Origin of the sequence: Hydrogenophaga taeniospiralis, from assembly GCF_020510445.1 — a bacterium.
GTDB lineage: Bacteria > Pseudomonadota > Gammaproteobacteria > Burkholderiales > Burkholderiaceae_C > Hydrogenophaga.
In genome coordinates, this window is the sequence record NZ_JAHBAG010000001.1 from 3,800,063 (window position 1) to 4,251,359 (window position 451,297).

Genomic DNA, 451,297 nt, shown 5'->3' on the forward strand with positions numbered 1-451,297 from the left:
CATAGGCAAAGCTGGCGGCCTGTGCAAACCCGCTGCCGGCGCTGCGCAGCTGGCGATCGATCTGCGCCATGGCCAGTGCCCCTGCCTTGTCGAGTTCCGAGCCCGCGGTGTTGGTGCGTCGCCTCGACTCGAAGTTGCTCATCACCATGTAGACCGCCAGCGTCAGGAACAGGCCCACCAACAAGGCAACCATCAACTCGATCAGCGTGACGCCCCGCTGGCGATGACGCAAGGAATGGGCAAAGTTCATGGGATCGCCACCTGTGTCAGGTATGTTTGATCGGGTTCGGTCGCCGCGCGCCATGGGGGGTGCCAGGTGATCGTGACCGTCGCCACCCCCTCCTTCGCACTCACCACGCCCTTGCCGCTGGGCAATCCCCCGTGCGCGGTGTCTGCCACGCGAGCGTTCCATGCCTTCAGCGCATCCTTTGAAAGATCGCTGGTCTGGTTGGTCCACATCAGCGTCACGACCTCGTTGGCCAGATCCGCCGCGCGGTTTCTGTCGCCGGCTTGTGTATCCACTTGGATCGCGTGCGCCTGAAGCCTGACCAGCCCGAGCACACCGACCGAAAAGATCACGAGCGACACCATGACCTCGATCAGGCTCATGCCAAGTGCTGCGCTTCGCCGGGCAGTGCGGCCGCCCCTTGGCAGATTTCGTTGTGTTGTCATCGTCAGCATCCGTCCGGATCTTTGTCGGACAGTTCCTTGGCCGGGTCGCACATGCGTACCCGACCGCCCAAATAGACACGCAGCCGCAAGGCCCTGCCCGCACCCCGTGTCACGTCAAACTCGGCGGGGTTCGCCACGTCACAGGCCGCATCAACACCGGTTTCATCTTTTGTGCGGCTGACCAGATGACCTTGCGCACCAAAGCAGAGCACCGAAGGGCCCGCGATGCTCACGCCGTTTTGGGTACCGAGACTGGTGGCTTGAACAAGATCACCTGCGCTGGCCTTCTCGTCCGAGTCGGCCAGCGGGAGCGCACGCACGTACCAGTTGCTTCCCGCGGAACTGGCGGGGGCATTCCAGGCGGGTGCAGCAGCCGTGCGCACCAGCATGGTGGTCTTGCCCCGGGTAACGGCGGTGGACTGCGCCACCCGCAACGCCCCCATCAGTGATTCCGAGGTGTTGCGAATGCTGGCATCCGCCACCCAGGTCCCCAACGAAGGCACGGAAAGCAGCACCAACACGGCGACGATCACGATCACGACCATCAGCTCGATGAGCGTAAACCCCCACTGGGAGGAACGCCGGGCGCGGAGCATCAGCACGTTCCACCCTTCTTGGCGATCCAGCAGGCGTAGCCGGCCTTGGGAACTTCACCCCAGGCCTTGGGCAAACCGGTCGTGGCCTGGGTTCCGTTGTTGTCCATCGTGAAGACAAAGCCAACGGTCGACCCCGCTCCCTTGGCCTCCAGCAGGTAGCTGGTGTCCTCCAGCGTGGGGCAGCTCACGGTGAATGTGCCCGCTATGCTGCTGTTGGCACATGGACTGACAATGGTTTTGCTCACGCTTTTGTAGGTGCGGTTGTCCTGGTAGTACTGCTCCATGCGTGCTCGCAGCGACGACAACGCCGTCGTGGCATCGACCAGACGGCCCCGCAAGACATAGTCCTGGTAGGAAGGCAAGGCCAGCGCGGTCAGGATGGCGACCACGGCCACCGTGATCATCAATTCGATCAAGGTGAAGCCCTGGTGCCTTCCCTGACCATGGGGAAGGCACCGGCCAGTCCGGGACATCAACGCGGTTTCATGCGTCCATCCTGAGGACCCAGCCCCGATTGACGCGGGCGGGCCGACCCACGATGGGCCATCGGAAAAACACTTCAACGGTGATCGGTTCATGAGCAAACCATGCGAGCTGCAGCCTCTCAGGGTTTGCGTTGGTGAACGCATCTGGTGGACCGCGTATCGGTCACCAAGCTGAGGGCGGTGAATGAGGAGCGCGATTCTGGGAGAACGCACTTCGTGCGAGTGTCAAACTTTTTACAGTGTGTTGACATGTAACAACTATGCTTACATCGACTACTGCAATCGTTTGTTTTTTTATGAAAAACGTCACACTTCGTCGCGCCCTCAGTTCGGACCGTTGGTACCGCTCCTGCCACAGCGAGCTGCAAATGGCCCTGGTGTCCATGGCCCGACCCGTGCGGCTGGCCCATGGGGAGGATCTGTTCCTTCAAGGGGAACCCAGTCAGGGACTGTTCTGCGTCCTGGACGGTGCGCTGCTGGTCAGCAATGTGGACAGGGATGGCAAGGTGGCCGTGTTGTCGCAGGTGGAACCCGTTCAGTGGTTTGGAGAGATCTCCACCCTGGATCGCGGGCCGCGGCACTTCTCTGCCCATGCCAATGGCGACACCAAGGTTCTGTGTGTCGATGGGGCGGTGTTGGAACCCTGGCTCAATGCGCACCCGCTGTGTTGGCGGGACCTTGGCGTGCTGGCCAGCGGCAAGCTCCGTGTGGCCCTGGACGTCATCCAGGAACAGGCCTTTCTCCCACTGGAGCAACGCGTCTTCAGGCGTCTCGAACGCATCGCTTCCGGTTACGGCAGTCGGGTCACGCCCAAGAAGCGGGTCCGAATCCCGCAAGAGGTGATCGCCCAGATGTTGGGCGTGAGCCGTCAGAGCGCCAACCGCGCACTGAAGTACCTGGAAGAGGTGGGCTTGATATTCCGAAGCTACGGCATCGTCGAACTGCGCACCCGCGCAGCCAGCGATGAAAAATCGTGTGGCGGCCCAACCACGTCGAGCCCCCCATGGGCCATGGAGCCAGGCCCTTGAAAGGGCCCCTCAGAGCAGCTCGGGCGTCTGCACGGTGAGCAGCAGGGTCTGCAGGGTTCCGTTGCGTTCGCGCTGGCGCAACCACCAGAGCGCGCCCTTTTTCATCGGGCAGTCCTCCTCGGCCAGACCAAGCAGGCGCGCGATCACGCGGCCGAGCGTGGGTTGGTGGCCGATCACCACCACGGTGGATTTGCCGTGGGGCCACTGCACCAGCTCCAGCAGGGCCAGCGGGTCGCCCTCGGGCGCGAGTTCGTCGCGCAGCTTGAACTTGCGCCCCAGTGCCAGCGCCGTCTGCTCGCAGCGGTGCGCCGGGCTGGCGTAGATGCGCGCGCCGTTGGGCAGTTGCCGGTCGAGCCAGGCGGCCATGCGGGCGGCCTGCTTTTCACCGCGCGGCGTGAGCCGGCGGGCCATGTCCTGCGCATCGCCCTGCTGCCCCCCGAGCGGATCGGAGTGCTCCTGGGCTTCGGCGTGGCGCCACAGAATCAGGTCCATACCGTGGCTCCTAGCCTTTGCTGCCGTAGCGCGCCATCAGGCTCGCCTGGGCCGAATGCAGCACGGCGCGCGTCTTGCCCGTGCCGGTGATGGCCGCGGGCACGTACCGGCCGTCGGGCTGGAGCAGCCAGGCGTCCTTGGTATCGTGCAGGTAGGCCGAGAGGCATTCGTCCATGATGCGGCTGCGCAGGGCCGCGTCGGTCACGGGCCAGGCCAGCTCCACGCGGCGCAGCATGTTGCGGTTCATCCAGTCGGCGCTGGCAAGCCAGAGTTCGTCCGTGCCATCGACCCGGAAATAGAACACCCGGGAGTGCTCCAGCAGGCGCCCGATCACCGAGCGGATGTTCACGTTGTCCGTCACCCCGGGCACCTGGGCCGGCAGGATGCAGGCGCCGCGCACGATGAGGTCGATCTTCACGCCCTGCTGCGACGCCAGCGCCAGCGCGCGCGCCAGCGGCTCGTCGGTCAGCGCGTTCATCTTGAGGATGATGCGAGCCTCTTTGCCGGCCTTGGCGGCCGCGCCCGCGGCCTCGACCTTCTCCAGCATCGCCTTGTGCAGATGAAACGGCGCGATCAGCGCCTTGTTCAGCCGCGGCAGGCGGTTCTGGCTCGCCAAGTGCAGAAAGATCTGTTCCAGATCGGCGGTGAGCGCGTCGTCGGCCGTGAGGTAGCTCAGGTCGGTGTAGAGGCGCGCGGTGCCGGGGTTGTAGTTACCGGTGGACAGGTGGCCATAACGGCGCAGCCGGCCGTCTTCGCGGCGGGTGATCAGCAGCATCTTGGCGTGGGTCTTGAGACCCACCACGCCGTAGACCACCTGGGCGCCCACCGACTCCAGCCGCTCGGCGTAGTTGATGTTGGCCTCTTCGTCGAAGCGCGCCTTGAGCTCCACCACGGCGGTGACTTCCTTGCCCCGGCGCACGGCCTCGCGCAGCAGGTCCATCAGCTCGGATTTGGCGCCGGTGCGGTAGATCGTCTGCTTGATGGCGAGCACGTTCGGGTCTTCCACCGCCTCGCGCAAGAAGGCCAGCACGGCGTCAAAACTCTCGTAGGGCTGGTGGATCAGCACGTCGCCCTGCTGCAGCCGCTCGAAATACGACTGCCCCGGGTTGAGCTGCATCGGCCAGCCGGCGTTGTAGCGCTCGAAGCGCAGCGCGGGCGCGTCCACCTGGTCGATCAGTTGGTTCAGCCGCACCAGGTTGACCGGACCGGGCACGCGGTAGAGCGACTGCACGGGCAGCGCGAACTGCGCCAGCAGGAACGCAGACAGGTATTCCGAGCAGCCGGCCGACACCTCCAGCCGCAGTGCCTCGCCATAGTTGCGCTGCTGCAGCCCCTTGCGCAGCGCGGTGCGCAGGTTCTTCACCTCTTCCTCGTCCACCGCCAGATCGGAGTGGCGGGTGACGCGGAACTGGGAAAACTCGGTCACCTGGCGGCCCGGAAACAGGTCGGTCAGGTGCGAGCGGATCAGGCTGGAGATGGAGACGAAGTGGGTCTGCTTGGAGCCCTTGACCGGGGGCATGCGGAAAAAGCGCGGCAGGATGCGCGGCACCTTGACGATGGCGATCTCGTTTTCGCGGCCAAAGGCGTCCTTGCCGGTGAGCCGCACGATGAAGTTGAGCGACTTGTTGGCCACCTGGGGGAACGGGTGCGCCGGGTCCAGCCCCACGGGCAGCAACAGCGGCTGCACCTCGCGCGCGAAGAAGTCCTTCACCCAGCGGCGCTGGCGCGGGTTGCGCTCGCCATGGGCCACCAGCTTGATGCCCTTTTTCTCCAGCAGGGGCAACAGCTCGTCGTTGTAGATCGCGTACTGCTGGGACACCAGCTCGTGCACCTTGGCAGACACCTGATCGTGCGTGGCGGCGGTGTACAGACCGCGCTGCTCGTTGGCCTTGTACGCGCTCAGGTGCGGCGCCATGCGCACTTCGAAGAACTCGTCGAGGTTGCTCGACACGATGCTCAGGTAACGCAGCCGCTCCAGCAGCGGCACGTCGGGGCGGCGGGCCCAGTCCATGACCCGCTCATTGAAAGCCAGGATGCTGTGGTCCCGGTCCAGGAATTGCAGGCGGTTGTTGTTGATGTTGGCGCTCATGGGTTCCGTCAAGGTGTGCGGCCATGCCCGCCTCGCCTCCCCCGACGAACGGCAAGGGCACGCCTGTTTGACGATTATTCAACGGCGGGATGACGTTTGTGTGACAGTTTGACACGCTTGAGCACCGGCCCCTGCGACGCTGGCGCACCCGGGCGGGTACTGCGCGGCGTCGTGGTCCTGGCGGGCGCCACCGCCAGAAACGATACGAACAGCTCGGCCGCCCGGCCCCAGCCAAACAGCAGCGCGCGGTCGCGGGCCTCGTGGCGCTTGACCTTGAGGGCGTCCACCCAGGCCTCGTGCAGGTCGTCGCGCAGCGCGCCAGCGCCGCTGTCGGCCACCACCTGCAACGGCCCATCCACCGGGTAGGCCGCCACCGGTACCCCGCAGGCCATGGCTTCGAGCATCACCAGGCCAAAGGTCTCGCTGCGGCTGGGAAACACGAACACGTCGGCGGCCGCGTACACCTGCGCCAACTCGTGGCGCGGCAGCACGCCGAGCCAGTGCACGTTGGGGTAGCGCTCGCGCAGGGCCGTCTCCAGCGGGCCGACGCCACACACCACCTTGCTGCCCGGCACGTCCAGGTCGAGGAAGTCCCCGATGTTTTTTTCATAGGACAGGCGCCCCACGAACAGGCTCACCGGCCGGGCCAGTTGGCCCAGCGGTGGATACACCTGCGCTTCGTCGGCCAGGGCAAAGAGGCGGGTGTCCACCCCGTGCGTCCACTCGCGCAGCTGGCCGAACCCGCGCTGGCGCAGCATCTGCAGCACCCCCACGGTGGGCACCATCACACCGCTGCTGGGGCGGTGAAAGTGGCGAAACAGCGCGTAGCCCCAGGACAGCGGCACCCCCAGGGCGGCGTGCAGGATCTCCGGGAACTTGGTGTGAAACGCGGAGGTGAACGCGAGGCGGCGACGCAGGCAATGGCGCCGGGCCGCCCAGCCCAGCGGGCCTTCGGTGGCGATGTGGATGGCGTCGGCCTGGGCCGCGTCAATCAGCCGCGACAGCTGGCGCCCGGGAAACAGGGCCAGGTCGATGCCCGCGTACCCCGGGCAGGGCCGGGTGCGGAACTGGCCGGGCTGGATCACCACCACCTCGTGGCCGCGGGCCTGCAACTCGCGCACCAGCTCCACCAGCGTGGTCACCACGCCATTGACCTGGGGTTGCCAGGCATCCGTCACCAGCACGATCTTCATATCTGTGTCTCCCCTGTTCTCCAAATTCGGTGGCGCGCGGCCGCTCAGGCGCTGCTGCGTTCGCGCCATGCCTCGTCCATGGCCCGGGCCGCGGCCGGCGCCGGCTGCTCCGCGGATGCGGCCACCGCCGGGCTGGCGCTCGGGCGCCAGTGCACCAGCTCCAGCCGGCCATTCATGTGTTCCACCAAGGCCGACAGGCTCTCGACCCAATCGCCATCGTTGCAGTAGAGCGTGCCGTCGATGGTGCGCATTTCGGGCCGGTGGATGTGGCCGCAGACCACGCCCTGGTAGCCCCGCTGCCGCGCCTCGGCCGCCACGGCGCGCTCGAAATCGGTCACGTAGTTCAGCGCGCTCTTGACCTTGTGTTTCAGATACTGCGAGAGCGACCAGTACGGCAGGCCCAGGCGAGCGCGCAGCGAGTTCAGGTGGCGGTTCAGGCGCAGCGTGAACTCGTAGAGGTTGTCGCCCACGTAGGCCAGCCACTTGGCGCACTGGATCACGCCGTCGAAATGGTCGCCGTGCACCACCCACAGGCGCTGCCCGTCGGCCGTGGTGTGAACAGCCTCGTTGCTGACCTCGATGCCGCCGAAGTTGTGGCCGTGGAACTGGCGCGCGAACTCGTCGTGGTTGCCCGGCACGAACACCACGCGGCAGCCCTTGCGGGCACGGCGCAGCAGTTTCTGCACCACGTCGTTGTGCGCCTGCGGCCAGAACCATTTGCGGCGCAACTGCCAGCCGTCGATGATGTCGCCCACCAGGTACAGCGTCTGGCTCGGGTGGTGTTTCAGGAACGCCAACAAGGCCCCCGCCTGGCAGCCCGCCGTGCCCAGGTGCAGATCGGAAATGAAAACGGCCCGGTAGCGGGGCGCTTCACTGCCACCCGGGTGGTCATCGCCAACGTCCTGGGTCGGCGGCAAACCCGCCACCAAACCCCAACCGCCCAATGCTTCAAAGGTCGTTCTCATCTTTGTTCCTTTGGATCACAGCAAACCCAGCAGAGCAGAAGTGACTCCCCCCAAGGGCACCGCCGGGCCGGCTTTGCCGGACGGCCAGTGCCGCCCCCTGGGGGGTCGCGCGTAGCGCGGCGGGGGGTCAATCCTTCAAGAAGTGCTTGCGATAACGCGCCGGCAGGTCGGCGATGCGCATCAGCATGGGCAGGTCGGCGGCGTTGAAGTCCGGGTCCCAGGCCGGTGGGCCCAGCACCTTGGCGCCCAGGCGCAGGTAGCCCTTGATCAGCGCGGGCGGCTCCACGTCCAGCGTGTCGTCGAGCTGCTCGATGGGCAGCGGCAGGCGCGGGCGCACATGGCAGTCGATCGGGGCCAGGTGTTTCTCTTTCACCTGGCGCCAGATGCTGGCCGCGGCGTGGCCGCCGCCCACCACACCGTGCGGGCCCTCGTATTGCATGGGGATGCTGGCGCAACCGATCATGGTGTCGAGCTGGTTGCGCACCATGAACTCGGCCAGCGCGCCCCACAGGGCCATGATCACGCCGCCGTGGCGGTGGTCCTTGTGCACGCAGCTGCGGCCCAGCTCCACCATGCGCTCGCGCACACCGCGCAGGCGGGTCAGGTCGAACTCGGTGTCGCTGTAGGTGCTGCCCACGCGGCGGGCCTGGGCCGGCGTGAGCACGCGGTAGGTGCCGATCACCCGACCACTGGCGGCGTCGCGCACCAGCAGGTGTTCACAGAAGTCGTCGAACAGGTCCACATCGTGGCCGGGCACGGCGTTGGACAGGATGGCCCCCATCTCGCCGGCGAACACGGCGTGCCTCAGCCGTTGGGCTTCACGAACCTCGTCCAGATGCCGGGCCCACGAGACATCGATGCCGCTCCCTGCGGCAGGCGTCCCCAGCGCAGGCGCCACCAGGGCTTGTGGCTGGAAATCGGTGCGGGGATGAAGTGACCTCCGTGGCCGGGTGACCGGCGAGAAGTCCAGCGTCGGGGTGGGCAGTTCTTTCATGTTCGGCTCCAGGTTCGTTGCGCCTGCCAGAGGCGCGGTGTTGATTGGGCTGTTGTTCATGAACCTGCATTCTGGGAACCGGGCGTGACCCGTCTGTGGCACTTGCGTGAAGCTTTCGTGACAGGGCCGGCACACCACAAAAACCCAGCGCCGACAGGCCTGGCCATTGCACGATTCCATATTTCAAGTATTATTGAAACATGGAAATCACCACCCCCCAGGAATCCCAGGCCTTGAGCGCGCTGGCCGCGCTCGCCCAGGTGCAGCGCCTGCGCGCCTTCCGTGCGCTGGTCGTGGCCGGCCCCGATGGCCTCACGCCCGGCGTGTTGGCCGAACAGCTGGGGGTGTCGCCCAGCGCGCTCTCGTTCCACCTCAAGGAACTGGCCCACGCCGACCTGGTGAGCGCCGAGCCGCAGGGCCGCCACCTGATCTACCGCGCCAGCTTCGACCGCATGAACGCCCTGCTCGGCTACCTCACCGAACACTGCTGCGCCGGTCAGACCTGCGAAGTGCCGGCGGACGCCGGCTGCACCGACTGCGGGACCGCACCATGAACCTGGCCGACGCCATCAACCTGGGCTGCGCCTGCCAGACCCTGCGGCCCTCACGCCTGCGCGAGCAGCTGGAAACCAGCCCGGCGCTCGGCGGCCTGACCGCGCGGCTGGCTGAGAGCCACCCGCACCTGTTTTCGGCCAGCGCCGTGTTCCTCGACCCCGGGGTGCGGCAGCAGATCGTGCAAGCCGTGGAGGCGATGGAACGCGTCATCGCCCTGCCCGCCTGGCGCGAGCAGGCCCTGGCGCGCGCGAACCCGATCGCGGCTTTGGACTGGGGCCCGGCCGGTGTTTTCATGGGCTACGACTTCCACCTCAGCGCCGATGGCCCCAAGCTGATCGAGATCAACAGCAACGCCGGCGGCGCCCTGCTCAACGCCGCGCTGGCCAGGGCCCACCGCGCCTGCTGCGCCGGCTTCGAACCGCTGTTCGACCCGGCCGACACGCTGCTGCGGCTCGACGAGGTGTTCGTCGCCATGTTCCGCGCGGAATGGCAATCGCAGCGCGGCGACGCACCGCTGCGCAACGTGCTGATCGTGGACGATGCACCCGGCCAGCAGTACCTGGCCCCCGAGTTTCAGATGGCGCGCGCGCTATTCGCCGCCCAGGGCCTGATCGCCGTGGTGGCCGATGCGCACGAGCTGCAGTGGCGCGACGGCGCGCTCTGGCACCCGGCCCTGCCGGATGGCATGCCGGTGGACCTGGTCTACAACCGCCTGACGGATTTCTACCTGCAGGACAACGGCCACGAAGCGCTGCAACAGGCCTACCGCGCGGGCGCGGCCGTGGTCACGCCGCACCCGCGCACGCATGCGCTGTACGCCGACAAACGCAACCTGATCGCCTTGTCCGACCCCGCGCTGCTCGAAACCTGGGGCGTGAGCGAAGCCGACCGCGCCGTGCTGCGCCAGGTGGTACCCGCCACGCAGCGCGTCACCGCTGCCAACGCCGACGCGCTCTGGGCCCAGCGGCGCACACTGTTCTTCAAACCCGCCGCCGGCTTCGGCGCGCGCGCCGCCTACCGCGGCGACAAGCTCACCCGGCGCGTGTGGGGCGAGATCCTCGCGGGCGACTACGTGGCCCAGACCACCGTGCCGCCCAGCGAGCGGCTGGTGTCCGTCGATGGCCAGACCACGCTGCTCAAGCTGGATCTGCGCGCCTACACCTACCGCGGCCAGGTGCAGCTTCTGGCCGCGCGCACCTGGTCGGGCCAGACCACCAATTTCCGCACCGAAGGCGGCGGCTTTTCGCCAGTGGTGGTGCTGCCGCCCGCCGCCTCGCTCCCCAACCCCTTTCCTTTCCAAGCCTGACTGGAGCTACCGATGAAACGCTTTCACGTCTGGGAACAGTTCCACACGCTGGACAAAATTCCCGTGTTCAGCGAGACCCGTGCGCCCGAGCCGGCGACCTCGGCCTGCTGTGCCCCCCAGACCCCGGCGGCCCGGCCCGTGTCCATCCCGCTGGCGGCCGCGCCGTGCTGCGGCCCTGCGTCGTCCGCCCACCCCTCCGGCTGCTGCTGAGCGCCTACCTCAACGAATCCACTTTCGCCATGACCACCCCGAACCAGACCCTGAACGTCCTCTTTCTCTGCACCCACAACTCGGCCCGCAGCATCTTGGCCGAGGCCGCCCTGAACCACCTGGGAAAGGTCAAAGGCGTGCAGCGATTCCGCGGCTTCTCCGCCGGCAGCAGCCCACGCGACAACCAGCAACCCAACCCGCTCGCCCTTCGCGCCCTGCAGGACGCCGGCATCGCCACCGAGGGCCTGAGCAGCAAGAGCTGGGACGTGTTCGCCCTGGCCGATGCGCCCCGCATGGACCTGGTGATCACGGTCTGCGACAACGCCGCTGGCGAGGTCTGCCCGTACTGGCCCGGCCAGCCGGCCACCGCGCACTGGGGCTATGCCGACCCGTCGAACGCGCCGGGCAGTGAAGCGGACAAACTCGCGGCCTTCAAGCAGACGCTGCTCGCCATCCACCGCCGGCTGGAGCTGCTGATCAACCTGCCCCTGGCGAGCGTGGACCGCCTGCTGCTGCAACAACAGGCCCGCGATCTGGCGCAGAAAGACTGAGCACCATGGGACTCTTTGAACGCTACCTCACCGTCTGGGTCGGCCTGGGCATCCTCGCGGGTGTCGGCCTGGGCCTGCTCACCCCCGCCAGCTTCGCCACCATCGCGGCGATCGAAGTGGCGCACGTCAACCTGATCGTGGCCGTGCTGATCTGGATCATGATCTACCCGATGATGATCCAGATCGACTTCGCGGCGGTGCGCGACGTCGGCAAGAAACCGCAGGGCCTGATGCTCACGGTGGTGATCAACTGGCTCATCAAGCCCTTCACCATGGCCGCGCTGGGCGTGCTGTTCTTCAAGTATTTGTTTGCGCCTTTCGTGGACCCGCAGTCGGCCAACGAATACATCGCCGGCATGATCCTGCTGGGCGTGGCGCCCTGCACCGCCATGGTCTTCGTCTGGAGCCAGCTCACCAAGGGCGACCCGAACTACACGCTGGTGCAGGTGTCGGTGAACGACCTCATCATGGTCTTCGCCTTCGCGCCCATCGCGGCCTTCCTGCTCGGCGTGACCGATCTGGCGGTGCCCTGGCAGACGCTGTTGCTCTCCACCGCGCTCTACGTGGTGCTGCCCCTGGTGGCGGGCGTGCTCACGCGCCAAGCGCTGCGCGCGCGCGGCGGCGAGGCGGCGGTGGGCGCGTTCGTGAAGGTGCTCAAGCCCTGGTCGGTGGTGGGCTTGATCGCCACCGTGGTGCTGCTGTTCGGCTTCCAGGCCGAGACCATCGTGGCCCAGCCGCTGGTGATCGTGCTGATCGCTATCCCGCTGCTGATCCAGACCTACGGCATCTTCGCCATCGGCTATGTGGGCGCGCGCTGGCTCAAGCTGCCACACGACATCGCGGCACCGGCCTGCCTGATCGGCACCTCGAACTTCTTCGAGCTGGCCGTGGCGGTGGCGATTTCGTTGTTCGGCCTGCACTCGGGCGCTGCGCTGGCCACCGTGGTGGGCGTGCTGGTCGAAGTGCCGGTCATGCTGTCACTGGTGGCACTGATCAACCGCACGCGGCACTGGTTCGTGGCCCAGCCGGCTTGAGCCCACGCCCCTGCCAGAATACGGGGCTGTGACGCCCGACGCCCCCACGCCAACCCCTTCCCGCCTGCAACGGCCTGCCGCGGCGCAGCCCCTGCTGTGCCATCCGGCCACCCCTTGCGCGCTGGATCTGCGGGTGAGCGTGTCGCTGGCGGTGGCCGGCTCCGAACAGGGCCCCGGCTGGCTGCTGAGCTACCAGCTGCGCGGCGAGGTGGGCCGCTTGCGCCTCCCGGAGCCGGCGTTGCCGGGTCCGGCCGACGGCCTGTGGCAACACACCTGCTTCGAGGCCTTCGTGGCCCGCGCCGATGAGGTGGCCTACCGCGAATTCAACTTCTCCCCCTCGGGCCAGTGGGCGGCCTACCGCTTCAGCGCCGAGCGTGTGCGCGACCTGCCGGCCGAAGCCGCGGAGGCGCCCGTCGTGCCCGATCTGCAACGGGAAACCACCGAGCACATCCTGACCCTGCTGGCCTGGCTGCCCCGCCACGCCCTGCCCGCGCCAGCGGCGGGGCAGCCTCTTCACCTCGGCCTGTCCGCAGTGATCGAGGACGCCGAGGGCCGGCTCAGCTACTGGGCCCTGCGGCACCCGGGCGCGCGCCCCGACTTCCACCACCGCGACGGCTTCGCGCTGACGCTGACGCAGCCCCTCTTCGACCCACCCACCGCCTCCCGAGACACCGCATGAAATTCGGCATCGAACGCTTCATCGAAAACCCCGCGCTGCGCACACCGCTGGCCGGCCGGCGCGTGGCCCTGCTCGCCCACCCGGCCTCGGTCACGCGCGATCTCACGCATTCGCTCGACGCCCTGGCAGCCCTGCCCGATGTGAACCTCACCGCCGCCTTCGGCCCGCAGCACGGCCTGCGCGGCGACAAGCAGGACAACATGGTCGAGTCGCCCGACTACCTCGACCCTCGTCTGGGCATCCCCGTGTTCAGCCTCTACGGCGAGGTGCGCCGCCCCACCGACGCGATGGTGGACAGCTTTGATGTGTTGCTGGTCGACCTGCAGGACCTGGGCTGCCGCATCTACACCTTCATCACCACGCTGCGCTACGTGCTCGAAGCCGCGGCACAGCACGGCAAGGCGGTCTGGGTGCTGGACCGCCCCAACCCGGCCGGCCGCCCGGTGGAGGGCCTCACATTGCGCCCCGGCTGGGAGAGCTTCGTCGGCGCCGGCGCCATGCCCATGCGCCACGGCATGACCATGGGCGAACTCGGCCACTGGTTCATCGCCACGCTGGGGCTGGCGGTCGACTACCGCGTGATCACCATGGACGGCTGGGCGCCCGACGCGGCGCCCGGTTTTGGCTGGCCCACCGAGCGCACCTGGGTCAACCCCAGCCCCAACGCGGCCAATCTCTGGATGGCGCGCGCCTATGCGGGCACCGTGATGCTCGAAGGCACCACGCTCAGCGAAGGCCGCGGCACCACGCGTCCGCTGGAGCTGTTCGGTGCGCCCGGCATCGACGCGCGGCGCCTGATCGCCGACATGCGCCGCATCGCGCCGCAATGGCAACGCGGCTGCGTGCTGCGCGAATGCTTCTTCGAACCCACCTTCCACAAACACGCGGGCCAGCTCTGCGCCGGTGTGCAGATCCACGTGGAAGACCCGACGCACTACGACCCCACCGCGTTCCAACCCTGGCGCCTCCAGGCACTGGCGTTCAAAGCGCTGCGTGTGCAGGCGCCCGGCTACCCGCTGTGGCGCGACTTCGCCTACGAATACGAACACGACCGCCTGGCGATCGATCTGATCAACGGTGGGCCGGCGCTGCGCGAGTGGGTGGACGATCCGAAATCAACGCCCGAAGACCTCGACGCGATCACCCGGCCGGACGAAGCCGCCTGGATGGAGACGCGGAAACCCCACTTGCTCTACTGAGCAACGAGGAACTGCCTACCAGGATGCGGCGGAACCGGCGTCGCCGGGCCGCTCACATCGCTCCCGTGAGGAGGTCGCGCGCAGCGCGGCGAGGGTGGGTCTGTTCACAGCCACTTCTGCATGAACTGCGCCGTGCCCATGGCCGGATCGAGCTGGTAACCGGCGTAGCCGATGCGCTGGTAGAGCTTGACCGCGGGCGCATTGCCCGAGAGCACCTCCAGCGTCATCTTCACCGCGCCGCGCTCGCGCGCGATCGTTTCGGCCAGTGCCAGCATCAGCTCGGCGATGCCACGCCCGCGGTGGCTGGCCAGCACCGCCACATCGTGCACGTTCACCAATGGCCGGCAAGCGAAGGTGGAAAAACCCTCGATGCAGTTGACCAGCCCCACCGGTGCATCGCCTTCAAACGCCAGCACGCTGTAGGCCTGCGGGCGGGCGGCGAGCTCGGACACCAGATGCGCCTTGGCAAAGTCGGACAGCGGCTCGCCACCGCCGGCCGGGTCGCTGGCATAGGCGTCGAGCAGCATCACCAGCGCGGCCCGGTGCTGCTGGTCGGCGTAGTCGGCGCGCTGCACCGTGATGGCCGATACCGGTTGCGGGGTCATTGGCGTGTTTTCGCCCCGCGGGCTGCGGTGCGGGATTTCTGGGGGACGGCCCGGCGCGGCGGTCACTGAATTGCCCTCCGCGCCACGCGCTGCGGGGCTGAGCGCCTTCGGAGCGGCCGGGCGGCGCTCATACCGGCACCTGCGACTTCACGGCCTCGACCAGCCGCTCGGCGCACGACCGAGCCTGCTGCGCATCGCGCGCTTCGACCATGACGCGCAGCAGCGGCTCGGTGCCGCTGGGCCGGATCAGCACCCGGCCGGTCTCGCCCAGCTCCGCCTCGACGGCGCGAATCTCCTCGTCCAGGCGGGTGTTGGTCTTCCAGTCCTGGCCAGGTTGCAAGCGCACGTTGATGAGCGTCTGCGGAAACAGCGTCACCTCGGACAACAACTGTGCCATGGTCTGGCCGCTGTCCATGCAGGCGGCCAGCACCTGCAGGGCCGACACCAGGCCGTCGCCGGTGGTGTGGCGGTCGAGCACCAGCAGGTGGCCCGAGCCTTCGCCGCCCAGGCTCCAGCCGTGCCGCTCCAGTTCTTCGAGCACATAGCGGTCGCCCACGCGGGCGCGCACGAATTTCACACCCTTGCGCTTGAAGGCCACCTCCACCGCCATGTTGGTCATGAGCGTGCCCACCACGCCGGGCACGTCGATGTCGCGAGCGATGCGGTCGGCCGCGATCAGGTACAGCAGCTCGTCGCCATTGAAGAGGCGCCCGGTGGTGTCCACCATCTGCAGCCGATCAGCGTCGCCATCGAGCGCTATGCCGTAGTCGGCACCGTGCGCCTTCACCGCCTCCACCAGCGCCTGTGGGTGGGTGGCACCCACGTCCTGGTTGATGTTCAGCCCGTTGGGCGCGCATCCGATCCGGACCACTTCGGCGCCGAGTTCGTGGAACACATCGGGCGCGATGTGGTACGCCGCACCGTTCGCGCCGTCCACCACGATCTTGAGGCCCTTGAGCGTGAACAGGTGGGAACAGGTGCTCTTGCAGAACTCGATGTAGCGCCCCGCCGCGTCATCGAGCCGGCGCGATTTTCCCAGGCTGGCCGAATCGGCCCAGGCCGGCGGCTGCGCCAGCACGGCCTCGACCGCGAGCTCCCATTCGTCGGGCAGCTTGGTGCCCTGGGCGCTGAAGAACTTGATGCCGTTGTCGTCGAACGGATTGTGGCTGGCGGAGATCACCACGCCCAGGCTGGCACGCTGGGCACGCGTGAGGTAGGCCACGGCCGGCGTGGGTACCGGGCCAAGCAGCACCACGTCGACGCCCGCCGAGTTGAAGCCCGATTCCAGCGCGCTTTCCAGCATGTAGCCGGAAATGCGCGTGTCCTTGCCGATCAGCACCGTGGGCCGGCTTTCGTGCTGCTTGAGCACCCGCCCCACGGCGTGGGCCAGGCGCAGCACGAAGTCGGGCGTGATGGGGGGCTGGCCAACCGTGCCACGTATGCCGTCGGTGCCAAAGTATTGTCGTGTCATAGGGGAAAGAAAGATGGGCGGACTCGACCGCAAGGGGCAGGGGCCGCTCCGGGCGGCCTGGTCGGCATTTTAGGACTTGCCTGTATCGCCCTCAAAGGCCCCGGGAGCGACTCGGTGGCGCGAAGGTGGTTGCGGGGTTCGTTGGGTTGACCGACGGCAACGGCGCCCGTTGGCACCCCGGCCCGTCGCCACGGTGTGCCTACCGTTCCAGTTGGTGCAGCAACCCGTCCACCTCGTGTTGAATCCCCGCCAGCCCGGTGTATTCGCTGGGGGTCGCGGGCATGCGCTGGCGATGCGCCTCGTACTGCTGCGCCAACGAGGACTCAACGCTCTCCTGTACCACCGGCGGTGGGGTCTGCGGCATCGGATCGCGGGCCAGCGCGGGGTCGGCCCGGGTGCCTGGAACCAGGGGCTCGCTGCCCGGCAGGGTCAGCAACGGCACCGGCACCTTGGGCAACAGCCGCTCCTTGAAGGCCGGGTCCTGGTAGTAGCGGATCTTGTCCGCCATCACCGGGTGGGCCATGCCCTCGACGAGGAGAATTTCCTTGTCGTCGCCCATGGCCTTGAGCTCCTGCGGCAGCATCAGCGCGCGACGCTCGTCGCTCTCGCTGCGCGTGTAGCTGCTGTCGCGCGACCTGCTGCGGCTCACGCTGTCCTTGCGCATGCTGGTGTAGCCCAGCATGTCGCTGTACTCGTTGGCGTCGTGCTGTTCGCGCGGTGCAAAGATGATCTGCAGCGCGTGGTTGGTCATGATGGTGCGCGCCTGTTCCTTGCCGTAGGTCGATTCCAGTTGGGACAGGCTCTGGACGATGGGCATCAGGCGCAGGTTGTAGCCGGCCATGAAACTGACCGCGCTGGCGATGATGTCCACCCGACCGATGCTGGTGAACTCGTCCATCAGCAGCAGGCACTGGTGCCTCAGCGCCGGGTTGGCCTGGGGCAGTTCCCGGGTGTTCTGGTTGATCAGCTGGCTGAAGAACAGGTTGAGCATCAAGCGGCTTTCGGCCAGCTTGTTGGGCTGGATCGCCACGTAGATGCTCATCTTCTTCTTGCGCACGTCGCGGATGTCGAAGTCGTTGGCGCTGGTGGCGGCGTCCACCACGGGGTTGAGCCAGGGGTTCAGCGGCTCCTTGAAGGTGCCCATGATGCTGGCAAAGGTTTCGTTCGCCTGCCCCAGCAAGGTGGCGAACGCCGCTTTCGCGCTCGGGCTCAGGTGGGGCCAACTGGCCAGGTCGGCCAGATAGGTCTTGATGTCCTGGCCCGCGCGGCCGGACGCCAGGCGGTAGAGCCCCCCCATGGTGGGCGCTTGGGGACGGTCCTCGCCCGAGCCGAAGAAGCGGGCCAGGTAGGCGGCCTGCTCGAACGCGTAGAGCGCGAACGCGACAAAAGCGTTCTGGGCCTGGTTGGCCCAGAACGGGTCCTTGTGCAGATCCGTGGCCGGGTACAGCATGGCCGCGATGCTCTGCACATCGCTGACCCGGAAGTTCGGGTCATCGGACACATAGCCCAGCGGGTTCCAGCGGTGGGTCCGCAGGTCTTCCGCGAAGGGGTTGAACAGGTAGACCTCCTGTCCGTAGCGGGCGCGAAAACCACTGGTCAGATCGAAGTTTTCCTGCTTGATGTCCAGCACCACCACCGAGCCCTGGTAGCTCAGCAGGTTCGGAATCACGAGGCCCACGCCCTTGCCCGAGCGGGTCGGCGCGGCCAGTATGGCGAACTGCTGCCCGTTGAAGTACAGGTACTTGCCGTCTTTCTTGCCCACCACCAGCGCGGTGTCCGAGGGTGCAAGCATCTTGCGCTGGCGAAGATCGGCCATCTGGGCAAAACGGGCCTCACCGTACAGGTTCGGGCGCTGTTTCTTCAGCACCAGCACCAGCGCGCCCAGGAGCACCAACAACGGCAGGGCAAAGCCCATCAAGCCGCTGGTCTGCACGGTTTTCCCGAACTGGGGGTGTGCCGAATGGGCCCACCAGTACGCCGGGTAGCTGGTCAGGCCAAGCTCCTCCAACGGCAAACCCAGGCGCCAGAACAGGATCAGGCCACTGAGGTAAGCACCACCAAGACAGGCCACCAGCAGCACGGCCACCAGGAACATCAACCGGGTCTGGCGCATGGCCCGCTCACTCCTTCTGACTCGACAGCCGCGCCAACCGCACCTTGTACTGCTGGATCTGCGAGCGCGACAGGTCGTAACGACAGGCCTCGATGGCCGAGTTGAACAAGGCCGCGGGCAGGGCCTGCTCGCGCACGAACAAGGCGCAGCGCGCGTTGCGGTAGCGCAGCCAGGTGGCGTGCGAGATGGCCAGGTTGCGCGAGAAGGCCTGCACGTAGTCGCGACTCTGGTTCTGCTGCAACAGCTGGCGCTGGGCGCTGCGGTATTCGCGCACCACGTCCTGCATTTCCTTGTCCGCTTCCAGCCTCGACTTGCGGCAACCCAGCAACTCGGGGGTGGGCCCCTGGCAGGCCTGATCGGCCGGTGCCTGCGCCCACCCCGTGCCCTGCCCCAGCTGGCGGACCCATCGGGCCGCCTGGGTGGAATAACAATGGGTCTCCTGGGCGGTGTGTCCGGCCTCGATGGCGAAGCGCAACTGCAGGCAACCCCGGCCGGCCGGCATCAGTTCACCCAGATGCGACAGCGGCTCGACCGCCACGAAGGTGCGGGTCTGCGGCTCGTACTGGTACAGCACCGACACGGGCAGCCGGCTCTCGGGGGCCAGCAAGCGCACCACCGCAAAATCCTGCCAGCCATCGCCGTTGGCGTCCCAGAACTTCAACCACTGCCGGCCATCGATGTTGTCGCGTGGCAGCTCGAACGCATGCGGTATGGCCTGCAGCTCCTTGTCGCCCTGGCTCACCACCACAAAGCCCGCGCCATAGACCTGATCGTCATCGTCGGCGCTGTCGTCAAACACGAAGTCGAACCGGTAGGCCTCGCCGTCTGGCGCCAGTTGAACCAGCATGGGCTCCAGACCCCGATCAACCATGTTCTCCAGCCCGGCGCACGCGGTCAGCAAACCGCCCACCAGACCCGCGCCGACCCAGCGGCATACCGTCCACCAGCCCTTCTTTTTCATCATCACTCCTACTCCCTCATTTCACGCTCACGCGACATCGATCCATTGCCCGGCAGACGCCATCCCTAGACGCAACGGACATACACCGAGGTTTCAACCCGCTCCGTCACCAAGTCAACGACTCTTCTGGACCAGCGCAGCTCGTCCTTTCGGACCTCGAAAACATAGGTCTCCAGCACCTTGGGCGCCTCGTACGGATACGTGTCCAGGAGTCCCTGGAGACGCCAGGTCGAACGCCGCTTCGCCCGGACATCAACCACAAAAACCACCTTGTGTTGACCCACAGGGCCCCACTCCATGATGTTCTGGTCGCCGATCTGCAATGCGCCGGGGTCCAGCTCCACCGGGCGCCGCCGGACATACCGTGCGCACTGCTGTGCGCCGGCTTCGGTCTTCGGGTACCAGATGCCGCGCATTCCGATCGGTGTCAGATCGGAGCGCGCACGGGGCGACGCGGCCTGGGCACCACCTGCCAGCACCATGGCCATGCCCAGCGCCAACACACACGAAGCAAAAAACTTGTTCAACATGGGTCAGTCCATGGCCAATCGGCGTTGTGGGTCGAAGTCAATGCCCGTGATGTAGCGCCGCCCCGCGTGGGCCTTGATGTGCACCACCACATCGATGGTCAACATCAGGAGCCGCTTGATCTCGGCGAACGCCAGGCCCGAACCTTCGGGCGAGGCCTTGATCATCAAGGCCATCTGGTCCCAGGTCTGGCTGGTGCTGCCAGCGTGGCAACTGGTGATGGAGCCCGGATGGCCCGAGGCACAGTTGCGGATGTAGTAGAACGACTCGTCCCCCCGGATTTCCGCCAGGATGATGCGGTCGGGCTTCATGCGCAGGCAGGCCTCCATGCAGCCCTTGGCCGACACGTTGGCCGTGCCCTGCCCGCCCCGCGAATAGATCAGGTGCACCGCGTTGGGCTGCTCGATGAACAGCTCGCGGGCGTCTTCGATCGTGATCAGGCGTTCGTCGTCGGGAATGTGCGTCACCAGCGATTTCATAAACGTGGTCTTGCCACTGCCGGTGGCCCCCGACACCACGATGTTCTTCTTGTAGTGCACGGCCTGGCTGAAAAATCCGTGGTAATCGCGGGCTCTCTTGAGCTCCAGGAGCTCCTGATCCATCGCGCTGATGCTTCCGTCTTCTTCGAGGATCCGGTCGAAGAAGCCGTCGCTCTGGTACTGGCTCAGCGTCTTGGTGTAGCGCGAAGGCAGGCGGATGGTGATGGAAACGTGATCAGCCGGTACTGCGGGCGGCAGCACGAACTGGGCGCGCTGCCCGGTCGGAAACGTCAGCGATACCACCGGGTCCACGTTGGTGATGCGCTGCCCCGTCTTGCTCTCGTTGACCACCGTGGTGCAGAACTGGCGCGCCCGGTCGAACGTGAGACCGGGCACGTCCATCCGTTGCCAGCCCGCCGCCGTTTCCAGGAACACCTCGCCTGGGCGGTTGATGCAGATTTCGGTGACGTTGGGGTCGCTCAGGTAGCCGGAAATCCCCAGCACGTGGTACTGGTACTCCAGAAACTCCGTTGAAATGTTCGCAATCGGTTCGTCGTTCGGCTGTTCCGTCATGTTGTGCAAACGCCCGCGATCACCGCATCACGCTGGAGAAGTCGACGTCGCGGGCCGCAAAGATGTTGATCACCGTGCCGTTTAGCACGGTCACCGTGGCCTTGCGGTTGGCCGATCGGGCCAGCATGTCCGAAGCCGCCTTCTTCACCGTGGTGGCGGTCTGGGACTCCCAGGGGTCGACCCGCGTACTGGCCAGACGACCATCGCTGTCGTATTGAGACGTCTCACGCCCGCGAATGTCGTTGCGGTCCGCGAACTTCTGCGCGCCAGCATCAATGCCGTCCGCGAGCAGACTGACCAGCAGAGCCGAGCCAATGCGCTCCCCCCAGTGACCGTCGTAGTGGCCAGGAACCCCGGTACCGCCCAGCGCGTCCGTGCCGGCGCTGTCGATCCGCACGTCCAGACCGGTCGTGGTCAGCACACGGGTCCAGACGATACCGACACGGTCGTAGTGCTCATCGGCGTATTTGTATTCACCCGTGACCTTGGAGCCCTTGTCGATCAACAGGCGTCGACCGTTCACCGAATAGATCGGCTCGGTGACGATGCACGAGGTCATGCCGGGCAGGGTGGACACCACCTTCGTTTCCAGCGAGCAACGGATGAAGGTGCCACGCGTCAGGGTGAAGTCGGCGTTGGCCAGAACCTCCACGGCGCCCCGCTTCACGGCGGAGAACTCGTCTTCGAAGAACGGGTTCTTTTTGCCCTTGTCGGTCGCCGCGGTCAGGTTGTCCCGACTGGCCATGCGCCGCTCCAGCAGATCGTCCCGGGTTGCGGGCGCGTCGGCCATGGCCGCCGATTCTGGCAATGGGGGCGCCACGGTCGGCGCAGCCTGCGCCACCGGAGGGGGCGGCAGCTTCAACACCGGTTTCTCTGGCACCGTCACCTCTTCAAAGGTGACCCGCTTCTTGTCGTCGCCATCGGCGGAGAACGCATTGCTGGCCACCCACAGCGTCATGCCGATGGTGGCCAGCGACACCAGGACGATGTAGGCCACCGCCGTCTTGTTCACGCCGCGCGTAAGGCCCGCCGACAGCTTGGGCATGTTGTCCGACAGCGCCGGGCCCGGGGCACTCCCATTGGGAAATTGCATGCTCATTTGTTCCTCCTCAATCCAACCACATCGTTGCCCAGGCGCATCACCAGGTACGGGTAGACGCCCAGGACCACCATCACGTTCTTTTCGCTTTTGGTGTTCACCAGAAACTCCTCACCGGCACGCTCGTGGCGGCCAAAAACCGCTGGGAAGTTCGCCATGGGTGGCAGATGGATGTAGGTGAACTGCTGGTTGTCATAGACCCGCGTCGGCACGATGGTGGAGTCCTCGCGAACCGCCGAATAGTCGTAATTCAGGTGGTAGTTGTTCTGCGAGTTCAGCGCACCCGGCGACGGCGACAGCACCGCATTCACCGCCGCCATGCTGCTCGCCTTGTCGGGCTCATCGCTGCCATAGACAAAACGCACCTTGTAGAAGACCCCCGCGCTCTTCGCTTCCTCCAGCGTGCGCCACTTGGTGGCCGACACCCGCAGATCCAGCAGGTACGAACGCATGTTCGTGCGGATGTACATGTTGGTGTCGACGTCCACATTCTTCGGCCGGATGTAGAAGATGTTGTCGCGCCGCACCAGCTCCCAGCCGTCGCTGAAACCCGTGCCGAAGTCCTTGATCTGTTCCTGGGCGCTGATTTCGATCTGAGTGGCAATGCCCAGACCGGTGTTGACGCGGACCACCTGGTCGGGTCGATAGACCACATCGCGCACTTCTTGCGCCAGGGCCACGCCCGGCCCCGTTGCGCTGAAAGCGGCCATTGCGGCCCAAAGCCATCGAAAGCGAGTGTTTTTGATCATCTTTTGGCGGTCCCTGTCTGTTCGAAAGTATTTGCCTGGTTGTGTCGACATCATTGCCCCTGGGTTGGCGTGGCAGGTGCACCTGGCAGGCTGGTCCTAGCGTCTACCGCGGGGGTCGGTTGCGAGGTCTGTGTGGCCTCAGCCCCCCGATGCAACACGCCTTCTTCTTCCGTGAGCAAGGGCATGCCCACATCCTGTTCTGCGGCCTTGAAAACCGGCGCATTGAACTCGTCGTCCACCTTGAAGGCCGTGACCTGAAAGCCCAATGGGTTGCGCAAGCGCAGGTTGTCCTCCATGCGCAGATTGGCCTTGTACTCATAGCGCAACGTGCCAACATGGCTGCTCAGGTATTCGCTCTTGCCCGTGCTCTTGTCGAATTTCCACTTCTCGAACCGCACCGTCGCAGCCGTCGGACGCGCACCGCGCTCCTCGTCCAGGCCATTGAACACAATGCTGTTGACCTTGATACGGATCGCAAAATTGCGGCCCCATTTCTTCTCCGGGCTGTTGTCGGTGCCGTCAAACTGCTTCACGAACAAACCCTTGACCTGATCGTTCGACATCGCTGCCACGTACTCCCAGTCGTGTTCGTTGATCGTGTCGTAGTCGTAGCCCTCGCGCGCCTGCACAAAGCGCGCCACATGGCTTCGGTTCAGCGCTTCGCTGGCATAAATGCCGGTCGCAGCCACGTTGTCACGCAGGTGCGACACCGTGCTCGTGCTGCGTTTCAAATCCACCGTCACCAGATAGGGCACCTTCTCCTTGAGGGGCAGCATGTACGCGATGCTGACCACCAGACACACCGTGACGGCCATCGAGCAAAACGCCACGATCCAGGCCCGACGCTCACTGCGCTTGACCATGGTGATCACGTTCGATTCGAAATCCATCGACTTCTTGAGAATCTCCTGCGAAGCCGGCGACAACTCGCGCTTGAAAAATGCCATATCAGCCCTGAAAACCTAGTTGATCCGTAACCGTCATGTCTGGCTCGATGCCGCGCTCAGGGCATCTTGGTCACCAGCATCGACTTGTTGGCTGTCACCTGAACCCGCAGCTTCTGCGCTGCGTAAATGCGGCGAACCGTGTTGAGCGCCCGCTGCAAGTTGTTGTCCTTGACGGACTCCAGACCGCTCACCAGCGTCAGGTCGCTGGGGTACTGCCAATCCAGCGAACCGCCGTACTCCTTCGCCCAGCGCTCCAGCATGTGACGCAGGGTCGGGTCGGTCGGCAGCATCTGAAACTTGGGCAACTCGGCTTCCTCCTTGAGCGGAATCTCCTGAGGAACGCCGCTGAGCGTGTTCACCGGTTTCCAGTTGTCCGCCATGTCCACCGCCTGAGGCGTGGTACACGCCTGGAGAACGACCAAAAGGGCGAGTAAAGACAAACGGGGTGTGACAGACGGTGTTTCTTTTGAAATCATTCTTTGTATGGCTCGTTTAAAAATGGATTTCCTATCCACGTAGCAGCGTGCTCAGAAGTCATCTCCATGCTCACAAGTGGACATGCCATCCTGGCTTTTTGGGTCGCCTTTTGTGCTCAATGGTTGATGACTGCTGGTCGCTTTCCAGGCCCCCATCGTCTTTCCATGAACACATACCTCTTCGAATTTTGGAATCCATTTGGTATTGAGGTAATAACAGGTCTGGGTCCAGGTTCCCGGTCCAGTAGGTGCCCAGCAATGCGCCGGAATGCCGATGGTGCAAAACGAAAAAACGTCTTCCTCATATGGGACACCTTGGCTGAAATAAGCCCCTCCAGTGCTTCCCCCTTGCGCCACTCCCCCGCATTTGGATGCCCAAGCGACATGATTCCAGAATGCAGAACCCATCATCAGGAGCGCAACAAACGATTTCCGATAGGTGATGTTCACTTCATGTTCTCCCTGTGCAATATGTTCATATCAATCAAGCTCGTTGGCCGCCGTCGGCGCATGACGCAAAAACTCATTGCTGTTGGCCATCACAGCCTTGCGATGGGTGCGCAGCCCTTTGCGTCGCACGTGAAATTCCGGCAACCATGTATCCGGTTGCTCAGGTGTCGGATGCTCCCTGAGCAATTCACCGAGAATTTCGACGTTGTCGCTGGAACCTGATAGCACCGCCAGTTCGTCGTCCATGCCGTTGAGATTGAGTTGGCACAACACGGCGTTGTGCCCTTGCTTGACCAAAAAACAGCGGCTGCGCTCGTCCAGTCCAACCACCAGTTCGAACTCGGCCTGGGTGAGTTTGAGTCCGTCGAGATAGTCCTTGGCATCTGCGTTCGGATTGGGCAACAGGATCAGCGTCGCGGTCTGCTCAACGAGCGCGGCCGAAATATCGCTATTAAGCGCATCCTGCGGGCTCTGGGTAGCAAAGATTCCCAGACCATTTTGCTTCCGGATGGTCTTCTGTTTATTTTTAGCGAAGTCCTTGAGGCCACCCTTGCCCTCAAGAACTTTCCAGAATTCGTCCATGACGTAGATGAATGGCCTGCCGTCGATCAGGCTCTCCATCCGGTGCAGAAGGTATTGGATGATGGGTTCGCGGGTCCTGCTGTCCTCGATGATTTCCGTGTAATCGAAACCAATGATATTGGAACCGGAGAAATCGATCCTGTCCTTGGCATTGTCGAACACCCAGGCAGCTGGCCCGCCCTTGCACCAGACCGAAATGCATTCAAAGAGACTGCCTTCACCCATGTTGGGCAGGCTCTTTTGAAGGTTGGTCATGGTCCTCAGGTGCAGCGGAGTGTCGAGAATGGCGCGCACGGCACGAATCAAATCCTCCTGCTCTGACGCGCTGTATTTTTCTTTTCCACAAAGCGTCTGCATCAATTCCACCAGAAACTGCTCATTCTCTGGCGTGTTATCGCATTGCAGCGGGTTGAACCCTGTGGGGCGCCCTTTCTCCAGCGTAAAGTACCTCCCGCCACAAGCTCGGATAAAGATCTCGGCACCGCGGTCCTTGTCAAAAAAGAAGATTGTGGGTTCGGGTTGAATTTTTTGCACTTGAGCCAGCAAAAAATTGATCAATGCCGTTTTACCAGTACCCGATTTTCCAATCACCATGGTATTGGCAATGGCTTTTTCACCCAGCGAATACTCGTGCGACTTGGTTGCATGAAAATTAAAATGGTACGCTTGATTGTTCAGGGTCTGCAAGATGCTGACCGATGGGCCCCATGGATTGAAGTTAGGCTTTCCGGTAGCAAAATTGTGCAGAGGGCTCAAACCAAGAAAATTGAGCGAACTCAGATTGGCGATGCGGGGACGGAAACGCCAATTACAGGGCAGTTGCGCATAAAAAGCTGCAGGGATGGCAACGTCTTCTTTGACCGTAACAAAACTGGCACCCGACAACTGCGCCCGAGCTTGCGACACATTGTTGTACAGCTCCTCCTGATTGGAGGCAAAGACAGCCATATTGAAATGGTATTGGCCCAAAACAAAATTACCCGATGCCAGTTGATCCATCGCAAAATCAAGCTCCACGATTTGACTGACAGCCTTATCCTCCGAAGAAAGCATCGCCCCCTTGGTTCGTTCCAGGGCCTTCATGGAGTCGTAGCGACTCATGGGCGTGAACGAATGCGTGACAATATACTCAAATTCCAAATATTTCAGACCGTTCAGAATGCCAGGCCAAGAGCTGTCCGAGTATTCCTTGATATTCAGGATCGCGCCATAAAAGTTATCGCCATTGGCGGTTCGAATCGCAAAGTCACCGCTCCCAGTTGAAAACATGTGTTTACTGGTGGGAAGATAGTTGTAAATGGGTGCTGACAACACCGGCACGGGTTCATCCACATGATTGACCACGTAGCCAAAGAACTCGAGGTTCTCGGAAAAGACTTGCTTGTGAATGCTTTCGTAGAGGCCGAGACGATACGGAGCATAGTCTTGCAGCAAGGCCTCGACGTTTCCAACCAGTTCGTAGATCTTTTCGAGATAGGCTTTTTCCTCACGACGCAGGACCTCAGTATCCCTGGAGAGTGCAGCGAACTTCTTTCCGCTGACCATGGGCCGATAAATCATCGTCAGGTACAGCTCGTTCTGCATCAGTCGTTTGCTGGAAAGACGTTCAATGTATGTGTCGTGCAATGCTTGGCAGAAGCGGTGTTGAAATCTGGCTTCGGCCCGAACCGGACGGCGCCGGCGCACGTCGTGCGCCCAAAAAGCAACATTTTCAAAGTCCGGCGCACGAAGACTTTGGAGCAGGCTGTTGAATGTCTTGTGGCGATGTTCCAGCTCCCAATCTTCGCGCCCCACAAACGGGAATCCACTGAGCAACCATGTAATGGTGTAATCGCCCTCCCTCGACTTCACCACATGTGTGTCAACGTGGGTACTGAAAGGAATGAAATTGCTGTAATCAGCATCTGGCGAAAACATAAGAAAACATCCAAGTCATCAAAAAGAATCAGGCAAAGGCAAATACAAATCAGATCTCATAACCAGTCTTTTTTATCGAATTTTTCTTGTACCTGGACGATCCAAACACCCAGGCACCGCCATATTGCTGGCGATTCCTGGGCAAAAATCGAAAGACAAGATTCAAACCGATCAAACGAAATATCATTTCATCCTTCTTGGCCATGACTCTCATCACAAAGACAGATACCGGAATCAAAAGCAAAAAATACAACGAAAAATACATGGCCATCATGAGTGGAACACCGGTGCCGACCACAAAAGGCAGGTAAGGCACACCCACAATCATTGGTGGACGGGTACAGCCACGAAAAAGAACATCCTTCTTCACAAACACCCCCCGAGATAGCGACTACACACCGAAGCCATTGAACGCACCAAATGCCATCTCAACGACTTCAGAATCAGGCCACCCAATTCAACAACCAGCCGCCGCAGTGTTTCCCACAAACCATTTTGCAATTTCCGCAGCGCCACCAATCAAAAGACCGCCAATCAACACCGGAGCAATGTCCGTAAATCTCTTATGAGCAAATGCAATCTGGTATCCAGCAAAAATAATGGCTATCGTCACCACACCGACCGAAATAACGCGCAACAAAGTCAGCAGCGTGGTGACGAATGTATTCACATTCTCACAGGCTTCAGCAAACGCCTCTGCAGCGAACAAGTCAGGTGAAGTTGCACAAAGGGAAAATGCACAAAATCCAATTGCCAGTATTTTCAGATCAACCATTGAAAAACAAAAAATCGATTTACGCACGATGAAGTCCCTTTTCTACACAAGTGGTTAAAACACAAATGATTTGTCCGATATTTCGGATTTACCCTGTTCAGGTGTTGAGTCATTGCTGTTCGGCCCAGCCGCAGCAGCGCTTTCGGATTTCCCAGACGACTCACGGACCTGCAACAAGCTCCCACCCTTGCGGACGGGGATGGCCTGCGGCTTGCGCGGATTGGTTTCCGCTGCGGAGCTGGGTGAAAACGGATCGGGCAAAGGCAACCGATCGGCCGGCAGACCAGCTGTCGCGGGTGGCAAGACGCGCGTTTGATAGGGATCGCCATTGATGCCAATGACTTGGGTCGGAATGTGGCTCAAACCGCCCGAAGAAGGCTTGCTTGACACAGGCATCACAGCACCGGGCCCCGGAACAGGAATCGCCGGTCGGCGCTCAGCCGTTTCGACTGCGGCATCCACGGAATGGCCTGTTGGTACCTGAGCATTGGCCATCGCCGCAGCCGTCACGGACAAGGGTGTTGATGGCTGGTACTTGCGAATGGCGTAGGGCTCAGGATAGGCAGATGAAGTAGCCTGCTCGGCCAGTCCAGTCACGGCCGCGTGTGCCTGCCGCAAAGGCAGGCCGTCTTCACGCGCGAGCTTCCGAGGTGTGTTGTTGTAAGGAATGACCTTGACCGGCTCTGGCTCACCGGTCAGACCGAATTGAGCCTTGCGCATGGAAGCAAATATCTTCTGCACATAGCCGTGATTGAATCCGGTGACGAAATTGCCGGAGTAGTAACAGCTGAAGGCTTTGCCCCAGTCCTGGGCGCGGTCGTAGCACTCACGGAGAATGCGGGAACCGGCCTTCAGGTTGGCGCAGACATCGAACGCCTCGGCATAGGTGGCCAAGCCGTATTTGGCGAGGTTGTAACGGTTGACCTGTGCAATGCCAACGGAGAAGTTGTAGCCCTCCCGTTTGAGCTGCCGCACTGCGGTGAGCGCTTCTTCCAGACTGCGTGGCTGCCGGGCCAGATAGCCACCGACCACACCGATGGCAAAGGGATTGCGCGAGGATTCCACGTGCACGACGTGCTGAATCACCACTTTGGGAACGGCGAGATCCTGGCAGTCCTGCATATCCATGAAAGTCAGCAAATCGTGCCGAAGCGATACGGGCGCGACGAGCGCGCGCGCCGAACGTCCTGATCAGGCACTGACATGCTGGCTACCCCTCCTTGAATGTTTTTTTGATAGCGCAGGTTATTGTAACTTAGGCACTACAAGCATTGCAACATCATTCAAGAGTGAAGCATTTTGATACACATTTCGCCCGCTCGTCTTATGCCTTCCGGATGGGAAAGAGCGGGATGACAGGCCTTTGCATCCCAGCGGACCGATGATCGCCGGGCACCCCAGAGGGCACCTATCCCAGAGCAGCGAGAACAGTCAGCGCATCCACCGTTTCGCGCACGTCATGCACCCGTACCACGCGTGCACCACGCTCAACCACCAGCAACGCCGCAGCCACGCTGGCCGAGACACGTTCTGCGGGCACCTCGCGACCGGTCACGCTACCGAGCGAGGACTTGCGGGACCAGCCAGCCAGCAGCGGGAATCCCAGGGCGAGCAATTCAGCTTGGCGCGCGAGCAAGCTGAAGTTCTGCGCCACCGTCTTGCCAAACCCGATACCAGGATCCAGCACGATCCGTGCGCGGGCCACGCCCACTGCATGCATTGCATCGATCCGTTGCTCAAGGAAATGGATCACCTGTGGCAACACGTCGCCGTCCATGGGTGCAGTCTGCATGGTCTGAGGGTCACGGTGCATGTGCATCAGGCACACACCGCAGCAAGGGTGTGAAGCCACCGCCTGCAGCGCCCCACGCTGGCGCAGGGCCCAGATGTCGTTCACGATATCGGCGCCTTCGTCGAGCACCGCCCGCATGACGTCGGGCTTGTAGGTGTCGACCGACACCGGCACCCCCAGCTTGACCGCCTCGCGCACCACTGGCAACACGCGCGCCAGTTCCTCGTCCAGCGGAACAGCCGGGCTGCCCGGTCGGGTGGACTCACCACCTATGTCCAGGATGTGGGCGCCATCCTTGATCAGTTGCTCGCAGTGCGCGAGAGCTGCCGAGGTGGCGGCAAAGTGCCCACCGTCCGAAAACGAGTCGGGCGTCACGTTGACAATGCCCATCACCTTGGGTTGGGTCAGATCGATATCAAAACGGGAGGTTTGCCAATGCATAAGGAAGACCCGAAAAAAACAACGGGGCCCAAAGGCCCCGTGTGGTCAAAGCAGGCACCCACCTGCAGAAGATTCAAGCTGCGGTTGGCGCAGGATCGGTGCTGACAGCGGGCGTCCCCCCACTGCCGCCGCCCCCCACCGAGGGATTGCGCGGCGTCCAGTCCTTGGGCGGACGGGGTGGCTTGCCGGCCATGATGTCATCGATCTGGTCGGCATCGATCGTTTCCCATTCCAGCAATGCGTTGGCCATGGCATGCATCTTGTCGCTGTGCTCTTCGATCAGCTCGCGCGCCAGCTTGTACTGCTGGTCAATGATGCGACGCACCTCAGAGTCGACCTTTTGCATGGTGGACTCGCTCATGTTGGTGGTCTTGGTGACCGAACGACCGAGGAAAACCTCACCTTCGTTTTCGGCATACACCATGGGACCCAGGGCATCCGTCATGCCATAACGCATCACCATGTCGCGGGCAATGGTTGTCGCACGTTCGAAGTCGTTGGATGCCCCGGTGGTCATCTGGTGCATGAAGACTTCTTCAGCGATGCGACCACCGAACAGCATGCTGATCTGGTTCAGCATGTAGTCCTTGTCGTAGCTGTAACGGTCCTGCGCCGGCAGGCTCATGGTCACGCCCAACGCACGACCACGGGGAATGATGGTGACCTTGTGCACCGGATCGCACTTGGGCAGCAATTTGCCGATCAGCGCGTGGCCCGACTCGTGATAGGCGGTGTTGCGACGCTCTTCTTCGGGCATCACCATGCTCTTGCGCTCTGGGCCCATGAAGATCTTGTCCTTGGCCTTCTCGAAGTCCTGCATTTCGACCACGCGCGCATTGCGACGCGCGGCCATCAGGGCGGCCTCATTGCACAGGTTGGCCAGATCGGCACCACTCATGCCTGGCGTGCCACGGGCGATCACGCTCGGATTCACGTCCGTGCCCAAAGGCACTTTTCGCATGTGCACATTCAGGATCTGCTCGCGGCCACGGATGTCGGGCAGCGTCACATAGACCTGACGGTCGAAACGGCCTGGACGCAGCAGCGCGGCGTCCAGAATATCAGGTCGGTTCGTGGCCGCGACCACGATCACCCCCAGATTGGTCTCAAAGCCGTCCATCTCCACCAGCATCTGGTTCAAGGTCTGTTCGCGCTCGTCGTTGCCACCACCCAGACCCGCGCCGCGCTGACGACCCACTGCGTCGATTTCATCGATGAAGATGATGCAAGGGGCATTTTTCTTGGCGTTTTCGAACATGTCGCGCACGCGGGCCGCGCCCACGCCGACAAACATCTCCACGAAGTCGGAGCCCGAAATGCTGAAAAACGGCACCTTGGCTTCACCAGCAATGCCCTTGGCCAGCAACGTTTTGCCAGTTCCCGGAGGGCCGACCAGCAACAAGCCACGCGGAATGCGACCGCCCAGCTTCTGGAATTTGGCCGGATCCTTCAGGAAGTCCACAACTTCCTTGACCTCTTCCTTGGCCTCGTCACAGCCGGCAACATCGGCAAAAGTCACGGTGTTGTTGTTCTCGTCCAGCATGCGCGCCTTACTCTTGCCAAAACTGAACGCACCACCCTTGCCACCGCCTTGCATCTGTCGCATGAAATATATCCATACACCAATGAGCAGCAGCATCGGGCCCCAGCTGACCAGCAGCGTCATGAGCAAGGAGCTTTCCTCGCGCGGACGCACATCGAACTTGACGTTGTTGTTGATCAGGTCGCCCACCAGGCCACGGTCGAGGTAGGTGGCCGTGGTGCGAATGCGACGGTCGTCCTGGGTCACGGCCACGATCTCCGTGCCACCCTGGCCCTCCTGAATGGTGGCGCTCTTGATGCGTTGCGCCTTGACCTCGTCGAGGAATTCAGAGTACCCCATGTAGCCTGCGCCAGCAGAGGCACGGCCGTCGAACTGCTTGAAGACGGTGAAAAGCACCATGGCGATGACCATCCACACGGCGATTTTCGAGAACCACTGGTTGTTCAAATGCAGCTCCTGGCTAGAACAATGACTGAATTGGACATGTTGAGCCCATTTTAGGACTTTCAAGCACCCCCGCCTTGATTAATGACTTGGCAATGTCAATCAAGGGGGTAGGCAAAATTTTGTAACCCGACGTGTGACTCACGCGCGGGATCTGTCTTTCAGACCCATGCCCACCAGAAAGGTTTCAGAAGACTTGTCCCGTGAGGCTTTGGGCTTGAACGGCTTGACCACCCGGAACGTCTGGCGAAACAGCGCCACCATCGGGTCGTACGCCCCGCCATGAAAGAGCTTGACCACCAGCGCACCATCGGGTTTGAGGTGGTTGACCGCAAATTCCACCGCCAGCTCCACCAGGTCGATGATGCGGGCTGCGTCGGCGGAGCCAATGCCTGAGAGATTGGGCGCCATATCGGACACCACCACATCCACGGTCTGGATGCCGCGGTCGACCAGCGCCTGCTCCAGCTCGGCCAGCACCGCCGGTTCGCGAAAATCGCCCTGGATGAAGTGGACACCCTCGACCGGCTCCATGGGCAACAGGTCCAGCGCGATGATGGTGCCCTGCAACGCCCCGACGGCCGCGCCCTGAGGACTCAGGCGGCGGCGCGTGTACTGGCTCCAGGCACCCGGCGACGAGCCCAGGTCCACCACGCAGTCGCCCGGGCGGATCAGCCCCAGCGTTTCGTCGATTTCCTTGAGTTTGTAGGCGGCGCGCGCGCGATACCCCTCGCGGGTCGCGAGCTTCACATAAGGGTCGTTGACGTGGTCGTTCAACCACGCCTTGTTGACCTTCTTGCTCTTGGTTTTGACTTTCATGCCCATGAGGGACGCCCGCCGTCTGTGTAAACGATAATTGTCCCATGCCCCAGATCACACTCACACCCGCCCAGCGCAAAGTCCACCGCGCTGACGCCCACCACCTTGATCCCGTCGTCCTCGTCGGCGGCGATGGCCTGAGCGCCTCGGTTAAAAAAGAGATTGACGCCGCGCTCAAGGCCCATGGCCTGATCAAGGTCCGCGTCTTCAGCGATGACCGCGCCGCACGCGAGGCCATGCTGCAGACCCTGGCCGACGAACTGGATGCCGCACCGATTCAACACATTGGCAAGCTGCTGGTGCTTTGGCGCCCGGTACCAGAGAAGGTCAAGGCCGCCGATGAAGACCGCCTGCCCGGACCACGCGACGTGAAAGTGCTCAAATTCAGCAAACGGGGCGGTCAGCGCCCCGAGGTCAAGGTCGTGCGCGTGCTGGGCAACCAGCGGCTGACCACCGGTGGTCAGGTCAAGCGCGCCAAGGTCATGAAGAAGAGCATCAAGAAAAGCGCCCGTTGACCCCCCCCCCGAGGCACGGGCACCCGGTGTGCCCGCTGGATCTTCCCAGCTTGAACTTGGCGAACCGCGCCGCATCTGAGAACGCATGAACGACCGCACCGACACCATCGCACACAACCCGTTGCTGGACTTCACCGATCTGCCAGTCTTTGACGCGATCCAGCCTGCGCTGGTGTCGCCCGCCATTGACAGCCTGCTGCAGGACGCCAGTGCCGCACTGGAGCGGGTTACCGCGAGCGACTTCCCCGCCCACTGGACACAGATTTCATTGGCTCTGGATGTGCCCACCGAGCGGTTGTCGCGGGCCTGGGGGGCGGTGAGTCACCTCAACAGCGTGGCCGACACCCCCGAGCTGCGCGCTGCCTACAACGAGGCCCTGCCCAAGGTCACCGAGTTCTGGACCCGCCTGGGGGCCGACGAGCGGCTGTACGCGAAATACAAGGCGATGGACCCGGCCAGCCTGACGCCCGAGCAGACCCAGGCCCACAAAAATGCCATGCGGAGTTTTGTGCTGGGTGGCGCGGAGCTGCAAGGCGAAGCCAAAACCCGGTTTGCCTGGCTGCAGGAACGCCAGGCCGAACTGGGCCAGAAATTCAGCGAAAACGCACTCGATGCCACGGACGCGTTTGCCCTTTTTGTACCCACCGAAGAACTGACCGGGGTCCCCGAAGACGTGCAGCAAGCCACGGCCGCGGCCGCCCAGGCCGACAACAAGCCTGGCCACAAGCTCACGCTGAAGATGCCCTGCTACCTGCCTGTGATGCAGTTCGCCCACAGCAGTGCCTTGCGCGAAAAGCTCTACCGGGCGTATGTCACCCGCGCCAGCGACCAGGCCGACAGCGACGCCGCGAAGTTCGACAACGCCGCCATCATGGGCGAGCTGCTGGCGTTGCGCCACGAGGAAGCGCGGTTGCTGGGCCACCGCCACTACGCCGACGTTTCGCTGGTGCCCAAGATGGCCGAATCCCCCGAACAGGTGATCTCCTTCCTGCACGACCTCGCCAGCAAGGCGCGGCCCTATGCGGAAAAGGATCTGGCCGACATGCGCGCCTTTGCCGCGACCGAGCTGGGTCTGAGCGAGCCACAGGCCTGGGACTGGCCCTACATCGGCGAGAAGCTCAAAGAGGCGCGCTATGCGTTCAGCGAGCAGGAGGTCAAGCCCTACTTCACCGCGCCCAAGGTGCTCGCCGGCCTGTTCCAGATTGTCGAGACCTTGTTTGAGGTGGCGATTCGCCGCGACACCGCGCCGGTGTGGCACCCGAACGTTGAGTTCTACCGCATCGAACGCCGCACGCCCGAGGGTACGCAACTGGTGGGCCAGTTCTACCTCGACCCTGCGGCGCGCACCGGCAAACGGGGTGGCGCCTGGATGGACGATGTGCGCGCCCGCTGGCTGCGCCCGGACAGCGGCAGCCTGCAGACACCGGTGGCGCACCTCGTGTGCAACTTCGCCGAGGGGGTGGAAGTGGACGGCGTGAAAAAGCCCCCACTGCTCACACACGACGATGTGATCACCCTGTTCCACGAGTTTGGTCACGGCCTGCACCATATGCTCACCCAGGTGAACGAGCGCGATGTCTCGGGCATCAGCGGTGTGGAGTGGGACGCGGTGGAACTGCCCAGCCAGTTCATGGAGAACTTCTGCTGGGAATGGGAGGTGCTCAAGCACATGACGGCCCACGTGGACACCGGCGAGCCGCTGCCGCGCGCGCTGTTCGACAAAATGCTGGCGGCGAAGAACTACCAGAGTGGCCTGCAGACGCTGCGCCAGGTGGAGTTCTCGCTGTTTGACATGTTGCTGCACAGCCAATCCGAACCCGTCACCAGCGGCGAGTCCATCCTGGCCCTGCAGCAACGGGTGCGCGACGAAGTGGCCGTGCTTCAGCCACCGGCCTACAGCCGCACGCCACACACCTTCAGCCACATCTTCGCTGGCGGTTATTCGGCCGGCTACTACAGCTACAAATGGGCCGAAGTGCTCTCGGCCGACGCGTATGCCGCCTTCGAAGAAGCCGCGCAGCGCACTGGCCACAGCACGCTGGATGTGGACACCGGGCGGCGCTACCGTCAGGCCATCCTCGAAGCCGGCGGCAGCCGCCCGGCCATGGAGTCGTTCAAGGCCTTCCGGGGCCGGGAACCCAGCATCGACGCCCTGCTGCGCCACCAGGGCATGGCCTGAGTTTTGTTCCTGTATTTGTCGATAGGAGTTGTCATGACCGCCACCTTCCCCCGCGCCGCCAGTCGGTCCCCCATCCCCCTCTTGCTTGGCCTGCTGTGCGCACTGGCAGCCTCCTCCGCGCTGGCCCAGGGTGTCTACCGCATCGTGGGGCCGGACGGTCGTGTGAGCTATTCGGACCAGCCGCCACCCGCGAACGCCGAGGTCAAACCGGTGAGCAGCGGCGGTTCTGCCGCCAGCGCGAACGCCCCGTTGCCGTTTGAGCTGCGCCAGGTGGCAAGCCGCTACCCGGTCACGGTCTACACCGGCAAAGACTGCGCGCCCTGCAACAGCGGGCGCAATCTGCTCAATGCCCGCGGCATTCCGTACAGCGAAAAAACCGTGGACAGCAAGGAGGACGTGGAAGCGCTCAAACGCCTGAGCGGAGACACCTCGCTGCCCTTCATCACCATCGGAGGCCAGCAGATCAAGGGCTATTCCGATGCGGAATGGACCCAATACCTGGACGCGGCCGGTTACCCCAAACAATCGGCCTTGCCGACGACCTACCGCCGCCCGGCCGCCAGCCCGCTGGTTGCGGTGAAGCCCGCTCCAGCCCCGCGACCGGCCTCACCCGAGAATGCCAGCCGCGAGCCAGCGGCCCCGGCGGAACCCTCCGTCACGCCGCCAGCGGGCATCCGGTTCTGATGCCCGGGCCCAGAGTACCCAGCTCCGGGCTTCCACCGCGCCCGACGATTAGAACGTCAGGGTTTTGACGCCATCCGATGTGCCCAACAAGCACACGCTGGCTTTCTGGTGGGCGAATACCCCCACCGTCACCACTCCCGGCCACTGACTGACCACGCTTTCAAAAGCCAGCGGATCGGCGATCCGCAGACCGGTCACGTCCAGGATGTGTTGCCCGTTGTCCGTCACCAGCGGTGCGCCATCCTTCTGCCGGACCCGGGCCTGGCCACCCAGTGCCGCAAACTGCCTCACCAGTCGGGCCGTGGCCATGGGGATGATCTCGACCGGCAACGGGAAGGCGCCCAGCGTCGTGACCAGCTTGGATTCGTCGGCGATGCAGACGAAGCGGCGCGATTGGGCCGCCACGATCTTTTCACGCGTGAGCGCCGCGCCCCCGCCCTTGACCATGTGCCCCTGCGCGTCGATTTCGTCGGCGCCGTCGATGTAGACCGACAGCTCAGCCACGTCGTTGGCCTCAAACACGGGAATGCCCAGCGCCTTCAGACGCGCGGTGGAGGCTTCCGAGCTCGACACGGCACCCGGAATCTGGCCTTTCATCGAGGCCAGCGCATCGATGAACTTGTTGACGGTCGATCCTGTGCCCACGCCCACGATTTCGCCGGGGGTCACATACTGCAGGGCGGCCTGCCCCACCAGGGCTTTGAGTTCGTCTTGGGTCATTTGCGACAATCACTGGTTACAAAGAATCCGCAGATTATCCAATGTCCCTCTTGCCCTACGCGCTCGCCCGCCCCTTCCTGTTTGGCCTCGACCCCGAAGCCGCGCACGAACTGACCCTACACAGCATCGCAAAACTGCAGCGCTCACCACTGACCTGTCTCTACAGCGAACCCCGGGTGAACGACTCCGTCACGCTCGCCGGCCTACAGTTTCCGAACCGGGTTGGCCTGGCCGCCGGACTGGACAAGAACGCCAGTTGCATTGATGGTCTGGCCGCCATGGGATTCGGTTTCGTGGAAGTGGGCACCGTGACGCCCAGGGCACAGCCCGGCAACCCCAAGCCGCGCATGTTCCGCCTGCCCCAGGCCAACGCCCTGATCAACCGGTTGGGCTTCAACAACGAGGGGCTGGATGCGTTCATTGCCAACGTGCAACGTGCCCAGTTCCGTCGCAAGGCCGGCGCCAGCCCCATGTTGCTGGGCCTGAACATCGGCAAGAACGCCAGCACGCCGATCGAGCGCGCCACCGACGACTACCTGACCTGCCTGGAAGGCGTGTACCCGCACGCCGACTACGTCACCGTCAACATTTCCAGCCCCAACACGCAGAACCTGCGCAGCCTGCAAAGCGACACCGCGCTGGACGCCCTGTTGGGGGCGGTGGCCGAGCGGCGTGAACAACTCGCGCAACAGACGGGCCGGCGCATCCCCATCTTCGTGAAGATCGCACCCGATCTGGACGACACCCAGATCGAGGTCATCGCGACCACGCTCATGCGCTACGGCACCGACAGCCAGGGACGGGCCAACAACGCTTTTGGCGTGATCGCCACCAACACCACCCTGAGCCGCGAAGCCGTGGCCGGCATGGAACACGCCAGCGAGGCCGGTGGCCTGTCGGGAGCGCCGGTGCTTGCCGCCAGCAACCGGGTCATCCGACGTCTGCGGGCCTGCCTGGGCAAGGACTTTCCCATCATCGGCGTGGGCGGCATCCTCAGCGGTAAAGACGCGGTGAGCAAGATCCAGTCGGGCGCCAACGTGGTCCAGATCTACACCGGGTTGATCTACAAGGGCCCGGCACTCGTCCGGGAAGCGGCCGAGGCGATCAAGGCCGCTGCTGCACAAGCGGCCAGCTGAGCAACCGTTGCGCTCACAGCAGCGCCGCGACGTGCTCGCCGATGGCCAGGCAACTGGTCAGGCCCGGGGATTCGATGCCCAGCAGATTGACCAGCCCCGGTACGCCGTGCACGGCCGGGCCATCGATGCGGAAGTCGGCCGCCGCCTCATGAGGCCCGCTGATCTTGGGGCGCATGCCCGCATAACCGGGAACCAAGGCCGCATCGGGCAGGCCCGGCCAGTACTGGCGCACGGCGGCGTAGAAGCCATCGGCGCTGGCCGGGTTCACGTTCAGGTCATCGGGATCGTCGGTCCATTGCACATCCGGCCCGAACTTGGCTTGTCCGCCAAGATCGATGGTCAGGTGCACGCCCAGCCCGGCCAGATGTGCCGCAGGATCGGGCGCGGGGTAGATGAGTTGCCCGAACGGTGAACGCCCGCTCAGGGTGAAATAGCTGCCCTTGGCGTACCACGCCCGGGGCGCGTGGGCGGGGTCCAGGCCTTGGGTGTTCCGTGCGAGCTCGCAGGCCTGCAAACCGGCGGCATTGACCACAGCGCGCGCCAGCAGGGTGGTGCCATCCTGCATCAGGACCTCGACCCCGGCCCCCGTCGCTCGCAGGCGCTCCACCCCGCTGTGGCAAGCCACCAGACCCGCCGCATGTTCCAGATCGCCCTGCAGACTCAACATCAGGCCATGGCTGTCCACGATGCCGGTCGACGGCGAATGCAGCGCGGCCAGACACTCCAGTTGAGGTTCGAGTGCCCGGGCTTCGGTCCGCGTGAGTGGCTTCAGATCGGTCACGCCATTGGCCACGGCCCGGGCCAGAATGCCGGGCAGCCCTTGCACCTGCGAGGCGGTGTTGGCCACGATCAGTTTGCCGCAACGCCGGTGTGCGATCCCGCGTTCGGCGCAGTAGGTATACAGCAGTGCCCGGCCCCGCACACACAAACGGGCCTTGAGGGAGCCCTGCGGGTAGTAGATGCCGGCGTGGATGACTTCGCTGTTGCGCGAGCTGGTGCCCGTGCCGATGGCCGCCTCGCGTTCCAGCACCATCACCTCGCGCCCCGCCAGCGCCAGCGAACGGGCCACGGCCAGTCCGACCACGCCCGCACCGATCACCACCACATCCACGGATTCCATGCAGTCATCTCCTGCCAAAGACGCGGCCCGAGAGCGCTGGGCCAATGAAAAAGCCCCAAGCGAAACGCTTGGGGCCTTGTCTGGTGGGCGGTGCAGGGTTCGAACCTGCGACCCCTGCCGTGTGAAGGCAGTGCTCTACCACTGAGCTAACCGCCCGATTGATCTGACCGATCACTCGGAAGCCTCAAATTATAGCCTGCTTTTTCTCACTCTTTTCGCAAGCGATCGGAATTTTGTGTACTCAGGCCAACTGCAGCTGACGCCACACCGCCTGGCCTTTGCAAGCCTTGTCGATCTCGGCAAGCACGGTCTCGTGGGCCAGCGCTTCCTGGTCGTTGGCGCGCAGCACCGGCAGCTCGATACCGCTCAGATCCACCAGCACCACCTCGCCACCCTCTCCGCTGGGGGTTTCCAGGTCCATGATCAACGCGTCCTGGCCGCGCGTCATGTTGATGTACACATCGGCCAGCAGCTCGGCGTCGAGCAAGGCGCCGTGCAGCGTGCGCCCCGAGTTGTCCACGCCCAGCCGATCGCACAACGCGTCCAGGCCATTGCGCTTGCCCGGGAACATTTCCTTGGCCATCACCAGGCTGTCGATGACCGAACCGATCACCGTCTTGAGCGGCGGCCGCCCCAGGCGGTCCAGCTCCTTGTTGAGGAAGCTGATGTCGAAGGGCGCGTTGTGGATGATCAGCTCGGCGTCGCGCAGGTAGTCCAGCAACTCGTCGGCGATCTGCCCGAACTTGGGTTTGTCGCGCAGAAACTCGTTGCTGATGCCGTGCACCTTGAGCGCGTCTTCGTGGCTGTCGCGCTCGGGATTGACGTAGAAGTGCAGGTTGTTGCCGGTGAGCTTGCGGTTGAGCAGCTCCACGCAGCCGATTTCAATGATCCGGTCGCCACTGTCGGCGGACAGGCCGGTGGTTTCGGTGTCGAGGACGATCTGGCGCATGTTCTTCCCTCAAATCTGTGCTGTGACATCAGCGGCGGTGCGGTGCCGGGTCGCGGCACCCAGGCCGGATCGGCCCCTTGACCCACGCAGCGGGTCAATGATTCTCTTTGGCGTGGTTGATCGAGTACTTGGGAATTTCCACCGTCACATCCTGCTGCGCCAGGATGGCCTGGCACGACAGGCGTGAGTTGGGTTCCAGACCCCAGGCGCGATCCAGCAGGTCTTCCTCGTTTTCGTCGAGTTCGTTGAGGCTGTTGAAGCCCTCGCGCACGATCACATGGCAGGTGGTGCAGGCGCAACTCATGTCGCAGGCATGCTCGATGGGGATGTGGTTGTCCAGCAGCGCCTCACAGATCGAGGTGCCGGCAGGCGCCGTGATGGAGGCCCCTTGCGGACAGTATTCGGGATGGGGCAGGATTTTGATCGTGGGCATGGCGTGTGATGCATCGGGGTTGGATGGACGGGCCCCGAAAGGTGTGGGCGGTTTCAGACTTCTTCGAGTTTTTTGCCAGCCAGGGCTTGCTGGATGCCCCGGTTCATGCGCAGTGCGGCGAAGGCTTCGGTCCCCTTGGCCAGCGCCTGGGTGGCGGCCTCCACCGTGGCGGCGTCGGTGCTCGCCAGGGTCTGGGCCAGATCGGTGATCAGGGCCTCGATGGCCGCGAGTTCGGCGGGTTCCAGCAGGTAGGCGTCGGCGCTGAGTGCACTGCGGGTGGCGGCGATCATGCGCTCGGCGTCCACACGGGCTTCGACCAGCGCGCGCGCTTGCATGTCCTGCTGGGCGGTGGCAAAACTGTCTTTCAGCATGGCGGCGATCTGCTCGTCCGACAGGCCGTAGGCGGGCTTGACGTCGATGCTGGCTTGCACACCGCTGCCCTGCTCCTTGGCGCTGACCGACAGCAGGCCGTCGGCGTCGACCGTGAAGCTCACGCGGATGCGCGCGGCACCCGCGGCCATGGGCGGAATGCCACGCAGCGTGAACCGGGCCAGGCTGCGGCAGTCGGCCACCAGATCGCGCTCGCCCTGCACCACGTGCAACGCCAGCGCGGTCTGGCCGTCCTGGTAGGTGGTGAAGTCCTGCGCCAGCGCGGTCGGAATGGGGCTGTTGCGCGGCACGATGCGCTCGACCAGTCCCCCCATGGTTTCGATGCCGAGCGAAAGCGGGATCACGTCGAGCAGCAGCAGATCGCCATCGCGGCTGTTGCCGGCCAGAGCATTGGCCTGGATGGCAGCGCCCAGCGCCACCACCTCGTCCGGATTCAGGTTGGTCAGCGGCGCCTGGCCGAAGAACTCCCCCACCGTGCGGCGGATCACCGGCATGCGGGTGGAGCCACCCACCATCACCACGCCCTTGACGTCTTCCTTGGTGATGCGGGCGTCGCGCAACACTTTGCGCACCGCCGTCATGGTGCGCACGGTGAGCACGGTGGTACAGGCTTCAAACTGGGCCGGGGTGATGAACTGCGTCAGCGTGCGCCCACCGATCTGCGCGTCGAACCGCACCACATCCTGGCTGGAGAGCGATTCTTTGCAGCGACGCGCTTGCGCGTGCAGCGCGGCACGTTCGGAAGGGGTCAGGTCCTCTGCGGTCACACCCTGCTGGGAGAGCACCCAGGCGGCCAGTGCCTGGTCGTAGTCGTCGCCGCCCAGCGCAGAGTCACCGCCGGTGGCCATGACCTCGAACACGCCGCGCGTCAGGCGCAGGATGGAGATGTCGAAGGTGCCACCGCCCAGATCGTAGATGGCATAGATGCCTTCGGAGCCGTTGTCCAGGCCGTAGGCGATCGCCGCCGCGGTGGGCTCGTTGATCAGGCGCAGCACGTTGATGCCCGCGAGCTGGGCCGCGTCCTTGGTGGCCTGGCGCTGTGCGTCATCGAAATAGGCCGGCACAGTGATGACCGCGCCGAAAAGCTCGTCGTCAAAACTGTCTTCGGCCCGGAAACGCAGGGTGGCCAGGATCTCGGCGCTCACTTCCATCGGCGTCTTGCGACCCGCCACGGTCTCGATCACCGCCATGCCGTTGTCTTCGACCACAGAATAGGACAGCTTGTCCACATCGGCCACCTGGGCACGGGTGCGGCCCATCAGGCGCTTGACCGAACTGATGGTGTTGGCCGGGTCCTGCACCTGGGCTGCGAGGGCCTCGAAGCCGATCTGACGACCCGCCCCGCCCTGCTGCGGATCCAGGTAACGCACCACACTGGGCAGGATCACGCGGCCATCCACCGCAGGCAGGCATTCGGAGACGCCATGGCGCACCGCGGCCACCAGCGAGTGCGTGGTGCCCAGGTCAATGCCGACCGCCACCCGGCGTTGATGCGGGTCGAGGGACTGGCCGGGTTCGGATATCTGCAGGAGCGCCATGGAAACGAGTGATGGGGAAGAAGGATCAGCGCCCGACATCGGTCGGGCCTGGAGCAGGGTCTATTGTCCCAGCTGATCGAGCCGGTTCTCGACGTCGCGTGCAAAGCGCTCAACAAACATAAGGGCTCTGACCTGCTGGGCCAGCGCGGCGTAGTCACGCAATTCGTCGGCCGTGTGCTGCAAGGCCTGCAGTTTCTCCCGGTGCGCGGCGGCCACCTCGTCGGCCATGCGCTCGAGCGCTTCGCTGCCGTGGGCATCTTCAAGCTCTTCGCGCCATTGCATCTGCTGCATCAGGAACGCCGTGGGCATGGCGGTGTTGTTCTCGGCTTCGACTGGCACGCCGTTGAGTTCACACAGATAGGCCGCGCGCCGCAGCGGATTTTTGAGGCGTTGATACGCCTCGTTGATGCGCACCGACCATTGCATGGCCAAGCGCTGAGCCTGCGCGTCCGATGCGGCAAAGCGGTCTGGGTGGGCCTCGCGCTGCAGGTCTTTCCAGCGCGCATCGAGCGCGTCGCGGTCCAGGGCGAAAGCCGGCGTGATGCCGAAGATTTCAAAGTCGGTGGATTGCAGGTTCATCACCGGATCATAGGAACAACGGGGCCGGGAGGGAAAAGTCCGGTCAAGCTCAGCGCGGAACCGGCTTCGCCGGGCCGCCGCCGACGCCCCTTGAGGGCGTTGCGCCGAAGGTGGCGCAGGGGGGGGGGAGAACCTATATCCTGAAACTCTCGCCGCAACCACAACGGTCGCGTTCGTTGGGGTTGTTGAAGCGGAAGCCTTCGTTCAAGCCTTCGCGCACGAAATCGAGCTGCGTGCCATCGATGTAGGCCAGGCTTTTCGGGTCCACCAGCACTTTCACACCGTTGTCCTCGAACACCACGTCTTCGGGGGCGATTTCATCGGCGTATTCCAGCTTGTAGGCCAGACCGGAGCAACCTGTGGTTTTGACCCCCAGGCGCACGCCCACGCCCTTGCCGCGCTTGGCGATGTAGCGGGTGACGTGCCGTGCGGCGGCTTCGGAAATCGAGATGGCCATGGTGCTGGAACGGTTGCTGGAAATCAGTTCAGGTGCTTCTTGCGGTAGTCGTCCACCGCGGCCTTGATGGCGTCTTCGGCCAGGATGGAGCAGTGGATCTTCACGGGCGGCAAGGCCAGTTCTTCGGCGATCTCGCTGTTTTTCAGCGCGGCGGCCTGATCCAGCGTCTTGCCCTTGACCCATTCGGTCACCAACGACGACGAGGCAATCGCAGAGCCACAGCCATAGGTCTTGAAGCGTGCGTCTTCGATCACGCCCGTGGTCGGGTTCACCTTGATCTGCAGCTTCATCACGTCGCCACAGGCGGGCGCGCCCACCATGCCGGTGCCAACCGATTCGTCGCCTTTGTCAAAAGAGCCGACGTTGCGGGGGTTTTCGTAGTGGTCAACCACTTTTTCAGAATAAGCCATGGTCTTTCTCCTTCAGTGTGCGGCCCATTGAATCGTGGAGATATCAATGCCGTCTTTGAACATTTCCCACAAGGGGGACAACTCGCGCAGCTTCGCCACGTTTTCCTTGATGGTGCCGATCGCGTAATCGATCTCCTCTTCGGTGGTCCAGCGGCCGATGGTCATGCGCAGGCTGCTGTGGGCCAGCTCATCGCTGCGGCCCAGGGCGCGCAGCACATAACTGGGCTCCAGACTGGCCGAAGTACAGGCCGAGCCCGACGACACCGCCAGGCCCTTGATGCCCATGATCAGCGACTCGCCCTCGACGTAGTTGAAGCTCATGTTCAGGTTGTGCGGCACGCGCTGCGTCTCGTGGCCGTTGATGAACACCTCTTCGATGTCCTTCAGGCCGGCGACCATGCGGTCGTGCAACGCGCGGATGCGCACGTTCTCGGCGTGCATCTCTTCCTTGGCGATGCGGTAGGCCTCGCCCATGCCCACGCACTGGTGCGTGGGCAGCGTGCCCGAGCGCATGCCGCGCTCGTGGCCGCCACCGTGCATTTGCGCCTCGATGCGGATGCGGGGCTTGCGGCGCACATACAGAGCACCAATGCCCTTGGGGCCGTAGGTCTTGTGGCTGGTCAGACTCATCAGATCGACCGGCAGGGTCTGCAGGTCGATGTCGACCCGGCCCGTGGCCTGGGCGGCGTCCACGTGAAAGATCACGCCCTTTTCGCGGCAGATTGCGCCGATGGACGCAATGTCCTGAATGACGCCGATTTCGTTGTTCACGAACATGACCGAGGCCAGGATGGTGTCCGGGCGGATCGCAGCCTTGAAGGCCTCCAGATCAAGCAGGCCGTCTGCCTGCACGTCGAAGTAGGTCACCTCGAAGCCCTGGCGCTCCAGTTCGCGCATGGTGTCGAGCACGGCCTTGTGCTCGGTCTTCACCGTGATCAGGTGTTTGCCCTTGGTCTTGTAGAAGTGGGCGGCTCCCTTGAGAGCCAGGTTGTTGGACTCGGTGGCGCCGCTGGTCCAGACGATTTCGCGTGGGTCGGCGTTGATCAGCGCGGCCACCTGCTCACGGGCGGTTTCCACCGCTTTTTCGGCTTCCCAACCCCAGGCATGGCTGCGCGACGCCGGGTTGCCGAAATGCTCGCGCAACCAGGGAATCATGGCGTCCACCACCCGCGGGTCGCAGGGATTGGTGGCGCTGTAGTCCATGTAGATGGGAAAGTGTGGTGTGCTCATGGCTGGCGATGCGTGGGCTGGCTGAATGGATGGGAGATGGAATGCTGTGGGCAACGGCTGACAGACGCCTGAAAGCGGCACCGTGGGCCGGCACGACCGGCCTCTGAGCCGAGCTCCAGGCGGGTCACCCGCATCATTTCGAGTATGCGGTCGCTCCCAGAGCAAACACCGAGTTGGGCGCATTCACCCGGATCGGCTTGACCACCGGTGCGCTGGAAATGGCCCGCTTGATCATGGGGGCGTTCTCCACCACCACGCCTTTGGCGAGCTGATCGTCCACCAGCGACTGCAGGGACACCGAGTCGAGAAAATCGACCATCTTGGCGTTCAGGGCTGCCCACAGTTCGTGCGTCATGCAGCGGTGGCCTTCGCCAAGGCAGTTTTCCTTGCCGCCGCACTGGGTGGCATCGATGGGTTCGTCGACCGAGACAATGATGTCGGCCACGGTGATTTCCGCAGCCTTGCGGCCCAGGGTGTAACCACCGCCGGGCCCACGGGTGGACTCGACCAGTTCGTGACGGCGCAGCTTGCCAAAGAGCTGCTCCAGGTAAGACAGCGAAATCTGCTGGCGTTGGCTGATGGCCGCGAGCGTGACGGGGCCATTGTTCTGGCGCAGGGCCAGATCGATCATGGCAGTGACCGCGAAGCGGCCTTTGGTCGTGAGGCGCATTTTCAAGCTCCTTGAAGTGTTGGCTTGACCGTCGTTGGACGATTCGCAGGCCCAAAAGCCCACAAATCCCAGCTCCGCCCACCCCGCCCGACTTCCGGGTCGATGCGTTGAAGGCTTTCCCGACTATTTTTGTCGAGTATACCGCAAAGCCGAGCGATTTGATCGACATTGTACGGCGCTCACGACTCGTGGCCCGGGAAAGAACGGCCCTTCCGGACGCCCACCGATCCCATGCGCCGGACGCCGTCCGTGCACGGCGATCAGGCCTAGGCCGCTCCGACCATGGGACCTTCATGGGCAAAGCTGAAGGTCACCCGGGTGCCGGGGAGCGCGCCGGAAAACCACACCTCGGCACCGATTTCAGCCGCGCGCAAACGGATGTTGCTGATACCGCGACCCCCTTCGCGGTATCCCGAATCCGGTGCATCACCCAGCCCGACGCCGTTGTCGGTCACGCTCAGGCAGATGCGTTCCCCGTGTTGCCAGGTGCGCACCGCAACCCGGCTGGCATGCGCATGCTTGACCACATTGGCAAACACCTCCTGCAGACAGCGAAACAGGTGCATCACGCCCCGCGCTTCCAAGCCCGGAACCGCCGGCACCTCCTGCACCTGCCAGTCGAGCTCGATGCTGGCGGCTTTCAGTGCGGGCGCGATGCGTTGGCGCAAGGTGCCCAGGATGGTGGGCAGGTCGCCCCCCATGGGTTCGAGCGAATCCAGCGTCATGCGCAGTTCTTCGAGCGCATGGTTGAGCATGAAAGCGATGGCCGCGCTCTCGACACGCTCACCGCTGCTGTGCACCAGATTGAGCGTCTGGACCAACTGGCTGCCCAGGCCATCGTGCATGTCCCGTGTGAGCCGCCGACGCTCGGTCTCCAGCACACGCTGGCTTTCCACCGCACGCAGCCGGCTGAACATGGCGTGCAGTTCTTCCTCGCGCTCGCTCACCTTGTGGGCCAGTTCGGCATTGAGCCGCTCCACCTGCTCCATCGACTGCGAGGTGCGCTGCACCAGCACCCACCCCATGGCGAACATCAGCACCAGGCTGCCCGCGGTCATCCAGCGGATGTCCACGTCACCGGGCAAGCCCACCTGGACGACCAGGAAGTCGCGCAGCCCCGTGACCATGGTGGCCAGCCCGACCACGACCATCAGCCGCTGGTTCACGTCCATGCCCCATCGCGCGCGGTGGATCACCTTGAGCAGGGCCAGCACGCACACCAGCACGATCACCCCGGTCCACAGGCGGTAGAGGTTGTAGTTCTGCGTCCAGACCAGCACGCCCAGCCAGACCGGGCCGATCACCATCATGACCTTGACCAGCTTGCGGACCACGCTCTGGCGAAAGTCGAACAGCTCGGAGATGAACAGGTACAGGAAGCCGCAGTAGAGGGTGAACGTCAGCTTGTGCAGGTAGTCCCAGGCCAGGAACGGCCCCGGCAGGAACAGCGGCGTCGACAGGTACAGGCGCAGGGTCAGCACCAGCAGGCCCGCGGCAAGCAGGCCCAGCAGCCGCTCCTCCGACATCATCCAGATCAGCAGCGAGAGCAGCCCCATCATCAGCGCCGAGGCCGCCACCATCCAGGTCAGGTGAACCTGCCACCAGATGAGCCGCTGGTGCCGCTCCTGCAAGGCGTCCCTGGCGCCGATCCACACCGGCGCGAGCCCGCTGATGCGCAGGGCCTGGGGTTGCAGCTGGATCTCGACGCGGTTGTCTTCCCACAGCGGCTTGCGCAGGCTTTGCGGCAGCGGCACCAGGTGCGCGTGGGTGCCCGTATCGAAATAGCCAGGGCCGCGTCGCCAGGCCTGGGACTCGACCTCCTGCCCATTGAAGAGCACACGAAACCGCACACCGACCCGGGGCAGCAGCAGTGCCAGTTGCGGATCGCCGGGGGTGGCTTCAGGCGGCGTCGGGGGCAGACGAAGACGGTACTGGACCTCATTCCCCCAGGTTTGCGTTCCGTCGTCCCAGAGGTGCGGCAGGGCCACGGCCTGAACCGTCTCGACCCCGTTCCTGACCGTGACCCGATCGGCCCGGGTCACCTGTGCTGCGCCCTTCGGAGCGCTGCCCTGGGTGACCATGGCGAGCAACACGAGCAGGATCACCAACAGGACCCCAGCCCAAAGGTAGGCCGGAACGCGGCTGAGGGTCTGGCGCACTCGGGCCCTGGGACTCACAGCAGACCACGCTCCTGCGCCGCCCTCACCACCTGCACCCGGCTGTGCACCGCGAGCTTGCGGTAGAGGTTCTTGATGTGGGTGCCGACGGTGGTCGGGGAGATCGCCAGCTTGCTGGCGATCTCCTTGTTCACATACCCCTGGGCGACCAGCTTGAGCACATCGGTTTCCCGCTCGGACAGCAGCACCTCTTCGCGCAGCGCGACCACCGGGATCACCGGCAGCGCCTCCTGCACCAGGCGAAACTGCTTGAGCAACATGCGGGCGAGCAGGGGCGAGATGGGCGCCCCGCCCTCGCGGATCTGCTCAATCGCGGCCGTCAGGTCCTCGCCCGTGCAGCCCTTGAGCACATAACCTGTGGCGCCGGCCTCCAGCGCGCCCACCAGCCGGGACTCCTCACCAAACACGGTGAAGACCAGCAGTTCGGCGCCAGGCTTCTCCCGTGCCAGCAGGTGCAGAAGGTCTTCCCCCCGGCCATCGGGCAGGCCCAGATCCACCAGAAAGACGTTGGCGTCGGCGCGCAAGGCGTGCACGCGGGCGTGGGCCATGCTGTCCGAATGACCGAGCAGGCGCCAGTGCGGCCGGGACAGCAGCGCCTGCCGCACGAACTGCAGAACCGTGGGATCGTCCTCGATCAGGTAGATGCGTGTGTTGTCCGCCGGTCCGTCGCCGCTGCGCGGTTCATCCTGAGCTTGCATGTGCGAATCTGGTGCTGGTGTGCCCCGCGTCCCGGCCGTTCTGGCCGGCCCCTGCGCGGTTGCTTGTGCACCGATTGTGCGTCAGGCCAGGTTGTCCACCCCGGGGGCGCCAAACACCTGGGCCTTCAAGTGGTGCAACTGGTCCCGCACCCCGGCCGCCTTCTCGAATTCGAGGTTGCGCGCGTGCTCCAGCATGAGTTTTTCCAGCCGCTTGATTTCACGCGCCACGTCCTTCTCGCTCATGTCTTCCACGCTGGCGCGCTGCGCGCTCTCGGCGGCCAGGCGGTCGGCTTCCTTACCGGCCTTTTCGCTGTAGACGCCGTCGATCAGGTCCTTGATGCGCTTGTTGATGCTGCGCGGCTCGATGCCCTGCGCCAGGTTGTGCGCCACCTGTTTGGTGCGGCGGCGCTCGGTTTCGCCCATGGCCCGGGCCATTGAGTCGGTCACGCGGTCGGCGTACAGGATGGCACGGCCCTGCAGGTTGCGCGCCGCGCGGCCAATGGTCTGGATCAGGCTGCGCTCGGAGCGCAGGAAGCCTTCCTTGTCGGCGTCCAGGATTGCCACCAGCGAGACCTCGGGAATGTCCAGCCCCTCGCGCAGCAGGTTGATGCCCACCAGCACGTCGAAAGCACCCAGCCGCAGGTCGCGGATGATCTCCACCCGCTCCACGGTGTCCACGTCGCTGTGCAGGTAGCGCACCTTGACGCCGTTTTCCGTCAGGTAGTCGGTCAGTTGCTCGGCCATGCGCTTGGTCAGCGTGGTGATGAGCACGCGCTCGTTCTTCTCCACCCGGATGCGGATTTCCTGCAGCACGTCGTCCACCTGGTGCGTGGCCGGGCGCACCTCCACCTCCGGGTCCACCAGGCCGGTGGGACGCACCACCTGTTCCACCACCTGGCCCGAATGCGTCTTTTCGTAGTCGGCCGGCGTGGCCGAGACAAACACCACCTGGCGCATGCGCTGCTCGAACTCTTCGAGCTTGAGCGGCCGGTTGTCCAGCGCGCTGGGCAGACGGAAACCGTACTCCACCAGCGTGGTCTTGCGCGCCCGGTCGCCGTTGTACATGCCACCGAACTGCCCCATGAGCACGTGGCTCTCGTCCAGAAACATCACCGCGTCTTTGGGCAGGTAGTCGGTCAAAGTGGACGGGGGCTCGCCCTCGGCCGTTCCGGCCAGGTGGCGCGAGTAGTTCTCGATGCCCTTGCAGTGGCCCACCTCGCTGAGCATTTCCAGGTCAAACCGGGTGCGCTGTTCCAGCCGCTGGGCCTCCACCAGCTTGCCCATGCCAACCAGTTGCGCCAGGCGCACGCGCAGTTCCTCCTTGATCAGTTCCACCGCATTGAGGACCTGCTCGCGCGGCGTCACGTAGTGGCTGCTGGGGTAGACGGTGAAGCGCGGGATCTTCTGCCGCACCTTGCCGGTGAGCGGGTCGAAGAGTTGCAGGGTCTCGACCTCGTCGTCGAACAGCTCGATGCGGATCGCCATCTCGCTGTGTTCGGCCGGGAACACGTCGATGGTGTCACCACGCACGCGGAACTTGCCACGCGAGAAGTCGGCCTCGTTGCGCGCGTACTGCATGCGCACGAGCTGGGCGATCAGGTCGCGCTGGCCGATCTTGTCGCCGGTGCGCAGCGTCATCACCATCTGGTGGTAGCTCTCGGGCTTGCCGATGCCGTAGATGGCGGAGACGGTGGCCACGATCACCACGTCGCGCCGCTCCAGGATGCTCTTGGTGCAGCTCAGGCGCATCTGTTCGATGTGCTCGTTGATCGCGCTGTCCTTTTCGATGAACAGGTCGCGCTGCGGCACATAGGCCTCGGGCTGGTAATAGTCGTAGTAGCTGACAAAGTACTCGACCGCGTTTTTCGGAAAGAACTCGCGGAACTCGCTGTAGAGCTGCGCGGCCAGGGTCTTGTTGGGCGCGAACACGATGGCCGGACGCCCCAGACGGGCGATCACGTTGGCCATGGTGAAGGTCTTGCCCGAGCCGGTCACGCCCAGCAGGGTCTGAAACACCTCACCGTCGTTGATGCCCTCCACCAGTTGCTCGATGGCGGTGGGCTGGTCGCCCGCTGGCGGGTACGGCATGAAGAGTTCGAACGGCGAACCGGGAAAACGGATGAATTCACCCTGCTGTGTTTCCGGTATGACTTCTGCAATTTTTGGCATGGCGCGCTCGGCAGGCCCGGGTAGGGGCCGGGTAAAATCATGGATAACCCGCAAGGCTAACCGAGCCCCGAAAATCCCGCTACTGACAACTTCCAAAGGATATTCATGTCTTTGTTCACCGCCGTCGAAATGGCCCCGCGCGACCCGATCCTGGGTCTGAACGAACAGTTCGCCGCCGACACCAACCCCAACAAGGTCAACCTGGGCGTTGGCGTGTATTTCGACGACAACGGCAAACTGCCGCTGCTGCAGTGCGTGCAAGCTGCTGAAAAGACCATGATGGAAAAGCCCACCGCACGCGGCTACCTGCCCATCGACGGCATCGCGGCCTACGACGCCGCCGTCAAGGGCCTGGTGTTTGGTGCCGACTCCGACGTCGTGAAAAGCGGCCGCGTGGCCACGGTGCAGGCCATCGGCGGCACCGGTGGCCTGAAGATCGGCGCCGACTTCCTGAAAAAGATCAGCCCCAGCGCCAAGGTGCTGATTTCCGACCCGAGCTGGGAAAACCACCGCGCGCTGTTCACCAACGCCGGCTTCACGGTGGAAAGCTACCCCTACTTCGACCAGAGCGCCAACGGCGGCCTGGGCGGCATCAACTTCGACGGCATGCTGGCCGCGCTGAACGCCGCCGCCCCCGGTACCATCGTGCTGCTGCACGCCTGCTGCCACAACCCCACCGGCTACGACATCACCCCCGCCCAGTGGGACCAGGTAATCGCCGTGGTGCAGGCCCGCAACCTCACCGCCTTCCTCGACATGGCCTACCAGGGCTTTGGCTACGGCATCGCCGAAGACGGCGCCGTGATCGGCAAGTTCGTGGCCGCCGGCCTGAACATCTTCGTCTCCACCAGCTTCTCCAAGAGCTTCAGCCTGTACGGCGAGCGCGTGGGCGCCCTGAGCGTGGTGGGCAGCAGCAAGGAAGAGACCGACCGTGTGCTGAGCCAGCTCAAGATCGCGATCCGCACCAACTACTCCAACCCGCCCACCCACGGTGGCGCCATCGTGGCCGCGGTGCTGAACAACCCCGAGCTGCGCGCCCAGTGGGAAGGCGAACTGGGCGAAATGCGTGTTCGCATCAAGGCCATGCGCCAGAAGCTGGTGGATGGCCTCAAGGCCGCCGGCGTGCAAAAGGACATGAGCTTCATCACCACCCAGATCGGCATGTTCAGCTACTCGGGCCTGTCCAAGGACCAGATGGTGCGCCTGCGCAGCGAGTTCGGCGTCTACGGCACCGACACCGGCCGCATGTGCGTGGCCGCGCTCAACAGCAAGAACATCGACTACGTCTGCCAGGCGATCGCCAAGGTCATCTGATCGGGCCGCCCCTCGCAGAAAAGCCGCTCGTTGAGCGGCTTTTTTGTTTCCGGGAGCGCTCGGAACCGGTCACCCCCAGATCACGGAGCGCATGGAGATCGAGGCCGCCTGGAAGCTGTCGTTGAAGAAGCGCGGTGCTTCGCCCTCGTGCACGGCACCGGCCGCGTACAGAAGCGGCAGGTAGTGGTCCCAGGTGGGGTGCGCGAGCTGGGCCAGGGCGCCCAGCGCACGGAATTCGCTCAGCGCGTCCAGGCGGCCCTGCGCGATGTGCTCCCCTGTGATGCGGTCGAATTCGATCGCCCAGTCGTAGGCCTGGTTGTCCGCCACCTCCCGGCGAATGGCGCGCAGGTTGTGCACGATGTTGCCGCTGCCCACGATCAACACCCCGCGGTCCCGCAAGGCCTTGAGTTGCTGCCCCAGGGCGTGGTGCTCGGCGGGCGGGCGGCCGTAGTCCATGCTGAGCTGGATCACGGGAATGCTGGCGTCCGGGAACATGGGCTTGAGCACCGACCAGGCGCCATGGTCCAGCCCCCACGCCTGGGCGTCCAGCCCCAACGGGACGTCCGAGCCCGGCTGCCGCACCGCCTGGCTGATGGCGCTGGCCATGGCCGGCGAACCGGGGGCTGGGTACCGCTGGTCGAACAGTGCCTGGGGAAAGCCCCCGAAATCGTGAATGGTGCGCGGATCGTCCATGGCGGTGAGCTGCCAGCCCTGGGTGAGCCAGTGCGCCGACACGCACAGGATCAGCCTTGGCCGGATGCCCCGCGCGAGCAATTCGCGGCCCAGGGCCTGCCAGCTGCGCCGGTATGCGTTGTCCTCGATGGCGTTCATGGGGCTGCCATGGCCCACGAACAGCACCGGCAAACGCTCACTGGCCGGGAGGCTCTGCAAGGCGTCCAGACGGGAAACGCTCGCCACGGAAGCAGCGGGAGCTTGGGCGGAAGAAAGGCTCATGTGGGTTCCCAGGGCGGCGGCGAGCACGGCACCGGCGCCCAGGTAGAAGTTGCGACGTTGCATGTGCGATGGGTAAAGGGAGGTTTCCGCTGAGCCCGGCGGCGTGCGAAAAGTTCCAGGCTGCATTCTTTCACGAAGGTGACAAAACGCTTGGGGTTTTAAGTGTTTCCACTCTCACACCTGCCCCGTCATGCTGCTATATTGCACTGCAACATAACCATTCAGGTCCCACCCACCATGCTCTACCAGATTTACGAAACGCAGCGCTCAGTGATGGAGCCTTTCGCTGACCTGGCCGAAGTCGCCTCCAGGCTCTACCTGAACCCCATGCTGCCGCTGGCGCAGTTTCCACTGGCGCAGCGCATCTCCGCCGGCTACGACCTGATGCACCGGCTCGGCAAGGACTACGAAAAACCGGTGTTCGGCATCCACAAGGTGGACGTGGACGGGGTGGACATCGCGATCCACGAGCGGGTCGAGATCGACAAACCCTTCTGCGAGCTGCGGCGCTTCAAGCGCTTCTCGGACAACACCGACACGCTGGCCACGCTCAAGGGCCAGCCGGTGGTGCTGATCGTGGCGCCGCTGTCGGGCCACTACGCCACGCTGCTGCGCGACACCGTGCGCGCCATGCTCAAGGACCACAAGGTCTACATCACTGACTGGAAAAACGCCCGTCTGGTGCCGCTGTCCGAGGGCGACTTCCACCTCGACGACTATGTGCTCTACATCCAGGAGTTCATCCGCTACCTGCAAAAGGGCTATGGCAACTGCCACGTCATGAGCGTGTGCCAGCCCACAGTGCCGGTGCTGGCGGCGGTGTCGCTGATGGCCAGCCGTGGGGAGACCACGCCCTTGTCCATGACCATGATGGGTGGCCCGATCGACGCGAGCAAGTCGCCGACCTCGGTGAACAACCTCGCCACCGAGCGCAGCCACAGCTGGTTCGAGAACAACGTCATCTACCGCGTGCCCGACAACTTCCCCGGCGCCGGCCGCCGGGTCTACCCCGGTTTCCTGCAGCACTCCGGTTTCGTGGCCATGAACCCCGGCCATCACGCCACCAGCCACTACGACTACTTCCAGGACCTGATCAAGGGCGACAACTCCAGCGCCGAAATCCACCGCCAGTTCTACGACGAGTACAACGCGGTGCTGGACATGGACGCCCACTACTACCTGGAAACCATCGACACGGTGTTTCAGGACTTCAAGCTGGTCAACGGCACCTGGGACGTGAAGAACGAAAAGGGTCAGCTTGAGCGCGTGCGCCCGCAGGACATTGCCCACACCGCTCTGCTGACGGTGGAAGGCGAGCTCGACGACATCTCCGGCTCGGGCCAGACCGCCGCGGCGCACGATCTGTGCACGGGCATCCCCAAGACACACCAGATGCACTACGAAGCCAAGGGCGCGGGCCACTACGGCATCTTCAGTGGCCGGCGCTGGCGCGAAATGGTGTACCCGGTGGTGAAGTCCTTTATCCGGGCGCACCAGCCAACCCCGGAGGCCCTGGCCGTGGCATCCACCGCGCCGGCGCCGCAAGGTGTGAAAGCGGCGGCGACCTCAACCGCCGTCACGAAACCGGTCGCGAAACGGGCCACCAAGACAACGGTCAAAGCAACGGTCAAGGCCGCGGCGAAACCGGTCCCCGCCTCCAGCGCGGCAAAGGCCCCATCCACGACAGCGCCCCGCAAGGCCCGCCAGCCGGTCTGACCGGGCCGCGCCCCGGCGGCGGTGCCCCGGGGGTATATTTCCCGGCATGAACGAACTCGCCCGGCGCATCGACGCCGCCCTGCCGCAAACGCAGTGCACGCGCTGCGGCTACCCGGACTGCGCGCGCTACGCGCAAGCCATCGCCAGCGGCGAGGCGGGCATCAACCAGTGCCCGCCCGGGGGCAGCGAAGGTGTGGCGCGTCTGGCGGCCATCACCGGCCAGCCGGCCCAGCCACTGAACCCCGCCAACGGCGTGGAAGGGCCGCTGACCGTGGCGGTGATCGACGAAGACTGGTGCATCGGCTGCACGCTGTGCATCAAGGCCTGCCCCACCGACGCCATCGTCGGCAGCAACAAGCTCATGCACACTGTGATCGAACCCTATTGCACGGGTTGTGAGCTGTGCATTCCGGTCTGCCCGGTCGACTGCATCTCGCTGGAGATCGTCAGCGGCGAGCGCACCGGCTGGCAGGCCTGGAGCGACGCGCAGGCCACGCTCGCCCGCACGCGCTACGAGGCGCGCACCGTGCGGCTCGCGCGTGAGCAGGTGGAGCACGACCGTGTGCTGGAAGCCAAGGCACGCATGAAATACGCCGATCTCGAAGCCCACTCGCAGCACACCGACCCGGCCGTGCTGGACAAGAAACGCGCTGTCATCGCCGCCGCGCTCGAACGGGCGCGGGCCAAACGCCTGGCCGCGTCCGACTGAGGCCCAGCCTACGGGGCACCGTTCAGGCGGCCACGATCGCGGTCTTGTACACCCCGCAACCCACGTAGAGCTCGTCCACCTTGGTCACGTACGACATCTTGGTCTGAATGACGCCGCTCTGCGGGTTGACGATGTCGTATTCGACCCAGCCCGGCTCCTGCTCCGCCTGGGCCACGATGGACTCCAGCAGCGCCTGACCGTCCACCCCGGCGATGTCCTGCACCCGGCTGCCCACCTTCTCGGGCTTGCCGCCGAACGCGCGGTAGCCCCCCTGCCGGTCCAGCGCGAACACATACATGTCGCGGTCATGGAATCCTTTGGCCGGGTCGCTCAGATCGCGCACGAAACGCTGTGGATCGGCCGTGGCGCGGAGCTCCAAGGCTTGCTGCACCAGCAGCACCGCCTCTTCGGCCGTGCCCTGCTGCAGCATGAAGGACGACACCGCCCTGGACAGATGGGCCGCACGCTCCTCCAGCTTGTTCGCCTGGATCACCGCCAGCTCCACCATCTGCGCGTTGCGCTGGGTGATCTGGTCGAGCTGGTTCACGGCCGATGAGATCTCGACCAGACCGGTGCTCTGTTCGGCGCTGGCGGCCGAAATCAGTGACATGTTGGACGCCACGCCACGCACCCCATTGACGATCTGCGTCATGTTGCTGCCGGCGGCACGGATCTGCGTCACGCTGCTGGAGACCTGGGTGGCCGATGTCTGGATGAGCTGGCGGATCTCCTTGGCCGATGCGGCCGAGCGCTGTGCCAGCGTGCGCACTTCGTTGGCCACCACGGCGAAACCGCGCCCCTGTTCACCGGCCCGCGCTGCCTCCACCGCCGCGTTCAGGGCCAGGATGTTGGTCTGGAAGGCCAGGCTGTCGATCACGCCGATGATCTCGTTCATCTGCTGGGCGCTCTTCTGGATGAGCTCGACCGAGTCCACCGCCTTGACCATGGATTGCGCGCCCGACTCGGCCACGTCCCGGACCTGCGCGGCCTGGGTGTCCGAGTCGCCCGCGGTTTCGGCGTTCTGGTGCACGGTGCTCGAGAGCTGTTGCACGCTGGCCGCCGTCTGCTCCAGGTTCGCGGCCTGCTGTTCGGTGCGGTCGGCCAGGTGGCGGTTGCCCATCGCCAGGCTCTTGCCCGCGTGCGCCACCAGCGCCGAGTTGCTGCGCACCTCGGCCACCATGGCCGAGAGGTTGCCATTCATGCGCTCCACCAGCCGGGCCAGCTGGGCCAGTTCGTCGTTGCCCCGAATGCTCACGTGCGCACGCAGATTGCCGTCGGCGGTCTGCTTCATGACGTCGAAAACGTGGCGGAAATCGGTGACAAAGCTCAGATAGAACGCCTGCATCAGGTACACCAGCAGCGCCACGCCCATCAAGGAGGCCCCCAACACGGCCCACCGCGTCCACGCCAGCCGGTCGACGCGCAGGGCCAGCAGTGCATCCAGACGGGTCAACACGGCGCTTTCATAGGCCCGCAGTGCCGAAAGGGCCTGATCGCCGGCCGTGAAGTAGGCAGTGCCCTGCACGCTGCCGGGTGCACCCAAGGCCTGGCGCGCGAACTGGGCAAAGGCATCGCTGGCCGCGATCACCGACTCACCCGGCAGGCCGCTCTGGCCGTGGCGGGTGGCGAAATCCATGGCCAGGCGCATGTCCAGCACCTGGGCTTTCAGCGCTTCGGTCCGCAGACGCAGGCCACTCAAACCATCGGGCTCGGGTTGCGCCAGGCTGAGCTGCCCGGCGCCCAGTCCCTGGATCTGGCTCAAGGCGTCGCCCCAGGCCAGGGTGCGGGAAACCGCCATGTCCATCAGGAAATAGCTGGTGGGTTCGGGGTCGAACAGAAGGCCCGAGCGCTCCCCCACCGTGTAGGTGAAGCGGTGAAGCGCGTCGAGCGCGGCCGTGTGCCGCGAAAAGGCATCCCCCGGGGTGGATGCGCCCGAGGTGGCCAACCCCTCCAGACCCGACTTCACCTCGCTCCAGTCCCGCGACAACTCGAAATCGGGTCGGCGAGCCAGCGCTTCGCCCGCCGCCGTCACGGTCTGGGCCAACTGCGCTTGCGCAGCCTGCAGCGGGCCGCGGGCCGCGTCCCCGCCGGACAGCAGCACCTGGCTGTGCCCACGGCGCGCCTGCACCGCGGCGGCCACATCGGCCAGACGGGCGACGATCCGGACACCCTCGGCTTCGTTCCTGGCGGCCTGCAACTCGGCCCCCAGGCGTTGCACCAGCAAGACGCAGATCACCAGCAGCGGCACCAACAACACCGACCCCAGCAGCGCCAGTTTGGCGGGCAGCCGCATGCGCCGCATCAGCCAGATGCCGGGCAGAAAAGGTTTGGTCATCATCATGCGCGTAGGCCTCGGTGAGTTATGTCTCTGTTAGCGTTATCGGTGCATTTCCAACCAGCTTGAGACGCCGCGGCAGCCGGCCAGACAGAAGGAGAAGGCGGCACGTCAATGCACGGAAGCAACCCCCGACTGCCGGCTTTCGAAATGCCGGAACAGCTGGGTCGCCATCCACCGCAAGGTGTCGTCGGCCGTGTTGTGGGCCAGCCGCAACTGCTGCAGGGCATACCGCCGGTCGCACAGCATCTGGGCCTGGTGGATCGCCATGCCATGGCTCTCCATGCGCCGGCTGAACACATCGAGCAGGTCCTGCGGCCAGGCCAGCGCCAGTTCACGTTCGCGCCACACCGGGCGGCGTTGCGCCCATCGTTCGTCCCCCTGCGCCAGCAGCGCACTGGCCTGGGCGGACACGGGGTGGGTGGTTGGCGGGTTGGAAGCCGGGCTCATGGCGCACTCCTGCGGTGGTGATACCGGCCCCCGGTCACGGAAAGCGCGCGGATGGCCGATCAATGCACCGAGGGTACCGACGGCGGCCGTCGCCGTTGCCGCGAAAAAACGGGGGAAACGGGGCCAAATCCGTTCATTGCGCTGGCTGGCCGCGCCAGGGCAGGCGCAAAAAAGCCCTGCCGGGGTGAGCACGGCAGGGCCTGGCGCCAGGACGGCGCACTTCAGGCCGGGTTGCCCGCCAGCCTGGCGAAGGCCGCGACCACCTCGGGCGGCGCCTGCACCAGCTCGATCAGCACGCCCTCGCCCGCGATCGGGAACTCGTCGTTCGCCTTGGGGTGCAGGAAGGTGATGTCGAAACCGGCCGCGCCTTTGCGAATGCCGCCCGGGGCAAAACGCACGCCATTGGCGCTGAGCCATTGCACCGCCACCGGCAGGTCGTCGATCCACAGGCCGACGTGGTTGAGCGGCGTGGTGTGCACCGCCGGCTTTTTGTCCGGGTCCATCGGCTGCATCAGATCGACCTCGACCTTGAACGGGCCGCTGCCGATGGCGCAGATGTCTTCATCCACGTTTTCGCGCTCGCTCTGGAAGCTGCCGGTTTTCTCCAGCCCGAGCATGTCCACCCAGAGCGTCTGCAAGCGGTGTTTGTCGGGGCCTCCGATGGCAATCTGCTGGATGCCCAGCACCTTGAAGGGACGTTGCGTTGCGTTCATGAATCAGTGAATTCCGTTGTGTGAAGCGGGCACCTGCTCCAGCGCCCAGACCGTGGCGGGCGGCAGGTTGGCCCAGACCGAGGCCGAACGCCGCCAGTGCCAGCCCGCGGGGATGCCGTTGAACGGGCGCAGATGGCGCGCCGCGTAGGTGTATTGAATGAGGCGGGAACGGGGCTGGCGCGCAATCAGCGCCAGCATGGCCTCGATGCACTGTCGCGCTTCGTCGCCCGGCATGGACAGCAGGGGCAGCGACGACACCAGCGTGACCGGGGTGTCCGCCGCCAACGTGAGCAGGTCGACGCGGGACGCGCAGTGGTTGAGCACCTCCAGCTGCGGGAACGAGGCGCGCAGCAGGTCGGCGAATTCGGGGTCGCGCTCAAAGACCACAAAACGGTCCTGCGCCACCAGGGCCGGCGCAAGCGCCCGGGTGATGGCGCCGGTGCCGGCCCCGACCTCGATCAGCACGCCCGGCTCGCTGCGCAGCACCTCGTCGCGGATGGCCCGAGCCAGGGCCCGGGACGCGGGCGCGATGGCGCCCATGCGCCGCGGATGGCGCAGACAACCCAGTGCGAATGCCAAACCGTGCTCCATGCGGGACCCCTGGAAGTTGCAGCGTTTGGGAGCGTATCCCATTTCCCTGCGCACGTGGCGTGTCAAGCTGCAACCGGCCCGGCTCACTCGAACTCGACGATGGCCTGGTCCACCACCAGCGACTCGCCCTTGCCCGCCAGCACCTTGGCCACCACGCCGTCGGCCGCGGCGAACAGCACGTTCTCCATCTTCATGGCCTCGATCACGGCCACGCGTTCACCCGCCTGCACTTTCTGGCCCACCTGCACCGCCACCTCGACCAGCAGGCCGGGCATGGGTGAGAGCACGTACCGGCTCATGTCGGGTGGCGCCTTGAACGGCATGAGCCGGTGCAGCTCGGCCATGCGGCGCGACACCACCACGGTCTCGATGCGCGTGCCGTTGTGCTGCACCACCAGGGCCAGCGGGTTGCGCAGCGTGCCACGCTCCACCTGGGCGGTGAAGGCCTGGCCATTGCACTCGCCGGTGATGCAGACGTCGTTCAGGCGCGAAGGGCTGCTGATGGCAAAGCGCTTGCCCTCCACCGTGACCACCGCCGAGCCGACCTGCCCCACCACCTCGTCCACGTGCACCGGGGTGTAGCGGTTCTGGCCGCCCGCGCCCAGGGTGATCACGCTGAAATCGTGGCCGACCTTGACGCCGTAACCCGGCAACTGGCCGGTCAGGCCGGCTGCGCGCTCGCGCGACTTGCGGCGCACGAACGCCGCCAGCGCGACCAGGAAGTCGGCGTCGTCGTGCGGCACGTCTTCCGCCCGGAAACCGTGGGCGTAGTGCTCGGCGATGAAGCCGGTGTTGAACTCACCGCTCACGAACTTCGGGTGCGCCAGCAGCGCCGCCTGGAACGGGATGTTGCTGCTGATGCCACGGATCACGAAGCCGTTGAGCGCCTCGCGCATCTTGGCAATCGCATCAAAGCGGTCCTTGCCGTGCACGATGAGCTTGGCGATCATCGAGTCGTAGTACATCGGAATCTCGCCGCCATCGACCACACCCGTGTCCACGCGCACACCGTACAAAGCGTCGGTGTTGGCCTGGTGCATGCTCTGCGCGGGCGGCTGAAAGCGCACCAGGCGGCCGGTGCTGGGCAGGAAGTTGCGGAACGGGTCCTCGGCGTTGATGCGGCACTCGATGGCCCAGCCCTCGCGTTTCACGTCGGCCTGGGTGATCGGCAGCTTTTCGCCCGCCGCCACACGGATCATCAGCTCCACCAGATCGAGCCCGGTGATGCACTCCGTCACCGGGTGTTCCACCTGCAGGCGGGTGTTCATCTCCAGGAAGTAGAAGTCCTGGTCCTTGCCGACCACGAACTCCACCGTGCCCGCGCTCTGGTACTTCACGGCCTTGGCCAGCGCCACCGCCTGCTCGCCCATGGCCTTGCGCGTGGCGTCGGAGATGAAGGGCGACGGCGCCTCCTCGATCACCTTCTGGTGTCGGCGCTGAATGGAACACTCGCGCTCGTTCAAATAGACCACGTTGCCGTGCGCATCGCCCAGCACCTGGATCTCGATGTGGCGCGGCTCCAGCACGTATTTTTCGATGAACACCCGGTCGTCGCCGAAACTGTTGCGCGCCTCGTTGCGGCAGCTGGTGAAACCTTCGAAGGCTTCCTTGTCGTTGAAGGCCACGCGCAGGCCCTTGCCGCCGCCACCGGCCGAGGCCTTGATCATCACGGGGTAGCCGATGTCCTTGGCGATTTCCACGGCGCGCTCGGCCGTTTCGATGGCGTCGTTCCAGCCCGGAATGGTGTTGACCTTGGCCTCGTTGGCCAGCTTCTTGGACGCGATCTTGTCGCCCATGGCGGCGATGGAGAAATGGCGCGGGCCGATGAAGGCGATGCCCTCGTCTTCGCAGCGCTTGGCGAAGGCCTCGTTTTCCGACAGGAAGCCGTAACCGGGGTGGATGGCCTGGGCGCCGGTCTTCTTGGCGGCCTCGATGATCTTGTCCGCGACCAGGTAGGACTCGCGCGAGGGCGCCGGGCCCAGCAACACGGCCTCGTCGGCCAACTGCACGTGGCGCGCTTCCTTGTCGGCTTCGGAATACACCGCCACGGTGGCGATGCCCATCTTCTTGGCGGTGGCGATCACGCGGCAGGCAATTTCGCCACGGTTCGCAATGAGAATTTTGGTGAACATGTCAGTCTCCTAGACGAGAGCAAGTGTGTTGTTTGTTCGGTGGGTTGGTGCTGAGCCCGCCATGGGCACGGTGTGCCTGCCTCCGCTCATGTCCCCCGCCGACCTGCGGTCGGCTCCTCCTTTACTTCGCTGCGGCAGGCACACCGTGCCCATGGCTGCGAAGGAGGTGAAGACGAAACCTGCCGAACACGCGTCACTCTGAATCGGGTGGTGGGGGCGTTTTGCGCAGGTAAAGGAGGAGCGCGCAGCGCGGGGGACACGGAGCAAAACGTCCGCGCCTCCCGATTCAGCGCCAGAGAAAACCATGGCACGCACAATGGAAATCACAACGGAATGTTCCCGTGCTTGCGCCACGGGTTTTCCAGCTTCTTGTCCTTGAGCATCACCAGCGAACGGCAGATGCGCTTGCGCGTCTCGTGCGGCAGGATCACGTCATCGATGAAGCCCCGCGCGCCGGCCACGAAAGGGTTGGCGAAGCGGGCCTTGTATTCGGCCTCGCGCCCCGCCAGCTTGGCCGGGTCCTTCTTCTCCTCGCGGAAGATGATCTCCACCGCGCCCTTGGCCCCCATCACCGCGATCTCGGCGTTGGGCCAGGCGAAGTTCACGTCGCCGCGCAGGTGCTTGGACGCCATCACGTCGTAGGCGCCGCCATAGGCCTTGCGCGTGATCACGGTGATCTTCGGCACCGTGCATTCGGCATACGCGTAGAGCAGCTTGGCGCCGTGTTTGATGATCCCGCCGAACTCCTGGCTGGTGCCGGGCATGAAACCGGGCACGTCCACAAACGTCACCACCGGGATGTTGAACGCGTCGCAGAAACGCACGAAACGCGCGGCCTTGATGCTCGATTTGATGTCCAGGCAACCGGCCAGCACCAGCGGCTGGTTGGCCACGATGCCGACCGTCTGGCCGTCCATGCGCGCAAAGCCGATCAGGATGTTCTTCGCGTACTCGGGCTGCAGCTCGAAGAAGTCGCCGTCGTCCACCGTCTTGACGATCAGCTCCTTCATGTCGTAGGGCTTGTTCGGGTTGTCGGGCACCAGCGTGTCCAGGCTCAGCTCCATGCGGTCGATCGGATCGCCGCTGGGGCGCACCGGCGCTTTTTCGCGGTTGTTGAGCGGCAGGTAGTTGTAGAGCCGGCGCAGCATCAGCAGCGCTTCCACGTCGTTCTCGAACGCCAGGTCGGCCACGCCGCTCTTGGTGGTGTGCGTCACGGCGCCGCCGAGTTCTTCGGCGGTCACTTCCTCGTGCGTCACGGTCTTCACCACCTCGGGGCCGGTGACGAACATGTAGCTCGAATCCTTCACCATGAAGATGAAGTCGGTCATGGCCGGCGAATACACCGCGCCGCCGGCCGAGGGGCCCATGATCATGCTGATCTGCGGCACCACGCCGCTGGCCATCACGTTGCGCTGGAACACGTCGGCATAACCACCGAGGGAGGCCACGCCCTCCTGGATGCGGGCGCCGCCCGAATCGTTCAGGCCGATCACCGGCGCGCCGACCTTCATGGCCTGGTCCATCACTTTGCAGATCTTCTCGGCGTGCGCTTCGGAGAGCGCGCCGCCAAAGACGGTGAAGTCCTGGCTGAACACGAACACCAGGCGGCCGTTGATCATGCCGTAGCCGGTGACCACGCCGTCGCCGGGGATCTTCTGGTCCTGCATGCCGAAGTCGGTGCAGCGGTGCTCGACGAACATGTCCCACTCTTCAAACGTGCCCTCGTCGAGCAGCACTTCCAGCCGCTCACGCGCGGTCAGCTTGCCCTTGGCGTGCTGCGCATCGATGCGCTTCTGCCCGCCGCCCAGCCGCGCCGCGGCGCGCTTTTCTTCGAGTTGTTCCAGGATGTCTTGCATGGTCGTGTTCTCAGTTCTCCGAGGGGCCCGCGCCTGTCGAAGGGCGGGGGTGATGGTTCGCAGGGGCTTGGACAGGTTCGGCCCGAGCGGGTTGGGGTTCGTACAAGGAAAGCAGTTGGCGCGCGGCGCTGCTGGCGGGCAGCGTGCCGTCCAGCACGCGGCGGGTGGTTTCGTCCAGGGCGGCGCGCACCGCCGGGTGCTCGCGGAAGTGCTGTTTCAAGCCGGCCTCGATGCGTTCCCACATCCAGGCCCGGGCCTGCTGCTGGCGGCGCGCGACGAGTCGGCCCTGAGCGGCCTGCAGCTCGCGGAAATGCGTCACCGCCTCCCAGAATCCGTCCACGCCCTGGCCATGCAGCGCGCTGATCTGGATCACCTGGGGGTGCCAGATGCGGCTGTCGTGGTGGGCATGAGAGCTGGAGCCCCCACGCTCGCTTTGCTCGCTGCCCCCCGAGGGGGCGCTCGCGTCCTTGGGGCGGCCCGGCGAACGCTCAGGATGCCCATGCAAGCCGAGCAGGCGCAGCGAAGACGTGATCTGCGCGCGCGCGCGGGTGGCGGCGTCGGGGTCGATGTCGGCCTTGTTGATGACCACGAGGTCGGCCAGCTCCATCACGCCCTTCTTGATCGCCTGCAGGTCGTCGCCCGCGTTGGGCAGCTGCAGCAGGCAGAACATGTCGGTCATGTTGGCCACCGCCGTCTCGCTCTGGCCCACGCCCACGGTTTCGACGATCACCACGTCATATCCCGCGGCCTCGCAGACCAGCATGGCCTCGCGCGTCTTCTCGGCCACGCCGCCCAGCGTGCCACTGCTCGGGCTGGGGCGGATGTAGGCCTTCTCGTGGACGGAGAGCTTCTCCATGCGCGTCTTGTCGCCCAGGATGGAGCCGCCGGACACGGTGGATGACGGATCGATGGTGAGCACCGCCACGCGGTGGCCCAGGCCGATCAGGTAAAGACCCAGGGCTTCGATGAAGGTGCTCTTGCCCACGCCGGGCACGCCACTGATGCCGAGCCGGAAGGACTTTCCAGTGTGCGGCAGCAGCGCGGTCAGCAGCTCATCGCCCTGCGCGCGGTGGTCGGCGCGGGTCGATTCGAGCAAGGTGATGGCCTTGGCCATGGCGCGGCGCTGGGCAGCACCAACGCCGGTCAGCACGCCGGCCTGCAATTCGGCAGGGGTCATCCCACCGCCTTCTTGATCTGCTCCAGCACATCCTTGGCGCTGGCCGGGATCGGGGTGCCCGGGCCGTAGATGCCCTTCACACCGGCCTCGTACAGCATCTCGTAGTCCTGGCGCGGAATCACGCCGCCCACGAACACGATGATGTCGTCGGCGCCCTGCTTCTTCAGCTCGGCGATGATGGCCGGCACCAGCGTCTTGTGCCCGGCGGCCAGGGTGCTGACGCCGACGGCGTGCACGTCGTTCTCGATCGCCTGGCGGGCGCATTCTTCGGGCGTCTGGAACAGCGGGCCCATGTCCACGTCGAAGCCCAGGTCGGCGAAGGCCGTGGCCACCACCTTGGCGCCGCGGTCGTGGCCGTCCTGGCCGAGCTTGCTGATCATCACGCGCGGGCGGCGCCCCTGCGCGACGGCGAAGTCGTTGATCTCGCCCTTCAGGGCGTCCCAGCCTTCGGCGGAATCGTAGGCAGCAGCGTACACACCGGTCACCTTTTGTGTATCGGCGCGGTGGCGCCCAAAAACTTTCTCCAGCGCGTCGCTCACTTCGCCCACGGTGGCGCGCAGGCGCATGGCCTGGATGCACAGTTCCAGCAGGTTGCCCTGGCCGGACTCGGCAGCGGCGGTCAGCGCATTCAGCGCAGCCTCCACCTTACCCGCATCGCGGCTGGTGCGGATGGCCTTCAGGCGGGCAATCTGCCCGTCGCGCACGGCCACGTTGTCGATGTCCCGCGCCTCGATGGCGTCTTCGGTCTTGAGCTTGTATTTGTTGACGCCGACGATCACGTCCTTGCCGCTGTCGATGCGCGCCTGCTTCTCGGCGGCAGCCGCCTCGATCTTCAGCTTGGCCCAGCCGCTGTCCACGGCCTTGGTCATGCCGCCCATGGCCTCGACTTCTTCGATGATGGCCCAGGCCTTGTCGGCCATTTCCTGGGTCAGACTTTCCATCATGTAGCTGCCGGCCCAGGGGTCCACCACGCTGGTGATGTGGGTCTCTTCCTGGATGATGAGCTGCGTGTTGCGCGCGATGCGGGCGCTGAACTCGGTCGGCAGGGCGATGGCTTCGTCAAAACTGTTGGTGTGCAGCGACTGCGTACCGCCGAACACCGCCGCCATGGCTTCGATGGCGGTGCGCACCACGTTGTTGTACGGGTCCTGCTCGGTCAGGCTCCAGCCTGAGGTCTGGCAGTGGGTGCGCAGCATCAGACTCTTGGGTTTCTTCGCGTTGAAGCCCTTCATGATGCGCGTCCACAGCAGGCGCGCGGCGCGCATCTTGGCGATCTCCAGGTAGAAGTTCATGCCGATCGCCCAAAAGAAGGAGAGGCGCCCCGCGAAGTCGTCCACGTCCATGCCCTTGGCGATGGCGGTCTTCACATACTCCTTGCCGTCGGCCAGGGTGAAGGCCATCTCCAGCGCCTGGTTGGCGCCCGCCTCCTGCATGTGGTAGCCCGAGATCGAGATCGAGTTGAACTTCGGCATGTGCTTCGCCGTGTACTCGATGATGTCGCCGATGATCTTCATCGACGGCTCGGGCGGGTAGATGTAGGTGTTGCGGACCATGAACTCCTTGAGGATGTCGTTCTGGATGGTGCCGCTCAGTTGGTCTTGCGAGACGCCCTGCTCCTCCGCCGCCACCACGTAGCCGGCCAGCACCGGCAGCACGGCGCCGTTCATGGTCATCGAAACCGACACCTTGTCCAGCGGGATCTGGTCGAACAGGACCTTCATGTCCTCCACCGAGTCGATCGCCACGCCGGCCTTGCCCACGTCGCCGGTCACGCGCGGGTGGTCGGAGTCGTAGCCGCGGTGGGTGGCCAGGTCAAACGCGACCGACACGCCCTGCCCGCCGGCGGCCAGGGCCTTGCGGTAGAAGGCGTTGGATTCTTCGGCGGTGGAAAAGCCGGCGTACTGGCGGATCGTCCATGGCCGCACCGCGTACATCGTGGCCTGCGGGCCGCGGATGAAGGGCTCGAAACCGGGCAGCGTGTTGGTGTACGGCAGGTTCGCCGTGTCGGCCGCCGTGTACAGCGGCTTGACGCTGATGCCGTCGGGCGTGAGCCAGTTCAGCGCGTTCACGTCGCCACCGGGCGCGGATTTCTGGGCCGCCTTGGCCCAGGCTTCGAGGGTGGCGGGGTTGAATTCGGGCGGGTTTTGGCTCTGGCTCATGGCGGGGCGGTAGGGGTAAGCAACAGGAACGGCGGCAAACCGGGCGTCGGGGGATTGGGGAAAAGCAGTGCTGATTTTATATCATTCATAATTATTGATGCAAAATATTCCAGCTGCCTTACAATCAGCGCCTGTCACACAGCCTCCCGTCACTCGCCTGCCCATGTCCGCCTTGTCGCTTGCCCCCCGCGCCCTGTACGAAGAAGTCGCCGAACTGCTGCGCCAGCGCATCTTCAGCCGTGAGCTGGAGCCCGGCAGCTGGATCGACGAGCTCAAACTCGCCGAGGAATACGGCATCAGCCGCACGCCACTGCGCGAAGCGCTCAAGGTGCTGGCCGCCGAGGGCTTGGTGACCATGAAGGTGCGGCGTGGCGCCTATGTGACCGAAGTGTCCGAGAAAGACCTGGCCGATGTCTATCACCTGCTGGCCCTGCTCGAATCGGACGCCGCCGGCGTGGTGGCGGAACGCGCCACCGACAGCGATCTGGCCGAACTGAAGGCCCTGCACGCCGAACTGGAAGCTGCGCTGGGCCAGCGCGACCGCTTCTTCGCGATCAACGAGCGGTTTCACATGCGCCTGCTCGAACTCGCCGACAACCGCTGGCGCGAACAGATGGTGGCCGACCTGCGCAAGGTCATGAAGCTCAACCGCCACAACTCGCTGCTCAAGAGCGGGCGCATCGACGAATCGCTGGCCGAACACCGCGCCGTCATGGCCGCCCTGCTCGCGCGCGACGCCGCGCTCACCCGCCAGCGCATGCAAGCACACTTCCAGAACGGGCTGGAAGCGGCCATCTGAGAAGCCCAGCCGGCGGCACCCGGCCCGGCGGCTGGGCGCTGGTAAATTCCGGGCTTGTGCCGTTCGCCGCTGCGCCGTGGCCACGAACGGCATACCGATCAGGAGCCCCACCCATGTCTCTCGCCCGTCTGGCTCAGCCCGGCATTCTCGAACCCATTCCGGCCCAGGGCCGCTACCTCACCTGCCAGCTGAGAATGGGCGCCCAGCCACGGGCCGTGCTGCGCGCGCTGGCGCAAGAGGTCGACGGCCGCGCCACCGTGGTCGGTCTGGGCCAATCGCTGGTGCGCGAACTGGGGGTTGAACTGCCCGGCCTGCGCACGTTCCGCGGCATCGAGGGCGCGCGCACCAAGCTCCCCGCCACCCCGACCGATCTGCTGGTCTGGCTGCGCGGCACCGACCGGGGCGATCTGCTGATCCGCAGCCGCCATCTTGAAGCCCTGCTCGCGCCCGCCTTCGACGTGACCGACATCACCGACGCCTTCAGCCACGACAACGGCCGCGACCTGACCGGCTACGAAGACGGCACCGAAAACCCCAAGGGCGACGCGGCGCTGGCGGCGGCCCTGTTGCCCGAGAGCGCCGGCGCGCTGGCCGGCAGCAGCTTCGCGGCGGTGCAGCGCTGGCGCCACCACATGAGCCGCTTCGAGGCCATGCCGCGCCAGCAGCAGGACCACACCATCGGCCGCGAGCGCGACAGCAACGAAGAGATCGACGACGCGCCCGATTCGGCCCATGTGAAACGCACGGCCCAGGAAAGCTTCGAGCCCGAGGCTTTCGTGCTGCGCCGCTCCATGCCCTGGGCCGAGGGCAACGAAGGCGGGCTCGTGTTCACGGCCTTCGGGCATTCGTTTGACGCCTTCGAGGCCCAGCTGCGGCGCATGTCGGGCGCCGAGGATGGCATCACCGACGCCCTGTACACCTTCACCGAACCCGAGACCGGCGCCTATTTCTGGTGCCCGCCGGTGCGCGACGGACAGCTCGATTTACGCGCGTTGGGCGTATAACCACTAGACCGGGGACAGGAGAAGTGAGGCCCTCTGCACCCCGACTGCATACACCATAGGGTATATACCAAGACACCTGCGCCTCATGGGCGCGCAATATAAGAACTTGCGAATTTAGTAATTCTTATCCCACCCATCCCTTTCGACGGAGATACTTCCATGGCTCGAATCGTCATTCTCGGCGCCGGTCTCGGTGGCATGCCCATGGCCTACGAAATGAAGGCACTGGCCCGCCCCGGCGACACGGTCACGGTGATCAGCGAAGCACCCAAGTTCCACTTCGTACCCTCGAACCCCTGGGTCGCGGTGAACTGGCGCACCCGCAAAGACATCGAGGTCGACATCGCCCCGGCGCTGGCGAGAAAAGGCATTGAATCCATCATCCAGCGCGCCAAACGGGTCCACCCTGAAGCCAACCAGATCGAGCTGGAAGACGGCAGCCGGGTGGACTACGACTACCTGGTCATCGCCACCGGCCCCAAACTGGCGTTTGACGAAGTCGAAGGCCTGGGCCCCTACGGCGGCCACACGCAGTCGATCTGCCACGTGAGCCACGCCGAGGCGACCCAGACGGCCTGGGACGAATTCGTGAAAGCACCCGGCCCGATCGTGGTCGGGGCCGTGCAAGGCGCCTCGTGCTTCGGCCCGGCCTACGAGTTCGCGATGATCATGGACACCGACCTGCGCAAGCGCAAGATCCGCGACAAGGTGCCCATGACCTTCGTGACCTCCGAGCCCTACATCGGCCACCTGGGCCTGGGCGGTGTGGGCGACTCCAAGGGCATGCTCGAATCGGCGTTCAGGCAGCGCCACATCAAGTGGATCTGCAACGCCAAGACCACCAAGGTGGAAGCGGGCCAGATGCACGTCACCGAGCACGACGACCAAGGCCGGCCCATCAAGGACCACGTGCTGCCCTTCAAGCACAGCATGATGCTGCCCGCCTTCAAGGGCGTGGACGCGGTGTTCGGCATCGAAGGCCTGACCAACCCGCGCGGCTTCATCACCATCGACGAGCACCAGCGCAACGCCAAGTTCAAGAACATCTTCAGTGTGGGCGTGTGCGTGGCGATCCCGCCGGTGGAAGTGACGCCCATTCCCTGCGGCACGCCCAAAACCGGCTACATGATCGAGTCCATGGTCACGGCCACGGCGCACAACATCCGCGAGCTGCTCGACGGCCAGGAGCCCACGCACCACGCCACCTGGAACACGGTCTGCCTGGCCGACTTCGGCGACACCGGCGCGGCCTTCGTGGCCCTGCCGCAGATCCCGCCGCGCAACGTGAGCTGGTTCAGCGAAGGCAAGTGGGTGCACCTGGCCAAGGTGGCGTTCGAGAAGTATTTCATGCGCAAGATGCAGAAGGGCACGTCCGAGCCCATCTACGAAAAGCTCATCATGGACTTCATCGGCATCACCAAGCTCAAGGGCAAATAGGGCCAGTGATCCGCCCGCCTCATCCGCCCGCCTCGCTGGCCCGCGGCGGGCCGGCGGCCGCGTCACTGGCGAGCGGGCTCCACCTCCCAGTGCTGCACCACCTTGCCATGGCGGTCCACGCTTTCGAGGCGCACCGTGAAGCCCCACAGGCGCCCCACGTGCTTGAGCACTTCCAGTGCATCGTCGCTGAGCGGTCGGTCGTGCTGGCGCGTGTGCCGCAGGGTCAGGGAGCGGTCTCCGCGGATATTGACGTTCCAGACCTGGATGTTGGGCTCGCGTTCGTTCAGATCGTGCTGGCGCGCCAGGGCCTCGCGCACGCGCCGGTAGCCCGCCTCGTCGTGGATCGCGGCCACCTCCAGCTCGGGCTGCAGGGCATCGTCAACGATGGAGAACAAGCGCATCTCGCGCATCAGCCGGGGTGAAAGGAACTGCCCGATGAAACTCTCGTCGCGGTAGTGCCGCATGGCATGGTCCAGCGTGACCTTCCAGTCCGAACCCGCGATGTCGGGAAACCACTGCCGGTCCTCATCGGTCGGGTTCTCGCAGATGCGCCGCAGATCGCTGAACATGGCAAAGCCCAGCGCATACGGATTGATGCCGCTGTAGGCCGGGTGCCCCACCGGCCACTGGTGAATCACATTGGTGTGCGAGCGCAAAAATTCGATCATGAAACCGTCGCACAGCAAGCCCTCGTCGTACAAGGTGTTGAGCAAGGTGTAGTGCCAGAACGTGGCCCAGCCCTCGTTCATGACCTGGGTCTGGCGCTGCGGATAGAAATACTGCGCCACCTTGCGCACGATGCGCACGACCTCGCGCTGCCAGGGCTCCAGCAGCGGCGCGTGTTTCTCGATGAAGTACAGCAGGTTCTCTTCGGGCTCGACGGGGAAGCGCCGGCTGGACTTTTCCTCCCGCTTGTCGGCGGCCCGGGGCAAGGTGCGCCAGAGGTCGTTCACCTGCTGCTGCAGATAGGCTTCGCGGTCCTTGCGGCGCGCTTCCTCCTCGGCCAGCGAAGGTTTTTGCGAACGCCGGTAGCGGTCCACCCCCTGGCTCATCAGCGCGTGGCAGGCGTCGAGCAGTTGCTCCACCGCATCCACGCCGTGCAGTTCCTCGCATTCGTTGATGTAGTTGCGCGCGTAGACCAGGTAGTCGACGATGGACGAGGCATCGGTCCACATGCGGAACAGGTAGTTGCCCTTGAAGAACGAGTTGTGCCCATAACAGGCGTGCGCCATCACCAGCGCCTGCATGGTCAGGGTGTTCTCTTCCATGAGGTAGGCGATGCAAGGATCGGAGTTGATCACGATCTCGTAGGCCAGCCCCATCTGGCCGCGCCGGTAGTTTTTCTCGGTCGCGATGAACTGCTTGCCAAACGACCAGTGCCGGTAGTTCACCGGCATGCCGATCGAGGCGTAGGCGTCGATCATCTGCTCGGCGGTGATCACCTCCAGTTGCACCGGGTAGGTGTCCAGGCCATATTCACCCGCCACGCGGGCGATCTGCGTGTGGTAGAGCTCGATCAGCTCGAAGGTCCAGTCCGACGGGCAAGGCAGCGGCTCGCGCTTGCGCGGCGGGCCCACCAACGCGGGGGGCGCGTCCTCCCGAGGCGGCTCAACATCGGTGTCGTGTGTCATGAAGTACCTGCCTTCCTGAACAGCTCCCGGAACACCGGGTAGATGTCGGCCGCATCGGTGATCTTGCGCATCGCGAAGTTCGGCTCGGTCTCGCGCACCCGCGCGTATTCCTCCCAGAGGTTCTGCTCGTCACCGGCCACCTGCACATAGGCGAAGTAGCGCGACAGCGGGAGCAGCTTCTGCTGCAGCAGTTCGCTGCAGCGGGCCGAATCCTTGTACCAGTTCTCGCCGTCGGAGGCCTGGGCGCCGTAGATGTTCCAGTCGCCCGGCGGGTAGCGCGCCAGGATGATCTCGTGCATCAGCGTGAGGGCGCTGGACACCACCGTGCCGCCGCTCTCCGTGGCCTGGAAAAACTCGGGCTCGCTCACCTCGGCCGCCTGCGTGTGGTGGCGAATGAAGACCACGTCGGTCCGCTCGTAGTGCCGCATGAGAAACAGGTAGAGCAGGATGAAGAAACGCTTGGCGATGTCCTTGCGCTCTTCGTCCATCGAACCGGACACGTCCATCAGACAGAACATCACGGCCTTGGCCGTGGGCTGTGGGATGCGCACCCGGTTGCGAAAGCGCAGGTCCAGCGGATCGAGGAACGGGATCTGGCGCACCCGGCGCCGCAGCACCTCGACCCGTTCCTTGAGCACGCGCAGGCTGCCCGCCGGCGTGTTCGCCTCGCTGCGTTCGGCCAGCGCCAGCTCGGCCTCGAGCTCGTGCAGCAGGCGCCGCAGCTCGGCCCCCATGGCGATGCGCCGGCCCAGCGCGGTGCGCATCGAACGCACCACATGCAAGCTGGCGGGGTTGCCCGCCGAGACGAAACCCGCGCGCTGCGACTTCCATTCGGGCGCGTCGGGCAGGAGCTGTGTGCGCACCAGGCGCGGCAAGGCCAGGTCGTCAAAAAACACCTGCATGAACTCTTCGCGCGTGAGGCGGAACACGAAATCGTCTTCACCCACCCCGTCTTCGCTGCCCTGGTTGCCCCGGCCGCCGCCGCCCCCACTGGGCGGGCGGCCGATGTGGTCGCCGCGCACATAGTCGCGGTTGCCCGGGTGAACCGACTCGCGCATACCCCCTTGCCCATGGCCAAACACCGGCTCGGAGACATCGCGGCGCGGCAGTGTGACGTCTTCGCCCTGCTCGATGTCGCGGATGCTGCGGCCCGAGACGGCCTTGCGCACCGCATCGCGAATCTGCTCGCGGTAGCGACGCAGGAAGCGCTCGCGGTTGCCGATGGACTTGTTCTTGCCCGCGAGCCGGCGGTCTACGATTTGCTGCAGCATGGTGGCCTGCTTTCAGCGGTTCATGGGCCAGACGCCTGCCGTGCTCAAGAGCTCTTGCGCACGCGCAGGTACCAATCGCAAAGCAGGCGCACCTGGCGCGTGGTGTAGCCCTTGTCGACCATGCGGTTGACGAAGTCTTCGTGCTTCTTCTGCTCGTCCACGCTGGCCTTGGCGTTGAAGGAGATCACCGGCAGCAGGTCCTCGGTGTTCGAGAACATCTTCTTCTCGATCACCGCGCGCAGCTTCTCGTAGCTCGTCCACAGCGGGTTCTTGCCCGCGTTGTTGGCGCGCGCGCGCAGCACGAAGTTGACGATTTCGTTGCGGAAGTCCTTGGGATTGCTGATGCCGGCGGGCTTCTCGATCTTTTCCAGCTCGGCGTTGAGCGAAGAGCGGTCGAAGATTTCGCCGGTGTCGGTGTCGCGGTACTCCTGGTCCTGGATCCAGAAGTCGGCGTAGGTCACGTAACGGTCGAAGATGTTCTGGCCGTACTCGGAATACGACTCCAGGTAGGCGGTCTGGATTTCCTTGCCGATGAACTCGGCGTAGCGCACCGCCAGCGTTTCCTTGATGAAGGCCAGGTACTTCTGCTCGGTCTCGGCGGGGAACTGCTCGCGCTCGATCTGCTGCTCCAGCACGTACATCAGGTGCACCGGGTTGGCCGCCACCTCGGTGCTGTCGAAGTTGAACACCCGCGACAGGATCTTGAACGCAAATCGCGTGGAAATGCCGCTCATGCCTTCGTCCACCCCGGCGTAGTCGCGGTACTCCTGGTAGCTCTTGGCCTTGGGATCGGTGTCCTTGAGGTTCTCGCCGTCGTACACCAGGAGCTTGCTGAAGATGCTGGAGTTCTCGGGCTCCTTCAGCCGCGTGTACACGGCGAACTGCGCCAGCATCTTGAGCGTGCCGGGGGCGCACACGGCCGTGGCCAGCGACGAGTTGCGGATCAGCTTTTCGTAAATCTTGATCTCTTCCGAGACGCGCAGGCAATACGGCACCTTCACGATGTAGATGCGGTCCAGGAAGGCTTCGTTGTTCTTGTTGTTGCGAAACGCCTTCCACTCGCTCTCGTTGGAGTGCGCCATCACGATGCCGTCGAACGGTATGGCGCCGAAGCCTTCGGTGCCCTTGAAGTTGCTTTCCTGGGTGGCGGTGAGCAGCGGGTGCAGCACCTTGATCGGCGCCTTGAACATTTCCACGAACTCCAGCAGGCCCTGGTTGGCCAGGCACAGGCCGCCCGAGTAGCTGTAGGCGTCCGGGTCGTCCTGGGCAAAGGTCTCGAGCTTGCGGATGTCGATCTTGCCCACCAGCGAAGAAATGTCCTGGTTGTTTTCGTCGCCGGGTTCGGTCTTGGCGATGGCGCACTGTTTGAGCACCGAAGGAAAACGCCGGACCACGCGGAAGCGCCGGATGTCCCCCCCGTACTCTTCGAGCCGCTTGACGGCCCAGGGTGACATGACGCGCTCCAGGTAGCGCGGCGCGATGCCGTACTGCGATTCGAGCACCTGCCCATCTTCGGTCGCGTTGAACAGCCCCAGCGGAGACTCGTTGACCGGTGAGTCCTTCAACGCATAGAACGGCACCTGCTGCATGAGCTGCTTGAGGCGCTCGGCAATGGAGGACTTGCCCCCGCCCACCGGCCCCAGCAGGTAAAGAATCTGTTTCTTTTCCTCCAGGCCCTGCGCGGCATGGCGGAAGTAGGACACCACCTGTTCGATCGGTTCCTCCAGGCCATAGAAGTCCCGGAAGGCTGGGTAGATCTTGATGACCTTGTTGCCGAAGATGCGCGAGAGGCGCTGGTCGTGCCGGGTGTCCAGCAACTCCGGCTCGCCGATGGCCACGAGCATGCGCTCGGCCGCCGTGGCGTAAACGAGCGGATCTTTCTTGCAGGCATCGAGGTACTCCTCGATCGACAGCTCGTCTTCACGCGTCTGTTCGTAGCGTGACAGGAAATGACGGACAACATCCATACGACCTCCTATTGAAGCGGTCGCTATCGATGCGTCACCAACGTCAAGGCCCGCTCCCCACCGACGTCGGCGCCAGTCGGAATTTTTATCCGCCCGACCCGGGTCTGCTCCGTCCGAAACTGGTGCGCTGGGCAGACCCTGTGCTTGTGACGATAGTAGCGCTCAAAAGTTCAGGCGTCACGCGCGTAATCACGCAACCATGTGCGCGGGTGTGATCTCTTTCACCACATGGGCCTGCGCCATCGCCCAGACATCGCGCGCGGGCAAGGGTTTGAGGCGGTGGTCGCTCCACACCTGGCGCCACTTGCGGGCACCGTGCAGGCCGTGGCGCAGGCCCAACATGTGGCTGGCGATCGAATACCAGGGCGCGCCGTCGTGCGCCGCAGCGCGTTCCATGTAGTCCACCATGGCCAACTCGACCGCTTCACGCGTCAAGGCCGGTCCGCGGGATGCCTGGCCGTAGAACCGGGCATCCCATTCGGTCATCACCCAGGGGTTGTGATAAGCCTCACGGCCGATCATCACGCCGTCGAGCTGTGTCAGGTGGCTGGCGATCTGTTCGTTGGTGGTAATGCCACCGTTGACTGCGATGGTCATGTGCGGAAAGTCACGCTTGAGCTGGTACACCAGCTCGTAGCGCAGCGGAGGGATCTCGCGGTTCTCTTTGGGCGACAGGCCCTGGAGCCAAGCGTTGCGCGCGTGCACGATGAAAACACGGCAACCCGCGTCGGCCACCGTGCCCACAAAATCACGAACGAAGTCGTAGCTTTCGATCCGGTCGATGCCGATGCGGTGTTTCACCGTCACGGGAATATCCACCGCGTCCACCATGGCCTTGACGCCGTCGGCCACCAGCGCCGCGTCGGCCATCAGGCAGGCGCCAAAGGCACCGCGCAACACACGCTCGCTGGGGCATCCGCAGTTGAGGTTGATCTCGTCGTAACCGCGCTCCTCCCCCAGCTTCGCGCACCGCGCCAGGTCGGCCGGCTCGCTGCCGCCCAGCTGCAGCGCCACCGGGTGCTCTTCTTCGTTGAAATCCAGATGCTGCGCCGCGTTGCCATGGATCAGCGCGCCGGTCGTCACCATTTCGGTGTACAGCAAGGTGTTGCGGGTCAGCAGCCGGTGAAAAAAACGGCAATGGCGATCCGTCCAGCCCATCATCGGTGCCACCGATAAAAGCCATGGGCTAAGCTGTTGATTTAATTGAATTTTTTCCACTTGTATTTGCACACGTTTTGCTCATGTGCAGGCAGAAGTGCACACGAGGTGCACAGAAAGTGATTGATCGGTGTAGCATTGGTGCAGGACTGGACACACACAGAGTGCACACGAATGGCGACATTTTCCCATCTACCGAGTGGCAAGTGGAGAGCGCAGGTAAGGCGCGCTGGCCTGTACCGTGCCGCCAGCTTCGCAACCAAGCGCGAGGCGAAGGACTGGGCCATGGCCGTGGAATCCCAGCTTACCCATGTGTCGGCCTCTGGGTTTGCACCTATCCCAAAGTCTGCCACCCTGGCCGACCTGATCGACAAGTACACAGAGAGTCAGCTACGCGAGTGCGGCAAGACCAAGACCGCCACCCTGGCGATGCTGCGCCGCGAGTTGGGCAATGTGAAGCTGGCCAGCCTCAACGCCGTGATACTGCGCGACTTCATTGATCAGCGTCTTAAGGCTGGCGCTGGTGGGGTGACGATCTCGGCAGATATGAGCTATCTGTCTGCGGTGCTCAAGTGGGGCCGGCATGCCCGCAATCTGGACATCCACGACACGCTGGCCATAGAGGCAAGGGCAAGCCTCAAGCATCGCGGTGTGGCGACACGTGCCCGTGAACGCGAGCGCGAGCCTACAGATCAAGAGCTAGAACGCCTGTATGCACACTGGCAAGGCAACGCCCGCCAGCGTATCGACATGCCATTGCTGTGCCGCTTTGCTCTGGCTACCGGCATGCGCCAGGGCGAGATAGCAAGGCTGCAGGTTGAGGATATTGACAGCGACCGGCACACCGTCGTCATCCGCGACCGCAAGGACCCCAAGAAGAAGGCCGGCAACGATCAGACCGTTCCACTCTTGCCCGACGCCTGGGCCATTGTCGAGCCACTGATTCAGGACAGGACCGAGGGCAGTCTGTTCAACGTGCGTGCGGCATCGGTATCAACGGCATTCACACGGGCGTGTCAGGACGTAAAGCCTCCCATCCTGGACCTGACCTTCCACGACCTCAGGCACCGCGCTACGGCGCAGTTCTTCCGCATGGAGCTGGATATCCCCCGTGTAGCGCTGCTCACTGGTCACAAGACCTGGACCATGCTGCGCCGATACACGGATATCAAGCCCGAGGACGTGCACGCGGCGATCAGAAAACCGGCAAGCCCCGCGCCGGACTTTGCGGGGAAAAAAAGTCGGGATGGGTCGGCGCGCTAACGCCTTCCCACCCCTGGCCACTTTGAAAAGAGGACTTTCATCATGGTTACCTTGGACGATAGCAGAACGGCGCTTGACTACGACGACCGTGTTTTACTGAAAGTGGGTCAACTGACAACCTTGTTGACCAGTGTCTCAGGCGATAGGTCGGGGTGCTTCCACGGCTTGCCCCGCGATCTGCAGGACTCGTTTCTCGGCCTGCTGCAGGAGCTTGCCGGCGATGCCATGGCCGCCATGGAAGAGGCCGGCAGGCTGCGGCTTGCCGCGCGGGATCAGACGGCGCACTGAACCACACGCCGCATGAAGAAGATCACCAGCCAGATCGTCAGCGACGGCATCACCGACGTGGCGCGCATAAGCCTAAGTCCTGGCGCGACGGTGAATGATGCGTTCGCGCTTTTGAAGGCCGTTGCGCGACCCACGGAATCACTCGCCCAGGAGGTGGAGCGCAGGGCCGCCGAACTCGATAAGCAGGCGGTCGGCTTGGCGAAATACTTTCAGGTTGCCGTGCGCCAGTGCACAGATGAGGCGCGGCACATGAGCGCATCGGGAGAGTACACGCCAGCACAGGTTCGTGGGCCACTGGAGAAGGCGGAGTGGTTGATCTATCAGGGCAGCGCGGCCCCACTGATGGCCAAGGCAAAGAAGTTCGAGCCCAAAGGGAGAGGGAAAGGACCCATCCGCAAGTTGATTGCGAAGCTGTTGAAGAAGAGCCCTTCCATGAAGAATCCGGCGCTATGGGATGCGGTCCAAGCCCATCCACCGCGTGGGTACTCCGTGAAGGACAACCACCTTGGGAAGTACATCGAGGGCCCAACCCCTAGCGACAAGACCAAGGAGCGCAATGACATGGATTACAGGCGCTTTTCAAACATCTGTTCAGAGGAGCGCAAGAGCCTGAAAGGCCCATGATTTTCACCGGTTAGCGAACCGGTGAAAGCGTTTTGCTTTGATCACGCCGTTGCAACTACCCCGACACATCGGGAGCAAAGGCGGGTCAGATGAAGCGCATACAAAGTACAGAAGACGTCGAGCGGGTCAGGCAACTGGCCGACAGCCTCGACTGCCTGACCGATGAAGACTTACAACTGCTCGCGGACGCCACGCCGTGCACCACTGATGCGTGGAGAAAGCGGGGGCAAGGTCCGGTTTACATCCGCGTAGGAAACCGCGTGCTGTATCGGCGCCAGGACGTTGCCGAGTTCTTGAACGGTCGCGTTAAACAGCGTGCTGCGGCGCCGGCCAAGGAGCTGCTGTGAACGGCGCCCGACTTCTGCAGTTGGAATACCGACCGCACGCTGGCGCCTGGGCCAAGGTGGTGGACTCGCTGGCTTGTGATGGACCTACGCCGCCCAAAGGTATGGACCACCACACGCTGGTGATGCTTGGCGACCGCATGGAGTTGTACGGCTACACGCTGGCCCCGTATGCGGCTGGTGGCTGGATCGCCCGTGTCGGTGGCACTGAGACGGTCTGCCCGACCCTGGAGGCGCTGGAAACGTTCGTTGATGGTCTGGCCGCAGAGAGCGCTCTCGAAGCCCGCCGCAGGTACGCACGGGACCGGTACGCAAAGTCCCGAAAAAAACGGCCAGATGAGCGCACCGCCGAACTCAAGGGCGAGTTCATGGATGCCATGGCCCGGGCGCTGGCCGGGTTCACCGTCCGACAAGCAGGGGGCGCGTCATGACCTCGCCGAACCTCACACCCGAAGAAGCGGCACGTTTCGCGGACCTGCAGCTAGCCCTGCAGCAGCGCGGGTTCCAGTTGCGCACGGTGTCGTGCGGCGGTTTCTTCGCCAGCCGAAAAGATGGGACTGCGTACCTCGCGCAGCTTGACGACGTGGCGGATTTCGCCCGCCGCGTGGGGGCCGTCGAGTGAGCAACGTCGTGACGAATGCAGCCCGGAAATGGCACGGCTCGCCTGCGCAAAAGGCCGTACTCATGGCCCTTGCCGATGGAGCCGCAGACGATGGTGTCGTTCCTGGGTGGCGATCATCAATCACCGCGCTTTGTGAGTGGACGTGCTTGGGGCGCACCGCCGTGATTCAGGCGATGAAGGCACTGGGGTCCAGTGGCCTGGTTGAAATTGATCGCTCATTCGGTCGGGTCAGCAAGATTCGAGTGTCGTTCACCGAACTACCGAACCAGTCCGCCACGCGTACCAGTCCGGGAAACGAACCAGTACGGGAGACGGACCCCCACCAGTCCGGGAAACGGACCGGACCAGTACGGGAGACGGACCGGACCAGTACGGGAAACGGACCCTTAACACCTATACATCAAACACCTGAAACATCAGAGGGAGAGCGCGCACGCGCGCAACCACCCATTGATCAACCTTCGGTCGATGACTCCAAACAGCCCAAAGCCGGACAGCCGGATACCGCCGGCCAAAAGAAGACCAAGCCCAAAGCGGACTCGTTGTACTCGATGGCTTGCCCGGACGACGTTGATGCTCAGACCTGGGGTGACTGGTTGTTGCTTCGCAGGGCGAAGCGTGCGGCGGTCACGTCAACCGTTCTCAAGGGTGCGCGCGTTGAGGCTGAGAAAGCCGGCATGGCGCTGGACGCTTTCCTGCAGTGCTGGTGCCGGCGCGGATCGCAGGGTCTGGAGGCTTCATGGCTCAAGGACACCGAGCGCAACACCGTAAGCCGCGTGAGGACGACGCAGGACTTTTCAAAAACCGACTACACAGCGGGGCACGCCAATGGCCGAATCCTGTAAAGCGGTTGTGTGCCCGACACACGGACCGTTTGAATCGAAGCATCTTCACGCTGACCGATGGAGCGGATGCCCAGCATGTGCGCATGAGGAATTGAAATACTTTGAAGCCCAGGCCCGTGAAGCTGAGAGGCGGGAGTTTTTTGATACCGGCATACGGGAAAGCGGCCTGCTGGGCAGGTTCCGTGATGCGTCGTTTGAGACATTCAACGCTGTCACAACCGAGCAGCGCAACGCGGCGGTGGAGTGCGCCGCATTCGCTGGTGGCGCAACCTTTGGCCGGTGGGAGACGCTGACCATGATCGGCCCGCCTGGCGTTGGCAAGACGCATCTTGGCGCCGCCATGGTGAGGCAGACCATCGTTGGCGGTAGCAGGGCGAAATACACGACGTGCCGCGATCTGATCCGCGCGCTGCGTGCCACGTGGCGCCGCGATTCCCCGCAGTCCGAAGACGACGTGATCAACGGATTCGCGTACACCGGCCTGTTGGTGGTTGATGAGGTCGGAACCGGGATGGGAACCGAGGCCGAGGTTACCCAGTTGCTCGATGTACTCGACCGTCGGTATCAGGTCGGCGGCCCGACTGCGTTTGCCACGAACCTGCAACTCCCTGAGCTGCGCGGCGTGATCGGCGATAGAGCATTCGACCGGCTCAGGGAACGCAGCCGGCTGGTGCCCATGAACTGGCCCAGCCACCGAGGCTCCGCATGACCGGCCTCCCGCTCGCCGAAGCCGCCCAGGCGCTGGACGTGAGCCCGGCCACGCTGCGCCGCTGGATTCGACGTGGCTGCCCGGTTCTATGCCGTGGCTCACGTGGTCGCGGGCACCAGATGCTGATCGACCCGGCCCAGGTGGCTGCGTGGCGCCAGGCTGGCGATGCAGATGCCATGGTCATGGAGTTGTCGGCCCAGGTCCCCGAGACGCTGGCCACCGCCATGCTGCAGGCCCTACAGCAGGCCCGGGACGTAAACAAAATCCGGCTGGCCAGCATCTTGTGTGGGGCTTGGTATTTGGGAGCCAGCGGCGTGCTTGATCTATTACGCGAGCGAAACCCAGACATCGGCGTAGAGCCATTGGAACCCGAATCAATCCGCCGGCTACGGAAAATCGCTGGAATTTGATCGATTTTAATCAATGCGAGTATCTTAAAAATTCCAACCACCCACCCGAAGGAAACATCATGGATGATCTCGAATTTGCATACGCAGCCCGGGCACAGAGCGCATTGGGTCTGTTGACCGGCCAAGACAACCGCGCCGGCCCCACGGCAAAGAAGGCCCAGGCTTTTGTCGAAATCGCGCGGACGATGATCACGCACAGGCAAAAGGAAACCGCGCTCAATGTGATGCGCAACAGTAACAACGAGCTGGTGAAAAAGTCCGTGGCCGAAACCATCGACGCCGATGGCGTGTTTGCTGGCGAACTGGCGCAACTGCTGGCGGCTTCATATATTCAATCCATCGCGCAATACAGCCTGCTGGACATGCTGATGAAATACGGGCGGACCATTCCAGCCGCTTTGCGCCAGGTGCTGATTGCATCCGACTCGACCGGCAATAGCGTCGCCGAGGGCGGCCCGAAACCGATCATCAACCTCGGCCTGAGTCTCGGCGACGTGACGCCGATCAAATCCACGGCAATGGTCGTATTGAGCGATGAATTGGCTCGATTCACGGGACCAGAGGGAGAGGCACTGTTTGAGCGCGAATTGCGCCAGGCTGTTTTGCGCGCGGTAAATCAAGGTGTGTTGGATGCATTCAGCGATTCGGGTTCTTCAACTATCGCAGCCGGTTCTGATGCCCTGGCCAGCTTGCGCGCCGGCCTCGCTGCTGCTGGAGGCAGTGAGGGCTACATCGTCGCCATGGGCCAGGCGGATGCAACTTTCTTGACAACCCATGAAGCTAATCGCGGAATGGGTCCACGCGGTGGCGAATTCGCGCCAGGCGTTCACGTCGTGACCGTTGATGGATTGACCGGCCAACGTGTTTTCCCGGCTTCGCAATTCGCAATCTGGGACAACGGCCTCACCGTCAAATCAAGCAACGAGGCATCGGTCGACCTGCGCGCCAGCCCATCGGCGCCTTACGAGCAGACCAGCCTTTTTCAAACCAATTGCACCGCGATTCTCGCCGAACGCAGTTGGAACATCGTCGCGCCCGCCAATTCCGTGATCTTTGTCGAGGGGGCATAAGCCATGGCGGGCATTGACAAACAAACCCGAGCGGCGCTGCAGGCTGAAATTGACGACCCGGGCACCGACAGGCACCGAGCGATGATGTTGAAAAACATTCTCGCCCGTGAGCCAGAGGCCGACGATGCAGATGACCAATCGCGCGAGAAGGAATTCAATCTAGAGCTTGCTGCACTCCGGCATAAGTTCGAGAAAAGCGGCGTCAAATGGACCGACCGAGCCACCAATGGCTTTGTGCTGGCGATGAAGTTGATGATTGAGATTGAAGCTCAGAAAGCATTAACCAATCACCGCGACGGAATCCGGGCGTTGAAAAAACAGGTTGCGGAATTGAAAGAAGCCACCGGCCACACCGAGAAACATTACGTTAAATTCGGCGGCAATTTCGATTTGGAAAATCACTATTCCGAAAGCACGATTGTTTTATTCAAAGGCTTGGTATTCATCGCCGGACGGGATATCGCCGCCAACAAGGCCGACCCGCCAAGGCAGGGCAGCGGCTGGGTTCGTTTGTTTTAACCACACAGGAGAACGCAATGGGTTTTGAAGTTGACCGCGAGTACATCCGCAGCAACCTGATCGGCCATGTGAGCGATTGGCTCAAAGAGGAAGTTGCAGCCGGCAAGCTCACGCAGCGTGAGGCAGATTCTGGCATGCGGCAATTCATGGCATCTGGAGCGTTGGAGAAGATGACCGATGACGACTGCGCAATGATCAATGCGTTTAAAAATGGTCAGGTGCACTGACATGGCCGGCTACGCAGGGCGCCGCAGTGCGCGCGAGAACGATATTGGCCGCGTCATTGATCTGGCCAGGGTGCAGCGGATTTACGTCCACGAGAAGGCACCGGATTGGGTCGAACTGCAGGATACCCGGACAAAGACAACGCTATTTGAGGGCACGCCAACAGCAGCATGTCGATTCCTCAAGGGGCGTGATGGGGTCCAGCAATGAGCGCGCCTAAAGGAAGATGGAATCCCGAGGTCGCCAAGGTGATCCAACTATGCATTGGTAATTCGTTGTATTGCCACAATGCCGGCCATCCCGAATCCGTGCAGCTGGAAGACACGCGCAGTCACAAAATCGTGTTCGATGGCACTTGCCGGGAGGCACGCGCATTCATCCGGGCACGGATAGCCGAGCAGGCCACCACACCCCCAAGCCCGAGGCAACCAAGCGGGCACCAGACAACCGAGGCCGCATCATGATCGACTTGGACAACCCAGACCCGCCGAGCTTCTATAAGAGCGCCGTTTGTGAGCGCGACCGATGGACTTGCCAGGTGTGCGGAGTGGCTACACCAAAGTCTGCCAACTGGACCAACGAACCGAACGCACCAGAGATCGGGCACAAGGTTCCACTGCACGAGGGTGGGCTGCACGCCTACGAGAACTTCCAGTGTGTCTGCCGTAGCTGCAACGTGTAGATCGACGCAGGAGACGCGCGGGTGCATCGAAGCCACACGACCATCACCCCGCCAGATAAACCCCCGGGGGGCCGATCACGGGCCACGGACACGCACCCAGGACACCGCCGTCCAAGTCTTCCATCGCTAACCCGTAACAAAAGGCCCACCATGCCACGACAATCCGCCGCCAGCCTGAGCGTGGCCACCCCCTCACTCGGGGCGCGCCCACCGCCACCCCGTGAGCTTAGCGACCGACAAAAGGCCCTGTGGTTGCAGTACACCGCATGCAAGCCGGTCGGCTGGTTTACAGATGAAAGCCTGCCCCTGTTGGTCGCCCTGGTTGCACACGTCGAGGGCTTCGAGGTGCTCGAACGGGAGTTTCGCGCCGTCACCGATCTGGCCGACATTGATAAGTTGAAGTGGTACGACCAGTTGGCCAAGCTGCGTCAAAGGGAATCGGCGGCCATCGCCAGCCTGAGCACCAAGCTGCGGCTCACACCCCAAAGCCGGTACACGCCACAGAGCGCAGCCACAGCATCACAAAGGCGGCCGGGCTCAGCACCATGGGAAACCAAGGGCACCACCCGCAGGACCGGCTAAGGCCACATACCCAGGGGCGGGCCCTCTTTCAGGCAGGGACGAAGGTTTCCAAGAAACCGCGCCTTCTCGCACGCGCAGAAAAAATCCCTTTTTGAAAAACATTCAAACCGAAGGAATCAAAATGGCAGGCGTCAAAGGACGAAGCGGTGGGGCCCGACCGGGCAGCGGTGGTGCACGGCCAGGGGCTGGAAGACCAGCGCTTCCCAAGCACAGGGACATGGCGGCTGCGTTCCTGCTCACGGTGATGAACGATCCCGGGCAGCCGATGCAGGACCGGATAGCTGCGGCCGGCCACCTGTTGCAGGCAGGGAAACATGCATCCCGGGCGAATCAACAAATGGTGACCGAACCAGCAAATGCAGATGCTGCTGCAGTCGGCCCGGGTGAGCATCACGGTTCAAAGCTATAACTACTTTTAAAAACCTAGTGTTTATGCGGCTCCCACCACGGTATCAAAACCGTACCAAGCCAGAAACTAGCATCGGCGGGCGTCAAGTCGTATGGGTTTGCTGCATCGCTAGGTTTTATGCGGGTTCCACCACGGTACGGTTTTGATACTAATGGGACCGTGAAAAAGTTCGTGGACACTATCTGTATTGGTCTTCTCGGTTCCCGATAAGCCCTGCTGACGGGGCATAAGGACCCCCAAGCCCCGAACCCCCTTCCCCCAGGATGTTGGTGGGTGAACTACCCCTCCGGAGCTAAGAGAGCGCGCGAGAAAAAAAAGCCGCTCAAAGCGAAAATCACCAGCAGCCGACCGACACGAACCGCACCCACTCTCTCGCTTTATCGCTAACCGCCAGGAAAGCCCGCATGCTCACCGTGTGCGGGCTTTTTCACGTCCGGGCGTGGGTTGATGGCTTGTGAGCTACTACGCCGATTGGATGCTACATAAACGATAGCAGTCGATCAAAAACAGATGCACACCCAAAGCACACGACTATCCCGGAACCCGCATAAACGTTGACTTTTCGCAACGACCCATCATGGGGGCGACGGACAAACGCCAAGGCGAGGGTGCGTGGGAAGAAACAGACATGCGCCAATTATCCCAGCGCCCATAAAAAACCCCGCCGAAGCGAGGTCGATGCGCGAGATGCCTTGAACCCAGAACACCGCGGAACCGGCTTCGCCGGGCCGCAGGTGTTGCCCCCTTGAGGGGGTGACGCGCTCACCAGTGCGAGCGCGTCGCAGGGGTGGACCGGGTCAGCCCATGTGCAAACCACCGTTGACCGAGAAGTCCGCCCCCGTGGCGTAGCCGCCCTCGTCGCTGGCCAGCCAGGCGATGATAGAGGCGATCTCGCTGGGCTTGCCCAGGCGCTTGACCGGCACCGTGGCCACGATCTTTTCCAGCACGTCCGGACGGATGGCGTTGACCATGTCGGTACCGATGTAACCCGGGCTCACGGTATTGACCGTCACGCCCTTGGTGGCCAGTTCCTGCGCAAGCGCCATCGAAAAACCGTGCATGCCGGCCTTGGCGGCCGAGTAGTTGGTCTGGCCGGCCTGGCCTTTTTCACCGTTGACCGACGAGATGTTGATGATGCGGCCCCAGCCCTTTTCCACCATGTCGGGCACGACCTGCTTGGTCACGTTGAACATGGAGTTCAGGTTGGTTTCGATCACAGCCGACCAGTCTTCGCGCGACATCTTCAGGAACATGCGGTCTTTGGTGATGCCGGCGTTGTTGACCAGCACGTCGATGCTGCCGTGCTCGGCCTTGGTCTTGGTGAAGGCCTCCACCGTGGAGTCCCAGTCACCCACGTTGCCCACCGAGGCGTAGAAGGTGTAGCCCAGGGCTTTCTGTTCGTCCAGCCATTTGGTGAAGTCGCGCGTGGGGCCGCAACCAGCGATGACCTTGAAGCCCTCCTTGTGCAAGCGTTGGCAGATGGCGGTACCAATGCCGCCCATGCCGCCGGTGACGTACGCTACTTTTTGACTCATTTTGTCTGCTCCTCTAGGTGTTGCCGAATGGCATTAAAAAACTTGTTGGGGTAAAGCGGTGACTTCATCCAGGGTGCGGTGGAACCGGCTTCGCCGGGCCACTCGCACCGCCCCCTTGAGGGGGTGACGCCGCAGGCGGCGCGGAGGTGAGTCATCTCTCCACCGCCAGGGAGACGCCCATGCCGCCGCCAATGCACAGCGCGGCCAGGCCCTTCTTGGCGCCGCTGCGCTGCATTTCGTGCAGCAGCGTCACCAGGATGCGGCAACCCGACGCACCAATGGGGTGGCCGATGGCGATCGCGCCGCCGTTGACGTTGACCTTGGCCGGATCGATGTCCAGCGCCATGTTGACGGCGCAGGCCTGGGCGGCAAAGGCTTCGTTGAGTTCGAACACATCCACGTCGGACGCTTTCCAGCCCGCGCGGGCCAGGGCCTTCTGCGAGGCTGGCACCGGGCCCATGCCCATGAGGGCCGGGTCCAGACCGCTGGTGCCGAAGGCGGCGATGCGCGCCAGCGGCGTGAGGCCCAAGGCGGCGGCCTTCTTCGCCGTCATCACCATCACGGCGGCGGCACCGTCGTTGATGCCCGAGGCGTTGCCGGCGGTGACGGTGCCGGCCTTGTCAAAGGCGGGGCGCAGACCGGCCAGCACTTCGGCCGTGGTCTTGGCGTTGATGAATTCGTCGCTGTTGAACACGACCGGGTCGCCCTTGCGCTGCGGAATGCTCACGCCGACGATTTCGTCCTTGAACTTGCCGGCGGCCTGTGCGGCGGCGGCTTTCTGCTGGCTGCCGGCGGCCAGGGCGTCCTGCATCTCGCGGGTGATGCCTTGGGCCTTGGCCACGTTCTCGGCGGTGATGCCCATGTGGTACTGGTTGTAGACGTCCCACAGGCCGTCCACGATCATGGTGTCGGTCATTTTCCAGTCGCCCATGCGCTGGCCATCGCGGCTGCCATTGAGCACGTGCGGGCTGGCGCTCATGTTTTCCTGGCCACCGGCGATCACGATCTCGCTGTCGCCCCAGGCCACGGCCTGCGCGGCCAGCATCACGGCCTTGAGGCCCGAGCCGCACACGGCGTTGATGGTCAGTGCCGGCGTTTCCTTGGCCACGCCGGCCTTCATCATGGCCTGGCGGGCCGGGTTCTGGCCACAACCAGCGGCCAGCACCTGCCCCATGATCACTTCACCCACCGCGTCCACCGGCAGGCCGGTGCGTGCGAGCAATTCCTTGATGACGATGCTGCCCAGCTCGGTGGCGGGTGTCTTGGCGAGCGAACCGCCGAACTTGCCCACACCGGTGCGGGCAGCTGAAACGATGACGATGTCTTCCATGTGTGTCTCCTAAGTGAGCTAAAAAAATCAAATCCTGTCTGGCGCGAAGAGTTCCCACCGAGAACCCAGCGGAACCGGCTCTGCCGGGCCGCATCGGGTTGCCCCCTTGAGGGGGGCGCGCGCAGCGCGGCACGGGTGGTTCACGCTCATGCTTTTGCCTTGACGTAACGGCCCGGCGCCGGTTCGATGGCGGCATAGGTCTTGCCCCTGCCATAGGTTTTTGGAGCAGCAATTTGCTTGCCAGCCTGTGGCTTGAGCCAGGCGGCCCAGTCGCCCCACCAGCTGCCGGTGTGCTCGGTGGCGCTGGCGATCCAGTCGTTGACGTCGGCCGGGAACTTGCCCGCCGGGCCGGTCCAGTGGCTGCGCTTGTTCTTGCTCGCCGGGTTGATCACGCCGGCGATGTGGCCCGAGGCCCCCATCACGAAGCGCTTCTTGCCGGGGAACACCTGCGTGCTGGCATAGGCGCCGCCGATGGGCACGATGTGATCTTCGCGCGAGCCATAGATGTAGACCGGCAGCTTGACCTGGCCCAGGTCGATCTTCTCGCCACAGACCGTGGCCTTGCCGGGTTTGACCAGGTTGTTTTCCAGGTACATCTGGCGCAGGTACCAGGCGTAGTACGGGCCGGGCAGGTTCGTGCTGTCGGAGTTCCAGTACAGCAGGTCGAACGGCGGCGGCGTTTCGCCCTTGAGGTAGTTGCCCACCACGTAGTTCCACACCAGATCGTTCGGCCGCAGGAAGCTGAAGGTGGTGGCCAGGTCGCGCCCGGGCATGAGGCCGCCCTGGGCAAACTGCATCTCGCGCATCTTCACGAAGGGCTCGTCGATGAACACGTCGAGGATGCCGGTGTCGGTGAAGTCGATCAGCGTGGTGAGAAAGGTGGCGCAGTTCACCGGCTCTTCACCGCGCGCGGCCAGCACGGCCAGTGCTGTGCCCAGCATGGTGCCGCCGACGCAGAAACCCAGCGCGTTGATGGTCTCGGCACCGGTGATGTCCTGCGTGACGCCGATGGCCTTGATCACCGCGTCCTCGATGTAGTCGTCCCAGGTCTTGTGCGAAAGCGACTCGTCCGGATTGCGCCAGCTCACCACGAAGGTGCGGTGGCCCTGCTCCAGGCAGTAGCGGATCAGCGAGTTCTCGGGCTGCAGGTCGAGGATGTAGAACTTGTTGATGCAGGGCGGCACCAGCAGGAACGGCCGCTCGTACACCTTGGCCGTGAGGGATTTGTATTCGATCAGCTGGAACAGCTCGTTCTCGAACACCACCGCGCCTTCGGTGGTGGCCACGTTCTTGCCCACCTCGAACACGCTTTCGTCCGTCATGGACACATGGCCCTGCTTCATATCGTGCAGCAGGTTGGCCATGCCTTTGGCGATGCTCTCGCCCTGGGTGTCGAGCGCTTTCTTCTGCGCTTCGGCGTTGAAGGCCAGAAAGTTGCTCGGCGCGCTGGCGGCGATCCACTGCTGCACCGCGAAACGCACGCGCGTGCGGGTCTTGGCGTCGCCCTGCACCGCGTCGGCCAGGGCCATCAGGGTGCGGGCGTTGAGCAGATAGGCGGCGGCCGAGAAGGCGGCCACGGGGTTGCTGCTCCAGGCCTCGGAAGCAAAACGGCGGTCGCCCACCGGCTTGGCATCCAGGCCCTGGTTCCACAGACCGGCCACGTCCTTGAGGTAGCTGGCCTGGATCTCCATCAGCTTGGCCGGCTCGAAGCAGACCTTCTGACCGGCGGCCTGGTTGAACAGGTCGCTCACGCCCGGCAGCCCGCCGCCCATACCCGGCATGGCCATGCCGAAGGGGTTGGCCGCGCCGCTTTGCGGCATGAAGGCCTTGAATGCGGCAAACGGGTCGGCGGCGGCCTCAGGTGCCTGCTGTGTGGCCGCGCCAGGAAAAGCCTGAGCCACCTGCGTCCATTGGGAGATGAGGTTTTGCTGAAACTGCTGCGCAGCCTCCAGCCAGGGTGGTTGGGCGTTATTCCCAGATGTCATGCAGGTCTCCAATGGTCCAATGGTTTTTGGCAGCGGTTTATTATCGAATTCTCTGGGGGAGATTTCCGGGTTTTCCCTAGGTTTTGTCGGACTGCTTTGTGCAGCTTGACAAACCCTCCCGGGCTGCAAGGCGTGTTGTGTATCTGGTGGTCATTGGTTGGATTTACGTGGTGCTCATGATGGCGGTGGCCGAAGCATCCAACACGACGGGCACCGTCCTCGGAGCCATTGTGACCTTCTTTCTTTACGGTTTGCTGCCGGTGGCATTGGTGGTTTACCTGATGCGCACCCCGCAACGCCGCAAGGAACTGAAGGCGCGTGAAGCATCCGAAAACGATCCCCGCCAGCAGACCGGCTCTGCCGAGCAAGCGGACCGATTCGCCGCCGGGCCGCCCCAAGGCGAATCAGCCCCCCCGGGGGGCAGCGACCCGCGCAGCGGTGGAGCGTGGGGGCCCTCATCGTCTCCAGATGCAGGCGGCCATGCGCCCGGTGCTGCCCAGACGGGCAGCGTCCCGACGATGCGAAAAGAAACGTAAGGACTGTGTCGCGGTGCACCAGGCCTCGGTGCCGTCGTTGCCGTGGATGCGGGTGATGCCCATGGCCCGCAGCCGCAGCCGGGCCAGTGCCGACAGGTCCGCCAGGAACTTCCCGCCCCCTGCTGGCTGCGCCACGAAAGCGCACTCGGCCGCCGGATCGCTCTGCACGAACGCGGCACGCACCTCCGGCCCCACCTCGAACGCCTGGGGCCCGATGCACGGCCCCAGCCAGACGAGCATGTCGGCAGCGACACGGTCCCAAGCGGCCAACGGATCCATCTGCTGAACCGCTCGCACAAAGGCGGCAACCGTGGTCTCCAGCACGCCCTGCCCCGCGGATTGCGCATCCACACCGGCCAGGCCGCGCCAGCCCGCATGTGCCGCCGCCACCACCGTGCCCGCGCTGTTCGTGAACAGCACCGGCAGACAGTCCGCGACCATGATGGTGCAGGCCACGCCGCTGCGGGTGCTCAGGCTGGCGTCGGCCACCGTGCCGTCGGGCGTCTGCGCGTCGAGCACCACCACGGTGGTCCCGTGCACCTGCTGGAGAAACACGGGCCGTGCCGCGATGCGCCCGCCCAGCCGCGCGCGGTTGGTCGCCACGCATTCGGGCGCGTCGCGCACATGGTCGCCGAGGTTGAAGCTGTCAAACGGTGGTGCGGACACGCCACCCGAGCGGGTGGTGAACAAAGCCCGCACCCCCGGCGGCGCGGGCCAGTCGGGGACGATCCCGTCTTCTGCGCGCAGGGGCATCAAGCTTCGTTGTCCGGGCAGGCCGAGGGCTGCGCCTGCTGGAACGCGGGCAAAGCCATGCAGGCGTCGAACGCCGCCATGGTGCGGGGCAGGCCATCGAGCGGTGTGTCGAAGCGCCGGGCGTTGAATATCTGCGGCACCAGGCAGCAGTCGGCCAGCGTGGGCGTGTCACCGAAACAAAATGGAGACGCAGGACCCTGCGCCAGCTGTCGCTCGAAGACCTCCAGCCCGGTGCGCACCCAGTGCCGGTACCAGGTGTTCTTGGCCTGCTCGTCCACCTTGAGCTCACGGCTGAGGTACTTGAGCACCCGCAGGTTGTTCACGGGATGGATCTCGCAGGCGATCACCTGCGCCAGCGCGCGCACGCGGGCCCGGGCAAGCGGGTCCGCCGGCACCAGCGCGGGCACGGGATGCACCTCGTCGAGGTATTCGATGATCGCCATCGACTGCGACAGGCGCGTGCCGTCGTCCAGCTCCAGCACCGGCACCAGGCCTTCGACGGCGATGTCGCCGAACGCGGGCTGCTTGTGCTCGCCCTTGGCCAGGTGCACCGGCACGTATTCGTAGGCCAGACCCTTGAGCGCGAGCGCGATGCGCACACGGAACGAGGCCGAGGATCGGAAGTAGTTGTAGAGCTTCATGGCCGCCAAGGATAAACCGGTTGGCGTGCCCTGTCCCGACACGCCAACCCACCCGTTTTCAGAGCGGGTTGGTGTTCTTCCCGTGACTCAGCGCGCCGGAACGATGACCAGCGTATCGCCCTGCGTGGTCGCGCCCCGGGCACCGGTGCTGCCTGTGCTGCCGGTGGCGCCCGTTGCACCGGTATAGCCGGTTGCTCCGGTGCTGCCCGTGGCGCCGGTATAACCGGTCGCACCCGTATCGCCTGTGGCACCGGTGGCACCCGCGCCGCCCGTGGCGCCGGTGTAGCCGGTGGTTCCCTTGGCACCGGTGGCGCCCGTGCCCCCCGTGTCGCCTGTGGCACCGGTATAACCCGTTGCACCGGTGGCGCCGGTCGCTCCGGTGGCGCCGGTCGGGCCCGCGGGCAACGAGAAGCAGGCGGTCAACGCCAGCGTGGTCGCGGCAACGGCGATGAGTTTGATGGAGTGCATGGTGGTTCCTTGGTCGCTTACAAGGACCGCCCCCACATGAAGAGAGGCCCTGCAGAGTTGATCAGCTTCTGGCACGGAGGGTTGAGCTTCGGCAGATCAGGCCATCGCACGGTTTGAGCGGAAGCGCGGCGTGTGGGCCCGCGCATCCGTCTCGACCCAGCTTAGGCAGATGACGCGGTGCAGTCGGTACGCTGGCGCGCATAGCCCCTCCGCCCGAGAAGCATCCCCCGGCTTTGCGCGCAGCCAGCCCCACGCACGCAGGGCCTACTTCGCCAGGTAGGCCACCAGCCCCCGCAGGGTGAAGAGCCGGGGGTAGTCGGCCTCGGGTATGGCGACGCCACTGCCCTGGCTCAGGCCGATGATGAAGTTGAGGAAGTCCATCGAATCGAGGTCCAGCGCCTCGCGCAGGTCTTCACCGTCGCCCACGCGGGACAGGTCGGCTTCGGGTGCGATGCCGGCCAGCACGTCGGCGGCAAGTCGTCGAATGTCGGATGCGTTCATCGAGGCTCCCATGCGGTTTCAAAGGTCTTGGGGTGATTGCAGGGCCCGCTCAATGGCCGCGAGCAACCGGCCCCCCAGGTGCCCGTCGCTGGCGCGGTGGTCCGCGGCGAGCGTGACGTTCACCACCGGGCGCACCTGCACCTGGCCATCGACCACCCAGGGGCACGGCACCACGCGGCCGAAACCGACGATGGCGACCTGCGGCGGGTAGATCACGCCCAGCACACTCTGCGCGCCACGCTCGCCCAGGCTGGTGACGGTGATGGTGGGGTCGGTCAGCTCGGAGCTGCGCAGGCGACCGCTGCGGGCGCGCTGCACCAGGTCGCTCAGGGCCGCCATCAGCTCGGTCAGGGAGGCCCGGTCGGCGTCGTGGATGGCGGGGGCCACCAGCCCCCCGCCGCGCAGGGCAATCGCCCAGCCGACGTGAATGCCCGTAGCGGCCCGGAAGGCGCCGTTTTCGTAGAAACCGTTGAGCTGGGGCACCTCGCGCAGCGCCCGCGCCGTGGCCTTGAGCAGCAGCACCGCGCCGAGCAGGCGCTGCTCGGGCGGGCGCTCGCGGTTCCAGGCTTCCAGCCAGTCCGAGGCGGCCATGAAGTCGATGTTGTCGCTGAGGTAGTAGTGCGGAATCTCGCGCTTGGAACGGCTCATGGCGGCCGCGATGGCCTGGCGCATCTGGACGGCGTCGAAACCGCTGGCACGCGTGTGTGGTGCAGCCGCCGCGCCGGGCGCCTGATCGGGCGCAAACGGCGCCTGGGCCGCTGCCCGGGCCACGTCGGCCAGCGTGACCATGCCGCCCACCCCACTGCCTGGCAAGGCATCGGGGTTCAGGCCCAGCGCCCGCGCACGCTGCCGCGCCGCCGGGCTGACCCGCGCGCGCCCCGTGGGCCCGACCGGCGGTGGCGGTGGCGCCGCGAACGCCGGTGGCGCCACAGCGGCATCCCGCCCGCCCGCGTCGGCCCTGGGTGACGTGGGTCCAGGCCGCTGTGTCACAAGCCTGCCGGCCGGCGCGGGAGCCCCTGGCGCACCCTGTGGCCTCACCTGCGCCAGCACCGCGCCCACCGGCATGTCCTGATCCAGCGCCGCCAGTTGATCGATCACGCCGTCGAGAAAGACTTCCACGTCGATCGCGCCCTTGTGGGTTTCCACCACGGCCACCACGTCGCCCGATTTCACGCGGTCGCCCGGCTTCACCAGCCACTGGACCACCTTGCCCGTTTCCATGTCGGCGCCCAGCGAGGGCATGAGGAAATCGGCCACGCTGTGCTACCCCGGGTTCACCAGGCCGCGTGCGGCCGCCACGATGTCGCTCACCTGTGGCAGCGAGGCCTCTTCCATCTGTGCCGCATAGGGCACCGGCACCTCGCGGCTGCAGACGCGGCGCACCGGGGCATCGAGCTCGTGCAGCGCGTCTTCGGCCAGTCGGGCGGAGATCTCCGCCGAGATCGAGCCGCTTTTCCAGCCCTCGTCCACGATCACGCAGCGGTGGGTGCGGGCCACGGATTCGATGACCGCGGCGATGTCCAGCGGACGCAGCACACGCAGGTCGATCACGTCGGCGCTGATGCCCTCGCCCGCCAGCGCGTCGGCCGCAGCCAGGCACTTCGGCAAGCTGTTGCCGTAGGTGATCAGGCTCACGTCCGAACCAGCGCGCCGCCGTCTGGCGTGCGCGATGTCCACCGCCGTGACGGCCGGATCGATCTCGTCTTCGGCGTTGTAGAGCACCACGTGCTCGAACAGCAGCACCGGGTTGGGGTCGGCCAGCGCCGCCGCCAGCATGTGGCGGGCGTCCTCCACCGTGGCGGGCGCCAGCACCTTGAGCCCCGGTATGTGCGCATACCAGCCCTCCAGGCTGTGCGAGTGCTGGGCCGCCAGCTGCCGGCCGCCGCCCGTGGCCATGCGGATGACCACGGGCACGGCAAATTGCCCGCCCGACATGTGCGACAGGGTGGCCGCGTTGTTCATGATCTGGTCCAGCGCGAGCATGCTGAAATTGCAGGTCATGATCTCCACGATGGGCCGCAGACCGGTGAGCGCCGCGCCGATGCCCGCGCCCACAAAGCCGTTCTCCGCCAGTGGCGTGTCGCGAATGCGGTCGGGGCCGAATTCCTCCAGCAGGCCCTTGGTCACCGCATAACACCCGCCGTACTTGCCCACGTCCTCGCCCATCACGAAACAGCGGGGGTCCGACAACAGTGCCTCGCGGATCGCCTGCCGACAGGCTTCGCGGTAGGTCATCTTCATGGGGGTCGTGTTCATCGCACCTCCTGCCGAGTCGCCACCCAAGGGATGCAAGCGCGGTGGGTCATGCCGCCTGCTCCTGCACGACGCTGTCCATCAGGACGAAGCGTTCCAGTTCGGCCACCGGCTCCAGCGTGCCCGCCTCGGCAAAAGCCACGGCGTCGCCGATCTCGGCGGCGATGCCTGCGTCGATCGCGGCCGCCTCGTCGGGGCTCAGCAAGTGGTTGTCCTCCATCCAGCGGCGCAGGCGCTCGATCGGGTCGCGGCGTTTCCAGCTTTCGATCTCCTCGCGCGTGCGGTAGGCCTGGGTATCGAACATCGAGTGCGCGCGAAAACGGTAGGTGCGGCATTCCAGGAAGAAGGGCCCCTGGCCGGCACGGACGTGATCCACCGCCCGGCGGGCTGCCGCGGCCATCTGCACCGGCTCCATGGCGTCGACCTGCGCACTGGCCATGCGGTAGGCCTCGGCCTTGCGGAACACATCGGTCTGCGACTCCGCGTCCTTCAGGGGCACGCCCATGGCGTACAAGTTGTTTTCGCAGACGAACAGCACCGGCAGTTGCCAGAGGGCGGCCAGGTTCATGCTTTCGTGAAACGCTCCCTCGGCCACCGCCCCTTCGCCGAAGAAGCAGGCGGTGAGCGCGCCCGGGCGCAGCTGCTTGTCGGCCATGGCGATGCCCACGGCCAGCGGCAGGCTGCCACCCACGATGGCGTTGCCGCCGAAGAACCGCCGTTCGCGGTCGAAGATGTGCATGGAGCCACCACGCCCGCGGCAACAGCCTTCGAGCTTGCCCAGCATTTCGGCCATCAGCGCCCGCATGGGCACGCCGCGCGCCAGCGCCTGGCCGTGTTCACGGTAGGTGGCCACCACCGCGTCGCGTGCCTCCAGCGCGGCCATCACGCCCACGGCCACCGGCTCCTCGCCGTCGTACAGGTGCAGGAAACCCCGGATCTTCTGCGCCTGGTAGAGCTCGACGCACTTGGCCTCGAAGCGGCGGATGCGCAACATCTCCCGGTACAGGTGGTGCAGGTGCGCGCGGTCCAGATGGAGCTTGTCGGTCATGTCGTGGCCTCAGTCATCAGCGGGCCTGCCGCCGGGCCGCCCCAAGGCAGGACCAGCCCCCCGGGGGGGCAGCGACCCGCGGAGCGGCGGAGCGTGGGGGCTCTCATTTCTTTTCGTCGCTTTCCAGCGTGGACAGATCGCCCTCGGGCAGACCGAGCTCGCGCGCCTTGAGCAGGCGGCGCATGATCTTGCCGCTGCGCGTCTTGGGCAGGTTGTCGCGGAAATCGATCTGCTTGGGCGCCACCGCCGCGCCCAGGCGCTTGCGGGCATGGCCCAGCAGCTCGCGCCGCAGCGCCTCGCTCGCCTCGTGGCCCGGCTTGAGGGCCACGAAGGCCTTCACCACCTCGCCCGCCATCGGGTCGGGAATGCCGATGACGCCAGCCTCGGCCACGGCCGGATGTTCCATCAAGGCGCTCTCCACCTCGAAGGGCCCGATCAGGTGGCCGGACGACTTGATCACGTCGTCGGCACGGCCGACGAACCAGTAGTAGCCATCGGCGTCCCGGCGCACCAGATCGCCCGTGAGGTACCAGCCGTCCACGAAGCACTTGCGGTAGCGCTCGTCCTCGTGCAGGTAGCCGCGCATCATGGACGGCCAGGGCGTTCGCAGTGCCAGTTCGCCATCCACGTCGGGCGTCGCGATCGGTTCGACATGCCCGCCCTCGGTCCGGCGCACGACCGCGGCGACGATGCCCGGCAAGGGCTTGCCCATGGAGCCGGGGCGGATGTCCATCGCCGCGTAGTTCGACACCATGATGCCGCCCGTTTCGGTCTGCCACCAGTTGTCGTGGAACGGCAGGCCAAACGCCTCCAGCCCCCAGACCACGGCCTCCGGATTCAGCGGCTCACCCACACTGGCCATGAATCGCAACGCCGACAGATCGACACCCTTCAAGGCCTCGGCGCCGAGCTTCATCATCATGCGGATGGCGGTGGGCGCGGTGTACCAGACGCTCACGCGCTCGCGCTCGAGCACGCCGTACCAGGTCTGCGCATCGAACTCGGCCTCGACCACCACATTGGTCACGCCGCAGACCAGCGGCGCGATGACGCCATAGCTCGTGCCCGTGACCCAGCCCGGGTCCGCCGTGCACCAGAACACATCGTCGTCGTGCAGATCGAGCGCGTAGCGGCCGGTGACCATGTGCGCCAGCACGGCGGCGTGCACGTGCACCGCCCCCTTGGGCCGGCCGGTGGTGCCGCTGGTGAAATGCAGCAGGGCCATGGACTCCGGATCGGTCGGGGCGATGGTGTAGGCGGTGGGGGCGGGTGACACCAGCGCTCCCCAAGGGTGCACCCCACCCTCGTCCGACGGCACCGCACCCACCACGATCACATGCCGCAGGCCGGGCAGGCGCTCGCGCAGATCCTGCACCTTGCGTTGGTACAGCTCCGGCGTCGTGACCAGCACGCGCGCGTCGCCCAATTCGGCCCGCGTGACGATGGGCTCGGGCCCGAACGCCGAAAACAGCGGCGTCACGACACAGCTCGCCTTGAGCGCGCCCAGCAGCGCCACGTACAACTCGGGCAGGCGCCCCATCAGGATGAACACGCGCTCGCCGGGCTGTACTCCCAGGTGTTCGAGCGCATTGGCGAACTGGTTGGTGGCCCGCGCCAGGTCCGCGTAACTGAACTCGCGCCGCTCGCCGTTCTTGCCCAGCCAGCGGATCGCGGTCTTGTGGCCCCGGCCGTGCAGCACGTGGCGGTCCACCGCCTCGTGGGCGATGTTCAGCCCGCCGCCACCGGGCAGACCATCAAGCTGCCCCAGTGCCTCGGGCCAGCTGAACCGGGCGACCGTGGCGTCGTAGTCGGTCAGGTTGGGCGGTGACGCATGAACCTCGGGCTTGTGAATGGGTGCATGTGCCATGGACGGTCTCCTGGATTCACTCGCGTTGGGCCGGCGGCGACGTCGGCTGGGGTGTCTGCAGCATACGCCCCAGCAGGTCCATCGGGAGCGGGAATACGATGGTCGAGGCGCGGTCGCCGGCCACCTGGGTCATGGTCTGCAGGTAGCGCAGCTGCATGGCCTCGGGCTGTTGCGCGAGCATCCGCGCCGCTTCCAGCAGGGAAACGGCCGCCTGCTTTTCGCCTTCGGCGTGGATCACCTTGGCGCGCCGTTCGCGCTCGGCCTCGGCCTGGCGCGCAATGGCGCGCACCATGGACTCGTTCAGGTCGATGTGCTTGATCTCGACGTTGGTCACCTTGATGCCCCAGGCGCCGGTCTGCGCGTCCAGGATCTGCTGCACGTCGAGGTTCAGCCGCTCGCGCTCGGCCAACATTTCGTCAAGCTCGTGTTTGCCCAGCACCACACGCAAGGTGGTCTGCGCGAGCTGGCTGGTGGCCATGAGGTAGTTTTCCACCTGGATGATGGCCTTGTCGGCCGCCACCACGCGAAAGAACACCACCGCGTTGACCTTGACCGACACGTTGTCGCGCGAGATCACGTCCTGCGGCTCCACGTCCATGGTCACCACGCGCAGATCGACCCGCACCATCTGCTGCAGGCCGGGAATCACGAGCACCAGGCCCGGGCCCTTGACCCTCCAGAACCGGCCCAGCTGGAACACCACGCCGCGCTCGTACTCGCGCAGGATGCGAAACGACGACGCCAGCAGGATCAGCACGACGGGCACGAGAACCGTGCCCAGCCCCAGGTTGAAATCAAACATCGTGGGTGCCTCCTTCCGATGGGTGGGGAGATGGGGGCGGTGTGGCGGCCTCCGGCCGCACCTGCAGCAACAGGTCGTGCAGGGCCTCCACGCGCACGCGCTGCCCGGGTCGCAGCGCAGTGTCAGCGCGCACCTGCCAGCGCTCGCCACGGACCTCGGCCCAGGCCTGACCGTCCTGCACCTGGACCACCTCGCCCAGGGCGCCGATCATGTCTTCGCCTCCGCTGACCACGGGGGCGCGGCGCGCCCGCAGCGCCATGCCACCACCCAGCAGCACCGCGGCCCCGGCGGTGACGGCGATGCCGAAGAGCAGCGGCAGCGGCACGCCCATGCCGGGCACGTCGCGGTCGAACAGCAGCAGGCCGCCGGCGATGAACGCCACGACACCGCCCACGCCCAGCACGCCAAACGACGGCGACAGCAGCTCGGCGGCGAGCAGCGCAAAACCGAGCAGGATCAGGGCCAGGGCCGCGTAGTTCACGGGCAGCAACTGCAGCGCGAACATCGCGAGCAGCAGGCAGACCGCGCCCACCGTGCCGGCCAGGCCGAAGCTGGGCGAGGAAAACTCGAACATCAGGCCGTAGACCCCGATCATCAGCAGGATCAGCGCCAGGCTGGGGTTGGCGATCACGCCCAGCAGGCGGTGGCGCCAGTCGGGGGGCTGGGCGACGGTGCCCAGGCCACGGGTCTGCAGGCGCAGTTCGCCACTGGCCATGCGCACGGTGCGCCCGTCGATCTGGCGCAGCAGGTCCGGGAGGTCGCTGGCCACCACGTCGACCACCTTCTCGCGCAGGGCCTCGGTCGCGCTCAGGCTCACCGCTTCGCGCACCGCGCGCTCGGCCCACGCCACGTTGCGCCCGTGCCGGATGGCCAGGCCGCGGATGAAGGCGGCCGCGTCGTTGACCTGCTTGGCGGTCATGGCGTCCGCCGGCGCCGCGGGGGCGGGGGTGCCGGGTTTTCCGGGCTCCCCTTTGGGAGCCGGATCGGCCTCGGGCCGCTCCCTGGGGGGCTGCGGCGCGCCGGGCATGCCAATGGCCACCGGCGTGGCCGCGCCCAATGTGGTGGCCGGCGCCATGGCGGCGACGTGGCTGGCGTAGAGGATGTAGGTGCCGGCGCTGGCCGCGCGCGAGCCCGGCGGGCTCACATAGGTGACCACGGGCACCGGCGAAGCCAGCACGGCCTGGATGATCTGGCGCATGGAGCTGTCCAGCCCGCCCGGGGTGTCGAGCTCCAGCACCACCAGGGGGGCGCCCTGCCGCTGGGCGCGCTGCAGGCCGCGAACGATGTAGTCGGCGCTGGCCGGCCCGATGGCGTCGTGCACCGTGAGCACGGTGGCCACAGCGGCGGCATGCGCGGCGAACCCCGCCAGGCCCAGCAGCAGCGCCAGCAGTGCACAGCGCCCCGCAGCGCCGAAGGCTCGCCCGCCAGACGCCGCAGCATGCACGACCCGATCGAACCGCATCGCACCTCCTGCAGGAAGGACAACGAGCCCACTGTAAGAGCCTGAGGGGCATCCTGCAAGCCAACCACCCGGGGACGGCGCTGACATGGCTGACATGCTTCATCGCCGCCGGGGTGGCGGCGTCACCGCCCTACCCGGCGTGCCCCACGCCCCGCCGCGAGGCGTTCAAGCCGCGGAGCGGCCGACCGCAACGAGCTCGCGCAGCACCTCGGCCACCACCGGCACGATGCTCACCGTGTTGCTCGGGTGCGGGATGCAGTCGGTGCTCCAGATCTGGCCCGCGCCCGCTTCGCGGATGAGCCGCACCGCGTCGGCGGCGAACAGCGCGTGCGTCACGGCCACGTCCACCGAGGCCGCGCCCGCCGCGCACAGCAGCCGCGTGGCCTGCGCCACCGTGTGGCCCGAGCTGGCCACGTCGTCCATCAGCACCACCTGGCGCCCCGCCACGGGCAAGGCGGGCAGTTCGATCTCCACCTCGTGGTCGCCGTGGCGGGTCTTGCGACACACCGCGTGGTCCCAGCCAAAGCGCTGCGCGGCGCTGGACACCCATTGCAGCGACTCCTCGTCGGGCCCGATCAGCACCGGCCGCACCCGGTTGCGCGCGATGTGGTCGGCCAGCAGCGGCGCGCCGCTGAGCACGATGGCGTCGCGCACCGGCACGGCCTCGCTCAGCATGGACACACGGTGCAGGTGCGGGTCCACGGTGATGACCGCGTCGAACAGGCTGGCGAGAAAACCGCCGATCACGCGCTGGCTGACCACCTCGCCGGGGTTGAAGGCGATGTCCTGGCGCATGTAGGCCAGGTAGGGCGCCACCAGCGTGAGGTGCTGCGCGCCGAGCTGGCGCGCCGTCTGCGCGGCCAGCAACAGCTCGACCAGTTTTTCGTTTGGCTGGTGCAGGCCGCGCCAGAGCACCACGCGGGCCGGCAGGGCTTCGGGCAGGCGCAGGCGCAGCTCGCCGTCGGGAAAGCGGTGGCGCGCAATCACGGCCAGCTTCAGCCCGGCCGCGTGGGCGGCGCTGGCCGCGATGACCCGCTCGTTCTCAAAACACAACAGGCAGCCGGCCAGATCGTTCAGGGGTGTGCTCATCAGAACTCCACAAACACGTGGGGCAGCTGCTCCGCGCTGCCGATGCTGTAGCCGCTGGCGCGCGCGCTGGCCTGGCGCGCGAATTCGAGGTCGGCGGCGTAGCTGGCGTACACGCGGTAGAGCACCTCGCCCGCGACCACCGGCTCGCCCAGCTTGCGCAGCAGGTCCACGCCCGCGCCCTGCACCTTGGGCGCGCCGGCCAGCCGTGCGATGAGCGCGATCTGCAGGTTGTCGATGCCCGCCACCAGGCCCGACTCGGGCGCCACCACGTCCAGCGTGAGCACTCCCAGCGGGGGGTGGTGGTGATCGAACCCGTGCGAGCCCTGGGCCTCGATGATGGCGCGCATCTGCGCCAGCGCGCGGCCCGAGTCGAGGATGTCCCGCGCGATGCGAAAGCCGTCGCCACCGCGCACGTCGGGGCTGCATTCGATGATGCGGCCCGCCAGCCGCAGCGACTTCTGCCGCAGGTCGTTCGGGGCCTGCGGGTCGTTTTCCAGCACCTGCATCACATCGCGCGCCTCCAGCACCGGTCCCACGCCACGGCCCACGGGCTGCCGGCCGTCGGTGATCACCACGTCCAGCGAGAGGTGCAGGCGCTGCGCCACATACTCGAACAGGCGGCGCAGGCGCTGCGCCTCGGGCATGGAGCGCACCTTGGCCGTGGGGCCGATGGGAATGTCGAGCACCAGGTGGGTAGCGCCGGCGGCGATCTTCTTTGACAGGATGGAGGCCACCATCTGCCCCGGCGAGTCGATGGACAGCGGCCGCTCGACCGAGATCAGCACGTCGTCGGCTGGCGAGAGGTGGGCCGTGCCGCCCCAGGCCAGGCAGCCTTTGTGCGCGCGCACGATCTCGGTGAGGCGGTCGAACGGCAACTGCACATTGGCCAGCACTTCCATGGTGTCGGCCGTGCCCGCGGGCGAGGTGATGGCGCGCGACGAGGTCTTGGGGAACACCAGGCCGTAGGCCGCGACGATGGGCACCACCAGCATGGAGGTGCGGTTGCCCGGGATGCCGCCGATGCAGTGCTTGTCCACCACCAGCGGCTCGTGCCAGTCGAGCCGGCGGCCCGCGGCCACCATGGCTTCGGAGAGGAAGTACACCTCCTCGCGGTCGAGCTCGCTGCGGTTGCTGGCGACCACGAAGGCGGTCAGTTCGATCTTGGAGTAGCGCAGCTCGGCGATGTCGCGCACGATGGCGTGAAAGTCGTCTCGGCCCAGGCGCTCGCCGTTGATCTTGCGAAACAGCGCGGGAATGGACTCGGGCGGCTCGGCCTGCGAGACCGAAGCCGGGTGGCCGTCGAGCACTTCGAGCTGCCTGAAGGCGTCTTCCGATACGCCCAGCTGGTGGCGCCCGACGATGCTGGCGTCGTCCACCACGTTGAGCGTGGCCAGGATGCGTTTGCCGTTGGCGCGCACCTCCACCTTGGACAGGGCCTGGAAACCCTCGGCCCGGTAGACCGCGCAATCGCGGTGCAGGTAGGCCACGTTCTCGTGGTAGGTGTCGATGGCCACGCGGCGCAGCACGAGGCTGCCACGGCAGGGGGTGTCTTGTTCCGGTTGGGCGCTCATGTCGGCACGATACACCCCCGAAAGACCCGGGCTTCGGTTTTCACAGCTCCGCAGCACCCCCCCGAGGCATGAAACGTGCCCTGGGACCACCTCCCTCTCCGGCGCGACATGTCTTCCCCCCAGGATGCGGTGGAACCGGCTTCGCCGGGCCACTCGCATCGCCCCCTGGGGGTGACGGCCCGCAGGGCCGGCGCAGGGGGGCCCCGTCCTCAGCCCACGACCAGCCGCATCCCGGGCATGAAGCGCTCGGACTCGGCGCGCCGCTCCAGCGCCAGCCGCATGTTCATCTGCGCCACCTCGGTGTGCTCCACCGCGAGGGCCTGTGCACGCGCGCCCTCGCCGCGCTGCAGCGCATCACACAGCATGTGGTGCTGGCGGTGGGCGTAGAGCATCCAGTCGCGGTCCAGCGCCACCGTGCCCTGCATGGGCAGCATGGCCGAGGCGGGGGCGAACGGCAGCTTGTCGTTGAGCGCCACGGCGCGCTGCAGCGCCCGGTTGCCGCAGGCCTCCAGGATCAGCGCGTGGAAGCGGTCGTTCATGGCCGCGTAGGCGGCGTAGCTCTCCATCGTCAGCGGCTGGGCCTGGAGCAGGCGATCGCCCTCGTCCAGGCAGGCCTGCAAACCGCCCTGCAGCTGGCGCGAGACCCCGTGTTCGGCCACCAGGCGCGCCGCCATGCCTTCCAGATGGCCCCGCACCGCGATCGCGTCGGTCACCTCCTGGGCGGTGAACTGGCGCACCAGGTATTTGCCGGTGTCGTTGGCCTCGACCAGCCCCTCCTGCTCCAGCGTGACCAGCGCGGCGCGCACCGGCGTGCGCGAGGCCCCCAGCCGCTCGGCCAGTTGCTGCTCGGCCAGCCGCTGGCCGGGCGCGAACTCGCCGCTCAGGATCAGGTCGCGCAGTTGCATCAAAACGGTTTCTTGCAGGCTCATGCCGCAAACTGTACACTGAATTAATAAAATGGGATACCGTTTTACCATCACCCACTCGCCCGCCCACAGGAGACCCGCATGAAAGCCGAACTGAACCAGCGCATCACCCAGGTCGGGCCGGGCACACCGGGCGGTGAGCTGCTGCGCCGCTACTGGCAGCCGGTGGCCCTGCTCGACGAGTTCAACCCCGCGCTGGACCCGGCGATGGGCGTGCGCCCGGTGAAGGCGGTGCGGGTGCTGGGGCAGGACTTCGTGCTGTTCAGGAACGCACAAGGCGCCTTCGGTTTGCTCGACCGCGACTGCCCGCACCGCGGTGCCGACCTGGCCTTTGGCCGCAACGAGGGCGACGGCCTGCGCTGCCCCTTCCACGGCTGGAAGTTCGACGTGTCAGGTCAGTGCACCGAGACCCCGGCCGAGCCCGCCGGCAGCACGCTGTGCACCCGCATCCAGCAACGCAGCTACCCGCTGGTGGAAAAAGCGGGCGCGCTGTTCGGCTGGTTCGGCCCCGAGGGCAGCACGCCACCGCCCTTCCCCGCGCTGGACTGCTTCGAGGCGCCCGCCACGCACAGCTTCGTGTTCAAGGGCCTGTGGCACTGCAACTGGCTGCAGGCGTTCGAGGTCGGCATCGACCCGGCGCACGCCTCGTACCTGCACCGCTTCTTCAACGACGCTTCGCTCGAAGACAGCTACGGCAAGCAGTTCCGCGGCGCCAGCGTGGGCGAGGTGGGCGGCGAGCGCTGGCCCATGACCAAGGTGATGCGCGAATTCGGCCAGCCACAGATCAGCTTCACGCAGCAGCCCTACGGCATCCAGCTGACCGCCCTGCGCCCCATGACCGAGGCGCTCACCCACGTGCGCATCACCAACGCGGTGTTCCCGCAGACCTTCGTGATCCCGCTGTCCGAAACCATGACGATCACGCAGATGCACGTGCCGGTGGACGACACGCACAACTACTGGTTCGCCTTCTTCACCAGCTTCGCCGATCCCGTGGACAAGAACACCATGCGCAACCAGCGCCTGGACGCCGTCACCCTGCCCGACTACATCCCGAAGTCCGGCCGCCACAACCACTGGGGGTTCAACGCCGAAGAGCAGCGGAGCCGCACCTACCTCGGCATGGGCGAAGACGACATCAACGTGCACGACCAGTGGGCCTGCGAGAGCATGGGTGCGATCCAGGACCGCACGCGCGAACACCTGGGTACAACAGACAAGGTGATCATGGCGAACCGGCGCATGTTGTTGCAGGCCATGGACACCGTGGCCGCAGGGGGCACACCGCCCGGCATCGCCGACCCGGCACAACACGCCAGCATCCACGGCCCCGACACGGTGGACGGCATCGCCCCCGCCGAGGGCTGGCAGGCCTGGTGGCAAGACGCCGTGCGCGCCAAGCGCGCGGGCGCGCCCTGGCAGAACGCCGCCGCGCAGCCCGCCACCGAAACGGCCGGCGCGAAATGAGCCCTTTCGCCCAACGCTGCGGCATCCACGACGCGGCCCGCGAAGCCGCCTGCCTGCAGACCGCCCAGCTCATCGAAGCCAGCGGCGTCCAGCGCGTGCGCCTGGGCTGGTGCGACGCCCACGGCATGCTGCGCGGCAAGACGCTGATGGCGCACGCCGCGATCAAGGCTTTGCGCGACGGCGTGGGCATGGTCGGTACGCTGATGCTCAAGGACACGGCCGACCGCACCGCGTGGAAGGTGTTCGAGGCCGGTGGCGCGGACGACCTGCCCGGGTTTGCCGGCGCGGCCAACCTGATGCTGCTGCCCGACCCGGCCAGCTTCACCCCCCTGCCCTGGCAGGCCCACACCGGCTGGCTGCGCTGCCAGCCCTGGTTTGCCGACGGCACACCCGTGCCGCTGGACACGCGGCGCGTGCTGCAGCGGGCGCTGGCGCGGCTGGCCCAGGCGGGCTATGGGCTCAAGACCGGGCTCGAAGTGGAATTCCACATCTACCGCATCACCGACACCGCGCCCCAGCTCGACCCCGAGCTCGCCGCCTGGCCCGGCCTGCCGCCGCAGGTGGAGATGATCCACCCCGGCTACAACCTGCAGGCCGAGGCCCTGATCGACCTGGCCGACGAGCCGCTGGCCATCGTCATGCGCACCGCGCAGGCGCTGGGCCTGCCGCTGCAGTCGCTGGAAATCGAGCTCGGCCCGAGCCAGGTCGAAGCCGTGTTCGACGCCACCGACGCCCTCACCGCGGCCGACCAGATGGTGCTGTTTCGCAACGGCGTGCGCCAGGCGCTGCGCCGCGCGGGCTACCACGCCACCTTCATGTGCCGCCCGCCGTTTCCGAACATCATGTCCAGCGGCTGGCACCTGCACCAGTCGCTGGTGGACCTGAAAACCGGGGCCAACGCCTGCGTGCGCGAAGCGCCCGCAGCGGGCAGCAGCCGCGCCGACGCGCGCCACACGCTGTCGGACGCCGGCACCCACTGGCTCGCCGGCCTGCTGGCCCACGCCCCCGGCATGACGGCGCTGTGCACGCCCACCATCAACGGCTTTGCCCGCTTCCGCCCCAACGCGCTGGCACCTCAGAGCGTGATCTGGGGCCAGGACAACCGCGGCGCCATGCTGCGCGTGGTGGGGGCGGCGGGCGACAGCGCCACCCGCATCGAAAACCGCATCGGCGAACCGGCGGCCAACCCCTACCTCTACATCGCCGCGCAGATCCACGCCGGGCTCGACGGCCTGGAGCGCGGCCTCACGCCCCCGCCCGCCTGCGAAACCCCCTACGCCGACGGTTTCGAGAAAATCCCCGGCACACTGGGCGATGCGCTGGACGCCCTGCGCGACGACGCCGCACTCAGCCAGGGCCTGGGCCCCGACGTCGTGCGCTACTTCCGCCGCATCAAGCGCAGCGAAATCGACCGCCACGCCCAGGCCGACGACAAGGCCGATTTCGAACGGCGCGAATACTTCAGCCGCATCTGAACCCTTCCACCACCATGATCCACATCCGATTCATCGCCGCCGACCAGTCGGTACAAGACATCCAGGCCGAACCCGGCCAGAGCCTCATGAAGGCCGCCGTAGACGCCAACGTGCGCGGCATCGAAGCCGACTGCGGCGGCACCCTGACCTGCGCCACCTGCCACGTCATGGTCAACGCGCCCTGGATTCACCAGCTGCCGCCCCCAGTGGCCGACGAGGGCGACATGCTGGACTTCGCCGCCTGCCCGGCCCAGCCCGACAGCCGCCTGAGCTGCCAGATCGTGCTCACGCCCGAGCTCGACGGCCTGGTGGTGCGGTTGCCGGAAAGGCAGCATTAGGCTCCCCCCGCGCCGCCTGCGGCGTCACCCCCCAGGGGGCGATGCCTGCGGCCTGGCGGAGCCAGTTCCGCGGCATCCTGGGCGCGGGCACGTGCGCCGGAGGCACACTGTGCTGCTGCGAGTCTTCCTTAACCACCCTTCCATCCCCCTTATGACCTCCTACACATTCACCCCGCCCCCCGTCGTGTCCGTGCCTGTGGTCGGCCGTGCCGAGCGCTTTCCGGTCCACCGCATCTACTGCGTGGGCCGCAATTACGAAGAACACGCCAAAGAGATGGGCTTCACCGGCCGCGAGCCGCCGTTCTTCTTTCTCAAGCCGGCCGACGCGATCGTGGTCGCCGAGCCGGGCCAGGTGGCCACCATCCCTTATCCCAGCCTCACGGCCAACCTGCACCACGAGATTGAACTGGTCGTGGCGATCGGCCGGGGCGGGCGCGGCATCAAGGCCGAAGACGCCGCCAGCCACATCTACGGCTACGCGGTCGGCCTGGACATGACGCGCCGCGACCTGCAGACCGAGATGAAGAAGCAGGGCCGGCCCTGGTGCATCGGCAAGGGCTACGACCAGTCGGCCCCCATCGGCCCGATCAACCCCGCGGCAGACGCGGGCGACATCCACCACGCGGCCATCTGGCTGCAGGTCAACGGCAGCGACCGCCAGCGCAGCGCGGTCAGCCAACTCATCTGGAACGTGGCCGAAACCATCGAGCACCTCTCCAACGCCTGGGAGCTGCAGGCCGGTGACCTGATCTACACCGGCACCCCCGCGGGCGTGGGCGCGGTGGTGCGCGGCGACACCATGAGCGGCGGCATCGACGGATTGAGCGGCATCACCGTCCAGGTGGCCTGAACCCGGCCCGCCAGCCCCGGGTTTACCCCCGGGGGCTCCTTCCTATAATTCCGCAGGGGTGAATTGGTTTTACAAAAATAAATCACGCAAACCACGCCCGCGATCCCGTTTGCGGGTTTGACCCCTGCCCGACGCGGTGCGAAACCCTTACCGTTGTCGGGTCTTGCCTTCCCTCATTTTTCGACCGACCCCAGGAGACCTCCCCATGATCCAGCGCAGAACCCTGCTTCAATCCGGCGCCGCCGTGGCCTTTGGCGCGCCCGCCCTCGTCGGCTTTGCCCAGCAGACCGTCACCCTCAAGTTCCACACCTTCATGTCGCCGCAGTCCAACGTGTGGCTCAACATGCACAAGGCCTGGATGGACAAGGTCACCAAGGACTCCGACGGCCGCATCAAGTTCGAGGCCTATCCCGCCATGCAGCTGGGTGGCTCGCCGGTGCAGCTCTACGACCAGGCCAAAGACGGCGTGGTCGACATCGTCTGGACCCTGCCGGGCAACACCCCGGGCCGCTTCCCGCGCATCGAGGTGTTCGAGCTGCCGTTCATGATGAACAACGCCGAAGCCACCTCCAAGGCCTACTGGGAATACGTGCAGACCGTCGCCAAGGACGAGTTCAAGGAAGTGCAGCCGATCGCCCTGCAGGTGCATGGCCCGGGCATGTTCCACATGCGCAACAAGCAGGTCAAGACCGCCGAAGACCTCAAGGGCTCCAAGGTGCGCGGCCCGACCCGCCAGATCACCAAGATGCTCGGCTACCTGGGCGCCACGCCCGTGGGCATGCCGCTGCCGCAGATCCCCGACGCGCTCTCCAAGGGCGTGATCGACGGCTGCGTGATCCCCTGGGAAGTGGTGCCTGCGGTGAAGGTCCAGGAACTGGCCAAGTTCCACAGCGAGTTCGACCCCTCGGGCGGCGCGCTCTACACCACCACCTTCATCCTGGCGATGAACAAGGCCAAGTACTTCTCGCTGCCGCCCGACCTCAAGGCCGTCATCGACAAGAACTCGGGCCTGGAAACCTCGGCCTGGCTGGGCAAGGTGCAGCAAAGCGGCGACAAGCCGGGCCGCGAGTCCGCCGTGAAACTCGGCAACACGATCCACACCATCCCCGCGGCCGAGGCGCAGGAATTCAAGCGCAAGGCCCGCCTGGTGGAGGTGGAGTGGGTGCAGGACATGGACAAGCGCGGCTTCAACGGCAAGCAGCTGCTCGACACCGCCAAGGCCCTGATCGAAAAGCACGGCAAGACCACCAAAGGCTGAGCGCCACCCGCGCCGGGGCCCGCGCCCCACGCGTCTTGAAGGGCTCCGCAAGGGGCCCTTTTTCATTTCCCCCTACACTTTGCGGCATGCACCGCAGCCCCATCCAGCACTGCAGACAATGCGGCGCCGCCGTCAGCTACCGCATCCCCGACGACGGCGACACCAAGCCCCGCGCGGTCTGCCCCGCCTGCCACACCATCCACTACGAAAACCCGCTCAACGTGGTCGGCACCGTGCCCGTGTGGGGCGAGACCGGCGAATACGTGCTGCTCTGCCTGCGCAACATCGAACCCCGCCGGGGCAAGTGGACGCTGCCCGCGGGCTTCATGGAACTGGGCGAAACCACCGCGCAGGGCGCGGCCCGCGAGACCGACGAAGAAGCCGGCGCGCAGTTCGAGATGGGCGAGATCTTCACCCTCATGAACGTCGCGCGGGTGGGTCAGGTCCACATGTACTACCGCGCGCGCCTGCTCAGCACGCAGTTCAACCCCGGCACCGAAACCATCGAAGCCCGGCTGTTCACCGAAGACCAGATTCCCTGGGACGAGATCGCCTTTCGCACCGTCAAGGAAACGCTGGAACACTATTTCGCCGACCGGCGCGCGGGCCGTTTCGGTTTTCACGCCTTCGACATCGCCTGAGCGCAGCGGCTGAGCCCATGGCGTTCGCACCGATGGGCTTGACCGGTCGCGCCCCGCAGGCATGACAGCCCTCGAAGCCCAGATTGGCTGGCGCGGCGCCTGCCTGGCCTGGGCCGGGCTGCACCTGCTGGTGGGCCTGCCACTCAACCTGGCGCTGCCCCGCGCCGCGGCCCTGGACTTCAGACCCGTTCGATGACCAACGCGATCCCCTGCCCCACCCCGATGCACATGGTGCACAGCGCGTAGCGCCCGCCCGTGGCGTGCAGGCGGTTCACCGCCGTGGTGGCCAGGCGCGCGCCGCTGGCACCCAGCGGGTGGCCCAGCGCGATGGCGCCGCCCCAGGCGTTCACGCGTTCATCGTCGTCTCTCAGACCCAGGGTGCGCAGCACGGCCAGGCCCTGGGCGGCGAAGGCTTCGTTGAGTTCGATCACGTCGAGCTGCTCCAGCGTGAGGCCGGTGAGGGCCAGCACCTTCTGCGTGGCCGGCGCCGGGCCCATGCCCATGATGCGCGGGGCCACACCGGCCGTGGCCATGCCGACGATGCGGGCCTTGGGGGTCAGACCGTTCTTCGCCGCCGTGGCTTCGTCGGCCAGCAGCAGGGCGCAGGCGCCGTCGTTCACGCCGCTGGCGTTGCCGGCCGTCACGCTGCCGTCCGGTTTGACCACGCCCTTGAGCCTGGCCAGGGCTTCGAGGCTGGTCTCGCGTGGGTGTTCGTCGGTGTCCACGATGAGGGCGTCGCCCTTCTTCTGCGGGAGGCTGACCGGGCAGATCTCGCGCGCCAGGTGGCCGGCTTTGATGGCCACCACGGCTTTCATCTGGCTGGCCAGGGCCATGCGGTCCTGGGCTTCGCGCTCGATCTTGAACTCGGTCGCCACGTTTTCGGCGGTTTCGGGCATGGAATCGACGCCGTACTGGGCTTTCATGAGTTTGTTAACGAAGCGCCAGCCGATGGTGGTGTCGTAGACGGCGTTGTTGCGGCTGAAGGCGCTCTCGGCTTTGGGCATGACGAAGGGGGCGCGGCTCATGCTTTCCACGCCGCCGGCGATCATGAGGCCGGCCTCACCGGCCTTGATGGCGCGGGCGGCCGTGCCCACGGCGTCCAGGCCGGAGCCGCACAGGCGGTTGATGGTGGCGCCGGGCACCTCCAGCGGCAGGCCGGCGAGCAGGCTGCTCATGCGGGCGACGTTGCGGTTGTCCTCACCGGCCTGATTGGCGCAGCCGTAGAGCACGTCGGTGATGGCGGCCCAGTCCACGCTCGGGTTGCGCGCCATCAGGGCGCGCAGCGGGATGGCGCCGAGGTCGTCGGTGCGCACGCTGCTGAGGGCGCCGCCGTAGCGGCCGAAGGGGGTGCGGATCGCGTCGCAGATGTAGGCCTGGGTCATGGGGTGTCCTGTTGGGGAAGGTGGAACAGGCTGGTCGCTTCGAGGTCCAGCACCTCGTGGCCGGCCGCGTTGAAGAGTTGCCAGCGCCAGCGCAGGATGCCGAGCGTGGGCTTGCTGCTGGCCCGGCGTGTGTCGATCACCGTCGCGCGCAGGCTCAGCCGGTCCCCGGCGCGCACCGGGTGTGGCCATTTCACGTAGGCCAGCCCTGGCGAGGCAAACGACTCCGAGCCCTGCAAGGCCGCGTCGGCGACCAGCCGCATGGCGATGCCGCAGGTCTGCCACCCGCTGGCGATCAGCCCGCTGTGGATGCCGGCAACGGCCGCTTGCGGATCGGTGTGAAACCACTGGGGGTCGTACCGTTGCGCAAAGTCGATCAGCTCGGCTTCACCCAGCTCGTAGGGCCCCGCCTCGATGACCTGCCCCGCATGGAATTCGACGAACTTCATGTGTGTTTCCTTCTGAGCCAGGGGCTGACACGGTAGCGCTCACCGCGGTAATGCGCGTCGAGCGCCTCCAGCACCTGCGTGACGCCAGCCACGCTCCAGCGCGCCAGCCACTCGAACGGCCCGGCCGGGTAGTTGACGCCGAGCTTCATCGCGGCGTCGGCGCCTTCGGGGGTGCACACGCCTTGCAGCACGGCGTCTGCGGCTTCGTTGATCAGCATGGCGATCGTGCGCGCCACCACCAGCCCGGGGGCATCGGCCATGGGCACGGGCACAAAGCCGAGTGCGGTAAGCCACGCCGGGGCCTGCTCGCGCCAGTCGGCCCTGGCCTGCGGTGCCACCGCATAGGCGAGCGCGCCGCCGGGAGCCGCTGGCCACAACAGCGGGCGGTCGAACACCGCCACATCGGCAACCCCTTCACGCGCCGCGATCTCACCCGCGGTGCGTCCATCCGTCAGCACGAGCCGGGCGGCGCCGATGGCCAGGCCCACCCAGGCGCTCTGTCGCTGGCGCGAGGGCGCTGCGTCGCCGGACAAGCGGCCCTCGGCGACGAGCTGTTCCAGCCGGTCGGCGATCTCGCCGTCGCCGTGCACGGTGACGGGTCCCATCGCCAGCGGCACCTCGGGCGCGGTTGCGGGCAACGCCGGCACGCCCTCGGGGTAGGTGTAGAAGCCGCGCCCGCTCTTGCGGCCCAGCAGGCCACCGTCCACCAGCTCGCGCTGCACCAGCGAAGGCACGTAGCGCTTGTCGCCAAAGTTGGCCTCGAAGACCGAGTTCGTGACGGCGAAGTTGGTGTCGTGGCCGATCAGGTCCATCAGCTCACAGGGCCCCATGCGAAAGCCCGCCGCCTTCAAGCAGGCGTCCAGGCGCTGCGGCGTGGCCACCTGCTCCTGCAGCAGGGCCAGGGTCTCGGCGTAATACGGTCGCGCGATGCGGTTGACGATGAAGCCCGGCGTGCTCCGCGCGTGCACCGGCACCTTGCCCCAGGCCACGCTCAGGGCTTCGATGGCCTGTGCCACCGCGGCATCGGTCTGCAGGCCGGACACCACCTCCACCAGCTTCATTTGCGGCACGGGGTTGAAGAAATGCATGCCCACGAAACGCTCGGGCCGCTGCAGGCCGTTGGCGATGGCGGTGACGGAAATCGACGAGGTGTTGGACGCCAGGATGGCGGTCTCGCCGACCACCGACTCCAGTTGCCGGAACAGGCTGCGCTTGGCATCGAGGTTTTCGACGATGGCCTCGACCACCAGTGCGGCGCCCGCGGCCGCGTCCAGCGAGCCGATGGGCTCGATGCGCGCCAGTGTGGCCACCGCGGCCTCGGCGGTGATCCTGCTCTTGGCCACCAGGCCGTCGAGCGTCGCCGCGAGCTTCGACTTGGCCTGCGCCGCGGCACCCTCGCGCATGTCGAACAGAAACACCGGGTGGCCCGCCTGGGCCGCTACCTGCGCGATGCCCGCGCCCATAATGCCGGCGCCGACAACCAGCACCGGCGCGTTGTGGAGAGGGGTCATGTGGCGCTCGGAATCCAGGTGGCGGGCCGTTTGGCGAGGAAGGCGGCGAAGCCCTCGCGCGCCTCGTCGGTGCCGCGCACGCGGCCGATGGTCTGTGCGGTCAGCTCGCGCGCTTCGGGCGTGATCGGTCCGACCTGCAGCTGAGCAAACAGCTGCTTGATCTCGCGCTGGGCGTTGGGGCCACCGGCGAGCAGCTCCTGGACGGTCGCATCCACCGCAGCGTCCAGCGCCTCCGGCGGCACCACCTGCTGCACCAGACCGATGGCCAGCGCTTTCGCGGCACCGATGCGTGTGGTGGTGAGGGCCAGCCACTTCGCCTGGCGCTTGCCCACCGCGTTGGTCACATAGGGGCCGATCACGGCCGGCAGGATGCCGAACTTCGCTTCGCTGACGGAGAAACTGGCGTTGTCGGCGGCCACCGCGACATCACAGGCGCAGGTCAGGCCGACGCCCCCGCCGAGCGCCGCGCCCTGCACCCGCGCCACCGTGGGCTTGGCGCAGGCTTCGATGCGCGCCAGCATGCCGGCAAAACGGCGTGCGTCCGCCAGATTCCATTCATGGCTCGCGGCGCTGGCGCGCTGCATCCACTGCAGGTCGGCCCCCGCGCTGAAATGTTTGCCATCGCCCGCCAGCACGATCACGCGCACGGAAGGATCGGCCTCCAGCTCGGTGAACGCAGCGTCGAGTTCGCCGATCATGGTCTCGTCGAAAGCGTTGAACACCGCCGGGCGCGACATGGTGACCTGGGCCACGCCAGGGGCGCGCCGCGAAACGACCAAGGTATCAAAAATGCTCATGTCCGTGGGTCCGTTCATCAATAGGTTTCCAGGTGCAGCCGCCCCTCGCGCCTGAGCGCCGCGCCGATCTGCTCCCAGCTCAACCCGGCCTGGGTCGCCACATCGCGCAGCGCCAGCACCACACCCTCTTCCATGCTCTTCAAGCCACACACGTAGAAATACGTGTTCGGGTCCTGCAGCAGCACGGCCAGGTCGGCCGCGCGCTCGCGCATCGCGTCCTGCACGTAGCGTTTGGGTTTGTTCTTCTCGCGCGAGAAGGCGAAGTGGGTGTCGATGAAGTCCTTGGGCAGGTTCTGCAAGGGGCCGAAGTACGGCAGTTCTTCTTTCGTGCGCGCACCGAAGAACAGCATCAATTTCCCGCCCTCGAACTTGCCGCTTTGCCGCAGGCGCCGGCGCCACTCCGTCATCGCCCGCATGGGCGCGCTGCCCGTGCCGGTGCAGATCATCACGATGTTGGATTTGGGGTGATTGGGCATCAGGAAGCTGGTGCCGAAGGGCCCGATCACCTCGACCGTGTCCCCCACCTGCAGGTCGCACATGAAGTTGCTGGCCACACCGCGCACGGGCTGGCCCTGGTGGTCTTCGAGCACGCGCTTGATGGTGAGCGACAGGTTGTTGTAGCCCGGGCGCTCGCCGTTGCGCGGGCTGGCGATGGAGTATTGGCGCGGGTGGTGCGGCCTGCCCTGGGCGTCGGTGCCGGGCGGCACGATGCCGATGGATTGGCCTTCGAGCACGGGGAAGGGCATGGCGCCGAAGTCGAGCACGATGTGGTGGGTGTCGTAGTCGTGGCCGGCCTGTTTGCCCACTTCGGTCACGCGCACATTGCCGGTGACGGTGGCGGTGACGGTCTTCTGCGCGGCCTTGGGGCCGTAGAGGTTGGTGTAGGCGTGAGCGGCGCTCCAGGGCGGGATGATCGATCCGTAGGCGGCGGACTTGAAGCTTTCCTGGCCGCTGGGGTCGGTGGCGGGTGTTTCGGCGGCGGTTTCGGTCTCGGCTTCGGTCTCGGTGGTTGCGGGTTCGGCCACATCGGCCACTGCATCCCCCACGAGTGCGGCGCGCTCGGCCGCCGTGAGTTCGGCCGGCAGGTTGTCCCAGCTCAGCTGTTCGGCCAGTGAGTAGGCCTTGATGCGCGGCATGGTGCGGTAGTTGTCGATGGAGCCGGTGGGGCACGGCGAGATGCAGTCGTTGCACCAGTTGCATTTGTCGGCATCGACCACGTAGTTGCGCGAGTCGTGCGTGATGGCCTGCACCGGGCAGATGGATTCGCAGGTGTTGCAGCGGATGCAGATCTCGGGGTCGATCAGGTGCTGCTTGATCACAGCCGATGCGGCGGGCGCGTTCATGGGGGGTCTCCGTGGGGGTGTTTTGGGCAGTGTATTTCTGGGTGCTTGGCTTGTTTCGGGGTGCTACTTTTGCCTGGTTGCTGCGCTGGTCTTTTTCGGGCTTCTGGGTTGGCTTTGGGTCTTTCTCTGGCCTCTGCTTTTGCGTTGGCCTGGCGCCGCGCGACGCGGTGCGGCCGACTCCGTTCGTGTCCCCCGCCGGCCTGCGGCCAGCTCCTCCTTGACCTCACTGCGCCAGCCACACCGCGTCGCGCTGGTGGGCGCTCGCGCAGAGAGAAGAGACAGCTCCCCCTTCTGCGCCAAGGCCGCCCCTCCGGAGCGCATGCCCTAACCGGGAATGCCGCAGAACCGGCTTTGCCAAGCTGCGTCTCCGGAGCGCGGGCCTTAACCCAGGATGCCGCGGAACTGGCTTTGCCAGGCCGCAGGCATCGTCCCCCCTTCAAGCGCCGAAGGCGCGCCAGAAAGGGGGGAAGCCGCGAAGCGGCGCAGGGGGGTTATCCGAATCTCACATACTCGAAGTCCACCGGCTGCCGGTTGATGCCCATCACCGGCGGCGCAATCCAGTTGGCGAACTTGCCCGGGTCGACCACGCGGCCCATCAGGCTGGCGACAAAGGCGCGGTCGCCCTCGCTGGGCAGCCAGTGGTCGCGGTTGGCGGCCCATTCCGACTCGGACACCACGCGGCCGTCGGGTGCGACCTTCACGCCCTTCAAGAGGCCGATGTTGCGGTGGAAGGCCTTGTGCGGCACGGTCAGGCGGAACGGGATGCCGGCCTTCTCGATCACCTTGTTCCAGCGCTCCACGCCGCCGATGCTGTCCTTGATGTAGTCGTCGCGCAGCACCTCGTTGAGCGCGTTGAGCATGGGCACTTCTTTTTCGACGAGTTGGCCGTTCTGCACGTTGAGCACTTTGTAGAACTGGCCTTTGAGCACGTGGTCGTCGGTGCGTTTGCCTTCTTCGTAGCGGCCTTTCAAGCCGGTGGAGTAGAAGGTGGCGGCGTTGCTGGATTCGTCGGCGCCGAAGAGGTCGATGGTGACGCTGAAGTGGAAGTTCAGGTAGCGCTGGATGGTGGGCAGGTCGATCACGCCGGCGGCGCGCAGCTTGGCCGGGTCGTCGGTCTTGAGCTCGTTCATCACCTGGCAGGTGCGGTTGATGACGCGGCTCACACCGCTCTCGCCCACGAACATGTGGTGGGCTTCTTCGGTCAGCATGAACTTGGTGGTGCGCGCCAGCGGGTCGAAACTGCTCTCGGCCAGGGCGCAGAGCTGGAACTTGCCGTCGCGGTCGGTGAAGTAGGTGAACATGAAGAAGCTCAGCCAGTCGGGCGTCTCTTCGTTGAAGGCTTCGAGGATGCGTGGGTTGTCGGCGTTGCCGCTGTTGCGCTCCAGCAGGGCCTCGCCTTCTTCGCGGCCGTCCTTGCCAAAGTACTTGTGCAGCAGGTAGACCATGGCCCAGAGGTGGCGGCCTTCTTCGACGTTGACCTGGAACAGGTTGCGCAGGTCGTACTGGCTGGGGCAGGTCAGGCCCAGGTGGCGCTGCTGCTCGACCGAGGCCGGCTCGGTGTCGCCTTGCGTCACGATGATGCGGCGCAGGTTGGCGCGGTATTCGCCGGGGATGTCCTGCCAGGCGGCTTCGCCCTTGTGGTCGCCGAAGTGGATCTTGCGGTCGGCCTCGGCGGGGTTGAGGAAGATGCCCCAGCGGTAGTCGGGCATCTTGACGTGGCCGAACTGGGCCCAGCCCTGCGGGTCCACGCTGATGGCCGTGCGCAGGTAGACGTCGAAGTTCTGCGAGCCGTCCGGGCCCATATCGTCCCACCATTTGAGGTAGTTGGGCTGCCACTGTTCCAGCGCGCGCTGCAGCGTGCGGTCTTCGCTCAGGTTGACGTTGTTGGGGATCTTGTCGCTGTAGTCGATGGTGGACATGGGGGTCTCCTGCGGGTGGGTGAGCTGTAGCGGATGGCGGTCGAGAGAGGTGGCGCAAATGCGGGGATGCGGTGGAACCGGCTTCGCCGGGCCACTCGCATCGCCCCCTGGGGGGTGACGCGCGCAGCGCGGCGCGGGGGGTACTTAAACCCTGTTGAAATCGAAGGCCGCTTTGTCGCCCTTGCCGTAGACCTTCAGGGCGCCTTTTTCTCCCACGGCGTTGGGGCGCTGGAAGATCCAGTTCTGCCAGGCGGTCAGGCGCCCGAAGACGCGGGTGGCCATGTTTTCTTTCTGGGCGAAGCGCAGGTTGGCCTCCAGGCCGGTCAGGGCGTCGGGCGACATGGCGGCGCGCTCTTCCAGCGCCAGGCGCACCTCGTCGGCCCAGTCGATGTCGTCGGGCGCGGCGGTCACCAGCCCCAGGGCGAAGGCGGCGTCGGCGTCCAGGGCCTGGCCGATGGCGCCGCGCGCGGCTTGCATGGGGCCGGCTTCTTCGTAGAAGCGGCGCTGCAGGCGCGACTGGTCGTTCACCATGGGCAACGAACCAAAATTTTCATCGGACAAGGTCAGTCGCGGCGCTTTTTCAGGCTGATCTGGCAATGCCAGCATGTAGGTACGGTCGGCGCAAAAGGCCAGCTCAGCCAGCGTCCCGGCAAAACACGAACCCTCATCGATCAAAGCGAACAGGCTGCGAGAAGACACGTCCAGACGCGCGAAGGTGCGGCGCAGAAGCCCTTGGACCTCGCGAACCAACCAGTGATCGGCAAAGCGCTCGCGAAGCTGGTCGCACGCCAGCACAGCGGCGGCATCGCCCTCGGTTTTCAGGATCCAGGTGCCGATGTCGAGTTCGTTGGTGCGCAGGTTGAGGATGGCGTCGTCCAGTTCGCGGGCCATCTGCAGCGGGTACCAGGCGGCACCGGCGGCTTCGATGCCTGCGATGTCGGTGGGCTGGGCGCCGCTCGGGGCTTTGATGGTGAGGGTGGCGTTGCGTTTGGCGCGGTCGATGGCCACATTCACATAGGTGTAGGCCATGCCATCTTCGCTGTCGCTGCGTTCGATGCGAGGCAGGTTCACGCCTTTGGCGCCGGCCGGGCGGTCGCTCTGGGTGGCCAGTTTGGCGGCGCGTTCGCTCACGGCGGCGGCGAACTGCTGGGGCTTGGCCACGGCGTCGACCAGGCGCCAGTCCACGGCCTTTTGGCCGCGCACGCCTTCGCTGGTGGTACAGAAGATGTCGGCCAGGTCGTGGCGCACGTGGCGTTTGTCGGTCACGCGGGTCAGGCCCCCGGTGCCGGGCAAGACGCCGAGCAACGGCACTTCGGGCAGGCTGACCGCGCTGGAGCGGTCGTCGACCAAGAGGATTTCATCGCAGGCCAGGGCCAGTTCGTAGCCGCCGCCGGCGCAGGCGCCGTTCAAGGCGGCGAGGAATTTGAGGCCGGAGTGTTTGCTGCTGTCTTCGATGCCGTTGCGGGTTTCGTTGGTGAACTTGCAGAAGTTCACTTTCCAGGCGTGGCTGGAGACGCCGAGCATGAAGATGTTGGCGCCGGAGCAGAACACGCGGTCTTTGCCGCTGGTGACGACCACGGTGCGCACTTCGGGGTGTTCGAAGCGGATGCGGTTCAGGGCGTCGTGCAGTTCGATGTCCACGCCCAGGTCGTAGCTGTTGAGCTTGAGTTTGTAGCCCGGGCGGATGCCGCCGTCTTCGTCGATGTCGATCGCCAGGGTGGCAACCGCGCCATCGAAGGCGAGTTTCCAATGGCGGTATTCGCTGGGGGCGGTTCGGTAGTCAACCATCTGAGCCTGGCGCGTGACGAAGGGATCGGGAGCGTTCATGGGGCCATTCCTAGGGTAAATGCAAGATGCTGCGGGCTGGATTTCATGCATCATAGTGCATTATTTTGCGCCAGGTCAAGCATTTTAATGCATCACTTAACCCACCAGCTCGCAGCCTGCGCACCTGCCACACCCTGCGGACGTGCAACATACTGCTTGACAGATCATCACATTCCGCTAGTCTTGCCGAACTGCACAATAGTGCATACCCCATGACCACCAGGAGACTCCCGTGAACCCCGATGCATTCAAGACCCTGCTGCAAGACGTGACGCGACAGATCGGCGACCGTGCGCTCGACGCCCCGCTACAGGCGTGGCTCAACCATGAACTGGGCGCCGCCTCGCCCACCTACCGCGAACTCAAGGCCGCGTGCGAACAAGGGGTGGCCGAGGGCTGGCTCTGCCAGCGCGAAGGGGGCGGCCTCAGGTACGGACGGATCTTCAAACCCGACGACGCCCTGCACCGCTTTTCGGTGGACGTGGTGGACATGAACAGCCTCGCCGGCCCCCACCATGCGCACCCCCTGGGGGAAATCGATCTGATCATGCCGCTGGACGACACGGCCACCTTCGACGGTCGCGGCGCGGGCTGGCTGGTCTATGGCCCGGGCTCGGCGCACTCGCCCACCGTGGCCGGCGGTCGCGCCCTGGTCCTGTACCTGCTGCCCGAAGGCCGCATCGAATTCACCCAGTGAGCCGCCGTCCGCCGCGAAAAAGAACCCCATGAACACCACCACCGTTTGCCGCGTGGACTGGGCCGGCAGCGCCGTCGACATCGAAACCCGGTGGATGCCCGCCAGCACCGCCGACCGGCCCCTGCTGGTGTTCCTGCACGAGGGGCTGGGCTCGGTCAGCATGTGGCGAGACTACCCCGCCCGGCTCTGTCAGGCGCTGGACTGGCATGGCCTGGTCTATTCACGGCCCGGCTATGGCCGCTCGACCCCACGGCCCGCGGACCAGCACTGGCAGCCCGACTTTCTGGAGCGCCAGGCCAGTGAGGTGCTGCCGGCCTTGCTGCGCACACTCGGCGTGCACCAGACGTACCGCGAAGTCTGGTTGCTGGGCCACAGCGACGGCGGGTCGATCGCGCTGATCCACGCCGCGCGCCACCCCGAGTCGGTGCGGGGCCTGATCGTGGTGGCGCCCCACGTGATGGTGGAAGACATCTCCGTGCGCAGCATCCAGCAGGCGCGCGAGGCCTACCTCCAGACCGACCTGAAAGCCCGACTGGCCCGGCACCACCAGGACCCGGACTCGGCCTTCTGGGGCTGGAACGACGTCTGGCTGTCCCCGGCATTCCGCGGCTGGTCGATCGAAGACCTGCTGCCGCTCATCCGCTGCCCGGTGCTGGCGGTCCAGGGCAGCGCCGACGAATACGGCACGCTGGCCCAGATCGAGCGCATCGGCGCCCTGGCACCGCAGGCCACGACGCATGTCATGCCGGGTTGCGGCCATTCACCGCACCGCGACCGCCCCGACGAACTGACCCACGCCATCGAGGCCTTCGTGGCCCGGTGGCCCCGGCACGGGCGGTAAAGCACGGGAACGCCATCGACCTCCCGGTATTGGCCTTGGGCAGCCGGCTGCGGCGCGGCGTGCGCCCACCTATGATCGGCGGCAACAGCCCCGAACCGAGGTCCCATGCAAGCCCCCGAACAACCCATCCTGCGCGACCTGGTCCTCGTTGGCGGGGGCCACAGCCATGTGGTCGCCCTGCGCATGTTCGCCATGCGGCCCGAGCCGGGCCTGCGCATCACGCTGATCTGCACCGACATCGACACGCCCTACTCCGGCATGCTGCCCGGCCACATCTCGGGCCACTACAGCTTTGACGAGGTGCACATCGACCTGGGCCGCCTGGCGGCGTTTGCCGGGGCGCGCTTCATCCACGGTGAGGTGATCGGCCTGGACCGCGCCAACCAGCGCGTGTTGCTGCGCGACCGGCCGTCGATGCCCTACGACCTGCTGTCCATCAACACCGGCTCCACGCCCAAGCTGCGCCAGGTGGATGGCGCGCGGGCGAACACCGTGCCGGTCAAGCCCATCGCCCATTTCAACCAGCGCTGGCTGCAGTTGCTCGACCGCGTGCGCGAGTTGCACAGCCGCTTCACGATCGCCGTGGTGGGCGGTGGCGCGGGCGGCGTGGAGCTGGCGCTGTCCATGCAGTACCGGTTGCGCAACGAGCTGCAGAAGCTGGGCCGCAACCCCGAGCTGCTGCGTTTCGTGCTGCTCACCGCGAGCGACACCCTGCTGCCGACGCACAACCCCTCGGTGCGTGAGCGTTTCGCCCGCATCTTGCGCGAGCGCCATGTGGCGGTGCACACCCGCGCCGAGGTGACGCAGGTCTCGCCCGGCTGCCTGCACACGCAGGACGGCCGCACCTTCGATGCCGACGAAACCATGTGGGTCACCCAGGCCGGCGGGCCGACCTGGCTGCAAAGCACGGGCCTGGCGCTGGACGAGGACGGCTTCATCCAGGTCAATCCGCAACTGCAGGCCCCGGACGACCCGAAGATTTTTGCCGCGGGCGATGTGGCCTCGTTCACGGCCCGACCGCTGGAGAAGGCGGGAGTGTTCGCCGTGCGCATGGGCCCGCCGCTGGCGAAGAACCTGCGTCTCAGCCTGCGCGGCCAGCCCCTGGTGGCCTACCAACCCCAGCAACAATGGCTGGCGCTGATCTCCACCGGCGACCGCTACGCCGTGGCCTCGCGCGGCGCCCTGGGCTTCGCCGGCGCCTGGGTCTGGACCTGGAAGGACTGGATCGACCGCCGCTTCATGCGCAGGTTCACCGAGCTGCCGGCCATGGCGGACGCGGGCCCGGCAGCGGCCGCGCCCGCCAGCGGCCTGACGCTGAGCGCCGAAGAATCGCAGCAGGCCATCTCGGCCATCGCCATGCGCTGCGGCGGCTGCGGCGCCAAGGTGGGCGCCAGCATCCTGAGCCGCGCCCTGGGGCAGCTGCAACCGGTGCAGCGCGACGACGTGCTGATCGGCCTGCACGCGCCCGACGACGCTGCCGTGGTGCGCGTACCGCCCGGCAAGGCCATGGTGCACACCGTGGATTTCTTCCGCAGCTTCATCGACGACCCCTACCTGTTTGGCCAGATCGCGGCCAACCACGCGCTGGGCGACATCTTCGCCATGGGCGCCGAGCCGCAGTCCGCCACGGCCATCGCGACCGTGCCGCCGGGCCTGGAGGCCAAGGTGGAAGACCTGCTGCTGCAGATGATGACCGGCGCGGTCGAGGTGCTGAACGCCGCGGGCTGCAGCCTGGTCGGTGGGCACACCGGCGAAGGCCGAGAGCTGGCGCTGGGCTTCGCCATCAACGGCCTGATCGACGAGCAGATGGACGGCGTCATGCGCAAGGGCGGCATGCGGCCCGGCGACGTGCTGTTGCTCAGCAAACCCATCGGCACCGGCACCCTGTTCGCGGCCCACGCGAGGCACGCGGCCAAAGGCCGCTGGATCGCCGCCGCGCTGCAATCCATGGTGCTGTCCAACCAGGCCGGCGCGCAGATCCTGCGCGCGCACGGCGCCACCGCCTGCACCGACCTGACCGGCTTCGGCCTGCTCGGGCACCTGGTGGAAATGACGCGCCCCTCGGGCGTGGACGCCGAGCTGCAGTTGAGCGCCCTGCCCTTGCTCGACGGCGCGGTGGAATGCGTGGAGGCCGGCATCGTCAGCTCGCTGCAGCCGGCCAATGTGCGGCTGCGCCGCGCCTTGCGCAACGCCGAAGACTTCGTCAAAGACCCGCGTTACCCGCTGCTGTTCGACCCGCAGACGGCGGGCGGCCTGCTGGCCAGCGTGCCGGCCGATCAGGCCAGTGCCTGCATCCGCGCCCTGAAGGCGGCGGGCTATGCGCAGACGGCCGCCATCGGGCGCATCCGCGGCGCTTCCGACGCGCTGGAACCGGTGGTGCTGACCCCGTGATGGCGTGTGTCAGACCGGAGGCCCTTGCCATTGGTGGATGTCCAGCACCCGCCCACCGGGCGGCACGTCGTCCGGGTCGTGCGTGACCAGCAAGGTGGGGATGCGCTGGCGGGCGATCTGCTCGAACACGAAGCCCCGGAACTGCGCGCGCAGCTCGGCATCGAGTCGGGAGAACGGTTCGTCCAGCAGCAGCGCGCAGGGCTCGGCCAGCAAGGCGCGCATGAGGCTCACGCGGGCGCGCTGGCCGCCAGAGAGCGTGGCGGGATCGCGGTCGTGGAAGCCGTCCAGCCCGATCTCGCGCAGCGTCTGTTCCACCCGCGCGCGGCGTGCGGCGGCGCCCTTCCGCGCTGCGGGCAAGGCGAAGGCCAGGTTCTGGCCCACGCTCAGGTGCGGAAACAAGAGGTCGTCCTGGAACAGGATGCCGACACCCCGCGCTTCCACCGGCAGCTGGTCGCGCCGCTGACCGTCCAGCCACAGCTCACCGCTGGCCTGGAAGGCCGGGTCCAGATCGCCCACCAGCCAGTTGAGCAGCGTGGACTTGCCCGAGCCCGAAGCCCCGGTCACGGTCGCGATGGCGCCCCGCTCGACCTGCAGGTTCAGCCCCGCAATCAGCGCATTCGGGCCCTGGGTGATGGTGAGGTTCCGTATATCCAGCATGTCAACGAAGTCCTTTCCGAGCGCGGCCGGTCCAGTGTGACATCAGCGCCGCCAGGCCAAAGCCCAGCAGCGGCAGCGCGATCTGCAGCATCGCCTGCACGGCCAGCACGCGGCGGTTGCCGCCGGCGCTCAGGGCCACGGCCTCGGTGGTCACGGTCACAAAACGCCCGCCACCCGCGAACAGCGTCGGCAGGTACTGCGCCACGCTCACCGCAAAACCCACGGCCAGCGCGGCCAGCATGGGTTTCAACAGCATCGGCCACTTCACGCTCCAACAGGCCCTCAGCGGTGAATGTCCGAGCGCCCGAGCGGTGGTCATGAGGCGGCGGTCAAACGCGCGGTAGGGGCCGATCAGCGTAAGCACCATGTAGGGCAGCACCCACAGCAGGTGGCTCCACACCAGGCCGGCCGCGGTGCCGTCCACCTGCAGCCGCAACAGGGCCGCGTATTGCGCCGCCACCAGCGGCAGGGTGGGAATGATCAGCGGCACGTACAGCACGGCGTTGAACCGCTGCGGCCCCCACTCCAGCCAGAGCAGCGCCGCCGGCAGGCACAGCAGCACGGCAGCAGCACCGAGCCACAGCGTGGTCCAGAAAGGCGCCCAGTCGGCCTGCCGCCAGGTCTGCAGCGACAGCGATTCGGGCCACAGCGCGGGGAAAAACCAGCTCTCGGCCAGCGACCACACCAGCAGCACCGCCACCACCGCATAGCCGATCAGCAGCACGGGCACATGCAGTCCCACACGCGCCGGGCGGGGCGCAGGCCGGCGCTCGCCCGAGGGGTAGGCGGCGCGGCGCACGGTGTGGCGCCACAACCAGCGCGATGCACCAGCCCCGAGCAGGAACAGACCCAGCAACACCAGCGAGGCCGCGCCGCCTTTGGCCTGCATCGCGGCATCGGGGTCGATGAGCCATTGCCAGATCAGCACGGCCAGGGTGGGCGGAGTGCCCGGCCCCAGGATCACCGCCATGTCCACCACCGACAAGCCGTAGGCCCACACGGCGGCCAGCGGCCAGCCCAGGCGCGGCAGCAACTGCGGCCACAGCACCAAGTGCCAGACCTGCACCCGGCTGTAGCCCAGCGAGCGGGCCACGACCATGTGGCGCTGCACCTGCTGCTCACCCAGGACCGCGACCAGCACCCACAAGAGAAACCAGCTCTCCTTGATGCCCAGCGCCAGCGCCAGACTCAGGCCATAGGGGTCCTGCACCGTGATCCAGGCGGGCGGATCGGCCCAGCCCAGCCCCTGGGCCAGCGCGCGCGCCAGCCAGCCCGATGGCGAGAGCAGAAAAAACAGCCCCACCGCAAAGGCCGCGTGCGGCACCGACAGCAACAAGGGCATGCGCCGCTGCAGGTCGGCCCAGCGGCGGCCCGGGTAATACAGGGTGGCGAGCACGGCGGCCATCGCGGCGCCCAGCGCGGTCCCCAGCAAGGCCGAGAGCAAGCTGGCCTGCAAGGCCTGGGGCCATTGGGCGTCGGCCCACAGGGCCTGCCAGACGGCGGCGTCCAGCGCGGGCGCGAGCGCCCAGTACAGCCCGGGCAGCAGGGGCCCGAGGATCAGCGCCACCGGCAGGGCCGCCAGCCACACCGACGACCATCGCCGCCCGTGGCCCGGCGACCCAAGCGGTGCCAAGCGCCGGATCAGCGTGAGCCGTAGCGCTTGAGCCACTCCGCCTCCAGCGCCTCCACCCAGCTGGCGTGTGGCTCGGCGAGCGTGGGCACGGCCTCGGCCAGCGCACCGGGCGCGGTCTTGCGCATCGTGGCCTGCATCGCTGCGGGCAGTTTGGCCAGGTCGAGCACGCTGCGGTCGCCCCAGACCGCCACGTCGGCCTTGCGGGCCTGGGCTTCGGGCGAGAGCAGGAAGTTGGCCACCACCTGGGCGCCTGCGGGGGCCTTGGCGTTGACAGGGATGCCGACAAAATGCACGTTGCCGATGGTGCCGCCCGTGAAGCCGAAGCTGTAGGCCGAGGCCGGCAACTGGCGCGTGGTGATCAGGTTGGCCGCTTCGTTGGGGTTGAAGGTCAGCGAGAGCTTGAGCTCACCATCGGCCAGCATGCGGTGCATTTCAGCGGCGCTGGCCGGGAAGGTCTTGCCGCTGCGCCAGAGCTGCGGGTGCAGCTGGTCCAGATAGGCCCACAGCGGCGCCGTGGCCGAGGCGAAACCGGCGGCCGACACCGGCGCCTGCAGCAGCTGGCGGTCGGGCGCCAGCTCGATCAGCACCTGCTTGACGAAGGTGGTGCCGTGAAAGTCGGGCAGCTTGGGGTAGCTCACGCGGCCCGGGTTGGCTTTGGCAAACGCCAGCAGCTCGGCCGCCGAACGCGGCGGCGTGGGCGTCTTGGCCTTGTCGGCGATGAAGGTCAGCTGCGCCGTGCCCCAGGGCGCTTCAAAGCCATCGGTGGGCACCGAGAAGTCGCTGCGCACGGGCCTGTTCAGGTCCACCGCGCCCCAGTGGGGCAGGCTCTCGGCCCAGGGGCCGAACAGCAGACCGCCCTGCTTCAGGTTGCGGAAGTTTTCACCGTTGATCCACATCAGATCGACCGAGCCGTCCGTGCGGCGCCCGGCGGCCACCTCGGTCTGCACCCGCTTGACCACCTCGGCCGTGTCCGTCACCTTCACATGGCGCAGCTCCACACCGTAGCGGCCCTTGACCTGCTGCGCCACCCAGCCGATGTAGGCATTCGTCGCCTCGCTGCCGCCCCAGGCGTTGAAATACACCGTCTGCCCCTTGGCTTCGGCTTCGACCTTGGCCCAGTCGGCGTTCGCGGCAAAGGGGAGCGACAGGCTCAGCGCCAGGGTGGTGAGGGGCAGGCATTTCATGTGCAAAGACTCCAAAGAAGACAAGGATGTAAGCCCATGGTCGGGCGACGCCGCCAAAGCTTACAGCTTCGCCACGGTCATCCGGCCGTTGTTGCCAACAGGTCTTGCACCTCGTGGAAATCCGCCAGCATGCGTTCGATGCACCGCATGGACAGGCAGTCGTTCACCCGGTTCTGAACATGTTCGATCAGCGCGGTGAGGCCTGCGAGGGGGTCCGGTTCGTTAAGCAGTGGCGCCCGGTCTTGCGATAAAAGCAGCGGCAGCGCATGGATGGCAGCAAGGGCCCGCACGATGGGCTCCAGATGACCTGGCTCACAGGCGGTCGTGCCCAGGATTTCTTCAACCAGCAGGGCGCCCCGGGGCAAAAGGCCCGACGGGTTGACCACCCCCTCCAGCATCGGAACATGACCCGAAGCCGCGGCACGTCGGAAGCAGGCGCTTTGGTACCGGAGGTTGTCCAGAGCGGCCAGCTCCATCTGGCATTGTTTGGGAACGCGTGCCAGCAGACCGGTCCCCCGCAGGCGGACAGGCCAGTGGGCAAGCCCCTTGTCGGGCAAGGTCTCCATTGCGGGACAAGGCATGCCCCAGGGCCTCCACCTAGCAACCCACAAAGAAAAACGGGTTAGCCCATTTCTGAGCTAACCCGTTGATTTTAATGGTCGGCGTGGCGGGATTCGAACTCGCGACCCCTTGCACCCCATGCAAGTGCGCTACCAGGCTGCGCTACACGCCGACAAGCCTCAAATTATAGCCGGCAAAACACCGCTTTCAGCTCGCGTGGCGCAGAAGCTCTCGAATTTCCAGCAATTCGCGGCGCATATCGCGCAACAGCGTGCCCGATCCATTGATCGCTGGCGCCGTGACCGCGATATCGCTCTCCGCATCGGCGCCAAAAGTCGAGTCATCCACAGGGAACTGGGAATCCAGATCAAGTTCGATGACCTCGATGCCTTCGACTTCGTCCTGACGACGCTTGTCCCGCTCGGCCTGCACAAGCTCCTGCAGCTTGTTGCGCGCCCCACTGATGGTGAACCCCTGGTCGTACAAAAGTTCGCGGATCCTGCGAATCATGAGCACTTCATGGTGCTGGTAATAGCGGCGGTTGCCACGCCGTTTCATGGGCCGCAGCTGGGTGAATTCCTGCTCCCAATACCGCAGCACATGCGGCTTGACACCACACAACTCGCCCACTTCACCAATGGTGAAGTAGCGCTTTGCGGGAATGGGCGGGAGCGTTTTTTCCATGAAAATCAAGGCGGTACGGACCGAACCTTGAAATTTACTCTAACACAGTCGGGCCTGTCCTGGCAGATGAAAAATTCCATACAAACTGTTGCAAATGCCACGCTATCCCATAATTTAAAAAGCGACAACCCTTGAACAGATGAAAAAAAGCCCGGTGATCACTGGACCACCGGGCCGGTATGGGAAGCACCGAGATCAGCCGCCGACGATGGCAGTCTGTACCTGCTCCTTGAGCTTGGGGCTGGCGTGGAAGGTGACCACGCGGCGCGCCTCGATGGCCACCGGTTCACCGGTTCGCGGGTTGCGCCCGGGTCGGGGGGCCTTGGTCCTGATCTGAAAATTGCCGAAACCCGAGATCTTCACATCGGTGCCATTGACGAGGCTGTCGGTGACGAGATCAAAAAAAGCATCGATCATGTCTTTGGACTCTCGCTTGTTCAGACCAATTTGGTCAAACAGCAATTCGGCGAGCTGCGCTTTGGTCAATGCCGGCGTTTCCAGGCTTTCAACGGCGAGTTCCATGCGATGAACCTCCATTTTTTTGTGATCAGGCACGCAGCCTGGCTGCGACGCGCTGCCCCAGTGATTCGAGCACCGCTTTGATGGCAGCGTCGATGTCCTCGTCGGTCAGTGTAGCGTCGTCCCGATTGAGCACCAATCGCATGGCGAGGCTTTTTTCGTCGGCTGCCAGCGCACCGGGAGTGCTCGCATCGGCGCCGACCTGCTTCTTGGGCCGGTACACATCGAACAGCATCACATCGCGCAGCCAGGGATTGGCGGGCGCACGAATGGCATCGACCACCGCCGCGTGGGTAACGGACTCCTTGACCACGATGGCAAGGTCGCGCTCCACCGCCTGATGGCGGCTCACCCCCTGGTAAGCCGGCACATCGCGTGCCAGCACGGCGTTGAGGTCGAGCTCAAACATCACCGGCGCCTGAGCCAACTCATAGGCCTGCCGCCATTTGGGGTGCAGCTCGCCCACATGGCCAATACAAGACCCAGCCAGCCAGACACTGGCGCAACGACCGGGGTGCATGGCGGGATGTTCGGCCGCCCTGAATTCGACCGACCTGGGTGCGAGCAGCGCCTGCACGTCCCCTTTGGCGTCAAAGAAGTCCACCGCGCGTGCGGGCGAGCCCCACTGCAGGACGTCCACCGCACCGAAGCACAGTCCGGCCACGCGCATCGGTTGATCGAACCCGGCCACACTCGTGTCGCTGTCGGTCACCGACGCATCCTTGCGGAACACGCGACCCACCTCGAACAGGCGCACGCGGTCGGCACGGCGGTCCAAATTGAACTTGAGCGCGGCCACCAAGCTGCCGAGCAATGAGGAGCGCATCACGCTCATCTGGCTGGCGATGGGGTTGAGCAGACGGATCGGATCGGCGTTACCCGCCAGTTCCGACTCCCAGCGCTCTTCGACAAAGCTGAAATTGATGGTCTCCTGATAGCCCAGCTGCGCCAAGGCGCGGCGGACCGCAAACGGACCACGGCGCGCTTCGGTCCGGACCTTGGCGGTGATGGGTGCCTGTGGCGGTGTGTCGGGCAGTTCGTTGTAGCCCACGACACGCGCCACCTCTTCAATCAGGTCTTCTTCGATCTGCAGATCAAAGCGATAGGCCGGTGGTGTCACGGTGAGGGTGCCATCACCCTCCGCCACAGGCAATCCCAGACGCCGCAAAGCAGCTGCGCATTGCGCCTGCGTCAGTGGCATGCCGATCACCTTGACCGCGCGCGCCACACGCAAGGTCACCGGCGTGGCCTGCGGCAGATGGATCACCTGGTCATCCAGCACCGCCGCCTGCCCGCCACAAATCTCCAGCACGAGCTGCGTGATGCGCTCGACATGCTCCACCGTGGTCGAGGGGTCCACACCGCGCTCGAACCGGTGTCCGGCATCGGTGGAGAAGTTGTACCGCCGCGAACGCCCGGCAATCGCCTTGGGCCACCAGAAAGCGGCTTCGATGAAGATGTTTTGCGTGTCGTCGGACACGGCGGTGGCGTCGCCGCCCATGATGCCGGCCAGCGACTCGACCCGATGGTCGTCCGCGATCACACCCACGTCGGCGTTCACCGTGATGGTGTTGCCGTTGAGCAGCTTGAGCTGCTCGCCCTCGCGACCCCAACGCACCTGCAGGCCGCCGTGAATCTTGTCGAGGTCGAAAATGTGCGAAGGGCGGCCCAGCTCGAACATCACGTAATTGGAAATGTCCACCAGCGGCGAGATGCTGCGCTGACCGCAGCGCGCCAGTCGCTCGACCATCCAGGCCGGGGTCTGCGCTTTCGTGTTCACACCGCGCACAATGCGGCCGCTGAAGCGCCCACACAGGTCGGGCGCCTGCACGCTCACCGGCAGGCGGTCCGGTATCTGTACAGCGGCCTTGGGAAACTCGGACGGCAGCAACGGCGTATCGGTCAGGGCCGACACCTCACGCGCGATGCCGTACACACTCAGGCAGTGGGCCAGATTGGGCGTGAGCTTGAGCGTGAACAGCATGTCATCCAGGCCCAGCTGTTCGCGGATATTGCGACCGACCACAGCGTCGTCGCCCAGTTCCAGCAGACCGTTGCTCTCTTCGGAGATTTGCAACTCTTTGGCCGAGCACAGCATGCCCTGGCTTTCAACGCCGCGCAACTTGCCCAGCTTGATGGCAAAAGGCTTGCCGTCTTCACCGGGCGGCAACAGCGCACCCACGGTGGCACACGGCACCTTGATGCCGGCGCGCGCGTTCGGGGCACCGCAGACGATGTTCAGCGGAGCACCCTGCCCCACATCCACCTGACACACGCGCAGGCGATCGGCGTTGGGGTGTTGTTCGGCGCTCAGGATCTGGCCCACCACCACGCCGGTGAAAGCGGGCGCGAACGGGCGAAGTTCTTCGACCTCCAGACCGGCCATGGTCAGGGTGTCGGCCAGTTGCTGGCTGGTCAGGGGTGGGTTGCAGAAGGCGCGCAGCCAGGATTCGGGAAATTGCATGAAACGACTCAGTACGTGGGCACAGCAAGGGCTTCGACCGGGAACACCGCAGAACCGGCTTTGCCGGGCTGCTGGTGTTGCCCCCTGAAGGGGGTGACGCGAAGCGGCGCGGGGGTGTTCATGGTCTAACGGAATTGCGAGAGGAAGCGGATATCGCCGTCGAAGAACAGGCGCAGGTCGTTCACGCCATAGCGCAGCATGGTCAGGCGGTCCGGCCCCATGCCGAAGGCAAAGCCGATATAGCGTTCAGGGTCCAGTCCCATGTTGCGCACCACGTTCGGGTGCACTTGACCCGATCCGGCCACTTCGAGCCAGCGCCCGGCCAGTGGACCACTCTGGAACTGGATGTCGATTTCAGCGCTGGGTTCGGTAAAGGGGAAGAAGCTGGGACGGAACCGCAGCACCAGATCGTGGCTTTCAAAGAAGGTCCGACAAAAATCGGTGAAGACGTACTTCAGGTCCTTGAAGCTCACGTTTTCGCCAATCCACAGACCTTCACACTGATGGAACATGGGCGAATGCGTGGCGTCGCTGTCCACACGGTAGGTGCGGCCCGGCGCGATCACGCGAATCTCGGGCATGCCCTGACCTGCGTCCAGCGCGGCGCGGTGGCGCTTGACATGTTGCACCGCATGGCGGATCTGCATCGGACTGGTGTGGGTGCGCAGCAGGTTGGGGGCCTTCTCACTGCCGCCTTCAACGTAGAAGGTGTCGTGCATGGAACGCGCCGGGTGGTCCTCGGGCGTGTTCAGTGCAGTGAAATTGAACCAGTCGGACTCGATCTCAGGGCCTTCGGCGACGTCGAACCCCATCGATGAGAAAATCGCCTCGATCCGCTCCAGCGTCAGGCTGACCGGGTGCAGGCCACCCTGTCCACGCTGACGGCCGGGCAACGTCACGTCCAACGCCTCGGCCTTGAGCTGGGCCTGGAGTTCCGCGTCAGCGAGCGCTTGGCGACGCGCGGTGAGCGCGGCTTCGATCGCCTGCTTGGCCTGGTTGATGGCAGCTCCGCGGGTCTTTTTTTCGTCCACCGACAAAGCGGCCATGCCCTTCATCAGCTCGGTGATGCGACCCGACTTGCCCAGGAACTGGGCCTTGGCATTTTCCAGGTCGGCAGGGGTGACGGCCTGCGCAAAGCCAACACGTGCGCTATCGACCAGTGCGTCCAACTCGTTCATGTGTGTTTACAGGTTTGCAAAACAAAAAAGGGGTTGAGCGCTGCGAGGGAAATCCCTCAAGCCTCAACCCCTTTGAGCGACAGGGGAAACCGCCGCCGGAAAGGCGACGGTCATCCCATCGTGAATCAAGCGGCCAGCTTGGCTTTGACTTGCTCCACGATGCTGCCAAAGGCAGCCGGGTCGTTCACGGCCAGATCGGCCAGGACCTTGCGGTCGATTTCGATGGAAGCCTTTTTCAGGCCATTGGCGAACTGGCTGTACGTCAGGCCGCAAGCACGGGCACCGGCGTTGATACGCGCGATCCAGAGCTGACGGAAGACGCGCTTCTTGTTGCGGCGATCACGGTAGGCGTACTGCCCAGCCTTCATCACCGCCTGTTTGGCGATGCGAAAGACGTTACCGCGGCGACCGCGAAAACCCTTGGCAAGGGCGAGAACTTTTTTGTGGCGGGCGCGTGCCGTTACACCACGTTTGACGCGAGGCATGAGTGACTCCTTGTTCGTCGTTGATCAAATACCCATGCCGGGCAGCATCTGTGCCATGTGACCCATATTGGTCTCATGAACAGTCACCGCACCACGCAGATGGCGCTTGTTCTTGGTGGTCTTCTTGGTCAGGATGTGACGTTTGAAGGCTTGACCGCGCTTGACGGTGCCACCGGGACGAACGCGGAATCGCTTCTTCGCGCTGCTCTTGGTCTTCATTTTGGGCATATTCATGCTCCTTTTCATTTGTGCTCGTGAGGCGCCGCGAACCTTCCGCAGACTTGTTGGCCCCGAGCCACTTTTATGAAAAGCCTTGCGGCTTCTCGTTCGGCAACCGGTTTTTCAACCAGTGCCTCGAACCGGCAGGAGACTACCCTGCCCGTCCAATCCTTGTCACAACAGCCGCACTACCTCAGGCTGTCGGCTGCTCAGCGCTTTGCGCCGCCGTCGCCTCAGTCGCCTTGGCAGCACCGCCGGCCTTCTTGCGACCTGGCGCGATCATCATGATCATCTGACGACCTTCGAGCTTGGGAAACTGTTCCACCACGATCGAATCGGCCAACTCATCGCGTATGCGATTGAGCAACGCCAGCCCCAGATCCTGGTGCGTGATTTCACGACCACGGAAGCGCAACGTGATCTTGCACTTGTCACCTTCATCGAGAAAACGCCGGATATTGCGCATCTTGATGTTGTAGTCGCCATCATCGGTCCCAGGACGGAACTTAATCTCCTTGATCTCGATAACCGTCTGCTTGGCCTTCGCCTCAGCCGCCTTCTTCTGCTCCTGGTACTTGAACTTGCCGTAGTCCATCAGGCGACACACCGGAGGATTGGCCGTGGCCGCAATTTCGACCAGATCCACATCCAGCTCACCAGCCATGCGCAGCGCTTCCTGCAGACTGACAATGCCCAGCGGCTCGTTCTCCGGCCCGTTGAGGCGAACCTCGGGGGCCATGATTTCACGATTCAGTCGGTGCGCGCGCTCCTCGCGCTGGCGGCGGTCACGAAAATTGGTAGCTATGGTAGGTTCCTTTGCGTGGGCAGATCAAACAGATGGGCAACCTATTGGCAGCCCCAGTGCGTCCGCATTGTGTGCTGCAGCCGCAGGGGCATCAACCGGGTGTTTGAATTCAAACCTTGGATGAAATGTCTGCCGTGATAAGTCTGGAAAAGTCTTCCAGCGGCATGACCCCGAGGTCTTTGTTACCTCGCGCCCGCACAGCCACGGCACCAGCCGCCTTCTCTTTGTCGCCCACGACAAGGATGTAAGGGAGCTTTTGCAACGCGTGCTCCCGTATTTTATACGTTATTTTCTCGTTGCGGAGGTCGATCGTGACCCTAAGCCCTTGATTCTGCAGTGATTCCGCGATTTCGCGACAGTATTCGGCCTGCGCATCGGTGATATTGAGCACGGCCACCTGCACCGGCGCCAGCCATGTCGGCAGCGCACCCGCGTGCTCCTCGATCAATATCCCGATGAAACGCTCCAGGCTGCCGACGATGGCGCGGTGCAACATCACCGGTCGTTGACGGCTGCCATCCTCCGCCACGTACTCGGCGTCCAGCCGCTCCGGCATGGAGAAATCCACCTGCATCGTGCCACACTGCCATTGACGCCCGATCGCATCCTTGAGCGTGTACTCGATCTTCGGACCATAGAACGCACCTTCGCCCGGGGACAACTCGAACTCACAACCCGAAGCACGCAGACTCTCGACGAGCGCATGTTCGGCCTTGTCCCATATCTCGTCGCTGCCAATGCGCGCATCGGGCCGCGTGGCAACCTTGTAGATGATGTTCTTGAAGCCAAAGTCGGCATACACCTTCTGCAGCAGCGCGGTGTATGCAACGCATTCGCCCAGAATCTGGTCCTCGGTACAGAAGATATGGCCATCGTCCTGCGTAAAGCCACGCACGCGCATGATGCCGTGCAGACCGCCACTGGGCTCATTGCGGTGACACTGACCAAATTCTCCGTACCGCAAAGGCAGATCCCGATAGCTCTTGATGCCCTGCTTGTAGATCAGAATGTGGCCCGGGCAGTTCATGGGCTTGAGGGCATAGTCGCGCTTTTCACTCTCCGTGGTGAACATGTTGTCGCGATACTTGTCCCAATGACCGGTCTTCTCCCAGAGACCTTTGTCCAGAATTTGCGGACCCTTGACCTCCTGGTATCCGTTGTTGCGGTAGACGCGGCGCATGTACTGCTCCACCTCCTGCCACAGCGTCCACCCCTTGGGGTGCCAGAACACCAACCCGGGCGCGTGTTCGTCAATGTGAAACAGATCGAGCTCACGCCCGAGCTTGCGGTGGTCGCGCTTCTCCGCCTCTTCGAGCATGGTCAGGTGCTGCTGCAGTTCATCCTTGGTCGCCCAGGCCGTGCCGTAGATGCGCTGCAGCATTTCGTTGCGGTGATCACCACGCCAGTAGGCGCCCGCCACCTTCATGAGTTTGAAATGTTTGAGCTTGCCGGTACTGGGCACGTGCGGGCCGCGGCACAGGTCTTCGAACGCACCTTCGCGGTAGAGCGACACATCCTCGTTGCTGGGAATGCTGGCAATGATCTCGGCCTTGTAGTGCTCACCCAAGCCTTTGAAGTACGCCACCGCCTCGTCGCGCGGCAGCACTCGACGCACCACCGGTTCGTCCTTGGCGGCCAGCTCGGCCATGCGCTTCTCGATCGCCACCAAGTCGTCGGGCGTGAAAGGCCGCTTATAGGAGAAATCGTAGAAGAACCCGTGTTCGATCACCGGGCCAATGGTGACCTGGGCATCCGGAAACAGCTCCTTGACGGCATAGGCCAGCAAGTGGGCGGTGGAGTGGCGAATCACCTCCAGACCGTCTGCGTCTTTGGCCGTCACGATGGACAGCGAGCTGTCCTGCGTGATCTGAAAACTGGTATCGACCACCTTGCCATCGATCTTTCCCGCCAGAGCGGCCTTGGCCAAACCGGCACCGATCGAGGCGGCAACCTCGGCCACGGTGACCGGGCCAGAAAACTCGCGTTGTGAGCCGTCAGGGAGCGTGATGTGCAACATGGGTGTCCAGAAACAAAAAAGCGCGGCAAGGGCCGCGCTGGAGTGGAGAGAAAGAAAAGAGAATCGGGCAGGCGCGAACTGCTGGCCTTAAAGGGCCTGGAGAAGCTTCTCCTGAGTTCGCGGTGTCATAACCAGATTGCCTTTCTCGCTCTTGCTGATTCGAAGAGCTTGAATTTTCCCACAAAAAAGCCCGGGACAGGCCCGGGCTTCGTCTCCTCACCGCTCGGGGGCGCTTTTAGTGGAACTGCTCTTCTTCGGTCGAGCCGGTCAAGGCTTTCACGGAAGACGAACCGCCTTGGATCACCGTGGTGACGTCGTCAAAGTAGCCCGCGCCGACTTCCTGCTGGTGCGACACGAAGGTGTAGCCCTTCTCGCGCGCGGCGAACTCAGGCTCCTGCACCATCTCCGTGTAGTGCTTCATGCCTTCGCCACGGGCATAGGCATGGGCGAATTGGAAGGTGTTGAACCAGTTGATGTGGATACCGGCCAGCGTGATGAACTGGTACTTGTAGCCCAGCGCAGCCAGATCCTCCTGGAAGGAGGCAATCTGCTTGTCGTCCAGGTTCTTCTTCCAGTTGAAGGACGGCGAGCAGTTGTAGGACAACAGCTTGCCAGGGCAGGCGCCTTGCACGGCCTGGGCGAACTCGCGGGCAAAGCCGATGTCGGGCACGCCGGTTTCGCACCACACCAGATCGGCGTAGGGAGCGTAGGCAATGCCGCGGCTGATGGCCTGCTCCAGGCCGTTCTTGACGCGGTAGAAGCCTTCTTGCGTGCGCTCGCCGGTCAGGAAGGGCTTGTCGTTGGCATCGTGGTCGCTGGTGATCAGGTTGGCGGCTTCGGCATCGGTACGGGCCAGCACAATGGTGGACACCCCCATCACGTCGGCGGCGAAGCGCGCGGCGATCAGCTTTTCGCAGGCTTCCTGCGTGGGCACGAGCACCTTGCCACCCATGTGGCCGCACTTCTTCACAGCGGCCAGCTGGTCCTCAAAGTGCACGCCGGCGGCACCGGCGGCGATCATGTTCTTCATCAGTTCGAAGGCGTTGAGCACACCACCAAAACCAGCCTCGGCATCCGCCACGATGGGCAAGAAGTAGTCGATGAACTCAGGGCTGCCCGGCTCAATGCCACGGCCCCACTGGATCTCGTCGGCGCGCTTGAAGGTGTTGTTGATGCGGCGGACCATGGTGGGCACCGAGTCGTAGGCGTAGAGCGACTGGTCGGGGTACATGGTTTCGCTGGTATTGCCATCGGCGGCGACTTGCCAGCCCGACAGGTACACGGCCTCCAGACCCGCCTTGGCCTGCTGCATGGCCTGACCGGCGGAGATGGCGCCAAAGGCGTTGACGTAGCCCTTCTTGGCGCCGCCGTTGACCTTGTCCCACAGCTTCTCGGCGCCACGCTTGGCCAGCGTGTGCTCTACCTGCATGCTGCCGCGCAGACGCACGACGTCCGCTGCGGAATAGCCACGCTTCACGCCCTTCCAGCGGGGGTTGGTTGCCCAGTCCTTTTCCAGGGCGTCGATCTGCTGCTGACGGCTCAGTTGCTCGTTGAGGGATTGGGGCATGTGTTCACTCCATGAGGTTGATTGAAAGGGGTCGGCGGGTGCGTTCGAGAACGCGATGCCGGTGAAGAGACTTTAAGTCTTATAGAAGACTTTGAAAAGCTCTTATGTCTTATATAAGACAAATATTTTTCTTTTTAAATTCAACAACTTTCTATCATAATTTCTCAATGCGAAAACATTTCTCTCGTATTGAGAAAATTTCTTGCGGCGCACCATTTCATGATTTCATATAGAGAAAATTGATTCTCTCATCCTGAGATGGTCAGAGTCCCTTCTTCTTTCTTTCAGGGTTCTGCTCTTGACAGGACATCGGATCCCTCTGCCCCCTGCGCGACCTCTTCCGCACGCAACAAGCATCGGCGTGTTCCAAGCATGACGTGAGACGCTCGCGCTCGCCGCCGGTCAAGCCATCGCGCAGGCCGGCATCGATCTCTCCGCGCTTGCCCCATTCGAGCAAGTCCGCGACACGCAGCCAATATGGGCGGCCATCGATTCGACGGCCTCGCGGGCGGGTGTATTTACGTCATGCCCCATCAGCAATGATGGCCATTGCCGTGCCGTTCACGGGGGAACCACTGACTACATCACAGAAAATTGCGTTTGCCATCGCGCCCGACTCGGCCCGGTGTTGGCAACGCTTCCAGAACGATGAACTTAAGCGACCTGAAACAAAGTCAAGCGCACCACAGCCCTGTCGGATGCGTGATGCCCATCCACAGCGCCCAGCCAGACGTGGCCGCCAGCGCCAATCCAGCCAAACGGATTCCCCATGCGCCCGAGCGGCCACCACGCAGACGCAGCAGCAACCACGGTGCAGCGGTCAGCGAGACAGAGGTTCCAAGGGAGAACAGCGCCATGATGGCCGCGCCCTCCAGCGCATTGGCCGAGAGCGACGCCACCAACAGCGCCGAATACAACAGGCCACAAGGCATGAGTGCCCAGGCAACGCCCAGCACCACCGGAGCACGCTGCCCCAATGTGGTCAGTACGGGCCTGGCTTTGCGCCAGACGGTTTGCCCCAGATTTTCGATCCATGCCGGCTGGCGCGCCTGCCAGATCAGCACGGCCCCCAGCACCAACGCCCCGACATGAAACATGGTCCAGACCGGACGTATGGCGGTGGTATTCGTGCCCAACCATGCCAGCCCTTGCACCGAGCCGGCGGCAAAGGCACCGAACAAGGCATAGCCGACCATGCGACTGAGCTGGAACGTCCACAAGGCGCGCGTGCTCCGCTCACCAGCGGCACGACCGATGCCTGCGCAGGCCGCGCCACACATGGCGACGCAGTGGGGCCCGCCGGCCAGGCCCATGAAAAGGGCCGTGATCGCCATTGAAGTCTGCATGAGGGCACTGTAGCGCAGTCGGCAGCCCAGGGTGCTTCGGGCTTCGAGTCAAACAAGCGATCAGATGATCTTGGAGAAACGTGCCCGGTCCTGGTCCACCTGCAGGTTCTTGTCGAACACCATGGCAATGGCCCGCACCAAGAACCAGCCCGTGGCCGTCACCTGCACACCACTGTCGTCGATGGTGACCAGCCCATGTTCGGCCAACCCGGCCAGCGCCTCCAGTTCGCGTGCGAAATAGGTCTTGAAATCGATCAGGTGTCCAAGTTCGATCGATTCGTATTGGAGCTGTCCCTGGCACATGATGGACATGATCACCGACCGGCGCAGCAGATCATCGCGGGTCAAGGCCAACCCACGCACGATCGGCAGTCGCCCCTGATCGAGCGCGTCGTAATACTCCTCCAGCGTCTTGGCGTTTTGGCTGTAGGTGGCACCAATGCGACCGATGGCCGAAACACCCAGCGCGATCAGGTCACAGTCTGGCTGGGTGCTGTAACCCTGGAAGTTTCGGTGCAAGCGCCCCTGCCGCTTGGCCACGGCCAGCGCATCGGTCGGCAAGGCAAAGTGATCCATGCCAACATAAACGTATCCAGCGCCCATCAGCGCATCGAGCGAGGCCGACAGCATGGACAGCTTGTCACCGCCGCTGGGAAGCTCCGCAGAGATGATGCGTCGCTGAGGCTTGAAACGCGAGGGCAGATGCGCATAGGCGTAGAGCGCAATGCGATCCGGGCGCAGGGCATTGACTTGCGCCAGCGTGCGGGAGAACGACTCGGGCGTCTGCAGAGGCAGGCCGTAAATCAGATCGACATTGACCGACTCAAACCCGATCTTGCGCGCCGTGTCCACCAGCGCGAACACCTGCTCGGCCGGCTGTACGCGGTGGACCGCCTTTTGCACAGCGGGGTCAAAGTCCTGCACGCCAAAGCTCAGGCGGTTGAAACCCAGTCTGGCCAGGGTCTGCAGGCGCTGGTCGGTGACGGTTCGGGGATCGACCTCGATCGAGTATTCGCCGCCTGGCACCAGTGTGAAGTTTCGCCGGATCATGGCCATGAGGTCTTCGAGTTCGGCGTCCGAGAGGAAAGTGGGTGTGCCGCCCCCCAGGTGCAACTGCGAAACACTGTGCCCCTGACCGAAATGCTGGACCTGAAGATCGACTTCACGCGACAGGTAGCGCAGATACTCGGCGGCGCGCTCATGGTGCTTGGTGATGACCTTGTTGCAGGCGCAGTAATAACAAACCGACTCGCAGAACGGGATGTGCACGTAGAGAGACAGGGGCAACGCCATCGACCCGGCCCGGCGTTGCTCCAGCGCCTGGACATAGTCCTGCTCGGTGAAGGCCTCAACGAAACGATCAGCGGTCGGATAAGAGGTGTAACGCGGTCCGGGGACGTCGAATCGCTTGAGCAATTCGTTGGAAATGGCATGACTCACAAACAATTCTCCAGTTCTTCAGCTTTACTGTGCATCATGCACAGGGCTAGCCCCTTGATCTTGATCAAGCCCACCCGTCATACTCGGGTTGACCCTGAGTTCCCGTCTCTGGAAACCGATGCTCGCTCGACAGGCTGCGGAACCATGGGGTAAGCTCGGGCTGCAATTCCGGGAAAAATATGGACGTTCATAGCATCAAAGTCGCCTGTTCAAGCTGCAACCTGCGCGAGTTGTGCTTACCCATGGGATTGAATTCCGAAGAGATGGACAAGCTCGACAGCGTGATTTCTTCGCGACGCAGGATCAAGCGCGGAGCGGCGCTGTTCAACACCGGTGACAAATTCACCTCGTTGTATGCGGTTCGTTCAGGTTTCTTCAAGACCTGTGTGACCACGGCTGACGGCCGGGACCAGGTCACGGGCTTCCAGATGACAGGCGAAATCATTGGTCTGGACGGCATCGTCAGTGACCACCATTCCTGCGATGCGATTGCGCTGGAGGACGCCGAGGTCTGCGTCATGCCGTTTGACGATGTCGAGCAGCTGTCGAGAGAGTTCACAACCCTGCAGCACCATGTGCACAAGATCATGAGCCGTGAGATCGTGCGCGATCACAGCGTCATGTTGTTGTTGGGCAGCATGAGGGCGGAAGAGCGGCTGGCCGCCTTCCTGCTCAATCTGGTACAGCGCCTGCATGCCCGAGGCTTCTCGCAGTCGGAGCTGATTCTTCGCATGACCCGGGAAGAAATCGGGAGCTACCTCGGCATGAAGCTTGAGACGGTGAGCCGCACGTTCTCGAAGTTCGTCGAGGAAGGCACGATCGAGGTCAAGCAACGCTACGTTCACATCAAGAACACCGACGCGCTCAAACAGATCGTCAACCCACAGTCCTGTCGCTGAACTCAGGCAGCGGCTTCTGGCCCGCATCCGACACACCCCAAAAATCAAGCCCCGCCGAGACTGCTCGGGCGGGGCTTGATTTTTGAGCAACAAACTGCTTCAGGAACACGAACCGTTCTTGGCGCAGTCGCGAGGTCGCTCCTCCAGCGGAACGGGGCAACGGTTGACCTCGAACGGGGACATGGACAAAAGCGCCGTGAGTGAGCTCGACACCATGGTCACCACCCAGAAAACAAAGAAGGCCATTGTGTAGACAGCCTGTCTGGACATCTCGAGTGGTTGCCCGAACCAGTGCAGATCACTGGGATCGACCATGGCAAACACGATCATCTCCAGTACGGCGGCCACCAGAAAAGCCGGCCATGCAATCCACATCCATCGCTGAGCCCACATTGTTTTGTCTCCTTGGGTTCCGTCGCTGACTCGGGAGTTGTCGTGATGCGCCTCACGAAGATCTAATCATCACACACCTATTCGTCGGTTGGAACCACCGGCGAGGCCGCATGATTGCGCGCCTGGTGGGCGGGCTGCAGCTGGATCAGCGCGTCAATGCGGGCCTGCCCTTGCAGCGACCGCGCGGCCTGGAGATTGCGCTCGTAGTCTTCCTTGTCGAGCACAGGATCGGCGCCCTTCACCGCAATGACTGCGGTGATGATGCTCGCGACCACCACCAGCAATGGTCCCCCCACCACCAGCCACATGTGTGGAACGCGCCACCAGGAGACAGAAGGCTTAGGGTCCGGATTTTTGAGGGTTGCGGTATTCATTGAAGACTCCAGAGTGGTCGGTGGATGGGCGACGTCCGCATTTCAGCGCGGGATAAGAAAGGCTGCTTTTTCGGTTACCTGGGATGCCTCATCCCCTGTGGACCGGATCTCGAAGTGGATCGGGTGGGACCCGCTGGGTGCCGTATCGGGTGGCACCTGCACCCGCAGCACCGCAGACCGGACTTCCGTGGGCAACACTTCAATCTCGGCTTCCGACGCGATGGTGATGCCCTGCAACCCCGACACGCTGATCACGTAGCGCTGCGTGCTTTCGGTCGCATTCATGACCTGCAGCCTGAACACGTTTTCGATGCGCCCCTGCTCCACCATGCGAGCCAGCACGCCGCGATCACGAATGACGTCGACCTTGAGGGGGGTGCGCAAGAAGAGGCTGATCATCACGGCGAGGGTGATGGTCAGCAGAATGCCGGAATACACCAAGACCCTTGGGCGCATCGCGCGGCGGATCATCTGCTGGGTGCTCCACCCTTGCGCCATGCCATTTTGCGTGGAGTATTTGATAAGGCCACGTGGATAGCCCACCTTGTCCATCACCTCATCGCAGACATCGATGCAAGCCCCGCAACCGATGCACTCGTATTGCAGACCTTTTCGAATGTCGATCCCGGTGGGACAGACCTGCACACACAAGGTGCAATCCACACACGCACCCAGGCCCAGGGCTTTCGGGTCCGCCTTCTTGGAACGCGGTCCACGCGGCTCACCACGTTTCTCGTCGTAAGTGACGATCATCGTGTCCTTGTCGAACATCGCGCTCTGGAAGCGCGCATAGGGGCACATGTACTTGCAGACCTGTTCGCGCATGAAGCCGGCATTGCCATAGGTGGCAAACCCGTAGAAGAAGATCCAGAAGGTTTGCCAAGGGCCGAGGGACGCCGCCAGGGACAGCGAGGTCAGCTCACGAATCGGCGTGAAGTAGCCCACGAACGTGAAGCCGGTCCAAAGGGCAAACAAGATCCAGAGCGCATGCTTGATCCACTTCTTGCTGAACTTGGCGGCCGACAGGGGCGACTGGTCGAGCCGCATGCGCGCGGACCGGTCACCTTCGACCTTTTTCTCGATCCACAGGAATATCTCTGTGTAGACCGTCTGTGGACAGGCGTAGCCGCACCACAGGCGCCCTGCCACGGCCGTGAACAGGAACAGTGCCAGCGCCGAAATGACCAACAGCCCCGTGAGGTAGATGAAGTCCTGCGGGTAGAGCACCAGGCCGAAAATGTAAAAGCGGCGCGCTTCGAGATCGAAGAGCACCGCTTGACGCGCATTCCACTCCAGCCAGGGCAAGCCGTAAAACACGATCTGCGTGATCCAGACCGCAATCCACCGCCATTTGGAAAACAGACCAGCGACCGAGCGCGGGTAAATTTTCTGGCGAGAAGCGTACAGAGAAACCATCACCTCGTCGCCGGCAGCATCTCCTTGCGATGGTTCCGGGGTGATGGGAATGATCGGTTTGCTGCTGCTGACGTCTGGCGTGGCGGAAGTCACGAGGAACCCGTGGTTGGTGAAAGAAAAAAGGCTGCGCGGTCAAAGCGACCACACAGCCTCCTCGGTTGCCTTAATTGGCGGGCTTGTTCGACATGCCCCAGACGTAGGACGCGAGCACGTTGATCTGCGCTTCGTTCAGCAAGGCCGACTGCCCGGGCATCTGGTTGGTGAATCCATTGTTCACAGCGCGGATGATGGCTTCTTCACCCCAGCCATGCAGCCACGTACCATCGGTCAGGTTGGCAGCACCCACCGCCGCCATCCCTTTGCCATCCATGCCGTGGCAGGCCGCACAGGCAGCGAACTTTTCTTTGCCCTGGGAGGCTCGCACGGAGTCGTGCGGACTGCCAGACAGGCTCAGCACGTAGTTCGCCACGTTGCGCACGTCTTCAGCACTGCCCACGGCAGCAGCCATCGGGGGCATGACACCGATACGGCCCTGAGCAATCGTCTTTTTGATGATCGCATGGTCACCACCGCCCAGCCAGTCACCGTCGGTCAGGTTGGGAAAGCCCTTGGCTCCACGGGCATCAGAACCATGGCACTGGGCACAGTAGTTCATGAACAGACGCTCACCAATGGCCATGGCTTGCGCATCGCCAGCGATCTGCTCCGGGGTCATGCCGTTGAATTTGGCGTATATCGGGGCGATGGCCGCCTCCACCTTTGCAACCTCGGAGGTGTGCTGCCCCTGCGAACTCCAGCCCAGTACACCCTGGAACTTGCCAAACATGGGATACAGCGCGCCGTAGGCCAGCGCGAAGAGCACCGTGATGATGAACAGATAGACCCACCACCTGGGCAGCGGGTTGTTCATTTCCGCCAGATCGCCGTCCCAGACGTGACCGGTGGTGTTGTCGGCATGGGTGTTCGCCTTCGTGGTGCCACTGATCCAAAGCAGGATCAGGCAGGCGATGATGCTGACCAGTGTCAACCCGCCCACGTAGAGGTGCCAGAAATCACTTGTAAAGTCGCTCATGATGTTTCTCTTGTTGGTGCCGCGGTTTAGTCGTCAGTGAAGGGCAGTTGGGCTGCCTCGTCAAAGCTGGCCTGGTTGCGTTTGGACCAGGCCCATACCACGATGCCCACGAAGGTCAGCAAACTGACCACCGTGACGATGCTGCGCAGATCGTTGATGTCCATGGTGGGCCTTCCGCGGTTATTGCTTGGTACCAGTCGCCGCGGCGGGCGCTGGCTCAACAGCCGGAGCGGTAGGCGCTGCAGCCTCGGCCGCCGGAGTCACATCAGCAGCAGCGGGTGCCGGAGCCGCCTCGGCAGCCGGGCGGCTGGCGCTGCGAGCGGTGCCCAGCACCTGCAGATAGGCGATCACGGCTTCCATCTGGGTCTTACCCTTCACAGCTTCGACCGACTGTGCGATCTCTTCGTCGGTGTAAGGCGCGCCGAGCGTACGCAGCACTTCCATGCGCTTGGGCATGACGTCCGCATTCACCGCTTTCTCGCCAAGGAATGCGTACGCGGGCATGTTCGATTCAGGCACCACATCGCGTGGGTTGGTCAGGTGGGTGCGATGCCATTCATCGCTGTAGCGGCCACCCACACGGTGCAGATCAGGACCCGTGCGCTTGGAACCCCACTGGAACGGACGGTCGTAAACAAATTCGCCAGCCACCGAGTAAGGGCCATAACGCAACGTCTCGGCCTGGAACGGACGAATCATCTGCGAGTGGCAGTTGTAGCAACCTTCGCTCACATAGACATCACGACCGGCCAGCTGCAGTGCGCTGTAGGGCTTGAGGCCTTCGATCGGTGTGGTGGTGGACTTCTGGAAGAACAGGGGCACGATTTCAACCAGACCACCCACAGCCACCACGAGCGTGATCAACACGATCATGAGGAAGTTGTTGGTCTCGATCCGTCCGTGGCCTTCGACTTTTTCGTTGTTTGCCATGTTTCTACTCCTCAGGCGTGTGCGGGGTTGACGGCGAGGACGGGCACGTCCACGACACGGCCCTGACGCATCGTCATGATGACGTTCCAGAGCATGACCAGCATGCCGCTGAGGTACAGCACACCACCCAGCAGACGGATCACATAGAACGGGAAGGTGGCCTTCACCGACTCGACGAAGGTGTAGGTCAGGCTGCCGTCGGGGTTGACCGAGCGCCACATCAGACCTTGCATCACACCGGCAATCCACATGGCGGCGATGTACAGCACGATGCCAATGGTGGCCACCCAGAAGTGCAACTCAATGGCAGGCACCGAATACATCTTCTTCTGGCCAAACAGGCGCGGAATCAGGTAGTACAGCGACCCCATGGACACCAGCCCCACCCAACCCAGAGCGCCGGAGTGCACGTGCCCCACGGTCCAGTCGGTGTAGTGCGACAGCGCGTTGACGGTCTTGATCGACATCATCGGGCCTTCGAAGGTGGACATGCCGTAGAACGACAGGGACACGATCAGGAAGCGCAGGATGGGATCGTCACGCAGTTTGTGCCAGGCACCCGACAGCGTCATGATGCCGTTGATCATGCCGCCCCAGCTGGGAGCCAGCAGGATCAGGGAGAACACCATGCCAACGGACTGCGTCCAGTCGGGCAGCGCGGTGTAGTGCAGGTGGTGTGGGCCCGCCCACATGTAGGTGAAGATCAGCGCCCAGAAGTGGACGATGGACAGGCGGTAGGAGTAGACCGGACGCTCGGCCTGCTTGGGGATGAAGTAATACATCATGCCCAGGAAGGCGGCGGTCAGGAAGAAGCCCACCGCGTTGTGGCCGTACCACCATTGCACCATGGCATCCTGCACGCCGGCGTAGGCCGAGTAGGAGTGCGTGGCACCGGTCGGGATGGACAGGTTGTTGAAGATGTGCAACAGGGCGATGGTGATGATGTAGGCACCAAAGAACCAGTTGGCCACGTAGATGTGCTTGACCTTGCGGGTGCCAACCGTGCCGAAGAACACGATCGCATACGACACCCAGACCACAGTGATCAACAGGTCAATCGGCCAGATCAGTTCGGCGTATTCCTTGCCCTGAGTCAGCCCCAGGGGCAGCGACACGACGGCCGCCACGATCACCGCGTTCCAGCCCCAGAACGTCAGCCAGGCCAGCTTGTTCGAGAACAAGGCGGTGTGGCAGGTTCGCTGCACCACGTAGTAGCTGGTCGCAAACAGCACCGACCCACCAAACGCAAAAATCACCGCGTTGGTGTGCAAGGGGCGAAGACGGCCGTAGGTCAGCCATTCAATGCCCATGTTCAGCTCGGGCCAGGTCAACTGGGCCGCGATGATCACACCCACCAGCATGCCCACCACGCCGTAGATCACGGACATGATGGCAAACCCGCGGACCACACTGTCGTTGTAGACCGCCGGTTGGCTGGCCTTTCTTGTTACGGACATACAGAACTCCTCATAAATGTCGCTTGTTGGAGTGTCCTCACGGCACCCTCCATGCACCTTGACTTAAGTCAATCGCCCCGAAGAATGCGCTCGCCCTCACGTTCGATGTTGTCGAATTGCCCAGCCTGAAGTGCCCACCAAAAGACCCCGATGATGGCGAACACGAGCAACACCGAAATGGGGATCAGCAAATACAGAACATCCATGATGAACACCTTTATCAATCGAACGCGGTGAATACCGCGCCTTTATGCGGATGAGCTCGCACCCACAGGGGTCACTGGGACGCCCGCTGTGGCTTTGGACGCCAAGCGCAACGCGTTGACGATCACCAGCAACGAACTACCAGCCATGCCGAGTCCGGCCAGCCAGGGAGGCATCCAGCCCACGAGCGCCAAGGGCACGCTCACCAGGTTGTAGACCGCGGCCCAGACGAGGTTCTGCCGCACGATGCGCAGCGTGGACCGGGCCTGACGCAATGTCAAGACCACGCCCATGACCTCCCCGCCCTGGATCACATAGTCCGACTGGGCTTGAGCCAAAGGCGCAGCGTGACCTAGCGCAAACGAGGTATTGGCTCGCGCCAGCACCGGGCCGTCGTTGAGACCATCGCCCACCATCGCCAGCTTCATGCCTTGCCCCTGCAAGGCCACCACTTCGACCAGCTTCTGCTCGGGCGAGGCGCCAGCGATCACGTGATCCACCCCCACGGCCCGTCCCACCTGCATGGCTGCGCTCTCGCGGTCGCCGGAAAGCAGCCAGGTGCGCACCCCCATGGCACGCAAAGCAGCGACCGCATCCCGGGCATCGGCGCGCAACCCCTCCTGCAACTCGAAAGTCGCCATCCAGCCCTGCTCGTCCGCCAGAAAGGCTCTGGGTGAATCGTCGGTCGAACGCTCGGCATGGCGTGCACCACAAAAAGCCGCCGAACCCAGCCGCACCCAGGGACCACTGGGACGCCTTGCCTGCATGCCCTGCCCAGCAACCTCGGTCAGCTCCGTCAAGGACGGCACGTCTCCCGCTTGCTCCGCCGAAACCGCCTGTGCTATCGCGCGCGATACCGGGTGCAGAGAGCCCGCGGCCAGCGCTCCGGCCAATGCCAGCGCCTGTTCCCGCCCCACGCCCTCACGTGTGCGCACATCCACCAGCACCAGCCGGTCATGCGTCAGCGTGCCCGTCTTGTCGAACACCACGGCGTTGATCTGGGCCAAGGCCTCGAATGCCTGCAGCCGCCGCACGAGAATGCCGCGCCGCGCCAGCGCACCGGCCGAGCTGAGCATGGCGGCGGGCGTGGCCAACGAGAGCGCGCACGGGCAGGTGACGATGAGCACGGCCACAGCCACCCCGAGCGCCTTGGTGTGATCGATCTGCCACCAGTAGAAACCGGCCAATGCGGCAGCGAGCAACACCAAGACCAGAAACGGCGCCGCGATGCGGTCGGCCAGCACGGCCAGACGGGGCTTTTCGGTAGACGCCCGCTCCATCAGCGCCACGATCTGCGCGAACCGGGTGTCGCGCCCCAGCCGGGCAATCCGCACCAACACCGGGCCACCCAGATTGAAGCTGCCTGCCACCACGCCCTGCCCCTGCGCCCGCGTGACCGGGCGCGACTCGCCCGTCAACAAGGCCTCGTCCACCGTGGCCGACTCGCTCAAGATGTCACCGTCGCCGGGGAAAGCCTGCCCTGCCTGCACACGCACCACGTCCCCGACGACCAGACGACGGAGCGACATGGTTTCAAAACCGCCTGCGGGCATCTGCCGCTCGCACACTTCGGGCAGGCGGTTCATCAGGCTGTCGAGCGCGCCAGCCGTGCGGTCGCGCGCCTTGAGTTCCAGGTAACGCCCACCCAGCAGGAAAAACACGAACATGGTCAGCGAGTCGAACCAGACCTCATGACCCCAGACGCCGGAAGGATCGAAGGTGGCCGCGGAACTGGCCAGAAAGGTCACGAGAATGCCGATCGACACCGGTGTGTCCATGCCGACCCTGCCTTGCCGCAGGTCGCGCCAGGCGCTGCTGAAAAAGGGACCACTGGCGAAAAACACCACCGGCAGACTCAGCACCCAACTGGCCCAGCGCAGCAACTGGTCTATGTCGGCAGGGATTTCGCCCGGCTCGGTGATGTACGCCGGCCATGCGTACATCATGACCTGCATGGCACAAAAGCCCGCCACGAACAAACGCCACAAGGCCTGACGCGTTTCACGCAGGCGCTCGCTGATGGACAGTGCCTGCTGCATCGGCAGCAGTCGGTACCCGGTCTGGCCCACCGCTCGGGCCAGGCTCGATACCGTGGTCCGGGAAGGATCCCAGCGCAGCGTGAGCCGCCGCGTGGCTGCATGCACCTGTGCCCACTCCACACCAGGCAGGTCCTGCAGCACGCACTCGACGGTGTCGGCACAGGCCGCGCAATACATGCCCTGCACCATCAACACCGATTCAGCGGTCGTTCGGCCCTCCACCTCGCTGAACTGCGTGAACTCCTGTTGCTCGACCGGATCGTCGAGCACGCCAAAGTCGTCGGTCACGGTGAGTGGCCCGCGATGGTCTCCCAGCCAACCTCGTGAACCAGACGCAAAGGGTTCTTCCTGAACGGCCTGGCCATCAGGATGCGGATCGGCGAGCAAAGACCCCACCGGCGGCGCGGTGGCGGCCTCGTTCATGCCCCGAGGGTAGTTCAAGTGGCATTCCTCACGCTTGATTTAAGTCAACCGAAACCGGTCGCTCTTTGCTAGTCTATGGCTGTTCCAACAATTGCCCGAGGAGATGCAGCATGTACAAACGAATTTTGATCGCGACAGACGGCTCAAAACTCTCCCAACAAGCCGTTGAGCACGGCATCAATCTGGCTGATCTGACGGGCGCAGAAGTGATCGCCCTCAAAGTGGTCCCGCGTTATCCGCAGACCTACTTTGAAGGGGGCGTGGCGCTCGCAGCGGCCGAAGTGGCCCGCATCGAAAAGCAGTGGCTGGACGAGGCCATGGAGGCCGTCAACGCGGTGAAGGCGGCCGGTCAGTTGCGCGAAGTGAAGGTCAAGCCGATCACGGTGAAGTCCGACCTGATTGCCGAGGCCATCATCGCCGCGGCCAAGCGCAACAAGTGCGACCTGATCGTGATGGCCTCACATGGCCGCCGGGGCCTCAAGCGGTTGTTGCTCGGCAGCGAGACCCAGCAGGTACTGACCCACTCGCACATTCCGGTGCTCGTCCTGAGATGACTCCCTTGCCAGGCCCACGGGTGGGCCTGGCACCCAAGAATGCCATCGTTGCGGTGTGGCAAACCGCCTCTGCGCGCCCCTGTGCCTGGGACATGGCCTCCACCACTTGCACCCCCGGACCTCCCCCGTCGGTGGCGTGTGACCCTCAGCCCATGAACAGGGCCTTGTACCGTTCGCGCAGCAGGTTTTTCTGCACTTTGCCCATGGTGTTGCGCGGCAGTTCGTCCACCACAAAGCAGCGCTTGGGTATCTTGAAATTGGCCAGTTGCGCCTTGAGGCTGGCGATGAGCTGCTCGGGATCCACCCGACTGCCGGGCCGAGCAATCACCACCGCCACCCCGACTTCACCGAAGTCCGGGTGTGGAACGCCGACCACCGCGCTCTCGGCCACGCCAGGCAAGCCGTTGATGAAACCCTCGATTTCGGCCGGGTAGACGTTGTAGCCCCCGGAAATGATGAGGTCCTTGCTGCGCCCGACGATGGTCAGGTAACCCTGCGCATCCACGCGCCCCACATCGCCCGTTTTGAAGAAACCATCGGCCGTGAACTCTTCCGCGGTTTTTTCCGGCATGCGCCAATAGCCCTTGAACACATTGGGCCCGCGCACCTGGATCGCACCGGTCTCGCCCGCGGTCAATGCATGCTCTGCGTCGTCCACCACACGCAAGTTCACGCCAGGCAGCGCAAACCCCACCGTGCCGCCACGCCGTTCGGCGAGCCCATCGTGGCGAAGATCGGCTTCGCAGGGGTTGGAAGTCAGCATGATGGTTTCGCTCATGCCATAGCGCTCCAGAATGGTGTGTCCGGTGCGCAGTTTCCAGGTGTCAAAGGTCTCGATCAGCAACGGCGCCGAGCCCGAAATGAACAAACGCATGTGCGCCGCCTGCTGCCGGGTCAGCCCCGGCTCGGCCAGCAGACGCACATACAGCGTGGGGACGCCCATGAACACGGTGGCGCGCGGCAACAACGACACCACGGTGGGGGCGTCAAAACGGTTGAGCCACAACATGGAGCTGCCGTTGATCAAGGCACCGTGCACCGCCACGAACAGGCCGTGCACATGAAAGATCGGCAGGGCGTGGATCAGCACGTCGTCCGCTCGCCAGCACCAATAGTCGCGCAGCACGAGCGCGTTGCTGAGCATGTTGCCGTGCGTGAGCATGGCTCCTTTGCTGCGACCCGTGGTCCCACTGGTGTAGATGATGACCGCCAGATCGTCGGCCGCACAGACGGCGGGCTGGTGCACGGTGCTGTGGTGGGCCGCGCGCTCCAGCAGACTGCCGCCTCGCTCCTCGTCCAGGGTAAACACATGGCGCGTACCCGCCATGAAAGCGATCTTGGAGACCCAACCAAAATGGGCCGGACTGCACACCACCACCGCAGGCTCGGCGTTGCCAATGAAGTACTCGATTTCGGCACTTTGATAGGCGGTATTGAGCGGCAGAAAAACATACCCCGCACGCAGCGTGGCGAGGTACAGGATGAGCGCCTCGACCGATTTCTCGACCTGCCCGGCGATGCGCGCACCGGCCGGCAGCTCCAGCGAGGCCAGCAGGTTGGCCACCATGGCCGTGGCATGGTCCAGGTCGCGCCACGAGTAGCGCAGCGCTGGTCCCGCGCCACCCGCTGTTTCAATGGCACAGGCATCCAGGTCGGTCGGAAACGCCGCGCGCAGCGCGGCAAAAAGACTGTGGTTGCGCATGAGAGTCGGTATCAGAACTGGGGCGGCCGTTTGGCCAGGAAGGCAGATATGCCTTCGATGTGTTCGGCGCTGTCCGCATACCGGTAAGCACCCGCCAGCAGCGCGGCAGAAGAGTCAACGCCCTGCCCTCGCCCACCGAGCGCGCGCAGTGTCTGCTTGTTCAGGCGCGCAGCCAGCGGACTCAGCCGGATCATGCCGTCGATCAAAGTGCGTATTTCCGTGTCCAAGGTGTCCACGGGCAGTACCCGGTTGAGAAAACCACGGGCCTTCATCTCGGTTGCGGGCAACACGGCCGCGGCCAGCAGCATTTCGCGCGCGGTCAGCTCCCCGACCGCATGGGCCACCAACTGGGCTTCACGCGGCGCCATGGGGAAGCCCAGTTTCGCGATCGGCGCACCAAAGCGCGCGGATTCGCTGGCCACGCGCAGGTCGCAACAACTGGCGATCTCCAGGCCCGCCCCCATGCAGTTGCCAGCGATCTGCGCCACGACAGGCAGGTCGCAATCCAGCATGGCGCTCAACCCACCCCAGACGTCGTCCTCGTGAAACGCTCTGAGCGCCGCTTCGTCAAAGCGGAAATCCGGGTACTCCGAAATATCTCCGCCCGCGCAGAAATGCCCCTCGTGGCCTTGCACCAGCACGCAGCGCACGGTTTCACTGAGCGCCAGTTCTTCAAAGACCCGGCGCAGTTCGCGCCACATGGGCCGCGACATGGCGTTGAACTTGCCCGGGTGGCACAGCGTGACACGGGCCAGCCCGCCGTCGATCCGGGAATCGACCCGGCCAGAGGGACTCACAAGGACGCTCCTGCGCCCGCACCCCCACGCCGACCGAACCACCACCACATGAACGCACCTGCCAGAATCATGGGCACGCACAGCCATTGGCCCATGCTCATGCCCAGCGACAGCAAGCCGAGGTGGGCATCGGGCTCGCGGAAAAACTCGGCGATAAAACGGAACACCCCGTAGCCGAGCAAGAACACCGCCGACACCTGCCCGCGCGCGCGCTCCCTGCGCGCATAGAACCAAAGCAACACGAACAGCAGCAAACCTTCCAGCAGGAACTGGTAGACCTGCGAGGGGTGGCGCGGCAGATCGCCCGCGCCGCGGAACACCATGCCCCATGGCAGGGACGGGTCGGCCACACGACCCCAGAGCTCACCGTTGATGAAGTTGCCCAGCCGCCCGGCGGCCAGGCCCGTGGGCACGCAGGGCGCCACGAAGTCCATCACCTGCATGAACGGCCGCTGGCGGCTGTGGGCGTACCAGACCATGGCCGCCATCACGCCCAGCAGACCCCCATGAAAGCTCATGCCGCCCTGCCAGACCGCGAACACCTCCAGCGGATGCGCCAGGTAGTACGCGGGTTTGTAGAACAGGCAATACCCGATGCGCCCCCCGAGCACCACACCCATCACACCCAGGAACAGGATGTCTTCGGTGTCGCGCCGGGTCCAGGGCGAGGGCTGGCGCACGGAGGCAAAGGGCTCGTGGCGCAACCGCGCATTGGCCAAGAGCATGAACAGGCCGAAGGCCGCGAGGTAGGTCAGTCCGTACCAGTGGATGGCCAGCGGCCCCAGCTGCAGAGCGACCGGATCGATTTGAGGATGGATCAACATGGTCAGCGATTGTGCACGCAAGCCCTACCGACCCGACCCCGCGCGTCAGTCGCCGAGCAGCGAGAGGTCGCGCACGGCGCCCTTGTCGGCCGACATGGCGAGCAAGGCATAGGCCTTGAGCGCTGCGGACACCTTGCGCTTGCGGGGCAATGCGGGTTTCCAGCCCCTGGCGTCCTGTTCGCTACGGCGCTGTGCCAGCTCATCGTCGGACACCAGCACGTTGATGCTGCGGTTGGGAATATCGATGCGGATGCGATCGCCGTTGCGCACCAGGCCGATAGCGCCACCCGCCGCGGCTTCCGGAGAGCAGTGGCCGATCGACAGGCCCGAGGTGCCACCAGAGAAGCGGCCATCGGTCAGCAACGCGCAGGCCTTGCCCAGGCCCTTGGACTTGATGTACGAGGTCGGGTAGAGCATTTCCTGCATGCCCGGGCCGCCCTTGGGGCCTTCGTAGCGCACGATCACCACGTCGCCGGCTTTGACCTTGTCGTCCAGGATGTTGGCGACCGCCTCGTCCTGAGACTCGGTCACGTGGGCCGTGCCCTCAAACACCAGCAGCGCGTCGTCCACGCCGGCGGTTTTCACCACGCAGCCATTGAGCGCGATGTTGCCCACCAGAACGGCCAGCCCGCCTTCTTGCGAGAAGGCATGCGCCCCCGAACGGATGCAACCTTCGGCGCGGTCGGTGTCCAGACTGGGCCAGCGCGTGGACTGGCTGAACGCCACCTGGCTGGGCACACCGGCCGGACCGGCCCGGTAAAAGGTCTGCACCTCGGCGCTCGGGTTGCGCGCGATGTCCCACTGGTCCAGCGCGTCCTTCATGGTCCGGGCGTGCACCGTGGGCACATCGGTGTGCAGCTTACCGGCGCGATCCAGTTCACCCAGGATGGCCATGATGCCGCCCGCGCGGTGCACGTCTTCGATGTGGTACTTGTTGGTGTTCGGTGCCACCTTGCACAGCTGCGGCACGACGCGCGAGAGGCGGTCGATGTCCTTCATGGTGAAATCGATTTCGGCTTCCTGGGCGATCGCCAGCAGGTGCAGGATGGTGTTGGTCGAACCACCCATCGCGATGTCCAGCGTGATGGCGTTCTCGAAGGCCTTGAAACCCATGGAACGCGGCAGCACGGATGCATCGTCCTGCTCGTAGTAGCGGCGGCAGAGTTCAACCGCCAGGCGACCGGCACGTTTGAAAAGCTGCTCGCGGTCGGCGTGGGTCGCCACCACCGTGCCGTTGCCCGGCAGCGAGAGTCCCAGCGCCTCGGTCAGGCAGTTCATGGAATTGGCGGTGAACATGCCCGAGCAGGAACCGCAGGTCGGGCAGGCGGAGCGCTCCACCTCGGCCAGGTCGGCATCCGACACCTTGACGTCGGCGGCCATCACCATGGCATCGATCAGATCGAGCTTCTTGATCTCGATGCTGCCCGCCAGGCGGGTCTTGCCCGCTTCCATCGGACCGCCCGAGACGAACACCACGGGAATGTTCAGGCGCATCGCGGCCATCAGCATCCCCGGGGTGATCTTGTCGCAGTTGGAAATGCAGACCAGCGCATCGGCGCAGTGCGCGTTGACCATGTACTCGACCGAGTCGGCAATGATGTCGCGGCTGGGCAGCGAATACAGCATGCCGTCGTGCCCCATGGCGATGCCGTCGTCCACCGCGATGGTGTTGAACTCCTTGGCCACGCCCCCGGCGGCCTCGATCTCACGCGCCACGAGCTGGCCCAGGTCCTTCAGGTGCACGTGGCCGGGCACGAACTGGGTGAAGGAATTGGCGATGGCGATGATGGGCTTGTCGAAGTCGCCGTCCTTCATGCCGGTGGCACGCCACAGCGAGCGGGCGCCCGCCATGTTGCGGCCGGCGGTGGAGGTCTTGGAACGGTATGCGGGCATGGTGGTTTTTCGTCTGGGGGAATTCGGGGACAGGAAAAATCGCGTCTTCGATTATCTCCCACGGGCCAGGGGTGATTGCCCCGTGGGCTATAAGCGAAGCTTGCCCAGCCGACGCCCCGCAACGGCCCGGCGCGGCCGAACCAGCCCACCCACGGAGACACCCCATGGCCGACAACACGCCCATCCCCATCCTTCCGATCAACCGCCGCAGTGCGCACATCACCCAGGGCAAGTCGCGCGCGCCCAACCGGTCCATGTACTACGCCATGGGCTACGAGGAAGGCGACTTCGTCAAACCCATGGTCGGTGTGGCCAACGGCCACAGCACGATCACACCCTGCAACTCGGGCCTGCAGAAGCTGGCCGATGCGGCCATCGCGGGCATCGAAGAGGCCGGCGGCAACGCACAGGTGTTTGGCACTCCCACCATTTCCGATGGCATGGCCATGGGCACAGAAGGCATGAAGTATTCGCTGGTGTCGCGCGAGGTCATCTCCGACTGCGTGGAGACCTGCGTGCAGGGCCAGTGGATGGACGGCGTGGTGGTCATCGGTGGCTGCGACAAGAACATGCCGGGCGGTCTGATGGGCATGCTGCGCGCCAACGTGCCCGCGATCTATGTGTATGGCGGCACCATCCTGCCAGGCCGCTACAAGGACCAGGACCTCAACATCGTGAGCGTGTTCGAAGCCGTGGGCCAGAACGCCGCCGGCAGGCTCAGCGACCACGACCTGCACGAGATCGAGCAGCGCGCCATCCCGGGGACCGGCTCGTGCGGCGGCATGTACACCGCCAACACCATGTCATCGGCCTTCGAGGCGCTGGGCATTTCGCTGCCCTACTCCAGCACCATGGCCAACCCCCACGACGAAAAGACGAACTCGGCCAGGGAATCGGCCAGGGTGCTGATCGAAGCCATCCGACAAGACATCAAGCCCCGCGACATCGTCACGCGCAAGAGCATTGAGAACGCGGTCGCCGTGATCATGGCCACAGGCGGGTCCACCAACGCGGTGCTGCACTTTCTGGCCATTGCGCATGCGGCCGAGGTGGAGTGGACCATCGACGACTTCGAGCGCGTGCGCCAGAAGATTCCCGTGCTGTGCGACCTCAAACCCAGCGGCCAATACCTCGCGGTCGACCTGCACAAGGCCGGCGGCATTCCTCAGGTCATGAAAATGCTGCTCAACGCCGGCCTGCTGCACGGCGACTGCCTCACCATCACGGGCCAGACCATTGCCGAGGCGCTCAAGGACGTGCCCGATACCCCGCGCGCCGACCAGGACGTGATCCGGCCGCTCGATCGGCCGTTGTACGAACACGGCCACCTGGCCATCCTCAAAGGCAATCTGTCACCCGAAGGCTGCGTGGCCAAGATCACCGGCCTGAAGAATCCGGTCATGACCGGCCCTGCCCGCGTGTTCGACGACGAGCAGTCTGCGCTCAAAGCCATCCTGGACGGCCACATCGTGGCCGGTGACGTGATGGTGTTGCGCTACCTCGGCCCCAAGGGAGGGCCCGGCATGCCCGAGATGCTGGCGCCCACGGGCGCCCTGATCGGCGCCGGACTGGGCGAGAGCGTGGGCCTGATCACCGATGGGCGTTTCTCCGGCGGCACCTGGGGCATGGTGGTGGGCCACGTGGCGCCCGAAGCGGCGGTCGGCGGCACGATCGGACTGGTGCAGGAAGGCGATCACATCACGATCGACGCACACCGCTTGCTGCTGGAACTCCATGTGCCCGACGCCGAGATCGCGAAACGACGTGCGGCCTGGACGGCACCCGCGCCGCGCTACACCCGAGGCGTGCAGGCCAAATTTGCCTTCAACGCGTCCAGCGCCAGCCAAGGGGCCGTGCTGGACAACTATTGACCGGAGTGAAGTCAGACCAGACCGGCTGCAGGGCCTGCCCCAGGCACCGACCGCCTACCGCGAGCGCCGCTTGGACTTGAGGCCCAGGGCCTCGCGCTGTTTCTCGATCCGGTCCTGTTTCTTCTTGTCCATCTTCTCCATCTGCTTGCGCTTGGTGTAGCCCGTGGCATCGGCCCAGGCCCACCAGGCCATGGCCATGAGAAAAGGCGACAACACCCACCACCACGACGAATCGGCGACCAGACCGATCCGCATATAGTTCCAAATGGTCAAGGCAACGCCCGCAATCAGGAGAAACATCACACCCTCCGGTAAAGGGCTGATAAAGCCCGGCAAGAAACTGTAAGCCTGCGCTTCACGAAAATCCGAATCGGTAGAATCGGGACCGTGACATTTTCATTTTTCACCCACGAGGATAACTCCATGAAACGCGCTCTTCTGATTATGGCCGCCATGGCCGCCATCTCCGCTCCGGCCATGGCCGACGAAGCCCTCGCCAAAAGCAAGAACTGCATGGCCTGCCATGCGGTGGACAAGAAACTGGTAGGCCCGGCCTACAAGGACGTCGCCAAGAAATACGCTGGCGATGCCAAGGCGGCGGACATGCTCGCCGCCAAGATCGTCAAGGGTGGCTCGGGTGTCTGGGGCGCCATCCCTATGCCCGCCAACACGCAGGTCAACCCGGCCGAGGCCAAGAAGCTGGCCACCTGGGTGCTGAGCCTGAAATAAGCGACGGGCCATTGACCCAATAAAAAACCCGCTGATGTTCAGCGGGTTTTTTATTGGCCGGGCACGGCGACATGCCCTGCACCGGAATCAATTGTTTTCCGACAACTGATCGAGGATGGCCGGATTCTCCAGCGTGGAGGTGTCCTGGGTAATGGCCTCGCCCTTGGCGATGGAACGCAACAGGCGGCGCATGATTTTGCCCGAGCGGGTCTTGGGCAGGTTGTCACCAAACCGGATGTCCTTGGGCTTGGCGATCGGACCGATTTCCTTGCCCACCCAGTCGCGCAGCACCTTGGCAATGGCCTTGGCCTCGTCACCCGTCGGACGCGAACGCTTGAGCACCACGAAAGCCACAATGGCTTCGCCCGTCAGATCATCCGGACGCCCCACCACGGCCGCTTCGGCCACCAGGTCGGTCTTGCCCACCAGCGCCGACTCGATCTCCATCGTGCCCATGCGGTGGCCCGAGACGTTGAGCACGTCGTCGATGCGGCCGGTGATGCGGAAGTAGCCACGGTCGGCACTGCGCACCGCACCGTCGCCGGCCAGGTAGTAGCCCTTGAGTTCCTCGGGGAAATAGCTCTTCTTGAAACGCTCCGGGTCGCCCCAGATGGTGCGGATCATCGAAGGCCAAGGCTTCTTGACCACCAGGATGCCGCCCGACCCGTTGGGCACGTCCATGCCGGCTTCGTCAACGATGGCGGTGGTGATGCCCGGCAGTGGCAATGTGCACGAGCCCGGCACCAGCGGCGTGGCGCCCGGCAGCGGGGAGATCATGTGGCCGCCGGTTTCGGTCTGCCAGAAGGTGTCCACGATGGGGCAGCGCTCGCCGCCCACGTGTTTGTAGTACCACATCCAGGCTTCGGGGTTGATCGGTTCGCCGACCGAGCCCAGGATGCGCAGGCTGCTCAGATCGGAGCGTGCGGGGTGCACCTTTTCATCGCCCTCGGCGGCCTTGATCAGCGAGCGGATGGCGGTGGGAGCGGTGTAGAAGATCGTGCACTTGTGGCGCTCGATCATCTGCCAGAAGCGACCCGCATTCGGGTAGGTCGGCACACCTTCGAACACGATCTGCGTGGCACCCGCAGCCAGCGGGCCGTAGGCCACATAGGTATGACCGGTGATCCAGCCGATGTCGGCGGTGCACCAGAAGATGTCCTTGTCCTGCAGGTCGAAGGTCCACTGCATGGTCAGGCTGGCCCACAGCAGGTAACCGCCCGTGCTGTGTTGAACGCCCTTGGGCTTGCCGGTGGAGCCGGAGGTGTAGAGCACGAACAGCGGGTGCTCGGCACCCACCATTTCGGCCGGGCAGTCGGTGGACTGGCCGGCCATCACGTCGTGCATGAAGCTGTCGCGGCCAGCCACCATGTTCACCGCCGTGGGCGTGCGCTGGAACACGATCACGTCCTTGATGCACTCGCAGCCACCCATGGCGATGCCTTCGTCCACGATCGCCTTGAGCGGCAGTTCCTTGCCGCCACGCAGTTGGTAGTTGGCGGTGATCACAGCCACAGCGCCCGCGTCCTGGATGCGCTCCTGCAGCGCCTTGGCCGAGAAGCCACCGAACACCACGCTGTGGGTTGCACCGATGCGTGCGCAAGCCTGCATGGCGACCACACCCTCGATGGTCATGGGCATGTAGATGACCACACGGTCACCTTTTTTCACGCCACGGGCCTTCAAGGCATTCGCAAATTGCGACACTTTGCCCAGCAGTTCCTTGTAGGTCACCTTGGTCACTTCGCCACCATCGGCTTCGAAGATGATGGCGGTCTTGTTCTCCACCGGAGTGCCCATGTGGCGATCCAGGCAGTTGTAGGAGGCATTGAGTTCACCGTCTTCAAACCACTTGAAGAACGGCGCATTCGATTCGTCCAGCGTCTTGGTGAATGGCTTGTGCCAGGTGAGCGTTTCGCGAGCACGCCGGGCCCAGAAACCTTCGAAGTCGTTTTCCGCCTCGGCGCACAGCGCGTTGTAGGCATCCATACCCGAGATCCGGGCGGCCTTGACAGTCGCCTCCGTGGGCTCAAAAACACGGTTCTCGACCAGGGTGGATTCAATGGACGTCGAAGGTGTGGACATGGGCAGTCTCCTCAGGTGTAGTGGGAACGGTTGACTCTTTGAATGTGCGCAAAGGCTCTTACGAGCCACTTACATAGACACGAGCGGCGGGCCGGCTCCCCCGGGGAAGCCGGCAGCGCCAACGCCCGCAAGCGCCGATGCGTCACAGACCTACAATCTTCCTCGCATACATTGTGCCTGCCCGCATTCCCCCTGCATTTGTACCCTCCATGACCGACCCCGTCAAAACGCCCCGCACGCTCCAGGCCCTGCCCAACCTGATCTTTGCCAGCCGCTGGCTGCAATTGCCGCTCTACCTGGGCCTGATCCTGGCCCAGGGCATCTATGTGTTCCATTTCTGGGTCGAACTGGTCCATTTGATCGAGGCCGCTTTCGGCAACAAGGACGCGCTGGCCGCGCTGGTCAAGAGCATTGGCTACAAGGAGTCGTTCGACATCACCACCCTCAACGAAACCATCATCATGCTGGTGGTGCTCGCCTTGATCGACGTGGTCATGATCTCCAACCTGCTGATCATGGTGATCGTGGGTGGCTACGAGACCTTCGTGAGCCGCATGAACCTGGAGAGCCACCCGGACCAGCCCGAGTGGCTGAGCCACGTGAACGCCTCGGTGCTCAAGGTCAAGCTGGCCACGGCCATCATCGGCATCAGCTCGATCCACCTGCTCAAGACCTTCATCAACGCCGCCAACTACGATCTGAAGGTCTTGATGTGGCAGACCATCATCCACGTGGTGTTCCTGCTCAGTGCCATGGCGATTGCGATGACCGATCGGCTGATGGCCCGTCCGGCGACCGACGACCACTGATCGTTCACAACCGGGACAACGCAACAAGCGGCCGGGTGGCCGCTTGTTGCGTTCTGACACACAGACGGCATCAACGACCGGTCATCTCGCCGGGCACCACCCACTGATCGAACTGCTCAGCGCTCACATGACCGGATGCCAGCGCCGCTTCGCGCAACGTCGTCCCGTCCCGGTGCGCTTTCTTCGCGATCTCGGCGGCCCGGTCGTAGCCGATGTGCGGATTGAGCGCGGTCACCAGCATCAAGGACTGTTCCACCAATTCGCCGATGCGCTCGATGTTCGGCGCGATGCCGAGTGCGCAATGGCCGTTGAAGCTGGCCATGCCATCGGCCAGCAGGCGCACGCTTTGCAGGAAGTTGTGAGCCACCATGGGGCGGAACACATTGAGTTCGAAGTTGCCCGAGGCGCCACCCATGTTGATGGCCACGTCGTTGCCCATCACCTGGCAACACAACATGGTGAGCGCTTCGCACTGCGTGGGGTTGACCTTGCCCGGCATGATGGACGAGCCAGGTTCGTTTTCGGGAATCGACAGCTCTCCCAGCCCGCTGCGAGGGCCGCTGGCGAGCCAGCGCACGTCGTTGGCGATCTTCATCAGACTCGCGGCCAACCCCTTGAGTGCGCCGTGTGCGTGCACCAGCGCATCGCAACTGGCCAGCGCCTCGAACTTGTTGGGTGCCGTGACCAGCGGCAAACCGGTGTCCCGGGCCAGTTCGGCCGCCACCGCCGCGTCGAACCCCACAGGCGCGTTCAAACCGGTCCCCACAGCCGTGCCACCCAGAGCCAGTTCGCACAGGTGCGGCAGCGCGGCCCGGATGTGCCGCTCGGCATGCGCCAGCTGGGCAGCCCAGCCGGACACCTCCTGCCCCAGGGTGAGCGGTGTGGCGTCCTGCAAATGGGTGCGCCCGATCTTCACGATGCCATCGAACAACACGGCTTTCGCGGCCAGGGTGTCGTGCAAGCCACCCAGCGCGGGCAGCAGCGCCCGCACCAGCCCGTCCACCGCCGCCAGATGCATCGCGGTGGGAAACACATCGTTGGACGACTGGCTGCGGTTGACGTCGTCGTTCGGGTGCACCAGCCGCCGCTGGCCACGCTTGCCACCCAACAACTCGCTGGCGCGATTGGCCAGCACCTCGTTGGCGTTCATGTTGGTCTGCGTGCCTGAGCCGGTCTGCCAGATCACCAACGGGAACTCGGCATCCCACCGCCCGTCAATCACCTCGCCGGCCGCGGCCTCGATGGCTTTCGCCTTGTCGGGCGCCAGGCCGGCCAGGCTCTGGTTCACCACGGCACAGGCCCGCTTGACCCGGACCAGCGCACGGATCAATTCAGGCGGCATCCGCTCCCCCGAAATGTCGAAATGCTCCAGAGAACGCTGCGTCTGCGCCCCCCACAGTCGCTCCGCCGGAACGGCAATGGAGCCCATGGTGTCGTGCTCGATGCGGGAGTCCATGCGTGCCTCCTGGTGTCAGCCGGCGACAGGGTTCAACCTGTCAAAATAAGGGGTTGCGCTCACCGTAGCAGACATTGCGCCGCCCAGCCACTGCGGCACCCTTTCTCCACGTCAACCTCAAGCCCACGCCATGACCACGAGCATCCGTCAGAACGACCTGATCGAATCCGTCGCAGCCGCCCTGCAGTACATCAGCTACTACCACCCGGCCGACTACATCGCCCACCTGGCCCGTGCCTACGAACGCGAGCAGAGCGCAGCCGCCAAGGACGCGATCGCGCAGATCCTGACCAACAGCAAGATGAGCGCCACCGGGCACCGCCCGATCTGCCAGGACACCGGCATCGTCAACGTCTTCCTGAAAGTCGGCATGGACGTGCGCTGGGAAGGTTTTTCCGGCAGCCTGGACGACGCCATCAACGAAGGCGTGCGCCGCGGCTACAACCACCCCGACAACACGCTGCGCGCCAGCGTCGTGGCCGACCCGCAATTCGACCGCAAGAACACCAAGGACAACACGCCCGCCGTGATCTTCACCGAGATCGTGCCGGGCAACACGGTGGAAGTCACCGTCGCGGCCAAGGGCGGTGGCTCGGAGAACAAATCCAAGATGGTCATGCTCAACCCGGGCGACAACGTGGTCGACTGGGTGCTCAAGACCGTGCCGACCATGGGCGCCGGCTGGTGCCCGCCGGGCATGCTGGGCATCGGCATCGGCGGCACCGCAGAGAAGGCCGTGCTGATGGCCAAGGAAAGCCTGATGGACGACCTGGACATGTACGAGCTGCAGGCCAAGGCCGCCAAGGGCGAGCAACTCAGCAAGGTCGAAGAGATGCGTCTGGAGTTGTTTGACAAGGTCAATGCGTTGGGCATCGGCGCGCAAGGCCTGGGCGGCCTGACCACCGTGCTCGACGTCAAGATCAAGATGTACCCCACGCACGCGGCCAGCAAGCCGGTGGCCATGATCCCCAACTGCGCGGCCACGCGCCACGCCCACTTCGTGCTCGATGGCAGCGGCCCGGTCTACATCGACCCGCCCAGCCTGGACCTGTGGCCCAACGTGGACTGGACGCCCGATACCCAGAAAAGCCAGCGCGTGGACCTCAACACGCTGACCCCGGCCGAGGTGGCCAGCTGGAAACCCGGCCAGACCCTGCTGCTCAACGGCAAGATGCTCACCGGCCGTGACGCCGCCCACAAACGCATCCAGGACATGCTGGCCAAGGGCGAACCGCTGCCGGTGGACTTCACCAACCGTGTCATCTACTACGTCGGCCCGGTCGATCCTGTCAAGGGCGAAGCGGTCGGCCCGGCCGGCCCCACCACCGCCACCCGCATGGACGGTTTCACCGAGATGATGCTGGCGCAAACCGGCCTGATCGCCATGGTTGGCAAGGCCGAGCGCGGCCCGGTCGCCATCGAGGCCATCAAGAAGCACCAGTCGGCCTACCTCATGGCCGTGGGCGGCGCCGCCTACCTGGTCTCCAAGGCCATCAAGACCGCGAAGGTCGTGGGCTTCGCCGACTTGGGCATGGAAGCCATCTACGAATTCGACGTGGTCGACATGCCGGTCACCGTGGCCGTGGATGCGGGAGGCACCAGCGCCCACATCACCGGCCCGGCCGAGTGGAGCAAGCGCATCGCCTCGGGCGAATTCAAGGGCATCGCGGTGGCCGCCGCTTGAAGACCATCGGTGTCTTTGACAGCGGGGTGGGCGGCCTGAGCGTGCTGCGCGCCCTGCTGGCCGAAATGCCGGACGCGCATTTCGTCTACCTGGCCGACGGGTCACACGCCCCCTACGGCGAACGCAGTGCCCAGCAGGTCGCAGAGCGCGCCCAGCGCATCACCGCCCGACTGCGCAAGGACCATGCAGTCGATGCCCTGGTGGTGGCCTGCAACACGGCCACCGCCCTGGCCATCGAATCCCTGCGTCGGCAACACCCCGACTGGCCCATCGTCGGCGTGGAACCCGCTCTGAAGCCCGCTGCCGCCCTCAGCCGGACCGGGCACATCGGCGTGCTCGCCACGCGCGGCACGGTCGAAAGTGAGCGCTTTGCACGGCTGCGCGCCAGGGTCGAGTCCGAATCCGGCCGCCCGCTGCACTTCAATGGCCAAGCCTGCGATGGCCTCGCCGACGCGATCGAGCGAGGCGACGAACCCGCAACCAGGATCTTGTGTGCGCGCTACCTGGACGCCTTGCGCGCCAACGCCAACACCCCGGAGCCGATGGACACCCTGGTACTGGGCTGCACGCACTACCCGTTCGCAGCCGACATCCTGCAGGCGCTGGCGGGACCCGCCGTGCGCCTGGTTGAAACCGGCGCTCCAGTCGCACGCCGCACGCGCGCTGTGCTGGGATTGCCCGAGGCCACTCGCTCGGAGACCGGTACACCGCAGATCACACTGTTGTCCACCGGCGACCCGGCACCGCTGGCGCAAGCCGCGGCGCGCTGGCTCGGGACATCCGTTCGCGCCGCTCACATGGACGTCTGAACGGGCGCACGACGCGATGGTGATGCAAGGTCAGGCGTTCGCCAGGCCAGGACCCGACAACACTGCACGGCGACCCCGCTCCATGTTCACCGGCAACAGCAAAACCAGCCCCAGCAAAAACAGCAGCGCTGTGAACCCGATGGCCAGCCGCTGATTGCCCCCGGTGGCCCAGGTGATCGCGCCATAGCTCAAGGGCCCGATGATGCTGGCCAGCCGGGTGGCAAAGGTCCACAAACCATAGAACTCGGCCAATTGTCTGGGCGGTGCCAGCATGCCGGCCATCGCCCGGCCCGACGACTGGCTCGAACCCATGCACAGCCCGGCGATGGCGGCGGCGTACCAGAAACCGCCCTTGGTGGTGGTGAGGGCAGCGATGATGCACGTGGCAATCCAACCCACCAGTGTGATCCCCAAGGCCAGCTTGTGGCCCAGCCGGTCCTGCCAGTAGCCGAACGCAAAAGCGCCCAGCGCAGCGGCAATGTTGAGCACGAAGATCAGCACCATGGTTTCTTGCTGCACGAAGCCGATCACCTGCTCCGCGTAGATCGCAGCGAGCGCGATCGTCACCGCCACACCGCCCTGATAGGCCACGGCACAACCCAGCAGCCACATGAAATCGCGGTAGTTGCGGGCACGGCGCAAGGTGTCTCCCAACTGCCGCAGCGAAGCTTTGACGCCCGAAACACCACCCTCCCCACCCGTGGACTGCGCACGCTCGCGCAACAGGCCCAGCGTGAACACCGACGCCACCGCAAAGATGCCAGCCGTGATCAGCATGGTGACCGGGACAAACTGGCTCGCCGGCTGCCCGTGGGCTTGCGCCCAAATCACATAGACCAGACTCAACCCCAATGCCAGCATGCCGCCCAGATAGCCAAAACTCCAGCCCCAGCCGCTAACCCTGCCCATCGCCGCCGGGCGTGCCAACTCGGGCAGAAATGCCGCGATCAGCGACTCTCCCCAGGCAAAGAACACGTTGGAAACCATGACAAGCAGCATGCCCAGCACCACCGCGCCGGGACCGACCAGGGCCAGCGCCGCCGTGGCCAGCACGCAGCCCACCGTCGAGAGCATCAGCAACCGTTTTTTGGCGGCATGCCGGTCGGCCCACGCCCCCAGAGCGGGGATTGTGAACATGACCACCACGTGCGATGCGCTCAAGGCCAGGGTCCAGGCGAACGTGGCCCAATCTGCCCCCCCGGCCACAGAACCCACGAAGTAGGCCGCGAAGACCGCCGTGAGCACCACGGTGGTGTAGCCGGAATTGGCGAAGTCGTACATCGCCCAGCCAAACACCTCGCGCTTGCGCACGCCCGGGTTCAGGGATTCGGAAGAAAACAGGGCCATCGCCGCCGCTCCGGTCAGATGGCGGTCGGCGACCGCCCTATTGCGCAGTCTAGTCGCGGTGCGTGAAGAACCGCACCGGGTTCACCATCAGTGCAAATGGCGGGGCTTGCGCGGGCCGCCATGGCCGGAGGAGCCACCGTGACCCCTCGGTGGTTTGCCCAATTGCATGGAGTTGACCAGGGCATCGAAACGCTCGGTGAACAGCTTGTCGATGGCACCGACCACGTCCGCGAGCTCAGCCGCATCAAAATGACGCTCCATGACATGGATCACGTCCTGCACCAGCAGGTCCCGCTGCACCTGCATGATGGCCGCCGGCGTGGGGCCTACAAAACACATCATGAAATCGTCGCGGGCCTCTTCTTCAGAGGAATCATCTTCCTCGTCGAACTCGGCATCGTAGAACGACACCTCGAGCGGTGCACCCGCCGAGGCAATTTCATTGAGCCCCATGCAGGCCTCTTCGATCACCTGACGAAAGTCCTCGTCACCAGGAACCGTCCAGCACATCTGCAACACATGGGTTGCGGCGTCGAAGCGGATGCCCGGTTCGTCTTCGTAGGTGCTCTCCGCAGCGGCCGCCAGCGAGCGAGCGCCCGCGTATTGCCACAGAGGTTTGAGCGCCTCCTGGATCTGGCCGAACTCGACATCCTCACGCAGGGGCACATCCCCATGCACATGGATTTCGAACGGCGCGTTGTATCGGGTCATGGAAACTCACTGTACCGGCGAAACCGGAAAAATCCTAGGGCCTGGTGCCTCGAACCGGGGTCGAACCGGTACGCCCCCTCACGGGAAAGCGGCGGATTTTAAGTCCGCTGTGTCTACCAATTTCACCATCGAGGCGACCTTTGATTGTCGCAGGTTCGACAGAGGCCCCCTTGGTGCAGCCACTGGTCACGCAACACCCAAAAGAGCACAAAGAAATGAAAAAAGGGAAGCCAGGGCTTCCCTTTTTCGAATCTGGAGCGGGAAACGAGACTCGAACTCGCGACCTCAACCTTGGCAAGGTTGCGCTCTACCAACTGAGCTATTCCCGCACGATCTGTTGCCTGTCAGTGACTGGAGGCGCGACCCGGAGTCGAACCGGGCTAGACGGATTTGCAATCCGTTGCATAACCGATTTGCTATCGCGCCCAATGCGAACGACCGGATAAACCAATCCCTCACAACTGACAAAAAAGGGAAGCCGGGCTTCCCTTTTCAATACTGGAGCGGGAAACGAGACTCGAACTCGCGACCTCAACCTTGGCAAGGTTGCGCTCTACCAACTGAGCTATTCCCGCATGTTTCTGATGTTTGTCAGAAGCTGGAATTCTAGCGCAGAAAAACGCCTCTTTTCAAGCCCCCGAAAATTTTTTGACTCAGTGTTTCACCGCATCGGGCGCGGGTGCCGCCGGGCGCACGGACGCGGCCGCCACCTGCGCTGCCACCTCTTCGTCGGTCAGGGGAACCGGCTGGCGCTCCAGTGCAATGGCCAACACCTTGTCGATCCATTTGACGGGAACGATCTCCAGGCCCTGCTTCACGTTGTCGGGAATCTCGGCCAGATCCTTCACGTTTTCCTCCGGAATGATCACGGTCTTGATGCCACCACGCAAAGCCGCCAAAAGCTTCTCCTTCAAGCCACCGATGGCGGTGACTTCACCACGCAGGGTGATCTCGCCGGTCATGGCCACGTCGGCACGCACAGGGATGCCCGTGAGCGAGGACACCAGCGCCGTCGTCATGGCCGCACCGGCGCTCGGACCGTCCTTGGGCGTGGCGCCATCGGGCACATGGATGTGGATGTCTCGCTTGTCGAACTGTTCGTCCTTGATGCCGAGTGACCGGGCACGGCTGCGCACCACCGTGCGCGCCGCCTCCACCGACTCCTTCATCACATCGCCGAGCGAACCGGTCCGTGTGATCACGCCCTTGCCGGGCATGATGGCCACCTCGATGGTCAGCAGATCGCCACCGACCTCGGTCCAGGCCAGGCCCACGACCTGTCCCACCTGGTTCTGCGCTTCGGCACGCCCGTAGCTGTATTTGCGCACGCCCAGGAATTCACTGAGGTTCTCGGCGTCCACCACCACCGTGGGGGTGTACTTCTTGAGCAGAACGCCCTTGACCACCTTGCGACAGATCTTGGAGAGTTCACGTTCGAGTGAACGCACACCCGCCTCACGGGTGTAGTAACGCACGATGTCGCGCACGGCGTCTTCATGCACCTCCAGCTCACCCTCGCGAATCCCGTTGTTCTTCAGCTGTTTGGGCAGCAGGTAGCGAATGGCGATGTTGGTCTTTTCGTCCTCGGTGTAACCCGACAGGCGAATCACCTCCATGCGATCCAGCAGCGCCGGCGGAATGTTCATCGAATTCGAGGTGGCGACAAACATCACGTCGGACAGATCAAAGTCCACCTCGACGTAGTGATCACCGAAGGTGTGGTTCTGTTCAGGATCCAGCACCTCCAGCAACGCGCTCGAGGGGTCACCCCGGAAGTCGGTCCCGAGTTTATCGATCTCGTCGAGCAGAAACAGCGGATTGCGCGTGCCGATCTTGGACAGGCTCTGCAGGACCTTGCCCGGCATGGCGCCGATGTAGGTGCGGCGATGGCCACGGATCTCTGCCTCGTCACGCATGCCGCCCAGCGCCATGCGCACGTACTTGCGGCCCGTGGCCTTGGCGACCGATTGCCCCAGCGAGGTCTTGCCCACCCCCGGAGGACCGACCAGGCACAGGATGGGTGCCTTGACCTTGTCCACGCGCTGTTGCACCGCGAGGTATTCGAGAATGCGGTCCTTGACCTTGTCCAGACCGTAGTGATCCTCGTTGAGCACAACCTCGGCGTGTGCCAGATCGTGCTTGATCTTGGTCTTCTTGCTCCAGGGCAAAGCGACCAGGGCATCGATGTAGTTGCGCACCACGGTGGCTTCGGCCGACATGGGCGACATCAGCTTGAGCTTCTTGAACTCGGCGTCGGCCTTCTTGCGCGCCTCGGCGGGCATCTTGGCGGCCTTGATCTTCTTTTCGATTTCTTCGATGTCGGCGCCCTCTTCGCCTTCACCGAGCTCCTTCTGGATCGCCTTGACCTGTTCGTTCAAGTAGAAGTCGCGCTGGTTCTTCTCCATCTGGCGCTTGACGCGACCACGGATCTTCTTGTCGACATTGAGAATGTCAACCTCGCGCTCAAGCTGTTCAAACAGGTTTTCCAGCCGCTTGTTGACCAGGTCCAGATCGAGCACGACCTGCTTGGATTCGAGTTTGAGCGGCAGATGGGCCGCGATGGTGTCGGCCAAGCGGCCAGGATCGTCGATGCTGGAGATCGAGGTCAGGATTTCCGATGGGATCTTCTTGTTGAGTTTGACGTATTGGTCGAACTGCTGCATCACCGCACGGCGCAGCGCTTCCAGTTCGGTCGACTGCATGTTGGCGCGCTCCACCGCGGGGTCCACCGGATGGACGCTGGCGACAAAATGGCTCTCGCCATCGCTGATCGACAGCACCTTGGCGCGCTGCACGCCTTCGACCAGCACCTTCACCGTGCCGTCGGGCAGCTTGAGCATCTGCAAAATGGTGGCGACGCAGCCCATCTCGAACATGTCGTCGGTCGACGGCTCGTCCTTGGCGGCGGCTTTCTGCGCCACCAGCATGATGCGGCGCTCAGCCTCCATCGCGGCCTCAAGCGCCTTGATGCTTTTCGGGCGACCCACAAACAAGGGGATCACCATGTGCGGGAACACCACCACGTCGCGCAGGGGCAACAGGGGCAGTTCAACCGGTGTGCTAGGGAGGGGGGTTTGTCCGGACATTTCTCAACCTCAACAAAATGGTCAGATGGGGTTGATGCGGGCGATATCAACCGGACGCATCGTCAACTTCGGCACGCACTCACATCGCGTGCGGGCAACGCCTCAAGCCTGCTTGGCCGCTTCGCGGTACACCAGCAGCGGTGGCTTGTTCTCTTCGATGGTGGACTCGTCCACCACCACCTTCTCCACATTGCTCATGCCTGGCAGCTCGAACATGGTGTCGATCAGCGCGTTTTCCAGTATCGAGCGCAGGCCACGGGCGCCGGTCTTGCGCGCCAGCGCCTTGCGGGCGATCGCCTTGAGCGCCGCCGGACGCACTTCCAGTTCGGCACCTTCCATGGACAACAGCCGCGAGAACTGTTTGACCACGGCGTTCTTGGGCTCGGTCAAGATCTCGACCAGCGCATCCTCGCTGAGCTCGGACAGCGCGGCAATCACCGGCACACGTCCCACGAGCTCGGGGATCAAACCGAATTTGATCAGGTCCTCGGGCTCGATCTCCTTGAACGCATCGGTCAGGCTACGCTGCTTCTTGCTCTTGACCACAGCACCAAAACCAATGCCCGAGGCCTCGGTGCGGTTTTCAATGATCTTCTCCAGCCCGGCGAACGCACCACCGCAGATGAACAGGATGTTGGTGGTGTCGACCTGCAGGAAGTCCTGGTTCGGGTGTTTGCGCCCGCCCTGGGGAGGCACCGAAGCCATGGTGCCTTCGATGAGCTTGAGCAGGGCCTGCTGCACACCTTCGCCCGACACGTCGCGCGTGATGGAGGGGTTGTCGGACTTGCGGGTGATCTTGTCGATCTCGTCGATGTAGACGATGCCCTGCTGCGCGCGCTCCACGTCGTAGTTGCAGCTCTGCAGCAACTTGGCGACGATGTTTTCCACGTCTTCCCCCACATAACCGGCTTCGGTCAGCGTGGTGGCGTCGGCCATGACGAAGGGCACATTGAGCATGCGGGCCATGGTCTGGGCCAGCAGGGTCTTGCCCGAACCGGTGGGGCCGATCAGCAGGATGTTGCTCTTGGCCAGTTCCACATCGTCCTTGCGGGCGTTCTGCTTGTGGCGCAGGCGCTTGTAGTGGTTGTACACCGCCACCGCCAGTGCGCGCTTGGCGGCTTCCTGCCCGATCACGTAGTTGTCGAGGTTGCTCTTCAGTTCGGCGGGCGTGGGCACGTCATCGCCGGAAGCCTTGACCGACTCCAGGCCGGGCAACTCGTCGCGGATGATGTCGTTGCACAGGTCGATGCATTCGTCGCAAATGAACACCGAGGGGCCGGCGATCAGCTTCTTGACCTCGTGCTGGCTCTTACCGCAAAACGAGCAGTAGAGCGCTTTTTCACTGGAGGTGGCTTTTTTGTCGGCCATGGGTCTGGGGTTCCGGAATACGAGGGAAGTTCAGTGTCAACAATGATAGTTCAAGCCCGCCAGGGGCCAAACGCAGGAAAAGAAGGCCGAATCGGTGCCGGTCACCCGTATCGGGAGACCCATATGCGTGCCGGCCCCCGATTCCGCAAGCATCAGGTCGCCGTCCCCGGGCGCCTGTCGATGACCTTGTCGATCAGCCCGTATTCGGCCGACTCGGCCGCCGACAGGTAGTAATCGCGTTCGGTGTCGCGCTCGATCTTGTCCAACGGCTGGCCGGTGCGCTCGGCCAGGATCTTGTTGAGCTGCTCGCGCGTTTTCAGGATTTCGCGGGCATGGATCTCGATCTCGGTGGCCTGCCCCTGCGTACCGCCCAGCGGCTGGTGGATCATGACCTTGGAGTTGGGCAGCGCAAAACGCTTGCCCTTGGCGCCCGCCGCCAGCAGGAAAGCCCCCATGCTCGCGGCCATACCGATGCACAGCGTGGACACATCGGACTTGATGAAGTTCATGGTGTCGAAGATCGCCATGCCGGCGCTCACCGATCCACCGGGCGAGTTGATGTAGAAGGAAATGTCCTTGTCCGGGTTTTCGCTTTCCAGGAACAGCAACTGGGCCACCACCAGGTTGGCCGACTGGTCGTTGACCGGACCCACCAGAAAGATGACGCGCTCCTTGAGCAGGCGCGAATAGATGTCGTAGGCGCGTTCGCCTCGGCCCGACTGCTCGATCACCATGGGCACCATGCCCAAGCCTTGAATATCCATTGCGCTCATGCGTTTCTCCATGTATTGATGTGTCGCGATGCCACTACTGTAACCAACCCGCCAAACCCGCCACACGGTCGCGGGCATGGCCCAGGCATGCATATGGCGTGCCCGAAGAAAAAGGCAAGCGGGCAGACATGAAAAAGGGCGGAATCAACCGCCCTTTTTCATGCCCAGGCGTCCCGAGCGGCGACCGGAATCGCTCGCCCCGGCCCCCGAGGGGAAAACCGCTCAGGCCTGGCCCATCAGTTCGTCGAAGCTGATGGCCTTGTCGGTGACCTTGGCCTTGGACAACACATACTCGGTCACGTTGTTCTCGACCACGATGCCTTCGACTTCGGCCATGCGGCGGTTGTCGCCGGTGTACCAGCGCACCACGTCGGCGGGCTTCTCGTAGGAGGCCGCCAGCTCTTCGATGTGGGCCTTGAGCTGCTCGGGCTTGGCGTGCAGTTCGTTGGCGCGGACCAGTTCGGCCACCACGAGGCCCAGGCGCACGCGGCGCTCGGCCTGCGGACGGAACAACTCTTCGGGGATCGGCGCCTTGTCGGCGTCTTTCACACCACGCTGCTTGAGGTCGGCACGGGCGCCCTCGACCAGGCGGTCGAGCTCGGCCTGCACCACCGACTTGGGCAGGTCCAGTTCGGCCTTGGCCACCAGCGCGTCCATCACGGCCTGCTTGTTGCGGGACTGCAGGCGGAACTTGACTTCGCGCTCCAGGTTTTTCTTGATGTCGGCACGCAGGCCGTCCACCGTGCCGTCGGCGATGCCGAGCGACTTGGCCAGGGCCTCGTCCACCTCGGGCAGATGGGCGGCTTCTATCTTGTTGATCGTGACCAGGAAGTCGGCCGTCTTGCCGGCCACGTCCTTGCCGTGGTAGTCCTCGGGGAAGGCCAGCGGGAAGGTCTTGGACTCGCCGGCTTTCATGCCGCGCACGGCGTCTTCGAACTCCTTGAGCATCTGGCCATCGCCGACGATGAACTGGAAGCCTTCGGCCTTGCCGCCTTCAAAGGCTTCGCCGTCGATCTTGCCGGCGAAATCGATGGTGACGCGGTCGCCGTCCTGGGCGGCCTGGTCCTGGGCGCGTTGCGCGAAGGTGCGGCGCTGCTTGCGCAGGATGTCCAGCGTGCGGTCGATGGCGGCATCGGTCACTTCGGCCGATACTTTTTCGATCTCGGCGGTGGACAGGTCTTCGATCTTGACTTCCGGGTACACCTCGAAGACCGCATCAAAAGCCAGTTGGCCTTCAGGCGCTTCTTCTTTCTCGGTGATCTTGGGCTGGCCGGCCACGCGCAGCTTGGCTTCATTGGCGGCCACGGCAAATGCCTCGCCCACTTTTTCGTTCATGACTTCGTAGTGCACCGAGTAGCCATAGCGTTGGGCCACCACGTTCATCGGCACCTTGCCCGGACGGAAACCGTCCATCTTGACGTCGCGCGCCACGCGCTTGAGGCGGTTGGTCACCTCGGTCTGGATGACATCGGCTGGCAGCGTCAGCGTGATCTTGCGCTCAAGCTTTTCCAGGGTTTCAACGGTCACGGTCATGGTTTTCTCCAAAAGGGAAGTCGGTCAACCAGCCTGTCTGGCTCACCGGTGGAAATGCGTTTGTCTGAGCTGTGGTGCGCGGGGGGGGACTCGAACCCCCACACCATTGCTGGCGTCAGGACCTAAACCTGGTGCGTCTACCAATTTCGCCACCCGCGCGCCTTCATTCCATGCGGCCCGGTCACAGGGCTTTGCTCACCTTGTGCGCCGGGTCGTCTGCTTCACGGCAACCTTAGATTGTAGCTGCTGTGGGTCAGGCCGGCCGGGGTTCGCGCCGCACGCGGAACCAGGCCGCGTACATCGCCGGCAGGGCCAGCAGGGTGAGCACCGTCGCCACGATCAGGCCGCCCATGATGGCCACCGCCATCGGGCCCCAGAACACGCTGCGCGAGAGCGGGATCATGGCCAGCACGGCGGCGGCCGCGGTCAGCACGATGGGACGCGCGCGGCGCACCGCGGCCTCCACGATCGCGTCCCAGGCCGGCACGCCGCGCGCGCGGTCCTGCTCGATCTGGTCGATCAGGATCACCGAGTTGCGCTGGATCATGCCCATGAGAGCGATCACGCCCAGCAGGGCCACAAAGCCGAACGGCCGGTTCAGCAGCAGCAGCGCACCGGCCACGCCGGCCATGCCCAGCGGACCGGTCAGGAACACCAGCAGCGAACGGCTGAAGCTCTGCAGTTGCAGCATCAGCAGCGTGAAGGTGATGAACAGCATGATGGGAATGCCGGCGGCGATCGACGACGAACCCTTGCTGCTCTCCTCCACCGCGCCGGCCACCTCCACACGGTAGCCGTTCAAGCCACGCTGGGTCCAGCCCTCGCCGATCTGCTTGAGCTGCGGCAACAGCTCGGCCGTGACGGTGGCGCCCTGCAGGCCTTCGGCCACGTCGCTCTGCACCGTGATGGCGAAGTCGCGGTTCTCGCGCCAGATCACGCCGGGCTCCCAGCCGAACACCGGGCGCGCGATCTGCAGCAGCGGAATGCTCTTGCCGCTGGCCGTGGGCAGGTAGGCATTGCCCAGGCTGGTGATGGCGTCGCGCTCGTGCAGCGGCTGGCGCAGCACGATGTCGATCAGCTTGTCGCCGTCACGGTACTGCCCCACGGTACTGCCGCTGAGGATGGTGCGCGAGGCCTGCGCGATGGACTCGCTGGACACGCCCAGGGCACGCGCCTTGGCCTGGTCCACGTCCAGGCGCAGCACCTTGACCGATTCGTTCCAGTTGTCGTTCACACCCCGGGTGTGCGGGTTGTCGCGCATGGCCTGCTTGACCTCGTCGGCCAGCCCGCGCAGCACCGTCGGGTCGTCACCGACCACGCGGAACTGCACCGGGTACGGAACCGGGGGCCCGTTGGGCAGCAGCTTGACGCGGCCGCGCACCTCGGGGAACTCGGTCGCCAGCAGGGCCGGCAGCGCCTGGCGCAGGCGCTCGCGCGTTTTCAGATCCTGCGGCAGCACGATGAGCTGGGACACATTGGTCTGAGGAAAGGTCTGGTCCAGCGGCAGGTAGAAGCGCGGCACGCCCGAGCCGACCCAGATGCTCACGCTCTTGACGCCCGGCTCGCTGGCCATGCGCGCCTCGATGCGGCGCGTGACCTCGTCGGTGGTGCCGATGCTGCTGCCCTCGGGCAACCACACGTCCACCAGGATCTCGGGCCGGCTCGAATCCGGGAAGAACTGCTGCTGCACCTGGCCCATGCCCACGATGCCCAGCACGAAAGTGCCGATGGTCAGGCCGATGGTGATCCAGCGGTGCTGCACGCACCAGTTCACCAGCGCGCGAAAACGCACGTAGAACGGCCCGTCGAACACCTCGTGCGCCGGCCCCACATGGGCTTTGACCTTGAGCAGCCGCACGCCCAGGTAGGGCACGAACATCACCGCCACGATCCAGGAGATCACCAACGCGATCACCGTCACCGCGAAGATCGCGAAGGTGTATTCGCCCACGGCCGAGTTCGCCATGCCGATGGGCAGGAAGCCCGTGGCCGTGATCAGCGTGCCGGTGAGCATGGGCATGGCGGTGGCGTCCCAGGTGAAGGTCGCGGCCCGCGCCATGGTGTAGCCCTCTTCGAGCTTGCGCACCATCATCTCCACCGCAATGATGGCGTCGTCCACCAGCAGGCCCAGCGCGATGATGAGCGAGCCCAGCGAGATCTTGTGCAGGCCAATGCCCCAGTAATTCATGGCCAGGAACGTGATCGCCAGCACCAGCGGGATGGTGATGAACACCACCAGGCCGGGCCGCACGTCCAGCACGAAACGGCGCAGGCCCCGGCCACCTTCGCGCCGGTGCAGCCCCAGCGCCAGGAAGCTGACCGCCAGCACGATCGCCACCGCCTCGATCAGCACCTTGACGAATTCGTTGACCGAGGTGGTCACCGCGCTGGGCTGGTCCTGCACCTGCACCAGCGCCATGCCCGCGGGCAGCTCGCGCTCGATGTCGGCCACGACCCGTTTGAGCGCTTCGCCCAGCGCGATGATGTCGCCGCCCTTGGCCATGGAGATGCCCAGGGCGATGCTGTCCTGGCCGTTGTGGCGCACCATCACCTGCGCCGGGTCCGCGTAGCCCAGGCGGATGTCGGCGATGTCGCCGAGCCGGATCTGGGTGCCGTTGGCGGCACGGATGGGCATGGCGCGCAGTTGCTCCACCGACTGGAAGGCCCCGCCCACGCGCACCTGCACCACGTCGTGCGGCGCCTGCACCGTGCCAGCGGACTCGATGGCGTTCTGCTGCCCCAGCGCGGCCAGCACCTGCTGCACGTCCAGCCCCAGGGTGGCCACCCGCTGGTGCGAGATTTCCACGTAGAGCTTTTCGTCCTGCACGCCGAAGAGCTCAACCTTGTTGACGTCCTTCACACGCAACAGCTGCTGGCGCACGCGGTCGGCCACCTGCTTCTTGTCGGCCGGCGAAAACCCGTCGCCCTGCAGCGCGTAGATGACACCGAAGACGTCGCCGAACTCGTCGTTGAAGAACGGCCCGACCACGCCCTGCGGCAGCGAGCCGCGCATGTCGCCCACCTTCTTGCGCGCCGTGTACCAGCTCTGCTGCACCTCGACCGGCGGCGACGAGTCCTTGAGCTGGAACAGGATCAGCGCTTCGCCCGGCTTGGAGTAGCTGCGGATCTTGTCCGCGTAAGGCACTTCCTGCAGCGTCTTCTCGATCCGGTCGGCCACCTGCTCGGCCACTTGTTCGGCGGTCGCGCCCGGCCAGTAGGCCCGCACCACCATGGCGCGGAAGGTGAACGGAGGGTCCTCGTCCTGACCGAGCTGGAAGTAGGCCGCCACGCCCAGCAGCATCAGCACGATCATCAGGTAGCGCGTGAAAGCCTGGTGGTCCAGCGCCCACTGCGAGAGGTTGAAGCGCGACACCCAGGAGGTGGCGCCGTCGGTGGGGTTCGAGAGGTTCGGGGGGATCGTTTGCATGGCGTCGCTCACTGGACCCGGGCGCCGGTGAAACGCGTGACCTTCTGGCCCGGCGACAGCACATGCACACCGGCGGCCACCACCTCGTCGCCCGGCTTCAGGCCAGCGGCGATCACCACGTCGTTGCCATCGGCGCCGGCCACCTCCACCGGGCGCACCTGCACCGTACTGCTGGCGGTGTCAAACAGCCACACCGCGCTGCCCTGCTTGTCGCCCTCGGTCGAGCGCATCAGCGCGCTGGTCGGCAGCTTGATGGCCGCCGGCGCGGCGCTCTGCCCGTTGGGGGCCAGCGTCACATGGGCGGTGGCGCCCAGCGGTGCCTGCGCGTCGGCCGGCAGCGAGAGCTTGACCTGGTAGGTGCGGGTGACCGGGTCGGCACTGGCCGCCACCTCCCGCACCTCGGCGCTGAGCGTGGCGCCGGCCGTGGCCGCAGCACCGGCCGATGCGGAGCTCCACAGGCGCACCTGCGCCGTCTGGCCGCTGCGCACCTGCGCCAGTTGGTCTTCGGGCACGGCGAACACCACGTCGCGGGCACCGTCGCGTGCGATGCGCACCACCGGCGTGCCCGCGGCCACCACCTGGCCCGCCTCGGCCTCCACCGCCACCACCACGCCCGCGCCGTCGGCCAGCAGCCGGGCGTAACCGGCCTGGTTGCCCTGCACAGCGCCCTGGGCCCGGGCCTGGCGCAGGCTGGCCTCGGCCGCCTGCAGCGTGGCCTGGCGGCGCTCGATTTCCGCACCGCTCACGAAACCCTGTGCTTTCAGATCGGTGAACCGCTTCAGGTCGGCCGCCGCCAGATCGCGCTGGGTCTGCGCCGCACTCACCTGCGCCTGCGCGGCCTGGCTGGCCAGCGCCAGGTCGCTCGCATCCAGCTGGGCCAGCAACTGGCCGGCCTGCACCCGTTGCCCGACCTCGGCCGGGCGCTGCACCAGCTTGCCCCCCACCCGAAAGCCCAGCCGCGACTCCACCCGCGCCTTGACCTCGCCCGCGTACTCGCTGCGGGCGTTCACCGTGCCCACGCTCACGGTCATCAACTTGACGGAACGCACGGGCGGCTGCGGCGCCTCGGGCCGCGAACAGGCCGACAGCACCAGGGCTGCGGTCACGATGAGAGCAAAGTGCGGTGTTTTCATGGTCGGACTGGGCGTACGAGGGTGGAATTGGCCGGCGAACTGCGGGGAAAACGAACAGCCGGATAAACGGCCTGGTCCGGATTCTACTAATGACTGACCGGTTAGTAATAAAAATTGTAGTTCAATGCAGGGGCTCTGCCCTCCGCATCGCGCCCGCCACGATGCCCGAAACGGGTCTTTTGTGGAATAAACCGCTGCTCATCTCTGCAACGCCGCTGCCCCCACCCATGTCCACGCCCTCCCCGGTCACCCCCACACCCTCCCCGATGCCACCCGCCAGCGAGGCCACCCCACTCACCGCCGGCGTGGGGCACTACGAGAACTTCCCCGTGGCGTCCTGGCTCTGCCCGCCGCGCCTGCGCCCGGCCGTGATGGCGATCTACCACTTCGCCCGCACGGCCGACGACATCGCCGACGAGGGCGATGCCAGCGCCGAGCAGCGCCTGGCCGAGCTGGCGGCGTTCCGGCAGGCGCTCGATGCCTGCCTGGCCGACCCGCCGGGCGCTCCCACCACCGGGCGCTGGCCCCACATTTTTGGCCCGCTGGGCCAGGCGGCGCGCGAACACGCCCTGCCCGGCGCCCTGCTGCACGACCTGCTCAGCGCGTTCGAACAGGACGTGCGCCACACCGCCAGCGGCCACCGCTACGCCAGCACCGCCGAGCTGCTCGACTACTGCCGCCTCTCCGCCAACCCGGTGGGCCGCCTGCTGCTGCACCTCTACGGCATCACCGACGCGGCCTCGCTGCAACACAGCGACCAGATCTGCAGCGCCCTGCAGCTCATCAACTTTTGGCAGGACCTGAGCGTCGACCTGCCGCGCGCCCGGTATTACCTGCCGGCCGACGCCCTGCAACGCCACGCGCTGGCGATCGAAGACTTCCTGCCCGGCGCACCGGCCCCGGCAGGCAGCCCCTGCGCGCAGCAGGCCCTGGTCAGCGAACTCTGCGCCCAGGCCCGTGGGCTGATGCAGATGGGCGCCCCGCTGGTGCACCGCGTGCCCGGGCGCGCCGGCTGGGAACTGCGCCTGGTGGTACAAGGCGGCCTGCGCACGCTCGACGCGATTGCCGAACGGGAGTACCGCAGCTGGCAGACCCGGCCCAAGCTGGGCAGGTCCGATGTGCCCCGCCTGCTGTGGCGCGCCCTCTGGATGCGGTAAGGCAAGAACGGGTCGGTGATCTCGCTGGGGCCTCAACGCAACCCGGGAGGCGCAAGGCGGGACCGGCGGTGCGCCTGTTTACACTCAGGCAACCTTGCCCCGAGCCCATGACCCCCCAAGACTACGTCCAGCAAAAAGCCGCTGCCTCGGGCAGCAGCTTTTATTACGCCTTCCTCTTCCTGCCACCGGAGCGGCGCGCCGCGATCACGGCCTTCTACGCCTTCTGCCGCGAGGTAGACGACGTGGTCGACGAGGTGAGCGACCCGGGCGTGGCGCAGAACAAGCTGGCCTGGTGGCAGCACGAAGTGAACCAGTCCTTTGCGGGCCATGCGCAGCACCCGGTGATGCGCGCGCTGATGCCGCAGGCCGCGGACTTCGGCATCGAGGCCCGCCACCTGCTCGCCGTCATCGACGGCTGCCAGATGGACCTGGACCAGAACCGCTACCTCGACTTCGCCAACCTGCAGCGCTACTGCCACCTGGTGGCCGGCGTGGTGGGTGAAGTGGCCGCCGGCATCTTCGGCCAGACGCAGGCGCAGACCACCGACTATGCGCACCGGCTCGGCCTGGCGTTCCAGCTCACCAACATCATCCGCGACGTGGGCGAAGACGCGGCGCGCGGGCGCATCTACCTGCCGGTCAACGAACTGCAACGCTTCGACGTGAAGGCGCACGAGCTGCTCAAGCGCGGCGCCGCGCCCGGCACCGACGTGGCCGACTTCCAGCGGCGCTTTCGCGCGCTGATGCAGTTCCAGTGCGAACGCGCCCTGAAGACCTACGACGAGGCCCTGGCCCTGCTGCCCGAAGCCGACCGCCGCGCGCAGAAGCCGGGCCTGATGATGGCCAGCATCTACCGCACCCTGTTGCAAGAGATCGCCGCCGATCCGCTGCTGGTGCTGAGCCAGCGCGTGAGCCTGACGCCCCTGCGCAAGTTCTGGCTGGCGTGGAAGGTGCAGGCGCTGGGGCGCCTTTGAGCGCACGGCTGGCCATCGTCGGTGCGGGCTGGGCCGGCATGGCGGCGGCCGTGGCCGCCGCCGAGGCGGGCGTCGACGTGACCGTGTTCGAGGCGACCCGAGCCCTCGGTGGCCGCGCCCGCGCATTGCATGTGCAACGGCCCGACGGCCTGCCGCTCACGCTGGACAACGGACAACACATCCTGATCGGCGCCTACAGCGAAACCCTGGCGCTGATGCAGCGCGTGGGCACCGATCTGGCGCAGGCGCTGCTGTGCCTGCCGCTGGCCCTGCCCTACCCCGACGGCAGTGGTCTGCGGACCCCCGCCTGGGCCGCGCGCTGGCCCGCGCCCTTCGACGCCTTGGCCGCCATCGCCAGCGCGCGCGGCTGGCGCTGGGGCGAGCGGCTGGCGCTGATCCGCGCCTCGCTGGGCTGGCAGGCCGGGGGGTTCGTCTGCGCGCCCGGGCTGACCGTGGCCGCGCTGTGCGCCCGGCTGCCCGCGCGCGTGATGGACGAACTGATCGAACCGCTGTGCGTCTCGGCCCTGAACCTGCCGGCCCGCGACGCCAGCGCGCAGGTGTTCCTGCGCGTCATGCGCGACGCCCTGTTCGGCCGGGGCTTTGGCGGCTGGGCCGCGTCGAGCCTGCTGCTGCCGCGCACCGATCTCTGCGCCCTGTTTCCGCAGGCCGCCGCGCGCTGGCTGCAGACACGGCATGCGGCCACCGCCAGGATTGTTGAGGGCGCCCGCGTGTCGGGCCTGCAGCACCAGGCCCCCGGCTGGCGCCTGAGCGGCCAGCGCCAGGGCGAGGCTTTCGACGAAACTTTTGACCAGGTGATCTGGGCCACCGCCGCCGGCCCGGCCGCGCAGGCCATGGCGCAGACCGCGTCGCACACGCCCGATGCCGACACCGCCGAGCGGCTACGCGCCTGGGCCGGCGAGGCCGCGGCGCTCGACTTCACCGCCATCACCACCGTCTACGCCTGGGCGCCCGGCGTTCGCCTGGCCGCGCCCATGCTCGCCCTGCGCGCCGAGCCCGACGCCCTGGCGGCTCCGGCGCAATTCGTGTTCGACCGCGGCCAGCTCGCCCCGCAGGACCCGGCCGCGCAGGGCGTGCTGGCGTTCGTGATCAGCGCCAGCGAGGGCGAGCGCGACGCGCTGCAGGCGCGCGTGTTGCAGCAGGCGACGCGCCAGCTCGGCCTGGGCGGGCTGCAGCCGATCCGGACCGTGGTGGAAAAACGCGCCACCTTCGCCTGCACCCCCGGCCTGCGGCGCCCGGCGCAGGCCATCGCACCGGGCCTGTGGGCGGCGGGCGACTATGTGGACGGGCCGTACCCGGCCACGCTGGAAGGCGCGGTGCGCAGCGGTCTGGCGGCGGTGGCGCGGGTCTGCTGATCCCGGTTTGACGTCCGCGCTTGCGCGGCGCCCCAATCCGCGCATCATGGTCACACCGAACCCAAGGGACCCTGTTCATGAGCACCACCCGCCTTGCCCCCGAGCAACTGAGCCTGCGCATCGACCCCGCCTCGCTGGGCTTCGACGACACCTCCGCGCTGCCCACCGGCACCCTGCCCTGGATCGGCCAGGAACGCGCCGAAACCGCCGCGCGCTTCGGCCTGGCGATGGACCAGCCCGACTACAACCTGTTCGTGCTGGGCGAGGTGGGCAGCGGGCGCGCCACGCTGCTGCGGCAGCTGACGAAGGCGGTGGCCGCCGAGCGCCCGGTGCCGCCCGACCTGTGTTACCTGCACAACTTCGACGCCCCCGAGCGCCCGCGCGCCCTGCGCATGCCCGCCGGCCAGGGGCGCGAGCTGCGCCAGCTCATGGGCAAGCTCTCGCGCTTCCTGCAGAGCGAGATTCCGCTGCGCCTGAGCAGCGAGGACTTCAAGGCCGAGAGCGAGCGCATCCAGAACGCCTACCAGGCCGAGGAGGCCAAGGCCTATGCCGAACTCGACGCCTTCGCCGAGGCACGCAGCTTCAACCTGTTTCGCGAGTCGGGCCACCTGGTCTTCACCCTCATCGGTGAAAAAGGCGCCGCGCTGACCGAAGCCGAGGCCCGCGCGCTCTCCAAGGACCGGCGCGCCGAGATCGACAAGGCCGAACAGGAGCTGCGCGACGAGATCGCGCGCTTCCTGGAAAAGACCCGCCCCATGCTGCGGGTGATGAACGAGGGCCTGGCCGCGCTGCGCCGCCAGACCGTCAAGCCCCTGCTCGACCACGAGCTGCAGAACATCCGGGTGAGCCTGAAGAAACAGATCAAGGACTCCGTCAAGCTCGGGAGCTACCTTGACCAGGTGCAGCACGACGTGCTCGAACACATCGAACTCTTCATCGCGCAGGACAGCGACGACGAGGCTCGCCAGGAAGCGCTGGCCCAGCTGCTGCTGGGCTACCGCGTCAACCTGGTGGTGGACAACGCCGACCTGTCGGGCGCGCCGGTGATCGCGGAAGACAACCCGGTGTTCCACATGCTCTTTGGCCGCATCGAGTACCAGGCCGAAGAGGACGTGATGATGACCGACTTCTTCCGCGTGCGCGCGGGCAGCCTGATCCGCGCCCACGGCGGTTTTCTGCTGCTGCACCTGCGCGACCTGCTGGCCGACGAGCTGGTGTGGGAAAAGCTGCGCCGCTTCATGCGCTCGGGCCGGGTGCAGATCGAGGAGCCCGGCAGCTCGCTGATGCCGATGGCGGCCGTCTCGCTGCACCCCGAGGCGGTGGACGTGGAGGCCAAGCTGGTCCTGATCGGATCGGTGGACGAGTACTACGCGTTGCAGGAGGCCGATCCCGAATTCGCGCGCCATTTCCGGGTCAAGGTCGATTTCGCCGAGAGCTTCCCGGCCAGCGACGACACGCGCGCGGCCAGCGCGCTGTTCGTGGCCCACACCTGCCGCAAGCTCGGCCTGCCCCACCTGTCGGCGCCGGCCGTGGCCCGCCTGATCGAGGACGCCCACCGCCAGGTGGACGACCAGACGCGCCAGAGCGCCATCTTCGCGCGCACCGAGGCCCTGGTGGCCGAGAGCGCGGGCATGTGCCGCGCGCGCGGCGCCAGCCGGGTCGAGCTGAAGGACGTGGACGCGGCGCTGGACGCGCGGCGCCAGCGCCACAACTACCCCGAGCAGCGCCTGCGCGAATCCATCGCCGAGGGCGAGCGCCTGATCACGCTGCACGGCGAGCAGGTGGGCCAGATCAACGGCCTGACCCAGATCGACCTGGGCGACTGGCGCTTTGGCCTGCCGGTGCGCGTGAGCGCGCGCACGCACGCGGGCACGCAGGGCCTGCTCAACATCGAACGCGAGGTCGAGATGTCGGGCCCCATCCACGACAAGGGTGTGCTGATCCTGCACAGCTACCTCACGGCCCTGTTCGCGCACCTGGCGCCGCTGGCGCTCAACGCCTCCATCGTGTTCGAGCAGGAGTACCACGGCGTGGAGGGCGACTCGGCCTCGTGCGCCGAGCTGTTCGCCGTGCTCTCGGCGCTCTCGGGTGTGCCGCTCAACCAGGGCATCGCGGTCACGGGCGCGCTCAACCAGCACGGCGAGGTGCTGCCGGTGGGCGGCATCAACGAAAAGATCGAAGGCTGGTTCCGCGTCTGCGAAGCCTCGGGCCTGGACGGCCACCAGGGCGTGCTGATGCCCGCGCGCAATCTGCGCCACCTGATGCTGGAGCGCCCCGTGATCGATGCCGTGGAACAGGGCCGCTTCCACATCCACACCGCCGCCCACCTGAGCGACGGGCTGGAGCTGCTGACCGGCCTGCCCTCGGGCCTGCCGGCGGCGCCCGCGGCAGAGGTGGACTACCCGGCCGAGAGCGTGCTCGGGCGGGCGCAGCAGACCCTGCAGGCCTACCGCCGCGCCTGCCAGCGCGCCGGGACGACGGGGCGGTCACGCCGGTCTCGGCCGTGACCGGGTCGGCAGGAACCGTCAGCCCGCCGCCTTCACCGCCACGTGCGCAGGGCGCTCCACGCAGCGCCGGACCCAGTGGTGCGTGAGCGGGTGCGCGGCCATGAGTTCGCGCGCCGGCCTGGCCCAGTTCAGCACGCTGGCCACACACAGGTCGGCCACCGTGAAGCGGTCCGCCGCCAGATGGCTTTCGCCGCGCTCGTGCTGCTGCCGCAGGTGCTGCTCGATCACGCGCAGCGGCACGGTCAGGCGTTTTTCGGCGGCGGCGGCCAGCTCGGGCTTGCGCCGCTCGGCCGGCATCGCCATGCGGTGCATCAGCACGGTGAGCGCGTCGGCTTCGAGTTCGTTGACGGCCCAGAAGCTCCAGCGCAGCGCCTCGGCGTCTTCGCGCGCGGTGGCGGGCGTGATGCTGTGGCCGTCGGGCTGGCCGTGGTGGCGCGCGATGTAGAGCGCGCAGGCCATGCTTTCCCAGACCACGATCTCACCGCCCTGCTCCGGGGGCTGCTGATCGACCACCACCGGGATGTGGCCGTTGGGGTTGAGGGCCAGGAAACCGGGGCTGCGCGTCGCACCGCCCTGGTAGGGCGTGGGCACGTGGGTGAAGTCCAGGCCGAGTTCGGTCGCGGCCCAGAGCGGGCGCACCGCGCGCGAAGCGGCGATGCCGTGGATGGTGAGGCCCATGGTGAAACGAAGGGGGAGTTCAGCCGAGCGCGCGGCACAGGGCCAGCAGCTCGGTCACGGTGATGTGGGGCGCCAGCGGCGCGTGCGCCCAGGCGTGGCCCTCGCGGTTCACCCAGGCGAGCTGCATGCCGGCCTGGAGCGCACCCACGCCGTCGAGGTGCGCATCGTCCCCGATGTGCAGCACTTGCTCGGCCTCCACGCCGGCGGCCTGCGCGGCGGCGTGGAAGATGCGGGCGTCGGGCTTGGCCGCGCCGAAGCCGTGCGCGTTGAGCGAGGCCCGGAAATGCGCGCCGATGCCCACGCGGTGCACGTCGGCGTTGCCGTTGGACACCGCCACCACCGGGTAGCGGCTGCTCAGCCACTCCAGAGCGGGCAGCGCGTCGTCGAACAGCTCCACGCGGTGCCGCTCGGCAAAGAACACCTCGAACGCCGGCTCGGCCAGCGCCGGGTCGTCGCCCGCGCGCTGCAGCACCAGGCGGATCGACTCGCGGCGCAGCCCGCTCATGTCGTGTACCAGATCGGGCCGGGTGGTGCTCATCTGGTTGCGCAGTTCGCGCAGCGTGCCCGGCGCGGCGCACAGCGCGGCGGTGGCCGGCGCGTGCTCGTTCAGCCAGGCCTGCAGCACGTCTTCGGCGCGGGCGATGGCGGGCCAGATCGGCCAGAGCGTGTCGTCCAGATCGAGCGTGATGGCGCGCACGCGGCTGGTGTCGAGGCCGAGGTCTGGCACGATGGCAGGCGCGTCCGCTGGGGCGCGGCTCTCGGTGGTTTGCGAGGGCGTGGGGGTGGCGGCGTTCATGTGTGCGGGAGAATAGCGCATGCCTTTCCAACAAGAACCCCCGATCCCGCATGGCCAGGCGGCGCGCACGGCCATCGTGCTGTGCAATCTGGGCACCCCCGACGAAGCCACCGCCCCCGCCCTGCGCCGCTACCTCGCGGAGTTCCTGGGCGACCACCGCGTGGTGGAGATCCCCAAGCCGATCTGGTGGCTGATCCTGCACGGCATCATCCTGCGCACCCGGCCGGCCAAATCGGCCGCGAAGTACGCCAGCGTCTGGATGCCCGAGGGCTCACCGCTCAAGGTGTGGACCGAAAGGCAGGCCACGCTGCTGCGCGGCTACCTGGGCGAGCGCGGCCACCAGGTCACGGTGCGCTACGCCATGCGCTACGGCAACCCGTCCATCCCCGCCGTGCTCGACGAACTCAAGGCCCAGGGCACCACCCGCGTGCTGATCGTGCCGGCCTACCCGCAGTACAGCGGCACCACCACCGCCAGCGTGTTCGACGCGGTGGCGCACTGGGGCCTGAAAGTGCGCCACCTGCCCGAGCTGCGTTTCATCAACCGCTACCACGACGACGCCGGCTACATCGAAGCCCTGGCCAAAAAGGTCCGCGCGCACTGGATGCACCACGGCCAAGCCGATCAACTGGTGATGAGCTTTCACGGCGTGCCCGAGCGCACCCTGCAGCTGGGCGACCCCTACCACTGCGAGTGCCAGAAGACGGCGCGCCTGCTGGCCGAGCGCCTGGGGCTGGCGAAAGACCGCTACAAGCTCACGTTCCAGTCGCGCTTTGGCAAGGCCAAATGGCTGGAGCCCTACACCGAACCCACGCTGATCGCACTCGCGCAGCAGGGCGTGAAGAGCGTGGACGTGGTCTGCCCCGGCTTCACCAGCGACTGCCTGGAAACGCTGGAAGAGATCAACATGGAAGCCCGCGAAGCCTTCCTGCGCGCGGGGGGCGAGGCGTTCAACTACATCGATTGCCTCAACGACAGCCCGGACTGGATGCGCGCCCTGACCGCGCTCACCGAGCGCCACCTGCAGGGCTGGCCCACGAAACAGGCCGACGACCCGATGGCACTGGCGGCCAGCCGGGAGCGGGCGCTGGCGCTGGGCGCGAAGAATTGAGGAGTCTGGAATTGCTTTCGCCGGGTTTGTCGAATCTGTTATACCTGCGCCTGCCCATATCGGTCCTGGCCAGTCAATTGATTTCAAACAGGTTTTCTGGATTCCATGAGATTTTGTTTAACGGCAGTGATTGTGGGTATCCGGCGTTTTGCCGTTTAAATCAAAATTAGGCATCTGAAATTTGGTTTGTGTGCCAGCTTGTAGAAAATGCAAGATCAGCCATACAAGCTCTCATCGGCATCAGCCGCATCGGAAGGTCGAAATTCAATGTTCTCCCGCATCGGAACCTTTGACGTAAATCCATTGAAGCTCACTGAACTGGTTGCGCACTTTCACGATCAGGTAGTTCCAGCCTTCTCAGAACACGTAGGTTTTCTTGGCTATCAAGCCTACGTAGATCACGAGCGTGGAAGATTCGTAGGTGTTTCTCTATGGAGTACACGCGCCGAATTGGAAGCAAGCGCAGGCACAGCGAAGCAGGCGCTGGAAGTAGCCTTCAAGATCGGAGCCACGCCAGTGGGTGAACCACAGATTCTTCAAATGGCATTTAATGCAAAGCCGAGAGAACGAGGCACACCAGATGCCTAACCCTTCCATCGAGAGGGACGTCCAAGGGCTATCGCCCTCGGCCGCCCCTCATGTCAAACGTTGGGAGTCATAGAAAGGATTGCGCGATGCGGTTGTCTAAGTCCCTCTGTGCCGTAGTTGGTGAGGTGCTCGCGAGCACTGGGTCGCACGCCACGCTTGACGAACTCTTTATCTCGGCAGGCGCACCGGGGGAGCCGCCAGGACTGTCACACGGGTCGAAATGGAAAACATGGTTATTTAGATGCGGCCAAGACCCCAACGTAGATAGCATTGCTGTGCTTGGGAAGCTGCTGGAAGAATTTATGGATTTGCCGCCCGCAGATCCGGAAAACTTGGCAGAGTGGCGCACAAAGCGTGCAAGAGTTGAGGCAGTCCTTGAAGAAAACGGGCTTCGATACTTTCGCTTTGGAAGAGTCCTCCCACAAGGCGAGCAGCCGGAAGAAGAACCAAGACCCGAGCGAGCAGCGTCTATATCGCAGCCAAGTAAGCCTGCGAATGTAGAGGAGTTGCTTGAGGTTGTCGTCCGCGGCTTGCTTAGGGCAATGCACCCACTAACGCATCGCCGCAAAGGTTCCCAATCCCTGTACTTCGCGAATGAATACGACGTGCAAGACCTCTTGCATGCTCTCCTTCGTCCTTGGATAAACGACATTAGACCAGAAGAATTCACCCCAAGTTATGCCGGGTCGAGCACGCGGATGGACTTTCTCTTGCCAGCGCATAAGTTGGTAATCGAAACCAAGATCGTTCGCGACCGAGCTCACGCAAAACGAATCGGTGATGAGTTGATTATCGACATTGAACACTACCGAAGACACCCAAACTGCAAGACGCTCTGGTGCGTCGTCTACGACCCAGACAATCTAATTACGAATTCACCGGGCCTGAAGAACGATCTGGATGGTCAGCGAAAGTCAAAAGACGGCGAGGTTCTGGTGAAGACTTTCATTCTCTAGCTGTCGCAGCCCGGATGATCGTAGGGGCGTTTGACAAACAAATCAGACCTTTTAGCGTACCAGTCCTTCATGGCCTGCAAAGGCGTTCTGGATTTCAGCTCCAACTACGATTCAGCTGCAGCGACCAAGAATTCGGTACTGTGAACTCTCGCAGTGGCCTCGCCTGGCCATCACTGCCCCGCCAAAAACCGGCTGACCAGATCCAGCTGCTCTGGCACATTGAGCGCCGGCGCGTGGCCGCAGCCCGCGATCGTCACCACCAGCGCACGCGGCCCGCGGTCGCGCATGGCTTCGGCGGTGTCGGCCAGCAGCAGATCGGATTCCGCGCCGCGCAGGCACAGCACCGGTATGTCGATGCGGTCGTAGGCGTCCCACAGCTCGTAGTCGGCGGGGTGGTGGGTGAACTGCATCACCATGGCCGGGTCGTAATGCGGCGTCACGCGGCCGTTGGGCAGGCGGCGGGTGGAGCTTTCGGTGAGCAGCTTCCACTGCGCGTCGCTGAGAAAACCGTAGGGTTTGTAGATGGTGCGGAAGTACTGCTCCAGCTCGCCCACGGTGGCAAACGAGGCCGGGTTGCCCGCGTAGCTGCGGATGCGTTCGACCGCCGCGTCGGCCAGCTTGGGGCCGATGTCGTTGAGCACCAGGCGCTGGACGCGGCCCTGCAGCGGGCCGGCCGCGCAGACCATGCCGATGGCGCCGCCCATGGAGGTGCCGACCCAGTGAAAGGCTTCCAGCCCGAGCTGGTCCACCAGCGCCGTGGCAATGCGGGCGTAGAAGTCCAGGCTGTACTCGGCCTCCGGGTTCGGGCTCCACTCGGACAGGCCGCGGCCGATGGTGTCGGGGCAGATCACGCGATGCCCCAGGCCGCTCAGGTGGGCGGCCAGCGGGTCCATGTCGCGCCCGGTGCGCGCCAGGCCGTGCCAGGCGACCACGGGCGTGCTTTCGGGCACGCCGGGCGCGGGGGCCCAGTCCATGAAATGGATCTCGCGGCCTTCACACGGGAGGTAGCGCGACTGGGGAATCACAGCGGCGGAGTTCATTTCATGCCTTTCAATCGGGCGAGAACGGCGCGCTCCCTGAGCTTGCCCACAATGCCTGTCGGAAAGTAATAGACAGACAGCACGAACAGCACGCCCATCCAGAGCAGCCAGCGGTCGGGCGTGAGCAGGGCCGGCAGCAGTGGAATGCCCGTGGTGGCCTCGCCGGCCAGGCGCAGCAGGTCCTGCAGGTAGCTCTGCGCCAGCACGAAGAGCACGCTGCCGATCAACGCGCCGTAGAGCGTTCCCATGCCGCCGATGACGACGATGAGCAGGATGTCCAACATGATCTCGAACGAGAGCGAGGTGTCGGGCCCGTTGTAGCGCAGCCAGAGCGCGAGCAGGCAACCCGCCAGCGTGGCGAAGGCGGCCGAGAGCACGTTGGACAGCGTGCGGTAGACCACGGTGCGGTAGCCCAGCGCCTCGGCCCGGAAGTCGTTCTCGCGGATCGCCTGCAGCACCCGCCCGAAGGGCGAGTTCACGATGCGCAGGATGGTGAGGAAGATCGCCGTGACGGCCGCGAAGATCAGGTAGTAGGTGATCAGCTTGCCGTTCAGATCGACCTCGCCCAGCGGCGTCACCAGCGGCTCTTCGGTCAGCGTGAAACCGGGCGACAACAGCTCGGGCACACTGAAGCTCAGGCCGTCTTCACCCCCAGTGAAATCCGACAGCTGCGAGGCCAGCGTGAGAAAGGCCGAGGCCACCGCGAGCGTGATCATGGCGAAGAAGATCGCGCGCACCCGCAACGAGAACAGCCCGATCATGAGCGACAGCACCAGCGACACCAGCAGCGCGCAGATCACCCCCAGCGCGATCGCACCCCACGACGGTTCTTCGACCGCGTTGAGCGCGATCGCCACGCCGTAGGCCCCGATGCCGAAGAACATGGTGTGGGCAAAGCTCACGATGCCGGTGTAGCCCAGCAGCAGGTCGAAACTGGCCACCAGGGCCACGAACACCAGCACCTTGGCCGCCACGTTGAGCGCCTTCACGCCCGGGAACAGGAAAGGCGCGAACGCCAGGCCGAGGAACAGGATGACCAGCAGCGCGGCGAGCCAGCGGCTGCGCGGGAGGTCGTTGGAGAGGATTCGGTGAAGCATCAAATCCTCCTGCTCAACGGTTCGTGACCGGGTAAACACCTTGGGGGCGCCACAACAGGATGGCCACCATCAGCGCGATGTTGGAGAACAGCGCCACCTTGGGCACCAGGAAGCCGGTGTAGTTGGCCATCAGGCCCACCAGCAGCGCGCCGATCAGCGCACCCAGCGTGGAGCCCAGGCCACCGATGATGATGACGATGAAGATCAGCACGTTGACCTGCGCACCCATCTGCGGAATCACACTTTGCTGGTACAGGCCCCACATCACGCCGCCCAAGCCGGCCAGCGCCGAGCCCGCCACGAACACGCCGACGAACAGGCGCTTGATGCGATAGCCCAGCGACTCGACCATCTCGCGGTCCTGCACGCCGGCGCGGATCAGCAGGCCAACCTTGGTGCGATTGAGCGTCCAGACCATGGCGGCGAACACGGCGGCCCCCACCAGCACGGCCAGCAAGCGGTATTTCTCCACCGCGGCATCGCCCATGAGCACCGCGCCACGCAGTGCCTCGGGCAGCGGCAGCGGGATCTGCTCGGGCCCCCAGATCACCTTGATCAGCTCTTCGCCGATGATCATGCCGCCCATGGTGATGAGGATCTGCTTCAGGTGCATGCCGTAGACCGGGCGGATGATCAGGCGCTCGAACACCAGGCCCAGCGCACCCGCCACGGCCATCGCCACCAGCATCGCGGGCAACAGCGCGAGCAGGTTCAGCCACAGGCTGTCGGCCGTGGTGTAGCTGCCCATGCTGGCCAGCACCGTGGTGGCCACGAAGGCGCCAAGCGCGATGAACACGCCGTGGCCGAAGTTCAGCACGTCCATCAGGCCGAACACCAGGGTGAGGCCCGAAGCGATGATGAAGACGATCATGCCCATGGCCAGCCCGGCCACCGTGAGCGTGAGCCAGGTGGAGGGGCTGCCGATGGCGGGCAAGGCGGCCAGCGCGAGCACCGGCACCAGGGCCATGGGTTTCCAGTCGAGATCTTTGAAAAGGCTCATTGATGCGCTCCGAGTGAGAGGCCCAGCAGACGCGACTGCATCGATTCATCGGCAGCCAGCTCGGCCATGGAGCCGCTGTGCACCACGCGCCCGTCGTCCATCACGGCCACCGTGTCGCCCAGCTGTCTGGCGAAGTTGAAGTTCTGCTCCACCAGCAGGATCGTGGTCTGCGCCGCCTTGAGCTGGCGGAAGGCTTCGATCATGTTCTGGATGATGGCGGGCGCCAGGCCCTTGCTGGGCTCGTCGATCAACAGCAGCTTGCGCGGCTCGACGATGGCGCGCGAGACCGCCAGCATCTGCTTCTGCCCGCCGGACAGCTTGCCGGCCGGGTGGGTCCAGAACTTTTTCATGGCCGGGAACAGGCCGAAGATCCATTCCAGCCGCGTGGTGTCGATGTCGTCCAGCGTGCGCGCGCCGCGCGCGGCCAGCAGCATGTTTTCGCGCACCGAGAGGTCCGAGAAGATGCCCATGCTCTCGGGCACGTAGGCCACGCCGCTGTGGGCAATGTCGGGCGTGGGCTTCTGCGTGATGTCCTGGCCGTCGAGCACCACGGTGCCCTGGCTCGCATGCCACAGGCCCATGATGGTGCGCAGCGTCGTGGTCTTGCCCGCGCCGTTGCGGCCCAGCAGCATGGTCAGCTGCCCGGTGGGCACGGTGAGGTCCACGCCGTGCAGGATGTGGTACGCGCCGATGTGGGTGTGCACCCCTTGAAGGGCAAGAAGCCCCCCCGCGCCGCCTGCGGCGTCACCCCCCCAGGGGGGCGCCACCTGCGGCCCGGCAAAGCCGGTTCCGCGCTGGCCTTGGTCGTTCATGCCAGCTCCTCTTCGGTTGGGTTGATGCCCAGGTAGGCCTGCTGCACCACCGGAGAGGCGATGACGGTGGCCGGGTCGCCGTCGGCCACCAGCTCGCCGTTGTGCAGCACGATGATGCGGTCGGAGAGTTCCCGCACCACGTCCATCTTGTGTTCGACCAGCAGGATGGTCTTGGTCTTGTCGGCCTTGAGCTGGCGGATCAGGTTCAGGATCACCGGTACCTCGTCCACGCTCATGCCGGCCGTGGGTTCGTCGAACATGAACACCTGCGGCTCCAGCGCCATGAGGATGCCCACCTCCAGCTTGCGCTGGTCGCCGTGCGGCAGGCTGGACGCCAGCGCGTCGCCCTTGTCGGCCAGCGCCACGGCGTGCAGCACCTCGTCGGCCCGCACCATCAGGTCCTTGCGGTCGCTCCAGATGCGCCAGAGGTTCAGGCCCGCGCCCGCCCTCGCCTGCACCGCCAGGCGCACGTTCTCGCGCACCGTGAGGTTGGGAAACAGGTTGGTGAGCTGGAACGCGCGGCCCAGACCCGCCTGCGCGCGCGCCGGCGCACCCAGCGCCGAGATGTCCACCCCGTTGAGGTGAACGCTGCCCGCGGAGGCCCGGATCTGGCCCGAGATGAGGTTGAAGTAGGTCGTCTTGCCCGCGCCGTTGGGGCCGACGATGGCGGTCAGCGTGCCGGGCTGAAAAGCACAGGTCACGCGGTTGACCGCCACGTGGCCGCCGAAGCGGACGGTCAGGTCCTGGGTGGATAGCTGGCTCATGATCTCCTTGGGGTGGTCCGTTGCGTCAGGGGCAGGTGCCGATGACGTAATAGTTGCTGCCGGTCATCTTCAGCGTGGTGGTGATGAAGACGTTCCACAGGCCCATGTTCTGGTTGGACCCGTTCGCGTAGGTGTAGCCGCCCGACTGGTGGGCGCGGCCCGCCGTGGTGTGGGCGTAGTTGCTGGCCGTGGTGCAGGTGGCGGGCGGCGGCGCGCTGCCCGTGGTGGTGCCCAGGGCCGCCGTGGACACCGCGCCTTCCACGCCCTCTTCGTCCGCCGCGCGCACCGTCCAGCTGTACTGCGTGGCAGCGGCAAGGCCCGAGTCGGTGAAGCTGGTGCCCATGATCGGCAGTGCGTTGGTCTTGTTGGCGTTGCGGTACACGTTGTAGCTGTCGGCGCCGCTCACGGCGTTCCAGGTGATGGTCATGGTGGTGTCGGTCGGGTTGGACGCCGCCACGCCGGTGGGTGCCGCCAGCGCCGGGGTGCCACCGCCGCCGCCCGAACCCGAGGACACGCGGTCCACCATGGCCTTGATGGCGGCCATCTGCGTGCCGGCCTTCTGGGCGAAGTTGCCGCCGTACCAGCCGATCCAGTCCCAGCAGGCGTTGGGGTTGGCCAGCGAGCCGCTGGCCGCCGTGCTGCGGCTGGTGTTGTCGATCTTCGTCTGGGGGAACAGCACGATGATGCTGTTGGTGTCGGCCCAGCGGCTGTAGCCGGTGTTCTTCACGAACTTGTCGCCGATCTTGTCGGTGCTCTGCTGGCAGCCGTGCAGCGCCACGTGCAGCTTGCACTGGCTGCCGCTGGCGCAGTTGGCCGGCACATAGGCCCAGCCCGTGGCCGCCATGCCCGGGGTGTTGACGAACTCGCTCTGGTTGAACTCGATGTAATTGCCGGCCGCGGGCGCGTTGTTGCGCGGGTTCAGGGTGCCGTAGAACTTCTGCAGCACGGCCTTGGCGCCGTCGTAGCTGCAGTTGCTGATGTAGGGCGATGCGGCACTGCCGCAGGCGTTGTTGCCCGTGCTGTCGAAGTCGGTGGGAAAGGTGTGGGCCGCGCTGCCGCGCACCACATGTTCCATGTTGGTCGCCACCACGCCGTTGTTGGTGTACTGCGTCTTGAGCGCGGTGACGGGGTTCTGGCCCACCGTGGTGTCGCTGGTGCCGATGAACAGGTACACCTTCTGGCCGGCGATGTTCGACTTGTTGTCGATCGCGCCGCTGGCGCTGTAGCTGTCGATGCGGTTCTGCATGTTGGTCAGCGCCGTGCTCGAAATGCTGGCGTTGTACATGCAGGCCGTGTAATTGCTCAGGCCCGCGCACATGTAGGGGCCGGCCGCGAACACGCCCACCCCCTTGAACAGCGACGAGTAGGCAATGCCCAGCTGGTTGGCCATGAAGCCCCCCGAGGACAGGCCGGAGACCGTGGTCTGGCTGGTGTCCACGTTGTAGGCGGGCAGGTTGATGGCAGCGAATGCGGTGCTGGCAGAAATCGCAGAGAGCGTGGCAAAAACGGCAAGCGAACGAAGCGGCTGGAAGCTCATGGGTTTGTCTCCTGGGGTGTTTTCGGACGAAACATCTCCGGCCCCTGTGTGCCCAGGGGTTCCTTGGCGAGCAGAAACGAACTGGTCGGAGCGCACGGGGCCCCTTCCAGGAACACGGCGGAACCGGCTTTGCCGGGGCCGCTCGTGTTGTCCCCCTCTCAGGGGGAAGCTGCGTCAGCAGCGCAGGGGGTCAAGCGCTTTCAGCGCTTGTTCCGAATGGGCACATCCATGTCCGCCGGCTTGATCTCGCGCACGAGTTCAGGCACGCCCCACGGGAAGGCCGGGTCCACCTTGATCTTGAAGTGGTACATGCTCTGCATCGCCTGGTGGTCTTCCTTGCGGAAGGTCATCGTGCCCTTGGGCGTCTCGAAGCTCATGCCTTCCATGGCCTTGATCAGTGTGTCGGTCTTGGTGTCGCCATTGGTCTTCTTGAGCGCGGTCACCACCGCCATCGCGGCGCTGAAGCCGCCGGCGGTGAAGAAGTCGGGCGGGCTCTTGAACTGGCTGTAGTGCTGGGCCACCATGGCGTCGTTGACCGGGTTCTTCGGGATTCCGAAGTAGTAGTACGTGGCACCCTCCATGCCGGGGAAGTTCTTGTAGTTGGCCATGGCCGGCAGGATGTTGCCGCCGGTGGCGATCTCGATGTTGTAGCGCTTGAGGTCCAGGTCGGCGATCTTGAACGGGTTGCCCGCGCCGGCCCAGATGATGAAGATCACCTTGCGGCCCGGCAGGTCCTTGAGCTTGTCGATCAGGCGCTGCGCACCGGCGGTGAAGTCGGTGGTGGTGGTCGGCAGGTATTCCTCGTGCACGATCTTGGCGGTCTTGACCGCGTCCTTGAAGGCCTTCACGCCGTCACGGCCGAACGCGTAGTCCTGCGCCAGGGTGGCGATGCTCACGCCGGCCTTGTCCAGCGCCACCGCGTTGGAGATCGCGTCCTGGCTGCTGTTGCGCCCGGTGCGGAAGATGTACTTGTTCCACTTGTCGCCGGTGATGGAGTCGGCCACGGCCGGCTCCACCAGCAGGATCTTCTTGTACTCCTCGGCCACCGGCAGCATGGCCAGCGCCACGCCCGAGCCGGTCGGGCCCACGGCGATGTCGGCCTTGTCGTCGGCGAAGGCGGCGGCCAGCTGGGCCTTGCCCACGTCGGGCTTGAACTGGCTGTCTTTTTCGATCACCACCAGCTTCTTGCCGCCCACCATCATCGTGCCGCCGGTGGCGTGGTTCAGGCCCATCATCAGGCCCGTGTGGGTCTGCTTGGCATAGGCTTCGAGCGGGCCGGTCTTGTCGTAGACGTGGGCGATGCGGATCTCGCCTTTGTTCGACTGGGCAAAGCCCAAAGTGGCGGTGCAGGCGAGCGCGATGACCGCCAGGCGGCGGGTGGTGTGGTGCATGTCTTGTCTCCTGGTTGGAAGTGTCACAGCGCGTGGCGCCGTGTTTTCCACATTGCAGGGTCCGTGCCAGGGCGGACCGGCCTTGATTCACAAGGCATTTTTACCAGATCACCGCTTTGTCGTCTGAATTTCAGACGGTTTTCGGAGATCCAATATGTCTGATCATTGGACAGTTGTCCGAAATTCAGACGCCACCTCCATGCCCGCCAGCTTGTCGTAAAAGCTGGCCCGCGAGATGCCCAGCAACCGGGCCGCGGCCGTGCGGTTGCCACCGGTGCGGGCCAGAGCGAGCGTGATCGCCCGTCGCTCCAGCTCAGCGATCTGCTCGGGCAGCGGCCGCAGATCGGCTTCGCCCGCCGGCGCGCCCGCCTCCCCCGGCGGCCAGGCCACGGCGGGTTCGATGCGGTCCAGCCCGGCCTCGCGCAGCACCGGCTCCACCTGCGCGGCGTCGATGTGCGGCGAGTCGCTGCGCAGGGCCAGTTGTTCCAGCACGTTGCGCAGCTCGCGGATGTTGCCGCGCCAGGCCTGGGCCGCCAGCAGGGCCTGGGCCGAGGCGCTGATTTCCAGCTGGGCGCCGCCGCCGCGCGCCGCGATGTCTTCGCACAGTGCCTCGATCAGCAGCGGTATGTCGCCCTGGCGCTCGCGCAGCGGCGGTACCCGGATCGGCAGCACGTTGAGCCGGTAATACAGGTCTTCGCGAAAACTGCCCTCGCGCACCATCTGCTGCAGGTCGCGCGAGGTGGCCGCCACCACGCGCACGTCAAAGCGCACCAGCTTGTTCGAGCCCAGCGGTTCGATCTCGCCTTCCTGCAGCGCGCGCAGCAGCTTGACCTGCACCGACATCGGCATGTCGCCCAGCTCGTCGAGGAACAGCGTGCCGCCATCGGCGAGTTTGAACTTGCCGTCGCGCCCCTTCTTGTCGGCCCCGGTGTAGGCACCGGGCGCCACGCCGAAGAACTCGGCCTCCAGCAGCGTGTCGGGCACGGCCGCCATGTTCACGCTCACGAACGGCCGACCCGCGCGCGGCGACGCCGCGTGGATGGCGTGGGCCAGCAGTTCCTTGCCGGTGCCGGTCTCACCCAGCAGCAGCACCGGGCTGGCCGACGAGGCCGCACGCCGGGCCTGGCGCTTCACCTCCAGCGCGCCCGGACTGGTGCCCACGAAGCTGGCGAAGGTGTATTTGGTGCGGCGCTGGCTGGCGAGCTCGCGCCGGGCGTCGTTCAGGTCCTGCTCCAGCCGCGCGAACTTGGCGATCAGCGGCTGCAACGTGGTTTCCGGGTGGTCGAACAGCACGATGCCCAGCACGCCGATCACCTCGCCGGCGTCGTCGCGCAGCGGGATGCGGCTGACCACGAAGGTGCCGGCCTTGTTGGTCAGCAGGTCGATCAGAATCGGCTTGCCGGTGGCCAGCACCTGGTGCATCTGCGTGTTCTGCACCACGCTGGAGACCGGGTGGCCGACGAAGTCTTCCTCGCGCTCGAAACCCAGCGCCGGCAGGAAACGGCGGTACTGGTCGTTGATCCAGACCACGCGCGCCTTGCGGTCCACCAGCATCATGCCTTCGCTGGCGGTGGCGAACAGGTCGAACATGGACCGCGCAGCCAGCTCCAGGATGCTCTGCGCGTCGCGGGGAAGTCGGTCGTCTCGGGTCATGCGGCCATGTTACGCGCAGCCCCGCGCGCGGCCCAGCCCCCGGTCAGCCCGCGGCCAGCAGCCCGAGCCGTTGCAGCTGCGCGCGCGCCTGCCGCGCCGATTCAAAGCGCACGCCGTGCCAGCCCTGCGCCACCGCCACATCGATGTTGCGCTGCATGTCGTCGAGGAACACCGGCACCTGTCCCTGCAGGCCCAGGCGCTGCACGGCGGTCTGGAAGATCGCCGGATCGGGCTTGACCTGCCGCACGCGCGCGGAGAAAACGCCGTCGTCGAACCAGTCGAAGAAGGCATGGTCGCGCTCGATCCACTCAGCCAGCCCCGTGGGCATGTTGGAGAGATAGACCAGGCGATGCCCCTGCTCCCGCAGCTCGCGCATCAGGTCCACGGTGTCGGTCTTGACCGTCATGTGGGGCGCAATGGCCTCGATCAAGGCGCGCAGGTCCTGCTCGGGCAAGCCGGTGCGCCGCGCGATGCGCTCGGCCAACCCATCGGGCCCGATGTGGCCGAGGTCGAACTGCGTCCAGTCGCCGTCCAGGTCCAGGGTCTGGAAAATGCGCGCGCTCAGGCGCTGCACCGCCGCTTCGTCAGGCGCGTGCTGCGGCAGCACCTGCTGCAGCAACACCTCGGGCTGCCAGTTGAACACCACGCCGCCCAGATCGAACACCACCACCGACTTCGTCATCGAACATCCTCATCGTTAAAAAAAATTGGCCCTCACGAGCCCAGCTTCAGGCGCAGCTCCAGGCGCGATCCGCGCTTGATCACCGCCTCGATCCGGCGGGCCCGCTCCGGCGCGCTCAACGAGCTCTCGTGGTTGATCGCCTGGCGGGCCTTGAACATCTCCAGGTCCGCGATGGGCACCAGTTGCAGATTGCTCGACGCGCGAAACCGGGAAAGACCGTTGACCTTTTCCAGGATCTGTTTCTCCTCGGGCCGGTTCGCACTGAACCCGACCACAAAGCCGCTGATCTTCCGCCGCACCTCCGGCGGCAGCCCCGTCCGCCACAACAAGGGAGATTGTGGAATCAGGGGCGATTCCCACACCACCTTGATCTTCGCGGCCAGATCGGGGAAGTCGCGCGCAAAAAAGGCCACCTCCTCGTTGTTGGCGGTCGCCACGTCCACCGCGCCGGTGGCCACCTTCTTCAGGTTGTCCTGGTGGCTGCCCGATTCACAGTGCCGGAAGGTGGATTTCACCTCGTTGATCCCGTTCTTCTGGAAGGCGAAGTACAGCGGCACCAGGTGCCCCGAGGTGCTCTTGGCCTCGCCATCGCTGAACCGCAGTTGCCTGGCCTGCGCGAGCACGTCGCCCAGATCGTTGATCGAGGTCGCCTGCCGCCCCACGACCATCTGCGACTTGTAGCCCAGGCTCCCATCCCGGCTCACCATCTGGGCAAAAACCGACCCGGCCCCGGCTTCAACCACCTCCAGGGCCGGCACGTTGCCCATCCACCCGACATCGACTTCGTGCGCCTTGAACGCACGGACCATGAGCTCCTGCGACTCGAACACCTGGAGCACGATGGGCTGCCCCACCGCAGCGCCCAGCCGCTCGACGAACGGCCACCAGTTGTCGCGGGTCTGCTCGACCGCCCGGGGAGAGATCACGCCAAACACCAGGGCCGGGCCACGGGCCTGGGCGGCGCACAGACCCGCCATCCACGGGAGGGCGGCCAGCACGGCCGAGCGAAGGCAGAAGCGACGCGTCAAAGATTTCATGGTGTCGGTCCATTCCAAAAGGCGGGGACAGGGCAGCGCCTGATGCGACAGGCGGGGCTCCGGGCTTCGCAGACTTGGTGGCGCCGATCAGGCCGCCACCACGGAGACGCCCCGGGCCGGCGGGCTGAGCGACACCGCGTCGCCGATCTGCCACGACCGCTCCACGTCGGGCGAGACCACGAAGATCGCGCCCAGATCGGTCTGCACGGTCAGCTCGTAGAAGCTGCCCAGGTAGGCCAGCTTGGACACCACCCCACTCACCGCGCCCTCCCGCCCGGCCGGGCTGACGGTCCAGGCCTCGGGCCGGATCGCGGCCTTGATCGCCCCGGGCCGCACGGCGTGCAGAGCCCCGAGTTTCAAAGGCCCCACCTGCACCGTGCCGTCCTCCAGGGCCTGGCCCGGGAACAGCATGGCCTCGCCCATGAAGCCCGCCACGAACTCGCTCACGGGCCGCTCGTACAGGTCGGCCGGGCTGCCGGCCTGCGCGACCACGCCGTGGTCCATCACGATGATCTGATCGCTGACCGCCAGGGCTTCGCTCTGGTCGTGGGTCACGTAGGCCACGGTCAGGCCCAGGCGCTGCTGCAGGCTGCGAATCTCCTCGCGCATGCTGCGGCGCAGGCGCGCGTCCAGGTTGGACAGCGGCTCGTCGAATAGCAGCACGGCCGGCTCGATCACCAGCGCGCGCGCCAGCGCCACGCGCTGTTGCTGGCCGCCCGAGAGCTCGCTGGGCAGGCGCTGGTCCATGCCGACCAGGCCCACGGTGGCCAGCGCGGCGCGTGCGCGCTCGGCCGTTTCGGTGGTGGACACACCGCTCACGCTCAGGCCGTAGCTCACGTTCTGCAGCACGCTCATGTGCGGGAACAGCGCGTAGCTCTGGAACACCATGCTCACGTTGCGCTCGTTCGGCCCGAGCGAGGTCACGTCCTGCCCGTTGATGAGGATCTGCCCGCCGCTGGGCGTTTCCAGCCCGGCGATCATGCGCAGCGTGGTGGTCTTGCCGCAGCCCGAGGGGCCGAGGATGGTGGTCAGGCTGCCCTTGGGCACCACGAAGTCGATGCCTTTGACGATCAGGGGAGACGATGGGCCACCGTAGCGCTTGGTGACCTGGCGGAATTCGATGCCGGCGGTTGGTTTGGTCATGAAGGACTCCTGAAGAAGGGATCAGGCCGCGCGTGCGCGCCGGCCGAGTTTGCGTTCGCCCACCAGGCGCTGCACCAGCGCGGTGATGAGCGACATGAAGATGATCAGCACCGTGCAATACGCCAGCGCCACGCCGTAGTCGCCATTGCCCACGCGGCCGATGATGTAGGTGGTGGACAGCTCGTATTTGGCCGACACCAGGAAGATCACCGCGGAGACGGTGGTCATCGACCGCACGAAGCTGTAGATCAGCGCGGCCGTGAGCGCCGGCTTGAGCAGGGGCAGCACCACCCGGCGCAGCGTGGTGAGCGTGCTGGCCCGCAGCATGAGCGAGGCCTCGTCGAGCGAGCGGTCGAGCTGCTTGAAGGCCGCCGTTCCGGCGCGCACGCCCACCGGCAGGTTGCGAAACACGAAGCACAACACGATGATGAGCCCGGTGCCCGTGAGCTCCACCGGCGGCACGTTGAAGGCCATGATGTAGCTCACGCCCAGCACCGTGCCCGGGATCGCAAAGGTCAGCAGCGCGGCGAACTCGAAGGCCGACTTGCCGCGGAACTCGGTGCGCGCCAGCAGCCAGGCGATCAGCAGGCCGAGGAAGGCACACACGGGCGCGGCCATCGCCGCCAGCGAGGCGGTGGTGAACAGCGAGTTCCAGGCCGTGCCGGCCCAGACCAGCCCGTGTTCGCCCCATTGCAGATCGAAGGCCGCGCGGAAATGGTCCAGCGTGAGGGAATAGTCGCGGCCCCAGGTGCGCACAAAGCCGCCGGCGAACGCGAACAGGTACACGGTGACCGTGAACAGCAGCCACGGGCCGGCCACGCCCAGGCACATCCAGCGCACGCCGCGCGGCAGCGGCATGGCCATGCCCGCATCGCCCTTGCCGGTGACGGTGGTGAAGCTGGTCTTGCCCAGCAAGGCGCGCTGCAGGAAAAACACCGCCAGCGCAAAGACCGTGAGGATGAGCGCCAGCGCGGCGGCCATGCCCGGGTCCAGCGAGGCACCCACGATGGCGAAGAAGATCTCGGTGGAGAGCACCGCGTACTGCCCGCCCAGGATGATGGGGTTGCCGAAGTCGGCCATGCTCTCGATAAACCCGACCAGGAAGGCGTTGGCCAGGCCGGGCTTGAGCAGCGGCAGCGTCACCGTCAGAAAGGTGCGGACCCGGTTGGCGCGCAGCGTCTGCGCGGCCTCTTCCAGCGACGGGCTCACGCCCTGCACCACGCCGCGCATGATCATGAAGGCGATCGGCGTGAAGGCGAACATCTGGGCCAGCCAAACGCCGAAGACGCCGTAGAACCAGCGCGAGGGCGGGATGCCGAAGGCCCATTCCATGAACTGGTTGTAGAGCCCCGCGCGACCGAACAGCAGGATCAGCCCCAGCCCGACCACGAAGGGCGGCGTGATGATGGGCAGCATGGCCAGCGCATTGAGCGGGCGCGCCAGGCGCGTGCCGCCGCGCTCGGCCCACAGCGCCATGAGCGTGCCCATGAAAGTGGTTCCGGCGGCGGTGAGCAGCGCCAGATACAGGGTGTTCCAGGCCACGCCGCAACGGGTGCCGCCGCCCACGCAGCCCAGGCCCCAGATGCGCTCCGTTCCCAGGCGCTGCCACAGCGCGGCCGGGGAAAACTCACCCATGTCGTCGTACAGACCCGTGACCAGCGAGCGCAGCACCGGGTAGACCACGAACAGGGCCAGCAGCGCCACGCAGCCCACCACCGAGGACGCCACGAACACGTCGGAGCGAAAGTAGCCCAGCCGCGCAATGCCCGAGCCCAGCAGCGCCACCAGCGACGCCAGCACGATGAACCCGCCCCAGCCCATGCCGAACTGGCCGCGCTCCAGCGGTCCGAACAGGGCTTCGAGCGACTCGAACGACCAGCCCGGCGCGCCGATGGCAAAACCGCTGGCCAGCAGGCCGATCAGGCCCAGGCTCGCGCCGCCCACCAGCAGCCGCCCCTGCCCCCGCCCGGCCGGCAGCAGCAGGCCGCTGGACGCCAGCAGCAGACCGGCGAGGCCCACCCACAGCCACGGCCGGCCGTGCCGCGCGGCCTGCACCAGGCCACTGGCCGTGGTGTCGTCTCCCCAGACCCCGGCCAGGGCGGCCAGCAGCGAGTGCTGCTGCAGGAAATACCAGGGCAGCACGGCGTAGGCCGCGAACCCCAACAGAGCCCAGGCGGCGATGGCGCGCCCGGACCGCAAAACAGAAACGGTCATGGTGAATTCCGTGATGTATCAGGCTGGGCGATGCACCGTCGCCCGGCGGTCCGCCCGGTGCCCGCAGGTGGCTCCGGGCGAAGGGACGACAGGGCTCAGCGCGGCAGGCTGTTGACGTCTTTTTCCCAGCGCAGGATCAGGCGGCGGCGCTCGGCGGTCTGGCCGTATTTGGCGTAGTCGTAGTCGATCATCTTGATCTTGCGGAAGTCGGGCACGCGCGGATCGACCTTGGTTTCCTTGTTGGACGGCAACTGGAACTGCAGCGTGGCCGCACCCAGCGCCTGGGCCGCCGGCGTGAGCGCCCATTCGTAGAACTTCTTGGCCGCGTCCAGGTTGCGCGCGCCCTTGATGATCGACATGGAGCCGATCTCGGCGCCGGTGCCATCGGCGGGCGTGATGGTCTCCAGCGGGAAACCATTGGCCTTCTCACCCGGGCCGTCGTGCACGAAGCTGATCGACACGGTGGCCTCGCCACGCGCCACGGCCTTGATCGGGCCCGTGCCCGAGCGGGTGTAGGTGCCGATGTTGTCGTGCAGTTTCTTCAGGTATTCAAACGCCTGCTCTTCGCCCATCAGCTGCACCAGGGTCGCGATCATGGTGTAGGCCGTGCCGCTGGAGGCCGGGTTGGCCGACTGGATCTCGCCCTTGTATTCGGGCTTGAGCAGGTCGGCCCAGGTCTTGGGCACGGCCAGCTTCTTCTTGGCCAGCAGTTCGGTGTTGTAGCCAAAGCCGAGCGGGCCGGAGTAGATGCCCACGGTCTTGTAGCCCGACTGCGCGGCCTGCTTCTGCGCCCAGTCGTGCAGCTTGGGCAACGTGGGCGACTTGTAGGCCAGGGTGAGGTTCTGCTCGGCGGCCTGCAGGTGCGGGTCGCCGGTGCCGCCGAACCAGACGTCGGTCTTGGGGTTGGCGCGTTCGGCCAGGATCTGGGCAATCGCCTCGCCCGAGCCCTTGAGCGTCATGTTGACCTTCACGCCCTGGCTCTTCTCGAAAGTCACCGCGAGCATGTTGCACCACGCGGCCTGGGCCGAGCAGATCAGGTTGAATTCGCTGCTCTGGGCCTGCGCGGGCAGCATCTGGGCCAGCAACAGGGGGGCGGCGAGCCAGAGTTTCTTCGTCATCGTTTGTCTCCTGGGAAAGGACCGACAGCGGTCCGGGGGTTCAAGGGTCGGGAAATCAAAAAAGGTCAAAAGGGGCCGCGTGAGGCGCGGCGGGGTGCGCCATCTCAAGGGCCCTGCGGCGCGGCGACCTCGCCGCCCAGCAGCACGCTCACTCCAGGGCCATCGAGGAACAGGCTCACCGGCGCCTGCAGCTGCAGCCCCTGGCGCTCGTGCAGGGTGTTCACCTGAAGCTCGCCCAGTGCGGTGAGCACCCGGTACTGGGTGAGCCGCCCTTCAAACGCGCGGGCCACCACCTTGCCGGCCAGGCCGGCACCGCTGGCGGGCGCGATGCGCCAGGCCTCGGGCCGGACCACCAGGCGCAGAGGCCCCTGGCGCCGCGTCAGGCCCGGCGCCAGACACAAGGGCCCCAGATGCACGCGGCCCTGGGCGTCGGCCTCGGCGTCAAAGACCGCGGCATCGCCCATGAACCCGGCCACGAACTCGGAACCGGGTTGTTCGTACACCTCGCGCGGGCTGCCCACCTGCAGCACCTGGCCCTCGCGCAGCACCACGACCTGGTCGCTCACGGCCATGGCCTCGTCCTGGTCGTGCGTCACATAGATCACGGTCAGGCCCAGGCGCTGCTGCAGACCGCGGATGTCCTCACGGATATGGCGGCGCAGCCCGGCGTCCAGGTTCGACAGGGGTTCGTCCAACAGCAGCACCTCGGGCTGCAACACCAGCGCGCGCGCCAGTGCCACGCGCTGCTGCTGCCCGCCCGAGAGCGAAGCGGTGCTGCGCGAGGCGAGCGACGCCATGCCGACCAGCGCCAGCGCCTCGTGCACGCGCGCATCGTCGTCCTGCTTGCGGTGGGCGCCGGCCTGCATGCGCAGCCCGTAGCCCACGTTCTGCCGCACGTCGAGGTGGGGAAACAGCGCGTAGCTCTGGAACACCATGCTGATCGGGCGCTGGTCGGGGCCGGCCTGCGTGAAGTCGCGCCCGCCGATCAGGATGCGCCCACCGCTCGGTTGCTCCAGCCCGGCCACCAGCCGCAGCAAGGTGGTCTTGCCGCAGCCCGAAGGCCCGAGCAGCGTGGTCAACTGGCGCCGCGCAAAGCGCAGGTGCACGCCTTTGAGGGCGTGCGTGCCGTCGGCGAAGGTCTTGTCCACCGCCACCAGTTGCACCGCGTCGTTCATGGCTGCCGGTCCCATGCCACGGGCAGCGGCACGGTCGGATGCGCCGGCACGGGCCCGGCCACCGCCGCCGGTGCGTGCGGCCAGCGCACCACCGCGTCCACGCCGATCACCTGCCCGTCCTGCACCCGGTTGAACAGCTCCACCTCGGCCTGCATCGATTGCGCGATCTGCCGGCAGATCGACAGCCCCAGGCCGATGCCCGTGCCCCCGGCCGCCGACTGGAACGGCTCGAACAGGCGTGCGCGCAGGGTTTCGTCGATGCCGCCCCCGTGGTCCCACACCAGCAACTCCGTCTGGCCCGGCAACACGCGCAGCACCATGCCCATGGCCGAGCCCTTGACCGAGTGGTGAATGGCGTTGGACATCAGGTTGCGCAGCAACTCGCCGGCCAGCCAGGGATCGGTGCGCAGGTTCACCGGCACCGACTCCAGCGAAAAGTCCAGCCGCTTGCGCGCCAGCAGCGGCGCGAATTCCAGGCAGACCTCGCGCGCCACCGCCTCCAGGTCCACGTCCTGCCAGTGGGCGTTGGCCACCAGCTGATCCACCTTGGCCTGCGACAGCAACTGGTTGACCAGTTGGCTGGAGCGGTCCACCGTGGCCAGCATCTTGGGCAGCGTCTCGCGCGCCTCCAGCTGCCCCGAGAGGGCGCCCTGCAACTGCGTGCGCAGCACGGCGAAGGGGGTGCGCAACTGGTGCGAAGCATCGGCCAGGAAGCGGCGCTGCTGGTCGACCGCGTCGCGCTGCTGCAGCAGCAGCCGGTGCACCACCTCGGTGACCGGCTGCAGTTCCCGCGGCGACGCTTCGTCGTCCACCGAAGTGGTCTGGCCCTGCAGATGGTCGCCGAGCTGGCGTATGGGGGCCATGGCGCGCCCCACCAGCCAGGCGAACACCAGCAGCGTCAGGCCCATGCGGGCCAGCGAGCCGAACAGAGACCCCGCAGCCCCGCCGCCCCACACCAGCCACTGCACGCCTTCGATCAGCACCAGCACCAGCGCCAGACCACCGATCAAAAAGCCCTGGATCGAGCCCGAGGGCACGATGCGCAAACGGCGGCGCCAGCCGCGCCCACCGGTGGGTTTCACGGCGGGTCCGTCGGGTGTGGATGGAGGCACGGGGCTGGGCATCGGTCCGGCCTCAGGCGCTGGCAGCGCCATCGCTGGCGGCTTCGTCGACGAGGAAATAGCCCAGCCCCCGCAGCGTGATGAGTGCCGCGCCGGAGCCCTGTATGCGCTTGCGCAGCCGGTGCACCAGCACCTCCACGGCATCGGGGCTGACCGGGACATCGTGGCCGAACACCGCGCGGTGCAGGTCTTCCTTGGCCACCGCCTGGCCCGGGCGCGACATCAGCGCCTTGAGCAGGGCAAATTCGCGGCCCGAGATGTCCAGCGGCAACGCCCCGCGAAACACCAGGCCGGAACCCGGTTCGATGCGCAACGTGGCGCACCGCAACTCTTCCACGCCGTGGCTGCGCCGCACCAGGGCCTTGAGCCGGGCCGCCAGTTCCTCGACATCAAAGGGTTTGCTGAGGTAGTCGTCCGCGCCGGCCTCCAGCCCCTGCACCCGTTCACCCACGGCCCCGCGGGCGGTCACCACCAGAACCGGGACGGAGCCATTGCCATCGCGCAGCCGCTGCAGCAGTTCGAGCCCGTCGATGCCGGGCAGACCGAGATCGAGGATCACGGCATCAAAGCTGTGGCGCCGCGCGAAGGCCAGCCCCTCCAGCCCGTTGGAGCAGCACACCACCTGAAAACCGCGGGACGACAGCACCCTGCTGAGCGCCACGCACAGCTCCAGATCGTCTTCAACCAAGAGGACATTCATGTCCGGGGAATCTCCAGGTTCATCGTGAAAGAAGGCCAGGCCACCGGGCCGCGCCCTGGGGGAGTCGTGGGGGTTTCGTCCGCCACGCACGCACCTCGTGCCATGGAGAAGATGGTCCCGCAGGCCGGCCTGTGTGTCATCGTGTTATTCCCGCACGGGGATTGAAAGAAACCTGAAATCTAACGCCCGCGCCGCCCGGGACCGGGCCCCGATACCAACCCTGCGTGGCCGACTTTCAAGAAGCTTGCGCCATTGCTCCGTGCTTGTCCGCTGCCGGCGCAAGGCCCGGGTGGGCAGCATGGCGTCGGCGGTGTTCCGGTGCATCCGGCACCCGCTGACCCGACGCGACAACCGTCGTCCGGGTCACCCCCACCCTTCCTATGGAGTCTCCCTTGAAAAGAACCCTGATCGCTCTGGCCGCTGTGGCCGCTTGTGGCGCCGCCATGGCGCAATCTTCCGTCTCGGTGTATGGCCGTGTCGACCTCTCGCTGGGCAACCTCAAAGAGCTGGACAAGGGCAGCCAGAGCCGCATGATCGACGGCAACCTGACCTCCACCCGCCTGGGCTTTCGCGGCACCGAAGATCTTGGTGGCGGCCTCAAGGCCAGCTTCAAGATGGAACACCGCTTCGACGCCGACACGGGCGCGTCGGAAGACCCGTTCTGGAAGGGCGAGTCCACCCTGAGTCTCTCGGGCGGTTTCGGCGAGCTTAAGCTCGGCCGCAGCTCGACGATCTACGACGAAGTGCGCGGCCTGTCGGCCAGCAGCAGCGTGTTCGACTCGGCCTTCACGCCCTCTTCCAACGGCGTGTTCGGCTCGGGTGGCGACTACAGCAGCCGCTTCAACAACAAGATCACCTATGCGCTGCCGGCCATGGGCAACCTCTACGGGGGCGTCGAGTACGCGCTGGACGAAGACCCCGACGCCAAGGCCGACATGATCGGCGCCAAACTGGGCTACAAGAGCGGGCCGCTGAACCTGGCCATGGGCCTGCAGCAGGAAAAAGGCAAGGACAACGACTACATGATGGTCGCCGCCGCCTACGACTTCGGCGTGGCCAGCGTCTCGGGCGGCTACAACGTCCGCAACGGCAACGCCGCCTCGGGCGACGACAACGAGTTCACCGTGGGCGTCACCGTGCCCCTGGGCGCGCTCCAGCTCTCGGCCGGCTTCGCCACCGGCAAGACCGAAAAGGCCGGCGCCACCTCGTCCAAAGCCTCGGGCTTTGGCCTGGGGGCAACCTATGCCCTGTCCAAGCGCACCAAGCTCTATGGCGGCCTGCGTTCACACAACGTGAAGGACGGCAGCGGGACCAAGACCGCCGACACCCGCCTGTTCGCCGTGGGTGTGCGCCACGACTTCTGACGCCGAAACGCCGCGTGCGGCGCACGCGGCATGTGTTTTCTTGACTGTGCTCCGAGGGTCACGCGGGGCGATGCCCATCAGAGGCGCGTGATTTTTTGCGGTTCCAGCGCATGCCGGAACCGCTTTTTTTTTTGCCAACCTCAGGCCCGGCGGTGCCAGGCCAGCACGCGCGGCGTGATCAGCACCAGGGCCACCACGGCCAGCAGCGTGGCCGACATCGGGCGCTGGAAGAACACCGTCCAGCTGCCCTCGCCGATGGACATGGCGTTGCGGAACTGCGCCTCGGCCAGCGGGCCCAGGATCAGGCCCACGATCACCGGCGCGGTCGGGAAGTCAAAGCGCCGCAGGGCCACGCCCAACAGCGCCAGGCCGTACATGACGAACAGGTCGAACGAGCTCTGGCGCATGCCGTACACACCCACGGTCGCGAAGATCAGGATGCCGGCGTACAGCGGCGCCTTCGGGATCTTCAGCAGCTTGACCCACAGGCCCACCATGGGCAGGTTGAGCACCAGCAGCATCACGTTGCCGATGTAGAGCGAGGCGATCAGCGCCCACACCAGGGCCGACGAGGTCTGGAACAGCTGCGGCCCGGCGTTGATGCCGTAGTTCTGCAGTGCGCTCAGCAGGATGGCCGCCGTCACCGAGGTGGGAATGCCCAGCGTGAGCAGCGGCACCAGGGTGGCCGTCACGGCCGCGTTGTTGGCGGCCTCGGGGCCGGCCACGCCTTCGATCGCGCCGGTGGTTCCGAATTCCTTCTTGTATTCAGGGTCGGCCAGCTTGCGCTCGGTGGCGTAGCTCAGGAAGGTCGGGATTTCGGAGCCGCCGGCTGGGATGGTGCCGAAGGGGAAGCCGATGAAGGTGCCGCGCAGCCAGGCGGGCCAGGAACGGCGCCACTCGGTCTTCGTCATGTGCGCCCGGTTCATCTTGTTCATGCTGGCTTCGCTCTTGCCTTCGTAGAGCGCGTTGTAGAGCGCCTCCGTGACCGCGAACAGGCCCACGGCCACCAGCACCACTTCCACGCCGTCGATGAATTCGATGACGCCACCCGTGTAGCGCACCTGGCCGGTGATCTGGTCCATGCCCACCAGGCCCAGCGCCAAGCCCAGGAACAGCGCCGTCATGCCACGCAGCGAGCTTTGCCCCAGCACGGCGCTCACGGTGGTGAAGGCCAGCAGCATCAGGCAGAAATACTCGGGGGGCCCGAGCTTCACGGCGAACTCGGCCAGGAAGGGCGCGAACAGCGTCACCAGCACGGTGGCGATGGAGCCCGCCACGAACGAGCCGATGGCCGAGGTGGCCAGCGCCGCACCGGCACGCCCGCTCTTGGCCATCTTGAAGCCTTCGAGCGCGGTCACCATGGTGCCGGTCTCGCCCGGGGTGTTGAGCAGGATGGAGGTGGTCGAGCCACCGTACATGGCGCCGTAATAGATACCGGCGAAGAAGATCATCGACGCGGTGGGCTCCACCTGGCCGGTGATGGGCAGCAGCATGGCCACCGTGACCGCCGGGCCCAGGCCGGGCAGCACGCCGATGGCGGTGCCCAAGGCGCAGCCGGCCAGCGCCCACAGCAGGTTGATGGGGGTGCCCGCGGTGGCAAAGCCACCCATGAGGTTGTTCCAGAGTTCAAGCATGGTGAATTCCTTTCGGACCCGTCGCGGAGATCACAGCCAGCCGGTGCCCGTGAGGCCCGGCAGGTTGACGGCGAGGAATTTGGTGAACAGCCAGAAGGTGGGCGTGGAGATCAGCATGCCGATCACCACGTCTTTCACCGTCTGCATGGCGTTGCCGCCGGGCTTGCCTTCGCTGATGCGCAGGCCGCGCACGGCCAGCGTGAAACACAGCGCGCAGCTGAGCACGAAGCCGACGGTGGTGATGAGCGCCGCATTGCCCAGAATGCCGGCCGACACCCAGGCCATGGCGTGCCAGTCGCCGCGCGCCGCGCCCGAGGGCTCTTCCATGTTGCGGTAGCCGCCGGCGCGCACCTCCCGGATGAGCAGCACGCCGCACAGCCCCATGGCGGCCGACACCAACCAAGGCAGGAAATCGGGGCCCACACCCGCGTAACCCGCGCCCGACGGAATGTTGGCCGCGCCGTAGGCGAGCGCGACGGCCAGCAACACGGCGGCAATGCCCAGGGCCAACTGGCCGGGGCGGTGATCGGGGCGTTGCGGGTCCTGGGGCACCGGGGCCCCTGGGTTGGTGGTTTGCATGTGCGTCTCCTGTCTGGAAATCAACGCGGCCGCGACGCGAACGCCGCAGCCGCCATGTTCGGTGCGATCGGGACCGGTGCTTACACCATGCCGGCGCGCACCATGGTGGCCCGCAGCGCGGAGAAGTCGCGGTCCACGAACTCGTCGAAGGCCTTGCCCGTGAGCAGCGCGGGCGTCCAGTTGTTCTTCTTCAGCGCTTCGGCCCAGGCCTTGCTCTTGGTGGCCTTGACGATCATCTCGGTGAGCGCGTCGCGCTGCGCCGGCGTGATGTCCGGTGCGCCGTACACGCCGCGCCAGTTGCCGATCTCCACGTCGATGCCCTGCTCCTTGAGCGTGGGCACGTTGATGCCCGCCACGCGCTGGCCCGAGGTGATGCCCACGGCCTTCATCTTGCCGCTGTCGATGTATTGCTGGAATTCGCTGTAGCCGCTGCCGCCCACCGTGACGTTGCCGCCCAGGATGGCCGCCGTGGCCTCGCCACCCCCACGGAAGGGCACGTAGTTGATCTTGGCCGCGGGCACGCCGACCGACTGCGCGATCTGCGCGGCCGCGATGTGTTCGGTGGAGCCGCGCGAGCCGCCGCCCCATTTGACGCTGCCGGGGTCTTTCTTGAGCTGTTCGACCACGTCTTTCATGCTCTTGAAGGGCGAGTTGGCCGGCAGCACGAACACGTTGTATTCGGTGGTCAGGCGTGCGATGGGCGTGAGCTGGGTGATCGACACCGGGGGTTTGCCGGTGATCAGGCCGCCGAGCATGACCGCGCCCATGACCATGAGGGCGTTGGGGTCGCCCTTGCTGGCGTTGTAGAACTGGGCCAGGCCGATGGCGCCGGCCGCGCCACCTTTGTTCTCGAAGGTGACCGAGGAGGCCACGCCGGCGTCGCGCAGGGCTTCGCCCAGGGCGCGGCCGGTGCCGTCCCAGCCACCGCCCGGGTTGGCGGGGATCATCATCTTGATGTTGGCGTTGGCCCAGGCCAGGTTGGGCAGGGCTCCAGCGGCGGCCATGGCGGCCAGGGACTTCAGGAAGGTGTCGCGACGCATGCTTGTCTCCTTGTTGAATGCAGGACCCACGTATGTTCCCTGTTGGCGCTGTCAATCGGCTGTCGATTCCCCTAGGGCAAACCCTAGGCGGCAGAGGAAGGCATGAGCCCCCACGCTCCGCCTTGGGGCGGCCCGGCGGCGGATCGTTTGCGGCCCGCGCTGCGTGGCCCCTCACGGCGGGCGACACGCGCTGATAATCGGCGCAGCATGAAACTGCTCCTGATCGAAGACAACCCCGCGATGCAGACCACGCTGCAGCGCAGTTTTGAACGCCGCGGCATCCAGGTGCTGACCTGTGGTGACGGTGATCGTGCCCTGGCGTTGTGGCAGGCCAGCCTGCCCGACGCCGTGCTGCTGGACCTGAGCCTGCCCGGCCGCGACGGCCTGCAGGTGCTGGGCGATGCACGTGCTGCCGGACTCACCACCCCGGTCATCATCCTCACCGCGCGCGGCACCGTGGGCGACCGCATCATCGGGCTGAACACGGGCGCCGACGACTACCTGCCCAAACCCTTTGACCTCGACGAGCTCGAAGCCCGCGTGCGGGCACTGGTGCGGCGCGCCGTCAGCAACGCGGACGCACCCTCGCCGTCCGGCGCCAAACCGGCCACCTGGTGCGGCATGCACGCCGACAAGGACAGCGGCGCGGTGTATTTCGAGGGCCAGCCGCTGGACCTTGCGCCCCGCGAGTTGGCCCTGCTGCGCGCCGTGCTGGGCCGGCCCGGCCACGCGATTGCCAAGGAACGCCTGTTCGAACTGGTGTTCCCGGGCGAGGGCCATGTGCAGCCCGAGGCCATCGAAGTCGTGGCCTACCGCCTGCGCAAGAAGATTGCCCACACCGGCGCGCAGCTGGTCACACTGCGCGGCCTGGGCTATCTGCTCAAGGCCGCAGTATGAAGCTCACCCCCGCGGCGCTTCGCGCCACCCCCTCAAGGGGGCAACACCTGCGGCCCGGCAAAGCCGGTTCCGCGGTGTTCCCGGGTTGGTGCCGCTTCGTGCGAAGCGCGCCAGGATGAAGCACGCTGCCCCCCCACGTTCGGTGCTGCCCTCGCTGCGGCGCGTGCTGCTGCTGGGCATCCTGCTGCCGGTGTTCGGCTTCGTGCTGGTCAACACCGTGGTGCTCTACCGCCAGGCGCTGGCCGCGGCGGACACCGCCTACGACCGCACCTTGCTGGCCTCGGCCAAGTCGCTGAGCGAACAGCTGCAGGTCGCGGGCGAGGGTGACCGGGTGCACGTGCAGTCCACCCTGCTCTACTCCGCACTGGAGGCCTTCGAGGCCGACAACCGTAGCCGCATCTACTACCGTGTCAGCGGCTTCAACGGCGAGATGGTGTCGGGCTTTGACGACCTGCCCGCGGCACGGCTGCCCCTGCCCGAGCAAAAGATCTACGCCGCGCTGGTGCATTTCTACGACGACGAATACCGCGGAGACCCGGTGCGCATGGCGGTGCTGCTGCAGCCCGTGGCCGGCGTGGCCGGACAGGGCATGGCCACCATCCAGGTGGCCGAGACGCTGGAGCTGCGCCAGACGCTGGCGCGCCAGATCCTGATCGACACCCTGTGGCGGCAGGCCGTGCTGGTGATCGTGATCGTGCTGGTGGTGGTGGTGGTGGTGCAACGCGCCACGCGGCCGGTGCGCGCGCTCAGCCACGCCCTGGAAACCCGCAGCGAAAACGACCTCTCGCCCCTGCCCACCGGCAGCGCGCCGCGCGAACTGCTGCCCCTGATCGAGGCCACCAACCAGCACATGCAACGCCTGGCCCAGTTGCTGGAGCACCAGAAGCGTTTCGTGCGCGACACCTCGCACCAGCTGCGCACGCCGCTGGCCGTTCTCAAGACCCAGGTGCAGTCGGCCCGCCGCGGCGATGTGGCGCCGCAGCAGGCCCTGGAGGAAATCGGCCACACGGTGGAGCGCGCCACCGAACTCGCCAACCAGATGCTGGCACTGGCCAAGGTGGAGCAGTTGCGTCAGGAGAAGGATGCGCCGCTGATCGACTGGGCCACCGTGGTGCGCACGGTGAGCCTGGACCTCTCGCCCCTGATCGCCGAGCGCTCCCTGGACTTCTCGCTCGACGTGCATGCCGCCCCGGTACGCGCGCACGAATGGGCGCTGCGCGAACTCAGCCGCAACCTGCTGCACAACGCCATCAAGAACACCCCGCAAGGCTCCCGGCTCGCCGTCGCGCTCGTGACCGATGCACAGACCGCCGCACTCACCATCAGCGACAGCGGCCCGGGCATTTCCCCTACCCTGCGCGAGCGGCTGTTCCAACCCTTCGCCACCGACCAGCGGCCATCCACCGATGGCCTGGGCTCGGGGTCCGGCCTGGGGCTGGCCATCTGCCATGGCATCGTGCTCTCGCTGGGCGGCAGCATCGACCTGGTCAACCGGGAATCCCACGGCAAGGTTCAGGGGCTGGACGCCACGGTGCGTCTGCCCCTCGCCAGAACCTGAACACACCTCAGAGATCGCATGAAAGAACCCACGGCATCCGGCGACGGCAAGATCCGGCTCGACAAATGGCTCTGGGCTGCGCGCTTCTACAAGACGCGCAGCCTCAGTTGCGAAGAAATCGACAAGGGTCGCGTGCGCCTCAATGGCCAGCCGGTCAAACCTTCGCGCGACGTCAAGCCCGGCGACACCCTGGAAATTCGCACCGGCCCGGTCACACGGACCGTGGTGGTGCGCGCGCTCAGCGGCGTGCGTGGCCCGGCGCCGGTGGCCGCACAGCTGTACGAAGAGACCGCCGAATCGGTGACCCAGCGCCTGGCCGAGGCCGAACAGCGCCGGCTGGCGCCCGAACCGGCGCAGAGCCTGAGCCAGGGCCGACCCACCAAACGCGACCGGCGCCACATCGAAGACCTGCGAAGCCCCGAGCAGGGGGTGCCCTGGAACCAGCGCTGGAGCGCCTCACTGGACGACGAGAGTTGAGCCGCTGTAGAAGCGGTCAGCATCCACGCTGCCGATGTCGCTGCTGCGCCAGAAACCGCTGACGAAAGTATCAGGCTGCGGCGAACAACGTCGCAACACCCCAGATGATCAGCAGCACACCGGCGCCGCGGCCGATCCAATGTCCGGCGGGGCTGAGTTTTTCAACCAGCACGAACATCGCGATGCCGGCAATCCAGGCCAGGTTCATCACACCGCCGACAAACAGCAGCAGCATCAACATCCAGCAGCAGCCGACACAGACGGTGCCATGGCGCAGACCCATCGCGAATGCGCCGCGCGTACCCGGGCGCCAGTGGGTCATGACGAAGTCGAGCGGCGAGCGGCAATGGCGCAGGCAGGCCTGCTTCAGCGGCGCCCACTGGTACAGCCCGGCGGAGATCAGCACCGCACCGGCGAGCACGCGGCTGCTGGTCTGCATCATTGGCGACAGCAGCGCAGTTTGCTCGAGCGCGTATTGCAGCGTCGTCGCCGCCAGGCTGAAGACGGCCCAGGTGGTGAGGTAACCCGCCGCGACGGCGCCCGAGACTGCGGCCGGCGCGCCGCGTTCGCCCTGGCGCCGCGCCAGCGTTGCATGCAGCAGGATCATCGGCGCGGCGCTGGGCAGCATCATCGCGGCCATCATCACGGCCCACATCGCCAGCACGAGCAGTGCATGGCCTGGCGTCCACGGCCCGCTGCTCATGGGCATCAGCATGTCGCCCATTTCCTCCATCATCCCGGCACCCGTGAGCAGGTAGGCCCAGGACAAGGCGATCACGAACAGCAGGCAGCCGACGACGAGGACGCGCTCGCGTCGCAGCGCCCCTTCGAGCAGCGTGCCTGCCGTCACGGCGGTGCCTTGCGTGCGTGAGCCTCAGGCCACCACGCCCTGCGGCGTCTGCACGACATGCGCCAGCGTGCTGTGCCCGCCCTGGGTTTCGAACTTGATGGCGCCGCTGCTGCGGATGTTCGAAGAAGCCACCTCGCCGACGCGGTGCTCGAAGCCCTCGGGCATCACGACCTGGATGCGGTGGTCGGCGCCGGTGACCGGGTTCTTGATCGGTTCGACCTCGCTCTCGAGCACGCCGGGGATCACCAGGCGCGCCTTTCGCGCGACCTCGTCGAACTCGAGCGTGATCGGCGCGAAGATCGGGTCGTGCATCTTGGTCACGATCAGGCTGCAGATGTGAAACAGCGTGCCTTCGGCCGAGTTCTGCCCCGACATGATGCTGAACAGCGCTTCGCGCTGGGCCGGGCTGGCGCGCTCGTCGATGATCGGCTGCAGTTGGCCGTTGCCTTCGTGCAGTGGGCCCGGGAAGGACACGACGGCGAAAAAGGTCACGCCGTCCAGGCTCGTGTTCTCGAAGTGTCCCTTGGTGATGCGCATGCCCAGGAAACCCATGCAATGACCCTGCGTCGGTCGGGCGTTGAAGTCGCATGGGCAGCCATAGGCGCAAGTGCAGTTCTTCAGCCATTCGCCTTCGAGGCGCCAGTTTGCGTATGCCATGTCTTGTCTCCTTGAAGTTGGGTCGTCACGGTGTCCGCAGGCAGCCGGGGCCGACGACATACCCCAGCGATTCATCCCACGCAGCCCTCCTGCGTGAAGCGCACCGTCGCGACGGCGCCGTATTTGTCCGCGTAGCTCGCCAGCAGGTCATCGTCACGCCACCACCAGCGCCGGGCATTGGTCATCAACCCACGCTTGAACTCGATGCCGTGCGGCAGGTCTTCGGTCGGGCGGATCACTGTGCCGTCGGGGTAGCTCAGCAGTTCGCTGTCGGCCGCTCCGTAGCGGTCGATGACCACCCGCCCGCGGCCGTCGTTCAGCTCGAAATCGATGGCCGCCCGCTTGGCCGGCAGCCAGGTGGTCACCAGCTCGGAGCCGAAGAGGGCAAAGATGCCGCCGCCGGCCTTGCCCATGCCAATCTGCTCAAGGGCCTGCTGCTGCGCCGCCGTGGCCCGACTATCGACATACGCGCAGGCTGTGCCCTGGCCTTCCTCGACCCGGCCCGGAAACTTGTAGTAAAGGGCAAACCGCGCGCCATCGAGTGAGACGTTGCCGAAGCGGCCGCTGCGGATGGCCCACGCCCCCCAGCCCATGCACCGACCCTCCGTCGGTCGGGCGTTGAAGTTGCAGGGGCAACCCCAGTCGCAGTTGCAAGCCGTGAAATAGTCAGCCTCAAAGTTCCATGCCTGCATGGTCCTTCCCCGCTGCTCGGTGGCCCGGGGTGATCCCAGGTCGGTCTCGGGCGGCACTCATAATAGTCCTTCGCCAGGCGAACATCAATCCAGTCGCCAACTCCCTGAGATCGGGCGCAGCGGACTCCTTCCATACCCGAGGCCTGCGTAGCTGCCGTGGCTCCGAGGGTGAATGGCTTTGATGTGAACCAACAAGGTGTCATCACCGATGTGGCGCCGCTTGTTGCCTTGGGCGCGCCGGACGAAGTACTGCTGATAGCCGCCAGGGCTAACACCCTGCACATCACACAGCACCGAAACCAGCCATGTCCTGCGGTGTCACTGGAGTGTGCCCCGAACACGCCCCGGAACGGGTTGGCGGCACATGGACGCAGCGGTAAAAAAAAAGACCCCGCACTGCGGGGTCTTTAGGTGGTTCCACGGATCTTTTTGAAGAATCCTGAAACCCATCTGTGGCGGAGCGAGAGGGATTCGAACCCTCGATGAGGCTCTACACCCCATACTCCCTTAGCAGGGGAGCACCTTCGGCCACTCGGTCATCGCTCCGGAGCCTTCTATTATGCCTCAAGTTGCCGGGGCTCCCGTGGGTGAACCATGCAACTTCGGCCCCGATCAGCCAGCGAGGCTGTCGTCGGCGCGGTCCAGATCGAACTCGCGGTGCAAGGCACGCACGGCGAGCTCCATGTACTTCTCGTCGATCACGACCGATGTCTTGATTTCGGAGGTGGAGATCATCTGGATGTTGATGCCTTCGTCGCTCAGGCACCTGAACATGCGGCTGGCCACACCCACGTGGCTGCGCATGCCGATGCCGACGATGCTGACTTTGCAGATACGCGCATCGCCCACCACATCGGCGGCGCCGAGCTCGGGCACGACCTTGCTCTTGAGCAGGTCCATGGCCTTCTGGAATTCGCCGCGGTGCACCGTGAAGCTGAAGTCGGTCTTGCCGTCCTTGCTCAGGTTCTGGATGATCACGTCGACCTCGATGTTGGCGTCGGCCACCGCACCCAGGATCTGGTACGCGATGCCGGGCTTGTCGGGCACGCCGAGCACGGAGATCTTGGCTTCGTCGCGGTTGAAGGCAATGCCGGAAACGACGGCTTGTTCCATTTCTTCGTCTTCCTCAAAAGTGATCAGGGTGCCGGAGGCGGCTTCTTCATTCAGGTCGATGTCCCAGGGCGTGAAACTGGAGAGCACGCGCAGGGGCACCTTGTACTTGCCGGCGAATTCCACCGAGCGGATCTGCAGCACCTTGCTGCCCATGCTGGCCATCTCCAGCATTTCCTCGAAGCTCACACGCAAGAGGCGGCGCGCTTCCGGCACCACGCGCGGGTCGGTCGTGTACACGCCATCCACGTCGGTGTAGATCAGACACTCGGCGGCCTTGAGCGCCGCGGCCACGGCCACGGCCGAGGTGTCGCTGCCACCACGGCCCAGGGTGGTGATGTTGCCATCCGGGTCCACGCCCTGGAAGCCGGTCACGATGACCACCTTGCCCGCACTCAGGTCGGCGCGCACGCGAACGTCGTCGATCGACTCGATGCGTGCCTTGGTGTAGGCGCTGTTGGTCTTGATGGGAACCTGCCAGCCGGCATAGCTCACCGCCTCCAGGCCTTCGGCCTGCAAGGCAATGGCCAGCAGCGCCGAGGACGCCTGCTCGCCGGTGGCGGCCAGCATGTCGAGTTCGCGGCCGTAGGCGCTGTCGGTCTTGGCCGGGGCCAGTTCCTTGGCCAGGCCCAGCAGGCGGTTGGTCTCGCCGCTCATGGCGCTGGGCACCACCACCATCTGGTGGCCGGCCTTGTGCCACTTGGCCACGCGCCGGGCCACGTTACGGATGCGCTCGGTGGACCCCATGGAGGTGCCGCCGTACTTGTGAACAATCAAAGCCATCGGGTTGGATCGGGGTTGGGTGTGTATCTGTTGGAAGTCGGTGTGACCCGCAGCGGCCACGTGTTCTGTCGAGCCGTTGGGCTCCGGGCAAAACCGATCAATTATATCGGCGGGGTGTAACGCAGCCGGTCACCGTCCCGGACCACAAACCCCGTGGCGACTTTGAGGCGGATCTGATGACCACGCGTACTGCAGTGGGCGATCTGCGCCAACAGCTCATCGAGCTGCGCCGCGCTCGCCGCCACGCCCGCGCTGCCGCGCAGCCAGTGGCGCAAGGCGTTGGCCTGGCGTTCGGGCGTCAGGCGCTGCAGCGCCCGGATGGCCGGTGGTGAGCCGGTCTCGGCCAGGTCCAGGCGCGCCAGATCATCGAGCAGCACCTGTGCCTGGGCGGCGTGTCGGGCACTGCGCGCCAACTGCGTCCGAAACCCCGGAAAACACGCCTCCCAAGCGGGCATGAGCACGGCGCGGATGCGGTTGCGCGTGAAGCGCTGGTCGCTGTTGCTCGGGTCGTCCACGAAAGCATGGCCGGTGGCCCCAAGCCAATCGCGCAAGGACTGGCTCGCCAAAGCCAGCAACGGGCGGCCGAAGCGCACACCGTGCCGTTCGAACCGCTCGGGCATGGCCGCCAGCCCCGGCAGACCCGAGCCCCGGCTGAGCGCGAGCAGAAGGGTCTCGGCCTGGTCGTCGGCGTGCTGTCCCAGCAACACGCATGCGGCCCGCGCCTGTTGGGCCATGTCGGCCAGTGTCCGGTAGCGCATCACGCGCGCCGCGTCTTCGGGGCTCTGACCAGGTGCATGCGCCGCGTCGACCCGGGCCACCCGCAATTCGATGCCATGCTGCAGACAGAAACCCCGGGCATGGGACTCGAAGCCATCGGCCGCAGCCTGCAGGCCGTGGTGCACGTGCAGCGCCACCACCCGCCCGGGCCAGCGCTGCCACGCGGCCAGCAGCAAGGCGGTGGAATCGGCGCCGGCGCTATAAGCCACGGCCACCAGCGAGGGCGCCGCCATGGACCGCTCACCAGCGCACCATTGGGCCAACGCCTGCTCGCAGGGGTTGGGCAACGGTGCGGCCATGGTCACCTCAGCGTTTTTCCTGCTTGCTGTCGGCCTTGGTGTCGGTGTAACGGCCGTAGCTGTTCAGGCGCGCGTAGCGGCGGTCCACCAGTTCCTTGACCTTGAGGTCGGCCACCTGGCGCCAGGCATCGGTCAGCGCGCGCTTGAGAAACGCGGCCATCTGCTTGTGGTCGCGGTGCGCGCCACCCACCGGCTCGTTGACGATCTTGTCCACCAGCCCGAGCGCCTTGAGGCGGTGCGCGGTGATGCCCAGCGCATCGGCCGCATCGCTGGCGCGGTCGCTGGTTTTCCAGAGGATCGATGCGCAACCTTCGGGGCTGATCACGGAATACACCGAGTACTGCAGCATCAGCACCTGATCGGCCACCGAGATCGCCAGCGCACCGCCGGAACCGCCTTCACCGATGATGGTGGAGATGATCGGCACTTCGAGTTGCGCCATCTCGAAGATGTTGCGGCCAATGGCTTCGGACTGGCCGCGCTCTTCGGCGTCGATGCCGGGGTAGGCGCCCGGCGTGTCCACGAAGGTGAACACCGGCAGCTTGAACTTCTCGGCCACCTTCATCAGGCGCAGCGCCTTGCGGTAGCCCTCGGGCTTGGTCATGCCGAAGTTGCGCAGGCCACGCTCCTTGGTGTCGCGTCCCTTCTGATGCCCGAGCACCATGCAGGGCTGGCCATTGAACCGGGCCAGACCGCCAACGATGGAGAGGTCGTCCGAAAAATGGCGGTCACCGTGCAGCTCCTGGAAGTGCGTGAAGATCTCGCGCACGTAGTCCAGCGTGTACGGCCGGTCGGCGTGGCGCGCGATCTTGGTGATCTGCCAGGGCGTGAGGCTGCTGTAGATGTCCTTGGTGAGCTGCAGGCTCTTGCCCGACAGCTGTTCGATTTCCGCCGAGATGTCGACCGCGGACTCGGTCTGCACATAACGGAGTTCTTCGATTTTGGATTCGAGTTCGGCAATGGGTTGCTCGAAGTCGAGAAAGTTCTTTTTGGCCAAGAGTCGACTCCTCTGGTCTTTGACGAATTGCCTCAGGGGGACACCGCGAAACCGGCTTTGCCGGGCCGCAGGTGCCACCGCCTGGAGGGGGTATGCGGCTACACGAAGTGAGCGAGCAACGGGGGGATGGGGTTCCTCAATAGGCCACGGGGGCCGGGTCCAGCGAGCGCCAAATATACCAAGTCGCCACGCTGCAGAATGGCGCCCAGGTCGCCGCCACTTCGCGAATCTCGCTTCGGCTCACGGGTTCGCCCGAAAAATAACAGCGGCTGATGCCATTTTGCAGGCCCAGATCGTCCATTGGCAATACGTTGGGACGCATCAGGTGGAAGATCAGGAACATCTCGGCGGTCCAGCGGCCAATGCCACGAATGGCCACCAATTCACCGATGATGGCCTCGTCGTCCATCTCTTCCCAGGCATCCACATGCACCTGGTTGTTGGCGAAGTGCAGCGCCAGATCGACGAGATATTCCACTTTGCGGGCCGACAGGCCGGCCGCGCGCATGTCGTCCACCTTGAGCTTGAGCACCTGCGATGGCAGCATCTTCTTTGGCAGCACGGCAAAGCGGTCCCAGACCGACTGCGCGGCCTTGACCGATATCTGCTGGCCCACGATGCTGCGCGCCAGCGTGACGAAGGCATCCCCGCGCGACTGCAGACTGACGCCGCCATGCAGCGGGATCAATTTCTTCATCACGCGGTCGCGCTTCATCAAATGGCGGCAGGCTTCAACCCAGTAATCAGGCGCCTCGGGACCGACGTCGGGCAGGACGGACGAGGCCATCAGTGACGCTCCCAGATGGTGCCGGTCGGACTGTCCTTGAGCACCACCCCCTGCGCCTGCAAGGCCTCGCGGATGCGGTCGGCTTCAGCGAAATTGCGGGCCTGCTTGGCCGCAGCCCGCTGGGCGATCAGGTCCAGGATGGCGGCCTCATCCAGGCCGCCCGCCGCCGCGCCGCCCCCCTGCAGATACGCCCCGGGATCGGCCTGCAGCAACCCCAGGGTGCCACCCAGCGCCCGCAACAGGCCCGCCAGCGACGCATCCCGGCTGCGGTTGACCTCGCCCGCCAGATCAAACAGCACGGCCACCGCCTCGGGCGTGCCGAAATCCTCGTCCATCGCGGCACGGAAGCGCTGGGCAAACGGTTGGCTCCAGTCGATCGGGGCGTCCACGGCCGGCACCAGGCTGAGTGCGGTGTACAGGCGCTTGAGTGCCGCACGCGCATCGTCCAGATGCACATCGCTGTAGTTCAACGGACTGCGGTAGTGGGCACGCAGAATGAAAAAACGCACCGTCTCCGGGTCGTATTTCTGCAGCACCTCTCGGATGGTGAAAAAATTGCCCAGACTCTTGGACATCTTTTCGTTGTCGACACGAACGAAGCCGTTGTGCACCCAGAAACGCGCCAACGGCTTGCCATTGGCCCCCTCCGACTGGGCGATCTCGTTTTCGTGGTGCGGGAACTGCAGATCGGCGCCCCCACCGTGGATGTCGAAGGTTTCACCCAGCGTGGCGCAACTCATCGCCGAGCACTCAATGTGCCAACCCGGGCGGCCCGGACCGAACGGGCTGTCCCACCGGGCCTCCGCGGGCTCGTCGGGCTTGGCCGATTTCCAGAGCACGAAATCCAGCGGATCATTTTTGTCGGCAGCCACCGCCACCCGTTCGCCAGCCCGCAAGTCGTCCAGCGATTTGCCCGAAAGCTTGCCGTAGCCATCGAACTTGCGCACGGCGAAGTTCACGTCACCGTTGTCGGCCTGGTAGGCCAGCCCCTTGCCCTGCAGCGTGCCAATCAGCGACAGCATCTGGGGCACATACTCGGTGGCGCGCGGCTCCAGGCTGGGTGGCTCGATGCCCAGCGCGCCGATGTCCTCGTGCATGGCGGCGGTCATCTCGTCGGTCAGGGCCCGCAGGGTGATGCCACGCTCCAGCGCACGCTTGATGATCTTGTCGTCGATGTCCGTGATGTTGCGCACGTAGGTCACACGGTAACCACTGACCTTGAGCCAGCGCTGCACCACGTCGAAAGCCATCATCATGCGGGCATGACCGATGTGGCAGAAGTCGTAGATCGTCATGCCGCACACGTACATGCGCACATGGCCTGGCTCCAGAGGCTCAAAGGCCTCCACACGTCGGGACAGGGTATTGAAAATGCTCAAAGTCATGGGAAACGGACCACACGGGTTGGATGCGCTGCGACCGTTGAACCCACTGGCCATCGGCGCATCGGCAATGCATTGGGAAAGCGCCGGTCGCGGCAATGGGTTGGGCCGGCCACCACACGACGGGATGCGGGGCGCACCCCTCGCGTCAGGTAGCCATTGGACTTACCCCCTCAGATACAATCTGTCAGTATAGCCAGCCCCAGGCAGCATGACCGTGTCTCGATGGGCGCTATAGTGATGTTTTGCAGGTCCGCCCACCGTCTTTGGTCCGCCGCTTTCGCCATCTGAGGTCCCATGCCCCACCCCATGAAAACCCCGTCTTTCCTGCAAGCGCAATTTCGCAGCGGCACCCGTGCCACGGTCACCCAGCCTCTGCGTCTGATGGCCATGTCGGTCGCCCTCTCGGCGGCCTTGAGCGCTCCGCTGGTGATGGCCCAGTCCGACGACTACGCCGAGGTCAATCGCCTCATGCGCGCAGGACAATTCAGCGAAGCCCTGACCAAAGCCGATCAGCACCTGGCCAACAAGCCCCGCGACGCCCAGATGCGTTTTCTCAAGGGCGTGATCCAGACCGAAAGCGGCAAGCCCACCGATGCGATCGCAACGTTCAGCAAGCTGACCGAGGACTATCCCGAGCTGCCCGAGCCCTACAACAACCTGGCTGTGCTGTACGCCGGTCAGAGCCAGTTTGACAAGGCACGCGCCGCACTCGAAATGGCGATCCGCACCAACCCGAGCTACGCCACCGCCCACGAAAACCTGGGCGACGTGTATGCCAAGCTGGCCAGCCAGGCCTACAGCAAGGCCCTGCAGCTGGATTCGGGCAACACGGGTGTCGCCCCCAAGCTGAGCCTGATCCGCAACCTCTTTTCGGCTGACACCAAAAGCGCTCGCCCCGCCACCGCGGCGGCGGTCACCTCCCCCGTGACTCCTCCGTCCGCCGCATCCACCAAGCCAGCACCAGCGCCTGCCGCCGCCCCCGTGGCGACCAGCGGCGAGAAAAACGACGTCGAAGCCGCGGTGCAAGCCTGGGCCAAGGCCTGGTCGAGCAAGGACATGCAGAGCTATCTGGGTGCCTACGCGCCCAGCTTCACACCGCCCAAGGGCCAGTCGCGCAGCGACTGGGAAGCCGACCGCAAGGCCCGCATCGTGCCCCGCACCCGCATCGACGTGGGCATCAGCGATCTGTCCGTCTCCGTGCAGGGTGAGCGCGCCACCGCGCGGTTCCAGCAGGCCTACAGTTCAGACAACATCAATGTCAGCGGCCGCAAGTCGCTCGATATGGTCAAGAAAGGCGACCGCTGGCTGATCGTGCGCGAATCCACGGGTTCCTGATGGCCGGTCGGCGGTATTTCCAGAGAGGGCATGCCAGTGTCCCCGCCGCCTACCTGAATTCGGGGTTCGGCGGTGTGCGGCGCCCGGTTGCCGGCTTGGTCACGCTCGCCGTCTCTGCGATCCTGCTTTTTTTCTTCTCTTCCTGCGTGACCCGCGGCCCAACGGATGCGGTCGGTTTGACGCCCGCAGCCGGTACCGCGCAGACACAGCCCGTACTCGCTGCCGTCACACAACGGCCTTCGCTCCTCGACAGCGCGTTGGCCAAGGTGCAGGACGCAGCCCATCAGCTGTCGGCAGGCACCTCGTCGGGACTGCAGGCCAGGCCGTTGTCCGGCGAAGCGCTCCAGGAAGTCCTGCCTCTGCTGGGACAGGCCGAAGCACGGCTGATCGACATCTATCGACTGATCAGCCAGGGACAACACCGTGAGGCGCTGCGCAAGGCGTCCGTGCTGGTGGAAGACCACCCCAATTTCCACCTGGCCCATCTGGTCCATGGCGATTTGCTGAGTTTGCAGGCGCGGCCGGTGCGTCAGTTGGGCGATGTGCCCGACACCAAGGCGCAGGCCGCGGCGGAGCAACTGGCGGCTCTGCGCGACGAGTCGCGCCGCCGTCTGCGCGCGCTCATCGAACGCCCTCCACAGGGCAGCATCCCGGCCCAGTTTCTGGCCCTGTCGTCACAGAGCCGGCACGCCATCGCCGTGGACGCCTCACGCTCGCGCCTGTACCTGTTCGAAAACCTCGCAACGGCCCGGCCTGGGGCCGACGGTTTTGCCGCGCCCCACCTGCGCCTGCTGGGCGACTTCTACATCTCGGTGGGCTTGCAGGGCATCGAAAAGGCTGTCGAAGGCGACAAGCGCACCCCGCTGGGGGTCTACTACATCACCAGCAACCTGAACCCCGACAACCTGCCCGATCTGTACGGCGTTGGCGCGCTGCCCATCAACTACCCGAATCCATTGGATGTTCAACGGGGCAAGACCGGCAGCGGCATCTGGCTGCACGGCACACCCCGTGAGCAGTTCGTGCGCGCGCCGCTGGCCTCGGACGGCTGCGTGGTGCTGTCCAACCCCGATCTGGAGCGCCTGCTGTCCACGGTGCAGATCCGCACCACGCCGGTGGTCATCGCACCGTCGCTCGACTGGGTCACGCCCGAATCGCTGGACGCTGAACGCCAGTCGTTCGAAGCGGCGCTCGAGGCCTGGCGCAGCGCCAAGAGCCAGGGCCAACTGGACGACCTCAAAGGGTTCTATTCCAACCGTTTCCAGAACCAGGGGCGTGATTTTTCCCAGTGGTGGCCGCGGGTGGAAGGTGAACTTCGCAGCGCCGGGGCAGCACGCGACCTGCAGCTCAAAGAAGTGTCGATGCTGCGCTGGCGCGACAGCCAGGACACCATGGTGGTCACCTTTGGCGAAGTGGCGCAAGGCCAGACACGTGGAGTGACCAAGCGCCAGTACTGGGCCCGCGAGCGCGACCAGTGGAAGATTTTTTTTGAAGGAAACACCTGATGGACCGCCTCCCCCCTCTGGCCAGCCCACTGCGCCGCCGACTGGCCACGATGTTGACCGCCAGCGCCCTGTGCGCCTTGGCCTTCCCTGCTGCGGCACAAACGCCCAGTGCGCTCCCCAAAGTGCGGCTGAGCACCTCCATGGGCGACATCGTGCTGGAGCTCTACCCCGACAAAGCGCCGAAGACGGTGGAGAACTTCCTGCAGTACGTGCAGGACAAACACTACGACGGCACGGTCTTCCATCGGGTCATGGACAACTTCATGATCCAGGGTGGGGGCTTCGGTACCGATCTCCAGCAAAAGACAACCCGTTCGCCCATTCCGCTCGAAGCCAGCAATGGTCTGAAAAACGACCGCGGCACCATCGCCATGGCCCGCACCTCCAACCCCAACTCGGCCACCGCACAGTTTTTCATCAATGTGGTGAACAACGCCGGACTGAATGCCCCCAGCCCGGACGGCTATGGTTACGCCGTTTTTGGCAAGGTCACCGCCGGCATGGACGTGGTTGACAAAATCAAGCTCGTTCCGGTCGGCAGTCAGGGCATGCAACAGAACTGGCCCAAGTCCCCCGTCACCATCCTCAAAGCCACTCTGGAGAAATGAACATGGCCAACCCCCAAGTCGAACTGCACATCGCCAACTTTGGCGTCATCACCCTCGAACTCGACGCCGAAAAGGCGCCGCTGTCGACCGCCAACTTCCTGTCCTACGTGAACAAGGGCCACTACAACAACACGGTGTTCCACCGCGTCATTCCCGGTTTCATGGTGCAAGGTGGCGGCTTTGAGCCCGGCATGAACCAGAAACCCACGGACCAGCCGATCAACAACGAAGCCAACAACGGCCTGAAGAACGACAGCTACACCGTGGCCATGGCCCGCACCAGTGACCCGCATTCGGCCACCGCGCAGTTCTTCATCAACGTCGCCAACAACGGCTTCCTCAACCACACCGCGCCCAGTGCGCAGGGCTGGGGCTACGCCGTGTTCGGCAAAGTGGTTTCCGGCACCGACATCGTCAAGAAAATCGAAGCGGTGACCACCGGCCGCAAGGGCTTCCACGATGATGTGCCCAAGGACGATGTGGTGATCGAAAAAGCGGTCGCCCTCTGACGCACCGCGACCCAGGGGGCCGATGGGCTTCTTGCTCCATGGACACCCCGACCTCCGACCGCTTCGCCGAACTCCGCGCCCCTGCGCACTGGCAAGCGGTCGACTTCATTTCCGACCTGCACCTGCAGGCCTCGGAGCCGGCCACCTTCGAATGCTGGCTGCATTACCTGCAGCGCCCCCCGGCCGAACGGGCCGATGCCTTGTTCATCCTGGGCGACCTGTTCGAGGTCTGGGTGGGCGACGACCTGCTTCAGGCCGCCCTCCCCCCCACGGGCACACAGCATTCCGCCGACCACGGTTTCTGGCGCCGCTGCGCCGAAGCGCTGCACGCCCATGGCCAGCACACCCCCGTGTACTTCATACACGGCAACCGCGATTTCCTGCTGGGTCCAGCGGGTCTGAGCGCCTGCGGCATGCATGGGCTGTCCGATCCCACGGTGCTGGCGTTTCTAGGCCAACGCTGGCTGCTCAGCCACGGCGATGCGCTGTGCCTGGACGATACCGACTACATGCGCTTTCGCGCCATGGTGCGCCAGCCGGACTGGCAACAGGCCTTCCTGGCCCAGCCCCTGGCCGAACGCGAGGCCATCGCACGTGGTCTGCGCACCCAGAGCGAACTCCGCAAGCGCGGCCTGGCGAACGACCCCACGCTGTGGGCCGATGTGGATGCCACCGCCGCCAAGGACTGGCTGCGGCGCGGCGCGGCCAGCACCCTGGTCCACGGCCACACCCACCGGCCGGCCCAGCACGAACTGGGCGACGACCTGCGTCGTGTGGTCCTCAGCGACTGGGACGCCCTGGCCCACCCGCCGCGCGCCGAAGTGTTGAGACTCGACGCACGGGGGTTCCACCGCCTGCCACAGCCATTGAGCGGGCATGAGCGACAGACGCTCGGGTGCTGAGGCATGGCACGCCGACAAACAGGGGCTCCCCGCATCCTGCCCACCTTCATCCAGCGCTGGCTGCCGCGGCGTCTGCGCCGCCCTCCAGAGATCCCCTCCGCCCTGTGGAACACCACGCTGGCGCAACACCCCTTCCTGGCGGCGCTCGACCCACACGAGCAACAAAGGTTGCGCCAGCTGTGCCAGCACTTTCTGCTGGAGAAAGAATTCCACGGCGCCAATGGCCTGACCATCACCGATGCCATGGCTCTGACCATCGCCGCCCAGGCCTGCCTGCCCCTGCTGCACATGGGCGGCGTCGCCCAGGCCCCCACCAACGACCCCTTGCCCGCGCTGGACTGGTATGGCGACTTCGTGGGCATCGTGGTGCAGCCCGGCGCAGCGGTGGCCCAGCGCGAGGTCACCGATGGCATGGGCGTGGTGCACCGCTACCGCGAGGTGCTCGCCGGCGAGGCGATGGACCGCGGGCCTTTGATGCTGAGCTGGGAAGACGTTGCCCATGCCGGTTCCGCGGCGGAACATGGCAGCAACGTCGTCATCCACGAGTTCGTGCACAAGATCGACATGCACGGCATGCGCACGGGCGATACACCCGACGGAGCGCCTCCATTGGCGAAGGGTTTTCTGGGCTCGGACAGTGCCGCCCAAGCACGGGAGCACTGGCGGCGGACCATGCAGGCCGCCTACAACCGCTTTCGTGAGAGCCTGACCCTGGCCGAACGCTTCGGTGGTGAACCGCCCTGGCTGGACGACTACGCCGCCAAGGATCCGGCAGAATTTTTCGCCGTGACCTGTGAAGCCTATTTCGTCAACCGCGAGCGCTTCGCGCTGGAGTTCCCCGAGCTGATACCGCTGTACGACGGCTTCTTTCGACCCAGAACCTGAACCCCAGCCGGTCACGGTGGCGGGGCCCCTCCCCGCGCAACCAGAGACCGTACCCGGAGCCCCGCTCTCGCGACGCTCCAGGCAAACCGCGTCAACGCTTGAGCAGGACCTTGAGCACGGCCTGCAAGCGCCGCGCCGCAGCCGCGTCATAACCCGAACCGAGCACCTTCGCCACGTCTTCGCTCCAGGTTTCGGCCGGGCTGGCCGCGTTGCGGCGCGTCAGCAACTGCAGTTGCAGCATGCGGCGGTCGCTCAGGTGTTCGGCGGGCGTGGGTACCTCGGCGGCCATTTCGAGCCTCAGCAGGGTTTCACCCGGCAACCCAGCGGGGGCCTGCGACAGCGCCGCCACCCAGGCGGCCCGGCTGCCCGCATTCACGCGCGCCCCCAAGGCCTGCGCGGTGGGCAATTGCTGCGCGTCGCGCTGCTCCCACGCGGACATCAGCTGGGTCAACACCTCGCCGTGGGCCTGCGCGGCCAGCTTGCGTAGACTGGCCTGTGCCGATTCGATGGCCTGGCGTTGCGCGCGGAAGGCCGCATCGCCGAGTCGAGGACCGCGAGGCTCACGCTCCTCACGCCAGTCGCGCTGATCGCGGTACGGCGCACCGCCATCGCGCCCACCTCGTGCGTCGGGCCGCCCGGGAGCGCCATCACGGCGCCCCTCCGGGCGATCACCCCGCCGGCCGTCCCGCCCCGCAGGCTCGGCCTTCTTCATGCCAGGACGGTCGTCCCCGCGCACCGCCACCACCTTCTTCGGGGGCGCGGCGGGGGCCGCCGCTTTGGCCGGTACCTCAGGCGCACCTTCGACCGCATCGCCCTCGGCCGCTTGCGCTTCGTTGGGAGACACCGCGTCGGTGCCCCCTTCACCCTCGGCCGCCCCGCTCTGGGGTCCGGTGGGCGTAGCAGCGTCTCGCCGACCCGAAGGCACGGCCTCGGGCTGAGCGTTCAGCGCAGCCTCCAGCGCAGCCATCGCCTCGCGGATCCGCTGCGCGTCGCCACTGGCGCTCGCGTCCTCCAGGGCGCGGGACGCATCCAGCACGCGCTGATCGTGCGCATTGAGCGCCGTGGACGCCTTCTCGCGTTCGCTGCTCTTGCGAGAGAAAGCCTCGTCGATCGGCTGACGGAACGCCTCCCACAACTTCTGTTCGTGCTTGCGCTCCAGGGGCACCGCGTGGGCCTCGGCCTGCCAGCGCTGCTGAAGGGCCTTGACCGCGTCGATGCGCAACACCGGTGCGGCCCCCAGCGCGATGGCTTCGTCGATCAGCGCCCGGCGACGCGCCGTGCTCTCGGCCTGCGCGGTCTCCAGACGTGCGTGCGCGGCGTGCATCACGTCTTTCCAGATCGGCTGGATCTCAGCAAACGCCTTTTCGCTCAGGTGCCCGGCTTCGCGCCAGCGCTCGGAGAACGCGTGCAGCTCCCGCACCATGGCTTTCCAGTCGCTGCTCTGCTCGTGCGCCAAGGTCCATGCCTTGAGTTCTTCGATGATCCCCAGGCGCTGGGCCCGGTGGGCATCGGCCTGCTGGCGCACCTGGCTCAACCAGGCTTCCACCCATTTGTGGGCCTCGGTACAAGCTTCGTCAAAACGCTTCCAGAGCGCGTGATTGGGTTGCCCGCCCTGGTCGGTGCTCTTCCACTGGTCGCGCAAACTGCGCAGAGTCTCCTGCATCTTGCGCCCACCCAGGCGCTGGCCTTCAGGGGCCTGCAGCAGGGCCTCGGCCTTGGCGACCAGTTCTTCGCGCAGCTGATCAGCGCGCCAGCGTTGCCAGCCTTCGAGTTCACCCGCCTGGGTCAAGGCGGCATGGGCCCGCGCCTCCAGCTCGGCACCGATATGCCGCGCGTGGCTCTTGAGCACCGCGCGCACATCGGAGGCGGCTTTGGGCGTGGCTTTGCCGTGGCCTTCGGCCAACTCACGTTCGAGCACCCCCAGCACTTTGTCCAGCTCGGCGGCCACACGGGTCCGTTTTTCCTGCGCGGCCTGCGCACTCTGGGCGGACCTCTCAGCCGGCGCCACCACATCCACACCACGAGCGACGCGCAGTTCGTCGGCCCACACGGGCACGGCGGGCAGCGGCGCCTGCGGATCGGCATCGGCGGCAACGGTCTGAGCCAATGCGGCCTCGAAGGCATCCCATACCAATTGCAGCTGGCTGCGCGAGGCCTCCAGCATGGGCGGGAACTTGGCCTCCACACTCGCCCACTGCGCATCGTTCTGCAGCGTGCTGGTCTGCTGCAGCCAGTGCGCCACATCGGCACGCAGGGTGTCGGCGCTGTGTTGGGCATCGCGCCAGGATTTGGTCGACAGCACCTCGATGCGCTGCGCGATCAACACCGCGGCTTCGCGCTCCACCTGCACCCGGTGCTGCAGGTCTTCGATGGCCTTGACCCGCTCGGTCAATGCCTGTTTCAGCGAGGCCAGCGGTTCGCGAGACAGGGGCGCACCGGCCCGGGCCGCGTCGCGCTGCCAGGCCAAGGCATCCGCAAGGTTCAGCCGCGAGTGGTCCAGCAGGGTCTGCGCCTTGTGGGCCCATTCCACGGCGATCTGCTCCTGCGACTTCTGGCGCTTCTGTTCGTCGAGCTTTTCCTTCAGCGGCTTGGCGGCGCCCCGGTCGCGGTGCGACAACTCCTTGAACACCTCGTTCATCAACTCCACCGACGGCCCACTGCCCAGCCACTCCCGGATGCGCGCCGCACGCTCGCCGGAGGTGGGTGCGGAAAACGCGCCTCCGGTGAGCGCATCCAGCGGATGTGGCGCGGAGGAGGTTGAGGGCTTGGTCGGGATGGGGGTATTCACGGCGGCGGCGTTGGATGGGGTCGGCGACTTGCGCAGGGGAAACAGCGACATCAAACAGGAGACTCAGAAAAGGAAGGGTTCGACACCGTGCCGGCATCGAGCAAGCGCGTATTGTCGCCGCTGTTCACGCACGCACAGAAAGGGACACCCCAGAAACGAGAAACCCCGATGGGCTGAACCCACCGGGGCTGACGGCGGGCGTAATGCACTTGCCGTCGGATTTGGCGGAGAGAGTTTGATGTCTCCCCAGCCTGGAAGCAACAGATTGCTCCCTTTGGAGCCGGCAGACGGTCAGACCGTGTTGCCAGCTGATGCCAGTCGCAATGACAGGCAAGCACAGGTTACCCCGGTTCGGCCATTGCTTCAAGGGTTTCGCCCAGGTGCGACCATGTGGATTTTCAATCACGCAACCACGGCCCATTCACCCGCCTCGAACGACCCACCCCGAGAACGAAAGGTATCAATTGCCCGACAAACGGTCAAAAGTGGCACACGGGACTGGAAGCCCGATCCACGCTGGTGGTGTCGCTAGGGATGTCTGTGCATCACAGTCCATCACATCTTCTTAATACACAAAAGTCATAATAAATAACATCTTAAACATTGACTTGACATGTACAACTCCATAACATCCGTCGGCTTTGCCCATCCAGGGTAAACCCGACCCGCTGCCGAACCCGGCTAAGTCGATCGCCAGGCCCATGAGGTCCTGCCGTCGATGGCGACCCAATCCAGTCGACCGGACCCACCCGTCAGGGCGACACAGAAAGGAGCGACAACATGACAGCGCAACAACAACAAACAAGGAGCACCAAAGGTGCCAAGGCGGCCCTCATGGCCGCACTGGGCGATGTGTCCCGCGGCTTTTTCGACATCACCCACAATGGCCTGGCGCTGCTGGGCACCCTGCTGGCCGTCGGACTGATCACGCTGGCCGCGCGCAGCGATCTGCGAACCAGCGCCGAACAACAGCTGCTCGGCTGGTTGCTGGAGCGCCAAGTAGCAACGACCGAAACCGCAGACGCGGCCGTGTTCAACCCCGAGCCCAGCGCCATCGAGCGCGTCACCGCCGTCCAGCCGACCGACCTCCCAAAACAGCAGGCCAATGTGGCCTTCTGGTTGAGCCGCAAATACCGTGTGGCGCCCGAACCCCTGAGCGTGCTGGTGGCGGAGGCCTTTGACGTCGGCCAGAAAGCCCGGGTAGATCCCACGCTGATCCTCGCGGTCATGGCCATCGAGTCGCGTTTCAACCCGTTTGCACAGAGCCCCGTGGGTGCACAAGGCCTGATGCAGGTGCTGACCCGGGTCCACACCGACAAATACGAGGATTTCGGCGGGCGACTGGCGGCCTTCGACCCGGTGTCGAACCTTCGTGTGGGCGCCAAAGTGCTGCAGGACTGCATCAAGCAGGCAGGCTCGATCGAGGGCGGCCTGCGGCTTTACGTGGGCGCAGTCTCATCCGATGGCGGTGACTACATCAACAAGGTCATGGCGGAACACCTGCGCATCCAGAGCGTGGCCCTGGGCAAACCCATGCCACGCTATTTCCCGCAAATCCAACGCACCCAGGTGATCGCACCCGCGACCGTCGAGCCCACACCCGAGCCAGACTCTGCGACCGACTTCGAAGCGGAAGCGCCTGCGGCCCCCGTCGTCCCACCCGAGACGCCTCTGGCGAACTCGTGATCGAGCCGCACACGCAAACCCCACGGGCGTCCGATCTCTCCATTTGACAGCCATGGCCCGCGCAAGCCTCGGCTAAACTAACCGGGTACGCGACTGGCGATAGGCGCACCAACCGAAGGACGAACTCCTTCTGACTGGCTGCGTTGACGTGGCCCCCCGGCGCTGAAAGCGATCAGCGGCCGGGACAACCACTGGGAAGCGTGCCGCCCGGCCCGACCGGGTGTTCAGCCGTTCGCCTGGGCAGCCCCTGCCGATGTGGTCCACATCGCGCCGGGATCCACGTTACCCAAGACTGCCACCATGTACGACCGCAACATCCTCATCGAGCAAACCGATCCCGAACTGTTTGCCGCCATCCAGGCCGAAAACGCGCGCCAGGAACACCACATCGAGCTGATCGCCAGCGAAAACTACGCTTCACCCGCGGTCATGGCCGCCCAGGGCACCCAGCTCACCAACAAATACGCCGAAGGCTATCCGGGCCGCCGCTACTACGGTGGCTGCGAGTACGTGGACGTGGCCGAACAGCTGGCCATTGACCGTGTGAAACAGATCTTCGGCGCCGACGCCGCCAACGTGCAACCGCATTGCGGCGCCTCGGCCAACGAGGCCGTGTTCCTCGCCTTCCTCAAGCCGGGCGACACCATCATGGGCATGAGCCTGGCCGAAGGTGGTCACCTCACCCACGGCATGGCGCTCAACATGAGCGGCAAGTGGTTCAACGTGGTCAGCTACGGCCTGAACGACAAGGAAGAAATCGACTACGACGCCATGGAGCGCAAGGCCCACGAGACCAAGCCCAAGCTCATCATTGCCGGCGCCTCGGCCTACAGCCTGCGCATTGATTTCGAACGCTTCGCCAAAGTGGCGAAAGACGTCGGCGCCATCTTCATGGTGGACATGGCCCACTACGCCGGACTGATTGCGGCTGGCGTGTACCCCAACCCAGTGCCTTTTGCCGACGTGGTGACCTCCACCACCCACAAGAGCCTGCGCGGCCCGCGCGGCGGCATCATCCTGATGAAGGCCGAGCACGAAAAAGCCATCAACAGCGCCATCTTCCCAGGACTGCAGGGTGGCCCGTTGATGCACGTGATCGCGGCCAAGGCCGTGGCTTTCAAGGAAGCACTGGCGCCGGAGTTCAAGGCCTATCAGCAACAGGTGGTGAAGAACGCCCAGATCGTGGCCGAGACCCTGACCCAGCGTGGGCTGCGCATCGTGAGCGGCCGCACCGAGAGCCACGTGATGCTGGTGGACCTGCGCGCCAAGGGCATCACCGGCAAGGAAGCCGAGGCCGTGCTGGGCAGCGCCCACATGACGATCAACAAGAACGCCATCCCCAACGACCCAGAAAAGCCGATGGTCACCAGCGGCGTGCGCATCGGCACCCCGGCCATGACCACCCGAGGCTTCAAGGACGAAGAGGCCCGGCTGACCGCCAACCTGATCGCCGACGTGCTGGACAACCCGCGCGACCCAGCCAACATCGAGGCCGTGCGCGCCAAGGTCAACGCGCTGACGGCCCGGTTCCCGGTCTATAAATAAGCCATGCTCCTGCCTGCGCCGCCGCGCGGGACGCGATCCGTCATCGGTAGCGCATCTCGCCAGTGGGCGGCCAGGCAGCAACCCTCTGTATATTGGTGTACCCATGAAATGCCCCTTCTGCGGTCACCTGGAGACCCAGGTCGTTGAGACCCGGATCTCCGAAGACGCCGACTTCATCCGCCGCCGCCGCCAATGTGGCCACTGCGAAAAGCGCTTCACCACCTATGAGCGCCCGGAAGTCAGCTTTCCAGCCGTGGTGAAAAAAGACGGTCGGCGCGTCGACTACGTGCCCGCCAAGCTCAGGGCGTCCTTCGCGCTGGCGCTGCGCAAACGCCCGGTCAGCACCGAGCAGGTCGACGCCGCCATCGAGCGCATCGAAGAAAAGCTGCTCAACCTGGGCGTCCGCGAAGTTCCCGCCACCCGCCTGGGTGAAATGGTGATGCGCGAACTCAAGAAGCTCGACAAAGTCGCCTACATACGCTTCGCGAGCGTGTACCGCAGCTTCGACGATGTGAACGAGTTCATGGACGCCGTGAGAGAAACCACCTCACGCAGCAGTGGCTGAAGCACCAAGGGCATCAACCCCGTTTCCGTACAGCCGGACAGACGCTCCGTCCATCGTTCTTCGTACATCCGGGCCAAACCCGACTGTTACGCTATGAAAACATAGCAGGCCAGAGGTTACTCTGACCTTGTTACCAGTTGCTGTTTGTTTCGGAGATCGATTGGACAAGTCCACATACCCATTGAGCAAACCGACTCGACACCGTTCGGGCGGCTTTACGCTCATCGAGCTGATGGTGACGCTCGCCGTGGCAGCGATCCTTCTGGGTATCGCCGTACCCAGCTTCCAGGGCATGATGGAAAAAAATCGGGTCGCTGCGCAATCCAACGAGTTGCTGGGTGGGCTGCAAACCGCGCGCAGCGAGGCCATTCGCAAGAACGCAACGCACCGGTTCTGCAGTGCGAGCACTGGCTGGATCGTTCGCACGCCCTCTTCAGCCACGGCCATCCGCGAAGGCACCCTGCAAGGCAGCACCACGGTGGGCACCTTCTGCGCAGACTACCGGGCCGACGGCCTGCCTTACAGCTGCACCTGCGACACGGCCACCGTCGGTACCACCTTGATCACCGGTGGCCAGATCACCATCACGTCAGGCGCACAAACCCGCAACATCCGGATTCGCACGGGATCGATCCATGTCGAATAAACACAGACAACCTGCCCGTCCGGCGCGTGCCGGCCGTTCTTCCCAACGAGGCTTCGGCCTCATCGAAGTGCTCGTGGCCGTGCTCGTGCTGGCCATCGGCCTGCTGGGCATTGCAGGCCTGCAAAGCAGTACGCTGAAGAACAACCAGAGCGCATTCGAGCGCAGCCAGGCCGTGACCTTGAGCTACCTGATGCTGGACGCGATGCGCGCCAACGTGAATGCCGCGCGTACCGGGCAATACAACATCAGCAGAACATGCAGCGTCAGCGCCAGCACCACACTGATTACCAGCGACCAACGTCTCTGGATGCAGGCGCTGAAGCAGACCCTGGGAGATCGTGACACCACCTGCGGACAAATCACCTGCCAGGGTGAGCGATGCACCGTCCGCATCTTCTGGGACGACACGCGGGCTATCAGCGGCGACTCCAATCAGATGGTCGAGACGATCAGTGTGCTGTGAGAACAACCATGACCCAGCGTCCCAGAATTTCCAGACCCCGCCCCTCCCGCAGACAGATTCGCGGCTTCGGTATTGTTGAGCTCATGGTGGCCATTGCGCTGGGGTTGTTCCTGGTGGGTGGCGTCATCGGCGTGTTCGTCACCAATCAGCAGGCTTATCGCACCACCGAGCAGCTCTCCCGCATGCAGGAAAGCGGACGCACCGCCGTGGAACTGATGGCGCGGCAAGTGCGCGAAGCCGGCGGAAGTCCGTGTGGTCGGGGTGTGCCCACCGCGGATGTGATAAACCCTGATTCCGGTGGCAGCGCCTTCTGGTGGGCCAATTGGACCGATGGCATCCGGGGCTATGACAACAGTACGGCAGCCAACGGCATCACCATCGGAACCGGTGCGGGTCAACGGGTCGATGGCACCGATGCGGTCTTCCTGGTGTTTGGCAACCTGAACACCGGCGTGCGGATCAACGGGCACGTTCCCACTTCGGCCCAGTTTGACGTAGGCACCAACAGTCATGGCCTAGTGGATGGCGACATCGTACTGGTGTGCAACTATCGGCAGGCCGCTCTTCTGCAGGTGACCAGTGCGAGTACCTCCAATAGCACTGTGGTTCACAACACAGGTGTTGCTGGGGTGTCGCCCGGAAACTGCAGCAAGGGTTTGGGCTACCCCACCGATTGCTCGAACGTCAACGGCAATCTGTACGACTTCAGTGGCGGCTACATGGTCAAGCTGACCAGCGAGATCTGGTACATCGGATTCAATGGGCGTGGTGGGCGGTCTCTATACAGAGCACGATTGGTGAACAGCGGTGGAACAGTCAGCGCAACGCCGCTGATTGAAGAGATTGCCGAAGGTGTCACCGACATGCAACTGACCTATCTGGAAACAGACGCCACGGGTGCATTGCCGACCGACTACGCGACCGCAGCCTCCGTCACCAGTTGGCCCCGGGTCAATGCCGTTCGCGTCACGCTGACCTTACAAAGCCTGCAGAACGTGGGCACCGACGGCGCCGCCCTGCAGCGCCAGATGACGCACGTGGTCACCCTTCGCAACCGCCTGCCATGAAGCCATTGCACACTTCCCACATACCCGCACCGAGACAGGAGCGCGGCGCCGTGCTCATCATCTCGCTCATCCTGCTGGTCCTCATCACATTGATCGGCGTGGCCAGTCTGCGCAACGTGGTGCTGGAAGCGAAGATGTCCTCCAACTTCTACGACCGCAGCCTAGCCTTCCAGTCGGCTGAAGCTGGGCTGCGTGCAGGCGAAGCCGTGGCCGCGGCTCAGGCCCAGACAACCCCCAAGCACACCAGTGCCCTGGCGCTCGCCGCGCCCACCAACGCCACCGAATGCAGTTCAACCTGTTCCGGCGGCCTGTGCTCCGCGCCGGGTCTCTACTGTGAAGGCCGTTGGGCCATGAACGGTTTCTCAGGTTGGACCAACGCCACCGTCAGCCTGAATACCCAGGCCGGGTCCTCGCCGCAGTATTTCGTGGAATTCCTGGGCAACGCGTTCCCCTGCGACCCCAGCACACCGCTGGTGAATGTCACCTGCGCCCGCTACCGCATCACGGCGCGCAGCCAAGCCGGATCCGATCGGGCGGAAGTGATTCTGCAGTCCGTCTACGCCACGGAATGACACCAAAAAAGTGAAAAGAAGGAAGGTCATCATGAAGCTGTCCACGCTCGCCAACCGTGTCGCAAAGGTGGCACTGACCACCCTGGCGGCCGGCATTTATCTCAGTGCCGGTGCCGTGACATGGCCCAGCACCCCTCTGGGGTCTACCACCAATGCCACCCCCATGACCATGCTGGTCATGAGCAAGGACCACAAGCTGTTCTACGAGGCCTACAACGATGCCAGCGACGTCGATGGTGATGGCACGCTGGACATCCGGTTCAAGCCGTCGATCAACTACTACGGCTTGTTTGACTCCGGTTATTGCTACAACTACAGCAGCGACCGTTTTGAGCCGGCCGGCACCACGGACAATCTGGGCCGTTGTACCGGCTCGGCCCAATGGTCTGGCCGCTGGCTCAACTACATGACCACCAGCCGCATCGACGCCTTGCGCAAAGTGCTCTATGGTGGCCACCGGGAGGTCGACACCACCAGCGACACCGTGCTGCGCCGCGCCTACATTCCGCAAGATTCGCACAGCTGGGGCAAGGAGTACCACAGCGAAACGACCGATGGTTACAAGATCAGCGACTACACCCCGTTCAACGAGCCCAATGGCACCAACCGTCGGCATTTTTTCGGCAGCCTGACCAGTACCGATGGAGTCAACTGCAGCACGTTGAGCGATTGCAGTGATACACGTCAGCCGCTGCTGCGCGTACGGACGAGTGTTAGCGGCGACCACCGGATCTGGGAATGGGCCTCCAAGGAGCGCCCGGTGCTGGGCAGCACGCTGTCCACAGGCAACTTCCCGAACAACACCGATGGCGAAGTCAACTACCGTGTCCGGGTTCAGGTCTGTACCGTCAACTTCCACAATGGCTGCAAGCAGTACACCAACGGTGGCACCCCCGTTTACAAACCGGTGGGGCTGCTGCACGACTACGGCGAAAACGAGAGCATGTACTTCGGCTTGCTGTCGGGCAGCTACGACAAGCCCATGAGTGGCGGACGGCTGCGCAAAGCAGTGTCCTCTTTTGCCGAAGAAGTCAACGGCACCACCGGGCAGTTCAACGCCAGTGCCCCCATCGTCAACACCCTCAACAAGCTGCGCATACGGGACTTCAACAACACACGAAGCGACAACGCCTATCGCGCGGGCTGGGTCACGACACGATCGATGACCGATGGCGAATTTGCCGACTGGGGCAATCCGGTGGGTGAATTGTTGTACGAAGCCACTCGCTACTTTTCCGGTAAAGGTGTCGCCACCACCGCCTACGCGGATGGCACTACGATTGATGGAGAGGCAGGTCTAAGCTCTGCAACTTGGGATGACCCGTATGCGTCCAACAGCGCTGCCAGTGCATCTTCCTGCGCGCGAGCCAATTTCCTGACCATCTCGGACGTCAACCCGTCATTCGACTCGGACCAGATCCCTGGCGTCTACAGCGAGTTTGGTACGTTCACGGGTGACCTGACTGGACTGAACGTCGAAACCATCGGCGACACCATCACCTCGCTGGAGTCCAACATCACCGGCCTGCGGTTCATCGGCCAGTCCGATACCGTTTATGACACGGCACCAACACCCAAGACCGTGACATCGCTGGGGCGGGTCCGCGGCTTGGCACCCGAAGAACCCACCAAGCGAGGCAGCTACTACAGCGCGTCGGTGGCCCGCTACGCCAAGACCACCGATTTGCGCACCACGTTGACGGGCAACCAGACTGTTGACACCTATGTGGTGGCGTTGAGCTCTCCCCTGCCCAAGATCGCGGTCAAGACATCCAGCGGGCGGACCATCACCATCGTTCCGTTCGCCAAGTCGGTGAGTGGTGGCGGCATTTCGAACACCAAGGGGCAGTTCCAGCCCACCAACCAGATTGTCGACTTCTATGTGGAGAAGATCGCCAATTCGGGGACCAGCGATGCCGACAGCAGCGTGAACGATGGCCGCTATTACGCCGAGTTCCAGATCAACTTCGAGGACGTGGAGCAAGGCGCCGACCATGACATGGACGCCATCTCGAAGTATGTCGTCAAGGAAAATGCATCGGGCCAGGTCGAGGTGACGGTCACACCCACCTACCAGGCCGGTGGCATTCAGCAGAACATGGGCTACATCGTGTCGGGCTCCACGCAGGATGGGGTCTACCTGGTGGCCCGGGATGAAACCTCAAGCCCCATGTATTTCCTGAACGTCCCCGCGGGACGGACGCCCGGCTACTGTGATGGGACATTGACGGCGGCCCAGCAGACCGAGTGCCAGAACATCCCATCCATCGGGCAGACCGTATCCACATACACGTTCACGACCAGCACCAGCCCTTCCGCCACCCTGCTCAAGGACCCGTTGTGGTACGCCGCCAAATACGGCGGTTATGTGGACCTCAACAAGAGTGGGGGCCTGGACCAAGATTCGGAATGGGACAAGGACAATGATGGCGTACCGGATACCTACTTCTTCGTGCAGAACCCGTTGAAACTCAAAGACTCCCTCAAGAAGGCGTTCGAGAACATCATCGAGAGAAGTGGCAGTGGTGGCAACGTGGTGGCCAACAGCACGTCCCTGTCGACCGAAACCTTTGTCTACCAAGGCATCTTCAACAGTGAAAAGTGGTCTGGCGATCTGCGGGCCTATCAAGCCACTGCCGACGGCGTCGCTGACACTCCGGCATGGCTTGCATCGGAACATGTCCCTGCACATGGCGCTCGCCGCATCTACTACGGATCCCTGAGCAGCGGCAGTCTGGTGGGCAGAGCGTTCGAGTGGTCTATCTTGTCAACGGGTGAGCAAGCCCTGTTTGACAACTCCTCGAACATCCTGAACTACCTCCGTGGCGACCGCACCCAGGAAGCGAGCAACACCCTGCGCCCCCGCAACCCGGACTCGGTGCTGGGTGACATCGCTCACTCGTCACCCTTCTACGTGAAGGACGTGAACACGGTCTTCATCGGTGCCAACGATGGCATGCTGCATGCCTTCGACGCGCAGGCAGGTGGCGAGCTTTTTGCCTACATCCCTAGCGCCGGTATGGCTCGGTTGAAAAACATTTCTAGCCTCAGCTATAACACCAGCCACGAGTTCTTTGTCGACGGCGACATCACCGTCTCGAACAGGAGCCAGACAGCTGGTGTGAATTACCTGGTCGGGGCCCTGGGCCGTGGCGGCAAGGGTCTGTTCGGCCTGAACGTGACCGACCCGGCCACCTTTGATGGGGACGATGTGCTGTGGGAGTATTTCTCCCCCACAGACCCAGACCTGGGCTATATGCTGGGTCGTCCGATCATTGCCCAGTTGCAGAACGGTACTTGGGCGGTGATCGTCGGCAACGGCTACAACAGCACCGACCAGAAGGCCGTGCTGTATGTGTTCAACTTGGCCACCGGTGCCCTGATCCGCAAGATCGATACCGGCGTGGCGGGAGACAATGGTCTGGCCACTCCGGGCCTGATTCTGGACAATACAGGCAAGGTCACCACCGCTTACGCGGGCGACCTCAAGGGCAATGTGTGGAAGTTCAACCTGAGCAGCAGTACCGCGACGGATTGGTCGGTGGCTTTCAGTGGAGCTCCCCTGTTCACGGCCACAAGCGCCGACGGGGACCCACAACCGATCACGGCGCCCATCACAACGCACCAAAAGTTGGTAGCGGAATACGCCGGTGACCCGCATTTGAACCAGTGGTACATCCATTTCGGTACCGGCAGTGACTTCCGGGTTTCGGACCCCAGCAACATCGACAAGCAGTCCTGGTATGGATTGATTGACGAAGGGGCGCCGATCGCGCGCTCCGATCTGCTGCTGACTCCGGGTTTTCAAATAACCTCGGGCTCGATTGGCGGCAGAGCAGCCCGCTCCTTCAAAGCGATTGACCCGGATGACATGCAACTCAAAAAAGGCTGGGTCATTGACCTGCCCGCCGTAGGTGAACGAATGGTCACGGCCTCTCGGGTTTATCAGCTGGCGGAGCCCACCCTGCTCGCCAGCTCCGTGATCCCGGTGGATGACGTTTGCAAGCCGGGTGGTACCGGTTACCTGAATGCGGTCAATCCTTACACCGGTGGCCGACTGACCCAACCCCTCTTCGACTTTGACGACGATGGGAGTTTCACCGACGACACATTCTCTGACGGCACCTATGGAGGCTCCATCGACCTGGGTATTGGCAAGCCCGGCGAACCCATCTTGATAGGCGACCGCCTGGTGGTGGGTGGCTCCGACGCCAAGTTGGGGGATGTTCGCGTCAACCTCGGTGGTGGTGGGTCATCGTTCCGTGGTCGCATTTCCTGGCGGGAGATTGTTCGATGAGCACTTGGCAAAAGTCGATCAGCCGCATGGCTGGCAAACGCATGAACAACACCTCCAGAATGCAGGGTTTCACCCTGATCGAGGTGATGATCGTGGTGGCGGTGGTTGCCATTCTTGCGGCGGTGGCCTACCCGAGCTACCAGCAATCGGTCGCCAAGACGCGCCGCGCTGCCGCGCAGGGATGCCTGGTGGAAATGGCCCAGTTCATGGAGCGCTTCTACACGACCAACATGCGCTATGACCAGACAGCGGCCGCTACGCCGGTGGCCGTGGCGCTGCCAAACCCGGCCTGCCGAGCGGACATGACCAACTTCTATACGTTCAGTTTCACATCGGGTCAACCGACGCAGTCGACTTACACGGTACAGGCGGCCCCCCAAGGAAGCCAGGCAACGGTCGATGCTGGATGTGGCACATTGACCCTGACACAGGCCGGCACCAAAGGCAGGACCGGCACGGCCGCATTGGGAGATTGCTGGCGGTGAGTTGCCGGACGCAGTCCTGAGAAGATCACGGGCACCACAGGCGTGCCCGTTTTTTTGCCGCATTCATGGGGATCAGGTCATGCAATCCCCATTTCGCCGCTCTTCGCGCACACGCCCTGCGGCGTTCATGATCAGCGCCGTCACGCCCCGTGTGGCAGGGACGCACACCCGCAGAGTACCCGCCAGAAATCCACCACCCGTTTGGATCGGGCGCCCGTCGGGGTCGAAGAGGATGTAGCGATTCATGCTGCCGTTGCCAGCAATGCTGGTCTGTGCGTCACCTTCATGCTCGGCCAGGATGCTTTCACCGGCGTCCCATTGGCCATTTGGCTGGCTGTCGAGATAAACCCGCCACCCACCAGACCATCCCTGCCCCCGAGGCGATAGCGTCACCGATCGCCCTCGTGAAATGGCAGCGCTGCGAGCCAGCGCCAGATGGGCGCTTAGCTGACTGGCCACCGCCCAGCGCCGCTGGGCATTGGACAGTTCCTGCCAGGATGGCAAAGCCAGGGTCGCCAGAATGGCGACCACCGACAGGACGACGAGCAACTCCAGCGCAGTCACCCCACGGGCTGCGTTCAGCTTCATGATTTCCCTCCCTTAACCACCAGGGAGAGCCGGCCCGAGCTGACCTATGATGGCGTGTCTCTGAGGACACCATGACACCATCGACCCCATCCCTGTCCGGAGTCTATTCGAGCACACCCGACCCTGAGAACCCCCATTCGGAGGACTCTTTGCAGGCGAGCCCGGTGCATGCGGCATTGGAAGCCAGCGCCAGGATCCGCACCCTCTGCCCGCCCAATCCGGCCGTGGGATGCACCCTGATTACCAGCAGCGGACACCGGGTGACGGGCAGCACGCAGGCGGTGGGCGGCCCGCACGCCGAGATCATGGCGCTGCGTGCGGCCGCTGAACAAGGCCTCAGTGTTCGCGGCGCCACGGCCTACGTGACGCTGGAACCCTGCTCCCACCACGGCCGCACACCCCCCTGCTGCGATGCGCTGATCGCGGCTGGCGTGGGCAAGGTGGTGGTGGCCACGCTGGACCCCAACCCTCTGGTGGCGGGGCGCGGCGTGCAACGCCTGCAGGCCGCCGGCATCGAGGTGGACGTGCTGCCAACCGATCACGCGGTGGCCCGCGCCGTGCGTGAACTCAACATCGGCTTCTTCAGTCGCATGATCCGCCAGACGCCCTGGGTGCGCATGAAGATGGCCGCTTCGCTCGACGGCACCACCGCTCTGGACAACGGCACGAGCCAGTGGATCACCGGCGAAGCGGCGCGCGCCGACGGTCATGCCTGGCGTGCCCGGGCCTGCGCGGTGCTGACCGGCATTGGCACCGTGCTGGAAGACGACCCGATGCTCGACGCGCGTTTGGTGGACACGCCACGCCAGCCGCACCTGGTGGTGGTCGACAGCCGACTGGAAACGCCCCTGGATGCCCGGTTGTTCCAAGCTCCTGCACATGGGCTGACGCGGCGGATATTCATCTACTGCGCCGTCGCCGACGGCCAGCGACAAGCCGCGCTGGAAGCCCTCGGTGCCACCGTCATCCCTTTGCCGGGCCAGTCGCCGGGCACCGAGGGCAAGGTCGATCTGGCCGCCATGCTGCGCGATCTGGCGCGCCGCGAGGTCAATGAACTGCACGTCGAAGCCGGCCACAAGCTCAACGGGTCGCTGATTCGCGAAGGTCTGGCGGACGAATTTCTGCTCTACCTGGCCCCCAAACTCCTGGGCAGCGGCCGCGGCCTCGCGAGTTTTGGGCCGCTGGAGAAACTGGAAGATGGCGTCGAACTCGGTTTCCAGTCGGTGGATCGGATGGGCGACGACCTGCGCATCCTGGCGCGGGTGGTGGGTCGCGACGATTTCCTGACCGCCTGAGGGCGTCGCCGCCGACCACCTCCAGCGCCGGTTTTCCGGCCTTCGGGCCGGCATTTCTGCCCCCGTCGCGCGCCCTGACCGGAATAGGGCTTCAAACCCTGCGAAAATACGCGCCTATGTTTACCGGCATCATCACCGGCGTGGGGCGTATCGCCGACCTCCACGCTCAGGGCAGCTCTTTGGACCACGGCAAGCGACTCACCATCGAGGCGCCGCCGGGCTACCTCGACGACGTGGCCCTGGGTGACAGCATCGCGCTCAACGGCGCGTGCATGACCGTCACCTCGCTGGACCTTGCGCAGCGGCGGTTCAGCATCGACATTTCTGCCGAATCCCTGGCCCGCACCACCGGCCTGGACCAGGTCGGCCACCGCATCAATCTGGAAAAGGCCCTGCGCGCACACGACCGCCTGGGCGGGCACATCGTGTCCGGCCACGTGGACGGCATCGGTCGGGTGACCCGCTTCGCTCAGGTGGGCGAAAGCTGGGAGCTGCGCGTGATGGCGCCGCCCGAGCTGGGCAAATACCTGGCCTACAAGGGTTCGATCACCGTCAACGGCGTCAGCCTGACCGTCAACCAGGTGCACGACAGCGCCCAGGGCTGCGAGGTCAGCATCAACCTCATTCCCCACACCGTGCACGCCACCGCGCTGGGCCAACTGGCCGTGGGCAGCGGCGTGAATCTTGAGATCGACACCGTCGCGCGCTACGTGGAGCGCATGCTCAGCGCGGGCTTCACCCCATCGAAGGAAACCGCATGAGCACCACCGACACCCTGGCTCCGGTCCCCATTTCTCCCGTTGAAGACATCGTGGCCGACATGCGCGCCGGGCGCATCGTGATCCTGGTGGACGAAGAGGACCGCGAAAACGAAGGCGACCTGGTGCTCGCCGCCGACCACGTCACCCCCGAGGCCATCAACTTCATGGCCCGTTACGGCCGCGGCCTGATCTGCCTCACGCTCACGCGCGAGCGCTGTGAGCGCCTGCGCCTGCCCCCCATGGTGCCGCGCAACGGCACCAAGATGGGCACGGCCTTCACCGTGTCGATCGAGGCGGCGGAAGGCGTGACCACCGGCATCTCGGCCGCCGACCGCGCGCGCACCGTGCAGGCCGCCGTGGCGGCCAACGCGCAAGCCGCCGACCTGGTGCAGCCCGGCCACATCTTCCCCTTGCAGGCGGTCGAGGGCGGCGTGCTCATGCGCGCGGGCCACACCGAAGCCGGCTGCGATCTGGCCGCCATGGCGGGCTGCAGCCCCGCCGCCGTGATCTGCGAGATCATGAAAGACGACGGCACCATGGCGCGCCTGCCCGATCTACAGCTCTTCGCGGCCGAACACGGCCTGAAGATCGGCACCATCGCCGACCTGATCGAACACCGCAGCCGCAACGAGTCGCTGGTGCAGAAACTCGGTACCCGCGCGCTCAACACCGCCTTTGGCGAATTCAGCGCCACCGCCTTCCGCGACCAACCCAGTGGCGCGCTGCACCTGGCCCTGGTCAAGGGCCAGTGGACCCCCGAGCACAGCGTGGCCGTGCGTGTGCACGAGCCGCTGTCGGTTTTCGATGCGCTCGAAGTCGGCCGCTCCATGCACAGCTGGAGCCTGGAGGCGAGCCTGCGCCACATCAGCGAGGCCGGTGCGGGCGTGGCCGTGTTGCTCAACTGCGGCGAAACCGCCGAACAGCTGCTGGCGCAGTTCGAAGGCACGGCCCGTTCGGCCCAGGCCCCCGAACGCGGGCGCATGGACCTGCGCACCTACGGCGTGGGCGCGCAGATCCTGCGCGAATGCGGCGTGCACAAGATGCAGCTCATGGGCAACCCACGGCGCATGCCCAGCATGGCCGGCTACGGCCTGGAAATCACCGGCTACCTCAGCCGCACCGCCTGACCTCTCTTACAACAACACACAGAAACGGAACCCCTCATGTTCGGCGCAGACAAAGGCACAGCCAACCTGCTGGATGGCAAAAAACTCAGCATCGGCATCGTCCAGGCCCGCTTCAACGAAGGCATCACCGACGCGCTCTACCAGGCCTGCCAGGCCGAGCTGCTGGCCCTGGGCGTGCAGGAAAAAAACATCGCCCACGTGAAGGTGCCCGGCGCGCTGGAGATTCCGGTGGCCCTGCAGGCCCTGGCCGAGCGCGACGACTTCGACGCCCTCATCGCGCTGGGCTGCATCATCCGCGGCGAGACCTACCACTTCGAACTGGTGGCCAACGAATCCGGCTCGGCGGTCACCCGCATCGCGCTGGACTACCAATTGCCCATCGCGAACGCCATCCTCACCACCGAGAACGTGGAACAGGCGGTGGCCCGCCAGACCGACAAAGGCCGCGATGCGGCGCGCGTGGCGGTCGAGATGGCTCACCTGCTGGAACACATCGGCTGAACATGAACGACACCACCACCAGCGCCCCCAAGGCCCGCAAGGCCGCCGACAAATCGGCCCGCACCCGCGCACGCGAATTCGCCCTGCAGGCGCTCTACCAGCACCTGGTGGGCCGCAACGAGGCGACCGATATCGACCTCTTCACGCGCGATCTCGCGGGCTTCCACAAAGCCGACAGCGTGCACTACGACGCGCTGCTGCACGGCTGCATCGCCGAGGCCGTAGCGCTGGACGGTCTGATCACCCCCCTGCTCGACCGCCCGCTGGTCGAGCTCTCGCCGATCGAGCGCGGCGTGTTGTGGATCGGCGTCTACGAATTCCAGCATTGCCTGGATGTGCCCTGGCGCGTGGTGCTCAACGAGTGCATCGAGCTGGCCAAATCGTTCGGCGGCACCGACGGCCACAAGTACGTCAACGGTGTGCTGCACCAGCTCGCCGCGCAGTTGCGACCGCTCGAAGTGGCCGCGGCACCAGCCAAGACTGGTCAACGCAAAGCCCCGTCACCCCGCGCCGCCGACGATGCGGTTTGAGTCCGTCCCAAGGCAACCCGTCGGAACTTCCGACCGGGCCGCTTCATGCGCCGCGGCGCTTCGCGTGGTGAAGAACTGAGATGAAGATCGCCCAGCGCGCACAGCGCGTCGAACCCTTTTACGTGATGGAGCTGGCCAAGGCCGCTTCCGCCATGGCCGCGCAGGCCGGTCCGGGCGACCGCCCCATGCTTTACCTCAACATCGGCGAGCCGGACTTCACCGCACCGCCGCTGGTGCAGGCCGCCGCCGAGCGCGCCATCCATGCCGGGCGCAGCCAGTACACCCCGGCCACCGGCCTGCCAGCACTGCGCGAAGCGATCAGCGGCTGGTACGCCTCGCGCTTCGGGCTTGATATCGACCCGGAGCGCATCGTGATCACCGCCGGAGCCTCGGCCGCGTTGCAACTGGCCTGCCTGGCGCTCATCGAAGCGGGTGACGAAGTGCTGATGCCCGACCCGAGCTATCCCTGCAACCGGCAGTTTGTGCAGGCCGCCGAAGGCCGTGCGGTGCTGGTCCCTTGTGGCCCCGAACAACGGTTCCAGCTCAGCGCGGCGCAGGTCGAAGAACACTGGCGACCAGCCACGCGCGGCGTGCTGCTGGCCTCACCGTCCAACCCCACCGGCACCTCGATCGCGCGCGATGAGCTGGAGCGCATCGCCCGCTTCGTGCGCCGCCAGGGCGGCGTGACGATGGTCGACGAAATCTACCTGGGCCTGAGCTTCGATGCCGACTACGGCCACAGTGCGCTCGGTCTGCCCGACGGCCTCGGCGACGAGGTCATCAGCATCAACAGCTTCTCCAAGTACTTCAACATGACCGGTTGGCGCCTGGGCTGGCTGGTGCTGCCGCCCGCGCTGGTGCCGGTGGTGGAGCGGCTGGCGCAGAACCTGTTCATCTGCGCCAGCACCATCGCACAACACGCCGCGCTGGCCTGCTTCGAGCCCGACAGCCTGGCCGAGTACGAGCGCCGCCGGGGCGAGTTCCAGGCCCGGCGCGACGCCTTCATTCCCGAACTCAACCGCCTGGGACTGACGGTGCCCGTGATGCCCGATGGCGCGTTCTACGCCTGGGCCGACGTGGCGCCGCTGTGCGAACGCTGGGGCATTCCCCTGCGCGGCGAACACCCCGGCGAAGGCGGCAGTTGGGCCCTGGCCTTTGAGCTGATGCGCCGCTGCCAGATCGCCACCACACCGGGCCGCGACTTCGGCAACGCCGACCCCTGGCGCTACCTGCGCTTCTCCACCGCCAACTCGATGGCGCAGCTGCGCGAAGCCGTGACCCGGCTGGAGGCGGCGCTGTGAGCGGGGCGCCAGTCGCAACCCCGGCCCAGCCGCCGCGTCGCCCCAAGGCGGATTCAGCCCCCTTGGAGAGCGCGGGGGCCACGTTCCACTGGCCGGTGCGCGTGTACTGGGAAGACACCGACGCGGGCGGCATCGTGTTCTACGCCAACTACCTCAAGTTCTTCGAACGCGCGCGCACCGAATGGCTGCGCGCGCTGGGGCTCGAACAGCAGCGCCTGCGCCAGGAAGTGGGTGGCATGTTCGTCGTCACCAGCGCCCAGATGCGCTACCACCGCCCGGCCCGGCTCGACGATTTGCTTCTCGTTACAGCGCGTGTGCAGGAAGCGGGCCGCGCTTCGCTGACAATGCAACAGACGGCCTGCCTGACACCCGGCCAGCCCGACGCCGCTACCATGCTGCTGTGCGAAGGCACCATCCGCATCGGGTGGGTGGACGCCGCCAGCATGCGACCCCAACGCATCCCAGCCTCCATACTGGAATCCCTGAGCGCCTGCGGTTGATCCGTCCAGGCGAGATTCGATCGAACAACCGTTTCAGACCCATGACCCAAGATCTCTCCATCGTCCAACTGCTGATCAATGCGAGCTGGGTGGTTCAAGCCGTGGTGGTGCTGCTGGTGGTGATGTCCGTCATCAGCTGGGCCGCGATCTTCCGCAAGGTCTTCGCCCTCAAGCGCGTGAACACGCACAACGAAGCCTTCGAGCGCGAGTTCTGGTCGGGCGCCAACCTCAACGACCTGTACGCCGCGGCCGCGCAGAGCGCCCGCCACGGCGGCCCGATGGAACGCATCTTCGCCAGCGGCATGCGCGAATACCAGAAGCTGCGCGAGCGCCGCATCAGCGACAACGGCGCCCTGCTCGACGGCGCGCGCCGTGCCATGCGCGCGAGCTTCCAGCGCGAACTCGACACGCTGGAGGTGAACCTCTCGTTCCTCGGCACCGTGGGCTCCGTGGCGCCTTATGTGGGCCTGTTCGGCACCGTCTGGGGCATCATGCACGCCTTCACCGGCCTGGCCGCGCTGGCCCAGGTGACCCTGGCCACGGTGGCGCCCGGCATCGCCGAGGCCTTGGTGGCCACCGCCATCGGCCTGTTCGCCGCGATTCCCGCCGTGGTGGCCTACAACCGTTTCGCCCACGACATCGATCGCGTGGCCAACCGGCTGGAGACCTTCATGGAAGAGTTCTCCAACATCCTGCACCGCAACCTGGGCAACCAGTCGGCCTCGGGACACTGACATGGCCGCCACATCCTCCCGCCGCGTGCGGCGCACCAAGAACGAGATCAACATGGTGCCCTTCATCGACGTGATGCTGGTGCTGCTGATCATCTTCATGGTGACCGCGCCCCTGATTTCGCCCAGCCAGATCGACCTGCCCAGCGTGGGCCAGGCCAATGCGCCACCCAAGGGTTATGTCCAGGTGCTGATCGACAAGGAAGAGCGCATCCAGGTGCGTGATGGCAGCTCCAGCAAGGGCGCGCAGACCGTCAAGATGGCGCAACTGGCCGATCAGGTGCGCCAGCTGCAGAGCGCCTCCAGCCCCTCCGAGGCGACCAAGGTCCCCGTGGTGATCAGCGCCGACAAGACCATCAAGTACGAAACCGTGGTGAAGGTCATGGACACGCTGCAGCGCGCGGGTGTTGAACGCGTCGGCCTGTCCGTGCAGACTTCCCGCTGAGCCCAGCGCCTCACCGCCCGAGCATGCAAGTCACCGCCGAACCCCTGGACCTCAAGCCGCCGCGTCCCGGCCGCTGGCTCGGCCCCATGGGCCTGGCCCTGATCGCGCACCTGTTGCTGATGGGCGCGCTGACCTGGGGCGTGCGCTGGCAAAGCGACACGCCGCCCGTGACCTTCGAGGCCGAGCTCTGGTCTCGCCTGCCGCAGGAAGCGGCCCCCCGGGCCGTGGAGCCCCCTCCTCCGCCCCCACCGCCCCCCGAGCCCGAGCCGAAACCACAACCCAAACCGCAGCCCGAGCCCAAGCCCGAACCGACACCGCCGGCCGTCAAGCAGGCCGACATCGCGACCGCGCAGGCCAAGAAGAAACAACTCGAGGAAGACCGGCGCGAGGCCGAAGAGCAGAAGGCGAAACAGGTGGCCAAGAAAGAGGCTGAAGAGAAGGCGCGCGAGAAAAAGGAACTCGAGAAGAAAAAGGCCGAGGACGCCAAGAAGAAGGCCGAAGAGAAAAAGCTGGCCGACCAAAAGCGCGAGGCCCAGGAGCGGCGGGACGAAGCGCTGGCGAAAAAGGCGCGGGACGATCAGATGCGACGCATCCTGGGCCAGGCGGGCGCCAGTGGCGGCCCCCAGGCCCAGGGCTCGGCCCAGCAGTCGAGCGGGCCATCGGCCGGCTACGCGGCGCGCGTGATCGCGCGCATCCGGCCCAACATCATCTACGCCCAGGATTTCCCGAACAGCCTGCGGGCCGAAGTCGAGGTGCGCGCGTCACCCGACGGCACCATCACCGGTCGTCGCCTCGTCAAGAGCAGTGGCAACACCGCCTGGGACGACGCAGCCCTGCGGGCGATCGACCGCACCGGCAGCCTGCCGCGCGACACGGACGGAACCGTGCCGTCTCCCATGACCGTGGTGGTGCGCCCGCTGGACTGACCATCAGTGCCCGGCGGCCGCCGGTTCGTCGGGCGCAAGCACCTTCTGCAGCGCCCGCTCGAGCTCGTTGGCATCCACCGGCTTGTGCAGCACGGCGGCAAACAGCGTCTGCAGCAAATCGGACGGCACCTCGTTGGCGTGTCCGCTCATGAGCACGATGGGCGGTGGCGACTGGGTCGCCCGGATGCGCAGGGCCAGCCCCACGCCATCGAGCCGTGGCATGGACTGGTCGGTGAGCACCAGATCCCAGCGCTTGCCGGTCTGCGTGAACTGGGCCCAGGCCTCTTCCCCATCGCGCGAGCGCGTGACCTGCCAGCCCTTGCGCTCCAGCAGCGCGCTCCAGGCGTGGCGCACCGACTGATCGTCGTCCACGAACAGCAGTTGCCGCCCCTGGTCAGACCCGCCGCCGGGCGTGGTGAGAGGCGCTGCGGTCGCGTCGTGCCGGCTCTCCGGCAGATACAGCATGAAACAGGCCCCCTCGCCCACCTCGCTGCGCAGGCCGATGGCCCCCTGGTGGCGCGCCATGATGCCCTGCGCCACCGACAGGCCCAGCCCCGTGCCGCGGCCCTTGGGCTTGGTGGTGAAGAAGGGTTCGAACAGCCTGTCCAGGTGCTCGGGCGGGATGCCGGGACCGCGGTCGCACACCTGCAGCACCAAGTACCTTCCCGGGTTCAGTTCGGCCGCACCGGGTGGCGGCGCCTGCCCGGGTGGCGGTGGCAATTCCAGCTCGTCAAGCAGCAGTTCGATGCGCCCCTTGCCTTTCATGGCATCGGCCGCGTTGATGAGCAGGTTCACCAGCACCTGTTGCAACTGGGTGGGGTCGGCCACGACCTCATCGTCGTCCACCCGGCACTCCACCACCAGCTCGCACTCTCTCGTGAGACCCGAGGCCATCATCTGGCGCGTTTCCTCGATGAGGTGGGAGAGGTGCACCTGCTGGAGTTTGGGTGCCGACTGGCGGCCAAAGGCGAGCAACTGGCGCATCAGCCCGTCGGCATAGCGGGTGGCCTTGAGCGCCTGCTGCAAGGCCTCGTGGCTGGGGTGTTCGGTGTCCAGATCTTCGGAGGCCAAGCGCACCCAGCCGGTGATGGCCGCCAGCGAATTGTTGAAATCGTGCGCGATGCCGCCGGTCAGCCGGCCGAGCGCCTCGGTCTTCTGGCTCTGCATCAGTTGCACCTGCAGCGCCTCATGGCGTTCGTGCGCCTCGCGCTGGGTCTGGGCATCGCGCTGCACCCGCTCCAGCAGGTGGTTGATGCCCTCTCCCAGCGTGCTCAGTTCGTCTTTTCCTGGTATCTGCAGACGGTCCGTCGCCGTGGGACCGCGTTCCGTGATGTCCTGCACCTCCCGGTGCAGCGCTTGCAGGCGACGCAGCAACAGGCGATCCAGCAGCACCACCAGCAGCAGGCTGGCCAGCAAACCCGCCAGGGCGGACAGGGCCATGCCGGTCAGGCTCAAGGACTGCGCGGCCTGGAACAACTGGCGGTCCAGGCTGAGCACCAGTTCGGCCACGGGCTGGCCTTGCTGATCCCGCAGCACGGCGTGCAGATCCTCGTGCTTGTCGTCCACCGGCGCCAGGTGCGTCAGCTCGCCCAAGTGGCCGGGGTGGTCGAACGACAGACGCACCGGCATCATCAGCAGTTCGCTGAAACGCTGCAGCTCGGCCTCGTCAAAATGGCGCAGCATCAGAATGGCGCCGTGGGAGACATCGTCCGGCCGGTCGGGATCGCGGATGGCCGAGGCCGTCACCAGATCGAGGCGGCCGTCCTGCACGCGGTAGGTCTGCAGCAGGGTGCGCCCACTCGGGTCGGCGATCACCGGGGCCAACAGCGCACGCAGCTCCTGCAGACGTTCGGGCGACACCGGCATGAGCTCGGGTGCCGATCCCGCGGCCAGGCTGGTCAGGGGGTTGCCTTTGGCATCGACGATCAGCACCTCGGAAATGCGCAGGTAGCCCATGTTGCTGGTGTCGAAGTTGTCGTCCACGAAGCTGGGCTTGCGCCCCTGGGCAAAGGACACGGCATCGACCCACTGGGCGTAGTCGCGCACGGTGGCGCTCAGCCCCTGGACCTGCTGGCTCAACAGGCGGCTGGCCCGATCGCCTTCACGCGCGGCGCGCTCTCGCTCCAGTCGGGAAAACGAATCGCCCACCAGCCAGCGCATGCCGAACATGGCGGCCAGGGAGCAGAGCCCGACGGTGACGAGAACCAGCGCCCAGGCCTTGTGTTGTAGTTTCATGGTTGCCTTGACTATCGACGCAAGCCGACCCCAGTAAAGGCATAAACCTTGCCAGCGCGTGATGCAGGTCGCGCTGGCGTGGTTTTTGCACGCCTACAAACGCACCCGTGTGGTGCAACCCCATCAGTCGAACACGATTTCGGCGCGCTGTTCGTGCGCCTGTGCCATCCAGCTCGCCAGCGCGGCGTCGGTCGGGAAAAACAGCGCCCGGTCGTCCAGTTGCAGTTCGCACTGGGCACCTTCGCGCAGCAGGGCCAAGCGCACCGGCAGGCCACGTGTGAACTCGCCCTGATCGGTGACTTCCCGCTTCGGAGGAAACTCGCGCACCAGCGCCGCCACCGCCGGCGCCTGGCCGTTCACGGCCACGCGCAGGTATTTGCCGAAACGGCAACGCGCCGCGGCCAGGTCCCAGATCTGCTGGATCTTCAGCCGCAGGCCGCCGGAGAAACGGTCCGGCTGGGCCAGCGCCTGCACGATGATGAGCTCGTCGTCCTTCAGCAGGTTGCGGTGCAGGTTGATCAGGTTTTCGTCGGCGCTCACCTCCAGCACCCCGGTTTTGTCGTCGAGCTTGAAGAGCGCGAGCTTGCCGCGTTGTCCGTTGATGACGCGGAAGTCGGTCACGATGCCGGCCAGGATCACCGGGTCGCGGCTCTCCTTCACGTCGGCCAGCTCGGTGCGCGCGAAACGCCGCACCTCGCGCTGCACCTCGTCAAACAGGTGGCCGGAGAAGTAGAAGCCGATCGCGGTCTTCTCCAGCGTGAGCTGCTCTTTCACGCCCCAGGGCGTGGTGGCCACCAGATCGGGCTCCTGCGTGCTCGACCCGTGGTCGTCGCCGCCCATCATGTCGAACAGCCCGCCCTGGTTGGCGTTGGCCTGCTGGGCCGCGGCGAAGTCGAACGCCCGCTCGACCGAGGCCAGCACCTCGGCACGGTTCCGGTGAAGGGAATCGAACGCGCCGGCCTTGATCAGCGCCTCCACCGTGCGCTTGTTCAGGCGTGTGCGGTCCACCCGGCGGCAAAAGTCGAACAGGCTCTTGAACGGGCCGGACTCGCCGCCGCTGGGGCCCTCGCCCCGGCCTTCACGCGCGGCCACGATGGCGTCGATGGCCTGCTGGCCCGTGCCCTTGATCGCGCCCAGGCCGTAGCGGATGGACTTGTCGGTGATGGGTTCGAAGCGGTGGAAGCCGCGGTTCACGTCGGGCGCCTCGAAGGCGATCCCCATCTTCTGCGCGTCTTCGAACAACACCCTGAGCTTGTCGGTGTCGTCCATTTCCACCGTCATGTTGGCGCAGAAGAACTCGGCCGTGTAGTGCACCTTGAGCCAGCCGGTGTGGTAGGCCAGCAGCGAGTAGGCGGCGGCGTGCGACTTGTTGAAGCCGTAGCCCGCGAACTTCTCCATCAGGTCGAAGACCTCGTCGGCCTTGTCTTCGCTGATGCCCTTTTCCGCCGCGCCCTTGCGGAAGATGGCGCGGTGCTCGGCCATCTCCTCGGCCTTCTTCTTGCCCATGGCGCGGCGCAGCATGTCGGCGCCGCCCAGCGAATAACCGCCCAGCACCTGCGCGGTCTGCATCACCTGCTCCTGGTAGACCATGATGCCGTAGGTCTCGGAGAGCACCGACTCCACCAGCGGATGCGGGTACTCCACCACTTCCTTGCCGTGCTTGCGGTTCACGAAGCTGGGGATCAGGTCCATCGGGCCTGGGCGGTAGAGCGCGTTCAGGGCGATCAGGTCTTCCAGACGGCTCGGTTTGGCGTCTTTCAGCATGCCCTGCATGCCGCGGCTTTCAAACTGGAACACCGCCTCGGTCTGGCCGCGCGAGAACAGCGCGTACACCGCCCGGTCGTCCAGCGGCACGTCCTCGTAGCGGAAGTTCTCCTGCCCGGGATGCCGCTTCATGATGAACTCGCGCGCGATCTCCAGGATGGTCAGCGTGGCCAGTCCCAAGAAGTCGAACTTCACCAGGCCCACGGCCTCCACGTCGTCCTTGTCGTACTGGCTCACCGCCGACTCGCTGCCGGGCTGCTGGTAAAGCGGGCAGAAATCGGTGAGCTTGCCCGGCGCGATCAGCACGCCGCCGGCGTGCATGCCGATGTTGCGCGTCATGCCTTCGAGCTTCTGCGCCAGCTCAATCAGGGTCTTGACGTCGTCTTCCTTCTGGATGCGCTCGGCCAGCACCGGCTCCATCTCGATGGCGTAGTTGTTCTTGTCGCCCTCTTTTTTCGGCACCGGCGGGTACTGCAGCGTGACCGACATGCCGGGCTTGTTCGGGATCAGCTTGGAGATGCCGTCACAGAAGCCGTAGGAGAAGTCGAGCACCCGGCCCACGTCGCGGATGGCCGCGCGCGCGGCCATGGTGCCGAAGGTGGCGATCTGGCTCACGGCGTCCTTGCCGTAGCGCTCCTTCACGTAGTCGATCACGCGGTCGCGGTTGGACTGGCAGAAGTCGATGTCGAAGTCGGGCATGGACACCCGCTCCGGGTTCAGGAAGCGCTCGAACAGCAGGTTGTACTGCAGCGGGTCCAGGTCGGTGATCAGCAGCGCGTAGGCCACCAGCGAGCCGGCACCGGAACCCCGGCCCGGCCCCACCGGGCAGCCGTTTTCCTTGGCCCACTTGATGAAGTCCGACACGATGAGGAAGTAGCCCGGGAACCCCATCTTCAGAATGGTGTTGAGCTCGAACTCCAGCCGCTCCACATACCGCGGGCGCTGCTCTTCGCGCTTGGCCTCGTCGCGGAACAAATGGCGCAGCCGCCCTTCCAGCCCTTCGTACGAGACGTGGCGGAAATAGTCCTCCACCGACATGACCACGCCGTTGACCGGCGGGATCGGGAAATTCGGCAACTGCGGCTTGCCCAGCACCAGGCTCAGGTTGCAGCGCTTGGCGATCTCCAGCGTGTTGGCCACGGCGCTGGGGATGTCGGCGAACAGCGCTTCCATCTGCGCCGCGCTCTTGAAGTACTGCTCGCGCGTGAAGCGGCGCACGCGCCGGTTGTTGCCCAGGATCTCGCCGTCGGAAATGCAGACCCGGGCTTCGTGCGCCTCGTAGTCGTCGGGCTCCAGAAACTGCACCGGGTGCGTGGCCACCACCGGCAGGTGCAGCCGGGCGGCCAGTTGCACGGCCGCGGTCACATGGCGCTCGTCGTCCACGCGGCCGGCGCGCTGCAGCTCGATGTAGAAGCGGTGTGTGAACAGGCTGCCGAGCTGCAGCGCGATGTCGGCCGCGCGGTTTGCATCGCCCTGGATCAGCGCCTGCCCCACCGGCCCGGCCTGCGCGCCCGAGAGCATCAGCAAGCCGCCGTTGAGTTCTTCGAGCCATTCGCGCTGCAGCACCGCCAGGCCACGGCCGTCGTTGCGTGTCCAGGCGCGCGCCAGCAGCTCGCTCAGGTTCAGATAACCCTGCTTGTCCTGCACCAGCAGGATCACGCGCGGCGCGGCCGGCTGGTGGCTGCCGGGCATGGCGCCCGGCGTTTCGTCGGTGAAGCCTTGCAGCATCACCTCGGCGCCCAGCAGCGGCTTGACGCCCGCGCCGCGCGCGGCCTTGTAAAACTTGACCGCCCCAAACAGGTTACTCAGGTCGGTGATGGCCAGGGCGGGCTGGCCGTCGGCGGCCGCCGCGGCCACCACGTCGTCGATGCGGTTGGTGCCGTCAACGACGGAAAATTCGGTGTGCAGGCGCAGATGGATGAACATCTTTCGATCATGCCATCTTCTTTTCGCCTGACCAGCCCGGGAGCGCCGTCCGAAGGGCACCCACCCTCTGGAACCCGTGGGTCGAACGGGTAAGATCGCCCGCTGACGCGCACCCCTCAAACCCCCTTCGACAACGAAGGCTCCGGCGGAGAAAACCGATGAATACACAGGCACAGGGAATGGATGACCGGACATGTGACGTGCTGGTGATCGGGGGCGGCCCGGCCGGGTCCACCGTGTCCAGCATGCTGGCGGAGAAGGGCCACAAGGTGGTGTTGCTGGAAAAGGCCCACCATCCCCGCTTCCACATCGGTGAATCGCTGCTGCCGGCCAACCTGCCCCTGTTTGAAAAAATGGGCATCGCCGACGAGATCAAGGCCATCGGCATGCACAAGCCCGGCGCCGAGTTCGTCTCGCCCCATCACGACTGGAAACAGACGTTTCATTTTGCTGACGCCTGGGACAAGTCCATGCCGCACGCCTACCAGGTCAAGCGCGCGGAGTTCGATGAAATCCTGATCCGCAACGCCACCCGCAAAGGGGTGGACGTGCACGAAGGCTGCAAGGTGACGGCGGTCGATTTCAAGAACGACGAGGCTTCGACCGTGCACGCCCAGTACGAGGACGGCCGCGAGGCCGAATGGCACCCGCGCTTCGTGGTGGACGCCTCGGGGCGCGACACCTTCCTGGCCAACCGCTTCAAGATCAAGCAGCGCAACCCCAAGCACAACAGCTCGGCGGTGTACGGCCACTTCAGCCACGCCAAGCGCAACGAAGGTTCGGCCGAAGGCAACATCACCATCTTCTGGTTCGAGCACGGCTGGTTCTGGTTCATCCCCATGACCAACGACACCACCAGCGTGGGCATGGTGACCTGGCCGTACTACATGAAGACCCGGGGCCAGCGCAGCCTGCAGCAGTTCATGATGGACAACATCGCGCAGACCCCCGAGCTGGCCGCCCGACTGGGCGAGGCCACGCTGATCAACAAGGTGGAAGCGACCGGGAATTTTTCCTATGTGTCGCAGAGCAACCATGGCAAGAACCACCTGCTGCTGGGAGACGCCTACGCCTTCATCGACCCGGTGTTTTCGTCCGGCGTGTGGCTGGCGATGCACAGCGGGGTGATCGGCGCCGAGACCATCGACACCTGCCTCAGGCGCCCGGCCCAGGCGCGCGCCGCCCTGAAGGAGTTCGACCGCGTGATGCGACACGGCCCCAAGGCTTTCTCCTGGTTCATCTACCGCGTGACGAACCCCATCATGCGCGACTTCTTCATGGAACCGAGCAACATCTTCCGCTTCAAGGAAGCGCTGCTGTCGGTGCTGGCGGGCGACGTGTTCGGCAAGACCCCCATCTGGCGCGCGGTTTTTTTCTTCAAGGCGATGTACTACGCCGCCAACGTCCTGCAACCCCGCCGCGCCTTCCAGGCCTGGCAGCGCCGCCGGGCCAACATCCGCGCGGTGGAAGACCCCAGCCTGTACAACGCATGACACGCCCCCAGCACACGCCGGCCTTCGGGCCGCGCACCCGCCCGAAAGCTGCACTGGCCTGCGCGGCCCTGGTTTGCGTGGGCGCTTCGACCGCCCTGGCTGCGGAGGAAAAACCGCTCTGGGAGGCGGGCATGGGCGTGGCGGTCGTGAGCTTCCCCGCCTACCGGGGATCGGATCAGACCAGCCAGTTTGTGCTGCCCTCCCCGTACTTCACCTACCACGGCGAATTCCTCAAGGCCGACCGCCACGGGGTGCGCGGCCAGTTGTTCGATTCGGACCGGGTCGAGCTCACGGTGTCGGCCGCGCTGTCGCCGCCCGCCACCAGCGACAAGATCCGCGCCCGCGCGGGCATGCCCGATCTGGATGCGAATGTGGAGTTCGGCCCGCGCCTCGACCTCGTGCTCTGGCAGACCGAGGGCCGCGCGCGCCTGCTCAAGCTGGAACTGCCGCTGCGCGCCGCCTACACCCTCAACAGCCATTCCCGCAGCATCGGCGCCGTGTTCCACCCCAAGCTGAACCTGGACGTCACCGACGTGCCGGGCATGCCGGGCTGGAACCTGGGGCTGCAGGCCGGGCCGTTGTATGGCGACCGGCGCCAGCACGCCTATTTCTACGGCGTCGATGCGCCCTATGCCACGGCCGATCGCCCCGCTTACCAGGCCCGTGCCGGGTTTGCCGGCATGCAGTACCTGCTGGCGCTGTCCAAGCGCTACCCGCGCCACTGGGTCGGCGCGTTCCTGCGCTACGACAACCTGGGCGGGGCGAGCTTCGAGGACAGCCCGCTGGTGCGCAGCAAGCACTACGTCGCCGGCGGTGTGGCGGTGTCGTGGATCTTCGGCGAGTCGTCCACCCGTGTGCCGGTCGATGACTGAGCGGAGCCTGCGACGCAACCCACTGTGGATCGCCTACGAGCATGTGGCCATGCTCATCGGTCTGGGCACTCTGGCGGCGCTCTGCCTGAGCTGGCTGCCTTTCGCCATGCTGTTGCACCCGGTGCTGCCGCGCGGGCTCGGGCAGACCCTGGGACGGCGCGTCATCACCATCGGCTTTCGCCTCTACCTGCACGTCCTCGGTGGGCTGTGTGCCTGCCGCTTCGACCTCTCCGAGCTCGAACACCTGCACCGGGAAGGCCCGATGATCATCGCGGCCAACCACCCCTCTCTGCTCGACGCGGTACTGATCGTCTCGCGCCTGCCCAACGCCATCTGTGTGATGAAAGCCAGCCTGATGGACAACGTGCTGTTCGGCTCGGCCGCGCGCCTGGCCCGCTACATCCGCAACGACGGCGCGCTGCAGATCATCCGGCAAAGCCGAGCCGGGCTGGACGAAGGCGCCCAGGTGCTGCTGTTCCCGGAAGGCAGTCGCACCCGGAACTTCCCGGTCGACCCCTTCACCCCGACGCTGGGCATGATCGCTCGGCGCTCGGGCGTGCCCGTGCAGACCCTGCTGATCGAATATTCCACCCCCTACCTGGGCAAGGCCTGGCCACTGTTTCGCCGCCCCGAGCTGCCCCTGCACTGCCGCGTGCGCCTGGGCCGGCGCTTCCCGGCGCCCCTCGACTACGCGGCCTTCACCCACGAGCTGGAAGCCTATTTCCGCAACGAGTCCAGCCTGCACGGGTCCGCCCGTTTCACCCACGATGAATGACGCCCCGACACCCCCGTCCAGCAGCACCCACCTGGTGCTGATCCCCAGTTACAACCCCGGCGTCGGGGTGCTGGAAACGGTCCGGCTTGCCCGCGCGCAATGGACCCCGGTCTGGGTGGTCGTGGACGGCAGCACCGACGGCACGGCCCAGCAACTGCAGGACTTGGCCACCGGTGACGAAGGCCTGCGGGTCATCGTGCTGCCGGAAAACCGGGGCAAGGGCGCGGCCGTGCTCGAAGGCATTTCGCAGGCGGCCCGGTCCGGCTTCACCCACGCGCTCACCATGGATTCCGACGGCCAACACCCGGCCGACCTGATTCCGGCCTTCATGCAGGCCTCGCAACACCAACCCGGCGCCATGGTGCTGGGCAAACCGGTGTTCGGCCCCGAGGCGCCGGCGCTGCGCGTCAACGGCCGCAAGGTGTCCAACGGATGGGCCAACCTGGAGACCCTGTGGATGGGCATCGGCGACTCGCTCTACGGTTTTCGCGTCTACCCGATCGCCCCGCTCATGACCATCATGCAGGGCCACCGCTTCATGCGCCGCTTCGACTTCGACCCCGAGGCCGTCGTGCGGTTGTGCTGGGCCGGTGTGCGGCCCATCAACATCGACGCACCGGTGCGCTACCTCTCGGCCGAAGAAGGCGGCGTGTCGCACTTCAAATACCTGCGCGACAACACCCTGCTGACCTGGATGCACACCCGGCTCTTCCTGGGGTTCGTGTTGCGTCTGCCCCTGCTGATCTGGCGCCGCCTGAGCGCCTCTGGACATTGACATGACACCCACCCCACCGCGCACCGCCGCGCTGAAATCCGACCCGCGCCTGAACCCCTATTTCCGCAGCGAGGACGAGCGCCGCAGCGTCACCCGCGCCATGTTCGACCAGGCCGCGCCCGGCTACGACAGCGCCGAGGCGCTCACCGCGCTGGGCAGCGGCGCCTGGTACCGGCGCGAGGTGCTGGTGCGCAACGGCCTGCAGCCCGGCATGACCCTGCTGGACGTGGCCGCCGGCACCGGCCTGGTCACCGTGGCGGGCCACGAACTGGTCGGGCCCGAAGGGCGCGTGCTGGCGCTCGACCCCTCGCCCGGCATGCTGGCCGAGCTGCGCAAGAAGGTGGATGTCGAGACCATCGAGGCCTACGCCGAGTCCATTCCCCTGCCCGACGCGCAGGTGGACTTCGTCTCCATGGGCTACGCCCTGCGCCACGTGGGCGACCTTGACCGGGCCTTCGCCGAATACCTGCGCGTGCTGCGCCCGGGCGGCAAGGTCTGCATCATGGAAATCAGCCGTCCCCGCAGCCGGATCGCGCGCGGCCTGCTGCACTTCCACATCGCGGTGGTGGTGCCGGTGCTGGCCCGCCTGACGCGCCGGCATGCCGACGTGAAACGGCTGTGGGAGTACTACGGCGACACCATCGAGGCGGCGATCGAGCCCGAACGCATCCTGGAGGCCCTGCGCCGCGCCGGGTTCCAGGACGTGGACTGCCGCATCAGTCTGGGCGTGTTCCGCGAATACACAGGAGGCAAGAAATGAGCACCACCGAGGTTTTCCTGATCGCCATGGCGATCATCTTCACCGTACCCTGGCTGATCTGGCGCCTGGGCCGCACCGACCACTACGCGCCGCTGGTGGTGGTGCAGATCATCACCGGCATCCTGCTCGGGCCCGGTGTGCTGGGCAAGTGGTTTCCGGCCTACTACGACTTCGTCTTCACCCCCAGCGTGATCCAGCTGCTCAACGGCCTGGCCTGGTGGTCGGTGATGTTGTTCGTGATGATCGCCGGCGTGGAGCTCGACCTGAAGAAGGCCTGGGAGCACCGGCGCGAGAGCAGCATCACGGCCGGCCTGGCGCTGGGCGCGCCCCTGCTTCTGGGCTGCGCCGCGGCGGCGGCGATGCTGGGTTTTGACGGCTGGATGGGCCAGCAAGCCATGTCCTGGCAGTTCGTGCTGGGCATCGGCATGGCCTGCGCAGTGACGGCGCTGCCGATCCTGATCCTGCTGATGGAGAAGCTCGACATCCTGCGCCAGCCCCTGGGACAGCGCATCCTGCGCTACGCGAGCCTGGACGACATCGCGATCTGGGGCGTGCTGGCCCTGATCCTGATGGACTGGGGCCGGATCGGCAAACAGGTCGCCTTCCTGCTCGCCTTCGTGGTGCTCAGCCTGGCCTATCGCAAACTCATGGCCTGGCTGCCCGAGCGCGACCGCTGGTACATGGCCCTGATCTGGCTGGCCGTGTGCGGGCTGGGCGCCGACTGGGCCGGCCTGCATTACATGGTGGGCGCGTTCCTCGCGGGCGCCGTGATGGACGCGCACTGGTTCGACCAGGACAAGCTCGACCAGCTGCGCCACCACGTGCTGCTGGTGATGATGCCGGTGTTCTTCCTCTCCACCGGCCTGCGCACCAACTGGGCGGTGGGCGGCACAGCGGTGTTCGCGGCCGCCGCGCTGCTGCTGGTGGCCTCGGTGGTGGGCAAGCTGCTCGGGGTGCGGCTGGCGGCCTACGTGCTGCGCTGGTCGCCCGGCGAGGCGTCCATCATCGGCTGGCTGCTGCAGACCAAGGCGCTGATCATGATCATCTTCGCCAACATCCTGCTGGACAAGCAGATCATCACCAACGCGGCGTTCACCGCCCTGCTGCTGATGGCGGTGGCCAGTACCATGCTGACCGTTCCCATGGTCAAACCGCTGATGCACCGCGCCGCGCAGCGCTTCCAGGCCGGCTTGGTGTCCAAGTGACCCCCGGGCGCGGGGTCGGATCGCCTTTCAGGCCCCGCCGCAGCCCACGCGCTCGACCTGGATCGAGCCCATGACCGTAACGCCCTTGGCGTCGTTGTCCGCGCTCATCACGGTCGCGCCACCCGACGAGGAGGCCAGCCGCGCGCGGCAGTGCAGCTTGATGTTCATGCCGCCCATGACGTTGACCGAGGCCCTCAGGCAGTACCAGCCATTGGGGTTCATCAGCTCGATCACCGAGCCGCCCATCACGTTCACACCGGGATTGACCAGAATCAGCGCGGGTTGGCTGGTGACCTCCTTGTCGGCCGTATCGGAGCCGATGCCGAACACCTTCACCGAAGTCGCCAGCGTGCGGTAGGTCGGGCGGGTGCCGAACGGGTGGGCGCCCCAGGCCTTCAGACAGGCCTGCACCGGGGCGTCGTCCTCTGACGGGGTTGGCACGGCGGGCTGCGCCGCAACGGGCGGCTGCGCGGGCTGTGCGGGCGCTTGCGTGGACCCACTCTGTGCGTGCACCGCGGGCGAACCCGCAAGGGCTGCGACACACAGACAGGCCAGGTAACGGTTCAGAGTGGGCAACATGGCGTTCTCCTTCGGCAATGGCCGCTCGTTCACAAGCGGCAGGGGTCGGACAAGCATGCGCGCCCCGGGGCGTTCACACGCCGCCGGCCGGCGCTCAAAACAGCGCTTCAGATCATCGCACCATTGATGGAGATCACCTGTCCCGAAATGTAGGCCGCGCGGTCCGAGGCCAGGAAGGCCACCAAGTCCGCCACCTCTTCCGGGCGGCCCACACGCTGCATGGGCACGAGCTTCTTGACGGTATCGGCGTCGAAACTGCCGTCGATCATGCCGGTGGCGATCAGGCCGGGCGCGACCGCGTTCACCGTGACGCCGCGGCTGGCCAGCTCCAGCGCCAGCGACTTGCTCGCCGCGTGCAGCGCGCCCTTGGCGGCCGAGTAGTTGACCTGGCCTCGGTTGCCCGCGATCGCGGCCACCGACGAGATGCTGACGATGCGGCCCCAGCGCGTGCGCATCATGGGCATGGTCAGCGGTTGCGTGACGTTGAAAAAACCGTTGAGCGACACGTCCAGCACGCGGTCCCATTGCTCACCGCTCATGCCCGGGAACACCGCGTCGTCGTGGATGCCGGCGTTGTTCACCAGGATCTGGACCGCGCCCTCTTCCACCAGGCGCTCCAGGGCCGCCGCCGTGGCCTGGCGGTCGGTGACGTCGAACGCCACCGCCTGCGCGCTGCCACCCGCGGCCTGTATCTGCGCGACCAGCGCCTGCGCTTTTTCCAGGCCGCGGTTGGCGTGCACGATGACGTGATGGCCGTCGGCGGCCAGCCTGCTGCAAATGGCGGCGCCGATGCCACCGCTGCCACCTGTGACCAGGGCTCGCTTCATGGGGGTTGTTTCCTTCAAAGGGCTTGGGCGTCGAGCACCACGGACGCCCGGCCATCGAGCAGACAGCGGCCTTCGTGGAGCACCTGAAAACGGTAGAGGATGAGCGTGGCGTCGCCGCTGACGCGCTCGGCCCGCACCTCCAGCGCGCCGGCCAGATCGTCCAGCCGCGCCACGTGCATCTGCACGCCACGCACGCTGGTGAGGTAACCCAGGCGCGGGGGCTGCGCCGCAGGCGCCAGCAGCACGCCGTGCACGGCCATGGCCTGCGCGGTGTATTCGATGCCCGCCGCGATGCCCAGCCGGCCGTCGGCGCGCAGCGGGTGGTCGGCGGCGGTGTGGCTGTCGGCGCGGCACACGATGGTGGTGTCCGACCAGTCCAGCACCGCGTCGAGCAGGCACATGCGGCCCTGGTGCGGGATGTGGGCGGCGATCCAGTCGTGGTCTAACACGGCCGCAGGTCCACCATCAGTTGCATCGGGGCCAGGTAGTCCAGGCAGACCGGGCCCGCCGCCCCGGTGGCCAGACGCTGCAGCAGCGGCAAGGCCCGCAGCGCAGGGATCTGCAGGCGCAGGGTCTCCAGACCGGCGTCGGCCAGCGTGTCGGCGGCTTCGGTGGTCGGTGTGACGCGTATCGAGGCCAGGGAACGTTCGCTGCGCACGTGGGAGAGCAGCAGGGCCACCCCGCCGCAGTCGGGCGTGTCGCGCTTGCTGTGCAGCGGTTCGGGGTATTCGCTGTCGTAGGCCACCAGCAGCACCGGCTGCTGATCGCAGGCCACCTGGGCCAGCGCGTCGAGCAGGCCCGCGCCCATGCTGGCGTCGTAGGCGCAGATCACCTGGCACGGCGCCATGCTGTGGGTGGCGATGCCCCAATAGCCGGCGGCCGCGTTGTGCACCGAGTTGTGAAAGCGCGTGGGCGAGATCTGCCGGTCTTCGGTGGCCAGTTGCTCACACAGCGCATGGCAGTTGTGGCCGTCGGCCCCGGAGGCGGAGAACACCGTGGTCAGCGAGGCGACGTCGGCGCCGGCCTGCGCGGCGGCCTCCAGGCCCAGGCCCAGGCTCAGTTTGACGACACGGCTGGCGCGCCGGCGTTCGGCCGCGGGCAGCAGCGTGGGCACCGGCAACAGCGAGGCCGCGCGGACAAAGGCCTGTTCGCCGCGCAACACCTCGCGCGCCGTTGGCCAGTCCGGCAGGCCGGGTGTGATCACACCAATGCCATCGATCCAGGCGTGCAACGGGGTGTCTGCGGGCACGTCGGTGCCGGCCGGTTGGGTGGTGTGTGCGTTCATGCGGCCACCCCCAGCACCAGGCTGCAGTTGCTGCCGCCGAAACCGAAGGAATTGGACAGCACGCGCCGCACCGGGGCGGCCACGCTGTGGGTCTGGTAGCGGATCGGCAGGGTCGGGTCCAGCACCTGCGTGCCGGGGCTGCCCGGCAGTTGGCCATCGGTCAGCGCCAGCGCGCAGACCACCGCCCCCACGGCGCCCGCCGCGCCCAGGGTGTGGCCGGTGGCGCCCTTGGTGGAGTTGCAGGGCACCCGGTCGCCAAACAGGGCCTGTATCGCCAGGCCCTCGGCGGCGTCGTTCGCCGGGGTGGCGGTGCCGTGCAGGTTGATGTAGTCCACCGCATCGGCGCCGATCCCCGCCGAACGCAGCGCGGCTTCCATGGCCATGCGGGCGCCCAGCCCTTGCGGGTGTGGCGCGGACATGTGGTACGCATCGCTCGACTCGCCCACGCCCATGAGCAGCACCGCGCCGGGCTCGGGCCGCGGGGCACGCTCCAGCAGACCGAAGGCCGCCCCCTCCCCGATGGAGATGCCGTCGCGCGCCACATCGTAGGGCCGGCAGGGCTGGGACGAGGTCAGTTGCAGCGAGGCAAAACCGTAGAGCGTGGTGAGGCACAGGGTGTCCACGCCGCCCACGATGGCGGCGTCGATGGTGCCGAGCGCGAGCTGCCGGGCGGCGGCGGCGAACACCTTGGCGCTGGACGAACAGGCGGTGGAAATGGCCATGGCCATGCCTTCGAGCCCGAAGTAGTCGCGCGTGAATTCGGCCAGCGAAAAGGCGTTGTGCGTGTGCCGGTAGACGAAGTCGTCGGGCAAGGCGCCACTGACCGGGTCGCGGCGGCGGTAGGCCAGTTCGGTCTGCAGGATGCCGGCGGTGCTGGTGCCCAGAAACACGCCGACGCGGGTGCGGCCGTGGCGGGCCACCGCCTCGCGCACGCGGTCCGCGAAGCCGTCGGTTTCGAGTCCCATCTGCGTCAGGCGGTTGTTGCGGCAGTCGTGGCTCGCCAGCGCGGCGGGCAGGCGCTGCGCGTCCACGTCGGCCACCTCGCCGATCCAGGTGTCGAGTTCAACGGTCTCGAAGCGGCAGGGTTTCAGGCCGGAGCGGTTGCTGCGCAAGGCGTCGCGTGTGGCGTCCAGCCCCCTGCCCAGGCAGGTGGTCGCGGTGAAGGCGGAGAGCAGCAAAGGCGTCACAGAGAGCTTTGAAAAGGGAAACCCCGATTTTATGGGGTCCACCCCACCACTCAGATCGGTGCACGCCACACTCGCATCGGGTTCGCCAAGGGTTTTCCCTGGCATGCGCCGTGCCAACCGGCCCTGAAAACGTGACGGTCTCAGGAAAGCGCGGCCTGCAGGGTGACAGGCCGAAGGTCTTGCTCGTTCAGGGTCTGCAACAGCGCGGGCAGGCTGGCCAGGATCACCGCCTGGCCATCGGGCGTGCGGGCCGAGTGCCCGTCGTGCATCAGCAGAATGTCGCCCGCGGCCAGCCCGCGGGTGAGCCGCGCCAGCACCCGCTGCGCATCGCCGGTGCGGGTGTCATAGGGGCGCCGCGTCCAGGCCGCCAGCCGCAGGTCCAGCGCAGCCAGCACCGGCTCCAGGAACGGGTTGCGCAAACCGGCGGTGGGGCGAAAGAACAACGGGGCCTGCCCGGTGATGTCGGCCAGCGTGGCCTGCGCCGCCGCGATGTCGGCCCGCATGCGCGCCGGCCCGAACACCGAGAACGCGTTGGAATGGCTGTCACCGTGGTTTTCCACGCGGTGGCCGCGCGCCACGATCTCGCGGCACACGCCCGGGTATTGCCGGGCGCGCCGGCCGATGCAGAAGAAACTGGCCTTCGCCTGCGCGGCGTCCAGCAGGTCGAGCACGCGCGGCGTGACCTCGGGATCGGGCCCGTCGTCGATGGTCAGGGCGATTTCGCGCCGCGCCACCGCGCCAGCCGGCAAACGGGTGATGTTGGGCCCGAGCAGCGTGCAGCGCGGCAACAGACCGGCGGTGGACAGGACCGCGTGGTTGGCCAGCAGCGCGCCCAGCGCCCAGGGCCAGGCGGCGGGCACGGCCAGCGTGCCCAGCGCTGCGGCGCCGTGCACCACCAGGCTGGCTTTCAGTGTGGGTGAAGCGGTCCAGGGTCGGGGCATGGGTCAGGCGGGGAAATGGCTGCGGTCGAGGAAGTCTGCCCACAACGCGCGCCAGACCGGCCAGTCGTGGCCGCCGGCCGGGGTGCAGGTGGTGGCGCCGGGCAGGCGCCCGGCCATCTGGTGCATGCCGTCGGCAAACCGGTCTTGCAGGCCATAGCCGAAATACACCGGCACGTCGATCTCGGGCTTCTTGAGCCAGCGCCAGGCGCGGAACTCCGGGTCTTCCAGCTGTTCGTTGCTGGGCTGCCAGGCGTCGAGCCCGCCGGCGCGCGCGATCGTGTTGGTGGTGATGCGGCTGCCTGGGTACGGCGACAACAGGCACAACCCGTCCACCCGGCCCGCGCTTTCGGCCTGGTGGCACAGGGCGAGCAACCCGCCCAGGGAAATGCCGCCCAGCCAGACGCGCTGGTAGCGCTCACGCGCCGGGGCCAGCACGCCGTTTTCCAGCCGGTCCATGGCCGAGTGGCCACACGCGGCTTCGTGCCGCAGGTCCATCACCAGCAGATCCAGCGCCAGACCGCGTTGGCGCACGGCGTCAAAAAGGCCGGCGTCCACGATCTCCTGCGGCCGCATCTGGGCGCCGGGCAGCAGCACCATCAGGGTCGATGCGCCGCGGTGAAGGTGCAGAGCGCCGTCCACCCTTACCTCGCCCGTGCCGGGTACACCAGCACCGCCGACAACAGGATCGCCAGCAGGGCACCCGGCCCCACCGTGACCCCGACGGCATTGAGCACCGGCACGCTGGACAGCGCCAGCGCACCGAAACCGATCACGGTGGTCAGGGCGGCCACGACCATGGACAACAGGATTTCCGCGTCCAGCGGTTCGCCAGCGGCCGCACGGTCGAAGAACAGCGCGTAGTTGGAGCCCACCGCCACGATCAGCAGCATGCCGACCAGGTGCAGCAGGTGCAGGCGCTCGCCGATCAGGTGCAGCCCCGCGATCACGATCGCCACCGTCAGCACCAGCGTGAGCAGCACCCGCGCCAGCCGCCGCGCGGAGCGCAGGCTGAACGCCAGCAGGCCCACGATGGCCACGAAACCGGCCAGCGACAGGCTCACCGCCTCGCTCAGGTAACCCTGGTAGAGCGTGTCGAATTCGGACTTCATGTCCACGAACACGGCCCCGCTGCCCGCCAGCGCGGCACGCACCTGCTCCACCGGCAGCTCGCCGTCCTGCGCCTCGCTCGACGGGCGCAGCGGCAGCATCGCGTTCCAGCCGTCCGGCCCCTGCGAGAGCAGGGAGTCGACCGCCAGCGCGAGGTCCGTGCCGTCCAGGTCCTTGCGCTGCAGAACGCCGCCGCGCCGCGCCGCCTCGACGTCTTCGATGAAGCCCCCGAGCTTGCCCGCGGACAGCGGTGAATCGCTCAACGCCTGCGACACCCGCGTCTGCAGCTCGCTGGCCGAAGGCAGGCTGGCCAGCCGCGCGGTCTGGCGCTGCACGCTGGGCAGAAAACGCGCCGGGCTGTCGTAGCCGCCGATGCGGCCATCGGCCACCAGCCGGTCGAGCTGCTCGCCGGCGCGCTCGGCGGCCTGCAAGGCGCTTTCCTGATCGGGCGCGGTCACGGTGACCATGTAGCGCGCGTCGGGCGCGCCCAGGTCGGAGCGCAAGCGTCCGTCGTTGGCCGCGTCCACTTGGTTGACGGTGGACAGCGCCGACAGGTTGGAATCCCAGAGCCCGTCGCGTTCGACGAACAGAAAAACGCAGGCCGCCAGGGCCAGCAGCGCCACCGGCAGACGCAGCCGGTGCGCCCGGCCCAGCGCCGCGAAAAGCCCATTCACGAAACGCCCCGGCACCGGCACGCGCACATGTTCACCCGCCAGCGTGGGCAGGACAAAGCGGGTGACCAACGCGGCGGTGACCACGCCGGACAGGGCGTACAGCCCCAGCTGCGCCAGGCCCGGGAAGCCCGAGAACAGCAGCGCGCCGAAACCGAGCGCTGAGGTCAACACACCGAGCCGGATCGTGGGCCAGAACACCTCGCGCCAGCTCTTGAGCCCCTGGCGGCCGGACTGCACGAAAAAGTAGATGGCGTAGTCCACCGCTTCGCCGATCAGGGCCGAGCCAAAACCCACGGTGATGCCGAAGACCGTGCCGTGCACCAAACTCACCACCACCACCCCGGCCAGCGCGCCGCTGGCCATCGGCAGCAGGCTCAGCGCGAGCAGGCGCCCCGAGCGGTACACCGCCAGCAGCACAACGATGATGCCCAGGCTGCTCAACAGGAACAGGCGCGACACCTCGGCCTTGATGGTCGCGCGCGACTTCACGGCGAACTGGCCCGGTCCGGACAGGCTCAGCGTCAGCCCGCTCGCGCCGGCCTCCCCGGCGACGCGGGCGAAGGTGTCTTTCACCTGGGCGATGGCCGCTTCCTGGCCATCGGTGTCGGAGCCCAGCGCCCGCGTCTGCAGCAGCAGCATGGCGCGCTCACCGTCGCGCGAAGCCCAGACCCCGGCCCGGGTCTCGGGCTGGTCACCGGGGTTGAGCTGGTCCAGCACGGCCAGCAGCTCGCCCGTGGGGTCGCGCGTCAGATAGGGTTTGAACAGCATGCCCACGGGCGAGGCGAGCGTGTCGATGGCGTTGCCCACGGCGGCCCGCAGACCCTCGACCGTGAAGCGCTCCGGCGTCACCGCCGGGCTCAGCTGGTAGCGGTAGCGCACCAGGAAGTCGCGCTCGGCCCCCAGGCCTTCGATTTCACCGTTCTGGACCGAGACAAACCCGGGCTGGCCCGCAAGCTGGCTGCGCAGTGCGCGCGACACCTTGGCCCGCGCCGCGGCGTCGCCCCCTTCGATGGCCACCATCAACAGGCGGGACACCGTGCCGTCCTTGAGCTGGCCGACCAGCACCTTCTGCTCGGCGCTCGGCTTGGAGGGCAGGAAAAACGACATGTCGGCCGAGAAATGGCTGTTCCAGACCACCGCAGCCCCAGCGGCCATGGCCAGCAGCCACAGACCAAAAACACGCAGCGCAGAACTCATTGCGCTTCGATCGGTTCAATCGTGAGTTCGGAGCGGTCGCCATCGGTCTGCAGGTACTCGATCTTGCGCACCTGGCTCTGGGTCCCGCTGACGGTGATGCGTTGGAGCAAGGCGGCGATGCCCTGTTCGCTGGGCACCAGCACCAGCACCCACTGGCGGCTGTCGCCCGAGAGCTGCAGCGCGTAGTTCTGCTCCAGCGAGCGCCGGTTGCCCGAGAGCGTGCTGCGGATGCTGTCGACAAAAGCCAGCGCTTCGGGCCGGCTGGCCAGGTTGATCGTCATGCGGCGCTTGTCGCGCTCCAGGATGAGCCGGCCCCCGTCGAGCACCATGGTTTCGGGCTTGGGCAACAAGGTGTGCTTTTCCAGCCGGTCGGGCGGGGTGTAGCTCATCTCGCCCGAGGCCAGCAGGGGCTTGTCCAACAGCGCCACGAAACGCTTTTCAACGAAGCGCACCCGCCCGCCCTTGTTCTGGGCCAGCTCGGCCATCAGCTGCTGCACGTCGTAGGCGGCGTGTGCCAGCCCCGTCAGGCCCAGCAGTGCCACACCGAAAAACCACCGTTTGATCATTTTTTCTGCCAGAAATCGAAGAAGTTGAACCAGTTGTAAGGGGCCTGCCGGCAGAACCGCGTGAGCAGATCGGCGTAGCGCCGCACCGCTTGCTCAATGGCTGGATCACGTTCGCCGCGCGAAGTTTCGGAGAAATCGGCCAGAGGTTCCAGATGGATCTGGTAGCGATTGCCCCCCAGGTACAGCCCGGTCATGAAAAACACCGGTCGGCGCAACATCGCCGCCATGCGCCAGGGGCCCAGTGGAAACGCGGCCGGCTCGCCGAGAAAGGGCACCTCCAGCTGGGCATCGCCCCCGAGCGAGCGGTCCGCCAGTATGCCCACCAGATAACCGTCGTCCAGTCTGTCGCGGACTTCCAGCAGGGATTCAGGGCGACCCAGGCGGATGATATCTTGCACCGCCTTGGGGTTGATCGCGGCCAGCGCGGCATTGATCTTGCGCGCGTTTTCCTCGTACATCAGCATGGCCACGTGCAGCCCGGTGTGGCTGCGCCCCACCGAGCGCAACACCTCGAAGCTGCCCAGGTGCGCACCGACCAGCAGGGCGCCTTTCTGCTGGAGCAGGGCCTGGTCCAGGTGGTGAGCGCCAGACACCTCGATGTCGAACGCGTCGAAGCGGTCGTTGAGCAGGTACACCCGGTCGTGGATGGTGCTGGCGAAGCTGAAGACGTGGCGGTAGCCGTCGCGCCAGCGCGCGGGCCGCCCGAGCGCGCGCGCCAGGTAGGCCTGGCTGGCCCGGCGCGCCTGGGGTGAAAAGAGGGAGAAATAGAGCGCGATGCCGTGCAGCACCAGGCGGCCCAGGCCGCGGCCGAAGGTCAGTGAAATCCAGACCATCAGCTTGAGGATGGCGGTGTTGCTGCGCTCCTGCTGACGCATCCACCCGGGTCGGACGCGGGCGGTCATTGGGGGGGCGGCACCAGGCTGCCGGAAGCGACAGAACGGCCCTCGCAGCTCACCCGAAAGGCGATGGAGCCGCGCGCCGACACCTCCAGCGCGAAATGCAGTTCTTCCCCCGGTCCGCAGGGGCTGAGGAACTTGGCCTGGTCCACCCGCCATCCCTCGACAGGCCCGCCCTGCAGGCCCTGGGCCAACAGGATCGCGTGGTCGAGCAACACGACACCCGGGACGATGGGGCGCGCCGGAAAATGCCCGGCAAAGGCGGGGTGGTCCGTCGGGACGCGCCAGACGGACTCAGCGCTGCCCATCGGACACCCGGCTCTGGTAGAGCGCCTGCAGGCCGCTGCGCGGCAGTTTGCCGGTGCTGTTGCGCGGCAGACCGTCCACCAGCACCAGCGGCCGCGGCATGAAGATGGCGTCGATGCGCTGGCGCAGCGCGGCCACCAGATCGGCACGCGCCAGCCCCGGTGCCACCACGAAGGCGGTCAGGCGGGTCACGCCGTCGCGGGCGTCTTCGTCCGGCAGGAAGAAGGCACCGTCCTGCACCCCCTCGATCGCGCACAACTGGTGGTTGAGGTAGGCCAGCGAGGTGCGCTTGCCCGCGATGTTGACCAGGTCCGCATGGCGCCCATGCAGCAGGAAACGGCCATCCGGCAACAGCTCGATGATGTCGGACAAGGGCACGCGCCCTTCCACATGGCCGGCCAGGGCGAAGGTGGTGTCGCCCTCCTGCGCCAGCGCCACGCCGGGCAGCAGCTGCCAGGCCGCGCCGTCGGTGGTGCGCCGGCTCGCGAGCTGGGACGACTCCGTGGAGCCGTAGATTTCGTGCACCGGCGCGCCGCTCTGGCGTTCCGCCTGCGCGGCCAGCTCGGTGCTCAGCGGCGCGGTGGCCGAGAGCCACTTGTCCACCGCCGGCAAGGCCAGGCCCGAGGACAGCAGCGCCGAGAGGTGGTAAGGCGTGGTCACCAGCATGCGGGGGCCGGGCACGGCCTGCAGCGCCCCGACCACGTCCTGCGGGTAAAACGGCTTGCCACTCCAGAAACAGCAGCCCCCGTGCAGCGCCAGCAAAAAGGTGGACTCGAATCCGTAGCTGTGCTGCACCGGCACCGTGCCGATGAGCACATGCGGGGTCCGCTCCAGGCCCAGACCGCGCGCCTCGGCGCGGCCGTTCAACACCAGCTTGCCCCAGGTCTTGGCCTGGGGTTGCGGCAGTCCGGTGGACCCCGAGGTGAACAGGATGGCCACCACCCGGTCGGCGGCGATCATGGGCATGCGGTCCACTGCGGGCCGCTCCAGCGCCGACAGATCGGGGAAGTCCAGCCTCGGCAGATCGAGCCCGGGCGCCTCGAAGGCCCCGTCCGTCACACAGAAAACCCCGGGGTAGTCCCGCATGATCTGGCGCAGCGTCTCAACCGACTGCGACGAGGGCTGCAGGCTGGTTTTGCCGGTCAGCAAGCAGGCCGCGAACACCACGGCGAACCGGTACCGGTCTTCGCACAGGTTGAGCACACCGGTGCCGTCGGGCAGGCCGGCGGCCACGGCGCTGGCGTCCGACAGGAAGTCGCGGACCGTCACCGCGCCTTCGGGCCGCCAGGCCAGGATGTCGTCCAGCGCCCGGCCGCTGACCAGGGGGTATTCGCTCATGAACGGGAAGCCGGTTCGCTGCTGGCGGCCTGGCCGGTGCGCTGGCGGTAGGCGCGCACCACGCTGACGATGCTGGGCCGCTCATGCACGGGCAGCATGCGCTTTCTGACCAGGTGCTCGCCCAGGAACATCAGCGCGATCAGGGGGCCGGTGAGCAGGTTCGCATGGATCGACCAGATCTCCAGCGGCGCCCACAGGAACAGCCCGGTCGAAACCAGCGCGTTGGCGAAGAAATACACCGCCCAGGCCGCGGTCACCTGCCGGGTGTAGCGGACCTTGCGCTCGGAAATCCCGTTGCCGAAAATGTGACGGGCCATGCCCGTGATCAGGGCATCGCCCGGGCCCCACAGCGTCTTGCCGAACAACACCCCCAGCGCCAGATGGCTGCCCAGGTGCTGCAGGTAGTACAGCCCGGGAACGTTGTCCCGCAGCTGGGGCCAGGCCCAGACCACCGCGGCCAGCGCCACCACCAGGCCGCCAACCAGCACGGCCAGGCTGCGCGCCTGCCACAGCAGCGCGCCCAGGGCCACGAACAAGGGCAACACCGCCACCCCCGCGTTGAAGCCGGCACTGCCCACCCCCGCGCTGCCGAGGTGCGCCGCGATCGCCCAGGCGACGAACAGCGCGCCCGTCGCGACGATGCGCCACACCTGGACCGGGGTCTGGTTCATTTGGTGCGCTGGCTGGCGATGTGCGTGCACAGGGCCCGCAAGGACGAAAAGATCTGGTCGTTGTTCTCGTTGTCCGAGCGCAACTGGAAACCAAAGCGCTTGGAGATGACCAAGGCGATCTCCAGCATGTCGATCGAGTCCAGACCCAGGCCGTCGCCGTAGAGCGGGTCGTCGGGCAGGACCTCATCGGGTCGAACGTCCAGGTTCAGGGCCTCGACGATCAGGCCCGCGACCTCGCTCATGAGGTCGTCGAAGGAAGCGGAAACAGGGGTATCAGACATGGCAACTCTTCACAGAACGTGTTCCGGTACGGCACGAAACGCCAGCACGGCGTTGCTGCCCCCGAAGGCAAATGAATTGGAGATGGCGGCCTTGAGCCGCACACCGCGGCGCCCCTCCAGCACATGGTCCACCCCTTCGCAGGCCGTATCAAGCCGGCCTCTCAGGTGGGCGGTGGGAGGAATGGCCTGCTCGCGCAGGGCGAGCACGGTGGTGACGGCCTCGATGGCGCCGGCGGCGCCCAGCAGATGACCGTGCATGGATTTGGTGGCACTCACCGGCAACGCAGCGGCCTGTTCGGCGAACACCGCCTTGAGCGCGCCGATTTCCACAGGATCGCCTTCGAGCGTGGCCGTGCCGTGGGCGTTGATGTAGCCGATGTCGGTCGTCTCCAGCCGGGCGTCGGCCAGCGCCGCGCGCAGCGCGCGCACCTGGCCACGGGCGTCGGGCCGAACCAGGTGGCTGTGGTCACAACTGTTGCCATACCCGACGATCTCGCCCTGGATCTGCGCTCCGCGCGCCACCGCGTGGTCCCAGTCTTCCAGCACCAGGGCCGCGCCACCCTCCCCCAGCACCAGGCCACGCCGGTCCTGCGCGAACGGGCGGCAGGCAAACGCGGCGGTGTCGCCATTCCCTGGGGCCATGACGCGCATGGCCTCCCAGGCGCGCGCCACGCCATAGGCCTGGGACACATCGGAACCACCGGCCAGCATGACCGTGGCTTCCCCCGAGCGCACGCGCCGGAACGCCTCGCCGATCGCGATGGTGGACGACGCGCAGGCCGCGGTGTGGCTGGTGCTGACACCGCCCAGCCCCAGCTGAATGGAAATGTGCGCATTGACCGCGTTGTTCATGCCCAGCACCACGGCCAGCGGCGACAGGCGCTCGCGGCCCTTGATCCACATGTCGCGGTAACCCTTTTCGTAGGCCAGGATGCCGCCCAGTGCCGTGCCCCAGATACAGCCCCAGTTGTCGCGCGCACCCTCTTCCAGGGCCTCGCGCGCGAGCCCCGCGTGGTCCCAGGCGGCAAACGCCGCGGCCACGCCGAGTTGCGAGAACCGCTCCATCATCAGGGCCAGGGGCTTGCCCAGCGCCTTTTCCGCGTCAAAACCCGGACAGCCGACAAACGGAATGGACAGGGGACGCGGAACGTCGTCGGTCACCAGATGGCGGACCGCGGACTCACCGGCCAGCAGCCGCTGGAAAAAATCGTCGAGCCCGCCGCCGTAGGGACTGACAATGCCAAGGCCCGTGATGGCCACGCGCCGGGCACTCATGAGGCCGAGGCTTTGGAGGCGAGCAGCGTGTCGATCAGGGCCGTCATGTCGCCGACCGTGTTGGGCATCTGCAGGTCGGAGGGGATCGAGATCGCGAACCGATCCTCGGCCTCGAACATCAGTTCGGCCAGCATCAGCGAGTCCAGGCCCAGATCGACCAGCCGTGCGCCGGGAACGATGCTTTCAGGCGCGGTGCCCAAGCGGTCCTGGAGGAATTTTTGTATCAGTTCAGTCGAGTCCATTGCATATACGTCATGCGAGGCACTGCCGCCCCTGTCCCTGGCAACGCTGCGGCCCGCTGTCGCTCAGCCCGTCTTGCAGCGGTCTTTCCGGTGTGCAGCACACCAGGAAGCCGAGCGCGTTTATCCTTGAGCGATTGTACATCCCGGAAATATTCCACCGCCCGGGACAGTTATGATGCATTTCCAATGCTCCATGATCAAACAATGGATCGTGAGCACCTTTGTATTCAATGGGCAAAGCCCATTTGACCTGAAATTGAATGAAACCGAACAATGGAATTAAGCTGGCACCGTGAGTTTGCAAAGCGCCTGATCATTCTCTGGCCCCTCAAGTCATTGGGAACCACGGCATTCATGACGCTGTTTTTCTGGGCCTATTTCACGATTCTCAACAACCCCACACAAACACCGGTGGTCGTGCCGGCCATCTGGCTGGACCACTGGATCGGTTTCGTCCCGGCCGCTTTCCCGATCTACGCCTCGCTCTGGGTCTATGTATCGCTGCCGCCCGCCTTGATGAAAGACCTGCGCACCCTGCTGCTTTTTGGCCTGTGGATCAGCTTGCTGTGCCTGTTCTGCCTGGCCATATTCTGGGCTTTCCCGACCCGCACGCCCGATTTCGGCATTGACTGGAACGATTACCCCGGATTGGCCATGATCAAGGGTATTGATGCCTCCGGAAATGCCTGTCCATCATTGCATGTGGCCTCGGCGGTATTTTCGGCATTCTGGCTCGACCGGATATTCCGGGAAATGAATGCACCCCGGCTATTGCGCTGGATCAGCGCCGTGCATTGCATTGCCATCATCTGGTCGACCATTGCAACTTTGCAACACGTCGCCATCGATGCGCTCAGTGGCGCGGTCGTGGGTCTGGTCTTTGCCGCCGCATCGCTGTATCCGGGTCGCAAACGCCAGGGCTTGACCCTGGCGTGATCGCGGATCTTCAGTCCCGCAACAGATGCAGCACCTCGGAGCGGAACTCCCGGCTGTAGAGGATCGCCACCACCGCCAGCGTGCCCAGCACCATGGCCAGCGGTGAAACGAACCAGGCCAGCGCCGCGAACGAGAAGTAATAGGCGCGCAAGCCATCGTTGAAAGTTTCGGCGGCAGCGCCGACCATGGCGGCCGCCCGGTCGGCGTACTGCTGGCGGTCGAACTTGCCCGACTCGAAATCCGCTGGCGGCGGCATGGACCCGATGATCAGCGCCACGAAGGTGTACTGCCGCATGCACCAGGAAAAGCGGAAGAAGGCGTAGACGAAGATCGCCACCAGCACCAGGATCTTGAACTCGAACACCACCAGCGACGTGGTCTGGGCAAACGGGATTTCGCTCATCAGCTCGGTGGCCTTGTCGGTGGTGCCGAGCAGGGCAAACAGGCCCCCGATGACCAGGATGGAGGTGGACGAGAAAAACGAGGGTGTGTGCGAGAGCGTTTGTGTGATGAGGCCGTCGAGCATGCGCGGATCGCGCGCGGTGGCCTGCAGCATCCAGTAGGCACGGTAGCGGTTGGTGGTGACCAGCAGGGACGCGCGGCTGCGGCCCCGGACGCGGGCGAACCACGCATAACCGACCCACAGGGCAAAAAACCCGACCAGCGCCAGCCAGTCGGCCCAGGGAATGATGCTGAGAACCTTCATGCGCCGATGGTACGACGGCTCCGGTTGCCTCAGGCCTTCACGAACCTGGCTGCGGTGGCCGCCACGCGCTGGCCAAACAGGCGCGCGGTCTCCAGGTCACCGGGCAGCATCTCGTTGGCGCTCGCGTCGGAGGGGCTTTGTGCGATCGCGCCGCTGTACGACACCAGGTAATTCACGTCGTTGCGCTGGGCGGCCTTGGTGTTGCTGGGCATGAGGCCCTGGCTCACCCAGATCATGCCGTGCTGCATGGCCAGGGTGAACAGGTAGTGCAGCGTGGACAGCTTGTCGCCGTTCATGCCCGCGCTGTTGGTGAAACCGGCCGCGATCTTGTCTTTCCATTGCTGGGAAAACCAGGGCTTGCTGGAGGCGTCGGCGAATTTCTTGAACTGCCAGCTCACGCTGCCCATGTAGGTGGGCGAACCCATGATGATCGCATCGGCCGCGGCCAGCGTTTCCCAGCCGCCCTCGGGCAGATTGCCGTCGGCGTCGATCGCGATGAGTTCGGCGTTGGCGCCTTCGGCCACCGCTTGCGCCATGCGCTGGGTGTGGCCATAGCCCGAGTGGTAAACCACGACAACTTTGGACATCTGAAGCCTCCTGAAGGAATGCGCGGCATGTTGAGCATGCCGCGCGGGTTGGAGAAAACTGCGAAACGGTGACGGCTCCCGGCCTTTCAGCCCTTGCGGCGGGCGTCCAGGCTGAACGCACCGGCACCGAAGGCCACGAAGGCGAGCAAGCCGCCGGTGATGGCGACGTTCTTGAAGAACATCAGCTGCTGCATCATCTGCTGCTCGGCCGGCAGGGACCAGTAAGCGTGGAAGAAGAAGCTCGCCACCAGCGTGAACACCGCCAGGGCCAGGGCCGCCCATCGGGTGCCCAGTCCGATCAGCAGCGCCAGGCCGCCCAGCAACTCGATCACCAGTGCGGCGGCCACGCCCACCGTCGGCATTGGCATGCCCATGGAGGCGGCGTACCCCACGGTGCCGGTGAAGCCGGCGATCTTGCCGAAGCCGGCCGGCACAAACAACACGGCCAGCAGGATGCGGCCGATCAGGGCCAGGGGGTTTTGCAGGGATGACAGCATGGAAGCACTCCTCAGGTAAAAAGTTGAAAAAGAACGGGACGGGATGTCAGGACGCGAGATCGAACACCAGCACCTCGGCGTCTTCGCCATGGGCCAGCGAGAGAAGGCTGTCGCCAGCCAGCACCGCGGCGTCGCCGCCCTGCAGACGCTGGCCGTTCACCTCCAGTGCGCCGCGCACCAGGTGCACATAGGCTTTGCGCGCGGGATTGAGCGAAAGTTCCGCCGCCTCGTCGCCATCGAACAAGCCGGCGTACATGGCCGCGTCGGCGTGGATGGTGACGGAGCCCTGGGCGCCATCGCCGGAGGCCACCAGGCGCAGTTGGCCACGCTTTTCCTCATCCGCAAAACGCTTCTGCTCGTAGCCGGGCTCGATGCCCGTCACGTTTGGCTCGATCCAGATCTGCAGGAAATGCGTGGTGCGGTTGGGCGCGTGGTTGAACTCGCTGTGCATCACGCCGCGGCCCGCGCTCATGCGCTGCACCTCACCCGGCGGGATGGCCTTGACGTTGCCCTTGCTGTCTTTGTGGGCCAGGCTGCCTTCGAGCACGTAGCTGATGATTTCCATGTCGCGGTGGCCGTGCGTGCCGAAGCCGGTGCCCGGGGCGATGCGGTCTTCGTTGATCACGCGCAGGTTGCCCCAGCCCATCCAGGCCGGGTCGTAGTAGCCCGCGAACGAAAACGAGTGGTGGCTCTTGAGCCAGCCGTGATCGGCCTGACCACGTTCCTGCGAGCGTCGAATCTGCATCATGGTGTCGTCCTTTCATCTGGGTGAACCAGCGGCCACCTCGAGGTGGTGGGCTGGCATGGATGGATTGTGGGCGCTCGACCCCCCGTGCGGTTTGCATGGTTTTGATGGCATCATTCAAACCAATTGAACCATTGACCCCCAAAAAGCCATGGCCAGCCCGACCCCGCGTTCCGCCCTTTCGCCCGAGAACCTGGGCCTGCTCGAAGCCGTGGCGCGGCTGGGCAGCATGGCCGCGGCCGCGCGCGAACTCGGCATGGTGCCCAGCGCCCTCACCTACCGCGTGCGCCAGATCGAGGACGCGCTGGACGTGTTGTTGTTCGACCGCAGCGCGCGGCGTGCCCAGCTCACCCCCGCCGGGGCCGAACTGCTGCGCGCCGGCCAGTACCTGCTCGATGAGCTCGACGCGGTGGCCCAGCGGGTCAAGCGTGTGGCCACCGGCTGGGAACCACAGCTCACCATCGCCGCCGACGCCATCATTTCCCACGCCACGCAGTTCGAACTGTGCGAGGCCTTCTACGCCACCGGCGCGCCCACGCGGCTGAAGCTGCGCGCCGAAACGCTCTCGGGCACCATGGAAGCCCTGCAAAGCGGCCAGGCCGATCTGGCACTGGGGGTGTTTGCCGAAATCTCGCTGCCCGAGATCCAGACCGCGCCACTGGGCCCGTTGCGCTTCGTCTACGCCGTGGCGCCGCACCACCCGCTGGCCGCCGTGGAGCACCCGCTGTGTGACGACGACCTGCGCCACCACCGCGCGGTGGCCGTGGCCGACAGCACCGTGCGCGGCGCGGGCCAGACCTACAACCTGCTGCCCGGCCAGGAGGTGCTCACCGTGCCGACCATGCGGCACAAGCTGGAGGCGCAGCTGCGCGGCATGGGCTGCGGCTTCCTGCCCCAGCCGCTGGCGCAGCCCTACATCACCGCCGGGCTGCTGGTGGTCAAGGCCATGGCGCAACGGCCCCTCCACACGATCCGCCTGGCCTACGCCTGGCGCCGCCCGCGTTCAGCGGCCGATACCGGCCAGGCCCTGCGCTGGTGGCTGGACCAGTTGCAGCACCCGACCACCCGCGCCGCCCTGCTGGAAAACCACCACCTCACTTGATCCAGACGGGGCAGCCGGCAGCGGCAGGACTGATAAAGTCAGGCATCCCATCCAACCACCGCACACGAGCCATGAACAACAACAAGACCAGACGCTCCAAAGCCTCCTCCACCGCTGCGGCCGCACCCGCGCCCAAGGCACCCCGCCACATCGCCGTGGTGGGCGCGGGCATGGCGGGCGTGGCCTGCGCGCGCACCCTGCTGCAAGCCGGGCACCGCGTCACGCTGTTCGAAAAGAGCCGCAACCTGGGCGGGCGCATGGCCACGCGGCGCACCGAGTTCGGTGGTTTTGACCACGGCACCCAATATTTCACGGTGCGCGACAAGCGCTTCGCCACCGCCTTGCTCCCGGCACAGGACGTGGTGCGCCCCTGGAGCGCCAACACCGTGCGCGTGCTCGACGCGTTTGGCCACGTGCTGGCCAGCGCCCCGCCGCCCACCGAGCCCCATTTCGTGGCGGCGCCCGGCATGAGCGCCCTGGTCGAGCACTGGGCGCAACCCCTGGTGCACCCCGAACTGCACGGCAACCTCACCGCCCGCACCTTCACCGGAACCCGCGTCACCCACATTGAACGCGATGTGCTGAACCCCGAGCAGTGGCAACTGCGCGCCGAAGACAGCGACGGCGGTCAGAACGTGCTCGGCGGCTTTGACCAGATCGTGCTGGCCATGCCGCACCCGCAGGCCCACGACCTGCTGCTGGTCTCGGGCCACGCCCCCACCCTGCGCCAGAGCCTGGCCGGTGTGCAGGTGGCGCCCTGCTGGACGCTGATGGTGGCCTACCCCAACGCCATGCAGCCCGGCCTGCCCCACCTCGGCCCCCAGTGGAACGCCGCGCGCAGCACCCACCACCGCATCAGCTGGCTTGCCCGCGAGAGCAGCAAGCCGCGGCGCGAGCCCATCGAACGCTGGACCATCCAGGCCAGCCCCACCTGGTCGTCCAAGCACCTGGAAGACGACGAAGAGCGCGTCAAGGCCAAGCTGCTCAAGGGCTTTGCCGAGATCACCGGCATCCGCGCCACCCCGACCCACGCCGAGGCGCACCGCTGGCGCTTCGCGCAAACCCAGGTGCCGCTGGGCAAGCCCTACGCCTACGACAAGGCGCTGGGCATCGGCCTGTGCGGCGACTGGTGCCTGGGCCACCGGGTGGAAGACGCATTCGTCTCCGGACTGGAACTCGCGCTCGCAATGATTTGACCCCCCTGCGCCGCTGCGCGGCTTCCCCCCGGGGGGACCAAACCAGCGGTCCGGCGAAGCCAGTCCCGCGGTGTGTGCTGGCACAGACACGCGCTCCGAGCACATGGCTTTGTCGGTTGCTTCGTCCTACCGCGGGCGCTTCGCGCCCTCCCCCACCGGCCCGCTGCATGCGGGCTCGCTCGTCGCGGCGCTGGCCAGTTGGCTCGATGCCCGCGCCCATGGCGGCGTGTGGATCGTGCGCATCGAGGACGTGGACACCCCGCGCTGCGTGCCCGGCGCCGACCGGTTCATCCTGCAACAGCTCGCCGCCTGTGGTCTGGTGAGCGACAAACCCGTGGTGTGGCAGTCGCAGCGCGGTGCGCTCTACCATCAGGCGCTGGACGCGCTCATCGCCAGCGGCCGGGCCTACCCCTGCGGCTGTTCGCGCAAAGACATCGAAGCCGCCCTGCGGGCCCGGGGACGGGTCCGCGAGCGCCACCACGCCGCGGTCTACCCCGGCACCTGCCGCCCCGAACACGGCGGCCTGCAGGGCAAGACGGCGCGCGCCTGGCGCTTCTGGCTGGACGCCAGCGCCGGCGACGTGGCCTGGACCGACCGCCGCCTGGGCCCCCAGACGCAGAACGTCGCCGCCGACGTGGGCGACTTCATCCTGAAACGCGCCGACGGCCTCTGGGCCTACCAGCTCGCCGTGGTGGTGGACGACGCCGCGCAGGGCATCACCCAGGTGGTGCGCGGTGAAGACCTCTGCGACAACACCGCGCGCCAGATCCTGCTGCAGCGCGCGCTGGGTCTGCCCACGCCGGGCTACCTGCACACGCCCCTGGTGCTGGGCACCAACGGTGAAAAACTCAGCAAACAGAACGGTGCCCAGGCCCTGGATCTGAACGATCCGGTGGCGGCGCTGAACCGGGCGGCCGCGCACCTGGGCCTGCCCGGTTCGGGCGGCAGCGTGGGCCAGGCGCTGGCGTCCTGGGTCGGGGCATGGACGGTCGGCGCTGGCTCCGCAGGCGCGTGAAGACAAAGGGCTCAGCGGAGCACAACGCCTTGAGCATGGCCATTTTGTGATCCGCAACGCATCTTGGAAAAATAGTGTGAACAGGCCCTAAACTGGCCCGAAGTGCGCGGCCAGCGGGGCCGTCACACCCCGTGTGCGACTGGAGCCCCTGAATGAGCAAGACCCCCACCACAGCCACGGACCCGATCCTGGCCACCAAAGACGTCTCGACCGTCACGGCCTCGGGCGAGCGCAAGCAGCGCCTGATCGCCGACGTGGTGGTGCGCCCCGCCATCACCCACGAGGACGAACGGGGAGAGATCGTGGAGATGATGAGCCGGGCCTGGGGCTTCCACCCGGCCCCCTTGCACCATGTGTACGCGTCCATGATCCGCCCCGGCAAGGTCAAGGGCTGGGTCTATCACAAGATCCAGTCCGACCGCATGTTTTCCCTCTCCGGGTTCGTCAAATACGTGCTGTGGGACACGCGCCCCGACTCGCCCACCCACGGCCTGATCAACGAGATCTACCTGACCGAACGCAACCGCGGCCTGCTGCTGATCCCGCCGTACGTGGTGCACGCCGTGCAGAACATCGGCCTGGTCGATGCGGTTTTCGTCAACATGCCGACCGAACCCTACAACCACGAGAACCCCGACAAATACCGCGTGGCGCCGGAGAGCGTGCCCTACAGCTTCGACAAAGGACACGGCTGGTGAACCTGGCGCCGGCGCCCACCTTCAGCGTCATCGTCGCCACCTACAACTGGAGCGCGGCGCTGCGCCTGGCGCTGGCTTCGGTGCTGGAGCAGACCGAGCGCGACTTCGAGCTGCTGGTGATCGGCGACCACTGCAGCGACGACAGCGAAGCGGTGGTGCGGTCCTTGGGCGACAGCCGTCTGGTCTGGGTCAACCTCGAACACAACTGCGGCAGCCAATGGGGCCCCAACAACACCGGCCTGGCCATGGCCCGGGGCCGCTACATCGCCTACCTCGGCCACGACGACCTCTGGGCGCCGGGCCATCTGCGGGCGGCCCGCGACACCTTCGAGCGCACCGGGGCCGACGTGGTGGCGGCCGCCTGCCTGCTCTACGGCCCCCCAAGCTCGGGTCTGCGCGCCGTGACCGGTTTCTTTCCGAACGATCGCTTCACACCCCGGCATTTTTTCCCGCCCTCGTCCCTGCTGCACACGCGGCAGATCGCGCGGGATGTCGGCGGCTGGGTGGGGCCCGACGAGGCGCGGGTCGCGGTGGACTACGAGTTCATCGTGCGCTGCCACGAAGCCGGCGCCGTCTTCGCCATGACGGGCCAGCTCTCCGTGTTCAAGTTCAACGCGGCCTGGCGCAGGAACGCCTACCGGCGCCGCGACGTCGGTGAACAAAGTGCCTGCCTCGCGGCACTGCGCGAGGACAGCCAGGCCCATCTGCGGCGGGAACTGACCACCGCCCTGCGCGCGGCCAGCGAAGACCGGCTGCTGCGGGTCGAGACCCCCATGAGCACCAGCGACAAGGCCAGCGCGGGCGCGGTCCTGAACCAGACCTTCAAGGGCTCGCACCACTGGGGCGACGCCAGCCACTGCCGGCCGGTCGATCGGCCGGTCCGGTTTCCGTGCGTCAACGAGAACGCCGGCTACGAGTGGCATTCGCTCGAACAGGACGGCAACGGTTCGGCCTTTCGCTGGAGCGGCCCCGCGTGCCACTCGGCACGGGTGCTGCCCGTGCGCGTCGACCGGCCATTGAAGCTCACGCTCCAGGTGATCCACGAGATCCAGGCCGGCCTGCTGGCCGCGTCGCGCCTGAGCGTGAACGGCCGCACGGTGGAGGCCGACCACCGGCCCGCCGAAGCGGGTGGTTTTCTCTGGACCGCGCACATCGCCCCGGACCAACTGCCCGACGGGGAACGGGCTCCCCTGCTGCTCACCCTCTCGGTGCCCGCCACCCACCGCCCGATCGATCTGGACATGAACAACGACCGGCGCTGGCTCGGCCTGGCCATCGGCTGGATCGAGGTCGAACCCGCCTGACGGTGGCGATCCACGCCACCCCGCCACCTACAATCTGGCACCCTGTTTCCGCCGTGCCATGACATCCTCCCCCCCGACCTCTCCCGCCGAACCCGGCAACGACGCGCCCGCCCAGCCCGAGCACCCCAAGCCCGAGGGCATGCCCTACATGCGCGTCATCAAGAGCTATGTGCTGCGCGCCGGACGCACCGGCCCGGGCCAGGCCCGCGCCTACGAGCAGTTCGGCCCACGCTTCCTGCTCCACTACGACGCCAGCCAGACACTGAACGTGAACGCGGCGTTTGGCCGCCAGGCGCCGCTGATCATGGAGATCGGCTTCGGCATGGGCGGCGCCACGGCCCACATCGCCAGCGTGCGCCCGGGCGACAACTTCCTCTGCTGCGAAGTGCACGAACCCGGCGTGGGCGCGCTGCTCAAGCTCGTGGGCGAACAAGGGCTGGAGAACATCCGCATCTTCCGCCACGACGCGGTCGAGGTGCTCGACCACATGCTGCCCGAGGCCAGTCTGGACGGCGTGCACATCTTCTTCCCCGACCCCTGGCACAAGACCCGGCACCACAAGCGCCGCCTGATCCAGACCCCGTTCGTGAACCGGCTGGCGCGGCACCTCAAACCGGGCGGTTACCTGCACCTGGCGACCGACTGGGAACCCTATGCCCAGCAGATGCTGGAGGTGCTGAGCGCCGAGCCGCTGCTGAAGAACACCGCTGCGCCGGGCAGCGACGGCTATGTGCCCAAGCCGGACTACCGGCCCCTCACCAAGTTCGAGAACCGCGGCCTCAAGCTCGGCCACGGCGTGTGGGATCTGGTGTTCCAACGCATGTAGGATGAACCACCCCTGCCGCGCTTCGCGCGACCCCCTCAAGGGGGCTGAGGGCCGCGGCTCCGAGCCTGCCTGCGCAGGCTTGGACGGCCCGAAGAAGCCTCGCCTCTGGCGAGGCTGCGGCCTGCAAGGCGCACTGGCCGTCCGGCAAAGCCGGCCCGGCGGTGCCCTGGGCTGCACCGCTTCATGCGTCGCGAGCCACGCTCCGGCGTGGTGAACTGAGAAGAAACGGCACGCCACCCCGCGCGAGCCGCCAGCGTGCCCGGCCTCACTCGTCTTCGGGTTCGTCCGGGTCCAGCGCCGCATCGGCGCCAGCGCCGATGATCTTGCCGCCGATGCGCGCCGTGCCGACTGCCGCGTCCACCGCCAGGCCGGCCACACCCACCACCGCCGACGCAGCCACGTCAACCACAGCGACCACGGCACAGCCCCCCAGCAGCAGGGTCGACAGGCCCAGCGCGACCGCCAGGCGCAGCAGGCGCGCGCGCGGTGTGCACTCGCGTACGGCGTGATCCGGGCGCGGTGGGGCAGCGTGGTACATGGTCAAAGCGGATTCCTGTGAACGGGGCCCATGCGCCAGAGCGGCGCCGGCAACCCCCGAAGGCGCAGAGAATAACCGCATTTGCTTGTCCCCTTTCAACCCCGTGGCCCGTCCGTCGAAGAACCCCTTGATCCCCATGCGCGATGGCGTCTCGCCCAGTTGCGTGGCGCTGCCGGCGCTCAAGGCCGGTGATGCGCGCTGGCCCGGCGTGATCGACTTTCTGGCCGAGCGCCTGCCCGCGGTGGACCGCGGCGCCTGGGCCGAGCGGCTGGCCAACGGCGAGGTGCTGGACGACAGCGGCCGGCCCCTGGCGCCCGAAGCGCCCTACCGGGGCGGCACCCGCCTGTATTACTACCGCGCCCTGCCCGGCGAGCCGGCTGTGCCGTTCGAAGAAGGCCTGGTGTTCCAGGACGCCCATCTGGTGGTGGCCGACAAACCGCACTTTCTGCCCGTGACGCCGGGTGGGCGCTATGTGCAGCAGAGCCTGCTGGTACGGCTCAAGCGCCGGCTGGGCCTGGAAGACCTGAGCCCGATCCACCGCATCGACCGCGAAACCGCCGGGCTGGTGGCCTTCGCGGTGCGGCCACAGGACCGCGCGGCCTACCAGGCGCTGTTTCGCGAGCGCGCGGTGCACAAGGTCTACGAAGCCATCGCGCCCTGCCGCGACGACCTGGCCTTCCCGCTGGTGCGCCGCAGCCGCATCGTGGAAGAAGACGGCGCGTTTTTCCGGATGTGCGAGGCCGAGGGCGAGGCCAACAGCGAAACGCGCATCACGCTGCGCGAGCGCCGTGGCGACTGGGCGCGCTATGCGCTGGAGCCGGTGACGGGCAAGCGCCACCAGCTGCGGGTGCACATGAACGCGCTGGGTCGGCCCATCGCGGGGGACCAGTTCTACCCGAGCGTGCTGCGCGGGCCGAATGAAGCCGAAGATTTCGCCGAACCGCTGCGCCTGCTGGCGCAGACCCTGGCCTTCAACGATCCGGTGACCGGCGAACACCGCCACTTCCAAAGCCAGCGGGCGCTGGACTGGCCCGAATAGGCCGGTCCAACACCCGCGGGTGGTTGCCGGGAGCGATCAGGCCTGGATTTCGCGCGCCGAGATCTGGTACTTGAAATCGTCGGGCGCGTAGGAGTCGAGCCGCTCGCCACCGGTTTCTGCCGCCGGGTACATGAAGAAGCCCAGCTCCGGCCCCTGGGCACCCGGCAGCGTGAGGTCGTGCGCCATGTTCCAGCCCATCCAGTTGCCTTCCCAGCTACCGAACAGGGCCTTGTTCACCGGCGACACCAGCGGGTGTTGCGCGGTCTTGATCCACTCGGGTGCCTCGTGGCGCATCACCTTGGTCACGTCGGCCGGGTCCATGGCCACCCAGCCCAGACCGGTCAGGAACACCTCGGCGCGGCAGTGCTGCGCACCCTTGAGGCTGGCCGAGCCGGCGCCCAGCTGCTTGTAACCAAAGGCCGACGGGGCCAGACGCACGCCGTAGACGTCGCGCGCCGGCACACCCGCGGCGCGGCACAGCCCCACGAACAAGGCGTTGAGATCGGCGCATTTGCCGCCCAGGTTGCCGGTCTCCAGCAGGGCCTTGATGTCGCCCGGGCCGCAGCCGCGGGTGGTGGGCTCGCGGTAGGTGTTGGTGACCACCCAGTCGTAGATGGCCTGGGCCTTCTGCACGTCGGTGCGGGTGCCGCGGATGGCTTTTTGCGCCGTTTCGCGCACGATGCCATCGGTGGGCAGCAGCTTGGTCGGCTGGGTCCAGAAGCGCAGCGTGGCCGGGTCTTCGGTCACGCCTTTCTGCACCCAGTCGATCCCGCGGTTGCGGGTCTGCACGCGGCTGGTGATCTCGACGAAGGGCGCTTTTTCGCCGGCCGCGAATTCCACGTGCAGCATGCGGGCGCCGTAGCGGCCGTCTTCCACCAGCCGGCCCTGGCCGTTGGTGCTGAAGTCGTGCGTCAGGCCGCGCTGCCAGTCGCTCTCGATGGAGGGCACCGGCAGCCAGGCCTGGGTCTGCCCTTCGGCATCGAGGATGTCCACGCGGGTCGTCACATCGAAGGTGCGCCAGCCGCTCGGCTGGGGGTTGAACGCCGGCTGGGCGGCGGCCTGCGCGAACGCGCCAGCGCTGTGAAACAAGGGCACGCTGGCGGCCACGGACGAAGCGGCGCAGCGCAGGAAATGGCGGCGATCGGGGGTCATGAAAGGAGCTCCGGAATGATCAAAAGGCCGAGTCGCACACACAGGGTGCCACGCAGAGCCAGGAAGGCCGGTCGGTGGCCGACCGGGGGAGGACGGATTATCCCGTACCGATCAGCGTTGTGCGAGCAGGCGCTCCACCCACCCCAGGGCGGTCGGGCTGCTCCAGTCCACCTCGCCCTGCACCACCTGGCGCGCCCGGCCATTGGCGTCGATCAGCACCGTGGTGGGAAAGGCGCGCACGCCCCAGGCCTGGGTGATATCGCCCTGCGGGTCCAGCAGCACGGGCAGCGTCAGGCCGCTGGCCGCGAGGAAGCGGCGTGCGGTGCGGCCGGCCTCCCGGTGGTTGAGCGCCAGCACCACCACCTTGTCTTCCCCCAGCCACTCGGGCACGGCCTGCAAGGTGGGCATTTCCGCGCGGCAGGGCGGGCACCAGGTGGCCCAGAAATTGAGCAGCACCACGCGGCCCTGGAAGTCCGCCAGGCGCACGCGCTCGCCCTGCAGGTTCTGCGCGTCCAGCGCCGGCGTGGGCCGCTGCGCGGGCCAGTCGCTGAGCTGGTAGCCCGGGCGCTGGCCAGTGGCGGTGTCGGCCGCGTGCAGCGCGGTGGCCGGCAGCGCGCCGGCCCACAGGCCCAGCGAAGCGCCGAGCAGGCCGCGCCGTGTCAGGCCGTGTCTCACAGGCGTTCGGCCACCCAGCCCTGCACCGAAGCCAGGGCCTTGGGCAGACCGCTGGCGTCCGTGCCGCCGGCCATGGCCATGTCGGGCTTGCCGCCGCCCTTGCCGCCCACCTGCTGGGCGACGAAGTTCACCAGCTCGCCGGCTTTCACCTTGCCCACGCTGTCGGCCGTGACACCGGCGGCCAGTTGCACCTTGCCGCCGTCCACGGCGGCCAGCACGATGGCGGCGGTCTTGAGCTTGTCTTTCAGCTTGTCCATGGTGTCGCGCAGGGTCTTGGCGTCGGCGCCGTTGAGCACGGCGGCCAGCACCTTGAGGCCCTTCACGTCCACGGCCTGGGCCATGAGTTCGTCGCCCTGGCTGGAGGCCAGCTTGCCTTTGAGGGCGGCGACTTCTTTTTCCAGCGCCTTGACCTGTTCCAGCGTCTGGCCGATGCGGCCGGTCAGCTCGGCGGCGGGCGCCTTCAGCGCGCCGGCCGCCTGGGCCACGGTGTCTTCCAGCGACTGCAGGTAGGCCAGCGCGTTGGCGCCGGTCACCGCCTCGATGCGGCGCACGCCCGCGGCCACGCCGCTCTCGCCCACCACCTTGAACAGGCCGATGTCACCGGTGCGCTGCACATGGGTACCGCCGCACAGCTCCTGCGTCGAGCCGATGCTCAGCACGCGCACAATCTCCCCGTACTTCTCGCCGAACAGCATCATCGCGCCGGTCTTCTGGGCTGCCTCGATGTCCATCAGCTCCGCCTTGGCCGCCGCGTTGGCCAGCACCTCGGCGTTGACGATGGCCTCGATCTGGCGGATCTGCGCGTCCGTCACGGGCGCGTTGTGCGCGAAGTCGAAGCGGGTGCGCTCGGCGTTCACCAGCGAGCCCTTCTGCTGCACGTGGCTGCCCAGCACCTCGCGCAGGGCCTTGTGCATCAGGTGCGTGGCGCTGTGGTTGCACACGGTGGCGGCGCGCAAGGCGGTGTTCACGCAGGCGGTCACGGTGTCGCCCACGGCGAGCGTGCCCTGCTCCATCGCGCCGTGGTGGCCGAACACGTCGGCCTTGATCTTCTGCGTGTCACCCACCGCGAACTTGGCCGAACCGCTGGTGATGAGACCTTCGTCACCCACCTGGCCGCCGCTCTCGGCGTAGAAGGGCGTGGTGTCCAGCACCACGACACCCTGCTGCCCCGCCTTGAGCTCGGCCACGGCCGTGCCTTCCAGGTACAGCGCCACCACCTTGGCGGGTGCTTCGAGCTGTTCGTAACCGACGAAGCTGTTGCCGGCGCCGGTGTACTCCAACGCCTTGTCCATCTTGAACTTGCCGGCCGCGCGGCCCTTGGCTTTCTGCGCTTCCATGGCGGCGTGGAACCCGGCCTCGTCCACCGTCAGACCACGCTCGCGGCAGACGTCGCCCGACAGGTCGAGCGGGAAACCATAGGTGTCGTGCAGCTTGAAGGCCACGTCGCCCGGCAGCACCTTCGCGCCATCGGCCAGCGCGGCGTCGAGGATTTCCATGCCGTTGGCCAGCGTTTCATAGAAGCGCTCTTCCTCGGCCTTGAGCACCTCGGTGATGCGCTGGGCTTGCGAGGCCATGTTGGGGTAGGCCTCGCCCATCATCTTCACCAGATCGGGCACCAGCTTGTGGAAGAACGGGGTCTTCTGGCCCAGCTTGTAGCCGTGGCGGATGGCGCGGCGCACGATGCGGCGCTGCACGTAACCGCGGCCTTCATTGCTGGGGATCACGCCGTCGCTGATCAGGAAGGCCGTGGCGCGGATGTGGTCGGCGATCACCTTGAGCGAAGGGTTCGTGAGGTCGGCCGTGCCGGTCTCGCGGCCGGCGGCCTTGATCAGCGCGTCGAAGATGTCGATCTCGTAGTTGCTGTGCACGTGCTGCAGGATCGCGGCCAGGCGCTCCAGGCCCATGCCGGTGTCCACGCAGGGCGCGGGCAGCGGCGTGACGGCGCCGGTCTCGTCCATGTTGAACTGCATGAACACGTTGTTCCAGATCTCGATGAAGCGGTCGCCGTCTTCATCGGGGCTGCCGGGAGGGCCGCCGGGGATGTGGTCACCGTGGTCGTAGAAGATTTCCGAACAGGGGCCGCAAGGGCCGGTGTCGGCCATCATCCAGAAGTTGTCGCTCTTGTAGCGGCCGCCCTTGTTGTCACCGATGCGGATCACACGCTCGGGCGGCAGGCCGATTTCCTTGGTCCAGATGTCGTAAGCCTCGTCGTCCTCTTCGTACACCGTGGCCAGCAGGCGCTCGGCCGGCAGCTTGTAGACCTCGGTCAGCAGTTCCCAGGCCCACTTCAGGCTCTCGCGCTTGAAGTAGTCGCCAAACGACCAGTTGCCCAGCATCTCGAAGAAGGTGTGGTGGCGCGCGGTGTAGCCCACGTTTTCCAGGTCGTTGTGTTTGCCGCCGGCGCGCAGGCAGGCCTGCACCGAGGCGGCGCGCACGTAGGGGCGCTTGTCGGTGCCCAGGAACACGTCCTTGAACTGGACCATGCCCGAGTTGGTGAACATGAGCGTGGGGTCGTTGCCGGGAACGAGCGGGCTGGACGCCACCACGGTGTGGCCCTTGGAGGCGAAGAAGTCCAGGAAGGTCTTGCGGATGTCGGCGACGGAAGCGGGACGGGTCATGGTGGCCTTGGCGGGTGGTTATCGGTCGGAATCGGGCGGGTGCGCCAGCACATCGGGCGGCACCGAACCGGCTATTTTCGCAAACTGGCGCGCGTTGTCCCGAATCCGGCGGATTCAGGGGGTTTTCAGCCCGCCCGGGCCTGGGCTTTCAGGAAAGCCAACACCTGCGGCTCTTCGGTGAAGGCCACGTTGAAGCGGGACCAGGGGCTGGGCTGCAGATCGGGCGCGAACAGGTGGCCAGGGCCAAGCAGGATGTCCTGTTCGGCCGCCTTGTAGGCCAGCTCGGTGGCGTTCTGAATGTCCGGGTGACGGGCCCAGAGGAACATGCCGGCCTTGGGCTCGCAGAACAGCTCGAAGCCCAGGTTCTCCAGCTGCTGGGCCACGCGCTGGTGCGCCTGCGCCAGGCGCTCGCGCAGGCCGCGCAGGTGCTTGCGCCAGCGCCCGTCCACCAGCGCCCCGTAAGCCAGGCGCTCGCTGAACTCGGACGAGGTCAGGCCCGAGATCATTTTGAGCTGGGCGAAGTCTTCCAGCAGATCGGGCGGCGCGGCCAGGAAGCCGACGCGGATGTTGGGCGAGATGGTCTTGGAAAAACTGCTGATGTAGACGACACGCTGCAACTGGTCCAGGCTGGCCAGCGAGGGGCGCGGCTCGGGGTCGAGGTCGGCGTAGATGTCGTTTTCCACCACGGTGAACTGGTGCTGCTCGGCGAGCTGCACCACGCGATGCAGGTGCGCCAGGTTGGCCACCGAGCCGGTGGGGCTCTGCAGCCGGGGCTGGGTGAAGAACACCTTGGGCTTGTGTTCGATCACCAGCGCTTCGAGCGCGGCCAGGTCGTAGCCGTTGGGCGTGCGCGGCACGCCGATCAGCCGCGCGCCCAGGAAGCGCAGCGAAAACAGCAGATTGGGGTAGCCCGGGTCGTCCACCAGCACCGCGTCGCCCGGGCGCACCAGGCGGCGCGCCACCAGGTCCATGGCCTGGCTGGAGCCCTGGGTGAGCAGCACCTGGTCGGCGCTGACGGCGATCTCCTGCTCGGCCAGCAGGTCGCGCACCAGCTGGCGCAGCGGCGCGAAGCCCTTGGGCTCGCCGTAGCCACCCAGGTCCACGTTTTCGGCCGCCAGCGCGCGCAGGCTGCGCCGCAGGCCCTCTTCAAACAGCCAGTCGCCCGGCAGCCAGCCGCAGCCCGGCTTCATGCGCAGCGCACGGGCTTCGAACACCCGGCGCAGGTACCACATGGAGTCGAAGTTGTAGTTGGCGGCCTCGGTGGTCGCGCCACCCGGCGCCACGCGGGGCACGCCCTCGCGCTTGCGCACGAAGAAGCCCGAATGCGGGCGCGAGACGAAATAGCCCAGCGCCACCAGCCGGTCGTAGGCGTCGACCACGGTGTACACGCTCACGCCGTGGGCGTGGGCGAACTGGCGGATGGAGGGGGCCTTGGAGCCCGGACGCAGGTTGCCGCTCTGGATCAGGTCGCTAAACCCCTCGACGATCTGCACCACCAGGGGCGTGGTGTTTTTGGGGTTCAGGGTGAACATGCGCGGCGCTTTTGGGTTGTTGTGTACCGGTCGATGCGGCTATACAGTGCATCGCCCCGGGGTCGGTGTCTGTATATGTTAGCGCCGGCCAGCGGCCCCTACAGTGTGCGACAGCCTGAATTCTCTTCACCCTCTGGAGCCCTGTATGCAACGCGAACCCCAAGCCACCAACGCCATGCTCATGGCCCGCCGCCAAGCCGCCATCCCGCGCGGCGTGGGCCAAAGCCATGCCATCTTCATCGCCAAGGGCGAGAACGCCGAGATCTGGGACGTGGAAGGTCGCCGCTACATCGACTTCGCCGGCGGCATCGCCGTGCTCAACACCGGCCACCGCAACCCGGCCGTGATCGAGGCCGTGAAGGCCCAGCTCGACCGGTACACCCACACCTGCTTCCAGGTGCTGGCCTACGAGCCCTACGTGGAACTGGCCGAGCGCCTGAACGCCAAGGCCCCCGGTGACTTCGCCAAGAAAACCCTGTTCCTCACCACCGGCGCCGAAGCGGTGGAAAACGCGATCAAGATCGCCCGCGCCCACACCGGCCGCTCGGGCGTGATCGCCTTCACCGGCGGCTACCACGGCCGCACCATGATGACGCTGGGCCTGACCGGCAAGGTCGCGCCGTACAAGACCGGTTTCGGCCCCTTCCCCGGCGAAATCTTCCACGCCCGCTTCCCGAACGCGCTGCACGGTGTGAGCGTTCAGGACGCGATCGACTCGGTCGAACAGATCTTCAAGAACGACATCGAAGCGCGCCGCGTGGCGGCCATCATCATCGAGCCGGTGCAGGGCGAAGGCGGTTTCAACGTGGCACCGCCCGAGCTGATGCAGCGCCTGCGCGCGCTGTGCGACCAGCACGGCATCCTGCTGATCTGCGACGAGATACAGACCGGCGCCGGCCGCACCGGCACCTGGTTCGCCTGCGAGCAGACCGGCGTGGCGCCCGACCTGATCACCCTGGCCAAGTCCATGGCCGGTGGGTTCCCGATCTCGGCCGTGGTCGGCCGCGCCGAGGTGATGGACGCGCCCGCCGCCGGTGGCCTGGGCGGCACCTACGCCGGCAGCCCGCTGGCCTGCGCCGCGGCCCTGGCCGTGCTCGACGAGTTTGAAAAACACGACCTGCTGCAGCGCAGCCGCGACGTGGGCCAACGCATCACCGCCAGCCTGCAGACGCTGGCGAAGAAGCACAAGTGCATCGCCGACGTGCGCGGCCTGGGCGCCATGGTGGCCATGGAGCTGTGCAAGAACGGCGACCCGCACCAGCCCGACGCCGACCTGACCAAGGCGCTCGCCGCCGAAGCCACGAAGCGCGGCCTGATCATCCTCACCTGCGGCACCTACGGCAACGTGGTGCGCATCCTGGTGCCGCTGACCGCGAGCGATGCCGTGCTGGACGAGGGTCTGGCGATCATCGCTGCGTCGCTCGAAGCCGCTTTGGCAGGATGAGCCCCCACGCTCCACCGCTTCGCGGGTCGCTGCCCCAAGACCGGGAAGGGCCCCGGTCCGAGCCGGTGCCGGGGGCTGATCCGGCTTGGGGCGGCCCGGCGTCGGCTCGAATGAGCCCCACCCCTCCCCGCCCACTCGCGGGCGTGCGTGTGCTCGACCTCTCGCGCGTGCTCGCCGGCCCCTGGGCCGGCCAGTTGCTGGCCGACTACGGCGCCGAGGTCCTGAAGGTGGAGCGCCCGGGCGTGGGCGACGACACCCGGACCTGGGGCCCGCCCTGGTGGGGCGAAGGCGCCGACCGCGTGGCCGCCTACTTCATCTGCGCCAACCGCGGCAAGCGCTCGGTCACGATCGACATCGCCAGCGCCGAAGGCATCCAGCAGGTGCGCGAACTCGCGCGCGAAGCGGACGTGCTGATCGAGAACTACAAGGTCGGCCAGTTGGCCAAATACGGGCTCGACGCCACCAGCCTGCAGGCCATCAACCCGCGGCTGATCTATTGCTCGATCACCGGCTACGGGCAGAACGGCCCGCTGGCGCACAAGGCCGGTTACGACTTCGCCATCCAGGCGGAAGCCGGGCTCATGAGCATTACCGGGAATAAAGGGGAAGAGCCACAGAAGGTGGGCGTGGCCGTGACCGACCTGATGACGGGGGTCTACGCCACCACCGCCATCCTGGCCGCGCTGCACGAGCGCGAGCGCACAGGGCGCGGGCGCCACATCGACGCCGCGCTGTTCGACGTGCAGGTCGCCATGCTGGCCAACCAGGGCGCCAACCAGCTGATCGGAAACAAGACGCCGACCCGCATGGGCAACGCGCACCCGAACATCGTGCCCTACCAAGTGTTCCCCACGCGCGACGGCCACATGGTGCTGGCCGTGGGCAACGACGGCCAGTTCGCCCGCCTGTGCGAAGCCGCCGGGCAACCCGCCGTCTCGCGCGACACGCGCTTTTCCACCAACCCAGCGCGGGTGGAGCACCGCGCCACGCTGGTGCCGCTGCTCACCGGCTGGACCCTGCAGCGCGACACCGCCGACTGGGTGCAGCTGCTGGACCGCGCCGGTGTGCCGTGTTCGCCGATCCTGGACATCGCCCAGGTGATGGCCCACCCGCACGTGGCCGCGCGCGGCCTGCGGCTCACGCCCGGCAACGACTCGGCCCCGCCGATGATCGCCAACCCCATGGTGTTCGACGGGCAGCGCCCCACCGCCGATCTGCCGCCGCCCACGCTGGGCGCCGACCCGGCGCGCTGGGAACGATAGGCCCGCCACAGCGCCGCCGTGCGGGCGCCCGGCCGCCGGCAGAAGCCCCCTACCGCGTGCCGCCTTCGCGCCACAGGCGCACGGCGATCCACCAGCCCAGGCCGGCGTTGGACAGCGCCAGCAGACTCAGGCCCAGGCCCAGGCGCAGGCCCTCGGCCGGCTGCGCGAGGTGCACGTACCAGACCAGCGCGGACGACAGCAGGTTGAACGCCAGCATGAGCCAGAACAGGCCACGGTGTGGCTGCCACAGGCGCTTGAGCGAAGACGGTTGAAAAGGCATGCGGTCATTGTGCCGCGCGCCCCGTGGCCGCCGCGGCTTCCTGCTCCTGCAGCAGGCGCCACATCACCTTGCCGGTCCCGCTCTTGGGCAGCGTATCGACCAGCTGCACCGTGCGCGGGCATTTGTAGACCGCCATGTGCTCGCGGCACCAGTCGATGATGTCCTGCTCGCTGGTGCTGCCGCGCGCGCTCTCGCGCAGCACCACCACCGCCTTCACGCTTTCGCCACGGTAGGCGTCGCGGGTAGCGATCACACAGGCCTCGGCGATCGCCGGGTGCTTGTACATCAGCAGCTCCACCTCGGCCGGCCAGACCTTGAAACCGCTGGCGTTGATCATGCGTTTGAGGCGGTCGGTGATGAAGAAATAGCCGTCCTCGTCCACCCGGCCCAGGTCGCCCGAGCGGAAGAAGCGCTTGCCCTCGAAGGTGATGAACGCGGCCTCGGTCGCCTGCGGCCGTTTCCAGTAACCGTCGAACACCTCGGGGCCGTGGATGATGATCTCGCCCGCCTCCCCCGGCGGCATCTCCTGCAGCGTGTCGGGGTCGACCACGCGCGCATCGGTGCTCATGAACGGCACGCCCAGGCACTGCTGCTTCGGGTGGTCGGGCGGGTTGCTGTGCGAGGGGGCGGCGGTTTCGGTCAGGCCATAGCCTTCGGCGTAGCGCAGCCCGAACCGATCGAGCAGCCGCTGCGCCACCGCCTGGGGCATGGCCGCGCCGCCACCGCCGATGTAGACCAGGCTGGAGAGGTCGTAATGCTCGAAGCTGGGGCTCGCCAGCAGGTCGATCACCATGGTGGGAATGTTGGTCCAGTGCGTGACACGCCAGGTCGAGATCAGCCGCCCGGCGAGTTCGCGGTCCCAGCGCGGCATGAGCACGATGGTGGCGCCAACGTACACCCCCGCGTGCATGCCGGAGACCATGCCGGTGATGTGGAACAGCGGCACCACCAGCAACTGGGTGTTCTCAGGCGTGCCATTGCCCCACAGGCAACTGGCCACCGCGTTGTGCATGAGCGAGCGGTGCGGGTGCATGCAGCCCTTGGGCAGGCCGGTGGTGCCACTGGTGTAGGGCAACACAGCCAGGTCCTCCGGGGTGCGGTTGTGCGCGGGCGGAGTGTCCGCACAGGCCAAGGCGCTGGCCCAGTCGCTCACGCTGCCGCCGGGCAACGTGGGCGCCGGGTGGCGGGTGCCGAGCCAGTTGGCCCAGGCCGGCGGCACCTCGGCCTGGGGGCCCATGGCGTCGCTGTAGTGGGACACCACCAGATGGCGCAGGCGCTCGGCCTCGGGCAATTCGGCGCTGGCCTGCAGCAGCCCACCCGCCAGATCGGCCGCCGCGATGGCCACGCGCGCGTCCGGGTCGCTGATGTAGTGCTTGAGCTCTTCGGCGCGGTTCATGGGATTGACCGGCACCACCACCGCGTTGGCCCGCAGGATGGCGAAGTGCGCCACCACCCACTGCGGGCAGTTCTGCATCAGCAGGATCACGCGGTCGCCGTCCTGCACACCCTGCTGCCGCAGATGGGCCGCCAGGCGTTCGGCCTGATCGTGCAGTTGCCGGTAGCTCAGCACCTGGTCGAAGAACACCAGCGCCGGCTTGTCGGGGTAACGCAGGGCACTCACGGCCAGGTTGTGCCACAGCGAGGTGGCGGGCGGGTGCAGCCGGTGCGGCAGGCGCGCGGGCCAGAAGCGGTGGTGTGCCCGCGCGGGCTCAACGGGCGCCAATGCGGACGCCGTGGGTGCGGTGTGACTCATGGGCTTGTCTCCTGGGTCTGTTTTGCCGGCAAGCATACGGGGCTGCCGCACAACATGGCACCCGGGCTTGTCGCGGTTGGGACCGGACCTACTGGCATGGAACCTGCTGACGCTCAAACCCAGGAGCGTGAATGGGGCGCGCGTCGATGGAGTCATGTCTTTTTTGCATGAACCGCCCACGTAAACCCCGATGACTCGCCCGCAGGGGCGGGGCTACAGTCGCCCTGCGGACCGGCAGTGCCCATTTCTGGTGCAAGTCCGGCCTGACAAATCAACATTCAACAGCCAATGGAGTGACCCGAATGAAATTGAATTCCCTGAAACTGACCGCCACCGCCCTGGGCGCTGCCGCTACTCTGATGAGTCTGCCCGCGCACGCTGGCAAGACGCTGGACGCCATCAAGAGCCGGGGCCAGCTGGTCTGCGGCGTGAACACCGGTCTGGCAGGGTTCTCGCAAGCCGACAGCAACGGGGCCTGGACGGGCCTGGACGTGGACTACTGCAAGGCGGTGGCCGCTGCTGTGCTGGGCGACGCCACCAAGGTCAAATGGGTGCCATTGAATGCCCAGCAGCGTTTCACGGCCCTGCAGTCGGGCGAGGTGGACATTCTTGCGCGCAACACCACCAACACCCTGTCCCGCGACGCCTCGCTGGGTCTGCACTTCGTGGGCGTGAACTACTACGACGGCCAGGGCTTCCTGGTCAACAAGGGCAAGATCACCAGCGCCAAGCAGCTCAAGGGTGCCACGGTGTGCGTGCAGTCCGGCACCACCACCGAGAAGAACCTGACCGACTTCTCCCGCGCCAACAAGCTCAACATCAAACCCGTGGTGTTCGAGAAAGTGGAAGCCTCCACCGGCGCCTACTTCGCTGGCCGTTGCCAGGCCTACACCACCGACGCCTCGGGCCTCGCCTCGGTGCGCGCCAAGGAAGCCAAGGTGCCGGCCGACCACGTGATCCTGCCCGACCTGATCTCCAAGGAGCCGCTGGGCCCGATGGTCCGCCGCGGCGACGACGAATTCTTCGCCATCACCAAGTGGGTGCTCAACGGCCTGATCGAAGCCGAGGAATACGGCATCACCCAAGCCAACGTGGAAGAGATGAAGAAGAGCACCGACCCGCAGGTCGGCCGCATGCTGGGCTCCACCGAAGACCTGGGCAAGCACCTGGGCCTGGACAAGGAATGGCTGGCCCGCTCCATCAAGGCCGTGGGCAACTACGGTGAGAGCTTCGAGCGCAACGTCGGCCCCAAGACCCCGATCAACCTGCCGCGCGGCAAGAACAACCTGTGGAGCGCAGGCGGTTTCATGTACGCGGCCCCGCTGCGCTGATCCGTTCCTCTCAGGCACTTGGCCCCCAGCTGGCACAAACGCTCTGCGAACCTGGTTCGTAGGGCGTTTGTGCCGGTTTTTTTACAGCTTTCTCTTCTGGAACATCGTCCATGTCCCATTCCCCCATGATTGAAGCGCGGCCCCTGCCCGCCCGCAAGAAGCGCTCCATGTCCTGGAACAGCCGCGAAGGCCGCAGCGTCATCTACCAGGTGGTCGCCATCGCATCGGTGGTGGCCCTGATCTGGCTGCTGGTGCGCAACACGCTGCGCAACATGCGCGAGCGCGGCATCCAGAGCGGTTACGACTTCATGGGTCAGCCGTTCGGTTTCGACGTCAGCGAAACCATGATCCCGTACGACGTGATGAGCACGTACTGGACCGCGTTCTCCATCGGCATGCTCAACACCCTCAAGGTCGCCATCATCGGCATCGTGCTGGCCACGATCCTGGGCACCCTGCTCGGCGTGGGCCGCTTCTCGCCCAACTTCCTGCTGCGCAAGATCTGCTACGGTTACGTGGAGTTCTTCCGCAACGTTCCCATTTACCTGCAACTGCTGATCTGGTACATCGTCTTCACCGAAGTCCTGCCCAGCTTCGAGGACGCCTGGCAGGTGGGTCACTTCTACCTGAGCAAAAGCGGTTTCTCCTTCCCCTGGCCGATCTGGAAACTGGGGCAGACGTTGGCGCTCATCGGGCTGCTGCTCGGCGTTGCGGGTTCCTACGTCTACGCCCGCAAGGCCAGCAAGCACTTTGACCTGACGGGTCAGCAAAGACCGGTGCTGCTGGTGTCGCTGGCGCTGATCGTCGGCCTGGGCGTGTTGGGCTGGCTGGCCGGTGGCGCGCCCACCGGCTGGAGCCTGCCGGTCAAAGGCGATTTCCAGATCGAAGAAGGTGCCGCCTTCAGCCCCGAGTTCCTCGCGCTGCTGCTCGGCCTGGTGCTCTACACCGCCTCGTTCATCGCCGAGATCGTGCGCTCGGGCATCTCGTCGGTGTCGCTGGGCCAGCACGAAGCGGCCGCCTCGCTCGGCCTGGGCAAGCGCCAGGCGATGCGGCTGGTGGTGTTGCCGCAGGCCCTGCGCGTGATCATTCCGCCGCTGACCAGCCAGTACCTGAACCTGACCAAGAACTCCTCGCTCGCCGTGGCCATTGGCTACCCAGACCTGGTCTCGATCGCCAACACCACGCTCAACCAGACCGGCCGCGCCATCGAAGCGCTCTCGATCGTGATGCTGGTCTACCTCACGCTCTCGCTCGTCACTTCAGCGCTCATGAACTGGTTCAACGCCAGTGCAGCGATCCAGGAACGCTAGGAGACACCCCATGCAACAGATTTACCAACCAATCGACGCACGCCCGATGCCGGGCCTGAGCGTGGGCGCCCTGGCCTGGCTCAAGACCAACCTGTTCTCCTCCGCCGCCAACAGCGTGAAGACGCTGATCGTGGCGGCGCTGGCGCTGTGGGCCCTGTATGGTGCTGCGGGCTGGGTGTTCACGAACGCCGTCTTCGGCGCCAACCTGGAGGCCTGCAACAGCGTGCGCGGCATCGGCGCCTGCTGGGGTGTGGTCGCCGAAAAGGGCCGGCTCATCGTGATGGGCCGCTACCCGGACACCGAACACTGGCGCCCGGTGATCGCCACCGCGCTCATGCTGGGCGTGGTCGGCATCAGCTGCATGCCGCGTTTCTGGAACCGCTTGCTCGGCCCCATCTGGCTGACCATGCTGGTGGTGTATTTCCTGCTCATGAAGGGTGGCGTGCTCGGCCTGACCGCGGTGCCCACCGACCAGTGGGGTGGCCTGCCACTGACCGTGATGCTGACCGTGGTGTCCATGACGATGGCGTTTCCACTTTCGATCTTCGTGGCGCTGGGCCGGCGCTCCAACATGCCGGCCATCAAGACACTGTGCACGCTCTACGTGGAGCTGATCCGCGGTGTGCCGCTGATCACGGTGCTGTTCATGGCCTCGTTCATGCTGCCGCTGTTCATGCCCGAGGGCGTGAGCATCGACGTGTTGATCCGCGTGGTGGTGGGCATCACGCTGTTCTCGGCGGCCTACATGGCCGAAGTGGTGCGCGGTGGCCTGCAGGCCCTGCCCAAGGGCCAGACCGAGGCCGCGGCCACGCTGGGTCTCACCTATTGGCAGACCCAGCGCAAGATCGTGCTGCCGCAGGCACTGTCCATGGTGGTGCCTTCGCTCATGAACACCTTCATCGGCATGTTCAAGGACACCTCGCTGGTCACCATCGTCTCGCTTTACGAGCTCACCGGCGCACTGGCCCTGGCACTCAACGCCGACGCCGACTGGCGCCCGTTCAAGCTCGAAGCCTATTTCTTCATCACGCTGATCTATTTCGTGTTCTGTTTTGCCATGTCGCGCTACAGCCTGTGGGTGGAAAAGCGCACCGCCGTCAGCAAAGTCCGCTGAACGCAGAACATCCCAAAATCAGAAAGCCTCTCATGACCCAACAAGAAGCCCCCATCATTCATTTCGAAGGCGTCAACAAGTGGTATGCCAGCAATGGCTACCACGTGCTGCGCGACGTCAACCTCAGTTTCGCCAAGGGCGAGAAGGTCGTGATCTGCGGCCCCTCGGGCTCGGGCAAGTCCACCCTGATCCGCTGCGTCAACGCGCTGGAGGAATACCAGGAAGGCAAGCTCACGGTGGACGGCACCGTGGTCGGTGACGACGTCAAGGGCATCGACAAGGTGCGCCGCGAAGTGGGCATGGTGTTCCAGCAGTTCAACCTGTTCCCGCACCTGACCGTGCTGGAAAACCTGATCCTCTCGCCCACCTGGGTGGCCAAGCTGCCACGCAACGTGGCGATCGAAAAGGCCATGGTGCAGCTGGAGCGCGTGCGCATCGCCGAACACGCCCACAAGTACCCGCTGCAGCTCTCGGGCGGTCAGCAGCAGCGCGTGGCGATTGCGCGCGCGCTGTGTCTCACGCCCAAGATCATGCTGTTCGACGAGCCCACCTCGGCGCTCGACCCGGAGATGATCAAGGAAGTGCTGGACGTGATGATCGGCCTGGCCGACCAGGGCATGACCATGTTGTGCGTGACGCACGAAATGGGCTTCGCCAAGGCCGTGGCCGACCGCGTGATCTTTATGGACCAGGGCCAGGTGGTGGAGCAGAACACGCCCGAGGAGTTCTTCAACCACCCGCAGACCGACCGGAGCAAGGACTTCCTGTCCAAGATCCTGGGGCATTGAGCCCCGGCGTCGCCCCACCTGCGGGGCCACAAAGAAGAAGGGCGGCCCTTATGCTGGGGCGGCCCTTTTTTTTGCCCGCGGACCGGTTTTTTTCAGACGTGACGCCGGGGAACAGGACCTGGGGATTCGAGCAGCACCGCATCGGCCCGTTGGTGCAGCGCTTCGATGATGTGGCAGTGGTCGTCGGAACCGTCGCAGCGGTTGCGCAAGGCGAGCAGGTCTTTCTCCAGCGCGCGCAGCTCGCGCAGCCGCTGCCGCACATGGCCCAGATGTTCATCGAGCGCGGCGCTGGCGGTGGCGCAGTCGGTCTTGTCGTTCAGGTCCAGTGCCAGCAGGGTGCGCACCTCGTCAAGCGACATGTCCATGGCCCGGCACTGGCGCACAAAGCGCAGGCGGTGGATGTCGGCCTCGCTGTAGAGGCGGTAGTCATTGTCGGCGCGGGTCTGGGCCTGCAGCAGGCCCTCGCGCTCGTAGTAGCGGATGTTGGCCGCGCTCACGCCCGAGCGTTGGGCGGCTTCGCCAATGCGGTGCCGTGGCACCTGCGACACAGGGGGTTGCGTCATGCTTGACCTTCAAGTGGCTTCAAGGTTTCCAATCATGGCAGACCTCCCGCCCACCGGCGCACCACCCTCCACGAAAGCCCCCACCATGGCCTGTTCCTGCTCCACCGGCTGCTCTTCCGAAACGGCCACCAACCCCGCCCTGCTCGATCCGCGCTGGCGCCGCGCGCTGTGGATCGCCCTGGTCCTGAACGCCGCGATGTTCGGTGTCGAACTGGTGGCGGGCCTGCAGGCCGGCTCGGTCTCGCTGCTGGCCGACGCGGTGGACTTCGCCGGCGACGCCGCCAACTACGGGCTCTCGCTCGCGGTGTTCGGCATGGCGATGGTGTGGCGCAGCCGCGCGGCCTGGATCAAAGGCGCCACCATGTTCGCCTACGGGGTGTTCGTGCTGGCGCGCGCCGGCTGGACGCTGCACACCGGCAGCGTGCCCGAGCCCCTGACCATGGGTGTGGTCGGCTTCGTCGCGCTGCTGGTCAACACGGGCGTGGCGGTGTTGCTCTACCGCTTCCGCAGTGGCGACGCCAACATGCGCAGCGTGTGGCTGTGCTCGCGCAACGACGCGCTGTCCAACCTCGCGGTCATGGGCGCGGCGCTGGGGGTGTTCGGTACCGGTTCGGCCTGGCCCGATCTCGGCGTGGCCGCGGTCATGGCGGCACTGGCCATCAGCGCGGGCACCTCGGTGCTGCGCCAGGCCCGGGGCGAACTCGCCGGATTGCCGTCTCGGGTCCAGGGTCAGGGCCATGTGCACTGACCCGCGCCGCCGGCGCAGACGGCAACCGTCCGTCGGGCCAGGCCGGGTCGGCTGAAAGAAGGCCGCCTCCAAGGGCGACCAACGGCCTCCGCGCCCAAGGAGATCGCCATGCCCCGCACCCGCCCCCCTCCGACCCCAGCCACCCCACCGAGCCGCCCCAATGCGTGGCAGCCCGGGCTCTGGCTGGCGCTGCTGGCCGGCGCCGCCATCGCGCACAACGCCCGCGCCCAGACCTGCGAGGCCAGCACCGACGCGCAACCGCCCGCCGTGGTGGAGCTCTACACCTCCGAGGGCTGCAGCTCCTGCCCGCCGGCCGACCGCTGGCTCTCCGGCCTGAAGGCGCAGGATGGTGTGATTGCGTTGGCGTTTCACGTGAGCTACTGGGACCACCTGGGCTGGCTGGACCGTTTCGCCACGCCGCAGACCACGGCCAGGCAGCACCAGATCAAGGCAGCGCTCGGGGGCCGGTACGTGTACACGCCCCAGGTGGTGCTCAACGGCCAGGACCACCGGAACTGGCAGGGGCAGACCGCCCGGCAATTGCCCCGCCTGCCGGCGGCGCAGGCTCCCGGTCTGCGTCTGCGCCGTGTGGGCCACCAGGTCACGGCCCACATCGACGCCAGCGGCGGCCAGCCCTTGTTCGCGGGCTACTGGGCGGTGCTGCGGGACGGGTTGAGCAGCCAGGTCACGCGCGGCGAAAACGCGGGCGAACACCTGAAGCACGACCACGTGGTGGGCCTGTACCGGCCGGTGCCGGCCTGGTCGGCGGCGCAGGCGCACCGCGTGCAGCTCGATCTGCCGGCGGTGGCCACCGGTCTGCGCGTGGCCTTCGTGGTCACCGACAGTGGTGGCACCCGCCCCATGCAGGCGCTGGTGCTGAGCTGCTCCTGAGCGATGGCGCCCACACCCGACCATCCCGGCATTTGATCCCGCGCATGGAACTTCCCCCGGGCCAGCCCTATCATTCCCTGCACATGCGCCACTTCCTCATCGCCTGCCTGATCGCCCTGCTGCCCCTGCGCGGCTGGGTGGGCGATGCCATGGCGGTTTCCATGCTGGTGCCCCCGGCGCAAGGCGCTGCCCACGCCGGCTGCGCCGAGAACCTGGGCCCACCGGCTCTGGCGACCGTGTTGCAGGCGCCCACTGCGCACGGCATGGCGACGCAAGACGCACCGACCGCGCAGGCGCAGGACGGCAGTACCCTGACGCACAGCACCTGCGACGTCTGCAACGGCGTGGCCATGGCCCAGCCGACCCCGCCTGGCGTGCCCGCGCGGCAAGCCCACCCGCTGCTCGCGGCGCCGCAGACCGTGCGGTTCGCCAGCGCCGAGCCGCAGCAGGGCCACAAGCCGCCCATTTCCTGAGTTCACACGCCCTTGGTGCGTCTGCCACCGCCCCGACTGGAGCCATGGCCGACGCCGGTCTGTGTTTTCAAGAGGTTTTCATGAGCCATTCCCGACGGCGCCAGCCGCCGTCTCCCGCGCCGCTTGCGACCTCCCCTGACTCTTCGACGCGGGCGGGCGCGGCACCGTCCACGTTCAGCCCCAGTGTCTGACCCTTCTTTCGTTTCTGTTTCTTTTTCAGGAGCCACCATGCAAAGACGTTCCCTCCTCCTCGCCGCCGGCCCCGCCCTGCTGGCTGCCACCGCCCTGCCCGCCTGGGCCGCCACCCCCGCCGCCCAGGTGCTGCAGGTCTGGAAAGACCCGAGCTGCGGCTGCTGCAAAGACTGGGTTGCCTACCTGCAGCGCGACGGCTTCCAGGTCCAACTCTTCGAAACGGGCAACACCGCGGTGCGCAAGCGCCTGGGCCTTCCCGACAAATACGCCTCGTGCCACACGGCGCTCATCGGCGGCTACGTGGTCGAAGGCCATGTCAACGCGCGCGAAATCCGCCGCCTGCTGGCGGAAAAACCCAAGGCCATCGGGCTGTCGGTGCCGGGCATGCCGGTGGGCAGCCCGGGCATGGACGGCCCCGTGTACGGTGGCCGCAAGGACCCCTACGACGTGGTGCTGGTGCTGCCCGACGGCAGCGGTCAGGTCTACCAGTCCTATTTCCGCGGCTGATGGCCGCATGTCTCCCGGAGCCCCCATGCAGAAGATCCTGGCAATCACCACCCTCGCGCTGCTGGGCAGCTACCAGGTGATGGAACGGCAACGCAGCGAATGAAGGGCACGCCATCCCGGCACGAACCTTAAGGAACATTAACACCAAACACTTATATATAGCCGGTGAAACCAGGGGTATTCGGGGCTTTGCGAAAGTGCCGGAACCCGATACTGGGTTGGGTAGATCGGCATCCGTTCCCCAGTGATGCCGCCCGTTCCACCCAACCTTTCGGGGTGTTCGCATGCGCACCAATTTGCCCGTCACGCACCAGGAGTTCGTCATTCCGGACGGGGTCACGCTCGTCTCCACCACCGACCTGCAGAGCCACATCACCTACTGCAACCCGAATTTCGTGGCGGTCAGCGGCTACAGCCGTGAGGAACTGATCGGCCAGCCGCACAACATCGTGCGCCACCCCGACATGCCCGCCGAGGCCTTCCGCGACATGTGGGCCACGCTGCAAAGCGGCTCGCCCTGGTCGGCCATGGTGAAGAACCGCCGCAAGAGCGGCGACCACTACTGGGTCCTGGCCAACGCCACACCGATCGTCGAGAACGGCCAGCCCGTGGGCTACATGTCGGTGCGCACCAAGCCCACACGCCAGCAAGTGGAAGAGGCCGAAGCGCTGTACCAGCGCATGCGCTCGGAGACCGAGAGCGGCCGACCCCGCATCGCGCTGCACCGCGCCCGGGTGGTGCGCACCGGCTGGCGCGGCGCGCTGCAGCGCTGGACCCGCCCGACCCTGGGCCGCCGGATGGGAGTGATCGCCCTCGCGCTGGCTTTTCTGGTGCAGATGCTCGAAAGCGCCACCGAAGGCATGCCCGACGCCGTGCATTACGCGGCGTTTGGCGCCACCGCCGCGCTTGCGATCATGGCCTCGGCCTTCATGCGCCGTCTGATGGTGCGGCCCGTGGAAGAGGCCGTTCGGTTTGCCAACCAGATGGCCGCGGGCGACCTTTCGGCGCGCTTCCGGGGGCAGCTGACCGGTGAACTGGGCGACCTGGCGCGCGCGCTGAACCAGCTCAACGTCAACCTGCAGGCCGTGGTCACCGACGTGCGCCACGAAGTGGAAGGCGTGCAGGTCGCGTCTGGCGAGATCGCCAGCGGCAACCACGACCTCTCGGCGCGCACCGAATCGCAGGCCAGCAGCCTGGAGGAAACCGCGGCCTCGATGGAGCAGCTCACCAACACGGTGGCGCAGAGTGCCCACTCGGCACGCGAAGCGGGCGTGCTGGCCGGCCAGGCGACGCAGGTCGCACGCGAGGGCAACGAGGCCATGGGCGCGGTGGTCTCGACCATGGACGAGATCAGCCGCTCGTCCAGCCGCATCGGAGAAATCATCCAGGTGATCGACAGCATTTCGTTCCAGACCAACATCCTCGCGCTGAACGCCGCTGTGGAGGCGGCGCGGGCGGGCGAACAGGGCCGCGGCTTCGCGGTCGTGGCCGCCGAGGTGCGCAGCCTGGCGCAGCGCACGCTGGGTGCCGCCAAGGAAATCAAGCTCCTGATCGACACCTCGGCCAGCCAGGTCTCGCAGGGCAGCCAACTGGTGCACAACGCCGGCAAGACCATGGGCAACATCGTCGGCGCGGTGCAGCAGGTCAACAATCTGATCGGCGAGATCACCGGTGCCACGCGCGAACAGTCCCTGGGCCTGTCGCAGATCAACCAGGCGGTGGTGCAGCTCGACACCGTGACGCAGCAGAACTCGGCCATGGTCGAAGAACTGGCCGCGGCGGCCAGTTCGCTGCAGAGCCAGGCCCGGGTGATGCACGACGCGGTGCAGATCTTCCGCTTGAGCAACCTGTCCACGCACGGCCACGCCTGAGCGCCACCGGCACGCAACGGCTGCGTGCTAAGGTAGCGCAATGCCCCACAACATCCGCTACACCCTGCTGTCGCTGCGCGATCTGGCGGTGTCCTTCGGCCCGTTCGCGCTGCTGACCATCGCCCTGCTCGCGCTCACCTACTGGTGGCTCGACCCCAACCCACCCAAGCGCGTGGTGCTGGCCACCGGCCCAGCGCAAAGCGCTTACGACGAGTTCGGCAAACGCTACGCCGACGCGCTGGCGCGCTACGGCATCACCGTGGAACTGCTGCCCTCCGAAGGCTCGTCGGCCAACCTCGAACTGCTGCGCACCGGCCGGGCCGACCTGGGATTCGTGCAGGGCGGCAGCGCCGACATCGGCTATGACGACGAGGAGTCGATTTCTTCGCTGGGCAGCCTGTTCGTCGAACCGCTGTGGCTGTTTTACCGGGAAGACTCGGCGCAACGCCTGAACCAGACAGACACCATCACCACCTTGACCGAGCTGCAGGGCTGGCGCGTCAACGTGGGCACCCCCGGCAGCGGCGTGCCGCGCCTGTTCTCCACCCTGCTCGACGTCAACCGCGTCGAGCGCAACCAGCTCCAGCTCAGCGAACTGGAACAGACCCCGGCCACCGTCGCCTTCCTGGACGGCCAGGTGGACGCCGTGGTGTTCGCCTCGGCCCCCGAATCGCTCATGGTGCAGATGCTGCTGCAGTCGCCGGGCATCAAGCTGCTGGACTTCGCGCAGAGCGAAGCCTATTCGCGCCGTTTTGGGTACCTCACGCCGGTGGTGATGCCGCAAGGGGTGGTCGATCTCTCCAAGAACATCCCCACGCACGACATGCGGCTCGTGGCCTCCACCACCAGCCTGCTGGCCACCAGCAAGACACACCCGGCCATCCTGCAGCTGTTCGCCCAGACCGCCACCGGCCTGCACGGGGGCGCTGGCTGGTTCAGCCGAGCCCGCGAATACCCCAGCCTGGAACACAGCGAAGTGCCGCTGTCGCCCGAGGCGGTGCGCGCCATCCGCAACGGCCCGCCGTTCCTGCAACGCTACCTGCCGTTCTGGCTGGCCAACCTGGTCGAGCGCATGTGGCTGGCCATGGGCCTGATCATCGCGCTGGCGCTGCCGCTCTCGCGCATCGTGCCGCCGCTCTACACCTTCCGCATCCGCTCACGGGTGTTCCGCTGGTACGCCGAGCTGCGCGACATCGAGCAGCGCAGCGAAGGCTCGGCCGAGCCAGGGGGCACCCCGGTGCAGGAGCTGCTCGACCAGCTCGACGCGATGGAACTGAAGGTGGAAAAAATCGTGGTGCCCCTGTCGCACACCGACGAGCTCTACGCCCTGCGCAACAACATCCACCTGGTGCGCAAGAAACTGCTGCGAAAGACCTGAGCAAAAACCGCCTCGCAGGGGGCCTCCAGCGAGACCCACCCCCGACGCCGCACGACGAGGCCTATGGCTGCCGGGCGCTGTTGATCCAGGCCTGGCGCGTCACGTCGTCCAGCGCGTCGTCGACCATGCCATGGTCGGCCACCACGCGCAGCCGGTCTTGGGCCAGCAGGCGCTCCACCCCCCGCTTCGTCATGGACAGGGAACGCCCGTCCGCCCCGGTGAACAGGAACATGGTCCCGTGGGGACTGGCCCAGGTGACCTGGCAGCGCAGTGCACGGCCCTCGTGCCAGACATCGACCCAGGCGCCCACGGGCAGGACCTGCACCTGCTCATCGGCCATCTCCTCCTTGAGATCGGCCCAGTCGCGCGGCAGGATCTCGGTGTCCACGAAAGCCGGCTGCGTGTCAATCAGCGCGTCTTCCATGAAACCGGTGTCGCGCGCTTCGGCCGGTTGCATCCAGAGCTCGTCGCCATCCGGTTCGAACTGAGCACTCGGTGGCGCTTCCTCGACGGGTTCGTTGCGCTGGGTCTTGTACGCCGCCTCGTGCAGGCCCATCAGGGCCGCGAAAAACGCCTCGGTCTGGGCCCGTGGGTAATCGATCGCGTCCAGCCCCTCGCGCAAGGTGCGCAGCAAGCCGGGGATGACCTTGATCAGGCGCGGCCGGTTGCGACTGGCCTGCGCCAGCTGGGAAGACCACAACAGGTCGGGCAGGATCTCGGTGTAACGCACCGCGGGCGTCTGCGCGGGTGCCAGGGATGCGGACGTCGCCGGCTTTTCGGCCGCGTCCATGCGGGCCTGCGCCACCACCTGCGACCAGGGTCCGGTCAGAAAGCGCCGCACCACGCCGGGCGCGCGCTCGAAATCGTTGCGCGCGCGGAACTCGGCCGCCACCCGTTCGGCCAGCAGGTTGCGCTGTTCCACACGCATCAGGGTCTGCACGGCCAGCCCGCGGGCCTGCGCCTGCCTGGGCGCCAGGGCCTCGGCCTGCGAGCGCGTCAGTTGCTCCAGCAAGCCGGGAAAACGGTCCGGCAGATCGGCACCCGGAGCCTGCAACGCGCGCACGACGTCGTGCACCTGGGTGGCGAACGCGGTGTATCCCGAGTCCTGCTCGCTGGTGAATGCCAGGCCGCGCTCGGCGATGGCGTCGAGCAAGCGGCGAGCGGGGTTGTGCCGATCGGCAAAAAAACGTGGGTCGCTGCGCGCGAGCTGCAAGAGCGCCGGCTTCAGGCCCTGCAGCATCTCACGCAGCGGGGCCAGCAGCCGCTCATCGGTCGTCAGGCGCCGCAGCATCAGCGTGACCACCTCGGCCGCCAGGGTGCGCACCATGGCGTTGCCCGAGCCCGAGGCGCCCTGGTCGCTGGGGCCGCTGCCCGCCTGATCGAGGTTGCCCACCAGCAACTGGTGCAGGTGGTCCAGGGTGAGCAGCGCATCGGGGCCGCGCACCGCTTCCGTCGAAACCGATTCGCTGCGCGAGCCGCTCTCCGGCCCTGCCGGGGTCGGTGTCCGGCCCTGGGGCGTCTGGATCACGGTGTAGCCCGCGGGCACGACGCCCCAGCTGTCGAGCAGCGCACTCAGGCGCGCGTACATGCCCTGCAACTCCTCGCCGAGGGCCACGGCACCGGTCTGCAACCAGCGCGAACGCACCGCCGGGTCCACATGCAACCCGCTGAGCGCGCGTATCAAGGCCGTTACCACCACCTCGGAGCGCAACGGGTTGGCCTCGATGCGCACCCGCTGCAGGCCACGGGCGCGGCTCATGCGCGCGTTGAGTCCGACCAGTTCCTCGTCGGCCGACATCTTGATCACCTGCTGCACCCGGGCGAGCTCCACCGTCTCCTGCACCTGCTCGTCGCCCATGAGCTCCAGTTCGTCAAAGCTCAACGATTTCAGGCTGCGAACCTTGCTGCCGGAGGAAGGCAGCGCGCCTTCCACCGATTCGGCAAAGGCTTCCAGAAAACGCGCCGCGATCACCTCGCGGTGGCTCTCCAGTGTGGTCCGGGCCTGACCGAGTGCCTGCTTTTCATGCAGGTGGCTTGCAACGCTTTCGCGCTGTTGCAGCGTCTCGTGCAGTTTGGCAAGCCAGCGCGGAATCCACTCGCGCGTTTGCACAAGGGCTTCTTTCAGGCACGCATCAAAGGACTCGTTGGGGCTGGCGTCCATGGGGCCGGGTACCTTTCATCTCCGCGAGGAGTGAGGGTTGGTATGCCTTGCATTATCACCACCCAGCCTGGTACGCGAAACCCGGATGTGCGCGCCCAAACCCGCCAGTTCAAGGCTTTGCCAACAGCGCCTGCCACCCCGAGACGCCCAGGGCCCGCAGGGTCTGGATGTTGCGCTCGACGATCGCGTCCGCGTCCCCGCCATCGGAAGCCACCGCACGCGCCACGCTTTCTTCGCGCAACAGGTGCAGCGTGGGGAAAGGCGCGCGGTTGGTGGCGTTGCTGATGTCGTCGGGTTCAACGCCCTCAAACTGGAACTGAGGGTGGAAGCTCGCGACCTGGATCACGCCGTCGAGCCCGTGCTCTTCCACCACATCGTCCACCACGCCCATGAAGTCGTTGAAGACGAAAAAATCCGGAAACAGCGTGGGGTGCACCAGCAACGTGGTGTCGATCTCGTCGGCCGGCGTGTTCACCAGCAGGTCCAGCTCTCGGTCCAAGTCGTCCAGGAATGCATCCAGATGCCGCGCCCGGCTCACCACGATGCGCACCTGGTTCTTCACATAGACCGACCGCGCGAACGGACACAGGTTCAGCCCGATCACCGCCTTCTCGATCCAGTGGCGGGTGTCGGCAAGAACTTGTTCGTCGGTCATAAGAGAAAGTGCAAATCGAGAAAAGGGTAGCTATCGCAGAATGCCGCGGGTCCGGGTTTCCCGGCCCGCAGGCATTGCCCCCTTGAGGGGGTGACGCGCCGCAAGGCGCGGCGCGGGGGTGGGCCTCACTTCAAGGCTTTGTAGCGGAACCGGTGCGGCCGCGCACCCTCTTCGCCCAGGCGCTTCTTCTTGTCGGCCTCGTATTCCTGGTAGTTGCCGTTGAAGAACACCCACTGGCTATCGCCTTCGGCGGCCAGGATGTGGGTGGCGATGCGGTCCAGGAACCAGCGATCGTGGCTGATCACCAGCGCGCAGCCGGCGAACTCCAGCAACGCGTCTTCCAGCGCGCGCAGGGTTTCGACATCCAGGTCGTTCGAGGGTTCGTCCAGCAGCAGCACGTTGCCGCCTTCGGCCAGGGTCTTGGCCAGGTGCAGGCGACCGCGTTCACCGCCCGAAAGCGTGCCCACGCGTTTCTGCTGGTCACCGCCGGAGAAGTTGAAACGGCCGCAGTAGGCCCGGCTGGGCATCTGGAACTTGCCGACCGTGATCATGTCCAGGCCGCCCGAGATGTCTTCCCAGACGGTCTTTTCGTTCGACAGGTCGTCGCGGCTCTGGTCCACCACCGCCATCTTCACGGTCTGGCCGATCTTGACTTCACCGCTGTCGGGCTGCTCCTTGCCCGAGATCAGCTTGAACAGCGTGGACTTGCCCGCGCCGTTGGGGCCGATGATGCCGACGATGGCGCCGGCCGGGATCTGGAAGCTCAGGTTGTCGATCAGCAGGCGGTCGCCATAGCTCTTGCTCACGTTCTTGAACTCGAACACCTCGTTGCCCAGGCGCTCGGCCACGGGAATGAAGATCTCGTTGGTTTCGTTGCGCTTCTGGTAGTCGACGTCGCTCAGCTCTTCAAAGCGCGCCAGGCGGGCCTTGCTCTTGGCTTGCCGACCCTTGGGGTTCTGGCGCACCCACTCCAGTTCCTTCTTCATGGCCTTGGTGCGGGCGTCTTCGGTGCGCTGCTCCTGCTCCAGACGGGCTTCCTTCTGCTCCAGCCAGGTGGAGTAATTGCCCTTGTAGGGGATGCCTTGGCCGCGGTCGAGTTCAAGAATCCACTCGGCCGCGTTGTCCAGGAAGTAGCGGTCGTGGGTGATGGCCACCACGGTGCCCGAGAAGCGCTTGAGGAACTGCTCCAGCCATTCCACCGACTCGGCGTCCAGGTGGTTGGTGGGTTCGTCCAGCAGCAGCATGTCGGGCTTGGACAACAGCATGCAGCACAGCGCCACACGGCGTTTTTCACCGCCGGAGAGCTGGCCGATCTTGGCCTCCCAGGGCGGCAGGCGCAGCGCGTCGGCGGCGATCTCGAGCTGGTGTTCGCTGTCGGTGCCTGCGGTGGAAATGATGGCTTCGAGCTGGGCCTGCTCGGCGGCCAGGGCGTCGAAGTCGGCGTCTTCTTCGGCGTAGGCCGCGTACACCTCTTCGAGCCGCTTCTGGGCGGCGCGCACGCCGCTCATGCTGGCCTCGACCGCTTCGCGCACGTTCTGTTCGGGATCAAGCTGAGGTTCCTGCGGCAGGTAGCCGATGCGGATGCCCGGCATCGGGATGGCTTCGCCCTCGATCTCCTTGTCCAAGCCGGCCATGATCTTGAGCAGCGTGGACTTGCCCGAACCGTTGGTGCCGAGCACGCCGATCTTGGCGCCGGGGAAGAAAGAGAGGGAGATGTCCTTGAGAATCTGGCGCTTGGGCGGCACGATTTTGCCGACCCGGTTCATGGAGAAAACGTATTGAGCCATGGTGTCTGTCTGTCCGAGTGATCTGCAGCCGAAAGGCCGCGCAACCCATGATTATCCCAGCATGCGACAATACCGGCTGTTGGGCACTTCAGTAGGCCCGGCACCAGCACAATGCTGGGGGTGTGCACCAGCCACTGGCCGCCACCCACCTTGTGAATCCATCAGCCCCAGACTGACCGGCCGCCGCCCTCCTACACAGAGGACAGCAGCCGGAGTGGCCGATGCCCCCAGCGCCCTGGACGGGCGCCTCATCAAGCAATGAACTTCGAAGAACTGAATCTGGCCCCGGCCATCGTGCAAGCTGTGCGCGAGCACGGTTACGAAACCCCCACCCCCATCCAGGCCGAGGCGATCCCCGCCGTGCTGGCCGGACGCGATCTGCTCGGTGGTGCCCAGACCGGCACCGGCAAGACCGCCGCCTTCACCCTGCCCCTGCTGCACCTGCTGAGCCAGGGCGAACGCGCCAAGAGCAAATTCGGCGGCGTGGCCATCCGCGCCCTCGTGCTCACCCCCACCCGCGAGCTGGCCGCCCAGGTCGAAGAATCGGTGCGCACTTACGGCAAGCACCTCTCGCTGACCTCCACCGTCGTCTTCGGCGGCGTGGGCATGAACCCGCAGATCAACGCCATGAAGCGCGGCGTGGACATCCTGGTGGCCACGCCCGGACGCCTGCTCGATCTGCAGCAACAGGGTTTCCTCGACCTCTCCGGCGTGCAGATGCTGGTGCTGGACGAAGCCGACCGCATGCTGGACATGGGCTTCATCCACGACGTGAAGAAGATCCTGGCCCTGGTGCCCAAGGAAAAGCAGAGCCTGCTGTTCTCCGCCACCTTCAGCGACGAAATCCGCGACCTCGCCAGCGCCCTGCTGAAAGATCCGCTGCACATCCAGGTGACCCCGCGCAACACCACGGTGCAGCGCATCAGCCAGGTGATCCACCCCGTGGGCCGTGGCAAGAAGAAGGCGCTGCTGGTGCACATCATCAATGAGCACAACTGGAGCCAGGTGCTGGTGTTCACCCGCACCAAGTTCGGCGCCAACAACGTCGCCGAGTACCTCACGAAAAACGGCATCCAGGCGATGGCGCTGCACGGCAACAAGAGTCAGGGTGCCCGCACCCAGGCACTGGCAGGCTTCAAGAGCGGTGACATCAGGGCCCTGGTGGCCACCGACATCGCGGCGCGCGGCATCGACATCGACGAGCTGCCGCACGTGGTGAATTACGAGATCCCCAACGTCTGCGAAGACTACGTGCACCGCATCGGCCGCACCGGCCGCGCCGGCAACAGCGGTGAAGCCATCAACCTCGTGAGCCTGGACGAAGAAGGCTTCATGATGGACATCGAGCGCTTCACCAAGCAGCAGATCCCGGTGCAGATCTTCCAGGAGTTCATGCCCGAGCCGGGTGAAAAGGCCGAGCCCATCGCCATGGGCCGCCAGACCATCTGGGGCGGCGCCGGCAAGCCGCCGAGCCGCGAGGTGATGGCCGCCGCCGCCAAGGCCGCGCGCACCGAGATGCTGCAGCGCGTGCGCGAGAAGAAGGCCGACGCGCCACAAGGTGGCCGCGGCAACGGCGGTGGCCAGCGCCAGCGCCCGGCCGGTGACGGCAGCCCGGCCGCCGACGGCCCGCGTGGCGAAGGCCGCCGCGCCCAGGCGGGTCAGCGCCCCAACGGTAACGGCAATGGCCAGCCGCGCAACGGCGGCAACCGCAATGGCGCGCAGGGCCAACGCCCGCCGCGCCAGGCCCAGGGTGACCGCATGGATCGGGGCGATCGCCCCGAGCGCGGCGACCGTGGCCCGGCGCGTGGCGAGGGCGGCGCAGAGCGCCAGCCTGGACCCAACGCCCACCTGGGCAGCCTGCGCATCCGCGAACCGCGTCCACGCACCGCCGCCCCGGGTGGTCAGCCCGACCCGCTGCGCACCAGCATCGACTCGATGCGCACCGGCAACCGCGGCAACCGCTCCGGCCAGGGCCGTGGTGGCCAGGGCCGCAACGGCGACGCGCCGCGCGGAGGCCCCGCCGATCCGCTGCGCACCAGCTTCGGCCGGATCCGGTAACTTCCCCTCCACCGTCGGTTCCCGGGCGGTTCCAGCGCCCCGGACCTCGACGGCGCGGGCACCCCGTGGCCCGCCGGGTTTGGCACTACAGTGCGGTCATGGAAACTGACCGCACGTATCCCGTCCCGCAAGTCCCTGTCGCCCCGTCTGCCCTCACCGGCAACGGGGCGCAGTCGCGTTTCGCCACCCTCATGGTGGCAACTTGCAATCTGCTCAACCTGGCGCAGCCCGGGCGGCACTTCTACGACGGTCAGGACCCCTACAGCCAGAACGAGTTCGAGCGCAAGGTCGAATGGCTCGGCGCACGCTTCAAGGTGCTCAACGCCGATGTGATCGCGGTGCAGGAGGTGTGGGACGAGGTCGCATTGCGCGCGGCGGTGGCGCGCAGCGGCCTGCAGTACGGCTTCGTGAGCGTGCCGGGCGCGGAGAACGGCCCCGGCCAGCACGGCGCGCAGGGCACGCCGCGCGTGGGCATCGTCAGCCGCCTCAAGGTCGAGTCGGTCCTGTCGCTGGTCGATTTTCCGGCCGCTGCGGTGGTGGATGTGCCGGGCCTCGGGCCGCATACCCGCTTCGAGCGCCCGCCACTGTTCGCCACCCTGCGCATGAAGCACGGCCAGGCCGTGGGCGTGATCACCGCGCACCTGAAATCCAAACGCCCCAAGTACCTGCAAGACGCCGAGGGCCGGCCACTGGAAGACCCGGACGACCCCACCGTGCAGGCCATTGGCTCGCTGCGCTCGCTCATCATGCGCGCTGGCGAAGCGCTGGCGCTGCGCCTGAAGGTGGTGGAGCTGCTGCACCGCACACGACTGCCACTGATCGTGATGGGCGATCTGAACGACGGCCCGCACAGCGTCACCACACAACTCATCGCCGCCACCTCGCAAGTGGCTTACGACAAGGGCGCGCGCGACAACGCGCTCTTCAGCGCCTGGGACGTGATGGGCGAGGCCGCGCTGCGCCGGGACGTGGCCTTCTCCCACATCCACCAGGGCTACCCCGAGGTGCTTGACCAGGTGCTGGTGAGCGAAGAGTTCGTGGCCACCAGCCGCGCCTCCATCGGCGATGTGAAGCGCGTCGACGTCTTCAACGACCACCTGTTCGAAGGCCGCGACCGCAGCCGCAGCGACCATGGGTTCGTGCGCGCGCTGTTGCGCCTGCGGCTGCCGGACCCGGTGCAACGGCAGGGCCAAGAACAGGTTCCGTTCTGTTCCAATACCGGTGCGGAACACGAACCCTCCTGATCCCATGAAATTGCTGCTTGCCGAAGACGACGCCATGCTGGGCGCCAGCATGGAAAAAGGCCTGACCCTGGCCGGGTTCACCCTGGACCGGGTGCGAGACGGCCAGCATGTGCTGAACGCACTCGAAAGCCACACCTACGACGTGATCCTGCTCGACATCGGGCTGCCCAAGATCGATGGCCTGCAGATACTGCGTCGGATGCGTCAGCAGGGGCTGCAGACCCCGGTGATGCTGGTGACGGCACGGGATGCTGTTCAGGATCGCGTGGCCGGATTGAACCTGGGGGCCGACGACTACCTGAGCAAACCCTTTGATCTGGATGAACTGATCGCCCGCATCCACGCGCTCGCGCGCCGCCGAAGCGGTCAAAGCCAGCCGCAGCTTCAGCTGGGTCGGCTGCAACTGAATCCGATCGAGCGACAGGCACGGCTCGGAGACACGCCGCTGGCGCTGTCGCCGCGCGAGTTCGATCTGCTGGAAATACTGATGCGCCAGCCCGGGGCCGTGCTGTCGGTGAATGTGCTGGAAAAGCAGCTCTACAACTGGGGCAACGAGGTCACCAGCAACGCCGTCGAGGTGCATCTGCACCACCTGCGCAAGAAGCTGGGCGAGCCCTGGATCGTCAACGTGCGGGGTGTGGGCTACAAACTGGTGCCGCTCGCTTGAACTCCATCCGATCGCGCCTTCTGCTCTGGCAGATCTCGGCCCTGGTTCTGACCTCGGTGGTGGTCGGTGTTCTGACGTTTCGGCTCGCCTGGGGTGGATTCAACGACGTGCGGGACCAGGGCCTGGAGCAGATTGCCCAGGCGGTGTTGCGGCATGACAAGACCTTGAATGCCGGCAGCGCCAACGCGGCACCCAAGGCACCGCAAGACCTGTCCATCCTGGAAAAGAAGTGGTTCGCCGAAGACAGGTATCTGGACCAGTTCGTCAGCCAGATCTGGAGCAACCAGGGTGTGCTGCAGTACTCGTCGCTGCCCGAGGTCGGTCCACCGATGCAGCCCTCGGGGCACCACATCGTGACCTGGCGTGGCCAGAGTTGGCGCCTCTACACCCTGCCCCAGGGGGACCGCCTGGTCCAGGTGGCCGTCACCACCCATATCCGGCGGCAGCACTTCTACGAGCTGACCACCTGGCTGTTGATCCCGCTGGGCGTTCTGGTGGTGGTGCTGGGCATGCTGATCCACCAAGCGGTCCTGCGCTCGTTGCGTCCGCTGGAAAACATGCGCCGCGAACTGGGCCAGCGCGATGTCGCGGACCTGCAAGCGGTGTCCACCACCGGGTTGCCTGCGGAGATCGTGCCACTGGCCGAAACCCTGAATCAGCTGCTCACGCGCATGGACGTCCTGCTGGCCCACCAGCGGCAGTTCCTCGCCGACGCCGCGCACGAACTCAACACGCCACTGGCCGCCATCCGGCTGCAGGCCCAGCTGGTGCGACGCACGCCGGAGGCCGAACGCGTCGCCGCGCTGGACGAACTGGACCGGGGCATCCTGCGCACCAGCCACCTGGTGTCCCAGCTCTTGCAGCTGGCGCGGCTGGAACCCGATGCCCGCCGTTCCGAACACGCCATGGTGCAACTGGACGCGCTGGTACGCGAGGTGGTGGTGTCCTTCGCGGCGCGTGCCGCCGAACACCGCATCGATCTGGGTCTGACCTCGGCCGACCCAGCCTGTGTGCGGGGCGATGCGCAGGCGCTGCGGGCCATGCTGGACAACCTGGTGGACAACGCCCTGCGCTACGCCGGCGAAGGGGCCCGCGTGGACCTCGCCTTGCGCGTGGAAGGCCACCACGCGGTGGTGGAAGTCATGGACAACGGACCGGGCATCGCGGCCGCGGACCGCGAGCGGGTGCAGGAGCGCTTCGTCCGGCTCGATCAGGGGCAATCCACCGGCAGCGGGTTGGGCCTGGCGATCGTGAGAAGCATCGCCGATCTGCACGCGGCCCATTTCGAGATCACCGATGCGCCGTCCGGTGGGCTGCTGGCGCGCATCCGCTTTCCCATGGCCGCCGACACCCCAACCCCAACCTGAACACCCGACCGGTCAGGCCGGAGCGCTCAGCGCTCAGCCCCGCTTCTGGATCGTTCCGCTGAAATAGCGCTCACGCATGCGCCGGGCCGCGCGCCACAGGATGGGCGGGGCAAAGTCCTGGCCCATGCGCCAGAGAACACCTTTGAACTCTTCGGTGGGACGCTCTTTGAAGATGGTGGTGTGGATGCCGTCGGCCTCGCCCTTGGGCCGACCGTTGGAGTAGTAATACAGCGCCAGCGACTTGCGGGTCACGTCTTCCGGGCAATTGAGCGGGTCGGGGTGCCCGTGGAACGATTCGCTGGTGGTCGAAAAGATGGCCAGCCGGTTGAAGACCGGCAGGATCTTGTCGCCACAGAACGACGTGTCCTTGTTCCACAACTCCAGGTGGCCGCCGTACTCCTCTTTCCAATCCTTGTTCAGGTACAGCAGGATGTTCACCCGGCGGTCCAGAAAAGTGGCGTCGTGGTGGTTGAAATCGGCGTGCAGCTTGAGCAGGCCACCCTTGCGGATCTGGTGCAACCCACCACCCCGCAAAGCCGGGTCGGGAATCAGGTTTGGAATGCCGGTGACTTTTTCGAGAAAGCGCAGAAACGGCAGGGAATGCAACTGGTAGAACAGGTTGCGGGTCACCGGGCCGAACTTGGTTTCATCGGCGCACACCAGCTTGATTTCGGTCTGGCGGTTGTAGTTGTGCCAGTCGATGTCGCCGGGCTTGGGGAATTCGCTCAACACCGCCTGCGCCACGTCCTCGGGCAGAAAGTTGTCAAACGCGATATGGGGAAATGGAGACCCTTGCGCGTATTTGTCCACGCTCTCGGCCGCCAGGGCCGCGTATTTCGGGTCATCAAAAACAAAGCGGCTGCTCAATCCGTGCGCATCCATTGTGTGCTCCTCGACACTGTTCGTTCACATCCATGCCGCGAGCCATCAAACGATCCGTATCAATAGCACCTCCAAGTGAATTGAACGTCTGCCCAAGTCGCAGCCAACCGGAAAATGTAAAGAGCGGAAACTTAAAAATCACTTAAGGCACAGCCGATCTGGGCGCGCGCCAGGGGTTTGTTCGCACGGAATCGGGCAGCACTTCGGCGCTCACCACGCCGATGCCCATGCCTTTCGTGCAGGCGCAGACGCTGCCGCGACGGCGCGAACCGCGCGATCGGAAACGCAGGAAGGGGGAGGAAGGAAACGCTTCAGGCGAAGCGCAGCATCGCCACCGGTGGCAGGTCGTTGGACACGCCTCGCCAGTGCTCGCCTGCGTCGGCGCTCAGCCACAGGCCACCGGTGGTCGAGGCCATGGCCAGGGTCTGACCGTTGTCGGCCACGGCCAGACCGTGTCGATAGACCAAGTGGTAGGCGTGGGTCTGCGGCAGACCGCTGGAAAAGACCCGGAAGCTGGCACCACCGTCGTCGGTGCGCGTCACCACCATGCGGCCGTCCACCGGGATGCGGCAGGCATCGGCCTGTGCCGGCACGAACCAGGCGCTCTTGGGGTTCTGCGGATCACAGGCCACCGCAAAGCCAAAGCCGGACGGCACAGGAGCGTCGATGCCCGTCCACCGCTGGCCACCGTTGTCCGAGCGGTAGATGCCGCAGTGGTGCTGCACCCACAGCACGTCGGGATGGGCGGCGCATTGCACCAGGCAATGGGGGTCCTGCGTATTGCCGTCCTCGGCGTTTTCGACCGGCAGGTAGTCGGCCTTCATGCCCGCTGCGGTGAGCGCCCAATGCTCGCCGCCATCGTGCGTCTGCCAGACACCACCGCAGGACACGGCCACCGTCACGTGGCGCGCATCGCGCGGGTCCACCACGATGGAGTGGATGCCGGCGTGGTCGTAACCACCACCGAACCAGTCGCGGCGCCCCGGCTGTTCCCACAGCGCGGTGTTGAGCGTCCAGCTGGCGCCAGCGTCGTTGGAGCGGAACAGCCCGGCCGGGATGCAGCCCGCCCACAGGGTGCCGGGCTGGTCCGGGCCACCCGACGCGAGCGACCAGATGAGGTCCACGCTCCACGGGGTGGGATCGTCGGCCCAGGGGCCTTCGGTGGGTTTGAGGGGAAAGGCCGGTGCGGCGATCTCCTGCCAGGTCTGGCCCTGGTCGGCGCTGCGGCGCAGCTTGACGCCGAAATGGCCCATGCGCAGCGCGGCGTACCAGGCCCCATCGCGGGCGTCGGCCAGCACGCTGGTGACGGGCTCACCCGGGAAGTGGTGGGCGGCGATGGTCCAGTCCGTGCCAGCACCACGCAACACGAACAGGCCTTTTCGGGTGGCGACCAACAGTGGCTGCATGTCCGGCTCCTTGGTTCGATGTGGGGTTCAGCCGCCGCTCAGCGCCTGGACGACCAGCACCTTGTCGCCGGCCACCAAACCCTGATTCAACGTCACACGGTCCTGCACCATCTGCCGGTTCACGAAAACCGCCACGTGTTTGCGCACCGCACGCTGGTCGTCAAACACGTAGTGCGCGAGTTCGGGGGCGGCCCTCAACGCGGTCTCCAGCACCTCGCGCAGCGTGCCGGGCACGACCTGCTGCGGCGCGCAGTCCACATGGCGGCGCAGGCTGGGGGCGAATTCGACGTGGACCATGGCGGCTGACGGGCGGGTCCACCAGTTTCAGCCATTGCCCGGGCGTGTGCAAGCGGCGCCAGCGGGGCGTGTAAGCCGCTGTAAACCAGGGCCTGGTTTTCCTCTCAACGGGTCGGGCCGTGCACCCGAATCACCCTCGCACGAACAAGGTCACCAGCGGCTCGTCCCCCACCTGCCGGCTCCAGTGGCCGTGCAGCTTCGGGTCGAACGTGGCGCCCTCGGGCAAGGTGTCGGCGGAATAGAAGTGATCACCCGGGCCAAAGACGCGCGAGCTGCCATCCTGCAGACCGATCTCCATCCGCCCCTGCAGCACGAACAGCCACTGCGGCGCACCGGTGCAATGGAACTGGCTGCGAAAGCCCACCGGACTCTGGCGCAACTGGTAGCCGCCGCTGGCCATGAGCGGCGACAGCCGGGCCGCGGGCGTGCCCTCGGTCAGAGGCACGGCCTCCTCGCGAAATTTCGCACGGCCATCGCTGTCGGTGTACAGCACCACCTTGTTGAACTGACTCATCACGCGCTCCTCGGTTGGAGCCCGGTTGTACCAGATGGCCTTTCACGGACCGCCCGCCGCATCGGCGCCAGATGCGACAACAGCCTGGTGGCTGGTGGCCACCAGGCTGTCGAACCGGCATCCGGTGATCAGTTCACCGACTTCGCGGAGTAGCGGTTCGGGTACAGCTCGTTGAGCTTCTGGCCGGTTTCGCCGTTGGCCACGATGTCGCCCGTGCGCTGGGCTTCGATCAGCTCGGCGCGGACTTCGGCGCGGGTCTTGCCCTGGGCCACCGCCTCGGAAGCGTAGCGGCCGGGGTACACCTGGTTCAGCTTTTCACCGGTTTCGGCGTTGGCCACGAGGTCGCCCGTGCGGACCGCTTCGCGCAGTTCGGCCTGAACTTCCACACGCGTCCTGGGCTGGGCCACGACCTGGGCGGGGTAGTTCTGCGGATGGAGCTGGCTCAACGTTTCACCGGTTTCGCTGTTGGCCACGACGTCGCCCGTGCGGACCGCGTCGCGCAGCTCGGCCTGGACTTCGGCGCGGGTCTTGCCCTGGGCAACCACCTCGGCGGCATAGCGGCCCGGGTAGACCTGGTTCTGCAACTCGCCGGTTTCGGCGTTGGCCACGATGTTGCCGGTGCGCTGGGCTTCCAGCAGCTCGGCGCGGACCTGCTCGCGGGTCTTGGCCGTTGCGGGGTCGGCCGCCAGGGCGTGACCGGCGGACAGGGTGGCAATGGCGAGGGTGATGGCGGTGAAGTAAGAGCGTTTCATGACAAGTTTCCTTTCAGGGTTGGTGAGGCTGGAAAGGCCGCAAAACACATCAGGGTCTGCCCAGCATCGAAGCGTTGATTGAGGTTTTGCGCTGCGATGGGGTGAACTTTAAAGTTTCCGTTTCCATAGAAAAACAGGCAAATCCTCTCTGCTATATTGCTGAAACAGAAACAATGTCCCCTTGAAACCCTGGAGACTGCCCTATGGACCGACTGACCTCCATGCGTGTTTTTCAGCGCGTGATCGACGAAGGCGGCTTTGCCGCCGCCGGTCGTGCCCTGGACATCTCCCCGGCGGTGGTGACCCGTCTGGTGGCCGATCTGGAAGAGCACCTGGGCACCCGGCTGCTGCACCGGACCACCCGACGTCTGTCGCTCACCGAGGCGGGCGAAACCTACCTGGAACGGGTGCGCCAGATCCTGCAGGACCTGGACGAGGCCCACGCGCTGGTGAGCTCGCACACGAACGAGCTCGCCGGGGTGCTGCGCATCCTGGCCCCGCCGGTGCTGGCCACGCACGTCCTCGCGCCACTGGTCGCGGGTTTCCGCCAGGCCTATCCCAAGATCCAGCTCGACATCGAGGTGAACAACCACCGCGAGCCACCGATCGAAGACTACGACGTCACCCTGCTTGGCGCCCCCACGTCCTTCGATGCCGACGTGATCGCGCGCAAGATCATCTCTGGCGAAGCCATCCTGGTGGCCTCGCCGGCCTACCTCGCGCGCCGGCCCGCGCCGCAGACGCCCGCCGAGCTCGTCCAGCACGAGTGCCTGCGCATCAAACCCGACAACCACCGCAAACTCGGCTGGCAGCTGTTCCGGTCGGACAAGGCCGATGAGAGCGTCGAAATCGACGTGCCTGCCGTGCTCTGGACCAACCACACCGACACGCAGCTGCGCGCCGCGCTCGACGGCGCCGGCATCGCGGCGACCACGGTGGAACTGGCGGCGCCCCACCTGGCCAGAGGCGCCCTGGTGCGCGTGCTCGCGCCCTGGATCACCGGCCGCTACACGCTCTACGCCGCGCTGCCGAGCCGCAAGTTCATGCCGCGGCGCACCCGCGTGTTTCTGGACTTCCTGACCGTGCAGACCCAGCTGGCTGTGGTCAACGCCCTGGCCGCCTGCGAGGCCTGCTGAAGCGCCGTTACAACCGGTTTCACAAGAACCTGCGGCGGCTCAACCCCATTTGGCGACCCCGTTCGTTTCAGTGAGCTCCATCCACTTTCTGGAGCTTTCATGAAACCCCGTCGTTCCCCTCTTCAGCGCCTGGCTCTGCCCGCGCTCGCCGCCCTGGCCCTGTTCAGCGCCCTGCCCGCCCAGGCCGTCGGACGGATCGCCGACGTCCACGTGATCGACCGCGACAGCGGCGAGGTGCTGCCGGTGATCCGGCACCGGGGTGAACATTGGGTGGTCGGCCGCCCGGGCGCGCGTTACGCCGTGTCGGTGCGCAACACCTTGGACGCCCGCATCATGAGCGTGGTGTCGGTTGATGGGGTGAACGTCGTTTCGGGCGAAACCGCCTCGTGGGAGCAGACCGGCTACGTGCTCAGTCCCTGGCAGCGCTACGACATCACCGGCTGGCGCAAGAGCGACGCCGAGGTGGCCGCATTCCACTTCACCGCAGCGCCCGCGTCCTACGCCGCGCGCACCGGGCGGGCCGCCCAGGTGGGCGTGATCGGAGTCGCCGTGTTCCGCGAAAAGACACCGATGCCCGCGGTGATCGCGCCCGAGCCCTACAGCCAGGCCCCCCTGCGCGAACGCCTGGGCGCGGGGGAATCGGCCCAGGCCATGAGCCAGGACAGCAGCGCCGCGCCGAGCAGCGTGCCACCACCCCCACCGGCGCCCGCTGCCGAGGCCAAGGCACAGCACGACGGCTCCCTGGCGCGCGAAGAGGCCGTGGCATCGCGCCGCATGGCGCCCGCCAGCCCGGCGCCGCGCCTGGGCACCGGCCACGGCGAGCGCGAGGGCTCCTGGGTGGGCCACACCACGTTCGAGCGCCGCAGCCAGCGGCCCGATGAGCTGATCCGCATCCGCTACGACAGCCGTGAGAACCTGATCGCCATGGGCGTCATCCCCCCCGATGCGATGCCCCACCGCCCCAACCCCTTCCCCGGCGCCCCCTACCCGCGCTACGCGCCCGATCCGAACTGAGCGGCTGAGGGGCCGGACACGCGGATGCGTCGCGGGGGCGCAGCACCATAATCGGTCGCATGGACGCGGCCGGTTCCCCCAGCGACGAGCAACTCATGCACGCTTTTGTGGCCGGTGACGCACGCGCTTTCGAAACCCTGTACGACCGCCACGCCCTGCCCGTGTGGCGCTTCGTTCAGCGCAGCGTGAACAACAGCGCCCTGGCCGACGACCTGGTGCAGGACGTGTGGTTCAGCCTCGCGCGGCAGGCCCCGGCATACGAAGCCCGCGCGCGCTTTCGGACCTGGCTCTTCACCCTGGCCCACCACCGCCTGGTGGACCACTGGCGCACCCACAAGCACCACACCAGCCTGGACGCACAGACCGAAGAAGGCGCGACGCTGGCCGACACGCTGGCGGCCGCATCCGGCTTCGGCCCCGAGCGCCAGCTGACCTCGCGCGAACAGGCGCAGGCCCTGCTGGACGCGCTCGCGGCCTTGCCCGCTGCGCAGCGCGAAGCGTTCCTGCTGCAGGCCGAAGGCGGCCTGAGCCTGGCCGAAATCGCACAGACCACCGGCGTCAGCCCGGAGACGGCCAAGAGCCGGCTGCGCTACGCCCGCGCCCGCCTGCGCGAAACCCTGGAGGCGCACGCATGAACCGCGACCAGCCACACCCGCCAGCGCACGGCCCGGGCCCCGAGGACCTGCTGCTGCGCCGTTACCACGAGGCCAACGCGCTCGACAGCGCGCGCCCCGACCCGGCGCTGCGTGACGCCGTGCTGACCCACGCACGCAGTGTGGCCGCCGCGCAGTCCGCCAGCCGTGCCGGCACGCCCGGCGTGAAACCGCAGCCCGCCGCCAACGACCACCGCTGGGCCTGGCGGGCCCTGGGCAGCGTGGCCGTGCTTGGCCTGGTCGGCCTGCTGGTCCTGCAGTTCGACCGCGGCACACCCGAGGAGCGTGAGGCCGCGTTCGGACTGCCAGCCCCGCCATCGGCCGCACCCGCACCCGAAGCCACACCACCGGCCGCAGACACCTCCCGAAAGGCGGTGGAACCCGCTCCGGTCCAAGAGGCGGCCCCGGCTCCCAAGGCCAAAGCGCAACGCCAACGCAACGAAGCGACGTCAGAACCCCTGCCGGCGACCGCTGCCCCTCCAGCGCCGCCGCCTGCTCCTGCTCCGTTGTCATCACCGCGCGCCGCACCCGGGGCCCCCGGGTCCATGCGCCCGGCACCGGCCAGCCCACTGGCCCGCGAGGAAGCCAGCGCGAACCGCGATGCGGCCGATGCGGTTGGCGCTGCGGCGCCAGCACCAGCTCCAGTGCAGGCCGCGCCCATGGACTCGTCCCGCCAACAGATGGGGGCGGGGGTGGCCCGCCGCGGCGTTTCCCCAGCGGGTTCCGAGCTGCTGGACGCCGCCGCACGGGGCAATGCTGCGGCGGTGCGCAGCCTGCTGGCGCAAGGGGTTGACGTGAACAGCGTCGACGCCGACGGCCGCACCGCGCTCATGTGGGCCGCGCGGCGCGGTGACGCCGCGCTGATCCGTCTGCTGCTGGGCGCGGGCGCCGACCTTCGGCGCGCCGACCACGATGGGCGCAACGCCAGCGAACACGCCCGCCAGGCCGGCGAAGAAGCGGTGTTGCCGCTGCTGCGGGTGGACCCGGACCGCTGACACCCATGGACTGGCCCAGCGGCCAGACAGTGATCAGACGGCGGTCAGCGCCCGCTGCCCGCCTGAACCGAAGGATTCAGGGGGGTCAGTGCCTGCCCGGTGCCCAGATAGGCGATCAGGTTGTCGGCCGCCAGATTCGCCATCGCCAGACGGGTGGGCAAGGTGGCGCTGGCGATGTGCGGCGTGAGCACCACGTTGGGCACGGTCAACAGGTCCGGGTGCACCCGGGGTTCCCCCTCGAACACGTCCAGCCCCGCAGCGGCGATGCGCTTCTCGCGCAGCGCCACGGCCAGCGCCGCGTCGTCCACGATGCCGCCGCGCGCGATGTTGATCAGTGTGGCCGTGGGCTTCATCTGCGCGAGCTCGGCCGCACCGATGGTGTGGTGCGATTCGGCGCTGTAGGGCACGACGAGCACCAGGTGGTCGGCCTGTTGCAGCAGCTCGGCCTTGCTGACGTAGCGCGCCCGGCAGGCGGCTTCGCTCTCGGCGTCGAGCCGCGAGCGGTTGTGGTAGATCACGTTCATGCCAAAGCCGTGCGCGCCGCGCCGGGCGATGCCTTGGCCAATGCGCCCCATGCCCAGGATGCCCAGCGTGCTGCCGTGCACCTCGGCACCGGCAAACATGTCCAGCGCCCAGCGGTTCCACTGACCGGCGCGCAGGAAATGCTCGCTCTCGCTGATGCGCCGCGCCGTGGCCATGAGCAATGCAAAACCGAAGTCGGCGGTGGTCTCGGTCAACACGTCGGGTGTGTTGGTCGCGAGCACGCCGGCGGCCGTCATGGCCGGCACGTCAAAATTGTTGTAGCCCACCGCGATGTTGGCCACGACACGCAGTTGCGGGCAGGCCGCCAGCAGCGCCGCGTCGATCCGCTCGCTGCCCGTGGTCATCACCCCCACCTTGCCCTGCAGCCGCTCGATCAGCTGCGCGGGCGTGAAGGGCGCGTCCAGCTCGTTGGTCTCGACCTCGAAATGCTCACGCAGGCGCGCCACCACCTCGGGAAACACGGCACGTGCGATCAGGATGGCGGGGCGTTGGGTCAAGGCATGACTCCGGTTTAAACGATTGACCCGCGCTCATCCGGAGCGCGAGGACCCACCCAGCACACGCCGAAGATCCGGCTCCGCCGGTCCAAGGGCGTGGTCCCCCTGGGGGGAAGCCGCGAAGCGGCGCAGGGGGGAGCCTTATACCGCCAGGAGATCCACCTCGAACAGCAGCGTGGCGTTGGGCGGAATCACCCCGCCCGCGCCGCGCGCGCCGTAGCCGAGCGCGGCCGGGATGACCAGGCGGCGCGTGCCGCCCACGGCCATGCCCTGCACGCCTTCGTCCCAACCCTTGATGACGTGGCCAGCGCCGAGCGGGAATTCGAAAGGCTGGCCGCGGTCCTTGCTGGAGTCGAACTTGGCGCCTTGCACGCCGTCGTTGAACAGCCAGCCGGTGTAGTGCACCTGCACCGGGCGACCGGCCTGGGCGACTTCGCCGCCGCCGACCACGGTGTCTTCGTATTGCAGGCCGCTGGGAGTGGTGATCATGAAATGTCCTTGGATGGTATTAAATGGGAAGGGGCGATTATTCCAGCCCCGGCGCAAAGCCCGCACGTCGCACCATTGGCAACACGGATTTACACAAGCTTTTCATCGACCATGGCAAGCGTTAACGCGCGCCGTGTGTACTGCAGACTCCCAACCAACACAGGTGTCAGGAGACCCGACATGAACCCCAAGACCTCCCCACTCACCCGCCGCATGGCGCTGGGCGCCATCGCCGGCACGGCCTTGCTGACGGCACTGCCCGCCATGGCCCAGGGCCAACTGGCCGATGTGCGCATCATCAACCGCGACAGCGGTGAAATCCTGCCGCTCTACCGCCACCGGGGCGAGTTCTGGGTGGCGGGTGAGCCGGGCGCACGCTACGCGGTGGAGCTGTACAACCCCACCCGCGGACGGCTGCTCAACGTGGTGTCGGTCGATGGGGTGAACGTCATCACCGGCGAGACCGCGGACTTCGAGCAGCCCGGCTACGTGCTCGCGCCGGGGCAGCGCTACGACGTGAGCGGCTGGCGCAAGAGCCGCCGCGAGATCGCGGCCTTCGAATTCACCCGCTTGTCGCGCTCCTACGCCGCGCGCACCGGCCGCCCGGACGATGTCGGCGTGATCGGCGTGGCGGTGTTCCGCGAACGCAGGTTCTACCGCGCGCCCGAGCCGGAGATCCGTCCCTACGAGCGCAGCGCACCGGTGCCGGGGACGGATTCCGGCCCCGCGTTCCAGGAGAAGTCGCAACGCTGGAGCGAGCCGTCGGCCGCCGGTCCCCAATTGGGCACCGGCCACGGCGATCGGGAACGCGACCCGGTGGGCCGCACCGACTTCGAACGACGCAGTTCACGGCCCGATGAGATCGTGCGCATCCGCTACGACAGCCGCGCCAACCTCATGGCCATGGGCATCATTCCGACCTACCATCGCCCGCCGCGTGAATACCATCCCCGCGCCTTCCCCGGCGAACACCCGGGCTACGTGCCGGACCCGGAGTGACCCCTCCCCTGCGCTTGAAGCAACACCAACCGGGGCCACCGCCGGGCTGGCTTTGCCAGACGGCTGGTGGCGCCCCCCTGGGGGGGGTGACGCGAAGCGACGCAGGGGGGTGCTTTACGCCAGCCAGTGCGTGAAGCTCTCGACCGGTTCGCGCGGCGTGACGAAAGTGTTGACCTTGTCGGCCGGGTCGGCGTAGCCGAGCGACATGCCGCAGACCAGCATCTCGTTCTCGCCCGCGCCGATGTGGGGCAGGATGATCTTCGCGAAACCGTTCCAGGCCGCCTGGGGGCAGGTGTGCAGGCCGTGGCCGCGCGCGGCGACCATGAGGTTCTGCATGAACATGCCGTAGTCCACCAGCGAGCCACGGCCCATCACGCGGTCGAGCGTGAACATGAGCCCCACGGGCGCGTCGAAGAAACGGAAGTTGCGCTGGTGCTGCGCGTGCATCTTGTCCTTGTCGCCCTTGGTGATGCCGAGCAGGCCGTAGAGCCCCCAGCCGTTTTCACGTCGGCGGTCGATATAGGGGCTGACCCACTTCTCCGGGTAGTAGTCGTATTCCTCCCGGTACTCGGACGCCAGCGACGGATCGGCACGCAGGGCGTCGTGCGCGGCACAACATTTCTCCACCAGCGTGTCGCGGCTCGCACCCTGGAGCACGTAGACCCTCCAGGGCTGGGTGTTGGTGCCCGACGGTGCACGGCTGGCCACGCGCAACAGGTGCTCGATGGTCTCGCGCAGCACCGGTTGGGGCAGGAAGGCGCGGACCGACATGCGGCTGGTGATGGCGGTGTCCACGCTGGCGGCGTCGATGGGCGCCGCGGGGGCCGAAGACGGGGGATTGAGGGTCATGCGTGATCTCCGTTTTATTGACGTTTACGTAAACGTCAATTATGTCAAGAACCCCGGCAAGGCGCTGCCGCTGTCACAGGATCGACTCCAGCGCCGACTTGAGCGCGGCCGGCAAGGGCACGGGGCGGCGTGTTTCGCGGTCCACGTACACGTGGACGAAGTGACCGCAGGCGGCGGCGGAGTCGCTGTCCTGCGCAAAAAGACCCACCTCGTAGCGCACGCTGGAGCTGCCCAGGTGGGCCACGCGCAGGCCGGCCTCCACGGCTTGCGGGAACGCCAGCGGCGCGAAGTAATTGCACTGGGTCTCCACCACGAGACCAATGACCCCGCCACCGTGAATGTCCAGCGCACCCCGCTCGATCAGCCAGGCGTTCACGGCGGTGTCGAACCAGCTGTAGTAGACGACGTTGTTGACGTGGCCGTAGATGTCGTTGTCGCTCCAGCGCGTACCGATGGCGCGGAAGACGCGGTAGTGGTCCCGGGCCTTGGCCTGGGGGCGCGCGGCGAGGGTTGCTGGGGCGCTCGTGTTCATGGCGCGGCATTCTGCCAGCGGGGCTCGGCGCCGGGTGTCGCCCACGTCGCCGTGGGCACAGGGGCATCGGGTGCCGCGCGCCGGGCCAACGCGGCCCAGCGCGCGTGGTAGTCCAGGGCCACGCGGTAGGTGTTCACCTGCGCCTGCACCGTGGCCTCCATGTCGGTGCCGTAGCCACCGGCCATGGCAAAGGCCAGCGGCAGGCGGCGCTGCCAGGCCCAGTCCATCACGCGGCGATCGCGCGCTTCCAGCCCGTCGAAGCTGAGCTTCAGACGCCCAAGGCGGTCGCCCTCGTGCGGGTCGGCGCCGGCCAGGTAGATCACCAGACCGGGATCGAAGCGGCGCGCCAACTCGTCGAGCGCACGCTCCAGCGCCTCCATGTACTCGGCATCGCCGCAGCCGTCGGGCAGTTCCACGTCGAGGTCGCTCGGCTCCTTGCGAAAGGGGAAGTTCTTCGCACCGTGCAGCGAGAGCGTGAACACCGAGTCGTCGGTGGCGAAGACGCTGGCCGTGCCGTTGCCCTGGTGCACGTCCAGATCGATGATGGCTACGCGCAACGGCCCGCGGGCGCGGTGATGGCGCGCGTGTTCGGCCTGCATCAGCCGGGTCGCCACGGCGGCGTCGTTGAAGACGCAGAAGCCGCTGCCTTTGTGGGCGTAGGCGTGGTGCGTGCCCCCGGCCAGGTTGGCCGCCAGCCCATCGCCCGCCATCGCATCGCGACAGGCCTGGATGGTTGCACCCACCGAGCGCCGGGCCCGTTCGCACATGGCCGGGCTCCAGGGGAAACCGATTTCGCGCTGCGCACTGGCTTCCAGCGTGCCCTGACGGATGGCGCCGATATAGCCCGGCGTGTGCACCAGCGCCAGCTCGCCGTCGCTGGCGGGCAGCGCCTGCCCCAGACGCACCTGCGGCCATTCGGCGGCGAGGCGCTCGCGCAAGCGCCCGTATTTGGCCATCGGAAAGCGGTGGCCACTGGGTAGGGGCAGGATGAAGTGGTCGGCGTAGTAAGCGTGCACGGCGGGCGGGACCTCGACAGATGGGCGAACCCATTGTGTCCGCAGCGGGAAACCGGGGTGGATCGCCCGTGTTTTAGAAAACCGCCCCTAGATTGCTGCAGTGCAACAAAAACCACTTGCGCTCGATCGGGTTATCCCTATAATTCGAGTCATGTTGCAGCGCAGCAAAGCGAACGAAAACAACAGCGTACAGACAGCGCGGTGTTCTCGAGCAGCTCTCAACTAAACCTGTAAACCAAACTCAAGGAGTATTCACTATGTTGACCGCTGAACAAATCGTTGCCGCCCAGAAAGCCAACATCGAAACCATTTTCGGCCTGACCCAGAAAGCCTTCGAAGGCGTTGAAAAACTGGTCGAGCTCAATGTGCAGGCCACCAAGGCCGCCCTTTCCGAATCCGCCAACAGCGCCCAAGCCATCCTGAGCGTGAAAGACGCACAGGAACTGCTGACGCTGCAAGCCAGCCTGATGCAGCCCCTGGCCGAAAAGACCGTGGCCTACAGCCGCCACCTGTACGACATCGCTTCGGGCACCGGCGCCGAATTCGGCAAGGCCGCTGAAGCCCAGGCCGCCGACGCACAGAAGAAATTCATGTCCGTCGTGGACAACGCTTCCAAGAACGCTCCCGCCGGTTCCGAAACCGCCGTGGCCGTGATGAAGAGCGCCGTCTCTGCCGCCAACAACGCCATGGAATCGGTGCAGAAGGCTGTCAAGCAAGCCACCGAAATGGCCGAAGCCAACTTCAACACCGTGACTTCGCAAGCCGTCAGCGCCACCAAGGCCGCTGCCAAGAAACGTTGAACTGACCCGCAATCGTGCCGTTGATCGGGGTCTTGACTTCGGTCAAATCGACCACCATATGGTCACGGCATGATGGCGCCAGACCTCGGAAGGCGGCGCCATTCATCTGGTCCGTTTTTTCTGGTTGTCTCCTCGGGTCCTTTTCGAAATTCGGTTTCATCGGACCCCTTAAGCCCTCGCTGCAAAGTGAGGGCTTTTTTTATGGCCGCCGCAAACACAGCTACTTCAGTTGCGCCAGCTGTGCCTTCAGCCGTGGCATGGCTGCACGCATGGCCACCCGCCCCGCCTCGATGGAGCGCTGGCGGGCCGCGAAGTCCGCACTGCCCACGCCGGTCAGTGCCGGCCGAAGCAATACGTCGGCCCCCGCGAGCTCGTACTTGTTGATGGTCTGCCCCATGATGGCAAAGGTCTGCAACAGCACCTGCAGGCTGCCGTTGGGTTGGTTCCCCTCGGGCACATTGGAAATGTCCACCGCCAACACCACCTCGGCCCCCATGGCGCGCGCCTGACTCACCGGCACGGGCGCCACCAGCCCACCGTCCACATAGTCGCGGCCCGTGATGCTCACGGGGTTGAAGACACCCGGCACCGCGCTCGACGCCCGCACCGCCTGGGCAGCATCGCCACGCCGGAACAGCACGCCCTGCCCGGTTCCCAGATCGGTGGCCAGAATGCCCAGGGGCAGTGCCATGTCTTCGATCCGGCGCCCATCGACGGCCTGGCGCACATAGCGCGCCAGCGCCTCGCCGCGCAGCATGCCGCGGCTGAACAAGGGCATGGTCCAGTCGGTCAGCGCGGCCTCCTCCATGGTAAGCGCGGCGCGTTCGAGCTCGGCGGCGCTCTTGCCGCTGGCGTAGAGCGCCGCGACCAGGCTGCCCGCGGAGGTGCCGACCACCAGATCCGGCCGGATGCCGTTTTGCTCCAGCACCTGGATCACCCCGACATGGGCGAAACCCCGCGCTGCGCCGCCACCCAGCGCCAGACCCAGGCGGGGCGGCCGGCGCGCGGGCGCTACGTCCGGGGGCACCGTGACCTCGGGCCCGGGAGACGGCTTGGGCGTGCCCATGGGCAGGATGGAGCAGCCAGCGAGCACCGCCAGTGCCAGGACATTGACCCAGGTCAACAGGAACTTATTAAGAAGCATTCGTGTTTGTGTTAGCATCTTTTACAGTTTAAACCTGCCTGCGTTACTGGATGTTTCCAGCCATGCGCGGGATTCCTTGCCATCCTGAAAGCCCCACCCATGCGAAACACCGTCAAGCTTCCCGTCGTTCTGGCCACCGCCGCCTGCGCCCTGGCCATCCAGAGCCAGGCACTGGCCCAGGACAAGGTGCTCAATCTGTACTCCGCCCGTCACTACCAGACCGACGAGGTGATGTACGACACGTTCACCAGGACCACGGGCATCAAGATCAACCGGGTGGACGCGGACGACGCGGGCATTGTGGCGCGCCTGCGCGCCGAGGGCGCCGCCTCGCCCGCCGATGTGATCATGCTGGTGGACGCGGCCCGCATGGCCAGCGCCGACAGCCAAGGCCTGTTCCAGCCGATCAAGTCGGCCAAACTGGACGCTGCCATTCCCGCCAACCTGCGTGCGGACGCAACGAAGGATGGCGTGACCTGGACCGGCTTCTCCACCCGCGCCCGCGTGATCGTGTACGACCCGCTGCGTGTCAAGGCCGACGACGTGGCCACCTACGAACAACTGGCGGACCCCAAGCTCAAGGGCCTGGTCTGCACCCGCTCGGGCTCGCACCCCTACAACATGTCGCTGTTCTCCACCGTGGTCGAGCGCCTGGGCGATGCCAAGGGTGAAGCCTGGCTCAAGGGCGTGGTGGACAACATGGCACGCGCTCCCAAGGGCGGTGACACCGATCAGGTCAAGGCCGTGGCCTCCGGCGAATGCGGTGTGGCACTGACCAACACCTACTACGTGGCCCGCCTGATCAAGTCCAGCAAACCCGAGGACCGCGCGGTGATGGAAAAAGTGCGCGTGGTGTTCCCCAACCAGGGCACCAGCGGCACCCACGTGAACATCGCCGGCGCGGCCGTGGCCAAACACGCCAAGAACAAGGACAACGCCATCGCCTTCATGGAGTTCCTGTCCAGCCCCTTCGCACAGGACTACTTCGCCAACGGCAACAACGAGTTCCCGGCCGCCAAGGGTCTGAAGGTGGACAACCCGGCCATCAAGGCCATGGGCGGCGACAACTTCAAGGCCGAGCAGATTCCGCTGGGCGTTGTGGCGAAGAACATGACCAAGGTGCAGCAGATGCTGGACCGCGTGGGCTATAAGTAAGTACCCCCCTGCGCCGCCTTCGCGGCTTCCCCCCGAAGGGGGACAACGCGAGTGGCCCGGCGAAGCCGGTTCCACCGCGTTCCCGGTTCAAAGCCAAAGGCCCGCTGTTGCGGGCCTTTGGCTTTTTAGAACACTTGCGGTACGTAGATCTCGCCCGGCACTTGGTGGCGGCGGTAGTCTTCGTGGCGCATGCGTTCGGGCAGTTCGATGCCCGGGCGTTCGATCTCGTGGTACGGCATCTGTGACAGCAGGTGGTGGATGCAGTTGAGGCGGGCCTTTTTCTTGTCGTCGGCCGGCACCACCCACCAGGGCGACTCGGGGATATGGGTGCGCTCCAGCATCACTTCCTTGGCCTTGGTGTAGAGCTCCCAGCGGCGGCGGCTCTCCAGGTCCATGGGGCTGAGCTTCCATTGCTTGAGCGGGTCGTGGATGCGGCCGAGAAAGCGCAGTTCCTGTTCGGCGTCGGACACCGAGAACCAGTACTTGATGAGCTGGATGCCCGAGCGCGCGATCATCTTCTCGAACTCGGGCACGTCGCGGAAGAAGGCTTCGTACTGCTCCTCGGTGCAGAAGCCCATCACCTTTTCCACGCCGGCGCGGTTGTACCAGCTGCGGTCGAACAGCACGATCTCGCCGCCCGCCGGCAGGTGCGGCACGTAGCGCTGGAAGTACCATTGCGTGCGCTCGCGGTCGTTGGGCGCTGGCAGCGCGACCACGCGGCACACACGCGGGTTCAGGCGCTGGGTGATGCGTTTGATCACCCCGCCCTTGCCGGCCGCGTCGCGCCCCTCGAACACGATCACCACCTTGTGCCCGGTGGCCTGCACCCAGTCCTGCAGCTTCACCAGCTCGGCCTGCAGGCGGAACAGTTCGCGGAAATACGTGCGCCGACTCTCTTTCTGCTGCCGCAGCGCTTCGGGGTCCAGCGCACCGCCGAGCGCGTCCACGTGGCGGTCTTCGATCTCCATCTCCAGCTCTTCGTCGTAGCCGTCCATGAGGTCGTTGTGGATGCGGGCGAGCAACTCGTCGTGGCTGTCAAACATGGGCGGCTCCGTGCGCGGGTCAATGGTGACCGCAGGCTACCGCCCCTGTGTGACAGGTTGGTGAAAACCGGGTGCCAAACCGGTGACAGTTCCAGCAACGCCACCTGGGCTGCGGTCGAGGTCCACGGCACAACGACCCTGCGGGCTTTCAGCACAGCAGTTGTTTGCGCGCCCGGTGCAGGCGCACGAACAGGCTGTCCTGGCTGATCGCCAGACGCTCGCACACCACCTCGGTGTCGTCGTCGTGCAGCACGCGCCAGCGCATCACATCGCGCAAACCCTGGGGCAGGTCTTCGATGCGCGCCAGGGTCTGCGCCAGGCGCTCGCGGTGCTCGGCCAGTTCGTCCGGGCGGGCGGCGTCGCATTCGAATGACACGGCATCGTCGTCTTCGGCGTCCATCTCCTGGTAGCGGGCGCGGTCCCGGATCAGATCGACCAGCTTGTTCTTCAGGATGCCGGTGAGCCAGCTGCGCAGCGCGCTGCGGCCGGAAAACGCGGCGCATCCGGACATCACCGCCTCGAACACGTCGTGGACCAAGTCCTCAGCCAGCATCGGGTCGTGGAGCTTGCGCTGGGCAAAGCGGATCAGATAGCTCCGGTGGCTCACCATCTCCGTCCAGCAGACGGTGCCCAGGTTGGGCGTTGGCAAGGCAGACAAGTGGGAGGTGTTCATGGCGGGCTCCAGGTCGGGTTCGGTGCCTCCAATGTGGTCAGCCCAGATCACAGCCCGCTATCGAAAGATCACATTTCGATAACAATCGCGTAAGAAATCGCTCACGCAGCGGACCCACTCCCATGAACGCCATGAAGCAGATCCTGATCGCCGAGGACCAGACCGACATCCGGGACCTGCTGGCCCTGAACCTGCGCGGTGCCGGCTATGGCGTGAGCGAAACCCGCGACGGACCGTCGGCGCTGGCGCTGCAGACCACGGCGGGACACGACCTGCTGGTGCTCGATCTGATGATGCCGGGCCTGGACGGGCTGGAGGTGTGCAAGACCTTGCGCGCCCGTGGCGACCACACCCCCATCCTGATGCTCACCGCAAAATCCACCGAGCTCGACCGGGTGCTGGGCCTGGAGCTCGGGGCCGACGACTACCTCACCAAGCCCTTCTCCATCGCCGAATTGCTGGCGCGCGTGAAGGCGCTGTTGCGCCGCTCGGAGTTGCTGCGCGCGGCGCAGGCGGCCCAGAGCCAGGCCGCGGACACCAGCGTCTGGTTGGTCAACGGCGAGCTGGAGATCCAACAGGTCAAGCGCGTGGCCCGAGTGCGCGGCATGGCGCTCGATTTCACGGCGCTCGAATTCGACCTCCTGCTGCATTTCGCCCAGCACCCCGGCCACGTGTTTTCACGCGGGCAGCTGCTCAACGCCGTCTGGGGCTACACGCACGACGGCTACGAACACACGGTGACCACCCACATCAACCGCTTGCGTGCGAAGCTGGAGGCCGACCCGCTGCGCCCGGAGTTCATCCTCACCGTGCGGGGTGCCGGCTACAAGATGCGCGAGCGCCCTGGCACTGAACCATGAAGGTTCGCCTCAAGATCGCCCTCACGATCTTCCTCACCGGTCTGTTCACCGCGCTGGGCGTGGTGGTCGCCATCGTGCTGGCCTATGAGCGTTTTGAACACGAGTCGGCCTACTACCGGGCCGACGCTTTCCTGAAACGCGTGGTCCTGCAGCACAACGACCTGCTGGGGATGCGGTCGCGTTTTGGCGAAGACTTCGACGACTTCCTGTCCAACCTGGTGCTCTACGAGCCCGACACCCAGCTCTACCTGCTGGACACGCAGGGCACCGTGCTCAGCTCCACCGGAAAGGCCCAACTCGCGCCGGGTTTCAAGGTGCGCATCGGGCCGGTCCTGGAGGCCGCTGGCGACACGCCCATGCCCTATGTGCTGGGCGACGACCCCGAGCACATGGACAAGCGCGTGGTCATCGCGGCGCGCCCTTTGCGGTTCGCCGCCATACAGCCCAACCGGCCCGTCGACGGCTACCTGTATCTGGTCTCGCGCCCCCGCGCTTTCGGCGAGGGGCGCATGGCGGCCCTGCGCAGCACGCTGTCCCAGCCCGCCTTGCTGATGGTGCTCGCGGTGGTGGCCTTCGCCACCCTGCTTGCCACCTGGGCCACCGCCACCATCACGCGCCCGCTGTCGCGACTCACCCAATCGGTCGGCCGGGTCACGCAGGAAGGCCTCGAAGGTATGGCCTCGAGCGACCCGGACGGGCCGGGTCCATCGCTCGACCTGCCCGATGCCCATGGCAACGATGAATTCGGCCAGCTCGCGGGCGGCATCGACGCCATGCTCCAGACCCTGCGGCGGCAGTGGAGCACGCTGCGGCGCCTGGACCACTTCCGCCGCGAGGGCGTGAGCAACCTCTCGCACGATCTGCGCTCGCCGCTGACCGCCACCACCGCCTGCCTCGAAACCCTCGACGCCCGCTGGACCGGCGACGCCACCCGCGACGAAGACCGCCGGCTGGTCGCGGTGGCCTTGCGCAACACGCACAACGCGACCCGCCTCGTCCAAAGCCTGGGGGATCTGGCGCGCTTGGACGAACCGGCTTTCAAGCTCAACGCCGAGGTGCTGGACCTGGGCGAGCTGCTGGACGACGTGGTCATGCGTTTTGCCGAGCGGGCGCGCCTTCAGGGCATTCGCCTGCAGATGGCCGAGCGCCCCGGCGCCCCACAACGCCCCGCGCTGGCCGCGGTGGACATCGAATTGTTCGAACGCGCGGTGGCCAACCTGGTGGACAACGCGCTCAAGTTCTCGGGCAGCGGCAGCGTGATCCAGCTGAGCGCCGACCACCGCACCAGCACACACGGCGAGGTGGTCACGGTGCGGGTGAACGACAACGGGTCGGGCATTCCGGCCCAGGAGATCCCCCGCCTGTTCGACCGCTTCTACCAGAGCCGATCCAGCGTGGCGCCCGCCACCGGCGAAGGCGGCAAAGGTCTGGGCCTGGCGATCGTGAAACGCATCGTCGATCTGCACGGCGGCTGGCTGCACGTGTCCAGTGAACCGGGCCACGGCACCGACGTCACCCTGGAACTCCCGGCCGCCTGAAGCCGGCCGGGCACGTAAGCGATAATTGACGTTTACGTCAACGTCAACTCACCACCCGAGGAGCACACCCATGGACATTCAAGGCAAGGTATTCATCGTCACCGGCGGCGCGTCCGGTCTGGGCGAAGGCACGGCGCGCATGCTGGCGGCCAACGGCGGCACCGTCGTGATCGCCGACATGCAGGCCGAAAAAGGCGAAGCGGTCGCCAAGGAGATCGGTGGCGCCTTCGTCAAATGCGATGTGAGCAACGAAGCCGACGGACAGGCCGTTGTCGCCAAGGCGGTCTCGATGGGCAAGCTGATGGGGCTGGTCAACTGCGCCGGCATCGCGCCCGCCGAAAAGACCGTGGGCAAGAACGGCGCGCACTCGCTGGCCGTCTACACCAAGACCATCATGGTCAACCTGGTCGGCAGTTTCAACATGATCCGCCTGGCCTCGGAAGCCATGTGCAAGAACGAACCCGAGGCCACCGGCGAGCGCGGCGTGATGATCAGCACCGCCAGCGTCGCGGCCTACGACGGCCAGATCGGCCAGGCGGCCTACGCGGCCTCCAAGGGCGGCGTGGTCGGCATGACACTGCCGATCGCGCGCGACCTGGCGCGCAACGGCATCCGCAACATGACCATCGCCCCTGGCATCTTCGGCACGCCCATGCTGTTCGGCATGCCGCAGGAGGTGCAGGACGCGCTGGCCGCCAGCGTGCCCTTCCCCAGCCGCCTGGGCACGCCGCAGGATTACGCCAAGCTGGCCAAACACATCATCGAAAACGACATGCTCAACGGCGAGGTGATCCGCCTGGACGGCGCGATCCGCCTGGCGCCGCGCTAAGACGGAACACCCCCGCCGCGCTTCGCGCGCCCCCCTCAAGGGGGCGATGCGTGTGGCCCGGCAGAGCCGGTTCCACCGCATCCTGGGTGCGGCATCTCGCGCCGGAGGATCCATCCCTGAACGTGTCAGTATCTAAGGGGCTTACCGGTAAGCCGTGCGAGCCTGTTTGAGGTCGATCTGGCCCTGCACCACCTTTTCCAGCGCGTCGTGGCGCAGGCTGCGCATGCCTTCGTTCACCGCCGTCTCGAAGATCTCCGACGGCCGGGCCCGGTTCTGGATCAGCTCTTTGATGGCGTGGCTGTTCTGCAGGATTTCATAGATGCCCACCCGCCCCTTGTAGCCTTTGCCACCGCAGTGTTCGCAGCCCACCGCATGGCGGATCTGGAGCTGCCCCTGCGATTCGGCGCCCGTGGCGGCCAGCAGACGCTCCACGGCCTGCGGACGGCTCAGTTCGCTGCCTTCCATGTACTCCTGCAGCAAGGCCTCCCAGGCTTCTTCGTCCAGCGGGGCGGACTGCGCACAGTGGGTGCACAAGGCACGCACCAGGCGCTGCGCCACGATGCCCAGCAGCGAGTCGGCGAAGTTCATCGGGTCCATGCCCAGATCGAGCAGCCGCACCACGCTCTCGCACGCGTTGTTGGTGTGCAGCGTCGAGAGCACGAGGTGGCCGGTGAGCGAGGCTTCGATCGCGATCTTGGCGGTTTCGCTGTCGCGGATTTCACCGATCATGATGATGTCCGGATCGGCCCGCAGGAAGCCGCGCATAGCGCTGGCAAAAGTCAGGCCGATCTTGGTGTTCATCTGCACCTGGCGCAGCCCCGGCTGGGTGATCTCGATCGGGTCCTCGGCGGTCCAGATCTTGCGCTCGCTGGTGTTCACCTCCGACAGCATGGAGTGCAGCGTGGTGGTCTTGCCCGAACCGGTGGGGCCCGCGGCGAGCACCATGCCATAGGTGCGTTGTGAAAACCCGGCGATCAGGTCCAGGTCGCGTGGCTGCAGGCCCAGCCGGGACAGCGGCAGCGGCTTGGCCGATTCGAGCAGGCGCAGCACCACGTCCTCCAGCCCGTCGTGCGTGGGCATCACGGCCACGCGCAGCTCCAGGGCATTGCCGCCGAACTCCGAGAAATCGATCTTGCCGTCCTGCGGGCGCCGCCGCTCGGCAATGTCCAGCCGGGCCATGATCTTGATGCGTGAGACCAATGGTGCCCGCAGTTTGGCGGGCAGCCACACATAGGGTTCCAGATCGCCGTCGCGGCGGAACCGGATCGCCGTGAGCGCGTCGCCCGGGTTGGTCTCGATGTGGATGTCGGACGCATGCGTGCGTTGCGCCTCGGCGATCATCTGGTTGATCAGCCGCACCAGGCCGGCCGACTCGCTGGCCGAAGCGAGCTGCTCGGCCTCGGCCCCGCTGCCCGCCTCCAACATGGCCTGCATGACCAGATCCTCGATCATCGACTGATCGCCGGATGTGGCCGCGGGCGGCGTCGACACCAGCTTGTGGACCACGTCACCCACGACCGCGCCATCGATCTGGCCGTGGCTTGCGTGTTCGATGCGGGACTGCAGCTCCAGCCGCCGCGCGATCGCCTCCCGGCTGGCCCAGACCAGGCTGACCGAGTGCCCCGTCAGCGAGCACAGCTCGCGGTGCAGCTCCGGGCTGGTGGGCATGCAGGAGGCGATAAAAAACTGCTCGTCGGCCATGCCCAGCGGGACCACGTGGTGGGCAAAGGCCTGGCGCAGCGGCAGCAGCTCGAAAGCCTTGCGCGGCACGTCGAACCCCAGCACTTCCACCTCCACCACACCCGCGACCCGCGCCAGTGCCCGGTGCAGCTCATCGTCCGTCAACAGCACGCGCTGCACCAGTTCCCCCGCGCGCGAGCGCAGCAAGTTGGGGTCTTCCTCGACGAGGGCCCTGATCGTGGCGGCATCCAGGATGTGCAGTTGCAGCAAGGCCTCGCGCAGGCTCACGATGGGCTGGCTGTGCTGGGCCTGAATCGCCACCATGAGCAAGGGCAGGCTGTGCACATCGGAACGGAACGCCGCACTGGGGGCACCGGGAACCACGAGCGGCGGCGGGGAAAACGACATCCGGACGTCCTTCTTGCTTGGTGTGTGGGGACAAAGGCTCGACTTTAAGCTTCAGAACTTCAGAATAGCGCGAGGCCAATCGTCACCGCTTGACCAGCGGCAATCCATCACGCATCCCTGTGACCGCCCATCCGCCAACTGGACTTGTCATGACCAAACACACACTTTCGCCGCATCGCACGCCCGTCAATGGTTACGGTTTGTTTGCATGGCTGTCCGTCTTGCTCACGGCGCTGCTGCTGACCGCCTGCGGCGCACCACCGGCCGGACGCGGCTGGACCTACCAGGCGCCGGACCTGCCGGTACAGCCCGAAAGCGCTTCCGGCCTCACCGAGAAACCGGGCTGGACCACACGCCACTTCGCCGTGGCGGCCGCCAACCCGCTGGCCACCGACGCGGGCGCCCAGGTGCTGCGCGCCGGCGGCAGTGCGGTGGACGCCGCGATCGCGGTGCAGATGGTGCTCACGCTGGTGGAGCCGCAGTCCAGCGGCATCGGGGGTGGCGCCTTTCTGCTGCACCACGACGGCCGGCGGGTCCAGGCGTTCGACGGACGCGAAACCGCGCCCGCGGCGGCCCACGAGAAGCTGTTCCTGGACACCGACGGTCGGCCCCTGCCCTTCGCGCAAGCGGTGGTGGGCGGCCGCTCGGTCGGGGTGCCCGGGGCTGTGGCGATGCTGGCCCAGGCGCACCGCCAGCACGGTCGCCTGCCCTGGGCGCGATTGTTCGAGCCCGCCATTGCGCTGGCCGAACAGGGCTTTGCCGTCAGCCCCCGCCTGCACACCCTGCTGCAGGGCGAGACCGCACTGCGGCAGGACCCGGTGGCCGCCGCCTACTTCTACCGCGCGGACGGCCAGCCCCACCCGGTGGGCCATGTGCTGCGCAACCCCGAGCTCGCCGCGGTGCTGCGGGCCATCGCGGCGCAGGGGCCGCAGGCTTTGTACAGCGGCCCGGTGGCACAGGCCATCGTGCACAAGGTCCAGTCGCATCCGACCAACCCCGGCCGGCTGGGCCTGGACGACCTGGCTGGCTACCGGCCGAAAGAACGCGAGGCGCTGTGCCACGAGCACGCGGCGCCGCAGCGCGCGCTGCGCCTGTGCGGCTTTCCGCCGCCCAGCTCGGGCGCGATCGCCATCGGCCAGGTCCTGGGCCTGCTGGCGCGCACGCCGCAAGCCACCACCCCGCTGGCTGACGGCCGGCCCGGCCCCGACTGGCTGCACGCCTACGCCGAGGCGTCCCGCCTGGCCTTCGCCGACCGCGCCCAGTACCTGGCCGACCCGGACTTCGTCGCCCCGCCGGCCGGCCGCTGGGGTAGCCTGCTCGACGCCCGCTACCTCGACGAGCGCGCCCGGCTGCTGGGCCCCACGCGTTCGCCACAGGCCCCGGCCGGCCAGCCCGGCGGCGTGCCCAGTGCCTGGGCCGCGATGCCCGAGCAACCCGAGTACGGCACCAGCCACATCAGCATCGTCGATGGCCTGGGCAACGCCCTGGCCATGACCACCACCATCGAAGCGGGCTTTGGCGCGCGGCTGATGGTGAGCACCGACCCCACGCGCCCCGGCGGCTTCCTGCTCAACAACCAGCTCACCGATTTCAGCTTCACACCCACCGACGCGCAGGGCCGGCCGGTGGCCAACCGCGTCGAGCCCGGCAAACGACCGCGTTCGTCCATGTCGCCCACCCTGGTGTTCGATCGAGACAGTGGCCAGTTGCTCATGAGCGCGGGCAGCCCCGGCGGCGCGTTGATCATCCACTTCACCGCCAAGACGCTGCTGGGCGTGCTCCACTGGGGCCTGCTGCCCCAGGCTGCCATCGACCTGCCCAATTTCGGCACGCTGGGCGGCCCGCTGATGCTGGAAGCCGGGCGCTTCCCCGCCACCACGGTGCAGGCGCTGCAGCAGCGCGGTCACACGGTCAGCGAAACGCCCATGCCCAGCGGCCTGCAGGCCATCGTGCGTGGCCAGGCACACGGCGAGCCGGTGTGGTTCGGCGGCGCCGACCCGCGGCGCGAGGGGATCGTGGCGGGGGATTGATGCCACTTGTTCGTAACGGCTAAGCGCACGAACGGCCGACGGCGAGCGTGGGCCGGAGAACGGGGGTGACGCCATCGACCTGCGCGAGGTGCAGGCTCGAGGTATCGGCGCGAGGTGCAGGTTCGAAAAAAGTCAGACGTCAATCGCCGCCGCCGACCCAGCCCGCTTGCGCAACTCGAACTTCTGGATCTTCCCGGTGCTCGTCTTGGGCAGTTCACCGAACACCACAAAACGCGGCACCTTGAAACCCGCGAGGTGCTTCCTGCAGTGCGCCACGATCTCTTCGGGTGTGGTGTGCACGCCGAACTTCAGTTCCACGAAGGCACACGGCGTCTCGCCCCACTTCGGGTCCGGCCGCGCCACCACAGCGGCGGCCAACACGTCGGGGTGGCGGTACAGCACATCTTCCACCTCGATGGACGAGATGTTCTCGCCGCCCGAGATGATGATGTCCTTGCTGCGGTCCTTGATCTTGAAATAGCCGTCGGGGTACTGCACCGCCAGATCACCGCTGTGGAACCAGCCGCCGACAAACGCCTCCGCCGTCGCCTTGGGGTTCTTCAGGTAGCCCTTCATCACGATGTTGCCCTTGAACATGATCTCGCCCATGGTTTCGCCGTCCTGCGGCACGGGCTTCATGGTCTCGGGGTCGAGCACGCGCACGTCGCGCTGCAGGTGGTAGCGCACGCCCTGGCGCGCGTTGAGCCGGGCGCGTTCGCCAATGTCCAGCGCATCCCAGGCTTCGTGTTTGGCGCAGACCGTGGCCGGTCCGTAGACCTCGGTCAGACCGTACACATGGGTGAGGTCAAAACCCATCTGCTCCATGCCTTCGATCATCGAGGCCGGCGGTGCGGCGCCCGCCACCATGGCCCTGATGCCCGCGGGCACCCCCACCTTCATGGCGGCCGGGGCGTTGACCAACAGACCGTGCACGATGGGCGCGCCGCAATAGTGGGTGACCCCGTGCTCGCGCATGGCGTCAAAAATGGCCGGTGCCTCGACGCGGCGCAGGCAAACGTTGACACCCGCGCGCGCCGCCACCGTCCAGGGGAAACACCAGCCGTTGCAGTGGAACATGGGCAGCGTCCAGAGGTAGACCGCGTGTTTGGGCATGTCCCATTCGAGGATGTTGCTGATCGCGTTCGTGGCCGCGCCCCGGTGGTGGTAGACCACGCCCTTGGGGTTGCCGGTGGTGCCGCTGGTGTAGTTGAGCGCAATCGCGTCCCACTCGTCGGCTGGCAGGCTCCAGGCGAAGGCCGGGTCGCCGCCATCCAGAAAGGTTTCATAGGTGGTGCTGCCCACCGTCTGCGTCTCCCCGGTGAAGAGGGCGTCTTCCACATCGATCACCAGCAAGGGCGATTTGTGTTGCCGCAGATCCAGCGCCTTGCGCAGGGTGCCGGCGAATTCCGGGTCCACGATCACCGCCTTGGCCTCGCCATGGTCCAGCATGAAGGCGATCGCCTCGGGGTCCAGCCGGGTGTTGAGCGCGTTGAGCACGGCGCCGGCCATGGGCACGCCGAAGTGCGCCTCCACCATCGGTGGCGTGTTGGGCAGCATCACGGCCACCGTGTCGTTCCTGGCGATGCCGGCGCGCAGCAGGGCGCTGGCCAGTTGGCGCGCCCGCGCATAGGTCTGGGCCCAGGTCTGGCGCAGCGCGCCGTGCACGATGGCCAGCCGGCCCGGGTAGACCTCGGCGGTGCGCTCAATGAACGACAACGGCGAGATCGGGGCGAAATTGGCCTCGTTGCGGGGCAGATCCCGGTCGTAGATGCTGGTCATGTGATGTCTCCTGTTGGTCTTGACGCGTGGGGGAGAATAGCCAGGTGGCCATACCGCAAACCTTCATCCAGGAACTGCTCAACCGCGTCGACGTGGTCGACGTGGTGGGCCGCTACGTCCAGTTGAAGAAGGGCGGAGCCAACCTGATGGGACTGTGCCCGTTCCACGGCGAAAAATCGCCGTCGTTCAGCGTCAGCCCGACCAAACAGTTCTACCACTGCTTCGGCTGCGGCGCCAATGGCAACGCGATCGGCTTCCTGATGGAACACGCCGGCATGAGCTTCATCGAAGCCGTGAAGGACCTGGCCCAGCAGACCGGCCTGCAGGTGCCCGAAGACGATGCATCGCCGCAAGACCGCGAGCGCGCCGCGTTGCAGCGCCAGAAGCAGGTGACGCTGAACGACGTGCTGGAGAAGGCGGCACACGCCTACATGAAGCACCTGAAGGCCTCGCCGCGTGCCGTGAGCTACCTCAAAGGGCGCGGCCTCTCGGGCGAGATCGCCAAGACCTTCGGCCTGGGCTACGCGCCTGAAGGCTGGCGCAGCCTGGCCAGCGTGTTCCCGGACTACGCCGATGCGCTGCTGGTCGAGTCCGGCATGGTGATCGTGCACGAAGATGAAAAAGGCCAGGACGGTGAGGCCAAGCGCTACGACCGCTTTCGCGACCGCATCATGTTCCCGATCCGCAACGTCAAGGGCGAATACATCGGCTTTGGCGGACGCGTGCTCGACAAGGGTGAGCCCAAGTACCTGAATTCCCCCGAGACGCCGGTGTTCAGCAAGGGCCGTGAACTCTACGGCCTGTTCGAAGGCCGCACCGCCATCCGCGTGGCGGGCTACGCCCTGGTCACCGAGGGCTACATGGACGTGGTCGCCCTGGCCCAGCTCGGCTTTGCCAACGCCGTGGCCACGCTGGGCACGGCCTGCACCGCCGACCATGTGCAAAAGCTGTTCCGCTTCACCGACAGCGTGGTCTTCAGCTTCGACGGCGACGGCGCAGGCCGGCGCGCCGCGCGCAAGGCGCTCGACGCCGCCCTGCCCCTGGCCACCGACACGCGCAGCGTGAAGTTCCTGTTCCTGCCCGCCGAGCACGACCCCGACAGTTTCATCCGCGCCAACGGCGAAGAAGCCTTTGCCCAATGCGTGAAAGAGGCGGTGCCGCTCTCGCGCTTTCTGGTCGATGCCGCCAGTGCCGACTGCGACCTCACCACCGCCGAAGGCCGCGCGCGCATGGCCAGCCAGGCCCGCCCGCTGTGGAGCGCCCTGCCCGACGGAGCCCTGAAACGCCAGCTGATCACCGAACTGGCCAACGGCATCGGCATCGGCAGTTCCGACCTGCTGCAGCTCTGGCAACAAACCGGTGGAGGCGCGCGCGCCCAGCGCCCGGCGAACCATGAGCCATCGGCGTCCCCGGCGCACGGCTATGACGGCGGCAGCCACCCCCAGGACCACGGGGATCCCATGGGTGGCGGCTACGCCCAGTCCTACAGCCCATCGGGCGGCGGGGGCTATGGCGGCGGTGGCGGAAACAGCGGCTACGGCAAAGGCTCCTACGGCAACAAGGGTTATGGCAAATGGCGCAAAGGCCCTCCGCCGCCGCCGCGCATGCTCGGCCAGCGCCGCGCGGGCGGCAGCCGGGCCGACAGGGCCGTGGGCCTGTTGCTGGCCAATGCCCAGGCCTGGGACAGCCTCTCGGCCGACGACCACGCCCTGCTGGCCCACCTGCCGGCGCCGCACGGCCCTGTGTTCGCCTGGCTCGAAGCCCAGTTGCACGAGCACGGCCCCCAGCCCTGGGCGGCCCTGCGCGAGGCCCTGCGCGGCAGCGAACACGAGGCTTTCGCCTGCACCGAGGTGGAACAGGCGACCATCGGCAACGACCCGGCCTCGGAAACGGCCGAACTCGCCGACGTGATGGCCCGCCTGCGGCGCGACCGGCTGGAAGAACTCGCCCGCCAGATCGCCGAGCGCGTGGCCCGGGGAGACCCTGGCGCCATGGAGGATTACAAGCGCATCAGCGCCGAGCTGCAGGCCCTGAAAACCGGTTCAGCGGTATAATCCAAGGTTTTGCACCGCAAGCGCGACAGCAGCACCTCCGGCACCGGCCCGGCCCCCAAGCATCGGGGCTTGATGGATACCTCTCCTGGCCACCTCAGCGACCCACCCAGGTCCTGACGGAACCCCGCAAGGACTGCACACCAAATGTTCGCCCCAACAGCTTGCAGGCCCACCCTTTCCGGCGAAAGGTGGGTGTAGTGCCCAACAAAATCACCGGGGTTGTCCGCAGGCTGCGGCTGTCTGGCGTTTTTTGTGAGTCCTGCCGGTTCTTTTCCTGACATTTTTTTTGAGGTCCTCATGCCTGCGAAGAAGTCCAGTACGTCCGCCGTGTCCAGCAAGAAGCCCGTCCAGAAAGCCAGCGCCGCTGCGGTGACCCCCAAAGCGCCCCCGAAGAAAGCCCCTGTGACGACATCCAAGACCCCCACCCCGGCCGCGGCCAAAACCCCGGCCGCCAAGACGACCGCCCGCAAGGCCGCCCCCGAAGCGCTCGACGACGAACTCGAAGGCAGCGTCAAGAAAAAAGCCGGTCGCCCCGCCAAGGCCGCGTCCGACAAACCCGCCGCCAAGCGCGGCCGCAAGCCCAAGGCCTCGTCGGTCAGCACTGGTGCCGATCTCGACGACGCCGACCTGAGCGACATTGAAGACGACCTGACCGGTGAAGTCGAAGCCGAGGTGGTGGACGCCTCCGCGCAGCCGACCGAAAAGGTCAAGCCGCTGCGCATGAAGATCAGTAAGGCCAAGGAGCGCGCGCTGATGAAGGAATTCGGCCTGGACGAAACCGTCCTGTCCGAAGAGGAAGCCAAGAACCGCCGTGAGCGCCTGAAGACCCTGATCAAGCTGGGCAAGACACGCGGCTACCTCACGCACGGCGAAATCAACGACCACCTGCCCGACAAGCTGGTCGAGGCCGAGACGCTGGAGGTGGTGGTCTCGTTGCTCAACGACATGGGCGTGGCCGTCTACGAACAGACGCCCGACGCCGAAACCCTGCTGCTGAACAACACCGGCCCCACCGCCGCGACCGAAGAAGAAGCCGAAGAAGAAGCCGAAGCCGCGCTCTCCACGGTGGACTCGGAATTCGGCCGCACCACCGACCCGGTGCGCATGTACATGCGCGAAATGGGCACGGTCGAGCTGCTGACGCGCGAAGGTGAAATCGAGATCGCCAAGCGCATCGAGGGTGGTCTGAACGACATGATGGCCGCGATCTCCGAATCGCCCGCCACCATCGCCGACATCCTGGCCATGGCCGAGGAAATCCGCAACGGCAAGGTCGTGATCTCCACCGTGGTGGACGGTTTTGCCGACGCCAACGCAGCCGACGACTACGTGGCCGAAGAAGACTTCGACGACTACGACGAAGCCGATGACGACGACGGCAAGGGCGGCTCCAAGGCGCTCACCCGCAAGCTCGAAGAACTCAAGCGCGAAGCTCTCACCCGCTTCGACGCCATGCGCACGCTGTTCGAGAAGCTGCACAAGACCTACGACAAGGAAGGCTACGGCGGCCCGACCTACCTCAAGACGCAGGCGGCCATCACCGAGACGCTGATGTCGATCCGCTTCACCGCCAAGGCGATCGAAAAGCTGTGCAGCACCATGCGCAGCCAGGTCGACGACGTGCGCAAGAAGGAACGCGAACTGCGCCGCATCATCGTGGACAAGTGCGGCATGCCGCAGGAGAAGTTCATCGCCGACTTCCCGGCCAACCTGCTGAACCTGAAGTGGGTGGAGAAGCAGGCCGCCGCCGGCAAGCCCTGGAGCGTGGTGATGGCGCGCAACATCCCGCCCATCCAGGAACTGCAACAGGGCCTGATGACGATCCAGAGCAGCGTGGTCGTGCCGCTGGCGCACCTGAAGGACATCCACAAGCGGATGAACCAGGGCGAGTCCACCTCGCGCGACGCCAAGAAGGAAATGATCGAGGCCAACCTGCGCCTCGTGATCTCGATCGCGAAGAAGTACACCAACCGCGGCCTGCAATTCCTGGACCTGATCCAGGAAGGCAACATCGGTCTGATGAAGGCGGTGGACAAGTTCGAATACCGCCGTGGCTACAAGTTCTCGACCTATGCCACGTGGTGGATCCGCCAGGCCATCACGCGTTCGATCGCCGACCAGGCGCGCACGATCCGCATCCCGGTCCACATGATCGAGACGATCAACAAGATGAACCGCATCAGCCGCCAGCATCTGCAGGAGTTCGGTTTCGAACCCGATGCGTCGATCCTGGCCGAGAAGATGGAGATGCCGGAAGAGAAGATCCGCAAGATCATGAAGATCGCGAAGGAGCCGATCTCGATGGAAACCCCGATCGGTGACGACGACGATTCGCACCTGGGCGATTTCATCGAAGACCAGGCGAACACTGCGCCGATCGAGGCGGCGATGCAGGCCGGTCTGCGCGAGGTGGTGAAAGAGATTCTGGACAGCCTCACCCCGCGCGAAGCCAAGGTGCTGCGGATGCGTTTCGGTATCGAGATGTCCACCGACCACACGCTGGAAGAAGTGGGCAAGCAGTTTGACGTGACGCGCGAGCGCATCCGTCAGATCGAGTCGAAGGCGGTGCGCAAGCTCAAGCACCCGAGCCGTTCGGACAAGCTGCGCAGCTTCATCGACACGCTGTAATCGGCAGTCTTTCTGACGTGCCTGGAAAGGGAGCCTTTGGCTCCCTTTTTTTTCGTGCCAGCTGGGTTGGTGGGTTCGATGCAGTCGGGCGCTCTGCGCCGCTCATGTCCCCCGGCGGCCTGCGGCCGCCTCCTCCTTTACTTCGCTATGCAGAACACCCGACTGCATCGAACCGGACACGTTGCTGGCTCCCCCCCGCGGGCGCGCCCACCAACTGGCAGGCCGGGAGCGCCGGGTGCTTGGCGCAGCGAAGTAAAGGAGGAGGAACGGGCAAAGCCCGTTCCGGGGGACATGAGCGGAGTCAAGCGCCCGGTGCTCTCGGCCTCACCACAAAAGCAGGCAAGAACAAAAAAGGGAGCCAACGGCTCCCCCTTTCGCACAAAAACAGAAGACAAAGAATCAAACCGTCTCCAACGCCAACACCCCCGTGGCGGTGTTCGAAATCGGGATGTGGTAATTGCTGTGCACCTTGCGCACCCCCGCCCCGCCCACCGTCAGCGCCGCGCGCATCGCCACCCACATCAGCAGTTCCACGCCCTGGGTTCCCGCCTTCTCCACGATCTCCAGATCGCTGAACTGCGTCACCCACTCCGGGTTGGTCTCCATGCTGTCGAGGAACTGCAGGTCGAATTTCTTGTTGATGAAGCCCGCGCGCGCCCCTTCGAGCTGGTGCGACAGACCGCCCGTGGCCATCACCGCCACGCGCTGGTTGCTGTCCCAGCTCTGGATCGCCTCACCCACCGCCTTGCCCAGCTTGTAGACCCGCTTCGCCGTCGGCAGCGGGAACTGCACCGTGTTGATGTTGATCGGCACGATCTGCACCGGCGCCACCGCATCGTTCGGCCAGAACAGCTTCATCGGCAGACTGCAGGCGTGGTCCACCAGCATTTCCTGGCAGGTCACGATGTCGAACTCTTTCGCGATCAGCTGGTTGATGATGTGCCACGACAGCTCCGGGCAACCGGCCATCGGCGGCAAGGTCGGGATGCCCCAGCCCTCGTCGGCGTTGCTGTAGCTGGCCGCCGCGCCCACCGCGAAGGTCGGCATCTTGTCCAGGAAGAAGTTCAGGCCGTGGTCGTTGTAGAACACCACGACCACGTCGGGTTTGACCTTGCCCAGCCAGTCGTGAATCGGCGGGAAGCCGTCGAAGAAGGGTTTCCAGTAGGGCTCGTTCTGCAGGCCCTTGTGGATGGCGCCGCCGATGGCGGGGATGTGCGATGTGGCCAGGCCACCGATGAGTTGTGCCATGTCTATATCCTTATAAATCCGTTAATCAGCACGCGCCGTGGAACCGGCTTTGCCGGGCCACTGGTGCAGTCCCTTGGGGGAAGACGCGAAGCGGCACAGGGGGTCAACATTGATGGTTCGCCGCCACCAATTTGGCTTTGAACTGTTCTTTGGTCATGCCCGTCTGCTGCGCGCCGATGTCCTGCATGTCCAGGCCGAAGATGCCGGCGAACTTGGCCAGGTAGTAGGCGTTGCCGCCCGCGTCCAGCAAGGCCAGCACCTGCTTGGAGCGGATCGCGTCCGCTTGCTGCGGGCTCAGCCCGTACTTCGCCATGTAGGCCTCAGGGTCGGCCACAAAGGCTTCGCGGTTGGCTTTCTCGTTGAACGAGAAACACATCTTGTTCAGGGCGTAGCCCTTCTGGGCCATGCCGCCGTCAAAGGGCGTGGTGCCGGGGATTGTTTGGCTCACATTCGTCTCCTGCGTGGGTGGATTGACTTGTGTCAAGCCGCGAGTATTTCCAACCCATTGCCAAAGATAAACCGATGAATGATCATCAAACACATGAATGATTTCGATTGGTCAGACCTGGATGCCCGCCTGCTGCAACTGCTGGTGGCGGTGGTGGAGGCGGGCAGCATCACCGGCGCGGCGCAGTCGCTGGGCGTCACGCAGTCGGCCGTGAGCCACCAGCTCGACAAGCTGCGCGCCATCACCGGCGACGCGCTGTTCGTGAAAAGCGGGCGCGGCATCGTGGCCACGGCGCGGGCGGGCGAGCTGGCCATGCAAGCGCGCGAACTGCTGCGCCAATTGCAGGGCTTTGCGCACACCGGGGCTTTCGACCCCGCGCGCTGGCAGACCACGATCACCATCGCCGCCAACGACTTCCAGCGCGACGTGCTGCTGCCCGCGCTGGCGCAGGTGCTGCGGGAGCAGGCGCCCGGCGTGGCGCTGCGCGTGATCCCCTCGGACATCCCGAGCCTGGAGATGCTGCGCGACGGCGTCTGCGACATCGCCATCAGCCCGCGCCCGCCCGAAGGCAGCGACATCGTGCAGAAGCGCATCTTCGAAGACCGGTACTGCGTCTATTACGACGCGGCGGTGCGCGAGGCCCCGGCCACGCTGGCCGACTACCTGGCCGCCGACCACATCACCGTGGTCTACGAACCCCGGCGCACGCTCTACCTGGACCGCACGCTCGCTGCCCAAGGCATCCACCGGCGCTTTGCCGTCATGGTGCCGGGCTTCGGCGGCCTGCCCACCTTCTTGCGAGGCAGCCCGCTACTGGCCACGGCGCCGGCCCTGCTGCACGACAGCTTCATGCGCGAATTCGCCCGCGCCGAGGTGCCCACGCCCTGCCCCACGCTGCCGATGTACATGATCTGGCACCGGCGCCACCAGGACGACGCGGCCCACCGCTGGCTGCGCGAACGGCTCGACGCGCTGGCGCCGGGCGCGACGGCCGGGGTGCCAAGCGTTGATCAGTTTTCCATGGCACCGGAGCGCCACCCCGACGCATGACGCAGGGGGGAGCACTTCACGCCGTCGGCGGGCGCTGCGCCTCGCGCCAGCGCTGCGGGCTCAGGCCCGTGCGGCGTTTGAAAAAGCGGGAGAAGTAGGCCGGGTCTTCAAAACCCAGCTCCAGCGCCAGGCTGGCCGCCGGCGCGGCGATGTAGACCAGCCGCCGGCAGGCCTCGCGCGTGAGGCGCTCGTGCACCAGCTCCAGCGCGCTGCGCCCGCTGCCCGCGCGCGCCAGGCGGTTGAGCCGCTGCGTGGACAACCCCAGGCGCGAGGCGTAGCGCTCCAGCGGCCAGTGCTCCAGAAAATGCTGTTCCACCAGCAGCAGGAAGCGCGTGAACAGCGCCTGGTGCTGGTGGGCGCGCTCGCCGCCCTCGCGGTGGCCCTGCTCGCTCGCGCGGGCCAGGCGCCAGACCACGGCCCGCGCCAGCCACTGCACCACCGGCGCGTCGGCCGAACCGGGCAAGGCGAACTCGGCGGCCAGCTCGCCGAGCTGCACGCTCAGGCGCTGGGCCTCGCCATCGTCGGGCGAAAAATGCAAGACCCCCGGCGCCGAGAAAAGTGCCTGGAACGCCTCGCCCACGGCCTGGAATTCGCCCTCCACCAGAAACCGGGCGCTGAGCGTGAGCACGCGGCCATCGGTTTCGGGCGCAAAAACAAAGCCGTGCACCACGCCCGGCGGCACCACGATGGCGGCCGGCCCGGCCACCGAGGCACGCCATTCGTCCAGCACCACCTCGGCCGAACCCCTCTGCAGCCAGAGGATCTGGTACAGCCCCTGGTGCACGTGGGGCTCGATCTCCCAGTGGTAGAGCCGGCTGCGCGATTCCACCGATTCGATGTGCAGCATGTCCTGGCCGGGTGCCGCGGCCTCGCCGTACAGCGCAAAACGCGGGATGGCCGCTGGCTGGCCGCGCGAGGGCCTGGTGCGTGGCGGGGGTTGGCTGGTTTTCGGCATGGCGGAGCACCTTGATCCAAAAGTACAAGAATTATCCCTGCTTAGTGCAGTGTCAATCGGAGCCGGGAGGCCTACAGTCCACCCCGGTTCCACCCACAGGAGACAAAAGCCATGAGCTTCCATTTCGATCCGTACTCGCCGGCCGTTGACGCCGACCCCTTCCCCTATTACAAGCATCTGCGCGACGAGGCACCCTGCTTCTGGAGCGAAGAAGCCCAGATGTGGGTCCTCTCGCGCTACGCCGACATCGTCTCCGCCGGCCAGGACTGGCAGACCTACTCCAGCGCCAGCGGCAACCTCATGACCGAGCTGCCCGGCCGCGCCGGCGCCACGCTCGGCAGCTCCGACCCACCGAAACACGACCGCCTGCGTGGCCTGATCCAGCACGCGTTCATGAAGCGCAACCTGCTCGCGCTGGAGGAACCGATGCGCGACATCGCACGGCAGGTCTTTGGCCAGCTGAAAGAGGTGAAGCAGTTCGACTTCAAGGACGTCTCGTCGCAGTTCACCGTCAAGGTGCTGATGGCCGCGCTCGGCCTGCCCATGGGCGAAGAGGCCATCGTGGACGAGCAGATCGTGCGCGACAACGCCGTGCTGATGGTGCAGAGCGACGCCCGCACCCGCGCCAAGGGCCCGGAACACATTGCCGCCTACAACTGGATGCAGGACTACGCGAGCCAGGTGATCGCGATGCGCCGCGCCGAGCCGCGCAACGACCTGATCAGCAACTTCGCGCTGGCCGAGATCGACGGCGACCGGCTGGACGACCGCGAGGTGCTGCTGACCACCACCACGCTGATCATGGCCGGCGTCGAATCGCTCGGCGGCTTCATGATGATGTTCGCCTACAACCTCGCCACGTTTGACGAAGCCCGCAAGGCCGTGGTGGCCAACCCCGAGCTGCTGCCCGACGCGATCGAAGAAAGCCTGCGCTTCAACACCTCGGCCCAGCGTTTCCGCCGCCGCCTGATGAAAGACGTGACGATGCACGGCCAGACCATGAGGGAAGGCGATTTCGTCTGCCTGGCCTACGGCAGCGGCAACCGCGACGAGCGCCAGTACCCCAACCCCGACGTGTACGACATCGGCCGCAAGCCGCGCGGCCACCTCGGTTTTGGCGGCGGTGTGCACGCCTGCCTGGGCACGGCCATCGCGCGCCTGGCGGTGAAGATCGCCTTCGACGAGTTCCACCAGGTGGTGCCCGACTACCGACGCGTGGCCGACCAGTTGCCGTGGATGCCCTCCAGCACCTTCCGCAGCCCGCTGGTGCTCGAACTCAGCGTCGCTTAAGCCGGCGGCCCCACCATCGCGCTGCCTTCAACCGGGCAGCGCCTTTCTGTTTTCTGGAGACACCATGGCAAACATCACCTTCGTCGAGGCCAACGGCCAGTCCACCACCCTCAACCTCGCCGACGGCTGGAGCCTGATGCAGGGCGCCACCGCCAACGGCGTGGACGGCATCGTGGGCGAATGCGGCGGTTCCTGCGCCTGCGCCACCTGCCACTGCTACGTGGACGAGCTGCTGGCCGGCGTGCTGCCCGCGCCCTCGCAGGGCGAGCTCGACATGCTGGAAAACGTGGTCGCCGAGCGCCGGCCGAACAGCCGTCTGGCCTGCCAGATCAAGGCCGGCCCCGCGCTGGAAGGCGGCGTGGTGCACCTGCCGGAATGCCAGGAATGAGCGCCGAAACCAGCGCGGCCGGCATCGTCATCGTCGGCGCGGGCCAGGCCGGCGTGATGACGGCCGAGGCCCTGCGCAGCGGCGGCTTTGAGGGCAGCATCACCCTGCTGGGCGACGAACCCCACGGCCCCTACCACCGCCCGCCGCTCTCCAAAGCCTGGATGGCCGGTGAGATGGACGCGGCCCAGCTGGTGATGCGCGCGCCCGAGATGCTGGCACGCAAGAACATCGGGCTGCGCACCGGCGTCAGCGTCAGAGCCATCGACCGCAGCGCCCAGACCGTGATCCTCGGCGACGGCAGCGCCCTGCCCTACACCGGCCTGGTGCTCGCCACCGGCAGCACGCCGCGCGCCCTGCCCCTGCCCGGCGGCGACGCGCCCGGTGTGCTGGCGCTGCGCACGCGCGACGACGCCAGCGCCATCGCCGACCGCCTGGCCGCCTGCATCGAACAGCAGCGCCCGGTGGTCGTCATCGGTGGCGGCTTCATCGGCCTCGAAGTGGCGGCCACCGCGCGCAAGAAAGGCCTGGCCGTCACCGTGCTCGAAGCCGCGCCGCGCCTGCTCGGCCGCGTGCTCGCGCCGGCGCTGTCCGACTGGTACGCCGAGCTGCACCGCAGCCACGGCGTGCAGCTGATGCTGGGTGCGCAGGTCGCCGCCCTCGAAACCGGCCCCGACGGCGCGGTCAGTGGCGTGAGACTGGCCGACGGCAGCGTCGTGCCCGCGGGCCTGGTGGTGGTGGGCATCGGCGTCAGCGCCAACGACCAGCTCGCCCAGGCCGCCGGGCTCGTTTGCGACCGTGGCATCGTGGTCGACGCCTGCGGCCGCACCAGCGACCCGTTCATCGTGGCCGCGGGCGACTGCACCGCGCGCCGCCTGGCGGACGGCAACCTGCTGCGGCTCGAATCGGTGCAAAACGCCACCGAGCAGGGCAAAAGCGCCGCCGCCGCGCTGCTCGGACAAGAGCGCCCCTTCACCGCCACGCCCTGGTTCTGGAGCGACCAGTACGACAAGAAGCTGCAGATGGCCGGCCTCTCCATGGGCGCGGACGCCTGGGCCGTGCGCGGCGACATGGCCGCCGGCACGTTCACCGTCTACCACTTCAAGGGCGAGCAACTCATTGCCGCCGACAGCGTCAACGCCAGCAAAGACCACCTGCTGGTGCGCAAGCTGCTGGATGCCGGCGTTTCGCCCACGCGCGAGCAGGCGGGCGATGTGGCGTTTGATCTGGCGAGCTTGCTGGTGAAGTGAGCGGGGGCGCGGGGCTCAGGCGGCACACACCATAAGGAGCCTTCACGCGACTTCACCGCCAGCTCGGCAAAGCCGGTGGTAGGCGGATGGGGAGGGATGGCATTGGGGTCCTCCTGCGCAACCCATTCAGACCTCCTCGATCACATCAGCACCCAGGTCGCCCGCGATCAGCTTGAACTGCTCCAGCGCCGCCTGCAGGTCTTCCACGATCTCCTGCGCGATCACGCCCGGTGCCGGCAGGTTGTCGCTGTCGGCCAGGCTGTCGTCCTTGAGCCAGAAGATGTCGAGGCTTGCCTTGTCGCGCGCCACGATGTCATCAAAGCTGTAGGCGCGCCAACGGCCTTCCGGACCCGTTGAGCCTGTCGAAGGCTCCGCGCTCCAGGTGGCTTCCCGCTGATTGCGGTTGGCGGTGTTGTAGAGCTTGACGAACTCTTCAAGGTCTGCGCGCCTGAGCGGGTTGGTCTTGAGCGTGAAGTGCTTGTTGGTGCGCAGGTCGTAGATCCAGAGCTTCTTCGTCCACGCCGTTTCGCTCGCCGGCTTCTTGTCGAAGAACAGCACGTTGGCCTTCACGCCCTGCGCGTAAAACAGGCCGGTGGGCAGGCGCAGCAGTGTGTGCAGGTCGCACTCCTGCAGCAGCCGGCGGCGAATGGTCTCGCCCGCACCGCCTTCAAACAGCACGTTGTCGGGCAGCACCACCGCCGCGCGGCCGTTGGTGGCGAGCAGCGTCTTGATGTGCTGCACAAAGTTGAGCTGCTTGTTGCTGGTGGTGGCCCAGAAATCGTCGCGCTCGATGATGTCTTTTTCGGTGCTCGTGCGGCCGTCTTCGCCCACGATCACCGTGCTGCTCTTCTTGCCAAACGGCGGGTTGGCCAGCACCACATCAAAGCGCGCGCCAGGGTCTGCACCCAGCGCATCGCCCACCACCACCGGCACCGACTTTTCGGAGCCGATGCCGTGCAGCATCAGGTTCATGGCGCACACCCGTGCCGTGGCCTGCACCAACTCGTAGCCGGTGAACGCCTTTTCCTTCAGGTGCTTGAGCTGGTCGCGCGTCAGGTTCTTGTGGTGCGCGGTGATGTGGTTGTGAGCGGTGAACAGAAAACCGCCCGTGCCGCAGGCCGGGTCGCAAATCGTTTCGCCCGGCTGCGGCGCGATGCAGTCCACCATGGCCTGGATGAGTGCGCGCGGCGTGAAGTACTGGCCAGCGCCGCTCTTGGTGTCTTGCGCGTTGCGCTCCAGCAGGCCTTCATACGCATCGCCCTTCACGTCCGCACCCAGGATGGTCCAGGTCTCGGCGTCGATCAGGTCCGCCACCACGCGGCGCAGCTTGGCTGGGTCCTGGAACTTGTTTTGCGCCTTGGCAAAGATCAGCCCCAACGTGCCGCGCTCCATGCCCAGCCGATCCAGCGTGTGGCGGTAGTGGTCAAACAGCGAATCGCCATCGCGCGCCAGCAGCGTGGGCCAGCCGTAGCCCTCCGGCACGATGCTCGGCTGGTTGTGCGGCGGCTGGCTGCGCTCGTGGGCCATCTTCAGGAACAGCAGGTAGGTGAGCTGCTCCACGTAGTCGCCATAACTCATGCCGTCGTCGCGCAGCACGTTGCAGTAGTTCCAGAGTTTCTGGACGAGGGAATGGGTGTTGGTGTTCATGTCGGTTTCAACCCTTGGGGGCGGGCTTGGGTGGTCTTGGCGTATTGGGGTCGAGGATGGCGGCCAGCCTGTCCATGGCCATGCCCCGTTCTCGGGCGCGCCCCACGCGCAATGCGTCAAAGAGGGCCAGCATCTCATAGAGCTTGGCATCTTGAGTGGCCGCAAACGGTACGTTGGGATGCAGGGGCTCAATGCCCAGCCCTCGAACCTGGCCGTTCGGGTGAGGCCATACGTAGTCGTTTGAGCCGGGAGCAAACACGCCGGCAAAAGCGGGGGCGCTGTGGCTGGTTGGAACGCCAACAGCCATTGGAGTCCGGTCGGGCACAAAGACGAAGCGCGCGCCGTGAATGACGAACTCCGCAAGAAAGCGGTCGTGCGGGCGAACCGGATTGCCAGAGGCATTTGCCTGTGGCCCCCGGCGTCGACGGGGCTTCACCGGGTAGATGTCCTGGCTCAGTAGCGCTGCACGAGCCCCCTCATCCGACAGGTCCGCAGTGGCGTTCTCCAGCAACAAACCGGATCGCAGACATCGTTGCACACCCGCGTGTGCCTCGGACGCGCTCAGCCCCAGTTCTTTGGCCAGCCGTGCATAAGTCCACCGCTCGCTGCCGAGGGCAACCAGCTTGAGCGCAACCAGCAAGTCTTGGGGTTTCAGCAACATTGATCTTTATTCGCGAATTGCGAATAAATTCTAACGCAACCGAGACAGATTTGATCCAACTGCCACGATCACGTGATCTCTCGGCTTCTCAATCGCCAGAGGACTGAGGCACCTTCTTGGTCCGTTTGGCGGAGGGCTTGCGAGCACCCACCTTGGCAACTGGCTCTCCTTTTGGCAAGGCCAAGTCCGAAAACGACACCGATGGCAACAGAAATGGCCCGTGCACCGAGCGGCTGGTGATGGTCACAACCAGCTCCCGAACCGCTCCAAAAAGCAGGGACACGCCATTCACCATTGCACGCACCCGTCTTTCTTCTGCCTGCCCTTCCGCCTGAACCAGATGCATGCGAACCAACCCACGCGCATTGACCTGAACCAAGTAAGGCGCCTGTTCGTCGGCCTTGGGGCCAACCTTCAGCAATAAGCGGACACCGTAGTCAGAATACTTTTCTTCCTCAGCAAACAGCTCGATACCGACCTCGGCCGAAATGTTCAGCTTTCCGGGGAAAAACACCAAGGTCGGGGAGACATCCGGGTCGGCCTTGTAGCCCTGAACAGGCTGCACCGATACACCGTCAAAAACGTACTCCAGCAGTTGCAAAGGACTAAGCTGCACAGGCTTCCTCCAACACCACGAATTCGTGGTTCGAAGCGTCGAACGTCAGACCCATGTGCTGAACCTCATACGCGCCGTGAAAGCGCTCTTGAACCGGCTTCATGGTCTTGCGGCTCATCCAGGACTGAACGTCGGGCTCGTCCTTCATCTCCAAGGTCAGCGCCGTGCGCTGACTCCAGGGTTGCGATGCAGCCGATACATCGGCTTTGCGAAACACCGTGTCGAACGTGTACCCGAGTGCTCCAGCCACTGCCGCGATGGTTTGCACCGTGATGTTTTCTTGCCCGGAAAGCACCTGCGATACGCGCGCCCGGCTCCACCCCAGCTTGCGCGCCAGATCGGCACGCGAAACGCCAGCGTGATTCAGCAGCAGTGTCAGGTCGGCTGCCACGTCCACGGCCTTCAGCTCTTCGGCCAGGCCTTCGTGCGCGGCAATCAGTTCGCCAAACAAGGGTTTGTGTGCCATATCTTGTACTCGCTCATTTCAAATCCACTGGATACCGTCCCCAGATTGGGACGCCTTCAAAAAATCCACCACGGCCTGTTTGGCCCGGTTCTTCTCTTTGTCCGACAACGCATCTTTGCGCTTGGCCAACGCATCAGCCAGCAAAACCACTTTGCCGCTGGCGTAATAAAACAGGATGCGGATGTCGCCATGCCTGTACCGCCAAACCGTCTCTTCCTTCTGCGTCACATCACAAAAGAATGGCGCGAAGGCCTCATGTACCGTCTTCTTGTCGACCAGCTGATCAAACGGCTTGCCAAGCTGCGCCAGCTTCACAAAGTGCCTCAAGCCCTTGAACGCCGCCTTCTGATCGTTTGCCTTCAGCGCCTGCAAGGCCTCGAAGATCACCGCGCTCTCACGGCGTTCTCCGTCTGAACAAAAAGAAACCGGACGGAACCGCCCTTCTGCCAAGGGAGCCCCCTTGGTATCTGGAAAATCATCCAGCCTGATTTCGGTCAGAAAGTAAGATTGTTTAGGCAAAGCTTAACACCTCGAAATCCTCGGAGAACACAGAGATACCCCGAAGACCCTCCGCTTTTGTGGAATTTGTTGGCGCACCACACTGGATTTTCATACAGAAATCAGCTTTGACAGGGAGGTGTCGGCTCACGCCCCAGCCTCCGCCTCCTGCAGTGACTTCAGTGTCCGCCCCTGCGCGTCTTTCCATTCGATGCGTCCGTTGGCAGGGCGGCCCAGCACCACAGCCGCTGCCGTGCTGGGCGAGGTGAAGCTGTAGTCCTGCGTGAAGCGGTACAGCCCGTCAGCCAGCGCCAGCACGCCGTTGGAGATCAGATCCTGCCGCACGTCGAACATGCCGCGCACATGCTGCTGCATGGAAGGCACCGACTCGGGCACCGCCTGCGAACCTGCCTTCACCACAAAGCCCTGGCTCGCCTCGTAGCCGCTGGCCAACACGCCCTTGCCCTTGCAGCTGAGCAGCGGACTCGCCTTGGCGGCAACAGCCGGCGCCGACTCAAACGCATGCACCCCCAGCACCGGCAGCATCCCCAGCATGTGGCTGAGAAACACCTCCATGTCCGCCCGGTCGGCCTCGCTCAGGGTGGGTTCGCCAGGAAAGTTGCCGTTGTCCAGCGGCACGCGCTTGGCCGCGCGGGCCAGCGCGACCAGCCGCGCCTCCAGAAACTGCACATGCGCCTTGTTCAGCAGCCCGCCCACCGCCACAAAGCCGATGGCGCGGGTCCAGAAGTCTTTCTTCGACTGGTGGTCTTGCAGGCGCGGGAGGATCGGGTCGCCCTCGCCCACGTAGAGCAACTCCCCCTCGCCGTCTGGTCGCGGGCCAAGCAATAGGTACACCCCGGTCTGTTGCAACTCGGGCCGGGTCTTCACTTGCGGTAGTAAGGCGCGCGGGAACACGACGGCGCGGGCACTGGCGTTGAAGCGATCGACGATGCGCAGTCCGTCGGGGTCGCCGTCGGCGACGAAGATGCGGAGGGAGAATGGGATCATCTGAGATGGGACCTTTAACGTTCATCGCAAACAAAGGAGTGCCCACGAGACTCCAGCTCCTTCGCAAGGCGGTAGACACCACATTTCGCAAAGAACGGGAGCTCTTGAAGTGTCTTTCCAAGAGGGACGAGACACAAATTCCAGTCACCATGCCTCGGCCTGCTGCTTACCCAAGCGGTATTCATAGTCGGATTGTGCTTTTTCACGACCTCCGCAAGAGCTGCTCGGAATTTTGGATCAGCAGCAAAAAACAACTCCGAAGTCCGTCGAATCTGCTCTGCAAGATGACTCATGTGACTCGAGTTCACAGCAATCTTTACAAAATATAGAGTTCTAGTAGTCGGATCCATCAAGTCACAAAACTCAAACTTCGACTGACCTCCACCAAAGTGAACAAGTTTTGCGTCAAAGTGCACCATGTTTCCAGTAACGTTTCGCGAGTTATAGACCCCTTCGTGTTCTGGCGCAGCCCAAGGAAGCAAGCGCTGCGGAGGCAGATTATTTGCCAAGACCTTCAACTTCGAAATTACGTCATTTGCGAAATTTGAATTCGTTTGATACCAAGTGCCCTGCGACAAGACGTAGGGGCGAATCACTCCGGCCGCGTCGGTCAAGGAGGCCTCGAAAGCCAAGCAGCTGTAGATGTCAGTGCTGTAAAGCTCTTCGCCATTGGCATCCAAAGCGTGCACAGCGGTTGACCTTGCAGACACTAGGCCTGCCCCTATGCCTTGCGACTTGAGCAAACTATCCCAAACACCGCGCATGAGATACGGGGCACCACTGCGCGAACCTCCCTTAGGCTTTCGCGGTAAATTTCCGATGGCAAATAGCGATGCCAATTGCTCATCGTCGCGACGCGGTCCGCTATTCACCAGCAATGGCGAAGCAGGGCTTGTTGGGCCAGAAAGGGCCGCATCCAACAAATCGTCCAATGTTGCTATGAGGGCACCATCCCTCACCCTTACCAAATTGTCAACTTCAGGCCAGTTTTTTTGATAATCCTTGCTGCCGTAAAGAGTCAGAGCCTCCTCCAGTGCATCAAAGAGATTCCGAATATCGATTTTCAGACGAAGACTCGTTCCACCGCATACCGATGAACCGAGGTGTTTGGCATTCTCGGGAACCCCTTCAACTACACCGAGCAAGTCCCGATCGAAATCCAATCCAAACGCAGTCCGACTAGAGGACACTGGGGCACGCTCACTGGAAACGTGTCGGCGAGCGAATACTTGTTCAGCCTTGAGCTCAATTAACTTGTCATGAGGAATCGCGTTCAGTGCGACTTGGCGCCCGAAATCAGGCTCCAGCCATTCGTCATTCAATCGAAGCCAACCTGTGCCGAACGAAACCGCAAACATTCTGCTGCTCAAATTGAGCAACATTAATCCCCCAGCGACTTGAGAGGTAATTTCTTCGACGTCAGATCCAGGTGCTAAAAGAGCTTTAACTTCCGACCACCATTTCGGCTCGGAGGGATCCGACGGCAAAGCATAAAAGCTACCCTCCACCCCTTCGGGACCCGATATAGCTACGCCTGAACGTCCCGTGAATGTCTTCTTCAATTCATCGACCTGTGTCGTGCGGACCAGATAGATACTCACTGGTGTTTTGACACTGTCTGTATTCGATGCTTTTGCATTCTTCATACGTCTCCCTTTTTAAGTACCTAATGGCGAAAGGCGGCCCCCAACGTCGCCTGTCTCAGCGCCTCCGCGCGCTGGAGATTGGTGTCGACTTCGGCTTCGACTTCTCGGAGGATGGACAGGCGCCGATCAACCTCGGCGACGATGCGACCCTGCTCAGCCAATGGCGGCAGCGGCACACAAAGTGGTTCGATGTCCTTGTTGTTGATCTGGGGAATATTTGACCCGTCTGACAGCTTGCCCAAATCAACTCCATCGAACCAAACAAAAAAGTAGGCGGCAACAGAATCAATCGGTGTCAGCCCCATGACATTCAGATCCGCACAACCCGCGCCATCCAAGCGACGCTTCTTGTTCGTAGCAATTGCACCACCGCGCTTTGGAAACAGAACCGTCTGTTCTGGAAAAAGACGAAGGCCAAGCCTTGCGACGTCCGATCTAGACAGCCAAGCATCGGCATGCCGAAGGAAATACTGGTTATCTGGATGATTCATATCACCCACTTTGAACCATGGAACATCCCCGTCTGCCCTTGCCGCATCCAGTACACCTGCTGGAGTATTCCCACTTGCGATGTCCGCGACCAGCGGGACCATGGCAACAGCCCATCCATCAGGTGCTGCCACATCGGAGCAAGGAGCACCCTTGTGCTCGATAAGACGTCCGCGCCTATCTCGTCTTGTTTCAGTCAAACGCCGCAATAGCTGTTCTCCGGTCTCGTAGCTGCGGCCTTCGCGGTGGGCGAGGCTGGCTTCGGTTTCTACGAGGCGGCCTTCGACGGCGGCTTTGAGGACGGCGGCTTTGTAGCGTTTGAGGTTGGCCTTGACGCGCTGGAGGCTGGCGACGGCTTCGTCGAGGCGGGAGAACTGCTTTTCGATCTCGGCGACGATGCGGCGCTGTTCGTCCAGCTCGGGCAGTGGAATCAACTTGTCTTGCAAAAAGGCGGAGGGCACACGACGCAGCCCGACCGCGCCGGTCATGTGCCGCGCTGCCTCTTTGCGAAAGCTGGAACTGGAAACGAAGTGATAGAGGTAACTTGAGTCCACTCCCTCACGCGGGCGCAAAACGTGAAACTCTGTGGAACCAAAGCCCTGGCCATTGCTCAGGTTGCGCGCCACGGCCATCTTGCCGTTCTCCATGCAAGGCGTGACTTTGGCGAACAGCACATCTCCACTGCGAAACGCCGTATAACCCTTCTTGACCTCGGCATAGGGGCGAGTCGTGCTCACGTCAATTCTCCCGTTGGCCGCGCCCACTGAGGCCATGGGCACAAACGAAACCAGCGTGTCGTCTGACAGCAGGAAGCGGTCTACTTTGGGGTTGATCTCAGCCGCTTCGCTCAACGGAACGCGCTTCACAGCAACGGCTTCTGCCACTTCACTCACGCCGCCAACTCCCGATTCAACGTCTCAATCACCACCGGCAGCTCCGCCCCAAACAGCTGGTGCACCTTGCCCAGACCGCCTTCCTGTTCAAAGGGGGCGTAGCTGAAGTCTTCAATGTCGATGCCGAGGTTGGCGGCGATGTGGTCGCGGATCATTTCTAGCCAATGGAGTTGTTCGGGGGTGAAGGGGGAATGCGGGGAGCCCTCACCCCTGCCCTCTCCCGCAAGCGGGAGAGGGAGTGAATTCGGGGAGTCCTCTCCCGCTTGCGGGAGAGGACGTTGAGATTGCTGGGCCAGCCATGCTTTGAAGTTGGCTTGCACGCGTTCAGGGTAGGGCACGAGTTCGTTGTCTTGCTGCATGGCGAAGCGCACCAGGCTCACCAGGTCGGTGAGCAGGCGGCGCTGGCTGGTGCCTTTGACGCGGGTCTTGTTCAGCGCGGCGTAGGCCTGCCAGAGGGCGGACTCGTCAATGAGATGCGGCGGGCTGTGCAGGGCGTCGGCCAGGGCCTTGATGTCTTCGAACTTCAGCGGTGCGCGGGTGGGCCGGTTGTAGAGAATTTGCAGGGCGGTGATTTCGTCTTTGTGCTGTGCGATGAAGGCTTCGAAGCTTTGCACCAGTTCTTTGGCGCGGTCGCTGCCTTCGGCAAAACCGGCGTGCAGCAGGCTGTCTTGTGTGACGGTGTCGATGACCAGATCGGCTTTCTGCCTGAGCTTGAGGATGAGTTCGCGCAGGGTGGGGTTGGTGAAGGGTTGGGCGGCTTGTTGCAGGCGCGATGCTTGTGCGAAGGCGCTGCCCTCACCCGCAGCGGGAGAGGGAGTGGAGTCATCGTCTTCAGCATTGAGGGCCTGCACGATGCCTCGGGCCAGGTCGCGCAGGCTGTGGCCGCCACTGGCTTCGATGATGCGGGCCTGATCGGCTTTGTCCAGGTCTTTGTCGAGCCGGCTCAGGCGGGCGGCCACGCTGGAGAGCACTTCGTCTTCCACATTGCCCAGGGCCACGGCTTGCAGCAGTTTGTCGAGCGGCACACTCTTTTTCTGGTCCATGGGGCGGCTGTCTGTCTTGTCGCGTTCGCACACGCCCACGCAGTCGACGATGACGAAGTGGTCTTTGCGCAGGTGCTCGCCGGGGTTGACCTGCATGAGGTCGGTGGGGTTGCAGATGCGCACGCCCCGCCCTTTCATCTGTTCGAAGAAGCTGCGGCTTTTCACGGAGCGCATGAACATGACGATTTCGACCGGCTTGATGTCGGTGCCGGTGGCGATCATGTCCACGGTCACGGCCACGCGCGGGTAGTAGGCGGTGCGGAAGTCTTTGATGAGCTGTTCGGGGCTGGTTCCCGTGGTGCGGTAGGTGATTTTCTGGGCGAATTCGTTGCCGCGGCCAAACTCTTCGCGCAGGATTTCGACGATCTTTTCGGCGTGGTTATCGTCTTTGGCAAAGATGAGGGTCTTGGGCAGTTCCTGGCGGTTGGGGAACAGGTCCACGTTCCATTTGTCGCGCAGGGTGCGCACCACGGTGCGGATCTGGTCGGGCGTTTGCACGGCGCGGTCGAGCTCTTCGGGGCGGTATTCAAAGTCGTCGTCGAGCTGCCAGGCGGTTTTGCGGCGGGTGGCTTTGTCTTGGGTTTCCAGCCAGTAGCCTTTGTCCACCTTGGCGCCTGCTTCGGTGACTTCGGTCTTGATGCGGTAGACGTCGTAGTTGACGTTCACACCGTCCGCCACGGCCTGGGCGTGGCCGTATTCCATGACGAGGTTCTGGTTGAAGAAGCCGAAAGTCTGTTTGTTGGGTGTGGCGGTGAGGCCGATGAGGTACGCGTCGAAGTACTCCAGCACCTGGCGCCACAGGTTGTAGATGCTGCGGTGGGCTTCGTCGGTGACGACGATGTCGAAGCTCTCGATGGGGATGGCCGGGTTGTAACCGATGGGCTCGGGGTCTTTGAACAAATCACCCTCACCCCTGCCCTCTCCCGCAGGCGGGAGAGGGAGAAAAGAGACCTCGTCGTCTTCTTCAGCCAGCTCGCGGCCCTTGAGCATGCTGAACATGCGCTGGATCGTGCAGATGACCACGCGGGCGCTGCCGTCGAGTTGGCTGCTTTGCAGGTGCTGGACGATGAACTCTTCGCCGAACTTGTAGGCGTTGTGCGGGGAGGCGTAGGCGTCGAACTCTTTCTTGGTCTGGCGCGCGAGGTTGCCACGGTCCACCAGAAACAGCACGCGCCGCGCGCCGCCAAACTTGATGAGCCGGTAGATGAAGCTGATGGCGGTGAAGGTCTTGCCGCTGCCGGTGGCCATCTGGATAAGCGCCTTGGGCTTGTTGGCGGCGAGACTGATTTCCAGGTTCTGAATGGCCTTGATCTGCGCGGGCCAGAGCTGGTAGCTGGCGCCGCCCTGGCCCCATTCGGTGACCAGCGGGGGCATGTGTTGCAAGCGGGCGAGGAAGGTGCCCGACGGGGCCAGCAGTGCCGATGCAGGTTCACCAGTGGGCACGGTGCCTGCCGCCAGCACATGGGCAGATGGCGGCACCGCAGCTTGCAGCCATGCGAAAAGCAGTTCGGGCCGGAAGAAGGCAAACAGCGCTCTGGCGCGCGGCGAAGGATCGAGCCCGTTGGTGAAGCGGGTTTCCACACCCGTGGACTCGAGCACAAAGGGCAGAGGCCGGCGCCAGGCGGGCAAAGTGGCCGGCAGGCCCTGGGCGTAGCGGGCGCTCTGCACCTCCACGCCGCTGAGGGTGGCGCCTTCTTTCTTGGCTTCGATCACGCCGCAGGCTTTGCCGTTGACGTAGAGCAGGTAGTCGGCGAAACCGTGACCGGGGTTGAGCGGGAACTCGCGGATGGCGACGCCTTTGACGGCGCCGTCGCCCGCATGGATGTTGGCGTTGGCCACATCGCAAACGTGCCAGCCCGCCTGCGTGAGCAGCGCGTCGATGGTCTGGCGGGCGCGGGCCTCGGGCGTCATGGGTGGCGGTTTTGTTGTTGTTTCCTCTTGTTGCATTCTAGGGGCCGCCACCGGGCCTCTAGACCAACCGCGCGAGCGCCTCCACCCCCACTGGCTGCTCCGGCAACCAAGGCAGCACAAACGTCCGCTTCGCCAGCCCGCCCGCAATCCGCTCCGTCTGCCGGATCTCCCCCGCCAGCCGCGCCCGCAGCAGCGGGTCTGTCGTTCCGGTGGCGGCGATGCTTTTGTTGATGACCCAGGCCCAGGGTTCGATCTGGGCGCGGCGCAGGTCGTCCTGCAGCGCGGCGGCCTGGCTGACGGGGGTGACTTCGGGCAGTGTGACGATGATCACGCGCGTCATGCTGGCGTCTTGCAGGCGCATGAGCGGCGTGATGATGTGCAGGCCTTTGCCCTCTGCCTTGCCTTCGTACTGCCGCGTCATCTGGCGGTGGTAAGCGCCGGTGGCGTCCATGAGCAGCAGGCTGTGGCCGGTGGGGGCGGTGTCGAGCACCACGAAAGCGCTGCGCGCTTCGTTGACCACGCGGCTGAAGGCATGGAACACGGCCACTTCTTCGGTGCAGGGTGATTGCAGGTCTTCGAGCAGCAGGGCCTGGCCTTGTTCGTCCAGCGCCTTGCCGCGCGTGGCCATGATCTTGGCGATGTAGGCGGCGGTCTCGGCCTTGGGGTCGATACGGCCGACCTTGAGGTCTTGGAGGCTGCCGTTCAGCGCCTCGGCCACGTGGGCCGCCGGGTCGGTGGTAGTGAGGTGCACGCTGTGGCCACGCTGCACCAGGCCCACGGCGAGCGCGGCGGCAATCGTCGTCTTGCCCACGCCGCCTTTGCCCATGACCATGATGAGGCCGTGGCCGATGGCGGCGAGCTCGTCGGCCATTCTGGACAGCGGCTCGGCGGGCAAGGGGTCAGGACTGGGTGAGGGTTGGGCAAGCCCTTCGACAGGCTCAGGGCGAACGGATGTTGGTGCAGCGCCATCGAGCAGCGCCCGCAGCGCCGGCAGGCCCACGGTGTCGAAGGCGCGCAGCGGCACTTCGTCGCGCGGCAGGCGCGCGAGCGCGTCGGGCATTTCGTTCAGGGCCTGGCGGCCGAGGGCTTCGATGGCGTTGGCGATGGGGTCGCTGGCGCTGATGGCGTGGAACACGCCGTTGACCGCCAGACGCTGGTTGGCCAGGCCGAGCTGGCGCAGTTCTTCAGCGGTGCGCGCGGCTTCCTGCATGGGGCGCGGGTCGGGCCGGGTGACGAGCACCACGGTGGTGAGCTTGGGATCGCTCAGGGCCTGCAGCGCGGCCTTGAAGCGCGCTTCCTGCATCTTCAGGCCCGAGTGCGGGCCCAGGCACGAAGCGCCGCGGTCGTTGCCGGCGAGGAAACCGGTCCAGGCCTTGGGCAGGCTCAAGAGGCGCAGGGTGTGGCCGGTGGGCGCTGTGTCGAAGACCACATGGGCGTAGCCCCCGTCGATGCCCTCGCCCGCCAGCAGCGCGGCGAATTCGTCGAAGGCGGCGATCTCGGTGGTGCAGGCGCCCGAGAGCTGTTCGCGCACGGTCTGGCGCTCGTCGTCGCTGGCTCTGGCTTCGAGCTGTGCGAGCACGCGCTGGCGGTAGGCCTCGGCGGCGGTGTCGGGGTCGATGTTGAGCATCTGCAAGCCCGGCACACCGGGCACGGCCACCGGCCGGTTGGACAGCGGCACGCCGAGCATTTCGTCCAGGTTGGACGCGGCGTCGGTGCTGACCAGCAGCACCTGCTGGCCCGCATCGGCCAGCGCGATGGCGGTGGCGGTGGAGAGCGAGGTTTTCCCAACCCCACCCTTGCCTGTGAAAAACAGGAAACGCGTGGGCGCGGTGGCGAAGCCGGGGAGCGTGGGGGTGTTCATGCCCGCAGCATCGCATACCCCCGGCCCGCCGACCATGACGCACAACAAGCCAGGGGAAGCTGCGGCGTCCACTCCACTTCAGTTTTCTATGGTGCCGGAGCGCCACCCGCGCCGTATGAAACGGCCCAACCCAGGGCACCGCCGGGCCGGCTTTGCCGGACGGCCAGTGCCGCCCCCGTTGAGGGGGGTGACGCGAAGCGGCGCGGGGGGTGTTTCATCCTAGCGGGCGGGCTGCTTGGGCGAGCGCATGAAAGGCGACTCGACCCACATCTGCCAGTAGAACTGGATGGGACCGGTGATGCCGTTGACGTTGGTGCGGTAGGCCACGGGCTCGAAGAATTGCCCGAGGATGCCCACGGCCGCGTCGTCGACGATGCGCTGCTGCACTTTCTCGGCCGCGGCCTTGCGGTCGGCGGGCGTCATGGCCCGGGCGAAGGCGGCGCGCTGGGCTTCGAGCTCGGCGTCTTTGAGCCAGCCGAACCAGCCGGTCTCGGGATCGCCCGAGTAGGCGATGGTCGAGGGGTCGATCAGGTCACCGGCGAGCCACCAGGTGTGGAACATGCTCCAGCCCCCGTCTTTCACCGGCCCCCGGTTCACGCGGCGCTGCGTGAGCTCGGCCCACGGCATGTTCTGCACCTGCACCGTCATGCCCATGGCGTGCAGCTTGCCAGCGGTGACCTGCGTGAGGGCCGAGATCACCGGGCTGTCCACCGGGTTGAGGATCACCACCGGTGTGCCGTCGTACTTGGCGTCCTGCAGGGCCTTGCGGGCCGCGTCCAGGCCGGGCGCTTTCATGGCGGCGCTGCCCGCGTCGTTGGACAACGGGGTGCCGCAGGGGAAGATGGAGTAGCAGGTGCGCCAGTACTTGGGGTCCCCCAGCGCGGCGAGCATGTAGTCCTCCTGCTGCATCACCATGAGGACCGCCCTGCGCACAGCCACGTTGTCAAACGGGGGCTGCAGCATGTTGAAGCGCGCCATGGCGATGTTGCCCAGCGGATCGGTGGAGTTCACCACGATCTTTTCCTTGCCTTCGAACCGGGGCAGCACCCGGGCCGGGGGCGACTCGATGTAGTCCACATCGCCGCGGATCAGCGCCTCGGCCATGTCCTCGGGCGTGTCGTGGTAGATCCACTCGATGCGGTCGGCCTGACCGGCCTTGTTGCCCGCGGCCATCGACAGCGGCTCCGTGCGTGGCACGTAGTCCTTGTTCTTGAGATAGACCGTCTTGAAGAAGGGGTTCGACTGTGCCCAGCTGTATAGATAAGGGCCGGACCCGACCTTGCTCTTGATCGGCTTGAAGGGGTCGGTTGCAGCGACCGCCTTGGGCATCATGAAAGGCACGTTGGCCGACACCTTCGCCAGCGTCTGCAGCACCTGGCCGTTGGGCTCGCGCAGTTTCAGGGTGAAGCTGCGGGCGTCCTGGGCGGTGAGGCTTTCGACATCGCGAAACAGCAGCTGCCCCGCGCCATCGCGCTTGCCCCAGCGCTGCAACGAGGCCACGCAGTCCTCGGCGGTCACGTCGGTGCCGTCGTGCCACTTCAGGCCTGCGCGCAGGGTGAAGGTCCAGGTCTTGTTGTCGGCCGAGACGGTCCACTGGTCCACCATCTGTGGCTGGGGCTCGAAGTTTTCGTCCATCGCGAACAGGGTGTCGTAGATCAGGTAGCCGTGGTTGCGCGTGATGTACGCGGTGGTCCACACCGGGTCATAGACCTTGAGTTCGGCGTGGGGCGCCACGCGCAGCACGTTGGCGCAGCCCGTCAGCACCAAGGGCACGGCCAGAACGGCCAGCGCCAATGCGGATCTTCTTTCCAACTTCATCTTCATGATGGCCTCCATCAGGGTTGACACAAAACAAAACCCTCCAAGCCGCCCACGTCCTCAACCCGGTGGGGCTGGATCAAAGGACAGCAGACGGAAGGTAAGAACCCCGGTCGCAAACTCGGCCTGGAGCTTCACAAACCCCCGCAGGGGCGCAAACCGACACGTGAGCCTGTGCGGCCCCGACGCATCGGGTGTCTGCAGCGTGCTCACCCACGCCAGCGTCGAACCGCTCACGCCGGTGTCCACGACGACGGCGCAGGTGCAATTGACGACGGGAAACGGATGGGGCCGGTAAGGCGCCAACAGCAGCGACCAGGGCCGCCACCAGCCGCCGCCGGGCACCACCGGTGCAACGTCGCTCCATTGGGTGCCCACGCGCACCGCATACGGGATGGAAACAGCCCCCATCGCCAGCAAGCGCAGCAGCGGCGCGCTCGCGTCGTCCAGTGCCATGACGCGCAGTGCATCGGGATCGAGGCCCAGCACTAGGCGCCCCCCTTGTGGGCCCGCGTCCAGCACTTGCTCGCCCAGGCTGTCGATACGCACCTGGAGCTGCTGCATGCGGGCCGGCCCGGGATGGAACGCACGCGGGATGTCGCCCTCCACCTCGCTGGTCCAGACCGCGGTGCCCGGGGCCATGCCGACCAGGGTGCCGTAGACCGCGGGATTGGCCTGGGCCTGGGCCAGGATCTCCCCCTCGGGGGGGACCGCCGAAGCGTGCCAGCGCGTCAGTGCGCTGCCGGGCGCCTCGGCGGTGAAATAGTTGGCCAGCCGGAACGGGCGCGTGGCCGCACCGGGCTCGGGTGAGCCCTGCAGATGCAGGTGCAGGTGCGGCACCGGTGAACGCCCGGAATTGCCCACCCGGCCGAGGTAGCTGCCGGTCTCGACCCGGGCCCCCGGCACCACCGCCACCGTGCCCAGCTGCAGGTGCGCGAGCATGGCCCAGCCGCCAGCGTCCAGGCGGATCACCACATGGTTGCCCCACTTTTCGGCGTAGTTGCAGACGCCCAGCGGGTTGTCGGCCACACCGTCGTGCACCCGCTCGACCATGCCGGGCGCCGGTGCCGTGACGGCGGCCCCCCAGATCGAACCGGCCACTGCCTCGGCCGCGGGGGAGCGCTGAAAGTCCAGCGCATGGCGGTACATGCCCATATGGCTGGTGCGCCCATCAAAGCCCTGGGCGATCTGCAGTTCACCGGCCACGGGCACGGCAAACAGCGGCACGGTGCGACCGTAGCGCGCGTGCCAGCAAGCTTCTTTCCACCAACGCTGTTCGGGCGGCTCGCCCGGCGTGGCGTTGCGCTCCACGATGGCCCGCTCGCCAGCGAGCGTGAGCGCGCCCATGCCCACCCAGATGGCCAGCGCCGAAGACATCGGCAGGTAGCTGGCGGCCGACCAGCCCAGCACATACTGCAGCACCAGCCCGAAGAAGGCGGTGAGCGCGCCGGCCACGGCGGCCACCGGCAGGCTCAGCCGCCCCGGCAGGAAGATCACCGCGCCCAGCGCCATACCGGCAATGAAATAGTTGTACGACAGCGGCAGCCAGACAAAACTCAGCCCCAGCCGCTGGAAGCCCAGCGACAGCACCACCCCCCCGATCCAGCCCGCCAACCCGGCCAGGAACATGGCGCGCGACCACATCACCACCGCGATGCACACCAGCACGCCGGCCACGGCATGCGGCGAGTACATGAGCGATGCCATGGAACGCAGGAAGCTGCCCAGCCAGCCCTGGGCATCGGTCGGCACCGGCCAGACCGGCAGGGTGTAAGCCGCGCGCACGGTGCAATCCGGGCAGACACTGAACAACATCGCCGCGACCAGGCAATAGCCCCAGAGCAGCACGGGCAGGAAGCTGCGCGCCAACATGCGCATGAGGGCCGCGGTCACCAGCGCCGCAGCGATCGCCGCAGCGGCGGCCAGCACCAGTTGCTGCGCCCAGGGCATGCCCGTGGGGCTGCTCATCCAGCCCGAGACCACCGCTGTCAGCAGCGCATTGGCCTTGATGCCACCCCCCAGACCCGGCGCGTCCTGGATGCGCAGGACCCACTGGACCAGCACGCCCGACAGCAGACCGCACAGCGCGAACAAGGCCAACGCCGGGCTGCTCAGCAACGCGCCCCAGAGCAGCAGCCCCAGCCAGGGCCGCCCGATGAAAAAGACGCTGCCCAGCGCCTGCCCGAAGGCCTCGACCCAGCCCCGCACCGACGCACGCAGGGCCCGCAACGTGGCGCCTGTCGGTGCGGCGGCTTCGGCGCGCACGGCGATGGGGGGCGATTGGGCTGTGTTCACAGGACTACCCTTCGTGCTGCGCATTGCGGGGCTGAGCGCCTTCGGAACGGCCGGGGGTTGACACAGGGTGTCTCATGGGTGCACCAGGTGAGCGGGCATGCGCTCGGGGCCGTCCACGTCGTGCAGCACCTCGCGCGCCCGGATGAGCTCGGGCTTGCCATCCATGCCGATGAGCACCACCGCCGGGCGGTAGTCGATGAACTGCATGGCCTGTGACACGTTGTAGGCCCCCACCGGGCGCATGGTGAGGATGTCACCCACCTTCAGCGGCGGCAGATCGATGCTGTAGCGAAGCACGTCGATCACCATGCACAGGGGGCCGTACAGACGCGACGGCGCTGGCGGCGCCTCGATGGTGCGCGAGGGCAGCACGTCCATCTGGTACCAGGCCGCGGTGTAGAGCAGGTTGATGCCGGCGTCCATGACGTAGCTGGTCTGGGTGGCCTCGCCCACGAGCAGCTGTTCCTTGTAGTCGCGCAGACCGGCCTGCTCGGTCATGGGGTGCCGGATGCCCTTGATGGTCACCACCGAGGTGAGCAGATAACCGGCCTCGTCCACCAGGTGGCGCCCACTCTCGAAGCGCAGTTGGGGCCGCTGTTCGGGGGGCAGGTGGTTGAGCACTTCGGTGATGGCCTCGGCGTAGGCGTCGATGGGCGGCACGACCCGTTCGGCGGGTCCGGTCATGCCATGCAGCAGGCTGTTCGAGGGAAAGCCCCCACCCAGGTTGATGCAGGGCACCCAGTGCTGCTGGGCGGCATGGAGCTGCTCGCGCAGGGCCAGCAGTTTGGTGACGGCCACGCGGTAGGCATCGGGATCGAGGATGTAGGTGCCAATGTGCGTGTGCAGCGTGTGCAACGAGAGCTTCAGGTTCGCCTGGATGCGGTGGGCCGCGCGCGCCGCTTCGCCGTTTTCCACCGCGAAGCCGAATTTCGTCCAGATCGGGCGGATGCCGGCATCGAGCCAGACGCGGATGCCCACCTCCAGCGGTTCATCGAGATCCCGGGTCAGGGCCTCGATGAGGCCGAGCTCGTCCCAGTTGTCGATCTGGATCAGCGCCCGCTCTCGAATGGCCTGCTCCAGGATCGCACGCGGCTTGAACGGCCCGTTGAACACGATGTCCTTGCCCTTGATGCCCAGCTTGCGGGCCTTCTGGTATTCAAAGTCCGAAACCACCTCGGCCATCCAGCCTTCCTCGTGAAACACCTGGCAGATGGCCGAGAGGTAGTTGGTCTTGTAGGACCAGGCGAAACGCGTGTTCTCGTAGCGGCTGGTGAAGGCGGCCCGGAAGTGGCGCGCCTTCTCACGCAGGTCGTGCTCGGAGAACACGAACAGCGGCGAGCCGAACTGCTGCACCAGCGCAGCCACGGGGAGGCCGTCGATCTCGAACAGGGTGGGCGTGCGCGTGCCGCGTGCGTAGAGGTTGCGGTCGGCGGCAGCATCCAGCGCGTGCCGCCCCAGCTCGGCGCTGATGGTGGGCGGGAGGTAGTCGTTGTTCATGTTCATGGTGTGAGCTGCTCTGGTTTCTGAAGGGGCCGGAAGATGCGCTCTCCGCTGCTGGCCATGGCCGCAAAGTCGGCGAAATCCCCCACGAGATCCACGCTGTGGCGCACGAACATCTGGCCGGGTTTGCAGGTCGGTGGGGGCTTGACGTCGTGCCCGAGCAGCCGCTCGAACAGCAGCGCGGGCAGGTTGCACCCGATCTGCGAGGGGAAGTCGATCCAGGCCGGAAAGCGCGGGTTGATCTCCATCAGCGCGTGCGGGCGACCAGGCACCTTGATGAACTCGAGTTCGAAGGGGCCGTTCCAGCGCAGCGCACGGATGATTTTTTCGGACAGCGCATCCATGGCCGGGTCCGAGACGACGATGCCGGCGAAGCCTTTGCCATGCGCGGTGCGCAGGAGCTTGCGGATGGAACAGCTTTGCACGATGCCGCCCTCGCCATCGCCCACGCCCGCCACGTCGTACTCCTCACCCACGAGGACTTCCTGCACCACCACGGGCCAGCCCCAGGCCCGCACGATCTCGTCGTACCCGGCCACCAGCCCCTCGCGCGAGTGAACCAGTTCGGCGTGGTAGAGCCAGCCCTTCACATAGACCGGATAGCCGGCCTCGGCCGCACAACGCTCCACCGCCAGCGGATCGTGGGCAACGAGGGTGAGCGGACTCGGGATGCCGTGGCGCAGACAGAAACCGTAGAGCGAGGCCTTGTGCCGATCCTCGAACGAGCGCCGGGTGGGCAGAACGCAGCGGATGCCGCGCTCCTTCAGCGGCTCTTCGAGCTGCAGGAAGTTGTCGATTTCAGAATCGAGACAGGGAATGATGTGGCCGATGTCTTCGCTCTGGCGGATCATGTCCAGCCGGTCGAGCAAGGCCTGCGCGCCCGCACCGGGAAACGGGATCAGGTAGGCCGCATCGGGGTGATCGTCCCCCTGCCCGTACAGGCTGCTCTCCAGCGGATCGTAGGAAAGGCCGACCGTGCGCAGCCCGGGAAACTGGCGGCGCAGACTGGCCACCACGGAAGCCCCGGGCTGGGGGCTCTCGCCACGGTGCATGCCGGTGACCGCCACGCTGCGCTGGGCGGCGGTCATGGAAGTCCCCTCCGTGCTGCGCACTTCGGGGCTGAGCGCCTTCGGAACGGCCGGGCGGCGCTCATACCCCGGCCTCCTGGGTCCGCTGTGGCGGTGGGTCCAGCAACCCCATGGAGGCCATCTGATTGAGCAGCAACTCGACGTCGCGCGTGGCGCTCGCCGGGTCGATGCCGTAGCGCTGCCGCAAAAGCCCGGGAAACTGGTGGGTCCGCACACCCCGTTCATGGGCCCGCAACACGAAATGGGCCGCCGGTGTGAGCCGGTAGAACAGGCCCGACACCGTGTCAAGCACGAATTCTTCGCCGAAGAACCGCAGCCGCCCCGAACCCTTTGGCAAGGTCTGATCGGGGTCCAAGGCCTCTGCGCCTGGCCTGTTCGTCTCGTTCATGAAGGCTCCTTTTGATTCGGTCAGCCCCATGCCCACCCATGTTCGCATCTGAGTACGAAATGACTAGCCATCTTCAGGCGACCGAGCCTAAGTGCCTACACAGTTTAATGAAAATGGTTACAGATTTGTAGCCAAAAATCACACGAAAGCTTGCTTTTTCACGTGTTTTGACCTTGGGCGACGGGGAGGACTGGCGGCGAGCCAGGCACGCCGTTCGCGCAGGAATGAGCGCCTTTGGCCGGTTGCACCCTCAAGTGCCAAGGGGCGCATCCGAAAATTCAGGCCTTGGATCGGCCCATGACGGGGCGCCCGACAACGCAACGCCATAGGGTTGAACGATTTGAAACACACAAGCGGTCTCGCCAAACGCGCCCTGCCATGCTGGCTGCCACGGTGGCTGGGCAAACTGGCCATCGGCCTGCTATTGGCCCACTCGGCGCATGCCAGCGAACGGGTGACGTTCGAGGCCACACAGGGCCACAGCGCGAACAAGATCACCCTGCGGGCCGAACTCTCGCGGCCCGCAGGCGACGGCCCCTTTCCGGCCGTGGTGCTGATGCACGGCTGCGGTGGCTGGCAAGCGCCGGTTCGCTACACCATGAACCGCTACGCCGAACATCTGGTGAGCAAGGGCTTCGTGGTGCTCAACCTCGACAGCTTCGGCCCCCGCAACCAGGGCGGCGGCAAGATGTGCGAGAGCATCGATCGGCTGACGGAAGCACTCGACTACCGCACCTACGACGCCCACGACGCGCTGCGCTACCTGCAGGCACAGCCCTTTGTCGACCGTGGCAGCGTGTTCCTCATGGGCCAGAGCAACGGCGGCGCCGTGGCGATCAAGGTGGCCAAAGGCGATGGCCCGCATGGCCAGACCGGCGCCACCGACGGCTTTCGCGGGGTGGTGGCCTTCTACCCCTGGTGCGGCGCCTTCGAGCGCCGCACCGTGCAACTGAAGGCTCCGCTGCTGGTGTTCGGCGGCGGCCAGGACGACTGGGTGCCCGCCAGCGAATGCGAAGGCGTGCGCTCCACCGGTGCGGACCTGCAGCTGATCATCTACCCGGAAGCGGCCCACTCCTTCGACCTGGACATCGTGCCCCAGCGCTACCTGGGCAAGCTGGTGGGCCGCAACCCCCAGGCCGCCGACGACAGCCGGGATCGCATGCTCGCGTTCTTCGAGGGGCTCAGCCGCCGCCCGGGCCGCGAGGGCGAGCGCCTGGCCCAGAAGTAAGCCGCCGGCCCTCAGCGCGGCGGCAAGGACACCACCACCGACAACCCGGGCCGCGCGTTGCGCACGGCGAAGGTGCCGCCGTGCGCCTGGGCCACCAGCTTGCACAGGTACAGGCCCAGGCCCACGCCGCCCTGCGCGCGGGTGCGGGCGGTGTCGGGGCGGAAGAAGGGTTCGGCCAGGTGGGGAATCTGCTCGTCGGGCACGCCGGGGCCGTGGTCGCGCACCTCGATCTGGATACCTTCGCCCTCGGCGCGCAGGTGCAGCTCGGGCGGCAAGGAGGCTCCGGCGCTGTGGCGCAGCGCGTTGTCGAGCAGGTTGCGCAGCAGCAGGCGCATGCGCGCGGGGTCCAGCGCCAGCGTGGGCAGACCGGGCGTGGCGTGCACGGCGATGTGGGCCGCCTCGGGGTGGCGGGCCTGCAGCTCGCCGATGACTTCGCGCGCCAGCGCCTCCAGCGCCACCGGCTCGGTCTGCAGGGCGGCGTGGTTGGCGGCCAGGCGTTCGCTCTCCAGCAGGTCGGTGATGAGGCGGGCCATTTCCTGCAAGTCGCGCAGCAGGGCTTCGCGTTGCGGGTTCACCTCGGCGGTTTCGGGCAGCAGCTCGGTGTTGAGCCGGGCGCGGGTGAGCGGGCTGCGCAGCTCGTGGCTGATGGCGAGCAGCAGCGCGCGCTTGGCGTCGAGCATCTGGCGGATGTCCTGCCCCATGGTGTTGATGGTGGTGGCGAGCTGGCCGAGTTCGTCGGGCTTGCGCGGGTGGCGCACGGGGATGGGCTGGCCGAAATCGCCGGCGCCAAAGCGCTGCGCGCCGGCCTGGATGTCGTCGAGCGGGCGCAGCAGGCGCCGCACGTACAGGAAGGCCAGCAGGGTGAGCAGCAGCAACGCGCTCAAGGTATAGCCCAGCAGGCGCGGGCGGCGCTCGAAGGCCGCGTCGTTGAGGCCGAACTCGATGGTGTGGCCGTCGGCCGTGGTGCGCGAAAGCAGGCGTTGCCAGTCGCGCTCGCCACCCCAGCGCTCGCCGTTCCGCTCACCGGTGCCGGCCTGGCGCTCGATTCCCGGGTGGTCGCGCAGCCAGTCGGGCTTGCCTTGATCGGGGTGCGAGCGCCAGCGGATGCGTGGGCCGGTGATGTCGATGGTGAGCGGCAGGCGCCGGGTGATGGCCTGCGCGCGCTCGATGTCGGGCGCGCCGCCGACGGTGGCGTCGGCGGCGAGGCGGTCCACGTAGTCCATGAGCAGTGGGCGCGCGGCCTCGCGCCAGCCGAGCGAAAACGCTTTCTGCGCGCCGCCGACGAAGGTAAATGCCATGGCCAGCGCGAGCAGCACGAACACCAGCACCAGCCGCAGCTTGATGGAGTGGCTCAGGCGCTGGCGCGCGCGGCGGTGCCAGGGCTTGCGCGCGTGGGGGGCGGTCGCAGCGCGCGCGTGGGGCGTGGCCCGGTGTTTCATGGCGCGAGGCGGCGCAGCGCGAGCGAGTAGCCGGCGTTGCGCAGGGTCTTGATGCAGTCCAGCGGCTCCAGCTTCTTGCGCAGGCGGCTCACCACGATGTCCACCGCGCGGGTGTAGAGCTCGGCCTCGTGGCCGCGCAGCTGGTTCAGGATGTCGTCGCGGCTGTGCACGCGGCCCGGCTCGCGCGCCAGCAGCATCAGCAGCTCGAATTCGGTGCCCGTGAGCTCCACCGGCTCGCCCTGGCGGGTGACGCTGCGGCGCGCGGGGTCGAGCGTGAGGCCTTCGAAGCGCAGCTCGCCCTGCGCCGCGTCGGCCGCGGCGGGCGACTGCGGCGCCAGGCTGGCGCGGCGGCGGCGCAGCACCGTCTGCAGGCGCGCCACCAGCTCACGCGGCTCGAAGGGTTTGGGCAGGTAGTCGTCGGCCCCGATCTCCAGGCCGACCACGCGGTCCATCACGTCACCGCGCGCGGTGAGCATGACGATGGGGATGTCGCTCTCCTTGCGGATGGTGCGGCAGAGTTCGAAGCCGTCCATCTCGGGCAGCATCACGTCGAGGATGGCAGCGTCGAACCCGCCCGCGCGCAACCGCTGCAAACCCTCGCTGGGCCGCAGGGCGTGGGTCAGCGAGAGTTCAAAACGCTGGAAATACGTGGCCAGCGGCGGGCCCAGCTGTTCGTCGTCGTCGATGAGCAAAACGCGGTGCATGCGCGATTCTTACATTGCCACCGCGCCCAGCGTCTGGTGGCGCACGATGAGGCGGCGCAAGCGCTGCTGCACCGGCGCGCCCAGGGCGTCGAAGCGGTCGGCCGCAGACAGCAGGGCCGGCAGCACCGGCACCGCCTCACCGGGCTGGCGCTGCGAGAGCCGGGCCCACAGGCCCAGCGCGTGCTCGCGGTCAAAGCGCGGGCCCCACACCATGGCCAGCAGCTCGGCGTGGGGGTCGTCGGCGCCGGCCAGCAGGACCGGGGCGAAGACCCGGCTCTGCTGGGCCAGGTGGTGGATGGGTTCGAGGCGGGGCGACATGGCCGTCATCCCGCGCTCAACCCCGGCCCCACCAGCCGCGGCGCTGCTCCAGGCGCTCACGCACCTGCTTCTGCTGCTCGGGGTTGAGGCTGTCGTAGAAGTCGGCCAGCGCGGCGATCACTTTCGGGCCATTGCCCTGCACGGCCTGCGTCTTCTGATCCAGCAGCGCCTGGGCGCGGGCGCGGTCGAACTTGTCGCCGGCGACCAGGGCCTTGAAATCGGCACGCGGGTCGGTGCCCTGGCCACGCAAGGCGGTGCGCTGGGCAATGATCTCGTCGGCCAGCACACCCAGCTTCTGCTTCTGGGCCTCGTTGAGTTCGAGCTTGCTGCTGATTTTGTCAACCACCTTGCCGCGCACTTCGGTCACCCGCTCGGGGCTCCAGTCGCCGCCGTGGTGGTGGCCGCGCGATCCGCAGGCCGTGAGGCCGCCGACAAGGATGGTCGCGCCGAAGACGCCGACGAGGGTTTTCTTGATCCAGGGTTTCATGACGGTGGGTCCTTTCAGAACCTTGTTGAACATGTCCGTCATGGTGCCGGCCGAGGGCTCAGCGGTGGTCTCGGCGCGGTTTCGGTTCTTTTCGTTTTGTATCGGCGGTGGCCCCCGAAACCACGCCCGCACCCGGCGCCATCAGGCGTGCGCAAACACCTCGGTGTCCACCTCGCTGCTGCCCTGCGCGTTGTAGCGCTCGCCCTTCACGGTGTGCTGGTTGATGTGGTCGTTGAGCCGCGCCATGACCGAGGCGTCAAGCTTCACGTTCGCCGCACCCAGGTCGTCCTTCAGGTGGGCCAGGCTGGTGGTGCCAGGGATGGGCAGGATGTTCTCACCGCGGTGCAGCAGCCAGGCGATGGCGAGCTGGGCCGGCGTGCAACCCACCTCGTTGGCCATGGCCAGGTAACCGGGCAGCAGGGTGAGGTTGGCCGCGTAGTTCTCGGGTGCGAAGCGCGGCATGCTGCGGCGGATGTCCTTGGCGTCGAAGGCACCCACATTGAGCTCGCCGCAGAGGAAACCCCGCGCCACCGGGCTGAAAGCCACGAAGGCGATGCCGAACTCGCGGCAGGTGTCGAGCACGGCGATCTCGGGGTTGCGCGTCCACAGCGAGTACTCGGTCTGCACGGCGGTGATGGGGTGCACCGCCTGCGCGCGGCGCAAGGTGGCCGCCGACACTTCGGAGAGGCCGATGGTCTGGATCTTGCCCGCGCGCACCAGATCGGCCAGCGCGCCCACGCTGTCTTCGATGGGCACCTGCTTGTCCCAGCGGTGCAGGTAGTACAGGTCGATCACCTCGGTCTTGAGCCGTTTGAGCGCCGCTTCGCAGGTGGCCTTGAGGGTCTCGGGCCGGCCGTCGATGACGCGCACCTTCACACCGTCGGCGTTGGGCACGCCCTGCATGCCGCACTTGCTGGCGAGGGTGAACTTCGAGCGGTGTTTGGACAGGTATTTGCCCACCAGCGTTTCACTGGCGCCAAAGCCGTAGAGCGCTGCGGTATCGAAATGGGTCACGCCCGCATCCAGCGCGCCGAGCAGCACGCGCTCGGCCTGCTGTTCGGAAACCGGCGCACCGTAGGCGTGGCAGATGTTCATGCAGCCCAGGCCGATGGCTGAGACTTTGAAGGGGCCGAGTTGGCGTTGTTGCATGGTCAGATTTCCTCGCATCAAGAAAAAGGGCCAGACCCATCGCGGTGCTGCGAGGCGTCTGGCCCTATTGTGCTTGGGGTGCGCAGAGCCCTCACCCCGGCCCTCTTCCAGGGGGAGAGGGGGCAAGGCACTTCAGTTCGCGTTGAGTTGCTGTTCCAGCTTGTGCAGCACCTGGTAGCAGTTGAACACCTTGGCCACGCTGGAGTTCGGTTCGCGGCCTTCCTGGATCGCAGCGAAGAACTCGCGGTCCTGCAGCTCGATGCCGTTCATGGACACCGCCACCTGACTCACGTCGATCTTCTCTTCCTTGCCGGTGAACAGGTCGTCGTAGCGCGCGATGTAGGTCGCGGTGTCGCCGATGTAGCGGAAGAAGGTGCCGAGCGGGCCGTCGTTGTTGAAGCTCAGGCTCAGGGTGCAGATCGCGCCGTTGGCGGCTTTCAGCTGGATGCTCATGTCCATGGCGATGCCCAGCACGGGGTGGATCGGGCCCTGGATGGCGTTGGCTTGCACGATCGGGCTGTTGCACTGGTAGGCGAACAGGTCCACGGTGTGGGCGGCGTGGTGCCACAGCAGGTGGTCGGTCCAGCTGCGCGCCTGGCCCAGCGCGTTGGTGTTGGTGCGGCGGAAGAAGTAGGTCTGCACATCCATCTGCTGGATGTTGAATTCGCCGGCTTGGATCTTGTTGTGCACGTACTGGTGGCTGGGGTTGAAGCGGCGGGTGTGACCGCACATGGCGACCAGGCCGGTCTGCTTCTGCAGCGCCACCACGTCTTCAGCGCCCTTGAGGCTGTCGGCCAGCGGAATCTCCACCTGCACGTGCTTGCCGGCCTTCAGGCAGGCGAGCGTCTGCTCGGCGTGCATCTGCGTCGGGGTGCAGAGGATCACGGCGTCAACGTCCTTGAGCGCCAGGCTGTCGGCCAGGTCGGTGGTGATGTGTTGGATGCCGTACTTGTCGGCCACTTCCTTGGTCTTCTCCAGGTCGCGGCTGATCAGCGACACCACTTCAACGCCATCGATGTTCTGGATGCCGTCGAGGTGTTTGATACCGAAGGCGCCGGCGCCGGCGAGGGCTACTTTGATGGTCATGTCAGTTGTTCTCCAGGATGAGGTGGCCCACCGCCGTGTTCGACGCGGGCACATGGTAGAAGCGGTGCTTCACGGTCGGGGCCGGCCCCTGCACCTTGCCGTCGACGATGTCGGACATGGCGCCGCGGGCGATCAGCCACATCACGAGTTCGATGCCTTCGCTGCCGGCTTCGCGCACGTAGTCGATGTGCGGCGTGTTGGCGCAGCCCACCGGGTCGGCGATCATCTGGTCGAGCCAGGCGTTGTCCCATTCTCGGTTGATCAGGCCGGCACGTGCGCCCTGCAGCTGGTGGCTCATGCCGCCCGTGCCCCAGATGTGCACGTTCAGGTTGTCGTCGTAACTTTCCACCGCCTTGCGGATGGCCTGGCCGAGCATGAAGCAGCGCTTGCCCGAGGGCACGGGGTACTGCACTACGTTGACCGCGAACGGGATCACCGGGCAGGGCCAGGCGTCTTTCTTCGGGTCCAGCTCGCCACACATCAGCGAGAGCGGCACGGTGAGGCCGTGGTCCACGTCCATCTTGTTCACGATGGTGAGGTCGAAGTCCTGCTGGATCACGCTCTGTGCGATGTGCGAGGCCAGATCGGGGTGGCCGATGACCTTGGGCACCGGGCGCGGGCCCCAGCCCTCGTCGGCAGGGGTGAACTCGGCCGCCGTGCCGATGGCGAAGGTGGGAATCATCTCCAGGCTGAAGGCCGTGGCGTGGTCGTTGTAGACGAGGAAGATGACGTCGGGCTTGTTGTCCTTCATCCACTGCTTGGAGTAGTCGTACCCCGCGAACAGCGGCTTCCAGTAGTCCTCCTGAGTCTTGTGGAGGTCCATGGCCGCGCCGATGGCGGGCACATGGGACGTGAAAACGGATGCGGTGATTTTTGCCATGGTCAAGCCTTCTTTGCTGCGGCGCCGGAACCCTGGGGCTGGCGGTGCGCCTGCGCATCGCCGTCTTCGCCCACATAACGGTTGCCTTCAACCGAACGTCCGCCGCCGATCATCATGTTGCGGTACTCCTCTTCGGTCATGCCGGTCATGGAGCCCGCCATCTGCTGGAAGCTCTTGCCGTCGGTGGCGCCGATCTTGGCCAGGAAGTAGATGTTGCCGCCGGTGCGCATGCACCAGTTGAGGTCGCGCGCCAGCACGGCCTGCTTCTGCTCTTCCGTCATGGCCCACTGGTCGAGGTAGGCGCGTTCGTCGGCCTTGAACTTCTCGCGGTTCTCGGCTTTCATGAGCGACATGCAGAACTGGTTGAGCCAGAAGCCTTTGCGGGACTGTTCGGCGTCAAAGATGATCGTGCCGGGCACGTCTTTGTAGGGTTTATCGAGTGCCATGGGTACTCCTTGTTGGAACATGAATCGCCGCCGGGCCGCCCCAAGGCGATTCGCTCCCCCTTGGGGGGCAGCTACCCGCGCAGCGGCGGAGCGTGGGGGTCAACATTCTTCAGGCCAATAGAGACGCATCGGGTTCGTCACGAGCAACTTTTGCTGCAACTCGGGCGTGGTCGCGATGTGCGGGATGAAGTCCACCAGCAGGCCGTCGTCGGGCATGTGGTCCTTCAGGTTGGGGTGCGGCCAGTCGGTGCCCCAGAGCACGCGGTCGGGGAACTGCTCGACGATGCGGCGGGCGAACGGGATCACGTCGGTGTACGCGTTCTGCTCGCCGTTCAGCGCCTTGGGGCCGGTCACGCTCAGGCGCTCGGGGCAGCTCACCTTGCTCCACACGTTGCGGTGCTCGCGCATGAACTTCTCGAACAGCGCGAACTGCGGGCCATCGACCGGCAGCGACACATCGGGTCGGCCCATGTGATCGACCACCACGGTGGTGGGCAGCGCGGTGAAGAAGTCCCACAGCTCGGGCAGGTCCACCGCCTCGAAGTAGATGACCACGTGCCAGCCCAGTTTGGCGATGCGGCCGGCGATTTCCATCAGCTCGTCCTTGGGCGTGAAGTCCACCAGGCGCTTGACGAAGTTGAAGCGCACGCCGCGCACACCGGCGTCGTGCAGGGCCTGCAGCTCTTCGTCGCTGATCGAGCGCTTGACCGTGGCCACGCCACGCGCCTTGCCGCCCGACGACAGGCAGGCGTCGACCATGGCGCGGTTGTCGGCGCCGTGGCAGGTGGCCTGCACGATCACGTTGCGGGCAAAACCCAGGTGGTCGCGCAGCGCGTACAGCTCGTGCTTGCTCGCGTCGCAGGGCGTGTACTTGCGCTCAGGGGCGTAGGGGAACTCGGCCCCCGGGCCGAACACATGGCAGTGCGCGTCCACCGCGCCAGCGGGCAGCTGGAACTTCGGCTTGGACGGACCGGTGTACCAGTCCATCCAGCCTGCGGTTTTGGTGAAATCACCAGAGGTGGGTTTGCTCATCGGGCGTCCTCAATCGATGTATTTCAAACCAGCGGCTGCAAGCGGTTCGCGCATCTTGTACATGTCCAGCCCCAGCACACCCGAGGCCAGCTTCTCGCGCTTCTCACCCTCGAAGCTCTCGCGCTTGATCGCAGCCGCCAGCGTTGCCGCCGCACGCGCCGCCGGCACACAGACCACACCGTCGTCGTCGGCCACGATCACGTCACCGGGCGTGACCAGCATGCCGGCGCAGACGATGGGGATGTTCACCGAACCCAGCGTGGCCTTGATGGTGCCCTTGGAAGAGATCGCCTTGGACCACACCGGGAAGTTCATTTCCTTGAGCGTCTTCACGTCGCGCACGCCGGCGTCGATGACTAGGCCGCGAGCGCCGCGCGCCTGGAAGCTGGTGGCCAGCAGGTCGCCGAAATAGCCGTCGGTGCATTCGGCCGTGACGGCCGCGACCACGATGTCGCCGGGCTGGATCTGCTCGGCCGCCACATGCATCATCCAGTTGTCACCGGGCTGCAGCAGCACGGTGATCGCGGTGCCGGACACCTGCACCCCCGTCTGGATCGGCCGCATGTAGGGTTTCAACAAGCCAACACGGCCCATGGCCTCGTGCACGGTGGCCGAGCCGAGGGCGGCCAGACCGTCGGCCGCAGCGCGGTCGGCCCGGGTGATGTTGCGGTAAACGACGCCGAGTTCGTACATGGTGATCTCCTGGTTTTGATTCCCTCTCCCGCTTGCGGGAGAGGGTTAGGGTGAGGGGACGGGCGCTCCAAGACCCTCACCCCAGCCCTCTCCCGCAAGCGGGAGAGGGAGCTAAGTCAGAGGCTCTTCGCTTTGAGCGCTGCATCGAGACGCGGAAACACGCGCCGCGCATTGCCTTCATAGACCTTGTAGCGGTCGTCCCCCACGACGATGGTGCTCGCTTCGATGTAGCGCTTGGTGTCGTCGTAGTAGTGGCCGGTCTCGGGGTCGATGCCGCGCACGGCGCCGATCATTTCCGAGGCGAACAGGATGTTGTCCACCGGAATCACCTTGGTCAACAGGTCGATGCCCGGCTGGTGGTACACGCAGGTGTCGAAGAAGATGTTGTTCAGCAGGTGGTCCTTGAGCAACGGCTTCTTCAGCTCCTGCGCCAGGCCACGGAAACGACCCCAGTGGTAGGGCACCGCGCCGCCGCCGTGGGGAATGATGAACTTCAGCGTCGGGAAGTCCTTGAACAGGTCGCTGGTCAGGCACTGCATGAAGGCCGTGGTGTCGGCGTTCAGGTAGTGGGCGCCGGTGGTGTGGAAGCAGCTGTTGCAGCTGGTGCTCACATGCACCATGGCCGGGATGTCGTACTCGACCATCTTCTCGTAGATCGGGTACCAGGCCTTGTCGGAGAGCGGCGGCGAGGTCCAGTGGCCGCCCGAGGGATCCGGGTTGAGGTTGATGCCGACGTTGCCGTATTCCTTGACGCAGCGCTCCAGCTCGGGGATGCAGGTGGCCGGGTTCACGCCCGGGCTCTGCGGCAGCATGGCAGCGGGAATGAAGTTGTCGGGGAAGAGCTGGCTCACGCGGTAGCAGAGCTCGTTGCAGATGGCGGCCCAGGTGGAGCTGATGTTGAAGTCGCCGATGTGGTGGGCCATGAAGCTGGCGCGCGGCGAGAAAATGGTGAGGTCGGAACCCCTCTCCTTCATCAGGCGCAGTTGGTTGGTCTCGATGGATTCGCGCAGTTCATCGTCGCTGATCTTCAGATCGCTCACCTTCGGCATGGAGGCCGGGTCCTTGATGCCGGCGATCTGCGCGTTGCGCCAGGTCTCCAGCGCCTTGGGGGCCGTGGTGTAGTGGCCGTGGCAGTCGATGATGAGGGGCTTTTGCTGGCTCATGGGGGAAGTCTCCTGTCGGAATGTGGGCCTGTGCAGATGAAGGGTCAGGCCGGGTCCATGCCCTGGCGCCGCTTGGCCTCGGCCGCGGCGGGCGAGGCCATGAAAGCGATCAGTTCGCGCGCGGCGCCTGGCTGTGTGGCACTGGCGCAGACGCCAGCGGAAAAGGTGGTGACGATCTGGATCTCGGCGGGCAAGGCGCCCAGCAACTCGATGCCCTCGACGTGCAGCAGCTCGCTGAGTTGCTGGAAGCCCAGCTCCACCTCGCCGCGCGCCACCAGGGTGCCCACCGGTACGCCGGGGGGCGCCTGGACGATGCGGTCCTGAATCTGCCCGGCAATGCCCCAGCGATCGAACAGCCGGGCCAGCGCCACGCCACTGGGGCCGGTGGAGTAGCTCAGGCTGCGCGCGGCCAGCACGGCGCTGCGCACCGCGTCTTCCGAGCCGATGTCGGGCCGGGCCGCGCCGGCGCGCACCGCCACCGCGACCCCCGAATGCACCAGGTCCACCTGGCTGCCGGCCACGAGCTTGCCCGCCGCGAGCAGCTTGTCGATGGCGTCGGAGGCAAGCACCACCAGATCAAACGGCTCGTCCGCCATGACGCGCTTGGCGGCGTCCACGCCGCCCACCGATTCGATCTGCACCTGCACGCCCGAACGCTGCTCGTAGGCCGACACCAGATCGGCCAGCACCTGGCGCGTGGCCATGGACGAAATGCCGCGGATCGGCCCGGGCGGTGTGTCGGGGGCGCTGGGGGATGCAAAGGATGGCATGAGCCGGATTGTGCTCAGGCACCGGAAAACCACAAGCGGCATACCGTACTATTAGCCATTCCCTTTTGATATATCTCCGCCCGGGGCCATGGATCTCAAACAACTGGAATATTTCGTGCGCGTCGCCGAGCTGGGCAGCTTCACCCGGGCCGCGCTGGCGCTGGACGTGGCACAGCCCGCCCTTTCGCGCCAGGTGCGGCTGCTGGAGGTGGAACTGCGGCAGAACCTGCTGGTGCGCAACGGCCGCGGCGCCACACCCACCGAGGCGGGCAAGCTGCTGCTGGAACATGCGCGCGGCATCCTGCACCAGGTGGAGCGGGCGCGGGAAGAGCTGGGCCGGGTGCGCGGCGCGCTGGCCGGGCGGGTCGCGATCGGCCTGCCGCCCAGCCTGGCGCGCGTGCTCACGGTGCCGCTCACGCGCGCCTTTCGCCTGCAGCTGCCGCAGGCCAGCATCTCCATCAGCGAAGGCCTGTCGGCCCACATGCAGGAGTGGCTGCAGACCGGGCGGCTGGACATCGCCGTGCTCTACAACGCGATGCCCGCGCCCGACATCGAGATCGCGCCGCTGCTCGACGAAGACCTGCTGCTGGTGCAGCCGCGCCCGCCGGGCCTGCCCGAAGACCCGCCCCCGCCCCCGATTCCACTGGCCGAGGTGGCGAAGTTGCCGCTGGTGATCCCGAGCCGGCCCAACGCGATCCGCATGCACGTGGAAACCGAGATGGCCAACATCGGCTGCCGCCCGCTCATCGCGCTGGAGATCGACGGTGTGTCGGCCATCCTGGATCTGGTGGCCGACGGTGCGGGCGCCGCCCTGCTCTCGCGCAACGCGGTGGCCAGCTCGATCCGACCCTCGGCCTACCAGACGCGCGCGGTGTGCAACCCGACGCTGCGCACCCGCCTGTGCCTGGCCACGAGTTCACAACGCCCCGCCACCCTGACCCTGCAGACCACGCTGGCGCTGATCCGCCAGACCATCGGCACGCTCAACGCCGCCTGAAGCCCGCCCCTACCCCGGCGGGTGTGCGGCGATCAGGCGGTCGGCGCAGTCCGCCCAGTGCGGCGACTTGCCCAGGTCCGCGAACCGGCCGGCGCGTGCCTGCGCGGCCATCCAGTCGTGTTTTTCCGCGATGGCCGACGCCATGAACGGCTCGAAACCCGCTTCGCGCACGGTGTTGGCCACCTCGCGCATTTCTTCGGCGCGGCGCTTGCCGTGCTGCGCCACGCGGCTGAAGAAGTAGCTGCCCTGGGCCGACCAGTCGATGCCGGGAAAGGTCTCCTGCAGGGTGGCGATCATGGCGTCTTCCACGCCGTAGGCGCGCGCCGTGGTGTAGCTCTCCAGCACCAGGGCCTCCAGCCCCTTGATCATGATGCTGCGGCACATCTTGGTGGCCGAGGCCACGCCGACGCGCTCGCTGGCCAGCTGGGGCGCCATGCCCAGGGCCTGCAGCGCGGGCAGCAGGCCAGCCGCGTGCGGGCCGCCCAGCAGCATGGGCACGCGGATGCCGTAGGGCGGCACTGAGGTCATGACGCCGGCTTCCACATAGCGCCCCCCGGCGGCATCGATCAACGCGGCGGCCTGCTGCTTGGTGCCGGGCGACGCGGAATTGAGGTCCAGGAAATAACTGCCCGGGCGCAGGTGTGGCGCGGCGGCTTGCGCCACCGCCAGCGCGCTGGACGCGGTCACGGCCGAGATCACCAGCGTGGATTTCGCGCACAGGCTCGCCACGCCGTCGCAGGCCTCCACACCGAGCGCGGCGGCGTGGGCCAGCGGCTCCTCACGCTGCGCCGGGTCAGCGAACTTCAGGTCCCAGGCCGCGGTGGCCTTGAGCCCGGCGCTGAAGATGCGGCCCACTTCTCCGTAGCCGATGAGTCCGATGCGCAAGGTGTCCATGAAAAACTCCATTCAAGAATGCGGCCCGGCGCGATGCATCGCAGGACAGCCTGTCTGGCCGGAGCGACCTGCCCAAACCGGGAACACCGCGGAACTGGCTCTGCCAGGCCGCAGGTGTTGCCCCCTTGAAAGGGGGTCACGCGCAGCGCGGCGGGGGTGATCACTGCTTCTCTATACCGGCGCGCTGGATCACGGCGCCCCAGCGCTGGATGTCGCTCGCCAGCAGCTCGGCGGCCTGCTCGGGCGTGCTGCCGCCGGCGTCGATGTTGAGGTCGGCCAGTTTCTTCTTCACCTCGGGCAAGGCGAGCGCGGCGTTGATGTCCTTGTTCAGCCGGTCGATCACCGGGCGCGGGGTCTTGCCCGGCGCGGCCAAGGCGTTCCAGGACGAGGCCACGAAACCCTTGACGCCCTGTTCCACCGCCGTGGGCACATCGGGCAACACCGTGGAGCGCTTCTGCCCGGTCACGGCCAGCGCGCGGAAGGTGCCGGCCTTGATGTGCGTGAGCGCGGGCCCGAGGATCTCCACCGCCACGTCCACCTGCTTGCCGCGCAGCGCACCGATCAGCGCGGGCGTGCCATTGAAAGGCACCACCTGCGCGTCGATGCCGGCGCTGGCCTTGAACAGTTCGGCCGCCAGATTCTGCGTGCTGCCGATGTTGATGCTGCCGATGTTGAGCTGGTCGGGGTGGGCCTTGGCAAAGGCCACCAGTTCGCCCAAGGTCTTGTGCGGCGAGTCGGCCGGCACCAGCACCGCGATGTCGAACGTGCCCAGGGTGGACACGGGCGCGAAGCTCTTGACGGTGTCGTAGGGCAGGCTCTTGAACAGGCCGGCCGTCACCGCCGTGCCGTTGGACATGAGAAACAGGGTGTGGCCATCGGGCTCGGCGCGCGCCACCGTGTCGGCCGCCACCACGCCGCCGGCACCGGGCCGGTTCTCGACGGTCACCGGCTGGCCCAGCGACCGGCTCATCTCGGCCGCCACGATGCGCGCCGTGAGGTCGCCCACGCCGCCGGCCGCGAACGGCACCACGATGCGCAGGCTCTTGCTCGGGAAGACCTGTGCCGTGGTGACCAAGGGTGCGGCGAACAACACCACGGCAGAGAGGGCCGTCAACACCATGCTGCGAGGACGGGCAAAGCAACGCATGTTCATGGCGTGGTCTCCAGTCTGCTTGAGGAAAAACCTATCCGACGTACTGCACCAGCCAGAGCGAGATTGGCGGAAACAGCAGCAGCAGCGTGGTGCGGAACACGTCGCTGATCAGGAATGGCATCACGCCCTTGTAGCTCTCACTGATCGGCACGCCCTTGGCCATGCCGTTCACCACATAGACGTTGAGCCCCACTGGCGGCGCCAGCAGGCCGAAGCCCACGGTCATCAGCACCATGATGCCGAACCAGATCGCCGTCATTTCCTGGCTCATGCCGAAGTCCATGGACATGACCATGGGGAAGAAGATCGGGACAGTCAGCAGGATCATGGACAGCTCATCCATCACCGCGCCCAGGATCACGTAGAACAACAGGATCGCGGTCACCACCATGAATGGCGACAAACCCCAGCCGTTGACAACCTCGGCGAGCATCGCGGGCACCTGGGTCAATGCGAGGGCCGAGTTCATCAGATCGGCACCAATGAAGATCATGAAGATCATCGCGCTGGCTTCGGCCGTCGCGTAGAAGCACTTCTTGACCTTGGCCCAGGTCAGCTCGCGCTTGAGCAGCGCGGCCACGAAGGTGCAGGCCGCACCCACGCCCGCACCTTCGGTGGGGGTGAACAGGCCGCCATAAATGCCACCGAAGACGATCAGGAACACCACGGCGATCGGCAACACACCCAGCAGCAGCTTGGCGCTCACGCGGGGCATGTTCTCTTCGTCGTGCTCGGGCGCCTGGCCGGGCACCAGACGCACATAGATCGCAATGGCGATGATGTAGCCCACCATGGCGATCACGCCGGGGATCATGGCCGCCGCGAACAGTTTGGCGATGTTCTGCTCGGTCAGGATGGCGTAGATCACGAGCGGCACCGAGGGCGGAATCAGGATGCCGAGTGTGCCGCCGGCGGCGAGCGTGCCGGTGGACAGACGGCCTGAGTAGCCGTGGCGCCTCATCTCGGGCAGGGCCACCGAGGTGATGGTGGCCGCCGTGGCGATGGACGAACCGCAGATGGCTCCGAAGGCCGCGCTGGCCATCACCGCCGCCATGGCCAAGCCACCGCGGAAGCGCGCCATGATGGTCGCGGCCAGCTCGAAAAGCGACTTGGAGATGCCGCCCTGGGTGGCGAAGTTGCCCATCAGGATGAACAGCGGGATCACCGACAAGTCGTAACTGGCGAAACGCGCGAACGCCAGGCCATTGAGGTTGTTCGAGAACGGCATCCAGCCGACCTGGCTGATGTAGCCAAAAATACCCGCGGTGAACATCGAAATGGCGATGGGCACACGCAGCGCCATCAGGAGCAGCATCACGCCGAAGATGGCACCCGCCATGGACAGGGAACTCATTGCGCCTGCTCCTCGAAGTTGCCCACAAAGGCCTGGCACAAGGCGATGACACTGGTCAAGCACAGGGGCGGCACGATCGCCGCATAGACGATCCACTCGGGAAAGCCGAGCATCATGGTCGTGGTCTGGGAATCGTAGGAGTTGATGCCCCCCACCACGGTGCGCCACGCCAGCAGGGTCATCACCGCCGCGAGCACCAGCGCGCCAAAGCGGTCGAGCACCGCGTTGATGCTGTCAGGCACCTTGGAGGTGAAGAAGTCGACGATGATGTTGCCGCGCTTGAGCTGGCACCATGGCAGAAACAGCGCCACGGCGGCACCGGCCGTCACGGCCGTGAGTTCATAGTCTCCCAGCAACGTGGTACCGATGGTGTTGCGGCCAATCAGGCTTGCACACGTCACCAGCGTGATGAGGGTCATCAAGACACCGGCCAGGATGGCGCAGAGTCTTGCCAGAGCAGATAACAGTTTCAATTGATCACCTTGAAAAACAGTGGGCGTGGCGCCAGAGAACGGTCGAATCTGCCACAGAAGGCGTCGGGCCGGTGCCTCAACCGATCCCGAAGGATTATCGTGCCCAGCGTGTGGGAGGCTTTCTGACGAAAAGCGCCCAACGCACGACGTCCCTGCGTGCCCGGCCACCCTCGCCGCCGGGGATTGTTCAACGAGCGTATTTGGCGATCAGTGCACGGGCCTCCGAGGCCAGCTTGGCGCCGTCGATGTTCTTGCCCTTCATCTCGGTGACCCAGTCGCTCTCCACCGTGCCGGCGGTGCGGCGCCAGCGCTGGGTCTCGGCCAGGTCCAGCGCCACGATGTTGTTGCCGGCCTTCTCGGCGATGGCGCGCCCCACCTTGTCGCCTTCGTCCATCGCCCGACCGAACAGGGCCGCGGTTTCGATGCCGGAGTTGTTGTCGATGACCTTCTTCAGGTCGTCGGGCAGCTTGCTGTAGGCCGCGCGGTTCATGGAGAACGCAAAGGTCTGGGTGTACAGCCCCTGCTTGCCGGCAAAGGTGGTGTGGTTCTTCACCAGCTCGCTCACCTTGAGCGCGGGCGTCACTTCCCAGGGAATGGTGGTGCCGTCAATGGTGCCCTTGGACAGCGCGTCGGTCACGGCCGGCACCGGCATGCCCACCGGCGTGGCCCCCAGCTTGCCCAGCATGTTGTTGATGATGCGCGAGCCACCGCGCACCTTCATGCCGCGCAGGCTCTCCAGCCCCGTCACCGGCTGCTTGGTGTGGAACAGGCCCGGGCCGTGGGTGTGCACCGCGATGAGCTTGACGTCCTTGAACTCGTCGGCGGCGAATTTCTCCACGTACTCCTGGAAGGCGCGCGAGGACTGCTCGGCCGAACCGCTCATGAACGGCAGCTCGAACACCTCGGACTTGTTGAAACGGCCCGGCGTGTAGCCCAGCACGGTCCAGGTGATGTCCACCACGCCGTCGCGCGCCTGGTCGAACAGCTGTGGTGGCGTGCCACCCAGTTGCATGGCGTGGAACAGCTGGATCTTGATGCGGCCGCCCGACTCGGCCTCCACCTTCTTCGCCCAGGGCACGATGGCCTTGGCGGGAATCGTGGCCTGCTGGGGCAGCATCTGGTGCAGCCGCAGGGTCACGCTCTCCTGGGCAAAGGCAGCGCCAGCGAACAAGGTGCCGGCGGCAGCGCCCAGGGCGGCCAGCGCGGTTCGGCGTTTCATGGTTTGCATACAAGTCTCCAGTCGTTAAAGAGGTCCGGTTCAGGCCCGCGCCAGTGGGACGCAACACCTGAGAGTGTGTCGAACTGTGACCCGGAACCCGTGTGCTGCCCAGACCGGAACGCTTCTTTCAGCTATATCAATGCGTTATGAGAAGTGACCCGGCATGACAAAACCAAATACCCATTGGACAAACGCACGCACCAGAAGAAACGCGCCAACCCCTGCCGGTGCTGGCGCGTCCGATCACGTGCAGGGCATGCCAGGCTCGGTGGCCCGCGTGCCCTCTCAGGCGATTACTTCGTGTGCTTGGCGATCAGCGCACGGGCCTCCGAGGCCAGCTTGGCGCCGTCGATGTTCTTGCCCTTCATCTCGGTGACCCAGTCGCTCTCCACCGTGCCGGCGGTGCGGCGCCAGCGCTGGGTCTCGGCCAAGTCCAGCGCCACGATGTTGTTGCCGGCCTTCTCGGCGATGGCGCGCCCCACCTTGTCGCCTTCGTCCATCGCCCGACCGAACAGGGCCGCGGTTTCGATGCCGGAGTTGTTGTCGATGACCTTCTTCAGGTCGTCGGGCAGCTTGCTGTAGGCCGCGCGGTTCATGGAGAACGCAAAGGTCTGGGTGTACAGCCCCTGCTTGCCGGCAAAGGTGGTGTGGTTCTTCACCAGCTCGCTCACCTTGAGCGCGGGCGTCACTTCCCAGGGAATGGTGGTGCCGTCAATGGTGCCCTTGGACAGCGCGTCGGTCACGGCCGGCACCGGCATGCCCACCGGCGTGGCCCCCAGCTTGCCCAGCATGTTGTTGATGATGCGCGAGCCACCGCGCACCTTCATGCCGCGCAGGCTCTCCAGCCCCGTCACCGGCTGCTTGGTGTGGAACAGGCCCGGGCCGTGGGTGTGCACCGCGATGAGCTTGACGTCCTTGAACTCGTCGGCGGCGAATTTCTCCACGTACTCCTGGAAGGCGCGCGAGGACTGCTCGGCCGAACCGCTCATGAACGGCAGCTCGAACACCTCGGACTTGTTGAAACGGCCCGGCGTGTAGCCCAGCACGGTCCAGGTGATGTCCACCACGCCGTCGCGCGCCTGGTCGAACAGCTGTGGTGGCGTGCCACCCAGTTGCATGGCGTGGAACAGCTGGATCTTGATGCGGCCGCCCGACTCGGCTTCCACCTTCTTCGCCCAGGGCACGATGGCCTTGGCGGGAATCGTGGCCTGCTGGGGCAGCATCTGGTGCAGCCGCAGGGTCACGCTCTCCTGGGCAAAGGCAGCGCCAGCGAACAAGGTGCCGGCGGCAGCGCTCAGGGCGGCCAGCGCGGTTCGGCGTTTCATGGGGGCCATGCTTGTCTCCTGTGGTTGAAAAAACGGTTCGATGGCCGGGTGCGGGCCGTCAGCGGCGGCGCCGGATGAGTCTGATCGCCGACACGGCCGCGGGCCACGGCTCCGACGGATGCGCCGCGAGCACCTCGGCGAGGTTGCGCCGGGCCAGCCGGGAGTGCTCGCGCATGATGGCCTCGGCCCGCGCGCCCTCGCGCTGCTCGATCGCATCGAGCACTTGGTGGTGCTGGTCCTGCGCCACCGCCAGCATGTCGCGCGCACGGGTGGAATGGGCCCGCAGCAAGACGAAACCCGAGGGTGAGGCAAACGGCAGACTGGCTGCGCGCTCCAGCTGGCGCGAAATGGTCGGGCTGTCGGCCAGTTCGTGCAACAGGGTGTGGAACTGGCTGTTGAGCGCCACGTAGGCCGAAAAACCCTCGTCGCTGAGACTGGGCACCGCGAGCACCGCATCGATGCTGGCCAGACAGGCCCGGGCCTCGGCCAGCACCACCGCCGGAGCGCCCCGTTCGGCCGCCAGCCGGGCCAGCAGGCCTTCGAGCGTGCCGCGCAACTCGATGGCATCGGCCACGTCGCGCTCGGAAAAGCTCTGCACCACATAACCGCCGGCGGGCAAGGCCTGAAGCAGACCTTCCTGCTCCAGACGCACCAGGGCCGCGCGGATGGGCGTGCGCGACATGCCCAGGCGCTCGACGATCGCCAGCTCGGCGATGCGGGTGCCGCCGGCCAGCTCGCCCGAGAGGATGAGCTCGCGCAACCGCAACAGGGCGCGCACCTGGGCGCTCTCGACAAAGGTGGGCCCCTGGCCAGCTGGCGTATCGGCGGGGCGTTCCTGGAGCGTGGTCATGGATACGCAATGTATACAGAAACACCCCAAAAACCCCCAGCAAGGGCCCTGTATCAGGGAAATCCATGAGGCAATGTATCCATCCCAAGCGGTGTTGTGTTGGCTACGATGCATGCGAGATCGACTTTCAACACCGGAGACACCATGACACTGCGCACCACCCCACCCTTCCGGGCCGACCATGTCGGCAGCTTCCTGCGCCCCGCCTACCTGCTGGAGGCGCGCGACCGGTTCTTCAACCAGAAGACCCTCAGCGCCGAAGCGTTGCGCGCCGTCGAAGACAAGGCGATCACCGAGATCGTGAAATTCCAGGCCGACGTGGGCCTGCGGTCCATCACCGACGGCGAGTTCCGCCGCACCTATTTCCACATCGATTTCCTCGAACAGCTCGGCGGCGTGAAGACCGACATCCCGGTCACCATCGTGCGGCCCGACGGCAGCGAAGAACTCGCGCCGCCCGTCATCCGCGTGATCGACAAGGTGCGCCACGCGAAGAACATCCAGCTGGCCGACTTCCAGTACCTGAAAGGCCAGGTGGAAGCGCTGGGCATCACCGGCCTGGTGCCCAAGGTCACCATCCCCTCGCCCACCATGCTGCACTTCCGTGGCGGGCGCGCCGGCATCAGCAAAGAGGCCTACCCCGAGCTCGACCCGGTGTTCTACGACGACGTGGCCAGGGCCTACGGCCAGGAGCTGCAGAGCCTGGCCGACGCAGGCTGCACCTATGTGCAGATGGACGACACCAACATGGCGTATCTCTGCGACGAAAAAATGCGCGAGGCCGCCCGCCAGCGCGGTGACGACCCCAACGAACTGCCGCACCGCTACGCGTGGTTCATCAACAAGGTGGTGGCGCACAAGCCCGCCGGCATGACGCTGGCCATGCACCTGTGCCGCGGCAATTTCAAGAGCACGCACGCGGCAGCCGGCAACTACGAGCCGGTGGCCGAGGCGCTGCTGTCGGAAATGAACCTGGACGCCTACTTCATGGAGTACGACGATGACCGTTCGGGCGATTTCCGCCCGCTGCGCTTCCTCAAACCGGGCAAGACCGTGGTGCTGGGCCTGGTCACCACGAAGTTCGGCCAGCTTGAAAGCAAGGACGACCTCAAGCGCCGCATCGAGGAGGCCGCGCAGTACGCCCCGCTGGAGCAGCTGTGCCTGTCACCGCAGTGCGGCTTCTCCAGCACCGTGCACGGCAACAACATCGCCGTGGAAGACCAGCGCCGCAAGCTGGCGCTGGTGGTGGAGACCGCCAGGGAAGTCTGGGGAGGTCTTTGAGCCACCCCTGTGCCGCGACGCGGCGCAGGGTGTCACTTCTCGTATTTCGAGATCAGGGCCTTGGCCTCGCTCACCAGCTTGCTGCCGTCGATGTTCTTGGACTGCATGTCCTTGACCCAGTCGGACTCCACCGTGCTGGCGGTGCGGCGCCAGCGCTGAACTTCCGCCAGCTCCAGTTCGCTGATCTTGTTGCCCGCCTTGATGGCCAGGTCACGCCCGACCTTGTCGCCCACATCCTGCGTGCGTGCGATCAGGGCGCTGAATTCGGCGCCCGAGTTGTCGTCGATCACCTTCTTCAGGTCCGGCGGCAGCTTGTTGTAGGAGGCCTTGTTCATGGCCACCACGAAGGTGGTGACGTACAGCGCACGATCACCGGCAAACGTGGTGTGGTTCTTCACCAGCTCCTGCACCTTCAGGGCCGGCGCCACTTCCCAGGGGATGGTGGTGCCGTCGATCGTGCCCTTGGACAAGGCATCGGTCACCGCCGGCACCGGCATGCCCACGGGCGTGGCGCCCAGCTTGACCAGCATGTTGTTGACCACACGCGTGCCGCCGCGGATCTTCATGCCGTGCAGGCTCTCCAGACCGACCACCGGCTGCTTGGTGTGGAACAGGCCCGGGCCGTGGGTGTGGAAGGCCAGCACGTGCACGTCCTTGTACTCGTCCATCGCGTTTTTCTGGACATAGTCCCAGAGCGCGCGCGAGGTCTTTTCGGCCGACAACCCGGCGATGAAGGGCAGCTCGAACACCTCCGTCTTGGGGAAACGACCGGGGGTGTAGCCCTGCAGGGTCCAGACGATGTCGACCACACCATCGCGCGCCTGGTCGAACAGCTGCGGGGGCGTGCCGCCCAGCTGCATCGAGCTGTACATCTGGATCTTGATGCGACCCTTGGATTCTTCCTCGATCTTCTTGGCCCAGGGCATCAGCGCCTTGGAAGGCACCGTGCCCTGCTGGGGCAGGAACTGGTGCAAGCGCAGGGTGACCTCCTGCGCGAACGCGCCCGCACTGGCCGAAACCGCCAGGGCCAGCGCCGCCACTTTGAATGTCCAGGATCGCATGAATATCTCCGGTTGGTGGCCTGTTCGCGGGCCGGATGAGAGGTTGGCAACCCGTTCAGGAGCGCCGCCAATCGTTATTTTCCATAACAATAGGCGTGCTGACTGCCTAGGACTTACCCCTAACCCGCGGCGAAGACACCGAACCGGTATCAGCGCGTGTGGTCCGCGAAAAGGCGGTGCAGCCCACCCCAGCGCTCGCTGAAGATGCCCGGGTCCATGGTTTTCAGGTCCCTGATGATGGGCTTGAAGGCCATGTGGGCCAGCACATCGCGCTCCAGATCCACGCCGGGCGCGATCTCGGTCAGCTCCAGGCCTTCCTCGCACAGGCGGAACACCGCACGCTCGGTGATGAACACCACCTGCTGCTGGCGCAGCGCGGCGTCGTGGCCGTTGAAGGTGATCTGTTCCACCTGCTCGATGAACTTGCGCGCCTTGCCCTCCTTGACGATGGTGAGCCGGCCGTCGCCCACCTTCACATCCAGCCCACCGGCGGTGAAGCTGCCGCAGAACACCAGCTTCTTCGTCGAACGCGTGATGTTGACGAAGCCCCCACAACCCACCGGGCGGCCGTTGAACTTGCTGACGTTGACGTTGCCGTGCACATCGGTCTGGGCCAGGCCGAGGAAACTCGCGTCCAGGCCGCCACCATCGTAGAAATCGAACTGAGAACTCTGCTCGATGATGGACTCGGCGTTGTAGGCCAGACCGAAGTCACCCAGCTGTGCGGGAATGCCGCCGTTCACGCCCGATTCGATGGACAGCGTGAGCAGGTCGGACACCCCCTCTTCCGCCGCCACGGTGGGAATGCCGGCCGGTATGCCGATGCCCAGGTTGGTGATGGCGCCGGGTTTGACCTCCATGGCCGCGCGCCGCGCAATCACCTTGCGCTCGTCCAGCGGCATGGGCTCCAGGCTGTTCGTGGGCACCTTGATGTCGCCGCACAGCGCGGGGTTGAACTGGGTGGCGATGGACTGCATGTGGTTCTCCGGCTTGCCGATCACCACGTAGTCCACCAGCAGCCCGGGCACCTTGACCGCCTTGGGGTGCAGGCTGCCGGCCTTGACCACCGCTTCCACCTGGCAGATCACGATGCCGCCCCAGCGCTTGGCCGCTTGGGCAATGGAGAGCTGTTCCAGCAGCATGCCCTCCTTGTCCAGTGTGATGTTGCCGCGCTCGTCGGCCAGCGTGCCGCGGATGATGGCCACGTCGATCTTGGGCGGCGCGTAGTACAGCCACTCCTGGCCCTCGAACGCCACCAGCTTGACCAGGTCTTCCGTGGAGCGGCTGTTCATCTTGCCGCCCTCCTGGCGCGGGTCCACGAAGGTGCCCAGGCCCACCTGGGTCAGCAGGCCGGGCGAGCGGTTGGCGATCTGGCGCGTGAGGTGCGAGAGCGAGCCCTGCGGAAAGTTGTAGGCCTCGACCTCGCCGTCGAACACCATCTTCATCATCTCCTTGCCGGTCTGGCCGAAGTGACCCGCGACCACGCGCTTGATCATGCCCGCGTGGGCGAAGTGCTTCATGCCCGCCTCACCCGAATTGCCCACCGCGCCACAGGCCCAGGTGGTCAGGTTGCGCGGGTGGCCGGTGTTGAGGAACGTGCGCTCCACCCCCTGCAACACCTCTTCCGGCAGGCTGGTGACGGCCAGGCCACCCAGAAAGATCGTGGCGTCGTCGGCAATGAGGGCGCCGGCTTCGTCGGCGGTGATGACTTTCATGGATGGCTCCAAAAACAGATTCGAGAAAAGAAGAAAAAAGATTCACCAAGGAAACCAGAAGCGGCTGGAGCGCCCACCCCCAAACCCAGGGCTGCCAAAGATCCGGCTCCGCCGGTCCAAGGCAGCGCCCCCCTTCAAGGGGGGTCGCGCGCAGCGCTGCGGGGGGGGGGGGGGGTTACACCTCCACCAGCAACGCCATGCCCTGCCCGCCGCCAATACAGGCACTGCTGATGCCGTAGCGCAGCCCCCGGCGGCGCAGCTCGCGCGCCAGCGTCACGGTCAGGCGCACGCCGGTGGCGGCCAGCGGGTGGCCCAGCGCGATGGCACCGCCATTGACGTTGAGTTTGTCGCGGTCCAGCCCGAGTTCACGCTCCACAGCCAGGGTTTGGGCACCCTGGGCCTCGTTGATCTCGAACAGGCCGATGTCGTCCAGCGTGAGCTCGCAGCGCTCCAGCAGCGCGCGGATGGCCGGCGCCGGGCCGATGCCCATGATCTCGGGCAGCACGCCGACCGCAGCCGCACCCACCAGGCGGGCCAGCGGCTTCAAGCCGTTGCGCTTCACGTAGGCATCGCTGGCCACCAGGGCGCCCACGGCGCCGTCCACCAGCGCGGAGCTGTTGCCCGCGGTCTGCACACCTCCGGCGTACACCGTGCGCAACTTGGCCAGCGCTTCCACCGGCGAGGGCCGCGGGTGGGTGTCGTGGGCCACCTGGTCCACCTTGCGCGGCAGGCGGATGCCCCGCGTGTGGTACCCATCGAGCACAAAGTCTTCGTTGACCACCGGCACGATCTCGCCCGCGTGAAAGCCGTCGGCCTGGGCCTTGAGCGCGCGTTCGAACGACTGCGAGGCGAAGGCGTCCACGTCGGCGCGGCTGATGCCGTATTTCTTCGCCAGGTTCTCGGCGGTCTCGATCATGGTGACCGGGCCGGCGGTGTCGTTCAGCGCCTCAACCAGGAAGTCCTTGAACTCCACCGGCGCGCCCAGCTTGAAGCCGCTGCGGTGGGTGTAGGCAGCGATCGGGTTGCGCGACATGGACTCGGTGCCCACCACCAGTGCCAGCTCGGCGTAGCCCAGCGCGATCTGGTCGGCCGCCTGGCGGAACAGTTCGAAGCCGGTGCCGCAGATGCGCTGCGCCAGGATCGAGGGCACCGCCAGGGGCACACCCGCGTACAGGCCGATGTGGCGCGGCAGCACGAAGGCGTCGAAGTCGGCCTGCGCCATGGAGCCGGTGATCACCGAGTCCACATCCGCGGCGGCCACGCCGGCGCGTTCGATCACGGCGCGCGCGACCTTGATGCCCATGTCGGTGGGCGAGAGCAGGCCAAACGCGCCGCAGTAGTCCACCATCGGCGTGCGCACGCCATCGAGCAGCCAGGCGTTGGAGAAACGGGCAGAGAAGTGTTTCATGGCATCAACCCTTGCGGCTGTCGGTCACGCGGATCACGGTGGCGTAGCCGCTGTCGCCCGCGGCGCAGCCGGTGAACAGACCCACACCGCCACCGCGCAGCACCAGCTCTTCGATCATCTCGATGATGGCGCGCATGCCCGTGGGCGCCTGCGGGTGGCCCCAGATGATGGAGCTGCCGTAGTTGTTCATCTTCTGCCAGGCAAAGCCGGTGTCGCGCGCCAGCGCGATGTCGTTCACGGCGAACGGGTTGTGGGTCTTGATGACGTCGATGCCACCGATGTCCAAGCCGGCATTCTTCATGGCGTTGATCGCGGCGGGCGAAGGCGCCATGGGCATGTAGCCCGGCTCCACGCGGGCCATGCCAAAGCCCAGGATCTCCACTTCAATGCCTTTGTCGGTGGCCACCGCACGCGCCCGCTCGCGGGTGGTCACGATGGCACCGGCGTTGCCGTCGGCCGGGTGGGTCTGGCCACCAAAGGTGATGGTGCCGCCCTCTTTCACCGGTTTGAGCCGGGCCAGGCCCTCGGCCGTGGTGGGGAAGATGCCCTCGTCCACGGCGAGCGCACCGGTCTGCTTGCGGAACTTCGAGTCCGACAGCGGCGCGTCCACCATGTAGCGTTTCTGGAAGGCGCGCTCGCCGGCCAGCGCGTCCAGGTACTGGTGGTAGCGGTGCAGCTTGAGTTCGTGCTGTTCGGCGGTGCTGATGCCGTAGCGCGCGGCCACGTTTTCGCCGGTCTGCAGCATCGGGTTCTTCGCATAGGGGTCGTGACCCATGTTCTCGGGCACCCAGTGTTCGGTGATGCCGTAGCCGCCCGTGCCCGAGGGGTCGGGGTAGTACACCACCGGCCCGTTGGACTGGCGGTCCGCCATCACCAGCAGCGCGCATTGCGCGGTGCCGCACACCACTTCCTGCGCGGCCATCTGCAGCGCGCGCACGCTGGTGGCGCAGGCCTGCTGCACGGTGGGGCCGGCCACGCGGTCGATGCCCATCAGGCCGGTCACGTAGGGCAAGCCATAGAAGCTGCCCTTTTGCGGGTTGGTCATGCCCAGCAGGCCCAGGTCGATCTGCGCCATGTCGAAACCACGCGCGGCCAGCGCCTGTTTGCCCACCGCCGCGGCCAGCGGCAGAGCGTTCATGTTGGCCAGCGAACCCTGCCATTTGGCGAAGGGCGTGGACCAGTAGATACCGTAGGGAATGAAGGCTTGCATTCGGCTTGTCTCCTGTGTGGATTGGAATGGAAATGGCCCACTGAAGGCGGGTCTGAAACGGCGACCTAGGACAAACCCTAGTCCTGGGAAAAACGACCGGTTTGCGTGTTGTGGGGTCCGATGTTTGGTTATAAACTATAACCAGATATTTTCGTTTGAGCAAGGAACCTCCATGTCGATCGCCTCCATTTCCGCCGACCTCTCACTTGAAATCCGGGGCGCCGTGGCGATCGTCCGGCTCACCCGGGCGGCCAAGCGAAACGCCATCAACGACGGCCTCGTCCTGAGCCTGCGCAACGTCTTCGAAGGCTTCGGCCCCGAGGTCAAGGCGGCCGTGATCGAAGGCGAAGGCGAACACTTCTGCGCCGGGCTTGACCTGAGCGAAATCAGCGAGCGCGACGCGGTGCAAGGCATGCACCACTCGCGCATGTGGCACAAGGCGCTCGAAGCGGTGCAGTTCGGCCCGGTGCCGGTGATCGCCGCGCTGCACGGCGCGGTGGTGGGCGGCGGCCTGGAGCTGGCCAGCGCCACCCACATCCGTGTGGCCGACGAATCCACCTTCTACGCGCTGCCCGAAGGCTCGCGCGGCATCTTCGTCGGCGGCGGCGGCTCGGTGCGGGTGCCGCGCCTGGTGGGCGTGGCGCGCATGACCGACATGATGTTGACCGGCCGCGTCTACAACGCGCAGGATGGCGAACGCGCCGGCTTCGCGCAGTACCTGGTCCCCCAGGGCCAGGCGCTGAACAAGGCGATCGAGCTGGCGGAGAAGATCGCGCAGAACGCGCCCACCACCAACTTCGCGCTCACCCACGTGCTGCCGCGCATCGCCGACCAGAGCGCCGACCACGGCCTGATGACCGAGGCGCTGATGGCCGCCATCGCGCAGTCCGCGCCCGAGGCCAAGGAGCGCGTGAAGGCCTTCCTGGAAGGCCGCGCCAACAAGGTGCAAAAAGGCTGAGCCTGCCGCTTCCCCGCCAGCGCCCGCGCAAGCGGGCCAGGCCCGACAAAGGGCCGAATGCCACAACGACGATCCGGAGACAAGACATGAACACCGAGACCCCTCAGCACAAGTACCGGCCCATGGAATTCGGCGTGCCCCGTGTGGTGGTGCGCGAAGGCAGCAGCGGTGTGCGCTATGTGCGCGGCGAACCCGAGCTGCTGCCCTACGCCCGCACCATGGGCGAGCGCCTGGCGCACTGGGCGAAAAACGCGCCGGATCGCACCCTGTTCGCGCGCCGCGTGCGCCACGCCGATGGCACGGCCGGCGACTGGCAGCACCTGAGCTTCGCGCAAGCACTCGACGGTGCGCGCCGCATCGGCCAGGCGCTGCTGGACCGCGGCCTCGACGCCGAGCGCCCGGTGGTGATCCTGAGCGAAAACGATCTGGAACATGCCCTGCTTTCGCTGGCCTGTCTGTATGTGGGCGTGCCCTACTGCTCCACCTCGCCGGCCTACTCCATCGTCAGCACCGACCACGGCAAGCTCAAGCACGTGATGAGCACGCTCACTCCGGGCCTGGTGTTCGCCAGCGACGGTGCGCGCTTCGCCAAGGCGCTCAACGCCGCGGTGCCGGCCGACTGCGCCGTGGTCCTGACCAGCCTGGGCGGCTACAGCCGGCCCGCGGGCGAGCTGCTGACTTTCGAACAGCTGCTGGCCACCGAGCCCACCGCCGCGGTGGACGAGGCCCACGCCCGCGTCAGCCCGGACACCATCGCCAAGTTCCTGTTCACCTCGGGCTCGACCAAGATGCCCAAGGCGGTGATCAACACGCACCGCATGTGGTGCGCCAACCAGCAGCAGATGCGCCAGTCCATGACGCCGCTGACGCAGGACCCCCTGGTGCTGGTGGACTGGCTGCCCTGGAACCACACCTTCGGCGGCAACCACAACTTCGGCATGGTGCTCTACAACGGCGGCACGCTCTACATCGACGACGGCAAGCCGGTGCCCGCGCTCATGGGCGAGACCCTGCGCAACCTGCGCGAGATCGCGCCCACCGTGTACTTCAACGTGCCCACCGGCTTCGAGGTGATCGCCGACGTGATGAAGACCGACGATGTGCTGCGCAAGAACCTGCTCAGCCGTGTGCGCATGTTCTTCTACGCTGCGGCCGCCTTGTCGCAGCCGATCTGGGATGCGCTGCACGAATGCCAGGAACGCGAAATCGGCGAGCGCATCGTCATGTGCACCGGCCTGGGCATGACCGAGTCCGGCCCGTTCGCGCTCTCGGTCAACAGCGCCGACGTGAAGGCCGGTGACTTGGGCGTGCCCACGCCCGGGCTGGAGATCAAGCTGGTGGACATGCAGGGCAAGATCGAGGTGCGCTACAAGGGACCGAACGTCACCCCCGGCTACTGGCGCAGCCCCGAAGCCACGCAGGAAGCCTTTGACGAAGAAGGTTTCTTCTGCAGCGGCGACGCCGTGACCTGGATCGACCCCGACGACCTGCACAAGGGCTTGCGCTTTGACGGCCGCATCGCCGAAGACTTCAAGCTCAGCACCGGCACCTTCGTGAGCGTGGGGCCGATGCGCGCCAAGGTGATCGCCGCCGGCGCACCGTATGTGCAGGACGTGGTGCTCACCGGTCTGAACCTCAAGGAAGTGGGCGCCATGATCTTCCCGACCCAGCACGTGCGCACCCTGAGCGGCCTGCCCGCGAGCGCGCCCATGGCCGAGGTGCTGGACAACGCCTACGTGAAGGAACACTTCCAGCACGTCATCACCCAGTTGGCCAAGACCTCCACCGGCAGCGCCACGCGCATCGCGCGCGCCATCGTGCTGGCCGAGCCGCCGTCCATCGATCTGGGCGAGATCACCGACAAGGGCTCGATCAACCAGCGCATGGTGCTCAAGCACCGCGACGCCCTGGTGCAGGCCCTGCACGACGACACCGCCCCGAACATCATCAAACCCCAAGCCTGAAAGCGAACACCACCATGAACATCCAAGGACACGCAGCACTGGTCACCGGCGGCGCCTCCGGCCTGGGCGAAGCCGTCGCGCACGAGCTCGCCCGCCAGGGCGCCAAGGTCGCCGTGCTCGACGTCAACACCGCGCTGGCCGAGAAGGTGGCGGCCGAGATCGGCGGCGTGGCCTGCGCCTGCGACATCACCAACACCGAGAGCGTGACCGCCGCCATCGCCAAGGCGGCCGCGGCCCACGGCCCGGCGCGCATCCTGATGAACATCGCCGGCATCGGCACCGCCAAACGCATCGTCGGCAAGGACGGCAACGCCGCGCCGCTGGAAGACTTCGCCCGGGTGATCAACGTCAACCTGATCGGCAGCTACAACATCAGCCGCCTGTTCGCCGCCGAGTGCGTGAAGCTGGCCCCGATGGAAGACGGCGAGCGCGGCGTGATGATGTTCACCGCCTCGGTTGCGGCCTTCGACGGCCAGGTGGGCCAGCAGGCCTACAGCGCCTCCAAGGGTGGCCTGGTGGGCATGACCCTGCCCATGGCGCGCGATCTGGCGCAACACGGCATCCGCGTCTGCACCGTGGCACCCGGCCTGTTTGCCACGCCGCTGATGAAGCAGTTGCCCGAGCCGGTGCAGCAGTCGCTGGCCGCGTCGATTCCGTTCCCCTCGCGCCTGGGCAAGCCGGAAGAGTTCGCGCAGCTGGCCGCGCACATCGTCACCAACGGCCATCTGAATGGTGAGGTGATCCGGCTCGACGGTGCCCTGCGCATGGCGCCACGGTGAACACGCTTCGCAAGACACTTCTCTCCGAGGCCCGTTCCATCCATGTCCAAAACCGTCGTCTTTGAGGTCGAGGTGATGTTCGGTGACTGCGATCCCGCGGGCATCGTCTTCTACCCGAACTTCTCGAAGTGGATGGACGCCTCGTCGTTGAACTTTTTTCGCCGGTGCGGCGTGCCGCCCTGGCGCGAGCTGATCCGCACGCGCGGCATCGTGGGCACGCCGCTGCTGGAGGTGCGCAGCCGCTTCTTCCATCCGGCCTCGTACGGCGACCGCCTGCGCGTCCACACCCACGTGAGCGAATGGCGCGCCAAGGTCTTCACCCACCACCACGTCATCTACCGCGATGACCTGGTGCTCTGCGAAGGCAGCGAGACCCGCGCCTTCGTGGTCCACCCGCCCGGCGAACCCGACCGCATCAAGGCCATCCCGGTGCCAGAGGACATCCGGGCGCTGTGCTGCGACGCATAGAAAAACAACAAGCATTTCCCTGCTCTTTCCCCAAACCACCCTCAACGAGGAGACATCCCATGAAACACATCAAGACCCTGGTCGCCCTGGCCATCACCACCCTGGCGGGCGCCGCGCAGGCGGACATCAACATCGGCGTGAGCTTGGCGCTCACCGGGCCGGGCTCCGGCCTGGGCATCCCGATGCAGAACCAGTTCAAGCTGTTCCCCAAGACCATCGCGGGTGAAAAAGTCAACCTGATCGTCCTGGACGACGCCACCGACCCCGGCAAGGGTGCGGCCAACGCGCGCCGCTTCGTCACCGAAGACAAGGTGGACATGATCATCGGCTCGTGCATCACCGCCGTGGCCGCCGCCATGAGCGACATCGCCACCGAAGCCGGCACGGTGCAACTGGCCGGCTCGCCCGTGGGCCTGCCGCCCGGCAAGGACAAGTGGGTGTTCCGCCTGCCGCAGTCCAACACCGTGATGGGCCACGCCATGGTCGAGCACATGAAGAAGCAGGGCGTGAAGACCCTGGGCTTCCTGGGCTACACCGACGCTTACGGTGAACAGTGGCTCAAGGAAAGCGCCCCGCTGCTGGAGAAAGCCGGTATCAAGCTGGTGGCCACCGAGCGCTTCGCCCGCACCGACACCAGCGTGACCCCGCAGGCGCTCAAGATCAACGCCGCCAACCCCGACGCGGTGCTGATCGTGGCCTCGGGCAGCGGCGCGGCCATGCCGCACATGGCCATGGTGGACCGTGGCTTCAAGGGCAAGATCTACCAGACCCACGCCGCGGCCACGCAAGACCTGATGCGCGTGGGCGGCAAGGCCGTGGAAGGCGCTTTCGTGGTCTCCGGCCCGGCCGTGATCGCCGAGCAGTTGCCCGACAGCCACCCGTCCAAAGCGGTCGCCGTGGACTTCGTGCAGAAGTACGAAAAGGCCGTGGGCGCCGGCCTGCGCAACCAGTTCGCCGGCCACGCCTACGACGCGCAGATCACGCTGGAGAAGGTGATCCCCATGGCGCTCAAGAAGGCCAAGCCGGGCACGCCCGAGTTCCGCGCCGCCATCCGCGACGGCATGGAAACCATGGGCCGCACAATCTTTTCGCACGGGGTGATGAACTGGACGCCCACCGACCACTGGGGCTTCACGCTGGAAACCGGTGTGATGCTCAAGGTCGTCGACGGCAAATTCAAAGTGGAGTGATTCGGAGCACCCCCCTGCGCCGCTGACGCGGCTTCCCCCCTCTCTGGCGCGCCTTCGGCGCTGGGAGGGGAGACGGCATCTCGGGCCGGCAGAGCCGGACCCTTGATGCCGCTGGAAGGAGGCACTTCGCGCGTTGCGAGGTCCTCTTACTCCCTCGCCCCTTTGGGGAGAGGGCTGGGGTGAGGGGCAGGCGCGAAGGGGGCTTTCTTCGGAAGGTCTTGGTGCGTCACCGTTTGAAGTTCTTTTCCGCGCTTACTTTTTTTGCTAAGGGTCTGTATGGATTTCTCCATTGCCAGCATTCTTCTGCTGGACGGCTTGACCAACGGTGCCGTGTACGCCCTGCTCGGGTTGGCCACGGTGCTGGTGTTCACGGTCACCCGCGTCATCTTCATTCCCCAGGGGGAGTTCGTCGCCTATGGCGCGCTCACCCTGGCCATCTTCCAGACCGGCCAGGTGCCGGGCACCGTGTGGCTGTTGCTGTTGCTCGCTGGCGTGGCCGCGCTCATGGAGCTCTCCAGCCGCTGGCAGCACCACCGCAACGCGCTCACGGCGGTCAAGGCCGCGGGCCGCATGCTCATCGTGCCGCTGCTGGTCTCGGGCGTCGCCATCTGGGCCGCGCCGCAGCAGTTTCCGCTGGCCGTGCAGGCCGCGCTGAGCGTGGCCATCGTCACCGTCTATGGCCCGCTGGTCTACCGCGTGGCCTACCAGTCGCTGGAGAGCGCCACGCCGCTGGTGCTGCTGATCGTCTCGGTGGGCGTGCACTTCGCCATGACCGGTCTGGGTCTGCTGTTCTTTGGCGCAGAGGGTTTTCGCAACCCCAGCTTCTGGGACCTGCGGCTGAACGTCGGGCCGATCATGCTGTCGGGCCAGGCCATCATCACCGCGCTGGCCACCATCGCGCTGATCGTGCTGCTGTGGCTGTATTTCGAGCGCTCGCTGCGCGGCAAGGCGCTGCGCGCCACCGCGGTCAACCGCACCGGCGCGCGCCTCATGGGCATTTCCTCACACGCCTCGGGCCAACTCACCTTCACCATGGCGGCCTTCATTGGTGCGCTCTCGGGCCTGCTGATCGGCCCGACCACCACGGTGTTCTACGACTCGGGCTTCCTCATCGGCCTCAAGGGCTTCGTGGCCGCCGTGGCCGCGGGCCTCTCCAGCTACCCGGGCGCGCTGGTCGCGGCGCTGTTCGTGGGCGTGATCGAGGCTTTCGGCTCGTTCTGGGCCAGCGCCTTCAAGGAAGTGATCGTGTTCACGCTGATCCTGCCGGTACTGCTCGTCCGCTCCCTGCGCAGCGGCCACTCGGACGAGGACCACTGACATCATGAAAAACCTTCAAAACAAAGGCCTGCTGGTCCTCGCGGCGGCCATTCCCCTGATCGCGGTGCTGCCCCTGCCCGACTTCTGGATCACCCAGCTCAACTACATCGGCATGTACAGCATGACGGTGATGGGCCTGGTGCTGCTCACCGGTGTGGGCGGGCTCACCTCGTTCGGCCAGGCGGCGTTCGTCGGCATCGGGGCCTACACCACGGCCTGGCTCACGCTCAACACCGGCATCTCGCCCTGGCTCACGCTGTTCATCGGCATGGGCCTGACCGCCGCCAGCGCGCTGCTGGTGGGCCTGATCACACTGCGCATGTCGGGCCACTACCTGCCGCTGGCCACCATCGCCTGGGGCCTGTCGCTCTACTACCTCATGGGCAACCTGGACGCGCTGGGCAAGTACGACGGGCTGCTGGGCCTGCAGAGCCTGTCCATCGCCGGCTTCGACATCGGCCAGGGCCGAGGCTTCTTCGTGCTCACCTGGGCCATCCTGCTCGCCTTCGCCGCGGCCTTGCTGCACCTGCTGGACTCGCGCGCGGGCCGCGCTATCCGCTCGCTCAAGGGCGGCTCGCAAATGGCCGAAGCCATGGGCATCAGCACCTTCCGCTACAAGGTCACGATCTTCGTGCTGGCCGCGCTGTTCGCGTCCGTGGCGGGCTGGCTGCTCGCCCACTTCCAGCGCACGGTCAACCCCTCGGCCTTCGGCCTGAAGATGGGCATCGAGTACCTGTTCATGGCGGTGGTCGGCGGCGTGGGCCATGTGTGGGGCGCCATCGTCGGCGCGGGCCTGATCCGCGTGCTCGAAGACCAACTGCAGGTGCTGCTGCCAAGGCTCATCGGCACCAGCGGCAGCTACGAGGTGATCGTGTTCGGCATTGCCCTGGTGGTGGTGCTGAAGTACCTGCCCGACGGCCTGTGGTCCATGGTGGGCAAACGCGTGCCGCGCCAACCCCGCGCGGTGGACTGGGCGCAGGCCGAAGCCCTGCCCGAGCGCGCCAAACCCGCGGCCGGCGAGCTGGTGCTCGACGTGAAGAAAGCGCGCATGCAGTTCGGGGGCCTGGTGGCGGTCAACGACATCAGCTTCCAGATCCAGGCCGGCCAGATCGTGGGCCTGATCGGCCCCAACGGCGCGGGCAAGTCCACCACCTTCAACCTCATCACCGGCGTGTTGCCGGCCACGCGCGGCGAGGTGGTGTTCCAGGGCGGCAACATCAGCGGCAAGCCCTCGCGCGAGATCGCGCGCCTGGGCATGGCGCGCACCTTCCAGCACGTCAAGATGATCCCCGACATGACGGTGCTGGAAAACGTGGCCCTGGGCGCGCACACCCGTGGGCGCAAGGGCGTGCTCACCGCCATGCTGCGCGCCAACCGGGCGGAAGAAAAGCAGCTGTTCCGAGAGGCGCAGCGCCAGCTCGAACGCATCGGCATGGGCGACCACCTGCACGAGCAGGCCGGCAACCTCGCCATGGGCCCGCAGCGGCTGATGGAGATCGCGCGCGCCCTCTGCGCCGACCCGACCCTGCTGCTGCTCGACGAACCCGCGGCCGGCCTGCGCCACCAGGAGAAGCAGGCCCTGGCCGGTGTGCTGCGCCAGTTGAAAGGCGAAGGCATGAGCATCCTGCTGGTGGAACACGACATGGACCTGGTGATGCAGATCTGCGACCACCTGGTGGTGATGGAGTTCGGCACCCTGCTCACCCAGGGCCCACCCGCGCAGATCCAGCAGGACCCGAAAGTCCGCGCGGCCTACCTCGGCACGGAGCATTGACATGAGCAACCCCATCCTTCAAGTCAAGGGCCTGCGCGCCGGCTACGGCCGTGCCGAGGTGCTGCACGGCATCGACATCCAGGCCGAGCCGGGCAGCGTCATCACCGTGATCGGCCCCAACGGCGCGGGCAAGTCCACCCTGCTCAACACCCTCATGGGCATCCTGCCCGGCAAGGGCCTGATCGAGTTCCGCGGTCAGGACATCGCCACGCTCACGCTGGAAGAGCGCGTGATGAACGGCATGTCGCTGGTGCCCGAGAAGCGCGAGCTCTTCGGCACCATGCCGGTGGAAGACAACCTGCTGCTCGGCGGCTTTCGCCAGATGCGCCTGGGCAACGCGCAGTGGCGCAGCCGGCTCGACGACGTGTACACCCTCTTCCCCCGCCTGCAGGAACGCCGCACCCAGCTCGCCGGCACGCTCTCGGGCGGCGAGCGCCAGATGCTGGCCGTGGGCCGCGCGCTCATGTCGCGCCCCGACCTGCTCATGCTCGACGAGCCCAGCCTGGGGCTGGCGCCGTTGATCGTGCGCGAGATCTTCTCCATCATCCAGACGCTGCGCCAGACCGGCGTGACCATCGTGCTGGTGGAGCAGAACGCGCGCGCCGCCCTGCAGGTGGCCGACCACGGCTACGTGCTGGAGATGGGGGAGCTCAGCGCACAGGGCCCGGCCAGCGAGCTGGCCAGCGACCCGCGCGTGATCGAAACCTACCTGGGCACCGCGCGCCAGGCCGCCTGAGCCTCCGCCGGCCCACTCTTCACGCCCGCCCCGCCATGAACGCCTACCAGCCCCGCCTGGCCGATCACCACTTCATCCTGCTCGACGTGCTGCGGGCGCCGCGGACCCTGGCCGAGCTGCCCGCGCTGGCCGAACACGCCGACCCCGACCTGCTGCGCCAGGTGCTGGAGGAAGCGGGCAAGTTCGTCGGCGAGGTGGTGGCGCCGCTGAACCGCGAGGGCGACGAGGTGGGCGCGCAGTGGCGCGACGGCGCGGTGACCATGCCGCCCGGTTTTCGCGACGCCTATCAGGCCTTCTGGCAAGCCGGCTGGCCTTCGCTGGCCTGCGCGGTGGAAGACGGCGGCCAGGGCCTGCCCGCCGTGCTTGAAGCCCAGCTGTACGAAATGCTCAGCGCCGCCAACCACGGCTGGACCATGGCACCGGGCCTGCTGCACGGCGCCTACGAGTGCATCAAGCACCACGCGTCGGACGGGCTGAAATCGACCTACCTGGAGAAGATCGCCAGCGGCGAATGGCTCGCCACCATGTGCCTGACCGAGCCCCACGCCGGGTCGGACCTCGGCCTGGTGCGCACGAAAGCCCTGCCCCTGCCCGATGGCCGCTTCGCGCTCAGCGGCACCAAGATCTTCATCTCCGGTGGTGAACACGACCTGAGCGACAACATCGTGCACCTGGTGCTCGCGCGCCTGCCCGACAGCCCGCCCGGCCCGAAAGGCCTGTCGCTGTTCCTGGTGCCGAAGTTCTACCAGGACGGCGCCAGAAGCCCGGTGGTGTGCGAGCGCATCGAGGAAAAGATGGGCCTGCACGGCAGCCCCACCTGCGTGATGCGTTTTGACGACGCCCCGGGCTGGATCGTGGGCGAACCCGGCAAGGGCCTCAACGCCATGTTCGTCATGATGAACGCCGCGCGCCTGCACGTGGGCCTGCAGGGCATCGGCCTGCTCGAAGCCGCCTGGCAGAAAGCCGACGCCTACGCGCAGGAACGCCGCCAGATGCGTGCGCCGGGCAATACGAGCAAGGCGGCGCCCGTCCACGCGGTGAACGGCGTGGGGGCCACAGTTCAGGCAGATGCCATCGCCCTGCACCCGGCGATGCGCCGCATCCTCGACACCCAGCGCGCCTGGATCGACGCCGGGCGCGTCATCGGCTACCGCACGGCGCTCGAACTCGACACCCAGAAACACCACCCCGACGCCGCACGGCGCGAGGCCGCTGCGCGCTGGTGCAGCCTGGTCACCCCGGTGCTCAAAGCCGCCTGGACCGACCAGGCCTTCCACGGCGCCAGCGCCTGCCTGCAGGTCTTCGGCGGCCACGGCTATGTGCGCGAGTGGGGCATCGAGCAGCACGTGCGCGACGCTCGCGTGGCGATGATCTACGAAGGCACGAACGAGATCCAGGCGATCGACCTGCTGCTGCGCAAGGTGTTGCCCGACGGTGCGACCGCGCTCAGGACCCTGCTGGCCGAGCTGGCCGTCGAGCTGAGCGACAGCCCCGCCGCCACGCGCACTCGGCAGGCCATGGCGCGCTTGGCCCGCTTCACCGGTGAACACCTGCTGCCCCACACCCAGGCCGCCGGCGCCGCCCCCGACACCCCCTACTGGCTGGCCGACGACTACCTGCGCGCGCTGGCCCTGGTGCTCATGGCCTGGGCCTGGTCGCGCATTGGCGCCACCGCGGGCGCCGAGGCCGGGCGCTGGAGCCAGGCCCAGGCCGGTTTCTGGCGCTGGGTCTGGCCCGAATTCGAGATGCGCCTGAGCATGCTGGAAGCCGGGTTGACGCCCGCTTGACCTGCATCACCGGCACCCATCGGCCACCGCGCTATCCTCGCCCCATGCCCGAGACCACCGCCCCCACCGCCCCGCCCCGCGCCCGTGCACCGCGCAAGACCAGCGCTCGCGCCACCGTGCCGGCCGCACCCCAGGCCCCCAGCGCCACGCCCGAGCTCGACACCGCCTACCTCGAAACCCTGCTGGGCTACAACGCCCGGCGTGCGGCGCTCACGGTGATCTCGATATTCCTGCCGCGCATGGCGCCCTATGGCCTGCGACCGGTGGATTTTTCGGTGCTCTCGCTGATCGGCCACAACCCCGGCGTGACCTCGCGCCAGCTCTGCGCGGCGCTCGACATCCTGCCGCCCAACCTGGTGGGCATGATCAAGAGCCTGGACAAACGCGGCCTGATTGAACGCCGCCCCCACCCCACCGACCGCCGCGCCCAGGGCCTGCACCTGTCGGCCGCCGGCAAGAAGCTGCAGCGCGCGGCCCAGGCCACCGCGACCCGGCTGGAGCGGGAAGCCACGCACGCGCTGTCGGAGGACGAGGTGCAGACCCTGATCGGCCTGCTGCGCCGGGTCTACCTCCGCTAGGAGCCTGTCCATCCGGATTTGTCCGCATCAACCGCCCGGTGTGCGGACAAATGCACAGCCCGGGGCTTTACGGCCCTATTGCTGCAGTGCACACAGCTAGCAAACGGGTAGCAACGCACGATCTGGCCTATAGTGGCATCGTCCGCCCGCCTGAGGTTGGGTCAGGAGAACCGCATGAGTGCCAGAGACAACACCGCCGTGATCCAGCTCTACACCCTGCTGGAGGCTCGCTATGCCTTGCGGGTGATCTGGGCGCTCAGCGACGGCCACCCCCAGACCTTTCGCCTGCTGCAAGACAGCGTGGGCGGCGTCACCCCCAACACCCTGAACACCCGCCTGAAGGAACTGCGCGCGGCCCGGCTGGTGGACCACACCGGTGACGGCTACCGGCTCACGAGCCAGGGCGCCGATCTCGCACGCCGCCTGAGCGAGGTCCAACCGTTCGCCAGCAAATGGGCCCACCAGCAGGCCCGCGCGGCCGCGGTCCCACTGTCGGCGCGCGGCCCGATGAACTGAGAACGCCCCCGGGCATCGGACCAGGGTGCCCCCCGGCCGGTCAGGACATAAAATCACGCCCCGGGTGAGCGGGCCGATGCCCGCCACCGCCCCCCGACAGCCCACACAACGCGCCGCTGGCACCGGTCCGACCGGTTTTCAGCGCGCCGCGGGCTGTGGCGAACGGGCCGCATGCGCTGCCCGCCCCGCGCCAGAAAGCGCGGTTTCCGTCCACGCCGCCCCTTGAAAACCGGGTCAAAGACCCTATTTGCTTCGCAAAGCTTTTTTCTTGACCGCCTCTCGCTGAGGCCTTACCTGAACCCCCACGCTCATGAGCCCTACGCCCGAGAACGCCGCCAACCCACCGGTCCAGACCTCTGAAACCACCACATCGGATCCCGTGAGCGAAGCGGAAGCCCTCGCCGCGCAGGCCGCCAACACGGCAGACGCCCAGGCCGCGCTGGCCAACGAGCTGGCCACCCTCAAGGCGCAGAACGCCGACCTGGCCGACCAGTTCCTGCGCGCCAAGGCCGAGGCCGAAAACGCCCGCCGCCGCGCCGAAGACGAGATCAGCAAGGCCCGCAAGTTCGCGGTGGAGAGCTTCGCCGAGAGCCTGCTGGCCGTGGCCGACAGCCTGGAAGCGGGCCTGGCCATCCAGGAAGCCACTCGCGAGCAGTTGCGCGAAGGCTCCGAGGCCACGCTCAAGCAGCTGAAAAGCGCGCTGGAGCGCCACAAGGTGCTGGAAATCGCCCCCGCGGCCGCCGCCCGGTTCGACCCGCACCAGCACCAGGCCATCAGCATGGTGCCGGCCGCCCAAGAGCCCAATACGGTGGTGGCCGTGCTGCAAAAGGGCTACCTGATCGCCGACCGCGTGCTGCGCCCCGCGCTGGTCACGGTGGCGGCCCCGAAATAGGGCTTTTGTGAGGGGTCGCCCTTGAAAAGGGGCTGACTTATCCACACATCATCCACATCGCATTCACAGCGTCTTCACACCTTTTTCAACCATCATTTTTCAAGAACCGGAGCAGAGAACATGGGAAGAATCATCGGCATCGACCTGGGCACCACCAACTCGTGTGTGTCCATCATGGAAGGCAACACCACCAAGGTGATCGAGAACTCGGAAGGTGCACGCACCACGCCCTCGATCGTGGCTTACCAGGAAGACGGTGAGGTGCTGGTCGGCGCCAGCGCCAAGCGCCAGGCCGTGACCAACCCCAAGAACACGCTCTACGCGATCAAGCGCCTGATCGGCCGCAAGTTCACCGAGAAAGAAGTCCAGAAGGACATCAACCTCATGCCCTACTCCATCGTGGCCGCCGACAACGGCGACGCCTGGGTGGAAGTGCGCGGCAAGCAGATCTCGGCCCAGCAGGTCAGCGCCGACATCCTGCGCAAGATGAAGAAGACCGCCGAGGACTACCTGGGCGAAGCCGTGACCGAGGCCGTGATCACGGTGCCGGCCTACTTCAACGACGCCCAGCGCCAGGCCACCAAGGACGCTGGCCGCATCGCCGGCCTGGACGTCAAGCGCATCATCAACGAGCCCACCGCCGCGGCCCTGGCCTTCGGCCTGGACAAGCAGGAAAAGGGCGACCGCAAGATCGCGGTGTACGACCTGGGTGGCGGCACCTTCGACGTGTCCATCATCGAGATCGCCGACGTCGATGGCGAGAAGCAGTTCGAAGTGCTGTCCACCAACGGCGACACCTTCCTGGGCGGCGAAGACTTCGACCAGCGCATCATCGACTACATCATTGGCGAGTTCAAGAAAGAGCAAGGCGTTGACCTGTCCAAGGACGTGCTGGCCCTGCAGCGCCTGAAGGAAGCCGCCGAGAAGGCCAAGATCGAGCTCTCCAGCTCGGCCTCGACCGACCTGAACCTGCCCTACATCACCGCCGACGCGTCGGGCCCGAAACACCTGAACCTCAAGCTCACGCGCGCCAAGCTCGAAGCCCTGGTGGAAGAGCTGATCGAGCGCACCATCGCGCCCTGCCGCACCGCCATCAAGGACGCCGGCATCAGCGTGAACGACATCCACGACGTGATCCTGGTCGGCGGCATGACCCGCATGCCCAAGGTGCAGGAAAAGGTGAAAGAGTTCTTCGGCAAGGAGCCGCGCAAGGACGTGAACCCCGACGAAGCCGTGGCCGTGGGCGCCGCCATCCAGGGCCAGGTGCTCTCGGGTGACCGCAAGGACGTGCTGCTGCTTGACGTGACCCCGCTGTCCCTGGGCATCGAGACCATGGGCGGCGTCATGACCAAGATGATCGGCAAGAACACCACCATCCCGACCAAGTTCAGCCAGGTGTTCTCCACCGCCGAAGACAACCAGCCGGCCGTGACCATCAAGGTGTTCCAGGGTGAACGCGAAATCGCCTCGGGCAACAAGCTGCTGGGCGAGTTCAACCTCGAAGGCATCCCCGCTTCGCCGCGCGGCATGCCGCAGATCGAAGTGACCTTCGACATCGACGCCAACGGCATCCTGCACGTGGGCGCCAAGGACAAGGGCACCGGCAAGGAAAACAAGATCACCATCAAGGCGAACTCCGGCCTGTCCGAAGCCGAGATCCAGCAGATGGTGAAAGACGCCGAGCTCAACGCCGCCGACGACAAGAAGAAGGTCGAACTGGTGCAGGCCCGCAACCAGGCCGAAGCCATGGTGCACAGCGTGAAGAAGTCGCTGGGCGAACACGGTGACAAGCTCGAAGCCTCTGAAAAAGAAGCCATCGAGGCCGCGCTGAAAAACGTGGAAGAAGCCGCCAAGGGCGAGGACAAGGCCGACATCGAGGCCAAGACCGAAGCCCTCATGACCGCCAGCCAGAAGCTGGGCGAGAAGGTCTACGCCGCCTCGCAGGCCGAAGCCGCCGCAGCGGGCGCCAGCGAAGGCGCCGGCCAGGCCAGCGCCGACAAGGCGTCGTCGGCCGATGACGACATCGTTGACGCCGAGGTGAAGGAAGTCAAGAAGGGCTGAGCGGCCGCCTGACGGCTCCACCCTGCCGCCGCGTCCGGGCAACCTGACGCGGCGTTTGTGTTCAAACAGAACTGCAACAGACCATGGCTAAACGCGATTTTTACGAAGTGCTGGGCGTCCCGAAAAACGCGTCGGACGAAGAGATCAAGAAGGCGTATCGCAAGCTCGCGATGAAGCACCACCCCGACCGCAACCAGGGGGACGCCGCCAAGGCCGCCGAGGAGCGCTTCAAGGAAGCCAAGGAAGCCTACGAAATGCTCTCGGACCCGCAGAAGCGCGCGGCCTACGACCAGCACGGCCACGCCGGCGTGGACCCGAACATGCGCGGCGGCCCCGGTGCCGACGGTTTCGACGGCTTCTCGGGCGCGTTCGGCGACATCTTTGGCGACATCTTCGGTGGCGCGCGCGGCCAGCGCAGCGGCCGCCAGGTCTACCGCGGCGCCGACCTCTCGTACGCCATGGAAATCAGCCTCGAAGAGGCGGCGGCCGGCAAGGAAAGCCAGATCCGAATCCCCAGCTGGGACGACTGCGAAACCTGCAAGGGCACGGGCGCCAAGCCCGGCACCAGCGTCAAGACCTGCACCACCTGCCACGGCCAGGGCCAGGTACAGATGCGCCAGGGCTTCTTCAGCGTGCAGCAGACCTGCCCGCACTGCCACGGCAGCGGCAAGATCATCCCCGAGCCCTGCACCACCTGCCACGGCCAGGGCAAGATCAAGAAGCAGAAGACGCTGGAGATCAAGATCCCCGCCGGCATCGACGACGGCCAGCGCATCCGCAGCACCGGCAACGGCGAACCGGGCCAGAACGGCGGCCCCTCGGGCGACCTCTACATCGAGATCCGCCTGCGCAAGCACGACATCTTCGAGCGCGAAGGCGACGACCTGCACTGCCAGGTACCGGTGAGCATGACCGTGGCCGCCCTGGGCGGCGAGATCGACGTGCCCACGCTGCAAGGCAAGGCCACCATCGACCTGCCCGAAGGCACCCAGAGCGGCAAGACCTTCCGCCTGCGCGGCAAAGGCGTCAAAGGCGTGCGCGCCAGCTACCCCGGCGACCTGTACTGCCACGTGGCGGTGGAAACGCCCGTCAAACTCACCGAGCACCAGCGCAAGCTGCTCAAGGAGCTGGACGAGTCGTTCCGGAAAGGCGGCCACAAGCACAGCCCGAACGACAAGGGGTGGTTTGAAAAGGCCAAGAGCTTCTTTTCGTAGAAAAGCTGAGCGAAGCGAAGGCTTGGCCTTTCGCTAAAAAGCGAAGTCCTTCTTTTCGTGAAAAAAGAAGGGCATTAGCGCTCGCGAACCGCGAGCGCTACGCTTTTCGCCAGAAGGCGACGCGCTTTTTCAGCTGATTGCGACTGAAAAATCAGAGCAGCCGAAGGGCAGCGGGTGGTCTTCGGGGCAGATTGATCGGCGAGAATCATTGAATTGATACATCCGATGGAAGTCGTTCATGATTCAACTTCGGCATCTGCCGCGTGCCACCGTCAAACAAGGGTCTGCCTCAGCCCGGAGAGGCTCCTGGAAGACACTCTGCCTTTCGATCGTTGGTATCGCCCTCGGGCAACTCGCCGCCTGTGGCGGCGGAACAACAACCTCGGCGCCACCGAGCGGTCCTGAATCGTCTCTGGCTTCAGAGAAGACAGAGAAGACAGAGAAGACAGAGAAGACAGAGACGACCGCAGGCGACAGCGAAACCACGAACCAGAGGAATGCCGTCTTTGGGGCGAGCGGCTCCAACGTGCCTCCGGCATACGGCTCACAGTGGCTGCAATACGCCAGGCGCTGGACGACCGTCAAAATGGGTGGTGGTGGTTATGTGCCCGGCATCATCTACCACCCGACCGTGCCCAATCTGCGCTACGCCCGCACCGACGTGATGGGTGTGTACCGATGGGACCATGCCAACTCGATCTGGGTGGCGCTCACCGATCACTTCGACCGGTCCGAGGGAGTCCACCAGGGTGCCGAAAGCATGGCTCTCGATCCGACCGACCCGAACAAGGTCTACATGACGACGATGCAGGCGGTTCAGTGGGGCAACGGGCGCCTCTACTATTCGTCCAACCAGGGTAACTCCTGGAGCCATGTCACACTGCCTTTCCCCGTCGGCGCGAACAACCAGGGCCGCGCCATCGGCGAGCGCATGATGGTCGATCCCAACGTGCCGTCCACGATCTTCTATGCCTCGCGCACGGCGGGGCTCTGGAAGAGCACGAACAGCGGCCTGAACTGGAGCCAGGTGACTTCGCTGTCGTCGCACATCATGCCGACAACGGAGATCAACAACGCCAACGGTGGCAGCCCCGTCGGCGTGGAGTTCGTGGCCTTCGACCTCTCGGTGCCCACCTCGGGCTTCACGCCCTCGGGCAGTCCGACGCAGACGATCTACGTCGGCATCGCGCCGGACTACAAGAACCTGGCCGGGCTCTCCGCGTATCTGTACAAGTCGACCAACGGCGGCACCACCTGGTCGCCGGTGACCATCCCTTCCGCGGTCGTCACCCTGATCCGCGACGACCCCGACAACGACAACGACGTCTACATTCCGCACTTCGCGCGGGCGGCCGACGGCATGTGGTACGTGCCCTTCTCCTCCAGCTCCGGGCCGGGCAGCGGTGCGCCGTCGGCCCTGTACAAGTTCGACGGCACGAACTGGACCAAGCTGATCGGCTCTGACGACAACCCCAGCAGCTACTTCGGTGGCATCGGAGGCCTTTCGGTCCATGGCAGCGGCCCGACGACGAAGATCGCCTTCGGCGTCTCCGGCACCTGGGGCGATGGGGGCTGGATTCAGATCGCGATGCGCTCGGCCGACGGCGGCGCCACGTGGTCCGAGTTCGGGCGCTCCGGCGACACCGGCGGCAGCCTGAACTACCACGACGCCACCGGCTACTGGGGATGGCCCGACGACCTCGAGATCGACCCCTTCAATCCAGAGCATGTCTCCTATGTGCTCGGTGGTGGCGTCGTCTCGACGACCGAAGGCTTCTCGGCGACACTCCCGCGCTGGAAGTACGACGTGAACGGTATTGAGGAGATGGTCAACCTGGTGCTGACCGCACCACCTCCGGGCGCACCCTATGTGCTGGCCAGCGGGCATGGCGACACCGGCCTGTACGTGCACACCTCGCTGACCACATCGCCGACACGGTCACCGACGGCGCAGCTCAGCGGCAGCGGCGGCAATGGCACCGGCATCGACATGGCCTGGAACAACCCATCCTTCATCGTGGGCGTGGGCACCTTCGACCACACGTCCAAGGGTGTGTACAGCACCAACGCCGGCCTCACCTGGACACTGTTCCCCTCCGTGCCTCCGGTGGGCAACGCGACCGGCGACGAATCGAAGGTCGCCGTCACGGCAGACGGTGGGAACATCATCTGGGCGATCAGGGGGCAGGTGCCATACTACACAACGAACCGAGGCGCCTCTTGGACAGCCACCAACCTGCCAGCGCCGGCCGTGGCCTATCACATCGCGGCCGACCGCAGAAACCCTTTGAAGGTTTACGCCTACGAACATGGCGGCAACTTCTGGTACCCGTCGAACAGCGGGAGGTTCTACCGCTCGACCGACGGCGGCCGAACCTTCACGGTGATCGCCCGTACCTGGGCACCGAACGGAAACGGCGTCACCGGCCTGGCCGTCAATCCTTTCATGGAAGGCGACGTCTGGCTGGCGGACGCGAACAACCTGTGGCGTTCGGTCGATTCCGGCCTCACCTGGACGAAGCTGACGGGAATGGCGACGGTGGGACCGGAGTTCACCAATCTTCACGGTGCGATCAAGGTCGCACTTGGGGCACCTGCGCCAGGATCGGTTCATTCAGCCACCGTCTATCTGGTGGGCACGATCAACGGCGTCGACGCCGTTTATCAATCCGTCGACATGGGCGCTACCTGGCTCCGCATCGACGACGATCATCACCGCTATGGTGGCGTCAACGGGATCGCGGCTGACACCAGTGTCTTCGGACGTGTCTATCTAAGGGGTCGCGGAATCAACTACAACACCAATGGCACTCAGCCAGGGGCTCGCTACAGGATTCCGCAAAAATTTTTGGACGGTCCGGCGTAGCCCTCTGCGTCACAGGCTTCGCCCGAAAATGGCTCCCCGGTGCTCCAACAGGAAGGGTCGGGAAATGGTTGCTTGCACAATGCCGGCATGAAAGCCCTGCTGCTCTACACCGCCACCGCGCTGGCCGAGATCGTCGGTTGTTACCTGCCCTACCTGTGGCTCAAGCAGGGCCGGTCCATCTGGCTGCTGCTGCCGGGCGCCCTCAGCCTGGCGCTGTTCGCCTGGCTGCTGACCCTGCACGACACCGCCGCCGGACGGGTGTACGCGGCCTATGGCGGGGTCTACATCGGCGTGGCCCTGCTGTGGCTGTGGGCGGTGGACCAGGTGCGGCCCACGCTGTGGGACCTGGCCGGCGCGAGCGTGGCGTTGCTCGGCATGGCCATCATCGTGATGCAGCCGCAGCGCTGAACCACAACGCCCTGGGCCGACGGCGAAGCGGTGCGACCGGATGGGGCGATCCGATACTCCCTATGCGCCGGACCGTATGGCGAAACCGCTGGCAACGGCGATCATGGCGGCTCATCCCGGCCACGCCTGCCAGCCCATGACGACCCCCTCGCCAATCGCCTCACCCGACCGCCTGCGCGCCCTGCCGCGCGCCGAAGTCCATGTGCACCTCGAAGGCTGCCTGCCGGTGCCGCAGCTCGAAACCTGGGCCCGGCGCCACGGCGAGCCTCTGCCCCGCCCGCCCGGGCAGTTGCTGCATTTCGACGGCCTCGCCGATTTCCTGCACTTTCTCGACTGGGCCTGTGGACTGGTGCGCACGCGGGAGGAACTGGCCGAGGCGGCCTATGGGTTCAGCCAGCGCCTAGCGGCCAGCGGCACCGGCTACGCCGACCTGATCTTCAACCCCACCCACTGGAAGCCCTGGCGCGGCCGCCTGGGCGCCATGATCGACGCGCTGGACGCCGGTTTTCGCGCCGCCGAACAGGACGGCCTGCCGACCGTGGGTCTGTGCGTGAGCCTGCTGCGCACACAATCGGCCGACGCCGCGGCCGAGCTGGTGGACACGCTGGTCGCGCTGCGGCACCCGCGCGTGGTCGCGCTCTCCATCGACGGCAACGAGGCCGCGGCCGGGCGCACCGGCCCGCGCTTTGCCGAGGCCTTCCGCCGCGCGGGCGCGGCCGGCCTGAAGCGCACCGTGCACGCGGGTGAGTCCAGCGGGCCCGAAGGGGTGCGCGATGCGATCGAATGGCTCGGCGCCGACCGCATCGACCACGGTGTGCGCGCCATCGAAGACCCCGCGCTCATGGCCCTGCTGGCCGAGCGCCAGATCCCGCTGGGCGTGTGCCCCACGTCCAACCTCAAGCTCGGCGTCTACCCGTCCATCGACGCCCACCCGGTGGACCGGCTGCGCCGCGCGGGCGTGCCCGTCTCGCTCAACACCGACGACCCGGCCCTGCTGGAGACCACGCTCGAAGGCGAATACGCGCTGTGCCAGGCCGCCTTCGGCTGGACCGACGACGAGCTGCGCGCCGTGGCCCGCACCTCCATCGACGCGAGCTTCGCCAACTCGAACATCAAAGCCCAACTGCGCGAGGCCCTGAACCGCTGGTGAACCCACGCCAGCACCAGGCCAAGCCAGCGCGCCGTAACATGCCGGGCATGAGCACCCCAACGCACGATTTCATCCTCATCGGCGCCGGCATCGCCGCCGCTTCCACCGGCTACTTTCTCGCGCCGCACGGCCGCTGCGTCATGCTGGAGCGCGAGAGCCAGCCGGGTTACCACAGCACCGGCCGCTCGGCCGCGCAGTTCATCGCCACCTACGGCACGTCCCAGGTACGCGCGCTGTCGCGGGCGAGCGAGCCTTTCTTCCAGCACCCGCCCGAGGGCTTTGCGAGCGCGCCGCTGCTCACGCCGCGCGGCCTGCTCACGGTGGCCGGGCCTGATGAGATGCCCGCGCTGCGGGAGGCCTGGGCCGTGTTGCAGCAGACCAGCGGCACCGGGCGCTGGCTCAGCGCGGAAGAGGCGCTGGCGATCATGCCCGTGTTGCGCCCGGAGAAGGTGAGCGCGGCCATCCTGGAGCCCGAGAGCTACGACATGGACGTGGACGCCATCCACCAGGGCTACCTGCGCGGCTACAAGCACGCCGGGGGCGAACTGGTGACCGATGCCGAGGTGGTGGCCATTGAGCGCGTGGGCGATCTCTGGCGGGTGCGCACCGCGGCCGGTGGCGCGTACACCGCGCCGGTGTTGATCAACGCCGCGGGCGCGTGGTGCGACCTGGTCGCCGGCCTGGCGGGGGTGCCGCCGATCGGCCTGGTGCCCAAGCGGCGCAGCGCCTTCACCTTTGCCGCGCCCGCCGGCGTGGACAGCAGCCGCTGGCCGCTCACGATGGCGGCCGACGAGAGCTTCTACATGAAGCCCGACGCTGGCGCCCTGCTCGCCTCACCCGTCAACGCCGACCCCACCACCCCGCAGGACGTGCAACCCGAAGAGCTGGACATCGCGCTGGGCATGCACGCCATCGAAACCTGGACCACGCTCACGCCCCGCCCCACCCACACCTGGGCCGGCCTGCGCTCCTTCGTGGCCGACGGCGACCTGGTGGGCGGTTTCGACGCGACGGCGCCGGGCCGCCCCGAGCCGGGAGCGCGCTCCCTCGGGGGGCAGCGAGCCGAGCAGGGGCAGAGTGTGGGGGCCTCGGCATCTGCGCCAGGCTTTTTCTGGTGCGCGGCGCAGGGCGGCTACGGCATCCAGACCAGCGCGGCCATGGGGGAAGCCTGCGCGGCGCTGGCGCGGGGCGAGCCGCTGCCCGCGCACATCGCGAGCTGCGGGCTCACGGCGCAGATGCTCTCGCCGGCCCGGCTGGCGACAGGCGCGCCCCAGGCCGCCGGCTGACAGGCTCTGGCGCGCCCGTGCCCGACCGAGGTGGCGGCGCGGCGCTGGCCTGCCGCGCGGGCAGGGGCGGTTTGCGGCTTATCCGGGCAGCGCGTCCCCGAAGAGGTCCAGCGCCGGGCCGTGCAATGCGCGCAGCAGCTCGACCGGATCGACCGCCTGCGCCAGCGAGAGCGCCCCGCTGCGCCGGTACGAGGGCGCCAGCAGACGCAGGGCGGCTTCGACCACGATGGGCGCCGTCACGGCATAGATGTCCTGCCCTCGCACGCCGGCCGTCCGGGTGAGGCCACCCTGGATGAGGCGCACCACCAGCTCGAAACGCTGCGCCGAGCGCCCGCTCTCGTCCGCCGCCGTGGGCTGCGGCGTCGAAGCGTCGCGGATGTCGGCCAGCGCCGAACGGTTGATTAGCGAGCGGATTTCGCCGACCTTCAGGTGATGGGCCAGTGTGATGACTTCGCTGAACGGAATCTCGACCATGGCCTGCTGGCCCAGCGGTGCGGAAAACACCCAGTCGGGCACCTCGGCCGAGGGCACAAACGGCGCCAGGTGCCCGTTTTTCACGACCAAGCGCGGCACGGTGTTGCGCTCGCCGGTCTTGCGCGTACCGGCGGTGGGCCACCAGCGGTCCAGCGCGATGGCCACCGTGATCTCGTCAATCTCGCCGTCGCCCGCCAATGCGCTGGCCAGCAGATCGGCCAGGCCCCCATAGAAGGCCGCCGCCGGGATCACGACCTTGCCGGCCGCACGCGCCGGCGCATCGAGCTCGGTGAAACTGGCCTGTGCGCTGGGCTGCTCCGCCGTCACGTCGATGTAGTGGCAGCCGGCCCGCAACGCCGCTTGCGCCACGGGCGCCGCAGTGTCGAGAAACGGGCCCGCGCAGTTGATGACCACCGCGCATCCGGCGAAAGCCTGTTCCAGGCGGACCGGATCGTCGAGCTCGGCAACGCGCCGGGGAACTGCCTCAGGAATCGTCTCGTCGAGCCGGGCGGCGCTGCGCCCGACGGCCACCACCGACAGCCCGCGACGGAGCGCTTCATGGACGACAAATTGACCGGTGTGACCCGTGGCGCCAACCACGGCGACGCACTTGCTGATGGAATTCATGTGGAGTCCTTTGAAAAACAAACGATACAGACCTGTCTGTACATCAAATACTACGGACAGGTCTGTATCATGTCAAGCATGTCCACGCCGACCACCCCCACTTCACCGCCAAACCCTTCCCCCACGGGCCGCTCCGGCCCGGCGTCGAGACGCTCCGCGACGGCCGAGCCAGCACCCGAGGTCCGTGACCGCATCCTCGACACGGCATCCCGGCTGTTCTACGAGCGCGGCGTGCGCGCGGTCGGTGTCGATCTGGTCGTGCTGGAGGCGGCGGTGGCCAAGACCAGCCTGTACCGTTATTTCCCCACCAAGGACGACCTCATCGTCGCCTTCCTGGAGCGGGAGGATCTCGAGTTCTGGGCGCAGTGGGACAGCGTGGCCCGGCGGTTCCCCGACGATCCCGCCGGTGAACTGGACGCGCACATGGGCTGGATCGGCGAACGCCTCGCCCGCTCGAACTACCGCGGCTGCCCCCAGATCAACGTGGCCGCCGAGTTCGCCGAGCAGGACCATCCGGCCCGCCAGGTGTCGCGGCGACACATGCAGGCGCTGCGGGGCCATCTGCTGGACATCGCGTGGCGGTTGAACGTCCCCCGGCCCGATGAACTCGCCGCGCAGCTCGCCGTGTTGGTGAATGGGGCCTTTGTCAGTTCGGGCCTGCTCAGCCCCGACGAAGCCACCGGCGTGCTGCGGGCGGCACTGAAGGCCCTGCTGGACGCTGCGCGGGCCGGCCAGCCGCGCCCTTCGTAGCGCCCAGGGCAGACCGCCTGCGGCAGATGCAGGCGTTCGCGCTCGACACACCGGCGTCAATGGGCAACGCCGACCGGTTCGTCGATGGCGGGGTGCTCGGGCTGGAGCCACGGCGCCGGCACAATGTGGCCCCATGTTCTTTGCCATCCCCCTTGCCAACAAGCCCACCTGGCACGCGCCACCCTGGATGACGGTGCTCATCATCGTCATCAACATGCTGGTGTACTGGGGCTGGCAGGCGCCGGAAGAACGGGCGGTGGAGCGCAATGCCGAGCGGTACGCCCGCAGTGGTCTGGCCGAGCTGGAGATGCCGCACTACCTCCGCCACCTGGAGGGCAAGGCCAGGCAGTCGCCCGACGAAAAAACCCATCTGGCGATGGCCCAGGCGATGTGGAAAGACCGGGAACATGCCCTGCTGTACCAGGACATGTGGCAGGAGCCCGGCTTTCGCGAGGCCTTGCTGGCGGGCCAGGTGATCCGGGAGAGCGACCCGCAACATGCCGAGTGGCAACGGCTGCGGGCGCGGATGACGCCGTCGGAGCCCCGGCCCTTCACCCTGCGCTGGGCCCAGTACTTTGACCGGGGCTTCACGGACCGGCCGGAGACCTTGCTGACCGCCACCTTCCTGCACGGCAGCGTGGACCACCTGCTGGGCAACATGGTGTTTCTCTTTCTCTTCGGTTTCACCCTGGAAATGGCCCTGGGCCCCTGGATGTACCTGCTGCTTTACCTGCTCTGCGGACTGGGGGCTTCAGCGGTCTCGCTGTGGTCGCATGCGGGCACGCCCGGCTATGGGCTGGGCGCCTCGGGAGCGATCGCGGGGCTGATGGCCATGTACGTGGTGATGTACAAGCTGCGGCGCATCCAGTTCTTCTACCTGCTGTTCTTCTATTTCAACTACGCCCGGTGGCCCGCGCTGGTGATGCTGCCGGTATACATGGCCCATGAGCTGCTGCAGCAGTGGCTGGGCGGCCAGGGTGTGGACTACATGGCCCACTTTGGCGGCTTGCTGAGCGGGGCCCTCTTGATGGCGGCCCTGATGGCGGTGAAGACACTCGATGCCCCCGCCAACCTGATGCCCGCCGCCGCGGCCCCCCTGTCCGACGACGAGACCCAGGTCCAGGCCAGCATCCAGCGCGCCCAGCGTCTGACCGATGAACTGAACTACGCGGCCGCCAACCAGGCCTGGCACCGCGCCGCCCGGCTGCGGCCACGCGATCCCCAGGTGCTGGAGCCGTGGTTCGAGGTGGCGCAGCATTTCCCCGACAGCGAAGGGTTCCACGCCGCGGCCAAGCTGCTGCTGACCTTGCCCGACACCGACCACGCCGCGCGCAAGCGCACGCACGCCCACTTCCACACCTACCTGAAGCTGGCAAAACCCGGCCCGCGCCTGAGTGCCAACACGCTGGTGCATCTGGTCCCGGTCTTCGTCAAGCTGCACGCCTGGGACGACGCACAGCGGCTGGCCGGGCTGCTGCACCGGAGCACCTCGGTCCACCCCAAGTGGCCCGACACGCTCACCTTGCTGGTCAACGGCCTGACCCAGAGCAACCAGTGGGAAGCGGCCATGGGCTGGCTGCCGGCCCTTCAAGCCCACGCACCGGCGGCGCCGGTCACGCAGTTGCTGGCACAGAAACAGAAATGAAACACCCCCGCGCCGCTTCGCGTCACCCCCTCAAGGGGGCGGCACTGGCCGTCCGGCAAAGCCGGCCCGGCGGTGCCTCTGGATTGGACCGTTTCATGCGTCTTGGGTCGAGCGCTGCGCGGGGGAGCAGCTGGACTGAAGGCCTCAGCGCTTTCAGGCCGAGCGCAGGGGCGCAGCCGGCGCCGCTTCCCCCGTGTGATCCCGCAGCAGCCAGGCCACTTCCTGGGTGCTGGCGTGTTGCGGGTGGCTCTTTCGCAGCGCGCGGTACACCGCCAGCGCCTGCTCGGTGCGGCCCTGGCCCTGGTGCAGGATGCGGGCGATCAGTTCGTAGGCCTGCGGTATGGTGGGGTGGCGGGGGTAGCGTTTGTCGTAGCTCTTGAGCAGCGAGAAAGCCTGTTTGTCGTCCAGGCCTTTCCAGGCCAGTTGCGCCAGCTCCAGCGTGAGATCTGCCGACTCCAGCACCAGGTCGGGGGACTTGACCAAGGTCGCCGCATGCACCTGCAAGGCCTCCTGGCCCTTTTTTTCCTTGAGCAGGTTCTGGATGAACTTCTGCGTGAACCACCCCAGCGTGTCCTTCTTGTCGGTCAACAGCAGCACACGGTGGTAGCGGCGCTGGTCCGCCAGGCTGTCCGGGTTGGCGCGCTGCCAGTCGTAGGCCATGTCATGGGCCTCCGCGATCTGACCGGCGCGGATCTGCCCGGCCACTTCCGCATCGCGTTCACGGGCCAACGCGTCTCCGGAGGCACCCGCCCGGCGCGCGCCCGCGGAGTCCCCGCTCTCGGGGTCCTGCACCAGATCGATGTCCAGGTTGTCGTGGTTCTGGTACATGACGTAGCCCACCATGCTGGCACTGACCCAGGCGAAATACACCGCCACAAAAGCGATCATCGGCGCGATCAGCCCTTTGGGCGCGAGCGGCAGCAACAGCCCCCAGGCCACCGGCATGCCCATGCTCAGCAGCAGCATGAACACGCACAGCAGCAGGTAGGGCATGCCCACCGCCCCCATGGCACGGATCAGCTCCGAGGGGTTGATCGCGCTGCGAAAGCTGCAGGTCTGGATCAGCACCATCAGCGTGGCCGGCATGAGCAGGGACGAGATCACGTTGCCGATCGAGCCCAGGCCTTCGCTGGCCGAGGCCAGGATCGAGATGAGCAGCCCGTGAACCATCAACACGCCCAGGAACTTCCAGGGCAGGTTGGTCCAGGCGGGATCGCTCTGCGCGCTGTCGTAGTCCGAACTGCGCAGCAAGCCCATCGACGCCATGGCCGCCACCTTGAAGCTGTAGCGCGCCGTGGCCAGCAGAATGCCCACGACGGCGAAAAACCCGATCAGCGGGGACATGGTCACCGCGAAGGAACACAGCGACAGGAACACCGCGTACATGAGCGGCCGGGGCTGGAACGGGAACAGGAAAAATGCGTTGAGCCGGTGCCAGAACGGCGGGATCTTCGGCGGGGACTTTGGAGCGCGGGCGCTGGTGGACGGGGCAATGGGCTGGTTGTTGGAACGCATGGTGGTGTGTGACAGCAGAAACATCAGGTAACAATTCCATTGTGCCTGCGGTCGGGCCACCTACCCCGGCCGGTGGTCCAGCCGCCGCAACCGCACGGCGCACAGCGTGGCGACCGCCGCCAACGCGCTCGCGAGCCAGAACACGCTGGACAAGCCATACGCCGAACTCAGCACCCCGCCCCCCAGACCGCCCAGCAACCCCGGCAGGCCGTAGCCGATCACGGTGTAGAGCGCCTGCCCGCGCCCACGCAGCCGGCCGGGAAAGTGGTGCGAGAGCAGCGCGATGCAGACCGTGTGGTGCGCGGCGAAGGTGATGGAATGCAGCGCCTGCGCGGCCAGCAGCAGCGGCCACACCAGCGGCAAGCCTGCGGTCAGGCCCATGCGCAGCACCATCAGCGCGGACGCGAGCACCAGCCAGCCGGTCAGCGAGAGCAGCGGCAGCCAACGCCCCTGGGCGACGAACCAGCCGATCTCGATCAGCACCGAAACGGCCCACAAGAGGCCGATCAACGTCTTGCTGTAGCCCAGCGAGTCGAGGTAGAGCGAGAGAAAGACGTAGATGAAGATGTGCGCGAGCACGTGAAAGAACACGGCCGCGAAAAACCAGCGCACCGCCGGCTGGCGCAGCAGCGGCCAGATGTCGGGGTGCGCGTCGTCGTGGTGCGTGGCTTCCTTGAAATCGGGCAGCAGCCACACGCTCACCACCACGGCGGCCAGGGTCGCCAGCGTCCAGGCCGGGAAGTGGCCCATGCCAAAGCGCTCGAACCACCAGCCCGTCACCATCACGGTGATCAGGAACCCCAGCGAGCCCCAGAGCCGCACGCGGCCGTAGCGCTTCGCATCAAACGCCCCGCCCTGGCTCACCAGGTGCGCCAGCGCGGCTTCGCTCATGGGCATCATGGCGCTGGTGTGGGTGAACATGAGCAGCAGCACCACGAACAGGGCCACGCCGCCGAGCGGGAACCACAAACCGATGGACAGCAGCAGCGCCACGGTGGCGCCGTAGCGCAGCAGCTTTACGCGCTCGCCCGTGTGGTCGCTCAGCGCGCCCCAGGCGTAGGGTGCGAACAGCCGCGTGGCCGACTGCACGGAAGTGAGCACGCTGATGGCGATCAGGCTGAAGCCCAGCTCTTTGAGCCACAGCGGCAGGTAGGGGTTGAAAAAGCCGATGTGCGCGAAATAGCTGGCCGAGAGCGCGGCAAAGGGGAACAGCTGTTTGCGAGCGCTCATGAATCAGCGCATGGCCCGAACGGGTGGGGTTGGCGCACGCAACGACGGTCTGAATCAGCCCCGGCCAGCCGCGGCGATGTCCGGTGTCTCAACCTTCACATCGCCACACTGGGCACGGTGCCGCAGCGCGTGGTCCATCACCACCAGCGCCAGCAGCGCCTCGATGATGGGCGCGGCGCGGATACCGACACAGGGGTCGTGCCGGCCCTTGGTGATGACCTCCGTGGGCGCGCCGGCCACGTCGATGCTATCGCGCGGGATCAGGATCGAGCTGGTGGGCTTGATGGCGATCGACACATCCAGGTCCTGCCCGGTGCTGATGCCGCCGAGCGTGCCGCCGGCATTGTTCCCCACGAAGCCCTCGGGCGTGAGCGCGTCGCCGTGGGTGCTGCCGCGCTGGGTCACGCTGGCGAACCCGGCACCGATCTCCACGCCCTTGACGGCGTTCAGACCCATCATCGCGTAGGCGATGTCGGCGTCGAGCTTGTCGTACAGCGGCTGGCCCAGGCCCACCGGCATGCCCTGCGCCGTCACACGCAGACGCGCGCCGCAGGAGTCGCCGCTCTTGCGCAGCGCGTTCATGTAGTCCTCCAGCACCGACACGTCGGCCACCGGCGCGAAGAACGGGTTGTGGGGCACATGGTCCCAGCTCTCGAACGGGATCACCACGTCGCCGATCTGCGTCATGCAGGCCTTGAACGTGACGCCGTAGCGCTCCTTAAGCCATTTCCTGGCCACCGCGCCCGCGGCCACGGTGGGCGCGGTCAGGCGGGCCGAGCTGCGGCCGCCACCGCGCGGGTCGCGGATGCCGTACTTCTGCCAGTAGGCGTAGTCGGCGTGGCCGGGGCGGAAGGTCTGCAGGATGTTGCCGTAGTCCTTGCTGCGCTGGTCGGTGTTGCGGATCAGCAGGGCGATGGGCGTGCCGGTGGTCTTGCCCTCGTACACGCCGCTGAGGATTTCGACCGCATCGGGTTCGCTGCGCTGGGTGACGAACTTCGACGTTCCTGGGCGGCGGCGGTCCAGGTCGCCCTGGATGTCGGCCTCGCTCAGTGCCATGCCCGGCGGGCAACCGTCGATCACGCAGCCGATGGCCGGGCCGTGGGATTCACCAAAGTTGGTGACGCAAAACAGGGTGCCGAAGGTGTTGCCGCTCATGCACCGGATTATCCCAGAGGCACCGATGGTGCAGGCGTGGACCCGTCTGTTGCGCGCCTGCGCCAGAATTCAGGCCACCGGGTTTGTGTGGCCTTCGGCCACCGGGTGAGAGGCTCCGCGAATGCCCCCCGGGTCGGCTGCGCCGCCCCTCCTCCTTGACTTCGCTGCGCCCCTCACCCGGTGGCCGAAGGCCTGCCAACATGCGGGCACAAAAGGCAAAAGGCGGTGGCGAGAGAAAGCAACGAGCACCAGGGAGCCGGCAAGCCCCCACTAAAACTCCGCTTCCAGCTCATCAATGTCGTCCGGTTCGGCCTCCGCCGCCGCCACCCATTCCTTCATCGCCGGCAGCGCCATGATGGTGTCGCAGTAGCCCACACAGGCCTCATCGAGCGCCACGGCATAGGTGATGAAGCGCGTGACCACCGGCGCGAACATCGCGTCGGCGATGCAGGGCCTGGCACCGAACAGGTAGGGCCCACCGTAGGTCTGCAGGCACTCGGTCCAGATCGCTTCGATGCGGTCGACGTCGGTGCGGGCGCGTGACCAGAGCTTGTGGTTCGGGAAATGCGCCTTGATGTTCATCGGCAGCGACGAGCGCAGGGCGGAAAAACCCGAGTGCATCTCGCCACAGATCGCGCGGCAATGCGCGCGCGCCGCGCGATCGGCCGGCAGCAGTCCGGCCTTGGGCTTGATTTCATTCAGGTATTCGCCAATGGCCAGCGTGTCCCAGACGTGCACGCCGTCGTGCTCCAGCGCCGGCACGCGCATCGAGGCCGAGAGCAGCAGGATCTCGGCCCTCATGGCCGGGTCGTCGGGCGGGATCACGTGTTCGGTGAAGTCCAGCTTCGCGAAGCGGGCCATGAGCCAGCCGCGCAAGGCCCAGGCACCGTAGTTCTTGCTGCTGATCGTGAGTACCGCTTTGGCCATGGGAACCCTCCTCTGGTGCCCCATCCCGAGCAAGGGCTGTGCCACACCCACCGCCGCCACGTGCACCGGCCCGGTGCGCTGGCCGCTGGCCCGCTACTTGCCTGCACCCGCTCACGATGCCCAGGAAAAACCCATGATGTATCAGGCTTACCAACTCCAGTCCGACCTGATTTCGCCGCTGCGTCTGCTGGCCCAGCACCTGAGCGCCACGCTGTGGCTGCGCCAGACCGAGGGCACCCTGGTGCGCAAGATGGCCGCGGCCTGCGACGTGCTCTCGCGCCTGCGCCTGACCCACTCGCGCCCGCCCTACAACATCCAGCAGGTACAGACCGGCGAGCGCATGCACCCGGTGCGCGAAGAGGCGGTGCTCACCCTGCCCTTTGGCACCCTGCTGCACTTTCGCAAGGAAGGCGCCGAGGCCCAGCCGCCGGTGTTGCTGGTGGCGCCGCTCTCGGGCCATTTCGCCACCTTGCTGCGCGAGACCGCGCGCACCCTGCTGCAGGACCACGACGTCTACATCACCGACTGGCACAACGCGCGCGACGTGTCCTTGCGCCATGGCGGTTTTTCGCTCGACGACTACGTCAGCTACCTCATGCGCTTCACCGAGGCCATCGGCCCCGGCAGCCACATGGTGGCGGTGTGCCAGCCCTGCGTGGCCGCGCTGGCCGCCACCGCGCTGATGGCGGAAGACGACCACCCGGCCCAGCCCCGCAGCCTCACGCTGATGGCCGGTCCGGTGGACTGCCGCGTCAACCCCACCGAGGTCAACCGCCTGGCCACCAGCAAGCCCATCGGCTGGTTCGAGAAGAACCTGATCAGCCACGTGCCGCTGCCGCACGCCGGCTTCATGCGCCGCGTCTACCCCGGCTTCGTGCAGCTCTCGGCCTTCATGGCCATGAACCCGGACCGCCACAGACAGTCGTTTCACCACATCTACGACCACCTGCTCGCCGGCCGCACCGAAGAGGCCGGCGTGATCCAGGACTTTTACGAGGAGTACCTCGCGGTGAACGACCTGCCGGCCGAGTTCTACCTGGAGACGGTGGCCAAGGTGTTCCAGACCTACGACCTGCCACGCGGCGTGCTCACCTGGAAGGGCCGCACGGTCAACCCGGCCGCCATCCGCCGCACCGCGCTCATGACGGTCGAAGGCGAGCGCGACGACATCTGCGCCGTGGGCCAGACCGTGGCCGCGCAGGACCTGTGCAGCAGCGTGCGCCCCTACCTCAAGACCCACCACGTGCAGACCGGTGTGGGCCACTACGGCGTGTTCAGCGGCCGGCGCTGGAACCAGCAGATCTACCCGCTGGTGCGGGACATGATCCATCGCACGATGTAACCCCCCGCGCCGCGCTGCGCGCGTCACCCCCCTGCTGGGGGCAACACCTGCGGCCCGGCAAAGCCGGTTCCGCGGTCTTCTGGGTTGCAGGCAGCTCGCTCAAACGCCGCAGCCATGCAAAACGCCCCGGCATGCGGGGCGTTTTGTCTTGGGGATCGGAGCCGATCAGGGAAAGTTGGACTCGTTCTTGCCGGTTTCTTCTTCCGGCCAGTCGCGGATGTAGGCCTTGAGCATCTTGTTCTCGAAGTTCTGGCTGTCCACCACGGCCTTGGCCACGTCGTAGAAGCTGATCACGCCCATCAGCATGCGGTTGTCCATGACCGGCATGTAGCGGGTGTGGCGCTCCAGCATCATGGGGCGCACCTGGTCGAGTTCCGTTTCGGGCGTGCAGCTCATGGGGTGGTCGTCCATGACACCACGCACCTGCCGGGTGCCGACCGAGCCGCCGTTTTTCGCCAGGGTGTGGATGACCTCGCGGAAGGTGAGCATGCCCACCAGCTCACCGTGCTCCATGACGGCCAGCGAGCCGATGTCGAACTCCGCCATGATCTCGATGGCCTTGACCAGAGGCTCGTCGGGCTGGCAGGTGTAAAGCGTTCCGCCCTTGACGCGCAGGATGTCACTGACTTTCATGGCTGTTCTCCTCGGGTTTCCGGTGTCGCCAGTCGGGCTGGCATGCATGGGAATATAGCCCACAATGCGCAAAATCCCCACGCTGTGGACACCACGCGAACCCTGCCCCGGGAGTCCCCCAAGCCCCGGGGCAACCACCCTTTGACGGAGACAACTTCATGCCCGGTTATTCCGACCCCGGCTTTGACACGCTGGCGCTGCACGCTGGCGCCACGCCCGACGCGACCGGCGCGCGCGCCGTGCCGATCCACCTCACCACCTCCTTCGTCTTCGAGTCCAGCGACCACGCGGCCTCGCTGTTCAACCTGGAGCGCGCGGGCCACGTCTACAGCCGCATCAGCAACCCGACCAATGCGGTGTTCGAGCAGCGCATGGCCGCGCTCGAAGGCGGCATCGGCGCCATCTCGGTGGCCAGCGGCCAGGCCGCGTTGCACCTGTCCATCGCCACACTCATGGGTGCGGGCTCGCACATCGTCGCCAGCACGGCGCTCTACGGCGGCAGCCAGAACCTGCTGCACTACACGCTGCGCCGCTTCGGCATCGAAACCACCTTCGTGAAACCCGGCGACATCGACGGCTGGCGTGCCGCCGTGCGGCCCAACACCCGGCTGCTGTTCGGCGAAACCGTGGGCAACCCGGGCCTGGACGTGCTGGACATTCCCACCGTGGCGCAGATCGCGCACGAAGCCAGGGTGCCGCTGCTGGTGGACAGCACGCTGACCACGCCCTACCTCATCAAACCCTTCGAGCACGGCGCCGATCTGGTCTACCACTCGGCCACCAAGTTCCTCAGCGGCCACGGCACCGTGATCGGCGGTGTGGTGGTCGATGGCGGCAGCTTCGACTGGGAGGCCTCGGGGAAATTCCCCGAGCTCACCGAGCCCTACGACGGCTTCCACGGCATGACCTTCAGCGAAGAAAGCACCGTGGGTGCCTTCCTGCTGCGCGCGCGCCGCGAAGGCCTGCGCGACTTCGGCGCCTGCCTGAGCCCGCACAGCGCCTGGCTGATCCTGCAGGGCATCGAAACACTGCCGCTGCGCATGGAGCGCCACATGGGCAATACCGAGAAGGTGGTGCAGTTTCTCGCCAGCCACCCGCTGGTCGGCCGTGTGGGCCACCCGCTGCTCGAATCGCACCCCAGCCACGCGCTGGCCCAGAAGCTGCTGAAACACGGCGCGAAAGGCGCAGGCTCGGTGTTCAGTTTCGACATCCAGGGCTCGCGCGAACAGGGCAAGGCTTTCATCGAAGCGCTCAAGCTCTTCAGCCACCTGGCCAACGTGGGCGACTGCCGCTCGCTGGTGATCCACCCGGCCAGCACCACGCACTTCCGCATGAGCGACGAGGCGTTGGCCGGCGCCGGCATCGGCCCCGGCACGATCCGCCTGTCCATCGGGCTGGAGGATCCGGACGACCTGATCGACGACCTCAAGCGTGCCTTGAAGGCCGCCGAGAAGTGTTGATCCCCCCTGCGCCGCTGCGCGGCTTCCCCCCTGGGGGACGCATCCTGTGGCCCGGCAAAGCCGGTTCCACGGATGCCGCTGGCGCGCATCACTTTCGCCTCACTGGAGTGATTTCATGCATCTGATCGTCAACGGCGCCCAGACCTACTGCTACACCGGGGGCAAGCCCTTCGATGCCGCCAAACCCACCGCCGTCTTCATCCACGGCGTGCTCAACGACCACAGCGTCTGGATCCTGCAGAGCCGCTACCTGGCCCACCACGGCTGGAACGTGCTGGCGGTGGACCTGCCCGGCCACTGCAAGAGCGGTGGTGAAGCACCGTCTTCGGTGGAAGAAGCGGCCGACTTCATCGGCGCGCTGCTCGACGCGGCCGGCGTGCAGCGCTCCGCGCTCATCGGCCACAGCTGGGGCTCGCTGATCGCGCTCGAAGCCGCCGCGCGCCTGAAAGACCGGGTGAGCCACCTGGTGCTGGTGGGCACGGCCTACCCCATGAAAGTGTCGCCTGCGCTGATCGAAGCCTCGCTCAACGAGCCTGAGAAGGCGCTCAAGATGGTCAACGTGTTCTCGCGCAGCACCCTGGCCGCCCCACCCTCGGCACTCGGCCCCGGCACCTGGGTCTACGGCGCGAGCATGGCGCTGGGGCGGCGCGTGCTGGCCAGCAACCCGGCGGTGAACGTGTTCCACCGCGGTTTCGTGGCCTGCGACCGGTACGCGGGCGGCGAAGCGGCCGTCGCGGTCATCACCTGCCCGGTGCTGTTCCTGCTCGGCGCCCAGGACCAGATGACGCAACCCAAAGCCGCGCAGGGGCTCATCAAGGCTGCTCAGGCGGCGGGCAAGACCGTGCGGGTGGAGAGCCTGCCGGTCGGCCACCACCAGATGACGGAAACGCCCGACGCCACGCTGTTCGCCATCCGCGACTTCCTCCGAAGCCGCTGAGGCTCATTTGGCGAAGGCGCTCGGCCAGGCGCTGCGGGTCGCCGCCGCGGCCTGGCGGGCCCATCGGCGCAAAGTGCGCCAGGCGGCCGCGCTCCAGCCATGGCGTGGCACCGGCTCCACCAGCGGCGTCAGCAGGTACTCGCTGTAGCAGGCCGGCGCGTCCTCGGACGGGCGGGGCCCCGCGTCGGCGCCGATCAGTATCCAGTCCTGCAGCAGGTCGATGCTGGCGCCGGGGCCGAGAAACAGGTCTTGCGCGGCGTTGGGCTGGGTCAGCCAGAAGTGGCCGCTGACCACCCTCAGGCGCATGCCGGCGCTGGCGTCGATCATGCGCGTCTGGCGCGGCAACAAGCGGGTGGTCTGGGCGGTGGGGTGCATGGCGTGCCTCCTGTGAATGAGGCTCTACTGTCCCGGTTTGCGCCCGTTCGCAACAGGCACACAGATGGCCAATTTGCGCCCTGCCAGATCCGTGCAGGCCGCATCTGTGTGGTCTCTTTCGACCCCATCTGTACCGGTCGGTGCCAGCCACCGGACCCGACGGCGACCGCGCACTGGGTTAGCATGGAAACGCCATGCCAGCGCCGCCCCCCACCCTCACGCTGTGTCCGGCCCCGTCGGCCAGCCCCGCCCCCACCCTGCCGCTGTACCAGCAGATCGCGCAGACACTGGCGCAGCTCATCCACAGCGGCACCTTCAAGGCCGGCCAACGACTGCCCTCGGTGCGCGAGACGGCGCTGACGCAGGGCGTGTCCATCTCGACCGCCATGCAGGCCTTTCGCCAGCTGGAGGAGCAGGGCCTGGTGCAGGCGCGCCCCAAGGCCGGCTACTTCGTGAGGCGCGCCCAGCGCATCGCCCAGCCCAGCCTGAGCGCACCACCGCAACGCAGCTTTCTGCTGGAGCGGCAGAGCCGTTCCGAAGCCTTCGCCCTGCTCCACCAGCCCGGTGACCGCGCCAGTTTTGGGGGGTTCACACCGCAGAGCAGTGACCTGTTCGACGACGAGCGCCTGCGCGTGGCCGTGGGCCGCGCCTCGCGCGTGCACCGGCGCAGCCTGACCGAATACAACAAGGCCGATGCCGGGCGGCCCGCGCTGCGCGCGGCGGTGGCGCAGCGCGCCCTGCACCTGGGCTGCGCGCTCGATGCGTCGGACATCGTCATCACCGCCAGTTGCACCCAGGCGGTCAGCCTGTGCCTGCGCGCCGTCACGCAGCCGGGCGACGTGGTGGCGCTGGAGTCTCCGACCTTTTTTGGCTACCTCGACCTGATCGAGTCCCTGGGCCTGCGGGTGTTGGAGATCCCCACCCACCCGGCCACCGGGCTCTCGCTGCCCGCGCTGGAGCTGGCGCTGGACACGCAACCCATCAAGGCCGTGCTCGCGGCCCCCACGCTGTCCAACCCGCTGGGCTCGGTGATGCCGCTGTCGGCCAAGCAGCGCCTGGTGCAGTTGCTGGCCCGCCGGCAGGTGCCCCTGATCGAAGACGTGGTGTTCAACGACCTGCTGGCCGGCGACGAGCGGCGCAAGGCCGCCAAGGCCTACGACACCGAGGGCAACGTCATGATCTGCGGCTCGTTCGCCAAGACCCTGACGCCGGGCATCCGCCTGGGCTGGGTGGCGGCGGGTCGCTGGCGCGATGCCATCGCCACCCACAAGCGGCTGCAGGGCGCGGCCACGAACGTGGTGTTGGAAGAGGCCCTGGCCGACCTGCTCACCCAGGGCAGCTACGAAGCCCACCTGCGCCGCCTCAGCGCCGACATGCGGCAGCGCCGGAACGAGGCCCGGCATCTGATCGCACACCACTTCCCCCCGGGAACGCGCGTGAGCAACCCGCCATCGGGCGATACGCTGTGGCTGGAGCTGCATCCGGCCATCGGCAGCATGGACCTGTTCCGGCGCTGCGCCAGCGAAGGCATCACCTTCGGCCCGGGCGAACTGTTCACCGCCACCGACCGCTACCGCAACTGCCTGCGCCTGAACTTCTCGGGCCCCTGGAACGCTCTCACCATGCAGGCCCTGGCGCGCATCGGCGAGCTCGCGCGCCAGATGCTGGAGCGCCCCGCCGCCAGCCCGACGCCCCCGGTCCTGCGGCGCGCTTGAGCGCCTCCCGGCGGGAAAACCAGCACCCGCGTTCCAGCGCCCGCGGCCACAATGGCCGCACCATGTTTCACGACCCGATCACCCCACCCATGAGCGCGGCGCGGGCGCGCGAGATCGCCACCGCCTTCGACCTGCGTGCCCTGCCCGCCGACTTCCTGGCCAACCCCTACCCGGTGTACGCCGCCCTGCGCGAGCACGAACCGGTGCGCCACATGCCCGACGGCTCGGTGTTCCTCACCCGCTACGCCGACCTGGTGGCGGTGTACCGCGACGCGGCCACCTTCAGTTCCGACAAACACGTCGAGTTCGCGCCCAAGTACGGCGCGGACTCGCCGCTGTACGAGCACCACACCACCAGTCTGGTGTTCAACGACCCGCCGCTGCACACCCGCGTGCGCAAGCTCATCATGGGCGCCCTCACGCGCCGCGCCATCGCCGACATGGAGCCCGGGCTGGTGACGCTGGTGGACAGCCTGCTCGACCGCATCGCCGACCAGGGCGGCGGCGACCTGATCGAAGACTTCGCCTCGGCCATTCCGGTGGAGATCATCGGCAACCTGCTGGGCGTGCCGCACCAAGACCGCGGGCCGCTGCGCGCCTGGTCGCTCGCCATCCTGGGCGCGCTGGAGCCGGTGGTGTCGCCCGCGCAGCACGCGCTGGGCAACCAGAGCGTGACCGAGATGCTGGATTACCTGCGCACCCTGGTGGTCGAGCGCCGCCAGCGCCCCGGCGACCCGGAGCGCGACGTGCTCACGCGCCTGATCCAGGGCGAGGTGGATGGCGAAAAGCTCAGCGAGGTCGAGCTCCTGCAGAACTGCATCTTCCTGCTCAACGCCGGCCACGAGACCACCACCAACCTGATCGGCAACGGCCTGATCCTGCTCGAAGAAAACCCGGCGGCCAAAGCCGGTCTGCTGGCCGATCTGCGGGCCACGGCGGGTGATGCCGCCGCGCAGGAACAGCTGCTCACGCTCGCGGTGGACGAGTTCCTGCGCTTCGAATCCTCCAACCAGCTCGGCAACCGGCGCGCCCTGAAGGCCACGCAGGTGGGCGGTGTGGACTTGCCCGCGGGCGCGCTGGTCACGCTGTGCATCGGCGCGGCCAACCGCGATCCGGCGCAGTTCGCCCGGCCCGAGACGCTGGACCTGCAACGCGAGGGCAACAAGCACCTGGCGTTCGGCTTCGGCATCCACCAGTGCGCGGGCCTGAGCCTGGCGCGGCTCGAAGGCCGCATCGCCATCGGCCGCTTTCTGCAGCGCTTCCCGGACGTCCGGCTCAGCCAGGCGCCGGTGCGCGGCGGGCGGGCGCGCTTTCGCGGCTTTCTGCGCGCGCCGTTCAGCCTGCGCTGAGCGGCACCCAGCGGATCGGATCAGCCGGCAGCGACCGACGGTCCGGTCCCCGCCCCGTGCGGGTCCTCCGCCACGTCGGGGGTTTGCGCCAGCGCCTGCGCCAGGGTCATCTGCGACCAGCGGCTTTCTGACCAGAAGCGCGCGTTGCCGGGCCTGCTCGCCAGCAGCAGGCGGTCCAGCAGGGGCGCCATCGGGGTCGCCGCCGGGTCCACCAGCAGCACATAGCGCTCGTCCTCTTCGTCCAGCCGGCCCAGCCAGTCCAGCGTCACCAGCGCCGCCACCGGCTCTTCGAGCTGCAGCGCGTCCACCCGCAGCACCTGGGCCAGGGCCGACAGGCCCATGCCTTTGGGCGCGTCGTCGCGCACGCGGTGCAACTGTTGCAGCAGCTCCAGCGCCAGCTGGAAATTCCAGCCTGGGCTGTCGCCGCGCCGCGCCACGCCCGAGAGCAGGCTGGGCAGGTAGGCGGCCACCACCGCGCCCAGCAGCACGATCACCCAGGCCACGTAGAACCACACCAGCAGGATCGGCACGGTGGCGAAGGTGCCGTACACCACCGAATACGTGGGCACCTGCGCCAGGTACAGAGCCAGCGCCTTCTTGGCCAGCTCCAGGCCGATGGCCACGAAGGCGCCACCCACCAGCGCATGGCTCCAGCGCACATGGGTGTTGGGCACGTAGCGGTAGAGCGCGGCCAGCCCGCCGGTCACCAGCGCGAACTGCACCGAATCCAGCAGCAGGCGGATGCCGCCCGGCATGAACGACACCACGCCGCGCGAGATGGTCAGGGCGTAGGAAGTGGCGGTGAGGCTGCCGGCCAGCAGCAGCGGCCCCAGGGTCAGCACCGCCCAGTACACCAGCACGCGCTGGGTCAGGGAACGCGCCTGGCGCACGCGCCAGATGTCGTTGAGCTTGCGGTCGATGGTGAGGATCAGGGCCAGCGCGGTCACCAGCAGCACCAGCGCGCCGGCCCAGCCCATCTGCCCGGCCTTGTTGGCGAACTGGTTGAGGTAGCTCAGCACCTGCTTGGCGATGTTGTCGGGCACCAGGCTCTGGATCAGCCAGCGCTGCAGCGTGGCCTGCAGCCGGTCGAACATGGGGAAGGCGCTGAAGATGGCCAGCGCCACGGTGAACAGTGGCACCAGCGAGATGGTGGTGGTGAAGGTCAGGCTGCTGGCGGTCACGCCCAGGCGGTCTTCGCGAAAGCGCTCGCGCAGCGTGAAAGCGGTGTTGCGCCAGGGGAATTTCAGCGTGTCGCGCCACAGTTCGCGCAAGAGGGTTTCCATCGTCCGCAGACGCTCGATCAGGGTCATCCCGGTATCATGCCATTTGCCCATCACGCGTCCGCGCCCCTCCCCGTCATGCCCGATCCCACCCTTGTTTCTCCTGCCTCCAACCCGGCGCCCGCCGTGCGCGCCACGCGCTGGCTTGCCGTGGGCAGCCTGCTGGGTCTGATCGTGCTGGGCCTGGCCTGGGAACTCTGGCTCGCACCGCTGCGCCCGGGTGGTTCGTGGCTGGTGCTCAAGGTGCTGCCGCTGACCCTGCCGCTGGCCGGGCTGCTGAAGAACCGCATGTACACCTACCGCTGGCTCAGCCTGCTGGTGTGGGTCTATTTCACCGAAGGCGCGGTGCGCGCCACCAGCGAGAGCGGGCTTTCCGCCGCGCTGGCCGGCATCGAGGTGCTGCTGTGCGTGGCGCTGTTCGTGGCCTGCGCGCTGCACGTGCGCATGCGCTTGCGCGCCGCGGGCAAGGACGCGGTGGAAGCCGACAAGGCCCGCCACGCGGCCGCCACCAACGCCGCGGCCGATCCCGTGGCAACGCCGTCCCCACACGCATGAATACCTTGCTCAACGAACTGCGGGGCATCGTGGGGGCGCCCCACGTGCTCACGCACGAAGACCCCGCCACCGATCTGAGCGCCTGGGAGCGGGACTGGCGCCAGCGCGCCCATGGCCGGGCCCTGGCCGTGGTGCGCCCGGGCAGCATGGCCGCGGTGGCCGCGGTGGTGAGGGCCTGCGCCGCCGCGGGTGCGTCCATCGTGCCGCAAGGCGGCAACACCGGCCTGGTGGTGGGCTCGGTGCCCGACGGCAGCGGCACGCAGGTGGTGCTCAGCCTCACGCGGCTCAACGCTGTGCGCGCCATCGACAGCGCCAACCTCACCATGACGGTGGAGGCCGGCTGCGTGCTGCAGACGCTGCAGGAAACGGCCGAGAAGGCCGGTTTCCTGTTTCCGCTCTCGCTCGCGGCCGAAGGCAGCTGCACCATCGGCGGCAACCTGGCCGCCAACGCTGGCGGCACGCAGGTGGTGCGCTATGGCAACGCGCGCGAACTCTGCCTGGGCCTCGAAGTGGTGACCGCGCAGGGCGAGGTCTGGCACGGCCTGAGCGGCCTGCGCAAGGACAACACCGGCTACGACCTGCGCGATCTGTTCATCGGCAGCGAGGGCACGCTGGGCATCATCACCGCGGCCACCATGAAGCTCTACCCGCTGCCCGCCGCCACGCTCACGGCCTGGGCCGCCGTGCCCTCGCTGGAAACGGCGGTGACCCTGCTCGGCCTGGCGCACCAGCACCTGGGCGCGGGCCTCACCGGCTTCGAAGTCATGGGCCAGTTCGCGCTGGGCCTGGTGGCGAAACATTTCCCGCAGCAGCGCGCGCCGCTGTGGGAAGACACCCCCTATTGCGTTCTTCTGGAAAACAGCGACAGCGAGTCCGAACAGCACGCCCGCGCGCAGTTCGAGCGCCTGCTGGAAACCGCGTTCGAGAATGGCGTGGTGAGCGACGCCGTGGTGGCCGAGAGCCTGCAGCAGGCGCACGCGCTCTGGCACATCCGCGAGAGCATTCCGCTGGCGCAGGCCGAAGAAGGCCTGAACATCAAACACGACATCAGCATCCCGGTGTCCAGCATCCCGGCCTTCTGCGAAGAGACCGATGCCTTGCTGGAGCGCGAGATTCCGGGCGTGCGCCTGGTCAACTTCGGCCACCTGGGCGACGGCAACCTGCACTACAACGTGCAGGCGCCGGCCGATGGCGACCCCAAGGCCTTCCTGCGCGAGCAGGAAGCGCGTGTGAACACCCTGGTGTTCGACGCGGTGGCACGGTTCAAAGGCTCGATCAGTGCCGAGCACGGCATTGGCAGTCTCAAGGTGGACAAGCTGCCGCACTACAAAGACCCGGTGGCGCTGGCCCTGATGCGCTCCATCAAACAGGCGCTGGACCCGCAGAACCTGCTCAACCCCGGGCGCGTGCTGTTGCCCTGAACCCGGCAGCGGGGCCACCTGCCCCCTTGCACACCCCGAGATTCGCTGCTTGGCCCACCTGCTCCTGCTCGCCATCGTCTACGTGTCCTTCGTCAGCCTGGGGCTGCCCGACGCCGTCATGGGCGTGATCTGGCCGGCTATGCGGGCCGACATGGGCCAACCCCTGGCCGCCGTGGGCGTGCTAACCATCACCATGACGGTGTGCGCCGCCCTCAGCGCCGGCTTTGCCGGGCGCATCGTCGCGCGGGTGGGCACCGGCGTGGTGGTGGCAGCCAGTTGCCTGATGACCGCGCTGGCCCTGGTGGGCTTCTCCGTCGCACCCTCGTTTGCCTGGCTGGTGCTGCTGGGCATTCCGCTGGGCGCGGGCGGTGGCGCGGTCGATGCCAGCCTGAACCACTTCGTCGCCGCGCACTACTCGTCGCGCCACATGAACTGGCTGCACGGCTTCTGGGGTGTGGGGGCCACCACCGGCCCGGCCGTGATGGGCCTGGCGCTCGCCGGCCCGGGCGGCTGGACCCGCGGTGTGCTCACCCTCGGGCTGGCCCAGCTCACGCTGGCCGCGCTGCTCTGGGCCACGCTGTCGCTCTGGCGGCGCGAACGCAGCCACCCGACCGATGCCGCTGCGGCGGACGAGCCGCCCGTGGTGTTCAAACCGGTCGCGCGCCGCGCCCTGTGGCTGGCGCCGCTGTGTTTCCTGTTCTACGTGGCGGCCGAGATGGGCACCGGCCTGTGGGCCGCCAGCATCCTGGTCCACCGGGGCACCAACCTGGCCCAGTCGGGTTTCTGGGTCTCGGTGTATTTTGGGTCCATCACCGCCGGGCGTTTTGGCGTCGGCCTGGTGTCCAACCGCCTGGGCAACCGGCGGCTGGTGGGCCTGGGGGTCACGCTGGCCCTGGTGGGCGCTGTGCTGTTCGCCCTGCCGGGTCTGCCGGCGGCGCTGTCGCTGGCCGGCCTGGTGCTCATGGGCCTGGGCTGCGCCCCCGTGTTTCCTTCGCTGATGCACGAGGCCGCGCGGCGCTTTCCGGCGGACGTGGCGCGCACGGTGATTGGCCGGCAGATGATGGCCGCCTACGCGGGCGGCTCGGTCATCCCGGCGGCGTTTGGCCTGCTGGCCACCTGGGTCGGGCTCGGCGCGGTGATACCGGTGGTGGTGCTGCTGCTGATCGCCCTGCTGTGGGCGACCCGCGCCCTCGACCGGCTGACCTGAGACGGTGTGACCTCACGTGGGTTTGATGCGTGCCTCGTTGATCCGGGCCGAGCGCTGCCAGGCCGGCCGCGCCCGCACCCGCGCGGCATAGGCCTCGAACACCGGCCGCTTCTCGATGGTGCCGAACATCAGGCCCCAGACCAGGCTGGACCCCACGTAAACATCGGCCACGGTGAACTGCTCACCGCACACGTACGGCCCCTTCGACAGCCCGAGCTCCAGTGCATGCATCGTGTCGGCGTAACTGCCGAAGCCCACCATCACACTGCGGCCCTCGGGCACCTCCCAGCCGAGCGCGCGCGCCACGGCCGCTTGCTCCAGCGGCCCGGCGGCGAAAAACAGCCAGCGGTAGTAGTCGGCCCGGGCCGGCGAGTCGGGCGGCGGGACCAGGCCTTTTTCCGGGAACCGGTCGCCCAGGTAGGCGCAGATGGCCGCCGCCTCGGTCACCACCGCGTCGCCATGGCGCAGCGCCGGCACCTTGCCCATGGGGTTGACCGCCAGGTAATCCGGCGCCTTCATGGTGGTGCCGTAGTCCAGCCAGACGGTTTCGTAGGGCTCGTCCAGTTCTTCCATCATCCAGTGCGCGATGCGGCCGCGGGATTGGGGGTTGGTGTAGAGCGTGAGTGAAGACATGGCGAGGTCTCCTGTGGGCGGTACAACGAGGTCGCATCGTAGCCGGCTGGCGCGTACCGGTCCACCCCGGCGCAGGGGTGATGTGGAGCGGGCACAATCGCGGTTTGGCCCGCCCGTTGCCCACCGAAGTTGCCCCATGACCGACCACCTCCCCCTGCGCCCCGTGCGTTCTCAATACGAAGATTTCATGCGCCACGTCTTTGAGAACGGCGTGCACAAAGGCGACCGCACCGGCACCGGCACCAAGAGCGTGTTCGGCCACCAGATGCGCTTCGACCTGAACGAAGGTTTCCCGCTGGTGACCACCAAGAAGGTGTTCCTCAAGGCCATCATCGTCGAACTGCTGTGGTTCCTGCGCGGTGACAGCAACGTGAAATGGCTGCAGGAACGCGGCTGCACCATCTGGGACGAATGGGCGCGCGCCGACGGCGACCTCGGCCCGGTCTATGGGGTGCAGTGGCGCAGCTGGCCCACGCCCGACGGCGGCCACATCGACCAGATCGCCGACGTCATGCAGACGCTCAAGACCAACCCCGACTCGCGCCGCATCATCGTGAGCGCCTGGAACGTGGCCGAGCTGGACAAGATGGCACTCATGCCCTGCCACGCCTTTTTCCAGTTCTACGTGGCACCGGCCACCGAACCCGGCGGGCGCGGCAAGCTCAGTTGCCAGCTCTACCAGCGCAGCGCCGACATCTTCCTCGGCGTTCCCTTCAACATCGCCAGCTACGCCCTGCTCACCCACATGGTGGCGCAGCAGTGCGACCTGGACGTGGGCGACTTCATCTGGACCGGCGGCGACTGCCACATCTACAGCAACCACCACGAGCAGGTGGCGCTTCAGCTGAGCCGCACGCCCTTCGCCTACCCCACGCTGAACATCAAGCGCCGACCGGCTTCGATCTTCGATTACGAGTACGAGGATTTCGAGGTGCTCGGCTACGAGAGCCACCCGGCCATCAAAGCACCCGTCGCGGTTTGATCACCCGCCGCCAGCTCTGGGCGCTGCTGGCCCTCACGCTCATGTGGGGTGTCAACTGGCCCATGATGAAACTCTCGCTGCAGCAGTTGAGCCCGCTGTATTTCCGCGCCAGCACCATGCTGATCGGCGCGGCCTGGCTGTTCGTCTACGTGGCCGCCCAAGGCGAGCGCATGCGCCCGACCGGGCGCGAGTGGGCCGCCATCGCCTGGCTCGGCCTGCCCAACGTGCTGGGCTGGCACACGCTGTCCATCTTCGGCGTGCAGGAACTGGCGTCGGGTCGCGCGGCCATCCTGGGCTTCACCATGCCCATCTTCACGGTGCTGATCGGCGCGGCCTTCTTCGGCGAACGCATCACGCCGCGCGTGCGCCTGGCGGTGGTCTGCGTGGCGCTCGCCATCGCCCTGCTGCTGTGGCACGAGCTGCAGCGCCTCTCGGGTCGCCCCGCGGGCGTGGTCTGGATGCTCGGGGCCGCCGCGTCCTGGGCGCTGGGCACGCTGATGTTTCGCCGCGCCCACCTCACGCTCACGCCCATGGTGGTCACGGTCTGGATGCTGCTGCTGGGCAGTGGTGTGTTGTGGGCCTTGGCGCTCACGCTGGAGCCGCTGCCGCAACCGGCCACGTTCACCCCCATGATGTGGACCAGCCTGGCCTACGGCGCGCTCATCAACTACGGCCTGGCGCAGCTGATCTGGTTCGGCATGGCGCGCGACCTGCCGCCGGCCACCAGCGCCATGAGCGTGATGGCGATCCCGCTGGTGGGCACGCTCAGCGCCACCGTCATCGTGGGCGAAGTGCCGCACTGGCAGGACTGGCTGGCCATGGTCTTCGTGATGCTGGCGATTGCCAGCGTGCTGTGGCCCGCACGCAAAGCGGCGGCGGCACAATAGCGCCATGCCCGCCCAAGCCACCCGACTGCATCTCATCTTCGCCCGCGCCGCCAACGGCGTGATCGGCAAGGACAACGCCCTGCCCTGGCACCTGCCCGAGGACATGGCGCATTTCAAGCGCACCACGCTGGGTTGCCCGGTGATCATGGGCCGCAAGACCTGGGACTCGCTGCCGCCGAAGTTCCGCCCGCTGCCGGGGCGCCTGAACATCGTGATCACCCGCGACGCGGGCTGGCAGGCCGACGGCGCCACCCGCGCCTGCTCACTGTCCGAGGCCCTGGCGGCCTGCCCGCCCGGCACCGACGCCTGGGTGATCGGCGGCGCGCAGATCTACGCCCAGGCCCAGCCGCTGGCCAGCAGTGCCGTGGTGACCGAGATCGCGCGGGATTTCGAGGGCGATGCCTTCGCCCCGGTTTTCGGCCCCGAGTGGAAAGAGAGCACGCGCGAGACCCATATCTCGGTCAACGGTCTGCCGTTCGCCTTCGTCACCTACACCCGCCAGCCCTGAACCGGCCCGACACACCATGCAGCTCGCCACCTGGAACATCAACTCGCTCACCGTGCGCCTGCCCCAGGTGCTGGACTGGCTGGCCGCGAACCCGGTGGACGTGCTGGCGCTGCAGGAGCTCAAGCTCGCCGACGACAAGTTTCCCACGCAGGCGTTCGCCGACATCGGCTACCAGGCGCAGTGCTTCGGGCAGAAGACCTACAACGGCGTGGCGCTGCTGAGCAAGGCACCCGCCAGCGAGGTCATCAGGAACATCCCGGGTTTCGCCGACGAACAATCGCGCGTGCTGTGCGCCACCATCGACGGCGTGCGGGTGATCGGTGCCTACTTTCCCAACGGCCAGGAACCCGGCAGCGAAAAGTTTGCTTACAAGATGCGCTGGCTTGATGCGCTGCGCGACTGGGTGCGCACCGAAATGGCCGCACACCCGCAACTGGTGCTGATGGGCGACTACAACATCACCTTCGACGACGCCGATGTGTGGGACCCGGTGGGCCTGCGTGAAACCATCCACTGCACGACCGAAGAGCGCACCCATCTGCAGGCGCTCATCGGCCTGGGCCTGTGCGACGCGGTGCGCCTGTTTCCGCAGCCCGAGAAAAACTACAGCTGGTGGGACTACCGCGACCTCGCCTTCCGCCGCAACCGTGGCCTGCGCATCGACCACATCCTGATCAGCGAAGCGCTGAAGGCCCGCACCACGGCTTGCGGGATCGACAAGGCGCCGCGCAAGAACGAGCGCCCCAGCGACCACGCGCCGGTGGTTCTGACACTCGGATAACAACCGAAGGCGCCGCCGGCGCGAAATGCCTCAACCCAGAATGCCGCGGAACTGGTTTCGCCAGGCCGCAGGCATTGCCCCCTGCAGGGGGTGGCGCGAAGCGCCGCGGGGGGTCACTCCAGATTCAATTCCTGGATCTTGCGCGTGATGGTGTTGCGGCCAATCCCCAGCTTGTGCGCCGCCTCGATGCGGCGCCCCCGGGTACTGGCCAGCGCGGTCTGGATCAACCGCGTCTCGAACCGGCGCGTGAGCACGTCCCACACGTCGGTGCGCCCCTCCGCCAGCAAGGCCTGGGCCTCGGCCTGCAGGCCCGCTTCCCACGCCTGAGGCACGCCGACCACAGGCACCGCCGTGAGCGGCTCGCTCGGCGCGAACACCATCGGCTCGGCATGAAGCGGCTGCACCAGGGCCTGTGGCTGGGGCGCCGTCAGCGCCTCTGGAACGACCGGGATCGACGGCGCGGCTTCTGGCGCCGCCATGGCCGGACTGGCCGCCGTACCCGCCAACGCCAGCACTTCGGGGGGCAGGTCCTTGAGTTCGATCACCTGGGCCGGCGCCATGACGGTCAGCCAGTGGCACACGTTTTCCAGCTGGCGCACGTTGCCCGGGAAGTCGAACGTGCCCAGCAGCCGCAGTGCCGCCTCTGAAATGCGCTTGGGCTCCACACCCAGTTGCGTGGCGCTCTGCTGCAGGAAAAAGCGCGTGAGCATGGGCACGTCTTCACGCCGCTCGCGCAGCGCGGGCAGACGCAAGCGGATCACGTTGAGCCGATGGAACAGGTCTTCGCGGAACACCCCTTCCTTGACGCGCTGCTCCAGGTTCTGGTGGGTGGCGGCGATCACGCGCACGTTGGCGCGCACCGCGCTGTGGCCCCCCACGCGGTAGAAATGCCCGTCGGACAACACGCGCAGCAGCCGGGTCTGCAGATCAAACGGCATATCGCCGATCTCGTCGAGGAACAGCGTGCCGCCATCGGCCTGCTCGAAGCGACCGCGGCGCATGGTCTGTGCCCCGGTGAAGGCGCCGCGCTCATGGCCGAACAGTTCGGATTCCAGCAGGTCCTTGGGAATCGCGGCGGTGTTGATGGCCACGAAGGGGCCGGCCGAGCGCGGCGAATGCTTGTGCAGCGCACGCGCCACCAGCTCCTTGCCCGACCCGGACTCGCCGGTGATGAGCACCGTGACCTGGCTCTGGCTCAGGCGCCCGATGGCGCGAAACACGTCCTGCATGGCGGGCGCCTGCCCGAGCATTTCGGGCGCCGCGCTCATGCGCTCTTCGGACACCTCCTCGCGCTGGCTTTCCTCCACCGCGCGGCGGATCAGCTCGATCGCCTTGGGCAGGTCAAACGGCTTGGGCAGGTACTCGAAGGCACCGCCCTGAAAAGCCGACACCGCGCTGTCCAGATCGGAAAACGCGGTCATGATGATGACCGGCAGGCCGGGGAGCTTTTCCTTGACCTTCTCCAGCAGATCCAGCCCCGAGCCACCGGGCATGCGGATGTCGCTCACCAGGATCTGCGGGCCTTCACTTTCGGGGGTGTCCGTCAAAGCCTTGAGGACCTCCTGGGGGTTCGTGAAACTGCGGGTCGGCAGGTTCTCGCGCAACAGCGCTTTCTCTAGCACGAAGCGGATCGATTGGTCGTCATCCACTATCCAGATCGGCTTCATGTGTTCTGTGTCCCTTCGTCAGGCGCGGCGTTGTGAGTTCGGTTTCATGGCAACGGAATCAGCAGTTTGAAATCCGTGTGACCCGGGACGCTCTCACACTCGATCAGACCATGGTGCTGCTGGACAAAGGTTTGTGCCAGCGTGAGGCCAAGGCCGGAGCCGCCATCGCGCCCCGACACCAGCGGGAAAAAGATGCGGTCCTTGATCGAGTCTGGAACCCCAGGCCCGTTGTCGATCACATGCAATTCCAGTGCCAGCCGATAACGCTGCTTGCCGAAGGTCACTTGCCGCCCCACCCGCGTGCGGAACGTGATCTGCGCGTCGCCCTCCGCGATGCGCTCGCCCAGCGCCTGGGCCGCGTTGTGCGCGATGTTGAGCACCGCCTGGATCAGCTGTTCGCGGTCGCCCCGGAACTCGGGGATGGATGTGTCGTAGTCGCGCACCACGCGCAGGCCCTTGGGAAACTCGGCCACGATCAGCGAGCGCACGCGCTCACACACCTCGTGGATGTTCACGTCGCCCACCACGTGCGGGCGCCGGTGTGGCGCCAGCAGCCGGTCCACCAGCGACTGCAAGCGGTCCGCCTCGTGGATGATGACCTGCGTGTATTCGATCAGCTCCTTGGACTCCAGCTCCATCTGCAGCAGTTGCGCCGCGCCGCGGATGCCGCCCAGCGGGTTCTTGATCTCGTGCGCGAGGTTGCGGATCAGCTCCTTGTT

Annotated in this window: 415 protein-coding genes, 8 tRNA genes, 3 pseudogenes and 1 riboswitch (2 of these 427 cut by a window edge); of the genes and pseudogenes, 169 read left to right on the forward strand and 257 right to left on the reverse strand. The window is 66.1% G+C overall.

The annotated features are described in order from the left end of the window. The 4 genes from KIH07_RS18230 to KIH07_RS18245 all read right to left on the reverse strand — a co-directional run. Positions 1-250 carry the 5' end (the start) of a PilW family protein gene (locus KIH07_RS18230; RefSeq protein ID WP_226493319.1) on the reverse strand. The gene continues 941 nt to the left of window position 1, outside the view, so only the first 250 of its 1,191 coding nucleotides appear in the window; the start codon lies at positions 248-250; the stop codon falls past the left edge of the window. Continuing rightward, positions 247-609 (reverse strand): fimbrial assembly protein, encoded by a 363-nt coding sequence (locus tag KIH07_RS18235; protein ID WP_264181858.1) that lies wholly within the window; start codon positions 607-609, stop codon positions 247-249. The genes KIH07_RS18230 and KIH07_RS18235 overlap by 4 nt, the downstream gene beginning before the upstream one ends. Before the next feature lie 65 nt (positions 610-674). Continuing rightward, positions 675-1,268 carry a Tfp pilus assembly protein FimT/FimU gene (locus KIH07_RS18240; protein WP_226494749.1) on the reverse strand — a complete coding sequence of 198 codons (594 nt, stop codon included), beginning with the start codon at positions 1,266-1,268 and terminating at the stop codon, positions 675-677. Beyond that, positions 1,268-1,741: a type IV pilin protein gene (locus tag KIH07_RS18245; RefSeq protein ID WP_413465768.1), complete on the reverse strand. Its 474-nt coding sequence runs from the start codon at positions 1,739-1,741 to the stop codon at positions 1,268-1,270. The genes KIH07_RS18240 and KIH07_RS18245 overlap by 1 nt, the downstream gene beginning before the upstream one ends. Positions 1,742-2,049: 308 nt before the next feature. Here KIH07_RS18245 and KIH07_RS18255 point away from each other — a divergent pair, with 308 nt between their 5' ends. Then, positions 2,050-2,781 carry a Crp/Fnr family transcriptional regulator gene (locus tag KIH07_RS18255; RefSeq protein WP_226493320.1) on the forward strand — a complete coding sequence of 244 codons (732 nt, stop codon included), beginning with the start codon at positions 2,050-2,052 and terminating at the stop codon, positions 2,779-2,781. 9 nt (positions 2,782-2,790) lie between these two features. Here KIH07_RS18255 and KIH07_RS18260 read toward each other — a convergent pair whose 3' ends face one another. From KIH07_RS18260 to KIH07_RS18280, 5 genes are all read right to left on the reverse strand, one after another. Next, a complete protein-coding gene (locus KIH07_RS18260) occupies positions 2,791-3,273 on the reverse strand; it encodes a SixA phosphatase family protein (protein ID WP_226493321.1) in 483 nt (160 codons plus the stop codon). A gap of 10 nt (positions 3,274-3,283) precedes the next feature. Further along, positions 3,284-5,362 (reverse strand): polyphosphate kinase 1, encoded by a 2,079-nt coding sequence (gene ppk1 / locus KIH07_RS18265; protein WP_226493322.1) that lies wholly within the window; start codon positions 5,360-5,362, stop codon positions 3,284-3,286. Between the two features lie 74 nt (positions 5,363-5,436). Next, on the reverse strand, positions 5,437-6,555 hold the full coding sequence (locus KIH07_RS18270) for a glycosyltransferase family 4 protein (RefSeq protein WP_226493323.1): 1,119 nt from the start codon (positions 6,553-6,555) through the stop codon (positions 5,437-5,439). Positions 6,556-6,599: 44 nt separating this feature from the next. Then, entirely contained in the window at positions 6,600-7,520 is a 921-nt protein-coding gene (locus KIH07_RS18275) for a UDP-2,3-diacylglucosamine diphosphatase (RefSeq protein ID WP_226493324.1), read from the reverse strand. Positions 7,521-7,647: 127 nt separating this feature from the next. Next, complete coding sequence (locus tag KIH07_RS18280) at positions 7,648-8,514, reverse strand: GNAT family N-acetyltransferase (RefSeq protein ID WP_226493325.1); 867 nt, start codon at positions 8,512-8,514, stop codon at positions 7,648-7,650. Between the two features lie 200 nt (positions 8,515-8,714). Here KIH07_RS18280 and KIH07_RS18285 point away from each other — a divergent pair, with 200 nt between their 5' ends. Genes KIH07_RS18285 through KIH07_RS18315 form a run of 7 tightly spaced genes read left to right on the forward strand, consistent with a single transcriptional unit; the run spans position 8,715 to position 14,048 of the window. Beyond that, a complete protein-coding gene (locus tag KIH07_RS18285; RefSeq protein WP_226493326.1) occupies positions 8,715-9,068 on the forward strand; it encodes an ArsR/SmtB family transcription factor in 354 nt (117 codons plus the stop codon). Next, on the forward strand, positions 9,065-10,375 hold the full coding sequence (locus KIH07_RS18290) for a hypothetical protein (protein ID WP_226493327.1): 1,311 nt from the start codon (positions 9,065-9,067) through the stop codon (positions 10,373-10,375). Before KIH07_RS18285 ends, KIH07_RS18290 begins: the two co-directional genes overlap by 4 nt. A 12-nt stretch (positions 10,376-10,387) precedes the next feature. Next, positions 10,388-10,585, forward strand: a complete 198-nt coding sequence (locus KIH07_RS18295) for a hypothetical protein (protein ID WP_226493328.1) — start codon at positions 10,388-10,390, stop codon at positions 10,583-10,585. Between the two features lie 29 nt (positions 10,586-10,614). Then, the gene (locus tag KIH07_RS18300; RefSeq protein ID WP_226493329.1) at positions 10,615-11,136 is read left to right on the forward strand and encodes an arsenate reductase ArsC; all 522 of its coding nucleotides are present in this window, start codon (positions 10,615-10,617) and stop codon (positions 11,134-11,136) included. Between the two features lie 5 nt (positions 11,137-11,141). Beyond that, a complete protein-coding gene (gene arsB / locus KIH07_RS18305; protein ID WP_226493330.1) occupies positions 11,142-12,170 on the forward strand; it encodes an ACR3 family arsenite efflux transporter in 1,029 nt (342 codons plus the stop codon). Between the two features lie 28 nt (positions 12,171-12,198). After that, positions 12,199-12,849: a DOMON-like domain-containing protein gene (locus KIH07_RS18310; RefSeq protein WP_226493331.1), complete on the forward strand. Its 651-nt coding sequence runs from the start codon at positions 12,199-12,201 to the stop codon at positions 12,847-12,849. Further along, positions 12,846-14,048, forward strand: coding sequence for an exo-beta-N-acetylmuramidase NamZ domain-containing protein (locus tag KIH07_RS18315; RefSeq protein WP_226493332.1), 1,203 nt, complete (start codon positions 12,846-12,848; stop codon positions 14,046-14,048). Before KIH07_RS18310 ends, KIH07_RS18315 begins: the two co-directional genes overlap by 4 nt. Positions 14,049-14,152: 104 nt before the next feature. Here KIH07_RS18315 and KIH07_RS18320 read toward each other — a convergent pair whose 3' ends face one another. The 18 genes from KIH07_RS18320 to KIH07_RS18405 form a co-directional block, all read right to left on the reverse strand. Next, positions 14,153-14,653, reverse strand: coding sequence for a GNAT family N-acetyltransferase (locus KIH07_RS18320; protein WP_226493333.1), 501 nt, complete (start codon positions 14,651-14,653; stop codon positions 14,153-14,155). Positions 14,654-14,780: 127 nt separating this feature from the next. Then, a complete protein-coding gene (gene glmM / locus KIH07_RS18325; protein ID WP_226493334.1) occupies positions 14,781-16,124 on the reverse strand; it encodes a phosphoglucosamine mutase in 1,344 nt (447 codons plus the stop codon). A gap of 199 nt (positions 16,125-16,323) precedes the next feature. After that, the gene (locus KIH07_RS18330; RefSeq protein WP_226493335.1) at positions 16,324-18,237 is read right to left on the reverse strand and encodes a type IV secretory system conjugative DNA transfer family protein; all 1,914 of its coding nucleotides are present in this window, start codon (positions 18,235-18,237) and stop codon (positions 16,324-16,326) included. Positions 18,238-18,244: 7 nt separating this feature from the next. Beyond that, a complete protein-coding gene (locus KIH07_RS18335; RefSeq protein ID WP_226493336.1) occupies positions 18,245-19,201 on the reverse strand; it encodes a lysozyme inhibitor LprI family protein in 957 nt (318 codons plus the stop codon). A 62-nt stretch (positions 19,202-19,263) separates the two neighbouring features. Beyond that, the gene (locus KIH07_RS18340) at positions 19,264-19,728 is read right to left on the reverse strand and encodes a hypothetical protein (RefSeq protein WP_226493337.1); all 465 of its coding nucleotides are present in this window, start codon (positions 19,726-19,728) and stop codon (positions 19,264-19,266) included. A 3-nt stretch (positions 19,729-19,731) separates the two neighbouring features. Beyond that, the gene (virB11, locus tag KIH07_RS18345; protein WP_226493338.1) at positions 19,732-20,778 is read right to left on the reverse strand and encodes a P-type DNA transfer ATPase VirB11; all 1,047 of its coding nucleotides are present in this window, start codon (positions 20,776-20,778) and stop codon (positions 19,732-19,734) included. 19 nt (positions 20,779-20,797) lie between these two features. Next, a complete protein-coding gene (locus KIH07_RS18350; protein ID WP_226493339.1) occupies positions 20,798-21,877 on the reverse strand; it encodes a TrbI/VirB10 family protein in 1,080 nt (359 codons plus the stop codon). Beyond that, a complete protein-coding gene (locus tag KIH07_RS18355) occupies positions 21,874-22,587 on the reverse strand; it encodes a TrbG/VirB9 family P-type conjugative transfer protein (RefSeq protein WP_226493340.1) in 714 nt (237 codons plus the stop codon). Before KIH07_RS18355 ends, KIH07_RS18350 begins: the two co-directional genes overlap by 4 nt. Positions 22,588-22,676: 89 nt before the next feature. Then, complete coding sequence (locus KIH07_RS18360) at positions 22,677-23,573, reverse strand: virB8 family protein (protein ID WP_226493341.1); 897 nt, start codon at positions 23,571-23,573, stop codon at positions 22,677-22,679. Positions 23,574-23,629: 56 nt separating this feature from the next. Further along, the gene (locus KIH07_RS18365; protein WP_226493342.1) at positions 23,630-23,953 is read right to left on the reverse strand and encodes a TcpQ domain-containing protein; all 324 of its coding nucleotides are present in this window, start codon (positions 23,951-23,953) and stop codon (positions 23,630-23,632) included. Positions 23,954-24,100: 147 nt separating this feature from the next. Next, a complete protein-coding gene (locus KIH07_RS18370) occupies positions 24,101-24,499 on the reverse strand; it encodes a hypothetical protein (protein ID WP_226493343.1) in 399 nt (132 codons plus the stop codon). 30 nt (positions 24,500-24,529) lie between these two features. Further along, positions 24,530-26,998 (reverse strand): VirB4 family type IV secretion/conjugal transfer ATPase, encoded by a 2,469-nt coding sequence (locus KIH07_RS18375; protein ID WP_226493344.1) that lies wholly within the window; start codon positions 26,996-26,998, stop codon positions 24,530-24,532. A gap of 49 nt (positions 26,999-27,047) precedes the next feature. Further along, complete coding sequence (locus KIH07_RS18380; RefSeq protein WP_226493345.1) at positions 27,048-27,368, reverse strand: type IV secretion system protein VirB3; 321 nt, start codon at positions 27,366-27,368, stop codon at positions 27,048-27,050. An 87-nt stretch (positions 27,369-27,455) separates the two neighbouring features. Next, complete coding sequence (locus tag KIH07_RS18385) at positions 27,456-27,800, reverse strand: TrbC/VirB2 family protein (RefSeq protein WP_226493346.1); 345 nt, start codon at positions 27,798-27,800, stop codon at positions 27,456-27,458. Positions 27,801-27,827: 27 nt separating this feature from the next. Beyond that, positions 27,828-28,901, reverse strand: a complete 1,074-nt coding sequence (locus KIH07_RS18390; protein WP_226493347.1) for a lytic transglycosylase domain-containing protein — start codon at positions 28,899-28,901, stop codon at positions 27,828-27,830. Positions 28,902-29,181: 280 nt separating this feature from the next. Then, entirely contained in the window at positions 29,182-30,006 is an 825-nt protein-coding gene (gene folP, locus KIH07_RS18395; RefSeq protein WP_226493348.1) for a dihydropteroate synthase, read from the reverse strand. Positions 30,007-30,079: 73 nt separating this feature from the next. After that, complete coding sequence (ftsH, locus tag KIH07_RS18400) at positions 30,080-31,996, reverse strand: ATP-dependent zinc metalloprotease FtsH (RefSeq protein ID WP_226493349.1); 1,917 nt, start codon at positions 31,994-31,996, stop codon at positions 30,080-30,082. A 138-nt stretch (positions 31,997-32,134) separates the two neighbouring features. Next, positions 32,135-32,812 carry an RlmE family RNA methyltransferase gene (locus KIH07_RS18405; protein WP_226493350.1) on the reverse strand — a complete coding sequence of 226 codons (678 nt, stop codon included), beginning with the start codon at positions 32,810-32,812 and terminating at the stop codon, positions 32,135-32,137. 44 nt (positions 32,813-32,856) lie between these two features. Between KIH07_RS18405 and KIH07_RS18410 the strand changes: the two genes are divergently transcribed. The 3 genes from KIH07_RS18410 (at position 32,857) to KIH07_RS18420 (ending at position 36,190) form a co-directional block, all read left to right on the forward strand. Continuing rightward, positions 32,857-33,327 (forward strand): YhbY family RNA-binding protein, encoded by a 471-nt coding sequence (locus tag KIH07_RS18410; protein ID WP_226493351.1) that lies wholly within the window; start codon positions 32,857-32,859, stop codon positions 33,325-33,327. Positions 33,328-33,412: 85 nt separating this feature from the next. Beyond that, positions 33,413-35,506, forward strand: coding sequence for a M3 family metallopeptidase (locus KIH07_RS18415; protein WP_226493352.1), 2,094 nt, complete (start codon positions 33,413-33,415; stop codon positions 35,504-35,506). 33 nt (positions 35,507-35,539) lie between these two features. Next, positions 35,540-36,190, forward strand: coding sequence for a glutaredoxin family protein (locus tag KIH07_RS18420; RefSeq protein WP_226493353.1), 651 nt, complete (start codon positions 35,540-35,542; stop codon positions 36,188-36,190). 48 nt (positions 36,191-36,238) lie between these two features. Here KIH07_RS18420 and rpiA read toward each other — a convergent pair whose 3' ends face one another. Next, positions 36,239-36,910 (reverse strand): ribose-5-phosphate isomerase RpiA, encoded by a 672-nt coding sequence (rpiA, locus tag KIH07_RS18425; RefSeq protein ID WP_226493354.1) that lies wholly within the window; start codon positions 36,908-36,910, stop codon positions 36,239-36,241. Between the two features lie 41 nt (positions 36,911-36,951). On the opposite strand from rpiA, the gene KIH07_RS18430 reads away from it, so the two are divergent. After that, the gene (locus KIH07_RS18430; RefSeq protein WP_226493355.1) at positions 36,952-38,046 is read left to right on the forward strand and encodes a quinone-dependent dihydroorotate dehydrogenase; all 1,095 of its coding nucleotides are present in this window, start codon (positions 36,952-36,954) and stop codon (positions 38,044-38,046) included. 13 nt (positions 38,047-38,059) lie between these two features. On the opposite strand, the gene KIH07_RS18435 is transcribed toward KIH07_RS18430, so the two are convergent. From KIH07_RS18435 to uvrB, 13 genes are all read right to left on the reverse strand, one after another. Next, on the reverse strand, positions 38,060-39,166 hold the full coding sequence (locus tag KIH07_RS18435) for an NAD(P)/FAD-dependent oxidoreductase (RefSeq protein WP_226493356.1): 1,107 nt from the start codon (positions 39,164-39,166) through the stop codon (positions 38,060-38,062). An 81-nt stretch (positions 39,167-39,247) separates the two neighbouring features. Continuing rightward, positions 39,248-39,322, reverse strand: a tRNA-Val gene (locus KIH07_RS18440). 85 nt (positions 39,323-39,407) lie between these two features. Continuing rightward, a complete protein-coding gene (gene dnaQ / locus KIH07_RS18445) occupies positions 39,408-40,115 on the reverse strand; it encodes a DNA polymerase III subunit epsilon (protein ID WP_226493357.1) in 708 nt (235 codons plus the stop codon). Between the two features lie 94 nt (positions 40,116-40,209). Then, positions 40,210-40,548, reverse strand: coding sequence for an ISC system 2Fe-2S type ferredoxin (gene fdx / locus KIH07_RS18450; protein WP_226493358.1), 339 nt, complete (start codon positions 40,546-40,548; stop codon positions 40,210-40,212). Positions 40,549-40,601: 53 nt separating this feature from the next. After that, positions 40,602-42,476: a Fe-S protein assembly chaperone HscA gene (hscA, locus tag KIH07_RS18455; protein WP_226493359.1), complete on the reverse strand. Its 1,875-nt coding sequence runs from the start codon at positions 42,474-42,476 to the stop codon at positions 40,602-40,604. Positions 42,477-42,536: 60 nt separating this feature from the next. Then, the gene (gene hscB, locus KIH07_RS18460; RefSeq protein ID WP_226493360.1) at positions 42,537-43,055 is read right to left on the reverse strand and encodes a Fe-S protein assembly co-chaperone HscB; all 519 of its coding nucleotides are present in this window, start codon (positions 43,053-43,055) and stop codon (positions 42,537-42,539) included. Between the two features lie 133 nt (positions 43,056-43,188). Continuing rightward, the gene (gene iscA / locus KIH07_RS18465; RefSeq protein WP_177133880.1) at positions 43,189-43,512 is read right to left on the reverse strand and encodes an iron-sulfur cluster assembly protein IscA; all 324 of its coding nucleotides are present in this window, start codon (positions 43,510-43,512) and stop codon (positions 43,189-43,191) included. Between the two features lie 23 nt (positions 43,513-43,535). Further along, the gene (iscU, locus tag KIH07_RS18470; protein WP_077331347.1) at positions 43,536-43,922 is read right to left on the reverse strand and encodes a Fe-S cluster assembly scaffold IscU; all 387 of its coding nucleotides are present in this window, start codon (positions 43,920-43,922) and stop codon (positions 43,536-43,538) included. Positions 43,923-43,934: 12 nt separating this feature from the next. Beyond that, positions 43,935-45,152, reverse strand: coding sequence for an IscS subfamily cysteine desulfurase (locus tag KIH07_RS18475; RefSeq protein ID WP_226493361.1), 1,218 nt, complete (start codon positions 45,150-45,152; stop codon positions 43,935-43,937). 133 nt (positions 45,153-45,285) lie between these two features. Then, a complete protein-coding gene (gene iscR, locus KIH07_RS18480) occupies positions 45,286-45,822 on the reverse strand; it encodes a Fe-S cluster assembly transcriptional regulator IscR (RefSeq protein WP_226493362.1) in 537 nt (178 codons plus the stop codon). A gap of 266 nt (positions 45,823-46,088) precedes the next feature. Then, positions 46,089-47,927, reverse strand: a complete 1,839-nt coding sequence (locus KIH07_RS18485) for a sensor histidine kinase (protein ID WP_413465807.1) — start codon at positions 47,925-47,927, stop codon at positions 46,089-46,091. Between the two features lie 68 nt (positions 47,928-47,995). Further along, entirely contained in the window at positions 47,996-48,697 is a 702-nt protein-coding gene (locus tag KIH07_RS18490) for a LuxR C-terminal-related transcriptional regulator (protein ID WP_226493364.1), read from the reverse strand. A gap of 81 nt (positions 48,698-48,778) precedes the next feature. Further along, positions 48,779-50,866, reverse strand: coding sequence for an excinuclease ABC subunit UvrB (gene uvrB, locus KIH07_RS18495; protein WP_226493365.1), 2,088 nt, complete (start codon positions 50,864-50,866; stop codon positions 48,779-48,781). Positions 50,867-50,971: 105 nt separating this feature from the next. Here uvrB and KIH07_RS18500 point away from each other — a divergent pair, with 105 nt between their 5' ends. Then, positions 50,972-52,180, forward strand: coding sequence for an amino acid aminotransferase (locus KIH07_RS18500; RefSeq protein ID WP_226493366.1), 1,209 nt, complete (start codon positions 50,972-50,974; stop codon positions 52,178-52,180). A 69-nt stretch (positions 52,181-52,249) separates the two neighbouring features. Here the strand turns inward: KIH07_RS18500 and ygiD are convergent, their stop codons facing one another. Next, positions 52,250-53,197: a 4,5-DOPA dioxygenase extradiol gene (gene ygiD / locus KIH07_RS18505; RefSeq protein WP_413465769.1), complete on the reverse strand. Its 948-nt coding sequence runs from the start codon at positions 53,195-53,197 to the stop codon at positions 52,250-52,252. 174 nt (positions 53,198-53,371) lie between these two features. Between ygiD and phaZ the strand changes: the two genes are divergently transcribed. After that, the gene (phaZ, locus tag KIH07_RS18510) at positions 53,372-54,850 is read left to right on the forward strand and encodes a polyhydroxyalkanoate depolymerase (protein ID WP_226493367.1); all 1,479 of its coding nucleotides are present in this window, start codon (positions 53,372-53,374) and stop codon (positions 54,848-54,850) included. A 46-nt stretch (positions 54,851-54,896) separates the two neighbouring features. After that, a complete protein-coding gene (rsxB, locus tag KIH07_RS18515) occupies positions 54,897-55,559 on the forward strand; it encodes an electron transport complex subunit RsxB (protein ID WP_226493368.1) in 663 nt (220 codons plus the stop codon). Positions 55,560-55,581: 22 nt separating this feature from the next. Here rsxB and KIH07_RS25555 read toward each other — a convergent pair whose 3' ends face one another. From KIH07_RS25555 to scpA, 8 genes are all read right to left on the reverse strand, one after another. Then, entirely contained in the window at positions 55,582-57,900 is a 2,319-nt protein-coding gene (locus KIH07_RS25555; protein WP_413465770.1) for a methyl-accepting chemotaxis protein, read from the reverse strand. Between the two features lie 105 nt (positions 57,901-58,005). Beyond that, on the reverse strand, positions 58,006-58,344 hold the full coding sequence (locus KIH07_RS18525; RefSeq protein WP_226493369.1) for a hypothetical protein: 339 nt from the start codon (positions 58,342-58,344) through the stop codon (positions 58,006-58,008). A gap of 221 nt (positions 58,345-58,565) precedes the next feature. Further along, positions 58,566-59,057, reverse strand: a complete 492-nt coding sequence (locus KIH07_RS18530; RefSeq protein WP_226493370.1) for a VOC family protein — start codon at positions 59,055-59,057, stop codon at positions 58,566-58,568. A gap of 3 nt (positions 59,058-59,060) precedes the next feature. After that, positions 59,061-59,636, reverse strand: a complete 576-nt coding sequence (locus KIH07_RS18535; protein ID WP_226493371.1) for a class I SAM-dependent methyltransferase — start codon at positions 59,634-59,636, stop codon at positions 59,061-59,063. A gap of 95 nt (positions 59,637-59,731) precedes the next feature. Further along, positions 59,732-61,780, reverse strand: a complete 2,049-nt coding sequence (locus tag KIH07_RS18540; RefSeq protein WP_226493372.1) for an acetyl/propionyl/methylcrotonyl-CoA carboxylase subunit alpha — start codon at positions 61,778-61,780, stop codon at positions 59,732-59,734. A gap of 323 nt (positions 61,781-62,103) precedes the next feature. After that, positions 62,104-63,636, reverse strand: coding sequence for an acyl-CoA carboxylase subunit beta (locus tag KIH07_RS18545; RefSeq protein WP_226493373.1), 1,533 nt, complete (start codon positions 63,634-63,636; stop codon positions 62,104-62,106). Between the two features lie 10 nt (positions 63,637-63,646). Further along, complete coding sequence (meaB, locus tag KIH07_RS18550) at positions 63,647-64,813, reverse strand: methylmalonyl Co-A mutase-associated GTPase MeaB (protein ID WP_226493374.1); 1,167 nt, start codon at positions 64,811-64,813, stop codon at positions 63,647-63,649. Continuing rightward, positions 64,810-66,972: a methylmalonyl-CoA mutase gene (gene scpA, locus KIH07_RS18555; RefSeq protein WP_226493375.1), complete on the reverse strand. Its 2,163-nt coding sequence runs from the start codon at positions 66,970-66,972 to the stop codon at positions 64,810-64,812. Before scpA ends, meaB begins: the two co-directional genes overlap by 4 nt. 163 nt (positions 66,973-67,135) lie before the next feature. On the opposite strand from scpA, the gene KIH07_RS18560 reads away from it, so the two are divergent. From KIH07_RS18560 to KIH07_RS18570, 3 genes are all read left to right on the forward strand, one after another. After that, entirely contained in the window at positions 67,136-67,771 is a 636-nt protein-coding gene (locus tag KIH07_RS18560; protein WP_226493376.1) for a GntR family transcriptional regulator, read from the forward strand. A 113-nt stretch (positions 67,772-67,884) separates the two neighbouring features. Next, positions 67,885-68,775, forward strand: coding sequence for a Dyp-type peroxidase (locus KIH07_RS18565; protein ID WP_226493377.1), 891 nt, complete (start codon positions 67,885-67,887; stop codon positions 68,773-68,775). Positions 68,776-68,934: 159 nt separating this feature from the next. Then, positions 68,935-70,212, forward strand: coding sequence for an NAD(P)/FAD-dependent oxidoreductase (locus tag KIH07_RS18570; protein ID WP_226493378.1), 1,278 nt, complete (start codon positions 68,935-68,937; stop codon positions 70,210-70,212). 62 nt (positions 70,213-70,274) lie between these two features. Here KIH07_RS18570 and KIH07_RS18575 read toward each other — a convergent pair whose 3' ends face one another. The 4 genes from KIH07_RS18575 to dusA all read right to left on the reverse strand — a co-directional run bounded on the left by KIH07_RS18575 (position 70,275) and on the right by dusA (position 76,290). Continuing rightward, positions 70,275-71,843: a SpoVR family protein gene (locus tag KIH07_RS18575; RefSeq protein ID WP_226493379.1), complete on the reverse strand. Its 1,569-nt coding sequence runs from the start codon at positions 71,841-71,843 to the stop codon at positions 70,275-70,277. Beyond that, positions 71,840-73,114, reverse strand: coding sequence for a YeaH/YhbH family protein (locus KIH07_RS18580; protein WP_226493380.1), 1,275 nt, complete (start codon positions 73,112-73,114; stop codon positions 71,840-71,842). Before KIH07_RS18580 ends, KIH07_RS18575 begins: the two co-directional genes overlap by 4 nt. Positions 73,115-73,158: 44 nt before the next feature. Next, on the reverse strand, positions 73,159-75,081 hold the full coding sequence (locus KIH07_RS18585) for a PrkA family serine protein kinase (RefSeq protein WP_226493381.1): 1,923 nt from the start codon (positions 75,079-75,081) through the stop codon (positions 73,159-73,161). Between the two features lie 189 nt (positions 75,082-75,270). Next, positions 75,271-76,290, reverse strand: a complete 1,020-nt coding sequence (gene dusA / locus KIH07_RS18590; RefSeq protein ID WP_319004854.1) for a tRNA dihydrouridine(20/20a) synthase DusA — start codon at positions 76,288-76,290, stop codon at positions 75,271-75,273. A gap of 234 nt (positions 76,291-76,524) precedes the next feature. On the opposite strand from dusA, the gene KIH07_RS18595 reads away from it, so the two are divergent. From KIH07_RS18595 to KIH07_RS18670, 16 genes are all read left to right on the forward strand, one after another. Next, entirely contained in the window at positions 76,525-77,502 is a 978-nt protein-coding gene (locus KIH07_RS18595; protein ID WP_226493382.1) for a tyrosine-type recombinase/integrase, read from the forward strand. A 42-nt stretch (positions 77,503-77,544) separates the two neighbouring features. After that, complete coding sequence (locus KIH07_RS18600) at positions 77,545-77,790, forward strand: hypothetical protein (protein WP_226493383.1); 246 nt, start codon at positions 77,545-77,547, stop codon at positions 77,788-77,790. 12 nt (positions 77,791-77,802) lie between these two features. Continuing rightward, positions 77,803-78,414, forward strand: a complete 612-nt coding sequence (locus tag KIH07_RS18605; RefSeq protein ID WP_226493384.1) for a hypothetical protein — start codon at positions 77,803-77,805, stop codon at positions 78,412-78,414. A gap of 89 nt (positions 78,415-78,503) precedes the next feature. Next, positions 78,504-78,761: a helix-turn-helix transcriptional regulator gene (locus KIH07_RS18610; RefSeq protein WP_226493385.1), complete on the forward strand. Its 258-nt coding sequence runs from the start codon at positions 78,504-78,506 to the stop codon at positions 78,759-78,761. Beyond that, a complete protein-coding gene (locus KIH07_RS18615) occupies positions 78,758-79,189 on the forward strand; it encodes a hypothetical protein (protein WP_226493386.1) in 432 nt (143 codons plus the stop codon). Before KIH07_RS18610 ends, KIH07_RS18615 begins: the two co-directional genes overlap by 4 nt. Further along, positions 79,186-79,380, forward strand: coding sequence for a hypothetical protein (locus tag KIH07_RS18620; protein ID WP_226493387.1), 195 nt, complete (start codon positions 79,186-79,188; stop codon positions 79,378-79,380). The genes KIH07_RS18615 and KIH07_RS18620 overlap by 4 nt, the downstream gene beginning before the upstream one ends. Next, positions 79,377-80,225, forward strand: coding sequence for a hypothetical protein (locus tag KIH07_RS18625; RefSeq protein ID WP_226493388.1), 849 nt, complete (start codon positions 79,377-79,379; stop codon positions 80,223-80,225). Before KIH07_RS18620 ends, KIH07_RS18625 begins: the two co-directional genes overlap by 4 nt. Positions 80,226-80,316: 91 nt before the next feature. Then, positions 80,317-80,934: an ATP-binding protein gene (locus KIH07_RS18630; protein WP_226493389.1), complete on the forward strand. Its 618-nt coding sequence runs from the start codon at positions 80,317-80,319 to the stop codon at positions 80,932-80,934. After that, the gene (locus tag KIH07_RS18635; RefSeq protein WP_226493390.1) at positions 80,931-81,344 is read left to right on the forward strand and encodes a helix-turn-helix domain-containing protein; all 414 of its coding nucleotides are present in this window, start codon (positions 80,931-80,933) and stop codon (positions 81,342-81,344) included. Before KIH07_RS18630 ends, KIH07_RS18635 begins: the two co-directional genes overlap by 4 nt. A 59-nt stretch (positions 81,345-81,403) precedes the next feature. Further along, on the forward strand, positions 81,404-82,414 hold the full coding sequence (locus tag KIH07_RS18640; RefSeq protein ID WP_226493391.1) for a hypothetical protein: 1,011 nt from the start codon (positions 81,404-81,406) through the stop codon (positions 82,412-82,414). Positions 82,415-82,417: 3 nt separating this feature from the next. Next, the gene (locus KIH07_RS18645) at positions 82,418-82,933 is read left to right on the forward strand and encodes a hypothetical protein (protein WP_226493392.1); all 516 of its coding nucleotides are present in this window, start codon (positions 82,418-82,420) and stop codon (positions 82,931-82,933) included. 17 nt (positions 82,934-82,950) lie between these two features. Beyond that, positions 82,951-83,160, forward strand: coding sequence for a hypothetical protein (locus KIH07_RS18650; protein ID WP_226493393.1), 210 nt, complete (start codon positions 82,951-82,953; stop codon positions 83,158-83,160). A gap of 1 nt (position 83,161) precedes the next feature. Beyond that, positions 83,162-83,368: a hypothetical protein gene (locus KIH07_RS18655; RefSeq protein ID WP_226493394.1), complete on the forward strand. Its 207-nt coding sequence runs from the start codon at positions 83,162-83,164 to the stop codon at positions 83,366-83,368. A 250-nt stretch (positions 83,369-83,618) separates the two neighbouring features. Next, positions 83,619-83,840, forward strand: coding sequence for an HNH endonuclease signature motif containing protein (locus KIH07_RS25560; RefSeq protein ID WP_226493395.1), 222 nt, complete (start codon positions 83,619-83,621; stop codon positions 83,838-83,840). 150 nt (positions 83,841-83,990) lie between these two features. Then, positions 83,991-84,422 carry a hypothetical protein gene (locus KIH07_RS18665; protein WP_226493396.1) on the forward strand — a complete coding sequence of 144 codons (432 nt, stop codon included), beginning with the start codon at positions 83,991-83,993 and terminating at the stop codon, positions 84,420-84,422. 217 nt (positions 84,423-84,639) lie between these two features. Then, entirely contained in the window at positions 84,640-84,831 is a 192-nt protein-coding gene (locus KIH07_RS18670; RefSeq protein ID WP_226493397.1) for a hypothetical protein, read from the forward strand. A 797-nt stretch (positions 84,832-85,628) separates the two neighbouring features. On the opposite strand, the gene phbB is transcribed toward KIH07_RS18670, so the two are convergent. The 16 genes from phbB to KIH07_RS18755 form a co-directional block, all read right to left on the reverse strand. Further along, positions 85,629-86,366 (reverse strand): acetoacetyl-CoA reductase, encoded by a 738-nt coding sequence (gene phbB / locus KIH07_RS18675; protein WP_226493398.1) that lies wholly within the window; start codon positions 86,364-86,366, stop codon positions 85,629-85,631. A 151-nt stretch (positions 86,367-86,517) separates the two neighbouring features. Continuing rightward, on the reverse strand, positions 86,518-87,696 hold the full coding sequence (locus tag KIH07_RS18680) for an acetyl-CoA C-acetyltransferase (RefSeq protein WP_226493399.1): 1,179 nt from the start codon (positions 87,694-87,696) through the stop codon (positions 86,518-86,520). A gap of 146 nt (positions 87,697-87,842) precedes the next feature. Beyond that, positions 87,843-89,681 carry a class I poly(R)-hydroxyalkanoic acid synthase gene (phaC, locus tag KIH07_RS18685; RefSeq protein WP_226493400.1) on the reverse strand — a complete coding sequence of 613 codons (1,839 nt, stop codon included), beginning with the start codon at positions 89,679-89,681 and terminating at the stop codon, positions 87,843-87,845. A gap of 455 nt (positions 89,682-90,136) precedes the next feature. Beyond that, entirely contained in the window at positions 90,137-90,970 is an 834-nt protein-coding gene (gene pgeF / locus KIH07_RS18695) for a peptidoglycan editing factor PgeF (protein ID WP_226493401.1), read from the reverse strand. Continuing rightward, entirely contained in the window at positions 90,970-91,611 is a 642-nt protein-coding gene (maiA, locus tag KIH07_RS18700; protein ID WP_226493402.1) for a maleylacetoacetate isomerase, read from the reverse strand. Before maiA ends, pgeF begins: the two co-directional genes overlap by 1 nt. Before the next feature lie 87 nt (positions 91,612-91,698). Next, positions 91,699-92,079, reverse strand: a complete 381-nt coding sequence (locus tag KIH07_RS18705; protein WP_226493403.1) for a hypothetical protein — start codon at positions 92,077-92,079, stop codon at positions 91,699-91,701. 264 nt (positions 92,080-92,343) lie between these two features. Further along, positions 92,344-92,580, reverse strand: coding sequence for an acyl carrier protein (locus tag KIH07_RS18710; protein ID WP_226493404.1), 237 nt, complete (start codon positions 92,578-92,580; stop codon positions 92,344-92,346). An 18-nt stretch (positions 92,581-92,598) separates the two neighbouring features. Continuing rightward, entirely contained in the window at positions 92,599-93,837 is a 1,239-nt protein-coding gene (locus tag KIH07_RS18715; RefSeq protein WP_226493405.1) for a dihydrolipoamide acetyltransferase family protein, read from the reverse strand. Between the two features lie 6 nt (positions 93,838-93,843). Next, positions 93,844-94,836 (reverse strand): alpha-ketoacid dehydrogenase subunit beta, encoded by a 993-nt coding sequence (locus KIH07_RS18720; RefSeq protein WP_226493406.1) that lies wholly within the window; start codon positions 94,834-94,836, stop codon positions 93,844-93,846. A 46-nt stretch (positions 94,837-94,882) separates the two neighbouring features. After that, complete coding sequence (gene pdhA / locus KIH07_RS18725; RefSeq protein ID WP_226493407.1) at positions 94,883-95,881, reverse strand: pyruvate dehydrogenase (acetyl-transferring) E1 component subunit alpha; 999 nt, start codon at positions 95,879-95,881, stop codon at positions 94,883-94,885. Between the two features lie 103 nt (positions 95,882-95,984). Beyond that, on the reverse strand, positions 95,985-97,748 hold the full coding sequence (acsA, locus tag KIH07_RS18730) for an acetate--CoA ligase (protein ID WP_226493408.1): 1,764 nt from the start codon (positions 97,746-97,748) through the stop codon (positions 95,985-95,987). Between the two features lie 16 nt (positions 97,749-97,764). Beyond that, complete coding sequence (locus KIH07_RS18735; RefSeq protein ID WP_226493409.1) at positions 97,765-98,550, reverse strand: slipin family protein; 786 nt, start codon at positions 98,548-98,550, stop codon at positions 97,765-97,767. Beyond that, on the reverse strand, positions 98,543-100,012 hold the full coding sequence (locus tag KIH07_RS18740; protein ID WP_226493410.1) for an NfeD family protein: 1,470 nt from the start codon (positions 100,010-100,012) through the stop codon (positions 98,543-98,545). Before KIH07_RS18740 ends, KIH07_RS18735 begins: the two co-directional genes overlap by 8 nt. A 165-nt stretch (positions 100,013-100,177) precedes the next feature. After that, complete coding sequence (locus KIH07_RS18745; protein WP_226493411.1) at positions 100,178-101,101, reverse strand: ribose-phosphate diphosphokinase; 924 nt, start codon at positions 101,099-101,101, stop codon at positions 100,178-100,180. Continuing rightward, positions 101,101-102,672 carry a thymidine phosphorylase family protein gene (locus KIH07_RS18750; RefSeq protein ID WP_226493412.1) on the reverse strand — a complete coding sequence of 524 codons (1,572 nt, stop codon included), beginning with the start codon at positions 102,670-102,672 and terminating at the stop codon, positions 101,101-101,103. Before KIH07_RS18750 ends, KIH07_RS18745 begins: the two co-directional genes overlap by 1 nt. Before the next feature lie 209 nt (positions 102,673-102,881). Beyond that, positions 102,882-103,601, reverse strand: a complete 720-nt coding sequence (locus tag KIH07_RS18755; protein ID WP_226493413.1) for a GntR family transcriptional regulator — start codon at positions 103,599-103,601, stop codon at positions 102,882-102,884. 78 nt (positions 103,602-103,679) lie between these two features. Here KIH07_RS18755 and KIH07_RS18760 point away from each other — a divergent pair, with 78 nt between their 5' ends. From KIH07_RS18760 to KIH07_RS25415, 7 genes are all read left to right on the forward strand, one after another. After that, the gene (locus KIH07_RS18760; RefSeq protein ID WP_226493414.1) at positions 103,680-105,065 is read left to right on the forward strand and encodes an aromatic ring-hydroxylating dioxygenase subunit alpha; all 1,386 of its coding nucleotides are present in this window, start codon (positions 103,680-103,682) and stop codon (positions 105,063-105,065) included. After that, positions 105,062-106,540 (forward strand): glutamine synthetase family protein, encoded by a 1,479-nt coding sequence (locus KIH07_RS18765; protein WP_226493415.1) that lies wholly within the window; start codon positions 105,062-105,064, stop codon positions 106,538-106,540. Before KIH07_RS18760 ends, KIH07_RS18765 begins: the two co-directional genes overlap by 4 nt. A gap of 14 nt (positions 106,541-106,554) precedes the next feature. Further along, a complete protein-coding gene (locus tag KIH07_RS18770; RefSeq protein WP_226493416.1) occupies positions 106,555-106,878 on the forward strand; it encodes a 2Fe-2S iron-sulfur cluster-binding protein in 324 nt (107 codons plus the stop codon). 151 nt (positions 106,879-107,029) lie between these two features. Continuing rightward, positions 107,030-107,728 (forward strand): fumarylacetoacetate hydrolase family protein, encoded by a 699-nt coding sequence (locus KIH07_RS18775; protein ID WP_226493417.1) that lies wholly within the window; start codon positions 107,030-107,032, stop codon positions 107,726-107,728. 205 nt (positions 107,729-107,933) lie between these two features. Continuing rightward, positions 107,934-108,986, forward strand: a complete 1,053-nt coding sequence (locus KIH07_RS18780) for a TRAP transporter substrate-binding protein (protein WP_226493418.1) — start codon at positions 107,934-107,936, stop codon at positions 108,984-108,986. An 86-nt stretch (positions 108,987-109,072) separates the two neighbouring features. Then, entirely contained in the window at positions 109,073-109,627 is a 555-nt protein-coding gene (locus tag KIH07_RS18785) for an NUDIX hydrolase (protein ID WP_226493419.1), read from the forward strand. Positions 109,628-109,688: 61 nt separating this feature from the next. Continuing rightward, on the forward strand, positions 109,689-109,823 hold the full coding sequence (locus KIH07_RS25415; protein WP_264182090.1) for a hypothetical protein: 135 nt from the start codon (positions 109,689-109,691) through the stop codon (positions 109,821-109,823). On the opposite strand, the gene pcaF is transcribed toward KIH07_RS25415, so the two are convergent. From pcaF to boxC, 7 genes are all read right to left on the reverse strand, one after another. Then, entirely contained in the window at positions 109,807-111,009 is a 1,203-nt protein-coding gene (gene pcaF / locus KIH07_RS18790) for a 3-oxoadipyl-CoA thiolase (RefSeq protein ID WP_226493420.1), read from the reverse strand. The two genes, KIH07_RS25415 and pcaF, sit on opposite strands and share 17 nt — an antisense overlap. Continuing rightward, positions 111,006-111,455: a MaoC family dehydratase gene (locus KIH07_RS18795; RefSeq protein ID WP_226493421.1), complete on the reverse strand. Its 450-nt coding sequence runs from the start codon at positions 111,453-111,455 to the stop codon at positions 111,006-111,008. Before KIH07_RS18795 ends, pcaF begins: the two co-directional genes overlap by 4 nt. Then, the gene (locus tag KIH07_RS18800) at positions 111,452-112,966 is read right to left on the reverse strand and encodes a 3-hydroxyacyl-CoA dehydrogenase (RefSeq protein ID WP_226493422.1); all 1,515 of its coding nucleotides are present in this window, start codon (positions 112,964-112,966) and stop codon (positions 111,452-111,454) included. The genes KIH07_RS18795 and KIH07_RS18800 overlap by 4 nt, the downstream gene beginning before the upstream one ends. Next, positions 112,963-113,781 carry an enoyl-CoA hydratase-related protein gene (locus tag KIH07_RS18805; RefSeq protein ID WP_413465771.1) on the reverse strand — a complete coding sequence of 273 codons (819 nt, stop codon included), beginning with the start codon at positions 113,779-113,781 and terminating at the stop codon, positions 112,963-112,965. The genes KIH07_RS18800 and KIH07_RS18805 overlap by 4 nt, the downstream gene beginning before the upstream one ends. Then, complete coding sequence (gene boxA / locus KIH07_RS18810; protein WP_226493423.1) at positions 113,781-115,106, reverse strand: benzoyl-CoA 2,3-epoxidase subunit BoxA; 1,326 nt, start codon at positions 115,104-115,106, stop codon at positions 113,781-113,783. Before boxA ends, KIH07_RS18805 begins: the two co-directional genes overlap by 1 nt. A gap of 491 nt (positions 115,107-115,597) precedes the next feature. Beyond that, complete coding sequence (gene boxB / locus KIH07_RS18815) at positions 115,598-117,025, reverse strand: benzoyl-CoA 2,3-epoxidase subunit BoxB (RefSeq protein ID WP_226493424.1); 1,428 nt, start codon at positions 117,023-117,025, stop codon at positions 115,598-115,600. Between the two features lie 144 nt (positions 117,026-117,169). Then, positions 117,170-118,852, reverse strand: a complete 1,683-nt coding sequence (gene boxC / locus KIH07_RS18820; protein ID WP_413465773.1) for a 2,3-epoxybenzoyl-CoA dihydrolase — start codon at positions 118,850-118,852, stop codon at positions 117,170-117,172. Between the two features lie 232 nt (positions 118,853-119,084). Between boxC and KIH07_RS18825 the strand changes: the two genes are divergently transcribed. The 3 genes from KIH07_RS18825 to selD all read left to right on the forward strand — a co-directional run bounded on the left by KIH07_RS18825 (position 119,085) and on the right by selD (position 122,781). Further along, the gene (locus KIH07_RS18825; RefSeq protein WP_226493425.1) at positions 119,085-119,549 is read left to right on the forward strand and encodes a DUF4863 family protein; all 465 of its coding nucleotides are present in this window, start codon (positions 119,085-119,087) and stop codon (positions 119,547-119,549) included. A 28-nt stretch (positions 119,550-119,577) separates the two neighbouring features. Further along, positions 119,578-120,390, forward strand: coding sequence for an alpha/beta fold hydrolase (locus KIH07_RS18830; protein ID WP_226493426.1), 813 nt, complete (start codon positions 119,578-119,580; stop codon positions 120,388-120,390). Positions 120,391-120,495: 105 nt separating this feature from the next. Next, positions 120,496-122,781 carry a selenide, water dikinase SelD gene (gene selD, locus KIH07_RS18835; protein WP_226493427.1) on the forward strand — a complete coding sequence of 762 codons (2,286 nt, stop codon included), beginning with the start codon at positions 120,496-120,498 and terminating at the stop codon, positions 122,779-122,781. Positions 122,782-122,790: 9 nt separating this feature from the next. Here selD and KIH07_RS18840 read toward each other — a convergent pair whose 3' ends face one another. From KIH07_RS18840 to hemN, 17 genes and pseudogenes are all read right to left on the reverse strand, one after another. Continuing rightward, complete coding sequence (locus KIH07_RS18840) at positions 122,791-123,438, reverse strand: ATP-binding cassette domain-containing protein (protein ID WP_226493428.1); 648 nt, start codon at positions 123,436-123,438, stop codon at positions 122,791-122,793. 1 nt (position 123,439) lies between these two features. After that, positions 123,440-125,107 carry an ABC transporter permease gene (locus KIH07_RS18845; RefSeq protein WP_226493429.1) on the reverse strand — a complete coding sequence of 556 codons (1,668 nt, stop codon included), beginning with the start codon at positions 125,105-125,107 and terminating at the stop codon, positions 123,440-123,442. Further along, entirely contained in the window at positions 125,080-126,255 is a 1,176-nt protein-coding gene (locus tag KIH07_RS18850; protein ID WP_226493430.1) for an ABC transporter substrate-binding protein, read from the reverse strand. Before KIH07_RS18850 ends, KIH07_RS18845 begins: the two co-directional genes overlap by 28 nt. A gap of 77 nt (positions 126,256-126,332) precedes the next feature. Beyond that, entirely contained in the window at positions 126,333-126,821 is a 489-nt protein-coding gene (locus KIH07_RS18855) for a hypothetical protein (RefSeq protein ID WP_226493431.1), read from the reverse strand. A gap of 90 nt (positions 126,822-126,911) precedes the next feature. Next, positions 126,912-126,988 (reverse strand) — tRNA-Pro (locus KIH07_RS18860). 35 nt (positions 126,989-127,023) lie between these two features. Further along, positions 127,024-127,500, reverse strand: a complete 477-nt coding sequence (locus KIH07_RS18865; protein WP_226493432.1) for a MerR family transcriptional regulator — start codon at positions 127,498-127,500, stop codon at positions 127,024-127,026. Between the two features lie 195 nt (positions 127,501-127,695). Further along, positions 127,696-128,022, reverse strand: coding sequence for an integration host factor subunit alpha (locus KIH07_RS18870; protein ID WP_226493433.1), 327 nt, complete (start codon positions 128,020-128,022; stop codon positions 127,696-127,698). 25 nt (positions 128,023-128,047) lie between these two features. Further along, positions 128,048-130,483, reverse strand: a complete 2,436-nt coding sequence (gene pheT, locus KIH07_RS18875) for a phenylalanine--tRNA ligase subunit beta (protein WP_226493434.1) — start codon at positions 130,481-130,483, stop codon at positions 128,048-128,050. A 125-nt stretch (positions 130,484-130,608) separates the two neighbouring features. Then, positions 130,609-131,661, reverse strand: a complete 1,053-nt coding sequence (gene pheS, locus KIH07_RS18880) for a phenylalanine--tRNA ligase subunit alpha (RefSeq protein ID WP_226493435.1) — start codon at positions 131,659-131,661, stop codon at positions 130,609-130,611. A gap of 125 nt (positions 131,662-131,786) precedes the next feature. Further along, the gene (gene rplT, locus KIH07_RS18885; protein WP_068175536.1) at positions 131,787-132,146 is read right to left on the reverse strand and encodes a 50S ribosomal protein L20; all 360 of its coding nucleotides are present in this window, start codon (positions 132,144-132,146) and stop codon (positions 131,787-131,789) included. A 24-nt stretch (positions 132,147-132,170) separates the two neighbouring features. After that, a complete protein-coding gene (gene rpmI / locus KIH07_RS18890; protein WP_066151481.1) occupies positions 132,171-132,374 on the reverse strand; it encodes a 50S ribosomal protein L35 in 204 nt (67 codons plus the stop codon). A 184-nt stretch (positions 132,375-132,558) separates the two neighbouring features. After that, a complete protein-coding gene (gene infC / locus KIH07_RS18895; protein ID WP_319004856.1) occupies positions 132,559-133,170 on the reverse strand; it encodes a translation initiation factor IF-3 in 612 nt (203 codons plus the stop codon). 109 nt (positions 133,171-133,279) lie between these two features. After that, positions 133,280-135,187 (reverse strand): threonine--tRNA ligase, encoded by a 1,908-nt coding sequence (gene thrS, locus KIH07_RS18900; RefSeq protein WP_226493436.1) that lies wholly within the window; start codon positions 135,185-135,187, stop codon positions 133,280-133,282. 235 nt (positions 135,188-135,422) lie between these two features. Further along, the gene (gene aceA / locus KIH07_RS18905; protein WP_226493437.1) at positions 135,423-136,754 is read right to left on the reverse strand and encodes an isocitrate lyase; all 1,332 of its coding nucleotides are present in this window, start codon (positions 136,752-136,754) and stop codon (positions 135,423-135,425) included. A gap of 379 nt (positions 136,755-137,133) precedes the next feature. After that, a pseudogene (locus KIH07_RS18910) lies at positions 137,134-137,255 on the reverse strand (IS3 family transposase); the annotation flags it as partial. A 173-nt stretch (positions 137,256-137,428) separates the two neighbouring features. Beyond that, complete coding sequence (locus KIH07_RS18915) at positions 137,429-138,088, reverse strand: sulfite exporter TauE/SafE family protein (protein ID WP_319004824.1); 660 nt, start codon at positions 138,086-138,088, stop codon at positions 137,429-137,431. 72 nt (positions 138,089-138,160) lie between these two features. Continuing rightward, positions 138,161-139,540 (reverse strand): oxygen-independent coproporphyrinogen III oxidase, encoded by a 1,380-nt coding sequence (hemN, locus tag KIH07_RS18920; protein WP_226493439.1) that lies wholly within the window; start codon positions 139,538-139,540, stop codon positions 138,161-138,163. Positions 139,541-139,719: 179 nt separating this feature from the next. On the opposite strand from hemN, the gene fnr reads away from it, so the two are divergent. Next, positions 139,720-140,439, forward strand: a complete 720-nt coding sequence (fnr, locus tag KIH07_RS18925) for a fumarate/nitrate reduction transcriptional regulator Fnr (RefSeq protein ID WP_226493440.1) — start codon at positions 139,720-139,722, stop codon at positions 140,437-140,439. A 99-nt stretch (positions 140,440-140,538) separates the two neighbouring features. Here the strand turns inward: fnr and KIH07_RS18930 are convergent, their stop codons facing one another. From KIH07_RS18930 to KIH07_RS18970, 9 genes are all read right to left on the reverse strand, one after another. Then, entirely contained in the window at positions 140,539-140,832 is a 294-nt protein-coding gene (locus KIH07_RS18930; protein WP_226493441.1) for a hypothetical protein, read from the reverse strand. 77 nt (positions 140,833-140,909) lie between these two features. Next, positions 140,910-141,206 carry a nitrogen fixation protein FixH gene (locus KIH07_RS18935; RefSeq protein WP_226493442.1) on the reverse strand — a complete coding sequence of 99 codons (297 nt, stop codon included), beginning with the start codon at positions 141,204-141,206 and terminating at the stop codon, positions 140,910-140,912. Positions 141,207-141,248: 42 nt separating this feature from the next. After that, entirely contained in the window at positions 141,249-142,715 is a 1,467-nt protein-coding gene (gene ccoG / locus KIH07_RS18940; RefSeq protein ID WP_413465774.1) for a cytochrome c oxidase accessory protein CcoG, read from the reverse strand. A 70-nt stretch (positions 142,716-142,785) separates the two neighbouring features. Then, complete coding sequence (gene ccoP / locus KIH07_RS18945) at positions 142,786-143,694, reverse strand: cytochrome-c oxidase, cbb3-type subunit III (protein WP_226493443.1); 909 nt, start codon at positions 143,692-143,694, stop codon at positions 142,786-142,788. Between the two features lie 26 nt (positions 143,695-143,720). Next, positions 143,721-143,858, reverse strand: a complete 138-nt coding sequence (locus KIH07_RS18950) for a cbb3-type cytochrome oxidase subunit 3 (RefSeq protein WP_226493444.1) — start codon at positions 143,856-143,858, stop codon at positions 143,721-143,723. A 16-nt stretch (positions 143,859-143,874) separates the two neighbouring features. Then, on the reverse strand, positions 143,875-144,624 hold the full coding sequence (ccoO, locus tag KIH07_RS18955; RefSeq protein WP_226493445.1) for a cytochrome-c oxidase, cbb3-type subunit II: 750 nt from the start codon (positions 144,622-144,624) through the stop codon (positions 143,875-143,877). 11 nt (positions 144,625-144,635) lie between these two features. Next, positions 144,636-146,081: a cytochrome-c oxidase, cbb3-type subunit I gene (gene ccoN, locus KIH07_RS18960; protein ID WP_226493446.1), complete on the reverse strand. Its 1,446-nt coding sequence runs from the start codon at positions 146,079-146,081 to the stop codon at positions 144,636-144,638. A 68-nt stretch (positions 146,082-146,149) separates the two neighbouring features. Next, positions 146,150-146,287, reverse strand: a complete 138-nt coding sequence (ccoS, locus tag KIH07_RS18965; protein ID WP_226493447.1) for a cbb3-type cytochrome oxidase assembly protein CcoS — start codon at positions 146,285-146,287, stop codon at positions 146,150-146,152. A 42-nt stretch (positions 146,288-146,329) separates the two neighbouring features. Continuing rightward, positions 146,330-148,765 (reverse strand): heavy metal translocating P-type ATPase, encoded by a 2,436-nt coding sequence (locus KIH07_RS18970; protein WP_226493448.1) that lies wholly within the window; start codon positions 148,763-148,765, stop codon positions 146,330-146,332. Positions 148,766-148,857: 92 nt separating this feature from the next. Between KIH07_RS18970 and KIH07_RS18975 the strand changes: the two genes are divergently transcribed. Continuing rightward, a complete protein-coding gene (locus tag KIH07_RS18975) occupies positions 148,858-149,301 on the forward strand; it encodes a universal stress protein (RefSeq protein WP_226493449.1) in 444 nt (147 codons plus the stop codon). A 145-nt stretch (positions 149,302-149,446) separates the two neighbouring features. Here KIH07_RS18975 and KIH07_RS18980 read toward each other — a convergent pair whose 3' ends face one another. From KIH07_RS18980 to ilvD (KIH07_RS18995), 4 genes are read right to left on the reverse strand one after another with little or no spacing between them, the layout of a single operon-like run. Continuing rightward, entirely contained in the window at positions 149,447-151,003 is a 1,557-nt protein-coding gene (locus KIH07_RS18980) for a malonate--CoA ligase (protein ID WP_226493450.1), read from the reverse strand. Positions 151,004-151,014: 11 nt separating this feature from the next. After that, positions 151,015-151,800 (reverse strand): enoyl-CoA hydratase/isomerase family protein, encoded by a 786-nt coding sequence (locus tag KIH07_RS18985; RefSeq protein WP_226493451.1) that lies wholly within the window; start codon positions 151,798-151,800, stop codon positions 151,015-151,017. Beyond that, a complete protein-coding gene (gene lgt, locus KIH07_RS18990) occupies positions 151,797-152,624 on the reverse strand; it encodes a prolipoprotein diacylglyceryl transferase (RefSeq protein WP_226493452.1) in 828 nt (275 codons plus the stop codon). Before lgt ends, KIH07_RS18985 begins: the two co-directional genes overlap by 4 nt. Before the next feature lie 45 nt (positions 152,625-152,669). Further along, positions 152,670-154,517 (reverse strand): dihydroxy-acid dehydratase, encoded by a 1,848-nt coding sequence (gene ilvD / locus KIH07_RS18995; RefSeq protein WP_226493453.1) that lies wholly within the window; start codon positions 154,515-154,517, stop codon positions 152,670-152,672. Between the two features lie 164 nt (positions 154,518-154,681). Here ilvD (KIH07_RS18995) and ilvD (KIH07_RS19000) point away from each other — a divergent pair, with 164 nt between their 5' ends. After that, positions 154,682-156,388 (forward strand): dihydroxy-acid dehydratase, encoded by a 1,707-nt coding sequence (gene ilvD, locus KIH07_RS19000; RefSeq protein ID WP_226493454.1) that lies wholly within the window; start codon positions 154,682-154,684, stop codon positions 156,386-156,388. Positions 156,389-156,442: 54 nt separating this feature from the next. On the opposite strand, the gene KIH07_RS19005 is transcribed toward ilvD (KIH07_RS19000), so the two are convergent. Beyond that, complete coding sequence (locus tag KIH07_RS19005; RefSeq protein WP_226493455.1) at positions 156,443-156,688, reverse strand: TIGR04438 family Trp-rich protein; 246 nt, start codon at positions 156,686-156,688, stop codon at positions 156,443-156,445. A gap of 123 nt (positions 156,689-156,811) precedes the next feature. Between KIH07_RS19005 and KIH07_RS19010 the strand changes: the two genes are divergently transcribed. Then, positions 156,812-157,117, forward strand: coding sequence for a c-type cytochrome (locus KIH07_RS19010; RefSeq protein WP_068175565.1), 306 nt, complete (start codon positions 156,812-156,814; stop codon positions 157,115-157,117). An 87-nt stretch (positions 157,118-157,204) separates the two neighbouring features. Here the strand turns inward: KIH07_RS19010 and acs are convergent, their stop codons facing one another. Continuing rightward, positions 157,205-159,199, reverse strand: a complete 1,995-nt coding sequence (gene acs / locus KIH07_RS19015; protein WP_226493456.1) for an acetate--CoA ligase — start codon at positions 159,197-159,199, stop codon at positions 157,205-157,207. A 209-nt stretch (positions 159,200-159,408) separates the two neighbouring features. Here acs and KIH07_RS19020 point away from each other — a divergent pair, with 209 nt between their 5' ends. Beyond that, on the forward strand, positions 159,409-160,008 hold the full coding sequence (locus tag KIH07_RS19020) for a YqhA family protein (protein WP_226493457.1): 600 nt from the start codon (positions 159,409-159,411) through the stop codon (positions 160,006-160,008). Between the two features lie 70 nt (positions 160,009-160,078). Here KIH07_RS19020 and fumC read toward each other — a convergent pair whose 3' ends face one another. Beyond that, positions 160,079-161,464 carry a class II fumarate hydratase gene (fumC, locus tag KIH07_RS19025; RefSeq protein ID WP_226493458.1) on the reverse strand — a complete coding sequence of 462 codons (1,386 nt, stop codon included), beginning with the start codon at positions 161,462-161,464 and terminating at the stop codon, positions 160,079-160,081. A 130-nt stretch (positions 161,465-161,594) separates the two neighbouring features. Here fumC and KIH07_RS19030 point away from each other — a divergent pair, with 130 nt between their 5' ends. Together KIH07_RS19030 and murI are read left to right on the forward strand one after the other, a co-directional pair. Next, positions 161,595-163,148: a fumarate hydratase gene (locus KIH07_RS19030; protein ID WP_226493459.1), complete on the forward strand. Its 1,554-nt coding sequence runs from the start codon at positions 161,595-161,597 to the stop codon at positions 163,146-163,148. Continuing rightward, positions 163,145-163,957 carry a glutamate racemase gene (gene murI, locus KIH07_RS19035; protein ID WP_226493460.1) on the forward strand — a complete coding sequence of 271 codons (813 nt, stop codon included), beginning with the start codon at positions 163,145-163,147 and terminating at the stop codon, positions 163,955-163,957. Before KIH07_RS19030 ends, murI begins: the two co-directional genes overlap by 4 nt. 30 nt (positions 163,958-163,987) lie before the next feature. On the opposite strand, the gene KIH07_RS19040 is transcribed toward murI, so the two are convergent. The 13 genes from KIH07_RS19040 to KIH07_RS19100 form a co-directional block, all read right to left on the reverse strand. After that, the gene (locus KIH07_RS19040) at positions 163,988-165,304 is read right to left on the reverse strand and encodes an MFS transporter (protein WP_226493461.1); all 1,317 of its coding nucleotides are present in this window, start codon (positions 165,302-165,304) and stop codon (positions 163,988-163,990) included. Positions 165,305-165,391: 87 nt separating this feature from the next. Then, positions 165,392-166,015, reverse strand: a complete 624-nt coding sequence (locus KIH07_RS19045; protein ID WP_226493462.1) for a DUF6806 family protein — start codon at positions 166,013-166,015, stop codon at positions 165,392-165,394. Positions 166,016-166,057: 42 nt separating this feature from the next. After that, positions 166,058-166,150: transfer RNA gene (locus KIH07_RS19050), tRNA-Leu, on the reverse strand. Between the two features lie 118 nt (positions 166,151-166,268). Continuing rightward, a tRNA-Gly gene (locus KIH07_RS19055) sits at positions 166,269-166,344 on the reverse strand. Between the two features lie 23 nt (positions 166,345-166,367). After that, a tRNA-Cys gene (locus KIH07_RS19060) sits at positions 166,368-166,441 on the reverse strand. Positions 166,442-166,514: 73 nt separating this feature from the next. After that, positions 166,515-166,590: transfer RNA gene (locus KIH07_RS19065), tRNA-Gly, on the reverse strand. Between the two features lie 78 nt (positions 166,591-166,668). After that, entirely contained in the window at positions 166,669-169,101 is a 2,433-nt protein-coding gene (gene lon / locus KIH07_RS19070; RefSeq protein ID WP_226493463.1) for an endopeptidase La, read from the reverse strand. A 102-nt stretch (positions 169,102-169,203) separates the two neighbouring features. Continuing rightward, positions 169,204-170,469: an ATP-dependent Clp protease ATP-binding subunit ClpX gene (gene clpX / locus KIH07_RS19075; protein WP_226493464.1), complete on the reverse strand. Its 1,266-nt coding sequence runs from the start codon at positions 170,467-170,469 to the stop codon at positions 169,204-169,206. A 152-nt stretch (positions 170,470-170,621) separates the two neighbouring features. Continuing rightward, the gene (gene clpP / locus KIH07_RS19080; RefSeq protein ID WP_319004826.1) at positions 170,622-171,242 is read right to left on the reverse strand and encodes an ATP-dependent Clp endopeptidase proteolytic subunit ClpP; all 621 of its coding nucleotides are present in this window, start codon (positions 171,240-171,242) and stop codon (positions 170,622-170,624) included. Between the two features lie 222 nt (positions 171,243-171,464). Then, positions 171,465-172,775 (reverse strand): trigger factor, encoded by a 1,311-nt coding sequence (gene tig, locus KIH07_RS19085; RefSeq protein ID WP_226493465.1) that lies wholly within the window; start codon positions 172,773-172,775, stop codon positions 171,465-171,467. Positions 172,776-172,847: 72 nt separating this feature from the next. Then, positions 172,848-172,934, reverse strand: a tRNA-Leu gene (locus KIH07_RS19090). A 94-nt stretch (positions 172,935-173,028) separates the two neighbouring features. After that, entirely contained in the window at positions 173,029-176,202 is a 3,174-nt protein-coding gene (locus KIH07_RS19095; protein WP_226493466.1) for an efflux RND transporter permease subunit, read from the reverse strand. An 8-nt stretch (positions 176,203-176,210) separates the two neighbouring features. After that, entirely contained in the window at positions 176,211-177,335 is a 1,125-nt protein-coding gene (locus tag KIH07_RS19100; protein ID WP_226493467.1) for an efflux RND transporter periplasmic adaptor subunit, read from the reverse strand. 266 nt (positions 177,336-177,601) lie between these two features. Between KIH07_RS19100 and hpnC the strand changes: the two genes are divergently transcribed. The 4 genes from hpnC to KIH07_RS19120 all read left to right on the forward strand — a co-directional run bounded on the left by hpnC (position 177,602) and on the right by KIH07_RS19120 (position 183,346). Next, positions 177,602-178,492, forward strand: coding sequence for a squalene synthase HpnC (gene hpnC / locus KIH07_RS19105; RefSeq protein ID WP_226494761.1), 891 nt, complete (start codon positions 177,602-177,604; stop codon positions 178,490-178,492). A 107-nt stretch (positions 178,493-178,599) separates the two neighbouring features. Beyond that, on the forward strand, positions 178,600-179,466 hold the full coding sequence (gene hpnD, locus KIH07_RS19110) for a presqualene diphosphate synthase HpnD (protein ID WP_226493468.1): 867 nt from the start codon (positions 178,600-178,602) through the stop codon (positions 179,464-179,466). Continuing rightward, entirely contained in the window at positions 179,463-180,839 is a 1,377-nt protein-coding gene (gene hpnE / locus KIH07_RS19115; RefSeq protein ID WP_226493469.1) for a hydroxysqualene dehydroxylase HpnE, read from the forward strand. Before hpnD ends, hpnE begins: the two co-directional genes overlap by 4 nt. Positions 180,840-180,916: 77 nt before the next feature. Then, positions 180,917-183,346 (forward strand): Lon protease family protein, encoded by a 2,430-nt coding sequence (locus tag KIH07_RS19120; RefSeq protein ID WP_226493470.1) that lies wholly within the window; start codon positions 180,917-180,919, stop codon positions 183,344-183,346. An 18-nt stretch (positions 183,347-183,364) separates the two neighbouring features. Here KIH07_RS19120 and KIH07_RS19125 read toward each other — a convergent pair whose 3' ends face one another. Together KIH07_RS19125 and KIH07_RS19130 are read right to left on the reverse strand one after the other, a co-directional pair. After that, on the reverse strand, positions 183,365-184,024 hold the full coding sequence (locus KIH07_RS19125) for a glutathione S-transferase family protein (protein ID WP_226493471.1): 660 nt from the start codon (positions 184,022-184,024) through the stop codon (positions 183,365-183,367). 19 nt (positions 184,025-184,043) lie between these two features. Continuing rightward, a complete protein-coding gene (locus KIH07_RS19130; RefSeq protein ID WP_226493472.1) occupies positions 184,044-184,841 on the reverse strand; it encodes an HAD family hydrolase in 798 nt (265 codons plus the stop codon). Here KIH07_RS19130 and hemH point away from each other — a divergent pair. The 3 genes from hemH to KIH07_RS19145 all read left to right on the forward strand — a co-directional run bounded on the left by hemH (position 184,840) and on the right by KIH07_RS19145 (position 187,475). Further along, the gene (hemH, locus tag KIH07_RS19135) at positions 184,840-185,931 is read left to right on the forward strand and encodes a ferrochelatase (protein WP_226493473.1); all 1,092 of its coding nucleotides are present in this window, start codon (positions 184,840-184,842) and stop codon (positions 185,929-185,931) included. The genes KIH07_RS19130 and hemH overlap by 2 nt on opposite strands. Positions 185,932-186,198: 267 nt before the next feature. Then, complete coding sequence (locus tag KIH07_RS19140) at positions 186,199-186,519, forward strand: antibiotic biosynthesis monooxygenase (RefSeq protein ID WP_226493474.1); 321 nt, start codon at positions 186,199-186,201, stop codon at positions 186,517-186,519. Between the two features lie 86 nt (positions 186,520-186,605). After that, on the forward strand, positions 186,606-187,475 hold the full coding sequence (locus KIH07_RS19145; protein ID WP_226493475.1) for a hypothetical protein: 870 nt from the start codon (positions 186,606-186,608) through the stop codon (positions 187,473-187,475). Here the strand turns inward: KIH07_RS19145 and KIH07_RS19150 are convergent. The 17 genes and pseudogenes from KIH07_RS19150 to KIH07_RS19230 form a co-directional block, all read right to left on the reverse strand. Next, positions 187,472-187,573: pseudogene (locus tag KIH07_RS19150) on the reverse strand (IS481 family transposase); the annotation flags it as partial. The gene KIH07_RS19145 and the pseudogene KIH07_RS19150 overlap by 4 nt on opposite strands. 72 nt (positions 187,574-187,645) lie before the next feature. Beyond that, positions 187,646-188,515, reverse strand: a complete 870-nt coding sequence (locus KIH07_RS19155) for an alpha/beta fold hydrolase (protein WP_226493476.1) — start codon at positions 188,513-188,515, stop codon at positions 187,646-187,648. Further along, the gene (locus tag KIH07_RS19160; RefSeq protein ID WP_226493477.1) at positions 188,512-189,612 is read right to left on the reverse strand and encodes a branched-chain amino acid ABC transporter permease; all 1,101 of its coding nucleotides are present in this window, start codon (positions 189,610-189,612) and stop codon (positions 188,512-188,514) included. Before KIH07_RS19160 ends, KIH07_RS19155 begins: the two co-directional genes overlap by 4 nt. A 13-nt stretch (positions 189,613-189,625) precedes the next feature. Then, positions 189,626-190,612 (reverse strand): branched-chain amino acid ABC transporter permease, encoded by a 987-nt coding sequence (locus KIH07_RS19165; protein ID WP_226493478.1) that lies wholly within the window; start codon positions 190,610-190,612, stop codon positions 189,626-189,628. Then, on the reverse strand, positions 190,609-191,424 hold the full coding sequence (locus KIH07_RS19170) for an ABC transporter ATP-binding protein (RefSeq protein WP_226493479.1): 816 nt from the start codon (positions 191,422-191,424) through the stop codon (positions 190,609-190,611). Before KIH07_RS19170 ends, KIH07_RS19165 begins: the two co-directional genes overlap by 4 nt. Next, complete coding sequence (locus tag KIH07_RS19175; RefSeq protein ID WP_226493480.1) at positions 191,421-192,188, reverse strand: ABC transporter ATP-binding protein; 768 nt, start codon at positions 192,186-192,188, stop codon at positions 191,421-191,423. Before KIH07_RS19175 ends, KIH07_RS19170 begins: the two co-directional genes overlap by 4 nt. Positions 192,189-192,213: 25 nt before the next feature. Continuing rightward, on the reverse strand, positions 192,214-193,725 hold the full coding sequence (locus tag KIH07_RS19180) for a fibronectin type III domain-containing protein (RefSeq protein WP_226493481.1): 1,512 nt from the start codon (positions 193,723-193,725) through the stop codon (positions 192,214-192,216). 200 nt (positions 193,726-193,925) lie between these two features. Beyond that, positions 193,926-195,116 (reverse strand): substrate-binding domain-containing protein, encoded by a 1,191-nt coding sequence (locus tag KIH07_RS19185; RefSeq protein WP_226493482.1) that lies wholly within the window; start codon positions 195,114-195,116, stop codon positions 193,926-193,928. A 162-nt stretch (positions 195,117-195,278) separates the two neighbouring features. After that, positions 195,279-196,769, reverse strand: a complete 1,491-nt coding sequence (locus tag KIH07_RS19190) for a sigma-54 interaction domain-containing protein (RefSeq protein WP_226493483.1) — start codon at positions 196,767-196,769, stop codon at positions 195,279-195,281. Between the two features lie 43 nt (positions 196,770-196,812). Next, complete coding sequence (locus KIH07_RS19195) at positions 196,813-197,451, reverse strand: HAD family hydrolase (RefSeq protein WP_226493484.1); 639 nt, start codon at positions 197,449-197,451, stop codon at positions 196,813-196,815. A gap of 32 nt (positions 197,452-197,483) precedes the next feature. Continuing rightward, positions 197,484-198,488, reverse strand: coding sequence for a phosphate/phosphite/phosphonate ABC transporter substrate-binding protein (gene phnD / locus KIH07_RS19200; protein ID WP_226493485.1), 1,005 nt, complete (start codon positions 198,486-198,488; stop codon positions 197,484-197,486). An 87-nt stretch (positions 198,489-198,575) separates the two neighbouring features. Then, on the reverse strand, positions 198,576-199,631 hold the full coding sequence (locus KIH07_RS19205; protein WP_226493486.1) for an ABC transporter ATP-binding protein: 1,056 nt from the start codon (positions 199,629-199,631) through the stop codon (positions 198,576-198,578). Between the two features lie 21 nt (positions 199,632-199,652). Next, the gene (locus tag KIH07_RS19210; protein WP_226493487.1) at positions 199,653-201,845 is read right to left on the reverse strand and encodes an ABC transporter permease; all 2,193 of its coding nucleotides are present in this window, start codon (positions 201,843-201,845) and stop codon (positions 199,653-199,655) included. A gap of 95 nt (positions 201,846-201,940) precedes the next feature. Then, complete coding sequence (locus tag KIH07_RS19215) at positions 201,941-202,963, reverse strand: ABC transporter substrate-binding protein (protein ID WP_226493488.1); 1,023 nt, start codon at positions 202,961-202,963, stop codon at positions 201,941-201,943. A gap of 104 nt (positions 202,964-203,067) precedes the next feature. Next, positions 203,068-204,138, reverse strand: a complete 1,071-nt coding sequence (locus KIH07_RS19220; protein WP_226493489.1) for an ABC transporter ATP-binding protein — start codon at positions 204,136-204,138, stop codon at positions 203,068-203,070. Continuing rightward, positions 204,135-205,220, reverse strand: coding sequence for a sensor histidine kinase (locus KIH07_RS19225; RefSeq protein ID WP_226493490.1), 1,086 nt, complete (start codon positions 205,218-205,220; stop codon positions 204,135-204,137). Before KIH07_RS19225 ends, KIH07_RS19220 begins: the two co-directional genes overlap by 4 nt. Before the next feature lie 52 nt (positions 205,221-205,272). Further along, positions 205,273-205,959, reverse strand: coding sequence for a response regulator transcription factor (locus KIH07_RS19230; protein WP_226493491.1), 687 nt, complete (start codon positions 205,957-205,959; stop codon positions 205,273-205,275). A gap of 392 nt (positions 205,960-206,351) precedes the next feature. On the opposite strand from KIH07_RS19230, the gene KIH07_RS19235 reads away from it, so the two are divergent. Beyond that, entirely contained in the window at positions 206,352-207,323 is a 972-nt protein-coding gene (locus tag KIH07_RS19235; protein WP_226493492.1) for a porin, read from the forward strand. 140 nt (positions 207,324-207,463) lie between these two features. Here the strand turns inward: KIH07_RS19235 and KIH07_RS19240 are convergent, their stop codons facing one another. From KIH07_RS19240 to KIH07_RS19250, 3 genes are all read right to left on the reverse strand, one after another. Next, positions 207,464-208,957: a tripartite tricarboxylate transporter permease gene (locus tag KIH07_RS19240; RefSeq protein WP_226493493.1), complete on the reverse strand. Its 1,494-nt coding sequence runs from the start codon at positions 208,955-208,957 to the stop codon at positions 207,464-207,466. 30 nt (positions 208,958-208,987) lie between these two features. Further along, positions 208,988-209,536, reverse strand: coding sequence for a tripartite tricarboxylate transporter TctB family protein (locus tag KIH07_RS19245; RefSeq protein WP_226493494.1), 549 nt, complete (start codon positions 209,534-209,536; stop codon positions 208,988-208,990). An 80-nt stretch (positions 209,537-209,616) separates the two neighbouring features. Beyond that, on the reverse strand, positions 209,617-210,576 hold the full coding sequence (locus KIH07_RS19250) for a Bug family tripartite tricarboxylate transporter substrate binding protein (protein WP_226491669.1): 960 nt from the start codon (positions 210,574-210,576) through the stop codon (positions 209,617-209,619). A 207-nt stretch (positions 210,577-210,783) separates the two neighbouring features. Between KIH07_RS19250 and KIH07_RS19255 the strand changes: the two genes are divergently transcribed. The 3 genes from KIH07_RS19255 to KIH07_RS19265 all read left to right on the forward strand — a co-directional run bounded on the left by KIH07_RS19255 (position 210,784) and on the right by KIH07_RS19265 (position 213,508). Continuing rightward, positions 210,784-211,473, forward strand: coding sequence for a response regulator transcription factor (locus KIH07_RS19255; RefSeq protein ID WP_226493495.1), 690 nt, complete (start codon positions 210,784-210,786; stop codon positions 211,471-211,473). A 115-nt stretch (positions 211,474-211,588) separates the two neighbouring features. Beyond that, positions 211,589-213,031: a sensor histidine kinase gene (locus KIH07_RS19260; RefSeq protein ID WP_226493496.1), complete on the forward strand. Its 1,443-nt coding sequence runs from the start codon at positions 211,589-211,591 to the stop codon at positions 213,029-213,031. 18 nt (positions 213,032-213,049) lie between these two features. Beyond that, positions 213,050-213,508, forward strand: coding sequence for an RNA-binding S4 domain-containing protein (locus KIH07_RS19265; protein ID WP_226493497.1), 459 nt, complete (start codon positions 213,050-213,052; stop codon positions 213,506-213,508). Between the two features lie 70 nt (positions 213,509-213,578). On the opposite strand, the gene KIH07_RS19270 is transcribed toward KIH07_RS19265, so the two are convergent. From KIH07_RS19270 to cysS, 9 genes are all read right to left on the reverse strand, one after another. Next, the gene (locus tag KIH07_RS19270) at positions 213,579-214,358 is read right to left on the reverse strand and encodes a DUF2182 domain-containing protein (protein ID WP_226493498.1); all 780 of its coding nucleotides are present in this window, start codon (positions 214,356-214,358) and stop codon (positions 213,579-213,581) included. A 24-nt stretch (positions 214,359-214,382) separates the two neighbouring features. Beyond that, entirely contained in the window at positions 214,383-215,015 is a 633-nt protein-coding gene (locus tag KIH07_RS19275) for a DUF1326 domain-containing protein (RefSeq protein WP_226493499.1), read from the reverse strand. A 71-nt stretch (positions 215,016-215,086) separates the two neighbouring features. Then, positions 215,087-215,707 carry a DUF1326 domain-containing protein gene (locus KIH07_RS19280; RefSeq protein WP_226493500.1) on the reverse strand — a complete coding sequence of 207 codons (621 nt, stop codon included), beginning with the start codon at positions 215,705-215,707 and terminating at the stop codon, positions 215,087-215,089. A 453-nt stretch (positions 215,708-216,160) separates the two neighbouring features. Further along, positions 216,161-216,253, reverse strand: a tRNA-Ser gene (locus KIH07_RS19285). Between the two features lie 66 nt (positions 216,254-216,319). Further along, a complete protein-coding gene (locus tag KIH07_RS19290) occupies positions 216,320-217,600 on the reverse strand; it encodes an aspartate kinase (protein ID WP_226493501.1) in 1,281 nt (426 codons plus the stop codon). A 101-nt stretch (positions 217,601-217,701) separates the two neighbouring features. Then, positions 217,702-218,676 carry a tRNA lysidine(34) synthetase TilS gene (gene tilS / locus KIH07_RS19295; RefSeq protein WP_226493502.1) on the reverse strand — a complete coding sequence of 325 codons (975 nt, stop codon included), beginning with the start codon at positions 218,674-218,676 and terminating at the stop codon, positions 217,702-217,704. A gap of 7 nt (positions 218,677-218,683) precedes the next feature. Beyond that, positions 218,684-219,673 carry an acetyl-CoA carboxylase carboxyltransferase subunit alpha gene (locus KIH07_RS19300; RefSeq protein ID WP_226493503.1) on the reverse strand — a complete coding sequence of 330 codons (990 nt, stop codon included), beginning with the start codon at positions 219,671-219,673 and terminating at the stop codon, positions 218,684-218,686. Between the two features lie 136 nt (positions 219,674-219,809). Then, complete coding sequence (locus tag KIH07_RS19305; RefSeq protein WP_226493504.1) at positions 219,810-220,460, reverse strand: DNA-3-methyladenine glycosylase family protein; 651 nt, start codon at positions 220,458-220,460, stop codon at positions 219,810-219,812. Then, positions 220,460-221,845 (reverse strand): cysteine--tRNA ligase, encoded by a 1,386-nt coding sequence (gene cysS / locus KIH07_RS19310; RefSeq protein ID WP_226493505.1) that lies wholly within the window; start codon positions 221,843-221,845, stop codon positions 220,460-220,462. The genes KIH07_RS19305 and cysS overlap by 1 nt, the downstream gene beginning before the upstream one ends. Positions 221,846-222,151: 306 nt before the next feature. Here cysS and KIH07_RS19315 point away from each other — a divergent pair, with 306 nt between their 5' ends. The 6 genes from KIH07_RS19315 (at position 222,152) to KIH07_RS19340 (ending at position 227,589) form a co-directional block, all read left to right on the forward strand. Then, positions 222,152-223,180 (forward strand): tetratricopeptide repeat protein, encoded by a 1,029-nt coding sequence (locus KIH07_RS19315; protein ID WP_413465779.1) that lies wholly within the window; start codon positions 222,152-222,154, stop codon positions 223,178-223,180. Between the two features lie 176 nt (positions 223,181-223,356). Next, on the forward strand, positions 223,357-224,685 hold the full coding sequence (locus KIH07_RS19320; protein WP_226493506.1) for a L,D-transpeptidase: 1,329 nt from the start codon (positions 223,357-223,359) through the stop codon (positions 224,683-224,685). Positions 224,686-224,735: 50 nt separating this feature from the next. Beyond that, positions 224,736-225,293, forward strand: coding sequence for a peptidylprolyl isomerase (locus KIH07_RS19325; protein WP_226494763.1), 558 nt, complete (start codon positions 224,736-224,738; stop codon positions 225,291-225,293). Between the two features lie 2 nt (positions 225,294-225,295). Continuing rightward, a complete protein-coding gene (locus tag KIH07_RS19330) occupies positions 225,296-225,802 on the forward strand; it encodes a peptidylprolyl isomerase (protein ID WP_226493507.1) in 507 nt (168 codons plus the stop codon). Between the two features lie 38 nt (positions 225,803-225,840). Next, positions 225,841-226,704: a UDP-2,3-diacylglucosamine diphosphatase gene (locus tag KIH07_RS19335; protein ID WP_226493508.1), complete on the forward strand. Its 864-nt coding sequence runs from the start codon at positions 225,841-225,843 to the stop codon at positions 226,702-226,704. A 3-nt stretch (positions 226,705-226,707) separates the two neighbouring features. After that, positions 226,708-227,589, forward strand: coding sequence for a zinc-dependent peptidase (locus KIH07_RS19340; protein ID WP_226493509.1), 882 nt, complete (start codon positions 226,708-226,710; stop codon positions 227,587-227,589). A gap of 91 nt (positions 227,590-227,680) precedes the next feature. Here the strand turns inward: KIH07_RS19340 and KIH07_RS19345 are convergent, their stop codons facing one another. After that, a complete protein-coding gene (locus tag KIH07_RS19345; protein WP_226493510.1) occupies positions 227,681-230,428 on the reverse strand; it encodes a DUF349 domain-containing protein in 2,748 nt (915 codons plus the stop codon). Between the two features lie 783 nt (positions 230,429-231,211). Between KIH07_RS19345 and KIH07_RS19350 the strand changes: the two genes are divergently transcribed. The 9 genes from KIH07_RS19350 to KIH07_RS19395 all read left to right on the forward strand — a co-directional run bounded on the left by KIH07_RS19350 (position 231,212) and on the right by KIH07_RS19395 (position 241,703). Beyond that, on the forward strand, positions 231,212-232,063 hold the full coding sequence (locus KIH07_RS19350; protein ID WP_226494764.1) for a lytic transglycosylase domain-containing protein: 852 nt from the start codon (positions 231,212-231,214) through the stop codon (positions 232,061-232,063). Positions 232,064-232,142: 79 nt separating this feature from the next. Then, positions 232,143-232,312, forward strand: a riboswitch (ZMP/ZTP riboswitch). A gap of 51 nt (positions 232,313-232,363) precedes the next feature. After that, positions 232,364-233,608 (forward strand): serine hydroxymethyltransferase, encoded by a 1,245-nt coding sequence (gene glyA / locus KIH07_RS19355; RefSeq protein ID WP_226493511.1) that lies wholly within the window; start codon positions 232,364-232,366, stop codon positions 233,606-233,608. A 103-nt stretch (positions 233,609-233,711) separates the two neighbouring features. Then, positions 233,712-234,173 carry a transcriptional regulator NrdR gene (gene nrdR, locus KIH07_RS19360; RefSeq protein WP_226493512.1) on the forward strand — a complete coding sequence of 154 codons (462 nt, stop codon included), beginning with the start codon at positions 233,712-233,714 and terminating at the stop codon, positions 234,171-234,173. 160 nt (positions 234,174-234,333) lie between these two features. Further along, positions 234,334-234,819: a GspH/FimT family pseudopilin gene (locus tag KIH07_RS19365; protein ID WP_226493513.1), complete on the forward strand. Its 486-nt coding sequence runs from the start codon at positions 234,334-234,336 to the stop codon at positions 234,817-234,819. After that, positions 234,809-235,282 (forward strand): type IV pilus modification protein PilV, encoded by a 474-nt coding sequence (gene pilV / locus KIH07_RS19370; RefSeq protein WP_226493514.1) that lies wholly within the window; start codon positions 234,809-234,811, stop codon positions 235,280-235,282. Before KIH07_RS19365 ends, pilV begins: the two co-directional genes overlap by 11 nt. A gap of 8 nt (positions 235,283-235,290) precedes the next feature. Beyond that, positions 235,291-236,349: a PilW family protein gene (locus tag KIH07_RS19375; protein ID WP_226493515.1), complete on the forward strand. Its 1,059-nt coding sequence runs from the start codon at positions 235,291-235,293 to the stop codon at positions 236,347-236,349. Positions 236,350-236,399: 50 nt separating this feature from the next. Beyond that, entirely contained in the window at positions 236,400-236,921 is a 522-nt protein-coding gene (locus KIH07_RS19380; protein WP_319004828.1) for a pilus assembly protein, read from the forward strand. Positions 236,922-236,952: 31 nt separating this feature from the next. Further along, complete coding sequence (locus KIH07_RS19385; RefSeq protein ID WP_226493517.1) at positions 236,953-241,218, forward strand: pilus assembly protein; 4,266 nt, start codon at positions 236,953-236,955, stop codon at positions 241,216-241,218. After that, positions 241,215-241,703 (forward strand): type IV pilin protein, encoded by a 489-nt coding sequence (locus tag KIH07_RS19395; protein ID WP_319004829.1) that lies wholly within the window; start codon positions 241,215-241,217, stop codon positions 241,701-241,703. The genes KIH07_RS19385 and KIH07_RS19395 overlap by 4 nt, the downstream gene beginning before the upstream one ends. A 72-nt stretch (positions 241,704-241,775) precedes the next feature. Here the strand turns inward: KIH07_RS19395 and KIH07_RS19400 are convergent, their stop codons facing one another. Continuing rightward, positions 241,776-242,291 carry a GspH/FimT family protein gene (locus KIH07_RS19400; RefSeq protein WP_226493518.1) on the reverse strand — a complete coding sequence of 172 codons (516 nt, stop codon included), beginning with the start codon at positions 242,289-242,291 and terminating at the stop codon, positions 241,776-241,778. A 71-nt stretch (positions 242,292-242,362) separates the two neighbouring features. Here KIH07_RS19400 and ribD point away from each other — a divergent pair, with 71 nt between their 5' ends. From ribD to KIH07_RS19450, 10 genes are all read left to right on the forward strand, one after another. Beyond that, the gene (gene ribD, locus KIH07_RS19405) at positions 242,363-243,586 is read left to right on the forward strand and encodes a bifunctional diaminohydroxyphosphoribosylaminopyrimidine deaminase/5-amino-6-(5-phosphoribosylamino)uracil reductase RibD (protein WP_226493519.1); all 1,224 of its coding nucleotides are present in this window, start codon (positions 242,363-242,365) and stop codon (positions 243,584-243,586) included. A 116-nt stretch (positions 243,587-243,702) separates the two neighbouring features. Further along, on the forward strand, positions 243,703-244,347 hold the full coding sequence (locus tag KIH07_RS19410; protein ID WP_226493520.1) for a riboflavin synthase: 645 nt from the start codon (positions 243,703-243,705) through the stop codon (positions 244,345-244,347). Then, positions 244,344-245,474 carry a bifunctional 3,4-dihydroxy-2-butanone-4-phosphate synthase/GTP cyclohydrolase II gene (ribBA, locus tag KIH07_RS19415; protein ID WP_226493521.1) on the forward strand — a complete coding sequence of 377 codons (1,131 nt, stop codon included), beginning with the start codon at positions 244,344-244,346 and terminating at the stop codon, positions 245,472-245,474. The genes KIH07_RS19410 and ribBA overlap by 4 nt, the downstream gene beginning before the upstream one ends. 36 nt (positions 245,475-245,510) lie before the next feature. After that, complete coding sequence (gene ribH, locus KIH07_RS19420) at positions 245,511-245,975, forward strand: 6,7-dimethyl-8-ribityllumazine synthase (protein ID WP_226493522.1); 465 nt, start codon at positions 245,511-245,513, stop codon at positions 245,973-245,975. A 2-nt stretch (positions 245,976-245,977) separates the two neighbouring features. Next, on the forward strand, positions 245,978-246,505 hold the full coding sequence (nusB, locus tag KIH07_RS19425) for a transcription antitermination factor NusB (protein WP_226493523.1): 528 nt from the start codon (positions 245,978-245,980) through the stop codon (positions 246,503-246,505). Between the two features lie 80 nt (positions 246,506-246,585). Continuing rightward, positions 246,586-247,806: a pyridoxal phosphate-dependent aminotransferase gene (locus tag KIH07_RS19430; RefSeq protein WP_226493524.1), complete on the forward strand. Its 1,221-nt coding sequence runs from the start codon at positions 246,586-246,588 to the stop codon at positions 247,804-247,806. Between the two features lie 62 nt (positions 247,807-247,868). After that, entirely contained in the window at positions 247,869-248,306 is a 438-nt protein-coding gene (gene ybgC / locus KIH07_RS19435) for a tol-pal system-associated acyl-CoA thioesterase (protein WP_226493525.1), read from the forward strand. A gap of 41 nt (positions 248,307-248,347) precedes the next feature. Further along, a complete protein-coding gene (gene tolQ / locus KIH07_RS19440; RefSeq protein ID WP_226493526.1) occupies positions 248,348-249,040 on the forward strand; it encodes a protein TolQ in 693 nt (230 codons plus the stop codon). A 1-nt stretch (position 249,041) separates the two neighbouring features. Continuing rightward, a complete protein-coding gene (locus tag KIH07_RS19445; protein WP_226493527.1) occupies positions 249,042-249,482 on the forward strand; it encodes an ExbD/TolR family protein in 441 nt (146 codons plus the stop codon). 23 nt (positions 249,483-249,505) lie between these two features. Beyond that, on the forward strand, positions 249,506-250,408 hold the full coding sequence (locus KIH07_RS19450; protein ID WP_226493528.1) for a cell envelope integrity protein TolA: 903 nt from the start codon (positions 249,506-249,508) through the stop codon (positions 250,406-250,408). Between the two features lie 3 nt (positions 250,409-250,411). On the opposite strand, the gene KIH07_RS19455 is transcribed toward KIH07_RS19450, so the two are convergent. Both KIH07_RS19455 and dnaE read right to left on the reverse strand, forming a co-directional pair. Continuing rightward, a complete protein-coding gene (locus tag KIH07_RS19455) occupies positions 250,412-252,643 on the reverse strand; it encodes an ATP-binding protein (RefSeq protein ID WP_226493529.1) in 2,232 nt (743 codons plus the stop codon). 123 nt (positions 252,644-252,766) lie between these two features. Further along, positions 252,767-256,333, reverse strand: coding sequence for a DNA polymerase III subunit alpha (gene dnaE / locus KIH07_RS19460; RefSeq protein ID WP_226493530.1), 3,567 nt, complete (start codon positions 256,331-256,333; stop codon positions 252,767-252,769). A gap of 179 nt (positions 256,334-256,512) precedes the next feature. On the opposite strand from dnaE, the gene KIH07_RS19465 reads away from it, so the two are divergent. The 6 genes from KIH07_RS19465 to KIH07_RS19490 are packed head-to-tail and all read left to right on the forward strand — an operon-like array spanning position 256,513 to position 262,213. Next, positions 256,513-257,826: an NAD(P)/FAD-dependent oxidoreductase gene (locus KIH07_RS19465; RefSeq protein WP_226493531.1), complete on the forward strand. Its 1,314-nt coding sequence runs from the start codon at positions 256,513-256,515 to the stop codon at positions 257,824-257,826. Next, entirely contained in the window at positions 257,823-258,698 is an 876-nt protein-coding gene (locus KIH07_RS19470) for a MipA/OmpV family protein (RefSeq protein ID WP_226493532.1), read from the forward strand. Before KIH07_RS19465 ends, KIH07_RS19470 begins: the two co-directional genes overlap by 4 nt. Continuing rightward, complete coding sequence (locus tag KIH07_RS19475) at positions 258,691-259,473, forward strand: lysophospholipid acyltransferase family protein (RefSeq protein WP_226493533.1); 783 nt, start codon at positions 258,691-258,693, stop codon at positions 259,471-259,473. Before KIH07_RS19470 ends, KIH07_RS19475 begins: the two co-directional genes overlap by 8 nt. Then, positions 259,466-260,248, forward strand: a complete 783-nt coding sequence (locus KIH07_RS19480) for a glycosyltransferase family 2 protein (protein WP_226493534.1) — start codon at positions 259,466-259,468, stop codon at positions 260,246-260,248. Before KIH07_RS19475 ends, KIH07_RS19480 begins: the two co-directional genes overlap by 8 nt. A 1-nt stretch (position 260,249) precedes the next feature. Further along, a complete protein-coding gene (locus KIH07_RS19485) occupies positions 260,250-261,008 on the forward strand; it encodes a class I SAM-dependent methyltransferase (protein ID WP_226493535.1) in 759 nt (252 codons plus the stop codon). Beyond that, on the forward strand, positions 261,005-262,213 hold the full coding sequence (locus KIH07_RS19490; RefSeq protein WP_226493536.1) for a cation:proton antiporter: 1,209 nt from the start codon (positions 261,005-261,007) through the stop codon (positions 262,211-262,213). The genes KIH07_RS19485 and KIH07_RS19490 overlap by 4 nt, the downstream gene beginning before the upstream one ends. 27 nt (positions 262,214-262,240) lie before the next feature. Here KIH07_RS19490 and KIH07_RS19495 read toward each other — a convergent pair whose 3' ends face one another. The 16 genes from KIH07_RS19495 to KIH07_RS19570 all read right to left on the reverse strand — a co-directional run bounded on the left by KIH07_RS19495 (position 262,241) and on the right by KIH07_RS19570 (position 275,585). After that, complete coding sequence (locus KIH07_RS19495) at positions 262,241-262,792, reverse strand: hypothetical protein (protein ID WP_226493537.1); 552 nt, start codon at positions 262,790-262,792, stop codon at positions 262,241-262,243. A 107-nt stretch (positions 262,793-262,899) separates the two neighbouring features. Further along, positions 262,900-263,619, reverse strand: coding sequence for a 3-oxoacyl-ACP reductase FabG (fabG, locus tag KIH07_RS19500; protein ID WP_226493538.1), 720 nt, complete (start codon positions 263,617-263,619; stop codon positions 262,900-262,902). Between the two features lie 14 nt (positions 263,620-263,633). Continuing rightward, positions 263,634-264,068, reverse strand: a complete 435-nt coding sequence (locus KIH07_RS19505; RefSeq protein WP_226493539.1) for a 3-hydroxylacyl-ACP dehydratase — start codon at positions 264,066-264,068, stop codon at positions 263,634-263,636. Beyond that, complete coding sequence (locus KIH07_RS19510) at positions 264,062-264,904, reverse strand: beta-ketoacyl synthase chain length factor (RefSeq protein WP_226493540.1); 843 nt, start codon at positions 264,902-264,904, stop codon at positions 264,062-264,064. Before KIH07_RS19510 ends, KIH07_RS19505 begins: the two co-directional genes overlap by 7 nt. Continuing rightward, positions 264,901-266,091, reverse strand: coding sequence for a beta-ketoacyl-[acyl-carrier-protein] synthase family protein (locus tag KIH07_RS19515; RefSeq protein ID WP_226493541.1), 1,191 nt, complete (start codon positions 266,089-266,091; stop codon positions 264,901-264,903). Before KIH07_RS19515 ends, KIH07_RS19510 begins: the two co-directional genes overlap by 4 nt. A gap of 140 nt (positions 266,092-266,231) precedes the next feature. Further along, on the reverse strand, positions 266,232-267,032 hold the full coding sequence (locus KIH07_RS19520; RefSeq protein WP_226493542.1) for a polysaccharide deacetylase family protein: 801 nt from the start codon (positions 267,030-267,032) through the stop codon (positions 266,232-266,234). Between the two features lie 3 nt (positions 267,033-267,035). Further along, positions 267,036-267,671 carry an alpha/beta hydrolase gene (locus KIH07_RS19525; RefSeq protein ID WP_226493543.1) on the reverse strand — a complete coding sequence of 212 codons (636 nt, stop codon included), beginning with the start codon at positions 267,669-267,671 and terminating at the stop codon, positions 267,036-267,038. 2 nt (positions 267,672-267,673) lie between these two features. After that, entirely contained in the window at positions 267,674-270,010 is a 2,337-nt protein-coding gene (locus tag KIH07_RS19530) for an MMPL family transporter (protein WP_226493544.1), read from the reverse strand. Next, positions 270,007-270,576, reverse strand: a complete 570-nt coding sequence (locus tag KIH07_RS19535; RefSeq protein WP_226493545.1) for a LolA family protein — start codon at positions 270,574-270,576, stop codon at positions 270,007-270,009. Before KIH07_RS19535 ends, KIH07_RS19530 begins: the two co-directional genes overlap by 4 nt. Beyond that, the gene (locus KIH07_RS19540; RefSeq protein WP_226493546.1) at positions 270,573-271,478 is read right to left on the reverse strand and encodes an acyl-CoA synthetase; all 906 of its coding nucleotides are present in this window, start codon (positions 271,476-271,478) and stop codon (positions 270,573-270,575) included. The genes KIH07_RS19535 and KIH07_RS19540 overlap by 4 nt, the downstream gene beginning before the upstream one ends. Continuing rightward, positions 271,475-271,780, reverse strand: coding sequence for a 3-hydroxyacyl-ACP dehydratase FabZ family protein (locus KIH07_RS19545; protein ID WP_226493547.1), 306 nt, complete (start codon positions 271,778-271,780; stop codon positions 271,475-271,477). Before KIH07_RS19545 ends, KIH07_RS19540 begins: the two co-directional genes overlap by 4 nt. Next, positions 271,767-273,116, reverse strand: a complete 1,350-nt coding sequence (locus tag KIH07_RS19550) for an AMP-binding protein (RefSeq protein ID WP_226493548.1) — start codon at positions 273,114-273,116, stop codon at positions 271,767-271,769. Before KIH07_RS19550 ends, KIH07_RS19545 begins: the two co-directional genes overlap by 14 nt. Beyond that, entirely contained in the window at positions 273,113-273,787 is a 675-nt protein-coding gene (locus KIH07_RS19555) for a hypothetical protein (protein ID WP_226493549.1), read from the reverse strand. Before KIH07_RS19555 ends, KIH07_RS19550 begins: the two co-directional genes overlap by 4 nt. Further along, complete coding sequence (locus KIH07_RS19560) at positions 273,784-274,068, reverse strand: phosphopantetheine-binding protein (protein WP_226493550.1); 285 nt, start codon at positions 274,066-274,068, stop codon at positions 273,784-273,786. The genes KIH07_RS19555 and KIH07_RS19560 overlap by 4 nt, the downstream gene beginning before the upstream one ends. 9 nt (positions 274,069-274,077) lie before the next feature. Further along, the gene (locus KIH07_RS19565) at positions 274,078-275,343 is read right to left on the reverse strand and encodes a beta-ketoacyl-[acyl-carrier-protein] synthase family protein (RefSeq protein WP_226493551.1); all 1,266 of its coding nucleotides are present in this window, start codon (positions 275,341-275,343) and stop codon (positions 274,078-274,080) included. Beyond that, positions 275,340-275,585, reverse strand: coding sequence for an acyl carrier protein (locus KIH07_RS19570; protein WP_226493552.1), 246 nt, complete (start codon positions 275,583-275,585; stop codon positions 275,340-275,342). The genes KIH07_RS19565 and KIH07_RS19570 overlap by 4 nt, the downstream gene beginning before the upstream one ends. A gap of 354 nt (positions 275,586-275,939) precedes the next feature. On the opposite strand from KIH07_RS19570, the gene KIH07_RS19575 reads away from it, so the two are divergent. After that, positions 275,940-276,521: a phosphatase PAP2 family protein gene (locus KIH07_RS19575; RefSeq protein WP_226493553.1), complete on the forward strand. Its 582-nt coding sequence runs from the start codon at positions 275,940-275,942 to the stop codon at positions 276,519-276,521. A gap of 10 nt (positions 276,522-276,531) precedes the next feature. On the opposite strand, the gene KIH07_RS19580 is transcribed toward KIH07_RS19575, so the two are convergent. The 4 genes from KIH07_RS19580 to KIH07_RS19595 all read right to left on the reverse strand — a co-directional run bounded on the left by KIH07_RS19580 (position 276,532) and on the right by KIH07_RS19595 (position 279,059). Beyond that, on the reverse strand, positions 276,532-277,227 hold the full coding sequence (locus KIH07_RS19580; RefSeq protein WP_226493554.1) for a DUF599 domain-containing protein: 696 nt from the start codon (positions 277,225-277,227) through the stop codon (positions 276,532-276,534). A gap of 29 nt (positions 277,228-277,256) precedes the next feature. Next, complete coding sequence (locus KIH07_RS19585; protein ID WP_226493555.1) at positions 277,257-277,814, reverse strand: flavodoxin family protein; 558 nt, start codon at positions 277,812-277,814, stop codon at positions 277,257-277,259. An 86-nt stretch (positions 277,815-277,900) separates the two neighbouring features. After that, positions 277,901-278,311: a DoxX family protein gene (locus KIH07_RS19590; protein WP_226493556.1), complete on the reverse strand. Its 411-nt coding sequence runs from the start codon at positions 278,309-278,311 to the stop codon at positions 277,901-277,903. Positions 278,312-278,357: 46 nt separating this feature from the next. Next, positions 278,358-279,059 carry a pirin family protein gene (locus KIH07_RS19595; protein ID WP_226493557.1) on the reverse strand — a complete coding sequence of 234 codons (702 nt, stop codon included), beginning with the start codon at positions 279,057-279,059 and terminating at the stop codon, positions 278,358-278,360. 148 nt (positions 279,060-279,207) lie between these two features. Here KIH07_RS19595 and KIH07_RS19600 point away from each other — a divergent pair, with 148 nt between their 5' ends. From KIH07_RS19600 to trmB, 6 genes are all read left to right on the forward strand, one after another. Further along, complete coding sequence (locus KIH07_RS19600; protein WP_226493558.1) at positions 279,208-280,158, forward strand: LysR family transcriptional regulator; 951 nt, start codon at positions 279,208-279,210, stop codon at positions 280,156-280,158. A 71-nt stretch (positions 280,159-280,229) separates the two neighbouring features. Beyond that, complete coding sequence (locus tag KIH07_RS19605; RefSeq protein ID WP_226493559.1) at positions 280,230-281,354, forward strand: NAD(P)/FAD-dependent oxidoreductase; 1,125 nt, start codon at positions 280,230-280,232, stop codon at positions 281,352-281,354. Positions 281,355-281,457: 103 nt separating this feature from the next. Further along, positions 281,458-282,369, forward strand: coding sequence for a tRNA glutamyl-Q(34) synthetase GluQRS (gluQRS, locus tag KIH07_RS19610; protein WP_226493560.1), 912 nt, complete (start codon positions 281,458-281,460; stop codon positions 282,367-282,369). A gap of 152 nt (positions 282,370-282,521) precedes the next feature. Then, entirely contained in the window at positions 282,522-283,067 is a 546-nt protein-coding gene (locus KIH07_RS19615; protein ID WP_226493561.1) for a dTDP-4-dehydrorhamnose 3,5-epimerase family protein, read from the forward strand. After that, on the forward strand, positions 283,064-284,371 hold the full coding sequence (locus tag KIH07_RS19620; protein ID WP_226493562.1) for a glycosyltransferase family 2 protein: 1,308 nt from the start codon (positions 283,064-283,066) through the stop codon (positions 284,369-284,371). The genes KIH07_RS19615 and KIH07_RS19620 overlap by 4 nt, the downstream gene beginning before the upstream one ends. Before the next feature lie 58 nt (positions 284,372-284,429). After that, positions 284,430-285,197 carry a tRNA (guanosine(46)-N7)-methyltransferase TrmB gene (gene trmB, locus KIH07_RS19625; RefSeq protein WP_226493563.1) on the forward strand — a complete coding sequence of 256 codons (768 nt, stop codon included), beginning with the start codon at positions 284,430-284,432 and terminating at the stop codon, positions 285,195-285,197. Positions 285,198-285,462: 265 nt separating this feature from the next. Here the strand turns inward: trmB and KIH07_RS19630 are convergent, their stop codons facing one another. Beyond that, a complete protein-coding gene (locus tag KIH07_RS19630) occupies positions 285,463-285,735 on the reverse strand; it encodes a hypothetical protein (protein ID WP_226493564.1) in 273 nt (90 codons plus the stop codon). Positions 285,736-285,871: 136 nt separating this feature from the next. On the opposite strand from KIH07_RS19630, the gene KIH07_RS19635 reads away from it, so the two are divergent. Continuing rightward, entirely contained in the window at positions 285,872-286,774 is a 903-nt protein-coding gene (locus tag KIH07_RS19635; protein WP_226494766.1) for a pseudouridine synthase, read from the forward strand. Between the two features lie 36 nt (positions 286,775-286,810). Here the strand turns inward: KIH07_RS19635 and KIH07_RS19640 are convergent, their stop codons facing one another. The 4 genes from KIH07_RS19640 to KIH07_RS19655 form a co-directional block, all read right to left on the reverse strand. Continuing rightward, complete coding sequence (locus tag KIH07_RS19640; protein ID WP_226493565.1) at positions 286,811-287,926, reverse strand: transglutaminase-like domain-containing protein; 1,116 nt, start codon at positions 287,924-287,926, stop codon at positions 286,811-286,813. A gap of 111 nt (positions 287,927-288,037) precedes the next feature. Beyond that, on the reverse strand, positions 288,038-288,601 hold the full coding sequence (locus KIH07_RS19645) for a TlpA family protein disulfide reductase (RefSeq protein WP_226493566.1): 564 nt from the start codon (positions 288,599-288,601) through the stop codon (positions 288,038-288,040). Continuing rightward, positions 288,598-291,219: an alanine--tRNA ligase gene (alaS, locus tag KIH07_RS19650; protein ID WP_226493567.1), complete on the reverse strand. Its 2,622-nt coding sequence runs from the start codon at positions 291,217-291,219 to the stop codon at positions 288,598-288,600. Before alaS ends, KIH07_RS19645 begins: the two co-directional genes overlap by 4 nt. A gap of 125 nt (positions 291,220-291,344) precedes the next feature. After that, positions 291,345-292,751: a PLP-dependent aminotransferase family protein gene (locus tag KIH07_RS19655; protein ID WP_226493568.1), complete on the reverse strand. Its 1,407-nt coding sequence runs from the start codon at positions 292,749-292,751 to the stop codon at positions 291,345-291,347. Positions 292,752-292,896: 145 nt separating this feature from the next. On the opposite strand from KIH07_RS19655, the gene gabT reads away from it, so the two are divergent. Next, positions 292,897-294,195, forward strand: coding sequence for a 4-aminobutyrate--2-oxoglutarate transaminase (gabT, locus tag KIH07_RS19660; RefSeq protein WP_226493569.1), 1,299 nt, complete (start codon positions 292,897-292,899; stop codon positions 294,193-294,195). A 110-nt stretch (positions 294,196-294,305) separates the two neighbouring features. After that, a complete protein-coding gene (locus KIH07_RS19665) occupies positions 294,306-295,457 on the forward strand; it encodes a CaiB/BaiF CoA transferase family protein (protein ID WP_226493570.1) in 1,152 nt (383 codons plus the stop codon). Between the two features lie 49 nt (positions 295,458-295,506). Here KIH07_RS19665 and KIH07_RS19670 read toward each other — a convergent pair whose 3' ends face one another. Together KIH07_RS19670 and KIH07_RS19675 are read right to left on the reverse strand one after the other, a co-directional pair. Next, on the reverse strand, positions 295,507-295,737 hold the full coding sequence (locus KIH07_RS19670; protein WP_226493571.1) for a hypothetical protein: 231 nt from the start codon (positions 295,735-295,737) through the stop codon (positions 295,507-295,509). A gap of 4 nt (positions 295,738-295,741) precedes the next feature. Then, the gene (locus tag KIH07_RS19675) at positions 295,742-297,490 is read right to left on the reverse strand and encodes a long-chain fatty acid--CoA ligase (protein WP_226493572.1); all 1,749 of its coding nucleotides are present in this window, start codon (positions 297,488-297,490) and stop codon (positions 295,742-295,744) included. Positions 297,491-297,792: 302 nt separating this feature from the next. On the opposite strand from KIH07_RS19675, the gene KIH07_RS19680 reads away from it, so the two are divergent. The 4 genes from KIH07_RS19680 (at position 297,793) to KIH07_RS19695 (ending at position 302,033) form a co-directional block, all read left to right on the forward strand. Continuing rightward, positions 297,793-298,821 (forward strand): amino acid ABC transporter substrate-binding protein, encoded by a 1,029-nt coding sequence (locus KIH07_RS19680; protein ID WP_226493573.1) that lies wholly within the window; start codon positions 297,793-297,795, stop codon positions 298,819-298,821. A gap of 110 nt (positions 298,822-298,931) precedes the next feature. Next, positions 298,932-300,131, forward strand: a complete 1,200-nt coding sequence (locus KIH07_RS19685) for an amino acid ABC transporter permease (protein WP_226493574.1) — start codon at positions 298,932-298,934, stop codon at positions 300,129-300,131. 10 nt (positions 300,132-300,141) lie between these two features. Next, positions 300,142-301,245 carry an amino acid ABC transporter permease gene (locus tag KIH07_RS19690; protein WP_226493575.1) on the forward strand — a complete coding sequence of 368 codons (1,104 nt, stop codon included), beginning with the start codon at positions 300,142-300,144 and terminating at the stop codon, positions 301,243-301,245. 32 nt (positions 301,246-301,277) lie between these two features. Next, on the forward strand, positions 301,278-302,033 hold the full coding sequence (locus KIH07_RS19695; protein WP_264181860.1) for an amino acid ABC transporter ATP-binding protein: 756 nt from the start codon (positions 301,278-301,280) through the stop codon (positions 302,031-302,033). Between the two features lie 92 nt (positions 302,034-302,125). On the opposite strand, the gene KIH07_RS19700 is transcribed toward KIH07_RS19695, so the two are convergent. Next, entirely contained in the window at positions 302,126-302,596 is a 471-nt protein-coding gene (locus KIH07_RS19700) for a Cd(II)/Pb(II)-responsive transcriptional regulator (RefSeq protein WP_226493576.1), read from the reverse strand. Positions 302,597-302,681: 85 nt separating this feature from the next. Between KIH07_RS19700 and KIH07_RS19705 the strand changes: the two genes are divergently transcribed. From KIH07_RS19705 to KIH07_RS19730, 6 genes are all read left to right on the forward strand, one after another. Further along, positions 302,682-303,344, forward strand: a complete 663-nt coding sequence (locus KIH07_RS19705) for a cation transporter (RefSeq protein ID WP_226494768.1) — start codon at positions 302,682-302,684, stop codon at positions 303,342-303,344. 108 nt (positions 303,345-303,452) lie between these two features. After that, positions 303,453-304,235 carry a DUF1223 domain-containing protein gene (locus KIH07_RS19710; protein ID WP_226493577.1) on the forward strand — a complete coding sequence of 261 codons (783 nt, stop codon included), beginning with the start codon at positions 303,453-303,455 and terminating at the stop codon, positions 304,233-304,235. Positions 304,236-304,279: 44 nt separating this feature from the next. Further along, positions 304,280-304,708 (forward strand): hypothetical protein, encoded by a 429-nt coding sequence (locus KIH07_RS19715; RefSeq protein WP_226493578.1) that lies wholly within the window; start codon positions 304,280-304,282, stop codon positions 304,706-304,708. Positions 304,709-304,936: 228 nt separating this feature from the next. Next, a complete protein-coding gene (locus KIH07_RS19720) occupies positions 304,937-305,407 on the forward strand; it encodes a DUF411 domain-containing protein (RefSeq protein WP_226493579.1) in 471 nt (156 codons plus the stop codon). A gap of 284 nt (positions 305,408-305,691) precedes the next feature. Continuing rightward, entirely contained in the window at positions 305,692-307,278 is a 1,587-nt protein-coding gene (locus tag KIH07_RS19725; protein WP_226493580.1) for a PAS domain-containing methyl-accepting chemotaxis protein, read from the forward strand. A 40-nt stretch (positions 307,279-307,318) separates the two neighbouring features. Next, positions 307,319-308,656: a TAXI family TRAP transporter solute-binding subunit gene (locus tag KIH07_RS19730; protein WP_226493581.1), complete on the forward strand. Its 1,338-nt coding sequence runs from the start codon at positions 307,319-307,321 to the stop codon at positions 308,654-308,656. Positions 308,657-308,717: 61 nt separating this feature from the next. Here the strand turns inward: KIH07_RS19730 and KIH07_RS19735 are convergent, their stop codons facing one another. The 3 genes from KIH07_RS19735 to ettA form a co-directional block, all read right to left on the reverse strand. Further along, positions 308,718-310,817, reverse strand: a complete 2,100-nt coding sequence (locus tag KIH07_RS19735) for a DUF1631 family protein (protein ID WP_226493582.1) — start codon at positions 310,815-310,817, stop codon at positions 308,718-308,720. A gap of 109 nt (positions 310,818-310,926) precedes the next feature. Continuing rightward, the gene (locus KIH07_RS19740; RefSeq protein ID WP_226493583.1) at positions 310,927-311,472 is read right to left on the reverse strand and encodes a DUF1415 domain-containing protein; all 546 of its coding nucleotides are present in this window, start codon (positions 311,470-311,472) and stop codon (positions 310,927-310,929) included. Positions 311,473-311,597: 125 nt separating this feature from the next. Continuing rightward, entirely contained in the window at positions 311,598-313,259 is a 1,662-nt protein-coding gene (gene ettA / locus KIH07_RS19745) for an energy-dependent translational throttle protein EttA (protein ID WP_226493584.1), read from the reverse strand. 258 nt (positions 313,260-313,517) lie between these two features. Between ettA and KIH07_RS19750 the strand changes: the two genes are divergently transcribed. The 4 genes from KIH07_RS19750 to KIH07_RS19765 all read left to right on the forward strand — a co-directional run bounded on the left by KIH07_RS19750 (position 313,518) and on the right by KIH07_RS19765 (position 318,595). Beyond that, on the forward strand, positions 313,518-315,317 hold the full coding sequence (locus tag KIH07_RS19750) for a DEAD/DEAH box helicase (RefSeq protein ID WP_226493585.1): 1,800 nt from the start codon (positions 313,518-313,520) through the stop codon (positions 315,315-315,317). A gap of 191 nt (positions 315,318-315,508) precedes the next feature. Further along, positions 315,509-316,561: an endonuclease/exonuclease/phosphatase family protein gene (locus tag KIH07_RS19755; RefSeq protein WP_226494769.1), complete on the forward strand. Its 1,053-nt coding sequence runs from the start codon at positions 315,509-315,511 to the stop codon at positions 316,559-316,561. A gap of 4 nt (positions 316,562-316,565) precedes the next feature. Beyond that, entirely contained in the window at positions 316,566-317,228 is a 663-nt protein-coding gene (locus KIH07_RS19760) for a response regulator (RefSeq protein ID WP_226493586.1), read from the forward strand. Further along, entirely contained in the window at positions 317,225-318,595 is a 1,371-nt protein-coding gene (locus KIH07_RS19765; RefSeq protein ID WP_226493587.1) for a sensor histidine kinase, read from the forward strand. The genes KIH07_RS19760 and KIH07_RS19765 overlap by 4 nt, the downstream gene beginning before the upstream one ends. A gap of 33 nt (positions 318,596-318,628) precedes the next feature. Here the strand turns inward: KIH07_RS19765 and KIH07_RS19770 are convergent, their stop codons facing one another. From KIH07_RS19770 to KIH07_RS19790, 5 genes are all read right to left on the reverse strand, one after another. After that, complete coding sequence (locus KIH07_RS19770) at positions 318,629-319,477, reverse strand: 2OG-Fe(II) oxygenase (protein WP_226493588.1); 849 nt, start codon at positions 319,475-319,477, stop codon at positions 318,629-318,631. A 311-nt stretch (positions 319,478-319,788) separates the two neighbouring features. After that, a complete protein-coding gene (locus tag KIH07_RS19775) occupies positions 319,789-320,883 on the reverse strand; it encodes a WD40/YVTN/BNR-like repeat-containing protein (RefSeq protein ID WP_226493589.1) in 1,095 nt (364 codons plus the stop codon). Between the two features lie 27 nt (positions 320,884-320,910). Continuing rightward, positions 320,911-321,180, reverse strand: a complete 270-nt coding sequence (locus KIH07_RS19780) for a MoaD/ThiS family protein (RefSeq protein ID WP_226493590.1) — start codon at positions 321,178-321,180, stop codon at positions 320,911-320,913. Positions 321,181-321,310: 130 nt separating this feature from the next. Next, positions 321,311-321,694: a hypothetical protein gene (locus KIH07_RS19785; protein WP_226493591.1), complete on the reverse strand. Its 384-nt coding sequence runs from the start codon at positions 321,692-321,694 to the stop codon at positions 321,311-321,313. 128 nt (positions 321,695-321,822) lie between these two features. Beyond that, a complete protein-coding gene (locus tag KIH07_RS19790; RefSeq protein WP_226493592.1) occupies positions 321,823-322,446 on the reverse strand; it encodes a DUF4148 domain-containing protein in 624 nt (207 codons plus the stop codon). A 203-nt stretch (positions 322,447-322,649) separates the two neighbouring features. On the opposite strand from KIH07_RS19790, the gene KIH07_RS19795 reads away from it, so the two are divergent. From KIH07_RS19795 to KIH07_RS19810, 4 genes are all read left to right on the forward strand, one after another. Beyond that, positions 322,650-323,582, forward strand: a complete 933-nt coding sequence (locus tag KIH07_RS19795; protein WP_226493593.1) for a LysR family transcriptional regulator — start codon at positions 322,650-322,652, stop codon at positions 323,580-323,582. Positions 323,583-323,681: 99 nt separating this feature from the next. After that, entirely contained in the window at positions 323,682-324,596 is a 915-nt protein-coding gene (locus tag KIH07_RS19800; protein WP_226493594.1) for a hypothetical protein, read from the forward strand. 59 nt (positions 324,597-324,655) lie between these two features. Next, positions 324,656-325,231, forward strand: coding sequence for an RNA polymerase sigma factor (locus KIH07_RS19805; RefSeq protein ID WP_226493595.1), 576 nt, complete (start codon positions 324,656-324,658; stop codon positions 325,229-325,231). Further along, on the forward strand, positions 325,228-326,244 hold the full coding sequence (locus tag KIH07_RS19810; protein WP_226493596.1) for an ankyrin repeat domain-containing protein: 1,017 nt from the start codon (positions 325,228-325,230) through the stop codon (positions 326,242-326,244). Before KIH07_RS19805 ends, KIH07_RS19810 begins: the two co-directional genes overlap by 4 nt. Before the next feature lie 44 nt (positions 326,245-326,288). Here the strand turns inward: KIH07_RS19810 and KIH07_RS19815 are convergent, their stop codons facing one another. Further along, entirely contained in the window at positions 326,289-327,284 is a 996-nt protein-coding gene (locus tag KIH07_RS19815; RefSeq protein ID WP_226493597.1) for a 2-hydroxyacid dehydrogenase, read from the reverse strand. Between the two features lie 141 nt (positions 327,285-327,425). After that, entirely contained in the window at positions 327,426-327,773 is a 348-nt protein-coding gene (locus tag KIH07_RS19820; RefSeq protein WP_226493598.1) for an FKBP-type peptidyl-prolyl cis-trans isomerase, read from the reverse strand. Between the two features lie 180 nt (positions 327,774-327,953). Here KIH07_RS19820 and KIH07_RS19825 point away from each other — a divergent pair, with 180 nt between their 5' ends. Continuing rightward, complete coding sequence (locus KIH07_RS19825) at positions 327,954-328,772, forward strand: hypothetical protein (protein ID WP_226493599.1); 819 nt, start codon at positions 327,954-327,956, stop codon at positions 328,770-328,772. 114 nt (positions 328,773-328,886) lie between these two features. Here the strand turns inward: KIH07_RS19825 and KIH07_RS19830 are convergent, their stop codons facing one another. The 3 genes from KIH07_RS19830 to KIH07_RS19840 form a co-directional block, all read right to left on the reverse strand. Then, the gene (locus KIH07_RS19830; RefSeq protein ID WP_226493600.1) at positions 328,887-329,621 is read right to left on the reverse strand and encodes a nitroreductase; all 735 of its coding nucleotides are present in this window, start codon (positions 329,619-329,621) and stop codon (positions 328,887-328,889) included. A gap of 73 nt (positions 329,622-329,694) precedes the next feature. Beyond that, complete coding sequence (locus KIH07_RS19835) at positions 329,695-330,153, reverse strand: acyl-CoA thioesterase (RefSeq protein ID WP_226493601.1); 459 nt, start codon at positions 330,151-330,153, stop codon at positions 329,695-329,697. Continuing rightward, entirely contained in the window at positions 330,150-331,169 is a 1,020-nt protein-coding gene (locus KIH07_RS19840; protein WP_226493602.1) for a histone deacetylase, read from the reverse strand. The genes KIH07_RS19835 and KIH07_RS19840 overlap by 4 nt, the downstream gene beginning before the upstream one ends. A gap of 257 nt (positions 331,170-331,426) precedes the next feature. Between KIH07_RS19840 and KIH07_RS19845 the strand changes: the two genes are divergently transcribed. Further along, entirely contained in the window at positions 331,427-331,969 is a 543-nt protein-coding gene (locus tag KIH07_RS19845; RefSeq protein WP_226493603.1) for a phasin family protein, read from the forward strand. A 220-nt stretch (positions 331,970-332,189) separates the two neighbouring features. On the opposite strand, the gene KIH07_RS19850 is transcribed toward KIH07_RS19845, so the two are convergent. Further along, positions 332,190-333,113 (reverse strand): patatin-like phospholipase family protein, encoded by a 924-nt coding sequence (locus KIH07_RS19850; protein ID WP_226493604.1) that lies wholly within the window; start codon positions 333,111-333,113, stop codon positions 332,190-332,192. 99 nt (positions 333,114-333,212) lie between these two features. Here KIH07_RS19850 and KIH07_RS19855 point away from each other — a divergent pair, with 99 nt between their 5' ends. Beyond that, positions 333,213-334,268 (forward strand): extracellular solute-binding protein, encoded by a 1,056-nt coding sequence (locus KIH07_RS19855; protein WP_226493605.1) that lies wholly within the window; start codon positions 333,213-333,215, stop codon positions 334,266-334,268. A 125-nt stretch (positions 334,269-334,393) separates the two neighbouring features. Here KIH07_RS19855 and ppk2 read toward each other — a convergent pair whose 3' ends face one another. Next, positions 334,394-335,311: a polyphosphate kinase 2 gene (gene ppk2, locus KIH07_RS19860; protein ID WP_226493606.1), complete on the reverse strand. Its 918-nt coding sequence runs from the start codon at positions 335,309-335,311 to the stop codon at positions 334,394-334,396. Positions 335,312-335,459: 148 nt separating this feature from the next. Then, positions 335,460-335,984 (reverse strand): RNA polymerase sigma factor, encoded by a 525-nt coding sequence (locus KIH07_RS19865; RefSeq protein WP_226493607.1) that lies wholly within the window; start codon positions 335,982-335,984, stop codon positions 335,460-335,462. Between the two features lie 122 nt (positions 335,985-336,106). On the opposite strand from KIH07_RS19865, the gene KIH07_RS19870 reads away from it, so the two are divergent. From KIH07_RS19870 to KIH07_RS19880, 3 genes are all read left to right on the forward strand, one after another. Further along, on the forward strand, positions 336,107-336,844 hold the full coding sequence (locus KIH07_RS19870) for a response regulator transcription factor (RefSeq protein ID WP_226493608.1): 738 nt from the start codon (positions 336,107-336,109) through the stop codon (positions 336,842-336,844). Beyond that, positions 336,841-338,382 (forward strand): sensor histidine kinase, encoded by a 1,542-nt coding sequence (locus tag KIH07_RS19875; protein ID WP_226493609.1) that lies wholly within the window; start codon positions 336,841-336,843, stop codon positions 338,380-338,382. The genes KIH07_RS19870 and KIH07_RS19875 overlap by 4 nt, the downstream gene beginning before the upstream one ends. Positions 338,383-338,452: 70 nt before the next feature. Continuing rightward, entirely contained in the window at positions 338,453-339,211 is a 759-nt protein-coding gene (locus tag KIH07_RS19880) for a 3-hydroxyacyl-CoA dehydrogenase (RefSeq protein WP_226493610.1), read from the forward strand. Positions 339,212-339,352: 141 nt separating this feature from the next. On the opposite strand, the gene KIH07_RS19885 is transcribed toward KIH07_RS19880, so the two are convergent. Further along, positions 339,353-341,299, reverse strand: a complete 1,947-nt coding sequence (locus KIH07_RS19885; protein WP_226493611.1) for a GspE/PulE family protein — start codon at positions 341,297-341,299, stop codon at positions 339,353-339,355. Positions 341,300-341,448: 149 nt separating this feature from the next. Here KIH07_RS19885 and KIH07_RS19890 point away from each other — a divergent pair, with 149 nt between their 5' ends. Further along, positions 341,449-343,329 (forward strand): gamma-glutamyltransferase family protein, encoded by a 1,881-nt coding sequence (locus tag KIH07_RS19890; protein WP_226493612.1) that lies wholly within the window; start codon positions 341,449-341,451, stop codon positions 343,327-343,329. A gap of 132 nt (positions 343,330-343,461) precedes the next feature. Here KIH07_RS19890 and KIH07_RS19895 read toward each other — a convergent pair whose 3' ends face one another. Beyond that, entirely contained in the window at positions 343,462-345,108 is a 1,647-nt protein-coding gene (locus KIH07_RS19895) for an acyl-CoA synthetase (protein ID WP_226493613.1), read from the reverse strand. 44 nt (positions 345,109-345,152) lie between these two features. Here KIH07_RS19895 and dnaG point away from each other — a divergent pair, with 44 nt between their 5' ends. Next, positions 345,153-347,162 (forward strand): DNA primase, encoded by a 2,010-nt coding sequence (gene dnaG / locus KIH07_RS19900; protein ID WP_226493614.1) that lies wholly within the window; start codon positions 345,153-345,155, stop codon positions 347,160-347,162. A gap of 297 nt (positions 347,163-347,459) precedes the next feature. Then, a complete protein-coding gene (rpoD, locus tag KIH07_RS19905; protein WP_226493615.1) occupies positions 347,460-349,790 on the forward strand; it encodes an RNA polymerase sigma factor RpoD in 2,331 nt (776 codons plus the stop codon). A 399-nt stretch (positions 349,791-350,189) separates the two neighbouring features. Here rpoD and KIH07_RS19910 read toward each other — a convergent pair whose 3' ends face one another. Continuing rightward, the gene (locus tag KIH07_RS19910) at positions 350,190-351,038 is read right to left on the reverse strand and encodes a class III extradiol dioxygenase family protein (protein WP_226493616.1); all 849 of its coding nucleotides are present in this window, start codon (positions 351,036-351,038) and stop codon (positions 350,190-350,192) included. 103 nt (positions 351,039-351,141) lie between these two features. Then, entirely contained in the window at positions 351,142-351,486 is a 345-nt protein-coding gene (locus tag KIH07_RS19915) for a protocatechuate 4,5-dioxygenase subunit alpha (protein ID WP_226493617.1), read from the reverse strand. Positions 351,487-351,564: 78 nt separating this feature from the next. Between KIH07_RS19915 and KIH07_RS19920 the strand changes: the two genes are divergently transcribed. Continuing rightward, a complete protein-coding gene (locus tag KIH07_RS19920; RefSeq protein ID WP_226493618.1) occupies positions 351,565-352,536 on the forward strand; it encodes a LysR family transcriptional regulator in 972 nt (323 codons plus the stop codon). A 16-nt stretch (positions 352,537-352,552) separates the two neighbouring features. On the opposite strand, the gene KIH07_RS19925 is transcribed toward KIH07_RS19920, so the two are convergent. After that, complete coding sequence (locus tag KIH07_RS19925; protein WP_226493619.1) at positions 352,553-353,491, reverse strand: helix-turn-helix domain-containing protein; 939 nt, start codon at positions 353,489-353,491, stop codon at positions 352,553-352,555. Positions 353,492-353,602: 111 nt separating this feature from the next. On the opposite strand from KIH07_RS19925, the gene KIH07_RS19930 reads away from it, so the two are divergent. The 3 genes from KIH07_RS19930 (at position 353,603) to KIH07_RS19940 (ending at position 356,416) form a co-directional block, all read left to right on the forward strand. Then, the gene (locus KIH07_RS19930; RefSeq protein ID WP_226493620.1) at positions 353,603-354,781 is read left to right on the forward strand and encodes a cytochrome P450; all 1,179 of its coding nucleotides are present in this window, start codon (positions 353,603-353,605) and stop codon (positions 354,779-354,781) included. 64 nt (positions 354,782-354,845) lie between these two features. Continuing rightward, positions 354,846-355,169 (forward strand): 2Fe-2S iron-sulfur cluster-binding protein, encoded by a 324-nt coding sequence (locus KIH07_RS19935; RefSeq protein ID WP_226493621.1) that lies wholly within the window; start codon positions 354,846-354,848, stop codon positions 355,167-355,169. Next, complete coding sequence (locus tag KIH07_RS19940) at positions 355,166-356,416, forward strand: NAD(P)/FAD-dependent oxidoreductase (protein ID WP_226493622.1); 1,251 nt, start codon at positions 355,166-355,168, stop codon at positions 356,414-356,416. Before KIH07_RS19935 ends, KIH07_RS19940 begins: the two co-directional genes overlap by 4 nt. A gap of 126 nt (positions 356,417-356,542) precedes the next feature. Here KIH07_RS19940 and KIH07_RS19945 read toward each other — a convergent pair whose 3' ends face one another. The 15 genes from KIH07_RS19945 to KIH07_RS20015 all read right to left on the reverse strand — a co-directional run bounded on the left by KIH07_RS19945 (position 356,543) and on the right by KIH07_RS20015 (position 376,244). Further along, entirely contained in the window at positions 356,543-358,063 is a 1,521-nt protein-coding gene (locus KIH07_RS19945) for a class I SAM-dependent DNA methyltransferase (protein ID WP_226493623.1), read from the reverse strand. Between the two features lie 7 nt (positions 358,064-358,070). Beyond that, positions 358,071-358,724, reverse strand: a complete 654-nt coding sequence (locus KIH07_RS19950) for a hypothetical protein (RefSeq protein WP_226493624.1) — start codon at positions 358,722-358,724, stop codon at positions 358,071-358,073. Between the two features lie 88 nt (positions 358,725-358,812). Further along, positions 358,813-359,325 carry a protein-export chaperone SecB gene (locus KIH07_RS19955; RefSeq protein WP_226493625.1) on the reverse strand — a complete coding sequence of 171 codons (513 nt, stop codon included), beginning with the start codon at positions 359,323-359,325 and terminating at the stop codon, positions 358,813-358,815. Between the two features lie 4 nt (positions 359,326-359,329). Beyond that, on the reverse strand, positions 359,330-359,806 hold the full coding sequence (locus KIH07_RS19960) for a helix-turn-helix domain-containing protein (protein WP_226493626.1): 477 nt from the start codon (positions 359,804-359,806) through the stop codon (positions 359,330-359,332). A gap of 18 nt (positions 359,807-359,824) precedes the next feature. Next, positions 359,825-360,325 (reverse strand): hypothetical protein, encoded by a 501-nt coding sequence (locus KIH07_RS19965; protein WP_226493627.1) that lies wholly within the window; start codon positions 360,323-360,325, stop codon positions 359,825-359,827. A gap of 126 nt (positions 360,326-360,451) precedes the next feature. Further along, entirely contained in the window at positions 360,452-361,312 is an 861-nt protein-coding gene (locus KIH07_RS19970) for a GIY-YIG nuclease family protein (protein WP_226493628.1), read from the reverse strand. A 14-nt stretch (positions 361,313-361,326) separates the two neighbouring features. Then, positions 361,327-362,958: a TIGR04141 family sporadically distributed protein gene (locus KIH07_RS19975; RefSeq protein WP_226493629.1), complete on the reverse strand. Its 1,632-nt coding sequence runs from the start codon at positions 362,956-362,958 to the stop codon at positions 361,327-361,329. Positions 362,959-362,978: 20 nt separating this feature from the next. Next, positions 362,979-364,340, reverse strand: coding sequence for a restriction endonuclease subunit S (locus tag KIH07_RS19980; RefSeq protein ID WP_226493630.1), 1,362 nt, complete (start codon positions 364,338-364,340; stop codon positions 362,979-362,981). After that, complete coding sequence (locus KIH07_RS19985; RefSeq protein ID WP_226493631.1) at positions 364,337-367,294, reverse strand: type I restriction-modification enzyme R subunit C-terminal domain-containing protein; 2,958 nt, start codon at positions 367,292-367,294, stop codon at positions 364,337-364,339. Before KIH07_RS19985 ends, KIH07_RS19980 begins: the two co-directional genes overlap by 4 nt. A 58-nt stretch (positions 367,295-367,352) precedes the next feature. Next, complete coding sequence (arsA, locus tag KIH07_RS19990) at positions 367,353-369,155, reverse strand: arsenical pump-driving ATPase (RefSeq protein WP_226493632.1); 1,803 nt, start codon at positions 369,153-369,155, stop codon at positions 367,353-367,355. A 219-nt stretch (positions 369,156-369,374) separates the two neighbouring features. Continuing rightward, the gene (locus KIH07_RS19995; RefSeq protein WP_226493633.1) at positions 369,375-370,979 is read right to left on the reverse strand and encodes an ABC transporter substrate-binding protein; all 1,605 of its coding nucleotides are present in this window, start codon (positions 370,977-370,979) and stop codon (positions 369,375-369,377) included. A 54-nt stretch (positions 370,980-371,033) separates the two neighbouring features. Further along, positions 371,034-373,268, reverse strand: coding sequence for an urea transporter (locus KIH07_RS20000; protein WP_226493634.1), 2,235 nt, complete (start codon positions 373,266-373,268; stop codon positions 371,034-371,036). Between the two features lie 72 nt (positions 373,269-373,340). Further along, on the reverse strand, positions 373,341-374,771 hold the full coding sequence (locus KIH07_RS20005) for a hypothetical protein (protein ID WP_226493635.1): 1,431 nt from the start codon (positions 374,769-374,771) through the stop codon (positions 373,341-373,343). After that, a complete protein-coding gene (locus KIH07_RS20010) occupies positions 374,768-375,856 on the reverse strand; it encodes an ATP-grasp domain-containing protein (RefSeq protein ID WP_226493636.1) in 1,089 nt (362 codons plus the stop codon). Before KIH07_RS20010 ends, KIH07_RS20005 begins: the two co-directional genes overlap by 4 nt. A gap of 61 nt (positions 375,857-375,917) precedes the next feature. Next, the gene (locus KIH07_RS20015; protein WP_226493637.1) at positions 375,918-376,244 is read right to left on the reverse strand and encodes a PqqD family protein; all 327 of its coding nucleotides are present in this window, start codon (positions 376,242-376,244) and stop codon (positions 375,918-375,920) included. A 340-nt stretch (positions 376,245-376,584) separates the two neighbouring features. Between KIH07_RS20015 and KIH07_RS20020 the strand changes: the two genes are divergently transcribed. Continuing rightward, a complete protein-coding gene (locus tag KIH07_RS20020) occupies positions 376,585-377,472 on the forward strand; it encodes a dienelactone hydrolase family protein (RefSeq protein ID WP_226493638.1) in 888 nt (295 codons plus the stop codon). A gap of 11 nt (positions 377,473-377,483) precedes the next feature. On the opposite strand, the gene KIH07_RS20025 is transcribed toward KIH07_RS20020, so the two are convergent. The 12 genes from KIH07_RS20025 to KIH07_RS20080 all read right to left on the reverse strand — a co-directional run bounded on the left by KIH07_RS20025 (position 377,484) and on the right by KIH07_RS20080 (position 387,573). Next, a complete protein-coding gene (locus tag KIH07_RS20025) occupies positions 377,484-378,911 on the reverse strand; it encodes a sensor histidine kinase (protein WP_226493639.1) in 1,428 nt (475 codons plus the stop codon). Next, positions 378,908-379,615, reverse strand: a complete 708-nt coding sequence (locus KIH07_RS20030) for a response regulator transcription factor (protein WP_226493640.1) — start codon at positions 379,613-379,615, stop codon at positions 378,908-378,910. Before KIH07_RS20030 ends, KIH07_RS20025 begins: the two co-directional genes overlap by 4 nt. A 9-nt stretch (positions 379,616-379,624) precedes the next feature. Next, positions 379,625-379,933: a hypothetical protein gene (locus KIH07_RS20035; RefSeq protein ID WP_226493641.1), complete on the reverse strand. Its 309-nt coding sequence runs from the start codon at positions 379,931-379,933 to the stop codon at positions 379,625-379,627. A 16-nt stretch (positions 379,934-379,949) separates the two neighbouring features. After that, positions 379,950-380,420, reverse strand: coding sequence for a Spy/CpxP family protein refolding chaperone (locus tag KIH07_RS20040; RefSeq protein ID WP_226493642.1), 471 nt, complete (start codon positions 380,418-380,420; stop codon positions 379,950-379,952). A gap of 141 nt (positions 380,421-380,561) precedes the next feature. Continuing rightward, entirely contained in the window at positions 380,562-381,569 is a 1,008-nt protein-coding gene (locus tag KIH07_RS20045) for an aldo/keto reductase (RefSeq protein WP_226493643.1), read from the reverse strand. A 132-nt stretch (positions 381,570-381,701) separates the two neighbouring features. Further along, entirely contained in the window at positions 381,702-382,655 is a 954-nt protein-coding gene (locus KIH07_RS20050; protein ID WP_226493644.1) for a Gfo/Idh/MocA family oxidoreductase, read from the reverse strand. Position 382,656: 1 nt separating this feature from the next. Then, positions 382,657-383,535, reverse strand: a complete 879-nt coding sequence (locus KIH07_RS20055; protein WP_226493645.1) for a class III extradiol dioxygenase subunit beta — start codon at positions 383,533-383,535, stop codon at positions 382,657-382,659. 2 nt (positions 383,536-383,537) lie between these two features. After that, positions 383,538-383,981 carry a protocatechuate 4,5-dioxygenase subunit alpha gene (gene ligA / locus KIH07_RS20060; protein ID WP_226493646.1) on the reverse strand — a complete coding sequence of 148 codons (444 nt, stop codon included), beginning with the start codon at positions 383,979-383,981 and terminating at the stop codon, positions 383,538-383,540. Positions 383,982-384,080: 99 nt separating this feature from the next. Continuing rightward, a complete protein-coding gene (locus KIH07_RS20065; RefSeq protein WP_319004831.1) occupies positions 384,081-385,013 on the reverse strand; it encodes an amidohydrolase family protein in 933 nt (310 codons plus the stop codon). A 9-nt stretch (positions 385,014-385,022) separates the two neighbouring features. Next, complete coding sequence (gene ligK, locus KIH07_RS20070) at positions 385,023-385,706, reverse strand: 4-carboxy-4-hydroxy-2-oxoadipate aldolase/oxaloacetate decarboxylase (RefSeq protein WP_226493647.1); 684 nt, start codon at positions 385,704-385,706, stop codon at positions 385,023-385,025. 116 nt (positions 385,707-385,822) lie between these two features. After that, a complete protein-coding gene (locus tag KIH07_RS20075; RefSeq protein WP_226493648.1) occupies positions 385,823-386,869 on the reverse strand; it encodes an amidohydrolase family protein in 1,047 nt (348 codons plus the stop codon). A 44-nt stretch (positions 386,870-386,913) separates the two neighbouring features. Next, complete coding sequence (locus KIH07_RS20080; protein WP_226494771.1) at positions 386,914-387,573, reverse strand: substrate-binding domain-containing protein; 660 nt, start codon at positions 387,571-387,573, stop codon at positions 386,914-386,916. Positions 387,574-387,727: 154 nt separating this feature from the next. Here KIH07_RS20080 and KIH07_RS20085 point away from each other — a divergent pair, with 154 nt between their 5' ends. Then, positions 387,728-388,636: a LysR substrate-binding domain-containing protein gene (locus KIH07_RS20085; protein ID WP_226493649.1), complete on the forward strand. Its 909-nt coding sequence runs from the start codon at positions 387,728-387,730 to the stop codon at positions 388,634-388,636. A 9-nt stretch (positions 388,637-388,645) separates the two neighbouring features. On the opposite strand, the gene KIH07_RS20090 is transcribed toward KIH07_RS20085, so the two are convergent. The 7 genes from KIH07_RS20090 to KIH07_RS20120 all read right to left on the reverse strand — a co-directional run bounded on the left by KIH07_RS20090 (position 388,646) and on the right by KIH07_RS20120 (position 395,904). Then, a complete protein-coding gene (locus tag KIH07_RS20090; RefSeq protein ID WP_226493650.1) occupies positions 388,646-389,530 on the reverse strand; it encodes an NAD(P)-dependent oxidoreductase in 885 nt (294 codons plus the stop codon). A gap of 160 nt (positions 389,531-389,690) precedes the next feature. Beyond that, positions 389,691-390,683, reverse strand: a complete 993-nt coding sequence (locus KIH07_RS20095; RefSeq protein ID WP_226493651.1) for a Bug family tripartite tricarboxylate transporter substrate binding protein — start codon at positions 390,681-390,683, stop codon at positions 389,691-389,693. Positions 390,684-390,714: 31 nt separating this feature from the next. After that, positions 390,715-392,037: a TRAP transporter large permease gene (locus KIH07_RS20100; protein ID WP_226493652.1), complete on the reverse strand. Its 1,323-nt coding sequence runs from the start codon at positions 392,035-392,037 to the stop codon at positions 390,715-390,717. Further along, entirely contained in the window at positions 392,034-392,510 is a 477-nt protein-coding gene (locus KIH07_RS20105; protein WP_226493653.1) for a TRAP transporter small permease, read from the reverse strand. The genes KIH07_RS20100 and KIH07_RS20105 overlap by 4 nt, the downstream gene beginning before the upstream one ends. A 187-nt stretch (positions 392,511-392,697) precedes the next feature. After that, positions 392,698-393,729 carry a TRAP transporter substrate-binding protein gene (locus tag KIH07_RS20110; protein WP_319004832.1) on the reverse strand — a complete coding sequence of 344 codons (1,032 nt, stop codon included), beginning with the start codon at positions 393,727-393,729 and terminating at the stop codon, positions 392,698-392,700. 293 nt (positions 393,730-394,022) lie between these two features. Continuing rightward, positions 394,023-395,054 carry a TRAP transporter substrate-binding protein gene (locus KIH07_RS20115; protein ID WP_319004833.1) on the reverse strand — a complete coding sequence of 344 codons (1,032 nt, stop codon included), beginning with the start codon at positions 395,052-395,054 and terminating at the stop codon, positions 394,023-394,025. 58 nt (positions 395,055-395,112) lie between these two features. Further along, positions 395,113-395,904, reverse strand: a complete 792-nt coding sequence (locus KIH07_RS20120) for a GntR family transcriptional regulator (RefSeq protein WP_226493656.1) — start codon at positions 395,902-395,904, stop codon at positions 395,113-395,115. A 144-nt stretch (positions 395,905-396,048) separates the two neighbouring features. On the opposite strand from KIH07_RS20120, the gene KIH07_RS20125 reads away from it, so the two are divergent. Further along, positions 396,049-397,185, forward strand: a complete 1,137-nt coding sequence (locus KIH07_RS20125; protein ID WP_226493657.1) for a 5-methyltetrahydropteroyltriglutamate--homocysteine S-methyltransferase — start codon at positions 396,049-396,051, stop codon at positions 397,183-397,185. A gap of 32 nt (positions 397,186-397,217) precedes the next feature. On the opposite strand, the gene KIH07_RS20130 is transcribed toward KIH07_RS20125, so the two are convergent. From KIH07_RS20130 to KIH07_RS25570, 5 genes and pseudogenes are all read right to left on the reverse strand, one after another. Then, positions 397,218-398,246, reverse strand: coding sequence for a TRAP transporter substrate-binding protein (locus KIH07_RS20130; protein WP_226493658.1), 1,029 nt, complete (start codon positions 398,244-398,246; stop codon positions 397,218-397,220). A gap of 149 nt (positions 398,247-398,395) precedes the next feature. After that, complete coding sequence (locus tag KIH07_RS20135; protein WP_226493659.1) at positions 398,396-399,961, reverse strand: acyl CoA:acetate/3-ketoacid CoA transferase; 1,566 nt, start codon at positions 399,959-399,961, stop codon at positions 398,396-398,398. Positions 399,962-400,136: 175 nt separating this feature from the next. Then, positions 400,137-401,369, reverse strand: a complete 1,233-nt coding sequence (locus KIH07_RS20140) for a thiolase family protein (RefSeq protein WP_226493660.1) — start codon at positions 401,367-401,369, stop codon at positions 400,137-400,139. 4 nt (positions 401,370-401,373) lie between these two features. After that, the gene (locus KIH07_RS25565) at positions 401,374-401,802 is read right to left on the reverse strand and encodes a hypothetical protein (protein WP_413465808.1); all 429 of its coding nucleotides are present in this window, start codon (positions 401,800-401,802) and stop codon (positions 401,374-401,376) included. A gap of 48 nt (positions 401,803-401,850) precedes the next feature. Continuing rightward, positions 401,851-402,579 (reverse strand): annotated as a pseudogene (locus KIH07_RS25570) (thiolase family protein); the annotation flags it as partial. A 172-nt stretch (positions 402,580-402,751) separates the two neighbouring features. Here KIH07_RS25570 and KIH07_RS20150 point away from each other — a divergent pair. The 18 genes from KIH07_RS20150 (at position 402,752) to KIH07_RS20235 (ending at position 424,523) form a co-directional block, all read left to right on the forward strand. After that, the gene (locus tag KIH07_RS20150; protein ID WP_226493662.1) at positions 402,752-403,537 is read left to right on the forward strand and encodes a crotonase/enoyl-CoA hydratase family protein; all 786 of its coding nucleotides are present in this window, start codon (positions 402,752-402,754) and stop codon (positions 403,535-403,537) included. A gap of 86 nt (positions 403,538-403,623) precedes the next feature. Next, positions 403,624-405,501: a feruloyl-CoA synthase gene (locus tag KIH07_RS20155; protein ID WP_226493663.1), complete on the forward strand. Its 1,878-nt coding sequence runs from the start codon at positions 403,624-403,626 to the stop codon at positions 405,499-405,501. 14 nt (positions 405,502-405,515) lie between these two features. Then, the gene (locus tag KIH07_RS20160; protein ID WP_226493664.1) at positions 405,516-406,280 is read left to right on the forward strand and encodes an SDR family NAD(P)-dependent oxidoreductase; all 765 of its coding nucleotides are present in this window, start codon (positions 405,516-405,518) and stop codon (positions 406,278-406,280) included. Positions 406,281-406,322: 42 nt separating this feature from the next. Then, positions 406,323-406,748 (forward strand): acyl-CoA thioesterase, encoded by a 426-nt coding sequence (locus KIH07_RS20165; protein WP_226493665.1) that lies wholly within the window; start codon positions 406,323-406,325, stop codon positions 406,746-406,748. 59 nt (positions 406,749-406,807) lie between these two features. After that, on the forward strand, positions 406,808-407,938 hold the full coding sequence (locus KIH07_RS20170) for an ABC transporter substrate-binding protein (protein WP_226493666.1): 1,131 nt from the start codon (positions 406,808-406,810) through the stop codon (positions 407,936-407,938). Positions 407,939-408,214: 276 nt separating this feature from the next. Then, on the forward strand, positions 408,215-409,255 hold the full coding sequence (locus tag KIH07_RS20175; RefSeq protein ID WP_226493667.1) for a branched-chain amino acid ABC transporter permease: 1,041 nt from the start codon (positions 408,215-408,217) through the stop codon (positions 409,253-409,255). A 4-nt stretch (positions 409,256-409,259) separates the two neighbouring features. Beyond that, entirely contained in the window at positions 409,260-411,029 is a 1,770-nt protein-coding gene (locus KIH07_RS20180; protein WP_226493668.1) for an ABC transporter permease subunit, read from the forward strand. Position 411,030: 1 nt separating this feature from the next. Continuing rightward, positions 411,031-411,765: an ABC transporter ATP-binding protein gene (locus KIH07_RS20185; RefSeq protein ID WP_226493669.1), complete on the forward strand. Its 735-nt coding sequence runs from the start codon at positions 411,031-411,033 to the stop codon at positions 411,763-411,765. A 35-nt stretch (positions 411,766-411,800) separates the two neighbouring features. After that, positions 411,801-413,552 (forward strand): acyl-CoA dehydrogenase family protein, encoded by a 1,752-nt coding sequence (locus tag KIH07_RS20190; protein WP_226493670.1) that lies wholly within the window; start codon positions 411,801-411,803, stop codon positions 413,550-413,552. Positions 413,553-413,596: 44 nt separating this feature from the next. Further along, positions 413,597-414,130 carry a MarR family winged helix-turn-helix transcriptional regulator gene (locus KIH07_RS20195; RefSeq protein WP_226493671.1) on the forward strand — a complete coding sequence of 178 codons (534 nt, stop codon included), beginning with the start codon at positions 413,597-413,599 and terminating at the stop codon, positions 414,128-414,130. Between the two features lie 174 nt (positions 414,131-414,304). Continuing rightward, positions 414,305-414,646 (forward strand): winged helix-turn-helix transcriptional regulator, encoded by a 342-nt coding sequence (locus tag KIH07_RS20200; protein WP_226493672.1) that lies wholly within the window; start codon positions 414,305-414,307, stop codon positions 414,644-414,646. Between the two features lie 310 nt (positions 414,647-414,956). After that, positions 414,957-415,538 (forward strand): nucleotide exchange factor GrpE, encoded by a 582-nt coding sequence (gene grpE, locus KIH07_RS20205; RefSeq protein WP_226493673.1) that lies wholly within the window; start codon positions 414,957-414,959, stop codon positions 415,536-415,538. Between the two features lie 120 nt (positions 415,539-415,658). Continuing rightward, on the forward strand, positions 415,659-417,599 hold the full coding sequence (gene dnaK / locus KIH07_RS20210; RefSeq protein ID WP_226493674.1) for a molecular chaperone DnaK: 1,941 nt from the start codon (positions 415,659-415,661) through the stop codon (positions 417,597-417,599). Positions 417,600-417,682: 83 nt separating this feature from the next. After that, entirely contained in the window at positions 417,683-418,813 is a 1,131-nt protein-coding gene (gene dnaJ / locus KIH07_RS20215; RefSeq protein WP_226493675.1) for a molecular chaperone DnaJ, read from the forward strand. A 238-nt stretch (positions 418,814-419,051) separates the two neighbouring features. Beyond that, positions 419,052-421,679, forward strand: coding sequence for a sialidase family protein (locus KIH07_RS20220; RefSeq protein ID WP_226493676.1), 2,628 nt, complete (start codon positions 419,052-419,054; stop codon positions 421,677-421,679). 87 nt (positions 421,680-421,766) lie between these two features. Continuing rightward, on the forward strand, positions 421,767-422,087 hold the full coding sequence (locus tag KIH07_RS20225) for a YnfA family protein (protein ID WP_226493677.1): 321 nt from the start codon (positions 421,767-421,769) through the stop codon (positions 422,085-422,087). A gap of 103 nt (positions 422,088-422,190) precedes the next feature. Next, on the forward strand, positions 422,191-423,237 hold the full coding sequence (gene add / locus KIH07_RS20230) for an adenosine deaminase (RefSeq protein WP_226493678.1): 1,047 nt from the start codon (positions 422,191-422,193) through the stop codon (positions 423,235-423,237). Between the two features lie 38 nt (positions 423,238-423,275). Next, positions 423,276-424,523, forward strand: coding sequence for an NAD(P)/FAD-dependent oxidoreductase (locus tag KIH07_RS20235; protein ID WP_413465809.1), 1,248 nt, complete (start codon positions 423,276-423,278; stop codon positions 424,521-424,523). 78 nt (positions 424,524-424,601) lie between these two features. On the opposite strand, the gene KIH07_RS20240 is transcribed toward KIH07_RS20235, so the two are convergent. Beyond that, entirely contained in the window at positions 424,602-425,624 is a 1,023-nt protein-coding gene (locus KIH07_RS20240) for a saccharopine dehydrogenase family protein (RefSeq protein WP_226493680.1), read from the reverse strand. Between KIH07_RS20240 and KIH07_RS20245 the strand changes: the two genes are divergently transcribed. Together KIH07_RS20245 and KIH07_RS20250 are read left to right on the forward strand one after the other, a co-directional pair. Continuing rightward, entirely contained in the window at positions 425,556-426,374 is an 819-nt protein-coding gene (locus KIH07_RS20245; RefSeq protein WP_226493681.1) for a TetR/AcrR family transcriptional regulator, read from the forward strand. The genes KIH07_RS20240 and KIH07_RS20245 overlap by 69 nt on opposite strands. 133 nt (positions 426,375-426,507) lie before the next feature. After that, positions 426,508-428,019 (forward strand): rhomboid family intramembrane serine protease, encoded by a 1,512-nt coding sequence (locus KIH07_RS20250; protein ID WP_226493682.1) that lies wholly within the window; start codon positions 426,508-426,510, stop codon positions 428,017-428,019. Positions 428,020-428,172: 153 nt separating this feature from the next. Here the strand turns inward: KIH07_RS20250 and KIH07_RS20255 are convergent, their stop codons facing one another. The 4 genes from KIH07_RS20255 to KIH07_RS20270 all read right to left on the reverse strand — a co-directional run bounded on the left by KIH07_RS20255 (position 428,173) and on the right by KIH07_RS20270 (position 432,846). Further along, positions 428,173-429,558, reverse strand: coding sequence for a tetratricopeptide repeat protein (locus tag KIH07_RS20255; protein ID WP_226493683.1), 1,386 nt, complete (start codon positions 429,556-429,558; stop codon positions 428,173-428,175). 36 nt (positions 429,559-429,594) lie between these two features. Then, a complete protein-coding gene (locus tag KIH07_RS20260) occupies positions 429,595-430,764 on the reverse strand; it encodes an MFS transporter (protein ID WP_226493684.1) in 1,170 nt (389 codons plus the stop codon). Positions 430,765-430,818: 54 nt separating this feature from the next. Then, positions 430,819-431,919: a chorismate synthase gene (aroC, locus tag KIH07_RS20265; RefSeq protein ID WP_226493685.1), complete on the reverse strand. Its 1,101-nt coding sequence runs from the start codon at positions 431,917-431,919 to the stop codon at positions 430,819-430,821. Positions 431,920-432,189: 270 nt separating this feature from the next. After that, positions 432,190-432,846, reverse strand: a complete 657-nt coding sequence (locus KIH07_RS20270; RefSeq protein WP_226493686.1) for a glutathione S-transferase — start codon at positions 432,844-432,846, stop codon at positions 432,190-432,192. Positions 432,847-432,979: 133 nt separating this feature from the next. On the opposite strand from KIH07_RS20270, the gene KIH07_RS20275 reads away from it, so the two are divergent. Then, positions 432,980-434,188, forward strand: coding sequence for a polyhydroxyalkanoate depolymerase (locus tag KIH07_RS20275; protein ID WP_226494772.1), 1,209 nt, complete (start codon positions 432,980-432,982; stop codon positions 434,186-434,188). A 165-nt stretch (positions 434,189-434,353) separates the two neighbouring features. Here KIH07_RS20275 and KIH07_RS20280 read toward each other — a convergent pair whose 3' ends face one another. After that, the gene (locus KIH07_RS20280) at positions 434,354-434,821 is read right to left on the reverse strand and encodes a CBS domain-containing protein (RefSeq protein WP_226493687.1); all 468 of its coding nucleotides are present in this window, start codon (positions 434,819-434,821) and stop codon (positions 434,354-434,356) included. 158 nt (positions 434,822-434,979) lie between these two features. Here KIH07_RS20280 and KIH07_RS20285 point away from each other — a divergent pair, with 158 nt between their 5' ends. Further along, complete coding sequence (locus KIH07_RS20285) at positions 434,980-436,281, forward strand: O-acetylhomoserine aminocarboxypropyltransferase (protein ID WP_226493688.1); 1,302 nt, start codon at positions 434,980-434,982, stop codon at positions 436,279-436,281. Positions 436,282-436,396: 115 nt separating this feature from the next. Then, a complete protein-coding gene (locus tag KIH07_RS20290) occupies positions 436,397-437,218 on the forward strand; it encodes an alpha/beta fold hydrolase (protein ID WP_226493689.1) in 822 nt (273 codons plus the stop codon). A gap of 3 nt (positions 437,219-437,221) precedes the next feature. On the opposite strand, the gene KIH07_RS20295 is transcribed toward KIH07_RS20290, so the two are convergent. Further along, positions 437,222-437,593, reverse strand: coding sequence for a DUF2917 domain-containing protein (locus KIH07_RS20295; protein WP_226493690.1), 372 nt, complete (start codon positions 437,591-437,593; stop codon positions 437,222-437,224). 194 nt (positions 437,594-437,787) lie between these two features. On the opposite strand from KIH07_RS20295, the gene KIH07_RS20300 reads away from it, so the two are divergent. Both KIH07_RS20300 and KIH07_RS20305 read left to right on the forward strand, forming a co-directional pair. Further along, on the forward strand, positions 437,788-439,308 hold the full coding sequence (locus KIH07_RS20300; protein ID WP_226493691.1) for a PLP-dependent aminotransferase family protein: 1,521 nt from the start codon (positions 437,788-437,790) through the stop codon (positions 439,306-439,308). A 62-nt stretch (positions 439,309-439,370) separates the two neighbouring features. Beyond that, positions 439,371-440,657, forward strand: coding sequence for a cytochrome P450 (locus KIH07_RS20305; protein ID WP_226493692.1), 1,287 nt, complete (start codon positions 439,371-439,373; stop codon positions 440,655-440,657). A gap of 20 nt (positions 440,658-440,677) precedes the next feature. On the opposite strand, the gene KIH07_RS20310 is transcribed toward KIH07_RS20305, so the two are convergent. Then, positions 440,678-441,967 carry a YihY family inner membrane protein gene (locus KIH07_RS20310; protein WP_413465780.1) on the reverse strand — a complete coding sequence of 430 codons (1,290 nt, stop codon included), beginning with the start codon at positions 441,965-441,967 and terminating at the stop codon, positions 440,678-440,680. A 48-nt stretch (positions 441,968-442,015) separates the two neighbouring features. Here KIH07_RS20310 and KIH07_RS20315 point away from each other — a divergent pair, with 48 nt between their 5' ends. From KIH07_RS20315 to KIH07_RS20325, 3 genes are read left to right on the forward strand one after another with little or no spacing between them, the layout of a single operon-like run. Beyond that, positions 442,016-442,492 (forward strand): DUF2069 domain-containing protein, encoded by a 477-nt coding sequence (locus KIH07_RS20315; protein WP_226493693.1) that lies wholly within the window; start codon positions 442,016-442,018, stop codon positions 442,490-442,492. Continuing rightward, positions 442,489-443,913: an FAD-binding oxidoreductase gene (locus tag KIH07_RS20320; protein WP_226493694.1), complete on the forward strand. Its 1,425-nt coding sequence runs from the start codon at positions 442,489-442,491 to the stop codon at positions 443,911-443,913. The genes KIH07_RS20315 and KIH07_RS20320 overlap by 4 nt, the downstream gene beginning before the upstream one ends. Before the next feature lie 49 nt (positions 443,914-443,962). After that, positions 443,963-445,120: an MFS transporter gene (locus tag KIH07_RS20325; RefSeq protein ID WP_226493695.1), complete on the forward strand. Its 1,158-nt coding sequence runs from the start codon at positions 443,963-443,965 to the stop codon at positions 445,118-445,120. A gap of 12 nt (positions 445,121-445,132) precedes the next feature. On the opposite strand, the gene KIH07_RS20330 is transcribed toward KIH07_RS20325, so the two are convergent. Next, complete coding sequence (locus KIH07_RS20330) at positions 445,133-445,753, reverse strand: glutathione S-transferase family protein (RefSeq protein WP_226493696.1); 621 nt, start codon at positions 445,751-445,753, stop codon at positions 445,133-445,135. A 136-nt stretch (positions 445,754-445,889) separates the two neighbouring features. Here KIH07_RS20330 and KIH07_RS20335 point away from each other — a divergent pair, with 136 nt between their 5' ends. From KIH07_RS20335 to xth, 4 genes are read left to right on the forward strand one after another with little or no spacing between them, the layout of a single operon-like run. Continuing rightward, a complete protein-coding gene (locus KIH07_RS20335; protein WP_226493697.1) occupies positions 445,890-446,735 on the forward strand; it encodes a thymidylate synthase in 846 nt (281 codons plus the stop codon). Beyond that, the gene (locus KIH07_RS20340) at positions 446,732-447,622 is read left to right on the forward strand and encodes a DMT family transporter (protein ID WP_226493698.1); all 891 of its coding nucleotides are present in this window, start codon (positions 446,732-446,734) and stop codon (positions 447,620-447,622) included. The genes KIH07_RS20335 and KIH07_RS20340 overlap by 4 nt, the downstream gene beginning before the upstream one ends. A gap of 4 nt (positions 447,623-447,626) precedes the next feature. Continuing rightward, positions 447,627-448,130 carry a dihydrofolate reductase gene (locus KIH07_RS20345; RefSeq protein ID WP_226493699.1) on the forward strand — a complete coding sequence of 168 codons (504 nt, stop codon included), beginning with the start codon at positions 447,627-447,629 and terminating at the stop codon, positions 448,128-448,130. Between the two features lie 16 nt (positions 448,131-448,146). After that, the gene (gene xth, locus KIH07_RS20350) at positions 448,147-448,911 is read left to right on the forward strand and encodes an exodeoxyribonuclease III (RefSeq protein WP_226493700.1); all 765 of its coding nucleotides are present in this window, start codon (positions 448,147-448,149) and stop codon (positions 448,909-448,911) included. Between the two features lie 113 nt (positions 448,912-449,024). Here the strand turns inward: xth and ntrC are convergent, their stop codons facing one another. Together ntrC and glnL are read right to left on the reverse strand one after the other, a co-directional pair. After that, on the reverse strand, positions 449,025-450,578 hold the full coding sequence (gene ntrC, locus KIH07_RS20355; RefSeq protein ID WP_226493701.1) for a nitrogen regulation protein NR(I): 1,554 nt from the start codon (positions 450,576-450,578) through the stop codon (positions 449,025-449,027). A gap of 44 nt (positions 450,579-450,622) precedes the next feature. Beyond that, positions 450,623-451,297, reverse strand: partial view of a nitrogen regulation protein NR(II) gene (glnL, locus tag KIH07_RS20360; RefSeq protein ID WP_413465810.1) — the 3' portion only. 471 nt of this gene lie beyond the right edge of the window; only the last 675 of its 1,146 coding nucleotides appear in the window; the start codon falls outside the window, past its right edge; it ends in the stop codon at positions 450,623-450,625.

Excerpts from the sequence above, each read along its gene's own strand:
- KIH07_RS18235 (WP_264181858.1), bottom strand. The coding sequence starts at position 609 with ATGAGCCTGATCGAGGTCATGGTGTCGCTCGTGATCTTTTCGGTCGGT.
- KIH07_RS18240 (WP_226494749.1), bottom strand. The coding sequence starts at position 1,268 with ATGCTCCGCGCCCGGCGTTCCTCCCAGTGGGGGTTTACGCTCATCGAG.
- KIH07_RS18245 (WP_413465768.1), bottom strand. The coding sequence starts at position 1,741 with ATGTCCCGGACTGGCCGGTGCCTTCCCCATGGTCAGGGAAGGCACCAG.
- KIH07_RS18255 (WP_226493320.1), top strand. The coding sequence starts at position 2,050 with ATGAAAAACGTCACACTTCGTCGCGCCCTCAGTTCGGACCGTTGGTAC.
- KIH07_RS18260 (WP_226493321.1), bottom strand. The coding sequence starts at position 3,273 with ATGGACCTGATTCTGTGGCGCCACGCCGAAGCCCAGGAGCACTCCGAT.
- ppk1 (WP_226493322.1), bottom strand. The coding sequence starts at position 5,362 with ATGAGCGCCAACATCAACAACAACCGCCTGCAATTCCTGGACCGGGAC.
- KIH07_RS18270 (WP_226493323.1), bottom strand. The coding sequence starts at position 6,555 with ATGAAGATCGTGCTGGTGACGGATGCCTGGCAACCCCAGGTCAATGGC.
- KIH07_RS18275 (WP_226493324.1), bottom strand. The coding sequence starts at position 7,520 with ATGAGAACGACCTTTGAAGCATTGGGCGGTTGGGGTTTGGTGGCGGGT.
- KIH07_RS18280 (WP_226493325.1), bottom strand. The coding sequence starts at position 8,514 with ATGAAAGAACTGCCCACCCCGACGCTGGACTTCTCGCCGGTCACCCGG.
- KIH07_RS18285 (WP_226493326.1), top strand. The coding sequence starts at position 8,715 with ATGGAAATCACCACCCCCCAGGAATCCCAGGCCTTGAGCGCGCTGGCC.
- KIH07_RS18290 (WP_226493327.1), top strand. The coding sequence starts at position 9,065 with ATGAACCTGGCCGACGCCATCAACCTGGGCTGCGCCTGCCAGACCCTG.
- KIH07_RS18295 (WP_226493328.1), top strand. The coding sequence starts at position 10,388 with ATGAAACGCTTTCACGTCTGGGAACAGTTCCACACGCTGGACAAAATT.
- KIH07_RS18300 (WP_226493329.1), top strand. The coding sequence starts at position 10,615 with ATGACCACCCCGAACCAGACCCTGAACGTCCTCTTTCTCTGCACCCAC.
- arsB (WP_226493330.1), top strand. The coding sequence starts at position 11,142 with ATGGGACTCTTTGAACGCTACCTCACCGTCTGGGTCGGCCTGGGCATC.
- KIH07_RS18315 (WP_226493332.1), top strand. The coding sequence starts at position 12,846 with ATGAAATTCGGCATCGAACGCTTCATCGAAAACCCCGCGCTGCGCACA.
- KIH07_RS18320 (WP_226493333.1), bottom strand. The coding sequence starts at position 14,653 with ATGACCCCGCAACCGGTATCGGCCATCACGGTGCAGCGCGCCGACTAC.
- glmM (WP_226493334.1), bottom strand. The coding sequence starts at position 16,124 with ATGACACGACAATACTTTGGCACCGACGGCATACGTGGCACGGTTGGC.
- KIH07_RS18330 (WP_226493335.1), bottom strand. The coding sequence starts at position 18,237 with ATGCGCCAGACCCGGTTGATGTTCCTGGTGGCCGTGCTGCTGGTGGCC.
- KIH07_RS18335 (WP_226493336.1), bottom strand. The coding sequence starts at position 19,201 with ATGATGAAAAAGAAGGGCTGGTGGACGGTATGCCGCTGGGTCGGCGCG.
- KIH07_RS18340 (WP_226493337.1), bottom strand. The coding sequence starts at position 19,728 with ATGTTGAACAAGTTTTTTGCTTCGTGTGTGTTGGCGCTGGGCATGGCC.
- virB11 (WP_226493338.1), bottom strand. The coding sequence starts at position 20,778 with ATGACGGAACAGCCGAACGACGAACCGATTGCGAACATTTCAACGGAG.
- KIH07_RS18350 (WP_226493339.1), bottom strand. The coding sequence starts at position 21,877 with ATGAGCATGCAATTTCCCAATGGGAGTGCCCCGGGCCCGGCGCTGTCG.
- KIH07_RS18355 (WP_226493340.1), bottom strand. The coding sequence starts at position 22,587 with ATGGCCGCTTTCAGCGCAACGGGGCCGGGCGTGGCCCTGGCGCAAGAA.
- KIH07_RS18360 (WP_226493341.1), bottom strand. The coding sequence starts at position 23,573 with ATGGCATTTTTCAAGCGCGAGTTGTCGCCGGCTTCGCAGGAGATTCTC.
- KIH07_RS18365 (WP_226493342.1), bottom strand. The coding sequence starts at position 23,953 with ATGGCGGACAACTGGAAACCGGTGAACACGCTCAGCGGCGTTCCTCAG.
- KIH07_RS18375 (WP_226493344.1), bottom strand. The coding sequence starts at position 26,998 with ATGTTTTCGCCAGATGCTGATTACAGCAATTTCATTCCTTTCAGTACC.
- KIH07_RS18390 (WP_226493347.1), bottom strand. The coding sequence starts at position 28,901 with ATGGATATGCAGGACTGCCAGGATCTCGCCGTTCCCAAAGTGGTGATT.
- folP (WP_226493348.1), bottom strand. The coding sequence starts at position 30,006 with ATGCATTGGCAAACCTCCCGTTTTGATATCGATCTGACCCAACCCAAG.
- KIH07_RS18405 (WP_226493350.1), bottom strand. The coding sequence starts at position 32,812 with ATGAAAGTCAAAACCAAGAGCAAGAAGGTCAACAAGGCGTGGTTGAAC.
- KIH07_RS18410 (WP_226493351.1), top strand. The coding sequence starts at position 32,857 with ATGCCCCAGATCACACTCACACCCGCCCAGCGCAAAGTCCACCGCGCT.
- KIH07_RS18415 (WP_226493352.1), top strand. The coding sequence starts at position 33,413 with ATGAACGACCGCACCGACACCATCGCACACAACCCGTTGCTGGACTTC.
- KIH07_RS18420 (WP_226493353.1), top strand. The coding sequence starts at position 35,540 with ATGACCGCCACCTTCCCCCGCGCCGCCAGTCGGTCCCCCATCCCCCTC.
- rpiA (WP_226493354.1), bottom strand. The coding sequence starts at position 36,910 with ATGACCCAAGACGAACTCAAAGCCCTGGTGGGGCAGGCCGCCCTGCAG.
- KIH07_RS18430 (WP_226493355.1), top strand. The coding sequence starts at position 36,952 with ATGTCCCTCTTGCCCTACGCGCTCGCCCGCCCCTTCCTGTTTGGCCTC.
- KIH07_RS18435 (WP_226493356.1), bottom strand. The coding sequence starts at position 39,166 with ATGGAATCCGTGGATGTGGTGGTGATCGGTGCGGGCGTGGTCGGACTG.
- dnaQ (WP_226493357.1), bottom strand. The coding sequence starts at position 40,115 with ATGCGCCAGATCGTCCTCGACACCGAAACCACCGGCCTGTCCGCCGAC.
- fdx (WP_226493358.1), bottom strand. The coding sequence starts at position 40,548 with ATGCCCACGATCAAAATCCTGCCCCATCCCGAATACTGTCCGCAAGGG.
- hscA (WP_226493359.1), bottom strand. The coding sequence starts at position 42,476 with ATGGCGCTCCTGCAGATATCCGAACCCGGCCAGTCCCTCGACCCGCAT.
- hscB (WP_226493360.1), bottom strand. The coding sequence starts at position 43,055 with ATGAACCTGCAATCCACCGACTTTGAAATCTTCGGCATCACGCCGGCT.
- iscA (WP_177133880.1), bottom strand. The coding sequence starts at position 43,512 with ATGGCCATCTCGATTTCCGAAGCCGCCGCACGGCACGTCACCCGCTAC.
- iscU (WP_077331347.1), bottom strand. The coding sequence starts at position 43,922 with ATGGCTTATTCTGAAAAAGTGGTTGACCACTACGAAAACCCCCGCAAC.
- KIH07_RS18475 (WP_226493361.1), bottom strand. The coding sequence starts at position 45,152 with ATGAGCACACCACACTTTCCCATCTACATGGACTACAGCGCCACCAAT.
- iscR (WP_226493362.1), bottom strand. The coding sequence starts at position 45,822 with ATGCGCCTCACGACCAAAGGCCGCTTCGCGGTCACTGCCATGATCGAT.
- KIH07_RS18490 (WP_226493364.1), bottom strand. The coding sequence starts at position 48,697 with ATGCAAGCTCAGGATGAACCGCGCAGCGGCGACGGACCGGCGGACAAC.
- uvrB (WP_226493365.1), bottom strand. The coding sequence starts at position 50,866 with ATGCCAAAAATTGCAGAAGTCATACCGGAAACACAGCAGGGTGAATTC.
- KIH07_RS18500 (WP_226493366.1), top strand. The coding sequence starts at position 50,972 with ATGTCTTTGTTCACCGCCGTCGAAATGGCCCCGCGCGACCCGATCCTG.
- ygiD (WP_413465769.1), bottom strand. The coding sequence starts at position 53,197 with ATGCAACGTCGCAACTTCTACCTGGGCGCCGGTGCCGTGCTCGCCGCC.
- phaZ (WP_226493367.1), top strand. The coding sequence starts at position 53,372 with ATGCTCTACCAGATTTACGAAACGCAGCGCTCAGTGATGGAGCCTTTC.
- rsxB (WP_226493368.1), top strand. The coding sequence starts at position 54,897 with ATGAACGAACTCGCCCGGCGCATCGACGCCGCCCTGCCGCAAACGCAG.
- KIH07_RS25555 (WP_413465770.1), bottom strand. The coding sequence starts at position 57,900 with ATGATGATGACCAAACCTTTTCTGCCCGGCATCTGGCTGATGCGGCGC.
- KIH07_RS18525 (WP_226493369.1), bottom strand. The coding sequence starts at position 58,344 with ATGAGCCCGGCTTCCAACCCGCCAACCACCCACCCCGTGTCCGCCCAG.
- KIH07_RS18530 (WP_226493370.1), bottom strand. The coding sequence starts at position 59,057 with ATGAACGCAACGCAACGTCCCTTCAAGGTGCTGGGCATCCAGCAGATT.
- KIH07_RS18540 (WP_226493372.1), bottom strand. The coding sequence starts at position 61,780 with ATGTTCACCAAAATTCTCATTGCGAACCGTGGCGAAATTGCCTGCCGC.
- KIH07_RS18545 (WP_226493373.1), bottom strand. The coding sequence starts at position 63,636 with ATGCAAGACATCCTGGAACAACTCGAAGAAAAGCGCGCCGCGGCGCGG.
- meaB (WP_226493374.1), bottom strand. The coding sequence starts at position 64,813 with ATGACCCCTGCCGAATTGCAGGCCGGCGTGCTGACCGGCGTTGGTGCT.
- scpA (WP_226493375.1), bottom strand. The coding sequence starts at position 66,972 with ATGAGCCAGAGCCAAAACCCGCCCGAATTCAACCCCGCCACCCTCGAA.
- KIH07_RS18560 (WP_226493376.1), top strand. The coding sequence starts at position 67,136 with ATGTCCGCCTTGTCGCTTGCCCCCCGCGCCCTGTACGAAGAAGTCGCC.
- KIH07_RS18565 (WP_226493377.1), top strand. The coding sequence starts at position 67,885 with ATGTCTCTCGCCCGTCTGGCTCAGCCCGGCATTCTCGAACCCATTCCG.
- KIH07_RS18570 (WP_226493378.1), top strand. The coding sequence starts at position 68,935 with ATGGCTCGAATCGTCATTCTCGGCGCCGGTCTCGGTGGCATGCCCATG.
- KIH07_RS18575 (WP_226493379.1), bottom strand. The coding sequence starts at position 71,843 with ATGACACACGACACCGATGTTGAGCCGCCTCGGGAGGACGCGCCCCCC.
- KIH07_RS18580 (WP_226493380.1), bottom strand. The coding sequence starts at position 73,114 with ATGCTGCAGCAAATCGTAGACCGCCGGCTCGCGGGCAAGAACAAGTCC.
- KIH07_RS18585 (WP_226493381.1), bottom strand. The coding sequence starts at position 75,081 with ATGGATGTTGTCCGTCATTTCCTGTCACGCTACGAACAGACGCGTGAA.
- KIH07_RS18595 (WP_226493382.1), top strand. The coding sequence starts at position 76,525 with ATGGCCGTGGAATCCCAGCTTACCCATGTGTCGGCCTCTGGGTTTGCA.
- KIH07_RS18600 (WP_226493383.1), top strand. The coding sequence starts at position 77,545 with ATGGTTACCTTGGACGATAGCAGAACGGCGCTTGACTACGACGACCGT.
- KIH07_RS18605 (WP_226493384.1), top strand. The coding sequence starts at position 77,803 with ATGAAGAAGATCACCAGCCAGATCGTCAGCGACGGCATCACCGACGTG.
- KIH07_RS18610 (WP_226493385.1), top strand. The coding sequence starts at position 78,504 with ATGAAGCGCATACAAAGTACAGAAGACGTCGAGCGGGTCAGGCAACTG.
- KIH07_RS18620 (WP_226493387.1), top strand. The coding sequence starts at position 79,186 with ATGACCTCGCCGAACCTCACACCCGAAGAAGCGGCACGTTTCGCGGAC.
- KIH07_RS18635 (WP_226493390.1), top strand. The coding sequence starts at position 80,931 with ATGACCGGCCTCCCGCTCGCCGAAGCCGCCCAGGCGCTGGACGTGAGC.
- KIH07_RS18640 (WP_226493391.1), top strand. The coding sequence starts at position 81,404 with ATGGATGATCTCGAATTTGCATACGCAGCCCGGGCACAGAGCGCATTG.
- KIH07_RS18645 (WP_226493392.1), top strand. The coding sequence starts at position 82,418 with ATGGCGGGCATTGACAAACAAACCCGAGCGGCGCTGCAGGCTGAAATT.
- KIH07_RS18650 (WP_226493393.1), top strand. The coding sequence starts at position 82,951 with ATGGGTTTTGAAGTTGACCGCGAGTACATCCGCAGCAACCTGATCGGC.
- KIH07_RS18655 (WP_226493394.1), top strand. The coding sequence starts at position 83,162 with ATGGCCGGCTACGCAGGGCGCCGCAGTGCGCGCGAGAACGATATTGGC.
- KIH07_RS25560 (WP_226493395.1), top strand. The coding sequence starts at position 83,619 with ATGATCGACTTGGACAACCCAGACCCGCCGAGCTTCTATAAGAGCGCC.
- KIH07_RS18665 (WP_226493396.1), top strand. The coding sequence starts at position 83,991 with ATGCCACGACAATCCGCCGCCAGCCTGAGCGTGGCCACCCCCTCACTC.
- KIH07_RS18670 (WP_226493397.1), top strand. The coding sequence starts at position 84,640 with ATGGCGGCTGCGTTCCTGCTCACGGTGATGAACGATCCCGGGCAGCCG.
- phbB (WP_226493398.1), bottom strand. The coding sequence starts at position 86,366 with ATGAGTCAAAAAGTAGCGTACGTCACCGGCGGCATGGGCGGCATTGGT.
- KIH07_RS18680 (WP_226493399.1), bottom strand. The coding sequence starts at position 87,696 with ATGGAAGACATCGTCATCGTTTCAGCTGCCCGCACCGGTGTGGGCAAG.
- phaC (WP_226493400.1), bottom strand. The coding sequence starts at position 89,681 with ATGACATCTGGGAATAACGCCCAACCACCCTGGCTGGAGGCTGCGCAG.
- pgeF (WP_226493401.1), bottom strand. The coding sequence starts at position 90,970 with ATGCCCCTGCGCGCAGAAGACGGGATCGTCCCCGACTGGCCCGCGCCG.
- maiA (WP_226493402.1), bottom strand. The coding sequence starts at position 91,611 with ATGAAGCTCTACAACTACTTCCGATCCTCGGCCTCGTTCCGTGTGCGC.
- KIH07_RS18705 (WP_226493403.1), bottom strand. The coding sequence starts at position 92,079 with ATGCACTCCATCAAACTCATCGCCGTTGCCGCGACCACGCTGGCGTTG.
- KIH07_RS18710 (WP_226493404.1), bottom strand. The coding sequence starts at position 92,580 with ATGAACGCATCCGACATTCGACGACTTGCCGCCGACGTGCTGGCCGGC.
- KIH07_RS18720 (WP_226493406.1), bottom strand. The coding sequence starts at position 94,836 with ATGAACACGACCCCCATGAAGATGACCTACCGCGAAGCCTGTCGGCAG.
- pdhA (WP_226493407.1), bottom strand. The coding sequence starts at position 95,881 with ATGACCGACAAGCTCCATCTGGACCGCGCGCACCTGCACCACCTGTAC.
- acsA (WP_226493408.1), bottom strand. The coding sequence starts at position 97,748 with ATGGCACATGCACCCATTCACAAGCCCGAGGTTCATGCGTCACCGCCC.
- KIH07_RS18735 (WP_226493409.1), bottom strand. The coding sequence starts at position 98,550 with ATGTTTGATTTCAACCTGGGGCTGGGCACGGTTCTCGTGCCCGTCGTG.
- KIH07_RS18740 (WP_226493410.1), bottom strand. The coding sequence starts at position 100,012 with ATGCGGTTCGATCGGGTCGTGCATGCTGCGGCGTCTGGCGGGCGAGCC.
- KIH07_RS18745 (WP_226493411.1), bottom strand. The coding sequence starts at position 101,101 with ATGAGCACACCCCTGAACGATCTGGCCGGCTGCCTGTTGTGTTTTGAG.
- KIH07_RS18750 (WP_226493412.1), bottom strand. The coding sequence starts at position 102,672 with ATGAGCGCCCAACCGGAACAAGACACCCCCTGCCGTGGCAGCCTCGTG.
- KIH07_RS18755 (WP_226493413.1), bottom strand. The coding sequence starts at position 103,601 with ATGAGCCTGCAAGAAACCGTTTTGATGCAACTGCGCGACCTGATCCTG.
- KIH07_RS18760 (WP_226493414.1), top strand. The coding sequence starts at position 103,680 with ATGAAAGCCGAACTGAACCAGCGCATCACCCAGGTCGGGCCGGGCACA.
- KIH07_RS18765 (WP_226493415.1), top strand. The coding sequence starts at position 105,062 with ATGAGCCCTTTCGCCCAACGCTGCGGCATCCACGACGCGGCCCGCGAA.
- KIH07_RS18770 (WP_226493416.1), top strand. The coding sequence starts at position 106,555 with ATGATCCACATCCGATTCATCGCCGCCGACCAGTCGGTACAAGACATC.
- KIH07_RS18775 (WP_226493417.1), top strand. The coding sequence starts at position 107,030 with ATGACCTCCTACACATTCACCCCGCCCCCCGTCGTGTCCGTGCCTGTG.
- KIH07_RS18780 (WP_226493418.1), top strand. The coding sequence starts at position 107,934 with ATGATCCAGCGCAGAACCCTGCTTCAATCCGGCGCCGCCGTGGCCTTT.
- KIH07_RS18785 (WP_226493419.1), top strand. The coding sequence starts at position 109,073 with ATGCACCGCAGCCCCATCCAGCACTGCAGACAATGCGGCGCCGCCGTC.
- KIH07_RS25415 (WP_264182090.1), top strand. The coding sequence starts at position 109,689 with ATGACAGCCCTCGAAGCCCAGATTGGCTGGCGCGGCGCCTGCCTGGCC.
- pcaF (WP_226493420.1), bottom strand. The coding sequence starts at position 111,009 with ATGACCCAGGCCTACATCTGCGACGCGATCCGCACCCCCTTCGGCCGC.
- KIH07_RS18795 (WP_226493421.1), bottom strand. The coding sequence starts at position 111,455 with ATGAAGTTCGTCGAATTCCATGCGGGGCAGGTCATCGAGGCGGGGCCC.
- KIH07_RS18800 (WP_226493422.1), bottom strand. The coding sequence starts at position 112,966 with ATGACCCCTCTCCACAACGCGCCGGTGCTGGTTGTCGGCGCCGGCATT.
- KIH07_RS18805 (WP_413465771.1), bottom strand. The coding sequence starts at position 113,781 with ATGAACGGACCCACGGACATGAGCATTTTTGATACCTTGGTCGTTTCG.
- boxA (WP_226493423.1), bottom strand. The coding sequence starts at position 115,106 with ATGAACGCGCCCGCCGCATCGGCTGTGATCAAGCAGCACCTGATCGAC.
- boxB (WP_226493424.1), bottom strand. The coding sequence starts at position 117,025 with ATGTCCACCATCGACTACAGCGACAAGATCCCCAACAACGTCAACCTG.
- boxC (WP_413465773.1), bottom strand. The coding sequence starts at position 118,852 with ATGAACGCTCCCGATCCCTTCGTCACGCGCCAGGCTCAGATGGTTGAC.
- KIH07_RS18830 (WP_226493426.1), top strand. The coding sequence starts at position 119,578 with ATGAACACCACCACCGTTTGCCGCGTGGACTGGGCCGGCAGCGCCGTC.
- selD (WP_226493427.1), top strand. The coding sequence starts at position 120,496 with ATGCAAGCCCCCGAACAACCCATCCTGCGCGACCTGGTCCTCGTTGGC.
- KIH07_RS18840 (WP_226493428.1), bottom strand. The coding sequence starts at position 123,438 with ATGCTGGATATACGGAACCTCACCATCACCCAGGGCCCGAATGCGCTG.
- KIH07_RS18850 (WP_226493430.1), bottom strand. The coding sequence starts at position 126,255 with ATGAAATGCCTGCCCCTCACCACCCTGGCGCTGAGCCTGTCGCTCCCC.
- KIH07_RS18855 (WP_226493431.1), bottom strand. The coding sequence starts at position 126,821 with ATGGAGACCTTGCCCGACAAGGGGCTTGCCCACTGGCCTGTCCGCCTG.
- KIH07_RS18865 (WP_226493432.1), bottom strand. The coding sequence starts at position 127,500 with ATGGAAAAAACGCTCCCGCCCATTCCCGCAAAGCGCTACTTCACCATT.
- KIH07_RS18870 (WP_226493433.1), bottom strand. The coding sequence starts at position 128,022 with ATGGAACTCGCCGTTGAAAGCCTGGAAACGCCGGCATTGACCAAAGCG.
- pheT (WP_226493434.1), bottom strand. The coding sequence starts at position 130,483 with ATGCAATTTCCCGAATCCTGGCTGCGCGCCTTCTGCAACCCACCCCTG.
- pheS (WP_226493435.1), bottom strand. The coding sequence starts at position 131,661 with ATGAACGAGTTGGACGCACTGGTCGATAGCGCACGTGTTGGCTTTGCG.
- rplT (WP_068175536.1), bottom strand. The coding sequence starts at position 132,146 with ATGCCTCGCGTCAAACGTGGTGTAACGGCACGCGCCCGCCACAAAAAA.
- rpmI (WP_066151481.1), bottom strand. The coding sequence starts at position 132,374 with ATGCCCAAAATGAAGACCAAGAGCAGCGCGAAGAAGCGATTCCGCGTT.
- thrS (WP_226493436.1), bottom strand. The coding sequence starts at position 135,187 with ATGTTGCACATCACGCTCCCTGACGGCTCACAACGCGAGTTTTCTGGC.
- aceA (WP_226493437.1), bottom strand. The coding sequence starts at position 136,754 with ATGCCCCAATCCCTCAACGAGCAACTGAGCCGTCAGCAGCAGATCGAC.
- KIH07_RS18915 (WP_319004824.1), bottom strand. The coding sequence starts at position 138,088 with ATGGCGATCACGGCCCTTTTCATGGGCCTGGCCGGCGGGCCCCACTGC.
- fnr (WP_226493440.1), top strand. The coding sequence starts at position 139,720 with ATGGACGTTCATAGCATCAAAGTCGCCTGTTCAAGCTGCAACCTGCGC.
- KIH07_RS18930 (WP_226493441.1), bottom strand. The coding sequence starts at position 140,832 with ATGTGGGCTCAGCGATGGATGTGGATTGCATGGCCGGCTTTTCTGGTG.
- KIH07_RS18935 (WP_226493442.1), bottom strand. The coding sequence starts at position 141,206 with ATGAATACCGCAACCCTCAAAAATCCGGACCCTAAGCCTTCTGTCTCC.
- ccoP (WP_226493443.1), bottom strand. The coding sequence starts at position 143,694 with ATGAGCGACTTTACAAGTGATTTCTGGCACCTCTACGTGGGCGGGTTG.
- KIH07_RS18950 (WP_226493444.1), bottom strand. The coding sequence starts at position 143,858 with ATGGACATCAACGATCTGCGCAGCATCGTCACGGTGGTCAGTTTGCTG.
- ccoO (WP_226493445.1), bottom strand. The coding sequence starts at position 144,624 with ATGGCAAACAACGAAAAAGTCGAAGGCCACGGACGGATCGAGACCAAC.
- ccoN (WP_226493446.1), bottom strand. The coding sequence starts at position 146,081 with ATGTCCGTAACAAGAAAGGCCAGCCAACCGGCGGTCTACAACGACAGT.
- ccoS (WP_226493447.1), bottom strand. The coding sequence starts at position 146,287 with ATGGATGTTCTGTATTTGCTGATCCCCATTTCGGTGTTGCTCGTGTTC.
- KIH07_RS18975 (WP_226493449.1), top strand. The coding sequence starts at position 148,858 with ATGTACAAACGAATTTTGATCGCGACAGACGGCTCAAAACTCTCCCAA.
- KIH07_RS18980 (WP_226493450.1), bottom strand. The coding sequence starts at position 151,003 with ATGCGCAACCACAGTCTTTTTGCCGCGCTGCGCGCGGCGTTTCCGACC.
- lgt (WP_226493452.1), bottom strand. The coding sequence starts at position 152,624 with ATGTTGATCCATCCTCAAATCGATCCGGTCGCTCTGCAGCTGGGGCCG.
- ilvD (WP_226493453.1), bottom strand. The coding sequence starts at position 154,517 with ATGCCCGCATACCGTTCCAAGACCTCCACCGCCGGCCGCAACATGGCG.
- ilvD (WP_226493454.1), top strand. The coding sequence starts at position 154,682 with ATGGCCGACAACACGCCCATCCCCATCCTTCCGATCAACCGCCGCAGT.
- KIH07_RS19005 (WP_226493455.1), bottom strand. The coding sequence starts at position 156,688 with ATGTTTCTCCTGATTGCGGGCGTTGCCTTGACCATTTGGAACTATATG.
- KIH07_RS19010 (WP_068175565.1), top strand. The coding sequence starts at position 156,812 with ATGAAACGCGCTCTTCTGATTATGGCCGCCATGGCCGCCATCTCCGCT.
- acs (WP_226493456.1), bottom strand. The coding sequence starts at position 159,199 with ATGTCCACACCTTCGACGTCCATTGAATCCACCCTGGTCGAGAACCGT.
- KIH07_RS19020 (WP_226493457.1), top strand. The coding sequence starts at position 159,409 with ATGACCGACCCCGTCAAAACGCCCCGCACGCTCCAGGCCCTGCCCAAC.
- fumC (WP_226493458.1), bottom strand. The coding sequence starts at position 161,464 with ATGGACTCCCGCATCGAGCACGACACCATGGGCTCCATTGCCGTTCCG.
- KIH07_RS19030 (WP_226493459.1), top strand. The coding sequence starts at position 161,595 with ATGACCACGAGCATCCGTCAGAACGACCTGATCGAATCCGTCGCAGCC.
- KIH07_RS19040 (WP_226493461.1), bottom strand. The coding sequence starts at position 165,304 with ATGGCCCTGTTTTCTTCCGAATCCCTGAACCCGGGCGTGCGCAAGCGC.
- KIH07_RS19045 (WP_226493462.1), bottom strand. The coding sequence starts at position 166,015 with ATGACCCGATACAACGCGCCGTTCGAAATCCATGTGCATGGGGATGTG.
- lon (WP_226493463.1), bottom strand. The coding sequence starts at position 169,101 with ATGTCCGGACAAACCCCCCTCCCTAGCACACCGGTTGAACTGCCCCTG.
- clpX (WP_226493464.1), bottom strand. The coding sequence starts at position 170,469 with ATGGCCGACAAAAAAGCCACCTCCAGTGAAAAAGCGCTCTACTGCTCG.
- clpP (WP_319004826.1), bottom strand. The coding sequence starts at position 171,242 with ATGAGCGCAATGGATATTCAAGGCTTGGGCATGGTGCCCATGGTGATC.
- tig (WP_226493465.1), bottom strand. The coding sequence starts at position 172,775 with ATGACCGTGACCGTTGAAACCCTGGAAAAGCTTGAGCGCAAGATCACG.
- KIH07_RS19095 (WP_226493466.1), bottom strand. The coding sequence starts at position 176,202 with ATGCAAACGATCCCCCCGAACCTCTCGAACCCCACCGACGGCGCCACC.
- KIH07_RS19100 (WP_226493467.1), bottom strand. The coding sequence starts at position 177,335 with ATGAAAACACCGCACTTTGCTCTCATCGTGACCGCAGCCCTGGTGCTG.
- hpnC (WP_226494761.1), top strand. The coding sequence starts at position 177,602 with ATGCCACCCGCCAGCGAGGCCACCCCACTCACCGCCGGCGTGGGGCAC.
- hpnD (WP_226493468.1), top strand. The coding sequence starts at position 178,600 with ATGACCCCCCAAGACTACGTCCAGCAAAAAGCCGCTGCCTCGGGCAGC.
- KIH07_RS19120 (WP_226493470.1), top strand. The coding sequence starts at position 180,917 with ATGAGCACCACCCGCCTTGCCCCCGAGCAACTGAGCCTGCGCATCGAC.
- KIH07_RS19125 (WP_226493471.1), bottom strand. The coding sequence starts at position 184,024 with ATGGGCCTCACCATCCACGGCATCGCCGCTTCGCGCGCGGTGCGCCCG.
- hemH (WP_226493473.1), top strand. The coding sequence starts at position 184,840 with ATGCCTTTCCAACAAGAACCCCCGATCCCGCATGGCCAGGCGGCGCGC.
- KIH07_RS19130 (WP_226493472.1), bottom strand. The coding sequence starts at position 184,841 with ATGCGCTATTCTCCCGCACACATGAACGCCGCCACCCCCACGCCCTCG.
- KIH07_RS19140 (WP_226493474.1), top strand. The coding sequence starts at position 186,199 with ATGTTCTCCCGCATCGGAACCTTTGACGTAAATCCATTGAAGCTCACT.
- KIH07_RS19145 (WP_226493475.1), top strand. The coding sequence starts at position 186,606 with ATGCGGTTGTCTAAGTCCCTCTGTGCCGTAGTTGGTGAGGTGCTCGCG.
- KIH07_RS19155 (WP_226493476.1), bottom strand. The coding sequence starts at position 188,515 with ATGAACTCCGCCGCTGTGATTCCCCAGTCGCGCTACCTCCCGTGTGAA.
- KIH07_RS19160 (WP_226493477.1), bottom strand. The coding sequence starts at position 189,612 with ATGCTTCACCGAATCCTCTCCAACGACCTCCCGCGCAGCCGCTGGCTC.
- KIH07_RS19165 (WP_226493478.1), bottom strand. The coding sequence starts at position 190,612 with ATGAGCCTTTTCAAAGATCTCGACTGGAAACCCATGGCCCTGGTGCCG.
- KIH07_RS19170 (WP_226493479.1), bottom strand. The coding sequence starts at position 191,424 with ATGAACGACCAAGGCCAGCGCGGAACCGGCTTTGCCGGGCCGCAGGTG.
- KIH07_RS19175 (WP_226493480.1), bottom strand. The coding sequence starts at position 192,188 with ATGAGCCAGCTATCCACCCAGGACCTGACCGTCCGCTTCGGCGGCCAC.
- KIH07_RS19180 (WP_226493481.1), bottom strand. The coding sequence starts at position 193,725 with ATGAGCTTCCAGCCGCTTCGTTCGCTTGCCGTTTTTGCCACGCTCTCT.
- KIH07_RS19185 (WP_226493482.1), bottom strand. The coding sequence starts at position 195,116 with ATGCACCACACCACCCGCCGCCTGGCGGTCATCGCGCTCGCCTGCACC.
- KIH07_RS19190 (WP_226493483.1), bottom strand. The coding sequence starts at position 196,769 with ATGACCCGAGACGACCGACTTCCCCGCGACGCGCAGAGCATCCTGGAG.
- KIH07_RS19195 (WP_226493484.1), bottom strand. The coding sequence starts at position 197,451 with ATGACGAAGTCGGTGGTGGTGTTCGATCTGGGCGGCGTGGTGTTCAAC.
- phnD (WP_226493485.1), bottom strand. The coding sequence starts at position 198,488 with ATGAAATCTTTGACGCGTCGCTTCTGCCTTCGCTCGGCCGTGCTGGCC.
- KIH07_RS19205 (WP_226493486.1), bottom strand. The coding sequence starts at position 199,631 with ATGACCAAACCAACCGCCGGCATCGAATTCCGCCAGGTCACCAAGCGC.
- KIH07_RS19210 (WP_226493487.1), bottom strand. The coding sequence starts at position 201,845 with ATGACCGTTTCTGTTTTGCGGTCCGGGCGCGCCATCGCCGCCTGGGCT.
- KIH07_RS19215 (WP_226493488.1), bottom strand. The coding sequence starts at position 202,963 with ATGACGAAGAAACTCTGGCTCGCCGCCCCCCTGTTGCTGGCCCAGATG.
- KIH07_RS19220 (WP_226493489.1), bottom strand. The coding sequence starts at position 204,138 with ATGAACGACGCGGTGCAACTGGTGGCGGTGGACAAGACCTTCGCCGAC.
- KIH07_RS19230 (WP_226493491.1), bottom strand. The coding sequence starts at position 205,959 with ATGAATGTCCTCTTGGTTGAAGACGATCTGGAGCTGTGCGTGGCGCTC.
- KIH07_RS19240 (WP_226493493.1), bottom strand. The coding sequence starts at position 208,957 with ATGCTTGAACTCTGGAACAACCTCATGGGTGGCTTTGCCACCGCGGGC.
- KIH07_RS19245 (WP_226493494.1), bottom strand. The coding sequence starts at position 209,536 with ATGCAAACCACCAACCCAGGGGCCCCGGTGCCCCAGGACCCGCAACGC.
- KIH07_RS19250 (WP_226491669.1), bottom strand. The coding sequence starts at position 210,576 with ATGCGTCGCGACACCTTCCTGAAGTCCCTGGCCGCCATGGCCGCCGCT.
- KIH07_RS19255 (WP_226493495.1), top strand. The coding sequence starts at position 210,784 with ATGAAACTGCTCCTGATCGAAGACAACCCCGCGATGCAGACCACGCTG.
- KIH07_RS19260 (WP_226493496.1), top strand. The coding sequence starts at position 211,589 with ATGAAGCACGCTGCCCCCCCACGTTCGGTGCTGCCCTCGCTGCGGCGC.
- KIH07_RS19265 (WP_226493497.1), top strand. The coding sequence starts at position 213,050 with ATGAAAGAACCCACGGCATCCGGCGACGGCAAGATCCGGCTCGACAAA.
- KIH07_RS19275 (WP_226493499.1), bottom strand. The coding sequence starts at position 215,015 with ATGGCATACGCAAACTGGCGCCTCGAAGGCGAATGGCTGAAGAACTGC.
- KIH07_RS19280 (WP_226493500.1), bottom strand. The coding sequence starts at position 215,707 with ATGCAGGCATGGAACTTTGAGGCTGACTATTTCACGGCTTGCAACTGC.
- KIH07_RS19290 (WP_226493501.1), bottom strand. The coding sequence starts at position 217,600 with ATGGCTTTGATTGTTCACAAGTACGGCGGCACCTCCATGGGGTCCACC.
- tilS (WP_226493502.1), bottom strand. The coding sequence starts at position 218,676 with ATGGCCGCACCGTTGCCCAACCCCTGCGAGCAGGCGTTGGCCCAATGG.
- KIH07_RS19305 (WP_226493504.1), bottom strand. The coding sequence starts at position 220,460 with ATGGCCTCGTCCGTCCTGCCCGACGTCGGTCCCGAGGCGCCTGATTAC.
- cysS (WP_226493505.1), bottom strand. The coding sequence starts at position 221,845 with ATGACTTTGAGCATTTTCAATACCCTGTCCCGACGTGTGGAGGCCTTT.
- KIH07_RS19315 (WP_413465779.1), top strand. The coding sequence starts at position 222,152 with ATGAAAACCCCGTCTTTCCTGCAAGCGCAATTTCGCAGCGGCACCCGT.
- KIH07_RS19325 (WP_226494763.1), top strand. The coding sequence starts at position 224,736 with ATGTTGACCGCCAGCGCCCTGTGCGCCTTGGCCTTCCCTGCTGCGGCA.
- KIH07_RS19330 (WP_226493507.1), top strand. The coding sequence starts at position 225,296 with ATGGCCAACCCCCAAGTCGAACTGCACATCGCCAACTTTGGCGTCATC.
- KIH07_RS19335 (WP_226493508.1), top strand. The coding sequence starts at position 225,841 with ATGGACACCCCGACCTCCGACCGCTTCGCCGAACTCCGCGCCCCTGCG.
- KIH07_RS19340 (WP_226493509.1), top strand. The coding sequence starts at position 226,708 with ATGGCACGCCGACAAACAGGGGCTCCCCGCATCCTGCCCACCTTCATC.
- KIH07_RS19345 (WP_226493510.1), bottom strand. The coding sequence starts at position 230,428 with ATGTCGCTGTTTCCCCTGCGCAAGTCGCCGACCCCATCCAACGCCGCC.
- KIH07_RS19350 (WP_226494764.1), top strand. The coding sequence starts at position 231,212 with ATGGCCGCACTGGGCGATGTGTCCCGCGGCTTTTTCGACATCACCCAC.
- glyA (WP_226493511.1), top strand. The coding sequence starts at position 232,364 with ATGTACGACCGCAACATCCTCATCGAGCAAACCGATCCCGAACTGTTT.
- nrdR (WP_226493512.1), top strand. The coding sequence starts at position 233,712 with ATGAAATGCCCCTTCTGCGGTCACCTGGAGACCCAGGTCGTTGAGACC.
- pilV (WP_226493514.1), top strand. The coding sequence starts at position 234,809 with ATGTCGAATAAACACAGACAACCTGCCCGTCCGGCGCGTGCCGGCCGT.
- KIH07_RS19375 (WP_226493515.1), top strand. The coding sequence starts at position 235,291 with ATGACCCAGCGTCCCAGAATTTCCAGACCCCGCCCCTCCCGCAGACAG.
- KIH07_RS19385 (WP_226493517.1), top strand. The coding sequence starts at position 236,953 with ATGAAGCTGTCCACGCTCGCCAACCGTGTCGCAAAGGTGGCACTGACC.
- KIH07_RS19395 (WP_319004829.1), top strand. The coding sequence starts at position 241,215 with ATGAGCACTTGGCAAAAGTCGATCAGCCGCATGGCTGGCAAACGCATG.
- KIH07_RS19400 (WP_226493518.1), bottom strand. The coding sequence starts at position 242,291 with ATGAAGCTGAACGCAGCCCGTGGGGTGACTGCGCTGGAGTTGCTCGTC.
- ribD (WP_226493519.1), top strand. The coding sequence starts at position 242,363 with ATGACACCATCGACCCCATCCCTGTCCGGAGTCTATTCGAGCACACCC.
- KIH07_RS19410 (WP_226493520.1), top strand. The coding sequence starts at position 243,703 with ATGTTTACCGGCATCATCACCGGCGTGGGGCGTATCGCCGACCTCCAC.
- ribBA (WP_226493521.1), top strand. The coding sequence starts at position 244,344 with ATGAGCACCACCGACACCCTGGCTCCGGTCCCCATTTCTCCCGTTGAA.
- ribH (WP_226493522.1), top strand. The coding sequence starts at position 245,511 with ATGTTCGGCGCAGACAAAGGCACAGCCAACCTGCTGGATGGCAAAAAA.
- nusB (WP_226493523.1), top strand. The coding sequence starts at position 245,978 with ATGAACGACACCACCACCAGCGCCCCCAAGGCCCGCAAGGCCGCCGAC.
- KIH07_RS19430 (WP_226493524.1), top strand. The coding sequence starts at position 246,586 with ATGAAGATCGCCCAGCGCGCACAGCGCGTCGAACCCTTTTACGTGATG.
- tolQ (WP_226493526.1), top strand. The coding sequence starts at position 248,348 with ATGACCCAAGATCTCTCCATCGTCCAACTGCTGATCAATGCGAGCTGG.
- KIH07_RS19445 (WP_226493527.1), top strand. The coding sequence starts at position 249,042 with ATGGCCGCCACATCCTCCCGCCGCGTGCGGCGCACCAAGAACGAGATC.
- KIH07_RS19450 (WP_226493528.1), top strand. The coding sequence starts at position 249,506 with ATGCAAGTCACCGCCGAACCCCTGGACCTCAAGCCGCCGCGTCCCGGC.
- KIH07_RS19455 (WP_226493529.1), bottom strand. The coding sequence starts at position 252,643 with ATGAAACTACAACACAAGGCCTGGGCGCTGGTTCTCGTCACCGTCGGG.
- dnaE (WP_226493530.1), bottom strand. The coding sequence starts at position 256,333 with ATGTTCATCCATCTGCGCCTGCACACCGAATTTTCCGTCGTTGACGGC.
- KIH07_RS19465 (WP_226493531.1), top strand. The coding sequence starts at position 256,513 with ATGGATGACCGGACATGTGACGTGCTGGTGATCGGGGGCGGCCCGGCC.
- KIH07_RS19470 (WP_226493532.1), top strand. The coding sequence starts at position 257,823 with ATGACACGCCCCCAGCACACGCCGGCCTTCGGGCCGCGCACCCGCCCG.
- KIH07_RS19475 (WP_226493533.1), top strand. The coding sequence starts at position 258,691 with ATGACTGAGCGGAGCCTGCGACGCAACCCACTGTGGATCGCCTACGAG.
- KIH07_RS19480 (WP_226493534.1), top strand. The coding sequence starts at position 259,466 with ATGAATGACGCCCCGACACCCCCGTCCAGCAGCACCCACCTGGTGCTG.
- KIH07_RS19485 (WP_226493535.1), top strand. The coding sequence starts at position 260,250 with ATGACACCCACCCCACCGCGCACCGCCGCGCTGAAATCCGACCCGCGC.
- KIH07_RS19490 (WP_226493536.1), top strand. The coding sequence starts at position 261,005 with ATGAGCACCACCGAGGTTTTCCTGATCGCCATGGCGATCATCTTCACC.
- KIH07_RS19495 (WP_226493537.1), bottom strand. The coding sequence starts at position 262,792 with ATGTTGCCCACTCTGAACCGTTACCTGGCCTGTCTGTGTGTCGCAGCC.
- fabG (WP_226493538.1), bottom strand. The coding sequence starts at position 263,619 with ATGAAGCGAGCCCTGGTCACAGGTGGCAGCGGTGGCATCGGCGCCGCC.
- KIH07_RS19510 (WP_226493540.1), bottom strand. The coding sequence starts at position 264,904 with ATGAACGCACACACCACCCAACCGGCCGGCACCGACGTGCCCGCAGAC.
- KIH07_RS19520 (WP_226493542.1), bottom strand. The coding sequence starts at position 267,032 with ATGCCCCGACCCTGGACCGCTTCACCCACACTGAAAGCCAGCCTGGTG.
- KIH07_RS19530 (WP_226493544.1), bottom strand. The coding sequence starts at position 270,010 with ATGAGTTCTGCGCTGCGTGTTTTTGGTCTGTGGCTGCTGGCCATGGCC.
- KIH07_RS19535 (WP_226493545.1), bottom strand. The coding sequence starts at position 270,576 with ATGATCAAACGGTGGTTTTTCGGTGTGGCACTGCTGGGCCTGACGGGG.
- KIH07_RS19540 (WP_226493546.1), bottom strand. The coding sequence starts at position 271,478 with ATGACCGCCCGCGTCCGACCCGGGTGGATGCGTCAGCAGGAGCGCAGC.
- KIH07_RS19545 (WP_226493547.1), bottom strand. The coding sequence starts at position 271,780 with ATGGGCAGCGCTGAGTCCGTCTGGCGCGTCCCGACGGACCACCCCGCC.
- KIH07_RS19550 (WP_226493548.1), bottom strand. The coding sequence starts at position 273,116 with ATGAGCGAATACCCCCTGGTCAGCGGCCGGGCGCTGGACGACATCCTG.
- KIH07_RS19555 (WP_226493549.1), bottom strand. The coding sequence starts at position 273,787 with ATGAACCAGACCCCGGTCCAGGTGTGGCGCATCGTCGCGACGGGCGCG.
- KIH07_RS19560 (WP_226493550.1), bottom strand. The coding sequence starts at position 274,068 with ATGTCTGATACCCCTGTTTCCGCTTCCTTCGACGACCTCATGAGCGAG.
- KIH07_RS19565 (WP_226493551.1), bottom strand. The coding sequence starts at position 275,343 with ATGAGTGCCCGGCGCGTGGCCATCACGGGCCTTGGCATTGTCAGTCCC.
- KIH07_RS19570 (WP_226493552.1), bottom strand. The coding sequence starts at position 275,585 with ATGGACTCGACTGAACTGATACAAAAATTCCTCCAGGACCGCTTGGGC.
- KIH07_RS19575 (WP_226493553.1), top strand. The coding sequence starts at position 275,940 with ATGACGCTGTTTTTCTGGGCCTATTTCACGATTCTCAACAACCCCACA.
- KIH07_RS19580 (WP_226493554.1), bottom strand. The coding sequence starts at position 277,227 with ATGAAGGTTCTCAGCATCATTCCCTGGGCCGACTGGCTGGCGCTGGTC.
- KIH07_RS19585 (WP_226493555.1), bottom strand. The coding sequence starts at position 277,814 with ATGTCCAAAGTTGTCGTGGTTTACCACTCGGGCTATGGCCACACCCAG.
- KIH07_RS19590 (WP_226493556.1), bottom strand. The coding sequence starts at position 278,311 with ATGCTGTCATCCCTGCAAAACCCCCTGGCCCTGATCGGCCGCATCCTG.
- KIH07_RS19595 (WP_226493557.1), bottom strand. The coding sequence starts at position 279,059 with ATGATGCAGATTCGACGCTCGCAGGAACGTGGTCAGGCCGATCACGGC.
- KIH07_RS19600 (WP_226493558.1), top strand. The coding sequence starts at position 279,208 with ATGGCCAGCCCGACCCCGCGTTCCGCCCTTTCGCCCGAGAACCTGGGC.
- KIH07_RS19605 (WP_226493559.1), top strand. The coding sequence starts at position 280,230 with ATGAACAACAACAAGACCAGACGCTCCAAAGCCTCCTCCACCGCTGCG.
- gluQRS (WP_226493560.1), top strand. The coding sequence starts at position 281,458 with ATGGCTTTGTCGGTTGCTTCGTCCTACCGCGGGCGCTTCGCGCCCTCC.
- KIH07_RS19615 (WP_226493561.1), top strand. The coding sequence starts at position 282,522 with ATGAGCAAGACCCCCACCACAGCCACGGACCCGATCCTGGCCACCAAA.
- trmB (WP_226493563.1), top strand. The coding sequence starts at position 284,430 with ATGACATCCTCCCCCCCGACCTCTCCCGCCGAACCCGGCAACGACGCG.
- KIH07_RS19630 (WP_226493564.1), bottom strand. The coding sequence starts at position 285,735 with ATGTACCACGCTGCCCCACCGCGCCCGGATCACGCCGTACGCGAGTGC.
- KIH07_RS19635 (WP_226494766.1), top strand. The coding sequence starts at position 285,872 with ATGCGCGATGGCGTCTCGCCCAGTTGCGTGGCGCTGCCGGCGCTCAAG.
- KIH07_RS19640 (WP_226493565.1), bottom strand. The coding sequence starts at position 287,926 with ATGACCCCCGATCGCCGCCATTTCCTGCGCTGCGCCGCTTCGTCCGTG.
- alaS (WP_226493567.1), bottom strand. The coding sequence starts at position 291,219 with ATGACCCGTCCCGCTTCCGTCGCCGACATCCGCAAGACCTTCCTGGAC.
- KIH07_RS19655 (WP_226493568.1), bottom strand. The coding sequence starts at position 292,751 with ATGTTCACCCTGAACCCCAAAAACACCACGCCCCTGGTGGTGCAGATC.
- gabT (WP_226493569.1), top strand. The coding sequence starts at position 292,897 with ATGCAACGCGAACCCCAAGCCACCAACGCCATGCTCATGGCCCGCCGC.
- KIH07_RS19665 (WP_226493570.1), top strand. The coding sequence starts at position 294,306 with ATGAGCCCCACCCCTCCCCGCCCACTCGCGGGCGTGCGTGTGCTCGAC.
- KIH07_RS19670 (WP_226493571.1), bottom strand. The coding sequence starts at position 295,737 with ATGCCTTTTCAACCGTCTTCGCTCAAGCGCCTGTGGCAGCCACACCGT.
- KIH07_RS19675 (WP_226493572.1), bottom strand. The coding sequence starts at position 297,490 with ATGAGTCACACCGCACCCACGGCGTCCGCATTGGCGCCCGTTGAGCCC.
- KIH07_RS19680 (WP_226493573.1), top strand. The coding sequence starts at position 297,793 with ATGAAATTGAATTCCCTGAAACTGACCGCCACCGCCCTGGGCGCTGCC.
- KIH07_RS19685 (WP_226493574.1), top strand. The coding sequence starts at position 298,932 with ATGTCCCATTCCCCCATGATTGAAGCGCGGCCCCTGCCCGCCCGCAAG.
- KIH07_RS19690 (WP_226493575.1), top strand. The coding sequence starts at position 300,142 with ATGCAACAGATTTACCAACCAATCGACGCACGCCCGATGCCGGGCCTG.
- KIH07_RS19695 (WP_264181860.1), top strand. The coding sequence starts at position 301,278 with ATGACCCAACAAGAAGCCCCCATCATTCATTTCGAAGGCGTCAACAAG.
- KIH07_RS19700 (WP_226493576.1), bottom strand. The coding sequence starts at position 302,596 with ATGACGCAACCCCCTGTGTCGCAGGTGCCACGGCACCGCATTGGCGAA.
- KIH07_RS19705 (WP_226494768.1), top strand. The coding sequence starts at position 302,682 with ATGGCCTGTTCCTGCTCCACCGGCTGCTCTTCCGAAACGGCCACCAAC.
- KIH07_RS19710 (WP_226493577.1), top strand. The coding sequence starts at position 303,453 with ATGCCCCGCACCCGCCCCCCTCCGACCCCAGCCACCCCACCGAGCCGC.
- KIH07_RS19715 (WP_226493578.1), top strand. The coding sequence starts at position 304,280 with ATGGAACTTCCCCCGGGCCAGCCCTATCATTCCCTGCACATGCGCCAC.
- KIH07_RS19720 (WP_226493579.1), top strand. The coding sequence starts at position 304,937 with ATGCAAAGACGTTCCCTCCTCCTCGCCGCCGGCCCCGCCCTGCTGGCT.
- KIH07_RS19725 (WP_226493580.1), top strand. The coding sequence starts at position 305,692 with ATGCGCACCAATTTGCCCGTCACGCACCAGGAGTTCGTCATTCCGGAC.
- KIH07_RS19730 (WP_226493581.1), top strand. The coding sequence starts at position 307,319 with ATGCCCCACAACATCCGCTACACCCTGCTGTCGCTGCGCGATCTGGCG.
- KIH07_RS19735 (WP_226493582.1), bottom strand. The coding sequence starts at position 310,817 with ATGGACGCCAGCCCCAACGAGTCCTTTGATGCGTGCCTGAAAGAAGCC.
- KIH07_RS19740 (WP_226493583.1), bottom strand. The coding sequence starts at position 311,472 with ATGACCGACGAACAAGTTCTTGCCGACACCCGCCACTGGATCGAGAAG.
- ettA (WP_226493584.1), bottom strand. The coding sequence starts at position 313,259 with ATGGCTCAATACGTTTTCTCCATGAACCGGGTCGGCAAAATCGTGCCG.
- KIH07_RS19750 (WP_226493585.1), top strand. The coding sequence starts at position 313,518 with ATGAACTTCGAAGAACTGAATCTGGCCCCGGCCATCGTGCAAGCTGTG.
- KIH07_RS19755 (WP_226494769.1), top strand. The coding sequence starts at position 315,509 with ATGGTGGCAACTTGCAATCTGCTCAACCTGGCGCAGCCCGGGCGGCAC.
- KIH07_RS19760 (WP_226493586.1), top strand. The coding sequence starts at position 316,566 with ATGAAATTGCTGCTTGCCGAAGACGACGCCATGCTGGGCGCCAGCATG.
- KIH07_RS19770 (WP_226493588.1), bottom strand. The coding sequence starts at position 319,477 with ATGGATGCGCACGGATTGAGCAGCCGCTTTGTTTTTGATGACCCGAAA.
- KIH07_RS19775 (WP_226493589.1), bottom strand. The coding sequence starts at position 320,883 with ATGCAGCCACTGTTGGTCGCCACCCGAAAAGGCCTGTTCGTGTTGCGT.
- KIH07_RS19780 (WP_226493590.1), bottom strand. The coding sequence starts at position 321,180 with ATGGTCCACGTCGAATTCGCCCCCAGCCTGCGCCGCCATGTGGACTGC.
- KIH07_RS19785 (WP_226493591.1), bottom strand. The coding sequence starts at position 321,694 with ATGAGTCAGTTCAACAAGGTGGTGCTGTACACCGACAGCGATGGCCGT.
- KIH07_RS19790 (WP_226493592.1), bottom strand. The coding sequence starts at position 322,446 with ATGAAACGCTCTTACTTCACCGCCATCACCCTCGCCATTGCCACCCTG.
- KIH07_RS19795 (WP_226493593.1), top strand. The coding sequence starts at position 322,650 with ATGGACCGACTGACCTCCATGCGTGTTTTTCAGCGCGTGATCGACGAA.
- KIH07_RS19800 (WP_226493594.1), top strand. The coding sequence starts at position 323,682 with ATGAAACCCCGTCGTTCCCCTCTTCAGCGCCTGGCTCTGCCCGCGCTC.
- KIH07_RS19805 (WP_226493595.1), top strand. The coding sequence starts at position 324,656 with ATGGACGCGGCCGGTTCCCCCAGCGACGAGCAACTCATGCACGCTTTT.
- KIH07_RS19810 (WP_226493596.1), top strand. The coding sequence starts at position 325,228 with ATGAACCGCGACCAGCCACACCCGCCAGCGCACGGCCCGGGCCCCGAG.
- KIH07_RS19820 (WP_226493598.1), bottom strand. The coding sequence starts at position 327,773 with ATGATCACCACTCCCAGCGGCCTGCAATACGAAGACACCGTGGTCGGC.
- KIH07_RS19825 (WP_226493599.1), top strand. The coding sequence starts at position 327,954 with ATGAACCCCAAGACCTCCCCACTCACCCGCCGCATGGCGCTGGGCGCC.
- KIH07_RS19830 (WP_226493600.1), bottom strand. The coding sequence starts at position 329,621 with ATGACCCTCAATCCCCCGTCTTCGGCCCCCGCGGCGCCCATCGACGCC.
- KIH07_RS19835 (WP_226493601.1), bottom strand. The coding sequence starts at position 330,153 with ATGAACACGAGCGCCCCAGCAACCCTCGCCGCGCGCCCCCAGGCCAAG.
- KIH07_RS19845 (WP_226493603.1), top strand. The coding sequence starts at position 331,427 with ATGTTGACCGCTGAACAAATCGTTGCCGCCCAGAAAGCCAACATCGAA.
- KIH07_RS19850 (WP_226493604.1), bottom strand. The coding sequence starts at position 333,113 with ATGCTTCTTAATAAGTTCCTGTTGACCTGGGTCAATGTCCTGGCACTG.
- KIH07_RS19855 (WP_226493605.1), top strand. The coding sequence starts at position 333,213 with ATGCGAAACACCGTCAAGCTTCCCGTCGTTCTGGCCACCGCCGCCTGC.
- ppk2 (WP_226493606.1), bottom strand. The coding sequence starts at position 335,311 with ATGTTTGACAGCCACGACGAGTTGCTCGCCCGCATCCACAACGACCTC.
- KIH07_RS19865 (WP_226493607.1), bottom strand. The coding sequence starts at position 335,984 with ATGAACACCTCCCACTTGTCTGCCTTGCCAACGCCCAACCTGGGCACC.
- KIH07_RS19870 (WP_226493608.1), top strand. The coding sequence starts at position 336,107 with ATGAACGCCATGAAGCAGATCCTGATCGCCGAGGACCAGACCGACATC.
- KIH07_RS19875 (WP_226493609.1), top strand. The coding sequence starts at position 336,841 with ATGAAGGTTCGCCTCAAGATCGCCCTCACGATCTTCCTCACCGGTCTG.
- KIH07_RS19880 (WP_226493610.1), top strand. The coding sequence starts at position 338,453 with ATGGACATTCAAGGCAAGGTATTCATCGTCACCGGCGGCGCGTCCGGT.
- KIH07_RS19885 (WP_226493611.1), bottom strand. The coding sequence starts at position 341,299 with ATGTCGTTTTCCCCGCCGCCGCTCGTGGTTCCCGGTGCCCCCAGTGCG.
- KIH07_RS19890 (WP_226493612.1), top strand. The coding sequence starts at position 341,449 with ATGACCAAACACACACTTTCGCCGCATCGCACGCCCGTCAATGGTTAC.
- KIH07_RS19895 (WP_226493613.1), bottom strand. The coding sequence starts at position 345,108 with ATGACCAGCATCTACGACCGGGATCTGCCCCGCAACGAGGCCAATTTC.
- rpoD (WP_226493615.1), top strand. The coding sequence starts at position 347,460 with ATGCCTGCGAAGAAGTCCAGTACGTCCGCCGTGTCCAGCAAGAAGCCC.
- KIH07_RS19910 (WP_226493616.1), bottom strand. The coding sequence starts at position 351,038 with ATGGCACAACTCATCGGTGGCCTGGCCACATCGCACATCCCCGCCATC.
- KIH07_RS19920 (WP_226493618.1), top strand. The coding sequence starts at position 351,565 with ATGATCATCAAACACATGAATGATTTCGATTGGTCAGACCTGGATGCC.
- KIH07_RS19925 (WP_226493619.1), bottom strand. The coding sequence starts at position 353,491 with ATGCCGAAAACCAGCCAACCCCCGCCACGCACCAGGCCCTCGCGCGGC.
- KIH07_RS19930 (WP_226493620.1), top strand. The coding sequence starts at position 353,603 with ATGAGCTTCCATTTCGATCCGTACTCGCCGGCCGTTGACGCCGACCCC.
- KIH07_RS19935 (WP_226493621.1), top strand. The coding sequence starts at position 354,846 with ATGGCAAACATCACCTTCGTCGAGGCCAACGGCCAGTCCACCACCCTC.
- KIH07_RS19940 (WP_226493622.1), top strand. The coding sequence starts at position 355,166 with ATGAGCGCCGAAACCAGCGCGGCCGGCATCGTCATCGTCGGCGCGGGC.
- KIH07_RS19945 (WP_226493623.1), bottom strand. The coding sequence starts at position 358,063 with ATGAACACCAACACCCATTCCCTCGTCCAGAAACTCTGGAACTACTGC.
- KIH07_RS19950 (WP_226493624.1), bottom strand. The coding sequence starts at position 358,724 with ATGTTGCTGAAACCCCAAGACTTGCTGGTTGCGCTCAAGCTGGTTGCC.
- KIH07_RS19960 (WP_226493626.1), bottom strand. The coding sequence starts at position 359,806 with ATGGCACACAAACCCTTGTTTGGCGAACTGATTGCCGCGCACGAAGGC.
- KIH07_RS19970 (WP_226493628.1), bottom strand. The coding sequence starts at position 361,312 with ATGATCCCATTCTCCCTCCGCATCTTCGTCGCCGACGGCGACCCCGAC.
- KIH07_RS19975 (WP_226493629.1), bottom strand. The coding sequence starts at position 362,958 with ATGAAGAATGCAAAAGCATCGAATACAGACAGTGTCAAAACACCAGTG.
- KIH07_RS19985 (WP_226493631.1), bottom strand. The coding sequence starts at position 367,294 with ATGACGCCCGAGGCCCGCGCCCGCCAGACCATCGACGCGCTGCTCACG.
- arsA (WP_226493632.1), bottom strand. The coding sequence starts at position 369,155 with ATGAACACCCCCACGCTCCCCGGCTTCGCCACCGCGCCCACGCGTTTC.
- KIH07_RS19995 (WP_226493633.1), bottom strand. The coding sequence starts at position 370,979 with ATGAAGATGAAGTTGGAAAGAAGATCCGCATTGGCGCTGGCCGTTCTG.
- KIH07_RS20005 (WP_226493635.1), bottom strand. The coding sequence starts at position 374,771 with ATGAACATGAACAACGACTACCTCCCGCCCACCATCAGCGCCGAGCTG.
- KIH07_RS20010 (WP_226493636.1), bottom strand. The coding sequence starts at position 375,856 with ATGACCGCCGCCCAGCGCAGCGTGGCGGTCACCGGCATGCACCGTGGC.
- KIH07_RS20015 (WP_226493637.1), bottom strand. The coding sequence starts at position 376,244 with ATGAACGAGACGAACAGGCCAGGCGCAGAGGCCTTGGACCCCGATCAG.
- KIH07_RS20025 (WP_226493639.1), bottom strand. The coding sequence starts at position 378,911 with ATGAAACACCGGGCCACGCCCCACGCGCGCGCTGCGACCGCCCCCCAC.
- KIH07_RS20030 (WP_226493640.1), bottom strand. The coding sequence starts at position 379,615 with ATGCACCGCGTTTTGCTCATCGACGACGACGAACAGCTGGGCCCGCCG.
- KIH07_RS20035 (WP_226493641.1), bottom strand. The coding sequence starts at position 379,933 with ATGTCGCCCCGCCTCGAACCCATCCACCACCTGGCCCAGCAGAGCCGG.
- KIH07_RS20040 (WP_226493642.1), bottom strand. The coding sequence starts at position 380,420 with ATGAAACCCTGGATCAAGAAAACCCTCGTCGGCGTCTTCGGCGCGACC.
- KIH07_RS20045 (WP_226493643.1), bottom strand. The coding sequence starts at position 381,569 with ATGCAACAACGCCAACTCGGCCCCTTCAAAGTCTCAGCCATCGGCCTG.
- KIH07_RS20050 (WP_226493644.1), bottom strand. The coding sequence starts at position 382,655 with ATGACCATCAAAGTAGCCCTCGCCGGCGCCGGCGCCTTCGGTATCAAA.
- KIH07_RS20055 (WP_226493645.1), bottom strand. The coding sequence starts at position 383,535 with ATGGCAAAAATCACCGCATCCGTTTTCACGTCCCATGTGCCCGCCATC.
- ligA (WP_226493646.1), bottom strand. The coding sequence starts at position 383,981 with ATGGCACTCGATAAACCCTACAAAGACGTGCCCGGCACGATCATCTTT.
- KIH07_RS20065 (WP_319004831.1), bottom strand. The coding sequence starts at position 385,013 with ATGAGCAAACCCACCTCTGGTGATTTCACCAAAACCGCAGGCTGGATG.
- ligK (WP_226493647.1), bottom strand. The coding sequence starts at position 385,706 with ATGTACGAACTCGGCGTCGTTTACCGCAACATCACCCGGGCCGACCGC.
- KIH07_RS20075 (WP_226493648.1), bottom strand. The coding sequence starts at position 386,869 with ATGAGCCAGCAAAAGCCCCTCATCATCGACTGCCACGGCCACTACACC.
- KIH07_RS20080 (WP_226494771.1), bottom strand. The coding sequence starts at position 387,573 with ATGGCCACGCGCCAGGTGCTGGCCGATCTGGTGTCGGCCTACGAGCAG.
- KIH07_RS20085 (WP_226493649.1), top strand. The coding sequence starts at position 387,728 with ATGGATCTCAAACAACTGGAATATTTCGTGCGCGTCGCCGAGCTGGGC.
- KIH07_RS20090 (WP_226493650.1), bottom strand. The coding sequence starts at position 389,530 with ATGGACACCTTGCGCATCGGACTCATCGGCTACGGAGAAGTGGGCCGC.
- KIH07_RS20095 (WP_226493651.1), bottom strand. The coding sequence starts at position 390,683 with ATGAACATGCGTTGCTTTGCCCGTCCTCGCAGCATGGTGTTGACGGCC.
- KIH07_RS20100 (WP_226493652.1), bottom strand. The coding sequence starts at position 392,037 with ATGAGTTCCCTGTCCATGGCGGGTGCCATCTTCGGCGTGATGCTGCTC.
- KIH07_RS20110 (WP_319004832.1), bottom strand. The coding sequence starts at position 393,729 with ATGAAACGCCGAACCGCGCTGGCCGCCCTGGGCGCTGCCGCCGGCACC.
- KIH07_RS20115 (WP_319004833.1), bottom strand. The coding sequence starts at position 395,054 with ATGAAACGCCGAACCGCGCTGGCCGCCCTGAGCGCTGCCGCCGGCACC.
- KIH07_RS20120 (WP_226493656.1), bottom strand. The coding sequence starts at position 395,904 with ATGACCACGCTCCAGGAACGCCCCGCCGATACGCCAGCTGGCCAGGGG.
- KIH07_RS20125 (WP_226493657.1), top strand. The coding sequence starts at position 396,049 with ATGACACTGCGCACCACCCCACCCTTCCGGGCCGACCATGTCGGCAGC.
- KIH07_RS20130 (WP_226493658.1), bottom strand. The coding sequence starts at position 398,246 with ATGCGATCCTGGACATTCAAAGTGGCGGCGCTGGCCCTGGCGGTTTCG.
- KIH07_RS20135 (WP_226493659.1), bottom strand. The coding sequence starts at position 399,961 with ATGAAAGTCATCACCGCCGACGAAGCCGGCGCCCTCATTGCCGACGAC.
- KIH07_RS20140 (WP_226493660.1), bottom strand. The coding sequence starts at position 401,369 with ATGAAACACTTCTCTGCCCGTTTCTCCAACGCCTGGCTGCTCGATGGC.
- KIH07_RS20150 (WP_226493662.1), top strand. The coding sequence starts at position 402,752 with ATGTCGATCGCCTCCATTTCCGCCGACCTCTCACTTGAAATCCGGGGC.
- KIH07_RS20155 (WP_226493663.1), top strand. The coding sequence starts at position 403,624 with ATGAACACCGAGACCCCTCAGCACAAGTACCGGCCCATGGAATTCGGC.
- KIH07_RS20160 (WP_226493664.1), top strand. The coding sequence starts at position 405,516 with ATGAACATCCAAGGACACGCAGCACTGGTCACCGGCGGCGCCTCCGGC.
- KIH07_RS20165 (WP_226493665.1), top strand. The coding sequence starts at position 406,323 with ATGTCCAAAACCGTCGTCTTTGAGGTCGAGGTGATGTTCGGTGACTGC.
- KIH07_RS20170 (WP_226493666.1), top strand. The coding sequence starts at position 406,808 with ATGAAACACATCAAGACCCTGGTCGCCCTGGCCATCACCACCCTGGCG.
- KIH07_RS20175 (WP_226493667.1), top strand. The coding sequence starts at position 408,215 with ATGGATTTCTCCATTGCCAGCATTCTTCTGCTGGACGGCTTGACCAAC.
- KIH07_RS20180 (WP_226493668.1), top strand. The coding sequence starts at position 409,260 with ATGAAAAACCTTCAAAACAAAGGCCTGCTGGTCCTCGCGGCGGCCATT.
- KIH07_RS20185 (WP_226493669.1), top strand. The coding sequence starts at position 411,031 with ATGAGCAACCCCATCCTTCAAGTCAAGGGCCTGCGCGCCGGCTACGGC.
- KIH07_RS20190 (WP_226493670.1), top strand. The coding sequence starts at position 411,801 with ATGAACGCCTACCAGCCCCGCCTGGCCGATCACCACTTCATCCTGCTC.
- KIH07_RS20195 (WP_226493671.1), top strand. The coding sequence starts at position 413,597 with ATGCCCGAGACCACCGCCCCCACCGCCCCGCCCCGCGCCCGTGCACCG.
- KIH07_RS20200 (WP_226493672.1), top strand. The coding sequence starts at position 414,305 with ATGAGTGCCAGAGACAACACCGCCGTGATCCAGCTCTACACCCTGCTG.
- grpE (WP_226493673.1), top strand. The coding sequence starts at position 414,957 with ATGAGCCCTACGCCCGAGAACGCCGCCAACCCACCGGTCCAGACCTCT.
- dnaK (WP_226493674.1), top strand. The coding sequence starts at position 415,659 with ATGGGAAGAATCATCGGCATCGACCTGGGCACCACCAACTCGTGTGTG.
- dnaJ (WP_226493675.1), top strand. The coding sequence starts at position 417,683 with ATGGCTAAACGCGATTTTTACGAAGTGCTGGGCGTCCCGAAAAACGCG.
- KIH07_RS20220 (WP_226493676.1), top strand. The coding sequence starts at position 419,052 with ATGATTCAACTTCGGCATCTGCCGCGTGCCACCGTCAAACAAGGGTCT.
- KIH07_RS20225 (WP_226493677.1), top strand. The coding sequence starts at position 421,767 with ATGAAAGCCCTGCTGCTCTACACCGCCACCGCGCTGGCCGAGATCGTC.
- add (WP_226493678.1), top strand. The coding sequence starts at position 422,191 with ATGGCGGCTCATCCCGGCCACGCCTGCCAGCCCATGACGACCCCCTCG.
- KIH07_RS20235 (WP_413465809.1), top strand. The coding sequence starts at position 423,276 with ATGCCGGGCATGAGCACCCCAACGCACGATTTCATCCTCATCGGCGCC.
- KIH07_RS20245 (WP_226493681.1), top strand. The coding sequence starts at position 425,556 with ATGGACGACAAATTGACCGGTGTGACCCGTGGCGCCAACCACGGCGAC.
- KIH07_RS20240 (WP_226493680.1), bottom strand. The coding sequence starts at position 425,624 with ATGAATTCCATCAGCAAGTGCGTCGCCGTGGTTGGCGCCACGGGTCAC.
- KIH07_RS20250 (WP_226493682.1), top strand. The coding sequence starts at position 426,508 with ATGTTCTTTGCCATCCCCCTTGCCAACAAGCCCACCTGGCACGCGCCA.
- KIH07_RS20255 (WP_226493683.1), bottom strand. The coding sequence starts at position 429,558 with ATGTTTCTGCTGTCACACACCACCATGCGTTCCAACAACCAGCCCATT.
- KIH07_RS20260 (WP_226493684.1), bottom strand. The coding sequence starts at position 430,764 with ATGAGCGCTCGCAAACAGCTGTTCCCCTTTGCCGCGCTCTCGGCCAGC.
- aroC (WP_226493685.1), bottom strand. The coding sequence starts at position 431,919 with ATGAGCGGCAACACCTTCGGCACCCTGTTTTGCGTCACCAACTTTGGT.
- KIH07_RS20270 (WP_226493686.1), bottom strand. The coding sequence starts at position 432,846 with ATGGCCAAAGCGGTACTCACGATCAGCAGCAAGAACTACGGTGCCTGG.
- KIH07_RS20275 (WP_226494772.1), top strand. The coding sequence starts at position 432,980 with ATGATGTATCAGGCTTACCAACTCCAGTCCGACCTGATTTCGCCGCTG.
- KIH07_RS20280 (WP_226493687.1), bottom strand. The coding sequence starts at position 434,821 with ATGAAAGTCAGTGACATCCTGCGCGTCAAGGGCGGAACGCTTTACACC.
- KIH07_RS20285 (WP_226493688.1), top strand. The coding sequence starts at position 434,980 with ATGCCCGGTTATTCCGACCCCGGCTTTGACACGCTGGCGCTGCACGCT.
- KIH07_RS20290 (WP_226493689.1), top strand. The coding sequence starts at position 436,397 with ATGCATCTGATCGTCAACGGCGCCCAGACCTACTGCTACACCGGGGGC.
- KIH07_RS20295 (WP_226493690.1), bottom strand. The coding sequence starts at position 437,593 with ATGCACCCCACCGCCCAGACCACCCGCTTGTTGCCGCGCCAGACGCGC.
- KIH07_RS20300 (WP_226493691.1), top strand. The coding sequence starts at position 437,788 with ATGCCAGCGCCGCCCCCCACCCTCACGCTGTGTCCGGCCCCGTCGGCC.
- KIH07_RS20305 (WP_226493692.1), top strand. The coding sequence starts at position 439,371 with ATGTTTCACGACCCGATCACCCCACCCATGAGCGCGGCGCGGGCGCGC.
- KIH07_RS20310 (WP_413465780.1), bottom strand. The coding sequence starts at position 441,967 with ATGACCCTGATCGAGCGTCTGCGGACGATGGAAACCCTCTTGCGCGAA.
- KIH07_RS20315 (WP_226493693.1), top strand. The coding sequence starts at position 442,016 with ATGCCCGATCCCACCCTTGTTTCTCCTGCCTCCAACCCGGCGCCCGCC.
- KIH07_RS20320 (WP_226493694.1), top strand. The coding sequence starts at position 442,489 with ATGAATACCTTGCTCAACGAACTGCGGGGCATCGTGGGGGCGCCCCAC.
- KIH07_RS20330 (WP_226493696.1), bottom strand. The coding sequence starts at position 445,753 with ATGTCTTCACTCACGCTCTACACCAACCCCCAATCCCGCGGCCGCATC.
- KIH07_RS20335 (WP_226493697.1), top strand. The coding sequence starts at position 445,890 with ATGACCGACCACCTCCCCCTGCGCCCCGTGCGTTCTCAATACGAAGAT.
- KIH07_RS20345 (WP_226493699.1), top strand. The coding sequence starts at position 447,627 with ATGCCCGCCCAAGCCACCCGACTGCATCTCATCTTCGCCCGCGCCGCC.
- xth (WP_226493700.1), top strand. The coding sequence starts at position 448,147 with ATGCAGCTCGCCACCTGGAACATCAACTCGCTCACCGTGCGCCTGCCC.
- ntrC (WP_226493701.1), bottom strand. The coding sequence starts at position 450,578 with ATGAAGCCGATCTGGATAGTGGATGACGACCAATCGATCCGCTTCGTG.